Consider the following 461,373-nt stretch of genomic DNA (forward strand, 5'->3'; position numbering starts at 1 on the left):
GCCATTACGCAGTATCAGGAAGCCATTAAAGATCAATCTCAAAACCATTTTTATATCATTACTAAGCTTATTGAAGCATTTTATAATATTGAAGAATATAAAAATGTGATTGCATATGCCGAAATGATTAAGGATAAGCATGAATTCGATAAGTCCAGAGCGCAATTTATATTTGGTTTAGCACAAGACAAATTAGGCGATTTTGAAGCTGCTGAAGTTAATTTAAAACAGATTGATATTCGGTATTCGTTTTATAACGAACGTTTGCAACTGGCAAAGTTGTTAATCGAGCGTCAAAAGTCTGATGAGGCCAAAGAAATTCTGGAAGACATTGTTAATGAATCTCAAAATATGACAACTCCAAACCGTCGTATTTATAGAAATACTGTGCAGGAAGCCAACAAAGTGTTATCAGAAATTGAGGTTTAGCAGGGTTATTTTGCAATTGCTTTTTTGTTAATATCAATTTTCGTTTCTATCGAGGGTTTCTTTTTTATGCGTGGACGTCTCACACCAAAAGTACCTCGGTTAATCTTGCCACGTTTCGTTTTTTTATCGCCTTTTCCCATAGTGTTTCTATTTAAGTAATCTTTCTAGTATACGAAAATTGATGGAGTTTTCCAAAGAAGTTTCCATTTTTAGGTGTAATAAAAATTTTATATTCAGGTGTTTAGAAGTAATTTATTGTGTATATTTATTAGTGATAATGTATTGCTAATTAAATTAATACGTAAGTTGAATAACACGCTATGGCAAAATTTAAAACCCCTTCCAGCTCTCTTATTGTAGGAGGTCTTTTTTTCTTAACTCCGGTATTGTTTATTATTTTATTAGGTACTAAAGCGATTGGTTTGTTAACTCCGTTGGCAGTTAAAATCACCGAAGCCTTTGGTTTACATTCTGTCTTTGGTGGTGCGGCTGTTTTAATTGTATGTGTGTTGATAATCATTGCGATTTGCGTGATTAGTGGATATTTTATTCAGAAAGGTGTTTTTAGTAAATGGAGTACCAATATTGAAGAAAAACTTTTTGTGCATTTTCCGTCTATTCAGATTTTAAAATATCGCATGATTGGCGATCAGGAAACGGTAATTAATGAATTCTGGGACGCTATAATATTAGAAGAAGAAAAGGATCGTTATAACATTGCTTTTATAACCGAGCGTAGCGAGAAATTCATCACCTTATTTATACCTGATGCCCCCAGGCTCGATGCGGGTGAGGTTCGTTACGTGCCAAAAGGTTCGATTACTTATTATCCAATTACAATGAAACAAGCCATGTCTGGATTATACAGTTTTGGTAAGGGAATGCATATTGAAAGCATTATAACTCAAAAATAAGCAAACGTTTATTTTTCTTTTTGAAGTTAAACCTCTTAAAAAATGAAATAGGATGAAGGAAATACTACTTTTTTTAAGTTTAGCCCTATTAACAACTACTTACGTTTTTGCGCAAGAAGACTCTTTTAAAGAAGTTGAATCAGAAGAACATTTTAAACATCAGGTTGGGTTTTTATTAGGGCATTCTCATGTCCCCAGTTTATATTCTGATGGTAAAAAGGAGTGGAAGGCCTTGCCCTCTTTCACCTTGTATTATAATTATTGGTTGAATGACAAATGGGCGGTAGGCTTGCATACCGATGTAATTATAGAAAATTTTGTGGTAGAAGAAAATTTTGCTTCAGAAGGTGAAGCTACATTTTTAGAACGAGAGAAACCGGTAGCGCCAGCTGTTATGGTAGTATTTAAACCTGGAGAACATTTTAGTTATCTGCTGGGAGCAGGAGGAGAGTTTGCTAAAGGTGAAAATTTATTTTTAATAAGAACAGAAGTGGCTTATGCCATTGAAATGCCCAAAGCATGGGAGTTTGAGGTGTCTTTAGGTCATGATTTAAGATGGGATGCTTACAATACTATTAATTTAGGTTTGGGAATTTCGAAGTCGTTTTAAATGCGATTTTAAAAAAACAGAGTATAAAAAAGCACCGAATCATACGGTGCTTTCTTTTTTTTATTTAAAAAGGGATATATTAAGATTTTGTTGGAAATAATAAGGTTATACCCCCACGAATACCCCATTCAGCAGGATTGCCATTTCCGTAATGAAGTCGAGGGCCTGCAAATATCTGTGTCATTTGTGAGCCAAAGGATACAACCTTAGAGGCTACAATGTGAAATGTTCCAGAAGTTAAGTCGTGATCCCAGTCTTGAGATAATTCAGTATTAAACGCTAAAGCATAACCTCCTGCAAAGTTTTTGGCGATAAAAGGTTGAAAGAAGGTTGCGTTGACATCGGCACGATCATCTTTTCCTGCAACAGACCAAATATGGTTCACTAAACATCCAAGGGTAACCGAATTCATTTGTTTTAAAGCTACAGCTGTTGGTCCTAAACCAAATTTCTCAGAACCTAATTCGTCTTTAGTTGCTGTAGGTACTAATATAGCAGGTCCTACACCCCAAATGATTCCGCCTTTAGTAGGTGCTTTTGGAGAGAAGAATCCACTAAGCACCATATCACCTAGTCCTGATTGTTTTCCGCTGTTTAACCCAACGTCACATTGTTTAATGATAGGAATGATAGCACGACCGATTAAATTCCAGTTTTCGCTAATACTTATAGGAATAACAGGTTGAACATTGGTTAGGAATTTTGTGCCATTAGAAGGACCTACATTAAAATCGTAATTTGCTTGAAAAGGTATGCTAATAAGATTGGCAACCGGGTTTTGTAGCTGTTTAGCCAATGCATCTGCCCCTGAGTCGTCCTGGGCCATCATGTTTAAAGAACTCAAAAAAAGAGCTGTGAGCGATAAAATTCGGTAAAAATTTTTCATATGATTTTTAATTTAAGTGTTCAGTTTATTGTAAAGGACTTATTACTAATATAGTAAAAAAAAATAATATTGAGCTGTTAGTACATAATGGTATATATGCACTTTGCTTTTTGTGATTTTCTATCATTAAGAAATATAATGCGGAGTAACATAAAACACTTTTAGAGTTACTTTTTAAATGGTTCATATTATTTGAAAGTGCTCTTGTGATTCGTTTTGTCTCTATGTTTTCTTTTGTTGTAAAACATGATGGTTACTATTTTCGCGGTAAACGCCACAAAGGTGCCTATCGCCAGAAACGTGTATACCATGGTGAAAATTTTCCCCAATGCTGTTACAGGAACTAAATCGCCATAGCCAACGGTTGCCATGGTCATTACAGAAAAATACAGAGCATCTAAAACAGACCAATGTTCAGTTTGTTTATAAAAAAGGGTAGCTCCAGTTAACAATAACACGATGAAGATAAATAGAAACCTGAATTCAGAATCCTTCTTAATTCCTTTATAAAGAATTTTTAATAACCGTAATATATTTATGAAAAATGCTGCCATAGTTTTCTTCTTTTAACTTTGACATGTTAGATGTAATGTTCATAAAAATACGAATTAATTTTAGTTAATAGATTCATGTTTACTGTTTTATACGTAGGATTAATCCTGTTTTTTTAATGTTTAATTTAAACTCTTGAAAACAAACAGGTTTATTGTCTATTGATAATGAGTGTGTTGTGTTTTTTGATAGTAATACTTTTAAGATAAACTTCACAAAATGTCACAATATTCTAACTAACTTTGCAAAACTTACGATAATTTTACAACGCGTTAATGCTTAGTTAATATTAAGTATTAGTCTGTTTTTGATAATTGCTAGGAAATAGATTTTTTACGCTTTATAAATTGTTGGAATTATTTAATAATGAGGGTTTCAGGTAAAACGATTCAGTATAATAGTAAAGAGTTCAATGAGATTTTTGAGCGTCTTTTTCCATCAATGTATATGCTGGCTTCTCGAATTTTGAAGAGTCAGGAAAAAGGAAAGGATATTGCTCAAGAAGCTTTTGTGAAACTTTGGCAAAAAGACTCTGAAGAATTTTCCAGTGAAAAGGCTTTACAAGCGTATTTGTATGTTTTGGTTAAAAATGCCTGTATTAGTCAGATTCGGAAAGAAAAAAATATTTTTAATACATCTATAGATGAAGGTCTTACGGTGGTTGAGAAGTCCTTTTTGAATGAAATTTTACGAGAAGAAACCTATAAACTTCTACATGAAGCTATCAATGAATTGTCTCCACAGGCAGAACAGGTAGTTAGATTAACTCTTAATGGCTATCGCAATCAAGATATTGCCTCCGAATTAGAAATTACTATAAATTCTGTTAAAACTGTAAAAAAAAGAGCTTATAATAGGCTTCGTCAAGTTCTTGGAAGTCAGTTTGTTATGATAGTTCTTGGGGATTTCTATGAATATTTTTAGTTTTTTTTTAACATAACTGTCACTCCCTTTTAAAAATCCTGCGTCATTATATTATAAGACATTTCTGTTTGTTAGAAATTAGAATAATATGGACGAAATAAATAAGCAATTTGAGTACTCAGAGCTTTTAGCCGGTCGCGTTTTGGATGCACTAACCGATGAGCAAAAGAAGTTTTTGATGGAGTGGGAGCAACAAGGGAATAATAAAGAATTAAGAGAAGATATCCTTAATGCTTATTCTTTTAGAGATTGGCAGCATAAATTAAAAACGATTGACACGGTGGAGGAGTGGGCGTCTTTTTTAGAACGTATGGATTCTTCATCCGCAAAAACAGATAAAGTTATTAAATTGAGTCGAATGAAATGGGTTTCGGCTGTAGCAGCTACATTGGTAGTTGGGTTGACTGTGTTTACATTGTTCAACAAAAGCAGTAATCTTAAGCCTATTGAAGATATAAAAATTGCTCCAGGATCATCTCATGCCGAATTGGTATTATCTAATGGAGAGGTGGTTGATTTAGATGAGTCAGAAAATGAAATAGTTGAAGGGGTAGTTGGCGCGAAAAATACTAAAGGTATTTTGCAATACAAAGATGCTTTAGGAAGTAGAGCTGAAGACCGAGTTTTAAATGAGGCTAAAGTTAATACGTTAAGAGTGCCTAGAGGAGCTGAATATCAATTAGTGTTGTCTGATGGCACCAAAGTGTGGTTAAATTCAGATACAGAATTAACTTATACGGTGCCTTTCGTGGGGTCAGAAAGACGTGTGGCTTTAAAAGGAGAAGCTTATTTTGATGTAACTCCAAATAAAGAATTACCATTTATTGTAACTTCAGGTACGCAGGAAGTTCAGGTTTTAGGTACCGAATTTAATGTGTCTGCTTATAGTGAGGAAACACATATTACAACTACCCTTGTAGAAGGGAAAGTAATGGTAGAAGAAACCTACTCTCATAACCAACAAATTTTATCACCCAACCAACAAGCCAACTTCGATACAAAAACGAAATCTATTAACAAAAAGAATGTAGACGTTTACCCTTATGTAGCTTGGAAAGAGGGCCGTTTTGTCTTTCATAATGTAACACTTGAAGAATTATTCTCCAAAATTTCTAAATGGTATAATGTAGAATACGAGATAGAAGGAGAAAAATTAAAAGCTTTAAAATTTACAGGCGATTTACCGAGATATAATGATATGTCGGGTATTTTGAAAATTATAGAGGCGGAAATGTCTGTAAATATTCAAATAGGGCTAAACAATAAAGTTTACGTCTCTGAATAAAATTACTTTTTTTAGATAAAATTGAAGGAGATGGTCCGCGCAACTACCTCCCTAAATACGCATCTATAATATAGTGATATTCAATTAATTAATGTTTATGAAAATGATGTTATTAACTTCTTTTCAGTTATCTGAAAAGGTAAAACCAAACCAAACCAAAAAATGAGATTGACAATAATTTTAATCTTGAGTGCAGTACTCACGTTAAATGCCGCTAATGCTGCGCAATCTAAACGTGTGAGTCTAAATTTAACAGGGGTCAGTTTTTCAACTTTATTCGAAGAAATTAGAAAGCAAACAAATCAAAGCTTTTTCTTTAACGAAGCTAAAATAGCAGAGTTAGATAAAATTTCCGTGAGTAAAAATGATGTTCCCTTAAATGAATTATTAAATGAAGTATTAAGTGGTACAGGCTTATCCTTTAAATTTGTAGACGGTGTAATTGTTATCGTTGACAATAATGAAGACCAAGGACAAGTTATGACTGTATCTGGGGTAGTAACGGATGCAAGTTCAAATCTACCTTTACCAGGAGTTACTATTAGATTAAAGAATAGTAAACTTGGAGTTGTTACCGATTTTGACGGTAAATTCGTAATTAATTTACCTAAGAAGGAGTCTGTTTTAGTGTTTTCATACGTGGGATTCGAGACTATAGAGATGAAAGTTACAAAGACTTCAGAATTGGTTGTTCAAATGAAAGAAGATATCTTAAGTCTTGATGAGGTTGTAGTTACCGGTTATCAAACTATTGACAAGAGAGAATTAACGAGTTCCATTTCCGAGGTAAATGCTGAAGAATTAAACATTGAGGGAGCTTTGACAGTAGATCAAATGCTTGAAGGTAAAGCAACAGGTTTAAACATTGTAAATGTTAGTGCAACTCCAGGGGCTTCAGCCAAAGTTAGAATTCGTGGGGGTAGTACCTTTACAGGAAATCAAAGTCCGCTTTGGGTTGTCGATGGAATTATTTATGAAGATCCTGTGCCTTTAAGTGCTGAAGACATTAATAGTTTCGATAATGTAAATATTATTGGTAATGCTTTAACAGGTATTAACCCTGCCGATATTGAAAAAATTAATATTCTAAAAGATGCTTCAGCGACTGCTATATATGGAACTAGAGCAGCAAATGGTGTTATTGTAATTACAACAAAACGAGGCGAGAAAGGAAAACCGCGATTAAGCTATAGTGGTGGATTGTCATATGTACAAGCTCCTAATTATGGCAATTTCAATTTAATGAATTCGAAAGAACGTATCGATGTGTCTCGTGAAATGTATGCTAGAAACCTTGGATTCGATGGGTTTTATAACAACGTTGATAGATTAGGGTATGAGGGTGCTTTATTAAACCTATGGGACGGAACGTATAATGGACAACAATTTGCAAATCAGGTTTATAAACTTGAAACTCTTAATACAGATTGGTTTGGAGAATTGTATCAAGATTCTTTTAAACAAAGACATTCTGTTAGTGCTTCTGGAGGTGGTGATACTTCTCGTTATTATTTCTCTTTAGGGTATGATGATCAAAATGGAACGGAAAGAAACGTTAACCTGAACAGAATAACCGGTAGATCGAATATTGATTTGGATTTGAGAGATAATTTACTAGTTTCTTTAAGATTCAGTGGATCTGTGCAAAAGGCAGAATATAACCATCAATCCATAAATTATTTTAATCAAGCGTATTATACGAGTCGAACAATTCCATTATATCATGATAATGGCGATTATTTCTATACAAGCAGACAAATTTTTAGAGACAATCAAGGAACAGCGTTTGGCGGGTATAATATCCTTAGCGAAACAGATAATTCTCAACGAAGTATTAATAACAAGGATTTTACAATTGCAGCTACAATTAATTGGAAATTCATGAAAAATTTCAGATTCACCTCGCAAGCTAGTTACCGAAATACGACTAACTTAAATGAAGAGTGGATTACAGAGGATAGTTTCTATATTGCCAAGCTACGTACTTATGATGCATTTAACACTATGTTAGATCAACGTGTTGATATAGCTGGTATGGTACCTTTTGGGGGCATATACAATGGTGGTATGGTTAGCCAAGAGGCTTATACTATAACCAATCAGTTAAATTATAATACGAGATTTGGAGATAAGCATACATTCAATGTTAACTTAGGACAAGAGGCTCGCTCTATGAGCTATTGGGGAGCAACAGGTTTCACAGTGCCAGGTTATAATCACTTCCAAGGAAGAGGGTTTATATCGCTTCCTAGAGTTGGATTTAATACAGATGAGAACGATAAGGTTATTTTAGATTTTGCTAATTACCCTTTTGATTCCATGATTAACTGGTTAACGCCACAAGGAGGTAAAGATATATATCCAACCATCACAGATCGATTAACAAATAGTATATCAGTGTTTGGTATTCTAAACTATGTATACGACAATCGTTATATTCTGAATTTTAACGCAAGAAGTGATGGTTCTAATCGCTTTGGACAATACGAGCGTTATAAATTCAAACCAGCCTGGTCTACTTCTGCACGTTGGAATATTCATAACGAAAAGTTTTTTGAAGATGTAGAGGGAGTTGAAGAATTAGCACTTAGAGCTTCTTATGGTGTACGAGGTACTATGCCTAATGCAAGCCCGTATATGATTATATCAGGTTTTGGTAAAAACAATGCTATTTATTATCCAGAATCAACAGCCAATCTTACTTCGTTCCCAAATGCAAATTTAAGATGGGAAAAATCTCAAACAATGAATTTTGGTTTAAATTATAGTTTATTTGAGGGGAAGATAAGTGGAGCTATTGATTATGCTTATTCTAAGAGTACAGACTTATTACAAAGCCGTCCAATATCTAACGTAAATGGTACAGATACGCAATTATATAATTCTGCGGCAAAAGATGTGAATAGTTTTGAGTTTTCTATCAGAACAAAAAATTTAAACACAAAAGACTTTGGTTGGACAACCCGTCTTAATTTTTCACACGATAGAGACCGTGTAATGCGAGGGTTTGAGAGTGGTGTTGAAAATAATTTAACTATTAATAATTATTTAAATGGTAGTATTTATAGAGCAGGTTTCCCTACTTATGGGTTCTTTTCTTACCAGTTCGACGGTCTTAATGAAGAAGGAATACCAACCTTTAAGCATTTAGTTGAAGAAAATATGACCGCAGCGCAACAGTTAGAAAAAGCTTTAGTATACGAAGGGTCAAGAGTACCTAAGTTTTATGGAGGATTTGGTACAGAGTTTAGATTAGGTAGATTCAACCTTTCTGCAGATTGGACTTATAAGATAAATTATAAAACCAGATTATTACCGTTATATAACGGAACTCAAAACCTTCCTTTGCCTTACGAAAACATGAATAGTGTGTTTGTGGATCGTTGGAGACAGCCAGGAGACGAAATGTTTACAAATATCCCAGCCATTTCAAATTATAATTTAGAGTTCTCGCCTTCTTCTCTGTCTGATGGGTATAGTAGAGTATATGTAACAAACTACGGAAAAGTAATACCTCAAGGTACTAATGCATGGTGGATGTACGATAAAAGTGATGCACGTGTTGTAGATGCGAGTCATATACGTTTTCAAGCTGTTACATTAGCATACTCAGTTCCAAAGAAACTTATTGAAGGCGCGGGGATTAAAATGTTAAGATTAAGTGTACAAGGAAGTAACCTTGGTTTCATAGCTTTTGATAAAAACTTGAAAGGTCAAGATCCGGAGCAAGTTTCGGGGGTTGGAATGCCTACCCTACCTAATTATAGTTTTAGTTTAAACATGTCTTTCTAAAAAAATATAAGATGAAAAAGATATTATTTGTAATACCTGTGCTTCTAACTTGTTTAGGATGTAGTGATTTTCTAGACCAAGTAGATCAGGATAAATTAATTCCTGAGAAAACAGAACATTATGCGGCCGTAATGCTTCAGGAATTTAGTTTTCAATATCCAATATTTTTTGGTATTGATTATATGTCAGATAACGTAGTAGAGAATGAAGTATCTCCTTCTTCTAGCAAATTTTTAAATAAACCAACGTATACCTGGCAACGTGAAATAGAAATTAATGAAAATGGCGGAAGAGTAGATAATAATGGTTCATGGAAAAACATGTACGAAGATATAGCTATTGCTAACTATACCATTGAACAGATTGATGACGCCATTGGTTCTATTGAAGAGATTAATTTTGTAAAGGGTGAAGCTTATTTTTTTAGAGCATTATCGTATTTTAATTTACTGAATCTTTATGGACAGCCATTTAATCCAGAGACCGCTAATGTAGATTTAGGAGTGCCTCTTAGAGATAATTTAGAAGTTGATCAGACCTATTCAAGAAATACGGTAGCAGAATGTTATGCTTTAATAGAAGCAGACTTATTTAAAGCGATTGATTTTATATCGATGAGCGGATTGAATAAAAGTACTTGGCATCCAGACCTAGCGGCTTGTTATTTGTTAATGTCTCGAGTTAAATTATATCAAGAAAAATGGCAGGAAACTATAGATTATGCTAATAAAGTAACAGAAATAGCAGGCATGTCTAAAATGACTGCCGGTATTCCATTTGTTAGTGAGAATAATAGTGAAATTCTTTATTCGTATTACACCACGAATCCAATTTTTAAATTATTTGATATAGGAACGACTTTAAATGATAATGCGTCTTATATAGCAAATAATGAATTGGTTGATTTATATGATGATAACGATATACGTAAGGAAGCATTTTTCATAGAACTGGAAAGCCCAAATGGCTCACCTTATTACCGAACTAAAAAGTATGAGATAAATTTGTTTTCAGAGTTAGGTTTTGCCAATTTAAGAGTAGCAGAGGCTTATTTAAATCGTGCAGAAGCATACGCACAATTGCAGGATGTTTCAAATGCAATTGAAGATATTAAGGCCATACACGCTAAACGCTATTCTAGTACTGTTGGCGTTGAATACCCTAGCAATGCAGACGATGTGTTAAGTTATGTGTTGAATGAACGTAGAAAAGAATTGTGTTTTGAAGATCACCACCGTTGGTTCGATTTAAGAAGAATGAAGAACAGACCAGAAATCAAGCATACTTTTACAAACGTAGATGAAAATGGTATTAAATTAAGTACAGAAACGTACACCCTTTTGCCTAATGATCTCAATTATACTTTGCCAATTCCTTTAGATGAGAGAAATAGAAATCCACTAATTAGGAATAATGAGCGTTATGAGAAAATACCTGAGATTGTAGAAGAAATTATTATTGACTAGACAAGGATTTATTGTGAAAAAACAAATATTTATGAAACTACAAATTTATATAATGCTTTTGTTAGGAGGTTTAACGGTTTGTTCTTGTAACTACAACGAACCAGAATTATTTCCTTCAAATGCTGAAGTGGACAGAGTCTACACGCAATTAGATACAGAAAATCCTATTGCGATGAATATTTATGAAACCTATAATTCTGGGGTTTTATTTGAATATGACCGTATTTTAGACTTTGCATTTATCGCAGCTTCTAAAAATGAAACGCTAATTTGGGATGAGATAGAAATTCCTCAAATGAAGAACATATATTCAGATACGTTGGGTGTTGTTCTACCGGAAAACGAGGAGGCTTATAAATTACACACTCAAAATGCAGTAGCGTTTATTGATTCTACGTTGTTTAGGTTTTTTAAGCCCAATTCTATTATTTCCGAATTGATGCCTTATAAAGTTTTGTTAAGTGATGGTGTATTTTGTCCTCGACTTTTACAGGGCGACATAGGGAATGTTCTTATAGAGTCTGAATCACGTCAGAGATCTTCTGCGATATACGATCAAAGAGCCATTTATAACAAACACTCTATTGTTTTTAGTGTCAACCCTGATGTAATTGGAAATTCAGTGCAAAAGTATACACGAGATAATTTTTATATCATGTTATCTCGTATCATGGATATGCATGGATTATATGGAAAAATACCTCCAACTTTTTTTGATGGTAAGGATGAATATTATAACAAAGATATTGAAATGGTTTATCGTGAAGAATTAGGCTTGGGTGAAGAAAAGAGAGTTGATGTTATCGAAAAAGATTGGTTTTTCTCGAAAGGCTTTGTCGATGCTACCTATTTTTATACAAATTTTGGTTTAAGAACGTATAATCAGTATTATGATGAAGATAACAACAGGTTGCCTGCACCTATTAGGCATACAAAAGCCATTCGTCCAGGTTACGAATTTATTAGTGGTCGTCGTAAAGATGTGAGATCATACATTAATGAAATGATTCACCGTAATGCTAATGAGTTGAATGCTTTTCCAGAAAACATAAAGGCGAACATTGTATTGTTACGTGATGAATTGATGAGCTGGGGTGTTGATATAGTAGGTATTAATCCTGCTTTGGAAACATTGAACTAATACCCAATATTTTAAAATTAGAAATATGTACAAAAAGAATTTAATTTATATACTTTTTAGTGGTGTTTTCGGAATACTACTAATGATGTCATGTGAGCAAGATATTGTTTTTCCTGACCCAGGTTTTGAACTTGAAGATAGAGCTGTAGAGGTAAGACGTGACACCGCAGATTATTACGACATTAACCTGCGCATGAATGTGCCTAATAAAGTGGCACAAATTGAAATTTTAGATGCCAGACAGTATGAGTCTATCGAAACAATTTCAGAATACAACGGTCAATCTAAATTTGATTTTAATTATAGAATTGATTTAAGATCATTCGAAAAAGATACAACTCTGGCTTACATTATTAAAATCACAGATCAAGATACAAGGACGTTTAATTCTGGTTTTAAAATTAGGGTAAGACCATTTTCATTTCCAACATTGCGTTTAGTTGGAGGAGAGAATATAGCTGTGGCTGCTCCGGCCTATTTTTTAAGAGGGATTATTACGACTGGGCTTAACGCCGTTAGTTCTGTTCAAATATATTTTAAAGGAGAAGAACAATATGCTTTTGAAGCTAATCCAGACGATGAGCCAATTCGAGAAATGCCTTTAAAACAGTTGGTGTTTTTAGGTAATCTGGAAGAAGGTCAGGAGTATGATTTAGATATTGTAATAGAGGACGACAAAGGACAAGTATCTACAACAACGGTTAAAGTTAGAAAAAGTAGTATTATTAAAAGGCCTAGAAAAATTAATTTCGTTCAGCATAATGGTACGGAAGTAGAAATTAATTTAACTTATAATGAGGCCGGAGATGTAACGAAAATGGATTACCTATACGCTAATGGGCAAAACTATTATCATGAGTTTTCTTATAACGATTTAGGTCAAATTGATACGTTAATGTATCGTTCAGGTATTGTTGGTTCGTTCTTTCACAGAGAAGATTTTAGGTATTTTAGTTATGTAGAAGGTACAAATCAAATTGCAACTATAGGCAGACAAATTTTTGACTATGAGTATGGCGAATTAGCAAGTTCAGGAGGTGTAACTACAGATGTTCAAGATGTTGTTTACGATGGTGTTACCAGTAAAATGGTGTCTTACAGAAGAGGATCAACCTTTGTTGATAATATTAGGTATGAAGATCCTTTTAACTTAGGGGAGCATATTTTTGCAGAGTATTGGCAAGATGATGGATATATTGGCAGTGCTGTAAGAAGACAACACCGTTCAGAGTACGATCCGGTTATTTCACCACTATTTACAGAAAAATTCCCACCGTTTATCTTTACAACTGATGTTGTATTGGCAGTATTTAACGATTTATTTTGGACCAAGTATGTTCCAATCAAAACCGTGCCAACAAGTACAAGTTATAATGGTACATATTTACATAAACCAACATATACTTATGAAACCGATAATGAGGGGAATATTGTTAAGTTAATAAAACTGTATAATGGCGGTAGTTCTTTTGGTGGCTATCCGGGTAGTACGGCTGTTTATAATTTTATTTACTAAATAAAGTATACTATTTATAGTATTCCTATTAAAAGGGGTGTTGATGCAATTTTAAAGCATCAACACCCCTTTTTTATTAGTCATAGCCCTACGAAACCTGTGAAAAAGATATTGGTAGAGATAACAAATATTTGAAAATATAACCGTCTGGTCTGTATTATTTTAATGTGTTTTTTTAAAGAAATGTAATAAAATTATAGTATGCTTTGTCACTCTAAAACACAATGTTTGCGTCTTATAAATAAGAGCAGAACTATATTTTAGAGAGTTTGCCCTTTAAGATTTTATCAAATAACTTAATTATTACTTATGAAGAAATTATTTATTTCCGGTATTGTATTGTTAATTCTTGGAATGTCAAATGTATTTGCACAAGGAATTAACTTTCATCATATAAGTCTGGAAGAGGCTTTAGAAAAGGCGGAAAATGAAAATAAATTGGTATTTATCGATTTTTACACGGTTTGGTGTGGACCATGTAAAATATTGGCAAAATATGTTTTTCCTCAAGAAAAAGTAGGAGAACTTTTTAATAAGGAGTTTATTAGTATTAAACTGGATGCTGAAAAACAAGGGGCTCCTGCTGCAAGAAAATATGGTGTAAACGTTTATCCAACTTTACTGTTTTTAAATTCGAAAGGAGAGGTTGTTTGTAAAGGTACGGGATCCATATCTGAAGAAAAGTTTATTGAATTGGGGAAAACCGCTATAACTTCAGCTAATAGTGAGTACAGCCTAGCAAAACTTCAGGAAGACTATCCAAATAAGCAAGATGATGAACATTTTCTAAAGATTTATTTCAATAAAATGATAGAATATGGTCAAAGCCCAGTGGAAGGTATAGAAGCTTGGTTAAAAGTGCAAACAGAAATTGAAGAGGACGATGTAGATATGATGGAGTTCCTAATAGAACATATGTATAATTTAACTACAGGAGGGAAAGCTGAAGAAATTCTGGATATCAACTATGAGGAGTATATGGATATAGCCACTTTAGTTGAGGAGGTAAGATTAAAAACTTTAAAAGCGAATATGGCGAGTAAAACTCTAAATGAAGCTAGGAAAAAGAAAAGTCCAGAATTAATGAGGGAATTTATGAATAAGTGGAATGAGTTAGATGGTAAATACAGAAAGCAGGAAGATTCGATTCCTTATGAAATGGAATATCATATTCTGGCTAAAGATATAAATGAGTATAAGAAAATTACTGCTGCTTATATGGATGATTTAATATCTGAAAATAGTCCTGAGAAAGTAAAAGAAATGGATCATAAGGCTTACATTGACTATAAAACGGCATTTGAGGATAGACCTACAAGATCAGGGTTAGCTAAATTAAAAGATTATGAAGAAGGATTTGTGTCTAGTGAGTTACTAAGAAATGTAGACCATAAAGTACGTACTTATTTTAGTGTAACGGGAAATACAAAGAAATCTTATAAGACAGTTAAAGAATGGATTGAGTATGCTTATAGTTTAAAACCTAACAGTTATTTAGTTGATAACTTAAATGCAGATATTCTAAACAAGTTAGGTAAATCTAAGCAAGCCTTAGAGTTAAAGCAAGCCGCATATAATAATTGGCCTGCAGGAGATAGAATGAAGTCGAGAATTAAGTCTCAACTAGATAAGATGATAAGTACTGCAAGTCTTTAATTAAATATTAAATAGGAATTTACAATGAAAAATATATATAAAATTTTATTAGTGATAATCTTAATGCCTTTATTCACACTAGGGCAAGGGATTGAATTTGAACAAAGTTCTTTTAAAGAAGCTTTAGCTAAAGCTAAGAAAGAAAATAAGTTATTATTTATAGATGGTTATGCAGTGTGGTGCGGTCCTTGTAAAAGAATGGAGAAAACAGTGTTTAAAGAAGCTGTGATTGGAGATTATTTTAAAGAACATTTTGTGGCTGTAAAAGTGGATGTAGAGCGAGGAGAAGGACCAGAACTAAAAGAGAAATATAATATTACAGGCTTACCAGGGTATGTTTTTGTTAATGGTGATGATGAAGTCGTTTACAGAATTTCAGGAGCTAAGAGTACAGAAGATTTTTTAAAAGAAGTTACAAAAGCTGTGGAATATCAGAATGACCCTAACAGTATTGGAAGACTTAACGAGTTATATGAGAGCAATAAGAATGATGAAGATTTTGTTAAACTTTATTTAGATAAATTACACGAAAGTCTAGCTAATAATTACACAGATGTATTAGAGCATTACTTAAGTATACAAACCTCAATAAAGGAATCAAGTAAGGAAATGGTAATGCTTTTGGCCGACCATAGCTCACAAATTATTATTGGTAGTCAGGCTGCAAGTATTATTGCTAATAATATTAAAACGGAGGAATGGAAAAAGTACGTCCGTAAATCTATTCGTGCAACATTTATGTATTTGCCAAAATCGATGATTCAGCAAACTACAGAATATGCTATTTTAAAAAGAGATACTACCTATTTAGAGAAAGCATTGTCTGAAGCCCAGAATTTAGGTTTAGTGAGTAAAATAGAGGAGCAAAGAAAGAGAACTTATACTTATTATTATTTAAATACGGGGCAAGGAGAGAAGTACAAAGCTTTAGCTAAGGATGATATTAAAGAATTTGTAAATTCTTTAAAAAAGGAGGATTTAAGAGCAGGCTATCAAGATTGGCAAAGAAGAATGGATGAGGGCGATATTTTAGCTAAAGGAAGTATGCCATTTTCAAATAGAATTGGAGACCAGTTAATCTCGATGGTTAAGGATTATGCTTTATTTGCTAACACTGAAGAAGAAAAACAAGACGTGTTAGATTGGATGGGAATTGTATATTACATTAGACCAGGAGAGGCTATAGCCATGAGTGAGTATGCGAATGTATTATATGTTTTTGGTGATAAAAATGAAGCTCTTAGCGTCATGGGAGAAGCTGTTAAAATTGCTGAAAAAGATGGGTTAAAAAGAGCTAATGGAATTAAAAAGGATTACGAAATAATGGAAGTAGGAGGTAAATTAACTTTATAATATTATTTTAAGTTACCCAAAGATTAAATATGAAAGTTAATATAAAAAGCTTATTAAACTTTCTAAGTATAATAATTATTTCTGCCCATAGTCATGGGCAGAAATTTTTTATGCCAGAAGGTATCATTTATAAAAAGCTGGATAATGGTTTTTCTTATTATTTACTTCCAGAGGACAGTGAACGCGGTAAAATTACTGTTAATTTAGTATCTACTGTGGGTTCTTTGGTAGAACAAACACACGAGCGTGGCGTGGCTCATTTTATTGAACATATGGTTTTTAAAGGGAGTAAAAATTACCCTGGGTTAGAGACCATGCGAACTCTAGATAAAATGGGGCTTAGAATGGGGCGTGATTATAATGCCAGTGTGAATGGTGATAATACAGAATATCATATAAATTTACCTGAGGGGAATTGGGATTATTTAAAGCAGACCCTGTTGCTTATGAAAGATTGGGTTGGGGATTTGGAAATGGAGGAAAGCTCCTTTAAAGTAGAACAAAAGGTAGTGATTGAAGAAATCCGTAAGAGACCGTCAAGGTTTTCTCCATATCTTAACGGTACTATTCTTGAGGGGCACGATGGCTTGGGAACTGAAGACCAGATAAACAGTATCACAGCCGAACAGGTTCGAAATTTTTATAGCAAATATTATAAACCAGATAAGTTTGCTTTAGTCATTCAAGGTAAAGTAAACGAAAAAAAAGTAGCTGCGTTTATTGATAAATTATTTGGTGCCCTTCCCAAAAATACAGACAATTTAGTCCGCGATTATATGGATTTATCATCAACAACAGTTATCGATTCTAATTTTGAGTCTCCGGTTGCAAAGAATGAAAATTTGTTGATACTGGCATTTAAATTGCCAAGCTATTCTGTAGACGATTTTGCGGCGTTTAGAAGAAACTTCACCCAATATATCTTCAATAAAATATTGGAGCATCGTCTTAGCTCTTATTCTGGTCATGGAATTAAAGAGGCCAAGGTGAGTAATAGTAATATTTTACCAGGAACTTTGATGTTTAATTTCAGATTAAAAGGTGACGAATCGGTAACCTATAAAACTATGTTGGAAACGTTTTGTAAGGTAGTAGCCGATGCCAGAACACATGGGTTTACTCAAAAGGAAATTGATTTCTATATCAATGATTTTATTAAATGGAATGAAATCAACCGAAATGAAGAACATTGTACCCTTATTGATGTATTACAGCATGTTTTACATGGAGATGTGCCGCTTTCAAAGGTCTCTTATCTTAAATTATTGAGAGAACTTCAAGACGATTTAAAGCCACAAGATTTCAATTCTTTGCTAAATGAATTTCCTGATTATTATAAAACTATTTTATATAATAGTTCTTTAGATTACTGGACTGAAGGGTTTAATGAAGCTTATATCTTAAATGAATTAGCAAGCATAAATCAAAAATATGTCAACCAAAAAGCATATACTTTTGGTAATCTTAAAAGTAGTTTTGTGATTAGGTCTAAACCAGATATGCCCGAAATACATCTGGAAAAAATAATCCCTGAAGTTATTTTAAGTAAAAAGCAGTTAGGTACAGGGCTATATTTGTTGAAATACAAAAATGGTCTTTCGGTTGTGGTTAATAATGATCCGGAGGTGAGTCCGGAGGTTCGTATAGTTTCTAAGCATGGGCTAAATAGGCTGCCGAATGAAGATCGATTGCTTTTTAGTGAAGCCGTTAGGTATTTGAATAGTAAATTTGGAGATTACTCAAGTGAAGAATCTTCGGCTTTGCTGCGTAACTATCTGATTTCAGACAAAACTTTTGTAAATAAGGATTATTATGAGTTTGAAATGAGATGCAACAATGTTGGCTTAAATTATGAAAATTTATTAAAAGCATTTCATTTGGTAGTAGGCGAAGAACAGGTTCCAGATAGTTCGGTTATTATTGATAGATTAAATAAAAGCAAAGTATTAAACGAAGAAGACAAGGCTAAGTTTAATAACCAGATGCTTATGCGTTTATTTAATTATAATCAAATGTTTAAGCGCAACTTTAAAGGTGCTTATGTTTATGTTGGAGGGGATTTGCCAGAGGATATCGATGATTTAATTTCAACATATTTAGCCTCTGTAGCACCTGTTTCAATACCTCAAACAATTTCCTTTGAAAAGGAAGAGGAGTCTTTCCCTAACCTAAACTATATTGAAGAGAGTAGGGGAAGTCTTCAAAAACGAGCTAGCTTTATTTTTAAAAGAGGCTTTTCAGAAGCGTATACATTAGAAGAAGAATTAATAGCGACTATTATTTCAGAGTATGGTTATATGAGAATGTTCGATATTTTACGTAAAAAATACGGTCTAGTATATTCCCTTGGGGCTACTGGTTTTGGAAGCAAAGGAAATAAAGTGTCAACTGTAAGTTTACGTTACATAGCAGATAATACTAATCTAACACGATGCAAAGAGCTGATGACTAAAGAAGTTTTAAAACCAATGAGTCAAGGTATTATTTCAGATGAGGATATTGCAATAAGCAAGGCTAAAGTAACTAGTAAATTTTATTTAAATTTTTATGAGGACGAAGTGCTTAGTGATACGTATTTAAAAATGGGGTTACAATACGGTAAATTGTTTTCACTGGAGGAGTTAAAAAGAGCTATAGATAAAATTTCGCCAAAATTAATTAGAGAGCAAATGAAGTATTTAATAGATGTTTCAGAGCCTTTTTGATTGTATTTAAAAAATAATTAAATCTTATTTACGGCTGTAAAAGGAGTTAACAGCTGTGTTGTTATTGTGACCTATTGTCACTCTAAGCTAGAAATATTGCGTCTTATTTATAAAGAGCTGTCTTGTTAATTAGCTAAACTTAAAGCAAACCATATGAAAAAGAGCATTTTATCATTTTTAACATTCATTCTTATAGGCATTTTAAAGTTATCTGCTCAGGGAATTGAATTTCAACATATCTCATTAGAAGAAGCGCTTAAAAAGGCAGAAACTGAAAATAAACTTGTATTCGTAGATTTTTACACCGCTTGGTGTGCCCCATGTAAGATAATGAATAGAGATGTATTTCCTCTTAGTGAAGTAGGTGAGGTTTACAACAAGCATTACATAAGTATAAAGTTAGATGCTGAAAAGGAAGGAGCAAAAGCAGCGGCCAAGTATAAGGTAAATTCTTTTCCTACATTCTTGTATCTTGAAAGTGATGGCTCTGTAGCTCTTAAGGATACCGGTCGTATGCCAACTGCAGATTTCATTTCAAAAGCAGAACAAGCCTTGGCTTCTATCGGAAGTGCATATAGTTTAGAAAAACTAAAGGAAGACTTTCCAAATAAACAAAACGATGAACGTTTTCTTAAAATATATTTGTCTAAAATGGATGAATATGGTCAGGATTTAACAGAAGGTTTTAATGCTTGGTTAAAAGTGCAAACAGAGATAGAGGAATCAAGCATGGAAATGTTTGAGTTATTATCAAAGAATACAAGATATATTGTTTTGGGGGAGAAGGCAGATCAAATTTTAAAAGAGAATTACGAAGCCTACCAAAAGGCAGCCTCGCCTTGGCAAACAAAAATGTTATCAAGATTAAAACCTCAAATTTTAAATAATACTAAAAAAGAGGCCCTAAAACGAAGAGATGCAGAGTTATTTAAGGCCTATATGGAATCATATAAAACATTGCCAGAGGTATATGTTAAAGATGAAGAATTAATTAATTCAGAACTCACGTATTATGTTTTAATCAATGATAATGAGTCGTATAAAGACTTGATTGAGAGCTATATGGATAGCTTGATGCATGAAAAGCTGATTAGAGAAATTCAGGAAGATGATTTGAAATCTTACAACAGGTATAAGCTTGCGTATGAAAAAGATCCTATACCAGCAAGGAAAGCAATGGTGGAAGCTTCTGAAGAGGGCTTAAAAGCGACTAAAATTCTAAAGGATATTGCAGGGAAAGGAACGGCTTATTTACAGCGTGTTTCTTCAAAAAAGGAATATGAAACCTTGAATAGCTGGATTGATTACGGTTATGAATTAAAACCTGAAAGCTGCTACATTGATGATCTTAGATCTAGAATGTACATAAAGCAGAATAAAGTGAAAAAAGCTTTAAAATTTAAAGAAAGAGCTATAGATAATTGGCCAAGATCAGATAAGAAGTTTGTGAATAAGGAATATGAACTTGAACAATTAAGAAAATCACTTTAAATTATTTAAATAGTTAATTACCTAATATTAATATTTATACAACTAGGCAGCATGTTTTTTTTTAAACAGAAAAGCTGCCTTATTACTTTATAAAATGCGGAATATTTTATTATTAATCTTTACCATTCTAATATCATTAAGTGTATGCGCACAATCTGGTATAGATATGTCTCAGCAGGTACCTTTCGATAAAGAATTTAGAATAGGAGTCCTTCCAAACGGATTAACCTATTACATCAAGCACAACGAAACTCCAAAAGGTAAAGCTAGTTTTTATTTATATCAAAATGTAGGTGCCGTTTTAGAAACCGATAAGCAAAATGGTTTAGCTCACTTTTTAGAGCATATGGCGTTTAACGGAACGACGCATTTTCCAGGAAATAGCATGATTGATGTTCTGGAAAAAAAAGGGGTTAAGTTCGGTAAAGAAATTAATGCCTATACATCAACAAATAAAACAGTGTATAATATTAGTCAAGTGCCTGTTACAAGAGAGGAGGATCTCGATACCTGTTTATTAATTTTAAATGATTGGTGTAACGAATTATCTCTTACGGATGCGGAAATAGATTCAGAAAGAAAGGTGATTCAGGAAGAATGGAGACAACGCTACGATGCCAATTATAGATTAGATCAGCAGTTAAAAGACGTCAAATACAATCACAGTATTTATTCCAAACGCGATGCCCTGGGGAGTATGGATGTGGTACAAAACTTTAAGTATAAAGAATTAAGAGCGTTTTATAATAACTGGTGTCGCACCGATTTACAGGCTATTGGTATTGTTGGTGATTTTAATGTGGACGAAGTTGAAGCTAAAGTAAAGGCCTTGTTTTCTCAAATTCCTGCGGTTAAGAACCCTGAAGAGCGTGAGTACGTTATAATTCCTGATAATGACAAGCCCCTTTATAAAGTAGCAACCGATAAAGAGGTTAAAAATGTAGGGTTTACTTTAGAGATCAGACATTTTTATGAAAAGGACAATACTCAAGCCCAATTGCGGGAGACATTTGTGAATGCTTTTTTTAATATTTTAATCAATCAGCGATTAAAAGAAAAATCATTGAATGCCAAGCAGCCATATATTACGGCAAGAGTGTTGTGTGGCGATTTTGAGAAGAATTATAAGGTATTTAATTTAAATTTTAATGCTAATGAAGTAAATGTGAATTCGGCATTAAAATCGGTTTATACCGAAATGCAACGTGTGGTACAACATGGATTTACTGAAAAGGAAATCGATCGTTTAAAATCGGAAATGCTAAAGAAAAATGAGTCAAGAGGAAAGGGGAGATTAAGACAAAATTCTGATGCGATTTGCAAGAGTATTAAAGATGCATATCTAGATGGAGTGGCTGTATCAGACAATGAATTTAATTATTACTTCCTGAAAACAGTCCTTCCTACTATAACTAAAGAGGAGGTGTCTGATTTTGTAAAATCCTTTTTAACAGAAAAGAATCGCGTTTTTATGATTACCGGACCTGATAAAGAGCCATTAAAGGTGCCTTCATTAGCACAGATTGAAGCAATTATAGCAAAAGTTGAAGCTTCAGCCTTAGAACCTTATGTTGAAAAAGCTCCTATAAATGTATCGCTTTTAGATACGCTTCCGGAGGGAGGTAAGATAGTAGGGGAAAAACTTTTAAAGGGGTATAAAGCTGTAGAATGGCAATTAAGTAATGGAGCTAAGGTAATTTATAAAATCAGTAACAATAAAAAAGGGACTCTTGAATTAAAAGCAGTTAGCCCGGGAGGTGCATCTGTATACGATGTTAAAGATATTCCTTCGTTGCAGGCGGTTAGTTTAGCAAATAAATTTGGAATTGGAGATTTGGATCCGTTAACGTACAACAAGGTAATGGTTAATAATTCTGCCAAATCAAATGTTAGTTTAGAAACTTATTTTGAAAAAGTTACAGCGAGTGCGTCAACAAAAGATGTAGAATCCATGTTTCAGTTGGTCTATATGCATTTTGAAAAGCCACGATTTGATGAGGCTAAGTTTGATGAGTTAATGGCCGGTAACTATGGCAGTCTTAAAAGTCCTTCCCAAAATCCGAATACATTAATAGGAAAGGCTTATAAAACCTTAGCAGCGAATGGAGATCCAAGATATTTTGAATACGATAAGACTTATCTTGATCAAATTTCATTTGAAAGGATGAAAGAGATTTATAAGGAGCGCTTTAGTAATCCTGGCGATTTTACATTTTATTTAATAGGAGATGTGCCTTTTAAAACCGTTCAGTCTTTAGTAGAAAAATACATTGGAGCAATTAAAGCCGGAAGTAAAAAAGAAAGTTGGAAACCTTTGGAAGATTATTTTCCTAAAGGATTTAACACACATCGTGTTGAAATTCCAATGGAAGCTCCTAAAGCGACCGTAGTCATAAAAATGCAGAAGCCGTTGGCGTATAATCGTGAGCGCATTGTACATCACACTATTCTTGGTCAAATATTAAATATCCGATTCATCGAAAATATTCGAGAGAAAGAAGGAGGCGTATACACCATAGGGGTAAATGCCGGAGATATTAGAGTGCCTTCTCCTCAACTAAGTATGGATATTTCTTTTAACTGTGATCCTGAAAATGCAGAGCATTTAAATAAGCTCGTTAACAAAGAATTAGAACAAGTAACAAAAGAGGTGAAGCAATCTGATTTAGATAAGGTGGTTTTAAATCTAAAAAAGAATCAACCGCTCTTAAAACGTTCAAACGCCTATTGGATGGAAACCCTGCAAACCTATTATAATTATGGAGAGAACATGATGGCTCCAGAATATTTTGATACTATCTTGGATAAAGTAACTGTAGAAGATATTAAAAAAGCAGCTAGTTATTTCTTCGATAATCCTAATGTTTTAAATATTATTTTTGTTCCTGAAGCGAATTAATTTAATTCAATTTACCGGTAAATTAAAAAGGGAATAAGCTTCAAAACTTATTCCCTTTTTAATTTCTCTGTTTTAAAAAGACTCTTGATAATATTTATAAGATATACAATCTGACTTAAAAAAACGATAAAAGCAACTAGATATATGGCATTGGTTATATTATTATTTGCGTCGTATTGCATGATAGAAACGTGTAAACAAACGGAGATGATCCAGATGATAAAAATACCGCCAAATGTTAACGTCACATGAATAATGTTTAAAGATTGTGATAGACATTTTTCTGCTTTATGCATAATCCAGTAGCCGAGTCCCATAAAGGCGAATAACAAGGAAATAGATAGAAATAAATGAAAGCGACTAAAAATGTAATACGTATCGTAAATACTTAATTGTATCGTGTCGTTTCTACTATATGCCGCATTTAAAATGATAATAGGGATGGAAATCCAAAATATCAGATACGGTCTGTCTAATAGTTTGTACAACATGTCAAATAGGTTTTGGTTTAGGTTAGGGAGCAAATGTTTATAAACATCCACTAATCAAATATATACAAGACGAAAATAATTTCCTATGTAGAATTAAATTATTCGTTAAACGGTAGATGATGATATCATTAAGATAGTATTTAGTCAACAACCATTAGTTTTCAATAATGGTTCTGAAGGTAAGATTAACCCTTGGGGTGGTTATTAATTTAGTAGGTGGCAAACGGTGTAGCCAGTGGGTTTGAGTTTCATCTTTCATAATCAATAGACTACCATGTTCTAAAACGAGTTGTACTTTTTCTTTAGTGTCTTTGTGCTTGAAAGCAAACTTTCGTTCGGCACCAAAACTTAATGAGGCTATGGCTCCGTTCTTTTTTAAGTCTTTTTCTCCATCACTGTGCCAGGCCATGCCTTCACTACCATCGTGATATAAGTTAAGTAAACAAGAATTAAAAGTTTCTCCTGTGTTCTGTTCGATTAATGTTTTTAAATCCAGTAAAGCCTGTGTCCACGGCAAGGCATGTTTAGTAGTGTTGGAATAGGTATAAGAAAACGGTTTTTCACCATACCAGGCTACTTTGCGTTTGGTGATTATAAGTTTCCCGAAAATAATGGCTTCATCGTTACGCCAATCAATATTATCTAGGAGATTACTCAAATAGAAATCAGCGTCTTTTTTATTCAATAGCTTACCGTAATAATTGACGGTACCATCCTGTGGAAGCCAGTTTTTTGATGGGTCGATTTCTGGTTCAAAAAGAGTCATGGGTTATAATATTTCCTTTTGATAGAGATTGTAAGTTGATATTGGTAATACTTTTTCACCAACTTTGTTAAAACCTAAATGTTCGTAATAGCCACAGAGCTTCGGGTTTTTAGAGTCGGCATCGAGCCTTAAATAGTTGCAGCTTTTAGCTTTAGCCTGTTCTTCAATTGATTTTAAAATGGTTTTACCAATACCTTGACCGTTATATTCGGTTTTAACCATTAGCGAATGTACATACAATGCTGCATCCTTTTGATCGCCCCAATACAGGTGGTCTTCGTTTAAAATACGTACCATACCAATGGTTGTATTGCTGGTGTTTTTTATAAAGAAATATTCATTGTTTTTAATACCGTCTTGAACCCATTTAATTTTTTCAGCGGGTGGATTTTTCCAATATTGCCAGTGGTCAATATGCATTTTGGCAATTTTCTCTGCAGCTTCTTTAAATAAGTTCAAAACGGTGTTAAATTCATCTCTGTGAATTTGATGAAAGGTTAATGTCATTTAAGGTTATTTTTTCTTGTTGCCTTTGCCTGAATTATTCTTTTGGGAGTTTCCAGGACTGCCTTTAAATTTTTTTCCTTTGTATTTTACAAGGTGATCGTTGTTATATCTTTGGGGCGAATCGCTGTTTAAGTCTAATTCTATTTTTGCTGCTCTGCCTAAGTCAAAACTCGCATAAAGTGACGGAAGTTTAGCACTCACTCGCCAATTGTCTCCACTTAAGTAAATATAGGATTGTTTTTGAAGATCGTAATAGAAATTACGGTCTGGGAAATATATATGTCTGGTTTTAGCATTGTATCCGTGTGCCGGTGCCCATTTTGGTGGCTGACTATAGCCCTCAAATGAGAAAGCTAGTGTAAAGGTTAAAAAAATAAGGAGAGCAAAAAATCCGTGTTTTGTTTTCATTGTCTGTTAATTTTATGGGTTTAAACTGTCTTTTGTGGTTACAACATTTTAAAAGTTGTAGTACCTGAACATCTAAGTTTGGGGCTTTAAATGGAGAAACTAAGATAATCAATTTACAAAAGATTTTAAGAAGGTCTTGTGAAAATGTATTTCTTGAATTCTCTTAGCAATGTATGTATGAAATGTGAATTCAGGTTGAATACATAATTAAAATGCCGTGTTTAAGTCTTTTTAGTTTTTTTATGAACATATTCCATAACGAAGCACATGACAATAATACCTAGGGCAATAGAAACTCCAACAACATTGTCATGATACTGCTGACTAATTAAAATCAGGTTCTCAGGATTTTTTCCATAGCTTTCCCTTTAGCGAGTTCATCCACAAGTTTATCCAGATAACGTATTTTTTGCATCAAAGGGTCTTCAATATTTTCTACACGATACCCGCAAATAACCCCTGTTATTTTTGTAACATTGGGGTTCAGTTGAGGTACTTTATTAAAGAAGGTTTCAAAATCGGTTTTATTATCTAAAATTTGCTGTAATTCAGATTCATTGTACCCGGTTAACCAGAAAATAATGGTATCCAGTTCGTTTTTTGAACGTCCTTTCTTTTCTAATTTGTTGATGTAGTGCGGATAAACACTCGCAAACGACATGGTAAATATTTTGTGCTTGCTCATTTTTTGGTTAATTATTCTACAACTAAATTTCTGTTTTTTGGGTATTTTACGGTATAGTGTAAATCGAATTCCTTCTTCTCGTTTGGAGAAATGTCAAATTCCCATTTTAGTTCGCCTGTGTCGGTATCTAGCTTAGCTTTAGACGATTCTATAATATCTACTTTAATCTCGTCTAGTTTAGACACAGGAACTTGATCTAAAACAACCATGTTGATAGCTTTAGATTTGTTGTTTTTTACGGAAATGCTCCAGGCTCTGGATTCTTCTTTTTTGGTGCCTACAAATTTCTTAGAGGTATAATCGGTTATTTTTTCTCGATTAACACTTACGTTTTTATCTCTACCTAATGAAATTTCCAAAGTGTCACTAGCGAATCGAGTATCAAGAATGGTTTTACCGACAAAGGTGTTTTCAAAGAAAATATTTGCTTCACCTTCCAGTAAGCTATATTGTTCCCAGTTATTTATGTTAGCCACTAAGTAAGCTTCTTTTTCAATTTTGGGAATAGCATAATATTGATAGTCTGCCGGTAATTTATAGTTGACCATATCTACAGCGTAGCTTTTATTATCTGAGTTGATGGTGTATGGTATATCGACTTCAAATTCTATGGTGGTTTGATTTTCTGTTTTTTGCATAGGGATGGCTTTGCTTTCTATATTTTCAGCTTTAGCTATTTGAATGCCTGAGACTTTCCCCTCTAATTTTGCTCCAACCGAATGAGATTTTTTTTGTCTTCCATAGCCAACTACTACGACTTCTTCCAACTTCTCTTGGCTTTCAATAAGCCTGACGTTTAGTGTAGACCCTTGAACAGGAAGTGTTTTTGTTTCATAACCAATATAAGAGAATTTTATAAGACTTGAATTATCAGGAACCGTTAAGGAATAAAAGCCGTCAAAATCTGTTGTTGTGCCTATGGATGTTCCATCAATCATTACATTAGCTCCAGGCAAAGGTGAGTTGTCGCTATTGCTTATAACGGTACCTGAAATTTCATTGACAGATTTATTATATCTTGGAGGAGACATATTATAATCCAGATAATAGGTTCTTAATTCAGGAGCGATACCAGATAGATTAGGGTTTGCAGACGAAAATTTTAGTTTTACATTTTTCCAGTCAATTTTCGTGTCTTGTTTAACATTAGCTTTATAAACAAGTTGAATTGGTTCGTCTATATCTTTCGCTCTAATATCGTAAGAAGGAAACCATCCGGCATTGTTAACAACATAGGTAAGTGTTAGGTTGGCCTTTGTTGCTTGTTTTGCTTCAATTTTTACAATAATTTCACCGTTAGCAAACTCCTTTTTGCTTGTTATGGTTTTTAACTGGTCTTCGAGGTCGCGTTGTTCTCTAATTAAATGGCTTAAGCCTTTCTTTATTTCCAGTTCTTTAAGTTTTAAACTGGTTAATTTGTTACTATAAAAGTCTGACGTGGTTTTTAAGTCGTTCACATTTAGTGTTCGGTCTTTGCCTCCTATTTGTCGGTTTTCATTTAAAAATGCGATTTCTTCATTGATGATTGTAATTTGAGTTTTTTCTACATCAATCTTTTCTTCTATAGTTTCCAGAGCTTGTTCTAAGTCAGTGAGTTCTTTAGATTTTTCTAATTTATCCACAAAGTTTTGTTGATGATTTACACCAAGGACGGTGACATCGCCCAAGGCTTTTACTTGAACACTTTTATTTTGAATGAAGGGCGATAGATTAGTGAATTTTAAAATTGATACGCCCGATTTTAAAGCCACTTCTTTTTTTCGTGTTATCTGTGCACCTTCTATAAAAACGGTAACATCATTTATTTCGGTATTTACAGGAATTTCATTTGATTCCTGAGCAAAGTTGTAATTACAGATAAGAAGGAATAGTAGCAGACAATATTTATTCATGTTAGAATTTTTTATAGGTTTAGTAGGCTTCGAAAAATTTTATCTTTTAAAGATAGTAAAACTTTACTTACGATTTGAGGTAAGGGTAAAAGCTTGTTGTTTTATTTCTTGTTAGAAGTGTATTTATCGTGGAGGCCAATACCATTAAGAATATTATCAGAACATTTTTCAATACGCGATAGTCGGGTGGCCGATTGTTTAGCCGCAGAAAAATACAGGATGTAGCCACGTTGTCTTCCCGGTGTTAATTCTTCAAAAGCCGATTTTAATACCGGGTCTTCTTCAAACTTTTGTTCCAGCTCTTCAGGTAGTGGTTCTAGTCGTTTCTTAGTAGGAATGCTTAAACCTTGTTTTTCAATTTCAATGGCTTCAAATATGCAGGCTTTAATATCAGAAATCAAGGGGTTTATTTGTTCTGTACTGGTGAATTTTAACTGACGCACGGCTTGTGAGTTTTCTCCGGGAGCCACTAAAAGTCCTTTGTCATTACTAAGCAATACGCCTTTAAAAAAGTTTAGTGAGCAATAGTTTTTAAAAGCACTAAGCATAAGTACATTGCTATTGTTGTAGGTGTAGCAGGGCACGCCCCATTTGCAGGTTTCGGTTAAACCGCATTCCAGAATGATGGTGCGTAACATGTGTAGTTCTTCGTCCCAGTTATGTACTTTACAATCGGGAGTTCCGCCAAGAGCACATCGGCCGCAGCCATCAGTAAAAAAGGTTTCTACATCGGTAGTCATCATGATTTACAGCGATTAATAGGCTAATATACTAAACTTTATGTCAAACAAAAACGCCTTGTAAGAGGACGTTTAAGTTAATGTAATCGTATGTTGTTATTCAACGTTTAATTTTAAAGTATCATGATGAAAGGATTTGATGCCAATCAATCCATGTTTGGTTTCTCCGGGTTTGATTACGGTTCCGTTAAGGTCGTAATTCTGTAATTCGGTTTTAAACTTTTTATTAGCAGAACTGGCCTGAATTACGTTTCCTGCTGCAATGCCAGGACCTAGAACCAAACCAATAGGGGTGGAGCTGGTTTGTTCTTCAACGCCATAAGAGTTAGTCGTAGAGGTGTAAAAATTAACCGGAGTAAGTAACAAATACAGTAAATATAATGCCGATTGTTGTTTTAAGGTTTTAAACGTTTGCTCAGTTTCTAATACCTGAACCGCTTCACCATTGGTGTATTTAAAAGTAACGTTGTCTCCAAAGATAATGTCTTTATCAGAATGGTTGGTGATTTTAAAAGCGACTACTTTAACACCTTTTTTAATCTCTTTTTTTGAATATTTTCTTTCAAGCAAACTGTATCGGTATTCCAGTTGAATACCCTTTGTTTCAGTTTTAGAAACATAGTTTACCGATGTTGGATTAATGGTTTGGTAGCGTGATGCACAATTGGTTAAGGATAATCCGAAAAATAAGAATAAGGTAATTTTAATGAATTTCATGGTTGTATTGTACGCGAAATAAAAAAAGCATAAGCTCTTAATTTAAGAGCTTATGCTAGTAATCGGGTTTTTGTTATTCTGTAAGTTGTGCTAAGTGTGCTTTCCAGTTGTCTGGAATGTCGTTTATGCTATAAACTTTTAATTCTTCATTTGTACTGGCAGTGCTAACAGGTGCAAGAGTTTCGTTCAAATACTCGGTATCCAGTTTATACATGGCGCCGGTAGCAGGATCTACAATAAGCAAACCAATTAAACCACCAATAAGAATGTTACCAAAGTACCAGCCGTCCAGTTTAAATTCTACCGGAACCATTTTAGCGTCGTAGCCTTCTTTTTCAAACTTCACCATATAGCGCGCTTTACTGAAAAACCCATTACCGGCTTTTAGTTTTAAGTTGGCCGGTGTAGCACCTTTGTAAATTTCCACACCTTTTTTGTTGGTAATGGTAATTGACGCTTCCGAAGGGGTACTGTTAATAGAGATCGGATAATTCGATTTGCTTACGATACTTGCGCAGCTTGTGGTCAGGATCAGGGTTCCTGCCATCAAAATTGAGGTTATTTTATGTGTCATAAATGAAATGTTAGTTGGTGTCTACTCCTGTTTAAGGTCTGTTTTCGACAAGTTACGACCATGTGAAGTTAGGATGAGGTTTATAGATTAATATAGTGTATAGAAATGATATAATCAATAGTTTTATTTGCTATAATGGAATAGCAACCCCTACTGCTAAAGCTCCTGAGAATTGTTCTTCTTCAGGGTGATAATAATAGGTAAATGCCACATCAACATTATGCTCTCTTCCCAGCTCTAAACCCAGAGAAAACGGAATGTGATATGCCAGTCCGGTACGATCAATATTGGTGTATGGGGTATAGGTTCTAAAGGCTCCAATCGATGCTCCGATACCTAGTTCAAAGTACGGGGCAATCCATGGAATAGGAAAGGTTACCCGGCCTTTTCCTCCAAAAAGAAAAGCTTTCGATGAAGATGTATACTCACTTTTATTTCCATTTGATGCTCTGCCTTGTTTGCTTGTTAATATTAAACCAGCGTACGGACGAACATCAAACCATTTTGAGGCTTCAAGAATGTATTCCGCCTGTGCATAAAATCCGGTGTTGAATATGTCCACATCATCGTAAGGGGCGCTCAGGCCATAACCAATATTAGCCTCAATAGCCGTAGGTTTAAAAAACTGTGCGTAACCCTTCAGTAGGGTTATTAAAGAAAAGACAATGAATAAGTTTAGTTTCATATAAATGGTTTTAAACGCCATAACCGTTTTTAACGAGCGCTAATATAGATATTATTCTTACAGTAAAATGTGCGGTTTTCCGTAAATTTAAAAACTTCTTTAACTAACGGTTTAGTCTCTTTCTGATTTTGGTTGTTTGAAGGGGGCCGAAAGGAACTTATCAACATTCGCATTAAAGTAGTCAAGGATTAGCTATCCGGATGTGATGGAGCTCAGTGGACTTGATATATATTTGGAATGGGTTAAGCGGTGGTTTATAAAACCGAGTATTAGCATCAGGCGTAATAGTTGGCTGAAGTATGTTGTAATATGTTGATAATTTGTTGTTTTCGATGTGAAAAAAAGTCTGGTGTTGCATGGGTGCTTTGTGAATGTTTATCATTTTACTGATGAATAGCGCTATGTAGCAAACTATCTATAGCCTTTTGCTGTGTGCGTTCGTAAGCATTAGGTGCGTTATTTTTCAAGAGGAATAAATAAGGAATAGAATCACCTTGATGAAACCAATTGCCCTGATGTTGATAACTCCCCATCCAGCTTTCAGGAGGTAAGATACGTATGTCGTTTCTATGACAGAGTGACGGATCGAGATGCACAATGTTGTTATTAATGTGTAGTGTTTTATCAAAAAGGCCATGGTTATGGAAATGGTGCATAGACGTTTCCTTGGCATCATAGAATACAACAATATAATCATTATCTGTGGATATGTTAATATCTGTAGTAGCATTCATGTATTTAAAACCAATATAACCACCAGCAAATAGTAATAATTCTATTGCAAAGATGATATAGTAAGGTGTACTTTTTATAACAAACCGATCTAAAACATATAGGCCTATAATAAAACCCGTAACAGGCACTGCTATAATCGGGTAAAGAATCATCGGACTTTCATGAGTTAATCCTATGTAAATGGATTGTATGGCAATTACAATGCTTGTTATTGTAATAATGGTAAGTGGCGTCACCGGATAAACCCAGGATTTAAGTGTTTTTAAAGTCTTCATGACTTGTAATATTTAGCATAAAACCAACCCCTTACTTAAAGGTACGAAATTTAATGAGAGGTTGTTACTCATAAAAGGATTTATTAGTCATAAAAAAAACGCCCTTATAAGGGCGTTTCGGTTTAAAGAATTTGGTTATGTTTTAGTCTGTGTTTAATACTAAATCTATTCTTTTTTGGTTTCTAATTACTTTAATTTTTAATTGCTTTCGCCAACGGTTTCCTTGGTATTTACTTAAAAGTTCCGAAGTGTTTTTAATAGGTTCATTATCTATAGCTATAATAACATCATCAGCCTGTAAACCGGAATGGTTAACTTGGCTGTCTGCCTTTATGTTTAAAACAATAACACCATTCATATCAAACAATCCAGAAGCCGATTGTTCTTCGGGTGTTTCAATATTTTTAAGTGTAGCACCCAACCATTCCAGAGTTTTACTTTTGGTGTTGGTAAGTGATTGAATCTGTAACGCCGGAATATTCGGTTGTTTGGCTAAAGCTTTTAATTCCGGGTTTTGAACACCAAATTGATCCATTGGGAAATTTTTGAACCCTACTTGTAAAGCAATCGAATTTTCAGAAACCGTAAAGTCTCCATCCTTTGGATTTATAAACATGGGATTTCCATATACACTATGTTCATCAGTGTGGTTTTGTTGCGCTAAGGCCAAAGCAGTACTGTCAGGAAACACATTATAGTCGACTTCTTTTCCCCAGCCTTTCAGACGTATCGGGAAATGTTTGGTCATCGAGATGTTGTGTTTAAAAATGTCTTCACTATTGTCGAACCATACATGAGGGTGAAAACCATTATTCACCATGATATTATTTTCTACTACACGGTAAAAGCCTTCACGAAGCTTGATGCCACCATTAAGGCAGAGGTTATTGTAAATGTGGTAATTCGAAGAGCCGTCATCCAGGTCAATATCCCATCCGTGATTACAATGAAAGCGGTTGTTACGAATGATGGTGGTATGCATAGCATCCCAATATGGCATTTTTGGATTGGCGTGTACTAAACTGTCAATCGTGTTGTATCTTGGGTGCCAGTACCGATCACGTCCCCATGAATTGAAAGCACCGTGGTCGCTGGTTTCTAAAACGGTATTAAACACATCGTTGTACTCAATAATATGTCCGCCCCAGGTACCTTCACTCACATTAATTCCGGCACGTGGTACATTGTAAATGCTATTGTTTTTAACATGGATCTTCATAGCCATAGATAATTGAACTCCGGCGACCTGTTTCTCAATTTCTCCTATGTTATGAATAAGGTTGTTCTCAACCATGCCCTTGGAAGGGTATAAGTCGTTAGCAGGACCTTGAAGGGTGTCTAAGTCTTTTGAAGGTAAAAAGTTTCCATATTGAAATGAAGGCGAGCGTACCGCCGAAGGATCACCAACAAAGCTAATAGCTGAAGCGCCACAGTTGTAAATGTAGTTGTCTTTAATTTCGGTGGTGATATTATAGCCATCAACAAAAATAACATTTCCTCCAAGGTTGGTGAATTCACAATCTTGAATGCTACAGTGTTCGGTGCCTTTAAAAGTGATAGCACCTCCTCGGTATATGGTCCAGTCACTGCGCAGTAAGGGCTCGTATTCTTCCATAAAGGTAGGCTGGGTGTGTTTAAAGGTAATGCCTGTAATGTGAATGTTTTTAACAGGTTGTTCTAAGCTTCCTTTTATGTCTATCAGGTGTTTTAGAACTGAAACTTCAACACGGGCTGTTTTTAAATCTGTCCCTGGTTTAACCCATAGATAAAGCTTTTTGTCCTGTTTGTTATAATACCATTCTTTCTCGCTATCCAATTCTTCGAAAATATTTTCAACCATACGTAATTTTGGATGCATGGCAGAGGGACGGTTGTTTTGGTGTCCACCGGTAAGTTGTAGCTCTCCATCTTCATTAATACCTGTTATTTGGTAGTGAAATCCACCCCAGCGTCCGCTGTGCATGGCGTGTACATAACCACCAACAGGATTGTTCCAGCCACTTATACGTTCTTTAGAGATAGCATCAGCCGCATGGCCTTGCCAGGCACCACCATTAGCATCATAGTTAGGGTAGCGTGCCAGAATTTGTTTTTCGCCATTTACAAATACTTGATTAAAGTCTATCGTTTCATCAATAGTGGTTACCCATATACTATCGTTATAAGGCGTCCAGGAGGTTTTAATAACTTTAGAGCCTTTAATACTGACTTTTGATTTGTCTTCACCAATAATGTCTAAATTATTTAATTCAGGAGTAATGATTAAGGGGGCAGTAAGGTGGTAATCACCTGCTAATAACTTAATACTAACCTGGTCTGTACCATTGGTTTTGGCTGTTTTTGCTAAATCAAGAGCTTTTTGTAAACTTTGTACGGGCGACTGTTTAGCCCCTTGATTGCCATCATTACCGTTAGGGCTCACAAAAATTTCTACAGGTAGCCTATGGCATCCTGTAAGAATAAGTAGCACTAAAACGGATAATACGAATGTTTTTTTTTTAACATAATTGAGTTTAATTAATTTAAAATTTTATTCCAGTCAACAGGAGTGGTGTTAAAGTTTAGAATGCGTATCTCTTTTGGTTTTAATATAATCTCAAGAGTATCACCAAAGGAATACTGAGATTTAAGCCCCTCTAAGTTATCTTCTAAAGGAGATGAAAGCCAAAAGCTGTCTTTTTGATTGCTAAGTCCTAATTTTCTATCAAGTTTTATAGCATAAATGCTTGTCTCCTCGCTGGGGTTATGAAAGGAAATATAGCCTTGCTCTTTGTTCCAGGCCGTAAACCCGTAGGTTTTATTTTTTCGTGGGTCGCCTCCGTGCATTTTAACATGATTAAAAGTGGGGAAAACGTTTTCACTCCATTTTAAGCCTTCAGAAAGCACATCCCAGTCAGTTTCAGAAAGCACGTCTGGTTTGATATACAATTCGATAAATCCTGTGCCTCTAGACATGTTCATAAAGAGGTAATCTTTAAAGGAGTCTATGCTTTCTCCAGTTTTTGTCTTTTTGGGTTCATGATTAAAAATGGCCTGCATCGGGAATTTGGTATGCTCTGTTTTAAATATTTCATAGTATACCCCGTCTCTATAGGTGAGTTCTTCTGTTCTTGAGCTTCCTTTCGAGGCATCACCAGCATTAATCATCCATACCACATCAATGTATTGTAACCACCAAGGACTTAAGTAAGCACCATTAGTTATAGCTATAAACACTTCAGGGTTTATTTCAGCCATTTTGTTAAATATGGTTATTAATCGCTCGGTCCCATTAACCAGATAGTAGGTTTTTAGTTCATTATATTTGGCATCATTTAAAAGGCTATCATTGGCTTTTACGTTTTCCAGTCCTAATTGAGGCATTGCCGGAGTACCGCGTCCATTTAATTCAAAATCTCGGATGTTTAAATGCCCGAAGAGCCCGTCAAATTTATAGTAACTAATACCTTTACGAGTTAATTCTAAAACACGGTCTTCCAGTTTTTGCATATATTTCTCTCCAGTCATAGACATGGATAACTGTAAGCTTTCGTATCCTTGATTTCCAAGTTTTTTTACCATGTTTCTGGCGCCAAAAAAACAGCCAGGACTCAGCCAAAGGCCTAGTGTAGATTGTAAGGAATCTACGCGATTAAGAGTTTCTTTAAAATCAGGCGTAAACTTGTCGTTAATTTTCCAAAGTTCATCACCCCAGTCTGATTCTGGTCTTCTACTATCCTGCCAGCCATCATCTATAACATAAGCATTTAATGGTGTAACTCCTCTTTTGTCAACAAGTTCTGTATGGATTTTTTCTACACTGCTTTTAAAGTTTTCTTTATTGACTTTGGTCAGGTAATCAAACCACGAATTATATTGTACCTGTAGTCGTAGAGGGCGAATACGAATATCCTCAATATAGTTGTAAAAAGCGTCGTCAATAAAGGAGTAATCGTCAGCGACACCACAAACAGCATTATAAGAAGTAAAGGTTTGTTTAGGGAGAATTTTGTTTCCCCATAAATAGCCGCAATTTAAGGTGTTGTTTGTTACTTTGTTAGTAGCAGCCGGAAATTCAATACCCCAAAAGGTTGCGCTGGTTTTGTCGTAAAGCGGTTGTCCTAATCCTGGTTTCCAGTTGGCATGAGCCTGAGACGTAATAGCTTCTTGTTGATAAGGTTGGTAGGCACCGTTAGAAGTTACTGATTCTACATCTATTCGCTCCAGTGTTAAAGCTTGGTTAGAAATTATCGACAATTGTTTTCTTATATAATGTGCTTTGTCAGATAGGGAGTAATGTAGTTTTAGCTCTAATTTATGTTTTTTATTTTTTAATTTAAAAACAAGATGTTGTGTTTGCGCTGTTTTAAAGCTTTTACTGCTAATGACTTTAAAATCAGAAGTTGTTAATGTAATATCCCCTTCTGGTATATCAGTTCCTTTAGAAATTCTTAGTTTAAATTCATCAACCAAAGTAGGTATAAGTGTTGATCCATTTAGTTTGTTAACAATTTTTGTGGTTATGAGGTGACCATCTTTAACAGATAGGTTTCTGCCTATATAATCGTTTTCAATAACATGTTCATTTTTCTTTGAAAAACTAAGGAGTAGTAATGCTAAAAATAAAAATGGTAATAGGTTTTTTGTTTTCATAGGATCCTATGGGAGTATTAGAGTGTGTTCAAGCACACCCGTTTTTTGCGTTTTTAGTTGTGTGCAAGATATAATGTTTTTTTACAATCTCAAAATGGTGATTTCAGGTAATGCAACGTATGAAAATACACCCTGATTAGGCTGTATTTTTATTTATAAAAAACAAGGTGTAAATATGAATTTACTTACTTGAGTTTTGTGGTGGATAGTATTTGAATCCGTATTTTCTGATGGTTAATCAGGTTTGTTTTATTTAGTTATAGTGCTATGACTAAAACCAGAAATTAACCCCAATGCTTAAGGAAGCTGCATTGTAATTTTTTTGATTAATATGGACATAAGACGCAGTTAAGGCCAGTTTTTCCTTAAAATAGTAACCAACCACCGGCCGTAAGTAGATGCCTCCAACATTATCATCTTCAAGACCGCTGCCGAAATAATTTCCAAGATTACCATCAATGGCATAGCCTAAATCGAAACCAGCAGCCCAGGCAGTATTTAGTTTAACTCTGCCGCTGGCAGCAATAGGAATATATATAGCAGGTAATGAATCAAAAGAACTGGCTGTACCATCTTCAAATAAATACATAACACCCACTGTTGGCCCTACATAAACCTTGTCAGATACTTGCCAGGAATAGTATATGTTACCTTGAAGCGCAAAAGAATAAAAATCGGCAGAATCGGCTAAAGGTATGCCCACATTAGCTTCAAACCGAAACCCTTCCTGAGCATTAAGTTGATGAGAATAACAGATTAGGAAAAGGATTGCGATAAATGGCCACTTACTTGTCATAATAGTTGTTTAAAAGTAAGAAGAAATAGCAGTTAAGGCTTTTATAAAGATACAATAAAAAATATTATGGAAATCTTAAAAAGTTTCTTAGAATCAAAAAAATACGCTCTAATCAAGGCATTTTTTTATCAATAGTGTTACCTCAGTTCTGCAAATACCGGTAAGTGGTCTGAAACACAAAGACCGTTTGAACGACGATCATCTACGTGACGGTAATTAAGTATCGTAGCATTTTTAGTGAAAATATAATCGATTCGATTTTCTAAAGTAGCCATAGGATCAAAGTTATTAAAGGTACCCAAAGGTCCGTAAAACGGACTCATAGCAGATTCCTGTCCGTCATCAAGAGCGGTCTTAAAGGTTTGTATAGCTGCGCTGTCGGGTGTGCTGTTTAAATCGCCCATTACAATCAGTTTTTCTCTGGTAATGCCTAATTGCTCTATGGTTTTTAAAATCAGCTTAGCCGATTCCTCCTGTGCTTTAGGACCGATATGGTCGAAGTGGGTGTTAAACACATAGATCACTTCTCCCGTATGCCTGTTTTTAAACAACCCGTAAGTACAGATACGTTCCATAGAAGCATCCCAGCCCACCGATATTTCCTCTGGCGTTTCCGAGAGCCAGAAGGTATGTTGTTTTAATACCATGTATTTGCTGCTGTCGTAGTACAGGGCAGAGTATTCTCCTTTGGTTTTTCCGTCGTCACGACCTACACCAATATAGTCGTAATTGCTGGTGTGTTCTTTTATAAATCTTACCTGATGTTGTAAACCTTCCTGAATCCCTAAAAAGTCGGGGTGGTAGTAGTTTATAAGCTTAACCACTTCAGTTTTGCGGTATTCCCACCAATTGGCTTTATCGTTGGCATTGTCGTAGCGAATGTTAAACGACATGACCTTGGTTTGTGCCTGAGTCGACAAACCAGCAAAAACCATGATTAAAAGAAGGCATCTGAAGTATGATGATTTATGTCTTATTTCCATTTCGGATGTTTCTGTAGTTCTTGTTCTAATGCGTTTTTAATGCTTTGCTCTTCAGGACTCAGAGAATCTAAAGGCAGCGGAGATGTTTCCAGTTTGTCATCGTTCAGATTAAAGAACCTGTTATTGGGATACAGTTTATAATCGAGTGAGCGTACAAATTGATTTCTATATTTACTCACATTTTGTCCCCATCGAGGGTCATAATGCACAAAGGCGGTTGCTCTGGGCAGATAGTCTTTACCGGTTAGTAGCGGATAGAAACTCTTTCCGTCAGATACCACTTCCGATTCTGTTAAATCTGCCAGTGTAGGGAAGAAGTCACTAAACTCAATCAGGTGATTAAAAACCGATTTTTCTTTTATCTGTTCTGGCCAGTACACAATAAGAGGTACATGTGTCCCGGCATCAATAGTATTGCCCTTGCCTCCAATAATAAGTTCATTATTAATGCGTGATTGTATGGTGGGGTGCGTACCATTATCGCCGGTAAAGATTACAATGGTATTATCTGCTAATTGTAAATCTTCAAGTTTTTGGGTGATCTTACCGACTATTTTATCAGTGTAGGCTACCATGTCTTTAAAGTAAGTGGTGTCGTTTTTATAACGGTTTTCTCGGTCGTTCCAGGTTTTGGAATCTGGTGTAGGTACAAACGGATCGTGTACTAAAACCATAGGGTAATACACAAAAAACGGTTGGTCTTTTTTACGTTCTATAAAATCTAACACATAGTTTGAGAAGATATCCGGACCGTAGTCGTCTGCATTTCGTTTCAGAAATTCACCATTCTGTTCAATAAGGGGGTCACTAAATCTTTCGCCATCAGCTCTGGTTTTTGTTAGTTGCCATAAGCAATACTCATCAAATCCAAACTTATTGGGGCGGGTATTATCATTCCAGTCACTAATACTATCCTTAAAAGATAAACCGTTTAACTGCCATTTCCCGGCAATACAGGTTTCGTATCCAGCATCCTGCATGAGGTTCCCAAAGGTATACTCCAAATTGTTCAAATGCCCGAAATACTCATAGTTTCGGTAGTTGTATTTGCCTGTCATGATTTTTACGCGCGAGGGGGTACACAAGGGCTGTGATACACAGTTTTCGAATAACATGCCTTTCTCGGCTAATTTGTCAATATTAGGGGTGTTATAGGAAGTAGATCCGTAAGCACTCAGGCACTCGTAGCCCATATCGTCTACCATAATAAGTACCACATTGGGCTGTGTTTTTTCTGCCTGTTTTGAGCAGGAAATAGATAGCAGAGCTAAGAGGAGTAGTAAAGTTTTATTGATTAATTTCATTAGGTTTTGATGTTAGTAAATTTGAAATACCGATAAAACTACATAATATTTTTTAGACCCTCAATTATGTGTTCGCTAAGGTATATTTTATCTTTAGCTTGTTTTGCCCTTTTCTATTTTGAAAAGTTCCATGCCTACAGATAATTTAGTATGTGTTTTACAAGCCCAAAGCATACGGCCACTACAAAAACTTTCAAATTCTAAAGTCATGTTATCAGATTCTAGAATACAAATAATATCTCCTGATTTTATAATATCCCCTGGCTTAGCAAACCATTTTGTTACAGTTAGCTTGTCTTTTGTCCCCAAATCGGGTAGTATTATGGTCTGTACATCATCAGTTTGTTTATTAGCATGGTAACTGTAATTTGAAGTTTTTGAAGTCTCTTTAGTTAGCTTTCTTCGGTCTTTGTTACTAGGAAAGAGGCTTTTCAGAATGGTTTTTAACATAATATTGGAAAGGTCAATTAATCGTTTCTGTAGAGTCTAAAGCCGAATTTTAGTAAAAAATAATCCAGAATGCCGATAGGAACATTTATGGTTAATAAACCAGCAAAGTAGCCCCAGTCGCCTGCTTGTTGATCTATCATAGCTTTACTAAATGCGGAAAGAATTAAAGGTGTTTTTGAAATCAATGAGATTAGAAGGCTTATGCCAATAAAGATTAAAACGACGCTCAATAGTTTTTTTAGCATGTGTGTTATTTAAAAAGGCTTAGCTACAAATTTTGATAGTAAATTTTAGCAGACTCAGCCAGTTCCTCAGAAATCTTAGCATCAAAACTAAACGAATAAATCATCCATGTGTCTTTAGGTTTGTAGTACTGAAAAATAAAGCGTAGTGGCTGGCGGTCGTATTTAGCCATATAGCTTAAATGCACAAAACTACTTCCTAAAGATTTACTGTTTATCTTTTCGTTTCCATAGTATTCTCCAACATAGTCTTTGTTTAAACCTTCCAGCTGACTTTTTAAATTAGATATAGCGTCGGCATTTCTGGTAATCCAGCTGTTACTTTTATACAATTCATCAATAGCTTTTGAGGCACCCTCATTTTTAAAGGTTTTAAAAAAGGTATCTGTAATCTCCTGTGGTGTGTTTTGTGCAAAGCTTGTGGTAATACATATAGCAATAAGTAAGGCTGTTAGGTAAGTTTTCATAAGGTAGGGGGTTAGTATTTGTAATTTTCTTACAATATATATCGCTTTTCTGTAACTTCAAAATGGAAACCCTTACAAAATTAAGGGCGTAAAAAACGCTCCGTACAGAGCGTTGTCTATTAATAGGGGGTGTTTGGGTGTTAATTCAGGCTATCAATAACGGCTTTTAGTTTATCCTGAATCTCTGTAGCTACATTGCCAAGACTGTCATTTTTTACAGCGATCATAGATGCTACCGGATCTACCGCTGCCACTTCAATAGCGCCGTTGTCGTTTTCCATGACTACAACATTACAGGGTAAAAACAGTCCGATTTTATCTTCATGGCTTAAGGCCTGATAAGCGTATGGCGGATTGCAGGCGCCCAGTATTCTATACTTTTTAAAGTCAACACCCAGTTTGTTTTTTAAGGTCTGGGTAATATCTATCTCGGTAAGTACCCCAAACCCTTCGGCTTTTAAAGCCAGAGTCACCTGCTCAATAGCGTTATCGAAGTCCTGTTCTTTTAATATTTTACTGAAATAATAACTCATAAGTCTCTTAGTTTACAGATTGTTATTTGTTCCTATAAGGTACTTATTTTATGGCATGTATCAAAGTCTTCTTTTTAAATAGCGGTTTGTGTCATGGTCGCTATATGCTGGTTGTTTAATCCCATATTTCGGGACGGTTAATTTCCATGGCTCTTAAATAGGAGAGAAATTGCCCTGCATGAACAGATTCATGATATCCAATTCGTAATAAATATTGCGCAAGAGGTTTCTTCTCACCATTTCCAGGATGAACGATTTTTGTTTCATTTAATTCTATTTCCGAAAACCGACTAACGCTTTCTAAAAATATTTTTCTGTAAGGTTCATAAAATTCGAGTTCCTTGGCTACACTAATAAAGGGTCGGCTTTCCCAAGGTGTTTTATAATGGGCCATATCTTGTTGATTAATAATCATATTCCATCCATAATCAGCTTCCAGTACATGTCGTATCATTTCCATAGCACTCATGGCATTATTGTCGGGTTTCCAATGGTAATGTGTTTGGGGAAGTGCATTCCAGAGTTTTATGCTTTTTCTTCTTATTTCTGTAAAATTTAGAATTATAAGTTCAGATGCTGTCATTTTCTTGGGTTATAGTATGCGTTGTATGGTGAATACTTCATTTATCAAGATAGGGAATTTATGAGGGTTTTTAAAATTAGGCGAGAACAAGCCATGAGTTATTTTGTTTGTAGCATGCCATAAGTTATAGGCAACCCCATAAGTGTTATTTAGTACGCAGCATTATTCATTTAATAAATTAAGCAATCGCTTTATTTCGTATCTTTAATAGGATCAAGGAAATAATCCTGAGAAGACGTTATGGTAATTAGAAAAAACATTAGTCGATTTGTTCTTTCTGTTGTCATAATTTTGTGTTGGCAATGTAAGGAGCAGGAGAATGAGGACATCCGGTTGATGTCTTTTCAAGGCTCCAATATTGGACGTTTTACAGAGATCAGGACGAGTTTTTCGGCATTAGACAGTCTTGGTTATGTAAATCTTTTAACTCACAATGGCGACTGGCTTTCTACAAACGAGTTTTTATTTTCTGTTCATAGAGATTTAGGCGATACCTTGCATATTCAGGAATCAGATTCTGTAATGTCTATCAATGGAAATATAATCGCAATATCCATTTCAAAGAACGGTCCGTCTAATACGTTTTTCAATCAACTTACAGCGGAAGACATAGCGCAACTTCGAACCATTCAGTTTAAGATATCTATAGGAGATACTATCAAACCTTATTTAAAAAGAATAGGTCGTTTAAATCCTGCAGTCGATATGGTTTTTTTTCCGGAAGTAGACTCGGTGAATCTCTTGAACAGAGATTTACGCTGGCTTTCACAATATTTTAAACCCAGGGCGTTATTCTTTCAGAATGAAACAGACTCTGTTTCCTTATCCAGTCTTACGCATTTTCCTTCCTTAGAGACCCTCTTTATTAGCCTGCCTGTAAAAGGAACTGTTGCTTTCCCCCAGCTTCCTCATCTAAAAGAAATCATGCTTTACAATGAAGAAGATCGTATTTCGGTTGATGCAGATTTTTTTAATCAAATGCCTGATTTAACATCGTTAACAATAATTAATGAGAGTGACGCAAATTTCGACTGGTCTTCCCTGAATACCTTGAAAAAGCTTCAGAGTCTTTATATCGAGTCCGATAGCATCATCCTTAAGGATGTATATGTACACCATCCTCATTTAAGTGCTCTACACTTGGGGTTTAATGAAGTAGAAGGTGCATCCATTTCAGATATCTTCAAGAAAAATAAACTTAAAAGACTTTCTGTTTATTCGATGGATGATTCCTTAAAGGGCCTATATTCTGAAGTGTTACCAGATGCTTTTCCTGAATTAGAATCGCTTGAATTTAAAAATAATGACAGTCTGTTAGATTACAGTCATTTAAAGCACTTAAAAAAATTAAAGTACCTCACTGTTTTTGGTAAAGCGGGAAACGATACAACGCTTTATAAGTTAAATCAGCTTCGTTATCTTTCGCTTTCCGAGGAATTTTTAAAGGATTCTATTAACAGAATCAAATTACAGAAGGCATTGCCCAATACGGTTATAGCCCCAAATTCAGGAGCTTGTATGGGCTCAGGTTGGTTGTTGTTTATTGTTCCCGTGGCATTTTTTTGGTTTTATTTCTTCAAGTCTAAAAAGCATAGAAACCATGATTGTGAAATCTAATGAAATCCTATTTAAACCGCTTGCTCTTACCGGGAGTTTATGGCTTTTTTCATTGTTTGTTAATTTTGATTTTCCTTTAAAAACAGTGGCCTTAGTTGCTTTAATACTGGCAGGTTTTTGGATGAGTTCGATACATAAAGATACTTTGGGTTCTATATGTGCTCCCGCCTTATGGCGTTTTAAGAAATCCCGTAAGTGGATTTTAATGGCATTTGTTTTTTCTTTGGCTCTGGCCGTTTATTCACGAATAGAAGATGGTTTACCGCCCATACCCTCAACAATAGGTGCATTTGTAATAGTTGCTATTCTTATTGGTTTTGTTGAAGAAGTTGTCTTTAGGGGATTCGTTCAGGGGGCTGCACAACAATGGAACCCAACAGGAGCAGTGGTGCTGGCTTCTGTTTCACATGCTGGATATAAGGCCTTGTTATTTGTATTTCCCTTACAGCAACTGAATAATAGTGCTTTAGAGTTATTTGGATATACATTTCTGGCAGGACTTATTCTGGGTTATTCCCGGCAAGTCACAGGATCGTTATGGCCGGCTGTTATAGCACATTGTTTTTTTGATTTCTGGTTGTACATGGAGCAATCTTCTGCTCCTTGGTGGGTGTGGTAAGTATGTTGGGTGTTTTTATTGAACTGTCGGGGTTAGCATTCCTTTACAATTTCAATCTGACGTAGAGTTTTAGCATGTTAGCAAGGTTTCAGCTAGGAGTAGTTGTTTTTTTATCCAGTTGATTTTATACAGCGTTGTGGCTGGTCGTTTAATTGGTCATCATATCCCTGGTTGTAAGGGTATCTTTAAATATAACACATATGCTTACCTGATAAAAACGAACCAACGCAGGTGTAGTGAGTTGTTAACAGTTAAACGTGTTATTTATGTTGTGTTTACCAGTTTAAAACTTTGCCATACCCATAGTAAACGCTCCTGTAAAGTGCTAGTTGTATGTAATTCGTTAGGGAGGCCGCGTTCAGATAAGTACAGGCAGGCCGTGTTGCCTTTACCTTTGTCATCGGTCCAGAAGAACACGATATAAATCGAGCGCATGAATAGTTGAGGTGTTTCAGGAAGTAGGGTGTTTGTATTCGTGTTTTCAAGACTCACCATACGGGCATAGCTTATGCCTTCGGGCAGCGGCACTGGGTTTATAGTTACTTTAGTAAGTGCATTATGCTGTTTATCTAAAGTGGTTTTCATGAAACTGGTGTTGCAATAGTCGTCAAACATCTCTTGAGAAGTACATTTTTTTAGGGGCAGGGGTGTAATACCTCCGGCTTCAGAGTAGGTGGTCGAAATTAAAGGATTTCTAAAGGCAAAAGCTGTATTGCTATTATCGCGAAGCAGTAATTCCCAGGATGGTAAGGGACTAAAATGGTAATCATGTGTTTTGCTGGCATACCAGTGTATCGTATCGTTCCAGGTATTTTCACGATAGTCGTGGTTACCATCCAAAGGAAGAATGCAATAGTGTTGCTGTATCTTGCCAGTGAAGTGTTGTAGTCTGCCTAGCCCGTCATGGTTATCCAGTTGGTTTAGGCTGCCCCTTATACTACCATCAGATAAGTATTCAGGCTTTAAGGCGATATAGTAATCTTTGCCAGCTTCCAGGTTAAGCGAAAGTTCTGTTTTAACATCTTTAATTTTGGTGTGTAGTGTGGTTGGTCCTGTGCGTTTGGTGTGCACGTAGTATATGTGATTCATCTTGGCTTTTACACAAACTCCGGTGTCGGTACTCAGGATCACAGCGAGCCAGTTATCTGGAAAAGCATCGTTATTGTCTCTTATAAAATATATATGCGCAAAGCTGTCCGGGTCAAGGTTGGCAGGTCCGGGAATATAGGTCAGGGGTTGCGCTTGTGCAAAAAGGGAAATGGTAGCCAGAAGGCTTAAAAATACGAGGGTAAGATGTGTCGTATTTGGTTTCATTTCGCAGGGCTGCTTTCCATTGAAAACACTACTTTAAGGTACGCTTTTTTTCTGTAAACCGTAGTGTTTTAACACAAGAAAAGCTTAGGTAATGGCATTGCAGCAGACTGTTAAAAGGTAAGGAGCTTATCATCTGATTTTAGGTCCGTTTTAAAGACGTAACATGCTTTTGAAGTTTCGCTTAAAATTGCCTGCTAAAAACAACAAACGCCCTTAAAAAGGGCATTTTTTATCATATTTTTAGAAAATTATATGCTTGTGCAACGGCTACCGGTGTTGGCAATAGTACTTTTATTCTAAATATTCGAATGATTCTGTGTAATTATAAACATCCTTGTTGAACACAGTTCTTTTAATTGGTCTATTTTTATTATCATATTCAAAGTCAATAGTTTGGCGTTGGTTTCTCCAGGGAAAGTCTAATTTTTTAAAATTATTTTTTGAATATTTTAAACCCAAAATTAATCTAGTAAAATAGTCGTTAATATCCATGATGTGAGTGTCGTCAGTAAAAATGGTTACCCCAGTTTTGTTGTCATAATCTAAATATTTAAGACCATCATTGAATGAGGAAGAGTTTTTTACACCAATAATGTTGTTATTGGAATAGAGTATTTCTGTAGTTCCCTCAACTTGTTTTACAAAATTATTGGAGTCTACAAGATAGCGTTCGATTTCATTTGAATATGTCATTTCTCCCGTCGAGTTTAATGTCTGTTCGTAAGCTACTATTTTCTTTAGGCCATTTTCACTACTGTATTCAAATGATAACTGTAGAATGCCATCAAAATCTCCTTGAATTTCTTCGTCCCAATAACAGTCATTTATTTCACAGTCACAATAAGCTCTTACAATTTGATTATTCTCATATTCGATTTGGAATGTGGCGTTATTAATTACTTCTTCGCCTGACATATTTAATCTATTCTGGATGTTAATCGAAGTCAGACTTTGCGTTGAGTTGTAGTTAAGGGTAAATGACCTAGTTGAATTTGGACGATGATTGTAATCAGGTCCTTGTGATATGGTTACTTTCTTTAAATATGTAGGGATAATGTTTTCAATACTATTGTCTACGGAATCATTTGAACATGAATTCATTAGTATCATTAGAAAAGTAATTGCGATTATTAATTTGTTATTAATCATTTGTGTATCAGTATTATTGCCAACAGTTTGTGTATGGCTCGTTGCGGGAAATCCGAGAGGATTTTCCGTCGTAGCGGAAGGATAGCAAATTACAAGGAATTTTCGACCTAAAATTCAGCTGCAATGAGCTATACATGGTGTTAGGCAATGGCTTTTATTTTTTCTAGTATCTTTTTTCCTTTTTTATTCAAATTCAATATGGCGGCTCCAGAATTATGGCTCCAAGGATGCTGTATTAAATTCCACTGTATTTCTTTTTTTTTGAATCTCAAGATTAGCATATCAGAGCTAAATAATTTTCCTTGAGATGAAGCAACTATGAAATTCTGATTATCATTTTCAATTCGCCAATTATTTTCCGTCAGAATAGTTCGAGCATTTTCCTTAAAATCCTCTAGTTTTTGAGTAAGTTCAAATGATTTGAAATTCAGTCGTTTTAACTGCAATAGATATGTCGAAATTCCAATTAGTAATGTTGAAACTGATACAATTAGAAAATCTGTTGCTTTAAATGAATTCATATCTTTTAGATAGAAAAATCCGCTTATTAGTCCATTAGCTATCAATGCTATCGAAATTCCAAAGAAAGTAAGCCATTCCAATGAACCAATTTTGAAGTGTATTTTGTATGGCTTAATATTTTCTTTCATTGTGTTTTCAGCTTGTGCCTAACGTAGTTTATATGCGTTATTATTTGTTTAATAATATCCTAACGAGGTAGGATAACAACATATTTCAGATTTTAAATATAACGCTTATTCTTACATTTTTAAAACGAAGTTACGCACAGTTATAATGACTTATTAACAGTTGTGCATTGTTTGTATTCCTGTTTAACAGCAGTCTTATACCACCCATGTTCAGCTAAAGCAGGTTTTTAAAAATATAACCCTGAGCGAGCGCTGAACAATCCTCGAACAAAACTCGAACAAAACCCCTGTTTTTTTGGCTTCAGTCTCAAATCGTCCCAAACCGTCTCAAAGTGTCTCATAATGTGTCAATGTGTGTCAAATGGTGTCACGGGTTTGTGAATCAGTAGGTTGTGTGCTAGTTTCGAATTGTTAAACCCCTAAAAATCATATATCATGGGAAAATTTAGTAAAGGCATCCTTGGAGGGTTCTCCGGAAAAGTAGGTAACGTGGTGGGTGCACGTTGGCGCGGACAAGACATTATGCGCAGTTTGCCGCAGCGCGGTAATTATGTGCCCACCGAGGCACAGGTCGATCAGCGGGAGCGGTTTAAAACGGCTATTGGTTTTGTTACGCCTATTAAAGCCATTTTGTCGGCGTATTATGGTAAACAACAGGGCGACAAAAGTGCTTTTAATCTGGCTACGGGTTACGTGTTAAAAGAAGCTTTGTTACCCGATGGGTTGGGCGACTATACCATTGATTACCCTAAAGTACTTATTGCGAAAGGTGATTTACGCGGACTGGCTAACGGGGCAGTGGTAGCCGCAGCCAGTCAGGAACTTACCATCAGCTGGGATGATAACAGCGGGCAGGGTAATGCCGCTGCTAGCGACGAGCTGGTTGTAGTGGTGTACTGTGAAGCGCTCGACTTGTTTGAAACCGCCAATCCGGCGGGTACGCGCGATTTAACTACTGTACAAATGCCCTTGCCTCCATACTGGGCAGGGCAGCAGGTACAAGTCTGGGCGACCTTTGTAACGGCCGATAAAAATCTGGCATCTACCAGTACGTTTTTAGGTGCGGTTATGGTATCGTAAAGCCTAAGACGAATGTCGTAAGACGTGAGTTGAGAATAGTGAGGGGTGTTGTGCTTCTCACTTTTTTTGTAATGTATAGGTATGATAATGGGGAATTTGTCATTCCGAACTGGTTTCGGAATCTATCAGTTAAGAACTTTGTGTTTACTAACTTATGCTTGTTGCTTTAGATTTGGCTTAGGATCTAACTACAATGGTTCTATAGATGCTGAAATAAATTCAGCATGACAATGGGGAGTTTGTCATTCCGAACTGGTTTCGGAATCTATTAGATAAACCACTCTGTGTTTGCTAACTATTGCTGTTACTATACTTGATTCAGGGTCTGGCTGCAAAGGGGGTATAGATGCTGAAATCAAAGATTCAGCGAAGCTAAATAAATTCAGCATGACAATGGGGTGTTTGTTATTCCGAACTGGTTTCGGAATCTCTATCGTTAGTCCCCAAAGGAGCCCATAAATTTTCCCAATTCGGATTGTTTTGTTCTATTAGATTAATCTTCCATTGCCGATGCCAATTCTTCAATTGCTTTTCTCGCTTTATAGCATCATTTATATATTGAAACTCCTCGAAATAAACCAGTCGTTTTAGTTTGTATTTCTTAGTAAATACAGAGCCTTTTCCTAAAACATGGCGTTCCATTCTATCATCTATACCACCGGTTACACCTATATAAAGTGTGCCTCGCGGTTTGTTGGTTATGATATAAACCCAGTAGTTGTGATATGTACGTTTCATAGTGAATTAGTTTAATTTTGCGTGAGATATGAGATGCTGAAACAAGTTCAGCATGACAAACAAATATTGTCATTCCGAACGTGTTTCGGAATCTCCAGATTTAGTGCCCACAGGTACCTATAAATCTTCCCAATACATATTATGTTGCATCAAATTCAAGGTAAAATACTTCGGGTAGTAACGCGTGCCTCCCATCGTGGTGTAGGGCAGTTGCTTTTGTTTGCACCAGCGATATAAAGTGCTTCGGCTAATTTTAAAGAAGCGTTGTACTTCGTCGGCGGTCATCCAGTGTTCGTCTTTAAAGATGGTTTTGTTAGGGTGTTCAGGTTTCATAATTGAGGGGTTTGGGTACTTGTGTAACGACATTTACGTCATAAAGCAAATGGATTAATGAATTATAAATCACATAGTTAATAAAAATCTTACAATTAAAAAATACTTACTTCTACGTATTTTTTGATGAACGTATTCTGTTGCAAACAAAAAAAACACCCGAACCAAAGGCCCGGGTGTTTTGTATTTAATGTGGTAAAGTGATTATTGTCTGGTGTCCGATTTTAAAATGGCATCAATAGCCTTGTTAATATCTAACGAAGCAGCTGCCTGACGTGGCGGAAACTCTTTAAATGTTGCCAGGTGCTCGCTCAATAAACCAATAGCAGGTTGCATAACCCACGATTTCTCCATGATTAAATGGAAACCGGTAATATCGTCGTATTTTTCAAATGGGTCTTTTCTTAAATTGAATAGTTGCGGCATGGTATGGCTTACCATATCGTCAAAATAACGCTCTTTGGTTGCAAAGTGCATTTTCCATGGACCTACACGCATGGCTGTTAAACCAGATTCGTAGTAATAAAAGAAATAGTTTCTGGCAGATTTATCAGCTTTACCTGTCCAGTAGTCTAGATTTTGGAAGCCGTCTACATAAACTTTATAAGTCATATCGCCGGCTTTATAGCCTTTCTTTAAATCGTCTTTAATGTTTTCTTTTCCAACAGCAGCCATAAGGGTAGGTAACACGTCTTCGTGAGCAGAGATACCGTTTCTAACTAAGCCTGCAGGAATATTTTTAGGCCAGCGCACCATAAATGGCGAACGTACACCACCTTCGTATGTGGTCATTTTTTCGCCTCTAAACATCGTAACCCCTGCATGAGGGAAGGTACTTTGCTCTGGGCCGTTATCGGTTGTGTAAATAACAATAGTATTTTCATCTATTCCTAAATCTTCCATATAATCTAACAGTTGCCCTACGTGCCCGTCGTGCTCCATTAAACCAGAACCAAATAAGTCCATATCGGTACTAATTGGTGTGGCAAGGTTTCGAGATGCTTCTTTTAAGTGCGTGTACACATGCATACGGCTGGTAGCATGCCAGATAAAGAATGGCTTTTTAGCATCTTTAGCACGCTTCATGAAATCTTTGGTTTTGGCGACCAATTCTTCATCAAAGGTTTCCATACGCTTTGAGGTTAATTTACCAATATCGGTAACTTTTTGTTTACCTATTACGCCAAAACGAGGATCTTCGGTGCTGTCATAAGAGTCAGTCGCATAGGATTCTATAATACCACGAGGTCCGTATTTTTCGTAGAAGGCTTCATTCTTCGGGTAATCGGCTTGTTCTTCTTCTTCCGATACATTTAAGTGATACAGATTTCCGAAGAATTCATCAAATCCGTGAACCGTAGGTAAATGCTCGTTACGGTCGCCTAAGTGGTTTTTACCAAATTGCCCGGTCATATATCCAAGTGGTTTTAATAACTCGGCAATAGTAGGGTCTTCTTTTTTGAGTCCTAAAGGATTACCTGGTTGCCCTACGGTGGTTAAACCGGTACGTACTGGTTTTTGTCCGGTAATAAAGGCCGCACGACCAGCTGTACAACTGGGTTGCGAGTAGTGATCGGTAAATATTGCACCTTCTTTAGCAATACGGTCGATGTTTGGTGTAGGGTATTGCATACCTAAACTGTAGCATCCTAATGAGTTCGGCGCCACGTCGTCTACCATAATAACAAGAATGTTGGGCCTGTCTTGGGCGAGTGCAATTAATGGGAATACAAATGCAGAAAAGAGTATTCGCTTAAATAGAGGGTTGTTTTTAATCATAGCTGTATAAGAATTTAGAGTTTTAAAAATTAAGTGCTACTCTGTGCTTGTAAGATAATATCTTAAAAATACATAAAATAATATTTACAGGCAAAGAAAGCCAGAAGTCTATTTTGTTAAAAATCAGGATGCTTTGTAGCCGATTGTATGACCTGATTGGGTTAAAAATATAGGGTTTTCTTTTATTTATTATCGTTTTAGGGATTGAAAACTGATATTAAATTGGTGCCATTAGTAAACAAAAAGGCCTGGATTACATCCAGACCTTTTTAACTTGTTTATGTGTGTTGTGTTACTGATGGCCTTTTTTAACTACAGCATCCATAACATTCGACATATCAAAACTTTTACCACCTTGCACCGGAGGATAGTCGAGTAAAGTTTTAATGTGTTTATTCATTTGTTCGCCCATTGGAGCCATAAGCCATGACACTTTTTGCATTAAGTGACCATAGGCATCTTCAGATTTATAGCTTTCAAATGGATCCATTCGAAGATTAAAGATAATTGGCGCTGTTCTTGGTTCTATATTACTATAATACGTCTCTTTCCAGTTAAAATGGAATTTCCAAGGCCCCATACGAACCGCATTTAATTTACTTTCGTAATAGTAGTAGAACATATCTCTCTCAGATTCCTGGGTTTCGTTTTTCCAGTATGGTAAGTTGTTAACCCCGTCTATATATTGCTTTTTCTCTTTCATCATTTTGTCTGCAACGTTATCAACACCCGCAGCAGCTGCTAAAGAAGTAAACATATCCATATGTGCCTGAATACCGTTTTTTACCTGGTTAGGTTCGATAACGCCTGGCCATTTTATCATACTTACAACACGAACACCACCTTCGGTAGTTCCCATCTTTTCACCACGGAATGGTGTAGTACCACCATGAGGCCATGAATTGTGTTCTGGTCCATTATCGGTAGAATACCAGATAATCGTGTTTTTATCTAAGCCTTGATCTTTTAACCATTTTAATACGGTTCCTATATCGTAGTCGTGTTGTAACATACCACTGCCGTAATAATCGGCTTCTGAAGTGAAGTTTTCTGCTGCATAACGCCATTTATCATTTAAACGGGTGTATAAGTGCATTCTTGACGTATTTAACCAAACAAAAAAGGGTTTCTTATCGTCCTTGGCTTTTTTCATGAACTTTTCCGCCATAGGGATAACTTCAGAACCGTCAAAATCTTTCATACGTTCCTGTGTTAACGGACCTGTGTCTTCAATACGTTGTTTCCCTACTTTACCAAAACGTGGGTCTTCTGTGCTGTCTTCTGAATTGGTTGCCCAGGAGTGGATCACACCACGCGTACCAAATTTCTTTTCGTACGCTTCTAAATCACCAGAATAAAGCTTTGCAAAATTCTGATAGTCACGTTGCTCAGATTCTTCCTGAGTATTCAGGTGGTATAGATTTCCATAAAATTCGTCGAAGCCATGTGCTGTTGGTAAGTGTTCGTTACGGTCGCCCAGGTGGTTTTTACCAAAGTGTCCGGTGGCATAGCCTTCTTCTTTTAATACTTCGGCTAAACAAGGTGATGCGGCCTGAAGTCCTAAAACATCTCCGGGTTGACCTACGGTAGTCATACCACTTCTAATCGGGTATTGTCCGGTAATAAACGAGGCTCTACCGGCAGTACAGCTGGGTTGCGCGTAATGATCGGTAAATCGGATACCGTCGAAGCCAATCTGGTCAATGTTTGGTGTGGTGTAACCCATGGTACCCATGCCATAAGCACTTACATTTTGCCAGCCAATGTCGTCACCCCAAATAACTAAAATATTGGGTTTGTCTTGGGCGAATGCGCCCAAAGTAGCACTTAAAAATAGTGCTGCAGCAATAGTTTTTAAATTCATAATTTAAAACAAGTTAAAGGTTAATAAATAATTTAAGGATATAACCCTCTAGAATAAATAAGCTTGTATTGGTTTTTCTAAAGATACGGATATTTGTGTAATTTACTGACAGTTAATATTTTCTTTGTGTTATGGATACATGAAATTAAAATACCATGTATTTGTTAGTTAAAAATATGGGAGTAAAAAAAGCCCAAGCATTTGCTTGGGCTTTTAATAATTATAAAAGAGATGTTATTGTTTACCTTGCTGTAATTGTTTAATAATTTCAGAAAAGTCAAAACTAGCAGCTTTTTGCAGCGGAGGATATTCAACTAAAGTTTTAACATGTTCCGCCAGAAGCTCTTGCATAGGCTCATTAATAAATTGCTTACGCTGAAGCATGTCTGACCTATCCGTTAAATTATCAAAACTTTCGTAAGGGTCGAAATGTAGGTTGTACATGATTGGAAACTTTTGTTTCACATAAATGGCATAATAATCCTCACTGGTTTGGAAGTGCATTTTCCATTGATTTATTCTTACAGCTCTAATATCCGATTCGTGATAGTATATATAGTTGTTTCGGTTACTCTTGTCGCTTTTACCTAACCAATAATCAAGATTATTAACCCCATCGATATATTGTTTTTTTTCTTTCATCATCTTATCGGCAACATCTGGTACACCTGCAGCGGCTGCTAATGTTGTAAAGATGTCCATGTGCGATTGAATACCTTGAAGTCTTTGTCCGGCAGGAATATGATTTTGCCACATTACCATGGTAGGTACTCTTACACCACCTTCATAAGTGGTCATTTTCTCTCCTCTAAAAGGCGTCGTTCCACCATGGGTACGTGCACTGTGTTCCGGACCATTATCTGTAGAATAAACCACGATAGTGTTTTCCAGTAGTCCCATTTTTTCTAATTCGTCTAGAATATCCCCAACCATCATATCATGTTCTATCATTCCACTTCCATAAAAATCATGCTCGGTAGTATATGGTAAAGCTAAATAGCGGCTTTCAGGTTTTAGACGCGTAAACATGTGCATTCTACTTGGATTAAACCAGGCAAAAAATGGTTTGTTATCTGATTTAGATCTTTTGATAAAGTCCATCATGGCTGCTTTGAACTCTTCATCAGCAGTTTCCATTCTTTTTCTTGAAAGTTGTCCGGTATCTTCAATTTTCTGCTTACCAACTTTTCCGAATCTTGGATCAACCGTTTGGTCGTCCTTATCAGTTGCCCAGGTGTGAAGCACGCCTCGGGTTCCGTATTTTTTGAAATATTCAGGGTCCTGAGGATAGTCTTTTTGTTCAAATTCTTCCTGTGTGTTCAAGTGATATAAATTTCCGAAGAATTCGTCAAAACCGTGTACTGTAGGAAGGTGTTCATTTCTGTCTCCTAAATGATTCTTACCAAACTGTCCTGTAGCGTAACCTTGCTCTTTTAGCACTTCAGCAAGCGTCGGACTTTCCTTTTTCAGTCCAAGTTCAGCTCCTGGACGACCTACGGTGGTCATACCACTTCTAATAGGGTATTGTCCAGTGATTAACGCGGCACGCCCCGCTGTACAACTTGGTTGTGCGTAGTGCTCTGTAAACATGGCGCCTTCTTTTGCAATGCGGTCTATGTTAGGTGTTGTGTACCCCATAACGCCATTACCGTAGGCACTTACGTTACTCCAACCTACATCATCCGGAAAGATGATTAATATGTTAGGCTTATCTTGTGCTAGTGTAACCAATGGTAATACGAATACCGCAAAGAATATTCTTTGAAATAAAAGTTTAGTTTTAATCATAAGTATAGAAATTAAATTTTAAAAATTAAGTGTTAATCATAATTTGTAGAGTAATTCTTAAAAATACGAAGAATATTTATTTTAGACAATAGAGCATGGATTGCTAAATTGTTAAAGTTTAACCTGAATTACTTGTTTGGATTTTCGGTAGCATCTTAAAAAAGCGCCTTTTTAATAGCAGTTACAGGTCTTGATATTGGGATGTTATAAATAAATCCTGCAAAGCCATAAATTAGCTGTACCTTTGTGCCTTAACAAAACGAGGTGGTCTATAACAATGCATGTTCATCTCAAAACCCGAAAAGGGTTTACTAAATTATTTTTATGTCATTTACCACCTTAGGCTTATCTGATGCCTTGCTAAAAGCGATTAGCGAAAAAGGATACACTACCCCAAGCCCAATTCAACAAAAAGCCATTCCAGCAATATTAGAAGGGCACGATGTTTTGGCTTCGGCACAAACCGGAACCGGTAAAACCGCCGGATTTACTTTACCGTTATTACATACCTTATCGGAAAACCCGAAACAAAAGTTTCGCCCTATTCGCGCCTTAATACTTACACCAACGCGTGAGTTGGCTGCACAGGTTTACGAGAATGTTAAAGAATACAGTACCTATTTGAATTTGCGCAGTACCGTTATTTTTGGTGGTGTGAATCAAAAACCACAGGCCGCAACCATCCGTCAAGGTGTTGATGTGTTGGTAGCTACACCAGGGCGTTTGTTAGATTTAGAACGTCAGGGATTAGTGTCTTTAAAGCGTGTGGAGATTTTTGTACTTGATGAAGCCGACCGTATGCTCGATATGGGCTTTTTGCGTGATATAGAGCGTGTGATTAGCATCATGCCGGAGAAACGCCAGAACTTAATGTTTTCGGCAACCTTTTCACCTGAGATAAAAAAACTGGCACATGGTATTTTAAGACACCCTGTGCAGGTAGAGGCTACACCCGAAAACACGACAGTCGATGCTATTAACCAAAAGGTATATCGCGTCGCTAAAGGCTTAAAAACCGGATTGCTTACTAAACTGATTGCCGACGGGAACTGGAAACAGGTATTGGTATTTACCAGAACCAAGCATGGTGCCAATAAGTTAAGTGAAAAACTGGGGAAAGCAGGGATTACTTCTGCTGCGATTCACGGAAATAAAAGTCAGGGCGCACGTACCAAAGCGTTGGCCGGATTTAAAAACGGTAGCGTTCGTGTATTGGTAGCAACCGATATTGCGGCGCGCGGACTGGATATTCCGTTACTGCCTCATGTCATTAATTTTGAGCTGCCTAATGTGTCTGAAGATTATGTACACCGTATTGGTCGTACCGGTCGAGCAGGAGCTAGCGGAGAGGCTTTATCTTTAGTAAGCGCCGATGAAACCACATTCTTACGTGATATTGAAAAGCTGGTAGGTATGAGGTTACCTGTTGAGATTATAGAAGGTTTTGAACCGGATCCGAATGCATCAACCCAACCTGAGAAACGTCAGCAAGGGCAACGTGGAAACCGTCAAAATAAATCGGAAGTAAAGGCCAAAACCGGTAATACCGATAAAAGTCAGGCGCGTGGCAGACGTACCCGTAACAGAAGAAGTAATTCTTGAATGGGTATGTAAGCCAGGAAATAATTAAATACTTAAGCATGCGCCAAAGTTTAAAAGAAATCATAGTAGATATTTGTAATAAGAAGATAGCAGCTAAAGGAGATCAGGTTGGCGTGTCTTTTTATGCGTTTTTTAAGAACAAAAATGACAATCCAGAGTTGTTAATGGAAGCAGCCACCTGGTGGATACAAACCCATAAACTGGATCATTTTGAAAAAGCATTGAAAGTAAAGAGTTTAATTGAGAAATTGTAATGGAAACACAACCTAATAATCCATTACATGGTATTAAACTAGAGCAAATTATTAATGATTTAGTGGCGTACTACGGATGGGAATATATGGGGCATACGGTAAACATTAATTGTTTTAAAAGTAACCCGACAGTCAAATCCAGTTTAAAGTTTTTGAGGCGTACACCCTGGGCAAGAGCCAAGGTTGAGACTATGTATTTGAATATGCTGAAACAAAAAAAACAATAATATAATAAAAAACAAGGCACGATATCTATCGTGCCTTGTTTTTTATTAGTTATTACCACCCATTTTTTCATCACGTCTTTTCATGCGTTCAGCTCGAAGTTTCTCCATGCCGGTTTTATATTCTTCAAGTGTAAAGGCTCCGCTTTTATCGGTGTCCAAGGCTGTGAACATACTTTCTAAACGTTCAGCAGGTATTTCGCGTTTGCGTTTTTTGTTTTTAAACTCTTCTAAAGTTACTGAGCCGTCTTTGTCGGCATCTAAACCTTTAAACATGGTTTCAGGGTCGGGTTGTTTACGTTGCTGGTCTTGTGCCGCAGCAGTTTGAGAAAAGGCTATAAAACCTAAAGCGCATAAACTTAATTTTAAAATAGATGATTTCATTTTTAATAAGTATTAAGGTTGTTTTTAAATAAATTTAAAACTTAAGACTGTATTTTTTGAAAAAGGTTTAATGAGGTGTTGTGATTATTGTGAATGTGATAAGTTATTGTAAAAAGAAAACCCCATGCTAAAAAGCACGGGGTTTATAGTTGTTTAGGGGTAAGACTTAGTCTACCTGTACCTGACCAATCTGGTCGATTTCTTCAATGTTTTCGTTTTTAGGATCCGGGCCGTAAGCATTAGGGCCGCGTTCACCTTCAGTAACTGCTAAAATAAAGCTGTATATTGGAATTAATAAATACCATCCGCTTTTGCCTACATCGTGCATACGACGTACTCCTACTGCTATTGAAGGAATCAATACAGCAAGCGAATACAACATGTAAATTGAAGCTAGCGAATACATTTCTGAGGCTACAGCAATAATACTAAGAGTTATAGATAGTCCGTAGGTAAATAACATGTTAAATAAAAAGAACATCCAATACTCTTTGCGACGTGCGCGACCATTAAAATTTGCGTAATTATCTTTTACGACTTTTAAGTACCATTTCATAAGATTTGGGGTTAGTTAATAATTAATTCTGAAAGTAAATATATTCAAATATCTATTTAATATGTAATTTATCTTTCAGGTGTGTATTAAAAAACTTCAAATTAGGGTTGTTGTTCGCGCAATTCGAAGATGTCATTAATGTAATCTTTAATGGTTTCGTGTGATTCCTTTTTGGGGTCTTCACCATATTTGTTGGCTCCGGGTTCTCCTGCCGATACCGCCAGAATAAAGCTGTAAATGGGGATAAGCAAAAACCAGCCAGGCTTACCTACGTCGTGCATACGGCGCACCCCAACGGCAATAGACGGAACGGCTACTGCTATTAAGTAAATAATGGGTAACCACATGAGGTAGATAAAGTCTGTAAATTCAACCAGTATGCTTGCGATATAAGCAATACTGTAGGTAAAGAGTAGATTAAAAGCGAAGAAAATCCAGTAGGCTTTACGACGGGCTCTGCCATGAAAATTGGCGTAATTGTCGAGGATGACTTTTAGGTACCATTTCATAATGTTAGGAGTTGGTTAATACATAGATTTGGATTAACAAGATAATCAATTTATTAATAACTCTATGTATTAACCTTCTTTTATTGTAGTACAATACACTAAAAGTTCTAGGGTTGCTTGCGCAATTCGAAGATGTCTTTACGGCGGTCTTTCAGGTTTTTAACGCTACCAAACTGGTTAAGTTCCCGTAGCAGATCGATATCAACATCGGCAATAAGAATCATCTCGGTATTAGGTGTTGCTTCGGCTTTTATACCATTGGTTGGGAAAGCAAAATCACATGGAGTAAACACCATGGATTGTGCATACTGTATATCCATATTTTCAACATTAGGAAGGTTGCCTACACTGCCTGCAATAGCCACATAGCATTCGTTTTCTATGGCGCGCGCCTGTGCACAGTGGCGCACACGCGAGTAGCCGTTTTGAGTGTCGGTTAAGAAAGGCACAAACAGAATATCCATACCTTCGTCAGCCAGTAATCGGCTTAATTCCGGAAACTCCGAGTCATAGCAGATTAATATACCAATTTTACCACAGTCGGTGTCGAAAGTTTGCAGCTTACGACCACCTACCATACCCCAAACCTTAGCTTCATCAGGGGTAACGTGCAGTTTTTCGTAGCGCTCACTTGTACCATCGCGACGGCATAAATAACCCACATTGTATAGTTTGTCATTGACCATCTCAGGCATACTTCCGGTAATGATGTTAATGTTGTATGAAATGGCAAGTTTTGAAAAGCGACTGACAATCTCGGAGGTATGTTTTGCCAGTTCCCGAATGGCATCGGGTGTAGACATGTGGTTGTTTTCAGCCATTAGCGGGGCATTGAAAAACTCAGGGAATAAGGCAAAGTCACTGCGATAACCGGAAACTGCATCGACAAAGAATTCAGCCTGGTGCATGAGTTCATCAAGATCTTTATACAAACGCATTTGCCATTGAATTAAGCCCAGTCGTACAATCTTTTTAATGATGGCGGCCTGCTTGGTTTGCTTTTCATAATAGATGTTATCCCACTCTAAAAGTACAGCATAGTCTTTTGAGTCGGCATCGCCTTCCAGATAATTTTTAATGATTCGCGTTGGGTGAAAGTCGTTCGAGATTTGAAAGTTCAGTACCGGATCGTTAATCTCTTTACTTCGTACTTTTTCAATATATTCTTTAGGACTTAAGGTTTCGGCATATTTTTTATAATTCGGAATGCGTCCGCCAAAAGCCAGCCCTCTTAAATTAAGGCGCTCACAGAGTTCTTTACGATAGTCGTACAAACGACGGCCTAAACGCAGACCCCGAAACTCCGGCTTGATAAATATTTCAATACCATAAATAATATCGCCATTAGGGGTATGTGTATTAAAAGTATAGTTTCCGGTAATGTCTCTATAGGTGTGGTTATCGTCAAATTTATCGTAATCGACAATTATACTCAAAGCGCATCCGGCAATCTGGTTATTCACTTTTATTACTACCTGACCTTCGGGAAACATATCGATAAGTTTCTTGATTTGAAACTCACGCCAGTAGGCATCGGGCATAGAGGCATAAGAGGCAATCATGGCTTCTTTCAATTCGTCGTAATCGTCTAAACTCAGGTAGGCTAATTCAATGTTTTCTATCTCTTCCATAAAAAATTTAGCAATGCTTTAATTTGTTATTGTGCTATGAAATTTAAGGAATTTAAGAGGAAGAAACAGGACTTTAGCGAAAATTTAATACTAGTCGATAAGGAAGGAGAGTTTTATGATTATATATACGGATGCTCTTTTGATACTCTGTTGAAAGTAACATCTTCCGGAGGTCTTTTGTTGTTTTTGGCTGTAATTTGATCGTTAAAAAAACAAAAACCGATAAGATTTTGTGTCTCATCGGTTTTATTGAGAAAACTATTATTATGTTTTATTGGAGAATAGTATTTACAAAATCACCGATAGTGTCTAACTTTTCAGAAGACGCGTGTTTTATAAATGCACTTCCAATAATGGCGCCTTTGGCATAAGTTGTGGCTTGTGTGAAGGTTTCATTGTTGTTAATGCCGAAGCCAACAATTTGCGGATTCTTTAAGTTCATATCGGCTATGCGTTTAAAATATGCCGTTTGTTCGTCTCCAAAACCAGACTGACTTCCGGTAACGCTGGCACTACTTACCATATAGATGAATCCGTTGGATATGGAATCGATATAACGAATACGTTCTTCGCTGGTTTGTGGTGTAATTAAGAACACATTGATTAAACCGTATTTATCGAAAATAGCTTTGTATTCATCATGATATACATCTACCGGTAAATCCGGAATAATTAATCCGTCGATACCAATTTCCTGACATTGTTTACAAAAGGCTTCCACACCGTATTGTAACATCGGGTTGAAATAGCCCATGATAATTAATGGGATATTAACCGTCTTACGAATGTCTTTTAATTGATTGAATAAGATTTCGGTGGTCATGCCATTTTTAAGTGCCTGTGTGGAACTGGCCTGAATGGTAGGGCCATCGGCTAAAGGGTCGCTAAATGGCAAACCGATTTCAATTAAATCGACACCATTTTTTTCTAAGTCTTCAATAATACTTACGGTATCGTTTAAACTTGGGAAACCTGCCGTGAAATATATAGATAGTAACTTTTTATCTTCCTGTAGTTTTTGCTGTAATCTGTTCATAATTTTTTGTCATTCTGAACTTGATTCAGAATCTTTTTAAATGGTTTATTTAATGTTCATTTTGTCTTGATACAAAACGAACCAAAAAATCAAATCAATCTAAGGAAATTCCTTCGGATCATGCGCTATCAATCGTCATGCTTGAAGCTATGCTTCGCAGTTCCGATTTTCGCTCATTATTTCTGAAGATTGATGCTTTATCTCATAATTTGATTATTCTTTCCGCCTATGCGGAAATTAAAAAGCTAAAAACCGAAATAATCAATATAGTTCTGTAAATCTTTGTCACCACGTCCTGATAAGCTCACCACCACGATGTCGTCTGGTTTAAAGCTTTTTTGTTCAAAAATGGCTAAGGCATGCGAACTTTCAATAGCCGGAATAATACCTTCCAGTTTACAAAGCTCTAATCCGGCATTCATAGCATCATCATCTGTAATGGCCATAAATTCGGCACGGCCTGTTTTGCATAAATGGGCGTGCATTGGTCCAACACCAGGGTAATCTAATCCAGCCGATATTGAATAAGGCTCGGTGATTTGTCCGTCCTTAGTTTGCATCAATAAGGTTTTACAACCATGAATAACACCTTCTTTACCTAACACCGAAGTGGCGGCACTCTCACCGGAATCCACACCATGTCCAGCAGCTTCAACAGCGATAATATTGACGTCTTTTTCGTGTAAAAAGTGATAATAGGTTCCGGCAGCATTACTACCACCACCAATACAGGCTACTACGTAATCTGGGTTTTCACGACCTTCATGTTCCTTTAGTTGCCATTTAATTTCTTCAGAAATTACCGATTGAAAACGCGTTACCATATCAGGGTAAGGATGTGGTCCAATTGCTGAACCAATAATATAATGGGTATTTACGGGGTTGTTAATCCAATCCCGAATGGCTTCGTTAGTAGCATCTTTTAATGTGCGGCTTCCTGACTTTGCAGGAACCACGCTGGCGCCTAACATTTTCATTCGGGCTACGTTTGGTGCCTGACGTGCAATATCGACTTCACCCATATATACGATACATTCCAAACCCATTAATGCGCAAACCGTAGCGGTTGCCACACCATGTTGTCCTGCACCGGTTTCGGCAATAATACGGGTTTTGCCTAGGCGTTTTGCCATAAGGATTTGCCCGATGGTATTGTTGATTTTGTGTGCACCTGTATGATTCAGATCCTCACGTTTTAAATATATTTTGGTATTGTACTTTTCCGATAGGCGTTTGGCAAAATACAAAGGCGAGGGGCGTCCCACATAATCCTTTAGTAATTGGTTGAATTCCTCCTGAAACGAAGGTTCGGCCATTACTTTTAAATAATTCTGGCGTAATTCTTCTACATTAGGGTAAAGCATTTCAGGAATAAATGCGCCTCCAAATTCGCCGTAGTACCCTTTTTCGTTTACGTTATAGTTCATAATCTTTTGTGCCCTGAAGTTGTTTTCAGGATGCTGTTATTAGTTTTCTATAAAGCTTAACGCTTCTTTAAATTGTTTTAGTTGTTCTATATGTTTTAATCCGGGTTCTATTTCAAATTTACTGTTCACATCAATAGCATAACAGTATTTTGATGCCGGACTTTGTTTAAATGCATTCAGTTTGTCCGCTTCATTCAATCCAATACCGCCGCTTAAAAAGAAGGGCTTGGTTGAAGGATAATCGTTCAATACATTCCAGTCGAAAGTATAACCATTGCCACCCGGAAGTTTTCCCTTGGTGTCAAACAGGAAATAATTACAAACGGGTTCATAAGGTTTTAGAACGTCGAAATCAAATTCATCTTTTATAGAGAAGACTTTAATGATTTCTAATGATTTGTCAACCTGAAGGTGTTTCAGGTTTTTATCGAGAGATGCTGAAACAAGTTCAGCATGACAGTTTTTTAATTGGTCACAATATTCCGGAGATTCTTCGCCATGTAATTGAACAGCTTGCAAGTTATGCGTCTGAATTTGTTTAACTACAAATTCGATGGTTTCATTAACAAAAACACCAGTCTTTTTTATGGTTTCTGAAATGTTAGGAATGGAGGTGTTGAAATATCTCACCGATTTCTCATAGAAGATAAACCCAAGATAATCCGGTTGCAGATTTGCCACCGCCTGAATATTATCTTGATATTTCATGCCACAAACTTTTAATTTCATCTTTTCGTTAACCTGAACTTGTTTCAGGTTCTAATTATTAAGGTTGTTTATGAGATGCTGAAACAAGTTCAGCATGACATTATTTTTTTAATTGTTCTATAAATATTTTAGCGCTTTCACCGGCATTATCAGTTTTCATAAAGTTTTCACCAATCAAAAAGCCTTGATAACCGAAAGGTTGCAGGGATTTAATGGCTTCAATATTGCTAATGCCACTTTCTGATACTTTTACAAAATCATCAGGAATCAATGCACTTAAAGATTTACTGGTGTCTAAACTAACATCGAAAGTTTTTAGGTTACGGTTATTAACACCTAACATATCTAAACTTGGCATTATGCTTTTGTTTAATTCTTCCTCGTTGTGAACTTCCAGTAAAACGTCCAGATGTAAGCTCTTGGCAAACTCTGAAAACTGTTTGATTTCATCACGTGTTAAGATGGCTGCAATAAGTAGAATGACATCAGCGCCATAAGCTTTAGCTTCCAGTAGCTGGTATTCATCAATAATGAATTCTTTGCGCAACAACGGTAAATTGCAGGAAGCTCGGGCCAGTAGTAAATCATCTAACGAACCTCCAAAATACTTGCCGTCGGTTAAAACAGACATACCACAAACACCTGCATCTTCATAGCCCTTAGCCACGTCGTTAACGTTAAGGTTTTGATTGATTACCGATTTAGAAGGCGAACGCCGTTTGTGTTCGGCGATAATTCCTGTGTTACTGGTCTTTAGTTTTTCAGTTAATGAAACCGTAGGTCTTTCAAACAACACCGATTGTTCCAATTGCGAGATTGGGATTAAGGACTTCCTTAAAGCGACTTCAGTTCTTTTATCGGCTGTAATTTTATCTAATATATTCATTACTTACTTAATGCTACTAATTTATCTAAACTTGCTTTGGCTTTGCCTGAGAATAAAGATGCTTTGGCTAATTCAAAACCTTCTTTATGGCTAATTTGTTTTGTGGTTGCAATAGCTAAACCGGCATTGGCACAAACTACATGGTTTTGTTGCTCGGTACCGTTTCCGTTGATGACATTTATAAATATTTTTGCAGCTTCTTCAATGGTATCTCCTCCGTAAATAGACTGTTGGGATATTTCATTAATGCCTAAATCCTCTGGCGTAAACATGATTTCTTTATTATTAGAAATCACTTTGGTGCCTCCCGTTAAAGAGATTTCGTCGTAGCCATCTAAAGCATGAACTACGCTGTAATTTTTATCGGTACTTTGATATAAGTAACCATAAAGGCGTAGCAATTCTAAATTGAAGACCCCAACCATTTGATTTTTGGGAAACGACGGATTGACCATTGGTCCTAGCATGTTGAAAAAGGTTTTAACACCTAATTCGCGACGAATAGGCGCTACATTTTTCATTGCGGGGTGGAATAGTGGCGCGTGCAGCACACAAATACCGGCTTGATCCATACATTTCTTTAAGAAGTCTTCATCGTTTGAAAATTTAATACCTAAATATTCCATAACGTTTGATGATCCGCAAGCTGAAGAGACTCCATAGTTACCATGTTTAGCTACATGAACACCAGCGCCGGCAGTGACAAATGAAGCAAGCGTAGAGATGTTAAACGTGTTTTTGCCATCACCACCTGTACCGCATAAATCAATCGCGTTGAAATCTTTCAGGTCGATGGGAATACACAATTCTAATAGCGCATCTCTAAACCCTTTTAATTCATCTAAGGTGATGCTACGCATCATGTACACTGTTAAAAATGCCGCAATCTGACTTTGGTTATAGTCTCCTTTGGAGATGTTCACTAAAACCTGTTTAGCTTCTTCGGTAGAGATGCTTTCGTGATTTATAAGTCTGTTTAAAATGTCTTTCATAATCTAATGTCTTAAATCTTGGTTTAGTTCTCTATCCAGTTTTTAAGTATTTGTTTGCCATTTGGTGTTAATACCGATTCCGGGTGGTATTGTACACCTTTTACATCATAAACACGGTGGCGTAAAGACATGACTTGTCCGTTATGGTCAAATGAAGTTGCTTCTAATACTTCCGGTAAGTCTGGATTAACCACCCAAGAGTGATAGCGACCGACTTCAATTTCTTTTTCCAGTCCGTTAAACAGGGTTTCATCGTCTACAGTGATATTAACTTTAGTAGCGACACCATGATATACATCGTCAAGGTTTTGTAAAGTGCCTCCGAATACCTCGCCAATGGCTTGTTGCCCTAAACATACGCCTAATATGCTTTTTGTTGGGGCATAGGTTTTAATAATTTCTTTTAATAAGCCTGCCTCGTCTGGGATTCCAGGGCCTGGTGATAATACAATTTTATCAAAGGCCTCGACATCTTCTAAGTAGAGTTTGTCGTTTCGGTAAACGGTAACCTCGCAGTTTAAATCTTCTAAGTAATGTACAAGATTATAAGTGAAGCTGTCGTAATTATCTATAACTAATATTTTTTTCATTTTATATAATCCTGTTTAACAGGTATTTTTTTGCTTTGTATTTATATGGTTTCGGCTAATTCAATGGCTTTAGTTAAGGCGCCTAATTTGTTATACACTTCTTGTAATTCACTTTCGGCACTGGATTTGGAAACAATTCCGGCTCCGGCACGCCAATGTAATTCATGGTTTTTACTTAAAAAGGTTCTAATCATAATGGCATGATTGAAGTTGCCGTTAAAGTCCATAAACCCAATGGCACCGCCATAGAACGAACGACTGGTTTTTTCGTATTGCTCAATAAGTTGCATAGCACGATGTTTTGGTGCGCCACTTAAAGTTCCGGCAGGGAAGGTATCGGCCACTACCTGCATGGTTGGCGTATTGGAGTGTTTTTTTCCGGTGACCTTACTTACCAGATGGATGACATGGGAGAAAAACTGTACCTCGCGATAGGTGTTTACCGTTACGCCACTACCATGGCGACTAAGATCGTTTCTGGCTAAGTCTACCAACATTACGTGTTCTGCATTTTCCTTATCATCTGCTACTAGTTTTTGAGCGAGTTCGGCGTCTTTGGTGTCGTTACCGGTGCGTTTAAATGTTCCTGCAATCGGGTGAATTTCGGCTATACCATCGCTAACAATAAGTTGAGCTTCTGGCGAACTTCCGAATATTTTAAAGTTACCGTAATCGAAATAAAATAAATATGGCGATGGGTTAATGCTGCGTAAAGCGCGATAAACATTAAACTCGTCACCTTTAAATTGTTGAGTAAAACTTTTTGAAAGCACCAATTGGAACACATCGCCTCGCGCACAATGTTTTTTAGCTAACTCAACATGCGTTTTGTATTCGTCGTCAGTAAGGTTTGAGGAGATTTCACCGTTTGATGTAAAATTATAAGAAGCAAAGCTTCGTACTTTTATCAAGTGATCTATTTCTTCAATATTGCTTTCGGTATTGTGACAATGTGCAAAAATGTAAGCTTCATTTTTATGGTGATTAATGGCAATGATGTTTTGATATACTGCGTAGTAAGTATCGGGAATGGTGATAGAGTTTTCCTTTTTAGCAATATCGACATCTTCAAAATAACGCACAGCATCGTAAGCGATATATCCAAAAATTCCATTGTTAATAAACTTAAATTCTTCTTCAGAGTTCACTTCAAATCGTTTGGTGAACTGGTGAATTTCTTCAGCAACATCTGTAGTTTCGCTAATAGATTGTGAAGATGAATTTCCGTCAGGAAATGATTGAGAGATACTTTCGTTTTCAACTTTAATAGAAGCAATCGGGTTGAAACAGATATATGAAAAGCTGTTGTCGTTGGCGTGATAATCACTACTTTCAAGGAGAATACTATTTGGGTATTTGTCTCTTATTTTCAGATAAATACTAACAGGTGTAATGGTGTCTGCTAGGATTTTTTTGTAATGCGTGTATAAGTTATAAGTTGTCATTTATGCTGAATTTATTCAGTTTTTATTCGTTTTATCGAAATTTTTAATACTAAAAAAGGCTTGTCGTGAATGACAAGCCTTTTCGATATTTTGATTTAAATATATAAGGGGTCTACTTCACGAACGTAAGTTTGTAAAGCTCCACCACCAAATGTTATTTAAAATTGTAAACATGTTTTGTTTTCTTGATTTGCTCCAAATATAGAAATGAAAATAAAATTACACAACACTTCGGGTTAATTTTTACATAAAAGATTGTTAAACTAATTTATAACTATCAAGTATTAATTAATTTTAGGATTCTATTAACAGATTATTAAACCATCAGATGAATTATCGGTCTAATACGAAAATACCAATGTATGAAATTTAATATCTTGTTTTTTACGTTCTTGTTAATTGTAGGTTGTAAATGGCATGAAAATAATGCTGAAACAGCCTTAGTGGAAACTTGGCGAACCGAATTTGTTGTTCACGAAGATTTTTCAAAAGATTTAAAGGTTTACGATTTTAAAGGATTAGAACCTTTGTTGAATAAGAAAGATGGAAAAGTGCATGTGGTGAATTTTTGGGCAACATGGTGTGTGCCATGTGTAAAGGAATTACCGTATTTCGAGCAATTGCAAAAAGCTTATGCTCACAAGAATGTTGAGGTACTATTAGTAAGTTTAGATTTTCCGCATCAATACGATACCAAGTTGAAACCTTTTATAAATGAAAGAAAAATACAATCTCAGGTCGTGGCGTTAGACGATGCTGATATGAATGCATGGATTCCTAAAGTTGATGCATCGTGGTCGGGTTCCATTCCTGCAACAATAATATACAAGGATGATGAACGTCAGTTTTTTGAACAATCGTTCACCTTTGAAGAATTAGAAAAACAAGTCAAACCATTTTTAAATTAATCACGTATGAAAAAACTAATGAAATTTATGCCGCTGGTACTTGTTGTACTTGCAATTAGTGCGTTTACTGTTAATGAAACGACAGACAACCCAGGATACAAAGTAGGGGATGTTGCTGAAGATTTTTCACTTAAAAACATTGACGGAAAGATGGTCTCTTTATCCGATTATAAAGAAGCTAAAGGCTTTATTGTAACCTTTACCTGTAATACTTGTCCTTTTGCAGTGGCTTATGAAGATCGCATTATCGCTTTAGATAAAAAATACGCTTCTAAAGGCTATCCGGTTATAGCCATTATGCCAAATAACACCGATATAAAACCAGGTGATAATATAGATGCCATGAAAGCACGCGCAAAAGAAAAAGGCTTTACGTTTCCGTATTTGATAGATAGTGAGCAAACCGTTTTTCCAAAGTATGGCGCTACAAAAACACCTCATATGTTTGTATTACAAAAAACGGAGAAAGGAAACGTAGTAAAGTATATTGGAGCTATTGATGATAATTATAAAGATGCTGATGCGGTTAACACTAAATATGTAGAGGCGGCGGTTGATGCTTTATTGGCAGGAAAAGAAGTGGAGCAAAAGGAGACCAAAGCCATTGGGTGTTCTATAAAAGTGTAATACTGAAAAATATATTGCTTAAGTTCGGGAAAATCTAAGGTGTAATACTTTAGATTTTTTTTTCGTCTATAAACGTTATAAATATTAATTTTGTGATACATTAAATACATTACAATGGAAGATTTAACACAAGAAGAGTGGGCAGAACAATTAGCAAATGATGATAACGCAGTGGTTTTAGATGTTAGAACCGATGGCGAAGTTGCCGAAGGAGTTATTCCAAATGCGATTCATATCGATATTTTTAAAGGACAAGGTTTTATTTACGCTCTTGAAGAATTGGATAAGAGTAAAAATTATTATGTGTATTGCCGCTCGGGAAATCGAAGTGGTCAGGCGTGTTCAATTATGGAACAATTAGGCTTTGCAAATGCTTACAATCTTGAAGGAGGCATTATGGAGTGGACTGGCGATATTGTCGATTTTAAATAATATTAAATTTAAAATTTAATGAGACGAATAATTGTTTTAATAAGTTTAATAGTAATCAGCACTGTTGGCTGTAAGGGATTGTCGACTCAAAAGGATATTGTAAATGTTTCCGTAAGCTCTGCAACAGAAATGGTAAATAACACTAGTAAGCTACAACTTATTGATGTTAGAACCCCAGAAGAATATAATTCAGGGCATCTGGAAGGCGCAACTAATATTGATTTTTTCTCTGATAGTTTCAGAGAAGATATTGAAAAGCTGGATAAACACAAACCTGTACTTGTCTATTGTAAATCTGGCGGACGCGGTAGTAAAAGCGCTGCTATTTTTAAAGAACTTGGTTTTACCAAAATTTATAATATGGAAGGTGGTATCACGAGTTGGAATGATGCTGGTTATAAAACCGTTAAGTAGTCGTTTTTTGTTGTTCAACGAGTAGATGATTAATAGATCTAGTTTTAATCTTTTTTTTAAGCACTTCAACTTGTTTATTTTTTAGGAACAAGTCTTTTTGATAATTTTGAAGGTGTAAAGGTGTTACTCTTAAAGGGTTACATCTGTTAGTTTAACTCCCTTTTAATTGATAAATAAGACTTATGGAAAACGGTTATGTTATTTTAGGTATTATAGCTTTGTTGTTTTTGTCTATGTATGGGTTCTCCTATTATTCTGTGTTTAGAGAAAAAAATAGACAGAAAAAAGAACAACAACTAGAAGCTGAAGCCGAAGCACAACGCGTGTTGAGACGCCAGAAAATGCAAGCGGAAATTGATGCCCGAGTACAAAAATTTAATAAACGTAAAGAAGAAATTCAGCACGAATTAGAACTTCTTAAAAAAATGAAAGAGCAGCAAATAGGTTAATCTTATTTGCTGTTTTTGTTTACTTCGGGTTTATAAAATTTTCTATTTCTGAATCGGATAACTTTGGGTTCGCTCCTGCGCTTTGAGCAACTAAAGCGCCAACGGCACAAGCAAAATCTATAGCGTCTTGTGGATTGGTATTATTTAGCAGTTTGCTGATTAATGACCCTAAAAAGGAATCGCCTGCGCCTACAGTATCGACTACTTTAATTAAGTAGCCGCTATTGTAATATAACTTGTCATCGTATAATAATACAGCACCATGAGATCCTTTCGTTACACAAACATGTTTTGTGTTGGTTTGTTCGGCTACAAACATGAGGTTTTGTTCTAAAGAGTTGTATTTAGATCCCATATGTTTGCTAACTTCAAACAATTCATCATCATTAAACTTAATAAAATCAGCTTTATTCATTAAATAAATCAAAAGATCTTTGGTGTAATAGGGGGGTCTTAGATTAAGATCGAAGATTTTATATTTGGCGACATCAATCAGTTTATATAATGTGTTTTTTGAGGTATGGTTTCTGGCAACTAAACTGCCAAAAACAAAAGCATCGGCTTGTTTAACGATTTCTTCAGCATTATCGTGTAGCTCAATTTTATCCCAGGCACAAGGGAATTTAATATCATAGGAAGCTGAACCTTTGTCATTCAGCATCACATGAACTTCGCTGGTTTGGTGGTCGTGTATGGTTTGTACGCAATCGGTGTTTATGCCGTTTGTTTTTAGAAAGTTTAATAATTCTTTTCCGGGAGTATCATTACCAATGGCGCTTATCATGGAAACTTGATTACCGAAGGATTGTAGTCGACTGGCGACATTTAATGGAGCACCTCCAATTTTCTTATGCGTTGTAAATACGTCCCATAAAATTTCTCCGAAACAAACAATATTCGCCATACTTATAAGTGTTCTATTTTAAGGTTAGTTAGTAAAATTACTAAAATAGCCTTTAAAAGCGAAATGCTTTGTATGGTATTAAAAAATAGGGAAAATATGAAGTCTATTTAGTCAAGTAATTTCTTTGAGTCTGTAACTCGAAAACATTGCTCTTCACCTAAGTAAAGCGGATTGCCATGTTTTTCTGACCAAAAGCCATCTAGAAGATTTTTGTTTATACAACGATAAACGACTACACCTTTGTATGTGTTGTGATCGTCGCCTTTATATCTGAAATTAATTACCAGAATGTTATCTTGAAAAAAGCCACTACCTGTCTGTTCGTAAGTATCATTTATAAGCCATTTGGCTTTAATTCGGTAGTTCATGTCAAGAGATAAAGTAAGGGTGCCTTTGTAAGCTTCGCCTTCTTCGTCTTGATTGCTCCCAATAATATTGTACGTTCCCACTAAATCTTCAATCGTCATTTATGAAAATATTTGATAAGCAAAGGTACGTTATTGATTCAAGTAGGAGTTGTAGTTTTCAGAATTTATAATGTCTATTGATAGTAATTTTTCTTCGGAAATAGGTTTGTCAAACAGGAAATATTCAGCCAATTGGCTCAAACCAAGGTAGATTTGCTGTTTAGGGTTTTGATGAATCAGGAAATCTATAGCGCCACTATTTAGGTAGCTGATATTTTTTTCTAGTAAATCGTAACCAATGATTTTGATAGATAAATTGGGGAAATTTTCAACCATCTTAGCTACCTTATAGGTTTTAGAAGTGGTAACGAAAATGCCTGAAATATTTTTCGAAGAATCGATAGCGTCAAATAGTGTTTTGTACTTATTAGATTCTATGGAGTTACAGGTTTTAAGCGTATAATTACTGGTTAGTAAATTTTCGAAATAGTCTCTAAACCCTTTTTCTTTTTGCTGCATAAATGAGGCGTTGTGAAAAAATTCATCAAGATGAGCGATAATGATTTCAGAATCTTTTGGTGTAATCATTTCCATTAAACGGGCAGCGATTCTTCCACTTTGAAATAAGTCTTGACCAACAAAGTTGTTAATGTCTTCTGAGCCTATGCGGTTATTGATAATACTGACTAAAATTTCAGCTTCAGCATAAGCTTTAATAGATTTTGTAGCTTCATTGAAAAATAAAGGCACCATTAATACTGCATCCGGATTTAAGCTTAAAACTCTAGCATTTACCTCTAGAAAATCTTCAGTACTTGTAGGGTCAAAAGTGTGTGTGTCAATCGTAATCCCTAAAGATTTATATTCATTAAAAGCCTGATTAATTCCTGCTTTACAAGGCAACCAGTAAGGGTCAATATCAGGATTTGGTAGTAAGGCGCATAGGTGATAATCCTTGTTGTTTTTTAAACTTCTAGCCATAAGGTTGGGCTGGTAGTCTATTTCAGCAAGTACTTTGTTTACTTTTTCTAAAGCTTTTTCCGATACTTTACCTCGCTTATGAATAACGCGGTCTACAGTTCCTTTCGATACGCCTGCCAATTGAGCAATATCTTTAATGGTGTGTTTTTTCATTACTACAAATATAATATAAAAGTTGAATTTATTAATACATAATGTGTTCGAACACACTTAATAATGTTGTCGAACACATTTTTTGTGTTTTTTCTTTTTTTTCTAAAACTTAATCTATACTTTCGCAAAGTTGATAGTTGAAAAATGTTTTTAGATAAATTTAAAATGTTTGATTTTTAGTTCTTTAGTGAGTTACTGAAAGTCTTAAAAATTAAAAGATTAAACAGATATGGAAAAACCAACTTTAGTAGTTTTAGCAGCAGGCATGGGAAGTCGGTATGGCGGCCTAAAGCAGATAGATTCGTTTACTCCGCAGGGAGATACTATTATAGATTTTTCAATTTACGATGCGTTACAAGCTGGGTTTGGAAAGTTTGTTTTTATTATCAGAAAAAGCTTTGAGGCAGAGTTTAAAGCCATTTTTAATAAAAAACTAGAGGGTAAAGCAGAGGTAGATTACGTGTATCAGGAGTTGGATTGTGTTCCTTCACAATATGTGAATCCGGAGCGTACAAAGCCTTGGGGTACAGGTCATGCTTTGTTAATGGCAAAAAATGCTGTAAATGAAAATTTTGCGATAATTAATGCAGATGATTTTTACAGTCGTGAAGCATTCGTGAGTATGGCGAAGGCTTTAATGAATACCGATAAGGAGTCTTATAATTTTAAGACCATGGCTTATCTGTTAAAGAATACGGTTTCAGATCACGGTTATGTGTCAAGAGGTGAGTGTCAGGTAGATGAGAATGGATTTTTAGTTGATGTTACCGAACGTACACATATTGAAAAAATCGACGGCGCCTTAGTGCGTAAAGATGATGATGGAGAGTTTGTTTCTATCGATCCCGATACAGTGGTTTCTATGAATTTCTGGGGGTTTACGCCTAAATGTTTTGAGTTTGGTGAAGAGTTGTTTTTAGAGTTTTTAGAAAACAATAAAGAAAACTTAAAGGCAGAATTTTATTTGCCAACAATAGTTAATGAGATTCTAAAATCAGGTATGGCGACGGTTCAGGTTTTAAAGTCTGATGCCAAATGGTTTGGAGTAACTTATCAGGAGGATAAAGCTATTGTTCAAAAAGCCATAGAAGAATTGAAAGCCGCTAACGTGTATCCTGAAAATTTATGGTAATGATGACGCAAGAACAGTTAGTATATAAATTTAGTCAATTTAAGCATGCTTCAGAGTATGTATCTCATAAAGAGTTAGCTTCGGGACATATAAATGATACATTTTTAATAGAAACGAAAGAAGAACCTTTTTATATTCTTCAACGCATAAATCATGATGTTTTTAAAGATGTGCCAGGTTTAATTTCTAACAAAGTAAGTGTTAGTAAGCATATTCAAAATAAATTGTCTCATTTGTCTGATGCAGCTTTAAAAAAAAGTGTGTTAACGTTTGTTCAGGCTAATAATGAAGAATATTATTATGAAGATGAAGCTGGTAATTTCTGGAACGTTATGGTTTATATTAAAGATAGCGTAACCTATGACATAGTAACCGATGAACAAGTGGCTTATGAAGGAGGAAAATTAGCAGGTGATTTTTTAAATCTTACGAGCGATTTTGATGCTTCGGTATTAACCGAAGTTATTCCTAAGTTTCACGACATGTCATTTCGTTTTTGGCAATTCGAAGAAGCTTTAAAGAACGCTTCAAATGTAAGAAAAGAAAATGCTAAGCTTTATTTAGACAAGGTTGAAGGGCTTAAAGAGGAAATGCATATCCTTCAAAATTTAAAAGAATCGGGAGCTATTCCGGTAAGGGTGACACATAACGATACTAAAATATCGAATGCCTTATTCGATACCAATAACAAAGGACTTTGTGTGATTGATACCGATACGGTTATGCCCGGAATTATTCATTATGATTTTGGAGATGCCATTCGTACCATTTGTAATACGGCAGCTGAAGATGAAACTAATTTAGATTTGGTGAACTTTAATGTCGAGTATTACAAAGCCTATAAAAAAGGGTTTTTAGAAAAAGTAGCATCGGCTTTAACGCCTTTAGAAGTTGATACTCTTCCTTTAGCGGCGAAGACCATGATTTTTATTATGGCATTACGCTTTTTAACCGATTATTTGAATAATGATATTTACTATAAAACAAAATACCCAGAACATAATTTGGATCGAGCAAAGAATCAATTTAAGTTAATTGATAGTATGACATCACAAATGAAAGTGTAAGAATTATAATTCACACTTTAAAGATGAACCTTTAAACTAGACAAATATTAAGAATTTACAATTTTGTAATAAACCAAACCTAATTATTAATTAATACCTTTTTAATTATGACACAAACATCTAAAAGTAGTAATACCGTGGCAATAGCTATCATAGCAGGCTTGTTTTTTATATTCGGTTTTGTAACCTGGATTAATGGGGCACTGATTCCATTTATGAAGACTATAAATGAGTTGACCGATGCGCAATCATATTTAGTTGCCTCGGCCTCGTATATATCGTTTGTGGTTATGGCGTTGCCGGCATCTTATATTTTAAATAAGATAGGCTATCGCAAAGGGATGTCTTTGGGTTTGATTTTAATGGGGATAGGAGCTTTAGTGTTTATACCGGCAGCAGAGGCGCGCACCTATAGTTTGTTTCTATTGGCTATTTTTATTCAAGGTACGGGAATGACTATCTTACAAACAGCAGCCAATCCGTATATAACCATTTTAGGGCCTATAGAGAGTGGTGCCAAGCGTATCGCTATTATGGGAATTGCTAATAAAGTAGCAGGAGCTTTGGGATCGTTAATATTTGGAGCTTTACTATTATCTGGTATAGATGAGGTTAAGGAGAAATTAGGATCGGTTACCGATATTGAAAAAGGGCAGCTGTTAGATACCATGGCCGACAGTGTTGTTACACCATATATTGTAATGGCTTTAGTTCTGTTTGTTCTAGGGATATTAATAAGAAAGGCTCCGCTGCCGCATGTAGAAGCAGCGCCAGTTGAAGAAACAGAAACAGGTAAAACCACCAAGACAAGTATCTTCCAGTTTCCACATTTATGGCTGGGTGTATTGACCTTATTTGTGTATGTTGGAGCAGAGGTAATCGCTGGCGATAGTATTATAGCTTATGGAATTTCATTAGGATTTTCAGCAGAAGAAGCTAAGTTTTTTACCACATTCACTTTAATGGCAATGGTTGCTACCTATGCTTTGGGTGTATTCTTAATTCCAAAATACTTAAAACAAGATACCGCATTAAAAATAAGTGCCGCTTTAGGAATTGTATTTAGTTTATGTATTTTATCGACAACAGGATATACCTCGGTGTTATTTGTAGCAGCGTTAGGAATTGCCAATGCTTTGGTATGGCCAGCGGTATGGCCGTTAACCCTAGAAGGTTTGGGCAAGTTTACAAAAACAGGATCGGCCTTATTGATTATGGCTATTGCCGGAGGAGCTATTATACCACCGCTATATGGAAGATTGGTAGATGCAGGAAAACATGACTTGATAGTAAAAGGTATAGAAGAGGCGGAAGCTGCAGCAACAGCCTCAACAAGTAGTTATTGGATATTAATTCCATGTTATGCCATCATCTTGTTCTTTGCTTTATGGGGACATAATATTAAAAGTTGGACAAAAAACTAAAAAATACATACAATAAAATAAATTCTATTAAAATGATTAAGAGTAGTACAGACAAAGCTACAGGATTTGAAAAACGTTTTGAAAATGTAGATACTGTAGTTTTCGAAGATTCATTAGCAGCATCAAAAGCAGTTGCTAAAGAAATAGCAGAGCTTATTAAGCTGAAGCAATCGAAGAATGAAAATTGTATTTTAGGATTGGCAACAGGATCAACTCCAAAAGGCTTATATGCCGAGTTGGTACGATTACACAAGGAAGAAGGCTTAAGTTTTAAAAACGTGATTAGTTTCAATTTGGATGAATATTATCCAATGGAGCCAGATTCAGTTTTTAGTTATGTGCGCTTCATGAAGGAGTTATTGTTTAATCAAGTTGATATCTTACCAGAAAACATTCATATTCCAGACGGAACCTTATCTAAAGAAGAAATATCTGCGTATTGTAATGCTTACGAAGCAAAAATTGAAGCTTTAGGTGGTATCGATCTACAGATTTTAGGTATTGGGGGTAACGGGCATATCGGATTTAACGAATCAGGATCTTTACAAAACTCTAAAACCCGATTGGTAGCTTTAGATCACATCACACGTGTGGCAGCCAGTAAAGATTTTGGAGGTTTAGATAAAACACCTAGAACAGCGATTACGCTTGGAGTTAAAAAAATCATGGAAGCGAAGCGCGTGGTTTTAATGGCTTGGGGTGAAGGTAAATCGAATATTATTAAAGCTTCGGTTGAAGGGCCTGTAACAAATCAGGTTCCGGCATCGTTCTTACAAGAACACCGTAACGCTACATTTGTAATTGATAAGAGTGCATCTTCAAAATTAACGCGTATCGATACGCCTTGGTTGGTAGAGAAAGTAGAGTGGACTGATAAAATGGCTAGAAAAGCTGTGTTAGGGTTGGCTTTGCACTTAAAGAAACCAATTTTAATGTTGACAGATGCGGATTATATCGAAAACGGAATGAGCGATTTATTAGCTGATTCAGGTCCGGCTTACGATATCAATATTAATATTTTCAATAAAGTACAGCAAACCATTACTGGTTGGCCAGGAGGAAAGCCAAATGCCGATGACAGCAAACGTCCTGAACGTGCTGAACCAGCTAGAAAGCGTGTGTTAATTTTCTCTCCACATCCAGATGATGATATCATTAGTATGGGAGGAACATTCAAGCGTTTACAAGAACAGGGTCATGACGTGCATGTAGCGTACCAGACATCAGGAAACATTGCGGTTGCTGATGATGAAGCCCTTCGTTTTGCTGCTTTCGTTTGTGATTACAATGAAAAATTCGGAATTGAAAGTCCGGAAGCCAATGCGATTTATGAAAAAGCAGTTGACTTCTTAAAGAATAAAAAAGACAGTGAGATTGATATTCCAGAGGTACGTTATATAAAAGGAATTATAAGAAAAGGAGAAGCCCGTGCAACAAGTCACTTTGTTGGATTGAAAGATGAGAATATCCACTTCATGGAATTACCGTTTTACGAAACTGGTACTATTGAAAAGAAACCTATTGGAGAGGAAGATATAAAAATCACGATGGATCTTATCGAGAAAATTCAGCCGCATCAAATTTATGCAGCAGGTGATTTAGCCGATCCTCACGGAACTCATAAAGTGTGTTTAGATGCCATTTTTGAATCGGTAAAACGCTTGAAAGAAAAACCATTTATGGCAGACTGCTGGGTATGGTTATACCGCGGAGCATGGCAAGAATGGGGTATCGACGAAATAGAAATGGCTGTGCCAATGAGTCCGGGACAGGTATTAGAAAAACGTCACGGAATCTTCAAACACCAGTCGCAAAAAGACGGTGTGGTTTTCCAAGGAAGTGATAGTAGAGAGTTCTGGCAACGTGCCGAGGACAGAAACCGTGAAACAGCAGAATTATACCATCAGTTAGGTTTAGCGCATTATGCCGCTATGGAAGCCTTTGTAAGATGGATATTCTAATTATACAATAAATGCTAACATTGAATACAAACACTAAAACTAAGCCATCCAATTTCCAAATACGGGAAATTGCATCAGTAGATAGTAAGATAGCCTATTGTAGGTTTTTAAATTGGGTTATTGGTGAATTTGATTTATTCCTTAAGAACGAAGAATCAGAAGCATTGAAAGTGTTTTTTCCTAATGGATGGTTTAGTATTAGTTGTTTTCAAAATGTTGAGAACAAATTGAATGTAGCATTACAAGTGGAAGGTCAGTCGGAAGCGACTTGCCAGAGTATGATGAAACACATCAAGCGTATTCATAAGCATGTATGCGAGTTTCATGATCACCAAGCTTAAAAAGAAACACACAATGACATTAATAAAATCAATCTCAGGGATTCGCGGAACTATTGGAGGAAGTGTAGGTGATAATTTAACCCCTGTAGATGCTGTGAAATTTGCCGCTGCCTATGGTATGTGGTTGAAAGATCAGAATTCAGCTAAAGACCTAACTGTTGTTATAGGTCGAGATGCCAGAATTTCCGGAGCGATGATAAGTACTCTAGTGAGTCAAACCTTAATAGGCTTGGGTATAAACGTGAAGAACATAGGTTTATCAACAACGCCAACGGTTGAAGTTGCCGTGCCTTTGGAAGGTGCTGACGGAGGAATCATAATTACAGCTAGTCATAACCCGAAACAATGGAATGCTCTTAAATTATTGAATAGTAAAGGAGAGTTTTTAGATGGTGTTGAAGGTGCTAAAATTCTAAAAGTAGCCGACGAAGATGCCTATACTTTTGCAGAAGTTGATAATCTAGGCCAGTATTCTGAAGTGGAAGGTTATATTGAAAAGCACATTGACGAAGTTTTAAAATTGAAATTAGTCGATGTTGAAGCAATTAAGCAAGCCGGTTATAAAGTGGTGGTAGATGCAGTGAATTCAACTGGAGGCATTGCGATTCCGGCTTTATTAGAGCGTTTGGGAGTTGAGTGTGTTAAATTGTATTGTGAACCAAACGGACAATTTCCACATAATCCAGAACCGTTGAAAGAACATTTAACCGATATCTCAAAATTGGTGGTTGAAGAACAAGCTGATTTTGGAATTGTAGTTGATCCGGACGTGGATAGACTAGCACTTATTTGTGAAGATGGTTCTATGTTTGGCGAAGAATATACTTTGGTAGCCTGTGCCGATTATGTTTTAGGACAATTGAAAGGCGGTAATACCGTGTCCAATTTATCATCGTCAAGAGCTTTAAGAGATATAACTGAAAAGCACGGGGGGAACTATTCAGCAAGTGCCGTAGGCGAAGTGAATGTAGTTATCCAAATGAAATCCGTTAATGCTGTAATTGGTGGTGAAGGTAACGGTGGAATTATTTATCCAGATTCACATTTCGGAAGAGATTCTCTGGTTGGGGTAGCATTGTTTTTATCGCATTTGGCTCATCAAAAAATCTCTTGTAAGGCTTTGCGTGATTCTTATCCAAATTACTTTATGAGTAAGAAAAAAATAGAGTTAACACCTACTATAAATGTCGATGCTATTTTAGAACAAATGGCAGAAAAATATAAAAGTGAAGCCGTGAATACCATTGATGGTGTAAAGATTGATTTCGAAACCCAATGGGTACACCTTCGAAAATCGAATACCGAACCGATTGTCAGAATTTATACTGAAAGTACTTCTCAGGAAAGTGCCAATCAGTTAGCTGATACCATAATTGAAGAAATAAAAGCTTTACTATAAGGTTTTATTTAAGTGTTATTAATTCAGGTTCTTCTTTTAGAAGGACCTTTTTTTAGGAATTTTAGACATAGATTAGGTAAATAAAACCAAAGCCCAAATACATAATGTGTCTGGGCTTTGTTGTAAAAAGGAAATAGTTTACTCATTTTCTAAAACAATTTGTCTTATCATTAGGTTTTTACCACTTGTGGCTTGAGTTTTTAAAATAAGTTTTCCATCGTTACTGTCTTCTCGCATCACATGAAATTTAATCCATTTTCCACCATTTTCATTGTGTTTTTCTAAATGTACTTTTCGACCTTCAAATTCTACATAACCTTCTCTACTCTGTTTGTTCCAATCGTCAAATAAAACATAAAAGCTACCAAGAATACCTTCAGGACAATTAAGGGTAATGGTCATTTCTTCTCCATGCCATGCAGATCCTTCTTTGTCTTTCCAAGATCCATCCGCTTTAACTTGATAGGTTACATCTTTTTGAACAAGAATTTGATCCTGTTCTATTTTCCAGGCTACATTTTCATTTTGTGTGTTTAGGTTTTGTGCGGCTTTTATCTGTAAAATAGCATCTTTAAAATCACCTTCAACGGTAATGTTTTCAGCTGTTGGGATAAATGGAAGCATCGTTTTTAACGATTCAATATCCATTGAAAGTGTAGGGTTGAAATCCTTAGAATTCATATATTCTTTTAAGCTGTATTCAAGTTGTCTTGCTACTGGTAGATCTTTATTAGTAATATTGAAACCGCAAACTAATAGATTACCTTTTCCAACTTTTAATTCAAAAATAGCGCCTTCTTTGTTGTTTCTGTGAAAATCATCAATAACCTGAGCAATAGGTTTGTAGTCCTTTGGTGTTTGGTTTAAAATAAAACCTTTTGAATCTTTCATAATTGTTTCCCATTGCCAATCGCTATGGTATTGCGTAGTAAAATGTTTAAAAGCCGGATGTTTGTCTTTTAAAAGTAAACCAATATTGGTTTTTCCTTGACCTGGGAAAAAGGTTAAAGACCAGTATAGTGGCGTAAAATTTAAACTCACACTATTATCTTCTGTTCCTAGACGATTTGCCAGTAATAAAACATTTTTACCAGATTTAAGAGCTTCGATTGTTTTATCGTCTAAAGTTTCCCTTACCAAAATGTTTTTTGAAGCGGCTTCTGGCAACGTTGTTGGATACACCCAAATATTCCATTCGTTATTAAAACTGGTATTTTCTAAAGAAACCGAAATGATTAATCGCTGAGCTTTTGATATGGCGTTTAGCGGCATAGAAATTGTTCCTGCATCGATAAGGCTCCCAACCGATAAGTTGTTTACAGCCCATTTTTCTTTTTTAATAACTTCCCCTGATTCAGTTTTTATTTCGGTAATTAAGTTTCCTGAGCTAATTGGGAATTGACCAAAATGAGATAATTGAATGCCTGCTTTTAACGTTTCGTTATTTGTCCAGACAAATTTTTCTAATCGAAGTAATGGTGTTGTTTCGTTAAAATGCGATTTAAATTTTTCAGGAGTAGTGATGCCTTTACTTTCCCAATGGGCATCTAGCCAGCCAATTAAAGCCTCGCCCTGACCTTGATAATCCTGCATGCTCAATAATTGAACCCCGGCACAACTTTTTGTTCTTAAAAAAGATTCGGTTTCGTACTTGTACATAATTTGATTTAATGCTCCTGAAGCCATTTTAAAGTCATCTGCCTGATCGGCAATACCGTTTTTTTCAGCCATAGCTTTAAATTCTTCAAAGTTTCTGGCTTTAAGTACGCCTTTGTATTTGTCAATTTCACTCCACGACGGGTAAACAGGCCACTGACCAATTTCGTGAGCAATAATCGGGATATTCATTTGGCTGTAAGTATCTTCAAAATCCCAATCGGTGTGTGGGCCATTTAATCCTCGTGTTTTTCCAATGCCTTGAATATAATGGGTAGCCATATAATCGTCTACTTCGGTAACTTTTCTAGCTGTTGACACAGAATAAAGCCTGCGGTTGTCTTTTTCTTTTAAGGCTTTAACCCATTGTTTCATAACGTCGAAATCTGAATTTCCAAGCTCATTACCAATACAAAACATTGTAAATGAAGGGTTGTTTCCATAAAAATCAACTACGCGGTTCATTTCTTTAATAACGAATTGATCTCTTTTTGGGTCTTTTCCTAAGCCTTGAGGGAAACCTTTTGTGTTCATTTCCGGACGACCACGTTCTGTATTATCTACGCTCATCCACCAGTCTATCCATATAGAAGCTTCGGCCTGAAGATAAATTCCAACCCGGTTAGCGGCTTTAAAAGCAGCTTCGGGAGGACACCAGGAGTGAAATCTGGCATGGTTTAAACCGTAGGATTTATAGATTTTGAAAATTTTCTCCCAATCTTCAACTTTTGTTGATGGATAACCTGTTAGAGGAAAGTGCACACAGTCTAAATTACCACGTAAAAAAACTGGAGAATTATTAATAACAATGTGTGTACTATTATGGCCAATTTTTACATATCCAAATTCGGTAAACTGTGTGTCTTCATATTTTTTTGTTTTTATGGTTGTTGATAATATGTAGACTGTTGGGTTGAATTCATTCCATTTTTTTAGTGAGCCATTTAGGTTTATGCTTATCTCTTTTTTGTTTTCTCCGATGTTTGATGTGAATGAAGTTTCAAAAGATTTTACAATGTCAGATTTTCCCAGTTCACGAATTTCGAATGTGATATTTGTTTTTTCATTTTTAGCAGAAACAAAACTGGTTTCAATATTCAATTTATCATTATCAATGTCCGAAAATGTTCTGATTTGTTCAATATGAGTTGGGTCTTTAGCAGTTAATTCCATACGGCCAACAATGCCGTTCCAAATACTTTGGGTGTATTCGCCATAAGCATGACCTTTGTCTCCAATATTATGAATTGTATCGTTATTAACTTCAATGGTTATGCGGTGTTTACCGGGGTCTATATTTCCAAGGTTATGAATATGAGGTGTGCCCAGTGCATCTTTAGTACTTAATTCGTTGCCATCAATAAACACTTTAGATTCCCATAATACACGTTCAAGAAGTAACTGAATTTGTTTGTTTTTCCAGTTTTTCGGGATTTCAATATCTCTTTCAAAAGTAGCGATACCTAAATATTTATATTCAGGCGTTAATACACCAAAATCGGAGCCAATAGTTTGAAGACCGTAACCTTGCTGAGCTAATGAGGATGGTAAATTAATTGAGCCTTCTCGTTTGTATATAGTAGTGTTCTCAATATTAGGTTTCTGTTTATTTAGCGAAACATGCCATAGTCCAGAAAGATTGATGGTATTATTCTGAGCGGTAAGTATTGTGACTTTAAAAATGAAAAGAGCTACAATAATAAGAGATTTGTACATTTTGAAATAAAATACAGGGGTTAATAGAAAATTAAATTTTTCGTAATATATAGCAGTTGGTTTATCAAAGCAATGGATTATTAATGTTTTTTGTGATTAAAATACTTTTCATTTCTCTGGAGCCATTAGATTTTTTGTAATGTATTGAAAAGAGTTTTGTTTTTTTAAAACTGTATTTTGCTAATTCAGATTTAATATTTTCTAAATTGTGGTAGTAAAAATACACACGATCACCAGTACAGCTCGAAATATATCCAGATTTCCTGTAATCTTGAGTAACAAAACTTGAATACAGCAATCCTTTTGGGTTCAGCAGACATTTACAATTTGAGATAAGTATAGAAGAGTCTGAGATTTTTTGATATTCATCCATTGCTTATTTCTCAAATCCGTAATCGCGTTCTACTTTAGCGATTCTTGTTTTATAGGCTTTGTACCATTCCTGTTTGCCTCGATTTTGTGCGACCTGATGATCTAGATGGTTTTTCCAGTTTCGTATCGATTCTAAATCTTTCCAATACGATACGGTAATACCTGTTTCGTTTTTGGCGGTTTCAATACCTTAAAAAACCGTCTTGTTCTTTGGCTAGGGTAACCATTAGTTCTGCCATTTTTTCATAATCTTTGTTATTACCGGTTTTTATAGATGTAAATATTACGGTGTAATAGGGAGGTTTGGGGTGTTGGCTATTGTCATGTAATAAAGTTAAGAAAAAATAAAGCCTCGAAAAATTTTAAATTTTTCGAGGCTTAAAAGTGGAGTCGGAGAGAGCATAGTTAAATCAAAATTGTGTTTTCGAAAAAATAAGTAAAACCGGCTTTAATGTTAGTTAAAATAGGGTTTTACGTGTTTTTGTTAATTATTTTAGATTGAGTCGATTTGAGACGATTTGAATGATTTTTGGTTTTACCGTACAACTACCGTACAAAATCTTATATTTGTACAGTTAAAATTTTGGTTATGGCAACGGTTAATTTTTTATTTCGTTCAACAAAAGATAAAGCATGTCTTAACGTAAGATTGCTATATCGACATAATGATAAAGATTATGTTTTTGGAGCTAAAACCAAATACGAAGTAGATAAGGAATACTGGAAAAAGCATCATAAGAAGAATTCCAGGGATATAATTGTAACCAATAAGCAGACAGAGGTTAATGCGGAATTAAATAAAATTCAGAATCATATTTTAAAAGCTTTTAATTCGGTAGAACCAGAAAATGTAGATAAAGACTGGTTACAAACTCAAGTAGATCTCTATTATAACCCACCAAAAGAAGAAAAGATAATTCCTAAAAATTTAATTAACTATATTGATTTTTATATAGAATACCGTAAACATGAATTAAAGGATACATCTGTAAAGAAGTTTAAAGTGATTAAACATAAATTACAGAGGTTGGAAAAATATCGTAAAAAGCCAATACTAATAAAAGATATTAACGATAGTTTTAAAAACGAGTTTGTAGACTATTTAAAAAAGCAAAGTTATTCCCAAAATACAATGCAAAGGGAATTAGTGTTTATAAAGACTTTTTGTAAGCATGCTCGATTCTTAGGTTTAGAAACACATCCACAGTTAGATAGTTTGCGTTTAGATAGGCAGAAGGTTGAGAAGGTTTATTTAACTTTTGAAGAACTTGAAAAAATTGAAAAAATAGATAAATCCAAATTAACCGAAAGTTTAGAGAATGCCAAAGACTGGTTGATTATAAGTTGTTATACAGGGCAGCGTATTTCAGATTTTCTGAGGTTTACACACGAAATGGTTAGGATGGAAAAAGGTAAATACTTAATTGAATTTACTCAAAAGAAAACAGGGAAACTGATGACGGTTCCATTGCATCCAAAAGTTATTGAAATACTTGGAAAAAGAGATGGTAAGTTTCCGAAGCCAATTTCAGATCAAAAATACAATAATTACATTAAAACTGTAGCTGAATTAGCTGAAATCAATCAATTGGTGCATGGAAGTAAGAAGGTCGAAACTAAACCTAAAAGCGGAATTTATCGAAAAAGGGTCGGATTATATAAGAAGTTTGAATTAGTTAGCAGTCATATCGGCCGCCGGTCTTTCGCAACCAATTTTTACGGGAGCATCCCAACGTCCTATTTGATTTATGTGACAGGTCATAGTACAGAGGCTTTGTTTCTTAGTTATATAGGAAAAAGCAATAAGGATATAGCAATGGAATTAACAAAATATTTTTAAAAATGGGAGTACTTAGTAAAAGTCTAAAAAATTATATAAACACCTATACAAGTAGATTAGATAAATATTTAGATGATTATGAAGACAATACAGAATCTCTTTTTCTTCTAAAGGATTTTGACACTTTTAATGAAACTCTTGAAATTTTAAACACCTACAAAACAAACTCTAAATCTTTTGGATTTCAAACATTAAAAGATCATTTCGATATTTCTATACTTGAAAATTCAGGATTTGATCTGGATAAAGTAGATAACCATATTGCTAGTATAAATAGGATTCTAGATTTTATAAAACAAAAGCAAGAATTTATAGTTTCAGTGAAGGCACAAAATGGAGAAACATATAAAGAAGAAATTTGGTTTAAAGTAGGGGTGATGTTAGCTTCTGGTGAGATGTCTCAATATTATACTGTTAATTCGGATGGTATAATGCGCTTAAAGAATAGCTATACCGCACCGCTTGTAGCCGAAGAATTAGGAGATAAGAATTGGCAAAAGGTTGTGTTAGGAACTTTAAAAAATTACAGTCCAGAAAACACAAATGCGAATAAAAACATTTTCAATTCACGTGATAAAATGATGAAAATAATAAATCATTGTAAAGAAAAAGGAATTCCTGTAATATCCCATTTTACAGATCGTTTACCACCTGAATAGAACCTATCCAAAAATAGTACTGAAGTAGTACCAGTACTGCATATCGTACCGAAGCTTTATTTAGAATTTTGGAACATAACACTAAAAACATATGTTATGAAATCAAATTCTATAATCCTAGAAAACCTATCAATAGAAGAGCTACAGGAACTGATAGGCTCAACCGTAAAGAAAAGTGTAACAGAACTACAGCAAGAGTTAGAATCCACGAAATTTACAGAAGAACTACTCACAAGAGAAGAAACGTGTAAGTTTCTGCGGGTGGATTCTTCAACACTTTGGGCGTGGACCAACAAAGGCAAAGTCAAAGCTTATGGTATTGGTGCTCGTCGATACTATAAGAGGTCTGAGCTGCTGGAATCACTAACCTTATTAAAAAAATAAGGTTATGAAAGTGCCTCCTGACATTGAAAAGAAACTAAAAAGGGCAAAGGCCTTAAAAATTAGTTTAGATGAAATCTTACAACCGCCTCAACATGCCATAGAACAGATAAACTCTACTTCTGGAGATTATTCGCCAATTGCAACTCTAGGTAACTTCAGTTTAGTAACCGGTAAGGCAAAAAGTAGGAAGTCTTTTTACATGGGTATTGCTGTTTCTGCTGCAAGTAGTAACGAATTAATACTTGGTCGATACAAAGGCACATTGCCTGAAGAAAAGCGAGATGTTCTGTATTTCGACACGGAGCAAGGTAAATATCATGTCCAACAATCTTCAAAGCGAATCAGTAGGATAACCCAAAAAGCCAAAATCAAAAACCTATATGTATACTACTTACGAGCATTAGAACCTAAAGAACGCCTAGAAATTATAGAGGCAGTAATATATGCCAATAATAAAATAGGTTTTGTAGTAATTGACGGAATTAGGGATCTGGTCACATCCATAAACGATGAGGAACAAGCTACAATGATTGCAAGTAAGCTTTTAAAATGGACAGAGGAAAGAAACATCCATATTTCTGTAGTATTGCACCAAAACAAAGGAAATGAGTATGCTAGAGGCCATTTAGGCACAGAATTGATTAATAAAGCCGAGCTCGTACTCTCTGTAACCAAGCAAAATGGTAATGAAGCCATTTCAATTGTTAAGGCAGAATACTCCAGAGACATAGAGCCTGGACTCTTTGCATTTACTATAGTTGACGGGCTACCTACGGCAGTAGATGATTTTGTAGAAAATACACCAATCAGCAACCGAAAAACCAAGTTGGCGGATATTAAGACTGAAGACAAATTAAAGCTATTAAGAGATGTCTTTAGTGTTACAAAAGATTTTAGGTACAAAGAGTTGGTGAATCAAATAAAGGAGTCCTACCGAAAGTTGTTTAAAGTACATGTGGGAGATAATCAAATCAAGGAATTTATTACCGAATGTAATTCCAGAAATTGGATAAATCAGGAAAAACCCAAAAGCAAATACACTTTAACATCTTCTCTGGAATCTCCTTAAATCAGGTTAGTTTATCGGTTTAGTTTAGTGCTTATATATAAGCACATAAACTAGTAAACCGTTGATGATGATTTAATTAAACTAGTTTAAACTAATAAACCATTAGAGTTATGAAATTCGAAGAAGCATTAACAATAGCAGAAAAAGTAAAGGAATTACTCGCTCCTCACTGCGAACGCATTGAAATAGCAGGAAGTATAAGACGTAAAAAACCGGAAGTAAAGGACATTGAAATAGTAGCCATACCAAAACCATATGACGTAGGACTTTTTGAAAGTGGAATTGCGACTGTCGTAAACCAATGGGAAAAAGTTAAAGGTGAATTGCCATGTAAATACACCCAGCGAATACTGCCAGAAGGAATTAAGCTTGATTTATTTTTTGCAGAACGGGATAATTGGGGGCTCATTTATGCTTTAAGAACCGGAAGTGCTGATTATTCACATCATATATTAGCCTCTGGATGGGTGTTTCAGGGATACAGAAGTGAAAGTGGTTATCTGCAAATAGATGGAGAGCGAATAGTTGTCCGTGAAGAAGAAGATTTATTCAAATTATTACACATGCCATATTTAGAACCAGAAAAACGTAACTGTTAAACAACATTGTATATGTTGTGGAAATCGTTAAAATTATCGATCTTATAAACGGAAATGCTGTTGTGGCCTAAAAATAAAGCACTATGAATTTTTTTAAATCCTTTCTAAAGCAGAATAATGAAAGTCAACCAAAATATGATTCGCCTGTTTTTATTGGTCCTAAGGAGGATTTTAATAAGTATTTTGGGCCCAGATTAAGGAATTTAGTCCAGTATATTACCCGAAACTATAAGACTTCAATTGGGAAGTGTCAGCATTGTAGTGAAGTAAAAAGTAAAGGTTTAGATGCTGCTCATGTTCATGGTAAGGAAAGATCGGTGCTAATCGATCAAGCCCTTGAAAATTTCATGAAAGAAGGGTTAGTAGAAGTAGATTTAAATGCTTTTGAGCAGGCGTTTATTCAACTACATGATCCCATAGAAGAAGTAATACTGGTGTTATGCAAGGACTGTCATGTAAAATATGATGGGAATGGTAAAATCGAAAATATTGTAACTGCTCCAAAGTTAAAAACAAAACCTGTTTATACTTTTAATTCTGGCAGCTATAGTAATCAGCCGCGTACTGGTAGTAAATACAATAATAAAGAAGTCCAGATAAGAATATCAAAGGCAGCTTTAAATATTCCTCAGGAAGAACTTGATAGGTTATGTGATTCAGCCTATTCTAAAAATGTTTTTGATAATAACTATCCGATATTGGTCAGAGTACCTTCAAGTGCATCTCACGAAATTAAAAACAAAGTAATTCGAGATCATTCAGATATGGCGCGTTGGACATGGAAATACCAGTTTGAAAGAAGTGGTTTTGTTTACGCGATAACGACACAATGGTACAATAGAAATGATGAAGGTGTGCAAAAATGGCTAAGAAAATTTGAAGCTAATAATAATATTTTAAGTTAATTATTCATTTAATCTTAACTTTTAAGTTACAATTTAGAAGTTTAGAACTAATTAAGGAAATGAGTGTGCTATTTGTATGCTCTTTTCTTTTTTAATACTATTGGATTAGATAGTAACTCTACTTAAAATTTTCATTAAAGAACTCCTCTAGAGTCACTCCCATGGCTTCTAATACCTTAATTAGACTAGAAAGTCTCATGTCTTCACCATTTTCATATCTACCATATTGGCTTCTAGGTAAATCATGCGAAAACGCAAAATTTTCATAGTTAGAGAATCCTTTTTGAATTCTCAACTCCTTTAGCCTTTCACCTATTTTAAGTAATTGCTCTTGGGTATAAACTGATTTGGTATTCTTTTTTGGGTCAACTGCCATACAGCAAATTACATCAAAGTTCAAATCATTTGTTACCATTAATAAGATACCACTATAGAGTGGTTTTAATTATATTTGAATATATAAACACGAACTAAATCTGTAAACCATGAAAAAACTACTTTATTTATTAGTTATCCTAATTTTATCATTAGGATGTGAAAGTGAAGAGCGGCAAAAGCAATTAGCTCAAGAGGTAGTAAATGCGTTTATTTCTAATATTCTGGTTGATAATTATGAATCAATGTTCGAGTACTATCCTTCTTTTAGGGAATTAAATGGGAATTATTGGAAGTATAACTCTTTAGAGCTTACATCAACAATAATGAAGCAAGATGGAAGTATAGAAATTTTTGCTAAATCAAGAAGTAACAATCAGTTATTCTTTAAATTGATTAAAATAGATGGAGAGTTTAAAATCGTTAATTCCAAAGGCTTATCTGCGTATTATAACTCTAATCTTTATAAATATTGTGAAAATATAGGTTGTATAGCTTTAACGGATTATGATCTAGAAATAGCTCAAGTTTGTGAAATCAACAAGAAGGATTATAACGATTTGATAAACTCCATAAAGACAAGAATAGAAGAAAACACTGTTTTAGTAAACCATACACTATCCAAATCATTTGGAACTGTATCTGGAAATATAACGGTTAAAAATCGTACGAGATTTACTGTCCCTGAATATGCATATGATATTTATGTTAATTTCTTAAATACTAGCAATGAAGTTTTATTTAGTTATGAAGATGGTAATAGTTTTAGGTCTATTCCGGCCAATGGTATTTCCACTTTACTTGTTTTTAAAGATGCTAAAAATGGTTATGCTCAAGTAGATGTCGAACTTAAGATTTTAAAAACAGATTTTATTGAAAAAATCATAGCGGAGCATTCTGAAGGTACTAGATGTATTTATTCAGATAATCTATAAAGTTAAGAATAGCTTCATTTTGATTACCATACTAATTTAATTGGGTTAAATGTTAAGAGATAAAACAAAAGCATGGCTTTAAACAGCTTTATTTAATTATGAAAGATAAATTAGGGGTGTTCTAATAACTCAATTACCAATGCTTTTCTCTGGATTTTAATCTTCCGGATCCATATATAATATATAGCATTAATAATGCTTTTTGATGCTCAGTAGATTAAATATCAACATTAACTTATTAAATCAAATGGAAAACGAATTTGCTAAAGTGATGTCTGAACAATCAGATAAACAGCTTATAAAGATATTAACTGTAGAAAGGTATAAATATACAGCTTTAGCCATAGAGGCAGCAAAAGCTGAATTGACAAAAAGACAATTGCCTTATGATTATGTGGCTGAAACAGTTAAATATGAAGAGGAAAAAATCATTGATGAATTTGTAGTAGATTTTGATATTGTTGCTCCTAATATTAGAATGTATAATTTTCTGATAGATATAATATTGTTTGAGATGATTACCGGTTTATTAGAAGAATTTATTCTTTTACTCCTGCCTAAAGAAAATATTATTATTTGGCTAATAGTTAATTTAAGTACGTTTCTGTTTTATTACGGTTTTATGGAGTTTAAGTTTCAAAAAACGCTTGCAAAATTTATAACTAAAACAAAGGTTGTAACTTACAATGGATATAAGCCGAATAAAGATATAATACTAAAAAGAACATTTTCGAGGCTAATACCTATTGATCCAATTTCATATTTTGTTTCTGTTGTAGGAATACATGATAGAATATCTCAAACAAGAGTAATTAAGGATAACCCTAATAGTGTTATTGAAGATAATTTTGAATTCTAGTATTAATAATATAGCAATAACTATATCTCTGGAGCAGATAAAGCTAATATCATTAAAAATCTAAATGCACGAACCTTAAAGGTTGCCTATTCTATCGTTAAAATAGCTTTTAAAATTTAATGATCGAGATTTGTGTAAATTATAATGATTTCTTTCGATTAGATTATTTGTTCTTCCTATTTTGTTTCCTCCAAAAAAAATATAAAACTACAGCAGCAATTGGTAAGACAATAAACGTTATAATATTAAAAGGATCCGAAAAATCTAATGGAGTATTATCGTCTGGGTTTTGTGTGCCAGGTGGTAATTGGAAATAAATATTTATTAAATTGAGTATATTCATAGTATTGTTAATATAAGGAATTTATTATAAAACTCCTACTAAAGCATTATATAATAAATAACACCATTTTTAATGCTTTTCTCTGGATTTTTAAAATAAGGTATAATAGTATAATATAGCATTAACTACAAGCCTATTAGGGAGAAAATGGGTTTAGCTATTTCTTACTCTAAGTTTTAAAAAGTCTATTAGAGCTTTTTTACCAATTAATTTTAGCAATTCCTTCCGAAAGTATTTTAATATCATTTGTTGATTCCACCTAATTTGGGCGAGTATATTATATCTGGTATTCGTATTCTCGCAACCATCATAGTTTGTTTTCCAGGAACTAATATTTGTAAGTAACCCTTTTACTATATCATCTTTACTGGATTCTACTGATTTAGCCTTATTAAAACTGGTAAAGTGTAAACCATAATACATGTAAATATTACGATTGTTAGTTGCTTTTGAGTGTACTAGCGAATCTTGAAGAGAACTTAGGACTGTTTTTTCAAAAAACGAATCATAAAAAGTTTCTGCAGTTTTTACTGCCACATCGTTATTCACAGCCCATAAAGTACCAATATATCCTCGAGCTCTAACAGCCAACAAATGATCTTTGATTTCATAAGCCGACCAGCAAATATTATTAAAAATGAATGGAGAATGTTGATTTGCAGATAAATGTGAAAACTTTGCGAAATGACTGAAACTATGGCATTCAATACCATGAGCATTTTCTACAATAACCTCTTGTCTGCTAATCTCATTCTCATTTACGGGAACTGTAGAAAACATTTTCGGGAATATAGAAGATGGATAATTTTGATCCTTGAACTCTTTAGTTCTGAAGGCATAACCATTTAGTTTTTTAGGATACACCAACTTTAATACTTTTATTAATGGTTCGCCATTTTCATTATACATTCCTGGTTCAGGCATTAAGCTGAACAAAAGGTTGTATTCAAATATATGCTCATTACCATACTCATCAGTATATTTCTCTATGATTAGTGATCCTTTAGATTGATTTCCATGAGTACATAAATGTAAGATGTTAAAAGGTAGTTCTTTAACGTAATAGTCTAAATTTGTAGAGGAGGCTTGATTTTCAATTAAGGCATTAACATAATAATTGTTCTGTGTTAATTTATTTATGACATAATCAGTTTCTTCACTAGAAAAAAATCTTGGAGAGAAGACTATTCCTGAACCTATGTTAAAGTTATCCTGAAAGAATATGTTATTGAAAATGAAAAAATCAGGATTGAGTTTTAAACCAATATGTGTGCACGGTATTACGTTATCTATAATAAGACTATAAGGTGCACCGATTGTGAAAAATGTAACAAAATCATAATTTTGGAACTGAATGCCATCAATTCTATTATATATTAATCCCTTAAGTTCTTGGAGGCTTATTTGTTCAGAACCCACTTTTACTTCTTCACGCCATGCTTCTATTGTTTTTAAGAACTCTTTTTCGTGAAAATCATAAGATTCTATAATAATAAGGTCAGCATTAATTGAAATAGCATAATTGGTTGCTACTAAAGTTTCAAAAAAGTAATTATTTTCAACTATAATTAGTCCCCCTTTATTATTTGTTACAACTTCAATATGTTCTGCGTCATCATCAATGGTAATAGCCATTTGGAGATTGCTTGCTATTTGTAGTCCAGTAAAAATTTGATCAGGTCTGCAAGGGATAGACTCTCTGAAACTTATAGGATGCAAAAAGGTGTCAACATCCTCAAGGTTGTTAATCTCAATAACATTGTATTCTTCTAAAAACGTTAGAAATGACTTTTGATAATCAGTTAAACCTACCAAAATTAAATAATCACATCCTCCAATTCTACTCAGTGTATTGCCAAAGTTGATATTTGATTTGATACCACTACTTCTTGAAATTTGGTGCTCATCACGCTGGTTAATATCATCACAATCTTTACCAATCGATACAGAAGAAAAGCCAAAAATTAATGAGTAGTGATTTGGACTGTTGATGTGGGAGTATACCACAGCTGAAAGTGGATCTTCCATTCTATTTACAATACAAAAAAAAGTATTATTAATTTTTGGGGCTATATTATTCAAAATACCAAGCTAAGGGTTGAACTACAATTAAAATTACGAATAAAAGTAGTGTAATATTTTTTTTTTTTTTTCAAGACTTTATATCAAATGGGTAATACTACATCCAGCAAAACACCCCCGGTTGTAAGTAGGTGGTCGACATACTCCGGCCTTTAATAAAACTACGATAACTAAAAATCAGTATTATTATGTTGAAAATTATTAACATCAAAAGTGCCAAAAATTCAGAAGGAGAAGAGTTTTATGGCTTAATTGTTCAATCAGGACCTATGGCAATTAGAAGCAAGAAAACAGGAAGGCTTTATTTCACCAACAAAAAAGCATTTGTACCATGTACTTTTGATCAAGAAACTGCTGTATCAATGATTGGTCAAGAGATTGAAGGCTCTATTCGTAAAGTACAAACAGATCCGTACGAATTTACCATAGAAGAAACCGGAGAAATTATTGAATTAAACCATCGATATGAATATTTTGACCCGGCTTTAGAAATGGAAGAACAAGTAGTTGAAGAAATCACGGTGATTTAATAAGGCATTATGTCCTTATCGTAAAGAGCTTATCTCTCAGGAGGTAGGCTCTTTTTTATGCTATATATATATTAATTAAACACAATTATAATCATGCAATTACAACAAACACAACGGCATAACGTAAAATTACGTTTAGGCATCTCTGGAGCATCAGGGTTTGGTAAAACTTATAGTGCTCTAAAATTGGCTTATGGTATGACCAATGACTGGTCTAAAATAGCTGTAATAGATACAGAAAACGCATCAGCCAGTCTATATTCAGATATGGGAAATTTTAATGTTTTAAATCTATTTCCACCATATTCTCCAGAGCGTTATATCGAAGCTATAGATACATGTGAAAAAGCCAATATAGAGGTGATTATTATCGATTCCATAACACATGAGTGGCAAGGTGAAGGAGGCTGTTTACAAATTCACGAACAATTAGGTTCTCGTTTTCAAGATTGGGCATCTGTAAAACCACGTCACCAGAAATTTATAGATAAAATTCTGCAATCGAAATGTCATATTATCACTACTACCCGAAGAAAAGTTGATTATTCTCTGGATGTAGGTTCTAACGGTAAATCTAAAGTGGTGAAGCACGGTACTAAAGAAATTACTTCTGAGGGTTATGAATACGAATTATCGGTAAACTTCGAGCTTATAAACGAAAATCACTTATGTAAGGTCAGTAAGGATCGTACAAATCTGTTTAGAGGGCCGGAATTTGTAATTAATAGCGATGTTGGTAAGCGCCTAAAAGATTGGTGTAACCAAGGGGTATCCATTGAAGATATAAAACAGGAAATAAACGCTACTATAACTTTAGAGGGTTTAAGACATCTGTATCAGAAATACGACGGTTTAAAAACACAAATCAAGCCTTTAATTATTGAAAGGAAATCTGAAATCGAAGGCATAACACAAATTGTAGAAAACAAACAAATCATTCAAACAAATACAAATCATGGAATTGAAAGCGATAACAGAACAAGTGGTCAATAATCATGAGGTAGTAGAATCCTCAATGTCGACTAATAACAGATTTATAGAAGCTAATACACAACAAGTGAGTTTATCTCATTTAAAGGAAGAGTGCATAATTCCTGTTTTCCGTGACAACGAAACTACCATAGCACATTTTGAATTTATTGAAGCGGTGAGATCTGTAGCACAAGAGTTATATCCGGAAGGCACAGTAACCATGCCTAATATCAGAACTAGTCATATTATTAAAGGAAGAATTCCTTCAGCAATAGGAAAACCGGCGAAAGATTTACTGGAACATGAAAAAACGATTTATTACGAACGTATGGCTTTTATGGTCGAGATACCACATGTGCATACCTATATTAATAATCAGAAACTTAATCTTACAGTAGGAGGGGTACGTAGCTATTCCGAGCAGAATCTGTTTTCCAAAAAGAGCATTGAAAAGTTTAAGGTCTTTATAGGTTTCAAAAATATGGTGTGCTGTAATTTATGTATTGCTACAGATGGTTTAAAGGATGATTTACGCGTGAGCAGTATAGATGAACTGAAATTAAAAGCCCAGGAGCTGTTTTTAAGTTATAATCAAGAGCGGCAGATTGAAAGCATGAAGCACATGCAGGAGTATACGATTAATCAAGATCAATTTGCGCATTTGGTAGGTAAAATGAAGCTTTATCAACATTTAGATAAGCAGCAAAAGCAGGAGTTGTTTCATCTAAAGACAACCGATTCTCAAATCAACACCATTATTAAGAATTATGTAGATGATGAACATTTTAGTGCCGATGCTGATGGGTATATCAATTTGTGGCAGTTGTATAACCTGTTTACGGAGAGCGCTAAGAGTAATTATATCGATAACTTTTTAGATCGTAACTGTAATACTTATGAGTTTGTGAATCATTTGGGAGAAGCAATCAGACGTAAGGAAGATAACTACTTCATAAATTATCCAGAGATAATACATTAAAACTTATCTCTGGACAATACAATCCAAATTATCTTATTTAAAATGAGCAATAAAGAACTTATCGAGCTTTTGAAATATTGCTCACCACACATCATTTATGTGGTTAACGTCCAAAATAAAATTATAAAACTCCAGACACCTTTTAAGCTTTTAGTGTTACAGGATATTGGGGATTTACATAAAGATCAAATCGTTTCCTGTACAGAATTAAAAATCACCAAACAGGGAAGAGTGGTGTTTTATATAGATGGTAAAAACTACCATACCTACTATTTTGATATTCTAACAAAATAAATGATAAAGAGCATTATGCTGTATCTTTTGGCTTCTGAATAGAAGCATTTTCTGAGACTGTTTTGGCTCTATAATACTAAAACTCCTGAGAAAATCCACTTCATGGAGATCCTTCATATTAAAACTTAGCCGAATAATTTATTATGTTATAAATTGAAACATCGTTAATTAAATAAGTTATATTTATTGAACACTTCGGTTAAGTTTTATATGTTGGAGTTTTTAAGTTAAGATAAAATGTTAAAATGTAGGTTGCTAAATATGATCAATTCAATCCGTAGTATAGTCATTCAAGTGTTACCAGGAAAAGTAAAGCGCGAAAGTGTTACATACGAATTTGTATCCAATATTAAAGACGTTAAGCCTACTAAAAATAAGTGGCTCTATACTGCTGATAGCTTTGGTAAGATGGAAGAAGGTGTAGTTAGATAAGTATTGACTTTAAAGAAATGAACTAGTGCTTTTTATAGGAACCATTGTAAACAGTTTTTTATTTAGGTATTCCGACTCTAATTTTTTCTTCTCTAGACGGATTAGAAATTATATGGTTGTACGGAACTCTTGAATCTGAAGTTTTTATCTCCAATTCTGTTCCAATTGACCAATTTTTCACAATTTCAATATCATCTAACATAACAATAAATTGCCTGCCATTTTCTAAAGTTATTGAAGAATTATCTTTTGACTTACTTGCTAATTTCATTTTTTATTTCGATTATTTTTCTAGTATTAATTCTTTTGAACTATTGTCAATACTCCATTTTCGGAAATTATCTAAAAAACTACGACCTAAAAGAAGAGGTGAATCAGAAACACCTATCGAAGCTCTCACATTTTTTATTTTATAATTTCCGATTGTTAATTCGGGGATCATTAATCTTCTACATTTAATTATGGTACCATCAGCAAGTTTAAATAGCGCAGGTTCGATGTAATTTTCTTGAGTTATAATTCCATTGTCTATTAGTTCTCTTTCTGTATTTTTTGATAAAGAAATTTCACTAGCTCCAGAATCAAGCACAAAGTGCTTATTTAAGTTTCCAATTTTAACCCAGACCTTATATACTCCTCCATAGGTTTCTAATTTTATTTTGTTTTCATAATTTGAGCCAGAAATATGCGATTTTTTTTTATCAAAATTATTAGGAGCAAATGGATCATCATCATCATTTCTGTTGTATTTTTCACTTGAACCTAATTCACTTATTAGGTAATTAAAAGCATTATATAACTTGTCATTACGATATTTATTATCTATAAAAATATATTGGTTACTATAATTGCCAGAAAGCATACCTTCTACAGTAATACATGAAGGAGCGGATAATGAGAAATTATCTTTTTTTGTGCAATAAAAAAATATTTGTAATGGATTACCTGAAGAATTTTTTCCAATTGTAATTTCTGACCAGTGCATACTGATTTTACTTAAATACGGAAATTTTGGATTATCTTTTTTGTCTCTATAAATATTTATAATTCCTTCATGAGATAATTCAAGGTTGTACTGATATGAATTATCAGAAAAACTATTATTAATATAACTAATAGTTTCTTCGATAGATAGTTTTTGAGCTTGATTTAAAATAGGAAATATAAAAAAAATACAAAGTATTAGTTTTTTCATTTTTAGATTTTAGTTTGAAAATTATTTATAAAGGTTATAGCCGTCAGTTATCGGTTTGGTTTATTTTTAATATAGATAAGCTCAAATATATATAAATAGCTACAAAATACAGGTGTGTTTTTTTTTATGTTGTTGTAGGATTTATTTTTTAAAGAAGCAATCTTTGTTTTTTTTACAAAAAATGAAATTTAGATATGAAGAGAGTTTTGTTTACCATTACTTTAATATTATTTTTTAGCTGCTGTTTCTCACAGGACAGCCATCAAATGTCTAGCGTTCCAGATTCTTCCCGTTGGGAAATTGTCCAATCTCAACAGGGAGTTAGATATACTTTTAAAATTGATAAGTATATTGGTAGAGTATATCAGTTAGTAATGGGTGAAAACGGTGAAACTTGGCAACCTATTCCATTTGAAGGTCTAATTGAGACTTATATTTCGGGTTTAGAATATAGGAGAATTGAAACCGGTGAAGAAGTTCTTCCTGAAGATATGCTAAAACCTAGTTGGCAGCTTTTTACATCTGGACATGGAATTAAGTATACGTTTCTTCTTAATATTCATAGTGGTATAACATTAAAACTATTTGTAGATACTGAAACTGAAGAACTATTTTGGAAAAAAATAGAGTAAATAAATATGATTATGGAACTAATCAAATATAAATTTATAAAATAAAAAAGCAGGTTAAAACCTGCTTATATTATGTAATATTGTTTTCTAAAAAAAACTTGGTTATCCTGACCAAGAACCGCCCATTAATAATTTAATTTTCATAAGTATTAGTGTTTAAAGGTTGTAAAAATGTATTAATTTTTTTCTGACTTTTTATAAATAAATATTTTAAATTTTTCTCCTGCAAGAAAAATATCTCTATTAATATACGCTAAATCATCCTTTTTGAAAGCACCATTATGGTGCATTTTATTTTTGTTTACAGTAGTTGTTTGACTTCAGCAAAAAGTGAACTTTTAGAGGTAAAAATTTAAGAGAGATATTTCTTAAATTAATAACCTTTAAATGCAAGAAAAAAACAATATCAAAATTTAATATTAAATTAGAACCAACACTCTCTTATTAATCAGCTCAAGAAGTTCAATTTCGACTGAAGACCTACAATGTATAGTCTAATTTAACTTTTTAAATGGATGTTTGGTTAAATTATTGCCACTCAGAAGGGTATTTTAGAATTACTGGAGCAAGTTCATTTATAGTCCTTGATCTAATAATTTCATTAGTTAAATGAAAGAAGTCCTCAGTTAAAATGCTTGAATGTAATACTTTAATCGGTATGAAAGATATATAGGCATATTTGTTATTGCCCCTTTCTAAGTCTAATTCAAATTTATGTTTAAATTTAAAATGTGTATTACTAATAGCATCAATCAATTTATCCCACATAGGCTGTTCTTTACTAATTTTAATAGTGTATTTAGCGCTGATCATAACATCTGCAAAATGTAAAAGATTGCCTGAAAAAATATATGTTGATGTGGGAGTGAATTTAGCCGATTTGTATGTGTTTATGAATTTATGGCAAAGATTTTTAAATTGGGATGTTCCAAGTTCAGGTATTTTAATTTGAGTAGATTCTATCTTTTCTATTGTAGTATCAACTTTAGGGCTTAAATCTGATATATATTTCTTTATAAATTCAATAAGTTCTTCCCTTTCTTCATTTTCAGTAGTTCTATATGCTATATCAATAGAATTAATATCTGAGTAATAAACTATATTTTGAGAGGTAACAATACCATAATTTTCATTTAGATATAGTTTAGCATGCAAATCATTAACAAGGACTAGTTTAATCTCATTTCTCTTTAGGAAGGATAAATCTTGTGTTGCATTTTTCCGGGCAATAAAAGTTATATTAACACCTCTGTCAATAGCTCTTTGAAGGCATTTTTTCATCTTATCCCAATTAGATATTTCAACATAGGGTGATACTAAGACAAGTTCCTTAGTTGCTTCTTCAATTAAGGTCATAATTTTAGAGGAAATCTCAAGGGGGGCAATAAACTTCATTAATTTTTATAATATGATTAGGAATATGAATGACCAATGTAGGATTATATGGTAATTTAAAAAAGTAAAATTTTGATAATTTGAATTATCTACCACTTATTTAAAGATCTATTTAGTTAATTTATTGATTGTAGATAATAATAGTTAAAATGTCACTGAGCTGTAAATCTGTGATTTGTTAGCTTGAAATTTTGTAAAATAAAACTTTTATTTAATCGGATTATTCTTATTAAACTTATTATTTTTAAGGAATAAAATTCATTAAAATTTGATGGAAAATATTTTAGAGCTTAAAACAGTTAATGAACTTACTCAGTATGATTTTTTTATACCTTCTTATCAGAGAGGATATAAATGGACCGAAAAGGAGGTGAAGGATTTGTTAAATGATATAAATGATTTTAAACCTCGTATAATAGAGAATTCAGATAATAAAACTTGGTATTGTTTACAGCCAATTGTTATAAGACTAAATAATGAAAGAAAAAATGAATATGATGTTATTGATGGTCAACAAAGATTGACAACAATATATTTAATTTTATTTTATTTAAACCAGGATTTTGTTGAGTCCAGAAGACTTAAGTTATTTAACTTAAATTATCAAACTAGATTAGGAACAAAAACTTTTTTGCAAGAACTGGAACAAAAGGGTATAGATGAATCTAATTCAGATTTTTTCCATATAAGTAGGGCTTATAAAACTATTAAAGATTGGTTTGAGAATAGACCAATAAATTTTGATAAATCTGAATTTAGTTCAAAATTTAAATTTCATTCAAAAGTTATATGGTATGAGTCTATATCAGAGGATCCAATTAAAATATTTAGTAGAATTAATGTAGGAAAGATTCCTTTAACAAATAGTGAGTTAATAAAAGCTCTTTTTTTAAATAGTTCAAATTTTGATCATCAGCAAAGTGATAAACTTAGACTTAAACAGTTAGAAATAGCTACAGAGTGGGATAATATTGAGCAACAGTTACAAAATGATAGTTTTTGGTACTTTTTAACAGGAAATCAAACGCAAGTTAATAGGATTGAATTTATTTTTGATTTGATAAGCGAGGGGAATAAGAAAGAAGATAGTTATTCTACATTTAGATATTTTAGTGAACAGTTTAGGAATAGTACTCAAGAGACTGTAGAATTAAACTGGAAAAATGTAAAGTCTTATTTTCAGAGGTTTAATGAATGGTTTAATGAAAGGGAATGGTATCATAAAATTGGTTATTTGGTAGCTGTTAATTCTATATCTATTAGTGAATTATATTATAAATCCTCAGATTTAACTAAGACTAAATTTCATAGTTACCTTAATGAATTGATAAAAAGAAGTATCAAGAATATTAATCTTGAAGAATTGCAATATTCAGACAAAGGAGATGTTAGAAAGACGTTATTGCTTTATAATATTTTAACCATGCTTAATAGTGATAAGGACAATTCTTATTTTCCATTTAATTTATTTAAAAATGGGAGGTGGGATATTGAACATATTACTTCTATTAAGGATGTGATGCCTGATAAAAATAGAATCGATTGGCTTAATGATGCAAAAGTTTTTATTGATGAGTCTAAACCGGATGGTAAAGATTTAAAAAAAAGAGCGGAAATAATTAATATAAAAAATGAAGACCAGTTTAAAGCTTTGTTTGAGGATATAGTTAGTCACTTTAACTCAGACTTAAAAGATGATCAGATAAATGATATTTCTAATTTAACTTTACTTGATTCAGAAACTAATAGAGGGTACAAAAATGCAGTTTTTCCTTTAAAGAGAAAGACTATTATAAAAAGAGATAAACAAGGTGTGTTTATTCCTATCTGTACTAAGAATGTTTTTCTAAAATATTTTAGTGAGTATCCACCTAAAATTTCCTTTTGGACTCAAGAGGATAGAGAGAATTATGAGGCAGATATATATAATGTTCTAAAAAATTATATTGAATAAAATGGAAGACTTAAAATATTCTGGAAAAACTTTAAATTTTATTAAATTATTAGAATCGTATAGTGTTGAAGTTCCAATTATTCAGAGAGATTATGCTCAAGGTAGATTAGATCAGAAAGAAATTAGAGATAACTTTTTGGACGCTCTTTATGGATGTGTATCTAACAATGAGCCTATAAAGTTGGATTTTATATATGGAAGTGTTGTAGACTCACAATTTCAGCCTTTAGATGGTCAGCAGAGACTTACAACTTTGTTTTTATTGTATTGGTATGCTGCAACAAAGGAAAATAAGCTTTTGAATCAATCCACAAAGGACTTGCTTAAAAAGTTTACTTATGAGACGAGGATTTCTTCAAGAGAGTTTTGCCATGAATTAGTTGATAAATCCATTTTGATTGAAAGTGGAATTTCAGTTAAACAATCTATTGTTGATTCTAACTGGTTTTTTCTTTCTTGGATTAAGGATCCTACCATAGAAGGGATGTTAAGGACTGTAGATGATATTCATAAAAGATTTTATAATATAGAAAATCTATGGAATGAATTGAATTCATCTCTTATTGAATTTTATTTTGTTGAATTGAAGGATATGGGATTAACAGATGATCTTTATATTAAAATGAATGCAAGAGGGAAATTGTTGACTCCATTTGAAAATTTTAAGGCAGGTTTAGAAAAGAGAATTATAGATGAAAACTGGGAGGATAATATTGATTTAAATAAAAGCTTTGGTGTTAAAATAGATACAGATTGGACAGATTTTTTCTGGGACAGCTTTAGAATAAATGATTCAGTTGATAGCGCATTAACAAGATTTATTGCTACTGTTTCTATGATTATTCAGTCGGTAGAAAGAGAATTACCAACAGAGGAACGTCATGAGCTCATACGGAATTTACAAGAAGAACCCAGTCTTGTACGACCATTACATTTTAATAATAAAGGGTTTAGTCTTCTTAAAAGGTATTTTGATACCTATCATTTGCAGGTTGTTCTTCATGATTATGAAAATAAGAGACTTCCTTTTCCCTTGTGGAGGCATAGCCCAAAAGGTTCTATTTTATCAATGATTGTTTTTGAAGACAATGCTTATTCTAAAGAACAAAAAAATAGTTCTACATATACTCAGAAGGTACTTTTTTTTGCACAAGCACAATATTTTATTCTTAATGAATATAATGAAGAAAGATATTACGATTGGATGAGGGTAGTAAGGAATATTGTTTCAAGAGGGGATGTTGAAAAAACGGGGGATAGACCAGATATAGTAAGAAGTCCGTCTGCTTTTGATGGAGTTATAAATTTAATAAATGAGTTGTCACAGGGGTCTCATAATATTTATGAATTTTTAGAAAAATCTACAAGTCTTAAATCTCAATTTGCAAGAGATCAGATTTCAGAAGAAAGACAAAAGGCTAGATTAATTAATTATGATAATAATTACAGAGAATTAATTTTTAAAGCTGAAGACAATGAATTATTAAGAGGAAAAATATCATTTGTTTTCTACTGTTTAGGATATAATGATTCTGTATATGGGTTTGATAGTCATTTATTTGAAAAAATAACAAATGTTTTTTCTACATACTTCTCAAGTGAAGATAGCTTAGATAATGATATTAGACGAGCTATCTTGACAATTGATGTGAAAGGAAAATATGAGTTCTATACATATTGGTGGTCGTATTGGCACATAGGAAATGCTAATAAAAGGAGGTTGTTTGATAAATTTAGAGAAATTGAATATTTTATAAATAATTTTGAGCATAGAGATTATTTTAAAAAGTTTGTATTAAAACTAATTGATAAAAATCCACTAGAAATTATAGATGAATTTGTGCCTCCCCTTAATTTTCCAAATTGGAAAAATAGATTAATTAAAGATAGTAGTTTATTAGATGATCAAGCTAGGACAAATTTGATTGCAATTTCAGAGGATGATAGTTATTGTTATCTATTAAAAAGTAGCAGGCCAAGGGAAAAAGAGGGAAATATTTTAATAGAATAGGTGTTGGAAATTTTAACTTTATAGTTCAAAAGTATTCACCAGTATTTAATAAATAAAATAGTAAGGAAGCTCTAAGTGATTGGAGCTTTCTTAGATCTGTTAGGGGTATTATTATATTAATAAACTCTTTTGTCTGGAATAACACCTCTCACTCCTCCATCTGGAATTTTAAGATCTCCATTATATCTAGGAATTAAGTGGCAATGAAAATGAAAAATAGTTTGTCCACTAGCTTTCCCGCAATTCATTCCAATGTTATATCCATCTGGGGAATGTTTTTTATCAATAATTTCCTTTGCAATTTCTATAACATTAAGAAGTTGTAATTTTTCATCCGAAGTAAGGTCAAAAAATGTTTCAACAAGGCTACTTGAAATTATTAATAGGTGTCCTGGAGATACAGGATATTTATCTTCTATGATGAAAAATAAATCGTCACTATATAGCTTTATGGAATTATCTATGTTTAAGAAATCTTTCATTATTGTAAATATTGAAATCCATTATTGTGAGCAATAGTTAGTAATGGTTTAACCACTTCTTTATATTTCTGCTTATTAACTTTTAGATCAGGAAAAATGTGTAAATAGTCCTGTAAAAACTTATTGTTTGGGGTTAAGGATTTTATAGTGTCGATACCATTTGTTTGAAGGTTGTAGAATGAATCAAAGTAAGTTTCAAAATTAGGTAACTTGTCACCCTTTTTAGAATTGAAACTACTATCAGCAGGTATTAAATTCCACATTAAATCGTGCGCTAAAAATTGGAAGGGAATAAAATGCTCAACAGCATAATTTCCAATATCTAATTTTGTATTCGTATAAATGCATTTAATAGGCCCATTTTCTTTTATAACTAAATCCCAAAAATGACTTTTATGTTTATTAAGTGAATTTCTACTTAATGGACGTTGAATTTTAGATGGAATTCCTGGAGTGTTAGGATTTCTAGATTGTAAAAATAAGGTGAGATTCCAGAAGCAAAATGATTTTAATATTCCTAAGTTGTTGTAGAAGTACTTAAACCATTCACTATTTATTTCAATATGATCATTAGATAATGAATAAGGTGGACTGTTGAAGTTTTCCTGTGATAATTTGTATACCTCTGATTTATTTCCTGAACCAACCCAAGGGCTTAAAAATTTATGAGGGACATTTAGATCAAAATGTTTTAGTGTATCATTAATTTTTACTTTTTTGCTACTAATTAATATATCTAATACTTTATCTGGTTTTTCATCAATATTCAGATTTTCATATAGCTTAATTTGTTCTATTGCAGATTGAATTAAATCCTGTTTGCCAAAGGAAATATGGAAATAGTTAACAGTTACCAGGATAAAGAAATCATTCTGGAAAACAGCTCTTTTTTGGGTATAATTAAATTATTTCTTTGCTCAATAGATTCTAAAATGGACCAAAACCAATAAAATTTGTAAGTAGCACTAGTGCTTTTAAATATTGATGATAATTTAGGGATTGATATTAGATCTGAATGAGGTAGTTCCATATGTCCGTTATAGTGTTTTTGTAATGTAATTATAAATGGAATCTTCTACAGGTGGAGATAATTTAAAATCAACCTTAACAACTGATACTTCAGACCCTTTATCATCGGGCATCCTAGTTTCCTTAAAACTGGTATCTATTGGTGTTAAATCTCCCATATAGTAGAACTCTGTACCTTCATCATTACTTTTTTTGATAAAGAGAGGTAGTCTTAACCCTTTATTATAGTTTCTAATGGTTACAACGTCGTTACTAGTTAGTGTCCTTCTTGATTTAGACATCCACTCAAAAGTTTCATTATCCAAAAATCCATCTTCATATTTTGTTGTACTAGAGATATCATCATCTTTATGATAATTCACAAATATTGGACAGTTAGATTTATCAGATGATACCATGTATCCACCAACATTTTGAGCTAAAGGATTCTGATTCCAATTTAATATTCTAAAGGTGTCTTTACGTGTGTACTTTTGGTATAGGCTAAATCCATTTACAAATTTATTTGGGTTAAATGATTGGTCATATTTTGAAATAGCGTAGTTGATGTTATCTAGTAAAAACGTTTTAAAAGTAGAGTTGTCTAGTAATGTTTTAAAATCATTTTCAATAATAATCAGGTTATTTTGTTTACTTACAATGTTCAAATTGTATATATCCCTAACAGGCTTTAAACTTGAGTTTTTTCTTTCTGTTATGAATTCAAAGTTGAGATTACAGATACAAGAATCTATAGTTATATCTGATACGTTATAAGCATATTTTGATTTAATATAACCTTTAAAATGATTTACATCTAAATGTTCTTCATTAATTAATTCTTTTAAAATCAATGTTTCTTCAATACGTTTAGCATTGTTTATTTCTGATGAAAATAGTTCTAAAAGTTTTATTTGTCTTTCATCAAGGTCAAAGGTTGAATCAGATTCCTGAGCTTTTACAAAATTAAAATAGGATTTAGAATAGTTTACATACAACTCAGGGTCTCTGGCCCCGTGTTCTAAAAAGTCTATCATCATTGGAATTCTGCCAAGCTTAAACTTTAATAAGTTGTAATCTTTAGTTAAATCCTTTTTTAACTGCATATTGGCAGAATCAATAGAATTAAATATTTTTTCCTTAGAAATACGGTCAAAATTAACTGTTGAAACCCCGGGGATAGAATTACTTCCTGAAGATATTAATTTTCTTATAGTGTCCTTATTATAAGAGGTGTCTCCATATAAGGCAATAGGAACTAAATAATTATTGTTATAGTTGCCAATAAAATCTATTACGGTCAAATAGTCTTTTTGTTTTACTTTACGTAAACCTCGACCAAGTTGTTGTACGAATACAATAGCAGACTGTGTAGGTCTAAGCATAATGATTTGATTTACCTTTGGAATATCTATACCTTCATTAAAGATGTCAACAGTAAATATATAGTCTAATTTAATAGAGTCATCATCACTTTCTAATCGTTGAATAGCTTCTTGTCGTATATGTTCAGGATCTGCGCCTGATAAAGCAATAGTATTGTATCCTAATTGGTTAAATTCTTTAGATAGTTCCTGTGAAATATCATTTCTTGAGCAAAACACTAAACCTCGAATATTGCCATCATCACAGCCAAATTTTTCAGCATGCTCTATAATTCTATTAACTCTTTCCTTAGCTGTTAATAAGTTGAAATCAGTTAAATCATCAATTTCCTTATTATCAATTGTTAAATCAGTGACACCATAATAGTGAAATGGACTTAGCATGTTTTCCTCTAGAGCCTTGTGTAACCTTATTTCATATGCAATATTGTGGTCAAACATTTTAAATATATCATCACCATCTGTTCTTTCAGGTGTGGCTGTCATACCTAAGAGAAATTCAGGGCTAAAATGATTCATTATGCGTTGATATGTAGATGCAGCTGCACGATGTGTTTCATCTATTACAATATATTCAAAGTGACTGGGAGAAAATCTATCTAAATGGTTTTGTTTAGATATAGTTTGAATTGTTGAAAAAATGTAATCAGCATCTATATCTTGAGTATCTCCTGAATAAATGCCCATTTTAATGTTAGGGCCTAATAGTTTTTGGTATGTTTTTTTAGCTTCCTTGGCAATTGTTAATCTATGGACTAAAAATAGAAACTTTTTAGGTTTATATCGTTGTACATCAAATGCAGAGAGGTAGGTTTTACCTGTGCCAGTAGCAGATATTAACAAGGCTTTGTTTTGATTGTTATTTCTTAAATGTTCAATATTAGCAAGAGCTTCTTCTTGCATCATATTTGGAACTATTTTTTGACCCAGAATTGATTCTTCTTTTTCAAATTGTTTTAATTCATAGGTTTTCTTTTTATTCCAAATAAGTTCATATTCTGAAATATATTCCTCTGTTACTATTCTGGCGTTCTCAAATTCACTTTTAAATTCTTTGACAGCTAGATCAATAATTTCACTTTCATTAGATGCGGTAATTTTTAAGTTCCATTCCTTGTTGGTGCAAAGAGCTGTTTGGGTTAGGTTGCTACTTCCAATAATAAGGTCAAAAATATTGTCTTTTTTGAATAAGTAGCCCTTGGAATGAAAATCACCTTCAGTTACAATTCTTAATTCTATGTTCTTGAATTGTTTTATGCGACGTAAAGCTTCAGGGTGAGTAAAATTAAGATATTGAGAAGCCAATATTTTACCTTTTATATTCCTTGCATCCAATTCAATTAAGGAGTTTATTAAGGTAGCAATTCCACCAGTTGTTACAAATGCAGCAGAGAACCAGAATTCCTCACATAATTCTAATTCTCTAATAATAGTGGTTAAAACCTTTTTTCCATTTTTTGAGTCATTAGTTAGGAATTGTGGCCTTAAATTTTTATTTGAAGCTATATTAAGATCTAAAAATCCTGTTTTGATGCTATCTTGTAATAAACTTTTATAATCCATTTTAAGCTATTAGGTTTTCCATTATAGGGATATCAGCAGCAGCCCAGTCTAAATCTTTTAATTCAGAAGGTTTTAACCATTTATAATTTATGTGTTCTGTAAGTGTTAGGGTTGGGTCTTCACATGAACAGATAAATGTATGCATTGTTAAATGAAAGTCTGGATACTGATGATTAACCGTAATGAATGGTTTTTCAGTTTTTATATCCATTTCAAGTTCTTCTTTAATTTCCCTTATAATAGTGTCCTCTAAAGTTTCTCCTTCTTCTATTTTACCACCTGGGAATTCATATTTTTTTGAAATATAGCTGAGTTTGTTTTCACCTCTTTGTACACAAAGAATTTTATCATCATGCCTAATAATGGCCGCAACAACATTTACTTTTTTCATTCTTACTGTTAAATAATTTTCTGTGTATATATAGCTACACATTTAGGTATTTAACGAAGATATAAAACTTGAATACATTCTCCAGTGATAAAAGGGGTAAAAAAAGGGGAATATTATTTTTCATGAAGGGGATGATTTATCAAAAAGGGTCTTATATTTGCAACCGCTTAGCGAAAGCAACGCATTAACACTCCTCCTTAGCTCAGTTGGTTAGAGCATTTGACTGTTAATCAAAGGGTCCTTGGTTCGAGCCCAAGAGGGGGAGCAGATAAAGAAGGTAAGAAGCTTATAGATAGAGACTTACCTTTTTTTATGCCTTTTTTCTACAACCATTTATACAACAATTGTCGGTTTTCTGTTTGTTTATAATTTATTCCTAGATGTGAATAAGTTCTTTGTAGTAAACATTTTTCATTAAAACTTATGCTCTATTTTTAGGCAAATAAGTTAACCTAAAAATCTACAATGGATTTAGTGAAAATTACCGCAAATGAATTTATTAATCGACTTAGGCAGGATTTAAGTACTATTAAAGGTTATGAATTAGATGAGCAAATAATTATTGATGAGTCAGTTGTTAACTGGCTTTTATTCTTCACTAAATAATTTGGCAATCAAAATTCCAAGTCCTAGACCGATAATTCCTCCGATTAATTTTGCATTATTATCTTTAGCTCTTTCCTTTTCTTTTCTAGCATTTAATAACTCATTCCAATCATTAAAACCAGCTCGATTCAAATAGCTATAAATATATTCTTTTGATAAACCTCCATTTTGTAAAAGAATTTCATATCGCTGATAATCTTTTAAATCTGCTGTGTTTGTTTCAATTTTTTGAGTTAATAACTCAAGTTCATTATAAGTATTATTAACCAACATTTCCTTCTTTATTTTCGGTTAATGAATGTAATTTTCCGCTTTGTAAAAGAGCATTTATTGCCCCAACAGCTTTTGATGAATCCAAATTCGCAGCATAAAGACGGTCATCCAATTTAGATAGAGCTTCAAGGCAATCATTTAATTTGGTTTCTGTAACTTTTTTGTCTTTCTCCATTTCCAAAACTCGATTTTCTAAAGTTTCAATGCGAGATTTGTGAACCTCTGAAGCTATTTTCATTATTATTTTATTTAGAAATGGAACGTTAATCATTTCTTGTATGTTCTTTTAATTTGTTTATAATACCCATAAAAGCAACATTGCTTTTGATTTTTGTTTTATTGCTGCAATGAGTTGTTAATTTCAAATATAAGCAAACACTTACAGGTTTGTAGTGTTTAATGTGTTTTTATTCTGTTATATTTTATGAAATTTATGGGAGAAGAATTATTAGTTATACTATGGTAAACCGTAATTGATTAATATATAATTTATTACATTTAGTATTAGAAAATAATATTTCAATATGAGCTACAATGAATTAAAATTGGAGGTAGAAAACTATTCAAAAAAATATGGTCAAATATTAGTTGGGATTCATAATGATTTAGTTGATTACAAGAACAAAGTAAACTCATATTCAAAGGAAACATCTGAAAGTCTTATTAAATGTGCTGAAGCATTGAATATTTGTGAAGAATTAAAATTTAGTACCCAAAAAATTTTTGAAAAAATAGAAGGTTACGATTTAAATATTAAAAAAAATATTAATTCTCATCAGAAAACTTTAAGTCAATATAAAACAGAATTAAATGAAAAATTTGATTTACTTGAAGGGTATATTCATGATTTTGAACAGGGAATTAAAATTATTGACGAACTTAAAATTGAAAATTTAGAATTAAATAAGAAGATTTCATCTATAGATTCGAAATATAAAATTCATAGTGATAACTTTAAGAAGTCAATTTCAGGCTTAGAGGATGATTTAGAAGAAGCAAAAGAGGAGTTAAAGGAGAAGGAGAATAAAATTAAGAAGCTAGAAAGTTATAGACTTATTTCTGTTTTCGCTATTTCACTTCTTTACGTTTTATTCATTATTAAGTTTATAATATGAACTCATTAGATGAATTACATAAAAAATATGCTAATGTAGATGTAAATAGTCTTAATAGTATTTATGACAAATACATCAAAAGAAGACAGGATTCATTAACTGATTCAATAGCTTCGGCAACAGCTATAGGTTCAATTTTTTTGGCTGATAAAATCGATTATGCTTCTTTAACACCTCGAATGAAAGAAGCGTTTAGTATTAGTTTTCCTAACAAAAATTTAGATGAATTAGAGAATTTGGATTCCGAACAACTTACTGGTATTATCAGTAATTGGAAAGGCAAGCTTTTTGAAATAGAAGTAAGAGATAAATTAAATAATGGTGAATTAGTTGGAGATATTCAATTGGAAACAGGTCAATATGCCGTAATTGCAGATGAATTAAATCAACCAGGGTGGGATTTAGAAATATTTAATGCTGATGGAACTGTCGCTGAAGCTCTACAACTAAAAGCGACCAATTCATTAAGTTACATTAATGAAGCCTTTGAAAAATATCCCGATATTGATATAATTTCAACATTAGAAATTTCTGAATTCAACGAAGATTTAATCAATAGTAATATTACACTAGAAGATTTAGAAGCAGAACTACATGAACCCTTGGAGGCTTTGAATGATAGTTTTGGAGAGGATATAATCGAATCGATAATACCTGGTCTACCTTTTTTAATAATATCATTAAGTGAAGGAAGAAAAGTATTTATAGGCCAACAAACAACTGATAAAGCTGTAGAAAGAGTAATTGATAGAGGGGTTAAAACAGGTGTTTCAATGGGAGCGGGAGCGCTAATAGGTTGGGTGACTGGTATGCCTTGGTTGGGCGTAGCTACTTCACTAATAACAAGATTAGTTTTAGCTTCTGATACTGTTGAAGATAAAAAGGAATTACAAAAATTGGCAGAATTGATTTCTATTGAAAATAAAAAGCTTACAGAATATACTGTTATTTATGTAGAGTGATTTAATTAAGTTAAGTATTATTAAGATGTTAGAAGACCCCAAAAAGAACACTCAGTATTTAATTGCATTATTAATCGTTATTGTAATTACACAATGTGTATTAATTGCTTTAAGTATAGTCTAATTGTTGTTTGAGAATTTTCGGAAAATATAAAAATTAGTCTTATAGATGTTGGTGCAGGAAATGCACGAAATGAACCAAATAAAAAAAATATTTAATCACTATCTTTAGTGTATGTCTATTTTGAAGAAAAAAGATATAATAATTACTTTGATAATTATATCAATAGATATAAGCAATCTTTTATTGTTGGCTTAATTTATATGGTGATTGGACTCAGTGCTTACGGAATTATAACTGTTTTTAATATTCTGTTTTAATGACTTTGTATGAGTTTAACATATTAGATTTTAATTCACGAATGGAAGCGGTTAATCAATATGGAGTTTATTTAGACAATCACATCACTAGAGAAACTTGTATAAATTGTTACGCAATAGATAAATTCTTTGTGGAGGTTTATTATAACCCTGAATCCAATAAAATAACAAAACTTAGGAGCTTTAAAGCAGGAGAGCGCTTAAATAAATACTCTAAGGATTTTAGTACAGGGTTTTAAATAGTGAATTCAAATTTATTGTCCTATTTTTTATTTCTTGGATTATTTTGGACATTACCTTCAAACACTCAAGTTAAGTTTGTTTTCAACTTTTAAAACTTTTAATTATGAAAACGAAATCAAACATTTTAGCAATTTTAACTTTTTTTGTTCTTTTTATTTTTTCCTGTTCTTCAGATTCTGATAGGGAAGAAGATGTAATTCAAGAAGTAAATGTTTTCAATGAATTTGTTAATGCTTTGGGCGTTGAATCAAGGGATGATTCTGGGTTTAATTTAGAAAGAACATTTGGTTATGTTTTTAGTGCTTCAAAGGAAGGTAAATTAACAAAGGCTTACATTAGAATACCATCCAATTCGCTTCCACAATCCTCAATACTTTCAGCTGTAGTTTCTGATTTAGAATTTACAATTTGGGATTTTGATAACGGAAGTAAGATGTTTATTTCCAATTTAGACCATACAAATAGTGAGGATTTCAGGGAAATAAATGTTTCTTTAGATATTAAAGAAGGAAAAAAATATGCAATCACACTAACTTCTCAAGTTTATTTTGAAAATTCTCAACCGGTAACATCTATTTTACCATTTAGTTCTAAAGGTATTACAATTCATAATCTTTTAGCAAATGATGGAAATAGTTTTAATACTATTCCTTCAATTAGTGAAGATGAATATCTAGGTGATATTTCATTTGATTTTGAGAGATAATTATTGACTGTAGTTATGAATAGAAATAAAAGAATGTGATATTGAAGAGTTTTTTTATGCTTTAGCATGTAACTAATTTAAAGCTTATCGATTAATTGAAGATATTAATTATCGTGAAAGATATAGACCAAAAATTATCAAAGAATTTTCAATTAGTGAAGTAAAAGAAAATTAATTATATTCAAAGACAGGATGTTGTTATAAAATGATTATTTTGTTCTTGTCAATTAACCCAAAATAAATGAACTATGATTGGACTGTCTGAAATTGTAATAGAATTATCAACATTTGGAATGTTTAGAAGTGTAGAGTCTGTGAATTATAAGTCGATAAGTAAAGACCACATTGGCGATATTAAAGCAGAATTTAATAATCAGGAAATTAGAGTGCCAGTTTATAGTGGAGATAATGCAGAAACCATTGCAGAGAAAATAGTTAAAAGCGCTAAGTATTAAATTGACCGTACAGAAATCGTACATAAAGTTAAATTAAAAATCCGTAAATCACTATAGATAAGTGGTTTACGGATTTTTTTTGTGGAGTCGGAGAGAATCGAACTCTCGTCCAAACAAGTAACCAAAGGGCTTTCTACACGTTTATTCTTTTCTTGTTTTTTCGACTAAAAGCTGGTTAAAGACAACCTACTTATTAGCTTAGCTTTTTAAATTTCGAAAGGGCATCAAAGCACTACCTAATCTATGTTAACATTTACGATGCCTCTAAAAGGAACGCCGTTAACCAAGGCTTTCCGGAGACATTTAGCTTGCGCACCTTGTGCGCCTAGGCAATCTTACTATAATTCAGATTAAGCAGCTAAAGCGTAGTTATTCTCGCCGTTTAAAGTTTGATTTAGCCTTTAACGTGTTTCAAAATCATTACACGACGTGCTTACCGTTCAATTAATCTCGCTGTCAAAACCAGTCGACCCCAATATTAATGTAATAAGTATGGCGTTACCCTTTCGGGTCAGGCTTTCGGCAGTCGCTCTTTTCAAGGAGCTCCAATAAGGCCTCAATCCTTAACGCGAACGCAAAGTTATCAAAAACTTTGTAATTCAATAATAATCCTCCTATTTTAGAGCAAGAATTATTCCAAATTCATTTTCAACTAAACTTAATTGCCAAATAAATCAGTAGTTTATGCCCATAACATTTGCTATTATTAAAGAACGCAAAAATCCACCAGATCGTCGTGTGGTATTTTCCCCAGCAGCATTAGTGCAAGTTCGCGACAAATTTCCAGAAGCAACCTTTAAAGTCGAGGCTTCCGACATTCGTGTGTTTCCAGATGAAGCCTATAAAAACCTAGGATTTGAGGTTACAAACGATGTGTCCGATTGCGATGTGTTTATAGGTGTAAAAGAAGTGCCCATTGATGCTTTAGTACCTGACAAAAAGTACTTTTTCTTTTCGCATACGATAAAAAAGCAACCCTACAACCGGAAATTGCTACAAGAAATTTTAGAGAAAAATATCGAACTTTACGATCACGAGACTATTGTTAACGAGAAAGGCTTCCGATTAATTGGTTTCGGGCGCTATGCCGGAATTGTAGGGACTTACAATGGCTTCCGAACTTGGGGGCTAAAATATAATTCATGGCAATTACCAAAGGCAGGAACCTTAGCAAATCAGGAAGCACTTATACAGCAGTTAAAAACTCTAAGACTTCCGAATATTAAAATCCTGTTAACCGGAAGTGGTAAAGTCGCGAATGGATCACAGGACATGTTAGATGCTATGGCGATTCAGCGGGTTTCTGTAGATGAATATTTAAATCAAACTTTTGCCGAACCGGTTTATTGTAAAATTGATGTATTGGACTATAATAAACGTAAAGACGGACAAGTAATTGATAATTTCGATTTCTTTAATCATCCGGAAGCTTATCAATCTAATTTTATGCGATTTGCTAAGGAGACCGATTTGTTTATCGCAGGACATTTTTACGGTGACAGCGCGCCGTATTTATATACGCGTGATGATGTGAAATCTGATGATTTTAAAATAAAAGTTGTTGCAGATATTAGTTGCGATGTCAATGGCCCTGTAGCAACTACGTTACGTGCTTCAACTATAGCTGATCCTATTTATGGTTACGATCCGAAAACCGAATCGGAAACTGATTATACCAAACCCGATGCTATTGCGGTTATGGCCGTAGATAATTTACCGTGTGAATTACCAAAAGATGCCAGCGAAGGTTTTGGAGACATGTTTTTACAACACGTTATTCCGGCATTTTTCAACAATGATAAAGATGGTGTGTTACAGCGCGCAAAAATCACTGAAAAGGGCAAATTAACTCAACGTTTTTCATATTTACAGGATTATGTGGATGGAAAACATTAGATTTAGCCTTTTAATGCCCCAATTATTTTAAAAATTTATGACTAAAACTGCATTAATAACCGGAGCCGCTTCGGGCTTAGGTTACGAACTTTCATTACTATTAGCTAACGATGGATATGATTTGATTTTAATAGATATTAACAGTCAGAATTTAATTCAAGCTCAAAGCTATATTCAAGAAGCCTACAATTGTAAGGTGGATGTTTTAACAAAGGATTTGAGTCAACCTAATGTTGCAGCAGAAATTATGAAAGCAATTAATGGCATTACAGTTGATGTATTGGTTAATAATGCAGGTTTCGGACTCTTCGGTTCGTTTGTTGATACCGATTGGGAACGCGAGTTGGCTATGCTACACGTGCATATTTTGGCAACCACGCATTTAACGAAACTTATGTTGGAAGGGATGGTAAAGCGTGGTTCTGGACGCATTTTAAATATGTCGTCGTTGGCAGCTTTTCAACCAGGACCGTTAATGTCAATTTATTATGCCTCGAAAGGGTATATGTTATCCTTTTCAGAAGCGATTGCTAATGAACTTAAAGGTACCGGAGTTACTGTAACGGCGTTATGTCCTGGTCCTACAAAAACAGCTTTTCAGCAAACGGTTTCTGCTGATAGCTGCAATAATAAAATCACCTTTAATATGGGGTGCGCCAAAGCTGTTGCTACCTACGGATATAAAGCCATGTTGAATGGTAAGAGTTATGCTATTCCGGGTAGATTCAATAAGTTACTTGCGATAATTCCTCGATTTATGCCCAGAAGAACAGCAACTTCAATTGTTAGAAAAATTCAGGAGAAAAATCGTGAAGTGGACTAATCTTTCGGAGTTATTTTATGAAAGATATCTTGTGTCCGATAAATAAGTGCTAAGAAAATACCGAAAGCAAAAGTAAATATCCAGGCTTCAAAATGAAGTTGCGGATGAATAACTATATCTAAAATATCCTGAAACAATTCGAATGGATTCTGAATGATTTCCCAGGAATTGTAGCGTAAAAAACGACCTAAATATATGCCGAATGCTGTTAAAGGAAAAATAGATGTTATTATGCGTCTAGATACGTTAACACTGAAATGTTGAAGGAGTATTTGTTTCATATCTTTTACAGATAGAAGAAATAGCAAAATCCCGTTGCCGGAGAAAGAAGCTAACATTAAAACATCTAACCATAACAAGTGATGATTTCCGAATCGCAAATGTAGAAAGTCGGTAATAATATAAGGTGCATTCGGTAAAAAGGCAAGCCAAGTTAAAAAGTATAAACCAAAAGAAATTTTGTGCTGGTTAGGTCTTGTTGATAAGTAGCTTGTTAAAGCAAATGGGATAAAAGCTAAAAATAAATTCCAGATTAAAAACATATAGAAAAAGGATTGATTCAGTTTTATTCTAACCATTAATAGCAAGATGCTAAAAAGTATGGATAAGCATATTAAGATTAAAACATTAAATCGATTATATATGTAGGTTTTGAGATTATTCATGGTAATAAACTTTTATTTCAAGAATTAGAACAGTTAGTATGCCAAGAGTGTAGGCTATTAAATCGGAAAAGTTAAATGTTGTTCCTATTATGATCCTCAATATCTTGTTGTCTTGAAGGTTTAGTAAGTTGACAATGTTTAGATATTGTAGAAATTCAATGAAATAGGAGAAAGTAAGAACACCAATTGCAGTAACTGTAGGTCTTATTTTGACGAAGCTTTTAATAGTACAGTAGAGTAAAATGACAACTAGATAATCACCAAATGTGTGACGAATAAATCCTGAATTGATGTACAATGCGATTATTATTTCTATTATTAACAAAGAGATACCTAGTATTAAATAGTGGGTTTTTAATTTCATTTGACATTAAATTTTTGACCTAAATATTTTTGGTTGAACATTAAACAATAAGTCAATGGATGATTTTACTCTGGCTAAATATTCTCTTAATTTGGTTTTAATTCCGTATCGGCCATTAACATTTTTAGCGTTAAAAGCAATAGCATTTATACCATGCGATTGTGCAAGAAATATGGCGCGTTCGTTGTGGAATTGTTGAGAGATAATAGTAAATGCGTTCAGACCAAATACATCTCTTGCCCGCAAAACAGAGTCTAATGTTCTAAAACCAGCATAGTCGAGATGGATTTTTTCTTCGGGGATTCCTGAAGCTATTAAGTCTTGTTTAAACATTGTTGGTTCGTCGTAATCTTTTCTGCTGTTATCACCACTGACTAAAATAATATCAATTTTACCTGCTTTAAAAAGTTTTGCGGCTGCATCAATTCTGTATTTATAGTAAAGGTTTATTGAGCCGTTGGTTAAAAATTTACCTGTCCCTAATAATAAACCAACTTTATTAGCAGGTATGTTTGAAACGCTATTGTATAAATAAGGTTTCGCTTTGTTAGAAATCCAATAATTATTAAGAAGAATTCCTGTAAACGAAATAAGGATTGTAATCATAATAGGTTTTAGATATTTTGTCATGATTTATATGGCGTAACTGATGATAATGATATAGTACATGATAGCAATAGGAATATTGCAAGTTATTATGCTTATTGATTTTATAATATTTATTCTGTTTTTATCGAAAATGAGGGTAAGTAGTAAAGTGACAACAATTAAACTATTAATGATTACAGCAAAAAGAACATAGTATAAGCCGATAAATGTAATAAAGGTTATTTTGTTAATGATTAGCTGGATTAAGAATAGAATGGTTCCAATGCTAAAAAAGCTGGGGGCAATTGTAAAGCTAAAATGTAATTTGTTCATAAGATGAGGTTTTTAGTTTGAGATAAGATTTAGAAAAAATAACTTCTCTAAAGTCATGAATATTGACATGTAGTAATTTTTTATAATCGTAATGATGAAAGGGATTTGCGGTTCTGCCCAATTTGTATGATTTGTAATAATAAGGAAAGTAATCAGGTAAAATTATAATACCCAAAATCATGGCGCCATACAGATAAATGCTTCGTTTTCCGTTTCCAAAACAGAGGCATTGCAAGGCAATTTCATCTTCTACATGAGTACCATAACCTGTAATGGTATGATAGGCATCATGACGTTCGACTTTGGCAATTAATTCAAAATTATTTTTTTCTAAGAACAGTCCCAGATGATTACCTATACTTTCATCAGGGTAGGTGAGAAGGTCTTGTTTAGTTATTCCCCAGGGTTTATGGTGTTTAAACATGTTTGTGTATACTTTCTGAGAAATATTAAACAGCCATTCGATAAGGTTTTTTCTTAAATTCATTTTAAAAGTACTTTGTTTTTCAAAGTTAATGTGTAAAAAAATAGAGCTATTGTTTATGTATCAATTTTTCAAGAGCATCAATATGCTTTTTAAATTCGGCTTCACCCAATTGTGTTGTGCTATATCTGGTATTGGGTTTTCGTCCAATAAATTGTTTTTCAATAGTAATATATTCGGCTTTTTCAAGAGCTTTCGTATGACTAGCCAAATTCCCATCAGTGGTACCAAGTAATTCTTTCAACGTATTGAAATCGGCATATTCATTCACCATTAAAATAGACATAATGCCTAAGCGAATGCGATGATCGAAAACTTTATTTATGTTATTAATAATACTCATAGTGTATTTTTAAAGGCTAATGCCCTGTGTGGGCTAACTTCCGGCAAATGGTGTTCCAAAAATGCCAACAGCTAATTCGGCCCAAGTTAAGATAAACAGCAAAAATAATATAACTATTAAAACTATCTTAACGGATGGCTTATGGAATGTTCGTAGAATTAACTCTAAGAAAAGTCCAACGATTAATAATAAAATACCCATAACAATAAAATCGAAGAGATTCCAGTTTACTTCAGGACTAAACTGCATGGCAATAAAAGGAATTACAAGTAATAGCGAAATAGCACCCAGAATAATAATTATTCTTTTGTAATTAGCTAACATAGTGTTCATGGTTTAAAGTTAATTTTTGTCGTATTTAAAATACATCCACGTACCGTAAATAATGTGCATGATTCCAAAGCCTAAGACCCAAAACCAAAAACCGTAACCCGGTAATAGGGCAGCAACTAGTCCAAGAATAATTTCAATTATGCCCAGATATCTGATATCTCCAATACTGTATTTAGCTGCGTTTATTAATGCTAATCCATAAAAAATAAGCATTAGCGCTCCGGTTTGACCGTATTTCTGATTTCCTAAAATGATGAGAATGTAAAGACCTCCTGCAACTAATGGAATTAAAAAATTGATGAGTAGACGTTTTGAAGAAGCATCCCAGATTTTAGAACTGTTTTTCTTAGCTTTTCGCGTAGTTAAAATAACAGCTGTGACAATGCTGAATAGGGCAACTAAAAATAAATCCAGAAGTACTAATTTAAATACTGTACCATCTAAAATTAAATACTCTTGTTTAGAGTTGCTTACCAGCCAATACGCATATGCTGCGCCAATAAGGGCATAAATTCCGGCCATAACACCAGACAAGCCGCTTAGTGAAATAAATCGAGAGGATTTATTCATTAAATTTTTAATTTCACTAATGTCTTTTAAATAGTCTTTCGATTCCATATTAAAGTACTTTGAATTACAAAGTAAATAAATTAATTTCAATATTTACAAATAAAATTTCACTAAGTTTGAATGGTATTGATTAACCCGTGAAAGTTTGAGACCCATAGATGAATATTTTATAAATCAAATAGAGCCTTATCAATCCATAATGCTTTATGTGAGAAGTATAATTTTAAATACTTTGCCGGAAATTGTAGAACGTTGCAGTTATAATATTCCGTTTTACAATTGCCATGGAAAACCGATGTTGTATTTAAATATTTTGAAAGGAACAAATTATGTTGATGTAGCTTTTGTTCAAGGGGTATTACTTGAAAGTGAATTTCCAATGTTGAAAAATGATAATAAACGTAAACAAGTAAGGTCTATTCAGCTTAGAAGTTTAGAAGATTTAGATTATGATAATTTTGTAGTCTTACTTCACGCGGCTTCTCAAACTTTGGCAAATAGTAAAAAGGCTTGGTTTTTATAAAAAGAAAAGCCTCCATAACCGGAAGCTTTTTTTTAAATTTATAAATGTTCTAAAGGAAATTAAATTCTAAACATTCCTCCAATAGAAATAATATTTTGAATAAACATAAAGTGTTGCGAAGCGCTTTCAGCGGTGTTGCTCGTCGTTCTAATATCCGGCATGTTAATATAACCACCTCTCATATCGATTTGAACGAAGAAATGTTTAAAAAATAATAAATTCAATCCAGCAGTAGCCGAAATACCATAACCTGATAAGTGAAACTCATCGTAACGGTCTTTTAGCAATAAAGTCGTGTTAGTTTTCGGGACTAATGCTCCCGCCGCTAATCCTTCAGTGAAATTAATCTGAAATTTATCGGTGTTTATAATTCCGAAAATGGATGAGATATCGTCAAATCGAGCAATTTCGGCATACACATAGTTTAAGCCGTTGGTGTGCTCGAACTTTAAAAAGTCTTCAGACACTAAAAAAGCATCATTATCATAAATGCCATTATAGACTGAACCGGTTTCGCTTTCTGGTAAATCAATATACCCATCTAATCGTCTGGATTCATTGCGGTCCATAACGTATTTCATATGATCAATACCTAATGAAACTGTGTATTTATCAGAGAAAAAATAACCCACTTTTACATTGGTTTGCGGAATTGTAATACGGGTAGGGTTAATATAATCAATATGCCAACCTTTAGGTTTGTCGTGCGCTGTGGCATTTTTAATTGTAAAGTTGTAATCTTCTCCCTTAAATGTGATATCTGATTTTGAATAACGTTCACGGTTTCCTCCCCAGCTAATAAAGAATTTACCTTTGTTGTTTTCAGTGTATTTCGAGGAATTATTTTCCTGGGCACATATTGTGAAACTCGACAATAAAAATGCTAAACCTAATAGAATAGGTTTTACAGCGTGTTTTGTCATTAAAGACTTTTATTTACAGATTGTTAATTGTTTTTCTGATAGCTACTAAATTGCTTAATAGGTTTTCAAGGTTGTCTAAATGAAGCATATTGGCCCCGTCACTTTTTGCATTAGCAGGATCGAAATGAGTTTCAATAAATAAACCATCTACGTTATTTACTACACCGGCTCTGGCAATAGTTTCAATCATATCAGGTCTTCCACCAGTAACACCATGACTTTGGTTAGGTTGTTGTAAAGAGTGGGTGACATCTAAAACGGTAGGCGCATATTCACGCATGGTTGGAATACCACGGAAATCGACAATCATATCCTGATAACCAAACATTGTGCCTCTATCGGTAATCCATGCTTTGTCGTTTCCAGAATCTTTAACTTTTTGTACCGCATGTTTCATCGCTTCAGGACTCATGAATTGCCCCTTTTTTAAGTTAACCACTTTACCAGTTTTAGCAGCGGCAACGACTAAATCGGTTTGGCGTACTAAGAACGCCGGAATTTGTAAAACATCAACATACTGAGCAGCAAAAGCAGCATCCGATATTTCGTGAATATCGGTAACGGTTGGAACATCAAAAGTTTCAGAAACTTTCTGTAAAATTTTCAATGCTTTTTCATCACCAATACCTGTAAAACTGTCAACACGGCTTCGGTTGGCTTTTTTAAAACTTCCTTTGAATACATAAGGAATTTCTAACTTATCTGTAATTGATACTACTTTTTCTGCAATACGCAACGCCATATCTTCGCCTTCAATAGCACATGGGCCGCAAAGCAGGAAAAAATTATTAGAGTTTACGTGTTTTATTTTAGGAATGTCTTGAAGATTCATCTGCTTAGTAAATTCAAAAATTAAGCCGCAAAGATAGTCAATTTTAGAATGCTCTTTTTAAACTATTTCTAATAATCCATAATGCCATTAATAAGTTGCAAATAACAAATATGCCACCTCTAAAAGGTAGAGCATTGGTTTGTGGTAAAAAACTAGCGAGGTTTGATACATTCAGTAAGTAACCAAAAATTAAATATGAAGATAAGCAAACAAAGGTAATTCCAAGAGTGAAATTTAACTGCTTGTTTGGCTTTAGAAGTTGCCATAAAAACGGTAATCCAAGCAATAATATAGGGTAAGCGGTTATGCCTTCAATTCTGTTGATAACTGTAAACCAATAGGCTGAAGCTGCCATAAAATAAAGATAAGGTACAATGACTGAATATTTGTTTATTACTTTCATTTGTTAGAGAGAAATTAAATGATTTTTTTCGGAAGTTAAAATACATATTATTTGTATTCATACAATGCTTTAACGTAAAATTGAAACTGAAATTATAGCGTTTTTTAATTATAACAAATAATTAACTAAATCCAAAAATAAGACGTACCTTTGCAGCCTTAAATTCAGGCACTATTATGGCTAATATTAAAAACATTGCAATTATTGCGCACGTTGACCACGGTAAAACGACTTTGGTTGATAAAATTATGTATCACTGTCAGTTATTCAGGGAAAATGAGAATACAGGTGATTTAATTCTAGATAATAACGATTTAGAGCGTGAAAGAGGTATTACAATTACATCTAAAAACGTATCTGTTATTTATAAAGACACAAAAATCAATATTATTGATACTCCTGGTCACGCCGATTTTGGTGGTGAGGTAGAACGTGTACTTAATATGGCTGATGGTGTATTACTATTGGTAGATGCATTTGAGGGGCCAATGCCACAAACACGTTTCGTACTACAAAAAGCAATCGATTTAGGTTTGAAACCTTGTGTGGTTGTTAATAAAGTAGATAAAGAAAACTGTACGCCTGATGAGGTTCATGAGAAAGTATTCGATTTAATGTTCGAATTAGGAGCTGAAGAATGGCAGTTAGACTTTCCAACTGTTTACGGTTCGGCTAAGAACAACTGGATGAGTGAAGACTGGACTAAGCAAACCGAAAATATCGAGCCATTATTAGATATGGTTATCGAGCATATTCCAGCTCCAAAAATCGAAGAAGGAACAACACAAATGTTAATTACCTCTTTAGATTATTCGTCGTTTACAGGTCGTATTGCTATTGGACGTTTAACACGAGGAGAACTTAAAGTAGGACAAAACATTTCGTTAGTAAAACGTGATGGAACTGTTGTTAAAAATAAAATTAAAGAACTTCATATTTTTGAAGGTGTAGGCCGTAAAAAAGTAGATGAAGTTCAAGCTGGAGATATTTGTGCTGTTGTAGGACTTGAAGGTTTTGAAATTGGCGATACTATTGCCGATTTTGAAAATCCGGAAGGATTAAAAACCATCGCTATCGATGAGCCTACAATGAGTATGTTGTTTACCATTAACGATTCGCCTTTCTTTGGTAAAGATGGTAAATTTGTAACATCTCGTCACATTAAAGATCGTTTAACAAAAGAACTTGAGAAAAATTTAGCGTTACGAGTAAACGAAACAGATAGTGCCGATAAATTTATGGTTTTCGGTCGTGGGGTACTTCACTTATCGGTTTTAATCGAGACCATGCGTCGTGAAGGTTACGAGCTTCAAATAGGTCAGCCACAGGTAATCATCAAAGAAATTGATGGTGTAAAATGTGAGCCAGTTGAGGAAATGACAATTGATTTACCTGAAAACGTTTCAGGAAAAGCTGTAGAAATGGTAACCCTACGTAAAGGTGAAATGTTAAGTATGGAAGCTAAAGGCGACCGTATGGTTTGTCAATTCATGATTCCGTCTCGTGGAATTATCGGATTAAGAAACCAGTTATTAACAGCGACTGCAGGTGAAGCTATTATGGCACACAGGTTTAAAGAATACCAACCGCTAAAAGGAGGGATTCCTGAACGTCAAAATGGATCTTTAGTATCTATGGAAAAAGGAACAGCTATTCCTTATTCTATCGATAAATTACAGGAAAGAGGTAAGTTCTTTATCGATCCGGGAGAAGAGATTTATGAAGGACAGGTAATTGGAGAAAATTCTCGTGGAGATGACATGGCTGTTAATGTTACCAAAACTAAAAAATTAAGTAACGTACGTTCTTCTGGAGCCGATGATAAAGCTAAAATTGTGCCTGCTATTAAATTTAGCTTAGAGGAAGCTTTAGAATATATCCAAAAGGATGAGTACGTAGAGGTAACACCAAATCATTTACGTATTCGTAAAATCTTTTTAACTGAAGTAGAGCGTAAGCGAAACAAAACAGTGTAAAGAAGAATAAAAAATATATTATTTAAGAGGAATGCTCATGTGGTGTTCCTTTTTTTTTTTGAGGTCGAATGAACATTTGAGGTAAAATAATATTTAAATCAAAAAATTCTTAACTTACAACAAGCATTTAAAACTAAAGACCACTATGGAAATTTTGGATATTTCTTTAACCGATTGGGTTGGCTATGCAGCTATGGCTACATTGTTATTGTCATTCTTAATGAAAGCCGTTACAAAACTAAGAATCGTGAATTCAATAGGCTGTTTGTTGTTTGTCATTTATGGTTTTATGTTAGAACCCGCAGCGAAGCCCATTATCATTACCAATGCCGCTATTCTTTGCGTGAATTTATATTACATTTTAAAAAAATAAAACGTTTGCTTGTTGTTAACGCTTAGTGTTTGTACATTTAAATTAAATTGCTACATTACAAATTAGTTAACTTATCTCAATTAATTGAAAAAATTAATAGATTACATAAATAATAACGTTTTAATTAAAGTTACTTCGTTACAAACAACGTCTGTGATTACTAGATTAATAGCCGGGATATTAACATCTAAGGCTATTGCCGTTTTTATAGGGCCTGTTGGTTTAGCTCTTATTGGTAATTTACAGAATTTTGTCAGTGCTTTTCAAACCATATCCATAGCAGGATTATATAATGGAACTGTAAAGTATATTTCCGAATTAAAAGAAAGTGTTACAGAACTTAGTAAGGTTGTTTCAACCGTGTTTTATGTAGGGTTTATGTCTACAGTTTTAGTGTCTTTCTTTTGTTACTTCAATGCTGATTTAATTAATGATCTCATTTTTCCGTCTTATAATAATTATGCATTTGTTATAAAGGTATTTGCTTTTGTATTACCGTTTTATGCACTGAATATGTTTTCATTTTCAATAATGAATGGCTTTTCTAAGTACAAGATTCTTATTGTTATTAATATCATCGGACAAATTTTAAGCATGGCCGTAGCGTTGCTTTTAATTTATCAGAATGCGATTAAGGGTGCTTTAATTTCGGTAGCAATAGCAGAATCTTTAATCTTTTTAATCACTTTAGTCGGAATCATTAACCGAAGAAGTTTAATTCCATTAATAAGAGTAAAAGGTGTTAGTTTCAGTTTCTTAAAACAAATGAGTTCTTATGCTTTAATGGCTTTGTTTTCTGCTGTTTTATTGCCAGTGGTAGCTATTGCCATACGGATGTATATTGTAGAACATGTTGGCTATAAGGATGCCGGTTTTTGGGAAGCGATGACCCGAATATCGAAGTATTATTTAATGATGGTAACGTCGTTGATGGCTTTGTATATTCTTCCGAGATTTTCAGAAATTGATGATGTTAAAGAGTTTCGAAAAGAAGTTTTTGGTTTTTATAAAATCATAATTCCCATTTTGGTTATTGGACTTGTGGCAATTTACATATTGAAAGGTATTATTGTAAGTGTTGTTTTAACCGATGAATTCCGCCCTGTTGAAGATTTGTTTTTGTGGCAGTTATTAGGAGACTTTTTAAAGGTGTTGTCTACAGTAATCGCGTATCAGTTTTTAGCAAAAAAAATGTTCTGGCATTATATTCTAACCGAAGCATTTTTGATTATTACGTTGTATACGACAAGTATCTACTTTATAGATTTATTCGATAGTGTTAAAGGAGCTGTTGTGGCGCATTTTGTAACCTATATAATGTATTATGGTATTATTTTACTCATGTTTGGTAGTTCGTTGTTTGGGGTGGTAAATCAAGAAGACCAAAATTAAATAGAACGTATGAACGAGCAATTTGAAGATTTCAAGGTTTTGAAGTATTCCATGGAATTTTTTAATCAATGGAATGATTTTGTTGCTAAGTCTAAAAATGGAACTTTTTTATTTCATAGAGATTTTATGGAATATCATAGCGATCGTTTTGAAGATTTTTCTCTGTTAATATTTAAAAGGAATAAGTTAGTAGGAATTTTTCCAGCGAATAAAGAAGGAGAAGATGTGGTTTCTCATAGAGGGTTGAGTTATGGAGGCCTATTAATAAATGATGAAGTAAGAAGTGAAATGTATGCTGTTTTGTTTGGTAGACTTTTGGATTATTTTAAAAGTCAAGGTGTAAAAAGACTATTTATTAGAGAAATACCATTCATTTATCATTCTAAGTTAACTCAAGAATTTGAGTTTTTTGCTCAAATATTAAGTTTAGAGTGTGTTAAAGTGGATAGTTATTATGTAATTGATGCTAGAAGGAAAATAAAATTAAATAGAAATAGGAAAAGAGCATTAAAAAAAGCAGAGCTTAATAAGCTAGTATTATCAGAAGATGGATTGGAGTTGTTTTGGAACGATATTTTATCTAAAAATTTATTAGAAAAGTTTAATGTTACCCCAGTTCATACACATCGCGAGATAAATATGTTAAAGGAGAGGTTTTCTGATAATATTAAATTTTATGCAGTTTACCAAAAGGGCATTATGCTCGCGGGAGTGGTTATGTTTATTACTGAAAATGTTGCTCATTTTCAATATAGCTCAGGTTCCGAAAATAGAATAGATACAGGAGCTTTAGACTTTTTGTTTCAAAGTATTATTGAAAAATATAAAGCATACGATTTTATCAGTTTTGGAAGTTCTGCAACCGATAAAACATTGAAAATAGATAGAGGTTTGGCTTATTGGAAAGAAAGTTTTGGAGCAAATTTAATAGCTCAAAGGACATTTGAAATTTCTACAGATTTGATTATTAATCTTGAAGAAGTTTTTAAATGATAAAGTTTTTAGATTTAAAAGAAGTTAATGTGAGATATCACGAAGAATTTAAAAAACAATTTGATGTTTTTTTGAATTCAGGAACTTATATTTTAGGAAATCAGGTAGAGCTGTTTGAAAGTGAATTTGCAAGTTACTGTGGTACTCAATTTTGTATTGGGGTTAGTTCAGGATTAGATGCTCTTCAACTCATTTTTGAGGCTTATAAAGTCATGGGGTTACTTCAAAATGGTGATGAAGTCATTGTTCCGGCCAACACTTATATAGCTTCCGTTTTAGCAATAAGTAATTCGGGTTTAAAACCGGTTTTGGTAGAACCAGACATAGAAACTTATAATATAAGTCCAGATCATATTTTGAAATTTATTACCTCTAAAACCAAAGTTGTATTAGGGGTTCATTTATATGGCTGTTTGTACAATGTAAAGGCTTTAGAACAGATAGTAAAAGATTTTAATTTGATCCTGCTAGAAGATGCGGCTCAAGCTCATGGAGCTGTTTTTGAAGATGGAAGAAAAGCAGGCAATGTATCTGATGCAGCGGCATTTAGTTTTTACCCAACAAAAAATTTAGGTGCTTTGGGAGATGCCGGTGCGATAACAACTAATGATAATGTCTTAGCAAATTTACTAGTTAAATTAAGGAATTATGGGAGAATAGAAATTTATGAAAATGACATAAAAGGGTTTAATTGTCGTTTAGATGAATTGCAAGCTGCTTTTTTAAGAATTAAACTTAAGTATTTAGATGAGGATAATATTAAGCGAAGAGAAATTGCAGGTACTTATTTAAATAAGATAAAAAATAAATCTGTTGTATTGCCTAAGTTCGAATCAGATTTCGGTCATGTATTTCATCAATTTGTAATTAGATGTAAAAAAAGAGACAAGCTCAAATCTTATTTGTTAGAAAATGGAATTGAAACATTAATTCATTATCCAATTGCTATTCATAAGCAATCAGCTTACAGTGAGTTAAGCAATATAAACTTGCCTGTATCAGAGCAAATTCATAGTGAAGTTTTGAGTTTGCCGATTAATCCGAGTTTAAAAGAAGAGGAAGTAGAAGAGATTGTAAAGAAGCTTAATAGTTTTTAGGAAACCAAAGAATATTTTTCACAGCTATATTTTGTATCAAAAAGTGGGCTAAATAGCTTAAAAAATAAGCTATAGTAATACCTTGTAAGCCTTGAGATTTGATTAAAAGGTAAGAAAGAAAACAAAAGATTATAGCCCAAATTATTTGCGTAAGTACGAATCCTTTTGTTTGTGATTTAGCTATTAGAATATTTCCCAAAGTCCAAGAATGGATTTTAATAATATCTCCTAATAATTGAAATAATATAATGCTGCTAATAGCTATAAATTCTTTTGAAAATAGAAAAGGAATCCAAAAGCTCATGGAAAAGTATATAGAGCACGTAATAACCAGTATTACAGGAAAAGTAATTTTCCAAATTTTGAATAATTCCGATTTTAATTCTGTGTTCCGTAAAGAGGAGAAAGTTGGAAGAATATAAAATTTAAATGACGAGTTAAGAAAAAGGAGATATAAAGCAGAGATTCTCCATACGCTATCCCAAATTCCAGCCGCATTTGTTCCTTCCGTATTAATAATAAGTGTTCTTATAAATAGTAATGAAAGACTTAATGAAATCATTCCAGATAAGCTCATTAATGAAAAATTGAGCATTTTTTTGAAATATTTTAAATTAAAATCAGTTACAGAGATCTTTAAGTTTAGTTTCTTTAGAGCAAACATTATACTAATAGTAAAAACGACGAGATGGTTAAGAGCAATGCTGAAGATGAGTCCGTTTAATTGATAAAAATATACACTAATAACAGATAAAATACTTGTAAGTATTGTTGAGGTTATTGATATGAAAATATATTTTTTTAAGGATTGGAGTCCGTTTAAAACGGAAAGAATTAAATTGTGTAATGCAATAAAAAATAGTGAACCACCAATAATTATAATGTGATTTTCATAAAGAGAATCTTGGAAAAGTAATACGGATATTTTCTTTTTAAAAAAGAGAACAAGTGCTAAAATAACAAAAGATGATATTGTGTTGATTTTGAGAGATGTACTTATTATTTTTTTTAACTCTTTGGGTTTTGATTTGTTTTCAGAAATATGTTTAATAACTCCATTTTCAGTTCCAAGTTGACAAAAGGAAATTCCTAAGGCAACAAAATCTTTAAATTGACCATAAATAGCAAACCCTTCAGGTCCTATAAAAAGTGCGGTTATTTTGTTGACTATTAATCGAGTTGTAATCGTTATTCCAGTGGCAACCGCATTATAATATGATGATTTTAAGAAACTCATTCTTGATTAAAATCTGCCCATTCATTAAAAGATAAACCTGTAATGTGTTTTAGTTTTTTTACATCATCTTCATAGAAGTTTTTAGTCCAAATTCTGTCTGCTAATGATAATTTAGGATATTTATTATTTGTAGATAAAGTATTGAAAAGTTTTTCGTTTAAAAGAATCCTGATTTTGTCAATCGTTTTTGTAGAAAGAAAGTATTTTGCAATTTTAGTGAATTTATATTCTCCTTTAGAAATTTTTCGTGATAAGTTATAGAAACGTGAGTATTTTAAAATAATAGTTTTGTTTTTATTGATGTTTGTGATGTGCTCCATTTCTTTTAACCCTAAAAACGAAAAACAGTCATTCATTACTTTTGTTGTGTTTTGGTTTAAAGCTTCAAGGGTTATAAATTTAATATTTTCTTGGCCAAATTCATTTATAAGAGGACTAATCCATTTAGAGAACAAACCAAATTGATAATAATGTTTAGGCCATTCATTATAATACTCAATTTTAGAATTTTGATCTTTAAAAAAAGCAGTTTTAAATTTTAATCGTTCTCTTCCAGAACCTTTACACCACCAATAATGAGAATATGCTCTGTCTATAGGATTTCTTAGAATTATTATAAATTTTATATTTGTTTTTTCTGTATTGGCTTCTTTTAATCTAGAGATAAATAGGTTTGGGTAAAATAAAGAGCCAGTTGATGATTCTCCGAAATATTCCTTTCGCTCTGTGGTAAAAAGATTTTTGTACTTTAAAATGTCATCTTTAGTGTAATTATTAAAGTCTGCAGAGGTCCAGAAGTGAGGTTCTTTTAAAGAAGACATTCCTATAGATTCGTGCGTAGAGAGTAGATCATGTAAGGTAGTTGTGCCACATTTAGCAACACCTGGTATAAATAAATTAGGGATGAAATAATCCATTTCTTTAATAATATTACAATTTGTGAGCTTTAGAGTGTTGGCTGAAATTCAATTTATCAGTAATGAAAATTAGAAAGCTAAATTTACACAGATGTGAATATAAGTGAATAAAACAGAGTTTTGAAATTAAAAAGTGAAATAAATTATAACTATTTCGAATTCATAAATAAATGAAATTTATTATTATTATGTAGTATAAAAATTGTTTTTTTGTTTTTGTACGGTTAGATTTTCTTTAATGATAAACCTAGAATTGTTTTGTTAGAGGTTAATTTAAAACATATTGTAAAATAAAATTATTAAGATTACGATGGAGGATGTGCAAATAATCCCAATTCCTAAAATTGAAGATTACAGAGGAAATATAGCTGTGGTAGAAAACGATGTAATTCCTTTTTCGGTAAAGAGAGTATATTATCTTTTTGATGTTCCTAGTGGTTCCTATCGAGGGGGGCATGCTCATAAAGAACTTAAACAATTTATTATTGCAATTAGTGGAAGTTTTGACGTTGTTTTAAAAGATTATAAAAATACAGTGAAACGAATTACTCTCAATAATCCTGCTAAAGGGTTATTAATCACACCAGGTGTTTGGAGAGAGTTGGAAAATTTTTCGTCAGGTGCAGTATGCTTAGTTATAGCTTCAGATGTTTATAGAGAGGAGGATTATATTAGGGATTTTAACGAGTTTTTAGAAACTGGAAAATTTTAAACGATGGAGATTAGTTTTCTGAAAAGTTTGTTTTGACTTGCAAAATAATGAATATAATCCTTTAAGTTTTTATTCTTTAACATTTTATACGATTCCTGTCCGAGTTCTTTTTTTTCATAATAACCTGACAAAAAAAGTAATTTACGATAATGGTTTTTGTTAAAAATATTAATTAGGTTATTTTCAAAATTATACTTTTTAGTGAAAAAATCGAATAATATTTTTTCTTGATGTTTTAAATATAATTGATTTTCAAAACCTTTTTTGTTGCTAGATGAATTTTTATGCATTCTGTATGTATGTAATGATTCTTTTATGGTTTCAAAGTTTGTATTCATAGCTAAATTTACTAGTATTGGATAATCTTCGAATGATATATTCATTTTAAAGTATTTATCAAAATCAACAAATTTATAAATACAGGCTTTATTAAAGCAAACACCTGCAAACATGGGGGAATTCCAAAGTAAAATATTGTTTCTATAAGTCTCTTTGGAAGAACTGAGTACTTTTTTATTACAAAATTCAATAGTTTTATTTTGTCCATCTTTTTCTATCAGTAAGTCAACGCCACTATCAACAAAACCTAAATTAGAATTGTTTTTTAGGATGTCTACTAACTTTTGAAGAGAATATTCATGTTTTAATAAATCGTCTCCTGCAATGTCGAAAACATAAGTCCCTTCACATCTATCTAAGGTTACTTTAAAGTTTTTAAAAATACCTAAGCGAGTTTCATTTTTCTTTATTTTGAATAAAGTTGGATGTTTTTCTTTATAAGATTCAATTATTTTGAAAGTTTCGTCGGTGGAGCAATCATCTCCAACAACAATTTCATAATTAAAATTTACTTGCTGTTTAAGAATTGATTTTAACGTTTCTTCAATATATTTTTCGTTATTGTAAGTAATTAGGTGAATAGATAAATCTATCATGAAAAAATAATAGGTTGGTTGAAATAGTTTTGAAATTTAAGATAAATTTTAAATATTTCGAAAAGAAATGAACGTTAAGAGGTATTAACTAGATGAAGAGAAAAAAAATAGCTTTAGTTGGCTTTAGATTAAATAAAGGGGGCTCGGAAAGAGTGATGGCTCACCTTTCTAATTTCTTCGATTCTCACAACATCGAAGTTTATATTGTTACTTTTCATGATGATGTAGCTTATAATTATTCTGGAACTTTATTTAATTTAGGGCAGTATAAAAGTAATGTCAATACCATTTTTAATAAAATTAAACGTTTTCAACTTTTTTACAAATACATAAAAACTAATGATTTTGATTTTATTATCGATTTTCGATTTAGAGTAAATCTTTTTCAAGAAATATTTATTAGTAAATTTATTTATACCACCAACACTATTTATACCATTCATAGTTCTAAGCTAGATGAGTATATTCCTAAATCGAGAGTGTTTGCTAAATTCTTATATAATTCAAGTTATGCTATGGTCAGTATAAATAGATATATGAAAACGCTTGTTGAACAGAGGTATGGATTTAAAAATGGTGATTTCATATATAATCCAATAGATATATCGGCTGTGAATATTTTGAAGGATGAATCTATTTCATTTAAAGGAGAATTTATAATTGGAGTAGGAGAATTTGAAACCAATATAAAACAATTTGATGTTTTAATTAAAGCTTATTCAAAATCAGAGTTGCCTAAAAATAATATAGCTCTTTTTATTTTAGGAGAGGGGGTGCAAAGAAATCGGTTATTACAGATAGCTAAAGATTACAAAGTAGCTCATTTGGTCCATTTGATGGGTTTTAAAAAGAACCCTTATAAATATATTAGTAAAGCAAAGTTTTTTGTTCTAACAAGTGAATTTGAGGGGTTTCCAATGGTGTTATTAGAGGCTTTGGCCTGTGGTATACCTGTGGTTGCATTCGATTGTTTAACTGGGCCTCGTGAGATTATTCAGAATGAAAATAATGGATTAATAATTAAGAATCAAAACAAGGAAGAGTTAATAGCCGGAATGAATCAAATGGTTTCTGATGAAAAATTATATGAAATTTGTAAATTTAATGCAGTAAAAAGTGTTGAGAAATTTTCTTTAGATGTGGTTGGAAAACAATGGTTGAAATTGATGCGTTTAAATTAAGATTTGAAAAAAATATTATACATAACAACTGGAATTCAAGGCTCAGGAGGGGTGTCTAGAATACTATCTGTTAAACTAAATTATCTTTTAAACTACTATAATTACGAGATTGTTGTAATAAACTCAAACTATATAAAAGCCCCCTTTTTTTATGATTTCAGCAAGTCAATAAAATTCTATCATATACAACATGATACTTTTTTTTCATTTAAAAATAAAGTTTTAGAGGTTGTTGAAAGAGAGAATCCTAATGTTGTAGTTAATTGTGATAATGGATTAAAAGGGACTCTATTAACTTATTTTTTTAAAAAGAATATACCCATAGTTTATGAAAGGCATTGTGGTAAGTATATAAATTCATCCGGCATTATCGATTTTTTAAAGTTAAAACTATCTAATGTTTTACTTGATAGAATAATTATGAGGTATAGGTTGTTTGTTGTGTTAAATAAGCAAGAAAAGCAAACTTGGCAGGGTAGTAATCTGGAGGTTATACCAAACCCTTTGTGGTTCGATCCCCCCTTAAAAGTTAATAAGCTTGAAAGTAGATTTGTCGTTGCAGTTGGAAGACAATCTGTTGAAAAGCGATATGATAAGCTTTTGAGAATCTGGAAAGATGTGGTAAAACAGTATCCAGATTGGATTTTGAAGATTTACGGTGAAAAAAATGAAAAGTTGAAATTAGATGAATTAGTCTCGAAATTAAAATTAAAAGATAACGTAAAGTTTTTTGATCCTGTATCGAATGTAGAAGAAATTTACACACAAGCATCCATGTTGTTAACAACATCAGAGTCTGAAGCATTCGGATTGGTATTGTTAGAGGCTATGGCTCACAGTATACCTGTTGTAGCTTTTAATGGCACTTCAGGGACAGATATGCTAATTCAAGATAATATTAACGGTTTTCTTGTTGAAAAAAATGATTTTAATATGTTTATTGAAAAGGTTTGTTTTTTAATAAATGATAAAGATTCGAAAAAATTATTGGGTAATCGTGCAAAATCTTTTGCGAAAGAGTTCGAAATAAAATCCATTATGCAACAATGGGATAATTTGTTTCAATCTATCTCTTGATTACACGTATAACAAAAATGACATATTTTAAATAACTTAAAAACTAATAAGGAAGGGAATTGGGACTCTAAGTTTTTTATCATTACATTTTGTAATAGGTGGTGAAAAAGAATGAAAATATAATGAAGTTTAAAACGAAATAATTTATCGTACCATTTTAAAAGTGTAATAAAATCTATTTCTATTAAATTTTTTTTATAGATAGATTTAAGGTTATCTAACCCCGAAATTGTTTTAGCGATAAAAATAGTATTTAAATCTATATCGCCATGTTCTACAGGATTATTAATGTGAGTTACTTTAAATTGTAATAAACTTATTTGGTATGCTAATAAAGTGTCTTCGTGTCCATATTTTGTTATTGTAGAATCAAACTGAATTTTTTTTAATAGGTCTTTTTTTATTAAGGTATTATTAAACATTAAGGTTTTGTAAGGTGATTGTGTTCTTACGTCGCACAGTTTGTCTTCAACATATTTTCCATATTTCCACCTTAATTTTTGATTAGAATGCCCAATAGCTTTAGGGTGAATACGACCTCCATAAATAATATTGAGGTTGTTGTTGATCGCTTGAATGTAGTTTTTAATGTAATTAGAATCAAAAATTACAGAGTCTCCATCAATAAATAAAACGTAATTGTATTTAGATGCCTTGATTAATAGGTTTCTTGTAGAGCTGAGGCCTAAGTTATTCTTGTTAATTAAGAATTTGCAAAAATTGAAGTTATTTATTTTTTCATTTTGAAGACGATAGTGATTTTGAGAACCATCATCTAAAACTATAACTTCGTAAGAGATATTTTGTATTGATAATTGTTGGACTAAAGAAAAAACTAAAGGGTATACGTTATAATTATATGTTGGAATTAAAATTGATAACATAAATTACCCCTTCCTTTGTACCACTTCATATACTTGATTTTCATCACACTTTAAAGTTTTACTTGGGTATTTTAGTAACAGAGCGTAATCATGTGTAGCCATTAAAATAGTATTGCCATTTTTATTAATGTCCTGAAGGACCTCCATCACCTCAATACTGGTTTGCGGATCTAAATTTCCTGTAGGCTCGTCAGCAAGGATAAGCTCAGGGTTGTTAAGTAGAGCTCTGGCAATGGCAATACGCTGCTGTTCTCCCCCAGAAAGTTCATGCGGAAATTTGAAGCCTTTGGTACTCATACCTACTTTCGTTAAAACCTCTTCAATTCTGGTAGTCATCGCTTCTTTGTCTTTCCAGCCGGTGGCTTTCAAAACAAATAATAAATTTTCATTTATCGTTCGGTCGGTAAGGAGTTTAAAATCTTGAAATACCACCCCCAATTTTCGGCGTAAAAAAGGAATATCTTTTTCTTTTAATCCGTTTAGGTTGAAATCAACAATATAGCCTTCACCTTTAGTAAGAGGTAAATCACCGTAAAGTGTTTTCATAAAACTACTTTTCCCGGTTCCAGTTTTTCCAATTAAGTAGACAAAATCACCTTTGTTAATTTCGACATTTATGTTAGAAAGCACTAGGCTGTCTCCCTGAAAAATAGAGGCGTCTTTTAATTGTAAAATAGGATTTGACATAGATTTTAAATGAAAAGTTTTTACGTGTTGTAAATGTATTATTTATAAGTTGAATCTTAAAAATTAATGTTTAAAAAGTTTTTTGTTATTTGCTTTAAACGCTGATTTTTCTATGTTATTTTCTAATTTTTAATAAGTCGGTTTATAATTATAGCACGATTATTGCGTTATACCTTTTATATAAATTATCTTTGATTTCAAATTAAAAAATGAATCGTTAATGATTAAAATAAATGGTGTTTCTTTTTTGATAGCTTTAGGTGTAAGTTATCAAATTTCAGCACAAAAATCGGCTACGTATACAAGTGATCTAGTAGATTATCAAAAGGCTTTGTCGCTTTATAATAATCAGCAGTATATGGCCGCTCAAACGTTATTTTCAAATGTTAAAAAGGAGCATAAAGATGAAGGGTTACAGTCAGATTGTACCTATTATATCGCTAATTGTGCCGTACGTTTAAATCAGCAGAATGCCGATAAATTAGTCGAAAGTTTTGTCGAGGATTACCCAACGAGTACCAAACGTAACACGGCCTATTTAGATGTCGCCGATTATTATTTTGCCAATGGAAAATATGCTTATGCCAGAAAATGGTATGATAAAGTTGATGAAAGCGGCTTAGCGTATAGTGATAAGGAGAAATTTTACTTTAATAATGGGTATTCAGCATTTGCAGCGAAACAATATAGTGATGCCAAAAAGTACTTGTCGCGCGTTGAAAGTTCTAAAGAATATGGTTCTCAGGCTAAGTATTATATTGGGTATATGGCTTATGAAGGAGACGATTATAAGCAGGCTAATGAATACTTCGATCAGGTAAGTAATCAGGAAAAATACAAGGAGAAGTTGTCATATTATCAAGCGGATTTAAATTTCAAACTTGGGAATTTTCAAAAGGCCATCGATTTAGCCAAAGCACAGTTACAGAAGAGCAATCGTGATGAAGTCTCTGAACTTTCAAAGATCATTGGAGAAAGTTATTTCAACTTAGAACAATATGCCGAAGCAATTCCGTATTTAAAAGCATATAAAGGCAAAAAAGGAAAGTGGAATAACACCGATTTTTATCAGTTAGGGTATGCGTATTACAAGCAAGGCGATTATGAAAATGCGGTTTCAGAATTTAATAAAATTATAGGCGGAACGAATAGTATTGCTCAAAATGCCTATTACCATTTAGGAGAAAGTTATATTAAATTAGGCAAAAAGCAGGAGGCGTTGAATGCGTTTAGAAATGCCTCGCAAATGGATTTCGATTTAAAAATTCAGGAAGACGCGTATTTAAATTATGCTAAAATCAGTTATGAGATTGGAAATGCTTATCAGTCCGCACCTCAGGTGTTAACCGGGTACTTAGAAAAATATCCGAAATCGGCGCAACGCGAAGAGATTGAAACCTTACTGATTGATTCTTATATTACTTCCAAAAACTATAAAGAAGCGCTTCGGTTATTAGAAGGTAAAAGTAGCTTCGAAAATAAAGTGGCTTATCAAAAAGTCGCTTTCTATAGAGGATTAGAACTTTATAGTGAGAATCAGTTTTTAGAAGCCAAGAAAATGTTTGAGGCTTCACTTAAAGAGCCACGTGATCCTAATTATACGGCAAGAGCAACGTTTTGGAAAGCCGAAACCGACTACAACTTAACCAACTACGATGACGCTTTGGTAAGTTTTCAGCAGTTTAAGCAACAAGCCGGAGCAACTTCGACACCCGAATATGAAAATATTGATTATAATTTAGCTTACACGTATTTTAAACTTAAAAGTTACGATCAGGCGACTAAGCTTTTTAGTTCGTTTATTTCGGCAACAAAGCAGCGCGATAATGTAAGACTAAATGATGCCTACTTGCGTTTGGGTGATGCCTTTTTCGTATCGAGTAATTATCAAAGTGCTATTAATGCCTATGAAAGTGCGATTAAGTTGAATGCAATTGAATCCGACTATGCATTCTTCCAAAAGGCGATTAGTGCCGGATATATTGGGAAGGACGCTCAGAAAATAAGTGAATTAGAAACGTTTATTTCAAAATATCCGAATTCTAAATTACGTGATGATGCCATGTACGAACTAGGAAATACATTGGTTAAAGACAATCAAACCGATAAAGCCATGCGTAGTTATGATCGATTAAATTCGGAATACCGTATGAGTTCATTTGTGCCGAAATCGTTGTTACGTCAAGGTTTGGTGTATTACAATACGAATCAAAATGAACAGGCTTTAACAAAATTCAAAAAGGTGGCTGCCGATTACGAAGGTTCACCAGAAGCTGTTCAGGCGGTTGCTACAGCACGACTTATTTACATCGATATGGGGCGTGTTAATGATTATGCAAACTGGGTAAAAACCTTGAATTATGTTGAGGTTACCGACGCCGATTTAGATAACGCGACCTATGAGGCTGCTGAAAAGCAGTATTTAGACAATAATACCGATAAAGCCATTAAACAATTCAATGGGTATTTAAATCAATTCCCTAAAGGATTACACTTGTTACAATCGCATTTTTACGTAGCGCAGTTGTATTACAAGCAAAATTTATCGGCTAATGCCGCGCCTCATTATGAGTTTGTGGTTGGTGTCCCTCAGAGTGAATTTACTGAAGTTTCTCTTTCTCGATTATCGCAATATTATCTTGAAAATAAAGACTGGAATAAAGCGATGCCGCTACTTGAACGTTTAGAAGATGAAGCCAGCTTGCCGCAAAATGTCGTATTTGCGCAATCGAACTTAATGAAAGCGAATTATCAATTAGAGCGCTACAATGAATCGGTAGTTTACGCAGAAAAGGTATTGGCAAATTCTAAAATAGATAATAAAATTCAGAGTGATGCATACATAATTATTGCCCGATCAGCTATGAAAACAGGTAATGAGGCTAAAGCCAAAACGGCATATGCAAAAGTAGAAACTGTCGCTACAGGAGAAACGGCAGCCGAAGCACTTTACTATAATGCATACTTTAAAAATAAAGCCGGAAGCTATGAAGTTTCAAATGTAACAGTACAAAAACTAGCCAAAGATTTTTCAGGGTATAAGTATTACAGTGCTAAAGGTTTGGTGCTTATGGCGAAGAATTTCTATGCGTTGAATGATGCATTCCAGGCGACTTATATTTTAGAAAGCGTTACGGAAAACTTTAAAGAGTTTGACGATGTTGTAGAAGAAGCAACAAACGAGCTTAAAGCGATTAAGGCAAACGAAGCTAAAACGAATTCATCTGTTCAACCTGACGACAATTAAAACCCTGAATCTAAAAACGAAACAAGAATCATATGCGAAAGCACATAAAATATATAGTAACGGCGGCTGTAACGTTTACAGGACTGGCGGCGTTTTCTCAAAATAATCCGAAGGATACACTTAATACAGGTGTGATTGATGTAGTGAAACCTTATACACCAACTATTTCAGATGCGTTTAAGGTAAAAGAAGTTCCGACTTTAGACGACGAAACTACCGAAACAAAAAAGGATATAAAATACAATATATTCTCATTTCCGGTGGCATCAACGTTTACCCCGGCTAAAGGTAAAGCCGAAGGAATCGAAAAGGCAAAACCTATTAAATTATTCGATAATTATGCCACCTTGGGTGTTGGGTCTTACACAACATTCTTAGGCGAATTATATGTGAACCATGCCTTGAGTCGTACTGAAAACGTGGGCGGATATTTTAGTCATCATTCATCTGGTGGTGGAATTGAAAATTTAGTGTTCGACGATAATTTTTCTGACTCAAAAATCAACCTGAATTACGCTTCACGTTTACGATATATGTCGTGGAAAGTAGAAGGCGGATTTCAGCACCAAAACTACAATTGGTATGGCGTTCCCGAATCTCAAATTAATCAGGCGCAGTTAGATGGTATTCAGGTCGATCATAAATTTAACAATGCTTACGTTGGAGGAGATATAACCTTTGAAGATACCTATTTAAAATCAGGAAGTGCCTTGTTCAGGCATTTTGGTGATAATATGGGTTCAGGTGAAAATCGTTTTGTGTTGAAAGGCAAAGCAGATATTCCTATTAATTACGAAGAAATAGCAACTGAACTTAAAATTGATTATTTAGGCGGAAGTTTCGATAGAAGTTATAATCTGGATGAAGCTTTAAAATACAGTAATTTTCAAATAGGTTTATCGCCAACCTATCAATTAAAGCAGGATGATTTAACGCTTGACTTAGGGATTTCGGTGTATTTTATGAGCGATATCGAAGCTAGTGATAATAAGTTGTATCTGTATCCTAACATAACGGCCAGTTACCGTTTAGTGAGTGAAGTGTTAATTGCTTACGGTGGTATTCAAGGAGATTTACAGCAGAATTCGTACTACGATTTTGCTAAGGAAAATCCGTTTGTGTCGCCAACTTTATTTGTACAGCCAACCGATCAGTTGTATAATGCTTTTGCAGGAATTAAAGGAAAAGTAACCAGTAACACGAGTTATAAATTTGCCGGACATTATATATCTGATAAGAATAAAGCTTTGTTTAAAAATAATGCGATTCAAACCGTGAATCAGTTTAATTACTCGTATGGAAATTCTTTTGGAGTTGTATATGACGAGATGAAAACGTTTGGTGTGTCGGGAGAGTTGAGTGTCGATCTTAATCGAAATTTTACAGCATCGTTAAAAGGAGAGTATTTTGCATATTCAACCGACAATGAAGCGGAAGCCTGGAACCTTCCAGATTTTAAAAGTTCGTTGTTTTTAGATTATCAAATTGATGAGAAATGGTTTGCGGGTGCTAATGTGTATTTTGTTGGCAAACGGAAAGATCAATATTATGTTGCCGATCCGTTTGTGAATTCAGTACCAGTAACCGTTAGTTTAGATAGTTATTTTGATGCAAATGCCCATGCCGGTTATCACATAACTGAGCAGCTTTCCATTTTTGCAAAAATGAATAATATAGCAAGTCAGGGGTATCAGCGTTGGCAGAATTTCCCGGTGCAAAGTTTTCAGGTATTGGCCGGAGCAACTTATAAATTCGATTTTTAAGAATAGGATTAACTTAAATATAAAAAAGACCTCAAGTAATTGGGGTCTTTTTTTGTATTATGTAAGAATAGTTAGGTGGTTTATACTCGTTTTTTTTAATATTTTGAAATATGTTAACGAGGGACTTTGATTTAATAAAAGAAGATTTATATTTAGGAAATTTTTAACAAAACCCGTAAATAGATAAATTAAATTAAGTTGACAGCTGAAAATACAGAAATTACAGCAAAATCATTTAAAGGGATATACTATTCCTTATATCCTCGTTTACTTTCATTTAGTTTAAAATATGTTAAGGATCAATTTGTAGCTGAAGAAGTAGTAGAGGATTGTATGTTGTATTTGTGGGAGAGAAGAAAGGAGTTGGAATCTGTGAAAGATTTAAAATCTTACTTATATACTATGGTTAAAAATAGGTGTTTTACTTATTTACGAAATAACCATAAAGAAATACCATTGGAAGCTGTAAATTACGAAGCAATATCTCAGGAGGATCAATATATCATAGAGGAAGAGACACATGCGATTCTTATGAAAGCGATTGAGGAATTACCAGATAAATGCAAAAAAGTCTTCAAAATGTCTTGCATAGAAGGTGTAAGGTATAAAGATATTGCATTAGAAATGGATATCTCTGTGAATACTGTAAAATCCCAGCGATCACGGGCTATAGAATTACTTAAACGAAGCCTTAAAGATCAACCTTTTGTTACGATTTATTTATCGATTTTGTTAAAAACACAAATTTTTTAAATTTTTTTTCCACCCATTCTCTGTTTATTTTACTCTTACTATAAAAACAATGTATTATTAACATACATGTAATGTTTTGGTAATATAAAAATGAACGAAAAATTGTATTCAAAATATAGAGTTGCAGAGCTGATAGGGAAATCTCTTATGGGGACTATAGAATCAGACGAACAAGCAGAACTTGATAGATGGTTGCAAAATGACGAAGCTTCCAAATTATATCAAGATATTATCGACAATAAAAAGTTAAATGATAAGTATGAATTTTATCAATCGTTAAGTACTGACAAAAAATATAATCAACTTCAAGGAAAAATTAATAAATCCATCAAAGTAAAACGTTTCAGACAGCTAATGAAATATGCAGCTATCTTAGTTTTATTTTTATCCGTGGCGTTTTATTGGCAATACCGTTCTAATGAACAAGAGCAGTTGATTACTCAAGAAACTTTAAATGAAATTAAGCCAGGATATTCTAAGGCAACATTAATTTTAGCAGATGGAACAGAAGTCGCTTTAGATGCTCATAAAAATCAAAACATTCAGTCTAGCGGAGTGAGTTTTATTGAAAATAAAGACGATGTTTTAGAATATAAAGCAGCTAATGATAATACTTTGGCTAATATAGGTTACAATACATTACACGTGCCACATGGTGGAATTTATAGTGTGGTATTGCCAGATGGTACACGAGTTTGGGTAAACTCTGCATCTTCTATTAAATATCCGGAAGCTTTTGTAGGAGAAACACGTGAGGTGGAATTGAATGGCGAAGCGTATTTTCATGTTGTTAAAAGTAACAAGAAGTTTATTGTGAAAACAAAGACATTAGATGTTACAGTTTTAGGAACATCATTTAATGTTAGTGCTTATGATGATGATGATTTTTTTGCAACCACTTTAGTAGAAGGTAAAGTACAATTAACATCTGAACATTTAGGTGAAGTGATACTGGCACCAAATCAACAAGGTTATTACAAAAAAGGACTTAAAGATATTCAGTTAAACAGTAAAATAAATGTTAGAAACTTTACATCCTGGAAAGACGGTAAATTTTACTTTGAACACGAACCTCTTGATAATATTCTGAGAAAATTAGGAAGATGGTATGACTTTGAAGTGAAATTTGAAGATGAAAAATTTAAAAACATTGTGTTTACAGGTGTGGCTAGAAAAGATAATGAGTTGAGAAGCTTAATGGATATGATAGCTAAAACAGCAAGAATTGATTATAAAGCATATAAAAATGAAAACAATACTATTGAAATAGAAATATTTAAAAACTAACAGTAAAAAAATAACCGATTGATACGCCAATATCAACCGGTTGTAAAATACTGTTGATTAACTAAGTGACTAAAAATAATTAACCAATTTAACACGTAAATGTATGAAAAAAAACTTTTCAAGGGAAACGTATTTTGTTCTCTGGCGATTTATGCCACAAATTCTGAGCATTATGAGACGATCAATGTACTTGTTTATTATTTTATTCAATATCGGCGCTTTTGCATTTTCACAAAAAATCACTTTAAATCTTAATGGAGTTCCGCTTCATGAAGCCTTAAGAACGATTAGCGATAAAGCTAATATTGATTTCTTTTATAGTGATGACACATTAGATATTAATAGAATTGTTAACATAGAATTTGTTGATACCGATGTTGAAGTTATAGTATCTAATTTAATAGGATCAGGATTTAAATTAGAAGAACAAAGTAACGGGCTTTACTTAATTGTACCTGTTGAAGTACAACAAGGTAGACTTTTAAGTGGAGTTGTTACCGACGAAATTGGTCAGCCTTTACCAGGTGTTACTGTTTTAGTGAAGGAGACTAAAAAGGGAGTCAGTACTGATTTTGACGGAAATTTTAAAATTGTAGTTGAAAAAGGACAGACCATAGTATTTAGTTACGTAGGTTTTAAGACGCAAGAGGTTGTTTTTGAAAATCAAAAATCTATCAATGTTAAGTTAGTTGAAGATATTTCAGCTTTGGAGGAAGTTATAGTAACTGGAATCGTAGAACGGAAAAAAGAAACCTATACAGGTGCTGTAAGTACATTCTCTGGTGAAGAATTAAAAGCAATAGGTAATCAAAACATAATCCAAAGTATAAGAACTTTAGATCCTTCGTTTATAGTGCTTGAAAATAATTTACAAGGTTCTAACCCAAATGTACTGCCAAATATTGAAGTAAGAGGGCAAACAAGTATTACTAATGATGATTTAAGAGACGAGTTTGGCGCAGATCCAAATAGTCCTTTATTTATTTTAGATGGGTTTGAAACTGATTTAAGGTCTATTGTTGACTTAGATATGAATCGTGTGGCTTCTATAACTATTTTAAAAGATGCCGCATCAACAGCATTGTATGGGTCTAAAGCAGCTAATGGAGTTGTGGTGGTCGAAACTAAGCGACCTGAGTCTGGGAAAATAATACTAAGTTATACAGGAGATTTTTCTGTTGATGCACCAGATTTAACAGATTATAATTTAATGAATGCTTCTGAAAAACTGGAATATGAGCGTTTGGCCGGAATGTGGACTTATTACATTGAAGATTATAGCGTTCAGGTTAGACTGGATAGTTTGTATAATCAGAAATTAGCAGACGTAAGAAGAGGTGTAGATACCTATTGGTTAAGTGAACCAACCAGAACAGCTATAACTCAAAGACATTCAGTTTATGCAGCAGGAGGGTCAGATGAGTTTAGGTTTAATGCTGGTTTAAATTACAGAGATGGACAGGGTGTAATGAAGGGATCTGGGCGTGATACCTGGGGTGCAAATATTGATTTGAATTATAGAAAAGGAAAAGTAAATATTTCAAATAGATTTTACATGGATGGTTACACTGCAATGGAATCTAATTATGGTTCTTTTTCAAATTTTGCAAGAGCTAATCCTTATTATAGAAAATATGATGAGAATGGTGAGATTACCAGATATCTTGATGAAAATGGAGTTAGAACAGATTTTGTTAATCCATTATATAGAACGACCATAAATAGTTCTGACGAAACTAAAGGAATAGGGTTTAGAAATAATTTAAACATTATAGTAGATCTTACATCAAGATTAAGGCTTAATGGGGGGGTACAATTAAGGAATGAGACTTCAGAAAGAGAAGTGTTTATTGATCCTGAAGACCCGGTTTTTGATGATGTAAGCTTTTTTGAAAAAGGAGAATATAGAAACACAGAAATTGATAATTTTAGCTATATGGCTAACCTTATGTTAACATATAGAAATCTATTTGCCGAGAAACATAGTGTTACAGCCAACTTAAGAGCTGATGTGGAAGAGCAAAATAATGAATCTTACGGAACAGTTGCTGTAGGTTTTCCAAACGGAACTAATGCAAATCCTAGTTTTTCTTTTAGTTACGATCCAAATGCAAAACCAAGTTATTCTACGAGAAAGTACCGAAGAAATAACATTATGGGACTTGTAAATTATGCTTATGATAATCGTTATTTACTAGATTTTACTTATAGGCTAGATGGATCTACAGCCTTTGGAGCTAACGAAAAATATTCTCCGTTCTGGTCTGTAGGTCTTGGATGGAATATTCACAAAGAACGTGGTGTAAATTCAAGTGTTATTAACCTGTTGCGCCTTAAACAGACTTTTGGATATACGGGTAATCAAAACTTAGGAAGTGTAGCTTCAACTTCTGTATATGCTTATGGATCTACAATAAATGAATTTGGAGCAGGTGTTGGTTTAGTTACACTGGCAAACCCGAATTTAGAGTGGCAACGTACCTTTGATATGAATTTAGGACTAGATATTGCGCTGTTCAATAATAGGTTAGATGGACGTTTTAACTTATATAGGAAAAATACCGATCCGTTAGTTGTGCCAGTTAGTTTAGCCGCATCAACAGGATTAACTAGTTATCCTTTAAATGTGGGACGTTTAGAAGTTAAAGGTTTTGAAGCTATTGTTAATTATAAAATTATTAACGATATGAAAAACCGCTTTATGTGGCGTCTGGGAGTAACAACGGCGATTGTGAATATGCAGTATGATGGCTTTGGAAACCAATTACAAGAATTGGACGAGGAAGCAATACAATCAGGATCTCTTAAACGTTATAAGGATGGTTTTAGTCCTGATGATATATGGGCAGTACCATCATTAGGGATTGATCCAGCGACAGGGAAAGAAGTCTTTTTACAAAATAACGGACAAACGAGCTTTGTTCATAATTATGATGATGAAACTGTTGTTGGTAATTCTAGGCCAGATCTAGAAGGGGTGATTAGCAATAATTTTTCGTTTAAAGACTTTACGCTTGGGATAAATTTAAGATACCGATTAGGTGGACAGCAATTTAATAATGCTTTGTTTAACAAAGTTGAAAATATTAGCTATTCAGAAGTCGGTTTTAATCAAGACAAAAGAGCCTTATACGATAGATGGCAACAGCCAGGAGATATGGCTATGTTTAAAGGGATTACTGAAACTGCGGCAGTACCAATTTCTTCACGCTTTGTACAGGATGAAAATTTAATTATTGGTGAATCAGTTAACCTAGGGTATAGAGCATCAAATAAAAAGTGGTTAGATGTTTTAGGAGTTTCAACGCTGCGATTTAATGCGTATATGAATAATATTTTAAGAGCATCAACAGTTTTGGCCGAAAGAGGTTTAGATTACCCTTTTGCGCGTTCGGTGTCTTTCAGTATTAATGCATCATTTTAATAGGAAACATTATGAGAAAATTTATATATAAAATAGCATATTTAATTTTAGTAGGGGTGGTAAGTAATTCTTGTAGCGATTACTTAGACGTGGCACCAGACGATAAACTCTTAGAGACACAAATATATTCTTCAGAAGCAGGAATTAATAATGTACTTAATGGAGTTTATAATGCTGTAACAAGAAGAGAATTATATGGAGAGCGTCTAACTATGAGTACAGTAGAAATATTAGCACAACGCTTTACTGTAGATTCAAGGACCTCTAATTATTCCATTTTACAATATAATTATGATTCAGACTTTGTTAAAAATCAAATATCAGGTATTTGGGAACAAGCCTATATAGCAATCCTTAACATAAATGATTTAATTAAAAATGTAGATGAGTACAACACTTTAATTCCCGAAAAAGCGAATATTGTTAAAGGGGAAGCTTATGGTTTAAGGGCGATGTTACATTTTGATATGTTACGTCTTTTTGGTCCAATTTACAGTGAAAACCCAGAACGAGAAGCAATACCTTATTATACTGAGGCAAAGGCTGAAAATGGAGAAATTCTTCCTGCTAATAAAGTAATTGAATTGGTTTTAGCCGATTTAGAAATGGCTGCTAAATTACTAGAAAATGATCCTGTTATAGGGATGGATTCTAGTGAAGACGAAGTTGCTGGATTTTATACCCAAAGCAGAAATTTAAGAATGAATTATTTTGCTGTTAAGGCCTTGCAAGCTCGAGTTAGTTTATATGGTGGTTATACAGCAGAGGCTAATGCTATAGCTAAGGAAGTGATAGATATGACTACAGCAACCTTCCCTTGGACCACCCCTTCTGATGTCATTTCAGCTGGAGGTAATCCTGATAGAGTATTTTCTACGGAGGTAATATTTGCTCTTCAGAATACCAATTTATATGAACGATACGAAAATTTATTTTCATCATCATTAAGAGCTATTAATGTGTTATACTATAATGATCGTAGATTAAGTCAGCTTTTTGAAAATAATGAAAGTGATTATAGGTTTAATATAAACTGGATTAGACCAACATCTGGAGAGATAACATTTAAAACGTTTAGAAAATTTGAAGACGTATCAGATCCTAATATGTCGTTTAGGTTTATGCAACCCTTAGTAAGAATATCTGAAATGTATTATATCGTAGCAGAAACAGACACCGATGAAACTACAGCTTTAGAATATTTAAATACAGTACGTTTTAACAGGGGGCTAGCAGATTTATCATCAGGAGTTGATATTCAGGCAGAAATTCAAAAAGAATATCAAAGAGAATTTTATGGTGAAGGTCAAATCTTCTTTTATTACAAAAGAAGAAATACCAATAGAATACTGAATGCTAATACAACTTCTACCACGTCTTTTATAACCATGGGTGAAGATAAATATGTAGTGCCATTGCCAGATTCAGAGTTAAAATATCAATAACATAAAATAGAGATTATGAATAAAATAATAAAATATGTAATGCTATTAGGTCTTAGCTGTTTTATGTTAGGATGTAATGAAGACAGTCTAGATACTTATACAGGCAAAGATAGTATATACTACACGTGGTCCGTTGAAGGGGTGTACCTTGGGACTTCTAGGACTTATCCAGACAGTACAGGGTTTACCTTTGCTTTTAAAGGTCCCGAGATTACACAAGAAGTGTATAAACTTCCTGTGTCTGTTCAAGGGCAGGTAACAGATTATGATAGAGAGATTAGTGTGGTACTAGATGCTTCAAGTACGGCGATTAAAGGAGTACATTTTGATTTACCTGAAACCATTGTTTTTAAAGCAAATCAGGAAAAGGACAGTATTCCTATTACACTTTATAGAACTGAAGAAATGAAAGATAATTCTTATTCTATTAAGTTGAATCTTGTTGAAGGTAAAGACTTTGTTGTAGATATGAAGGAAGTCGTTTTAGATGAGGCTACAGGAGAAACATTGAGTTTTACAAAGTTTGAGTTAGCCGTAGAAGACATTCTTCGAACACCCAAAAATTGGTATTATTATTTTCTTGGGGATTTTTCTGCTAAAAAATTGTTTCTAATTAATGAAGTAATGGGAATACCCTTAGATTTTTACGATCAAGATCCTCGCGATTATGATGCTATGAGATTTCACGGTAGTTTTATGCAACGGTATTTAAATGAAAAACGGGCTGCAGGTGAAGCTATATATGAAGATGATGGCACAGAGATGGTCATGGGACCAAGTGTGCAAAAATAGTTTTAAACAAATAAAATTATAGATTATGGTAAAAAATAAAATATATAAAATAGTAATGTTTTTAAGTCTTTGTTGCTTAACAGTTTCTTGTGACGAGGATTTAGGGAATTATGACTACAACGATATTAATGAAGTTGTTTTTGGAGGGATGGAAGATCGTTATAGTGCCTTATTAGGAGAGAGGTTTCAAATTACACCTCAATTAAGTTTTACCCAAGACGAAATTGCTAATGAGGATGATTATGAGTATGAATGGCTTGCTATCATTAAAAGTAGTCAGGTTTTACCTGCTGAAAAGGAAACTTTTTTGGGAACAGAAAAAGATTTGCTTTTAGATCCTGTTTCTTTATTGCCAGCCACCTATGATGTGAAGTACCGAGTTACCGATAAAAATTCAGGAGTACAATGGACAAAACAATTTTTTCTAGAAGTAGGAAGTCCTATTTATGAAGGCTGGATGTTACTATGTGATGTTGATGGGACTGCCCGTTTAGATATGCTGTCTTTAATTGATGGGGAGTACACACCTATTGTAGATGTATTAGATTACGCAGGGTCATCATTGAAATTAGAAGGAGCGCCTGTCAATGTATATTGTTACCCATACGAGTATGGTTTTTATGGTATTTATGTAACCAGCGAAGGTACAGGTACAACTAAAATTCACCCTGAAACTTTTGATTGGAAACAAGAATATTATGTGTCTTATGAGATGGTAGATCCAAGTATACCAACCGATTTTCAGGCCGATTTTATTCAAAGAAGTTGTAATGGAAACAATACGAGTCTTCTTTATAAGGATGGAGATTTGTATTATTATTTACGAGTGTATCAATACAGATACTCGTTGCCAATAAACATATTACCTGGTGAAAGAAAAACCTTTAAAGTAGCTCCATACGTTGCAGATTGTTTTCTTTTTGTAAATATTCTTTACGATATGGATAATCAACGCTTTGTGAGACATGTGTGGAATACGCAAAGTTGTAGTTTGATGCCTGATGGTAATTTGTTTGATTACAATACAGGTAAGGATTTAGTGTATATGTCTAGAGTAGAGTATAATGGAGGTGAAGTATTTTCTTTACTAAAAGATGCTTCAGATAAATTGTTTTTAGGAAGAATAGGAGTCGGTTGGTTTGGTACTTTTTCTCAGAATTTTTATGATGAGATTCCTAGTGATATTGCTGCAGATATGTTGAAGGCAGATCATTATGCCGTAAGTCCGGAGTATGGTTATATCTTTTATAATGTAGGAAGTCAATTGTATCAATACGATTTTAACTTGCGTCAATCAAAATTAATGGTTGATAAAGGTAATGAAGAGATAACCTTATTACAATTCGATCGTACCAGTCCATTTGATTATAGTAAGAAACTTAATGTGTTTACTTACGATGCCGCAAATGAAAATGGTGCCATTGAAACCTATACAGTACCACCTGTAAATGGAAAGATTGTTTTAGATGAGCGACACGATGGTTTTGGTCGTATTGTCAGTGCTTCATATCGTCATAGATAATAAAATCATAATGAGCAAAAAAGGAAAGGGAGAGTCCTTTCCTTTTTTGCTCATTAAATATTGAGACAAAACTATACCTAATACAATTTTTGTAAGTGTGTATAGTTTTTTTATGCTCTACAACTAAGGAGTTGTAAGTATATTTTGTACTAAAAGAATATAATAAATTAAATTTCAAATTAAACAAAATGATAAGAAAAATGCTTTATGTATTAGTTTGTAGCTTATTTTTTATGAATACAGCTATGGCTAAAGAAGATTTAAAAATGGCAACCATTGAGGGTCATTTAGATTTTGATTCAAATTCAAATCAAGTTACACTGCACCATGTGGTCGATGGACAATTAGAAGTACACACAACTACTATATTAAATGAAAACAGAGATTTCGGATTTAAATTTCCAGTTACAACACCGGGGTTCTATTATATCGATTATGGTCAATATAACAATAGGTTAAGAGGTCAAGTAATTCGTTTGTATTTAGAGCCTGGAGTAAATGTTAAAATGTCTATTCAAGAAGATAAATACATACTTGAAGGAAAGGAAAATGGACATAATCAATTAGTACAAGACGCTAATAATATTGTGAACAGATTTCGCGAATTTAATAGATTGGGAGCAAGGGTTACGTATGAAGATTTTTATCCGTTTTTAGAAAACGAAGGGATTAAAATGGTTCAAGATTTTAAGAGTCGTATAAAGACCAAGGATAAAGATTTTGATGCACTTCTAAGCTTGGCTGTGCAAGCTGATTTTGAGTCAGAATGTTTTTTCTTTTTTCGCTTACCAAGAACAGCGCATCCAGATAAAGAAAATAGACCTCAAATATATGCTGACTTGAAAGTTGATGGAATTAAATTTTCAGACGAAAATATCTTAAAGCTTGATAATGGATTTAAATGGATGTCAGGATATTTTGATTATTACAGGTATAACACCAAAAGAGATTCTAAAGTAGAAAAAATAGATATTATAAATAACGACCTTAAACAAATTTCGGGTAATACTTTAAAGGAGGTTTATGTCTTAGGAATGCTTAAGTATTTGAGATTAAAACCAGAAGAATATAAAGAGATAATAACACCTTTGTATCAATATTTAACATCTGAGAAAAGCAAGAATTATGTTCTTGAATACGAAAAGCAACTACATAAAGAAGAAGGGCAGCCAGGATATGAGTTTACATATAAGGATGTTAATGGAAATCCTGTGTCATTTAAAGATTTCAGAGGAAAATATGTTTACGTTGATGTTTGGGCAACCTGGTGTGGACCTTGTAAGCAAGAAATTCCTCATTTAAAGAAACTGGAGCACGATTATAAAGGGAAGGATATTGTTTTTATGAGCATTTCTGTAGATAAAATAAAAGATAAGCAAAAATGGAAAGACTTCGTAAAAAGTGAAGCTTTAGGAGGTGTTCAAATAATGGCCGATAAGGCTTTTGAATCAGGAATCACTAAAAATTATGAGATTAATGCGATTCCTAGATTTTTATTATTTGATAAAGAAGGGAAAATAATTTCAACAGATGCTTTAAGGCCTTCAAGTAGTTTGATAAGAAAGCAATTTGATGAGCTACTAGGGCTTGAAAAATAAACAAAATTATGAGTAAATTTTATTTAGTTGTAGGACTTTTTGCGGCAATGTTTGTAGGATGTTCTTCTTCAAAAAAAGTGAGTTCGATTACTCAGGAGCAATTGAATCAAATGGATTCTGATCAAGCAGGAAAAACCATTAAACAGCTCCTAAAAAGTAAAAATGAAGAGGACTACAAAAAGGCCGTTGAATATTATAATGCTAGTAAGAATAAAGAACAATCAAGAGAGGTTATTGATATAGCTGTTAAAAAATTTCCTAAAGGGTATTATGCTGCTCGTCAAGAATCGGTTGCTCTATTAGCTGAAAAGGACCCTGACTTAAAAGTAAAAGCTTTCAATGAACTTAGAGAGAAATTTCCTGATCAAAATCTAGATGGAGCCTATTTTACGATGATTAATTTTCAAATTAGGCAAGGAAACTTTGATGAAGCAATAGCTTATCAACAAGAAATGGAAGAAGGAAATCAGCTAAAATATATTTCATTAGAAATGATTTCCAAAGCGGCAAATTTAGCTAAGAAGGATATTGGATTAGATAATTTGCTTAAATCTGAAATAGCTAAGCTTGAAAAAATTAAAGGAGAATCTAAAACCCAATTATGGAATAATGATGATCAATTAATAAGAAATTTGAAGTTCAATTTGGCTGAGACCTATTATATAAATGGGAAAAGTCAAAATGCAATTATGATAATTCAGGAATTAAGAAATGGTTCTGATGATAAGACCGGAGCATTAAGTTTAAGATATGCAACCATGTTAGCCAAATGTGGTAGCTATGAGGATGCTTTACCTGTTTTTGAAAATGCAGTAATTGAAGGAAGAGCTACAGAGGAAACAAAAGTGTTTTTAGAAAGAGCCTATACAGCATTGGGGAGATCAAATTATCAAGCATATTTTGATGATTTAATTGTTAAAATGAATGAAAGTACTGTCAATCATGTTAAAAGCATTATGATTAACGAGCCATGTCCAAGTTTTACATTAAAGGATATTAATGGAAATGAGGTTACTAATGAAGATTTAAAAGGAAAAACCTTAGTGGTTGATTTTTGGGCGACCTGGTGCGGGCCGTGTAAAGCATCTTTTCCAGGAATGAAAGCAGCTGCAGATAAATATAAGAACGATGAAGAGGTTATGTTTTTGTTTGTGCACACCTTCGAAAAAGAAAAAGATCCGTTAACACTTGCTAAAAATTACTTAAGTGAAAATCATTACGATTTCGATTTGTATATGGATTACAGAAATGCAGAAACCAGAAGAAATGAGGCGGCCACAGCTTTTGGGATAAGAAGTATACCGACAAAAGTGGTTATAGACCCTAAAGGAAACCTGAGATTTAAAGTATCAGGTTTTAAAAGTAGTAAAGTTAGCATGGTGGCTGAATTATCAGCTATGATAGAAATGGCTAGAGATTAAGATTTAAAATCTTAAAATACAGATTGATTATTTAACTAATCAAAGTGTTAGTCGAAAGCATCGCATTTGCGATGCTTTTTTCGTTTCTAAGTTAAATTATGTTAAAAACAAGTCAGTTTATAATGGTATTGAAAATTTAGTGAGTATTAATTTAAAGTAGAAATAGATTCTGCTAAATACTTAATTATAAAATAAGACAAACTAGCAAAATGATTAAAAAACAAATTCTTTATGTGTTGGCTTGTTGCATATTAATGGTAAATATGCTTCACGCAAAATCTAAAACGGACTTAACCACCGTTACAGGTCATTTAAATTTCGAAACGAAAATAGGTCAGGTAACGTTACACCATGTAGTGGACGGTCAATTAGAGGCACATTCTACAACTTTAGTAAATCAGGATGGTTATTTTGGTTTTCAGCTGCCAGTAACAGAACCTGGGTTTTACTTTGTAGATTATGGTCAGTATAACAATCGTTTAAGAGGGCAGGTGATTCGTTTGTATATTGAACCAGGTTTAGAGATTAAACTAGATATTAACGAGAATGACTATGTTTTAAAAGGTAAGCATAACGGCTTTAATACTTTAGTTCAGGAAGCTAACAAAATCAATAATACCTTTAGAGAGTATAACCGATTAAAAGCTATGTTTACATATAAAGAGTTTTTTCCTTTTATAGAAGGTGAAGGTACCAAAATGGTTGAAAATTTTAAAAGGTCAATCAATACTAAAGATAAGACATTCAACGAACTTTTAAAATTAGCTGTTCAAGCCGATTATGAAACTGAATTGTATTTCTTCTTTCGTTTACCAAGAATAGCACACCCTGAAAAAGATAATCGACCAGAAATTTATACTAATTTATATGCTGAGGGTATTAAGTATAATAACCCAAATATTTTAAAACTAGATAATGGTTTAATGTGGATGTCAAGCTATTTTAGTTATTATAGACATCGTTCGGACGCGTCATTTTCTAAGTTAGATATCATTGATAACGAAATTAAACACATTTCAGACGACAGAATTAAAGAAGTATATATTCTGGAAACCCTCAAAAGTTTGAGGTTAAAACCGGAAGAATACAAAAAAGTGATTCCTCCCTTATATCAATATTTAACTTCAGAGAAGAGTAAAAATTATACCTTAGAATACGAAAAGCAGATGCATAAAGAATCAGGTCAGGCAGGGTATGAGTTTACTTATGAAGATATCAATGGAAATCCTGTTTCATTTTCAGATTTTAGAGGGAAATATGTTTATATTGATATCTGGGCAACATGGTGCGGACCGTGTAAAGCGCAAATTCCATATTTAAAAGAATTAGAACACGCTTATAAAGGAAAAGATATTGTTTTTATGAGTATTTCTGTTGATAAGCTTAAGGATAAACAGAAATGGAAAGATTTTGTGAAAACTGAAGCTTTAGGAGGTGTACAGTTAATGGCAGATAAAGCATTTGGTTCTGGTATTACACAGAATTATGAAATAAACGCTATTCCTCGATTCTTATTATTCGATAGAGAAGGTAAGATCATTTCAACAGATGCGATGCGCCCTTCAAACCCATTATTAAAAGAACAATTCGATGAATTGTTAAAAACAAATAAGGAATAGAATTCATATTTTATATATGAGAAAGCATCACGAGAGTGATGCTTTTTTTATTGTTATTTATTTTTTAATCGCGCCAGATAATCGAAATGTTCACCTTCTAAAACGAGTTCACAACTTAAGCCAACAGATTCACAAGTCATTTTTAGGTTTTCAAAATCGAGATAGAGCCATTTCATAGCATCTTCTTCTTCGCCTTTATAAGTTAAAAAGTAATCCAGTTCACCATAATATTCGGCATTGGTGTCAATCCAGAAGCCACCGTCTTCTTCATCTTCATACATATATTTAATATCTGAAGAATCGATTAGAATTTGTCCGTTAGGGTTCAGTAAACTTTTTAAATGAGTTAAATATTTTGAAACCTGTGACGCTTCCTGAAAAATACCGGTACCATTCATCAATAAAAGAATGGTGTCAAAGGTCTCGGTTTCATCTAAAATGTCTTTCACTTCAGCTTGTAAAACACCACGTTGTTTAACTACTTCAATGGCACCTTTAGAAATATCAATGGCTTTTATATATATGCCTTTATCCTGTAAATACAAACTATGACCTCCGGCACCGCAGCCAACATCTAAGGTTCTGCCCTGAGTAAGTTGTAGCGCTTTTTGTTCCAGTTTTGGCATCTCATTATAGCTTCGAAACAGGTAGGGAATAGGTAATTCATCTTCGTCAGAAATACTGGTAGAGGTGATGATATCTTCAGTGTAATTTCCGTTTTGGAAGTCTAATAAGGCCTTTCCGAATAAATCCTTCATAAAGTTGATGGGTTAAGAGATTTAAGATCTCATTCAAAGTCGTATTTTTGCACTATGCAAGACATTATTAAAAATCTTCCAAAGCTCGCCAAAGATAAGCAAAACGAGAACAAGAAATTCTTTAAGAAGCTAAAAAGTAAGCCTCCAAAGGATTTAGATTATATTATGCAGGAGTTGCATGATGATGAGTTTCAGCGTACCGATTGTTTACAGTGTGCGAATTGTTGCAAAACGACGGGGCCTTTGTTTACCGATAAGGATATTGAGCGTATTTCGAAGTTTTTTAAAATGAAACCACAACAGTTTATCAGTCAGTATTTGCGAATTGATAGAGATAATGATTATGTATTACAAAGTGTGCCTTGTACCTTTTTAGATGCCGATAATTATTGTATGATTTATGATGTGCGACCAAAGGCCTGTCGTGAATATCCGCATACCGATAGAAAGAAGTTTCAGCAAATATCAAATCTCACGATTAAGAATGTTGCGATTTGCCCAGCGGCTTATAATATTGTAGAAGAAATGAAAAAGCGAATCAAATAATTGATTCGCTTTTTAGTCTTTAATTCATGATGCTTAAAGGCGCTTATTTTTTTGGATGAACCAGTTTCATCTCTTTAATAAGTCTTTTGGCGTTGGCATATTTGTCGATAATAAATAAAACATAGCGCGCATCGACCATAATATTGCGACAAATATCAGGGTCGTAATTCATGTCGCTCATCGTACCTTCCCAAACACGGTCGAAATTTAATCCTATTAAATTACCATAAGCGTCAAGTGCCGGACTACCTGAATTTCCACCAGTAGTGTGGTTTGTTCCAATAAAGCATACAGGCATTTTACCATTGCTGTCAGCATATTTCCCGTAGTCTTTATTGTTATATAATTCAATTAGTTTTTCTGGAACATCAAATTCGTAATCTCCGGGAATGTATTTTTCCATAACGCCATCAAGGTAGCTAATGTGGTTATAGTAAACAGCATCACGTGGTGCGTAACCTTTAACTTTACCATAAGTAACACGTAGTGTGCTGTTGGCATCAGGGAAATAACGCTCATCGGGTAAGGCTTGCATTAAAGCTGTCATATATTTAGTTTGTAATGCCGAAATGGCTAAGTTCTTTTCTTCAAACTCTGGATTTATTTTAGAAAAGAATTCTTCAATCATAGGCTTTGCATAGGCATAAGCAGCATCATTATTTAACTTTTGTATAATCTCTTCTGCAGAACCTTCAAATAAAGTTAAAGCTTTGTTTAAATCTGTAAAAGCAGTGTTTTCATAAATGGATGTATCAACATTATTTCTTTTGTATAAAGGCATGACCGCTTCATAGATACCTTTGTCTACAGAGACATCGTAGTTTTTATGAATTTTTCTTAGAGTACCTTCAATAGAAGCTTTTGCTTTTTCTAAAGCACCAGGATTTTTAGCAATGGTTTGCTCGAACTGGTACGTTCTAAATGTCATCTGCATCAGTTCATTAGTCGTTAAAAAGACTTCAATAAAATTACGACGCATAATATTGATATTGGCAAAGCTTTCATACTGGCTTTCAAAATCAGTTAGAATATGACCGTATTCATTTTCAAGCTCTTTATTTTTTAAACCTTTTTTGAACTTTTCTTCAAAGACTTTACGTTTAGCTATTGCATTAGATTTTTCAATACCTAAGTTTTCACCAACCCATTTTTTCCAGGCGTTAGCAATGCTAGCTTGTTTAGCTGCATACTTGATACGAACGTCATCGCTGGCTTTCATGTTGGCATTGATAACACCTAAAGCCGCTTCACGAATGGCAATATTACTTGGGTTAAATTCTTGCGTAATGTGCTCGATGGCTACTGAAGGAAGGTATTCTTCTGTGGTGCCAGGGAAACCAAATACCATGGTAAAGTCATCTTCTTCGATACCGTCTAACGATATAGGCAGGAAGTGTTTTGGTTTGTAAGGTACATTGTCTTTGCTGTATTTTGCTGGACGATTATTTTTATCGGCATAAATTCTGAAAATTGAAAAGTCTCCGGTATGTCTTGGAAATACCCAGTTATCGGTATCGCTACCAAATTTACCGATGCTACTTGGTGGAGCACCAACCAAACGAACATCGTCGAAACGTTCGGTTACAAATAAAAAGTACTGATTGCCTTTGTAAAACGCTTTTACTTTGGTGTCTTGCCAGTTTTCTTTTTCTATTTTGGTTTGTAAGGTGTTACTGTTTTTGTCGATTAAAGACTGTTTTTCTTTCTCAGTCATATTTTTGGTTACACCTTCTAAAACTTGAGCTGTAACATCTTCAATACGCACAATGAATTCAACAAATAAACCTTCGTTTGGTAATTCTTCATCGTAGTCCATAGCCCAAAACCCATTTTTAAGGTAATCGTTTTCTAAGGAAGAATGTGATTGAATTTGACTAAACCCACAATGGTGATTGGTTAAGATTAAGCCTTTTGGAGAGATGACTTCACTGGTACAACCACCGTTAAAATGAGCGATGGCGTCTTTTAGACTGGATTGATTAACATCGTAAATGTCTTTAGCTGTAAGTTTACTGCCTAAGCTGGTCATTTCCTCTTCATTCATACCTTCTAATAGAGAAGGAATCCACATACCGCCTTGTTGCGCGGTAGTCTGAATGCAGATGAACAGGATAAATAATTTTAAATATTTCATGTGTTATTTTTAATAAAGTTTTCAAAAATAATAACTAAAACGCGATTAAATAGTGCAAACAGGAATTGTTAAGGTTAAATGTTTCATAAAAGTGAATCTGGCGCGTAAGAATTTGTAACGTTATGCTGATTTTCACTTTTTTATAGAACAAGAATAGGCATGAGAGACGTTATTTCAGAAAAATATCTTCCAACGTATTACCGAAATTTACCATACTCACGCCACTTAAGTTGGTTAAAACACAGATAACAATGCCTTCTTTTGGGAAGACGCAAAGAATACTCGAAGACCCCATGCCGCCACCGGTATGATAGTATTTTGGTGTATTGTTTACCGATGTTCTAATGGAAAGGCCAATACCGTATCCTGTTTTGTAGCCATTATCTAGACGTTGCGATGTGGTTAGTTTCGATAGAGCTTTTTCTGAAATAAGTTGGGGTGTAATAAGTTCGTTTCCGAATGTAACAATGTCTTCTGATGTAGACAGAAATCCGCCTGCAGCTACTTTATATTCGTTGGCAACCTGTTTTGAAATTACAGGTTTTCCAACTATGTTTAGTTTGTGGAATTCGGTAAGGTTGTGCACCAGCACTCCGGAAATTTCCATAGACGAATGAGACATGTGTAGGGGTTTGAAAATGGAATCGCAAACCAGGGTGTTAAACGGTATTTTGGCAGCCGTTTGCATAACTTCACTAAGTAATACAAATGCCGGGCTACTATAACGGTATTTAGTTCCGGGTTTCCAAAGTAGCGGATCATATTTAAAAAGTCTAAGCCCCTCAGAAATACTCATTTTTTTGTTAAGAGCATATTCCTTATTGTTTTTGTAATGTCTGATACCGGCGATATTACCACCAAGCTGTTTTACGGTAAAATCGTATTGCTTTTTAGGATAATCGGGTAGATAATCATAAACACTTTTGTTCAAATCTACGATGCCGTTATCAACCAGTTTGCCTAATGTAACGGCTGTAATAGTCTTGGAAATGCTCGCAATTCTAAAAATGGTTTCATCGGGTTTTACCGGTGTTTTTGTTTTCAGATTTGTATAGCCAAAACCCTCCGACCAAATGAGATTTCCATGTTGAGACACTGAAATGGCCATGCCCGGAATATGTTCCTTTTCAAGAAAGCGCTTAGCAACAGTTTGTGCTTTTTCAATCTTGGAATTTTTGGATGTTTGCGCAAGTGCGAACAAACACGATAGATACAATATTGGGGTGAATAGGCGTTTCATGTGTTTTAATTATACAGTAAGTATTTGCGGCGTGTTTGTTTGAATTTGACTAAATTCTTTTGCCAAGTAGCTTGAATAGCTTCGGCAGATAAACCGGCTTCAATTTGTTGCTGAAGTTTATCAGTTCCAGCCAATTTAATAAAGAAATTGTTGAAAAAGATTGTTTTGTCTTCCGTGTTGTTATAAGCATCAATTAGCCATTGTAAATTCAAATGATTTAAAGGTTGAGTTTGTTTCAGGTTCAAGCCATAACATAATTTGTTTTCATGCTTTGGATATTTCGCCCCATCATTCGATTTTGGAGTATAACTATATTTGAAGACTTCAGAATTTAAAAACGGACTACCAAAAACCTGAAATTGATTATTCGTTCCGCGACCTGCATTTACGTTCGTACCTTCAAAAAAGCAAAGGCTGGGATATAAGTTAATAGATGTGTCGTTAGGTAAATTCGGACTCGGTTTAATAGGTAAGCTGTAAGGCATTTGATGCGTATAATGCTTAACAGGAATCACGCTTAATTCACATTGAATACCTTTATCTAACCAATGTTCACCGTTAATCATTTTGGCATATTCGCCAATAGTCATGCCGTGTACCACTGGAATAGGGTGCATGCCAACAAAGCTTTTGTTTTTAATGTCTAAAGTCGGGCCGTCAACATAATGCCCGTTTGGGTTGGGTCGGTCGAGAATAAGAACTTGAATGCCTTGTTCAGCACACGCTTCCATAACATAATGCAAGGTGGAGATATACGTGTAAAAACGTGTACCCACATCCTGAATATCGAAAATGACCAAGTCTAAATTACTTAGTTGCTCCGGTTTTGGTTTTTTGTTATCACCATAAAGTGAAATAATAGGAACACGGGTTTTTTTATCGATACCGTCTTTGACATGCTCGCCGGCATCAGCCTGACCTCTAAAACCGTGTTCAGGAGCAAAAACGGTTTTCACATTAACTTTTAAAGCAACTAAAGAGTCAACCAGATGCGTATATGAATTATCCGTTTTAAAAATAACAGATGTTTGGTTAGCCACAATCCCAATACGTTTTTCTTGTAAAAGCGGTAAATAGGTTTCAGTTTGATTGGCACCAATAATTATAGTATTGTCATTCTGAACATGTTTTAGAATATCTTGTTTTTCGCTGTGTTCTGTAGCTAAATGTTCGGGCTTTTTATCGCCTTTTTTATTCGCACAGGAAATCATGACTAAAACAAATAATAAAACTGTATTTTTGAAAACATTAAATCGCATATAGAATTTTGAATTACGAGTATTTTATAGCTAAACGCATTATTGGTAGTAGAGCGTATAAAAGTAGTGTATCGGCACCAATAATAAAAATTGGTATTGCGGCAATTACCATTGGCATTGTCGTGATGATGATAGCCATTGCAACCGGTATCGGACTTCAGCAAAAAATACGTGATAAGGTGGTGGCGTTTAATGGCCATGTCACGATTACCAATTACGATAGTAACAATTCTCAGGAGAGTTTGTATCCTATTTCTATAAATCAGGATTTTTACCCGGAGTTTAAGTCTGTAGAAGGTATAAAACACGTACAGGCCGTTGCTGCAAAATTTGGTGTGATTCGCACAGAAACCGATTTTGAAGGGGCTTATCTTAAAGGTGTTGGGGCCGACTACGACTGGAGCTATTTTAAAGAGTTTTTAATTGAAGGGCGTTTACCTGACTTTACAAAGAAATGGAGTGAAGAGGTTTTAATTTCTGAATATTTAGCTAACCGATTAAAATTTAAATTGGGCGATACATTTCAGATGGTTTTTGCAAAAGACGACCCTGAAAAGCTTCCAAATATAATTACATTTAATATTGTGGGAATTTATAATTCAGGCTTTCAGGATTTAGATGCTCAATATTTAATAGGGAATATACGTCATATTCAGCGCATCAATAAATGGGAAGATGATCAAGTAGGGAGTTTCGAAGTATACATTGACGACTACAACCAAATCCAGCAAACGGGTATTGCAATTTATCAAAATACGCCGTCGACTTTAAACAGTCAGACCATTACCGAAAAATATGCGTCTATTTTCGAATGGATTGGTATTTTCGACACCAACATTTATGGTATTATCGGTATAATGATTTTAGTAGCAGGTATAAATATGATTACGGCATTACTGGTTTTAATTCTGGAACGCACCCAGATGATAGGGATTTTAAAAGCCTTAGGGAGTAACAACTGGAGCATTCGAAAATTATTTTTGTATAATGCCAGTTATTTAATTCTTTTAGGATTGTTCTGGGGGAATTTAATTGGGCTCGGGCTTTTATTCGCGCAAAAATATTTAAAACTATTTCCGCTAGATCCAAGTGTGTATTATGTTACCGAAGCTCCGGTGTACATCAATTTCGGGTATATCGTAGCCTTAAACATAGGTACGTTGCTACTGTGTTTATTTATGTTGTTAGTGCCGTCGTACATCATCACAAAAATATCTCCGGTAAAAGCTATTCGATTCGAATAATCTGGGCGTTACCCTTCGGGTCGGGCTTTCGGCAGTCGCTCTCTTCGAGAGGCTCCAACAAAGCCTCAATCCCTAACGCAAATCTATATTGAAGAACCTTTTATTGAAAATATAATGCTTTAACTTTACTATTCCTTGTTTTCAATATCACTAATATGATGTTCTAAAGCTTTAACCGAAATCTGAATTTCCATAATCAGCAAGCTTAGCGATATAATTAATAAGATAAGAGCAAGACCAAATACCCAAACCGCCAAAGTATGTTGTTGAATGTAAATTAAAAACATAGTAACGACACAAAGTAAAAGACTGCTAATTCCAAAAATTTGCATAGATCGGGTTAGGTACAGGCGCTGTTTAATGTTTTTTATCTGGGCGTAAAGTACACGATCTTTATTCTTTTGGTATTTGCTGTGAAGTTCCCGTATAACCGAGGCGTAGGCTAAAAATCGATTGGTATAGGCCAGCATGATTAATGAAATAGCCGAAAATAATAAGGCTGGTGTGGTTAAGGTTAATTCTTCCATGATTTTTTTTTTGCGTTTACTCAAATTTAGCAACTTTAATTGGTGTAGGTGTTAGATTTTTTATGTAAAAATTTTTACATTAGTACATGCGTGAAGATTTTTTACATTATTTATGGAAGCATAAAAAGTTCCAGTTGAGTGCGCTAAAAACCACAAATGCTGAAGATGTTCTTGTATCTTCGGTTGGACAGCATAACCAGAATTCTGGCCCCGATTTTTTTAATGCGCAGTTAAAAATAGGGGAGCAGTTGTGGGCAGGAAATGTAGAGATTCACGTAAAGTCTTCCGACTGGTATTTGCATAATCATGAACAGGATCCGGCTTATGATAATGTGGTTTTGCATGTAGTATGGGAGCATGATACCGATGTCTTCCGCAGGGACAATACTCCAATTCCAACTTTAGAGCTGAAAGAGTTTACGAGCTCGATAACCTTAGAGAATTATAATAATTTATTTTCAAAACAAGGGAAGTGGATTAATTGCGAAGCAGATTTTGCTTCGGTAAGTGATTTCGATTTAAACCATTGGTTGGAACGTTTGTATTTTGAACGTTTAGAGCGCAAGTCGAAAGTTATTCAGGACTTGTTGGAAGCGACCAAAAATGACTGGGAAGCGGTTTTGTTTTGTATGCTGGCTAAAAACTTCGGATTGAAAGTAAATGGCGAAGCGTTTTTCAGTATGGCACAATCAGTAGATTATTCGGTAGTTCGGAAATCGCAATCAAATCAACATAGTTTAGAAGCTTTATTTTTTGGTCAGGCAGGGTTGTTGGAGCACGATATTCAGCAGCGTTATTATCAGGATTTGGTTAAGGAGTATCAGTTTTTAAAGCAGAAATTTCAGGTAACGAATCATTCGGTGGTACCGGTGCAGTATTTTAGACTGCGTCCGCCTAATTTCCCAACCATTCGTTTGTCGCAATTGGCAAGTTTGTATGTACAGCATAAAACTTTGTTTTCAAAAATTATAGAAGGGAATAATTTGGAAGACTATTATAACGTGTTTAAAGTATCAACATCAGAATTCTGGAAAACACATTACACTTTTGAAAAAGTGTCTAAATCATCTGTTAAAATGTTGACCAAATCGTTTGTCGATTTATTACTCATCAATACGATATTACCCATTAAATTTTGTTATGCCAGACAACAAGGGAAAGATGCCGATGAGGAGGTGTTGCAAATTGCCTCAGCCATGGCTTCAGAAAAGAATAGCATTGTCGACGCCTTTAATACATTAAAACCGATATCCAAATCGGCATTTCAGTCGCAGGCACTGCTTCAGCTTAAAAATGATTATTGTGATAAAAATAAATGTCTGCAATGCAGTATAGGAAATAAACTCATTGTAAAAAATGTATAAAAAGAGCAAGGGTTAAGTGTTTAGCAAACGTAACTATAAGCAACCTGGTATATTTGAATGGCTGTATTTTTAACAATTGTCAAACTTTATGGCTAAATTGCGACAGGGATTAACAGATTGAAAACAAAGTTATGAATGTAGTTTACAAACCGTTATTGTTTTTTCAAAAGCATGGGTATTACGTTTGCCAGCGTATTGCCGATCGTTTAGGTATTCGGGCGAAAGTTGTTAGAATATCCTTTATGTACTTAACCTTTGTAACATTAGGGTTTGGTTTTGCATTGTATTTGTTTTTAGCGTTTTGGATGCGTATTAAAGATTTATTGTATACCAAGCGTTCTTCGGTTTTCGATTTGTAATATTTGAATTTTAAAAAATATTTTTATTATTAACCTATGAGTTACATCTGTCTTAAATTCTGTAAATACTAACAGATGAATCCACTATTAAAATTTTTTAGAACTAAGATTTACACCGCTGTTTTCCTTTTGGTGGTCATGATTGGTTTGGGGGTTACCGGTTATAAAGTTATAGCTGACTACTCATGGGTTGATGCTGTTTATATGACGGTAATCACCATGACTACAGTTGGTTATGGAGAGGTTATTCCTTTAAATCAGGAGTCTAAAATCTTTACGGTATTTTTAATTTTAGCCAGTGTGGTTATTATGGGGTATGCGCTGTCTATTATTACCGAATACATTTTAAGTAAAAACAATGTTGAAGAACTAAAACAAAAAAAGATGCAGAAAAACATTGATAGCTTCAAAAATCACGTGGTTATTTGTGGTTACGGAAGAAATGGCAAACAGGCGGCCAGAAAATTGTTAGCGCATAAAAAACAGTTTGTGGTTATTGAACGCGATAAGGAAGTCGAGGAACAATTGCAACAGGATGAGGTGCCTTACATTATAGGTAATGCCAATGACGATGCTATTTTAATTCAGGCGGGAATCGATCGTGCTTCTAGTTTTATTTCGGCTTTGCCTAATGATGCCGATAACTTGTTTGTGGTGCTTTCAACACGTCAAATCAACAGTAATATAAATATTATTAGTCGTGCTTCACACGAATCGTCATATAGTAAGTTAAAGTTTGCTGGTGCGAATAATGTGATTTTACCAGATAAAATAGGTGGCGATCACATGGCTTCTTTAGTGGTCGTTCCTGGTTTAATGGAATTTATAGATAACCTTTCTATTGTAGGTAAATCTAACATTAATATTGAGGAGGTTGCTGTAGAAAAGCTTTATCGAGAAAATGCATTGGTGAAAACCATTCGCGATTTGGATTTACGTCGAAAAACTGGTTGTACCATTATTGGATACAAAGACGAAAATGGTGAGTATGTAGTAAATCCGGAAGCAGAAATGGAATTGGCTGCCAACTCTAGAATTATTGTTTTAGGAAGACCAGAACAGATAGAAACCCTCAACAGGGTCTATAATATTAGCTAAGAAAGCTACTATTTTACCATGAATTACTATTTTAACAACAGATGTTTTAGAAATCGATTTTTTTTTAGCATCTTGCCGACTTTTAATAAGAATACTTCAAAAACTTCAAAAAATTAACCTAAAAATTTTCTTATGAAGAGATATCTTCTTTCATTATTTACATTAGTATTTCCATTTATAACATTTGCACAAGAGTCAACTTCAGAAAAATTCGATCGGGTTTTCAAAGAATATACCGGATGGTTTGTTGAAGGGATTTTTTATGAAATTCCATTTTCTGAAGACTATCATATTCCTTGGGTGTTAATTGTATTAATTGGAGGCGCTCTGTTCTTTACCTTCTACTTCAAGTTTATAAACTTCACAGGTTTCAGAACAGCTTTACTTGTTGTTAAAGGAAAGTATGAAGACATCGAGAAACATGGAGCAGATACCTTATACGGAGATGTTACTCACAATGAAGAACATAATATAATTGAAACCTTAAGAGATGATAGCGTTCATGGGGAGGTGTCGCACTTCCAGGCTTTAACGGCAGCTTTATCGGCAACTGTAGGTTTAGGGAATATCGCAGGTGTGGCCGTAGCTTTATCTATTGGTGGTCCCGGTGCAACTTTCTGGATGATAGTCGCTGGTCTTTTAGGGATGGCTTCTAAATTCGCTGAATGTACTTTAGGGGTTAAATATAGAGATGTAGGTGAAGATGGAACCGTTTACGGTGGACCAATGTATTATTTAACCAAAGGTTTTGCTGAAAAAGGCATGAAACCACTAGGGAAAGTATTAGCTGTTATTTTCGCTATTTTCGTAGTAGGAGGTTCTTTTGGTGGAGGAAACATGTTCCAGGCTAATCAGGCAGCGGCGCAGTTTACTAAATTATTTAATTTACAAAGTGATAATGCTGGTATGTACTTCGGATTTATTATGGCAGCGTTAGTAGCGGTTGTAATTATTGGAGGTATTAAACGTATTGCTTCTGTAACCGAAAAAGTAGTGCCTTTTATGGCGGGTATTTATGTGTTGGCATCATTAATTATTTTAGGGGCGAACTGGCATTTAATCGATGATGCATTCGGATTAATTTACGAAGGAGCATTTTCAGGTTTAGGTATTGCTGGTGGTCTTGTAGGTGTTATGATTCAGGGTATTAGAAGAGGAGCCTTTTCTAACGAAGCTGGTGTAGGTAGTGCCGCTATTGCGCACTCGGCAGTAAGAACAAAATATCCAGCGAGTGAAGGTATTGTAGCGCTTTTAGAACCGTTTGTAGATACGGTTGTTATTTGTACCATGACGGCTTTAGTAATTGTAATTACAAACTTCGATGGCGCATTCATGGAATACGGGGTGCCAATTAAAGAAGGTGTAGAGTTAACAGCAACCGCTTTCGATTCTGTTATTCCTCACTTTTCAATCATTTTAACTATTGCTGTAATCTTATTCGCTTTCTCAACAATGGTATCTTGGTCTTATTATGGTATGCAGGGATGGGTGTTTTTATTCGGAAAGGGTAAGAAAACCGATTTAATATATAAAATATTATTCTTATTTTTCGTAATTGTAGGATCGTCTATTAGCCTTGGGGCAGTAATTGATTTCTCAGATGCGATGATTTTTGCGATGGTAGTACCAAATATTATAGGTGTTGTGGTGCTATCACCAATCATTAGAAAAGAATTGAAAAAATACATGAGAGCGATTACTGTTAAGGAAGATGCTCTTGAAGAAGGTGCTGAAGATCTTACTAAGCATATGTAAAACTAAAAACTAACTCAATATGAAATCCCATTTCACGTTTACTAAACAACAGCGAAATGGGATTTTTTTATTGCTATCAATTATCGTCGTTCTTCAGGTTACTTATTTCTTTGTTAATCGCCCATCTGAACATTTTACAGTAAATCAAGAGGTATTAAAAGCTTTTACAAAGGAATTGGATTCTCTTAGGTTGGTTAAACTGGAAGAAAGCAAACCTAAGATTTATCCGTTCAATCCTAATTACATTACCGATTATAAAGGGGCTCGGTTAGGGATGACAAACGAAGAAATTGATAGACTTTTAAGTTACAGAAAGCAGAATAAGTGGATAAATTCCGCTAAAGATTTTCAACAAATCACTCAGGTATCCGATTCGCTTTTAAATGCAATTTCTCCTTATTTTAAATTTCCCGAGTGGGTAACCAATCCGAAATCAAGTGTGGTTTCGTCTTATGCAAAACGAGCAAAGACCTATGCTGAAAAACAAGATTTAAATACCGCAACGGCCGAACAGTTGAAAACGGTTAACGCAGTTGGAGATGTTTTATCTGATCGCATTGTGAAATTCAGAAACAAATTCCCGGGAGGTTTTATTGCTGATATTCAGTTGCAGGATGTTTATGGTTTAACACCGGAAGTTATTCAACGTGTTACTTCCGAATTCACTGTAAAAACACCCCGAAGCCTTGAAAAAATAAACCTAAATACCGCTAAAGTGGAGCAATTGGTCACCATTCAGCATATCGATTACGATTTAGCCTATCGTATTATTGAGCAGAGACAGTTGAGAGAAGGCTATAAATCGATAGACGAATTAACAAAAGTTAAAGACTTTCCTATTAATAAAATAGATATAATTAAATTATATTTGTCGCTCGATTGAAAAAAAGACAGATTAATGAATAGTATGTACTTCACCGAAGAACATCACCTTTTTAGAAAAAGCCTTCAAGATTTTTTACAAAAAGAAGTTGTACCTCACATAGAAAACTGGGAACAAACCGGAACCATTGATGGATTCATTTGGAAGAAATTCGGAGATATGGGATTCTTCGGAATCAATTATCCGGAAGCCTATGGCGGTTTAAATTTAGATTTATTTTATACGGTCATTCTTTTAGAAGAGCTTCAAAAAATAAATTCAGGTGGATTTGCTGCTGCAATTTGGGCACATATGTATTTAGCCATGACGCATCTTAATGCGGAAGGCGATGAAACCATTAAGCAAAATTATTTGGTCCCAAGTATTGCAGGTGATAAAATTGGCTGTTTATGTATTACTGAACCTTTTGGTGGTAGTGATGTGGCAGGTATGCGATCTACAGCGGTAAAAGACGGTGATTATTACATTTTAAACGGTTCAAAAACCTTCATCACGAATGGAGTTTACAGCGACTATTTAATTGTTGCGGCTAAAACCAATCCGGAGTTAGGTAATAAAGGTGTTAGTATTTTTGTGGTCGACAGAGCAACCGAAGGGATTACAGCAACCAAATTAAATAAATTAGGTTGGCGTGCATCAGATACAGCTGAAATTGCTTTTGATAACGTTAAAATTCCAGTGAATAATTTAATGGGTGAAGAAAATAAGGGGTTTGCATACATTATGCAGCATTTTTCTTTAGAGCGTTTAATTATGGGGATTAATGCGCACGCGAGAGCAGAGTTTGCTTTAGAGTACGCATTACAATATATGTCAGAGCGTATGGCTTTTGGTAAGTCAATCGATCAGTTCCAGGCCTTGCGTCATTCTATTGCCGATTTATATACCGAAATGGAAATCTGTAAAGAGTTTAACTATTCTGTTGCTTACCGTTTAAATAAAGGTGAGTATGTTGTGAAGCATGCGACCATGTCTAAATTGAAGTCGACTAAAATGGCTGATGATGTTATTTATCAGTGTTTGCAATTTTTAGGAGGATATGGATATATGGAAGACTACCCGATGGCACGTTTGTTACGCGATAGTCGTTTAGGACCTATTGGTGGTGGTACATCAGAAATTCTTAGAGAAATTATAGCCAAAATAATAATCGATAAGAAGGAATATAAGCCAGCAACTTAGTTTGTTGGTTTTGCAGTCTTTTTAAAAATATACACGTATCAAAACCAGTTCATTTGAGCTGGTTTTATTTTTTTAAAATTTTTAATTGTTTATAAAAAATTAGTTTTATATTTGCAGCCCGAAATGCTAAAAGAGAGGAGGTTAAGACACTATGTTAATTATACCAATTAAAGAAGGAGAAAATATAGATAGAGCGCTAAAGCGTTTTAAAAGAAAGTTCGATAGAACTGGTGCTAAGCGTCAATTACAATCGCGTAAGCAATTTACAAAGCCTTCAGTTGAACGTAGAGCGCAAATTCAAAAAGCACAATACATTCAAAAGCTTAGAGATGCAGAAGATATCTAGTAGATTCTAACTCATACATAAAGTCCCGCTTAAATATTTAAGCGGGATTTTTTTTGCTCTGAACTTTTAAACTAAAATAAACTTTGTATATTTAGCTTAATCCTTGTAAAACATAAGTTATATGCCCTTTAAATCTTTTGTAGATTGTTTGTTGTTAGAAAAGCATTACTCGGCATTAACGGTTAAAGCCTATCAAACAGATTTGAGTGAATTCTTGGGATTCATTCAGTCTAATTACCAAATGAAGCATCTGGAAGAAGTTCATTACGGACAAATAAGAGCCTGGATTGTGACTTTGGTGGAAAATGGCTTATCAAACAGAAGTGTGAACCGAAAAATATCGTCTTTAAATTCCTACTATAAGTTTCTTCTTAAAACTGAATCGATAGCAATTAATCCGTTAGCGAAACATAAAGCATTAAAAACGCGCAAGAAAGTACAGATACCGTTTTCTGAAACAGAAATCGAGCAGGTACTAAAAGATTTTAATTTCGAAGATGATTTTGAAGGCATTCGAGATAAGCTAATTATAGAACTGTTTTACTCAACCGGAATACGTCGTATCGAATTAGTTCAGTTAAAAATGAATAATATCAATTTTAATAATAAAACGTTAAAAGTATTAGGTAAAAGAAATAAAGAACGTATCCTCCCGTTATTAGGTTCAGTATTAAAAACCTTGCAGCAGTATATAGAAGCGAGAAATACGCTAGATGTTGTGGTAGACGACGAAATTCTTTTTTTAACAAAAAAAGGTGCTAAAATATACGAAACACTTGTTTACAGAATAATAAATGATTATTTTAGTAAGGCATCTTCTAAGGTAAAAAAGAGTCCTCACATTCTAAGGCATTCTTTCGCAACACATTTACTAAATCAAGGTGCCGATTTAAATGCTGTAAAAGAGCTTCTCGGGCACACGAGTTTGGCGGCCACTCAGGTTTATACACACAATAGTATTGCCGAGTTAAAAAAAGTGCACGTTAATACGCACCCCAGAAGCAAAAAATAGTTTGAATTATTGTTTAACCAAAAAAACTAAATAGTATGAAAGTAAACACGCAATCCGTTAATTTTAATGCTGATAGAAAATTAATAGATTTTATCCAAAAGCGTATGGATAAATTAGATTTGTTTTATGACAAAGTCATTCAGTCTGATGTGTTTTTAAAAGTTGAAAATACGAGTGATAAAGAGAATAAAATATTTGAAGTTAAGCTAAGTGTTCCCGGTGATAGTTTCGTTGTGAAAAAGCAATGCAAAACCTTCGAAGAAGGGGCAGATACCGCTGCAGCCTCGTTAGAACGCCAGTTAAAAAAGCGAAAAGAGAAATTAAGAGCACATTTATGAAAATATTTTTCAAAAAATGTTTTGAATAATGAAATTTATATATACATTTGCAGTCCGTTAGAAATAGCGGACTTTTTTTGTGTGAAAAAAAGGTAAAATAAGCCGATATAGCTCAGCTGGCTAGAGCAGCTGATTTGTAATCAGCAGGTCGTGGGTTCGAGTCCCTCTATCGGCTCAAGTTCTTTAAAATAAAGTGAAATAAAAATAAGGTAAAATTGGGGAGATACTCAAGCGGCCAACGAGGGCAGACTGTAAATCTGCTGACTATGTCTTCGCAGGTTCGAATCCTGCTCTCCCCACATTTTTATTTTATATTTATCTAACAAAAAGAATTGTTAAATAATTGCGGGAGTAGCTCAGTTGGTAGAGCGTCAGCCTTCCAAGCTGAATGTCGCCGGTTCGAACCCGGTCTCCCGCTCTAATATTTAAGGCCGGTGTAGCTCAGGGGTAGAGCGTTTCCTTGGTAAGGAAGAGGTCACGAGTTCAAATCTCGTCATTGGCTCTATTTCAGAAGAAGAAAAATTAGAATACACTAATATTATTATATAACTAAGATTAAATTATTTAAAAAACATGGCAAAGGCAACTTTCGATCGTTCAAAACCACACTTAAATATTGGTACAATTGGACACGTAGATCACGGTAAAACAACTTTAACTGCTGCTATTACTAAAGTATTAGCTGATGCAGGTTTATCAGAAGCGAAATCATTTGACCAAATTGATAACGCTCCAGAAGAGAAAGAAAGAGGTATTACTATTAATACATCTCACGTAGAATATTCAACTGCAAAACGTCACTACGCACACGTTGACTGTCCAGGTCACGCCGATTACGTTAAGAACATGGTAACTGGTGCTGCTCAGATGGATGGTGCTATCTTAGTAGTTGCTGCAACTGATGGTCCAATGCCACAAACTCGTGAGCACATCTTATTAGGTCGTCAGGTAGGTATTCCACGTATCGTAGTATTCATGAATAAAGTGGATATGGTTGATGATGAGGAGTTATTAGAGTTAGTAGAGATGGAAGTTAGAGATTTATTATCTTTCTACGATTACGATGGAGATAATGGACCTGTAATCTCTGGTTCTGCATTAGGAGCTTTAAATGGTGAGCCAAAATGGGTTGACACTGTTATGGAGTTAATGAATGCTTGTGATGAGTGGATTGAAGAGCCATTACGTGATATGGATAAGCCTTTCTTAATGCCAATCGAGGACGTATTCTCTATTACTGGTCGTGGTACTGTAGCAACTGGTCGTATCGAAACAGGTGTTGCTAACACTGGAGATCCTGTAGAGATTATTGGTATGGGTGCTGAGAAGTTAACTTCTACTATCACTGGTATCGAGATGTTCCGTCAAATATTAGATAGAGGTGAAGCTGGAGATAACGCAGGTATCTTATTAAGAGGTATCGATAAAAACCAAATCTCAAGAGGTATGGTTATCGTTAAGCCAGGTTCTGTAACTCCACACAAACAATTCAAAGCTGAGGTTTATATCCTTAAGAAAGAAGAAGGTGGACGTCACACGCCATTCCACAACAACTACCGTCCACAGTTCTACGTACGTACAACTGACGTAACTGGTAACATTTCTTTACCAGAAGGAGTTGAGATGGTTATGCCAGGAGACAACTTAACTATCACTGTTGAATTAATTCAGCCAATCGCAATGAACGTAGGTTTACGTTTCGCGATCCGTGAAGGTGGTAGAACTGTAGGTGCTGGTCAGGTAACTGAGATTTTAGACTAATACAGTTTAATAAGAAACATAGTGTTAAGGTATTCTTAGAAATACGAATACCTTAACATATCTACGGGTTTAGCTCAGTTGGTAGAGCACTGGTCTCCAAAACCAGGTGTCGGGAGTTCGAGTCTCTCAACCCGTGCTATAAGGAACTTAATTTTAGGTTCCTTTCAATAAATAAGGATGTAAGAGTTTTAGGGAGCTTTTTAAAGCAAATAACTGAAATTTTAATCTGTTGAAAAAAAATATATAAATGGCTGGAATTGTAAATTACATAAAAGAATCATTTAGCGAACTTAAAAACAATGTAAGTTGGCCAACTTGGGCAGAAGCACAAAGTTTAACTGTTTTAGTGGCTGTGTTCTCTATCGTGTTTTCCTTAGCAATTTGGGGAGTTGATACCGTATTTAGTAAGTTTATGGCCTTTTATTTTCAATTGATTAACTAACGGGAAAACTGAAATTTTATGTCTGAGGTGAGTGAAAAAAAATGGTACGTTGTTAGAGCCGTAAGTGGTCAAGAGAATAAAATTAAAACCTATATCGAGAATGAAATCGCTCGTTTAGGAATGCAAGATTATGTTGATCAGGTATTGGTTCCTACAGAACGTGTTGTTCAAATAAGAAACGGAAAAAAGACACATAAAGAAAAAGTATTTTTTCCAGGCTATATTATGATTCAAGCCAACCTAACAGGAGAGATTCCTCACATCATCAGATCGGTTACAAACGTAATTGGTTTTTTAGGTGAAACAAAAGGAGGAGACCCTGTGCCATTAAGACAATCTGAAGTAAACAGAATGTTAGGTAAGGTGGATGAGTTATCTGTTGAAGAAACAGCAAACGTAGCAATTCCTTTTACAAAAGGAGAAACCGTAAAAGTTATCGATGGACCATTCAATGGTTTTGATGGAACGATCGAGAAAATAAATGAAGAAAAGCGTAAGCTTGAGGTAATGGTGAAGATATTTGGAAGAAAAACACCATTAGAGTTAAGCTATATGCAGGTTGAAAAAGTATAATAATTGTTACATACATAAAGGATAAACTTTTTGCTTCCAACTAGAAGTTTATCACACTAAATTATTAAAAATGGCAAAAGAATTAAGTAAAGTAGTTAAGTTACAAGTTCGGGGAGGTGCTGCGAATCCGTCGCCACCGGTTGGACCCGCTTTAGGTGCTGCTGGGGTTAACATCATGGAGTTCTGTAAGCAATTTAATGCTAGAACTCAGGATAAAGCTGGAAAAGTTTTACCTGTTGTTATCTCGGTTTATAAAGACAAGTCTTTCGACTTCGTCATTAAAACTCCTCCAGCTGCAGTACAATTATTAGAAGCGGCCAAATTAAAAAAAGGTTCGGGAGAACCAAACCGAAAAAAAGTAGCTAAAGTTTCATGGGATCAAATCAAAACTATAGCAGAAGATAAAATGCAAGATTTAAATGCGTTTACAATCGAATCTGCTATGAAAATGATTGCTGGAACAGCAAGATCAATGGGTATCACTGTAACAGGTCAATTCCCATCTTAATCTTTAAAAACATTAGAAAATGGCAAGATTAACAAGAAAGCAAAAAGAAGCTTTAGCAAAGATTGAAAAAGGGAGAGTTTACTCTCTTAACGAAGCATCAGAGTTAGTAAAAGAAATTACTAATACAAAATTTGACGCTTCAGTTGATATCGCTGTACGTTTAGGAGTTGATCCACGTAAAGCAAACCAGATGGTTAGAGGTGTAGTTTCATTACCTCACGGAACTGGTAAAGATATGAAAGTATTAGCATTAGTAACTCCAGATAAAGAAGCAGAAGCTAAAGAAGCTGGAGCAGATTACGTTGGTTTAGACGAGTACCTTGATAAAATCAAGAACGGATGGACTGACGTAGATGTTATCATCACTATGCCAAGTGTTATGGGTAAATTAGGTCCTTTAGGACGAGTATTAGGTCCTCGTGGTTTAATGCCTAACCCAAAAACTGGTACAGTAACTATGGACATCGCTAAAGCTGTAACAGAAGTTAAAGCTGGTAAAATTGACTTTAAAGTTGATAAAACTGGTATCGTTCACGCGGCAATAGGTAAAGCATCTTTTAGTGCTGATAAAATTGCTGGAAACGCAAATGAATTAATTCAAACATTAATAAAACTTAAGCCAACAACTGCTAAAGGTACATACGTTAAAAGTATTTTCCTATCTAGTACTATGAGTCCTAGTGTTGCTGTTGATCCTAAAGTTAGTTAATTAGTTAAATACTTTTATTATGACAAGAGAAGAAAAATCACAAGTAATTGAGGACTTAACTGCAGAACTAGCAAACAATGCAAATATCTATTTAGCAGATATTTCAGGATTAAACGCCGGAACTACCTCAGATTTTCGTCGAGCTGCTTTTAAAGCAAACGTGAAAATGGCAGTTGTTAAAAACACATTACTTGAAAAAGCAATGGAAGCTTCTGAAAGAGATTTCGAAAACCTTCCATCTGTTTTAAAAGGAAATACAATCGTAATGTATTCTGAAACAGGTAATGCGCCAGCTAAGTTAATTAAAAACTTCCGTAAGAAAGCTGAAAAACCTTTATTAAAAGGAGCATTTATTGAGGAAGCAGTATATATCGGTGACAACCAACTTGACGCCTTAGTAGACATCAAGTCTCGTGAGGAGTTATTAGGAGAGATTGTTGGATTACTTCAATCGCCTGCTAAGAACGTTGTGTCAGCACTTAAATCAAGTGGTGGAAAATTAGCCGGTATTATTAAAACACTATCTGAAAAAGAAGGATAGTATTTAGCATAGTACGCACTATATTACAATTATATTAAAATTAAAAATTTATTAAAAACGATAGAAAATGGCAGATTTAAAAGATTTCGCAGAACAATTAGTTAACTTAACAGTAAAAGAAGTAAACGAGTTAGCTACTATATTAAAAGATGAGTATGGTATCGAGCCTGCTGCTGCTGCAGTTGCAGTTGCTGCTGGACCTGCTGCAGGTGGTGATGATGCTGCTGAAGCTCAAACTGAGTTTGACGTAGTATTAAAATCAGCTGGTGCATCTAAATTAGCTGTTGTTAAATTAGTTAAAGAATTAACTGGTTTAGGATTAAAAGAAGCTAAAGAATTAGTTGACGGAGCTCCAAGTAACATTAAAGAAGGAGTTTCTAAAGACGAAGCAGAAGGCTTAAAAGCATCTTTAGAAGAAGCAGGAGCTGAGGTTGAGCTTAAGTAAGCTTAGCTTTTTCAAAACATAAAGGTTTAGGTCTGGAGGTTACCTTCAAGACCTAAACCATTTTGCGTATATAACATTTACATACGCCACAACTTTTATTATTTTTAATCATAATTCCGTCCATTGATGTTGTCAACACAAGCTGAAAGATTAAATTTCTCGTCTATTGTCAATAGAACAGAATACCCGGATTTCTTGGATATTCAGATAAAATCCTTCCAGGATTTTTTCCAGTTAGAAACTAAATCTGAAGAAAGAGGTGATGAAGGTTTATATAACACCTTCATGGAAAACTTTCCAATTACAGATTCACGTAATCAATTTGTTTTAGAATTTTTAGATTACTTCGTAGATCCACCACGATACGCTATAGATGAGTGTATAGAAAGAGGACTTACTTACAGCGTTCCGCTTAAAGCTAGATTAAAGTTATACTGTACAGACCCTGAACATGAAGATTTCGAAACCATTGTTCAAGATGTGTACTTAGGAACTATTCCTTACATGACACCAAGCGGTACTTTTGTAATTAACGGTGCAGAGCGTGTTGTAGTATCTCAGTTACACCGTTCACCAGGTGTATTCTTCGGACAATCTTTCCATGCCAATGGAACAAAGTTATATTCAGCCAGAGTAATTCCTTTTAAAGGGTCTTGGATTGAGTTTGCTACCGATATCAACCAGGTAATGTATGCTTATATTGACAGAAAGAAGAAGTTACCTGTAACAACATTATTTCGAGCAATCGGATTTGAGCGCGATAAGGATATCTTAGAGATATTCGATCTTGCAGAAGAAATTAAAGTATCTAAATCTGGATTAAAAAAATACCAAGGAAGAAAACTTGCAGCACGTGTTCTTAACACATGGCACGAGGATTTCGTTGATGAGGATACAGGAGAGGTAGTATCAATTGAGCGTAACGAGATTATCCTTGATCGTGATACTATTTTAGATAAAGACAACATAGAAGAAATTCTTGATGCAGACGTAAAAACTATTCTGTTACACAAAGAAAGTGCAGAACAAGGAGATTACGCCATCATTCACAATACATTACAAAAAGACCCGACAAACTCTGAAAAAGAGGCTGTTGAGCATATCTATAGACAATTACGTAACGCTGAACCGCCAGATGAGGAAACAGCACGTGGTATTATAGATAAATTATTCTTTAGTGACCAACGTTACTCTTTAGGTGAGGTAGGTCGTTACAGAATGAACAAAAAATTAGGTCTTGATATCGAAATGGATAAGCAGGTGCTTACCAAAGAAGATATCATTACCATCATTAAATATTTAATCGAGCTTATCAACTCTAAAGCTGAGATTGATGATATTGACCACTTATCTAACCGTCGTGTACGTACAGTAGGTGAGCAGTTATCTCAACAGTTTGGTGTTGGTTTAGCACGTATGGCACGTACTATTCGTGAGCGTATGAACGTTCGTGATAACGAGGTATTTACACCTATCGATTTGATTAATGCAAAAACATTATCATCGGTAATTAACTCGTTCTTCGGTACAAACCAGTTATCTCAGTTTATGGATCAAACCAATCCATTAGCAGAGATTACACACAAGCGTCGTCTATCGGCTCTTGGACCTGGAGGTCTTTCACGTGAAAGAGCAGGTTTCGAGGTACGTGACGTTCACTATACACACTATGGTCGTTTATGTCCGATTGAAACTCCAGAGGGACCAAACATTGGATTAATTTCGTCATTATCAGTGTACGCGAAGGTAAACTCAATGGGATTCATTGAAACGCCTTACCGTCCGGTTGATAATGGTGTTGTAGATATTAAAAACGATCCTATTTACTTAAGTGCTGAAGAGGAGGAAGGTAAATTAATCGCGCAGGCAACTGTAAAAGTAGATAACGACGGTAAAATATTACACGATAAGGTAATTGCTCGTATGGAGGGTGATTTCCCGGTAATCGAACCAGAACATATTCACTATACAGACGTTGCGCCTAACCAGATTTCATCTATTTCGGCTTCGTTAATTCCGTTCTTAGAGCATGATGATGCGAACCGTGCGTTGATGGGATCGAACATGATGCGTCAGGCAGTACCTTTATTATTACCTGAATCGCCAATTGTTGGAACTGGTTTAGAGCGTCAAGTAGCTACAGATTCTCGTGTATTAATTAATGCAGAAGGAAACGGAGAAGTACTTTATGTAGATGCTAACGAAATTCAAATACGTTACGAGCGTTCTGAAGATGAAGCTAAAGTAAGCTTCGACAGCGATGTTAAAACGTATCAATTAGTAAAATATAGAAAAACCAACCAAGGAACATCTATCAACCTTAAACCAATTGTAGTTAAAGGTGATAAAGTTAAGAAAGGTCAAGTTTTATGTGAAGGTTATGCGACACAAAAAGGAGAGCTTGCTTTAGGTAGAAACATGAAAGTTGCTTTCATGCCTTGGAAAGGATATAACTTTGAGGATGCGATTGTAATTTCTGAGCGTGTTGTACGTGAAGATATCTTTACATCTATCCACATCGATGAGTACTCTTTAGAGGTTAGAGACACAAAATTAGGAAACGAAGAGTTAACTAACGATATCCCTAACGTATCTGAAGAAGCGACTAAAGATTTAGATGAAAACGGAATGATTCGCATTGGGGCTGAAGTTAAGCCTGGCGACATCTTAATTGGTAAAATTACTCCAAAAGGAGAAAGCGATCCAACTCCGGAAGAGAAATTATTAAGAGCAATCTTCGGTGACAAAGCAGGAGATGTTAAAGATGCTTCATTAAAAGCATCTCCATCATTAAATGGTGTTGTAATCGACAAAAAATTATTCTCTAGAGCCGTTAAAGATAAACGTAAACGAGCTCAAGATAAAGATGATATCGTTGCATTAGAAGGTATTTATGATAGAAAATTCGAAGAATTAAAAGAAGTTTTAATCGAGAAATTATTCAACATCGTAAATGGTAAAACTGCTCAAGGTATTTATAACGATTTAGGAGAAGAAGTATTACCAAAAGGTAAGAAGTTCACTCTAAAAATGTTAAATGCTGTTGATGATTATGCGCATTTAGTGTCTGGAAAATGGACGACAGATGATCATACAAACCAATTAGTAGCAGATTTAATTCACAACTACAAGATTAAAGAAAACGACTTACAAGGATCTTTACGCCGTGAGAAGTTTACAATCTCTGTAGGGGACGAGTTACCATCAGGTATTATTAAATTAGCAAAAGTTTATATTGCTAAGAAACGTAAACTAAAAGTAGGTGATAAGATGGCAGGACGTCACGGTAATAAAGGTATCGTTGCACGTATCGTTCGCGAGGAAGATATGCCATTCTTAGAAGACGGAACACCTGTAGATATCGTTCTTAACCCACTTGGGGTACCATCTCGTATGAACATTGGACAGATTTATGAAACTGTACTTGGTTGGGCAGGTCAAAAATTAGGTCGTAAGTATGCGACTCCTATTTTCGACGGAGCAACTATCGATCAAATTAATGAGTTTACTGATGAAGCGGGTATTCCAAGATATGGTCATACTTACCTTTACGATGGAGGTACAGGAGATCGTTTCGACCAGCCAGCAACTGTAGGTGTTATCTATATGCTTAAGTTAGGTCACATGGTAGACGATAAGATGCACGCACGTTCTATTGGACCATACTCATTAATTACGCAACAGCCATTAGGAGGTAAAGCACAGTTTGGTGGTCAGCGTTTTGGTGAGATGGAGGTTTGGGCACTTGAAGCATATGGTGCATCAAGTACTTTAAGAGAAATCTTAACTGTAAAATCTGATGATGTAATTGGTAGAGCTAAAACTTACGAAGCAATCGTAAAAGGTGAACCAATGCCAGATCCTGGATTACCAGAATCTTTCAACGTATTAATGCACGAATTGAAAGGTCTAGGATTAGACATTAGATTAGAGGAATAATATACTGCATACCGCTTAAAGCAATTTAAGCGGTATGCTAAAAGTTTACAAATAATTCGATAGCACCATATATTATGGCAAGAAAACAAGATAAGAATACAGTAAAGAGATTTAACCAAATCTCAATTGGTTTAGCGTCACCAGAGTCTATTTTAGCGGAGTCTAGAGGTGAGGTTTTAAAACCTGAAACTATCAATTATCGAACTCATAAACCTGAAAGAGATGGTTTATTCTGTGAGCGTATCTTTGGTCCTGTAAAGGATTACGAGTGTGCTTGTGGTAAATATAAAAGAATTCGCTACAAAGGTATCGTTTGTGACCGTTGTGGTGTAGAAGTAACAGAAAAGAAAGTACGTCGTGATAGAGTTGGTCATATCAACTTAGTTGTGCCAATCGCTCACATTTGGTATTTCCGTTCGTTACCAAATAAAATAGGTTATTTATTAGGCTTACCATCTAAGAAATTAGATATGATTATTTACTACGAACGTTACGTAGTAATTCAGCCAGGTAACGCTAAAAACGAAGAAGGTGAACCATTACAAAAAATGGACTTCTTAACAGAAGAAGAATACTTAAACATTCTTGAGAGCCTTCCGCAGGATAACCAGTATTTAGATGATTCAGATCCAAACAAATTCTTAGCTAAAATGGGAGCTGAGTGTTTGATTGAATTATTAGCTAGAATTGATTTAGAATCATTATCATATGAATTACGTCATAAAGCCAATACAGAAACGTCTAAACAACGTAAAACTGAGGCTTTAAAACGTTTACAAGTTGTAGAATCGTTACGTGAGTCTAACAATAACAGAGAGAACCGTCCGGAGTGGATGATTATGAAAGTTATCCCTGTTATTCCACCAGAATTACGTCCGTTAGTGCCTTTAGATGGTGGTCGTTTCGCAACATCAGATTTAAATGATTTATACCGTCGTGTAATTATCCGTAACAACCGTCTTAAGAGGTTGGTTGAGATTAAAGCACCTGAGGTAATTTTACGTAATGAAAAACGTATGTTACAGGAATCTGTAGATTCGTTATTCGATAACACGCGTAAATCTTCAGCGGTAAAAACAGATTCTAACAGACCGTTAAAATCATTATCAGATTCGTTAAAAGGTAAACAAGGGCGTTTCCGTCAAAACTTACTTGGTAAACGTGTTGATTACTCGGCACGTTCGGTAATTGTTGTTGGACCTGAGTTAAAACTTTACGAGTGTGGTTTACCAAAAAATATGGCGGCTGAACTTTACAAGCCTTTCGTAATTAGAAAATTAATTGAAAGAGGTATTGTAAAAACAGTTAAGTCTGCTAAGAAAATTATTGACAAAAAAGAGCCTGTGGTTTGGGATATCTTGGAAAATGTTCTTAAAGGACATCCAGTATTACTAAACCGTGCTCCTACGTTACACCGTTTAGGTATTCAAGCGTTCCAACCTAAATTAATCGAAGGTAAAGCGATCCAGTTACACCCATTAGTTTGTACGGCGTTTAACGCGGATTTCGATGGTGACCAGATGGCGGTTCACTTACCATTAGGCCCAGAAGCTATTTTAGAGTGTCAGTTATTAATGTTGGCATCTCATAATATCTTAAATCCAGCGAACGGTTCACCGGTAACGGTACCTTCTCAAGACATGGTTCTTGGTCTTTATTATATGACTAAAGAACGTAAGTCAACTCCGGAAGTGCCAATTAAAGGTGAAGGCTTAACATTCTACGCACCTGAGGAAGTAGAGATTGCTTTCAACGAGAAGCGTGTAGACTTAAATGCAGGTATTAAAGTAAGAACTTTAGATATTAACGAAGACGGTAAGTTAGCTCCAACAATTATTCAAACAACTGTTGGTCGTGTATTATTTAACCAGCACGTGCCTCAGGCAGCAGGTTATATAAACCAGGTACTTACTAAAAAATCGTTAAGAGATATTATTGGTCAAATCCTTAAGTATACGTCAGTTCCTGAAACTGCAGATTTCTTAGATGCTATTAGAACATTAGGATTTAAGTTTGCATTCCAAGGAGGTCTGTCATTCAGTTTAGGAGATATTATTATCCCTGCTGAAAAACAAGGTATGATCGATAAAGCTAATGCTTTAGTTGAAGGTATTACAGGTAACTATAACATGGGACTTATTACCAACAACGAGCGTTACAACCAGGTGATTGATATCTGGACATCAACTAACGCGGAGTTAACCGAGTTGTCTATGAAACGTATTCGTGAAGACCAACAAGGATTTAACTCGGTATTTATGATGCTTGATTCTGGAGCTCGTGGATCTAAAGAACAGATTCGTCAGCTTACAGGTATGCGTGGATTAATGGCGAAACCTAAGAAATCGAATGCAGGTGGAGGAGAGATTATTGAAAACCCGATTCTTTCGAACTTTAAGGAAGGTCTTTCAATTTTAGAATACTTTATCTCTACGCACGGTGCTCGTAAAGGTCTTGCGGATACCGCTCTTAAAACAGCGGATGCGGGTTACTTAACACGTCGTTTAGTAGACGTTTCTCAAGATGTTATCATCAATTCTGAAGATTGTGGTACATTAAGAGGTGTCGAAGTAGAGCCATTAAAGAAAAATGATGAAATCGTTGAAACATTAGCAGAGCGTATCGTTGGACGTGTATCGTTAAACGATGTGTACCACCCATTAACAGATGAGTTATTGGTTGCTTCTGGTGATTTAATTGAAGATAATACAGCGAAAATTATCGGAGAATCTCCGTTAGAAAAAATCGAAGTTCGTTCTCCATTAAGTTGTGAGGCACTTCAAGGTATCTGTGCTAAGTGTTACGGTCGTAACCTTGCAACTGGTAAAATGGTACAACGTGGTGAAGCCGTAGGGGTTGTGGCAGCACAGTCTATTGGTGAGCCTGGTACACAGTTAACACTTCGTACGTTCCACGTAGGGGGTATTGCAGGTAACATTTCAGAGGAGAATAAATTAATCGTTAAGTTTAACGGTATTGCAGAAATCGAAGATTTAAAAACTGTAAAAGGTACCGACAATGAAGGAAACGAAGTTGATATTGTTATCTCTCGTACTAGTGAGGTTAAGTTAATTGATAAGAAAACAGGTATTACGTTAAGTACCAACAATATTCCTTACGGTTCTACATTAATGATCAAAAATGGTCAGGAGTTAGCTAAAGGAGATGTGGTGTGTACTTGGGATCCATATAACGGTGTAATTATTTCTGAATTCGCTGGTAAAGTAAGATATGAAAATATCGAACAAGGTGTTACTTATCAAGTTGAAATCGATGAGCAAACAGGTTTCCAAGAGAAAGTAATCTCTGAATCTAGAAATAAGAAGTTAATTCCAACACTTCACATTGAAGATTCTAAAGGTGAAACCATGCGTTCTTACAACTTACCGGTTGGTTCTCACTTAATGATTAATGATGGTGACAAGATTACGGTTGGTAAAGTATTAGTTAAGATTCCTCGTAAGTCTGCTAAGGCAGGGGATATTACTGGAGGTTTACCACGTGTAACCGAGTTGTTTGAAGCACGTAACCCATCGAATCCAGCTGTTGTAAGTGAAATTGATGGTGTGGTTTCTTTCGGTAAAATCAAACGTGGTAACCGTGAGATTGTTGTAGAATCTAAGTTAGGTGAAGTTAAGAAATACCTAGTTAAATTATCAAATCAGATTCTTGTTCAAGAAAATGATTACGTTAAAGCAGGTATGCCTTTATCAGATGGTTCTGTAACTCCGGAAGATATCTTAAATATTAAGGGACCTTCAGCTGTTCAACAATACCTAGTAAACGAAGTACAAGAGGTATACCGTTTACAAGGGGTGAAAATTAACGATAAACACTTCGAGGTTGTTGTTAGACAGATGATGCGTAAAGTACAGATTATTGATTCTGGAGATACTTTATTCTTAGAAGATCAGTTAGTTCATAAAGCAGATTTTATTCAAGAAAACGATGCGATTTTCGGATTGAAAGTTGTTGAAGATTCTGGAGATTCTACAAATCTTAAAAACGGACAGATTGTTACTGCTCGTCAGTTGAGAGATGAGAACTCATTACTAAGAAGAGAAGATAAGGCACTTGTATCGGCTAGAGATGCTAGACCGGCAACCGCTACGCCAATATTACAAGGTATTACGAGAGCGTCGTTACAAACGAAATCATTTATTTCAGCAGCGTCGTTCCAGGAAACTACTAAGGTACTTAACGAAGCAGCAGTAGCTGGTAAGATAGATAACTTAGAAGGCTTGAAAGAGAATGTAATTGTAGGACACAGAATTCCTGCAGGTACTGGTCTTCGTAAATACCAAGACATTATCGTTGGATCTAAAGAAGAGTTTGACGAAATGATGCAAGTAAAGCAAGAATTAAATTATAACTAATAAGATATCCTGCGAAGGCAGGTGTCTGTAAAATAAAAGCCTTCTTGTATGTATTACTTGAAGGCTTTTTAATTTTAAAACATATAACAATTATTATGGCTGACGAAAACGATAAACCGAAACAAGGACAAATTAATATTGAATTGGACGAGAAAGTTGCTGACGGGCAGTATTCAAATCTGGCAATCATCAACCATTCGGTATCTGAATTTGTTGTAGATTTTGTAAATATAATGCCGGGTGTTCCTAAGAGCAAGGTGAAATCGAGAATCATTTTAACACCGCAACACGCCAAACGCTTACTAAAAGCTTTAGCAGAAAATGTGTCTCGTTTTGAAAATGCCCATGGTGAAATTAAAGATTACGAGCAACCACCTATTCCATTAAATTTCGGGCCAACCGGACAAGCTTAAAAAATTTCATTGAATTTGAATTAGCTGTGACTTAAGATTGTTTGAAATGCATTAAATAACAATCTCCAATTCCATAAAATTTAGGACTAATAGGTCAAGCATAAATAAAAAAAGTCCCATTGAATCTCAATGGGACTTTTTTTCTGTTTAAACAGCTGTTTCTAAAACAGGCTTCTTTTTTACTTCAGCCTTTTTAATACTACTTAGTTTACGTTGATATTTTAGAGCACCTGACGGACAGCGGTTAACCTGTTTTATGATGCGTTCGGCATCACTGGCGTCTAAATCAATCCAAGGAATTATAGAGGTTCTAAAAACGTCTGATAACTCTTTTATACACTTCTCTGAGTGTATGCAAACATTCGGTTCATAAGTCACAGTAACTTCTGAGTTACTGAAAATATTAGCTTCTGTTTTCATAGGTTTTAGCAATTTTTTGGGGTATGAACGTGTTACAAAATTAATTAACTATAACGTTATAGTATAATTTATCTGATTAACGTGTTATATACCCGATAATATGCTGGTATTAAAGTTGTTGAATTATTATAATTGAGGTTTGTATTGTTCTAATTAAAATTCTGATGTAAAATGGAACTTAATACTCGGGTAGGTTTGCTGAGTCATTTGTAGCGAGAACGCCGAGTCTGCTAAGAATACCAATTGCCCTTGTTTGTCTTTAGCCAGATAACGTTGTTTTACGCGTAAAAATTCTTTGTATTCTTCACTTTTGTCATCTTCAGCTTCTACCCAACAGGCTTTGTGAACGTTTAGGTTTTCGTAAGAACATTTTGCGCCGTACTCATGCTCCAAACGGTACTGAATAACTTCGTACTGTAAAGCTCCAACGGTGCCAATGACTTTTCTTCCATTTAACTCTAAAGTGAATAACTGGGCAACCCCTTCATCCATTAACTGGTCGATACCCTTATATAATTGTTTAGATTTTAAAGGATCGGCATTGTTAATATATCTAAAGTGTTCTGGTGAGAAACTTGGGATTCCTTTGTAGTTTATAGTTTCACCTTCTGTTAAGGTATCACCAATTTTAAAGTTTCCTGTGTCGTGTAAACCAACAATATCACCAGGGTAGGAGATATCTACAATTTCTTTCTTTTCAGCAAAGAAGGCATTAGGACTCGAGAATTTTAATTTCTTCCCGTGTCTAACATGTAAATACGGTTTGTTTCTTTCAAATGTTCCTGAAACGATTTTAATAAAAGCCAGACGATCTCGGTGGTTAGGATCCATGTTTGCGTGTATTTTGAAAACAAATCCGGTAAAGTTTTTTTCATCCGGATTTATTAAGCGCTCTTCACTTTGTTTTGGTCTTGGTTTTGGTGCAATTTCTACGAAACAATCTAATAATTCGCGTACTCCAAAGTTATTTAATGCTGAACCAAAGAATACCGGCTGTTGATTTCCGTTTAAATATTCTTCTTTATCAAAATCAGGATAAATGCCGTCTACCAGTTCGATTTCATCACGTAAGGTATTAGCCGATTTTTCACCAACTAATTTATCTAAATCGGGAGACGATAAATCTGAAATTTCAATGGTTTCTTCAATGTTTCGTCTGCTATCACCACTAAACAAGTTAATGTTTTTCTCCCAAAGGTTATAAATACCTTTAAATTCGTAACCCATACCAATAGGAAAACTTAAAGGCACCACTTTTAAATTTAGTTTTTGTTCTACTTCATCCAGCAGGTCGAAAGCATCTTTACCTTCACGGTCTAATTTGTTTATGAATACAATCATTGGAATGTTTCGCATTCTACAAACTTCAACCAGTTTTTCGGTTTGTTCCTCGACCCCTTTTGCAACGTCTATAACTACAATAACACTATCTACAGCCGTAAGCGTTCTAAAAGTATCTTCAGCAAAGTCTTTGTGACCAGGCGTATCTAAAATGTTAATTTTAGTACCGTTATATTCAAAAGCCAATACCGAAGTTGCCACAGAGATACCACGTTGGCGCTCAATTTCCATAAAGTCACTCGTAGCCCCTTTTTTGATTTTGTTACTCTTCACAGCTCCAGCTTCCTGAATAGCACCACCAAAAAGAAGTAATTTTTCGGTTAAGGTCGTTTTACCGGCATCGGGATGCGAAATAATACCAAAGGTACGACGTCTGTTAATCTCTTTTTGAAAACTCATAATTATAATTTGCAAATGGGCTGCAAAGATACTATTAATAAATGCAAAAAATATAATGAATTTGATGTATTTATCATTTTTAAAAGTAGCCGAAAGTGGTAATGTTTTTTAATATTAGTGTAAGATTAAGGCTGTGTTAAAGAGAGGTGTTTAATATGTATTTCGTCGAAAAAAGTATTTTGATATTATATTATTTATTACTTTATGAGAAATAACATAAAAAATAGTTAGTTTTTTATGTTAAAATGTAGTGTTTTGTTGGATTAGTTTTAAAAACTTTAATTTCTCTCTAATAAAATTTTAAAACTGTTAGTAATATCTCAAAACACTTTTTTGAAGGACTTTTACAAGCTTTAAATATACATTAGATATTTATAAGTGCTTGTATTAAAAACTGTAAGATATAAATATGGAGAAACTTACTTTCTTTTTTTTTAGCGACAGCTATTCTGTTACAGTTAGGCTTAATTTTAAGTTTTCTGCCTAAATTTAGATTAAATAACGTATTAACATATATTAAGAAATTATATACATTATTAATTACTCCTAGCAAGGTTGCCAAACCCATTCCTTTCCGGCAATCTATTTCCAAAAACCCAAACCAAATTCAACCACAACTACCACGTCTGTTTATTTTAATTGAGCGGTCGTACAATTATTGCTTACGTAGTGATGTAAATCCATTAGTACGTTAAGGTATTTGAACTATCGGCACAAGTAATTGTCGGTAAATACGATTCTGATTACGATCTATGTTCATAATCGTAGAGTAAAGTTGGGTTAATAGTTAGTTGTTGCAGTGCCTTGCTTGAGTTTTCAAGCAGGGCATTGTGTTTTTTAAAAAGATGTTTTAAAGCATTAGTAAACCACATTCTATTTTGTACTTTTGTTACACTATGAAAGAAGAACAAGTCATTTTAGTCAATGAAAAAGATGAGCCTATTGGTTTAATGCCAAAAATGGAAGCTCACGAAAAAGCATTATTACATCGCGCATTTTCAGTGTTTATTTTTAACGATAAAAATGAACTGATGTTACAGCAGCGTGCCGCTCATAAGTACCATTCGCCTTTATTATGGACCAATACCTGTTGTAGCCATCAACGTGATGGCGAGTCTAATCTGGATGCAGGTAAACGCCGATTGCAGGAAGAAATGGGGTTTGTTGCAGAGCTTAAAGAAACGACTTCATTTATTTATAAAGCGCCTTTTGATAACGGGTTAACGGAGCATGAGTACGACCACGTTATGGTTGGGTATTATAACGATAGTCCCAATATTAATCCTGATGAGGTTGAAGCCTGGAAATGGATGTCGTTAGAAGCGGTTAAGGAAGATATGGCGCTGCAACCGGAAATTTATACCGAGTGGTTTAAAATTATTTTCGATAAATTTTATCAACACATTAATGTGACAAAGTAATGAGAGTAACGGTTAACAGAAAAGCTCATTTTAATGCCGCTCACAGACTTTTTAAAGAAGGTTGGAGCGACGAAAAAAACCTTGAGATTTTTGGGAAATGCAGTAACCCGAATTACCATGGACATAACTACGAATTAATAGTGAGTGTTACCGGTGAAATAGATGAAGAAACAGGGTTTGTAATGGATATGAAAATCTTAAAAGACATTATAAGAGAAGAGGTTGAAGAACCTTTAGATCATAAAAATTTAAATATAGAAGTTGAAGCGTTTAAAACTTTAAACCCAACCACCGAAAATATAGCAGTTTATATTTACAATCAAATAAAACCAAAACTTAATCAAGATTTAAGTCTCGAGGTTACCTTATACGAAACACCTCGAAACTTTGTAACGTATTCAGGAACTTAAACTATGAGTCAATTGTATCCATTAAAATTTAACCCAATTTTAAAAGATAAAATCTGGGGTGGTCAAAAATTAAAAACCGTATTAAATAAAACGTCCAACCTGCCTAACATTGGAGAAAGCTGGGAGATTAGCGATGTTGAAGGTGATACCTCTATTGTTTCCAACGGAAGCTTAAAAGGACAATCTTTAAAGGAATTATTAGAAACTTATAAAGGTGATTTAATAGGTGATAAGAACTATAAGGTTTTTCAAAATAAGTTTCCATTATTAATTAAGTTTATCGATGCTAAGGAAGATTTGTCCATTCAGTTGCACCCTAATGATGAATTAGCTGCTAAAAGGCATAATTCGTTCGGAAAGACCGAAATGTGGTATGTCTTTCAAGCCGATGAGGATTCGAATTTAATTGTTGGGTTCAATCAGGAGATGACACCTGAAAAATATCTTGAGCATTTAGAAAATAAAACGCTTACGAAAATCTTAAATTTCGATAAGGTTCAAACCGGAGACACGTATTTTATTGAAGTTGGTCGAGTACATGCCATAGGAGCAGGTGTAATGGTTGCTGAAATTCAGCAAACCAGTGATATCACGTATCGCGTTTACGACTGGGATCGCGTTGACGATCAAGGTAACGAACGTGAGTTACATAATGATTTAGCTATCGATGCAATTGATTTCGATATGCCAGATAATTTCAGAGTGACTTATGATAAAACGGAAAACATTTCTAATGAAATGGTAAGTTGCCCGTATTTTACAACAAGTTATTTAAAAGTGACCGAATCTTTGAAAAAGGAAAATAAAGAGGATTCTTTCTTGATTTATATGTGTGTTGAAGGTGATGCCGAAATTTCTGCAAATGGAGTTTCAGAAACCATTAAAAAAGGAGAGACGCTATTACTTCCGGCAGCCATTAAAAATTTCGAAATACATGCTAAAGACGCTACGCTTTTAGAAGTATATGTATAAAAACAAAAAAATCCCAAGTCATGCACTTGGGATTTTTATTTAGCAAGCCGTTTTACTTTCGTTAAACTGGACGTTATCTACAGGGAAATTAAATAATGCACTACAAATTCTCTCGTGATGATTTAAGGTGTTTTTAGGTTTTGTTACCAGAATATTTACCAGGTAGCCGTCAGCGGTTTGTTTTACTAACTGTGCTTGTATGGTAAGTTTATCTTTCACAAAAGCATTTTTATGCATTTTAAATTTATAATTGGTAAATTCAGGAACCTCCTGTAAATAAAATCCTTTAACAGGAATGGCAGCAATATGTTTTACTGTATCGTAAAGTGTGCTTGGTAATAAAAATCCGTTAGCGTTAGTTATTTTTTTTGTTACTGTAAAAGGTACGTTTGTATGTATGTTAGTGTTCATAATTTAAATTTTTAAGGGTACAACAATATCGGTATGAGTCTGTGGTGTCTAGGCATAAAACATAAGGCCTTGGCTGATAAATAATAAAACTTAATGGTAGACTGGACGTTTCGGGTAATGGATTTCATGGTTTTCATAATTCAAAAAATTTATGTTTATAAATGGATTTAAAATAAAAAAGGTGCTTTTTGAAAAAAAGCACCTTTTGTTGTTTATAGTTGTAATATTATGTTACATGTATTCAAGATGCTCACAGGATTGTTTAGATTTTAACATGGTAAAAGCGACCGCGTTCCACTGTTGTGAAATACGGGTACAAATTTGCTTATATGACATGTTTAATGTGTTCATCGGAGTAAATTTAAGGATAATTTTTTTATTATTAATTATTTAAATTAAAAATAAGTGATTTTTATTTAGGATTAATGTAATTTTGCGGCAAATAAAACACAATTTAATTATGGCAAATAAAAGAGACCTTAAGAAAGACATCAACTATGTATTAGGAGACATTATTGAGGCAGTTTATGTTTGGGAGTATGCTAATACAGATAAGGATACTAAAGAAAGTTCTGCTATTATAGACGAGGCTATTGCTACGTTTGATGAATTAATCGCAAAGGTAAACGAAAAGCCTGCTGATACTGCAAAGGCTCATTTTAAAGGAATTAAGAATGAGTTAGAAAGCAAAGGAAATGCATTGATTGAAAAAATTAATAAATTAAGTTAATTTTTTTTGACGGATTGTTTGCAGATTTAATTTAAGAGATTATATTTGCACCCGTCAAAAACGCCGATATAGCTCAGCTGGCTAGAGCAGCTGATTTGTAATCAGCAGGTCGTGGGTTCGAGTCCCTCTATCGGCTCTAAAGCTTCACAAAAGTGAAGCTTTTTTATTGACAAACTGGCATTCAAAGTTATTTTGTTAATTTTGAATGAATTGAAAATGCCGATGTAGCTCAGCTGGCTAGAGCAGCTGATTTGTAATCAGCAGGTCGTGGGTTCGAGTCCCTCCATCGGCTCTAAAAAGCTTCACTTAAAGTGAAGCTTTTTTTATTGGGATTTATTAATAATGATACTGTTAAATATTTTTATAATATAGAATAGTAAAGGTTAGACAAAAAAAGCCATTCAAATTTTTGAATGGCTTTTTTGTTTTTAACAGATTAAGGTTTTTTACTTTTCTGTAGCTTTAATTTTATCGATAAACTTTTGTAATTCCTTACCGTATTTCGAAGCTTTTACGTTTTCAGATAAAGAGTTATTAATGGTATCTAATAAATTTATTTTAGCATTGTAAATTTCAGATAAGGCTAAATAGGGAGCGACCTCGCTGTTTTTATTGTTCAAAGCGAAATTAACCGTAAATAAATAACGTCTTTTAATTAGGTTTTGAGACACCTTGTCGATGCTATCCAGTTTCTCCTGATTGTTTTCTTTTTTAGCTTCAAAACCAGCTTTAATTAAATCTAGGTTTTGGTAGTTAAGTCGGCTAATCATTTCATTATAATTTTCCAATACTTTTTGCTGTTCAGAGCCTTTAATTTTAGCATCAACAGCAAAGTTTTTAACGCTTGTGTTAATTTCAGTTATACCTTTATCGGCAAAGAAGGAGATTCTTTCGTTTTCAGCTGTGTTTTTGTTTAAATATAAGAAGAACATTTCTGGAGATTCAATAGCGCTGTGTAGCTCTAATTCTGAATTTCCATTTACTTCAACAGAGTCGATAGTAACCAATGCAGTATCCTGTATTTTCTTTAAATAAACCGTTCCTTTTTTTAATCCTTTAATGTTTGTTTTTACGACTAAGTCGTGTTGTTCTTTTCCGCAAGAAATGATTGATAATGCTAAGATTAAAAATGCAATTTTTTTCATGTATTAGTTTGTTTTTAGAATCGCAAATATGCTAATAAAATTGATAAATATTATGCAGCCGAAGCTAATTCCATCAAAATTGTACAGACAATTGCTGAAATGGTTCCAATGGCGTATCCGAAAACCGCTAGTAAAACGCCCACAGTTGCTAGTGACGGATGAAAAGCTGAAGCGACAATAGGGGCAGAGGCTGCTCCACCAACATTTGCCTGACTTCCTACAGCTAAAAAGAAATAAGGTGCTTTTATAAGTTTGGCAACTAATATTAGTAATCCGGCGTGAATACTCATCCAGACTAAACCGACAGCAATAAGACCGATGTTATCAAAAATTAATTTTAAATCCATTTTCATTCCGATGGAGGCTACAAGAATATAGATGAATACACTACCTATTTTACTGGCTCCGGCGCCTTCATAGTTTTTAGCCTTGGTATAGGAAAGCAGAATAGCTATAACAGTTGCTAAACTAATCATCCAGAAGAATTCTGAGTCTAAGAAGGTAAACATGTTTCTGATGGTAGCATTTTCAATAGATGAAACGATACTTCCAAAGAATGGCGCTAAATACTCAGCTAAAAAATGAGCCATACTTACGGTCCCGAAAGCAATAGAAAGCATAAGCATATAGTCTGTTAAAGTAGGATTCTTTTTAATGCTTTCAGTAAATTGAGACACCTTGTCTTTTAAGCTATCAATAGACGAGGTGTCGGCCTTTAACCACTTGTTAATTTTATCGCGTTTACCAATACCTATTAATAAAATGGCCATCCAGATATTCGCAACAACAATATCAACGAAAACCATTCCGCCGTAAAGTTTTTGGTTATATCCGTAAATTTCAAGCATGGCAGTTTGATTCGCACCACCACCAATCCAGCTACCAGCTAGAGTAGATAGTCCGCGCCATACGGCATCAGGTCCGGCACCACCAACGGTTTCTGGAGAAATTATAGAAATTAAAAGAATCGCTATAGGCCCGCCAATGATAATACCTACGGTTCCAGTGAAAAACATGATAAGGGCGCGCCAACCTAAGTTAAAAACGGCTTTTAAATCGATACTTAATGTCATTAATACGAGTGCAGCAGGTAGTAAAAACCGACTTGTAATAAAGTAAATGTTACTTTTATGTTTTACGACTTCCTGAGCTTCGTTTATCGTTTCCCATTCAGGTGAGATTAATCCTATAGAAGTTAATACAGCAGGAACCATATAGGCCATAAACAAGCCTGGAACAATTTTGTAAAATTTAGGCCAAAATCCTGAGGTTCTAGATTCCGTGTAAAAAACAAAACCCAGAGATAACATTAATAGTCCAAATGTAATGGTGTCGTTAGTAAATAAAGGTGAATTGTGCATTATTATATTTATATTTTGGTGGGGCAAATTAGTAATAATAAGTGAATTCGATGGGTATTTTAATAAGGAATTAAGAAGGTATAAGTGTAAGGTAGAGAAGGGAATAAAATATTTAAAAGATAAAGTACCCTTTGAAATTTAGTTTGGCACAGTAATTGGTTTCTTATTTACAGTTGCATTCATATAAAAGTTTATTGAGTGGTTACTTTAAGCTTTTGAATTGCATTTCATATTTTTGGTTGGTTAGTTAAAGAAAAAAGCATCCCATTTGGATGCTTTTTTTCATTGATTATCCATTATTAGAAAGGTCATGAGTTTCTTTTAATTCCAGATTTTCTACAAAATATTTAACATCTAAACGATGTATTTCGTCGATAAAATACTATTTTTAATCTACAAATGTTAAAATTTAATGCATTTCATCGAATATTAATGCTTTTTATCGTTGAGTAATGTTTAATAATTATATATTTGAAGTGTACTAAATAATATACTTTTTAGTTCAATGGATTAATTAATTAATATTTGCATTATGTTGTTATTAAGGAAACCCTAAATCTACATCGTAATATAAAAGCAAATTAGAAAAGACCGAGTTTGAGGGAACTCGGTTTTTTTGTTTTCCATAGTTTGAGATAGCTGCATTTTATTTATTTTAGCATGCATGAGCAGCTTAATAAAATACCTTTTCTTTTTCTTTATTTCATATTCATTTGCACAATTACCTGAGGGGTTTGTATATGCTAAAGAAGTGATTCCAGATTTAGATGTAGATTTACGTTATTATTCCTCTAATAATTTTGTGGGCCAACCCGTAAAAGGATATAAATCGCATCAATTGATTCTTACTCGACAAGCGGCGGAAGCATTAAAACACGTTCAGGATGAGCTGCAAAATCAGAATTTGTGTTTAATGGTATTTGATGGTTACAGACCACAGCAGGCAGTTAATCATTTTATGAGTTGGGCAAGAGATTTAAATGATACGGTAAATAAGCAAAGGTTTTATCCTGATGTGGATAAACAGCATCTTTTTAAAGAAGAATACATTGCTACACGCTCCGGACACAGTAAAGGGAGCACCGTTGATTTGACTATAATTGATGGAAACACCGGAGATCCCTTGGATATGGGCAGTGATTTTGATTTTTTTGGTGAAGCGTCATGGGTAAATTACAGCCATATTACTGATGCTCAAAAAGCCAATCGCAGGTTGCTTCAACAGGTTATGTTAAAGTATGGCTTTAGAAATTACGCTAAAGAATGGTGGCATTTTACCTTAAAAAACGAACCTTTCCCTACAACATATTTTGATTTTCCGGTGGAGTAATTTTTAATACCAGCGTTTCTTTTTCTTTTTAGAACCTTCGCTTTTACGCCCTTTTTTATGTTTACTTCCCTGTGTTTTCGATTTGTGAATTTCAGGTTTCGATTTCGGATCTAAGGGATAAGGATGGTCTTCAATAACATCCAATTGTAATTGAATAAGTTGCTGAATGTTGGTGATATATGTTTTTTCATCAGCGGAGCATAGAGAATATGCCGTTCCGCTTTTTCCGGCTCTGGCGGTTCTGCCAATACGGTGCACGTAAGTTTCCGGTACGTTTGGTAAATCGAAATTAATAACGGCATCTAATTCGTTAATATCAATACCACGGGCGGCAACATCGGTAGCAATTAAAATATTTACATAGCCGTTTTTGAATTTATTTAAAGCTTCCTGACGTAAATTCTGTGTTTTGTCGCCGTGAATGCTCTCCACCTTATAACCATTCTTTAATAGGGTTTGTTCTAATTTATCTACACCAAATTTAGTGCGTCTGAAAATAAGGATACTTCCTTTTATGGTATTTCTTAATAAGTGCAAACACAGTTCAATTTTATTGCGTTTCGGTACATAATATAACACTTGATTAATGTTTCTAGAAGTAGACGAATTGGTAGCCACTTCAATACGTTCCGGATTGTTTAGGATGGTATTGGCTAACTGTTCAACTTTATAAGGAATCGTTGCCGAAAACAATAAAATCTGTTTTTCTTTAGTACACAGACGTTCAATTTTTTTAACATCGTCAATAAAGCCCATGTCTAGCATTAAATCGGCTTCATCTAAAACTAAAGTCTCAACATAATCTAGATTCAGTAAATCCTGTTTGTGTAAATCTAAAAGTCTTCCTGGTGTTGCAATTAAAATATCAACCCCTTTATTTAAAATGTCTTTTTGAGGTTCTATTGAAGTTCCTCCAAATACAACAGCCGTTCTTAAATTGGTGTAGGTACTGTAGGTTTTAAAATTTTCAAGAATTTGAACCGCTAATTCTCTGGTTGGGCTTACAATTAAAGCTTTTATTTTTTTTCCGTTTTTAGGTGCATCTTGATAATCGAATAGCGATTGCAAGATAGGAAGCGCGAAAGCAGCAGTTTTACCGGTTCCGGTTTGCGCAGATACAATAACATCTCTTTTGTCTAAAACGAATGGAATGGTTTTTTCCTGAACAAGTGTAGGATTGTCGTAACCGGCTTCGGCGATGGCTCTTAAAATGGGTTTATTTAATTGTAAGTCTTTAAATGACATAGTAATATTTTATGCCACAAAGATAAGGTAATTTTAAATGAGGATTTTTTTTATTTTAATGGCATTCCAGGTGTCATCAACCGAAAGCAGTTTTGTAGGTTTTAATCGGTAATCGCCTAAAAAGTCCCAATCGAATTCAATATGCAATTTAGAAATCTCGCTGATGGTCGTTTCATTTGGGTAAAATACCCAAATAACGGAAGCATCTAATAAACGGGGGAACAGGGTAAGCATTTGGTTTACGAAATCTTCTTTGGTATCAACAAACACCAAAGCACACTCCACACAAGAGGTAGTTACTAAAGATTCTGAATAACTAATCTCGTCAAAAATGTCACTAAAGGATTCCGGTTTATTTAAAATATAAACGTCTTTAAAATGGTGAAGCTTTAATTTTTTTGGTAGTGTTCGCATATTCTAAATATACAAAAAATATCAAGATCTTGAAAAAGGAAAGGTGGAATCCTATGAATTTACAAACCGTTTTAATTCCTCTCGTTTTTTAGGCGGAACGGAGTCGCTATTAATGATTTTTAGCAACAACTCCTGATCTTTTTCTGTATTATAAAGTAAATTAAAAAACTGATGAATACTGATGCTATTCGGGGCTTTCTCAACAAGTTGAAATTCATCTCCGGCACTCACAAATCCTTCTTCTAAAACGCGAACATAAGTACCGGAAAACCCATGAGCAATAAACTGTTTTAAAATGTCCTGAGAGCCGAATTTAACACCTAATTTCCAGCAAGGTTCACGAGGTTCTGTAATTTGAATCAAAGCAGAGCCTACTTTATAAATATCACCGACAAATATTTTAGTTTCATCAAGGTTGTCAACCGTTAAATTTTCTCCAAACATGCCATAGTTCCAGGTGAGGCTGGGGTAGAGTGTTTTCCAATAACCGTAGTGATTTTTAGAAAATAAATAACACGCTTTAAATTCTCCTCCATGATATTTTCTATCAATAACACTATCATTTTTTACGTCACTTTTTCCTAAAAAAATTGGCGTGTTTGTTGGGGTTTTGTAAATGCCTGTTTGTACCGGTTTGTTATTCCAGGTTACAGTTGTTGGGACGGCAATATTAGTTGTTGTTATGTGCATGACATGTGCTGTTTGGTTGTTGGTAGAAAGGTATCAAATTTTAGTGATGGAAAAAAATATAGAAAATTTTAAAACCGCAACTTTCTTTTTTGCGTAGGTGTGGTAAGCCCCGAATATTGAAGTAATTATTAATCAATAAATTATACATTATGAAAACAATTCAATTATTCGCATGCGGGGTTTTAGCATTCACACTAACCAATTGTCAAACCGAATCGGTAGACTCCTCAATGATAGATGGCTATAATAGTAAGGCCAGTAAATCTTACGAAATGGATGAAGCAATGAAAGGACATTCCGTGTATGTGTCATCAAATACTTCGGGGATGTTAAGCATTTTTAATGTGCAAGAAGCGTTAGAAATGCCAAGTATGAAAGTTTTAAGCTTACCTTATATGGATGCCGATGGCGTAGAATACGATGCTAATCGGGACGCAATTTATCAGGTAAACCGATCGGATAAAGCTTTGGTAGCTCTGTCCAATATTTCTGAAGCCATGAATGGCGATGTACTGATACCAACGGCGATGGGGCCATCGACTTTTGAAAATGGAAGAGGATCAGATTTATATAATAATAAAGTTGTGGTTGTTGATGATGTAACACCAGGGAAACTGGTGAGCTATCATGTAAATGAAGAGGTTATTTCTGATTTCAGACAATATCATGTGGGGTTTGAAGTTTGGGATGTTCATGTAAATGGTAAAGATTTGTGGGCGATTGAAGACGTATCAAGTAATCTAGTTTACTTCGAGAATTTTCATAACGCTAAAAGCGGCGATTTAATGTATACAGCTAAAGTAGCAATCGAAGGTTTGGTGCGTACACATGGACTAGATTATGATGCAGGAACAGATACCATGGTATTAACCGATATAGGTTCTGCTTCGGGTATGCCTACTTCAGCTTCAGATGGTGCCTTAATAATAATTCACGATTTTTCAGCTAAATTCATGACTGCAGCCGAAAGTGGAATGATTGGTCTGGATGACCAGATTAGAATTGAGGGAGACTTAACGGAGTTAGGAAACCCTGTTGATGTTGCTATAAGTACAGATAAACATGCCATTTTTGTAGCCGAGCGCGCGCAGCAAAAATTATTGATTTTCGATATGCCTATGAGCAGTGGGAATTATGCGCCAGTCTACTCAAGTTCTGTTCCCGGAGCAAGCTCTGTAACTATCGATTTTTAATTAAAATATATAATTGTGAAATTTAATATCGGTTAAGGGATAACGTGTTAAATTCGTGAATCTCTTGCTTCGAGAGCAAGAGGTTTTTCTTTAAGCAATTTGTTCCAAACCTCCAGGGAAAGGCCGGTAAGCATAATACTGCAGAACGTCTTCGAGAGCCAATTTAAGAGCTTTGTTAATGGGGACAATGGTATGACCTAATTTAAAGTCTATTTGCGCCAGTTGCATATAGTAGTCGGTAAACATAGGAATGTACAATCCGGCATTAATGGCTTCCATAGTTTCATTATAAAAATTCTGCTGATTTTCTTTTATAATTTTACAGGTTATCAAACGCTTTTTACCATATTTATCTCTTGATGCCGCATAACCAAAAAGTCTGCAAATGAGTCCGCGATAGCGATAGTTTTCACAGCTACCTAAAAGCGTATCGGTTAAATTTAAAGGACTGTATAAATGACAAACCGAATGCTTTGTTTTTGGTTTAAGAGTTTTTAAAGCATCTTCGGCTTTGCCGATTAGATACATATGAAAAGCCCAGGGAAGAAATTCCAATGGAGAAGCTTCAATAGTTGCATTGGTGCAACAATTTCCGCAGCCAGTTAAACATTGTAATTTGGAGTGATTTTGAAATTGAGAAATCTCTAAATCGAGTTGGCTGAATAACGCTTCAACCAGTTTTACTTTTTGTTCTATTGACATAAAAATGACACGCAAAAATATGTGCGAATGTAAACGAAAATTCGATTGTTTGTTACGGTGTTTATTTCTTTTTTAAGAATAAAAAAAGCCATCTTTAATTAAAGATGGCTTTTATATTTTTTAAGGCTAAAAATGTTTAGTTTACAGACTTAAGCTCTATATCGAAAATTAAAACAGAACCCCCAGGAATTCCGTTATAATAATAGTTGCCATAGCCTAAATGAGAAGGGATATAAAGCGTGCCTTTACTGCCTTCGTTAAAATAAGGAATACCTTCTTTCCAGCCTTCAATCACCTGGTCTAGTGCAACAGTAGAGCCCGATACGGTGCTTTCTCCAAAAATATTACCATCTAAGAAAGAGCCGGTGTAAGCCACAGTTACTTTGTCTGAACTGGTAGGATAGACACCGGTTCCTGGTTCATTTATTACGTAATATAATCCAGAACCTGTGCTTTGAGCTTCAATGTTATTTTCGGTTAAATATTCTTGAATTTGAATATCGTTTTCTGTTTTGTAATTCACATAAACTAATTCAATATCAAAAATGATTACTGAGCCTGCCGGAATATCATTTTGTTTGCTACTCCCGTAGCCCAAATGTGCCGGAATGATTATTTTACCACGACCACCTTCTTTGAACTTTGTTAATCCTTCTGCAAAGCCAGGAATAACATATTGAAGGTAGAAAGAAGCGCCTTCAGTGCTTTCATCGAAAACGTCACCGTTGGTCAAATAACCTGTGTAAATCACTTTAACACGATCAGAGGCTTGCGTCGGCATTTCGCCCGTACCTTGCTCGTCAATAACATAGTACAAACCTGTAGCGGTTTTTTCAGCGGTTAAGTTGTTTTCAGAAATGTAAGCCTGAATTTCTTCATCGTTTTGAACACTGTAATCAACAGGTTCATCGGTACTACAAGACACAAAAAATAGAAATGCCGTAGCTAATACAAATAATTTTTTCATAGTTTTTTAGGGCAAATATAAAGCAACTTAATAATTTAATCTACCTTTTTAAGCGTTAGTGTTTCGCTGCCGTTATCATCGAAAAATGAAAGGGTTAAATTATCCTGTTTATAACTCACAGAGCTGTTCAGTGCTTTGTGGAAATTACTTGGAATAGTCATATCCGGACACATCTTTCTGGTAGCTGCGATGGGGCCGAAACTGATGTTTCTGGCTGTAATGTTTTTAATCGCCCCGGTGAAATTATTACATCCATCAGTTCCGGAAATCTGCATTTTAGAAATGTTAATTTCCAGATTAGGTGTTTGTCTTGAATTGCTTATAGCACTGCCATGTATTGCGGTTACAGACCAAATGTCGTTTAATGCCATTTTAGGATCTTGCTTTTTTTCTAAAACTTTAACTAAGTTGTATTTAATTGAAGAGGCATCAGCAGGAACGTCTTTAGTATCCAGTGCAGTTTCGGCTACTTCAATTTTTTGAAAATATCCAAATTCAAATTCAAAGCCTTCAATGGGTGCAGAGAATGTACTCCAGGTTGCTTTATCGACATCTGCTCCTTTATAAACTTGTAGACACTGCATTTTTCCGGCGCCAACACTGCAGTCGGTTTTTACACTATTTACCCAGTAGGTGGTTGTTTTTATAGAATTACAAGATGTAAAAAGCGTAGCTATAATGGTTATTGGTAACATGGTTTTTAGTAATGACATATCTCAATATATTTAAAAGTTATTCTGTATCCTTTTCAAATGTCTTGCCAATTTTCAGATTAATAAGTTAATGAAATGTTATAAAAATAAAAAGCCTCATTTAAATTAATAAAATGAGGCCTTAAATTATAGAAAGTAATTAATGTTTACTTTAAAATCTCGTAGCTGCGTTTAATGAAGTTTGTAAGTTCTTCTCCTTTTAGTAAACCTTGAGATAAACGCGCTAAATCTAAACTTTGGTTGATTAAGCGTTCTTGATCGGCTTTATCCCCTTTATTTAAAATGTCGCTAACTAAATTTGAATTTGTATTCACAACAAGGTTGTACATTTCTGGCATATTACCAAACATACTCATGCCACCACCACCAGTCGCCTGCATTTCTTTCATGCGACGCATAAATTCTGGTTGCGTAATGATGAAAGGAGACGCATTGCTATCCATAGCTTCCAGTTGTACCATGAATTTTTCAGAAGGAATCACGTCTTTTAATAATTCATCTAAAGCTTTCTTTTGATCCTCATCTAACTTAGAAATCGTAGTTTCATCTTTCTTAATTAAATTATCGATATGGTCGCCATCAACACGCGCAAATGAAATGTTTTCTTTTGTGGTTTCTAACTTTTGAATTAAATGAGAAACAATAGGAGAATCTAATAATAATACCTCGTAGTTTTTCGCTTTAGCAGCTTCTATGTAACTGTGCTGAGCATCTTTGTCGGCAGCGTAAAGAATAACTAATTTACCATCTTTATCAGTTTGATTGGCTTTTATTTTGTTGAAAAGCTCCTCGTAAGTATAGTAAGAACCGTCTACTGTTGGGTATAAAGCGAAAGCATCAGCTTTTTCGAAGAATTTTTCTTCTGAAAGCATACCGTATTCAATTACTACTTTAATGTCGTTCCATTTCGCTTCAAAATCTTCACGGTTATTGTTGAATAACGATTTTAATTTATCGGCTACTTTACGCGTGATGTATGATGAAATCTTTTTAACAGCACCATCAGCCTGTAAATACGAACGTGATACGTTTAATGGAATGTCTGGTGAATCGATAACCCCGCGAAGCATGGTTAAGAATTCAGGAACGATGCCTTCCACATTATCGGTTACAAATACTTGGTTTTGGTATAACTGAATTTTATCTCTTTGAATGTTCATATCCTGTCCTAACTTCGGGAAGTATAAAATACCAGTTAAGTTAAACGGATAATCTACATTTAAGTGAATGTGGAATAACGGATCTTCGAATTGCATTGGGTACAACTCACGGTAAAAGTTTTTATAATCTTCATCCTCTAAATCGGTTGGTTGTTTTGTCCAGGCCGGGTTAGGGTTGTTGATGATGTTATCAACCGTAATTTTTCTGTGAGGTTCTTTCGTTTCTTTTCCGTCTTTGTCGGTAATCGTTGCAGGTTCATGCTCAGGATCGTTAATTTCCTTGGTTCCAAATTTAATTGGAATAGGCATAAACTTGTTATATTTTAGAAGTAACTCACGAATACGAGATTCTTCTAAGAATTCAGTTGAATCTTCAGCAATGTGAAGAATAATTTCAGTTCCTCTATCTTCTTTAGTAGCTTCTTCCAAAGTGAATTCCGGAGAACCGTCACAGGTCCAGTGTGCAGCAGGAGCACCTGTGTGCGATTTGGTAATGATTTCTACTTTTTCAGCTACCATAAATGCTGAGTAAAAACCTAAACCAAAATGACCAATAATACCTGAATCTTTAGCCGAATCTTTGTATTTATCTAAGAATTCTTCAGCACCGGAAAAGGCCACTTGATTAATGTATTTTTCAACCTCTTCGGCACTCATACCAATACCCTGATCGATAATGTGAAGTTTTTTACCTTCTTTATCTATTTTAACTTCAATTTGTGGGTTGCCATATTCTGAAGTCGATTCACCAATACTTGTTAAGTGCTTTAATTTTAAAGTAGCATCTGTACCGTTACTAATTAACTCACGTAAAAAGATTTCGTGGTCACTGTATAAGAATTTTTTAATGAGAGGGAAGATGTTCTCTACCGATACATTAATATTTCCTTTTGTCATGATATATAGTTTTATTGTGTTTATAATTATTGTTTACTGCTTATTCAACAAAAATGCCAAGACAATAAATGTGACAAACTGACATTAAAAAGGTCATCCTACAGATATAGAATGACCTTTTTGTGAATTTTTATATTAGGAAGTATTTACTTTTCTACCATTCTGTTCTTTACATGTTTCTCCAGCCATTGATCTTGTTCCCATAATAGATGAAGAATAGATTCTTCAGCGGCATAACCATGACTTTCTTTCGGCAGCATTACTAATCTTACTGGTGCGCCTAAACCTTTTAAAGCGTTAAAATAGCGCTCACTTTGTAGAGGGTAAGTTCCGGAGTTGTTATCGGCTTCTCCATGAATAAGTAATAAAGGAGTTTTCATAGTATCGGCATGCATAAAGGGAGACATTTGGTAATAGATCTCTGGAGCTTCCCAATAATTACGTTCTTCACTCTGGAATCCGAAAGGGGTTAAGGTCCTGTTATAGGCACCACTTCGTGCAATACCAGCAGCAAACAGGTTGGAGTGTGATAACAGGTTAGCCGTCATGAAGGCTCCGTATGAATGTCCGCCAACAGCTACTTTGTTTCTGTCAATATAACCTAAATCGTCAACAGCATCAATGGCTGCTTTAGCATTGCCAACTAATTGTTTAATGAAGGTGTCGTTAGGCTCCTCATTTCCTTCGCCAACAATTGGAAATGAAGCGTCGTCGAGAACAACATAGCCTTTGGTCACCCAAAAAATAGGAGAACCATAGGATGGATATGTAAATTCATTTGAGTTAGAGGTACTTTGTCCTGCACTGCTTTTATCTTTGTATTCTCTTGGGTAGGCCCACATCACCATAGGATATTTTTTGCCTGGTTCATAATTGGTAGGCAAGTATAACGTTCCGGTTAGTTCTAAACCATCGTAACGTTTGTATTTAATGATTTCTTTATGAACACCTTGTATGCTTTTAAACGGATTCTCAAATTGAGTAATCGGTATGGGAGCGATTCGTTTTTTTATATTTCTAATGTAATAATTGGGATACTCATTTTTAGATTCAATTCGTACTAAAATTTCGCCCTTATTCATATCTAGAGCCATAGAAATATCTTCAATTTTGTCTTTAAGAGCAGATTGATATAATCGGGTTGTTTTTTTTGTTTTTAAATCGAATTCATCAATAAAAGGAAATTTTCCGTTTTCAGTATAACCGTCCCCAATTAAAAAGATTTTGTTCTTATTGATGTTTAAGGTGTAGCGTCCATATTCATTTTTGGATGTTACGGGGAATCCGGGATCGCTATATACATCTTGATAATTTCTGTCGTAAATAACTTCCGGTTTTGTTTTGTTGTTTGAAGGGTTGAAGATATAAGCTTTGGTGTTTCTGGTATTCCACCATCTATCTACGGCAATAGCTGTAGTTTCGTTACCCCATTCAATTCCTGCATAGCGGTTAATGATTTTTAATAATGATGTAGGTTGGTCTGTAAAAGGCGCTTTCTGTTGAAAAATTTCGTCTCTATAATCGACCTCAATAGCAGGGTCCCCTTCATCCAAAGCTTCTGCCCAAACGAGAGTTGCGGGTTGGTCGCCTCGCCAAGAAAGATCTCGCATGCCTGTTCTAACGGCCATAAAACCTTGAGGTAAATCTTCAATTAAAGGCACTTCTAAAACGGTTTTAATGAGATTGGCATCGGTGTCGTAAACAGAAGTTGTTGAAGGAAATCTGTAATAAGGAACTAAATAAGAAAAGGGTTTATTTATGGTTTCTACCATGATGTAATTGCCATCTGGAGAAAAGGAGATGTCTGAATACATATTGCTTGCCATCCATGGTGATTCATTTCCATTTAAATCTACTTTGCGTAATTCTGAAGTTATTAATTGTTCAAAGTTATGTTCGTCAGTTTTGTTTTTTAGTAAATCTTGATACGTTCTGTTTTGAGCCATAACGCCAGCTTCACTCTCCGAAACCGTTGGGCCGGTAGGAACAGCGGTTTTGGTGTCAATTAAATCTTGTCTGTTTTCAGGTAAAACCTTAACTAATAGTGAGCTATTATTTTTAAACCAATAAAAAGGATTTCCCGTATTGGCATTTAAATTATCGTTTGTGATTTTTTTTGCGGATTTAGTAGCTATGTCTAAAATCCAGAGTTCAACACCATTTGAAGTAGTGTTTGTAAACGCCATTTTTTCCTGATTTGGTGACCAAGAGAAATGGGATAACCTTGCATTTGTAGGCAAGCCCGTGGCATCACTTTCAGAATCTTTTCTGCCAACACGAACTTTTATATTATTGTAGTAACGTTCTCTGCTGCTTATATTGGTTTTTGGGTTAATGCGTAAACCTCCTAATCGCATTTCGGTTTCAGATAGGGTGGCTATACTTTTAAAATTATTTCGGTATAGAAATACCATGTTTTCTCCTTTATAGTCAATTCTAATGGCGGGAGCTAAAGGAGCGGTAGCGAGTTCTAAAATTTCTTTTGATGGCTTTTGGTAAGTTAAGTTTTCTTGTCCATAGATATTTAACCCGGCGACGAGAAAACAGTAAAATAGAATGTTTTTCATTTTGAATGATTTGAATTAGTCAAGCATTAAATTTAATTAAATCAATGTAATAAAATTGAAAAGGAATGTTAAAAACCATGTTGTTTATTATAACGGTTAAGTTTGCTTTTTCATGGGTTTTTATAGATTTGATAATAAATAATCTTTAACTTGTAACTAGTATAACTAAACTAAATTGTAGAGATGTATAATTCAAAAATTATTGGGTTAGGAAAATATGTGCCGGATCATGTGGTGACGAATCACGATTTATCAAAAATGATGGATACAAATGATGAATGGATTCAGGAACGCACGGGTATACAGGAACGTCGATGGGTAAAAGAAGGCAGTGGAGATACCACAGCAACTATGGGAGTTAAAGCTGCTAAAATTGCCATAGAGCGCTCTGGAATTGATAAAGACGATATCGACTTTATCATTTTCGCAACCTTAAGTCCCGATATGTATTTTCCCGGTCCGGGCGTTCAGGTGCAGCATGCTTTAGATATTAAAACGATTGGTGCTTTAGATGTCCGTAATCAGTGTTCCGGTTTTGTATATGCCCTCTCTGTGGCCGACAATTTTATAAAAACCGGTATGTATAAAAACATTCTGGTTATTGGAAGTGAATTGCATTCTCACGGGTTAGACAAAACCACACGAGGGCGTGGCGTTTCGGTTATTTTTGGTGATGGGGCCGGAGCTGCAGTTTTAACCAGAGAAGAAGACAATAGCAAAGGGATTTTGTCTACACATTTACATTCACAGGGTGAACATGCCGAAGAATTGGTGCTAACTGCCCCGGGCATGGGAACACGTTGGGTGAATGATATTTTGGCAGATAACGACCCGAATGACCAAAGTTATTACCCGTATATGAACGGACAGTTTGTGTTTAAAAATGCGGTGGTGCGTTTTAGTGAAGTCATTATGGAAGGCTTGATGAAGAATAATTTAACACCCGATGCAATCGACATGCTTATTCCGCATCAGGCGAATTTGCGCATTGCACAGTTTATTCAGAAGAAATTTAATTTAAATGATGACCAGGTGTTCAATAATATTCAAAAATACGGAAATACAACAGCGGCTTCTATTCCTATTGCCTTAACAGAAGCCTGGGAGGAAGGTAAAATTAAAGCAGGTGATACCGTGGTCTTGGCTGCTTTTGGAAGTGGCTTTACCTGGGGAAGTGTTATTATAAAGTGGTAAAAAAGCAACTAAAAAACCCAAAACTTACTGTTTTGGGTTTCAAAGCTATTAATCAACTCCAAATTAACACAATCTGTATGTTTTGAAGAATGTACTATATTAGACGTAGAAAAATGTGTTTTATTGCAGTAGATAATGTGTTTAACGCTATTTTAACAGAATAAAAAATCCGGAAGTTTGAGAACAACCGGATTTTGTTTATACAATTCTTACATCTGTAATGTTATAATAATGTGTAGACGACTAACTCTAAATAATTATTTTTTTGAATAATAGCAAGATTGTATATAGCCCTAACGTAGGTAATTCTTGTTTATTGTGTGACAAGTGTAATTTTTTTAAAATTTTAACGATTTGATAATTAATTAGTTACGTCGTGTAAAAATAAACTTTCAAAAGCGTTCTAACCTTGATGGTTGTTTATTTAGGTTTAAAATATTTTACGAATCAGTACATTTTATATTTAAAATTTTAAAAAAGGTTTTACAGGAATCCGCCACCTTCAGATTTGGTATTGTTATCTCGGTTTTTTCTGGATTTGGCTTTGTATGTTTCGCCGCCAAAACGATAGGAAAGGCCAACATTCCAGGTGTTGCTTTCCCAGTTAAAGGCGCCTTCCTGTACAAAAGGTTTTTCGCCATAGAATGCAAATTCCATAGTATTAAGAATATCGTTGTAATTTAAACTCAGCATCCCGCGACCTTGCGCGAAAGCTACGCGAGCTCCCAGATTAACAAAATACATGGGTTTTCTTTCGAACTGAATGGTTTTGTTTTTACCACGGTAAAATCCGAAAGCGGTTAAACTAACAGTTTTACCTAGACTGAAATTATTATACATTCTAAAATTCCACAAGATATTATCAACTTCATCAACAGTTGTTTCTATATCGTTAATAGTGGCGATTTCGATAGGTACGGTTAATTTTTCGGCAATGCCTTTTTGGTTTTGAGAATAAAAATCGAAACTACCATTAATATTCCACCACTTGAAAGGGCGATAGTTGCTGGAAAGTTCTATGCCGTAAGCTGAAGTGTCGTCAAAATTATCATGCGTTAAAATCACCCTTCCTGAAGTAACGTCGCTGCGGTCTATAAATAAGGCTCTGTTAATTTCGTCGGATATCATTCTGTAAAACACACCACCGGTAACAGTACCTTTTTGTTTATTAAGGGTTCTGGTGTAGTTGGCTTCAATGGAGTTTGTGAATTGCGGTTCTAAATTGATGTTTCCGTAAGATGAAATTAGCGGGGTGCTCCATTCTTTTATGGGGTTTACCTGACCGATGCCTGGCCGATCAACACGACGACTGTAACTTAATTGGTACGCATTTTTTTCGGAGGAAGTATAAGTGATAAATACTGAAGGATATACTTCAAAATAATTATTTTTAAAGCTTTGTGTGCTTTCTGCTTCCGAAGACAACGCTAAGGCATCTTCCTTTACATTTTCAGCACGAAGACCTATCTGGTAAGTCCATTTTTCTAAAGTTTTACTGAATGTAGCGTAAGCCGAAAAAATATCTCGGGTATAATCGAAATTGGTATTGGGTGTTGGTCTTAAAACGCCTTCATTATTTAACGTTTGCCCTGTAGACGCATAAGCGATGTCTGAATTGAATAATCTGGTTTGCAAACCGGCTTCCAGTTTTGCGGATTCCGAAAGCGGATTCACATAATCCAGATTCAAGGTGACGCTTTCCCTGTCGGTAAAGTTGAAATCTTTGTAATTGGCGTTTGGACCAAGTAGAAACACAAAATCGACCGGACTTTCATCGTTGAAGACATTGTAGTCGGCTTCAAATTCAATATTATGTCCTTCTTTTTTAAAGTCTAATTTATAGTCAAAATTGTACTGCGATGAGGTGTTATCGCTTAAAGCTGTAAAAATCTGACGCTGATTGTAACTGCTGTCGTCGTAAAACAACGCATCTGTTGTACCGGTTGTACCGCTCTCTGAGGTGTTTTGGGTGGTAAATATAGAAATAGTGTGCTTTTCGTTTAAATAAAAATCAACACCCACTTTGTACAAATGCGATTGTCTTTTGTCTAAAAATTTAAAGAATTGCTCTGAGTTGTTTTCGGGCCGGTAAACATAGCCGTTATTTCTGTTTTTTGAAATGTCGTTGCTGTAACTTCCGTAAAAATTAAATTTTCCGTTACGGTAATTTACATCTAAGGCGCTGTTAAATTTTGCTTCATATTCGTGGGTTAAGCCCAATGATACATTACCATTAAACCCTTGCATGGTGTTTTTGTGAAGAATGATGTTAATGATACCACTCATACCTTCCGGATTGTATTTGGCTGAAGGATTGGTAATTAATTCAATAGATTTTATGGCAGTCGAAGGGATTTGTTTTAGTAATTGCGCGGTTGGAATGTTGGAGAGTTTGCCGTCTACCATCACGCGAACGTTTTGATTGCCGCGTAAGCTGATGTCTCCGGTTTGTGCATCAATACTCACTGATGGAATGCCAATCATAAGTTGTGAAGCGCTTCCGGTGGCTGCTAAATCTTTCCCGATGGTTATCACTTTTCGGTCTACTTTTTGTTGAATAGAGGACACGTCGGCAACAACGGTAACTTCATCTAAACCTTCAGCTTCTTCTTCTAAAAGGATATTTCCTAAATTAATATCGAAACTATTCTTTCCAATAAAAACAGGTTTATTTACGGTTTTATATCCAATGTATTGAATGTTTACAATAAGCTGGCCTTCTTCTATTTTTTCAATTTTAAACGAACCATCTTCTTGAGTAATTCCTCCGGTAACAATGCTGCCGTCAGTAGATTTAATAACAACATTTACATAGGGCAAGGGTTGGTTTAAATTAGCGTCTAAAACGGTACCGAAAATAGTGCCTTTTTTGTCTGTAGATAGTGCATTAGCTTCCATAGTCGATACGACCACCAGAAAGCATAGTGCTAGTAGTTTTTTCATTTTGATTGATTCATGTTTTTGATTGATGTACTAATAAGACGCTTAAATTCAATATCTGTTACTATATTTATTGAAAATTAACAGTTTTATGATATGAATAAGAAGACTTTGGTGCTTGGCGCCTCTTTAAAATTGGATAGATATTCAAATTATGCCATTCATAAATTGGTAGAGAAAGGTGTTGAAGTGGTTGCTGTTGGAGCTGTGTCTGGAGTTGTGGCAGGTGTAAAAATTGATAGCGAAATGAAACCTTTTGAAGGGATTCATACGGTGACTTTATATTTAAATCCGACGAATCAAAAGCCGTATTACGATTATATTATTTCTCTTAAACCCAAACGTGTTATTTTTAACCCTGGCACTGAAAATCCGGAGTTATATAACCTTTTAAATGAAAATGCTATTGATTTTGAAACGGCTTGTTCCTTAGTGTTGCTCTCTACGAATCAGTATTAAACCTAAAAACGTAAGTAATCCGTTAATGATTAAAATTTCAAAACCTATTTGGTAGCCATTCAATAAATCTACCGAATATTCATTAATGAAATAAGAAATTACAGGAGCTATTAACGCAATCAACCAGACGTATTTATCTTTAAGTTGTGTTTTGGTAAAAATACCGAAGGCGAACAAACCAAGCAATGGTCCGTAAGTGTAACCTGCCGCTTTAAATAATTCCCAAATTACCGAGACATCTTTAAATAGGGCATCAAAAATAATAATCACGACAACTAATAATCCACTAATAAAGGCATGAGCTTGTTTTCGGATGCGTTTTCGGTTGGCCTCTGGTTTTTTATCTAATTCAATAATATCGATACAGAACGATGTGGTTAACGAGGTTAAAGCAGAATCGGCGCTACTGTAAGCCGCTGCAATTAATCCTAAAATGAAGAAAGCAGAGGTAGCAAAGCCTATTTCGGGTAACATGGCAATGGTTGGGAACAAATCGTCTTTTCGAGCTGTAATATTATTTTGAATCGCGTATTGCGTTAATAATAGGCCTAAAACCAAAAACAGAATATTCACGAAAATCAAAACAATGCTGAAGGAAATCATATTCTTTTGAGCTTCTTTAATATTGCGGCAGGTCAGATTTTTTTGCATCATGTCCTGGTCAAGACCGGTCATGGTAATGGTAATGAACATGCCCGATAAAAAGCTCTTTATAAAGTATTGGGCGTCATTAATATCATCAAAAAAGAAAACTTTACTTAAAGCATTCGACTTTACATTATTGTAAATGTCCGATACACTGTGTAAGTTTAAAGCATTGGCTAAAAAGAAAATGGTGACGATAACCGAAACTAACATAAAAAGTGTTTGAAGCGTATCGGTAAAAATGATCGTTTTAATGCCGCCTTTAAAGGTGTAAAGCCAGATGAGTAAAACAGTAATAATTACGGTGATGGAAAACGGAATGCCATATTGATCGAACACTAAGAGCTGTAAAACTTTGGCAACCAGAAACAATCTGAAAGAGGCGCCGACAATTCTTGAAATTAAAAAAGCAATCGATCCGGTTTTGTAACTCGTATTACCAAATCGGTCTCTTAAGTAGGTGTAAATCGAAGTTAAATTCAGTTTGTAATAGATGGGTAGCAAAACATAAGCAATGGCTAGATAACCAAAAAAATAACCGAACACGACCTGTAAATACCCAAATTGCTTGGTTTCAACAGCGCCGGGAACCGAAATAAAAGTTACGCCGGAAAGCGAAGCCCCAATCATACCGAAAGCAACCAAATACCAGGGAGCCGATTTGTTGGCTTTAAAAAAAGCATCGTTAGAATCTTCTTTCCCGGTGAAATAGGAGATTAAAATTAAAACACCAAAATAAGCTGCAATTAAGATTAAGATTTGAGTTGCCGACATCTAGTTTTGTTTTAGTGGCCAAAATACAAAATAAGTTTTCAGTCCGAGAAAATGATTTAGTTTTATTATTTTAAGGATTCATTTTAGGTGTTTTAAAAAACATTAAATTCGTGGTATGGAATTCTCATCAAAATTATTAGAGCGCGCAGTAAACGAAATGTCTCAATTACCAGGAATTGGTAAACGAACAGCTTTGCGTTTAGTGTTACACCTGTTAAAACAACCCAAAGAGCAATCAGCAATGTTGGCAGACGCCTTGCAAACCATGCGCAATGACATCAAGTTCTGTAAGTCGTGTAATAATATTAGTGATTTGGAATTATGCGAAATATGTTCCAATCCTAATCGCGACGAAACCTTGGTTTGTGTTGTGGAAGATATCAGAGATGTGATGGCGATTGAAAATACAAGTTCGTTTAAAGGCTTGTACCATGTGCTTGGTGGTAAGATTTCACCTATGGATGGCGTGGGGCCTCATGATCTGAATATTCAATCTTTAGTGAAAAAAGTTGAAGAAGGTAAAATAAAAGAGCTCATCTTTGCGTTAAGTTCTACTATGGAAGGCGACACGACTAATTTTTATATTTACAAACAAATACAGAAATATAATATTTTCACATCAACAATAGCCCGTGGGATCTCGGTTGGCGACGAATTAGAATATGCCGATGAGATTACTTTGGGACGAAGTATTGTGAATCGAGTCCCTTTTGAGTCATCACTAAAATCCTAACTAAAACTAAACAGAAAGTAAATTGCAACCTCCCAAAAGAAGTATTAATTACCCTTTGAAACTCTCAATTGTCATTTTAAATTATAACGTACGCTACTTTTTAGAGCTTTGCTTAAAAAGTGTGCAAGCGGCTATAAAAGATATTGAGGCAGAAATTATTGTTGTCGACAATGATTCTAAAGACACCAGTTGCCAAATGCTGAAAGAATTATTTCCGAAAGTAAAACTTATTGAAAACACAGAGAACTACGGGTTTTCAAAAGGGAATAATATAGGGGTAGCCCAGGCCAAAGGAGAATACATTTGCATTTTAAACCCGGATACCGTAGTCGCAGAGGATACCTTTGTAAAGCTACTTTCTTTTGCCGATAGTAAGACCGACTTGGGTATTGTAGGTTGTAAATTAATCAATGGCGCTGGTGAGTTTTTACCGGAGAGTAAGCGTAATGTGCCTTATGTAAAAGTAGCTTTTAAAAAAATGCTTGGTAAGCCAGAATTGTATTACGCGAATCATATCGAAGAAAATGGTATAGGTAAGACTAAAGTGTTGGTGGGGGCCTTTATGTTGATGAAACGAGATGTGTTTCTTGAGGTCGGCGGATTTGATGAAGACTATTTTATGTATGGTGAAGATATCGATTTATCGTACAGAATATATAAAGCTGGTTACAGCAACTATTATTATGGAGAAACAACCATATTGCATTATAAAGGAGAAAGTACACTAAGGGATAAGCATTATGTCAGACGATTTTACGGTGCCATGCAAATCTTTTATCAGAAACATTTTAAAAAGAATTTAATTTGCGATTTAACGGTGTGGTCGGCAGTAAGGATGGCTTATTTTCTTAATACAGCTCCGGTAAAAAATGATAAACAAGTTGGGGCTTATGCGTTCATGTCAACGACAATGAATGAAAGTTTGAAAGCGGTTTTACCTAAAGAAGTGGTTTTAAAAAACTGTTTAGAAGCTATTCAGGATACAACAGAAATCATTTTCGATGGAAATTCCTGGAAATATAAAGATATCATCTCAGCAATCGAGCAAAAAAAGACTTGTAAAGCAGTTACATACAAAATTTTACCTAAAGATAGTTCCTATATAATTGGGAGCGATAATGCCATCTGCAGAGGTGAAATTATAAATTTAACTTAGTTTTAATTGAAAATTATCTAAAAGAATTGATGATTTTTAAGTAATTTTGCAAGCGCAAATTAAAAACTAAGTATTACTTTATTGATATGGCAAAATTCGAACTCAAATTACCTAAAATGGGAGAAAGTGTTGCAGAAGCAACCATTACATCTTGGTTAAAAGAAGTAGGAGATACGATTGAACTTGATGAAACCGTCTTAGAAATTGCAACCGATAAAGTAGATAGTGAAGTCCCTAGTGAAGTTGAAGGTGTGCTTATCGAAAAATGTTTCGATGTTAACGATGTGGTCCAGGTAGGGCAGGTCGTTGCCATTATCGAAACTGAAGGAGAAGGAACGATTGCAGTAGAAGAAACTTCAGAAATGCCGATAGTTGAAAGTGAAGAAGAAACTGTTGCTGTTAATGAAGTGGTAGAATCTATTCAGAAAGTAAAAGAAACTTTAGCGCCAGTAGCATCAACCGAAGACAGATTCTATTCGCCCTTAGTAAAAAATATAGCGAAAGAGGAAGGGATTTCTCAAGAAGAATTAGATGCAATTTCAGGAACAGGGAAGGAAGGTCGCGTAACTAAAAATGATATTTTAGAATATATAGCGAATAAAGAAAATGGTATGGTTGCGGCTCCAAACGTGGAGATAAAACCAGCGGCACAGCCAAAAGCACCGGAGAAACCAAAAGCTACGCCTGCACCTGTAATAAGTAGCGGTGGTGATGAAATTATCGAAATGACGCGTATGGGTAAAATCATTGCGCATCATATGGTGGAGTCTGTACAGACTTCGGCCCACGTACAAAGTTTCATCGAAGCCGATGTGACTAACATCTGGAACTGGAGGAAGAAAGTAAAAGATAGTTTTATGAAACGTGAAGGTGAAAACTTAACCTTTACGCCAATCTTTATGGAAGCTATTGCTAAGGCATTACGGGATTATCCGTTAATGAATATTTCGGTTCAAGGCGATACCATTATAAAGAAAAAGAACATCAACTTAGGTATGGCGGCGTCATTACCGGATGGGAACTTAATTGTTCCGGTAATTAAAAATGCCGATCAATTAAATCTGGTTGGTATGACTAAACAGGTGAATGATTTAGCAACGCGTGCGAGAGCGAATCAATTAAAACCAGACGATATTCAAGGCGGTACCTATACGGTGACCAATGTGGGAACTTTTGGAAGTGTTATGGGAACCCCAATTATCAATCAGCCTCAAGTTGGTATTTTAGCTTTAGGAGCCATTAGAAAAGTACCAGCGGTTATCGAAACGCCTGAAGGTGATTTTATAGGGATCCGTTATAAAATGTTCCTATCACACTCTTACGACCACCGTGTGGTAAATGGTGCTTTAGGAGGTGAATTTGTAAAAGCTGTTAAAGATTATCTTGAAGCTTGGGATGTGAATAGAGAAATCTGAAAAAAAATAGAAACTTCAAATATTATAAAAACCAACCTATAAAACGGTTGGTTTTATTTTTTACGCTTAGCCAATTTAGTATCTTTACGCCATAGTAAAAGACCTTGAAATAAACTATAGAGGTGTTTAAAATAGAGATTTAGGCGTTATAGGATGTTTTTTAAATGTCAAATCTTACTTAAATAAGTAAAAATTAAAGAATGCAACTTAATTTAAACAAGCCCATTTGTTTTTTCGATTTAGAAACAACAGGTGTAAATATTACAACCGACAGAATTGTTGAAATTGCCATTTTAAAAGTTCATCCTAACGGAAAGGAAGAAAGCAAACGTTGGTTGGTAAACCCAACGATTCCAATTCCTAAAGAAGTAACTGCAATTCATGGGATTTCAGATGCCGATGTAGCTGATAAACCAACGTTTAAAGAAATTGCTAAAGAGGTTTATAATCTGATTAAGGATTCCGATTTAGGCGGATTTAATTCTAACCGATTCGATATTCCGTTATTAGCAGAAGAAATGTTGCGTGCTGAGGTTGATTTTGATATGAAAAATCGATTAGCGGTCGATGTGCAAACCATTTTCCATAAAATGGAACAGCGAACCTTAAGTGCTGCTTATAAATTTTACTGCGATAAAAATCTGGAAGATGCGCACACTGCAGAAGCCGATACTTTAGCGACTTACGAAGTGCTTAAAGCGCAAATAGCCAAGTACGACGAGATAGAAAATGATACCAAGTTTTTGGCAGAGTTTAGTTCAAGAAAACAGTTTGCCGATTTCGCAGGATTCATAGCTTATAATAAAGACGGCGAAGAATGTTTTTCCTTCGGAAAGCATAAAGGCAAACTGGTAACTGAAATCTTAGAGGCAGAACCAGGCTATTTCGGTTGGTTACTTAATGCCGATTTTCCATTGTACACCAAAAAGGTCTTAACTTCAATTAAACTAAGAAGTTTAAACAATAAACTGGGTTAATATATTTTCAATCCGTTTAAATTATGAAGATTATTTGCATCGGTAGAAATTATACCGAACACATTAAAGAATTAGAAAACGAAAAACCAACCGATCCGGTGGTTTTTTTAAAACCGGATACTTCGATTTTATTGAAGAAACAGCCGTTTTTCATTCCAGACTTTTCAAACGACGTGCATCACGAAGTAGAAATTCTGGTTAAAATCAATCGTATTGGTAAGCATATCGATAGAAAATTTGCTCATAAATATTACAGTGAAATTGGTTTGGGTATTGACTTTACGGCCCGCGATGTACAAAACGAATTGAAAGCTAAAGGACTCCCTTGGGAAAAGGCAAAGGCGTTTGATGGTACAGCTGTGATAGGTGAGTGGTTGCCGGTTTCTGATTTCGAGGACATTAACGCTGTTGAATTTTCGTTAAAAAAGAACGAAAAAATTGTACAATTGGGAAATACCAGCCACATGCTTTGGAAAATTGATGAATTAATAGAATATGTTTCGAAATATTTCACTTTAAAGATTGGAGATATTATATTTACAGGAACTCCATCTGGCGTTGAAAAAGTGAATGCAAACGATAAGCTTAAGGGCTATATAGGAGATAAAGAAATGTTTTCAATAACAGTAAAATAAATGGAACAACATTACAAATTAGATAGAGTACGCGAATTAGCAGATAACGACGAGGATTTTATTAAAACCTTGGCAGAAGCCTTTTTAGAAGAAGTGCCGGAAGATGCCGAGCGTTTAAAAAAGGCTGTCGCTGAAAAAGATTATGAAACTGCTTATCAGGCCGCTCATAAAATGAAACCAACGGTAGACTTATTCGAATTAGGGGTTTTAGATACCTTAATAGAAGTACAGGACTGGGGCAAGTTCACTAAAACCGATTTAGATATAACAAATCAGTTAGAGGTAGTTATCACTGCAGTAGAAAACGCCGTAGCAGAAATAAAATCAGACTTTAATATATAGAGAATTACATGTTAGCCGAAATCATCACCATAGGAGACGAACTTCTAATCGGTCAAGTTATTGATACCAATTCTGCGTTTATTGCAAAGCAACTCAATAAAATAGGGGTGTCGGTGTATCAAATAACTTCGGTTCAGGATGATAAGGAACATATTTTAAAAGCATTAAAGGATGCAGAGTCTAATGTGGATGTCGTGATTCTTACCGGAGGATTAGGGCCGACAAAAGACGATATCACTAAAAAAACGATTGCCGAATATTTCGGAGATACTTTAGTTAGAAGCGAAGCGGTTTTAAAAAATATTGAAGCCATTTGGAGCGGACATGTTAGCGGACTTTTGCTTCAGGTGAATAAAGATCAGGCTTTGGTGCCGTCTAAAGCTAAGGTGCTCATGAACCGTTTAGGAACAGCACCAGGTATGTGGATGGAAAAGGGAGATAAGACCTTTATATCGCTTCCAGGTGTGCCACACGAGATGCAGGCCTTGGTTGAAAACGACGTTATTCCAAAAGTTAAAGGCAAATACAACTGTCCGTTTATCTTACATAAAACCTTACTGGTATATGGTTTAGGGGAAAGTGCCTTAGCCGAACGTATTGAAGCTTGGGAAGATGCTTTGCCTAAATACATTAAATTAGCATATTTGCCGAGTTTGGGAAAAATGCGTTTGCGTTTATCGGCAAAGGGTTTCGATGAAACCGAATTACGTAAAAATGTCGATGCCGAAATCACAAAGGTGATTCCTTTAATTCAAGATGAATTCTTTGGATTAGAGGATGAAGAAGGATCAGTAGAAGTGGTTATTGCGAAAAAGCTAACTGCTTTAGGTAAAACTTTAGCTATGGCCGAAAGTTGTACAGGAGGAAAGATAGCCGAACAATTCACATCGCATCCGGGAGCGTCTTCGTATTTTAAAGGCGGTGTGGTAACGTATTCAACACAATCAAAAATCAATATTTTAGGAATTTCAAAAGACCTTGTAGAAGAATATTCTGTAGTAAGTAAGGAGGTTGTAGAGGCGATGGCAAAAAATGCCTTGGAACTATTTCAATCAGACTTTGCGGTGGCAACAACCGGTAATGCCGGACCTAGTAAAGGCGATTCTGACGCCGAAATAGGAACCGTTCATATTGCTATTGCTACAAAAAATGAGGTCTATTCAGAAAAATTTATGCTCGGTAATCAGCGTATAAAAGTTATAGATAAAGCCGTAAATAAGGCTTTGGAAATGGTATTGAAAGAAATTTTTAAAAATTGATTAAAATTAAGTTGTTACAAATGAAAGAATTTGTATATTTGCACCTCGATTTTAAACAACAAAGAATTTTTAAAGTTATATAATAATGTCAAGAGTTTGTGAACTAACAGGAAAGAAGGCAATGGTTGGAAACAACGTGTCTCATGCTATGAATAAAACTAAACGCAAATTTAATGCGAATTTAGTTAAGAAACGTTTTTACATTCCAGAAGAAGACAACTGGATAACTTTAAAGGTTTCTACATCTGCATTAAAGACTATCAATAAAATTGGTATTTCTGCAGCATTAAAAGAGGCAAAGTCTAAAGGATTTTTAAAATAATAAGCCACATTTAATACGATAGAAAAATGGCAAAGAAAGGTAATAGAATACAGGTAATTTTAGAGTGTACTGAGCACAAAGAGTCTGGACAACCAGGAACTTCAAGATACATTACTACAAAAAATAAAAAGAATACGCCAGATAGAATGGAGATTAAGAAATTTAATCCTATCCTTAAGCGTATGACTGTTCACAAAGAAATAAAATAATAATTAGTCATGGCAAAGAAAACAGTAGCATCGTTACAAACGTCTTCTAAAAGATTAACAAAAGCGATTAAAATGGTTAAGTCACCAAAAACTGGTGCTTATATGTTTGTTGAGTCTATCATGGCTCCTGAATTAGTTGATGATTACTTCAAACAAAAGTAAAAACAAACTTTTTTAAGATATACAAAGCTGCTTTCATTTCGAAAGCAGCTTTTTTATATTTATATTTGACAGGTATCTGCCATAATTACCGAAAATAATTGTGGTAAGAAATTTGACTATCATGTTTTAGTCGTTTTTAAACAATCAGGTTTAGCAAGGCGATTAACATAGTAACCAACCAATAAAAGTGAACAATGAGCTTTTTTAAAAAAATATTTTCTTCAGAAAAAAAGGAAACTCTTGATAAGGGGTTAGAAAAATCAAAAACCAGTTTTTTTGGTAAATTAAGTAAGGCTGTAGCAGGAAAATCTAAAGTCGATGATGAAGTTTTAGATAATCTTGAGGAAGTATTGGTTAGTAGTGACGTAGGTGTAAATACCACCTTAAAAGTTATTGAGCGTATCGAAGAACGCGTGTCTAAAGATAAATATTTAGGAACCGACGAACTGAATCAGATTTTACGTGAAGAAATAGCAGGTTTATTAAGTGAAACAAACACAGGAGAGGAAACCGAGTATACTATTCCAGATTTACCGCCACAGTCCGACGGCACCAAAACGCCTTATGTTTTAATGGTCGTAGGAGTGAATGGTGTTGGAAAAACCACTACGATCGGTAAGTTAGCCTATCAGTTTAAGAAAAAAGGCTTGAACGTAGTGTTAGGCGCAGCCGATACCTTTAGAGCGGCAGCCATCGACCAGCTTCAGGTTTGGGCAGATCGCGTTGATGTACCGTTAGTAAAACAGGCTATGGGAAGTGATCCGGCTTCGGTAGCCTTCGATACCCTAAAAAGTGCCGTAGCGCAAGATGCGGATGTGGTGATTATCGATACTGCCGGACGTTTGCATAATAAAATCAACTTAATGAACGAGCTTACCAAAGTGAAACGTGTGATGCAGAAGGTTGTTACCGATGCACCTCACGATGTATTGTTGGTGTTAGATGGTTCTACCGGACAAAATGCTTTCGAGCAGGCCAAACAGTTTACAGCAGCTACTGAAGTGACATCCTTAGCAGTTACTAAATTAGACGGTACAGCTAAAGGGGGTGTGGTTATCGGTATAAGTGATCAGTTTAAAATCCCGGTGAAATACATTGGCGTAGGTGAAGGTATTGAAGATTTACAGGTGTTTAATAAATTCGAGTTTGTAGATTCGTTCTTCAAATAGAACAAAATATAAAATAAGTTTAAAGCGGTTAATTTCTGTAATTAACCGCTTTTTGTTTTCAAATAAAGGTTTCACAGAGATATTAAGGTTAAATTTCAAGTCAGATTTCATTAGTAAATTCTTAACTGAAAAATCGACAATGATTATGTATCTTTGCACCCTGATTTAATAGAAATTATGCGTACAAAATCACTTAAAAAGAACAAGATTAATGTAGTAACCCTTGGATGTAGTAAAAATGTTTACGACAGCGAAGTGTTAATGGGACAACTAAAAGCCAGTGGTAAAGATGTTGTACATGAAGAAGAAGGTAATATTGTTGTGATTAATACCTGCGGATTTATCAATAACGCCAAAGAAGAAAGTGTAAATACGATTTTAGAGTATATGCAGAAAAAGGAAGATGGTGAAGTAGATAAAGTATTTGTTACAGGATGTTTAAGTGAGCGCTATAAGCCGGATTTACAAAAGGAAATTCCGAATGTCGATCAGTATTTTGGAACGACTGAGTTACCAGGGTTATTAAAAGCTTTAGGTGCCGATTATAGACATGAATTAATTGGGGAGCGTTTAACGACGACGCCTAAAAATTATGCCTATTTAAAAATAGCTGAAGGTTGCGATCGTCCGTGTAGTTTCTGTGCGATTCCTTTAATGCGTGGAAAGCATAAAAGTACGCCTATCGAAGACTTAGTAACCGAAGCAGAAAAATTAGCAGCTAATGGGGTTAAAGAGTTAATCTTAATTGCTCAGGATTTAACCTATTACGGACTCGATTTATACAAAAAGCGTAATCTTGCAGAGTTATTGGAGGCTTTAGTGAAAGTGGATGGTATCGAGTGGATTCGTTTGCATTATGCCTTCCCGACAGGGTTTCCAATGGACGTGTTAGAGGTGATGAATCGTGAGCCTAAAATCTGTAATTATTTAGATATTCCGTTACAGCATATTTCAGATGACATATTAAAGAGTATGCGTCGCGGGACGACTAAAGAGAAAACGACCAAATTACTGAAAGACTTTAGAGCAGCTGTTCCAAACATGACGATTCGTACCACATTAATCGTTGGATACCCGGGAGAAACTCAGGAGGATTTTGAAACGCTTAGAGATTGGGTTAAGGAGATGCGTTTCGAACGTCTAGGATGTTTTACCTATAGTCACGAAGAAAATACGCATGCCTATACTTTAGAGGATGATGTCCCTGAAGAGGTAAAACAAGAGCGTGCCAACGAAATCATGGAAATTCAGGCACAGATTTCCTGGGAATTAAATCAGGAGAAAATCGGACAAGAATTTAAAGTGGTTATCGACAGAAAAGAAGGAAACTATTTTGTGGGCCGTACGGAATTCGATTCGCCGGATGTGGATAACGAGGTATTAATTGATGCCAGCACAGCATACTTAAAAACCGGAGTGTTTACTACAGTTAAAATTACAGAGGCTGCCGATTTCGATTTGTATGCTGAAGTAGTTTAATTAGACGGTTAGATCAGTTAGATTTTTAGAGCCTTAAAAGTTTTTGTGTGAATGCTTATGCTTTTAGTGGGCATGAGGGTTTCGTTGATTTTTGTTAAAGGAATAATTCTCAGACTATTATTGTTTGTTTTTGGGTCAAGACAATGGTGAAACACATCATGAGTTCCGCGAAACAATAGACATAGACGAATAAAAATGAACGTATCCAAACCATTTCTTTGTTTAAGATTTTCTAATTTAGATTATTAAATTTATGATGTCAAAGAATATGAATTTATTTTCAGAAGCGCTTGATACTGCATTTATAAAGCCAATAAGTGTTTTAGGTATTCCAAATACAGGAAAGAATTACATTTCTATTGATTTATCTGAAACGAATGAAAAGTTAATAGATGTCGATGTCTCTTCTTCTGAAAAATTTAGTCAGTATATTGAAACCTATCTGAGAGATCATAATTCAGATGTCGCCTATGGCGGTTATCTGGAGTCACGAAACATTTACAAACGCAGCACTCATTTTAATCAGCAAAATAGCGATACAGAACGCAATATTCATTTAGGTGTCGATTTGTGGTGTCCGAAAGGAACAAAAGTTTTGGCAGCTTTAGATGGTGAAATTCATAGTTTTAGAAATAATACGAATTACGGAGATTACGGACCTACCATCATTTTAAAGCACGTGGTTCAGAAAATGGATTTTTACGCCCTTTACGGGCATTTAAGCTTAGAGTCGATAGAAGGTTTGAAAGAAGGAGATAAAATAAAACAAGGCGAATGTATTGGCTATTTAGGGGCATCTCAGGTTAATGGTGATTATCCGCCGCATTTACACTTTCAGATTATAAAAGATTTACAAGGTTTTATAGGTGATTATCCCGGGGTTTGCAGTAAAGCCGATTTAGAGTTTTATAAAACCAATTGCCCTGATCCTAATATATTACTCAAGCTATTTTAAATATAATCTTTCAATTCTTCTTTGAGTTTGTGGTAGGCTCTTAATTTACCTTTTAATAGCTCTTCTTCAGATTTGGATTCTGAAATTGAAACAGGTTGGTCGAAGCCATTGTCAATAACTTCTATTGTTATTTTATCACCTCGTTTTAAAGGACTATTAACCCATTTTACATGCTGCTGTGTCTCTGAGATTAAACCGGAAACACTTAATTCTAATCCTTCTTCAGGATGATGTTCTCTTCTAAAAGAATTTAAAATACAGGAAATGATAAAATTTTGGTCTTCAAGTCCGGCATTGGTTAGTAATTCATCATTTAAAGACACTCTAAATCCGCAGTTATTGTTCATGATATTTTAGGATTAATTAAATGTAATATAAAAAAAATCCGACAAATATATCGGATTTTTTATTTTTATCTCTGTTTTACAGGAGTAATATTAATCTTCAACAAGAACCCATTCACCTTTGGCTAATAGAGGTTCAGCTTGTTTGAACTTTACGGTTTTGTTTTCACCACTTATGACGTTTTTAATAGTAACATGATCATTACGACCAATTTTGGCATGCTCGCGTACAATGGTTTCTGTTACTTGAGGTCGCTGCTGTTGTGTATTACCAGCGGCTCTACTTTGTGCAGAACGCTCATCTAAATTAGGAATTTCCTCTTTTTGAGTGTTTAATTTTTCCTGTCTGCGTTCTCGGGCCTCATGAATGGTTTCTTGAGTTTCCTGAGGTAATTCACCTTTAAATAAGAAGGAGATTACATCTTTATTCACCTGGTCAATCATCGCTTTGAATAGCTCAAAAGCTTCAAACTTGTAAATTAATAACGGATCTTTTTGCTCGTGAACCGCTAATTGTACCGACTGTTTCAACTCATCCATTTTACGTAAATGCGTTTTCCAGGAATCATCAATAATAGCTAATGCAATGTTCTTTTCGAAATCGGTAATTAATTGTTTACCGTTGGTTTCGTAAGCTTTTTCAAGATCGGTAACCACATTTAAGCTCTTAATACCGTCGGTAAACGGTACCACGATACGCTTGAATCGGTCACGTTGGTTTTCGTAAACATTTTTAATCACAGGGAAGGCGATTTCTGCATTACGAGCCATTTTTTCTCTATAATGATCAAATGCTGCACGATATACTTTAGACGTAATGTCCTGAACTGAAAGTTTGCCAAACTCAGCTTCCGTAATAGGCGAACTTAATGAGAAATAACGAATCAATTCGAATTCGAAATTCTTAAAGTCGTTAGCCGCTTTGTTTCCTTCTGAAATATTTTCAGCGGTATCAAATATCATGTTTGCTAAGTCTACACGAAGACGCTCACCAAATAAAGCGTGGTGACGACGTTTGTAAACCACCTCACGTTGTGCATTCATAACGTCATCATATTCTAATAAACGCTTACGAACACCAAAGTTGTTTTCTTCTACTTTTTTCTGAGCACGCTCGATAGATTTAGAGATCATAGAATGCTGAATAACTTCACCTTCTTTAAGACCCATTCTGTCCATCATTTTCGCGATACGCTCACTACCGAACAAACGCATTAAGTTATCTTCAAGCGATACGTAGAACTGTGAACTTCCCGGATCTCCCTGACGACCGGCACGACCACGCAACTGACGGTCGACACGACGTGAATCATGACGCTCGGTACCAATAATCGCTAAACCACCGGCTTTCTTAACCTCATCGGTTAATTTAATATCGGTACCACGACCCGCCATATTCGTAGCAATGGTAACCTGACCCGGACGACCTGCTTCAGCAACAATGTCAGCCTCTCTCTTATGTTGTTTCGCGTTTAAGACGTTGTGAGATATTTTGCGAATACTTAACATTTTACCAAGTAATTCACTAATCTCAACCGAAGTGGTACCAATTAATACGGGTCTACCAGCCTCTGATAATTTAACAACCTCGTCAATAACGGCGTTGTATTTTTCACGTTTGGTTTTGTAAACTAAATCGTCTCTGTCATCACGAGCGATAGGGCGGTTGGTTGGAATTTCAACCACGTCTAATTCGTAGATTTCCCAGAACTCACCAGCCTCGGTAACTGCTGTACCCGTCATACCAGATAGCTTGCGGTACATTCTAAAGTAATTTTGAAGCGTTACCGTAGCAAAAGTTTGTGTAGCATCTTCAATTTTTACATTTTCTTTCGCTTCAATAGCCTGGTGTAAGCCGTCTGAATAACGACGACCATCCATAATACGACCGGTTTGCTCATCGACAATCATAACTTTGTTGTCCATAACAACATATTGAATGTCTTTTTCAAACAGCGCGTAAGCTTTTAATAACTGGTTTAAGGTGTGAATACGTTCAGACTTTACCCCAAAATCTTTGTAAAGCTCTTCTTTTAAAGCCGCTTCTTCTTCCTTAGATAAGTTTTGCTGCTCAATTTTGGCAATTTCTAATCCGATTTCAGGAAGGATAAAGAAATTAGGATCGTCTTTTCCAGAAATGAAATCAACGCCCTTATCGGTTAACTCCACCTGATTATTTTTTTCTTCAATTACATAGTACAACTCTGCATCAACCTTTGGCATTTCGCGGTTGTTGTCCTGCATGTAGAAGTTTTCAGTTTTCTGTAATAATTGTTTAACGCCTTCTTCACTTAAGAATTTAATAAGGGCTTTATTTTTTGGCATACCACGGTATACACGTAACAATTGGAAACCACCTTCTTTCGTGTCGCCTTCTTTAATTAACTTTTTAGCTTCAGCTAAAACACCGGTTAAATATTTACGTTGCACCGCAACGATGTTATCAACTTTCGGTTTTAGTTCGATAAACTCGTGACGCTCGCCTTGAGGAATGGGGCCGGAGATGATTAACGGCGTACGGGCATCATCAACTAATACGGAATCGACCTCATCGACAATTGCATAGTGGTGCGGACGCTGTACTAAATCGTTTGGCGAGTGCGCCATATTATCACGTAAGTAGTCGAAACCAAATTCGTTGTTGGTACCGTAGGTGATATCGGCATTGTAAGCATTTCTGCGACCTTCAGAGTTTGGCTGGTGATAATCAATACAATCTACTGTTAAACCATGGAACTGGAATAATGGTGCCATCCAGGCGCTATCACGTTTTGCTAAGTAGTCGTTTACCGTTACCAAGTGTACCCCTTGCCCAGCCAGGGCATTTAAGTAAACCGGTAAGGTGGCTACCAAGGTTTTACCTTCACCCGTTTGCATCTCAGCAATTTTACCCTGGTGCATTGCTACACCACCAATAAGCTGCACATCGTAATGAATCATATCCCAGGTGATGGCTTTTCCTGCGGCATCCCAGGAATTAGCCCAGGTGGCTTTTTCACCTTCCAGTGTTACATAATCTTTAGAACTTGATAATGTTCTGTCAAATTCGTTGGCTGTAACGGTTATCGAGGTGTTGTTAGCAAAACGCTTTGCAGTTTCTTTTACAACCGCAAACGCTTCAGGTAGTATATCGTTTAAAACCGATTCGGTTTTTTCGTAAACCTCATCTTTAAGTTTATCGATATCGGCGTAAATATCTTCACGACGATCGATATCATCGGTGTTTTCGGCTTCTTCAAGAAGGCCGTTTATTTTCTCGTTTAAAGGTTTAATAGCTTCGGCAATAAGACCTTTAAATTCGGTAGTTTTAGCACGTAAAGCATCGTGAGACAAGCCTTCCAAAGTCGCTTCGAAGGATTTTATTTTATTGACTATAGGTGTGATGGCTTTAACATCTTGTTTCGATTTGTCGCCAACAAATACTTTAAGTACAGAATTTAAAAAACTCATGTGTATATATGTTATTTAATTCCAGGGTGTGCCCAGAAATGTTTCAGTTAGTTAACTGTATGAATGGCTTCAAAGATACAGTTTGTAATGTGTTTTTATAAAGATTAGGAACAAAAAAAAGCCTCGATTCGAGACTTTTTAACGTTTTCTTATGCTTTATATTAATATTCGTCCTCGTTCCAGAGGTAATCTTCATCTGAGGGATAGTCTGACCAAATTTCCTCTATTGAATCGTAAGCGTCGCCTTCATCTTCAATAGCCTGCAAATTCTCGACAACTTCTAAAGGTGCTCCAGTTCTAATAGCATAATCTATCAACTCATCTTTTGTTGCCGGCCAAGGAGCATCGCTCAAATAATTTGCTAATTCTAAAGTCCAATACATGTTATATGCGTTTTAATTTTGTGCAAAAATAATTTTTTAGATTAAACATGCAAGAAAAAAATCATTTATTTAACGGTAATTTAAAAGAACGTATTTTTTTACATGAAAAACTTAGAAATTAATAGTTGCGTTACTAAAAATTAATAATTTGTTTTCTCGTTAAGTTATGAATTTAGGATTTTTCTGGAATCCATTTAATTTCATTTGCTTGCAAGTCGTAAGACAACTTCCGTGCCAACACAAAAAGGTAGTCAGATAGGCGGTTTAAGTAGATTAAACAGTTCGAATCGACAGGTTCTATGTCATTAAGAGCAGTAGCCAAACGCTCGGCCCTGCGGCACACACAGCGTGCTATGTGACAGAATGACACGGTTTGATGTCCGCCAGGAAGCACAAAGTGTGTCATAGGCGGTAAAGCGGCATCCATGGTATCCATTTCCTGTTCCAAGCGGGTAATATCGGCTTCAGATATTTTAGGAATGTTTAAGCGTTCTTTACCGTTTTTTAAAATCGCTTTTTCCGGATCGGTAGCCATAATAGCGCCTACGGTAAACAGGCGGTCCTGAATATGGATCAAGGTGTCCTGATACATAGGATTGATAGTCTGGTCTCTGATGAGTCCGATATGCGAGTTTAATTCGTCTACCGTGCCATAACTTTCAATGCGTATATGGTGTTTTGGTACACGGGTACCGCCAAACAAGGCAGTCGATCCTTTATCTCCGGTTTTAGTATAAATTTTCATGAGTGTTATTTAAGCTTTAAAGCGTATTACGAAGTTATAAGTAATAAATTAAACCTTAAAAGGAATTGTTGGGAATTTTTATGGCTTTCTGTTATATACGAATCGTAAAATGTTCTTTAACCTGTTCTTTTCTAAAGAAGACAAAACCCCAGTAAAACGTATCGATAGTCACTTTTACTTTAGGGTGCTGTTTAATGGTTTCCCAGGCTTCGGTCATACCTTCCGACCAGTAAATGTCATCAAAAATAAATACAGAATCGTTATGCGCTGATTCCAATAAGGCTTCAAAATAATTGAGTGTCGCTGCTTTTGCATGATTGCCATCAAAGAATACCAGATCGTAGGTGTTGGTTGTTAAGGTTTCAATAGCACTGCTGAATTCCGAATTTATGAGTGTGATGTTGTTTAAGTGCTGCAAATGCTGCTTACTGAATGTAGCAATACTCGGGCAGCCTTCAACAGTTGTGATTTTAGTATGGTTTCCAAGCGCCATGGCCTGAGTGCTTAGCCCTAAAGAAGTGCCTAATTCTAAAACCGACTGGCATTCTAAATAATTAACCAAACGGTATAATAGTTTAGTACGTTTTAATGGCGTTCCGGAATGTCTGGCAATAGATTGAACCGATCTTGTGTTTAGAGTGGTACTGTGAGATCCAGCGCCTAAGTCGGTTATAGTGATACTTTCCTTATTGGAAATTAATTGTTTTCTGTAATTAGTAATGGCTTTGTAAGCCGGATAGTTTTTACGGTCGTAAAAACATTTAGTTACCAGACTGTAAACAAAAGGAGAGTGTACCCCATGCTGATTGGTGGAGCGTATTAAGAATTTCAGATATTGCGAAACTTGGTATTTCATATGGTATGCTACTTGAACTAAAAAAGATGCTGAACCAAGTTCAGCATGACAAAAGGTATTGTCATTCCGAACTTGATTAGCTAGGCTGAATCTTCGATTTCGGAATCTAAATCTCGTTTTACCCCTCCAGCTTAGACGATAACTCAAACCAGCGTTCTTCTTTCGCTTCAATGGCATCAATAATCTCCTGAAGTTTTAGAGATAGGTCGTTGATTTGATCCTGCGTTAAATCCGGATTATTAAACTTGGCTTCCATTTCCTTTTTGTCATAGGCTAAAGAATTCAGCTTACTTTCAATGTTTTTAAGTTCTTTCTCCTCATTATAACTCAGCTTGCTGGCTTCGTTCTGTTTCCACGATTTTTTTTCTTTCTTATCTTCGGTAACCGTTGGTTCGGCTGGTTGGCTGTCTTCATACACGCGGTAGTCGGTGTAATTTCCAGGGAAATCTTCAATCACACCATCGCCTTTAAAGACCAAGAGGTGATCGACCACCTTATCCATAAAGTAACGGTCATGCGACACCACAATAATACAACCCGGGAAGTCCATTAAAAAACTTTCCAGAACATTAAGGGTGACGATGTCTAAATCGTTGGTGGGCTCATCGAGAATTAAAAAGTTAGGATTCTGAATAAGCACCGTACATAAGTATAAACGCTTGCGTTCGCCACCGCTTAGTTTTTCAACAAAATCGTATTGCTTTTTTCTGCTGAATAAAAAGCGTTCCAGAAGCTGTTGCGCACTAATTTGTCGCCCTTTCTTTAAAGGAATATAATCACCAAACTCACGAATGACATCAATAACCTTTTGTTCGGGTTTTATCTCAATACCATTCTGGGTATAGTAACCAAACTTAACCGTTTCTCCTGTAATCACTTTTCCGCTATCGGGTTGGGCGGTTTGGGTAAGGATGTTCAGGAAAGAGGTTTTACCGGTTCCGTTTTTACCAATAATCCCGACACGTTCGCCTTTTTGAAAGGTATAGTCGAACTTGTCTAAAATAACCTTCTCTTTAAAGGCTTTAGAGACTTTATGGAACTCCAGAATTTTACTTCCCAGGCGTTCCATATTCAGTTCCAGTTGCACTTCGTGGTCTTTACGACGCTGGTGTGCCCGGTGTTTGATATCGCTGAAATCGTCAATACGCGACTTCGATTTGGTGGTACGGGCCTTAGGCTGGCGTCGCATCCACTCTAATTCTTTTTTAAAGAGTTGCTTGGCTTTACCCGTTTCGGTTTCAAATTGCTCAATACGGGCTTCGCGCTTCTCTAAATAATAGGAATAGTTGCCTTTATAACTGTATAGCTGGCCTTCATCCAGCTCAATAATTTCATTACATACGCGCTCTAAAAAGTAACGGTCGTGCGTGACCATAAACAGGGTGATGTTTTCCTTGGCAAAGAAGGCTTCCAGCCACTCTATCATTTCCAGATCCAGGTGGTTGGTAGGCTCATCCAGAATCAGTAAGTCTGGTTTATTGATTAGAGCATTGGCCAGCGCCAGACGTTTCTTTTGTCCGCCGGATAACGATCCGACTTTCTGATGCAGGTGTTCCAGCTTCAGTTTAAAGAGAATCTGTTTGTACTGGGTTTCAAAATCCCAGGCCTGATGCAGTTCCATTTGCTCGAAGGCTTTCTGGTAGGCATCGGTATCTTCCGGATTTTCAAGGGCTTTTTCGTAATTACCAATAACCTTTAAGATGTCGTTATCGCTGGCAAAGATGGTTTCTTCCACCGTAAGCTCTGGGTTAAATTTTGGGTCCTGAGATAAGAAGGATACCGTAATGTCTTTTCGGTAAGTGACCTGCCCAGAGTCAGGCGTGTCTTCACCGGAAATGATACGTAAAATAGAGGTTTTTCCGGTTCCGTTTTTAGCAACAAAGGCTATCTTCTGGTCTTTGTGGATGCTAAAGGAAACGTCCTGGAACAGGGTAAGTTCTCCGTAGGATTTCGATATGTTTTCGACAGTTAAGTAATTCAAAAGCTATAATTTTTTGCAAATAACGTATAAAAAACCAAAAATACGGGTATATATTTTATTGTTCCCCCTTAAAAGTTATATTTGTGATAAAGCTAAGCTCCATATGATTAAACAATTGTTCGGTATCTTCTGTCTTGTAATGAGTGTATTGTGCAGCTCATGTATAACCAATAAAGATGTGGTGTATTTACAGGATAAAGGACATGTGACAGCAAGTGATTCACTTCAAATTCAAGCCTTATCGAAACCCTATCGCGTTCAGGTGAATGATATTTTAAGTATTGATGTTAAGGCATTAGATGAAGAGCTGGTTGCCATTTTCAATCCCACGACCTCTTCTTCTAATAATGGGGGACGTGGTTCAGAGCAGGCCCTTTATTTTACCGGTTTTACAGTAGATTTACACGGAAACATTGAGTTTCCTATTCTTGGAGAATTGAATGTCCTGGGCTATACGGTAGAGGAAATTGAGGCTATGGTAAAGCGGGAGCTATTAGCGCAATATTTTAAGGAAACCGCGCAGATTTTTGTGACGGTTAAGCTGGCCGGATTAAAGTATACCACTTTAGGAGAGATGAGTGCCGGAACCCATGTGATATACCGCGATCGCGTCAATATCCTGGAGGCCATTGCCAACGCCGGGGATATTCGGGTAACAGGAGATAGAAAAGATGTGATGATTATTCGTCAGTATCCACAAGGCCAAAAAATACATCATATCGATCTGACCGATATTAATGCAATGAAATCGGAGTTTTACTATATTCAGCCTAATGATATTATTCTGGTGAAGCCTTTAAAACGTAAAGCTTTAGGAGGTGGCCAGACCGCTGTGCAAAACCTGACCACCATTGTTAGTGTGTTTTCGGTATTGGTAAGTACTTATTTTATTATACAAAGTTTATAAGAGTATGGAAGATAATATACCTCAGCAATATTCTTTAAACTTCGATTTTAAGGCCTTTTTGTTAAGAGCTTTAAGTTACTGGAAGTGGTTTGTGCTGGCTCTGGTTATTGGTTTGTATGTGGTGTATCAGCAAAACATCAGAAAAGAGTTTCCCTATACCTTAGAAGCTTCTATTTCGGTACAGGATGATAAAAATCCCTTATTCACATCAAACACCAGTCTTATTTTTAATTACGGTGGTATTTCCGGTAAAATACAGGATGTGTTACTCAATTTAAAATCAAGAAAACATCATGAAAAGGTGGTGGATAGTCTGGATTTATATCTGAGCTATTTACAGCAAGGGCGTTTTCATATGACAGATATTTATAAGGCGGTACCCTTTGCTTTTGAAGGCGAAGCCGAGGCATTTCAGGTTATTGGTCAGCCCGTTAAAATAGCTTTTATTGATGATGAACAATTTGAACTGTCTTACGATTTTGGAGATGCAGCGTCGGTTTCGGTTCAGAATTTCGATTCCAAAGACATTAAGACAGTGCCAGTAGCACATTCGGTATGGGCTAAAACCTACCGCTTTAATGAGTATATCGATCAGGAGGTGTTTAAAGGGCGGCTTGTTAAAAATGAGAAGTCTCATAACTTGTCGGGTAAAGAGTTTTATATAGAGTACACCAATTATAATACAACAGTATCTCAATTTGTAAATAGATTCTCTGTAGTTAATGAAGGCGGAACGCCCTTGTTAACCCTTCGTTTAACCTACAGGAACAAAGCTAAAATAGTCGATTACCTTAATGCCTGTATAGCGATACTGGATCGCGATTTGTTGCAACGTAAAAACCAGTATGCCATTAATACCATTAATTTTATTGATAAGCAACTGGCAAGAGTCAAAGCGGAGTTAGGCAAGAAAGCAGATTCTTTAAATACCTTTAAACAGCGAAACAAAATATTTGACTTAGGAAGTGAAAGCAATGCCTTGATTACTAAGATTACCCAGTTTGAAGATGAGAAGATGGTATTGGAAGAATCGCTGCTGTATTACGATTTGCTAAAGGATTACCTGGAAACCAGTAAAGACTTTACCAACTTTCCGGCGCCGGCGGTTCAGGGGATTGATGATCGAAATGTTACAGGCGCCATTTCTCAAATTATTCAATTGTCGGGAGAGAAATCTAAACTCGAGTACTCGGTGCGTAGTGATGCCGCCGTGTTTAATGATTTAAACCGACAAATTGAGGGATTGAAACAGGTGATTTATGAGAGTATCTCTTCCAATAAGGCGAATATTCGATTCCAGATTCAAACGATCAACAGAAATATCGCCAATTTAGAGCGAGAGTTTTCGGTAATGCCAGAGAATCAACAGAAACTTCAGGGCTTTGAACGCGAGTATTTACTCAGTCAGAATACCTATAACCTTTATCTGGCGAAACGTGGCGAGGCCGATCTGGTTAAAGCCTCTAATATTTCAGATATCATTCTTATAGAACCGGCAAAAGATGTGGGGCAGGCACCACGCGTATCGAATTTAAGTATTCGCTATGTATTTGCGGTTATCGCGGCGTTTATACCCATACTACTGGTGGCTTTTGTGGTAACCTTTTTCGATAGAAAAATTCATAACCCTGCAGATCTGGAACCATTAACTAAAATGCCACTTTTAGGAGTTGTAGGCTGGAGTAGTGCCGATAGTAATCTGGTGGTATTACAAAAGTCGAATTCGGCAGTTGCTGAAGCCTTCCGTGCGATTCGTACCAGTTTACAGTTTATTTATAAACGTCAGGAGGTGCCGGGGGCCAAAACGGTGATGTTAACCTCTTCGGTAAGTGGCGAGGGTAAAACCTTTTGTTCCATTAATATTGCGTCGGTATTTGCCTTAAGTGGTAAGAAAACCGTACTGGTTGGTTTGGACCTGCGTAAACCTAAAATCTTTGATGATTTTGAAATACAAAACGCGGTGGGAGCGGTTAATTATTTAATCGGTCAGGCCACTTTAAAAGATATTGTACAACCTACCAATGTAGAGCATCTCGATGTGATAACCTCCGGGCCGGTACCTCCAAACCCATCCGAATTACTGATTGGGGAGTATATGCAGGATTTGATTACCGACTTGAAAGCGAATTACGATTATATCATTCTGGATACGCCACCCGTAGGTTTGGTATCCGATGCTTTGGAATTAACGCCTTATGTGGATGCGACCCTGTATGTGGTGCGTCAGGATTATACCAAAAAAGATATGCTTAGGGTGATTAATGATAAGTACAGGAAAGGCGAGGTTAAAAATATCAGTCGGCTGTATAATTTCTACGATCAGAAATCTAAGTATGGCTACGGTTACGGCTATGGCTACGGTTATGGCGCGTATGGTAACGGGTATCATGGAGAAGGAGCTAAGAAGAAAGGCTGGTTTGGGAAGTTGAAGAAGGCGTTTAAACGTTAGTGGTGATATATGAAACACAATGGATTCCTGCTTTCGCAGGAATGACAATGAAAGGTGTGAATTGAGATGTTGTTGGCTGTGATATGCCGAAATCGAAGCTTCAGCATAGCTAAACAAGTTCGGAATGACAGGATGAAGTTATTCTGTCATGCTGAATTCAGTTCAGCATCCTACGCTCAGGTAGGGAATAAAATATAAAATTATAATGAACAAACTACTATTAATAGCCATAGAAGCAGCCGTTGCAGCAGGAGCCGAAATCATGCAGGTGTATTCCGGGGATTTTGAGGTGCAACTTAAGGATGACCACTCCCCCTTAACCGTGGCTGATGAACGTGCCAATACGATTATCAACAGGTATCTGGAACCAACTTCTATTCCCATCATAAGTGAAGAGAATAAGGCAGTGGATTATGCCGAGCGTAAAGGCTGGACGAGCTGCTGGATGGTAGATCCGTTAGACGGCACTAAAGAGTTTGTGAAACGCAACGGGGAGTTTACCGTGAATATCGCCCTGATAGAAAAAGGAAAACCTGTTCTGGGGGTGATTTATGTGCCTGCTATAGAAATGCTGTATTATGCAGAAGTAAAGGCCCAAAAGGCTTATAAATGTGAGGTGCCTAACCATAGGTTTAGTGAGGCTGTTTTAGAAACCTCTGTCGCTATCAGTCCGGAGTGGGCTATTAAGTTGACCCTGCGTATTGTAGCCAGTAGTTCACATCAGAGTCCGGATACCGATATATTTATTAAAGAGTTGAAGCAAGAAGGCTATGCCGTAGAATTAGTATCTAAAGGGAGTTCCTTAAAGTTCTGTTTAATGGCCGAGGGTGCTGCCGATATATATCCGCGATTTGCGCCTACCATGGAATGGGATACGGCTGCAGGGCATGCCTTGTGTCTGGCGGTAGGCCTGGAGGTGTCGCAGGTAGATCAGGATAAACCTTTGGTATATAATAAATCCAATTTGTTGAATCCTTATTTTATAGTTCAGTAGATATTTATGGAGCATAATAAAAAGCAAGACTACAGCATCACCAAAAGTAATCGTGTTGACTTAAATAAGCACAAGCCTTGTTTAATCTGGTTTACGGGGCTTTCGGGATCCGGTAAATCGACCATTGCTAATCTATTAGAAAAGGAACTTCATAAGCAACAGATTCATACCTATACCCTTGATGGTGATAATTTACGCCGGGGCTTAAATAAAGACTTAGGGTTTACCAAGGAAGATCGTACCGAGAATCTGCGACGTACAGCCGAGGTGGCGCGCTTATTTATTGATGCGGGTATGGTGGTGATTGCCGCCTTTATTTCACCGTACAACAGTATTCGGGAGATGATAAAAACCATTGTTGGCGAGGCGTATTATATTGAAGTGTTTGTGAATACACCACTGGAAGTCTGTGAACATCGTGATGTTAAGGGCTTGTATAAAAAGGCGAGGGCTGGTGAAATAACCAATTTTACAGGGATTAGTGCACCTTTTGAGGTACCTCTAAATCCAACAGTGGAGATAAAAACGGTTGAGGTTGCGCCGGAAGAGGCGGTAAAACGGATATTGGAAGTGCTTAAGCATAAGATTTAGATTGTTGTTTTATTTGTTCATTTCTTTTATTCGTCTATACTTATTCTTTTGTGGAACTCATGATGTGCTTCGCTATTGCCTTGTCAAAAGAAGCGAACCAAAGAAAATGGACGTCCTATATTAGACTGGACATAAAGATGAGAGAAAATGTTAGTTAGCTTTCATCTTAGCCATTATGAGAAGAAGAAGTAATAGTGGATAAGAGAGGTCTAAGTTAGGTCTGCCACCCCGATTAGATTAGAGATCAATAAGTAATAAAACCTTGGTAATTTTGATAATTATCAAGGTTTTGTTGTTTTAGGAGTTCATATTAATTGAATTCGTTTAAATAAAAATGTTACCTATTCGTTTACCATATTTAAAAACGAGTATAAAGGTAGCCTAGCAATTTAATTTGGCTTTTGTTTCTAATGTTCAATTTTAAAGACAAAAGTGCATGAAAACCACACAAACTTTCAGTGTTCTGTTTTGGCTGAAAGAATCCAGTATCAAAATTGTAAATGCGTCCTTTTACTTTCGTGTTAATTTTTTTTGGTTTAAATAGGTAGCAAGTGTTTTCAGAATTCAATTTTCTTTTGCGTTATTATGATAAGGTTCAAGGTAATACTTTAATTTGTTGAAAGGTTAGTATCCTCGTTCTAGGCTAGTGGTCAATAAGTCTTTTGAGATAGTGAGAAGGACACTAAAAGATAAAAATCATCAGTGTCCTTAATTTACTTTTATTATTTAACTAATATTTTTCTCGTAAGAATGCTAAATTCTGTTTTAATCTTTAAAAGATACAAACCAGAACATAAATCGAACTTGATTTCATTTGAAGAAATTAAACCTTTCCTTACCATTTTACCGTTTGAATCATAAATTGTAAATTCTGAATTTTTAAAATTATCAGGTAACTTAACAAAATTTGTAGCTGGATTAGGAAATACTTGAACTATTTCTTGGGTTACATCGTTGGCTGACAATGTTGTTGTATCTAAACTATATAATTCGTTTCCGGTTGTTCCATTATCTCCTTCAAAGTAAACAACACCGTTTAAAACAACCAAATCATCAATGTCTATTATATTACTATCTAATCTGGTTGTTGTTACTCCATCAGTTCTAAATAAATATTTTGAACTGTTATCTGAAACTTTTCCTGCATAGTATAAATAAGCTCCATAACCAGCATAATCTGATGGATCATGATTATCACCATCAACATCACTACTTCCGTTTAAGTTACTAACATTGGTTAAAACACCATTACTTGGATTATAACTCCATAATTGATCTTCAGACGTTCCGTTATCACCTTCAAAAAATAATATACCATTCCAAGCAAATAAACTTGTGATTCCCGCTAATGATGTGGTTTCTGTAACCGCCATAGTTCCAGATTCTGTTCCATCTGTTTTCCACAAGGTATCTTCAGCTTCAAAATACAATTCATCTCCTAAAATTGTAAAGTTACTTATACCTGAATTAGTATCATCTTCTGTTATATCTTTAATCAGTGTAAAATTTTCTGATGTAGGATCGTATGCATAAAGTTCTCTTCCTATTGAAGCTTCATCTTCTGAATAGTCCATATAACAATAAATCTTGTTTTTAAAAGAAGCTATTGTAGCTCCTATAACAGCTTCTACCCCAGTTCCTGAATTAGTTACAGGAATAGCATTAGAACCATCAAATTGATAAAGTTTATACGAATCTGAAGTCAAAACAAAATAGACTTTACCGTTTAATTCGGTTTGATTAAAAATAAATGGAAATGCTGTTTGAGTAGTACCTGTATCGGTCCCATCGGTGGTAAAAAGCACATTTCCTGATCCTGTATTTGCTGAAAAATACAATGTGTTATTAAATTCGAAAAAATTACTTGGACTGGAATTATCAGAACCCGTTCTTAAATCTTTTACAAATGTTGTACCACTTTCGGTGCCATCGGTTACCCAAAGCTCTCTTCCTAAATCATCTCCTCCAGGAGAATTAGAACCGCTTGAGTCATCTGCGCTAAAATAAATTTTGTTATTAAATACCGTTAAATTGGTTGGCGAAGAACTTAAAGAGAGATTGTCGTTAATTTCTTTAACCTTCATAATTTGTGCATTTATAACAACGCTTGTAAGTAAAGCAAAACATGCCGTGTGTAATTTTTGTTTCATAGTTGAGAGTTTGTTTGAGAGTTTATTAATTAATTATTGTGGTAGTTCTGGAATTAGTATTCTTCCTCGTGAGGAGCTTAAGGTTTCCATAAATGCCAGTAGGGCATCTATTTCTGTTTTGTTTAAATCCAATTTTTTAAGAATTGGTGAGGTTTCTGGAATTAAAGTATCTCTAGCTGTTCCTAAATACTTCTTTTGTATTGGCGCCGGATTCCCCAAATTGTACAATTCAACAACATCTAATAAACTTGGAAAATGCCCATGATGCATCCATGGTCCTGTTCTTGAAACTTCACGAAGAGTTGGTGTTCTAAATTTCCCAATGTCATCAACGTTTTTAGTAACATTGTAGCGCCCAAAATCTTCAAATTTAGTCCCAAAAAGGGTCTGTCCATCGTTATGGAATTTGTTATCACTGAAGTAAGGTGTGTTATGGCAATTAATACAGCGAGCTTTTGTTCTAAATATATGAAGCCCTAAAACCTCTTGATTATTTAGTTTTGTAGAGTCTCCCTCAACAAATTTGTCAAATCGGGTTTTATAACTTGTTATGGTTCTTTCAAAAGTGGCAATAGCATATTGGATGCGTTTAAGTGAAACTGAATCATTACCAAAAGCTGACTCAAACAGAGGTTTATACCCTTCTATTCCTGCAATTTTATCTACAGCAATATTTAGTTGCTCATTCATTTCAACCGGATCCTTAATAGGAAATCTGGCCTGATCTTCTAGGCTGTTTGCTCGACCATCCCAAAAAAGACTGTGTGCAAAACCAGAGTTTAAAATGGTCATTGAGTTTCGTGCTCCTGTTTGGCGATTATGGCCAAAAGAACGTGTGGAATTATCTGTCCATGCCAACTCTGGGTTATGACATGAAGCACAGGCTATCTGTCCGCTAACTGATAATCTTGGATCGAAAAACAATATTTTACCTAGCTTTTCTTTTTCTTTTGAATAAGGGTTATTGTCAGGGAATGTTACCTTTCCTAAAGCTCCAATATCTTGGAATTCTTTTTTGTTTACGGTACTATCTAGATTAGGTCTTGGCCATTTAGATGAATCTCCACTTGAATACACTGTTTTCAAGTAAGTGATGGAAGTGTAATCTTCCTCTTTTGGGGTATATTTACATGAAGTTAATGCAAATAAAAGGACAATAAAAAATATTAAGTTTGTTCTCATACAGTTGGTTAGTTATAAAGTGTATTCTTTTAGACAGTTAGTTGTTAAATCTTCAGGATCAGGGTAAGTTCTACTATTGTATAATCTATACTCTGCTGTTACTGTACCACCTAAAACTTCATCGTTAGTAAGGTGTAACTGAAACTTAATTTCGAATAATCCTGAAGCTATTTCTTCATAAGTGCCTTCACCTGAGATAGCAAAAATGTGGCTATTGCCATTGTTGCTTCCAAGTGTGATATACTGTGGAATAACAAGTACGGTTCCTTTGGTATTGTTCGTTCCATTTTCCGGAAAAAACTCTAACGCCGGACTAATATTAAATCCTGGTGAATTTGCTGCTGAGGTCGATTCGTTTGAGAACCATCTTTTTAAGTTAAATGAATTGGTTGTAGAAGTAGCAATAGTGCTATTAAAACCTATTTTAAACGCATCGTGGTAAATATCATCTGAAGTATCTGATGTGCCTTTGTCATCATAAAGTATAGCGTTGGCATCCCCAGCATCTACAATTACAGGATAAGTAAACGCATTATAGCCTGACCACTGACAAATACCGTCATCATTAAAATCGTTCCACGTTTCTCCATAGGTTCTGTAGTATTGATCGGAAAGATTATAGAAGTTAGCCGCCGGATTAGCATTGACATCTCTTTCAGATTGAATAGGTTTAACAATCTGTAAAACTGAATTTCCTGTTGGTACATAACCATTATATTCTTGTAAACTTATAACGGTTTGATAATAAACATCATCGTTATTAATAGCTTCATTTAAGGTTATTGAAAACGTCATACTATCAGCATCCTGATCAATTCTAGATATGCTGTAGTCGAAACCATTTAAGAAACTAAAAATTTCAGACTCATTTATATCATCATAAAAATACCCTAAAGGAAAATTAACTTTTACTTCAATGTCTTCAGAAGGGTCTCCCTTAATTTCAATTCTGTTAGTATCGAATGCATATTGAAAAGAAGGTTTGTTGAAATTCACAATTAATTCATCATTTGATTCCAGGCTATTAGGCATACCTATCAGGATATCCGGATTACTAACCGCTGTTAAACCAAGTCTCAATTGTGGTATTTGCGAAAAATCCCAACGCTCATTGATAGTTACATAAATAGTATCTACCAACTTGCCAGGAGAAAACGTAAGTGTTTGCTCCGGCTGTATGCTTAAATCTATATCACCTTCAATAGTAGTACTAAACGTTGCCGTAGTATTTTCGGTTATCTCTGCAGAAGACAGAGCCACAGGAATTTTTAAGGTTTTTATATTATCTTTATTATATTCTGATACCGCAGAAAGTGACCCGTTAACTCTGGGATATTCTAAAATATTATTATTAGAATCTACCAGTAAGAAAAAACGAATAAATGATATCTCCTCACCATTAAATAATTTGTCTGATTCGTCGCTACTACACGCGAATAACAATGAAATACTTAGTAAACTGTATAATATTTTAGTAGCCTTCATTTTGTATAATATTTTCATTAAAATCTGTACTTGAAGATGGAATAGGTAAAATGTAGTTGTTAGACGGATAGGTTAATCCGCATACCGTGCTAATGCAGCCTAAATTGCGGGTAACATCCTTTTTAAAACGAATCAAGTCGAATAATAAATGGCCTTCGAAAGCCAGTTCTTTTCTGCGCTCGGTAAAAATATCTTCCAAAATATTTGAAGTATCTGTCAAAGCTGCAAGATTAGCACGTTCTCTAATGGTATTTAAATCAGTTAATGCACTGTTTAACTGTTCTAATCTGGCATTGGCCTCGGCTCTAATTAAATATATTTCAGAAAGTCTTATAAATGGAGTTCCTGGATTTCCTTGGAATTTTTTAGTAAAATAGTACGGCTCATTAGTTAGAATGTTGTTTGTATTGGTTGGTATACTCACCTCTAAAAACATGTCTTTTCTAATATCACCGTTGTCATATAGGTTTGCTAAATCTCCAGAAGCTACATATCTTCCATAATTATTACTCGAATTATATATGAAATGTTCAGAAATACTTGAAGACACTTGTCCTTCAGTTGTTCTTGGTGCAGAAAATTCAAGGATGACCTCGCTAACCGATATTTCTTCAGCTTCCCACTCTGTAATGTAATTTTCTTTACTTGTTAGAGAGATTCCGGAAGTTTTTATTACTGCATCAGACATGGAAAATGCGGTTTCCCAGTCGTTCATTTGAAGTGCGATACGAGCATATAAAGCCTTGGTCGTATTTGTATTAAAATAAGAATATACCGGACCGGCTAACGACTGATTTTCTGTATACAATTCAAGTGCTTCATTTAAATCTGATTTTAAATGATCATAAGTTTCAGACATAGTTAATCGCGACGGGAAGTCTTCTCCAATAGTCAAAGGTGCTGTGTTGTATACAATTCCTAAATGAGAAGCGTCACTTGTAAAATTATAATTCTGAGCATAATGAATACTTAATTGATAATGAGCAAAAGCACGAATTGTAAGTAATTCTGCCTCCAATTGCTGTTGTTCCTCGCTCGTTAAAAATGTAAATTCCGGCAGATAGAACAAAAGGATATTTCCCTGATTAATTATATCGTAAAACGCTGCATAATAATCGGCATAGTTAGATTCGTCTTCTAAATCTGAAAAGTTATAACTGTTCTCTATTACCGTTGGTATTTCTACCAAATTTGTAACAGTACTTGGTGTAAAAGTAATATTACCACCTTGCACATCAGCATAAATAGCATGGCGTGAGGACAGTATATCTTCAATATCTCTATAAATACCATTTAAGGCGGCTAATATCCCATTTTTATTAGATAGTTGCTCTTCAATTGATATTTGTTCTCCTGGTTCCTGTTCCAAAAAATCACTACAAGCATATAGAGTGATGCTTATAAACAGGATATATATAATATTCTTTTTCATGATTAAAATGTTGTGTTAAGACCTATTGTAAATGTTCTCATTTCTGGGTAGGTGTTTCTAAATTCAGCTACACCATTCTTTCCTTTCGGACTCTTATCTTTAAACCAATAATGTAGGTTAGAACCATTAACAAAAAAGCTTAAAGTTTTTAGGGGTAAATGGTAATTGCTTACCGGGAAATTATAGGTCAGGTTTACCGATTTTAGTTTAATGTGAGATGTGTCGAACAGATACTTAGTTGAATTAGAAATAATTCGGTTATTGCTTGATATTATAGGATAAATAGCCTGATCACCTTGATATTGCCAGGCATCTTCATAAACATTAGCATTTATATTTCTGTTGACTAAAATTCTATAGTTATCGTAAATATTTCTATCTACCAACATATCCGCTCCATAGGTATAGGCTAAAATGACTCTTAATGTGAAATTGTTTAGGTTAAAACTGTTATTTAAACCACCGTAAAAATCGGGTTGAGAATCTCCAATAACGCTCCAGTTGGTATTATCAAACTGGCTAGCAACAGTTGATGAATCATAAATATTATCGTCAATATTGTAAAGTTCGCGACCAGTAGCTGGATCAATCCCTGTAAAGTTATAGCCCCAAATTGCCGAGGTTGGATAACCAATGGTTTGTGCTCTGGCTACTTCGGCGGTTGAAAAAGCCGAACCTAAACCTACCAAATCGGTTACTTTATTCTTAATTTTTGTGAAATTGAAATTAGTATTCCAAGAGAAATTTTCATTCTTAAACCAATCGGCATTGAAGCTAAATTCAATTCCTTGATTGTACATGCTGGCCCCATTAATCTGAGCGTTAGAAAACCCTGATTCTATAATAATACCTCTTGAGGTAATTTGTTCTTCTATATTATCTCTAAAGACATCGGTTGTAATTCTAAACTTCTTTAGAAAATTAAAATCTAATCCTATATTGAATTTTTTATTCACCTCCCATCCTAAGTTTGGATTTGGTGCAGACGATAAATTAGCGTAATCTAAACCGTTGTAACCGTTGTTTTGTCTTGTATATAACCCTAAAGCTCTGTACGACCCAATGCGTGAATTTCCTGTTCTACCGTAACTTGTTCTTATTCGAAGAAAATCTACAAACTTACTTTTCTTAAGAAACGATTCATTGCTAATATTCCAGCTAGCTCCAAGACCTCCGTTTAAAGCGGTGTCGTTATCTGTGCCAAATGCAGAGCTTTGATCTACTCTAAAATTGGCTAAGAAGAAATATTTTTTAGAGAAGTTATAATTTAACTGAGCAAAACCAGAGCGTCCAGTATATTCGGTATAATCACTCTCATAATCCTGTTGTGTAGCAGAGATTATGGGTTGTGGTGAGTCGAAAATGGCAAATCCACGACCTATTTTGTACGAAAAATCAACTTTTTCACTTCTGGTTTCTATACCTAAAAGGGCATCAAAAGCATGTTTTTCTGCAAATTGTGTATTATATGCTAAGGATGCATTCCAATTCCATTTTCTGGTATCACGCGTTCTAATCATTCGTCTGCCTTTAGAACCATCGTTGTAATTCCCTGAACCATTTAGACCCGAAAAGAATTTATCTTCATCTTTATTTGAAGCGTCTATACCAAACAATGTGGAGAACTTTAAATTATGTAATACATCGTAATCAAGTTTTAAACTTCCCAAAACCGCAAATGTTTTAGAATCAGAAATATTTTGCTTAGAGACAGCTACAGGATTTCCATAGGTCTCAAAATACGTATAACCTCCATTGGCATCATAGGGTGATAATGTTGGGGGTAAGGCGTATGCATAAAGCGTATTCGGATTTTCTTTTGTGGTTAGTGATGGTGATAACCGCAAGCTAAAACCAAATTTATCTTTTCTGTAATCTGCCGAAAGAGACGTGTTTAATTTTTCGTAACTATTCTCTTTTTGTGCTTCGTCGGTATGTTGATAACCTATGTTAGCCCTGTAGTTCCAGTTTCCTTTACCTCCTGACAGCCCGAAATTTAATCGACTGAAAATCCCGGTTGTATTTAATAAATCGAACCAATCGGTATTAACACCATTCCATGGTTGTACACTAGCCAGATTTCCATTATTGGTGTAATAGGTATTTAAAACTTGTTGATATTCTTGTCCGCTTAAATATTTAAGACCATTAAAAGCTTTATTAACACCTGTTTGCGCTGAAGCCGTATACCTTAACTTTCCTTTTTTACCTGATTTTGTTGTGATAATAATAACACCGTTCGCAGCGTCGGCACCATATAAACCAACAGCAGCAGCATCCTTTAATATGTTGAAACTTTCAATATCTTCAATGCCTACACGAGCTAATGGGTTTAGTATGTTTTCTGAAAGAATACCGTCTCCCAAATCGAAAAAACTATTTCCGTCAATTCCTGTTTCTTCAGACAGGATGATTCCATCAACAATTATTAAGGGTTGCGTAGAGGTACCTACCGCATTATTATTAAGAGGGGTTAGAGAGCCTTGTCCACGAATATCAATTTTAGCGGCTTCACCTAATTGGGGGTTAACCTCTACCAATACTCCGGCTACTTGTCCTTCTAATAGTTCATCGAATGTTACTGCAGGCTGTTCCTTAGAAATGGTATTGGGATCGACAGTAGAAATACTTCCTACCACCTCTTCCTTTAGCTTTTTGGTACCATATGAAGACGTAATAACGACCACCTTAAGTTCGCTTATATCTTCCTCCAGATAGAATATAAATTCTGAAGCATTGCCAACAATTTGAGATTTAGATTTCATCCCCAAATAAGAGGCTTCCAATTCTATATCATTAATATTTTCCCCTTTTATGGTGTAAATAAACTGCCCATCAATATCGGTCATAGCACCTATATTTTTTCCTTTAATAACAACCATTGCGCCACTAAGAGGAAACCGATCAGCTGCGCTTAATACCTTTCCCTTTATTAATCTGCTATTTGATGTTTCTTTATCTTTTTTATCGGTTAATAGTATCTGACTATTGATTAAAGCAAAAGTGATATTGGAATCTTTTAAAAGCGTTTTTAAAGCATTATCTAAATCTGAATTTCTTACGTTTAGTGTATATACTTGCGTTACGTCTACTTTATTAGCGTTATAAATAATGCGATAGCCCGTTTGTTGTTCAATAGATTTTATAATAGTACTTAAAGGCGTATTCGTAGCCTCTATACTCACGGTTTTATTTTGAGCAAAACTAATGGTGCTAAACAGCCAAAAGCATAAAAAGCAGAGAGTTTTTTTAAGTTTGCCGATTTGTTTGTGGTTAATCATTATTGAGAGGTTAGTGTTTTAGTCGTTAATTATGATGATGTTATTTTTTATTGAGTATTCAAAAGGGGTATCTATTTGTAATAATTTAAATAAGGTTTCAATGTTAGATTCTTCTATTCTTATGGCTCCGGAAAACTCTTGATTATCAAGTGTTTTGTTTTTGTTTATTATTGCCACGTTATAAGCTCTTTCTAATTTTTTGCATAATGCACTAAAGGGCATATCTTTAAAAATAATCTCCCCGTTTACCCAGGCAATATGATCGTAGGTATTTACACTTTTAACCTCAAAAGCGTTTCGTTTATCTATCCATTTGGCCTGTTGATTAGGCTCCAAAATGGAATATTTAGAGGCATCATTTGCAGCAGAAATTTTAACGGAGCCTTCTAATAGTTCACTGTGTGAACTGGCGTCGTTTGGATAAGAACTAACATTGAACTTTGTTCCTAACACCTGAATATTAATCTTATCAGAATGAACTATAAAAGGACTTTGCTCGTTTTTAGTTACTTCAAAGAAAGCCTCGCCCGTTAAAAAGACATCTCTGTTTGCCGATGCTATAAAGTTTTCGGGAAACCTAAACGTGGTTCCGGCATTTAAGTGAACAATGGTGCTGTCTGAAAGAATTACCTTAAATCGTTTTCCGAAAGGAATCTTAATGGTATTGTACTTTAATTCTTCACTTTTTATGTTAGAATTATAAATGATTTCATTATCAGTTTGTTTTCCAATAACAATACCATCTTTATTTATCAAGACATTCTCTTGGTTGTCATGAATATGTTTAACAACACCATTACTTAATTCTAAGATAACCTCATTGGTGTTTTTATTAATTGGTTTGTTAAAAATGGCACGACCAATACCCAAAGCAATGACCAGAATAGCAGCGTACTTCAAGTAAGTAAAGGCTTTAGTCTTTTGCTTTATGGTTTTATCTTTTAATATTTTAAGTGTTTCAGAAGTCTGAGTTTTAGATGTTGCAGTAATAGCCCAAGCTGTTTTTAAGGCTATAAACTGCTTTTTATTTTCTTTAGAAGCATCTATCCAGTCGAATAGCTGCTCGATTTCTTCTTCCGAAGCTTTATGGTCTAAATATTTATAAATGAGCTTTGTCATTACTTGGCGTTTTCTCTGTTAATAAGCTTATTAATACACTTAATATGATGATGTTTTTAATAATATATTGTCCTAATAAAGTGAATGAAAAAGGACTTTTGTTAAATGATAGTTCGGGAAAAATAAAAAATGTTGAAAAAGTGAATGTTAGATGAACGAGAGCTAAAATAGTTGCCGCTTTTCGCTGATAATTAAGAATAAACATTAACCCGATAGTTGTTTCCCAAATAGCTAAAAGTAAATACGAAATATTTGAGGATAAAATGCCTTTTACCAAAACATCAATTGTACGTTTTGCAATATCTTCAGCAGGACTGTAATCTGGAAAAAATTTCAGTATTCCGAATGCGAAAAAAATAAAACCGATGGACAACGTAATTAAACGCTGACCAGTGAATTCTCGGGATAATAATACCTGAGGTCTTTTCATGATATAGAGGTTAGTTGTTGTTGGTTAAGCAGATAATTATTCCTGCTATATAAGTTTGTACCCCTATACTCTAAAATACCCTACGATATTTTTTATATTTTTTTCGAGGAAAGAATAATAGATATTAATATCGTTGGGAAATATGGAGCCAATTGCTCTTTTAAAGCCTTTAAGGCCTTGGTTATATGAGACTCTACCGTTTTTAAACTAATCTCCAATTCATCTGCTATTTCCTGATTTTTTTTATTATCGAATCGTTTTTTTAAGAAAATAGTTTTTGTTTTTCCAGGCAGGTTTTCTATAGATTTATTGATAATTTGTTCTAATTCATAAAAATCCATAGAATCGAAATTTAAAGCATCTATTACTTCTTGATTTAATAGTGCTTCCCGTTTGTTTAATGCCTCACTTTTATATTTCTCTCTTACTTTTTTGCTCCTAATTAAATTCAAACATTTGGATTTTGTATACGTATAAAGAAACGACTTAATACCCGATGGCTGCTCTATCTTATTTCTGTTGGTCCATAGATTTAAAAAAGCTTCCTGAGCAATGTTTTTAGCTTCTTCTTCATCATAAATAAATTGTACACCAAAGCCAACAATATTATTGTAGTATTTATTAAAAAAATATTCGAAAGCAAGTTCCTTGCCTTTTTTAAAGGCCCTAAATTGTATATGCTCGTTGGGCTGTGTGTTCATTTGGATTAAAGTAGTTTTTACAGGAAATAAAATTCAATATCCGGTTTAAAGAAAAAAACAACTCAAGTGTGGCTAAAATTACATTTTTTATGTTAAACCTGTGTTCTTAGGTTGAAATAATTAAATTTTGCAGATTTTAACCTAGGTTAATTTAAAATTTTTAATATTTGATAATATAGTATCTGAGTCTGATAATAATTGAAGCCTCTCAAAGTAAATAGAACGTAATTTTCAGATGTAATCATGATATAAATCTTAGATAACATTAAGTGTCATAGTTGAGTAATTATTTGTTTAAATTGAAATGCTGCATCTTGAAATGAAATGGTTTTGTTTGTGTCAGGTTAAAGCATAGGTTGTTTAGATGTTGTATTTTAAAAGTATTACATTTGAGAGAAAATAGGTTAAGCATAGAAGTTATGGCAAATTTTGGTTCAAGTAAGGCGTTTCTTTTAGGTGATGATATGGAGTGGGAAGACTTAGGAGGTGGCATTAAACGTAAAATTATGGGGTATGATGATAATATCATGTTAGTAAACGTCAGTTTTGAGGTAGGTGGAGTTGGCGAGATGCATAAACATCCACATGTTCAGGTGACTTATGTAGCGAGTGGTGAATTTGAATTTACAGTTGGTGATGAGGTGAAAATTGTAAAGGAAGGTGACGGACTATATATTCCTCCAAACGTTATGCATGGCACAGTTTGTAAAAAATCGGGTATTTTAATAGACGTGTTTAATCCGATTCGAGAGGATTTTATGAAATAGATATTTGGTATTTAGCTATAAAAACAAAAAAGGGTTCTAATTAGAACCCTTTTTTGTTTTACTAATTTTTTTAGTTGGTTGCGTTTACAAAGTATTTTTTTCGTAACCAGAAGGATACACGAACCAATAAGATTAAGGCCGGAACTTCAACTAACGGTCCGATGACACCTGCAAAGGCTTGTCCGGAATTTAACCCGAATACGGCAATAGCTACGGCAATAGCCAATTCAAAATTATTACCAGCTGCTGTAAAAGCAACCGATGCCGTTTTGTCATAAGTGCCGCCCATAGCTTTGGTGAAGAAAAATCCAATAATAAACATCAAAGCAAAGTAGATTAGTAATGGAATGGCAATAATTAAAACATCCATTGGAATTTCAACAATGAGTTCACCCTTTAAAGAGAACATCACGATAATAGTAAATAGTAAAGCGATTAAGGTAAGCGGCGATATAGTTGGAATAAAGGTTTGGGTGTACCAGTCTTCGCCTTTTAATCTCACTAAAACTTGTCGGCTTAAAATACCTAATGCAAACGGAATACCTAAGTAGATAGCAACGCTTTCGGCAATTGTCCCAATAGAAATATCTACAATGGCGCCTTCAAATCCAAAGTAAGGTGGTAAAATGGTAATGAAAATCCACGCGTAAAAGCTATAAGCAAACACTTGAAAGATACTGTTTAACGCAACTAAACCAGCACCATATTCGCTACTGCCTTCGGCTAAATCGTTCCAAACTAAAACCATAGCGATGCATCGTGCTAATCCTATTAAAATTAAACCGACCATGTATTCAGGATAATCTTTTAAAAAGGTAATAGCCAGAATAAACATTAACACCGGACCGATAATCCAGTTAAGAATAAGCGATACCGAAAGGATTTTGGTGTTTTTAAACACAGCTGGGAGTAAGCTGTAATTTACTTTTGCTAGTGGCGGGTACATCATTAAAATTAAACCAATGGCAATAGGAATATTGGTTGTACCACTACTCATGGCGTTTATGAATTCAGGAAATTTAGGAAAAAAATATCCTAAGCCAACACCAAAGGCCATGGCAACAAAAATCCACAGCGTAAGGTTTCTATCTAAAAAACTTAATTTTTTTGTGCCCATGATTACGCTTTAATTTGTGAAAAAACATAGAATAATTCCGTTGCAATTTGAAGGCTGCGCTCCTTGTATTTTTCAGCTTGCTGTGGGGTGTTATCAAACGCCTTTGGGTCTTCAAAAGTAATCGGAATACGTTTTTCTGCTCCTAAAATCACAGGACACCCTAGATCGGCAGAAGAGCAGGTCATAATTGCAGCAAATTCTGATTGTGGATTGAACGTATCGTCGTATGTTTTAGAAAATCCAATCACCGGATGTTCATCTTCAGCATACTTAATACTATAAATTGGGTTATTTCCTTCGGCTATAGTATGAATATGAAACCCCGTATTTTTTAAGGTTTCGGCAGCCATTGGGAAAAGCGCTGTCGCTTCGGTACCTCCTGAGTAACAAAATACTTGTTTGATGTTGAAGTGGTGCGCGATAGTTTGTGCCCAAACTTGAGATAAATGACTGCGTCTGGAATTATGCGTGCAAATAAAATTTAAACGAATTGCTTTCCGAGCATCAACCTTCTCCTGAATAAAGTCGATTAAAGGCTGTAATGTTCCTTTACGTTCATCACTTACAGTATCAGTGGGTAAGTTTACTAACGTTTGTTCAATGTTTTGGTATAATGACATGAGTATAAATTTATCGCTTGAAGGATTAAATTAACAACAGCCGCTTCCAGGAACGCAGGTGTTGGCTGGTTGCAAATCTGATAATTTTACTTTTCGTTTTTCGGCAGGAATGCCGCAGTTATCTTTTGCTAAACAATCAGTTTGCTTGTTGGTTAGTAGGAAGGATTTGCCATCAAAATCTAATCCGAATTTACCAATGGTTTCCCCTTGATATTCTACTTCAATTTCAGCATCTTCTATGTTTAAAGTGTTTTCTGAAAGCTCTATAATGTGTAATAATTTTTCAGGATGCAAGCGGTGGTCGTAATCGTTGGCATTCCATAATTGAAAATTCACAATGTTTTCATGTCTTACGGTACCGCCACAATCGATAAAGGTTTTATTGATTTTACCTATTTCAGTGACGTGAAAATGACTTGGTACTAAATCGCCGTTAGGCAGTTGAAACGCGATAGTTTCTAAATGTTGTAGTGCTGATTTAACTTCTGATAGTTTCATAACGTTATTGTTTTAGAGAGTGGTAATTAAAGATTAACAGCAGGAGGCTTTTGGTAAATCCTGATTTAAAAATTCAGACATCACGGCTTTCATTTTTGTCCAAACTTCAGGGTTGATACAGTAGCATACACTAGTGCCTTCTACCGAGCCTTTAATTAATCCTAAATGTTTTAATTCTTTTAAATGTTGTGAGATGGTGGGTTGCGCCAATCCAATTTCGTCTACCAAATCGCCGCAAACACAAGTATTGATTTTAAAAAGGTGTTGCAGAATAGCTACACGTGCCGGATGCCCGAAAGCTTTGGCAAATAAGGCGATTTCATTTTGCGAATCGGTAAATATTTCAGTTTTGGCTAAACCCATATTAATTGTTTTATTGCAATATTACGATTAATAAGAATAACAGCGAAATAATCGCTATTATTTATTTTCTATTTAAAAGGAATTAAGGTTGAATAATCTCTAAGATTTGCCCGTTTTTTTCAGGGTATAAAGCCTGTTTATTATCCATGTCTTCTTGTAAAAGTTTCATCATCACTTTTAACTGTTTCAGATTGGATTGAGCTAAATTATTAGCTTCAAACGGATCGTTTATTAAGTTATATAACTCGTATTTAGGAGTACCTTCAATTTGAAAATGATAGACAACTTTCCAGTCTTCTTTTACAAAACTGGTAAAGTACGGACTACGATGGTCGTGAGGAAAGTGATTTAAGAACGTGTTCTCTCGTTTTTTATTAGTTTTTCCTTTGAACTGTTTTTGTAAATCGAAACCGTCTGTAAGATGCGATTCTGGAACTTTAACATTTGCTAAATTACATATGGTTGGAAATAGGTCTAAAATAGTACCTATCTGACTTTCCATTTGATTTTGAGAAATTTTTAATTCTTTCTGAACTTTTATTTGATGGTTTGGGGTAACCCAAGACGCAATAAAAGGTACCCGCATACCACCTTCCCAATGCATGGCTTTTTTACCTCGTAAAGGTTCTGAACTACTGTATTCATTAGCTATAGGAAGTGGTGCATCAGAACCGTTGTCTCCTAAAAACAGAATAAGTGTATTCTCTCCTAATCCTAAATCTTTTACGTGTGCGATGATGTCACCTAAAGATTTGTCCATGCCTTCAATTAAAGTCGCATAAGCTTGTGCTTTTTCATCTTTACCCGAATTTTTGTAGTGTTCGGCAAAACGGGGATCGGATTGAAAGGGTTGATGAACCGCATAATGTGACATGTACAGAAAGAAAGGTTTCCCCTCTTCTGTGGCTTCAGAAATTTTATCGTTGGCTTCGCGAGTAAGGGCTTCAGTTAAAAAGATATCGTCTCCCCAATATTTTTCTAAGCCGGGTACAGCACGTGACTTTTGTCCTTTAATATTTCCGTAGCCATCACGACCGTAGTAGCTACCCGGATGTCCGGCTCCAGAACCACCAACATTAACATCAAAACCTATATTAAGCGGATTGACACCTTCAGAACCATTAGGTCCAAAATGGGCTTTACCAACATGTATCGTTTTGTAGCCCGTGCTCTGAAGAAGTCGGGGTAGGGTGATAGAAGATTTGTTTAAACCTTCCCAATTCCATGAAGAAGGTCCAAAATTATTTTTGTTATTATTTTCTAAATCAATCCAGTTGGTCGTTTTGTGACGAGCAGAATTTTGCCCTGTTAGTATGGATGCGCGAGTTGGTGAACATACCGAATGCGCATAAAAGTTTGTAAATCTAATCCCTTGCCCAGCCAACTGTTCCATATTAGGGGTGATGTAATAATTGTTTAGCGGATATTTTTTAGGGTTTCCATTAGTGTCAACTAAAAAAGGAACAGAAGTATCCATTAACCCCATGTCGTCAACAAGAAACACAATAATGTTTGGTTGGTTTTCCTGAGCTGAAGTGTTAACAGAAAAGGAGAATGTTGATAAAAGTGTTAGGATTGAATATACTTTTTTTAAATACATTTTCATTATTTGATGTTAGCGATTTAATAATAAATATATTTTGTGTACGAGCACAAAAAAATGCGCTGTGAATATAAGATTATTATTGAGAATAAAGTCAGAATATAATGGTAAACAGCGTTAAAAATTTATTGATGAGTTTGTTTTGGGAATTATACTCCTAAATTAGTTAATACAAACGATTTAGCATTGGGGTGCAGTCTGATCCATAAGCCAGGGTTGGCGTTTAATTGCTGCAAGGCTTCTTTAGGATTAGGATTGAATGTTGTGTTAAGCACATTGGCATAAGTTTCTACTTTGGCAGGCGCTGAGTCTGCATCGACAACAGACTGTACAATTTTTTTAGCCTGTAATATGGCTGCTGGACCTAGGGTCAAGATGTATTCAGCAGCACGGCATTCCTGTTCGTCACTTCCGCTTACCACACTTCCTCCAGCTTTAAATTTACTAATATGATGTTCTAAAATACTGCTTGAAATCGGAATGATTCCTGCAACATGATGGTATTGCGCTCCTGAAAAAGGTTTAATATAAGCCAGATGCGAGGCCTGCTGTGCTTCCGGACCATGACCAATGAAAAAGATGTCTAAACCACCTAAGTTTTCAAGTTTGGTTAAATAGTCTATAAGTGCAGACTCCAGGTCCTGAGTATCGGTTTGCATCGGGGTAAAGCTTTTTATCTTTTTGAAAAAAGCATCACCCAAAATACGTTCAAAATCTCTAACAAAACTAAAGCCGTTAGCCATACCCATAGGCGCTAAGGCATCCTGAGTAAATACATTCAACCGAGCTAACAAAGCGTCCTGTTCATTAGATTTAGCTAATTCACCCAGTAAACGGTGTAATTGCTGAGCTCCACGACCACCAAGAAGGGCAATATTAATATCACCTTCTTTAGCTTCAGCGGTTTTATAAAGCTCATTTAACATGGCCTGACCAACTTCGGCTTCGGTATTAAGAACAGTTGGTGTTATGCCGTAATCTGTAATATTAAAATCGTTTGTGTTTGGTTTAGATAACCAAACATTATTGTTGTCCTCTTGTCTTGTAAATGTCGAGATCGTCTTGCTCATAATCCTGTTCAATTTATGTTAAGTGTAATGGATTTACACTTATTAGTTCTTTAATCGTGTTTATTGTACAAAAATACAGGAATTAAAAGGAACACCTAAAGGTAGTCACACGAATCTTTAGTGAACAAAATATGGGAGTTGGTGATATTAGTTGCAATTAACTCAATGGAGTTCATCAATTTTATCGAGACTTATTTTATAAATATTTCCAAAGCCATTTAAAGGACTGTTAGCAAAGTTTTTTAAAGCGTTTACACTTTCTAGAATTTCATTGTTTTCATCTAGTCTTTCGCTCGTAAAGTAGAGATTACCATGTTTCCAATCTATAAAAGGGCAGTAGTCTAATTTATTGGAGTTTATTAATGCTCCCATGTTTTTTGATGGACTCCACGCGCCGTTTTTATCTTTTCGGCTTATGTATAAATCGCCTCCCCCTAAATCGTCAGCTCTGCCATACGAACTAAAAACAATAACATCTTCATCTGGACTAATGTAGGCATTAAACTCATAAAAAGGGGTGTTTATTTCGGCAGGCAGGGGCTCTGGATTTTTAAATGTACCGGCTTCGTACTTTGCTATAAATATGTCCTCTTTTCCAATGCCATTAGGCTTTGTAGCGGTAAAGAACAGATTGCCCTGGTTACTTACAGAAGGAAAAAATTCATCGTTTGGGGTATTAATGGTGGAGTCTAGGGCTTTAGGATTAGTCCAGATACCTTTTACCTTGTCACTAAACCAAATGTTGTAGTCTGTTCTGGTACTATCGTTATAAATAGGTCTGTTTGACGCGAAATATAAGCGGTTACCATTGTTGGCATAAAAAGGTTCAATATCGTGATATGTTCCAGAAATAGACATGATCCCTGGTGCGCTCCAGGTTTCATTGTTTTTATTTAATATCACCAGGCAACGTTTTTTTTGCTTGTAGTCTCCCAATGTATAAATCATTTCGTTGCCTTCGGGATGAATGGCTAAATCTCTTTCGTAAAGCGGTGTAGAAATGATGCCTTGTCCAAAAAGGGTTAAATAATTAGTTTTAGATTCAATATCGATTGAAATGGTTGCTACTAATGTATCGTTCTTAGGTTTACACGCCTTAAAAAGCGGTAAAAGCAGCAAAAGAAAGGCTATGTGTTTCATAGGTTTGTATTTCAAATAAAGTAGCTAGTTTATGTTATTGGAAACAAAGATGTTTTATAAAACGTCATTACTATGGAGGGTAAGCAGAGGGACTTCTAAATTAGAAGTTATTAGGTTTGTTTTGCTTCGGTGTATTAAAGATAACCAGAATCCATATTCGTAAGGCACCATAACTAATAAGTTGGCTTCAAAGCGTGTCAGTTCCTTTTTAACTTCATCTACAACAGTATTAGAGGTAACACTGTTGAACAGGAACCTAGTATCTCCAGTTGATTGCAACGAAGCTTTCATGTTATTAATTAAGTCTTGTTTGTTATCAGAAGGATTGTCGTTTACATAAAATATTTCAACTACCGATTTATAAGCTTTGGCAATAGTTTCAATTTTCTTTAGGGCCTCTGCGGGTAATCCTCTTTCAATATCAAAGGCAAATAAAATTTTCTTTAAAGGATTGTAAGTATAGGTTTCTGGTACGGTTAATACAGGGATGTCGACCTTATGTATGGTGTTGGTAGTGGTTGAGCCTAAGAGGTTTTCTTCAAAGTATTTCTTATGAATGCCCATAACTAGCAAAACGGCCTGGTGTTCTTTAATTGAGCGCTGTAATTGTTGGTAAAAATCGCCAAGCGCAAAATCTAAAGTGGTTTGTACCTGATATTTTTTTTCCAGGTTGGTTACAAATGCATCGGCCTTATCTTTTGCAATTTTTATTGTTTCTAAAATGGATTCGTAAGGCAATCTTGCATTAATGGCGTGTATGGAAATATTATGCAAATGAAAAAACACTAATCTAGCCCCTGTTTTTTTAGCCATTTGAAACGCGTGATTTATGTAATTGGTGTCTTCGTCAAAAGAATTGGCTGCAAGAATGTAAGTTTTCATAAGAGAAAAATAATTATTTCGGTTCCATAATTCATCCAGAACTTCTCTATTAAAGATACTAAAAACTACAGGTTTTTAAGACCTGTTTAGCGTATATAAACATTAATTACTTAGCGAAAATGCTGCCAATACGAAAATCAACGCTATAATTGCAGGTAATGCCTGGATTATAAAAATTTTTCTCGAAGCTGTTATAGCTCCATATATTCCGGCAATCGCAACACATGCTAAAAAGAATACGCGAATGTGCATTTCCCAAGTGGTATCAGAAATTAAAAACGACCAAATTAATCCTGCAGATAAAAACCCATTGTAAAGCCCCTGATTAGCTGCCAGGACTTTTGTAGGTTTAAATAGGTGCTCAGGAATCGTTTTAAATGTTTTCTTACCTGCGGTTTCCCAAGCAAACATTTCAATCCATAAAATATAAAGATGCTCTAATGCAACTATAGCAGTCAATATTTTTGCGATAATATCTATCATCATTCATCAAATAAAAAGTTAGTATTATGTTTGATTTGTATTATAGGTCACTATTTACTAGTGTCTATTGAAATATAGCTCCAGGTTAAACATAGTTTTAAGCAATTAATTTGTATATAGTATTAGGTGTTTTTTTATCTAAAGATAATGTTGTATTACCTAAAAGCATTTTTATAACCACTAAAATATAAACAAACGCCCTTAACTTGGGCGTTTGTAAAATTACGGATTTGAGAGGAGCTACCATTGTTGGTAGCAGTTCCTGTTTTGACACTATTTATAGTTTCAATAAATTCCTAAACTTCAGTAATGCTAATTTTCAGTTTGCAATGAATAAAACGTATTAGGCTTTATCAACTGAATATTTTCCGGCTCCTGCCAGAAACATCACGACAAAGCTTATAAAAAACAATAAAGCGTGTTCTTTGGTTGCTAAATCGTCTTTAGCATGTATTATAAATGCAGCAACAAACATAGTAATTGCAGCAGGTATGGCGGCCCATTTTGTTTTAAAACCTATAATTAACATAATTGGGGCGACAACTTCTCCAATAAGAGCTAAAATCAAGGACATTGTAGGTCCAACACCTATTGGGTCACCAAAATCGGAAGGGTTTGATAACATGCTTATTTTTGGAATTCCATGGGTAAGCATAAAGCCCCCAAAGCCAACTCTTAATATTAAAAGAGCCAAATCGTTAAAGTTTTTTTTCATAACTGTAAAATTTATTTAATTTTTCTATAGAGATTGAAACTTATTGTTGACAACTAGTTTTTATTTATATTCCAAACTGTCTTAAATGATGGTCTGTGTGTTTGTAAACTAATATTCCAATTTGTTCCTTGGTCATTTTACCGAAAAAATCGTGTATGAAGATGGGGTTATTAAAATTCTCATATTCTTTAACTAGTGAAATCCACTCCGATTTTTCAGATTCGATATTAACATTAGAGTCATTTACCTTAAATTGGTTAGAGGTGGGAATATTTTTATCAAACGGCCTTTCGTCTTTAATCATTTTTTTTAAAGCTATTTTTCCAAATAGCTTTCCCAGAAAAGCTTGCTTGTATGAATGATTTTCTTTTCCAAGAATCCATTTATTCCAATATGTATTGTGCTTAAGCATTTGGGAAACATTCATTTTACCCCATTCAGCTTTGCTGTCTTCGTTGATTTTTTGAATTCTTTCGATTAGCTGTTCCCGAATATTCTCGTTAAATATTGTTTTCATTTGTTTTATGCTATTTCGTCAAAATTACTCAGTTAAGTATAATTATTTTTTCTTCTTTAAATCTCTGATGCTTATTATCATTGCTAAAATCAGCAGCAGGTTTGAAATAATTCCATAAAAGGAGACTTTGTTAAGATTATTAAAATCTAATGCAGATATATTCATAATTAAGAGAATAAATCCAGTAATTAAAACGATATAGACTCCTGTTATTTTTGTCATTTTGAATGTGAGTGTGTTTCGAAATAAATCCAAACGGTCTCGTATAACCTTCAGTTACGGGTTAAATTAGCGATTATTTTCGGTTACGCACAGACTTTATGGATTCGGACGTAGTCGAATCCGCCGTAATTGCGGTTATACATTGTTGGCAACTGGCGTTTATCCCTCATTTTCCTTGTTAGTTTGAAATACGAAATCAAAATTTTGAGATTTAATTTTTGTTTATAGCATTATGTTTAACAGAATTTACAAAAGCATTCCATTTCTCAGGATTGCTTTCTATTACGAAAGTTTTAGGGTTATTGAAAAGTGCAGAAATGCCTCCTATAATTGTTCCAGAAATAACACCAACAGTAACACCGCTAGCGAGTTCATCCCCTGAAGAACCACCGGCCCAAGTAAATGTTCCTCCTGAAGAATCGGTAGGAGGGTTTACCGAACCTAGAACAACTCCAACTAAAGCACCAGAAGTAGCTCCAACAAGTACGTTATGACCTCCCGAACGTTTGGTTTTTATTTTTCCTATTTCTTTTGGGTGTATTTTTTTTAGCTTTTTAGCTTTACTTAAAACAATAAGAGAATCATTAATTGAGTGAATATGTCCTTTTCCTATTTTTTTTCCATCCATGTCAAAAACTCTCAAAAATAATTTTTGAGTTTTGTTTTCTTCTTGTGCAGATATACTAATGGATATCATCAAGGTCAATAGTAAAATTGCTGCTTTCATTTTTATGGTTGTTTTGCTTGTTGCCAACGTTTGGTATATGGAAAGTTGCATGTTTGTGTGCGAGGATTTTCCGAAGGAAAATCAGAAGCTAGCAAACGAGCAACTAACATTGGTTTAATATAAAACTAGCAATTTTTTATATACTGTGTTGGCAATAGTTTTTATTATGAGTTAATTTGTTCAGTTTAAATTACATTTCCATGGTCAGTGCAATGTAAAAAAATGTAATTAAGAAAAATAAAGTCAGAATAGAGTTTCCTATTAATCCAATCAGAGGTTTATTTACTTTTTCCTTACGTTCTTTAAATCCGACAAAAACTCCCCCTGCACTTATTCCGAAAACTATAAATCCAACTAAAGCGAAATATATGTTTTCCGAATCCGTAAGTCCTAATTCAGTCCAAAATTCATTTGCAATTAGAGCAAGAATAACCAAAATTATGTTTGTCAATAATAATTTGTTAGTAGTGCTTTTCGTCATTTTTTTGATATTAACTTTTTCCCTTTTGTAATCCATAAAATTGGTCCAATTAAACCAATCATTGATATTATAATCCAAGTTGATTTTGAGCCATTGAACTTATTGGTCAAAATCAGGAATATTGCTCTAAAGGTTGTGATTACAGACCAAAAGCATAAAACGATAAATGATAATATTAATAGTTGTTTCATTTAATTATTAAATTCAATTCGGTTTTTTCTCAAATTATAGCCAACGTAGTGTATATGAATGATTGAAAACTACATATTACACCTAATCGGATGGGATAACGATAGTTTTTAAGCTTTATTTTCATTCCTATCCTATTTGTATCATCATGCGCATTGCAATATAATAACTTTCTTACAACATATTATACAGCAAGCTATTAATTTTATAGTCATTAAATAGGTTTCCTTCGAGTCATGTTCGACATTCCTTCGGGGATTCTTCGGTAAAACCCTTATTTTACGAAGGAAACCCGAACAATTCCCGAAGGAAACCCGAAGCAAACCCCTAAAAAAGCATTATTTTGTAATATATAGACTACTAATTTAATGTTTTTGTAATATTTATTATGTTAATGTGTTGAGGTGTAGGTAAGTAGTGTAAAAAATATATCCTCTAAGTACGCTTAGAGGATATATAATAATAACTTAAAAAATAGGGTGTAGCTAACCAGCATTAACAACTCCTAAAGTATAAAGGAATTCCATGGTTGGTGTTTCGCTACCGCCAGCAGGCTCTAAAGTAATACCAAAAGCTTCAGATGCGTTGGCATTTTCAATTTCGAAAATCTTATTGTCATCTGTTATGAAATTATCTATAGTTCCTAAGCTGGTAGGTGTTAATGGGTTTAAGGTTAACGACCAAACCTGATACACTTTACCTTCTGGTGGTTCGGGTAAGCCTTCGGCATCTAAATAAATGCGTTGCTGTTGTTTATCCCAGTACACATTAGCATAAGTACTGGAGAAATTACCCTGTCCGGCCAAAGGAATTTTAGTAATATTATTATCGCGTAATACCGAAATTAAAGTATTAGCTTCTTCTAAATTGCTTTTAGCATTGGCAATTTGTGTTTCTAATAATTCCTGTTGTGTTTTTACAATTTGAATATCGGTCTTTAACTGGTTGTTTTGCGTTGTTGTCCAGAATAATCCAATAGCCAGCAGTACCGAGGCTGCCCAACCGGTATAAGTCACCCAGTTGTATTTTGGCATTGGTATAACGTTGCTGTTGGTTCCGGTTAATCCTAAATGGGCTTTTACAGCCTGTAAAATCTTGTCGTTATGTTTTACTGGCGATACTGAAGCGGTTAATTTTATAATAGCAGCTTCAATTTCTAATACTTCTTGTAATATTTCAGGATATTGCAGCATGAGATTGTACACTTCCTTATTTTCTTTTTCAGAGAGTGCACCTGCTACATATAGCTCTAAAATTCCAGATTCTATGTAAGCTTGTATATCCATCTTATTCTAATACCATGTTTCTTAATTCTTTAATGCAGTTTCGGTTTCTGGTTTTTATGGTACCCACAGGCATATCGAGAGCTTCGGAAGCCTCCACCTGCGTATAACCTTTAAAGTACAGAAGTTCTAAAACCGCCTTACATTTTTCCCCCAATTTTTTTACAAATTTTTTAATTCCAATAGCGTCGGTAGAGTTGTCTAGACTGTCACTGGTTTCTAAAATATCTACGAAAAAATCGGCATCAAGGTTTTGTTTACTTTTTTTGAAGGCTTTTGAACGGGTTTTATCGATGGCTGCGTTTCTTGCGATGTTTAAAATCCAGGTGAAAAAACGTCCTTTTTCAGAGGAATAGCTGCTGGCATTGTGCCAGGCTTTAATAAAAACATCCTGCATAACTTCTTCAGCGATATCGTTATCTCGAACAATGTTGTAAATGACGCCCTGCATGCTTTCACTGTACATATTATACAGCGTTTCGAAAGCTTTTTCGTCTTTCTGTTTGAATTTTTCAATTAGGGGTTCTAGTTCCATAAAGTAGATTAAGATTTCCGAAAATAGTAAATTAAAAAAGAAAAAGCTACTTATAAAAGTAGCTTTTGTATAAAAATGTTTTCGGTTATGTAAGATTAGCCTTTACGAAGAAAAGTGCTTACTTCAATAGCAACCTCGTCCCAGGTCTTACTCACGCCATCTGGTCCGGTGTGTAAATCGAAACATACTTTGTTTAAACTTTCTAAGGCACCAAGGGCATCCCAGTCTGCTAAATTCATGGTTCCAGTCATGCTTACACGACGCGCATCGGTGATTTCAACAGTTAACGGTAAATCTTTAGTTACCCCATTCATAGTAAGGGAAGCCATATAATTTCCATTTGTAACTTTAATAGTACCATTAATAAGTTCTGTATCAAGCATCGCACCAAAAAACGATTCTTTTAATTTAGTATCTCTTGACGGATCTTTAGTAAATAAACTACTCACTGGAATCGAGAAGCGTAAATTATTTAAAGCCTCTTCGGCTGAAGCTCCGGTTTTTTCATCAAAGTTTAACACGGTAAACTCACCACCAACAGGTAATTTGTCGGTTGTTTTATAAGCCGTCCATTTTACCGAGGTCGCTTCTGGTTTTACAACAAACTTTTCGGCCGTTGTAACTTCCATGTGTTCTTCGGTAGTGTTTTCTTTTTTATTGTCTTTACAACTTACAATACTCAGCGCCAAAACAATAATCAGGTAACTTATTTTTTTCATGAACAAAATGTTTTTTTAAGATGTGAAATTTAGCACTAATATACTAATTGCAGTTGTTTATACATGACATAAATCATGTTTTTAACAAAACAATAAGGATACTTTTGTTCTATTAAAATGCAAACATGTTACAACAACTAATCAATAAATATAATGTTGCCGGGCCTCGCTATACGAGTTACCCAACGGTACCTTACTGGAATCAGGATAGTTTTTCGTTAAAAAGCTGGAAAACGTCATTAATAGAATCGTTTAAAGCCAGTAACCGTTCAGAAGGTTTAAGTTTGTATATCCATTTGCCGTTTTGCGAAAGTTTATGTACGTTTTGTGGTTGTAATAAACGCATTACTAAGCAACACAGTGTTGAACCCATTTACATAAAAGCGGTTTTAAAAGAATGGAATTTGTATTTGGAGTTGTTTGATGAAAAACCGGTTATTAAAGAAATTCATTTAGGTGGAGGTACACCTACCTTTTTTTCCCCAGAACATTTAACCTATTTAATAGAAGGGGTTTTAAAACATGCTGAAGTAGCCGATAACCATGAATTTAGTTTTGAAGGGCATCCTAACAATACCACGCGAGAGCATTTGCAAGCCTTGTATGATGTAGGTTTTCGTCGTGTAAGTTATGGCGTTCAGGATTACAATGAAACGGTGCAAAAGGCGATTCACAGAATGCAGCCGTTTGAATATGTAAAACGTGCTACCCAACTGGCTCGTGAAGTGGGGTATACCTCGGTAGGTCACGATATTATTTTTGGGTTACCGTTTCAAACTTTAGAGCATGTTCAGGAAACCATTTTAAAAACGCAGGCTTTATTGCCCGACCGTTTAGCATTTTACAGCTATGCACATGTGCCCTGGATAAAAGGGAATGGGCAACGTGGATTTAACGATGGCGATTTACCATCGGCAGAATTGAAACGCGAACAGTATCAATTAGGAAAACAATTGCTAACCGATATCGGCTATCACGAAATAGGCATGGATCATTTTGCTTTACCAACAGACACTTTGTATGCTTCCATGATTAACGGTAAATTACATCGTAATTTTATGGGGTACACCTCATCAAAAACACAAGCCATGATTGGCTTGGGCGTTTCGTCTATTAGTGATAGCTGGTATGGTTTTGCTCAAAATGAGAAAAGTCTGGAAGCGTATTACCATTTATTAAAAGAAAATATTATTCCGGTGTATCGTGGTCATATTTTAAATGATGAAGATTTAATCATCCGTAAGCATATTTTAAATTTAATGTGCCAGTTTAAAACCAGTTGGGCAGATTCTGCATTGTATTTTGAAGAATTGCCGGAAGCCTTAAACCAATTGGAAGAGATGCAACGCGACGGATTAATTCAAATATTGGAGGAAAGCATTATTGTAACCGAGAAAGGCAGACCATTTGTTAGAAATGTGTGTATGGCTTTCGATGTGTTATTACAAAGAAAACAACCAGATACCCAGTTGTTTTCAATGACGGTTTAAAAATTATATATCAGAGGTGACTATATTCTGAGTTTGCCTGTTATTTCGTCAACTTTTATGGCGTAAATAACAGGCGAATCATTTTCTACCTTCGCCGAAAATTCATGAATATAATCTAAGTCGCGCCCTTCGTTATTCAGGATGACTTCTTTAACACCTAAAGAAAATTCGTGTAGCATGGCTTTGGCTCCACTACCGGTTAGTTCCTGGTAAGTGCCATGTACTACAACCGATTTCCATTTATCAATAGCATCAATTTCAGAAACTTCTAAAGCCACATTAGGGTTCAATCTCAGCGCGTTTATTTTATGACCTTCACCAGAATACCCTATAATAATCTGATCTTTATTGTATAAGTAGGTGATAGGTACCACAAACGGACGTTTATTGTATATGTAGGCCAGATGACCAATGTAGTTGTTGTGTAAAATGTACTCGCATTTTTGTAAGTCTAAAGTTTCCATGAGCGTTAGTTTTAGTTGATGGTTTTAATACGTAAGGCTTATAAATGCGTTTAGTAAATATCAGATTCAGGGCATCATTTATCATTTAACACATGAATTTACCATGTTTAAAATTACAGAATAACAAGGATGAAAAAAATGATTTAAATCAGTTGGAACCTTCTTGAAAGCAGCAAGCCCTTAATGGCAATCTATGGCACTGGTGGCGAGTTCTGTAACCGGGCTGGGCGATAGGTAAGGAATACCTAAACCTAAACCACGAAGAATAAATAAAAGTCCGATAATAATCACAAACACCGGTACGGCTTTTTGAATGCGTTGTTTGATGCTGTTGTTTAAAAATTTACCCAGATAAATGGCTGAGGTCATTAAAGGCATCGTGCCTAAGCCAAACAAGGTCATATACAAACTGCTTTGTAAAGCCGAAGGCATCGTGATGGCAGCAAACACAGCCATATACACCAATCCACAGGGTAAAAACCCGTTCAGGAAACCAATGGTTAAAAAGGTATCTGCAGTTTTCTTTTTCAGAGCCTTTCCTAAAGCCGATTTTACTTTAGAAATAAGCATATAAATGGGTTGGGACGCATTGTATCTATTGAATATTCTGGTGGGGATAAGAATGATAAGAATCATTAGAATACCAATGGCGATAGATAGTTGTTGCTGTACACCAAACAGGTAAAAGCTTTTGCCAATGAGACCGAATAATAAGCCAATAATACTATAAGCCAGTAAACGCCCGATGTGATAAGAGGAAATTTGAGCGACTTTTTTAACCGAATGGCTACGGTCTACAGGTAACATAAAGGCAATAGGACCACACATGCCAACGCAGTGAAAGCTTCCTAAAATACCGAATATGATTGCAGACCAAAGCATTTAGTATATAATTTCTTTTTTATAGAGATAAGAACTTTGGTTATATTTCCAGTCCACTTTAATGTTCCAGCGACCATCCAATAAACGTTTGTCAGGTATGAGCAAATTGTAGTTTGACAATGAAATAGGCATTTCAAAGTCGAATTGTTTATTAGATGGTCTGTATAGGAACACTGTACCTGTAATTTTAGAATAATCTAAGTCATCAGGAAATTGAATAATCAACCCCTCAGTCGATATATTGTAAGTTATATTATGTGCTAACGTTTTAGCGTTGGTTTCTTTATTTAAATCGTTTTGAAACTCCAGTTCCTGTCCGTAATAATCTTCAGTCACCAAATCGTGATCGTATTTTTTATCGACACTCATGGTGATGATAAAATACATGATGAAGCTAATAAAAGCTACAAAAGCTAATGCTATACCTGTTCCCCAATTGAATTTCATTTGTCTTGTTTTTTAATTATAACTTCTAGGTCCTAGAAAATTTACTGTTGTGGTTTCAATAAGTTCATCGCCGCTGTAAACATCAATCGTTAGTTTGTTTTTATCGCCAGACAAATCACTTTTATTAATTTCGATAAACATAGTGCCTTCTGCAATACCCTGTTTAGGAACTTTAAAATTATTATTGGCCGAAACCAGTTTAATGTCGCCTTTGTATTTTCTGAGTTTAAAACTCACATCATCAATTTCCTTTACGGTTTTATTGACCAGTTTATAGGTGAAAATATTGCTGATCATTTGTTCGCCTTTATGTTCGTAAAGTTGTCCTGGTAAACGTAACACAGTGGCTTCAACATCGTTTCGTAGAAGCAGAAGCCCTGTAAATACGCCTATTAAAATAGTTAAAACAGCTATGTAGCCCTTCATTCGGGCTGTAAGTTTAAATTTTTGTTTCTTTTCTATTTCGTCTTCACTGGCATAACGAATTAATCCTTTTGGTAAGTTGATGCTTTCCATAATATGGTCGCATTCGTCAATACAAGCGGTACAGTTTACACATTCCAGCTGTGTACCGTTACGAATATCAATTCCGGTAGGGCAGACGTGAACACACTGTAAACAGTCTATGCAATCGCCATGGCCCAAAGCCTGACGGTCTTCATTTTTTCTGAATTTCTTTCTGCCGTTGTCACCTTCACCACGTTTATGGTCGTAAGCCACAACTATCGATTTATTATCCAGCAGAACACTTTGTAATCTTCCGTAAGGACAGGCAATAATACATACCTGCTCTCTAAACCAGGCAAACACAAAGTAAAATACCCCAGTGAAAATGATAAGTGGAATAAGCGTGCCTAAATGATCTAACGGGTTTTCGCCGATGTATTGCAAGAGCTTATCGCTACCAATTAAGTAAGCTAAAAAGATATTGGCAATAAGAAAGGAGATGACTAAAAAGATGAACCACTTTAGGCTGCGCTTTCTTATTTTTTCGGCATTCCATACCTGCTTGTCCAGTTTACGTTGTTTATTTCTATCGCCTTCAATCCAGTATTCAATACGTCTGAAGACCATTTCCATAAATATGGTTTGTGGACAAATCCAACCACAAAATACGCGTCCGAATGCTACAGTAAATAGGGTGATGAATACCACACCTATAATCATAGACAATACGAATAGGTAGAAATCCTGAGGCCAGAATGGAAAACCAAAAATATTGAAACGACGTTCTAAAACATTAAACATCAAAAATTGATTTCCTTGGACCTTAATAAACGGCGCGGCAAACAAAAAAGCCAGCAATACGTAGCTTGTTATCTTGCGGTACTCATAGAGTTTGCCACTAGGTTTTTTAGGGTACACCCATGCACGTTTACCTTCTTTGGTCATCGTGCCAATACTATCTCTAAAAGATTCGTTGTTAGGTGTTTCCAAGTTGTTTTGGTTTTAGGTTTTTTGTTAGGTGTTTAACGTTTTAGTTTTCGTCGTTCCAAATGTCTCCTTCTGCAGCTTTTGGTTCTGCAGGGGTTGTACCTTTAAAGCTGATTACGTAGCTTGCTACCTGTGCGATTTCTGATGGTTTTAATCCGTTTTTAGACCAGGCAATCATACCTTTTCCGTCACGGCCACCTTCAGAAATGGTTTTAAATACATTTTTAACACCGCCACCAAGAATCCAGTATTCGTCGGTTAAGTTTGGTCCGATACCACCGCCACCATCTGCTTTATGACAAGCGATACAGTTGGTGTCGTATATTTTTTTACCATTACTTAAGTCGGAAGCATCGGTTAATAATTCAACCGTATTAAAATCTACTAAATCTTTAGCTGTCTTTTTGTATTCTTCAATAGCTTTCTGGGCTTCAGCATATTCGGTGTTTAATTCGTCGTACTGTCCGTCACCATTAAATACATGATAGCGTAATAAATAAATGGCCGCAAACACAATAGAGGCATAGAACCCATATAACCACCACGGTGGTAAATCGTTATCTAACTCCTGTATGCCATCGTAATTATGATCCAGAATTAATTCGTGTTCCTGCTCGATGGGTTTGGTCCCTACAAGTGCTTTATAAGTGTTTTTAAGCCATTGTATGAATTTTGAAGGCGTGGCCTGATCAGCATCAAAACGGGCTTTACCGGCTTCATCTAAGCTATTGTAAAGAATAGAACGCATGGAGCTTACAATGCCTTCCATAGCGATTAAAATGAACAGTACAAGCAATAGAAACAATGCCAGTAACGGATATTCAACAAAGGCTGGTTTGTCTCCAGAATCTATAAGGTATTCGGCTAAGAAGAAAATTATAAAGAATATAATGGGCACTCTTAACCATGAAGGGAATGATTGTCTCATAATGTTTGGTCGTTTTGGTTTTCTAGTGGCAGGTGACTAACAGTTTTTATATAATCTTTTTTAGCAGTTACAACCCACCAGAATAGCACTACAAAAAAGATAAAAAAGATAAGCAGGGAGATGATGGGGTAGATCTCTACCCCGGTAATGGTCTCCATATGGTTTTTTATAAATTTCATCATGACGTTTAGTTATTAGTTGAAGACATTTCGGAATCTTTAACCTTAATGTCGGTTCCTAATCGTTGTAAATAGGCAATAACAGCTACAATTTCACGATTACGCATTTCAACAAAATCTGCTCCACCGGCTTTTTTATCAACTTCGTAAGTTTCTGCAAAATCAGGATCGGTATACAGGTTTTGCTCAATTTGAGTGCCCTGGTCCAGCATGTGTTGCTGTGCATTGGTAATTTCGTCGTCGCTATAAGGAACGCCCAAGCTTACCATAGCACGCATTTTATCTTCGGTTTTCGATTTATCCAACTCGTTTTTCACTAGCCACTGGTAAGCCGGCATGATCGAACCGGAAGAGGTGCTTTGCGGATCGTATAAGTGGTTTAAGTGCCAGTTATCGGAGTACTTACCACCAATACGGTGTAAATCAGGTCCGGTACGTTTACTACCCCATAAAAACGGATGGTCGTAAACAAATTCGCCGGCTTTAGAGTATTCACCGTAGCGTTCGACTTCACTTCTAAACGGACGAATCATTTGGGAGTGACAGCCCACACAACCTTCGCGGATGTAAATATCACGGCCTTCTAATTCCAAAGGTGTATATGGTTTAACACTGGTTAGTGTTGGAATATTGGATTCAACCATTATCGTTGGAACAATTTGTACAATACCACCAATTAAAATGGCAATGGTTGCATAAATGGTTAATTTGATTGGTTTACGTTCTAACCAGGTGTGCCAGCCTTCACCTGCAGTTCGGTGTTTGGAAACACGCTCTAAAGCAGGGGCTTCAGCCAATTCGTCGGTTACGACATTTTTAGATCTTTTAATAGTTGTAATGATGTTGTAGGCCAGAATAAACATTCCGAAGATGTATAGCGAACCTCCAATAGCACGCATCCAGTACATTGGGATGATTTCGGTAACGGTTTCCAGGAAATTACCATACATTAAGGTGCCGTCTGGATTAAACTGTTTCCACATGCTCGCCTGAGTAAATCCGGCAACGTACATCGGTAAGGCATAGATAATAATTCCTAAAGTGCCTACCCAGAAGTGTGCATTGGCTAATTTTATAGAGTATAATTGTGTTTTAAATAATCTTGGTACTAACCAGTAAATCATACCAAAGGCAAGGAATCCGTTCCATGCCAGGGCACCAACGTGTACGTGAGCGATAATCCAGTCGGTAAAGTGACCAATAGCATTCACATTTTTAAGGGACAACATAGGCCCCTCAAAGGTGGCCATACCATAACCGGTAAGTGCTACCACCATGAATTTTAAAACCGGGTCAACGCGGACTTTATCCCAGGCACCACGAAGTGTTAGTAATCCATTAATCATACCACCCCAGGATGGCATTAACAACATCACAGAGAAGGCAACACCTAAATTTTGTGCCCACTCAGGTAAAGCCGTGTACAGTAAGTGGTGAGGGCCTGCCCAGATATAAATGAATATTAAAGACCAGAAGTGAATAATCGATAATCGGTACGAATAGATGGGGCGGTTTGCAGCTTTTGGTACAAAGTAATACATCAACCCTAAAAACGGTGTAGTTAGGAAGAAAGCTACGGCATTATGTCCGTACCACCATTGTACTAAAGCATCCTGAACACCGGCGTAAACCGAGTAACTTTTCATACCACTCACCGGAATTTCGATATTATTAAAAATATGAAGTACCGCAACGGTAACAAAGGTTGCCAGATAAAACCAGATGGCTACGTATAAGTGACGCTGACGACGTCTTAAAATAGTTCCTATTAAGTTGGCTCCAAAGGCAACCCAAACTAAAGCAATGGCAATATCAATAGGCCATTCCAGTTCGGCGTATTCTTTTGAAGTGGTGTATCCTAAAGGTAAGGAAATGGCTGCTGCCACAATAATTAATTGCCACCCCCAGAAGTTAATATTGCTCAGTACATCGCTAAACATTCTGGTTTTTAAAAGGCGTTGTGAGGAATAATACACACCGGCAAAAATGGCATTACCAACAAAGGCAAAAATAACGGCATTGGTGTGTAATGGTCTTAGTCGTCCAAAACTTAACCACGGAATACCGTCGGTCAGGTTCGGAAACAAAAATAAAAAGGCTAAGAGCAAGCCTACAAGCATTCCTACAACTCCCCAAAGCATGGTCGCAAATAAGAACTTTTTAACAATCTTGTTGTCGTAGTAAAATTGTTGTACTTCCATAATGATTAATTGGTCTTTTTGTTTTTAATGGTTGTTTTCGATTGGTCTTTTACTAATTCGTCTTCAAAAAGCATTCTTACCGAAGGGGTGTAATCATCATCGTACTGTCCTTTTTTAACAGCAACAATAAAAGCAACGAAGAACACGATAGCTACCACGATGCTAATACCTAATAACATATATATAACACTCATACCTATTGAAGTTACGGGTCAAAATTAAACGGGTAATGTTTCTTAAAACATGATTTTTATCATGTTTGAAAAATTAACCTTTATTTTATTCTTCTGCCTAAAAGATTTGTAGCAATGGTGGTGAATACCACGACACTAATAGAACTTAAAGGCATTAATATTGCTGCAATAACAGGCGCTAATTGCCCGGTTACTGCAAAGTAGATGCCGATACTGTTGTACATAAACGACAGTACAAAACTCCACTTAATTATAGTTATAGCCTGTTTCGAGGCTTTAATAAAATGATATAGTTGATTAAACTTTGTGGCATCTAAAATAGCGTCACAGGCCGGAGAGAAAACATTCACGTTTTCCGATAGGGCAATCCCCACATTACTCTGTGCTAAGGCTCCTGCATCATTCAAACCATCGCCAACCATCAACACTTTAGCACCTTCAGACTGATGGTATTTGATGTATTCCAGTTTGTCGTCTGGTTTTTGATTGAAAATCAGTTTGGTTTTGGCAGGGAGTAGTTTTTTCAGGTTTTCCTGTTCACCGGCATTATCGCCAGAAAGAATCACCAGATCGAAGTCTTTTTTTAGTTTATTGAAGAGCTTCGATAAGCCTTTACGGTAACTGTTGTAAAAGGTGTATTTTCCTTTGTATTGATTATTGGTACTGATATGTACCGTGGTATTTAATACTGACGTTTCATGAGCTCCGACAAAACTTGCCGAACCAATTTTAATCTGATCGTTTTGATAAGAGGCTTCAATGCCTTTTCCCAGATGTTCTTCAAAATGATTTAAGGAAACGATATTGTGTTCATCCAGAATGTCGTAAAGGGTTCTGCTTAAAGGATGATTAGAGCCACGAAGGGTGTTTTTTAACAGCACCTCTTCTGATGACGATAACGAGTCACCTTCATACCTTGCTGTACTTTTTTTATTAGAGGTTATCGTTCCGGTTTTGTCGAAAATCACAGTGTTTATTTCTGCCAGTTGTTCGATAACTGAAGCATTTTTTACATAAAATTTCAGTTTACCAAAAATACGCAGCAGGTTGCCAAACGTAAAGGGTGCTGCTAAGGCCAGAGCACAAGGACAGGCAATAATAAGCACGGCAGTAAAAACATTAACCGCTTTAGAAGAATCGACCAAAATCCAGTAGGTTGTGGCTAAAACGGCAATGCTCAATACCACGATGGTAAAGCGTTTGCTAATGGCATTAGTAAGGGTTGTAAAATGGTCTTCTTTATTTTTACTGAACACATCATGACTCCATAACTGTGTCAGGTAACTGTGTTCAACCGATTTTAAAGCTTCCATCTCTATAAGACCAGTCGTTTGTTTACCACCGGCAAAAAGCTTGTCACCCGATTGTTTGCTCACGGTTTTCGATTCGCCGGTAACAAAACTGTAATCTATTTTGGCGTTTCCGTTAATAAGAATACCATCGGCAGGAATTAATTCTTCATTTCTAATGAGTAGTCGATCTCCTTGTTTAATGTCGTAAACCTGAATGGGGGTTTCAACCCCGTTTTCAATTTTAGTAATAGCAATCGGGAAGTACGATTTGTAATCGCGCTCGAATGATAAAAACGAATAGGTTTTTTGTTGGAAAAATTTCCCAAGCAATAAAAAGAAAACCAGTCCGGTTAAGCTGTCAAAAAAGCCGGAGCCCAAATCGAAAATGATGTCCATAGTACTTCTAATAAAAAGCACTGCAATACCTAAAGCAATAGGCACATCTATATTTAATAGGCCTTTACGTAAGCCTTTGTAGGCGGAAATAAAATAATCTTGTCCGGCATAAAATACCACAGGTAACGAAAAGGTAAACATTAACCAGCGGAACAGGTATTTGTATTGTTCTAGCCAGAATTCACCAACTTGAAAATATTCAGGAAAAGATAAGAACATCACATTTCCAAAGGCAAATCCTGCGATACCTAACTTGTAAATAAGTGAGCGGTTTACCTGTGCTTTTCCTGTTTTAAAGTCGTCAAGCGAAATATACGGTTCGTAACCAATGCTGCTTAAAAGAATCACAACCTCTTTTAGAGAAGTGGTATTGGCATTGTAAGTTACTCGGACATTCTTTTTACCGAAATTTACCTGTGAGGATGAAATACCTGGATTTAATTTGTTGAGGTTTTCCAGAATCCAAATACAGGAGCTACAATGAATATGCGGAATATAGAGCGTAGCAATTTGTGTGGTGCCGTCGTTAAATTCGGTTAGCTTTTCAATAATGTTTTCCTGAGCTAAGAAATCGTATTTACCTTCAATATCTTTTGGTGTGGCACCCGGTGCTGCCTGTAAGTCGTAGTAGCAGGTGAGGTCGTTTTCCGAAAAGATTTCATACACGGTTTTGCATCCATTACAACAAAAGGTTTTTTCGTTGAATGTAATAGCCTGCGAATCGCATACATCACCACAGTGGAAACAATTGTCTTGATCCATAGAATTTGCTCATAATTATACCTGTAACAAAAATCTTAAAAGGTTCTGTCATAAAATATGATATTTATCATGTTTTAAGGTTCTTATAAAAATGTATGTTTTAAGATATATTTATTACATTTACACAACGTAGAAACTTTAGGTATGAGTAAATGTGAACAGTGTATTGTTAAGCAATTTAATTCTTTAAAATCGCTTACCAAAGAGGAATTGGTGCGTATTTCCGGATGTAAAACCTCAAAAACGATTAAGAAAGGCGAAGTTATTTTTGAAGAAGGCGATATTGTTAACGGTGTTTTCTGTATCAAAGATGGTATCTGTAAATTATCCAAGTTAAGTGCTAATGGAAAAGACCAAATTGTTAAGTTGGTTGTTAAAGGTGATTTATTGGGGCAACGGTCTTTGGTTACCGAAGAAACCGCTAACCTTAGTGCCGTGGCTTTGAATGATATGGAAGTTTGCTTTATTCCTAAATCTGAAATTATTAGCGATTTAAGTAAAAATGCTAACTTTTCTATGGATGTTTTAAAGGATATGGCTAATGATTTAAGACAAGCCGACGATATTATTGTCAATATGGCTCAAAAGTCGGTACGTCAGCGTTTAGCTGAGACCTTAGTATATCTTTATGAAAGTTTTGGTACCAATCCCGATAAAACCCTAAGTGTCATTCTATCTCGCGAAGATTATGCTAATATAGTTGGTACTGCTGTGGAGTCCGCCATCAGAGTGCTTTCGCAGTTTAAAAAACAAGGCTTAATCTCAACTTCCGGTAAAAAAATCAAGATTGAAAATCTGGAAGGTTTGAAGCGCGTAGAATAGTTCTATTGACAATCTTCTATTACCTATAGATATTTCCAATGGTGTTACCGTGTATGTTGTGTAAAAATATAGTAATTTTATACAGCTATGAAACGAGATATTACTTTAAGAAAAGGGTTTGTTTTTAAGTCGTACGAAGCGCCGGAACAATCGCTATTTGATACGTTATTCGATATTTTTAAAGAGTTAATAACGCATACTTCAGGCGATTTTGATGAGGCCATCGATTGGCTTCGCGAACTCGACAAAGAATACAAACTCACCACACCCGAATACACCATTGATGATTTTATTGAAGACCTGATTAAAAAGGGATATATCCGTGAAGAACTTGATTCTGATGGCAATGGTGGTATGGCGATTACTGCCAAAACCGAACGAGCCATTCGTCAGCAAGCTTTAGATCAGATTTTTGGAAAGATAAAGCGAAGCGGTCAGGGTAATCACAGAAGTAAAGGTTTAGGAATAGGTGACGAACATACCGGTGATTTTAGAGCTTATCAGTTCGGTGATGCCTTAGATAAGGTGTCGATGACCGAGAGTTTGAAGAACGCTCAGATTAATCATGGGGTTTCAGATTTTAACCTTTCGGAAAACGATTTGGTGGTTGAAGAAACGCTTCATAAATCACAGATGAGTACCATACTTATGATTGATATTAGTCATAGTATGATCTTATACGGTGAAGACCGCATCACGCCGGCAAAAAAAGTCGCAATGGCTTTAGCTGAACTTATTACCACGCGATACCCAAAAGACACGTTAGATATTCTGGTGTTTGGTAACGATGCCTGGCAGATTGAGATTAAAGATTTACCGTATTTAAAGGTTGGGCCTTACCACACCAATACGGTAGCAGGCTTGCAACTGGCAATGGATTTACTTCGCAGAAAGCGAAATACCAATAAACAAATTTTTATGATTACAGATGGTAAACCTAGTTGTTTGCGTTTATCAAACGGCGAGTATTTTAAAGATAGTTTCGGGTTGAATCCTAACATTGTTAATAAATGTTATGCCATGGCACAACAGGCCAGACGCCTGCATATTCCCATCACCACGTTTATGATTGCTCAGGATAATTATTTGATGCAGTTTGTTCGAGAGTTTACCTATGCTAATCAGGGTAAAGCTTTTTACACCGGACTTAAAGGTCTGGGAGAAATGATTTTTGAAGATTACGAAACCAATAGAAAAAAGCGAATTAGAGGATAATTATGAATATTGAAAACATAAAAACACTAGGCGATTTAAAACAATCAGGTTACGTAAGTAAATCGATTAAAGATGAGTTACGTGATAATTTAATTCAGAAGATAAAACATAAAGAAACCACGTTCGTTGGGGTTCACGGTTATGAAAATACTGTTATTCCCGAGCTGGAACGTGCGATTTTGTCGCGACATAATATAAATTTGTTAGGATTACGCGGACAAGCAAAAACACGTTTAGCCCGTTTAATGCTGAATTTATTAGACGAGTATATTCCTTATGTGGAGGGTTCTGAAATTAACGACGATCCGTTTCATCCTATTTCACGATATGCCAAAGAATTGATTAAAGAACAAGGAGATAAAACGCCGATTGCCTGGCTGCATCGCAGTGAGCGCTTTGCTGAAAAATTAGCCACACCCGATGTGACGGTGGCTGATATTATTGGCGATGTCGATCCGATTAAAGCGGCAAACCTAAAACTGAGTTACGCCGATGACCGTGTGATTCATTATGGAATGATCCCACGTGCTAACCGCTGTATTTTTGTAATTAATGAGTTGCCCGATTTACAAGCGAGAATTCAGGTGGCTTTATTCAATATTTTACAGGAAGGCGATATTCAAATTCGTGGTTTTAAATTACGATTACCTTTAGATATGCAGTTTGTATTTACTGCTAATCCTGAGGACTATACCAATCGCGGAAGTATTGTTACACCGTTAAAAGACCGAATAGGTTCTCAAATTCTAACCCATTATCCGGTTGATATAGAAACGGCAAAATTAATCACAGAGCAGGAAGCTAAATTGGTTGAAAGCCAGAAAGACACTGTTGTGGTACCGGATTTGGCGCGCAATTTATTAGAACAAATTGTTTTTGAAGCCAGAGAAAGTGATTATATCGATGCCAAAAGTGGCGTAAGTGCGCGTTTAAGCATTACCGCTTTAGAGAATTTATTAAGTACAGCCGAGCGTCGTGCCCTATTATCAGGTGATGATAAAACAACCGTTCGGTTATCAGACTTTTTAGGCGTAATACCTTCCATTACCGGAAAAGTAGAATTGGTCTATGAGGGAGAGCAGGAAGGAGCTGCAATTGTGGCTTATAATTTAATAGGAGAGGCTGTTAAAACTTTATTCAACGAATATTTTCCGAAAATTGAAAAACTAAAAAAGCAGGAAGATGAAAGTCCGTATGACGATATTGTGTCGTGGTTTTTTAATCAGAAAGATGGATTTGAGTTACTAGATAGTTTACGAGATAAGGAATATAGGAGTGTGTTGGATGCCGTGGCACCTCTAGATGATTTATTAGGGACATACCAACCGAATTTAGACCAGGCAGATAGTTATTTTATGAAAGAATTTGTGCTTTGGGCACTTGCTGAATATAAGCAGTTAAGCAAGCATCGTTTTACCGAAGGCATGCAATTTAAAGATCCGTATGGTAGTTTTATAAGTGGTATTTAGAAGCTTTTTTGCTCAATTTACATATTCATGGTATAAGGTGGTTTAATTTACATATCTGTATTTTAAACCACCTATTTTTTTTATTCCAATAAAAAATAGTTTTCATGGTTTTGTAGAGAGTTGTTTTGGGTGGTTTTTCGTGATTTTTTGCGTATATTAAGCAAAAACCACGTGTTTTTGGTGCTTTTTAATCCAAAATCAATAAAAAACACTTCAGAATTTCTTAATATGGAAACAAAACCTACAGACAAGAGTCCTATCAAGCTCCTTTCTTTTGATATTGATAACACATTAATAGAATTTCACACGCTTAAAAGCAATTTTAAAAAGATCTGGAAGAAGTACAAACCCGATGATATTATACTTACTTATAATACAGGTCGGTTAATAGATGATGTGCTTCTGCTTATAAAGAAAGGCGTTCTGCCCAAACCAGACTATATTATTGGAGGTGTTGGAACGCTTATTTATGATTGTAACCACAATTGTGTTGTTAAAGAATTTAATGATGTTTTAGATGAAGGATGGGATTTAGAGGCTGTTGAAAAACTGGTGCAGAGTATAGATCATCCCATAAGTGAACAACCGGCAAAGTTTCAACATTCATATAAGCGGAGTTATTTTTTTCATGATGCCGATGATGAACTGATAGAAAGTATTGAAGCCGATTTTGAAAAGGCCAATATGTATGTTAATGTGGTCTATTCTGGTAATAAGTTTTTAGATGTATTACCTAAATGGGCCAATAAAGGCAATGCTTTACAGTGGCTGCTTTCCAAATTGAATTTAACAACCGATAATGTTTTGGTGGCCGGTGATAGTGGTAACGATTCCGCCATGTTCGATATGAAAGGCATTCGCGGTGTTGTTGTGGCTAATGCTCATGAAGAACTTTATAAATTTACCAAATACCGACAGGTGTACCACGCAGAAGGCGATCATGGCAACGGTGTAATTGAAGGCTTGGTGTTTTATGGGATTTTACCAGAGGAAGCCAAAACCTGTTTGGAAGAAGACCACACCGATGATTATTTCATTCAGCAGGAGTTAAATAATATTGCCGATGAGGATGATCAGGAAAAATTAACACTCATTCGCGAAGGCTATGAAAAGGCTATTATTGCTTTAAAGAAGAATATTACACCCTTAGGTTTTTCAGCCTGTTCTATCAAAGATAATGTGCCTAACGGCACCGATGAGAATTATCATAGCGTTTGGGCAAGAGATGGCGCGATTACCGTTATTGGTTCGTTATCGCTTATTCACGAAGAGGAAATTCATAAATGCCAAAGGCAGACCTTAATTACCTTATTCAATCACATTTCTAGAAACGGACAAATACCTTCGAATGTGCGCATTAAAGACAATATCCCCGATTATTCGGGTGTTGGTGGTATTTGTTCAATTGATAGTGGCATTTGGGTGGTAATTGCCTTTTACGAGTATGTGAACGTAACGAAAGATATTGATTTTCTTCGTAAGTACATTTCCGATATTAAAGAAACTATGCGATGGCTAGGGGCTCACGACAGTAATAACGATGCGTTATTAGAAATTCCTGAAGCCGGGGATTGGACGGATTTATTCGGCGGAAGTTATAACATTCTTTATGATGAAATTCTATGGTATCGCGCCAACGTGTGTTTTGGTAGAATGTTGGAAATGCTCGGAGATTACGAGGAAGCTGGGGAATATATTCGCTGGTCGCAAGTTATTAAAAAGGAAATATTACAGAATTTCTGGCCGTCAACACAACAAAAACTATTTCAGTCCGTATCCTTTGCCGAACGCCAGTTTACCCTTGGGGATACCTCGTATTTAATAGCGCAAACCACTCCGTTTGATTTTAGCTGGCGTTGTGATGTGTTCGGTAATGTCCTAGCCTTTTTACACGGTACAGTCGATGCCGAAAAAGCACATCAAACCTTTAAATTTTTGTTAGGGGTTGGCGTTAACGATCCGTTTCCAATTCGCAATGTTTATCCGGTGGTAACTCCTGGCGATCCGGACTGGAGACCTTATTACACTGTGAATCTGTTAAACTTGCCACATCATTACCATAATGGAGGTATTTGGCCTTTTGTTGGCGGATTCTGGGTTAAGTTCGTTAATAAACTAGGGTTACGCGAAGTAGCGATTTCAGAGTTATATAAGTTGGCATTAATTAATAAGCAAGGTTTAACCGAAGAATGGGAATTCACCGAGTGGGCACACGGAACTTCCGGTAGGGCAATGGGGAAAGCCTATCAGGCTTGGTCTGCGGCTCAGTATATTTCTGCATGTAACGATTTAAAAGTAATTAATAACTAAAATATAAAAATATGAAGTCAATTTTAATGATCTCTTTGCACGGATATGTAGGTGCTAATGCCGAATTAGGAAAACCAGATACAGGAGGACAAGTAGTTTATGTTTTAGAGCTCGCAGAACGTTTTAGCCGATTAGGTAAACGAGTTGATTTAGTAACGCGACAGTTTGAAGATCAGCCGGAATACGATCACGTCGATGAGAATTACAGTATCTGGCGTATTCCCTTTGGAGGGAAAAAATTCATCAGAAAGGAAGATATGCACGATCACTTGAAAAAGTTTGTAACCAACTGTTTAGCAGCTATTAAAAAGGAGCGTAAAAAGTATGATGTCGTGTATACGCACTATTGGGATGCCGGTTGGGCCGGACAAAAAATAGCGGAAGAGTTAGGCATTTGTCATGTGCATACACCACATTCCTTGGGTTGGTGGAAACAACATACTATGGGAAGCGATATGGATGAAGAAGAAATGGAGAAAAAGTATCGTTTTAAAGAGCGTATTCGAAAGGAATATTTCGTGTATCAAATGTGTAATTATGTTATAGCAACCACTTTACCGCAGGTCGATTTGTTAACGCAGCAGTATGATGTATTGCCTCGTAATTGCGGCATGATTCCTCCGGGAATTGATGAAAACCGATTCTTCCCGGTGCCAAGTAAGGAAAACGATAAAATAAGGGCCAAATACGATATTCATCCAACCGATATATTAGCGCTTGGGCGTATGGCACACAATAAAGGCTATGATTTACTGATTCAGGCGTTGCCAACCGTATTTGAGCTGTGTCCGGAAGCACGTTTGGTGGCTGCTATTGGAGGTGATAATTCCAAACAAGATGACAAAGGAGTTGAAGGCTTAAAAAAAATAGCGGGCGAATTGGGCGTGTTAGATAAGATCACCTGGAAAAATTACATTGCCGATGAAGATCTGGCAAATGTATATCGTTCTGCTAATATTTTTGCTATGCCATCGCGTTATGAGCCGTTTGGCATGGTAGCGATTGAAGCTATGGCTTGTGGTACACCAAGTGTGGTTACGGTGCATGGTGGTTTATATGATTTAATTGATTTTGGTAATCAGGCGTTGTTTGCCGATCCGCATCGTCCTCTTGAATTTGGAGCGATGTTATCGATGCCGTTATTGTATCCTAAATTACGTAATGAATTATCTGTGGAAGGTGCCCGTTTTGCGCGTCGTAATTTTGGCTGGACAGGAATTGCTAAACGTATTCTGGCAATATTTAATAGCTCCATAAATCAACGTTCCATGGAATCTAGTATTTATACGCATTTTAATAATTAAAACGTTAAAAAGAAGTTCTGGACTTTATATTATCAGCGCATAATTGAATAATTTCAATTATGCGCTTTTTTCTTGTGGCTTCGCGCTTGGCTTGATTGAGCCAGTATAAATAACTTTTTCTGTAGGAAGGCGCAAAATTGAGGTAGTTGTTGTAAGCTTCGGTATGTTTATCAAATGCGATTTGTAAATCATTTGGGATGATACCGTTTTCAACATCGTCTAGTGCAGACCAACTGCCATTTTCCTTAGCAATTTCAATGATTTCTAAACCACTGGTATGCATTAAATTTTCTGCTAGTAATTCTTCAATATAACGTTTATTAAGTGCACTCCAAACACTTTTTGGGTTTCTGGGTGTAAAGTATTGTCGGCGTTTACCATCACCTAAACTTTTAACCGTTGAATCAATCCAGCCATAACACAAGGCGACTTTTACAGCTTCTTCCCAACGCATGCTGTCGTTTTCATGGTCTACCTTGTAAAAAATTAAATAGACGCCCGTTGCTTTGCTATGATTTTCATGCAACCAGTTTCGCCATTCCAAATCGGTTTTAAAGTATAGCTCCGGTAACATACGGATTATATTTTTTTGATTTCGATATAAAAATTAGGATCCACTTGAAATGTAGCTTCATCAGCATCTAGCGAGATGGTTTTCCAGTCGGCTTTTGGGTAAATCCATTGCGTTTTCCCGCTAAGGGTTACAAGTACTGGCATATCGAAGTTTTCAACAATATTCGTCCAACGAAATTTAAGTTCACTATTATCAATCGCATATTCCAGTGTTGGAATATTTGTTGTTCTTAAATATTGATCGAAAAATTCTTGTAAATCGTAACCGGTTTGTTTGCTGATGTAATCCTCAATTTGTTTTGTGGTAACGGTTTGGTGGTAAAAGGTTTCATTCATGCCACGTAATATGTTTCGGAATTTAGCATCATCCTCAATCAATTGACGAAGCGTGTGAATCATATTGGCACCTTTATAGTACATATCGCCAGAGCCTTCTTTGTTGACATTATACGGACCAATAATGGGTTTGTCGTTCAGAATATTTTTTCTGATACCAATAACGTATTCTGAAGCTGCTTCTTTTCCGAAATAATACTCTAAATACAGAGATTCTGAATAGTTAGTGAAACTTTCATGAATCCACATATCAGCAGCATCCTTATAAGTGATGTTATTTGCAAACCATTCGTGTCCTGATTCGTGAACAATGATAAAATCGAATTTTAAGCCCCAGCCAGTGCCGGAAAGATCACGTCCTAAATAGCCGTTTCTAAAACCGTTTCCGTAGGTAACCGAACTTTGATGTTCCATACCTAAATAAGGCGTTTCCACAATTTTAAAACCATCTTCGTAAAACGGATAAGGGCCAAACCAATGTTCGAAAGCCTTCATCATTTTAGGGGCCTGTTTAAACTGTTCTTTGGCTTTTTCTAAATTGTCACGTAACACGTAGTAATCCATGTTTAAAGGGCCTTTTTCACCTTCGTAGATTTCCGAAAAATGCACATAATCACCCACATTCGCGTTTACACCATAGTTGTTGATTGGGTTTTTTACTGTCCAGTTGTAAGTGGTTGTGGTTTCGTTTTCAGTTTTTCCAGAAAATTGTCCGTTAGAGACATCTATAAGGCCTTTCGGAACAGTTACACTAATATCCATGCTATCTACTTCATCGTACATATGATCTTTACAAGGCCACCAAACGCTGGCTCCTAATCCCTGACAAGAAGTTGCAACAAACGGATTGCCATGTTTGTCTTTTTTCCAGGAGAAACCACCATCCCAAGGAGCTTTAATAGCTTCCTTAGGATGTCCTTCATAATATACTTCTATGTTTTTTGTGGTTCCCACAGTTTGCTTTTGTTTTAAGGTAACAAAATGTGCGTTGCCGTTATGTTCGACTTTTAAAGCTTTTCCGTTTTGAGTCACCTTGGTGATTTTTAACGGTTCTTGTAAGTCGATTTGCATGACCGACTGCTGATTTAAAACCTTATATTGAATCGTGTTTTTTCCGGAAATAAACTTTTGATTAGGAGCGATTTCCACATCTAAATGGTAGTAGGTTAAATCCCACCAAACGCGCTCAGACGTAATACTACCACGAAGCGTGTCTTGTTGTGTGAATTCAGTTTTATCGGTCATTAACTGGGCTTTCGCCGAAAGAGATAATGTAAAAAGCGATATGGAAAATAGTAAAAATCGGATGTTCATTAGTTTTAATTTAAGTGGTAAATTAATTAAAAACCAATTTAAAAGGCTGCTAAAGCTTTGTTAATTTCTAATAATACTGTTAGGAAATACCACAACACTTTCGAAGCCATCATCACCAACTGCGGAGACTCCAAAGAAATAATTATCAATCACAATACCTTGTAAGGTAAATTCTGAAATATCCCCTACGTATCTACTGTAATCCCAGGTAGGAGAGGTGGTGTCGCGCCAGTAAATTTTATACCCTTTCGCACCATTAACTTTATTCCATTTTAATTTCGCTGAAGCTTCAACAATGCCACCAATAGCAACTTCGGTAGGAGCCGGTGGGGCAGAGGCCAGACTTGCCATATTTATGGCGTTTACCGCAGTAAGCTTTTTTGCGTATTCAAAATTAACATGTTCTAAAACATCGCCATATTTTATGTCGTTTTCCTCGCGTATGTCCTGATGCTGTTGCGTATAGTTTTCATGCGCTTCCATAATACGAATCGCAGGAAATCCTAAGTCGTTAAACGGACGATGATGCCCGCCACGACCAAAGCGATCTAATCTGTAAATTATCATGGGATTCATTTCTGGCATGTAGGTCTTGGTGGTATTATGAATGTATCTTGCCAGTTGACGTGAGTTACCGTCGACTTCACCACCGTAAAAACGGCGTAAGTTTCTGGTTTTTTCAGGTTCGTTGTCAGGAACAGGCTCCGAGAAAATTCGGAATGCTCGGTTGTCAATAACGCCGTCAACGCCTTTAATATTCCCAATCATGTCGTTATTAAAAACACCGATGATATTCCAGTTATGCTCTTTGGCATAATTAGCTAAACCTTTGCCTCCAAAAAGTCCTTGTTCTTCACCGGATAACCCAACATATACTATACTATGTTCAAATTTATAGTTTGATAAAACTCTTGCAGCTTCAATGGTTCCAGCCATGCCTGAGGCATTATCGTTAGCACCGGGAGCGTCGGTTGTAAAATCCATAGTGTCACTGGCACGAGAATCGATATCCCCACTCATAATAATATAACTATTTGGATATTTCGTTCCTTTTTGAATGGCAATAACATTAACAACCCAGGCATCATGAGGTACACGACTGTTTTCTGCTTTCGTTACAAAATCTTTTTGGTAAAATACTTTTAAGCAATCATCACATTTACTGGAAATGGTTTCAAATTCTTGTTTAATCCAGCGACGTGCAGCACCAATACCTCTCGTGTTTGAAACCGTATCGCTGAAGGTATTTCGGGTACCGAAATTCACTAAAATTTCAATGTCTTTTTCAATGCGTTCTGCAGAAACAGCATCGATGATATCATAGATTTTTTGATTGGTTTGAGCCGAAATAAACAGGGTAATAAAGTATAAAATAAACGTAGTAGTTAGTTTCATAAGATTTTAGTTTCCACTAAAATACTTAAAAAAATAAAAGCGCTTCAATAATTACATTGAAACGCTTTTAAAATTGAATTAGTCACTTTGTATTTTAGAAACAATATTTGTTTTCAGTAATCACTTTGTCGGCAATAATGTTTCGTAGTTCTATAATGTTAGGCATATTAACATATTTGATGTAACGTTTTAAGCCCATAAGCATCATGCGTTGTTCGTCGCCAGTAGAAATTGAAATGATGGAATGTTTACCCGCGGTTTCAATTACATCAATGGCATGGAATAAATTCAGTTTAGCCATGGCAATCTGTTCTTTAGCTTTGTCTTCGCCATCTTTTTTAGCCATTTTTTCTGCACGAAGAATGGCTGATTCCGCTAGGTAAATCTGAATTAAAATATCGGAAGCAGCTAACATGAGTTGCTGATGCTTTTCAATGTCTTCACCATATTTTTGAAGGGTTGCTCCGGCCACCATTAAGAACAATTTCTTAAGATTTTTAATGATGTTTTTTTCTTCTGAAAACAATGCTGTGTAATCTGGGGCTTCAAATGAAGGAATTCCCATGAGTTCATCTTTAACAGCCATCGCAGGACCAAGTACGTCAACATGACCTTTCATAGCTTTTTTGATGAGCATGCCAATACTCAGCATACGGTTGATTTCGTTAGTGCCTTCGTAAATTCTCGAAATTCTCGCATCTCTCCAGGCCGATTCGATTGGTGTGTCTTCCGAGAAGCCCATACCACCAAAAATCTGAATGCCTTCGTCTGTACAATGCTGAATGAATTCTGAAACAGCCACTTTTAAAATCGAGCACTCAATAGCATATTCCTCAACGCCTTTCAATTCAGCTTCCTGATGTGTGTCTTTCCCTTCGGATTTTCTTATTTCAATACGGTCTTCTATGTTTTTTGCAGCACGATAACTAGCCGCTTCTCCTACCCAGCAATTGGTTGCCATTTCAGCGATTTTCTGACGCACAGCACCAAAACTTGAAATCGCGGTTTTAAACTGAATACGCTCGTTAGCATACTTTACAGATTCGGTGATGGTGCGACGTTGTGCATCTAAACAGGCTGCAGCTAATTTTATACGTCCAACATTTAGGGCATTCATTGCAATTTTAAAACCGTTTCCTCTTGAAGATAACATGTTTTCAACAGGTACTACGGTATCATTGAAAAAGACCTGACGTGTTGAAGACGCACGAATCCCTAGTTTGTGTTCTTCTTCACCCATAGTTATGCCATTTGGGTTTTCTGAATCGTATTCAACAATGAAACCGGTGATGTATTTATCATCTTCAATGCGGGCGAAAACGATCATTAAACTACAGAATCCCGCGTTAGAAATCCACATTTTCTGACCGTTAATTTTATAGCTTTTTCCGTCTTCCGAAAGGGTAGCCGTCGTTTTTCCAGAGTTGGCATCACTACCCGCCCCTGGTTCGGTTAAACAATATGATCCGAACCATTCGCCTGAGGCTAATTTAGGAACATATTTTTGTTTTTGTTCTTCGGTGCCATACAATAGAATAGGCATGGTACCTATACCAGTATGTGCTCCAAAGGCTGTACTGAAAGAGCCGGTAGCCCCTGAAATATAATCGCAGACTAACATGGTATCTACAAAGCCCATACCCATACCGCCGTATTCTTCAGGAACAGATACGCCCAAGAACCCCATTTCAGCTGCTTTTTGCATACAGGATTCGGTTAAGGCATAATCTTTGGCTTCAAAACGTGGTTTGTTAGGCCAAAGTTCGCGATCGACAAATTCGGTAACGGCATCTTTCATCATGCGTTGTTCTTCGCTAAAATCTTCGGGAGTAAATATGTCTTCGCAGTTGGTTTCTTTTACCAAAAATTGTCCGCCGCGAATGATATCTTGTTTAGTAGATTCCATAATAAATCGTATTAAGTTCTTTTTAGTTTAAAAATTCAAAAATTCCACAAGCACCTTGACCTGTACCGACACACATGGTTACTGCGCCGTATTTGCCTGTCATATTGCGTTTCCGCATTTCGTCAAATAACTGAACTGAAAGTTTAGTGCCCGTACAGCCTAATGGGTGCCCCAGAGCAATTGCTCCTCCATTCACATTGATGATATCGGGATTCAGATTTAATTCTCTGATAACAGCTATAGATTGTGAAGCAAAGGCTTCGTTTAATTCTATAAGCTCTAGATCTTCCTGTTTTAGTCCAGCTTGTTTTAAGGCTTTTGGAATAGCTTTTACAGGACCAATGCCCATGATTCGTGGTTCTACACCAGCGGCAGCGTAATTAACTAATCGAGCAATAGGCTCCAGATTCAATTCTTTAACCATGGCTTCACTCATAATCATAACAAAAGCGGCACCATCGCTCATTTGGGAGGAATTACCAGCTGTAACGCTTCCGCCTTGAGCGAATACTGGACGAAGTTTAGCTAAAGCTTCTAAATTGGTTCCTTCACGAGGTCCTTCATCTTTGGTTACGGTGTATCTTTTTGTTGCTTTTTTACCATTGGTGTCAATATAAGTTTGTTCTACTTCGATAGGCACAATTTGATCCTGAAAACGGTTTTCAGCTTGAGCTTTTAACGCTTTCATATGTGAATTATAGGCAAATTCATCCTGATCTTCACGAGAGACTTTAAATTGATTAGCGACAGCTTCGGCTGTGTTTCCCATACCCCAGTAATAATCTGGATGTCCTGCTTTTACAGTGTCGTAATTCAATTCCGGTTTAAAACCTGTCATTGGTACAGAACTCATGCTTTCTGCTCCACCTGCAATAATACAGTCGGCCATTCCGGCTTGAATTTTTGCTGTAGCAATGCCAATGGTTTCAATACCAGATGCACAAAACCGGTTTACGGTTACGCCGGGAACATCAACGCTATTTAAGCCTATCAGAGAAATAAATCGAGCCATGTTTAGTCCTTGAGAACCTTCAGGCATGGCATTACCCACAATAACGTCATCGATGCGTGATTTGTCGAGCTGTGGTAATTCCTTCATCATGTACTGAATGGTTTCAGCAGCCAGTTCATCGGTTCGCTTAAAGCGGAAAAGACCTTTAGGAGCTTTTCCTACAGCTGTTCGATATGCTTTTACTATATATGCTTGTTTCATTTTAGTCTAGTTTCTTAATGGTTTACCTGTTTTTAGCATGTGCTGAATACGTTCCAGCGTTTTACGTTCGGTACATAAACTCAGGAAGGCTTCACGTTCTAAATCTAATAAGTACTGTTCACTTACCAGAGTCGGTTCACTTAAATCACCACCAGCCATGACATAGGCTAATTTGTTGGCAATTTTATGGTCATGTTCACTAATATATCTGGAAGCTTCCATAGCATCGGTACCGACTAAAAACATACCCAAGGCTTGTTTTCCAAGAACCTTAACATCCTGGCGTTTTATCGGTTGCGTGTAACCAGCATCAGCTAATAATCTGGCGTGAGCTTTAGCGGTTGCTATCTGTCGGTCTTTATTCACCACAACGATATCTTTTCCTTGTTGTAGCAAACCTAAGTCGAAAGCTTCGTATGTAGATGTTGACACTTTAGCCATTCCAATAGTTAAGAAATATTCCTGAAGGGTATTCAACTCCACATCACCTTTTCTGAATGCATCGGAAGCACGTAAGGCCATTTCTTTTGAACCTCCACCACCAGGAATCACACCAACACCAAATTCTACCAATCCGATATAGGTTTCGGCAGCAGCCACGACTTTATCCACATGCATGGAAAGCTCACAACCACCACCAAGGGTCATGCCGTGAGGCGCTGAAATGGTTGGGATAGCCGAGTAGCGCATGCGCATCATGGTATCCTGAAAATACTTAATGGCGGCATTTAATTCGTCGTATTCCTGCTCGACAGCCATCATGAAAATCATACCAATATTAGCACCAACTGAGAAGTTAGCACCTTGGTTACCGATAACGAGTCCGTCAAAATCTTTTTCAGCAATATCAATGGCTTTATTTAATCCAGCAAGGACATCGCCACCAATGGTGTTCATTTTCGACTGGAATTCACAATTAAGAATACCATCGCCTAAATCTTCAATAACGACACCTGAATTTTTAAAGACTTCATTCGATTTTCTAATATTATCTAATATAATAAAGGCATCCTGACCCGGAACTTTTTCCTGAGATTTACTTGAAATATTATAGAAATAGGTAGCCCCTTCTTTAACAGAATAGAAAGATTTATTACCAGAAGTTAACATCTCATTTACCCAAGCTGCAGGTTCTAAGCCTTCAGCTTTCATGATGTCAATACCTTTTTCAATACCTATAGCGTCCCAGATTTGAAACGGACCATGCTCCCAGCCAAAGCCGGCTTTCATGGCATCATCAATTTTATAAAGCTCGTCTGATATTTCAGGAATGCGGTTCGACACATAAGCAAACATGGCCGCAAAGTTTTTACGGTAAAAAGCGCCTGCTTTATCTTTTCCGTTAACTAAAACTGAAAATCGCTCAATAACTTTATCGATGGTTTTAGTGAGTTCTAAAGTCGCAAAACTGGCCTTTTTACTTTTACGGTATTCCAAGGTGTCGAGGTCTAGTGATAAGATTTCACTGGAACCATCTTCATGTTTTACTTTTTTATAAAATCCTTGTCCGGTTTTACTGCCCAGCCATTTGTTTTCCATCATGGTATTGATGAACCCCGGAAGTTTAAAAAGTTCATGAGCTTCATCATTGGGGCAATTCTCGTAAATACCGTTAGCCACATGAACTAAAGTGTCTAAGCCTACGACATCGACCGTGCGGAAGGTTGCTGATTTAGGTCTACCAATGACCGGACCGGTTAATTTATCGACTTCTTCAATAGTAAGACCTAATTCTTTAACCTGATGAAATAAACTTTGAATACCGAAAATTCCAATACGGTTTCCTATAAAGGCTGGAGTATCTTTAGCTATAACAGAAGTCTTGCCTAAAAACTGTTCACCATAGCCGTTTAGAAAATCTAAAACTTGCCTAGATGTTTGAGGTCCAGGAATGATTTCAAAGAGTTTTAAATAACGTGCCGGATTGAAAAAATGCGTACCGCAGAAATGCTTCTGAAAATCTTCACTTCGGCCTTCACTCATAAAATGAATAGGAATTCCTGAAGTATTAGAAGTAATCAAGGTACCGGGAGTACGGTGTTTGTCTAAGGTCTCGAAAACCTGCTTTTTAATATCTAGGCGCTCTACAACCACTTCCATAATCCAATCGACATGTGCCACTTTACTAATATCGTCCTCAAGGTTTCCTGTGGTTATTCGTGAAGAAAATTTTTGATGATAAATAGGTGAGGGGTTTGATTTTAAAGCCTTCCCCAAAGCATCATTTACAATACGATTCCTAACAATTTTGTCGTTTAATGTCAGACCTTTGGCTATTTCTGCATCATTAAGTTCTCTGGGAACAATATCCAGCAGCAATACATCGACACCAATGTTTGCAAAATGGCAGGCGATACCGCTTCCCATAATTCCAGATCCAATAATAGCTACTTTTTTTATTCTTCGTTTAGTCATGGTGTTATATACTTCTAATCGTTTTGATTGTATATTTTTTTATTTGAAATCATTTCGTTGATTAAATCGGTTACTTCGTAAAAGTGTTTCAATTTGTCCTCAGAAATGTGATTTTTTATGGTATTATTAAATATTAAAACCTGGTTCTTGGCATATTCTCTTTTCTCGCGACCAAACTCGGTGAGGTGAATGATAACGCCTCTACCGTCCTCTGGATTTGGGCGTCGCTCGATGAGTTCTTTGGTTTCCATGGTTTTTAAAATTCGTGAGAGACTGGTGGCTTCCATGCCCATTTTAGGTCCTAAGGCTGTTGAAGCCGTTCCTTTTTCTGGGTCTATACTCAGTAATGTAAAACCTGTTGCCATGGTGCTTCCAAATTTGGCGGCTTCTTCATTATACATTTTTTGTACGGTGAGCCAAGTGGTCCTTAATACATAATCAATCGTTGGTTCTTTAGGTGTCTTTTCTTTCATCTGTTGGTATTTAAGGTTTTAAATAGGGGCAGATGTTAAAGTAGGGTTTAATTAAATTTCGATTATTAAAATGTGTTAGGGTGTAATTTGTTTTCATTGTTTAAATTTGATGGTTATCACCAAATATATGAAAATTTATTATGCACGCATAATAAATAAGTGAATTTTAACAAAGTTATCCCTAGTATTTTAGCTATGCAGTCAGCTTCCTATTGAGGGCGATAAATCTTTTCGATGAGATCTTTATATATTTCTTTAATCACCTTGCGCCTAAGCTTCATGGTAGGGGTTAGATGTCCGGCATCGATAGACCAGATATCTGGGGTAATTTCAAACTTTTTAATTTGTTCCCAATTTCCGAAATTGGCATTGGCAACATCTATTTCATCTTGGATACGTTCTAATAATTGAGGATTGGTAATCATCTCTTTATTAGTCTTAAAGATAAGGTTGTGGCGTTTTCCCCATTCTTTAACAAAATCGTAATTTAACTGAATCAGGGCAGCAGGCATTTTTTCACCTTCACCAATGACCATAATCTGTTCGATGAATCGGGATTGCTTAAATTGGTTTTCTAACAGAGCGGGGGCGACGTATTTTCCTCCAGAGGTTTTGAACATTTCTTTTTTACGGTCGGTAATTTTTAAGAAACCTTCATCGTCAATTTCACCTATGTCTCCGGTATGAAAATAGCCGTTGGTCATTACGTCTGCCGTGCGTTCAGGATCTTTGTAATAGCCTAACATAACATTGGGGCCTTTTACTAATATTTCTCCATCTTCAGCAATTTTTACTTCTACATGATCTATTAGTTTTCCAACGGTTCCAATTCTAAACCCACCGTTGCGCATGTCGTTTACTGAAATTACTGGAGAGGTTTCTGTAAGTCCGTAACCTTCCATAATTGGTAAGTTAGCAGCTGCGAAAATACGCGTTAATCGGCTTTGTAAAGCTGCGCTTCCTGAAACCATTATTTTTAGATTACCACCCAAACCTTCTTGCCATTTTTTAAAAATGAGTTTTCTAGCTAATTTCAGTTGAAATTCGTACCACCATCCATTTTGTCTATAAGGTTCGTATCTTAGTCCTAGGTTTACTGCCCAAAAAAATAACGCCTTCTTTATTCCTGAAAGTTCCGCTCCTTTGGCTATGATTTTATCGTATACTTTTTCATATAATCTAGGGACAGCAGTCATTACATGAGGTTTAACTTCTTTTAAATTATCGCTCATTTTTTCGATTGACTCTGCAAAATAGATTTCTACACCACAATATATATATAGGTATAATATCATTCGCTCGAATACATGACATACAGGTAAGAAGCTTAAGCCCCTTGATTTTCCGTTTTCAAAAGGAACTCGTTTTTCACTGTCGAGAACATTGGATACTAAATTGTTGTGAGATAACATCACACCCTTAGGTCTTCCGGTAGTCCCGGATGTGTATATTAATGTAGCGAGGTCGTTTGGTTTGACATTATTTTTCCTGTCTTCAACTTCATTTTGATTACTGTTATCTTTTCCTAATTTTAAAACATCAGACCAATGATTAGAGCCTTCAATATTGTCAAAAGTGTAAATGCCTTTAAGTTGTGTTTTGTCTTTAATAGCATTAAGCTTTTCAAGAACTTCAATATCGGAAACAAAGCAGTAAATAGATTCAGAGTGATTTATAATATATTCGTAATCTTCTGAAGCAATAGTTGGATAGATTGGAACGTTTTGAGCACCGGTTTGTAGGATACCAATATCAAGTACATTCCATTCTGTTCTGTTGGTAGATGAAATAACAGCAAGCTTATCATTTGGTTTTATACCTAATCGAAGCAATCCTCGACTTATAGCATTAGCCTGATCAATAAATTCCCGTGTAGAAATGGAAGTCCATACACCATTATACTTGGTGGTAAAGGCTTTTTCTAAATTATAAGTTTTTAGCTGATGATAAGGAAAGTCGAATATTCTGGTAATTTCTTCCATTATTTAGTGTTAGTTTGCGGTACTGCAAAATAAAGAATTAAAAGTGATTTTCAAATTTCAATTAATTTAGTTTTCCGTAGCAAAATTCATGCCCGTTTTAAGTTTTTATGAATTAGACTATTAATAGTGAATTTTAAGCAATTATCCTATGATTTAAGTCATTAAAAGCAATGCCTAATTGAAGTAATTTTATGTCACACAAAAGTGTTTAACCAAAAGTGATAGAACTATGGAATTACTTGAAGCAGAAAAAACTAGAGTTTACCGGTTTGGTAACAAAGTTGCGGACGGAAACAGTAAAATGAAGAATCTTTTAGGAGGAAAAGGCGCCAATTTAGCCGAAATGAGTGCTATAGGCATACCTGTACCACCTGGTTTTACAATAACCACAGAGGTTTGTACGGAGTATAATTTATTAGGTGAAGCCGCTGTTATAGATATGATTCGGGATGAAGTTGAAGAATCTATAGCTAATATTGAAGCATTTATGGGAAGTCGGTTTGGCGATAAGGATAATCCGTTGTTAGTTTCTGTGAGGTCAGGAGCCAGAGTATCCATGCCCGGTATGATGGATACCGTTTTAAATTTAGGATTGAATGATGAAGTGGTAGTTGGCTTAGCTAAAAAAACAAATAATGAGCAGTTTGCCTGGGATTCTTACCGTAGGTTCATTCAAATGTACGGCGGAGTGGTTCTGGGTATGAAGCCTGCTTCCAAAGATGATATTGACCCTTTTGAGGAAATCATGGAAAATCTTAAAGGGAAACGAGGCATTCAATTGGATACTGAATTTACGGTTCAGGATTTAAAAGATTTGGTTTACGATTTTAAAGATGCCGTTAAAAAGCAAACCGGTCATAGCTTTCCAACGAATCCATGGGAGCAACTTTGGGGTGCTATTATAGCAGTGTTCAATAGCTGGAATGGCTATCGTGCTGTGTATTATAGAAATATGCATGGTTACCCCGCCGATTGGGGAACCGCTGTAAATGTTCAGGCTATGGTATATGGTAATATGGGTGAAAACTCAGGAACAGGTGTGTGTTTTACCCGTGACGCTGGAACTGGAGAAAATGTGTTCAATGGCGAATATTTAATTAACGCTCAAGGTGAAGACGTGGTTGCAGGGGTAAGAACCCCTCAACAGATCACTCTTTTGGGCTCTAAACGTTGGGCAGAACTGGCTCAAATATCAGAAGACGACAGAAAAGAAAACTATCCGTCTTTAGAGGAACTGATGCCGGATATTTTTAAGGAACTTGACGGATATCAAAAAATACTTGAGGCCCATTACCGAGATATGCAGGATATGGAATTCACCATTCAGGAAGGTAAACTGTGGATTCTCCAAACTAGAAATGGAAAACGTACTGGTGCCGGAATGGTAAAAATAGCAATGGACTTATTAGAAGAAGGTTTAATAGATGAACAAGAAGCTCTATTAAGAATAGAACCTAATAAGTTGGATGAATTACTGCATCCGGTATTCGATCTCAAAGCTTTAAAACGCGCTCATGTAATCGCACAGGGCTTACCAGCATCACCTGGAGCTGCAACCGGAAAAATAGTATTTTTCGCCGATGAAGCCTCCAAATACAAAAACAGCATTCTAGTACGTATTGAAACCTCGCCTGAAGATTTGGAAGGCATGCATATTGCCAAAGGTATTTTAACCGCTCGAGGCGGAATGACTTCTCATGCTGCTGTTGTGGCACGTGGTATGGGTAAATGCTGTATATCGGGAGCAGGTGCTTTAAAAATCAATTATAAAGCACGAACGTTAACTGTCGATGGCCATGAATACCACGAAGGCGATTGGATTTCTTTAAACGGATCTACAGGAAATATTATTGAAGGTAAAGTGGAAACGGTGGAACCTGAATTAAGTGGCGAATTTGCAGAATTAATGTTGTTGGCTGATAAATATGCCAAAATGAAGGTGCGCACCAATGCTGACACCCCAAAAGATGCTAAAATAGCCAGAAACTTTGGCGCAGAAGGTATCGGTTTAACCAGAACCGAGCATATGTTTTTTGAAGTTGACAGAATTAAAGCCATGCGCGAAATGATTCTTGCCGATACTGTTAAAGGACGTAAGCAGGCATTGCAAGAGTTATTACCTATGCAACGTTCCGATTTTGAAGGTATCTTTGAAGCTATGGAAGGCCTTCCGGTAACCATCCGATTATTAGACCCTCCATTGCATGAATTTGTACCTCATCAGTTAGCCACTCAAAAAGAGTTGGCCGAAGAAATGCATATTTCACTTTTGGCGGTTAAAAATAAAGTGGCCGAATTGGAAGAATTCAACCCTATGTTGGGTCATCGTGGCTGCCGTTTAGGAAATACGTATCCTGAAATCACTGAAATGCAAACTCGTGCCATCATAGAAGCAGCACTTAATTTAAAAGAACGCGGTATTACTTGTAAACCTGAAATCATGGTGCCATTAGTTGGTACAGTAGATGAGTTTGTTGCTCAGGAAAGTATTATAAGAAACACAGCAGATACTGTTTTTGAAGAAAGAAAAGATAAAGTGGAGTATTCTGTAGGAACCATGATAGAAGTGCCTAGAGCTGCTTTATTAGCCGATAAAATTGCCGAACATGCCGATTTCTTCTCGTTCGGTACTAATGATTTAACGCAGATGACATTCGGATATTCCAGAGATGATGCCGGTAAGTTCCTTCCCATTTACATTCAAAAAGGCATTTTAAAAGTCGATCCATTTGAAGTGCTGGATCAGGAAGGTGTTGGCCAATTGGTTCAATTAGGAACTGAACGCGGTAGAAGTATAAAACCTAATTTAAAAGTTGGTATTTGTGGCGAGCATGGTGGAGAACCAAGTTCTGTAGAATTCTGTTATAACACCGGAATGGATTACGTGAGTTGTTCACCTTTCAGAGTGCCAATTGCCAGATTAGTTTCAGCGCAAGCTGCAATAAAAGCAGAAAGAAGAGTTTAGTATATTTTTTATACTAGAGTTGATTATGTTTTAAATTAGAAAAGGCCAGAAATTTATTTTTGGCCTTTTTGTATATAGTATTTTGGATGAAATTAATTCCAATGTTCTTCAAAAATCTTCTGCATGGTTGGGTGTTTTTCATCGGTATCACCAACGGCTTCACGTTGTTTTATCAATTCAACTTTCATGTCTTTAATGATGTCTTGATATTCGATGTCGTTATAGGCATTATGATTTTCTTTAGGATCTTTTTCTAAATCATAGAACTCCCAAGCCGGAGGTGTACTTTCTTTTGAAGAGCCTGTCATGTCTAACGATTGACCGTAAAATAAAGCCAGTTTGTAACGTTTATTTCTTATGCCGAAATGTCCTGGTCTTTCCTGGTGATTGGTCCAGTACCGGTAATAGGCCGACCTTCTCCAGTTTTCAGGTGTATGTCCTTTAAGGTTTTCTCTGAAACTTTTGCCTTGAAACGATTCCGGCTGCTGTACTCCAGCATAATCTGCAAATAATGCAGCGAAATCAATATTCAAAATAATATCGTCTAAACGGCCTCCAGCTTCAATTTCTTTAGGGTAACGAATCACGAAAGGCATACGAAGTGACTCTTCATAAATTAAACGCTTGTCGAAAAAGCCATGTTCACCTAAAAAATAACCTTGATCTGCCGTGTAAATGACAATGGTGTTTTCAGCTAAACCAGAAGACTCTAAATAGTCTAAAATCTTTCCAATATTATCATCTATGGCAGCTCCCGAACGCATAAAGTCTTTTATGAACTTTTGATAAGTCGCTTTTCGGGCTGTCATACTATCCATGCCTTTGGTGTAAAATGGTAACCCCGGGTATTGGCACCACCAAGCATCAGGATCGTTAGAGGCCTGCTCGTAGCGCCAGCTTAAATTTTCAAGTTTTTGCCCCACAATTGAACGTCCTGTAGTTTCCGGTGAAAAGTCATATAATGAAGCTGGTTCAGGGATTTCAATATCTTTATATAAATCGTTGTAACGCTCAGGAAAATCGAAAGGTTCGTGTGTGGCCTTAAAATGCGTCATGAGCATGAAAGGTTTGTCTTTATTCCTTTGATTTAGCCAATCTAACGATAGCTGTGTTATAACATCGGTAGAAAAGCCTTTGTGAACATTCCAAGCTTCAGCCGGTTTATGGAAATTTTCGGCAGTTCTTAAAATAGGATCCCAATAACGCCCCTGGTCGTGTAAAATATTGTAATAATCGAATCCAGACGGTTCGTCCTTTAAGTGCCATTTTCCAATAATAGCGGTTTGGTAACCACTTTTTTGAAGCACTTTAGCAATATTCAAACTGTCGGAATTTAAAGCGTCACTTAAAGTATATACACCATTTTTATGACTGTATTGTCCGGTAAGAATGGTCGCACGACTCGGTACGCAAATGGAATTGGTACAAAAGGCGTTATTTAAAACCATGCCTTGATCCGCAAGTCTTTCAATGTTTGTATTTTGAACATAATCCTTTAAAATGCCACCATAAATACCCCAGGCCTGAGACGTATGGTCATCAGACATAATGAATAAAATGTTTGGCCTTTTGGTCTCAGGTTCTTTTTTAACAGAATTGCAATTGAACAGGAAACAGGAGCAAACAGTGTATATTATGGATTTAAAAAGGTTCATGTGTTTAGCGATTATTCAACTATGATTTCATCAATAAAAAACCAGGCAGGAAAACCGGCTCCCGGATGTCCTTTCGGACAATTGCCAATACCTTCAACTTTAATTTTAATAAATCGGCTAGATTTGTCAACGTTTATGGTTAATTTCTCGGTCGTGTTTTCTGTTTTTGTTTTGTTTTCTTCTCTTTTTACGTCTTTAGAAGAGTTAAATTTTACGCCATCATCAGAAAAACTAACCTCCATTGCATTTACAGGAAAAATCCAGTTTCCTGAATTGATAAGTGAGTTAACACTAACGCTTTTAATGGTTTTAATTGAATTTAAATCGATAATAAATTCTAAATTTTTTCCTTCTTGTCCAATCCACTGTCCAGAAGCGTAATCAGTGTATCCTAATTTGCCGTCTATCAATAAATTTGCATCATTGTATTTTTGGTGAAGCCCCGTTGAGGCTTTAATAGTTCCGTTTGTAGCAAGGTTGGTAATTCGCTCTACTTTTTTAGGAATATCCTCTTCATGCCCGTGTTCCCAGGCTAAAAATACCTGAGTTAACTCTTTTACTTTTTCAGGATATTTTGATGCCAAATTAACCATTTCAGAAACATCTTCATCTAGATTAGATAAGAATAAAGCATCTTCTTCTAAATTTAATTCTCCTTTATTTGAGGTGTCTTTTGGAAAACCTATTAATTTCCAGTTTCCTTTTCGAACTACCCATTGTTTGCCGTATTTCCAAAACCCCGAATTACGTTCAGTTGCTTTTTTAGGGTTTTCAATCATTTTAGATAAATCGATACCATCAATTTGAGTTTCAATTTTATTTAACTTACATAAATTTGCCAAGGTAGGCATCCAATCAATATTCATTAAAAATTGATTGTTAACCACATTTTCAGGTAAGTTGTTTTTCCAGCTAATAATGGTTGGGAGCCTGATACCGCCTTCAAATAAACTACTTTTTGCACCTCGGTAAGGTCCTGCATTTCCTCCACCACCAAAGGCACGGGTTTCGGTAGAGTAGCCGTTGTCCGATTGATAAATGATAATGGTGTTTTCACGTATTCCTAAGTTTTCTAATGTATCCATTAAAAATCCAATGCGTTCATCTATAGTGGAAATGAAAGCGGCATAGTCTGCACGTGGTTGTTCTACATTTTTATAATAATCCCGCCATTTTTGGGTTGGTTGATACGGGTAATGTGGCATATTGATGGCGTAATACATAAAAAACGGTTCGTCTTTATGGTCTTTAACATAATCAATAGCCTTATCGGAAGCTAAATCGGGGAAGTATTGACCGTCATAAAATACTTCTTTTCCGTTTTCGTATAAATCGTGAATATTAGGACCTTCCCAATAAAAAAAATGCGAATAGTTATCGATGCAGCCTCTTAAATGTCCGAAAGAATAGTCAAACCCTTGCCCATTAGGGCTCGAAGCTTCGTTCATGCCCAAATGCCATTTCCCGATGTGTCCGGTAGCGTAGCCATTATCTCTAAATAATTCTGCTAAAGTATGCTGTTCGGCTGGAAGTCCAGAGCTTCCTTCTTCTGCTGAGGTATTTCCGGTAAGCTCAGCATTTTGAGGGTATCTACCGGTTAGTAATGCGGCTCTTGAAGGAGCACAAACAGGAGCAGCAACATAAGCTTGTGTAAATCGTGTACCTTCTTTAGCTAACTTATCGATGTTAGGCGAATAAATATCATCAGCTCCATAACAGCCTAAATCAATAGCACCCTGGTCATCGGTGTAAATAACAATAACATTAGGCTTTTTATGAGATTGAGCAAAAAGGAAACTCCCGCTCAGAAATAAAATGACAGTGAAATAGTTTTTTAGAATATTTGAAGTAAAATGCATTTTTAAATCACTTAAGTTTTAACAAATTTTCGTAGTAGAATATAATAAACGTCTAAAATTAAAATTTAAACTTAGAATTCATATTTTTTTAGACCAATGTTCACCAGAGTACAGTGAATAACTTTTTCTGTTCATACAAATTATTGATTTCATATGTTCTGAAGGGATGTAAGACCGCTTGAAAATTTATTTTATAAATGAAATATTTTGCGTGTTAATTTTTATCAAAATGGTAGGGTTTTTATCAAAACTTTACTAAAAAAACTGATAAATTAATCGGTTGTTATTCTTTCTATGTTAAAACAATTCAAACTATAAATATTTTATTTTTATGGATGTTTAAATCAAACGTTTTCGTTAAAAATAATCGCTGTAAAGCTTTGGTAATTATAGGGTTTTATGATAATTGTCAGGTTTTTTACCAAGGCTTGTTTCTAAATTTGAATAGCTTAAATAAAAATGATTATAAAACATTTAACCAAGCATTACAATGGAAACAACAAGTATAAAAAGCGGAGTGTGGACCAATCAAGTCGACGTTAGAGATTTCGTATTGAAAAACATCACTCCTTATCACGGAACAGATCGATTTTTAGTCGGACCAAGCCAAAGAACGCTTAAATTATGGGAGGTTTGCAAGCAAGCCATTCTTGAGGAGCGTAAGCATAATGGTGTTAGGTCTGTAGATACTGATACCATTTCAACAATTAGCGCCTTTAAAGCAGGGTATATAGATAAAGAAAATGAAGTTATTGTAGGTTTACAAACCGATGAGTTACTTAAACGTACCATGAAACCTTTTGGAGGCTTTAAAGTGGTTGAGAAAGCTCTTTCTGAACACGATTTAAAGCCAAACGAGGCCTTGACAGAATTATTTTCTAAATATGTTAAAACCCATAACGATGGTGTTTTTGATGCCTACAACGACGAGATTAAAAAATTCCGTTCACTAGGATTTTTAACTGGTTTGCCAGACAACTATGCCAGAGGTAGAATTATTGGCGATTACAGAAGAGTCGCTTTATATGGGATAGATTTTTTAATTGAAGCTAAAGTTGCTGATTTAGAAAATATTCAGGGGCCGATGACCGATGCTGTTATTCGTTTACGCGAAGAAGTATCCGAACAAATCAGAGCCTTACATGATATGATTGTTTTAGGTGCTAAATACGATTTAGACTTAAGTCGTCCTGCCGAAACAGCTAAAGAGGCTGTACAATGGACTTATATGGCTTATCTGGCTGCTGTAAAAGAGCAGGATGGGGCTGCGATGTCATTAGGCAATGTGTCTACATTTTTGGATATCTATATTCAAAACGATTTAGAAGAAGGACTAATTACTGAGGAAGAAGCTCAGGAGTATATCGATCAGTTTGTAATGAAATTACGTATGGTGCGCCACTTAAGAATGGGTGCTTACGACGAGATTTTTGCCGGAGATCCAACCTGGGTAACCGAAGCAATTGGAGGTATGTTTGAAGACGGAAGAACCAAAGTAACAAAAACCTCATTCCGTTTCTTGAATACACTCTATAATTTAGGACCATCACCAGAGCCAAATATGACAATTCTGTGGTCTGAAGAATTACCACAAAACTTTAAAGATTTTTGTGCTAAAGTTGCTATTGATACCTCATCTATTCAGTTTGAAAACGATACGTTAATGCGTAAAAGCAGAGGAAGCGACGATTACGGAATCGCTTGTTGTGTGTCTCACCAGACCATTGGTAAGTCTATCCAGTTTTTCGGAGCAAGAACCAATTTAGCTAAAACCTTATTACTAGCTATTAACGAAGGACGTTGTGAAATGACCGGAACTCCAATGGTTGATGGCATTGCACCGCTTGAAGGTGAATATCTGGATTTTGATACAGTTATGGCAAACTTTAAAATTGCCATGAAACAGGTTGCAAGAGTGTATAACGATTCTATGAATATTATCCACTACATGCACGATAAGTATTATTACGAAAAAGCACAAATGGCGTTAATTGATACCAATCCAAGTATTAATATCGCTTACGGCATTGCTGGTTTATCAATTGTTGCCGATTCACTATCAGCCATTAAATATGCAAAAGTGAAACCTATTAGAAATGAGGAAGGTTTAACGATTGATTTTAAAATTGAAGGCGAATTCCCTTGTTACGGTAATGACGATGATCGTGTAGATACTCTAGCAGCAAATGCTGTAGCTGATTTTAATAACGAATTAAAACAATTAGCGGTCTATAAAAATGCAGAGCCTACTTTATCGGTTTTAACCATTACATCAAATGTGGTTTACGGTAAGAAAACAGGAGCAACTCCCGATGGTAGAGCTGAAGGCGTGCCTTTTGCGCCTGGAGCAAACCCAATGCACGGTAGAGATACTCACGGAGCTATAGCGTCTTTAAATTCTGTGGCTAAAATTAATTATGAAGATTCTCAAGATGGTATTTCAAATACCTTTTCAATTGTTCCAAAATCATTAGGTCATAATGAAGAAACAAGAATTGAGAATCTAAGCACGATTTTAGATGGTTATTTTTCTAAAGGCGCTCAGCATGTTAACATTAACGTGCTTAATAAGGAAACCCTTCTTGATGCTATGGAACATCCTGAAGAGTATCCGCAATTAACCATTCGTGTTTCTGGTTATGCCGTAAACTTTGTTCGATTAACAAAAGAGCAGCAGCTAGAAGTTATTACACGTTCTTTTCACGAATCCATGTAAACTTTGTTAATATCATTTAAGTCAACACCAGAAAGAAAAATGACCAACTAATTTTCTTTCTGGTGTTATTAAAAAAATTATGTCTCTAAATTATCAAGATAATATTCTAAATGTTCACTCTATTGAATCCTTCGGAACGCATGACGGACCTGGTATTCGCATGGTTGTGTTTTTACAGGGATGTAAGTTAAAATGTCTGTATTGTCATAATCCTGATACTATTGATACGCATGGTGGTGAGGAATACCCAATTGAAGATTTGGTTCAAATGGCTTTAAAAGTGAAACCTTATTTTGGAAAAAAAGGAGGCGTTACAGTTTCAGGCGGTGAACCCTTATTGCAATCTAAAGCCCTAATTTCATTTTTTAAAAGATTAAAAGAAGAAGGTATTCATACGAATATTGATACCAACGGACGCATTTTAAATCATTTTACTGAACAATTACTCGACTCTTATGCCGATTTAGTCATGCTGGATATAAAACACATGACCGAGGAAGGATTTGAATCATTGACAGGCGCAAAAAATAAAGAAACAACATTCAATTTTGCTAAACACCGTGAAGCATCAGGAAAACCCATGTGGTTGAGGTATGTGCTTATTCCGGGGATAACTAATAAACCGGAACATTTGCATGCGCTTGGGGCTTACTTTAAGGATTATCAGACTATCAAAAAAATTGAATTACAGCCGTATCATAAACTGGGAATCCATAAATGGGAAGCTTTAGGCTGGGAATATCAATTAAAAGATGCCAGAGAAAATAGTAAAGAAGAAATTGATGCAGCTGTAAATATTTTAGAAAATTATTTTAAAGAAGTAAAAGTGAATTAATCAAATTTAAAACCAACTAAATATGAAAGTACAAAAAATAAAAAATAGATGGTTAATAGCTGCTTCGGCAGTAGGAATACATATTTCAATTGGCTCTGTTTATGCTTATTCGGTGATGACAAACCCGGTTAAAGATATTTTTGAAGTTGATGGGAGTGTGGTAAAATGGGCATTTAAGATAGCGATTCTATTACTAGGTTTGTCAGCTGCATTTTTAGGACGCTGGGTAGAGAAAGTAGGGCCAAAAGTAAGTGGAACAACAGCTGGTTTTTTTTACGGTATTGGTATTTTAGGGTCAGGATTAGCCGTACAGCTAGAATCTTTACCGCTATTTTATCTTTGTTACGGAGTCATTGGAGGTATCGGGCTAGGTTTAGGATACATTACGCCTGTAAGTACTTTAGTAAAGTGGTTTCCAGATAGACGAGGTTTAGCGACAGGAATGGCTATAATGGGTTTTGGATTTTCAGCCTTAATTTTCGGTCCCATCATGCAATCACTTTTTGAGGCTGTAGGAGTCGCAAATGCATTTTATATTTTAGGTGTCATTTATATGGTCATTATTTTAGCATCTGCACGATATATCGAACGTCCTCCGGTAGGCTATATGCCTGAAGGATTTAAATCTGGGGAAGGTAAAGTAATCAAAGCAGATATGGCAAATATAGATGCTAATGAAGCATTAAAAACAAGACGTTTTTATTACATCTGGATTATGATGTTTATAAACATAGCATGCGGGATTGCCATCATCTCGGCAGCAAGCCCGATGATGCAGGAAAAATTAAATTATTCGCCCATGGAAGCTGCTGCAATTGTAGGGTTAATTGGAGTGTTTAATGGTTTAGGAAGAATATTGTGGGCAAGTCTTTCAGATTATTTAGGAAGAGCCAATACCTATATTGTGTTTTTTGCTTTTCAAATATTAGCTTTTTATTTCTTGCCAAAAACATCTGTAGAATTAACCTTCTTAGTTGTTTTATTCACTGTTATAACAATGTATGGTGGAGGGTTTTCAACACTACCGGCATTTTTAGGTGATTTATTTGGAACGAAGCAGTTAGGAGCAATTCATGGTATGGTGTTAACTGCGTGGGCATTGGCAGGAATTATAGGTCCTACTATTTATGACGTTATAAAGTCGGCAACGGGGTCTTTAGATATTACCTTAGCGGTCTTTTCCGGATTGTTTGTAATAGCATTTATAGTGTCATTATTGATGAAACAATTGATTGTTAAAGCAGAGTACAAGAAAAAGAAAGAATTGGCTTTAGCTTAATTTGGTAAAGTGTCGATATAAAAAAGACCTCTTCAGATAAGAAGAGGTCTTTTTAGTATAATGACTTTGGAATTATTTATTTTCAATCCATACTCTGGCGTTAACAAAAGCTTCAACCCAAGGCGATACTTCGTCTTGTCTGTTGCTTGGGTAATGGGCCCAGTTCCATTGGAATGTAGAACGCTCAATGTGCGGCATGGTTACTAAATGACGACCTGTTTTGTCACACATCATTGCTGTGTTGTAGTCTGAACCATTAGGGTTGTGTGGATATTCCGCGTAAGCGTATTTACCAACAATATTGTATTGGTCTTCAGGTTTAGGTAAGTTAAATTTACCTTCACCATGAGAAATCCAAACTCCTAAAGTACTTCCCGCTAAGCTTGAAAGCATTACCGAGTTGTTTTCCTGAATGGTTACCGAAGTAAATGCACTTTCGTGTTTATGAGAATTATTATGAACCATTTTACCGTGAACATCGTGCTCTGGGTTAATTAATTCTAATTCCATCCATAACTGACAACCGTTACAAATACCAACCGATAAGGTGTCTTCACGTTTGAAGAAGTTTTTAATCACTTCATTCGCTTTTTCGTTGTACTTGATGGCTCCGGCCCAACCTTTAGCAGAACCTAAAACGTCAGAGTTCGAGAATCCACCAACAGCGCCTAAGAACTGAATGTCTTCAAGTGTTTCACGACCAGAAATTAAATCGGTCATGTGAACGTCTTTTACATCAAATCCAGCCAAGTACATCGCGTTTGCCATTTCACGCTCGGAGTTACTTCCTTTTTCACGTAAAATCGCTGCTTTTGGTCTTGGCTTACTTGCATCGATTACAGGAAGTTTCCCTGTAAAGTGACTTGGGAAGGTGTACTGTAATGGTTGATTTTTATAGTTGTCGTAACGGTCTTGTGCTAAACCGTTAGCTGTTTGTTTTTGATCTAATAAGAATGATGTTTTATACCACATATCACGTAAACGAGATACCGTCATGGTAAACACATCTGTTCCGTTGATAATGCTTAATACATCACTTTCGGTTACTTTACCAAGATTGAAGAATTCAATATTAGCAGCAGATAAAATAGATTCGATTGAAGCGTCTTTAGACTGAATCACTAAACCTGCATTTTCAGCGAATAACACTTTAAATGAATCGTTTTCAGCTAAAGCCGTGATATCTAATTCAGCACCTAAATTGTTATCAGCAAAACATAATTCTAATAACGTCGTGATTAAACCACCTGAAGCCACATCATGTCCAGCAACAATTTGTCCGTCAAGAATTAATTGTTGAATCGTGTTGAATATGGTCTTAACGTAAGCTGCAGATTGAACATTCGGTGTGTCGTTACCAATTTTGTTAACCACCTGCGCAAAAGAACTACCACCTAATTTAAAGCTATCTTGAGATAGGTTGATGTAATACACATCGCCAGCACCTTTTTGGAATATAGGCTCAACCACTTTATTAATATCAATACAGTTGGCTGCAGCCGAAATGATTACCGTACCAGGAGCAATAACCTCTTCATTAGGGTATTTTTGCTTCATGGATAAGGAATCTTTTCCGGTTGGAACGTTGATGCCCAAATCAATTGCAAATTCTGAAACCGCTTCAACAGCTTCATATAAACGTGCATCTTCACCTTCATTTTTACAAGGCCACATCCAGTTTGCCGATAAAGACACATTTTTTAAACCGTCTTTTAATGGCGCCCAGATAATGTTGGTTAATGCTTCGGTAATCGAGTTTCTACTTCCTGCTACCGGATTAATTAATCCTGAAACAGGTGAGTGTCCGATAGACGTTGCGATACCTTCTTTTCCTTTGTAATCTAAGGCCATTACACCAACATTGTTTAATGGAATTTGTAATGGCCCAACACATTGTTGTTTTGCTACTTTTCCGCCAACACAACGGTCTACTTTATTAGTTAACCAGTCTTTAGACGCTACAGCCTCTAATTGTAATAACTGGTCTAAGTAATTGTAGAAGTTTTCTTTATTATAAGTGACATCAGCATAATTGCGGACTACTTTTTTGTCATGCATATATGTTTTTGGAGAACTACCAAACATATCATCCATAGCTAAATCCATTGGTTTGTGACCGTTGGTTTTAGACTCAAACGTGAAACGGTGATTACCAGTAACGTCTCCAACGGTATACATTGGTGAACGCTCACGATCGGCAATCTTTTGTAATGTTTCAATATGTTTTTCGGCAATCACTAATCCCATACGTTCCTGAGATTCGTTACCGATAATTTCTTTATCAGATAAGGTAGGGTCACCTACAGGTAATTTATCTAAATCGATGTGTCCACCGGTTTCTTCAACTAATTCTGATAAACAGTTTAAGTGTCCACCAGCACCATGATCGTGGATAGAAACAATGTAATTTTCATCACTTTCAACCATGCCACGAACCGCGTTAGCAGCACGCTTTTGCATTTCAGGGTTAGAACGCTGTACGGCATTTAACTCGATACCTGACGCGAACTCTCCTGTATCAGCTGATGATACCGCAGCACCACCCATACCAATACGGTAGTTTTCACCACCAAGAATAACCACTTTATCACCAACTTGAGGTGTTGCTTTTAAGGCTTGATCAGCTTTGCCATACCCAATACCGCCAGCTTGCATAATGACTTTATCGAAACCTAATTTTCTGGCATCTTCTTCGTGTTCGAATGTTAAAACCGAACCACAGATTAACGGCTGTCCAAATTTATTTCCAAAATCAGAAGCTCCGTTAGAGGCTTTAATTAAGATATCCATTGGTGTTTGGTATAACCATTTACGTTCGTCCATAGCTTGTTCCCAAGGACGATTTTCTTCTAAACGCGAGTAAGAGGTCATGTAAACCGCAGTTCCTGCTAAAGGTAACGATCCTTTTCCTCCAGCTAAACGGTCACGAATTTCTCCTCCAGAACCTGTAGCAGCACCATTAAATGGTTCTACTGTAGTAGGGAAGTTGTGTGTTTCTGCTTTTAAAGAAATAACAGATTCGAAATTTTTAGTTTCATAAAAGTCTGGTTTATCAGCACTTTTAGGAGCGAATTGCTCAACAATAGGCCCTTTTACAAAAGCCACGTTATCTTTATATGCTGAAACAATATCGTTAGGATTCGTTTCAGATGTTTTACGAATCATTTTAAATAATGAAGTTGGTTTTTCTTCACCATCAATTACAAATGTTCCGTTGAAAATTTTATGACGACAGTGTTCACTGTTTACTTGTGAGAAACCGAATACTTCAGAATCGGTTAATGGGCGACCAATTTTTTTAGAAACACCCTCCAGGTAAGCTACTTCTTCATCATTTAAAGAAAGCCCTTCCTGAATGTTGTAAGCTGCAATATCTTCAATATCCAGAATAGGTTCTGGTTGAATATTAATCGTGAATGATTCTTGGTTTAATCCGTTGAATTTTTCAGAAATCATAGGATCATATCCTTTGAAATCTTCAGAAACAGCTTCGAATTCCTCAATTCGAATGATGTCTGAAATCCCCATGTTTTGAGTGATTTCAACAGCGTTGGTACTCCAAGGCGTAATCATGGCCGCACGAGGTCCAACAAAAAAAGCATCCAGAGATGCTTGCTCTATTTTTGGCTGATTACCAAATAACCATGTTAGTTTGGCAATGGTTTCGGTTGATAATTCTTTTGTTGTTTGAACAGCAAAAACTTTGCCGGTTACGTTTCCAAAGAAATGAATCATTTTAGATGTATTATGGTTGTAATTTGAAAATGCAAAAATACACTTTTTTAGTCATTTACATGGCTTTTTTTAGGAAAGCATTTTTGATTAATTTATAGTAGGATTTAGGGTCTGTTCAAAATGCATTCGGGGTGGATTTAAAATTTATTGCTTTATTAGTTTTTTAGTGATGGTTCCAGAATCGGAACTAATTTTTAGCAAATAAACTCCTTTGTTAAGTGCGCTAACATCAATTTTTTTATTGTTTGCGTTTAGGTGCTGTTTTAGAATTTCTTTTCCTAAAATATTGTAGATAATGGCATCTAAATCTTGTGTGGTAGAAATATAAATAAAATAGTCTTTAACCGGGTTGGGATAAATTTTTAAATTGTGTTCAAGGAAATTTTCAGCCCCAAGAATATTTCCCCAAGTATCAGTAGCTTCAGGTCCTCCCCATATTGCAGTTGCAAGAGCTGGATTGTCTATGAAAGGATTTCGATTGCCTTGAGCGTAGGTGTTAGACGTGTTTTCGTGATAGGTATTTCGTTGTATTTCGTAATTAGACACTTCGTCTTCGGCATTCCATTGCAGGAATAAATCAATCATATCATCAGGAGTACTGGCATTACTTCCAACACCTACACCGGAGGGTAAACATTGGTCTCCATAACGTAAATACATATACATTATTACTCGGGCAACATCACCTTTCCAATCATCTCCGGGATACCATCCACCGGTCACGTTTCCAGAGTTTCCAGAGCCTGAAGCATATTTTTGGTTATCTCTAACATTATTTCTTTGAACATCGGAAGCTCTAATATGATGTCCGTCGGCACCAGGGCCTGTGTTATCCATTGATGGTGTTGCTAAAGATTTAGCATAAACATGCTCTCGATTGTATTCACAACTTAATCCTCCATTAGAGTTAATATCTCTTTCTAAATCGTTGGTACAATTGCCATCGGTTCCATTTTCCCAACCGTAAATTAAAAGAACATTAGATGTATTGTTAGGGTTAATGTCTGTGGCCTGTATAGCATCCCAACCATATGATAATTCGTTGGTGTGAGTCGTAGTAATTAAGTTAGCAAGATCTTGCTTTAAATTTAAGCCTGTTTGATTAAAATCTATACTATTGTAGTAGGCTTGTTGACTGAAAGTAAAAGTTGAAAGAAGGAAGAAAAATAACAAGTAAAGCTGTTTCATCTGAATCAATTTAAGGATTTTGATGGTCAGATGAAACAGTATATTTTTTGTTTTAGGCTTTCTTTTCTAAGAGCGCCATATAAAATCCATCGTAACCAGATTTGTGCGATAATACTTTATCGTCTTTTACAAATATAAAGTCTTTTCCTGATTCTGATGTTAAGAATTTTTCAACTTGTTGTTGATTTTCAGAAGGTAACACCGAGCAAGTGGCATAAACTAATTTCCCTCCTGGTTTAACCATTCTTGAATATTGTTGTAAAATATCCTGTTGTGTGGTTTTAATTTTTTCTAAAAAGCTTTCTTCTAGTTTCCATTTGGCATCTGGATTACGACGTAAAACACCTAAACCAGAACAAGGCGCATCGATTAATACTCGGTCGGCTTTATCGTAAAGTTTTTTAATCACTTTTGTTGAGTCGATGGCACGGGTTTCAATATTGTGAGCGCCATTACGTTTGGCACGACGTTTAAGTTCGTGAAGTTTATTGGCATAAATATCCATCGCAATAATTTGCCCTTTATTCTCCATTAATGAAGCTATGTGTAGTGTTTTACCTCCTGCACCGGCACAGGTGTCTACCACGCGCATACCTGGTTTAACATCTAAGAAATCGGCTACCTTTTGAGACGAAGCATCTTGTACTTCAAAAAGTCCATTTTTAAAAGCTTCTGTAGAAAATACATTAGCACGTTCTTTCAGTTTTAAAGCGTAAGGATAATTCGCAATAAACTCGGTTTCTATATCTAAATCGAATAACTCTGCCTGAAGTTTTTCTTTGGTTGTTTTTAACGTGTTTACACGTAAAATAACATCGGCTTGTTCGTTTAAAGCTTCAATTTCTTTAGACCAAACGGTGGCTCCTAATTCTTTTTCACCAACAGCATCAATCCAGTCTGGAATCGATTCTTTGAATTTTCTTATTTTCGATAACTCATCAAAACGGCCTTTAATTTTACGAGTAGGTGTATTTTCAAAATATTTCCAATCGGGTAATTTAATGCCTTTAAGAGTTGCCCAAACGGCAAACATGCGCCACAGATTATCTCTGTCAAATGGTTCTTTAACTTCAGCAATTTCAGCATAAAGACGTTTCCAACGTACAATATCGTAAGTTGTTTCGGCAACAAAGGCACGGTCACGACTTCCCCAACGCTTATCGCGTTTTAAAAGTTGTTGTATCACTTTGTCGGCATATTGTCCTTCGTTAAAGATTAGAGTTAAACCATCTATAACTGAGAAGCATAAATTTCTGTGTAATCGCATTGTAAATAAAATATAAGGCTGCAAAGGTACATTTAAAAGTTAATTTGTTTACAGCTTTAAGTTTTTATTTACATAGCTTTTATACTTTTAGCGAAAATTGTGATTTTAAAAAGAGCCACAACAGGACGTTTGTACGTAACAAGATGTACATAAATCAATTTTAGAACAAACACATATTATATATGAAACAGTTATTCGTTACCCTTTTATTAATTACGACATTATACTCATGTCAGAAGAAAGCAAAATTGATTCCCAGGGATTTTAAATCGGTAGAGGTTGAAGATATTTTAGAAGATTCGTTACTTAGTGTACGTGCGATTGAAATTCTGAATGATAAAAGTCTGGCTTTTGCAGCGAATAATAGTATGTTTGGATTGTACAACCCAAATACTAAAATGTGGCAGACTTCGGTTCAGCAATACGATTCTTTAAATCTTCATTTTAGAGCGGTAGCACATACAGCAACCGATTTTTTTATGTTAAGTATTGAAAATCCTGCATTATTATACAAAACAGGTGATGATGGTCGCATGCAATTAGTGTATAAGGAAGCCGGAGAAGGCGTGTTTTATGATGCTATGACCTTTTGGAATGACGCTGAAGGTATTGCTGTTGGTGATAGTGTTGATGGATGTATTTCAATAATTATAACACGGGATGGTGGTGATACCTGGAATAAAATACCTTGTTCAGAACTTCCGAAGTTAGATGAAGGAGAAAGTGCCTTTGCAGCAAGTAATTCCAATATAGCGATAAATGGAGATAGTGCTTGGGTAGCCACGTCTCATGGTAACATATATTATACCGAAGATAAAGGTGTAAAGTGGACGGTGTCGAAATCACCAATGATTCAGGATGCTGAAACCGAAGGGATTTATTCTATCGATTTTTATGATGAAAATTTAGGCTTTGCTATTGGTGGTGATTTCACAAAACCAGATGCAAATAAAGCTAATAAGATAAAAACTGTTGATGGTGGTAAAACCTGGAATTTAGTAGCCGATGGACAGATTCCTGGTTATCGAAGTTGTGTGCAGTTTTTACGGAATCGAGAAGGAAAGGAGTTGGTAGCTGTAGGTTTTAAAGGAGTTGATTACAGTAAAGATGGTGGAGTGTCATGGAATCATATTAGTGATGAATCTTTTTATACCATTCGATTTATAAACGATTCTATAGCTTATGCAGGTGGTGCCAAGCGTATTTCAAAACTAACATTTAGGGAATAAAAAAAGGAGCTTTAAGGCTCCTTTTTTTATTATCGTTTTTCTGAATTCATTTTCTTTTCTAAATAACTGTCGAAGAGTCGTTTTTTGAATTCTTTTTCAGCACCTTTTAGCAATAATACTTTTTTTGGAGTCAAGAATTTAAGAAGATCTTGATTTAACTTATCATCTGCATCTAATTGTTTTCTCTCGAAGGTGCTTAAATTATCTAGTAATTCTTTAGCCTTTTCGTTTGAAAGGTCATTCGCATTCTTTTTTATTTTATATTGAATACCATGGATTTCATTTCTGAGCTTAGAAGATATTTCTTCATGTTTATTATAAATAGGCCAAAATTTTTCGGCTTCATCTGGACTTAAATTTAAGCGCTCTGAGATGAATGGTATTTTAAGTTCTTTAAATTTATCACCATGCCCTTGTGCAAAAACACTTGCTGAAATAAAAAGAATCAATATTGGGAGAATTAATTTTTTCATCATAACAAACTTTATTTAGTCATTATTCCTTCTAGGTCGACATCGGTTAAGATGTAATTTTCAAAGGTTATTTCATCTATTTTTACTTCTTTGAAATTTTCTTCAGCTAAGTCTTCAAACGTTAATTTTGAGGCTATTTCGTATAAATCGATATCTTCATTTAAAAGGTAACTTTCAACAGTTTCATTATCTACACCATCTAACATAGGTTGTGTTTTTTTTATAGATAATGTAAACATTAAAGTTACAGCTGCAGCAATACTTGAGACGTACAGTAAATTTTTCTTATTGAAAAGAGAAATAACTTTAACGTCTTCTTTTTTAGAAATCTGACTAAGGATTTTGTCCTCCAGCGTATCTAAATAATTTTCAGGGATTTTAAATCCGGAGGTTTCTGTCAATCCTTTAAGTCTAGCTTGAGTAAAAAGCCTGTCTTCAAAAGTATCGAAGTAATTCTCAGGGATTTTAAATCCTGAATTATTGGCATTATTTAGTTTTTCCTGCTTCATATAAGATAAGACTATATTTTTTTATAAAGGTTTAATCTTTAGTTAAATAAGCTTCTATTTTTTTTGTTGCTATATGATATGATGCTTTTAAAGCACCTTCACTGGTTTCTAAAATTTCTGCCATATCTTTGAATTTCAAATCCTGAAAATATTTCATATTAAAAACTAGTTGTTGTTTCTCCGGTAATGTGGCTATGGCTTTTTGTAATTTAAGCTGAATAGTATCACCTTCAAAATACACATCGGATGTTAAATTATTAATAGCCAATTGCTGGATCTCTTCGTTAGTGGTTTGAAGTCGCTTAGCATTTTTGTTAAGAAATGTAATGGACTCATTAGTAGCTATACGGTACATCCAAGAGAATAGTTTACTCTCTCCTTTAAAATTATGAATATTTTTATAAATTTTAATAAAAGTATTTTGCAAAACATCGTCTGTGTCGTCGTGAGACTTAACAATATTACGGATATGCCAATATAAACGCTCTTTGTAAAGCGTTATAAGATGTCTAAAAGCCTCGTCTTTATCAGATTCTGATTTTAGTTGCTCTATTAATAAATCTTCGTCAATCACAAATTGCATTAAAAGTTAGACCCATAAAATTACTGAAAGTTTAATGCTTGCATTATAAAAATACGTTAAAATAGAATCTAGCCGTAACGTCTTAGTTTATTTGTTTTCTAGGAATAAAAAAAGGATAGAAACTTAAGTATCTATCCTTTTTTAATATTGAATATTACGTTTGCTTATTCAAAGCTTTGCATTTCTACCAGTTTTTGGTAAACACCTTGTTTAGCAATAAGTTCGCCGTGCTTACCTTTTTCAACAATTTCACCTTTGCTCATGACTATAATGTTATCGGCGTTTTGAATGGTCGATAATCTGTGAGCTATGACAATGGAGGTTCTATTTTTCATCATGTTTTCTAAAGCTACCTGTACTAAACGCTCACTTTCAGTATCTAAAGCCGAAGTTGCTTCGTCTAAAACCATAATCGGTGGACTTTTTAATACAGCACGCGCAATACTTAAGCGTTGTTTTTGTCCTCCCGATAGTTTATTTCCGGCATCACCAATATTGGTTTCAATCCCTAGAGGTAACTCTTTAACAAATTCCCAGGCATTAGCTACTTTTAAGGCGTCTATAATTTCTTCATCTGAAGCGTTATCCTTACCTAATTTCAGGTTGTTTTTAATACTGTCGTTAAACAGAATGGCATCTTGAGTAACGATTCCTAACTGGCTTCGAAGTGAGTAGGTGGTTAAATCACGAACATCTATTCCGTCAATTAAAATACGTCCTTCGTTTACATCATAAAAACGTGTTACTAAATTCGCTATAGTAGACTTTCCACTTCCCGATTGTCCGACAAGAGCAACGGTTTCACCTTTAGGAATAGTTAAAGAAAAGTTTTTAAGTACGAATTCTTTATCGTATTTGAAAGAGACATTTTCAAAAACAATCTCGGCATTGAAACCAGTTTTTACAAGTGCATTTTCTTTGTCTTTTAACGGATTTGGTGCATCGATAATTTCCTGAATACGCTCGGCAGCAGCATCACCTTGTTTAATATTGTATAGCCCGCGTGAAATAGCTTTGGCTGGAACCATAATATTATAAGCTAACCCCATATATGCAATAAAGGAACTTCCGTCTAGAGTGTTGTCTACAAGCACGAGTTGGCCACCGTACCATAATAGAATAGATATCACTAAAATACCCATAAATTCACTGGTAGGAGAAGCTAAGTTTTGACGGTTTAAAAGTTTGTTAGAGAAATTAAAGAAGCGATTGGTCGAGTCTTGAAATTTGTCGTTAAATTTTTGTTCTGCATTAAATCCTTTAATGATACGTAAACCCGTTAAAGTTTCCTCTAAAGTAGAAAGAAGAATACCTTGTTCCTTTTGAACACGATCTGATTTTCGTTTTAAACTTCTACCTATACGAGAAATTATTAAACCTGATAAAGGGATAAAAATAAATACGAATATAGTTAATTTAAAACTAATGATTACCATCATTACCACTGTAAAAATAATGGTTAGTGGTTCTCTGAAAATAAGTTCTAAAGCAGGTAACATCGAATATTGTAAGGTGGCAACATCCTGTGTTACACGAGCCATAATATCACCTTTGCGCTGCTCAGAGAAGTAGGATAAAGGTAGCTCGATAGTCTTTTTATATACTTTATTTCTTAAATCACGTACTACACCATTTCTCAAAAAGACCATAAAGTAGTTAGCTAAATAGCCAAATATGTTTTTCAATAAGAATAGAATGATGATTAAACTTACTACTAAGATTAATGCCTTTTGTGGGTCGCTTGCAGCGTATTGATTAACCTGATATGCTAAATAATCTTTATAATAATCTTTGAGATGACTGAAGCCTTCGTATACAGGAGCTTCTGTGATTTTTTTAGTGTTCTTTTCAAATAAAATATCTAACATAGGAATTAAAGCTACGAAAGATAAAGCGCCGAAAAGAGCGTAAAATATATTAGAAATAATGTGACCAATAGCATAGTTTTTATAAGGCTTTGCGTATTGTAAAATGTTGAAAAATTGCTTCATTTAAAAAGTCTGTTAAAAAAACATGCTTTTATGTTTTCATAAAAGCATGTAAATATTTTGCAAAGATAAGGCTTATTGAATTAAATCTAGATAAGCTTCATGTCTTTTAAAATGGTTTCGGCCTTAGTATCTAAGTTGGCTTCAACAGTTTTAAAATCTTCTGCAGAATCCAATTTACTATTGACACTTACGTAAAACTTAATTTTTGGCTCTGTACCACTTGGTCTTAAGGCGATTTGGCTACCATCTTCAGTATAATAGATTAATACGTTAGATTTTGGTACATCAATAGTCGTTTCTTCTCCAGTAACAATATGTTTAGCAATCGATGATTGGTAGTCTTCTAATTTGGTTACTTTCGATCCGTTGATAACTTTAAGTGGATTTTCTCTGGCATCGGTCATCATTTGGGTAATTTCCTGAGCGCCTTCTATTCCTTTTTTTGTTAGTGAGACTAATTTTTCTTTAAAGCATCCGTGTTCAACGTAAAGTTTAATTAATTCGTTGTAGAATGAGCTTCCGTTAGATTTTGTAATCGCAGCAATTTCACAGGCCAATAGGGTAGAGGTTACTGCATCTTTATCACGTACAAAGTCACCAACCATAAAGCCGAAACTTTCTTCGCCGCCTCCAATAAAATCAAGTTCAGGGTAGTCTTTAATAAGTTTGGCAATCCATTTGAAGCCGGTTAAAACAATTTTGCTTTCTACATCATAAGCTTCGGCCAGTTTATTTAACATTGGCGTAGATACGATAGTTGAAGCAATAAACTCTTTACCTTTAATTTTTCCTTCGGCTTTCCATTGTTTTAACAAGAAATCGGTCATCATCAACATGGTTTGATTTCCGTTGAGTAATTGCAGTTCGCCTTCACTATTTCTAACAGCAACACCTAAACGATCGCAATCCGGATCGGTTCCAATAACAATATCGGCATTTACCTTTTCGGCTAGCTCTAAAGCCATTTTTAAAGCAGCAGGCTCTTCAGGATTCGGAGATGCCACTGTTGGGAAATCTCCGTTTGGTACTTCTTGTTCTTTTACAATACGAACGTTTTTATATCCGGCACGTTTTAAAGTTTCAGGAACCGCGGTGATCGATGTTCCGTGTAACGACGTAAAAACAATGGTTAAATCGTCTTTAGCAACCTGTGTTGCGCCAACACTTCCATTTTTAACTGAAGCTTCAATAAAGGCATTGTCAATATCTTCGCTTATATAGTTAATTAGAGCATCGTTTGCTTCAAATTTAATATCAGAATAATCAAGGTCATTAATCATTGTAATTACTTCACCATCTTGTGGTGGTACTAATTGACCTCCATCTTGCCAGTATACTTTATAGCCGTTATATTCCGGTGGATTATGAGAGGCTGTTAGCACAATGCCACAGTGGCAATTTAAATGCTTAACTGCAAATGATAATTCCGGGGTAGGACGTAAGTCTTCAAATAAATATACTTTAATACCATTAGCAGAGAATACATCAGCTACCACTTTAGCTAAGGTTTTACTGTTGTGACGACAATCGTAAGCAATTACCGCTTTAGGGGTTTCATTGGGAAACGATCGGTGTAAATAGTTGCTTAAACCTTGTGTGCTTTTACCAAGCGTATATTTGTTAATACGGTTCGTACCAATACCCATTACACCACGCATACCTCCGGTACCAAATTCTAAATCTTTGTAAAAACTCTCTTGAATATCCTGAGGATTAAGAGCTATACTGTTTTTAATAAAATCTTGTGTTTCTTCGTCAAAAGTAGGGGTTAACCAGGTGTTAATTCGGTCTAAAATTTTTGGTTCGATGTGTATCATAATGTGTTTTAAAATATAGTTTCAAAAAAAGAAATAATGGCACTTCGTTTCGTTTAATTGGTTTCAGTTTTTGAAGGGCGTGAAACTGTTTTAAAGTTATTAAAAAAATTAAAAGAATCCTTTGTGAGCCTTATTTTTTTAAGACATTTGAAGGATTCTTAATAATTATTTTATTTCATTAAAAATTTGAAGTCTCGTCTTTAATTAAATAGCGTTTTTTATCTTGTTTCGATCGTAGAATCATCTCACCTAAGAATCCGGCAACGAAAAATTGGGTTCCAATTATCATCGTTGAGAGAGCTAAAAAGAATTCTGGACGCTCGGTAATTAATCTTCCCGAAGGATTTAAAAATAGTTTGTCAATTCCCAGATAGAAAGAAAATCCAAGACCGATGATAAACATAAGTACGCCCAAAGCTCCAAATAAATGCATCGGACGTTTGCCAAAATGCGAGATAAACCAGATGGTGATTAAATCCAGAAACCCATTGATAAAGCGGTTCATGCCAAATTTGGTTTCACCATACTTTCTGGCCTGATGTTGTACAACTTTTTCGCCTATTTTGGTAAAGCCGGCATTTTTAGCCAATACGGGAATATAACGGTGCATTTCGCCATTAACATCAATGTTTTTTACCACATCGAGCTTGTAGGCTTTAAGTCCACAGTTAAAATCGTTAAGTTTTACGCCAGAGGTTTTTCGGGCGGCCCAGTTAAATAGTTTGGAAGGTAAATTTTTAGCAATGACAGAGTCGTAACGTTTCTTTTTCCATCCAGAAACCAAATCGAAACGGTCTTTTACAATCATATTGTAAAGTTCGGGAATTTCGTCTGGGTTATCCTGTAAATCGGCATCCATGGTGATGACCACATCGCCTTGGGCTTTTTCAAAACCGGCATGTAGAGCCTGAGATTTTCCGAAGTTTTTAGAAAAACGAATGCCTTTTACGCTTTCGTTTTGTGATGCTAAATGCTCTATGACTTGCCAAGAATCGTCGGTGCTACCGTCGTCTATAAAAAGGATTTCATATGAAAAACGATTGGATTGCATAACGTTTGCAATCCAATCGTGTAATTCTGTTAAAGACTCTTGTTCGTTAAGTAGTGGTATGACTACTGATATATTCATTTAAAGACTTTGAAATGTTTGTAAAATCAAAAATACTTAAATTATTCGGTGTCGGGCTTACTTTTTTTCATAGCAGCTGCTACAATGAGGCCGATAATACTAAAAAGGACTAAATAGCCGGCAAAACCTTTAAATACGTTTCCAATGGAATATTGGTTTTGAGATTCCATTTGTTCTACGGTTTTCGCAAGGGCATCGGCAGGAGTGTTAAAGCCTTTCATCATTTCAACAGTACGCTCTATGGTTTTTTCTTTTAAAATTTCGGCAGCTTCAGTATCTATAAAATTAAAAAGTAAATAGGACACGACTGTGCTTATGGCTAATCCTATTAAAACAGTAAGAAAAAATGCGGTAAACGCTTCTTTAAAGGAAGCATAACTATCTTGGGATTGTTTTACTTTGGCTACAGCTATAATGCCGAAAACAATAATAGCGATTAAAATAAAAATGCCGACCCACATATCAATTAACAGGTTAAGATTTACGGCATAAGCAACCACAGTAATACCTGCTAATAAAGCCCCTAAGAAGAGTCCCCAATTAGTTGCTATAGATTTTAAAGATTTTTCCATATTTTTGCGTTTATAAGGTAAGTTGAATGATTAGTTGTCAAAGATAGAAAATCGTTACAACTTAATTCTAAATAAAAAATAATAAAAAGTATTGGTAGTTTGTAAAAAATACTTATTTTTGCACTTCCAAAATTGAATAGAATAAAAGCTTTAGCGATGAAAAAAGGTATACATCCAGAAAATTATAGAATAGTAGCATTTAAAGATATGTCTAACGAAGATGTATTTTTAACAAAGTCTACAGCAAACACTAACGAAACTATTGAGGTTGATGGTGTTGAGTATCCACTTGTTAAAATGGAGATTTCAAGAACATCGCACCCATACTACACTGGTAAATCTAAATTAGTAGATACTGCTGGTCGTATTGATAAATTCAAAAACAAATACGCTAAGTTTAGTAAATAATCTTAGTATTTTATATAATATTAAAAGCCTTCAATATTTTGTATTGAAGGCTTTTTTGTTTTCGGCAATTAAGCTATTTTTGGATTGTTAAAGCACGAGAGGTTTTAACGTTAATTAATACATCTAAACGTAATGAACTACATCCTTTTTGATGGTCCGTCCAGAAATAATTTACTTCCATTTACTTTTACACGTCCGGTAGCCGATTTAAGAATTGGTATTTTAACCATTCGTGAAAAGTGGGAAACGTTTTTAGATTCAACTTCGACAACTGTTACAGAAGACTATTTGTCTGATAAGTTCCCTATGGTGGAAATGGATGAAAACATCATGATAAACGCTTCGTTTTTACCGAATTTTGAATTGGTTGAGATGGTAAAAGATTTACAGGAAAATCAGGCCATTTTTAAAGACGAAGATGTTATCGCATTTTATACTAAAGATACACAGGATGATATCAATTTTGATAATTATGAGGCACTGGAGTTTGGTGGCGATGTTATTAAAATTGAAAATACCTGGGATATTTTCTCAAAAAATGGAGAAGCGTTACAGGAGGATTTTAACTTAGTGACCAAAGGAAGATACTCGCAGCCTATTCCGTCAAGTTGTAATGTTATTGCTGCTGAAAATGTTTTTATTGAAGAAGGTGCGAAATTGGAATTTGTAACTTTAAATGCAAGTAGTGGACCTATCTATATTAGTAAAAATGCTGAAATCATGGAAGGGTCTTTAATACGTGGGCCGTTTTCATTAGGAGAATCTTCAGTAGTGAAAATGGGTGCTAAAATCTATGGGCCAACCACAGTAGGACCAAGCAGTACAGTTGGAGGAGAAGTAAAAAATTCCGTGATTTTTGGGTATTCGAATAAAGGTCATGAAGGCTATTTAGGGAATTCGGTATTAGGTGAATGGTGTAATTTAGGTGCCGATACCAATAATTCCAATCTTAAAAATAATTATGCTGAAGTTAGACTTTGGAATTACGAAACCGAAGGCTTTGCCAGAACAGGATTGCAGTTTTGTGGTTTAATGATGGGCGATCACAGTAAATGTGGAATTAATACCATGTTTAATACCGGTACGGTGGTTGGTGTTAGTGCAAATATTTTCGGAAGTGGTTTTCCAAGAAATTTTGTGCCGAGTTATAGCTGGGGTGGCAGTGGAGGTTTTACAACTTATACTACTAAAAAAGCTTTTGAAGTGATGGAAGTTGTAATGTCCAGACGAAATTTGTCATTAACCGAACAGGATAAAGCGATTTTTGAGCATATTTTTGAAGAAACAGCAAAGTACAGACGTCAATAGATTTTTTCCAGAGATTTAAAAATCATTTTCTATATTTGAGAGAAATGCCTTATTTGGGTGTTTCTCTTTTTTAATTTAAAGCTCCTGTATTTATGTTAGGAATCTTTTTTATTTACTTTATCGGGAAGAAGTTTTACGAATAGGCAGGTAGATACAATCAAAATCAATGGTTGTTCGCTATTTTAAGTATTCTTGTGTATTATACCTCTATGGTTTTATGTGTTATCGGGTTGGTTGTTTTAGATGAATTTGTATTCAACTGGTATATAGACTGGGATAATAATTCTTACATTAGTTACTTGGGTATTCCTATTGGTTTACTCACGCTTTGGGGCTTTTGCCGCTTTTTAGAATCTCGATGGAAAACTAATGTGGTCATTATAAAAGATGAAATTCAGGATATTGGAAAAGCTATAGAAGACTAATCTTGTTTCGTTTTTTTTACCTGTTTTAAATCCAGTAAATTGGTTGGGTTAATACCTAAATCTTTTACGTTTTTTCTAGTAAACCTAACTACTTCATCGTAAAACATAACGACTACAGGTGTTTTCTGCATTACTAAACTATCCATTTTAGTGTAAAGTAATTTGCGTTTTTCACTATTGGTTTCGGTAAAAGCTCGTTCGTATAATTGGTCAAAGGTTTCACTTTTAAAGTGCGTGTAATTTGGTCCGTTTGGCGCGAAATTTTTACTGTAATATAATGATAGGTAATTTTCAGCATCCGGATAATCAGCAACCCAACTCGCTCTAAACATATTTAATTTCCCATTGGCTTTAGCATCTTTTAAGGTGGCAGCCGGAATCACATCAACATTTACCTGTAATCCTGCTTTTTGAATTTCTCGTTGTATGTATTCGCAAAAACTCAGGTAGTTGCTGGTAGTAGTGATCGTAATTTCAGGATTTTCAATGCCGGTTTCGGTTTTAAATTTGGCGACTAAATCTTTAGCTTTTTCAGGTTGATAAGTAAATCCTATAGCATCATTATAACCCGGTAAGCCTTTTGGAATAAATCCACCGAGAGCAGGAATACCAATGCCATTACGTAAATAAACCATCATTTTATTTCTGTCGAAACCATAATTAACCGCTTTTCTAATGTATTCCGACTGTATTTCAGAAACTTCAGCATCCATATAAAAAGCTAAATATTCAGTGTTTAAATAAGGTCCTCGAATCATATTAACATCTGTTTTATATGAATCGCGTAATTGTCCATCGGCTGTTAAAATTTCATCTTTATAAGACGCATCTAATCCGGATATAAAATCGATATTCCCCTGCGCGAACTGCAAAAACTCACTTTGTTTATCTGGTAAAAAGGTAATTGCCACTGCTTCAAGGTAGGGGAGTTGATTTCCGTTTAGGTCTTTTTCAAAATAGTTTTCATTCTTTCTAAAAACCAGTTTTATATTTTCTTCCCAACGCTTGAATTTAAATGGGCCTGTACCAATTGGGTGAGATCTGAAATCACTGCCATAATGTTCTACAATTTCTTTAGGAACCACACTGCAATATTTCATGGTTAATAAGCCAAGAAATGCGGGAAAAGGCTGTTTTAAGCTGATTTGAAACAGGGTGTCATTTATGGCATGAAAGCTTTCAACTTTACTTAATACCCAGCTTCCTGGGGAAGCAACTTGTTTGTCAAGCAATCTGTTTAAGCTATATTCAAAATCTTTAGCAAGAACAGTTCGTGTGGAATCTTTTCCGAACAGTTCGTGTTGATGAAATTTGACATCATTACGGAGAGAAAACTGGTAGGTCAGGGCATCTTCAGAAATCGTCCAGCTTTTGGCTATGCAAGGTAAGACCTGCATGTTATCATCCATTTGTACTAAACCATTAAATAATTGGTTTGTGGCCCAGATATCGGCAATATCTTTGGAGAACGCAGGATCTAAAGAACCAATGTTTTTGTGCTCGTTGTATTTAAAAACAAGATAATCTTGGTTGTGTTTTTGTTTAGAATTACATGAAAAACATAAAATAATTGCTGCAAAGCAATTCAATAAAAGTTTAAGACGATCTTGCTTTATAATCACATCGGTAGTATTAAGGTGTTTCAAAAATAACGGTTTTGCGGTCTATATCTAAATTATTTTAAGGGTTTAATCGATGTTTTTTAGTGACTTTTCATGAAAAGGTGTGTCGAAATTAGTGGTTAAGCAAATTTGCTATTATTGGCAAATCCTATTTTCAAGTCTCTCACTGTGGGCTTATAATTTATGTTATGTCCTGAAATTCGGAGCGTTTCGATTAGAAACGCTCTTTTTTTCTTATCTTTGCACGTTTTTAAAAAGGTTATGGATTCAAGAAAGAAAGTAGCATTTTATACGTTAGGCTGTAAACTTAATTTTTCGGAGACTTCAACAATAGCAAGAAGTTTTTCAGAGGAAGGATTTGATCGTGTGGATTTTTCTGAAAATGCAGATATATATGTGATAAATACCTGTTCGGTAACTGAAAATGCCGATAAGCGTTTTAAAAGTATTGTCAAGCAGGCTCAGAAAATTAATCCGGATGCCTTTGTTGCTGCCGTTGGATGTTATGCGCAATTGAAACCACAGGAATTAGCCGATGTGGAAGGTGTGGATTTGGTATTAGGTGCTACTGAAAAATTCAAAATCACCGATTACCTGAACGATTTAACGAAGAACGATTTAGGAGAAGTACATTCCTGTGAGATTGAAGAAGCCGATTTTTACGTAGGGAGTTATTCCATTGGAGACAGAACACGTGCCTTTTTAAAAGTTCAGGATGGTTGCGATTACAAATGTACTTATTGTACCATTCCTTTAGCACGTGGTATTTCCAGAAGTGATACTATGGAAAACGTGCTAAAAAATGCCAGAGAAATTTCAGCTCAGAATATTAAGGAAATCGTTTTAACCGGTGTAAATATTGGGGATTACGGAAAAGGGGAGTTTGGAAACAAAAAACATGAGCATACCTTTTTAGATTTGGTAACCGAATTGGATAAAGTAGAAGGTATTGAGCGTTTACGCATTTCTTCTATTGAGCCAAACTTATTGAAAAACGAAACAATTGATCTGGTTTCAAAATCAAGAGCTTTCGTGCCACATTTCCACGTGCCATTACAAAGTGGAAGCAACGATATCCTTAAGAAAATGAAACGTCGTTATATGCGAGAATTGTATGTAGACCGCGTAACGAAAATTAAAGAAGTGATGCCGCACGCTTGTATTGGTGTAGATGTGATTGTTGGATTTCCAGGAGAAACCGATGAGCATTTCTTAGATACCTATAATTTTTTAAATGAACTGGATATTTCGTATCTGCACGTATTTACGTATTCTGAACGCGATAACACTGAAGCCGCTGAAATGGATGGCGTGGTAGCTAATAGTGTACGTTCTAAGCGTAGTAAAATGTTACGCGGACTCTCAGTTAAAAAACGTCGTGCCTTTTATGAAAGTCAGATAGGAACAACCAGAACCGTATTGTTTGAAGGAGAAAATAAAGAAGGTTATATACAAGGATTTACCGAAAACTATGTAAAAGTTAAAGCACCTTGGAATCCGGAATTAGTGAACACGCTTCATGAAGTGAAGTTGACTAAAATCGATACCGATGGCTTGGTAAGGTTTGATTTTGTTGGTGAATTGGCGGTTTAATATTTAGTTTATCCGAAAAAATATACATCTCAACTGTTTTTTTCTAAAGTTAGGGCGTGTACTACATATTTTTACACGAGTAATGTCCCAAATTTCATGAAAAGATTGATTCTTATTTTGTTTGTCTTCTTATTCGTATTTACAAGTTGTAATACCGAGTCTGTAGATGTTAATGACAATGTCGTTGAAGGTACTTGGAAATTAACAACATGGACGGTTGGCATTCCTGTCGATTTAAATAATGATACAGTTTTCAGTACAAATCTTATTGAAGAAATACCTTGTGAGAATATGGAGACCTTAACCTTTTCGGTAGATGGTACTGTAGCGTCTAATGTAACGTTCAATCCGGATGTTATGATTCTTTTTAATGAAATTTTAGGTGTTTATGTGTATCAGGTAAATTGTGAAGCTGAAGGCTCTATTGGATTTGCCGCATCTTACGAACACAAAGGGGCTAGTGTATTTATTAATGATAGGGAAGCTGTGGTTAATGGAAATAGACTAACTATGATTTATAAAAAAGCCCAAAAGATTCATAATCTGGCAAAAACCGATGTAGTAGATGTTAAAGATATTACACTAGTGTATACGAAGCAGTAAAAAACAAAAACATATTATAAAAATAAACCCAAAGCATTTTGACTTTGGGTTTTTTATGATTTAAATTTAAAAAAAAATTAAATTCTAACACCAACCGGTAACATACGTTTGTATTTGCGGTTGCTTCTCACAAACTTAGCTATTTCAGGACTTGTTGGAACAACGCTTAAGTTGCGTTCTCCAATAGATGTAAACACGGCTTCTAAAAATTCTTTTCTAAATTCATCGTCTTGAATTTCTTCAGGAATTACAAGCTTTGTTAAAAAAATCTTTCGGTCTTGAAGCGAGTACTCAATCTTAGCTAAGTGGCTATCAATTTTCAGTTCAAACTGACGTAAAAAATCATTGTCTATTAATTCTGCAGCATCAATCATGATTGTTTTTATTTCTTAGGAATCGTTAAAATAGTGAGTGCTATTTGCATAACTTTGCTTTGCAAGTTACGAAAAATAATCCTGAAAGGAAAGTAAATTTTGGCTTAAAGCCTTGTGATATAAATATTTATTGGCTTAGTTTGCTTAGGGGTTGTAAAGTGAAATTAAGAAGAATAATATTATGGATTTAGAACCTATACATGTATACTTTATGCCGGGTATGGCGGCAAGTCCTAAAATTTTTGAGTATATAAAATTACCCGAACCACAATTTAAACCTCATTTTTTAGAGTGGATGATTCCGGAAAATCAGGAGTCGATTATGGATTATGCGTTACGAATGTGTAAACATATTAAACATGGCAATATTGTTTTGGTGGGTGTATCATTTGGTGGGGTATTAGTTCAGGAAATGAGTAAACATATTTCGATAAGGAAATTAATAATTATCTCCAGTGTTAAATTACAGAGCGAATTACCTAAACAAATGGTAATAGCCAAAGCAACAATGGCATATAAATTGATACCAACACAATTGGCAAGTAAAATTGACGTTGTAGCTAAATATGCTTTTGGTAATAATGTGACGAAACGTTTAGAATTGTATAAAAAATACCTTTCGGTTAACGATAGTAAATATTTAAGTTGGGCTATTGAGCAAATGGTATGTTGGAGTCAGAAAGAATATCTAGAAGGATTGGTGCATATTCATGGTGATAACGATTCGGTGTTTCCAATTAAAAATATCAAAAATTGTATTATTATAACGGGAGGAACCCATATTATGATTATAAATAAGTACAAATGGTTCAATGAAAATTTGCCTCACATTATTTTAGAAGAATAAGCAATTTTAGTACCTTTAGAGAAAAACTTTTTAGCGATGAAGATTATAGAGAAAGCCCTGGCATTTGTAGGATTATTAAGTTTATGCGCGTTATTTATTTATGCCCTGCAAGATGCGCCAACCGATGAGAATTTTGAAAAGAAATTAATAAACGATTATAATGTTTATGCCCTTCAGGTGCCGGACGATTTAGAATTTTCTGGAGAGGCTGTGCCTATAAAAAATCCGGATATATTAGAACGTATGGATCGTGAATTATTGGTGAATACCTATTGGCAATCTAACGGATTGTTAATGTTCAAACGTGCTAACAAATATTTTCCGGTAATAGAACCTATTTTAAAGAAAAACGGCGTCCCCGATGATTTTAAATATTTAGCCGTTATAGAAAGCGGTTTGTCTAATGTTGTATCTCCTGCTGGAGCCAGAGGCGTTTGGCAGATTATGCCGGCTACGGCTAAAGAAAATGGTTTGGAAGTAAACGATAATGTTGACGAGCGCTATAACTTAGAGAAATCAACAGAAGTAGCTTGTAAGTATTTATTAGAAGCTAAAGAAAAATTAGGAAGCTGGACATTGGCAGCAGCAGCCTATAATGCCGGAAATACTGGTGTAGCGCGACGTTTAGAAGAACAGAATGTAAATGATTACTACGATTTATTATTAGGAGAAGAAACCGGACGCTACTTGTTTAGAATTGTGGCTTTAAAAGAAATCTTGTCACATCCTGCGAAATACGGTTTTAACTTTAGAGAAAAAGATTTGTACCAGGAAGTGCCGACCTATAAAGTTAAAGTCGATACAGCGGTAACTGATTTTACTAAGTTTGCTGAAAGCTTTGGTATTAACTATAAAATATTGAAACTACACAATCCTTGGTTAAGAGAACCACACCTGAATAATAAGTCTCGTAAATTATATGAAATTGATATTCCGAAAGAAGGTTACTATAATTAATAGAATAAGTATACAGAAATAAAAAAGCACATCGATCGATGTGCTTTTTTTATGTTTTTTGAAAAAGGTTTTAATTATCCTCTTCTTTTCTGAGCTCTAAGCGATCCGCCGGCACCATAGTGTTGTGTTGGTCCTTGAGCACGCTTCATATTGTCTTTCATCATTTTTATCTGATCGGCTAACATGCCTTGCTTATCTAATTTTGAAGCTTCACTTAATAATTTCTGAGCTTCTTGTTTTCTGCGTTTAGAAAAAGCGATACCAGCTAAGTTTAATTTCGCCATGGCCAAATCATGATCCATAGATAATCCTAAAGTGATGGCTTTTTTGAAAAATTTTTCAGCTTCGTTAACGTTCGATTGCGATACCATTAATCCGTGTAGATAATTGTAATACCCTTGTTGTTTTTTCACTAAAGCACTTTCCGGATTTTTAATTTTGTCCAACCATTTTTTAGCACCATCAAAATCCTGTTTACGCAGTCGTAAAAATGCCAGTAAAATGAATTCGTTTTTAAAGTATAGGAATACAAATATTAAAGATAATAGTATAAGCATAATACCATTTCCTATATTATTTTCAACAAATTGATAAATAGCATACCCGAAAATGGCAATGGCTATGATTAGTTTAATAATTTTATTGTACATTTTTATTAGGTTTGTAGTGTTTAATAGGCTTTTAAAGCCTGGTTACCTTTATTCGATTTGCAAATAAACTAAAATTTTATCAAAATTGAGTAAAAGATAATTAACAAAAAGAAGCCGAATACCTTTAATAAATAGGGTTGTAAAAGGCTCAAGAAAGCGTGAAAAATATATTTCGAAATATTTTTTTAAATAACGTTTGTCAATGTGAAAAGTCTTTGTATATTTGCGCTCAGTTTTGGAGGAACCCAAATAAATAATAATTAAGTACAATTCAGATTTTTAAAGATACAAGATAATGAGTAAAAGAACATTTCAGCCATCGAAAAGAAAGAGAAGAAACAAACATGGCTTTAGAGAAAGAATGGCTTCTGCTAATGGAAGAAAAGTACTTGCTCGTAGAAGAGCTAAGGGAAGAAAAAAATTGTCTGTATCGACTGAATCTAGACATAAAAAATAATGATATTATATTGTTATAAAATAAAGGTGTTGCTTTAGTGTAACGCCTTTTTTTATGCATACTTTTCACTTACTTTAGTAACATACTTAAATACAATACATAAATAGTAAAAATGCCTAAAAATTCAAAACTTAAATCGATATTAATAATTGGCTCGGGTCCTATCGTTATAGGGCAGGCATGTGAATTTGATTATTCTGGAACTCAGGCTCTAAGATCACTTAGAGAAGATGGAATTGAAACAATTTTAATCAATTCTAACCCAGCAACAATCATGACAGATCCATCTATGGCAGATCATGTTTACTTGCTACCTTTAAACACCAAGTCTATTATTAAAATCTTAAAAGAACATCCGCAAATTGATGCTGTTTTACCAACCATGGGAGGACAAACAGCGTTAAACTTATGTATTGAGGCTGATGAAAAAGGAATCTGGAAGGATTTTGGAGTAGATATTATTGGTGTTGATATCGATGCGATTAATATCACTGAAGACAGAGAGCAGTTCCGTGAATTAATGGAAAAGATTGGAGTGAAAATGGCTCCGCAAGCAACTGCAACTTCATTTTTAGAAGGTAAAAAAATAGCACAGGAATTTGGTTTTCCATTATGTATCCGTTCTTCTTTCACTTTAGGAGGAGCAGGAGCGGCGATTGTGTATGATGAAGCTGATTATGATGAATTATTAACTCGCGGATTAGAAATTTCTCCTATCCATGAGGTGATGATTGATAAAGCGATGATGGGATGGAAAGAGTACGAGTTAGAGCTTTTAAGAGATGCTAACGATAACGTAGTTATTATCTGTTCTATCGAAAATATGGATCCAATGGGTATTCATACAGGAGATTCTATCACTGTGGCACCAGCCATGACGTTAAGTGATACGACTTTCCAGAAAATGCGTGATATGGCTATCTTAATGATGCGCAGTATTGGTGACTTTGCTGGTGGATGTAACGTACAGTTCGCGGTATCGCCAGACGATCAGGAAGATATTATTGCTATCGAGATTAACCCTCGTGTATCACGTTCTTCTGCTTTAGCAAGTAAAGCAACTGGTTATCCTATTGCTAAAATTGCAGCCAAATTAGCGATTGGTTACCACTTAGATGAATTACAAAACCAGATTACAAAATCTACTTCAGCGTTATTCGAGCCGACTTTAGATTACGTAATCGTTAAAATACCTCGTTGGAACTTCGATAAGTTTGAAGGATCAGACAGAACTTTAGGGCTTCAAATGAAGTCTGTAGGAGAGGTAATGGGAATCGGTCGTTCATTCCAGGAAGCCCTTCATAAAGCAACACAATCTTTAGAGATTAAACGTAATGGTTTAGGTGCTGATGGTAAAGAGAATAAGAACTACGATCAAATTATCGAAAAATTAACCTATGCGTCTTGGGATCGTGTATTCACTATTTACGATGCTATCGCTATGGGTATTCCTTTAAGCAGAATCCATGAAATCACTAAGATTGATATGTGGTTCTTAAAGCAGTACGAAGAGTTATTCTTATTACAAAAGGAAATCTCAACTTATACCATTGAGACATTAGATAAAGAACTTTTACTTGAAGCTAAACAAAAAGGTTACGGTGACAGACAGATTGCTCACATGTTGGGTTGTTTAGAAAGTGAAGTTTATAATAAACGTGAAGAATTAGGTATCAATCGTGTTTACAAATTAGTTGATACCTGTGCTGCCGAGTTTAAAGCGCAAACACCTTACTATTACTCAACGTTTGAGAGTGATATGGAAACTGCAGACGGAAAGCGTTATGCTGACAACGAAAGTGTGGTGTCTGATAAGAAGAAAATTATCGTATTAGGTTCTGGTCCAAACCGTATTGGGCAAGGTATCGAGTTCGATTACTGTTGTGTGCATGGTGTTTTAGCAGCTTCTGAGGCTGGTTATGAAACTATCATGATTAACTGTAACCCTGAAACCGTATCTACAGATTTCGATACGGCTGATAAGTTATACTTTGAACCTGTTTTCTGGGAACACATTTACGACATTATTAAGCATGAAAAACCAGAAGGTGTTATCGTTCAGTTAGGTGGTCAAACCGCATTAAAACTTGCTGAAAAATTAGATCGTTACGGTATTAAAATCATCGGAACAAGCTACGAAGCTTTAGATTTAGCTGAAGATAGAGGAAGTTTTTCCACTTTATTAAAAGAGAATAACATCCCTTACCCAGAATTTGATACTGCTGAATCTGCTGAAGAAGCTTTAAAAGTTGCCGATAAATTAGATTTCCCAATTCTTGTAAGACCATCTTACGTATTAGGAGGTCAGGGAATGAAAATTGTAATCAACAAAGAAGAGCTTGAAAAGCACGTGGTTGATTTATTAAGAACTATACCTAACAACAAATTGTTATTAGACCACTATTTAGATGGTGCGATTGAAGCTGAGGCTGATGCGATTTGTGATGGAGAAGATGTTTACATTATTGGTATCATGGAGCATATTGAGCCTTGTGGTATCCACTCTGGTGATAGTAACGCAACTTTACCTCCGTTTAACTTAGGAGACTTAGTAATGCAGCAAATTAAAGATCATACTAAGAAAATTGCCTTAGCACTAAATACTGTAGGTTTAATTAACATTCAGTTTGCGATTAAAGACGACGTAGTTTACATTATCGAAGCAAACCCAAGAGCATCCAGAACAGTACCGTTTATTGCTAAAGCTTATGGTGAGCCTTACGTAAACTATGCAACTAAAGTGATGTTAGGTGATAAGAAAGTTAAAGATTTCAACTTTAATCCTCAATTAGAAGGATACGCGATTAAGCAACCAGTATTCTCTTTCAACAAGTTCCCGAAAGTTAATAAACAATTAGGACCAGAAATGAAGAGTACAGGAGAAAGTATCTTATTTATTGAGAGCTTAAAAGACGATGAGTTTTACGATTTATACTCAAGACGTAAAATGTATTTGAGTAAATAATCTACAGAATTAAATCCAAAAAAAAGCCGCTTTTTAAAAGCGGCTTTTTTTATTTCTTATAAAAGGGTTGTCGATCCTTATCTTCTTCAACTTTTGTTATAAAATATACGGTATCACCTAACCAAAAGAAGGTTCGGTAACGCTCAAAATAAGTTAGTCTAACAAAACGTCCCTGGTATTTTTGAAGGTCTTCGATAATTTTTTTGTTGCCTTTTTCAACAGAGAAGGCAAAGCGTTGTTCTTCTGAAACCCCCTGACTTAATTCGCCTTCCCAGGTTTTGGTAAAAACACCTTTTTTGCTGAATTTAATTAAATCTCCTGAGCGAACCCCTTCACTATAAGGAACGAAGTAGACAAAACAAAAATAGCCAATAGTTACTAGAACAATGGCCGCAATCAATTTATAAAGAAACTTTTTCATGGTAATCGTTTGATATCTGTTAAAGATAATAAAATCTGAATTACTTTTTTGAAAGTTTGAAGTCGAAAGATACATCAATAGTTTCAGCAATTTTATTGCTTACTATTTTCGGAATCTTGATATCAAAATCGGATGCATAAGCCTTGAAAGTACCTGAAATTTCTATGGTTTCGTTGGTTTTAACTGTTTTAACAGGTATGCTTTTTAATATTTTTGTTTTACCATGAAAGTTGAGTTCGCCACTGATGGTTAGTGCTGTATTTTGTTTAATGTCTGAAAAATTAAAGTCATCAATAACCCCTTTAAATGTTGCTTTTGGGTAGGTGTCAGATTCAGCGTAGTTTTCGTTAAAATGTTCTTCCATTAAGGCATTTTTAAAACGAAAACCATTTACAAGTACTAATGCGGCAAATTCACCATTTTCAGAATTTAAAATAGCAGTAACCGATTGGTTTGTGGCTTTAACTTCCTCAAAGGAAGGTACCGAAGCTTCAAAGCTTACGGTACCGGTTTTGGTTAAATATTTTTCCTGAGCAAATGCATTTAAACTTATAAACGCGATGCAATAGAGTAGGTATTTCATTCTAATATTTTAATTGTTTAATTCAGAAATTTAACAAAATAGAAAGCTTAGTTTTCGAGTAAACCATCATCTTTCCATTTTTGAATCAGGTTTTTTTGGGTTGTAGATAATGTGCCATTAACCGGCATTTTACCAGCGCCTGTTCTGTTAATTCTGTCTAAAATACTATTTATATAGCTCGAAACTTGAGCGTAGGTTGTTAACGACATTGGAGCATTATTACTAGGTGTGGAACCATGACAAGACGTACAATTACTTGTTATAATGCTTTTAATATCGGCATTGTAGGTCACTTTTTCTGTTGGTGTCGGATCTGGATCCGGGTCTGGTTGTGCCGTCATGTCATCATCACCGCTACTCGAACAGTTAAAAGCAAAAAGAGCAATAGCTAAACCGTAAAAAAGAGTTTTAAAATTCATAGTAGAGTATTTAAAGTTGTTTTAGTTTTCAAGTAATCCATCATCTTTCCATTTTTGAATAAGATTTTTTTCATTGGTAGATAATGTGCCATTTACAGGCATTTTGCCAGCTCCTAATCTGTTTATTCTATCAATTATACCATCTATGTAATTTGAAACCTGTGAGAATGTAGTTAGAGACATAGGAGCGTTTTGAGAAGGAGAACTTCCATGGCAGGAAATACAGTTGTTATCAATAATCGTTTTTATATCATCATTGTAGGTCACCACATTAGGGAGTGGTGTTGTCTCAATTAAATCATCTTGGCTATCGTTAGCGCAACTGCTAAGCAAAAATACGGCGAGTGTTAATGTTAAAAATAAGTGTTTCATAGTATATGGGGTTAAAATACACGACTTAAGTTAAATCCGAAATAAATATTACCATCGCTCCAGTCTCCAGTGCTCTGTCCTAAAAAGGTGTTGGTATTCATACCTTGAGCGTTGGTAAAGTGCATCTGAAAAACATGTCCTCCGGTTTCCAAATCAATACCAATAGATAACGGATTTTTGAACGGAGAATTGTCGGCACGGTTTAAATGCCAGCCATAATCAGCGTTTAAAGACCAACGTTTTCCTAGCTTATAGCGCCCGCCAAACCCCAATGCAAATTGAGAATTATCTTGTTCATCGATGGCGACGTAATTATCATGAAAAAAGGTAGGAGCTAGTTCTAAAGATAAATTGGTGTTAACTTTTCTGGACACCAATACTTGAGCTGTATAGCCCAAACGATGTTTAAATTCCAAAAGCGGAAGATTGTCTTTCTCTAATCCTGTATTTATCAAAATGGAATTGTAACCTACTATCGTAAGAGGAAAACCATTGTCTTGTTGTTTTAAAAGGGTGTATTTTGCTGCAGCCTCATAAATTTTCTGAAAAGAGCTTCTGGAGACACTCACGTTTAAATCATCCGTAATTCCGAAAATAAAGTTTAATCGGGTTACGGCATCATCCAACCCAAAAAAGGTGTCGATACCATTTTCAAGACTTCCAAAACGGTGTGCCACGACAAAGGTAAATTCGCCTTTCGCTACGAGTTTAGTGGATTCGAAGTTTACAATTTTAAGCCCTTTGAATGCTGCCGAGGCGTATTGAGATGATACATCAGAATCTATCTCATCTAATAAGTCATCTTGGGCCTGTATAAGCAGCGGAAAACAAAAAATAAAGATAAGTAGGTGTTTCATAAATTAGGTCGTTTAATTAATTAAGTTTTAATGGTTATTGCTTAATAAAGCGTTTAGTTATATTTGAATCTGTTGTACTTAGTTTTAATAAATACATTCCTGAAGTTAAATTAGAAATATTAATTTTATTACCCAAATACGATGTGTTAATGATCTCTTTACCTAGAATATTGTAAATAGAAACTGTTTTTAAATTTACGCTATTAGGTATGTTTAATGTCAAAAAGTCTTTAGCAGGGTTAGGTGATAAGGAGATGCTTTTTATTGAAAATTCTTCATTACTTAAGGCTTGTTCAACGGTTATAGTTCCTCCCATGCTTGGATGTACACCACATACATATGGATTAGTGCCAATAGAGACAAAGGTGTGTTCGAATGAGCTGCCTTCGCCTGTTAATATTAAACTAGAGAAATTCTCAGCACTTCCAGGTTTACTCTCAACCGTGTGAGGAGAATTGTCAGTCCAGGTCCATATAACTTTATCGCCAACATTAATAGTTAAATTTAACTCGGAACCAACTGTTGTATCCCAGTTTAGATTATGAGTGATTTGTGCTTGTATTCCTAAAGTAGCAAATACAAAAAGGAGTAGAAATGTTTTCATGTGGTAGTTGTTTAATTAATCCGTAATTACACTACACTGATCCAGTTTTACCTGTTCTAATAAATCGTCGTAACCAATACAACGCCCTTTAATTCTGACAATTGTATTTGTTTTTTGGGGAGGTTGAATGCCATTGTTAAACTGGCAAAAGACATTGTTGTTTAATGTCATGTCTGTTTGGTTTAAGTCGGTTATAATACCCGAAACTTCAATGGTTTTGTTAATATACTTAAGTTCTGATTGAGTTGGGGAAAGGACAAATGCTTCACTAAACGCTGAAGCTTCAATTATAAAATCGGCTGATTCTGTTTCAATGTTTCTATGGTCTTGATATATATAATTATAACCAAAATATAGGCCGATAATGAATAAAGCAAGGATATATAAGTAATATCTTTTTTGCATTTTATTTTAAATATAAGAAAAAATAGTGAGATTTAAAAGCGTGATGAATAAAGTCAGTCTATAAACAATTTAGGCTTCTAAGATTATTCTTAAAAGCCTAAATGAATTTATGATTTTAACTTATGAAGTTAGGGAGTTACTACAGTTAAAACAACAGTTCCTGCATCAGTTACTTCTCCAACAGAAACAGTGGTTTCAACACTATATTCGTTGTAGCCTTCTCTGGTTATTTTTAATGTGTATGTCCCAGCTTCAAGACCTTGGAATAAAAAGTTACCATTCATATCGGTCATGGTATCGGTAATTTTAACAGCTTCAGTGTTGTAAATTTCGACGGTAACGCCTTCCATAGCCGTTTCAACGTCTTCAATGTTTTCAACAACAGTTCCGCTAATTGAACCGGAATTTACTTCGGCATTAACTTTAATTACAGGTTTTAAATTATACTTTCCTGTATTTCCTGATTCAACGATAGACTCACTTACCACCCAATCAAGGATAAATGTATAAGTGAAACCGCCTTCTAATTCAGTGTTTAAATTTAATTTTAAACCAGATTGCATAGCACTTGGCGTATCTAAAGGAATTAATGTGTCATCGCCTTCTAATTTAAGGGTATTGCCATCTCCTAAAACCAGTCTAATTTGTTTCATCATTCCAGATGGAATTAATTGATCTGTCAATAAAAGGCTATTACCAGCAATAAGTTCTGTTAAATCCACTTCAATAGGGTAAGCTTCTGCCGGAGCAAAGCTTTGCCAACCTTCTTCGCTATCGGTAGTGTTGTATTGAATATCTGTAATTACGACGTTGACTTCTTCGTAATCACCAGGAGCATCAACTAATTTTAATTGAACTCTTGAAGGGCTGTCATTTTTATCATCACTACAACTTTGAAAAAATGTTAATGAAATGATAGAAATACCAATGACTAAATAGCTTTTTAAATTTTTAAAATTCATTTTTTTAGATTTTGGGTTTATTTATATGATTTACTAATATAACAGCTTACATATCGAAATTCCTACCCTGGTTTTGAAAAAAAAAAGTAAATAAAATTAGCTACAAAGTCTTGGTGTTTTATTGCCTGTTGGTTTTAAGTGAGTTATAGTTCAACTTTAGCATTGTTCTGCTTTACAATATCTATGTAATCTTCAATAATAAATCCAGAAGGTTTAAATTTTGAACTTCGGTGTTTAGATTGTTCCTGGCGTTCAATACTTCTAGCAAATCGACGGACACTATCTTTTGTTTTTAAAATAATACCGGGAACAGGTACATTTTTACCGTTTTCATCTTTTGCTACCATGGTGAAGTACGATGAGTTACAATGTTTTTTTTCTCCGGTTTGTACATTTTCTGATTCCACGCGAACACCAATAACCATCGAAGTCCTTCCTGTAAAGTTTACTGAGGCTTTTAAGGTGACCAATTCACCAACTTCAATAGGATTTAGAAAATCAACCTTGTTTACAGAAGCTGTTACACAGTAATTTCTGGAATGTTTTGAGGCGCAGGCAAAAGCAATTTGGTCCATTAAACTTAATATAAAACCACCGTGTATTTTTCCACTGAAATTGGAATGTGATGGTAGCATTAATTGGGTTAATGTTATTTGAGATTCTTCTATGGTCTTAAACATGATTGCAGACTTAAATAATTAATTTTTTAGGGTTGGTCTTTAGGAGTTTAATTCCTAATGATTATCTAATATACTTATAACTGTTTGAGTTTTTCTAAGCTTAAATTTATTTTTTGTGAGTTCTAAAATATTCTACTTTTTTAAAATTGTTTTCTCAAATAAAATAAGAAGTGCTTGAAAATAATGTAAACAAAAATACCTGCACTGTGCAGGTATTCATTGTAATTTTTTGGCGATAAAAGATTTAATTATTCTTCTTCAGCACGTTTTAATAGCTTTTCATTTTGCTGTTTCGTGGCTTTAGCACCCAGCTTTTTAAGGTTCTCAACACGCTTAACTAAGTTGCCTTTTCCGGTAAGTTTAACCATAGCACTCTCGTACGATTTTTGAACCGTTCCTATTTGGTTTCCAACCTTAATGAGTTCTTCAGTAAGATTTACAAACGAATCGTAAAGACGTCCGGCTTGCGTGGCAATTTCAAGAGCATTTTGTTGCTGTTTTTCGTTATTCCACATGCTGTCAACAGTTCTTAAAGTTGCTAAAAGCGTAGATGGTGTTACGATAACAATATTCTTTTCAAATGCTTTGTTGTAGATGCTGTTGTCTTCATTTACAACAACCGCAAAAGCAGGTTCAATTGGAATGAACATCAATACAAAGTCCGGCGATTCGATATCATATAAATCCTGATAGTTTTTTTCAGAAAGTTGATCGACGTGTTTTTTTATGGAGTTCACATGAGCTTTTAAGAACAGGGGTTTTTCATCGTCTTCAGCATTTACGAAGCGCTCGTAATCGACTAATGAAACTTTACTGTCGATAATCATTTTTTTGCTGTCTGGAAGATGTAAAACTACATCAGGTAACACACGAGCTCCGGTGTCTAATGTGAAGTTTTGTTGAACAAAATATTCGCGATCTTTTTCTAATCCCGATTTTTCAAGGACGCGTTCCAATACTAATTCACCCCAATTTCCCTGCATTTTACTGTCTCCTTTTAAGGCACGGGTTAGGTTGGTGGCTTCTTTGGTCATTTGTTGATTCAGGTCTTTAAGTCCTAATAATTGTTCCTTTAAAGCCGAATGCATACTGATACTTTCCTTCTGAGAATCTTCTACTTTTTTCTCGAAACCCTGAATTTTTTCCTGTAACGGGTTTAATATATGTTTTAAGTTTTCTTTATTCTGAAGCGTGAATTTTTCTGATTTTTCATCTAAAATCTTATTGGCTAAATTTTCAAACTCTTTGGTGAATTTCTCCTGTAGTTTTTCAACTTCACCTTTTTGCTCTTCATTTTTAAGCTTTAAGTTTTCGAACTCGGTATTTTTTATAGCTAATTCAGAATTTAAAAATTCTTTTTCACGACGAATATCTTCGCGTTCGTGTTCAATTTTAGAAATGGTTTCTTTAAGGTCAGAAATTTGCTTATTAAAATGTTCGGTTTGCTTAGTAATGTCCTGTTGAGCAACCTGCTTAACGTCGCTTAATTGCTGTTGTAAAATAGTATTACGCTCTGTTAAGGCACTAAGTTCGCTTTTCCCTTTTAGTTTATTGATAAGCATACCAATATAAGTACCAATACCTGCCGAAATGATAATGGCTAGAATAAGAATGAGGTTGTCGTTCATGTTACTGTTTTGAATTAGGGTAAAAGTAATAAATTCTAACTATTGAAATTTTGATTTATGGACCACATAGTAGTTCTTTCTCTCTAAATTATCTTAATAAGTTGTTAACTAGTGGTCTTTACAAGGTATAATATTTGATTTAAATTATACTTTTGAGACTCAATAAATATTACTCTAAACAAAAAGTTTGTTAATGATCCTGACTGATAAGTTAAATAGATGTCATAAATATCATGTTTTGTTAACGCTATTTATGGTGTTAACAATAAATATTGGAAGTTATGGGCAAAATGACCTAACCTTAAAGGATTATGTGTTTGTTACCCATATATCTTCAGATGTTATTAATAAGCTAGAACAAGGAGGCCGAGCTTTCAATTTGGATTTGGAAGTCAGTAAGTCGCAATACATAGTGATAAATTCGAAGGATAAAAGATCTTTAAAATCAGTTTTAGACTCGATACAACTATTTTTAAATAAGAACAAAGGAGAAATTGTAGCTTTACTAATCAAAGGGGAATTTGACAAGACGCAAATCGAAAATTATATAGATTTTCAATACTCCGGTAATGTTTTTTTTCAAACGGAACAGGAAGATCCAAAAGTAGAACAACTAAAGCAGGAAGGAAAACGATTAATCATTGTTTTCGATGAGTGTGTAGCAGAAAGTTCTATAAACCGTATCCGTAGTGAAAGAAAATTTTCTAATTGGTTTACCAAAGACGCTTTAGATAGACTTGTTGAATTTAGAAGTTTAGCAACTTCCAAAAGTGCTCTGTATGATGACGTTTTGGAATTTTGGAAGACTACTGGAAAGTCACCCAATTTTATTTTGGCAGATTATGTTGAATTTGAAGAAGTAAAACATGTGGCAGATTCTTTAAATAATTTAAGACGATTTCGTGGTATTGTCGAGTATAATGACGAATTCTTAAATGAAGTGTATTGGAAAAATGCTCCTCAGACTATAACAACCGCTAAGTTTTCTTTTCCTTTAACCACACGGGAACAGATTTTATCACCATATAAGAATGGATATAGAATTTCGCCTGCCGAGGTGATTCATCATAAAGGACAGCCAGATTCACCGAGATTATTTACAGCGTATAATGTGGCTATCGAAGACGAGTTGAAATACGATTTTTCTTTTGATGACAAAGTGGTAAATAAGCAGGATCCCGACTGGAATAGAATTATAACAAAAGATGTTTCTTTTATAAAAGATAATGAAAGGGGAGATGTACTTTATTTGAGTCAGGAGGATTCATTTGTTGACTATTTCAAATCTAATACTTTAAATTTTGAAACGCCAATTAGTATTTCAGTCTGGCTCAAACCAGATAAAATTCCGCAATTTATGGGAATTTTAGGATTTGGTACGGCTTTTTCAGTTAAACTTCGGAAAGGTAGTCCCGATTTTACTATGGCAACTATAAAAGATCATGTGGTAGAATACCCTCTAGAAAGGGGAGTATGGCAACATTTGGTGGTTGTGTATAATCCAAGAGCTTCAATAGATTTCTATATTAACGGACAAAAAATTGGTGATATTCAAACATCAGAAATTAACCCATCAAATCAATCTTTGGTAATTGGAAATAATATCTGGGGAGAACAATTCTTTGGAGCCATAGACGATTTGAAAGTTTGGGATCGAGGTTTATCCCCTGCCGAAGTGGAACAATTGTATGGAACTAAAATAGCTTCAAAGGCGTTTAATTGGTACTTATTTTTTGCTGTTTTTTTAGGGGGAACTGCTATAGGAATGGTGTTGTTTTTTAGAAAAGGGATCACTCTGAATAAAACAAGGAAGAAGAGACAACCTCAGGATACTTATTATCCACGAAAGATCACAACAGAAAGGAAAAGGAAAAATTCGCTTTATCTTTTTGGAGGTTTTCAATTAGTCACAGCTTCTGAAAATACTCCTACATTTTCACCGCTTCAGAAGCAATTGGTTTCGTATTTAATTTTGTCGGTACTGGAAGATGATCAGGGGGTTAATTCAAATAAACTTACTGAAACATTTTGGCCGGGTGTTTCTAAAGAAAAAGCTAAAGAAAATCGAAGTGGTAATATGCGTAAACTTCGCAAAGTCTTATCCGAAATAGAAGATTTACAAATCGTTTTCAAGGAAAAAAAATGGCTGTTGTCTGTTAAAAATGATTTTGTGGTGGATGTTTTTGAATATATACGCTTAAAATCGAGTTTGGAAGAGGGGGTGTCTGAGGGTAGAATTTCCTTAAACGAATTGGAGGATTTCCTTGACTTTATAAAAAAAGGTAATGTGCTTCCTGGTATTCAAACAGAATGGGTTGATTATTTTAAAGCAAAATTATCAAGTGAAATAGAACATTTATTAGCTGCGATTTATAAAGAGCAAGGTGCTAAGATTCCAAAAGAAATATGTATAAAAATGGCTAAAACCATTCTTTTATTCGACAGTCTAAACGAAAATGCATTGCAAATTTTAATTAGTGAATGGGTCGCTATGGGAAAACATGGTTTGGCCAAGCATGCGTACACTTCATTTTCTAAAAATTATGAATTATTATATAGAGAGCCGTATAGGGTTGAATATCAGGATTTAGTTGATTTTTAATTTAGGAGATAGATATTTTTTTAGTTAAATTTATAAGTGTTCACCCATTTGTTCACCCATTTGTTCGGGATGAGAATCTATATTTAGGTTTAAATTTTAAAAGACAAACAAAATGAGTTCTAATAGAAGAGATTTTTTAAAAAAATCATCGATGGCTGGAGTAGGTTTAGCCTTTTTACCTAATTTACTTAATGCAGATAGTTTTGGGCATTTTAAATCAACTAAAACTTATATGGGGGGCTTCGCTGCTCCTAAATTAGATACTGTTCGCTGTGCCTTCATAGGGGTTGGTTCAAGAGGTTCAGGCCACGCCAGACAAATAGCCACCATAGAAGGTACAGAGGTAGTGGCTATAAGTGATTTATATGAAGATTTAGCTAAAAAGTCGGCAGAGAAATGCAAAGAAATAGGTGCAGGACAACGTCACCAAGATATCAAGACCTTTTATGGAGGAAAGGATGAATGGAAAAACATGTTGAATACAGTGAAGCCGGATATGGTAATTATAGCCACACCATGGAGTTTGCATGCTCCAATGGCTATACAGGCTATGGAATCTGGTGCTCATGCCTTTGTTGAAGTACCTCTTGCAGTTACCATTGACGAGATGTGGGAGATCGTAAACACTTCTGAAAAAACACAAAAGCATTGTATGATGATGGAAAACGTTAATTACGGGCGTGATGAATTATTATACTTAAACATGTGTAGACAAGGAGTTATTGGCGAATTATTGCATGGAGAGGCAGCATATATCCATGAATTAAGAGGGCAAATGAATCAGGTTGAGCGTGGTACAGGTTCATGGCGATCTTACGAGTATGCCAATAGAGATGGTAATTTGTACCCAACACACGGCTTAGGTCCTGTTGCTCAGTACATGAATTTAGCCAGAGGCGAAGATAATTTTGAACGTATTAATTCGTTTTCATCGCCAGGCAAAGGAAGAAATATTTATGCTAAGGAAAGATTTCCGAAAGACCATAAGTGGAATCAAATAGATTTTAAAGGAGGGGACATTAATACTTCTATAATTAAAACCACCTTGGGGCGCACTATTATGGTGCAGTGGGATGAAACAAGTCCTAGACCATATTCAAGGCATAATTTAATACAAGGTACCGACGGAACTTTGGCAGGATTCCCAACTCGAATTGCTTTAGAAGGAGGGGTTGAAGGCGCTACTAAGGATCACCATAGTTGGGCAGAAGGCGATGCTTTGGCCTCAATTTATGAAAAATATGAGCACCCATTATACAAGCGTTTAGGAGAAGTATCGAAGAAAATGGGAGGCCATGGAGGAATGGATTTCATGATGCTTTATCGTATTATTGAATGTTTAAGAAAAGGGCAGCCATTAGACCAAAATGTTTACGAAGGTTGTTTCTGGAGTGCTGTTGCACCTCTAAGTGAGGCTTCTGTTAAAGCTCATGGAGATTCTCAAAAGTTCCCTGATTTTACTCGTGGTGCTTGGAAAACCACTAAGCCGCTGGATATCATTCAATAAGAATTGTTAGGTTAAATTAAAAAGTATAAGGTTGTAATGCATAGAAGTTACAACCTTATATTTTTTACAGAACAGACGAGGTAATATTAATATCACTATCTTGCCAGGCTTTATTAAATTCAGTTTTAATTTTTTTAGCGTCTTTAGTTTTACCCTGAGCTATAAGACAGTTGTATAAGCCCATTAAAGACCAACCGTTTTGTCTCAGATTTTTTAAATCTTCACGGTATACCATTTCGGCTTTTTCGTATTGTCTGGCTTTTAGTAGTACAGCTCCCAGATGTTGTCGCGGTGGGATGTGCCAGGCAGAAGGTTCGTTATAAACTAAGTTATCTTCAATATCAATTGCTTTTTCAAAATGTATAATAGCCGTATTGTAATCTTTGGTATTAGCTGCGATTTCACCTGAAACAATTTCATAAGCCAGTTTAGCTAAGGTTGTACCGCTATCAAATCCAGTGGCTAAATTACTTTCCATATCAGGGTCTTTGGATAATGCATCAATGGCCACGAGTTCTTCTTTAGCTTCTTTTAAATTGTTTTTTCTGGTAAATGCGATACCTCGTGTATAATGCCATATGAGTTTTAAATGTTTGATATCATCATTTGGTTTGGGATAGGTTAAAATATCGTTCCACTTACCAAATCGGGTATAGGCTAATAATGGTGTCGAAGCGAAGTTTTGAAGAAAATGAAGGTCTTTCATTTCACCAACAGGTACTTTCTCAGCCGTTTTTTTAGCAGCTTCAATAGCAAGTTGACTATTGCCTAGTAAACTGGAAGCCGACCATAAAAAGTGAATGTTATGAGGATAGTACCCCAAAGGATACATGCCTTGTGAAAAGCATTGTGAGATGTAGTCTTCATCTGCTAGAATGGCTTTTTGATTGGCTTCTACAGCATCTTTGTACCGTCCAACCCGAATATAGATGTGAGACGGCATATGAACCAAATGCCCTGCAGCAGGCATAAGGGTAGCTAATTTTTCGGCGCTTGGTACAGCTTTATCAGGTATTGGAAGTTCCACCATGTGAATGTAATAATGATGCGCTCCAGGATTGTTAGGGTCAATTGCAATAGCTTTTTCTAAAGCTGATTTGGCCTTGTTTATATTTGGTGAGGGATTCCCTTTTTTATCCCAGTAATTCCAGGGTGTCGTATTCATAACCGAAGCGGCATATAAGGTTTGAAGGTCAGAATCTTCAGGGTATTTAGCAACGACCTCTTCCATCGCATTCATGTAATCCTTGTTTAATGTTTTAACGTCCAGTGTTAAATCGGTTGAGTAGCGGTGTGTTAACGCCTTAATTAAAGCTTGTTCTTTGGGTGATGCATTTTTCATTTGCTTTATAGCGTCAGCAATAGCTTCATTGTATTTAAGTTTTCGTTCTTCATCAGGTTCGGGGTCGTTAATATTTGGACCAAGTGCATAAGCCTGTCCCCAAAAGGCCATGGCGCAATTAGGGTCTAGACGTGATGCTTCCATAAATGAACGATGCGCTTCAGCATGATTAAAGGCATAGGTTAATCGTAAGCCCTGGTTAAAAAATCGTTGCGCTAGAGTGTTATTTGTACTGACTTTATAATTGTGATTTCCCAGATTTTCAAATAGTGGTGCAATTTGCTTTGTTGAATCCTGTTTGTCTAATAAAAAAGTTGTGGAAGTACAACTCATGGAATTTATTCCAATTTTTCTACTGTAATCAAAATTATCAGAGGGCTTCAATTTGTACGAAATGGTTGTAACGAGAACAACAGCTGTTATTAAAAGCGTTAGTTTTGTTTTCATAATGTCTGTTAGTTAGGGTTATTTTGAAATAACGTCTAAGCAGGCATTATGACGGTTTGATTATGAGGAAGTTTAGATATAAATTTAGTTAAAATACTGATAATAATAAAGTTATATTATTTTTTAATTCTGAAACTCCCTGTGGTTTCGTCAAAAGCAATAAGGTCTTTAGGAAATAATTTTTCGAATGCACCACTTTGAATAAGGTTACAAGGCTGATCGATTTCAACATGGCCTTTGGTCATAACAATCATACTGTCACATAACTGAATCGCCAAATCGATTTCGTGGGATGAAAATAAAATGGTTTTACCCGTTTCTTTTGCTAGTTTTTTTAGTAGTTTTAAAATATACGCCTTGTGATACATGTCGAGATGCGTGGTCGGTTCGTCCAGAATAATCAGGTTGGTGTCCTGAGACAATGCACGGGCAATCATCACTTTTTGTAACTGACCGTCACTCAACTCAAAACATTTTTTATGTTTAATATCTTCAATATGGGTTTGTTCTAAAGCTTGGTTGACAATAAATATGTCCTCTGAAGTTAAATTTCCAACCCAATTTGTATAAGGCTGTCTTCCTAAAGCCACTAATTCAAAAACCGATAAATTTTTGGAAATCAGCTTTTCTGTTAATACTAAGCTTAAAATTTTGGCTAAATCAAGAGCGCTTTGTTTTTCTAAGGGTTTGTTATTAATAAATACCTGACCTTTAATCGGGTTTTGAACTTTGGTAAGCGTACGAAGTAGCGTGGATTTTCCAATGCCGTTCGCACCAACCAATCCAACTAATTCGCCTTGATGTAATTCAATATTGATGCCAGAGGCAATAACAGTTTGTGCTTTTTTTGAAACGTAACCAATACTTAAGTTTTTGGTTTTTAAAATGATATGTTGTTCGTTGTTTTCCACTGCAATGCTTCTGTTTAAAATATCATTTTACGTTTTCTAACCAATAGCCAAATGATTACCGGAGCGCCTATTAACGCTGTTATGGCATTGATAGGTAATGTTAAATCACTATTCGGAACCTGAGAAATACTATCGCAAACCAACATAATTATTGAGCCAAATAAAAATACGGCGGGTAATAAAATTTTATGATTTGAGGTGTTGAAAATTTGACGTGTTAAATGCGGAATGGCTAAACCAATAAAAGCAATAGGTCCGGCAAAAGCGGTAATCGTTCCTGCCAGTAAACTAGTGGAAATGATGATGGCTAAGCGACTTCTTTTAATATTTAAGCCCAAACTTTTGGCGTAATTTTCACCTAAAAGTAAAGTGTTTAATGATTTTACAGAGCCAATACTAATTAATAATCCGAAGCTGTAAATTATTGAAAAAATAAGGAGCTCATGCCATGATAGATTTCCTAAACTTCCAAAGCCCCAGAAAATATATTGTTGTAACTGTTCAGCGGAACCAAAATAGGATAGCACACTTACTACCGAAGCAGTAATACTGGCAAACATGAGGCCGATGATTAAAATAGCCATAGTGTCTCTTACTTTCAGTGATGTTATTAAAACGGCAAAAAGTACTAGAAAACTTCCTAAGCTGGCTGCTATTACAATGCTCCATTTTGACATTAAACAGGCTGCAAAAGCCGATCCAAATAGTCCTGACCCTAAAATGATGGTGGCTACACCTAAACTAGCTCCAGAACTGATGCCCAAAACAAAGGGCCCAGCTAGCGGATTTCTAAACAAGGTTTGCATTAAAAGCCCTGAAATACCTAATCCAGAACCAACTAAAATAGCAGTTACAGCTTTAGGCAAGCGGTAATTGGTAATGATGTAATTCCAGGAATCTTGTGATGTTTCAGAACCTAACAGACTATTAAAAACATCATTAATAGGAATGTAAACAGACCCCAAACTTATATTGACGAAAAAGCAAAAAATCAATACAAGTGAAAGAATCAAGAACGGGATGTTATATGTTTTTATGGGCGTCAATTATTCTAAGCGTTTAAAAAAGTAAAGATCATAATTTTCCAGGAGTTCAGGATGACAAATTTTAATCAGGTCTTTTAAAACAAGATCAGGTCTGGTCATGCCTAATTCAAAATACAAAACTCCTCCGGTGGCTCCAGTGGTATTTGTAAATGAGTAAATATTTTTAGTTTCAAAAGCTTTAAAGGTTGCATGATGTGGATTTCCATTCTTAAGACTTTCCAAGCTAGTGTAGTTTGAAGGGCTTATCCAGATATCTGCATCTTTGGCTTTGGAAAATACAGTTTCAAAATTGAGAGACAAGCTTCCAACTCCTTTAGAATCGCTCCAAAGATAATTAGCATGGGCATCTTCTAAAAGTTGGGCTTCCGTACTTGTTCCATTGGGTAAATACCAAATGTCTTTATGCATTGCACCACTTAAAACATTAGGTTTGTTTTGTGTGTTTTTAGCTAGTTTTTTGGCTTTTAAATAGTCTGTTTCTATGCGTTTAAAAATGGAATCGGCTTGATGCTCTTTGCTGAATAATACCCCAAAAAACTTTATCCATTCTGCTTTTGCTAGAGGAGAACTTTCCACCCAGTCGCCATTAAAAATAACAGGAATTCCTGATTTTTTAATAGTTTCCAAGGATTTGTTTTTGCCGTTAATACCAAAACCAACAACCACGTCGGGTTGAGTGGCTAACAAAACTTCGGTATTTATGCCTTCATTTTTTCCAAGTTCTCTAATGTTTCCAGAATCTACAAGTGTTCTTATTTTTTCTGATGAAATGAAATCGGGTCCAGGGAATCCAACCAAAGTATTTTCAACTTGTAATAATTCTAATCCGGGCAGATGCGTGGTGCTGGTAACCACTATTTTATGTATTGGAAGGGTTATGATACCGTCGAATTCATTTCGATTTAAAGTGATTTTTGGAAGTATACTGTCTTCAACTAAAGCATATTTGTAAACTTTATTTGAATTAGGCCAAGGATTCGATATGGTTAATATTTTATAGGCATTAGCAGCGCTAATCGAAAATCCTTTAGCGTAGCTTAGTGCAATTTCGGTATGGGTTTGCTCAGAAATTTCAATGGATTGCTCCTTTTTTTTACAGGCTAAAAAGGTCAAGATAATAAGTAATACTAAAGTCGATTTTTTCACGATAAGCATAATTTGTGTCAAAAGTAAGATTAATTAATCTTTTGAATTAATCATTAGACAAAAAGGTTTAGTTTTGCAGCGAAATTTGGTTTTGTTGGCTTCACGCCAACGAATTAAAAGGGAATCTGGTGAAATTCCAGAACTGTTCCCGCAACTGTAAGCTATAACGCTTCATGTAAAACTTCAATGTCACTGAAGAGTATTCTTTGGGAAGACCAGCATGAAGACGCAAGTCAGGAGACCTGCCAGTTTTCAAAACAATTAAGTTAAACTTTCGGGATAAAAGTTTACGTATGTAAATCCATGCGGTTCTCGAGTAATTATTCATTAAAATGAACAAAAAAACAAATGTTTTTGGTGTACTGTGTTTTGGTATATCTATGGTTGGTTTTGCCCAACAAAATCAGGAAGTAGTGACAATTGAACAGCTAGATGAGATTGTGATTTCCGATTCGCGTTTCGAATTAAAGCGTGAACATTCTGGTAAAACAGTAATAAAAATTTCAAGGCAGGAAATAGAAAACAATCAAGGGAGAAACATTGCAGAATTAATCAATACAAAAAGTGGTATTGAAATTAACGGAAGTAGAAGTGTTGAAGGTCAAAATTTAGGGTACTATGTACGTGGAGGTAGTACTAGGCAGGTTTTAATTTTGGTTGATGGTATTGCAGTTAATGATCCGTCGTTGGTGTCTAATGAGTTCGATTTACGTCTTTTTGATTTAAACACCGTCGAATCTATTGAAATAATAAAAGGAGCAGCCAGTACTTTATACGGAAATGCAGCTGCCACAGCGGTAATTAGTATTACGACAAAAAAGGCTTCAAGTAATGCGGTTTCGGGGAATTTTATGTCGGTAATAGGGACAAATCAATCTCAGGATGATTCAGATTACAACCCATCTAGTTTTACTAATCATGTTTCGGTTAATGGAACGGCTAATAAATTTAATTATTTAGCCAGTTTTGGCAATCGTTTTGTTGATGGTTTATCGGCAGCAAAATCTGATAATCCCGAGAAAGACGCGTTTAACAGATTTAATACAAATGTAAAATTAGGGTACACGTTTAGTGATGCTTTCGATATTTCGGCATTTGCAAGTTATGACAAATTGAAAACTGATATCGACGGATTTCCTGCACCATCTTATACTTTAGCAGATACCGATGATGAATATCACAGCGAACAAACAAGAGTAGGAGTTTCACCAAAATTCACTTATGCTAACGGAAGTATTCAAGTGAATGCAGCTTACTCTAAAATAGACAGAGAAAGTATTTCTGATTACACCACAACCAATGAAGCAGAGAGTTTTGTAGTTGATGCTTTCAATAAATATGTGTTTAACGAAATGTTTTATACGATTGCAGGTTTAAATTATACTGAATATAAAAGCTTATTTGCAGACGAAGAAAGCTATACCAATACCGATCCCTATTTAAATGCTGTATATGTGTCGCCATTCGGATTAAATATTAACGCTGGAGCACGTTTAAACAATCATAGTGAGTATGGTTCACATCTCGTTTATAACTTGAATCCGTCTTTTACTATGTCTTTAAGTGAAGGATATATAAAAGCTTTCGGGTCGTATGCAACCTCATTTATTGCCCCTAACTTATCTCAGTTATTCGGATATTATGGAGCCAACCCAGATTTGGAACCAGAGGAAAATTTAACAATGGAAGGTGGTTTAGAGATTAATACAGAAAAGGGCGTACGTTTAAGTGCTTTATATTTCCATAGAGATGAAGAAAATACCATAATCTATACAACAGGTTACGAAAATGCAACTACAGATGCTAAAGTGCAAGGTTTTGAAGTAGAAGCAGAGGTGAAGCCTTGCAATGCTGTTGTGTTTACAGCAAATTACACCTTTACCGAATTGATTGATGGAACACGTTTACGTTTACCTAAACACAAAGCGAATGCTGGTTTAGCATATAATTTCAGTGCGAATACCTACGCGTCTTTGAACTATCAGTTTGTGGACAGTAGAATGGATACCGATTTTTCAACCTATCAGAATGTTGATTTAGATTCTTTTTCTTTGGTTGATTTGTACTTCAGCCATAAATTGTTAGAGAACAGATTAAAGCTTTTTGTTGGAGTAACCAACTTATTCAATGAAGACTATATTGAGGTTATGGGGTATACTACTAAAGGAAGAAATGTGAATTTAGGATTGAATATCAATTTATAGATGTACTTATATTTTGAAATGAAAAAGGCGTTCTGAATGGAACGCCTTTTTATTTTTATCGTTATTTGTGATTTATTTTGGTATTAAATCGCAGTACCAAACGCCGTATGTGTCACTTTCACAAACCGAATTATCGGTGTTAGGGTTATCATATTCTCTGTACACCTTTTCACCAATAGTAAATTCAACAGGTTGTTTAAAAATAGGCCCGTCGAAACAAAAAGTGTGAAACTCGCCGTTTTCACCACAAGGATCAACGCCTTCAGGTAAGTTATCAACAAAATCTTTATCGATAACTTTACCGACAAAATCTTCATTAAAGAATTTAGAATTAGCACAAACTATTATAGTCTTAAATCCTAAATATAAAAACTCATGCATCAATTCTTTCGTGTCACGTTTCCATAAAGGAAAAACGGCGGATATGTTTTGTTTAGCCAATTGGGTTTCCCTATACGCTTTTAAATCTTCAAGAAAAATATCGCCAAAAGCCGTATGTGTAAAGCCATTTTGTTTTAATCGCACTACGGTTTCTAGCATTTTCATTTCGTAGGTTTCCATATCAGGCATTTCCTGAAGTTCAATAAAACTCGATTTTATGCCTATGGATTGGGTTTGTGCTTCAAGAAGTTCTCTCCGTAAGCCATGCATGGAAACACGATTGTAATGCGTGTTTATAGTTGTTGTTAATTCTTCAACAGAATATTGATCGTCTTTCAATAAATGATAAAGCGCCAAGGCAGAATCTTTGCCCGAGCTCCAATTAAAGTAGGTTTTTTGTTTATTCAAAAAGGGTATTATTTAAAATATTACTAGGAAGCGTTTTATCAACATACATTTCGTTACCAAAGCGTTCCATATTATTGCTGTCCTTAAAAAGTTTGAAAGCCGTTTTTGAGCTGCTTTTAAGTTGGGATAATTTACTGGTAGCGCCAGAAATATCGGTAAGTACCGTGGCTAATAGGGTTTCATTGACATCACCTATGACACCGAGGTTGAGATAACTTTCTTCAATTAATATGTCGGGAGTTAATCCGTTGTCATAATCGGTGTTTCCAACTTTATTCAACGATTTAAAAATTAAAGGCTGCATCGCATAGGTGTGATTTGGATTTGCTCCTTCACGAGAAAAATTTTCAGAATCGTAAAGTGTGGTTGATGCCTGATATTTTCCGGTCGTATAACTACCAATGTGCATCACATTGATATATGGATCCAAACTGTTTATTACCAGTTCGCTGGCAGATGCCGAAGCATCGGTTGCGATAATGTATACTTTATCCAGATTTAAACTGTTTAAGGCTGTGCCATCGTCATTATTTTTAAATCTATTAATTAGTAATTCCGGATTCTCATTTTCTAAAGCAGCCTGAAATTCACTGTTCCATTGTTCTGTGCTGAAAATTTCCCCATCAAATTGTCCGGTAATCATACTGCTTAATAAAATTGCAGAATTTACAGAACCTCCAGGATTGTATCGTAAGTCTAAAATAAGGTGTTGTATATTATTTGCTTTAAAATTGGCGAAAACAGAATTTAGCTGAGTATCGTAGTTGGCAGTGAAACCGTTATACATTAAGTAACCAACATTTTGTCCGTTAACCTCATAAATATTCGTGTAATAGATGGGGTTTTCAGAGTACTCTATTTTACTAAGACTAATGGATTCTCCTGTTGATTCAACCGAGTCATCTGCGTTTTCAGAAGTGCCATTATCGTTATATGTAGCCATATTTATAGTATAATTGGATGCAGACAATAAGCTTGAATAATTGGCAGTTGTTAGTTGTATGTCATTTACCGCATTAAACATGTCGCCACGTTGCACACCTTTAGTTTCAGCATCACTATCGTTTAAAACCAAGCGAACAATACCCACTAAATCGGTTGAACTGTTAGGTTGTAGAAATAATTTAAATTCCATACCATTACTGGTTGAAACGCCTTGGAATTGTTGCTCTAAAGCAATATAATCGTCAACAATCCAACTGTATTTATCGACTGTTTCCCGTTGGTAAATTAAACTTTCAAATAAGCTTTCCGGGCTGGAGAAATCATTTAAATATGCGGCATATTCGGCGTTCGAAGTAAATCGGTCGTTTGCTAAATCAGAAATGTTGTCTTTGTATAAGTAGAAAACATTCATGCCTTTCCAAACAAAATCGCTAATCGAACTGGCCGCAATTTGGTTATCGTCATTATCTTCAAAACAACTGGTATTTAAAATCGAAACCAAACACAAAAGTGTCAGGATTTTAATTTGTCGCATCATAAGTTGGCGTTTATTCTATGTGTAATTTCCTTTTTATAACTTCGGAATGGTTTATTTATTTGATAGCTTTATCTAAATTCTTGTACATACCTTTGCCAAGCGGTGTGAAATCTTTGGTGTCAGCTATAATTTTAATATCAATTCCAGGTTTCGTTTTTCCGTCGATTAATTTACTGGTAGAACCGGTGATTAACGAAATGGCTTTAGCCAAGAATACTTCATTTTCATCCCCTAAAGTTCCTAAATTCAGTAAATCTTCACCTTCGGCTATTGCTCCAGAACCTGTTTGATAAGTAATTAAATAGTCAGGCGTTAATCCGTTATAATAATCGGTTACTCCGTTTTTATTAGCCGATTTTAAAACTAAAGGTTGTATAGCGTATTTGTGATTGGGGTTAGCGTCTTTTCGTCCGTAATCAGGAGAATCGTATAAGGTGATGGAAGCCGTATATTTTCCGGTGGTCACCGTTCCTATTTGTACCACATCAATATAAGGACGAAGACAGTTAATCACCAGCTCACTGGCAGAAGCAGAGCCTTCTGTGGTTAGGATATAAACTTTATTTAATTTTAAAGAATTTATAGGGGTGTTATCAGCTAGTTTATCGGTAAAACGATTGATTAGGTATTCCGGGTCAGTAGCTTCTAAATACGCTTGATATTTATTATTCCATTTTTCAGTAGAAAAAATACCGCCATTAAATTGACCTGTAATCATACCGGATAAATTGATTGCCGATCTTACCGATCCTCCGGGGTTATATCTTAAATCTAAAACCAATTCATTAATACCTTGCGATTTTAAATCTGCAAAAGCATTATTTAAGTCATTATCGAAATTAGATACAAACCCATTATACATTAAATATCCTATTTTAACCCCGTTGGTTTCAATAACTTTATTTACTAAAATAGGGTTTTCAGTAAATTCAGTTTTAGTTAATTCAACAGTTTTTCCATTTAAGGCTATGGTGCTATTGGTAATGTCGGCCATGCCCAAGGTGTAGGTGTTGTTGCTGCCAAACAGCAAATCAATATAGTTATTAACTGTAATTTGTTGACCATCGACTGTTAAAAAGAACTCCCCTCTATTAATGTTTTTGGTTGCAGCATCAGAATTGTTAGCCACATAGCGCACGTACCCAAAAACATCATCAGAATCTGATAATCGAACTAATTGGAAGTCTAATCCATTAGAGTTAGAAGTACCCTGAAAGGAATTTTCTAAAGCCACGTAATCATCAACAATATAACTGAAGCGGTCTACTACATCAATCTGGTACAGCATGGCATCAAACAAACTTTCAGGAGTATTGTACCCGTTTAAAAAAGTGTAATATTCATCGTAAGTAGTAAATTTATCATCGGCCAGGTCAGGTACATCTTGTTGCCATAAATAAATTTCGTTTAAACCGGCCCATACAAACTCATTAACTTCGTTGTTTAAAGTAACAGGGGTCTCTTCGGTTTCTTCAGTTTCCTGAATTATAGTTTCTTCGTTTTCGGTACAACTAAATAAAAATGAAAGTCCAAAAATAAGAGTAAACAGCAGGCTAATGGGCAATTTTACTATCTTCATAACAATGCAATAAGGGTGAAATGTTGTAAATGTAACGACATTATATGTAAATTAAAATTTTTTGTAACAAATTATAAAGTTGTTCGTCGTAATATCAAATAGCCTAAATAAAGCTATTTTAATCAACCAAAACCAAAAATTGAAATGACTCAAACCGAGTTTTTAAATATTGTGATGCCGTTTAAAGATAAGGTATTTCGTTTAGCGAAACGATTACTGATATCTACGGAAGAAGCGGAAGATGCGACACAAGAGGTTTTGTTGAAATTATGGAATAATAAAAAACAAATTGAAGGGTACAAAAATGTAGAAGCTTTTTCGATGACGATGACTAAGAATTTTTGCTTTGATAAATTAAAATCGAAACAGGCACAGAATTTAAAAATCGTTCATAGTAATTACGAAGACGGCAATACATCTTTACAAAAGCAGGTTGAATTAAGCGATAGTGTAAACTGGGTAGCAAAGATTATTGAAGAGCTCCCTGAACAGCAACGATTGATTGTTCAGCTTAGAGATATAGAAGAATACGATTTAGATGAGATAGCTGAGATGCTGGAAATGAATAATACAGCCGTTCGTGTAGCCTTATCTAGAGCAAGAAAAACAATAAGAGAGAAATTGACTAATACACATAATTATGGTGTTAAATAATATAGAAAAGTTACTTGAAAAGTACGAAAATGGCGAAACATCGCTAAAAGAGGAGCAACTGTTAAAAAACTATTTTGCGCAAGAAGCAGTGCCGCCACATTTAGAGATGTATAAGGCTATGTTTGGTTACTTCAAAGTAAATAAGCAAGAACAATTTACGAAACACGTTCCATTAAAAACTAATAAAGTATTCAACTATAAGTGGATTTCTGTTGCTGCAGTAGCTGTTCTAATGCTAGGGTTTTATTTTAAATCGACATCAAAATCAAATAACGATTTGGGAACTTATCAAGACCCGCAACAAGCCTACAATGAAGTGGCTAAATCTTTAGCCATGATTTCAGGGCATTTTAATAAAGGGGTTTCTTCCGTAGCGTATTTAAACGAATACGAGAAAGGATACGAAACACTCAATTATTTAACCGAGTTGGAAAATTCAACCCGAATTATTTTTAAAGCCAATCATTAAAAAACGAACAGTAATGAAATGCTTGAAAATTTAAAATATTCTAATTAACAGAAATGATTTTAAAGCATTCCATTTGACCTAAGAAAAACAGTAAAAAAGAAACAAATGAAAACAATAAATTTTAATACACAGTCGATGAAAAGCAAATTAATAGTATTTGTATTAGCACTCATGTTATTGCCAATGGCAGTAACGGCTCAAAAAGATATTTTTGAGAAATACAGCGATAACCCTGAAGTCACTTACGTGTCTATTCAGCCTAAAATGTTTCAAATGATAGCCAAAATGGGAATCAATGTAGACGATCCCGAAGCTAAAGCTTATATGGATATGGTAAAAAGCATCACCAGTTTTAAAACCATAACAGCCGATAACGCCGCTATCGGGGCCGATATTGCCAAATGGGTAAAGTCGCGTTCTACTGCTTTAGAAGAATTAATGGAAGTAAAAGACGATGGTACTGAAGTGAAGTTTTATGTGAAAGAAGGTCGTGATGCCGATCATGTAAAGGAGCTTTTAATTTTCGTTAATGGTATGGATAAAGTGATTGATAGCGATATAGAAATCAACGGTAAGAAACGTCGATTTGAAACGGTGGTGGTGTCTTTAACCGGAGATATCGATTTAAATGAAATTTCTAAGCTTACCGATAAAATGAATATTTCAGGAGGTGAGCACTTAGAAAAAAAAAATAAAAAATAACACCAATCAATCATGAAACGAACAGTTCATTATATCATCACGGGTTGTATGGCCGCACTAATTTTGGTTAGTTGCGGTAATACCCCTAGTTTACAAAGTTATTTTGTAGACCATCAGGAAACGGCGAGTTTTATATCGCAGGACATTCCTATTTCCATGTTAAATATCGATACGTCTAATTTTACTGAAGATCAAAAGGAAGCCTATAATTCAGTGAGTCGATTGAACTTTTTAGGTTATAAATCGGATAGTACAAATATTGATGCTTACACTGATGAAGTGAATAAAGTAAAAGCCATTTTAAATGATGAAAAATATCAGGATTTAATGGAGTTTAGTGACCGCGGAAATCGTATTGTAATGAAATATGTAGGAGACGACGATGAAGCCGATGAAGTTGTGATTTTTGGAAGTTCTAAAGCATACGGATTCGGAATTGCCCGTGTTTTAGGTGACGATATGAATCCTCAAAAAATGATTACACTAGCAGGACTTATGCAAAATGCCGATGTAGATGAAGAACAGATAAAAAGTGTTATGAACTTTTTTAAATAGAATATAATTCTCGATTATCAAGTTAAATGTTAAAGAAAAAGGGCTGCCGTTTGGCAACCCTTTTTTTATGAATTATCGTGAGAATCCTTCTGTTTATGTGTTTTTGAATTGACGTAAACCAAATTCCCCACAACCGCAAAAAATATTAAAGCTAATATGGTTTTAATGGCATAATTATCTAAAATATCCAGCACACCGGACACAAAATAAATCCCTATTAAAACACCGCATAGCAGTAGCGATTGCTTGTCGTTTAGCATATAAATTAAATACCAGTATAGTTACTAGGTGTAATACGTTTTAATTCTTCTTTTATTGTATCAGAAACCTCTAAAGTATCAATAAAATTAGAAATAGAGTTTTGGTTTATTTTCTCATTAGTACGTGTTAAACCTTTTAATGCTTCGTATGGGTTTGGATAAGCTTCACGACGTAAAATCGTTTGAATAGCTTCAGCAACTACCGCCCAGTTATTTTCTAAATCTTCAGCAAACTTCGCTTCATTAAGTAGTAATTTTCCTAAACCTTTTAAAGTCGATTTAAATCCGATTAATGTATGTCCGAATGGCACACCTACATTTCTTAAAACGGTACTATCTGTTAAATCACGTTGTAATCTTGAGATTGGTAACTTAGCAGCTAAGTGCTCAAAAACAGCATTGGCAATACCTAAGTTTCCTTCAGAATTTTCAAAATCGATTGGGTTCACTTTATGAGGCATGGCACTACTACCAACTTCACCAGCTTTAATTTTCTGTTTGAAGTAATCCATAGAAACGTACGTCCAGATGTCTCTATTTAAATCGATAATGATATTGTTGATGCGTTTCAAGGTATCGAACAAACCAGCCATGTGGTCATAATGTTCAATTTGAGTGGTTGGGAACGAGTGGTTTAAACCTAGGGTGTTTTCAACAAATTTTGTTCCGAAAGCTTTCCAGTCAATGTCTGGGTAAGCTACGTGATGAGCATTGTAGTTTCCTGTCGCTCCTCCAAATTTAGCAGCGTTTGGAATGGTGTTTAATAATTTAAATTGCTCTTCTAATCGAACAACAAAAACCTCGATTTCTTTTCCAAGACGTGTAGGGGATGCTGGCTGACCGTGCGTTCTGGCAAGCATTGAAATACCTGACCATTCGTTAGCTAAAGCTTTAAGCTTGTCTAAAACTAAAGTGTATTCTGGGGTGTAAACATTGTTTACAGCTTCTTTAATACTTAACGGAATTGCCGTGTTGTTAATGTCTTGAGAGGTCAATCCGAAATGGATAAACTCTTTGTATTGTGATAAGTTTAAAGCATCAAATTTTTCTTTAATGAAATATTCAACAGCCTTAACATCGTGATTAGTTACTTTTTCAATGTCTTTTATCGCTAAAGCATCAGCACTTGAAAAATCTTTATAGATGGCCCTTAAATCTCCAAAAATGGAAGCATCTATATCTTTAAGTTGAGGTAACGGAATTTCACAAAGTGCAATAAAGTATTCTATTTCTACAAGAACACGATATTTTATTAAAGCTTCTTCAGAGAAATAAGGCGCTAAATCTTCTGCTTTACTTCTGTATCTCCCGTCAATAGGAGAGATGGCGTTAAGTGGTGATAATGACATGTGATGTTTGATTTTTTTCAAGTTGCAAAGATAGCTTTTTTACGCATAAGAGCGAAAACCATTGTTATAACTTTTTAAGCTTCTTCATTTTATTTAAAATATGCTTAGCACGAGACTTAAATGCAGCGCTTTGATGGTGAAAATCCTGTTGTAAAATATCTACTAGTTGAGGATGTATCCAAGGTGTTTCTTTTCCTAATAAAAACAAGGTTTCCATGGCATGTACTTTGGCCGCTACTTTATGGTCATTAATCATCCAGTCGAAACAGGCCTCAATCATTTTTTCCTTGGGTAGCGATGTCAAGGATTTCTTTATGGGATTGGGGTGTTTCGAGGTGTAGTGTTCGGCAATAAACGTACATATTTTAGCCATAGGACGTATTGCAGATTCTAATTGAACTTTATTCAGATTATTGGTGAAAAAATCTAAATGTGGAATGATGGCATAAATATATTCTTGGCAAACCAATTCTAGAACCCAGGCCGCTCTACTCGAGCTATCGTCGTCTGTCATAAATGAAATGGCAATGAGTTTAGGAAATAAAGACATATCATTTAATACCAGTCGGGCAAAGGCTAGGCGGTCTTGGCGCGAGGCAGAGATATAAGATAATTCTTTATAAAATTCATCAGAAGTCATTCTATAATTTATTACATTTAGACGCTTTAAAATTTATGGAAAAATAATATAAAGATGAAATTACTGAAAAAAATCTTACTGGTGCTTTTGGTTTTATTTGTTATCGCTCAATTTTTCGGACCAGAAAAAAATGAAGGTGACATGGCTTCTGTTGAACCGTTTTTAGCAGAGACCAATCCACCAGCTAATGTGAAAGCTATTTTAGAAGAAACCTGTTACGATTGTCATAGTGATGTTACTCGATATCCTTGGTATAACAGTATTACACCAGTGAATTACTGGTTAGCAGCACATATTAAAGACGGAAAAAAACACTTTAATGTGTCTAATTGGATTGGGAATTCGGTAAAACGTAAAGACCACAAATTTGAAGAACTTATTGAAATGGTTGAAGATAAAAGCATGCCTTTAAAATCGTATACCATTACCCATAGTGAAGCAAATCTTTCTGAAGATCAGATAAAAGCTGTTATAGACTGGGCTAAATTAGTTCGCGTAAAGTACAGTATGATGCCACAACCGGAATAAGTTTAAAGATATTCTGTTACTTTTGCTGAAAACATAAAATACCTTTATGCCTAAGCAACTTTTAATTATTGGTTTTGTTTGGCCGGAGCCCAAAAGTTCAGCCGCCGGAAGCCGAATGATGCAAATAATTCATTTTTTTCAATCGGAAGATTATGAAATCACCTTTGCAAGTTCCTGCGCTAAAACCGATAATGCTGTAAACCTTGAAGCGTTAGGCATTTCGCAAGTTTTTGTAGAATTAAACAATTCCAGTTTTAACGAGTTTGTTAAGGAATTGAATCCAGACGTGGTACTATTTGATCGGTTTATGACCGAAGAGCAATTCGGGTGGCGTGTGGCTCAGGAATGCCCGAATGCATTACGTGTTTTAGATACCGAAGATTTACATAGTTTGCGTAAAGGAAGACATCAGGCGTTTAAAGACTGTCAGCCGTTTTCAAACTTCTATTTATTTAATGATGTGGCGAAGCGTGAAATCGCGAGTATCTACCGCTGCGATTTAAGTTTGATGATTTCGGAAACGGAAATTGAAATTTTAACTTCCGAATTTAGAGTTCCGAAAAATCTCTTGGTTTATCTGCCTTTTTTACTTGAAGGCATTTCAGAAGGAGATATTCAAAACCTACCTGAATTTGAAGCACGTCAGCATTTTGTAACGATTGGTAATTTTTTGCACGAACCTAATTATAATGCAGTTCTGTATTTAAAAGAAACCATCTGGCCATTAATTAAAAAACAGTTGCCGCAGGCAGAAATGTATGTTTACGGTGCTTATGCCTCGCAAAAGGTGAACCAGCTGCATAATATAAAAGAAAGATTTCTAATTAAGGGCTTTGCTGAAGATGCTAACCAGGTGATGCAACAGGCTAAAGTGTGTTTGGCTCCATTAAGATTTGGAGCCGGATTAAAAGGTAAATTAGTCGATGCTATGCAAAATGGAACGCCATGCGTGACCACATTTGTTGGCGCAGAAGGAATGTTTGGCGATTTAGAGGCTAACGGATTTATAGAAGATAATCCCAATGATTTTGCTGAAAAAGCTGTTCAACTTTACAAAAATGAAGCCCTTTGGAAAACCAAACAGCAAAATGGTTTTTGTATTATTAACACGCGTTTTGGTAAAGAAGTACACCAAAAACTGTTTTCCAAGGTATTGAATAATACCATTCAGGATTTAGAGCAACATCGGTTAGGTAACTTTACTGGCCAAATGCTTCAACATCACAGTATGCAAAGCACCAGGTTTATGAGTAAGTGGATTGAAGAAAAGAACAAATAAAAGTTTTAATTAAAATTTTCCTGCTTACTGTGAGCTATATTTACCGGGTTTTCTGTCAGCCATTCAAAATCAGAAAGCGTTACACCAATGGAACAGTCATCCATGCAACCATCAGGAATGTAATAACAATTTTCAATAATGTTATTTGAGTCGTAATTAAACGTAATGTGGTTGTCATCCGGATTAACAGATAAATAATCACTTAAGCACGTATTGTAAAGTTCGTCAATAGTCAATGCCGGAGCGCCAGAAGTATGCGAGCCTAAAGCTGCTCCACTTTCAGTGTAAGCCTCAAGGATAATACGATTGTCGAAACCTAAATAATTTCCAGAGGCTTCATTGTAAAGCGTAAATGCTTCATAAATTCTTTCTGTCACTTTTCCGTCTAAAACCGTAATAGTGGTATTCGTTCCGGAACCGAATACAGAACGTGAACTCACGGTATAGACGTAAGAGTTGTCATTGGAATCTTTTAAATTATTCCAGGAATCCAAACTGATTTTAAAATTATAAAGGCTTTTGGCTTGCGAAGCACGGTTGCCATCGCAGCTAAAGTTTAGGGTGCAGGTGATAGCTATGAGAGCCAGGGCAACAAATTTCTTTTTCATAAATCCTAATCTTATTTGTTTAGTAGCTATAAAAATAAGAAAAACATGGCGTTTTTTCAAATGATTTTCATCTTGTTTTTAGTTCTAGGAATCGCTTTGTAGCCATTCAAAATGTGTCAGTTTAATACCGAAAGAACAATCATCATCACAAGTGTTAGAGGTGTAGTAGCACTCTTTAAGAAGGTTTTCATCATCTACATTGAAATTAATCTCGTTAGAGGTTGGGTTTACCGATAAATATTTTTTTAAACAGGTGTTGTATAGCTCATCAATGGTTAAAGCAGGAGCTGCGTTACAAAACGAGATACTATTGTAATCATCGTCATTCGATTTGCAGTTGTGAGTGCCCAAGGCGGTTTTATCTTCAAAAAACGATTTTAAAATAATTCGGTTTTCAAAATCCAGATAGTTAGCTTCATCGTCGTATTGTGTGTAAACTTCAAAAGCTCTGGACATAATTATTCCGTTTTCAACAGTAATGCTTGTATTACAGTTGTAACCTAATTCGGTTTTGCTACTTACAGTATAGTTGTAAGATGCGTTATGAAGTTGCTTTAAATTACTCCAGTAATCTAAGCTCATTTTAAACGTTGCTAAAGGTTTGGCGTTAGAGTTGTTATCAACTTCGTTAGTGCAATTCAGTATTAATGCGACAAGTAAAAAGTAAGGGATTTTCTTAATCATTGGTTGAGTGTTTTTTAGTGATGCAAAGTATGGTACGTGGTTTTTATTAAGGTAACCCGAGGTTTATGAAAATGTTAAGAATGGATTTTATAGTTATCTTTTTATGACGGAAATAAACGTTTTGCTAGGATAGTTTATCGTAGATTATTACAAGGCTTTTTCCTAGCTTTGCAGCTTTAAAATTTAGAATATGATTTCAATTGATGCTTTAGCAGTTGAGTTTGGTGGAAGTGCTTTGTTTAGTGATGTATCGTTTACCATTAATGAGAACGATAAAATTGCCTTAATGGGAAAAAATGGTGCAGGAAAAAGTACCATGATGAAAATTATTGCAGGTGAACAAAAAGCAACTCGAGGCAATGTGCGTTTCCCAAAAGACGTCGTGATTGCTTACTTACCACAGCATTTGTTAACTGAGGATAATTGTACGGTTTTCGAGGAAGCTTCAAAAGCGTTTAATCATATTTTTGAAATGCGTGACGAAATGGAGCGCTTAAACAAAGAGTTGGAAACCCGTACAGATTACGAGTCTGATGATTATATGAAAATCATTGAAAAAGTATCTGATTTAGGAGAGAAATTCTATGCACTTGAAGAGATAAATTATGATGCCGAAGTTGAAAAGGCTTTACGTGGTTTAGGCTTTAAACGTGAAGATTTTACACGATTAACCAGTGAATTTAGTGGTGGATACCGCATGCGTATTGAATTAGCTAAAATTTTATTGCAAAAACCAGACTTAATTCTTCTGGATGAGCCTACCAACCACATCGATATCGAATCAGTAATTTGGTTAGAAGACTTCTTAATCAATAAAGCGAAAGCCGTTATGGTGATTTCGCATGATAAAGCCTTTATCGATAACATTACCAATCGCACCATAGAAGTGACTATGGGACGTATTTACGACTATAAAGCGAATTATTCGCATTATTTGCAATTACGCGAAGACAGAAGGGCACATCAATTAAAAGCTTACGAAGAGCAGCAAAAATTTATAGCAGATAACAAAGCGTTTATTGAGCGTTTTAAAGGTACATTCTCTAAAACCAATCAGGTCAATTCGCGTGAGCGTATGCTTGAGAAACTGGAAATTATAGAAGTTGATGAAGTTGATAATTCAGCATTGAAATTACGATTTCCTCCAGCGCCTCGTTCAGGAGATTATCCGGTAACGGTTAAAGATTTATCGAAATCTTACGATGATCATATTGTGTTTAAAAATACGAATATGTCTATTGCCCGAGGCGAGAAAGTGTCATTTGTTGGACGTAATGGTGAAGGAAAATCAACTATGATTAAAGCTATTATGGGTGAAATTGAGGTAGAAGGACAATGTGGTTTGGGTCATAATGTTAAAGTGGGGTACTTTGCACAAAATCAAGCTTCATTATTAGACGAAAACTTAACTATTTTCCAAACGGTTGATGAGGTTGCCGAAGGAGATATTCGTACACAGATTAAAACTATTTTAGGTGGTTTTATGTTTAAAGGTGATGATATCGATAAGAAAGTGAGTGTGCTTTCTGGAGGTGAGAAAACCCGTTTAGCCATGGTAAAATTGCTTCTAGAACCGGTTAATCTATTAATTCTCGATGAGCCTACGAATCACCTGGATTTAAAGTCGAAAGATGTTTTAAAAGAAGCGTTGAAGAATTTCGACGGCACTTTAATTCTGGTATCACATGACCGTGATTTCCTTCAGGGATTGTCGCAAAAAGTATTCGAATTTAAAGATCAGCGAGTGATTGAACATTTTGAAACTATTGATGATTTCTTACAACGTAATCGCATTGAGAGTTTAAAACAAATCGATTTAAAGGCTTAAAACTGACATCCGTCTAATAAAATCAGGCAAACCATAATTTTATTCTATTTTAGTGAACGTTAAAAAATATCCTTATAGAATATACTTTATGAAATCCTTTTTTTATTGTTTAATAGCCTTATCGTTTTTTTCCTGTAAAACGTCAACTTCAAATAAAGATCAAGTTGAAGCAAGCAAGCCAAATGTCGTTTTGTTTTATCTTGATGATAGTGGTTATGGCGATGTTGAACATAATGGAAATCCTACCATAAAAACACCAAACATCACTAAACTTAAAGAAAGTGGTGTAAGTTTTACTCAGTTTTATGTGACGGCTGCGGCATGTTCGGCTTCACGTTATTCATTACTTACAGGGCGTTATCCAGGAAGATCTGGCTTAGGCTGGTGGGTGATTGCTCCGGGAACCAAGCAGCATATTCATACTAAAGAGTTGACTTTAGCAGAAGGACTAAAATCTGAAGGTTATAAAACCGGAATGTTCGGAAAATGGCATTTGGGAACGCCTAATGAAAAGAATAATTTTACGCCTGATGCTTTGCCTTTGGCGCATGGTTTTGATGAATGGATAGGCACCAATGTATCTCATGATTATAATAATGCCATGTTACTGCAAAGTGATTCTACAGGAGAATACCCAACAAAAGGGTATAAGCTTATCGCTAAAGATTTACCATCAGATACTTTAGCCTCAGAATCGTTAACAGGGGTGTGCACCAAGGCAGCTGTGAATTTCATAAAGAAGAATAAATCGAATCCTTTTTTTGCTTACATTCCATACAATATGCCGCACTTAGGGTTGTTTGTAAGTGATAAGTTTAAAGGAAAATCTCGTAATGGTGAATTAGGCGATGTTATGGAAGAACTGGATGCGGCTATAGGCGAAATTTGTAATACCCTTGAAGAGGTTGGAGTCCGTGATAATACCATTGTTATTTTTTCTTCAGATAACGGACCATGGATAAAATGGAGTACTCGTTCTGATAGTGAAAAGTATGGCGACACCCGTTTAAAAGTGGGCTATGCTACACCGTTTCGAGATGGCAAAGGATCAACCTGGGAAGGTGGTCACCGTGTACCGGGAATCATCAGTTGGCCTGCCAAAATTAAAGGAGGTAGAAATGAGCAAACACCAATTAGTACATTAGATATTCTGCCAACGGTTTTATCTATTGCAGGAGCAGAATTACCAAACGACAGAACTATTGATGGTCGTGATATTAGTGCTTTGCTGTTCAATGAAACCGTTCCTTCAGAATTTAAAAATTTCGAATTTTTCTATTCATACGATGATAATTATCCGTCTGCCATTAGAAAAGATACCTGGAAATTACACACTCGTATAGGGTCGCAAACCGGTAATGATTACGGATTTGTGGCTTCAAAAGAAACTCCTTTATTATTTCAGGTTGAAGAAGATTTAGGTGAACGGATTGATGTGGCTAACGAGCAGCCGGAGTTGGTTTCAAAATTATTAACCGAGTTTGAGTCCTTTGAAAAGCAATTAAAAGCAGAAGGTAGTTTTTGGGATCAATAGTAATTCAGATTTCATATTTTAATGCTTAAATCACTTTACTTTCTTGAATTTTGTGAATACTTATTTAGGTATTACTTTTCTATCTTTGCCTTATGGGTAAAACAATTGACGTACGAACTGTTAATGTGGTTCAGTATATAAAACCGTTGCGAGAGGGTGGTTCTATGCCAGCCATAGTTAATGCCGACGACGATTTTCTTTATGTTTTAAAGTTTCGCGGTGCTGGACAAGGTAAAAAGGCTTTGATTTCGGAATTGATGGGTGGTGAATTAGCCAGAACTTTAGGATTGAAAGTGCCGGAACTGGTATTTATGAATTTAGATGATTCCTTCAGTAAAACCGAACCGGATGAAGAAATTCAGGATTTACTCAAGTTTAGTGTAGGCCTTAATTTGGGGCTGCATTTTCTGTCGGGAGCCATAACGTTTGATCCGTTAGTGAATACGGTCGATGCAGCAACGGCTTCTAAAATTGTACTTCTTGATAGTCTAGTTAGTAATATAGATCGTACGGTGAAGAATACCAATTTACTTAGTTGGAATAACGAATTATGGGTTATTGATAATGGCGCTAGTTTCTATTTTCATCACAATTGGGCATTATATAAAAATCATTTAACCCGAACGTTTCCCTTAATTAAAGACCATGTTCTGTTACCATGGGCAACACAATTAGAAACTGCTGCTATTGAAATTAAAGAAGCATTTACTCAAGAAAGGTTGGAAGAAATCATAGCTCTTATTCCTGAAGATTGGTTGTTAGATGAAGCTGAAGCGATGCATCCGGAAGCGATGCGACAGGCTTATATGGAATATTTCCAGGCTAAATTAGCGATGATTGATAAACTGGTTAAAGAGGCGGAAGATGCAAGATAAAATCAAGTTTGAATATGCTATCATTCGGTTAGTTCCTAAAGTGGAGCGTGGTGAGTTTTTTAATATTGGAGCGATTGTATATGCCAAGCAAAGTAAGTTTCTAGGAGTAAAGTATCATGTTGATATTGTTAAATTGGAAGCTTTTTGCAAGGAGGTAGATATTAATCTCATCAATAAATATCTTGAAGCATGGAAAATGGTTTGTGAAGGAAACACTGCTGGAGGTCGTATTGGAGCCTTAGATTTACCAGATCGATTTCATTGGTTAACTGCTTCTCGTAGTACTATCATACAAAGTTCCGAAGTCCACTCCGGGCTGTGTTCAAACCCGGAACAGACGCTGGATGATATTTTTCAAAAGTTTGTGTTGTAAAACTATTGCTTAAATAGTTTAAAACTCAAAACTTCGTCACAGTATTCTACGGTAATTTTAGTTCTAATAATGTTATCAGGAAGTTCGAATTTGCGTTTAAAAAGGGCAGAGGGATAACAGTACGAATGTCTTGAAGGTGTGTTTTTTTCTGGAGTTTTATCGGGGCGTCTTCGTTCGGTGGTTACCACTAAATTGTCTCCTGCGATATAAAAATTAAAATCATCTTTAATATATCCCGGAATTTTTAATTCGTAATGATAATGATGTTCGGTTTCTTTAATGTTGGCTTGAGTAAGATTGGAGGTTTTACTTAAGGTTTTTTTGTGCTGTAAAGCTTCTTGTCTGTTGTAAAACGAAGCGTATGAAGGTTTCTTGTCTACATTAGTGTCTGGTGTCATGGTGTTGCTGTTTGTTTTAGTTTGTAGTTGGTGAAATAAAAGCAGCCATTGCGTAAGCTAAATAAGCTTGCATTAAGGATCAGGGTCAAAGTATGTGTCACATACCAAGGAGAGGATTCTAAAGATAAGAATTAAAACGAGAAAACAAGTTAACATATGTTAAAATTTTGTGTTAATTCATTAAATATCAATAGAGTAAAATGGTGTTTTCGCAGGTGGATTTTACAGAAACTCTAAAAGTTTTTTCATTCCAATGGTAGCATTTTCAGGAATAACAGTTAGGTTGGGATTGTTGTTGATGTTAGGTTTCGGGTCAATATAGTACGTGTGTGTGTTACTAGGAATATAATGTCTAAGACCGGCAGCTGGATAAACCTGCATCGATGTGCCTATAATCAATAAAATATCAGCAGTTTGACAAATGCTCATGGCCGTATTTATCATAGGGACTGCTTCTCCAAACCAAACAATATGCGGTCGTAGCTGATAGCCTTTCGCACAGGTGTCACCAATTTTTAAATCGGTACTCCAGTCTATAATATCATCCTCATCATAGGTGCTTCGAACTTTTAGTAATTCACCATGCAAATGAATTACCTTAGTGCTTCCGGCGCGCTCGTGTAAATCATCAACATTTTGGGTGATGATAGAAACATCATACTGTTTTTCTAATTCGGAGATAGCTTTATGTGCAGCATTGGGCTCGACTTCAAACAGTTGTTTTCTACGTTGGTTATAAAACTCTAGAACCAACTCTGGGTTAGCCTGAAAACCTTCAGGTGTAGCTACCTGCATCACATCATGACCTTCCCACAGTCCATTTTCATCTCTAAAGGTTTTTATGCCACTTTCGGCACTCATTCCGGCTCCGGTAAGAACAACAATGTGTTTTTTCATTTCTAAGTTAATTACTAAATGAGGGTAAAGCTTTCGTGGTATAAATTTATTAATTTTGGAGCATGATAGACGAAAAACTTTTAGAGTATTTAGAAACGTATTTAACCGATTCACGCCGAGAAAAATTCCATAAAGTTCTGGCACAACGTACCAAACATTTTACAGTAGCTACCGAAGATGTTTACCAGTTACATAATACCAGTGCGGTGATACGCAGTTGTGATGTATTTGGTATACAAGAAGTGAATATTGTTGAAGAACGGAACTCTAAACGCATCGACAGAGAAATTGCTATGGGGGCGCAAAAGTGGGTGGATTTAAATCGCTATCATACTGTAAAGGATTGCATTGCTGATTTAAAACAAAAGGGGTATCAAATTGTAGCGACCACACCGCATACCAATGATTGTGAGTTGCATGAATTCGATGCCACTAAAAAGTCTTGTTTTTTCTTCGGAAGAGAAACAGAAGGTTTATCGGATGAGGTTTTAAATGCAGCCGATAGTTATTTAAAAATTCCGATGTCGGGTTTTACCGAGAGTTTGAATATATCAGTGAGTGCAGCGATTATTCTTCAGCATGTCACCACTAAATTAAAGCAAAGCAATATCGATTGGCAATTAACCGAAGAAGAAAAGCTAGAGAAGCGTTTAGACTGGGTGAAAAAAACAATCAAAAGCTACGATGATATTGTAGCGCGGTATTACGAGAATTAGTCAGTATTTAAAATCGTGTCTGTCTCTGCAATTCGTGAATTGAACTCTTTGCTAAACTTAATTAACGAATCGAGAAGAATCATTTGATTGTGTTCTTTAAGTAAGTCTTCATTAAGTGTTTTGGTATCGCAATAATCGAAGAATAAAGGAATGTGTTTGGGATCTATGTTTAAATCGTTTTTCAGTAGATTTTCAGAAAAAAAATTATTCGTATTAAAAAGAGAGTAGAAGCTTTTATATGTCATGGGTTTTACAGGATTTTCTTTAACTTTTTTAGATTTAAACAGGTCTTTAACAAGGTCTATTAACAACGTTAAATCGCCTTGTGGGTTAGGAGGAGGCTGATACAAATACGGCCTGTTTTTTATGTCGTTTTGTATTTGTGTCGCAAGATTAGCTTGATATTTATTAGTACTAAATTTAGGTGTGTTACTTAGGTTTACGGTTCCTAATGTGTTCACTTGTGTTTTTAGTTCAATGATATTAGTTGTTTTGAAGTGTTTGTCTTGAACTATAAGATTTTGAGGTTTATAAAATGCTGAAGAAAATAATAGGGTATCGCTAACCGATGCTTCTATGGAAAAATCGCCCTCTTCATTGGTGTAAGTGTAATCGCGTGTAGTGAGATTGAAAACCCCGATATTTTTTGCGGTTGATTTTTCATTGTAAACTTTTCCCGTAATGGTTTGAGCTGAAATACTTGCTGAAAAAACAAAGAGTAGAAGCCAGGTATAATTATTCATAAACACGATTTGTAAGTTAATTCGTGTTTTAAATTAGTGCATTATGCGTTTTCTGTAAGGACTTTTGTGAAAGTTTAACGTTCTAATTAACAAATTTTTAAAAGTTGATAAATAAAAAAAGGAAGCCAAAACAGCTTCCTTTTCAATTATATAATTTTTGTTTTAACGTTCTCGGTTTAACAGCTTATATTCTTCATAACATTCACTAATAGCATCCAGAATCTGCAAATCGTTTGCGGTTTGTATAAACTCTTTCGAGTAGTTACACTGACTAACGATTTCATCTAAATCTACACGATCTATATTTAGTAATGCCATGAGCATTTCTCTGTCGAAACGCGATGCCAGAAGGTTGCGTATTTCGTCATCTTGTTTCATCTTTTTGAGCTTACGCATTTCGTTTGGCTTTTTTCCAAAAGCGCGATGTAAAAAGTCGGCAGGATTAAAAATAGAACCAACAATTTTAGATAATGCTCCGGTTGAGTTCGCTTCGTAACCAGTACTTGGTAAGCCTGAAATCTGGTATCTATAGTTGTCGTTGATTACAGGAACCTGTTTAACATCGACTTCTAAATACCCTGTTAATTTCAACTGATTAACAACAACTTCTTCAAGCGCTAAAGCCAATTCAGTTAACTCAATGGTTGCCGAACCAAATTTAAGCCAGTCGTTGGTGACACGAACTTTAATGGATTTAAAGCCTAAAAACGATAAGTGTAAGGTGTCGTTTGGTTTGGCGCTAATTTCAAATTCTCCTTGTTTATTTGTGGCCGTACCAATAACCTGATTCAGGTTAACGATGTTCACATTTTCTAAAGGTTTACCATCGGAAGAATTAACTACTACTCCTAAAGCTTTTTCGGCTTCCTGTGCAAAACTAATAGTTGAAAAAACTAAAAATAAGAAAAGTAGTAGGTAATTTTTCATGTAAATTAAATAACGCTTATACGTTTATAAAAGTACTAAACTAATAAATATAATAAGGCGTCAATAATTTTTTTTGACTTAAAATTAACAAAACAGCATCTTAACGTCTTGAACGTCTTGGTCTTGAAATGTTTGAATTATTTGATCTTGAATCGCCTCCTTCAGAACGTCTTTTTGGTCTGCCAGATTTATCACCGTTTGAGGCTTTAAAATCTCCAGAACGTCTTGGACGCCCATCTTTATTTCCGCCACGTCTTTCTCCACCTTTAGAACCAGAACGTTTTTTGCCATCGCGTCTTCCGCCGCCACCGCGGTTTTCAGAAACTTCAACATTTACAAAGCGTCCTTCGTGTTTAAAGTCAGTAAAGTGTGCAAGCACTTGTTCTCTAAGTTCGTTTTCGGTATTAAAGAAAGAAAAACTGTCTTTAGTTTCAACCTTAAAGACATCATCTCTACCAAGATTTAATTGGTCTTTTAAGAAGTCTTTTAACTTCATCCAATCGAAACCATCTTTAGAACCAACGTTAATAAAGTAACGAGTAGAATCGTTTTTACCGCCTTTAAATTCGCGCTCGCTTTCGTCTCTGTTGCTTCCTTCAGAAACATTAAGATCTTTCGATTTTTGATAATAGTTGAAGAAACGCGTAAACTCAACCGAGAATACTTTCTTAATTAATTCTTCTTTAGAGGTGTCTTCAAATAACTCGTTAATACTGGTTAAGTACTTATCAATTTCGTGATTAATTTCAGTATTGTGAATTTTATTAGCAAGTGACATTAACTGAACTTCGCAAATTTCCATACCGTTTGGAATGTCTTTTTTGTCGAATTCTTTTTTAATGATACGCTCGATGCTTTTTATTTTACGAACCTCACTTTTTGAAACGATGACCATAGATACCCCTGTTTTACCAGCACGTCCCGTACGACCAGAACGGTGGGTATAGGTTTCTACTTCGTCAGGTAACTGGTAGTTGATTACGTGAGTCACATCATCAACATCAATACCACGAGCAGCGACATCAGTAGCAACAAGCATTTGAATCTGGTTTTTACGGAAGGCATTCATAACCAAATCACGTTGATTCTGACTTAAATCGCCGTGTAAAGCACCAGCGTTGTATCCGTCTTCAATAAGTTGTTCTGCTACTTTTTGAGTGTCTCTTTTAGTACGACAGAACACTACTGAGAAAATATCAGGGTTCGCATCGGCTAAACGTTTTAAAGCCTGGTAACGGTCTCTGGCGTTTACTAAATAGTATTCGTGAGAAACGTTGTTAGAACTTTCATTTTTGTTACCCACAGTAATTTCGTGCGGGTTGTGCATAAAGTCTTTTGCTATAGCAGCAACCTCTCTTGGCATGGTTGCCGAGAATAACCAGGTACTTTTATCAGCAGGTGTGTGCGATAAAATATCATTAATGTCTTCTTTGAAACCCATGTTTAACATTTCATCGGCTTCATCTAAAACTGAATATTCAATTTTAGTGATATCAACAAGGTTACGGCTAATCATATCTTTCATACGACCAGGCGTTGCCACAATAATTTGTGCACCACGCTTAATATCTCTAGCTTGATCGGTAATGCTGGCACCACCGTAAACGGCAACAACATTAAGTCCGTTGCAGTATTTACCGTATGCTTTTAATTCGTTTGTAATTTGTAAACAAAGCTCACGTGTAGGCGATAAAATTAAACCTTGCGTTGTACGACTGTTTATATCTATTTTTTGAAGCATTGGAAAACCAAAGGCAGCCGTTTTACCAGTACCCGTTTGTGCTAAAGCCACAAGGTCACGCTCAGATTCCAAAAGAACTGGAATGGCTTTTTCTTGTACTTCACTTGGTTTTACAAAACCTAAATCTGTAATTGCTTGTAATAGGTCATTATTAAGGCCTAAATCATGGAATGTGCTCATGCTTTTATATAAGTATTCGATTATGTTATGTAGTGTTACATAAGAAGAGAATCGACATACTTAAACCTAAACTTCTAGTAACACATCCTCACTCTGAGGAATACACCCTTTCGGGATTTCAAGCGGCAAAGATAGGCTTTTATTTGTCAATATCACTATTTTGTGATTTCCTTATGAATTAAAGCCAGTATTTTATTGAGAATCGGGTTTCTGTTATCAGTATTCCAAACGGCCGAAAGAATGGTGCGTTGCGGAATTTTATCGAGTTCAATGAATTTTATACTTGACATAGAATGGTTTTGAAGTGATTTCGGAACGATGGAAATACCGAAGTTATTTTCAACCAGTTTATAAATAGAATCGGCATGGATGGTATTGTGCGATACTAATGGTGAAAAGCCACTATGATGAAAAATATCCATGACATTCTCGTAATATGACGCGCTGTATTCGGGATCAAATAAAATAAAAGGTTCCTGTTTTAGTTGCGACAGATTGGTGAAAGTTTCCGAATCAATGGGATGATGTTTAGGTAGTACCAGACAAAAAGGTTCTTTTAAAACCGGTGTTGACATCAAGCCTTTGGGAATACGATCCAACCTTACAAAACCAATATCGATATCCTGAGAAATCAAACCCTCAATCTGTTTGTTATTATCCATTTCCTTTAAACTGAACAAAATGCTGGGATGCGATTTGGTAAACTTTAATAATAAATCGGGTATTATGTTCTGCATAGCTGAACCAACATAGCCAAAGTTTAACTGGCCGTCCTTGCCATCTTCCAGTAATTTGGCATGATGCAAAATGCCTTCTAAACTTTTTAAGTTTTTCGAAATTTCTTCTTTTAAATAAAGACCTGTAGGAGTGAGTTTCACCTGTCTATTATGTCGATCAAAGAGCTTGACTTCTAGACCGTCTTCCATTTCTTTAATTTGTCGGCTTAAGCCCGGTTGAGAGATGAATAGCTTTTCAGCAGCCTTTCTAAAGTGTAAAGTTTCTGCAACTGCTAAGAAATATTTTAAATGTCTGAATTCTATTTGATAACTCATAGTTATTATTTGTTTACAATAATAGTATTATTAGGTATCAAATTTATCGATAATTTTGTAGAAATAAATGAATATTCAACTTTAATAATATAAATATGTTTGTATACGGGGTAGATAAACTTACTGTAGATAAGGTACTTGACATAGCTTCAGGGAAAATGAAAGGGGTGTTAACCGAGTATGCGATTGCAAAGGTTAATGAATGTAGAGCGAAGGTAGAAGTTATGGCCAATTCCAGTAAGGCTGTATATGGTATAAATACAGGGTTTGGTCCCTTGTGTGATGTGAAAATATCACCGGCTGAAACCTGTTTGCTTCAGAAAAATTTATTGATTACCCATGCAGTTGGAGTAGGAAATCCTATAGATAAGGAATTGTCTAAAATCATGTTGATTTGTAAAGTTCATGCCTTAAGTCGTGGGTTTTCAGGGATACGTTTAGAGGTTATCGAGCGTATTATTTACTTTATTGAAAACGATTTATTACCAGTAGTACCAGAGCAAGGTTCGGTAGGAGCTTCAGGAGATTTAGCGCCATTATCACATTTGTTTTTACCATTATTTGGAGAAGGAGAGTTTTGGAGTGGTAACGATATTGTTCCAGCTAAAGATGTTTTAAAAGCGCATAACTTAGAACCTATTGAGTTAGCTGCTAAAGAAGGTTTAGCCTTGATTAACGGAACACAATTTATCTTGGCACACGCTATTCAAGGTTTAAAGAAAATGGAGTATCTTTTGGATTTAGCCGATGTTGCCGGAGCTATGAGTTTAGAAGGCTACCAGGGAAGTGCGTCGCCTTTTAAGGAATTATTGCATAGTATTCGTCCGTTTCAAGGAAATTTAAAGGTAGCTGAGCGTATGCGTATGTTGTTTGAAAATTCTAATAATATCAAGTCGCACGAAAACTGTGAGCGCGTTCAGGATCCGTATTCTATGCGTTGTATTCCGCAGGTACATGGAGCATCAAGAAATGCGTATTATCACTTGAGTGAATTGGCTGAGATCGAAATGAATTCGGTAACCGATAATCCAATTGTGTTGAGTGAAGTTGAAGCAATTTCAGGAGGAAACTTCCACGGACAACCTTTAGCGATGGCATTAGACTACGCTTCGATTGCAGCTTCAGAATTAGGAAATATTGCAGACAGACGTTGTTATTTATTACTGGAAGGTAAGTTTGGTTTACCAAGATTACTAACGGCAAGTGGCGGATTGAATAGTGGATTTATGATACCACAATACACAACAGCGGCTTTAGTAACTGAAAATAAATCCTTGTGTTTTCCACCTTCAGCCGATAGTGTACCCACCTCTTTAGGTCAGGAAGATCATGTATCTATGGGAAGTATTTCAGGACGTAAGTTTAATCAGATTTTAGGAAACATCGAGAAGATTTTTGCCATAGAATTAATGTATGCGGCTCAGGCCATGGAGTTCAGACGTCCAAATAGTTTTTCAGTAATTCTAGAGAAAAATTTCGCGATTATAAGAAGTAAAGTGGCTAAGTTAGAAGAAGATCGCATTCTTAAAGATGACATTAATGCATTAATTCAGTTAGTAAAAACTCAGGCATTCATTGTAAAATAAACCAACTATGACATTTCAAGAATTGATACTACAAGGTATTCCATCAGAACTACCAGCAAAATATAATTATCCTGCAGATGCTAACAGAGCACCAAAGCGAAAAGATATTTTAAGCAAAGACGAAAAGCAATTAGCGATTCGTAATGCGTTGCGTTATTTTCCAAAAGCGTGGCATGAGGAATTAGCACCTGAGTTTGCTCAGGAGTTAAATGATTTTGGAAGAATTTATATGTATCGTTTTAAGCCAGCATATAAAATGTATGCGCGTGGTATTGAAGACTATCCAGCAAAAACGGTTCAGGCCGCTGCTATTATGTTGATGATTCAAAATAATTTAGATCCAGCGGTGGCGCAACACCCAGAAGAGTTAATCACCTACGGCGGTAACGGAGCAGTCTTCCAAAATTGGGCGCAGTACCTGTTAACCATGCAATATTTAGCAACGATGACAGATGAACAAACTTTGCATATGTATTCTGGTCACCCCATGGGATTATTTCCTTCTTCAAAACATGCGCCTCGAGTCATTGTAACTAATGGTATGATGATTCCGAATTATTCAAAACCTGATGATTGGGAAAAATTCAACGCACTGGGAGTGACGCAATATGGACAAATGACAGCAGGGTCTTTTATGTATATCGGTCCTCAGGGTATTGTTCACGGTACAACCATTACCGTAATGAATGCCTTCAGAAAGAAATTACCAAAAGGAGACACACCAGCAGGTAAAATATTTTTAACAGCAGGATTAGGTGGTATGAGCGGCGCTCAGCCTAAGGCAGGAAATATTGCAGGTTGTATCACAATTGCAGCCGAAGTGAATGAAAAAGCAGCAACCAAACGATACGAACAAGGTTGGGTTGATGTGCTGGTTGATAATTTAGATGATTTAGTTGCTCGTGTAAAAACCGCTCAGGAAACGAAAGAAGTGGTTTCTATTGCCTTTATAGGAAACGTGGTAGATGTTTGGGAGCGTTTTTATGAAGAAGATATTTTCATTCATGTAGGTTCCGATCAAACCTCATTACATATTCCATGGACTGGAGGTTATTATCCTGTTGGATTAACGTATGAAGAATCTAATCGATTAATTAGTGAGGAACCAGAAGTATTTAAAGAAAAAGTACAGGCATCATTGCGCAGACATGCCGATACGATCAATAAACATGCTGAAAGAGGTACATATTTTTTTGATTACGGAAATGCCTTTTTATTAGAGGCGTCTCGCGCAGGCGCCGATGTGATGGCCGAGAATAAAATCGATTTTAAATACCCATCGTATGTTCAGGATATTTTAGGGCCGATGTGTTTCGATTATGGTTTCGGACCATTCCGTTGGGTGTGTACTTCAGGAAAACCGGAAGATCTAGACAAAACCGATGAAATCGCCATGAATGTGCTTCAGGAAATTATGAAACATTCACCTCAGGAAATTCAGTTGCAAATGCAGGATAACATCACTTGGATTAAAGATGCCAAGAAGAATAAAATGGTGGTTGGTTCGCAGGCTCGTATTTTATATGCCGATGCCGAAGGTCGTGCTAAAATAGCGGAAGCTTTTAATAACGCAGTTGCGGCAGGACAAATTGGTCCTGTGGTTTTAGGTCGCGATCACCACGATGTGAGCGGAACCGATTCTCCTTACCGTGAAACTTCAAATATTTACGATGGTAGTAAATTTACTGCCGATATGGCGATTCATAACGTGATTGGAGATAGTTTTAGAGGCGCTACCTGGGTGTCAATCCACAATGGTGGCGGTGTAGGCTGGGGTGAAGTGATGAATGGTGGTTTCGGAATGGTTCTAGATGGCACGGTTGAAGCTGATGCGAAATTGAAAAACATGTTGTTTTTCGATGTAAACAACGGTATTGCTAGAAGAAGCTGGGCGAGAAATGAAGAGGCTTTATTTGCTATTAAACGTGAAATGGAGCGTACACCAAATTTAACGGTGACAATCCCTAACTTAGTCGAAGACGATTTATTGGAAAATTTATTTTAATGCGTACACTATTTAAAAATATAAAAGAATTACTTCAGGTAAGAGCAGCAGGTTTAAATTTTGTAGCTGGTGAGGCTATGAACGAATTACCAACCATAAAAAATGCTTACCTGTTGGTTGAAGATGGTATCATAAAGGATTTTGGTTCAATGACCGATTGTCCGAATATTGAAATCGATGAGGTCGTTGATGCTACTGGAAAAATGATTTTACCAACTTGGTGTGATTCACATACTCATTTGGTATATGCAGGAAACCGTGAAAGCGAATTTGTCGATAAGATCAAAGGCTTATCCTATCATGAAATTGCAGCTAAAGGTGGAGGGATATTAAATTCGGCAAAAAAATTACAGGAAACTTCTGAAGACGATTTATATGAGCAAACCAGAGTACGTTTAGATGAAATAATTGCTTTGGGTACAGGAGCAGTGGAAATCAAATCGGGTTACGGATTAACAGAAGATTCCGAATTAAAAATGCTTCGTATTATTAAACGTTTAAAGGAGAATTATAATCTTCCTATAAGAGCGACGTTTTTAGGAGCACATGCAGTTCCGGTAGAATATAAAGAAGACAAAGCTGGGTATCTAAAGATGTTGGTAGACGTATTAATGCCTAAAATTGCAGAAGAAAACCTTGCAGAATTTGTTGATATCTTTTGTGAAGAAGGTTATTTTTCAGTTGCAGATACTGAGTTTATTATGGAGGCAGGTAAGCGTTATGGTTTAATCTCAAAAATTCATGTAAATCAGTTTACGTCTATTGGTGGCGTGCAAGCCGGAGTAAAACATGAAGCACTTTCGGTAGATCATTTAGAAGAAATGCGAGATGAAGATATTGAAGTGTTGAAAGGCTCGAAAACCATGCCAGTAGCTTTGCCAGGCTGTTCCTTCTTCTTAAGTATTCCGTATACACCAGGGCGTAAAATGATTGATTCAGGTTTACCTTTAGCTTTGGCAACCGATTATAATCCGGGATCTTCACCATCGGGAAACATGAATTTCGCTGTATCGGCAGCGTGTATAAAAATGAAGCTAACGCCAGAAGAAGCAATAAACGCCGCAACCCTTAATGGGGCTTACGCTATGGGACTTCAGGATACTGTTGGAAGTATTAGCGTAGGTAAAGAAGCCAATTTAATTTTGACGAAACCAATAAATTCTTATAACTTTATCCCATATTCATTTGGTGCAAATCAAATCGAATCGGTTTATATAAAGGGTAAAACTATTGTATAAACTTTTAACTACCAAACTAAACTAAATAAGGCGTGTAATTTACACGCCTTTATTTTTTTTCTATAATCGATTTTTGAATTATTTCTTTAAATTCTTAATACGTTGTAAAAGCGTCGGATGAGAATAATGCATAAACACATACGCCGGATGTGGTGTTAAATTACTCAAGCTATTTTTAGATAGTTTTTTTAATGATGTAATTAAAGGCTCAGCTTTATAGGTGTTTTTCGCGTAATCATCAGCTTGATATTCAAACTTGCGTGAAAAAAGATTCATAATTAATCCGGTGATTTCAGAAATAGGCGAATATAGCATTCCGAAAGCGATTAAACCAATATGAAAACTTGTAATGTCGACTCCTAATGCGTTTGAAAGTAGTGGGTTTGAAATAAAAAGCGATAAAACATAAAGCATAACACCGGTAAGCAAAACAGAAGAAACTAAATTGAAAATAATGTGTTTCTTTTTATAATGTCCCACTTCGTGAGCTAAAACGGCAACAATTTCTTCATCTTCTAAATCATTAATCAAAGTATCGTAAAGCGTCACGCGTTTTTCTCTACCAAATCCAGAAAAATAAGCATTGGCTTTAGTGCTGCGTTTGGAACCGTCAATCACAAAGATTTTATCCAGTTTAAAACCAACGGTATTGGCATACGCCGAAATTTTGTCCCTTAAATTACCTGCTTCTAAAGGGGTTTGTTTGTTGAATAATGGTACAATAAGTTTCGAATAAAACATATTCATAAATACAGTAAAAACAGTAACCAACCCCCATGCATATAACCAGAACTGTTCTTTGGTTACCTGGTAAAACCAAATGATTAGAGCCAGAATACTACCTCCGACAACAACCATCATCAGCCAACCTTTTATTTTGTCAAGAATGAAGGTTTTTAGAGTTGTTTTGTTGAAACCAAATTTCTCTTCAATTACAAATGTGCTGTAGTACGAAAACGGTGTGGTTAAAATATCACTTCCAATCATAATGATTCCGAAGAATATTAACGCCACAATAATAGGGTTTTCACTATAGGTTCTGGCTATGTTATCAATAAATTCGAAACCATCAAAAAGTAGAAAACCTAAAGTTAATACGATAGAAAATGTTGAGGTTATAATTCCGAATTTATATTTGGTCGTCTTATATCTTTGCGATTTTTTATATTCCGATTCATCATAAACATCCTGTAAATCTTTAGGTAAAGCATCATTAAAATGTTTGGCGTTAAGCGAATCTAAAATTTTATCAACAATAAAATTGATGACAATTATAGCTACAATAATATAAAATAGGGTAGTAGAGGTCATGGTGTTATTTGAAATTTCGTTGACGTTTGGCTTCAAAAATCAGGATGCCGGCGGCTACCGATACATTCATGGAATCGATTTCACCTTGCATGGGAATAATGATGTTTTGTGTTGAATGTTGCAGCCATGCATTACTTAATCCTGTGGCTTCAGTACCAACAACAATGGCTGTTGGTTTAGTGAAATCCTGAGTGTGATAATTTGCCGATGCTTGTAACGCAGCACAGTAAATATTAATGTTTTGTGAGTTTAAAAATGAAATGATTTCTTCGGTGGTTCCTGTGGCAATTTGGTTGGTAAATACACAACCCACACTCGAACGTATAATGTTAGGGTTGTATAAATCGGTTTTAGGATTAGCAATAATAACGGCATCTGCGTTGGCGGCATCTGCTGTTCTTAATAGCGCACCAATATTACCCGGTTTTTCAGGGGCTTCAGCAACTAAAATTAAAGGTGTTTCGGTATTGAATTTTAAAGTTTCGAAGTCATGTGTTTTGCTTTTTGCAACCGCTAAAACCCCCTCGGTTGTATCTCTATAGGCTAACTTTTCGTAAACTTCTTTCGAGATTTCAATTAGATTCGTATTGGGTTTAATGAATTCACTAACTTGAGTTTCAGAAATTAAATCGGGATAAAATAAAACAGTATCCAGTTGATAGCCTCCTTTTACGGCTAATGAAAGTTCACGAACCCCTTCAATTAAAAATAATCCCGATTTTCTACGCTCACGAGATTTATCCTTAAGTTGAACCAGTTGTTTTATATACGAATTCTGTATGCTTGTTATTTGCTTGCTCATATGGGACAAAATTAGTTGTTTTCGTGTAATATATCCTGATTTTAGTCGACAAACCAAATTAACCAATCAAAATTATATTATGAAGCACATACTTGTATGTTTAGCGTTTTTTGCTTTTCTCTCTTGTAAACAAAAATCTACAGAAATATCTAACAAAGTTGAAAATTCCCAAATAGAAGTTAAGTCTAAATTTCCTGAACCTTTGTCAATGGTTTTTAAAGCCCATGGAGGTATTAAACAATGGAAATCTATGAAATCGCTAGAGTTTACAATGAATAAACCGGATGGAAATGAGGTTACTTCTGTGAACTTAATAAATAGAAAGTCGCTCATTAGTATGCCAAAACACAGTTTAGGGTATGATGGTAGTTTGGTTTGGTTATTAAATAAAGATACCCTGACTTATAAAGGAAAAGCAAAGTTTTATTATAATTTAATGTTCTATTTTAATGCCATGCCTTTTGTGTTTTCAGATGAAGGCATTCGTTACACAGAATCAGAACCTTTACTATTTGAAGGAAAAACGTATCCGGGAATTAAAATTTCATATGATAAGGGAGTAGGCGAGTCGTCAGAGGATGAATATGTTTTATATTATGATGAAGTAACACACAGAATGGCATGGTTAGCTTATACGGTTACTTATTTTTCAAAGGAAAAATCGAAGAAATTCAATTTCATTAAATACGATAAGTGGCAGGAGATTGGCGGATTATTGGTGCCAAAAGTTTTGCAATGGTATCAAGTAGAAAACAATTTACCAACTATGGTAAGAAATAATGTGGAATTCACTAATGTAAAACTTTCTACAAAAGCATTTAGCAATGAGATTTTCGAGAAGCCGGAAAAAGCTATTGTTGTAAATTAATCTAATATGTTTTCATCGAAATAATTACTCAATAGCGCTACCACATAGCTATAGCTCTCCATACCTTTACTTTGTTGGTTCGCTTTAAGGTAGTTGTTGTAAAAGATTTTAAAAAACGGTTCTAAAGGATTTTGATGGGCTTCCCAGAAGTCGCGCGTTTCTTTATAGTTTTTAAGAATGCCCTCATTTACGTCGGCCACCAAATCTTCGTAAAGACATTCATCTCTAAAATAAATTTCGTTTAGACAGTAGCGTAAACCAAAGGTGTAACCCGCATAATTAAAATAGATGTCGTTGTGATTGATTGCTGCTAAACATCCAATAAAATTGGCTTCATTTTCGGCAGCATAACCCAATTGATGGGCAATTTCATGTGATGAGGTAGTGGGGATTTTAATGGTTGGAATGATCGCATCAACCTGAGCTTCGTTGGTTAACGGATTTAAATAGCCGCTAAAGCCCATGTACGTTAAAGGGTAGCTGAATAATGATTTTTTTACGCTTTTCGGATGGTATTCCAAATGTGGAAATATCGATTTTAAAGATTCGTATCCTTGTGGAGCCATATTTAAAATCTCCGATGTATTGTAAGGCATCGTCACCTTAACCGTATCATTATTTGTAATTTTTAACTGTAAGGCATTCGATTTTTTAATGAGTTTTTGAGTAACATCAACCAGCTGTTCTGTGGTGTAATCGTAGTTCAGATTCAGATTTTCATGTAAGGGTAAACGGTGATAATTCAATCCCCAGCACAAGTGAAACAAAAAAAAGATTATCGAAACGGCTGCTGTAACATCAATAATCCAGTTTTTAGTGTCTTTCCAGATACGGATTCGGTTAAAATACAACCACCGCAGAATATAAATGATAGCCAAAGCATAGATAAGATCACCAAACGAAAACGGTAACCAGCCAAGTGTGTATCGAAACAGTTTCGAAATTATAGGGTACAGTCCATTACTGTAATAAGTTTCAATAAATTCAGGATATTTGCCCAGTAACTTAACAAGTAGATATTGCGGAATGATAAGCAGGGCAATAATAGTCTTTTTCTTTTTCAGCATAATCCAAAAATAATAAAAATAAGTACCCGATGGTCGCTGTTTATCGGTTAAGGTTCCTTCCTGCTGTCCGTTTTATCTTTTTTTGTCATGGTTCCAGAAAAAGGATGCCACTTCCATCAGGAGTAGCGACCAGAATCTGTGCGTTTTTGCTACCTTTGCAGTACTAAAACTATATACAAATGAGTTCAGAAATAAGACAACTTCAACCCCAGCAATTATGGAATAAATTCGCCGATTTAAATGAAGTACCGCGCCCTTCTAAAAAAGAAGAACGTGTTATTTTGTTTATGAAAAATTTTGGTGAAAGCTTAGGTTTAGAAACTATAGTCGACGAGGTTGGTAACGTCATCATAAAGAAACCTGCAACTACAGGCATGGAAGATAAAACAACCGTAGTGATGCAATCGCATTTAGATATGGTGCACCAAAAAAATAATGATACTGTTTTCGATTTCGATACTCAAGGTATTGAGATGTATGTTGATGGTGATTGGGTACGTGCAAAAGGTACAACCCTTGGTGCTGATAACGGTTTAGGTGTCGCTACGATTATGGCCATTTTAGAAAGTACCAATATTGCACATCCAGCCATTGAAGCTTTATTTACCATCGATGAAGAAACCGGAATGACAGGAGCTATGGGTTTAAAAGGAGGCTTACTTTCAGGAGGTATTTTGCTGAATTTAGATACAGAGGAAGATGATGAAATAGGCGTAGGGTGTGCTGGAGGTATTGATGTAACGGCAACGAGAACCTATGAAGAGGAAGAAACCCCGGAATTTAAAATAGGATTCGAAATTAAAGTAAAAGGTTTACAAGGCGGACATTCAGGAATGCAGATTCATGAAGGTTTGGGTAATGCCAATAAAATTATGAACCGTATGTTATTTGACGGGTTTGAAAATTTTGGGTTACGCATTTCTCAGATTGAAGGTGGTAGTTTACGTAACGCGATTCCTCGTGAAAGTGTTGCCGTAGTTGCTATTGATGCTATTCATGAAGAAGCGTTTTTATTAGAAACCAAGATTTTAGCCGATATCATTAAGAATGAATTAAAAACCATGGAGCCGGATTTGGAGATTTTAGTCTCTAAATGTGAAACCCCTGAAAAAATTATGGATTTAGGGGTTCAGGAAGGGTTTACCCGTGCCTTGTATGCAGCACACAATGGTGTGTACCGTATGAGTGCCGATATACCTAATCTGGTTGAAACATCTAATAACATAGCAAAGGTTATTATAAAGGAAGGAAAGATTCATGTGGGCTGTTTAACGCGTTCTTCGGTAGAAAGTTCAAAAATGGATTTAGCGAATATGTTAAGAGCTACGTTTGAATTAACCGGTTGTGAAGTGGAGTTTTCAGGAGATTATCCAGGTTGGGCACCAAATATGGATTCTGCCATTTTAAAGGTGATGACTAAGTTATATGAAGATTTAAATGGAGAACAACCCCATGTAGCTGCCTGTCATGCCGGATTGGAATGTGGTATTCTGGGACAGAATTATCCGGAAATGGATATGATTAGTTTTGGACCAAATATTAAAGGTGCGCATAGTCCTGATGAGCGTGCACAGATTTCTTCAGTTCAAAAATACTGGAATTTTGTTCTTGAAATTTTAAAGAACATTCCGAGTAAAAATTAACTTTGTTACATTTTATCGAATTTATTTGTATTTAATCGATAAAATTCACATATTTGTTTAGTGAAAAGCATTTTTTGAATGAAACATAAAGTAAGTCCCAAATGGCCCTCTAAAAAGAAACATTCAGAATAATGCTTTTTATTTTTCTACATAAAAGAGATTTGAAAATCAGGGTACAGGGTCGTAACCTGAACCACCCCACGGGTGACAGCTAAAAATACGTTTTATAGCTAGCCATCCCCCTTTAAATAAACCATATTTTTGTAAGGCTTCTTTGCTGTAATGCGAGCAGGTAGGAGTGTATCTACAGGTTGCAGGAGTTAATGGAGAAATGACCGTTTGGTAAATCTTAATTAAAAATAAAAACGGTGCAACCAATAGTTTTTTCATTCGTAAAATTACATTATCTAATGTCAGTTCGAGCGAAGTCGAGAACTTTGTTTTGTAAATTCCCAACTTGTTCCCTCGACAATATTTAATTTATAGAAAACGTCGTACCGTCTTTTCCGTCTTTAAGCTGAATACCAGCATTGGCTAGTTCATCACGAATTTGATCGGATAAAGCAAAATCTTTGTTGGCTCTGGCTTCTTGTCTTAATTTAATTAGAATATCAACCGCAGCCGATAATTTATCGGTACCTGATTCTTTTTTTGTAACATTTTCAAGACCTAAAATATCAAAAGTAAAGATGTTTATGGTCTCTTTCAATAATGCTAAATCCGCTTCTGTTAAGGTTTCTACACCTTCTTTAACCTGATTGATATATTTTACGGCTTCAAATAAATGTGCGATTAAAATAGGAGAATTAAAATCGTCATTCATCGCATCATAACACAATTGTTTCCAGGTATGGATGTTTATCGATGAGGTTTTAGAAGCTTGCAGGTTATCTAGTTGATTAATGGCATCCATTAATCTGAAGAATCCTTTTTCACTGGCTAACAAACCATCATCGGTTAGGTCTAACACACTTCTATACGACGATTGTGCAATGAAAAAACGAATGACACTGGGAGCATAAGCTTTACTGAAGAATTTGTTGTCTCCAGATAATAATTCATCCGGATTTACGGTGTTCCCTGTGCTTTTAGACATGCGCTGTCCGTTAAGCTCTAACATATTCGCATGCATCCAGTAATTAACCGGTGATTCTCCTTTAGCAGCTTCGTTTTGAGCAATTTCACATTCGTGATGTGGAAATTTTAAATCCATTCCACCACCGTGAATATCAAAACGATCCCCCAAATATTTGGTGCTCATCGCGGTACATTCTAAATGCCAGCCCGGAAACCCGTCTCCCCAAGGCGAAGGCCAGCGCATAATGTGTTGCGGCTCGGCTTTTTTCCATAGGGCAAAATCCTGCGGATTCTTTTTATCGCTTTGTCCGTCTAATTCACGGGTATTGTGAATTAAATCGTCCAGTTTTCGTTTACTTAATTTTCCGTATTCGTGCGTTTCATTAAACTTATGCACATCGAAATATACCGATCCGTTTACTTCGTAAGCGAATCCATTTTCAATAATGGTTGAAATAAGTTCAATTTGCTCAATAATATGTCCGGTTGCTGTAGGCTCAATGCTTGGTGGCAGGAAATTAAAAGTGTTCAGAATGTTATGAAAATCTACGGTGTAACGTTGTACCACTTCCATAGGTTCAATTTGTTCTAAACGTGCTTTTTTAGTGATTTTATCTTCACCGGCATCGGCATCATTTTCTAAGTGACCAGCATCCGTAATATTTCTTACATAGCGAACTTTATAGCCTAAATGCTTCAGATATCTGAAAATCATGTCGAAAGACATAAAGGTTCTAACATTTCCTAAATGTACATTACTATACACCGTTGGTCCACACACGTACATACCTACGTGGCCTTCGTTAATAGGTTTAAAAAATTCTTTTTTTCCAGTAAGTGAATTATATATTTTTACTTGTTGATCGTGAAAAAGTTGCATTGATGTTGGGTTGATAAGCAATTAGTTTAACTTAAAACTTAGTGTCTAATTTTATATAATCTAAAAATTCTCTGCGTACAGACTCTTCTTTAAATTTACCACCAAATTCTGAGGTTACGGTACTACTTTCAATATCGCGAATACCTCTTGAGTTTACACATAAGTGTTTGGCATCTACAACACATGCAACATCTTCGGTATTTAGAACCGCTTGTAGTTCTTTTACAATTTGAATGGTTAAACGCTCCTGTACTTGCGGACGTTTAGCGTAGTAATCTACAATACGATTCATTTTAGATAAACCAACAACCGAACCGTTAGAGATATAGGCAATGTGTGCTTTACCAACTATTGGTAATAAGTGATGCTCACATGTTGAATATACAGTAATGTTTTTTTCAACAAGCATTTCGCCGTATTTGTACTTATTGTCGAAAGTTGAAGCACTAGGTTTTCTCTTAGGATCTAAACCTCCAAAAATTTCTTTAACAAACATTTTAGCCACACGGTTAGGTGTACCGCTTAAACTATCGTCAGTTAAATCAAGACCTAATGTTTCCATAATGTGGCGAACATCGTCTTTAATAATTTCTATTTTTTCTTCATTAGATAATTTAAAAGCATCACCTCTTAAAGGCGTGTCTGATGAAGTTCCAATGTGGTCGTCTCCTAAAGATTCAAATTCTTCTATGTTATTCTCAATTTTCATCTGTTCTTTTCATTGTTGTTTAGTTGAATGATTGTCATGTCATTAACTAAAAAAATCACTTTAAGTTTGCAAAGATAAGCAAAACTGTTTTGTTATGATTTGTATTATTAAACAATTAATTCAGGGAATAGGTCTGTTTTTCTATGTATTAATTACACTATAAATGAAAAAAAGCTTGAATTTAATTATTCAAGCTTTTTTAATATTGTTGGGTTATAATTTTATAAGTTGAAGCTTAGAGAGAACGTAACATTTGAATTGGTTTGATCTATTGAAGCGGCATCAATTAAACCAACATTATAAAGTGGTGTTTCAAAAGAACGTTGCGATTGATCGAAAGTGACGTCGAATTTGGTATTTCCAAAGTCATAACCTAAACCAATCGAGAAGCCGTTTAAATCACCAACGGTGTTGCCATTGGCATAGGGGCTTTCCTCGTAGCGGTAACCACCTCTAAAACTCAATTGTTTTAATCTGTATTCACCGCCTATACGGTAGGTAGAAGCCGTTGTTAAAACGTCGCTCATAATCATATTTTGATCGGCAAAGAAACTGTCAGAGGTTGGTTTAAATTTTGTATTACTGTAATCTTTAATGGAATAGTCGAAACTTAATAACCCTTGTGTTCCAAAAATATAAGCTAAACTTCCGGTGAATTTGCCTGGCGTTTGTAATCGGTATTGCGGATAAATATTGATGATTGAGGGAATATAATCAACATCCGGATCTGCAAGATTGGTGTTGATATATTGCGTTGTTTCTTCTCTGATGGTATACCAAGTAGGAGAGTCGTAGGTTGCACCCACTCTAAACTCCTGAGTTAATTTTAAGATACCACCTAACTGAAATGAAAACCCGTTTCCAGTTGTAGACAAGGTGTTGTCAAAATCGATAAAGTTAATACTATTGCTGTCTCCGTTATTGTTGTCTTCTTTCAAACTTGTTATACGATCATAATCTATAAAATGTGAGTTTAGGTTAAGACCTAAGTATAATTTATCTTCATATTGTGTAGCAAAGTTGAAGGAGATTTTTCCGTTATATCCCGTGGAAATATAAGCATAGTCGTGAGTGAAATTTCCAGTACCTATGTTAGCAACATACTCTGTGTTGTCATCACTATCGGTTACCGGATCTAATATGTAGGCTTGATACCCCAAGAACGCTTGTTGGTGAGCAAACCCATATCTTTCACCAATATCTTGGTAAGCTTCTTCAATAAATCTGTCGTCCAAAGATATTTGATCTAATCTGATACCATCGGCATAATCGTAAAAGTAACTGACAATGGAATTACTAAATTGCCCATCATTATTGGTATTTGTGCCTAGAGCATTCCAGACATTTTCATGATTGTTTGTTTTTTCATAAGCGACACCTAATGAGAATTTACGCCATGGCGAACCATTTCGGGCTGCAAATACAAACGAAGCCCCGCCTTGATTCAGGTCGAACTTCGAATTATTCACTGTATTGAAACCATTAAAATACTGCGTTTCATTTTTTACATCGGCATTTGATAAGGAAAAGGATACATGACTTGCGTTGAACACCGCCGAACTGGCCGGGTTTAAGCTTACAGCACTCATGTCGCCACCAAGCGCTCCAAACGCACCACTTAGGGCTCTAAAGCGCGCTGTTCCTTGAATTTCACTTTGTGAATAACGTAATGCATCACTAATATCCTGAGCATTTAGTGCGCATGCCGACAGTATACCTATAAATAACAGGTTTAACTTTTTCATACTTTCTTTTTCTCTTTTTTAATGTATATTATTATCTTCTTCCTCCACTTGAAGATCTAGAACCGCCACCACTGGAACGACTGCTGCTACTGCCCGATGACGATCGCATGCTAGATCCTGAACTAGAGCTCGAACCTGAGCTATAACTTCTGGTTGGTGGTGTGTAAGTTGAGTTATTACTCCCTGATGATCTTCTTGAATAGTTACTGTTAGAAGGCGTATAAGATCTTGAGGCCGTTGTTGTTCTTCTTGCAGACGAAGCTCTTGATGTTGAGTTTGTAGATGGTATGTATGTTGAAGTAGAGCGTCGTTGCGTACTGCTTGTGGTTGCTCGTGTACCATTAGCATTGTAATTTCTTCTGCTCGCATCAACACCATTCGTGTTTATAGTACTTCTTCTTGTGGTGTATTTAGAAGTTCTGTCAGAAGTAGTATAGCTTCCTCTTCTGTTGATTGTTGAATTAGTTGCAGTTCGGTTTGTGTAACTGCCTCTGCGGTTAGCACTGTAAGCAATGTTTCTTCTGTCGTAAATACCATTGTTACCCCAGTAACCACCATAGTAGGTATTGTAACCATAATATCTACCATAAGGAACTCCATAATAGCCTGCATAACCATAGCGCCAAGGATTATACCCCCAACCACCATAGAAGCCACCATACCAGAAAGGGTCATAATACCCCCAGTTGTTCCAACCCCAGCCATAATTCCAGTTGTTCCAACCGTAATTCCAGCCCCAGTTATTCCAGTAAGGATCTCCCCAATAGCCATAACCTGTGTTAAAGTTTATGGTTACACTACTGTTTTCTTGTCCCCAGCCACCATAACCTTGGTAGTCGTTAGCTTGGGCATCATCTTCAGTATAGCCTGAGGTTTCATATTCATCAATATCTGTAAAAATTTCACTGCTAGAAACCATGTAATCGGCTTCTAAAGATTTATTTTTGAAGTAATTGGAATAGTAATCGTTTTTAGAATTGTCCTTAGGCACTTCAACAACAGCGTCTTCGTAGCGATCGTATTGTTCTGTACTTCCGTAAATCCCATCATTAGCGCCAACATATTGATAAGAACCACATGAAGACAAGCCAATTGCCAAGCCTAGTACAGCTAAAATTGGCATTTTCTTGATTAGGTAGTTGTTAAATTGCATATCATTAGATTTTTATTGTTGAACATAACAAAAATAGTTAGTTTTGCTGAACTATTTCTATATTTAACATAATCACAATATTTGTGCCAAAATATTAATATGAGTAAAAAACTTACCAGTAGATCAGAAGATTATTCAAAATGGTATAACGAACTTGTTGTAAAGGCTGACTTAGCGGAGAATTCAGCAGTTAGAGGTTGTATGGTTATCAAACCTTACGGATATGCCATTTGGGAAAAGATGCAGGCAGAATTAGACCGAATGTTTAAAGAAACAGGTCATCAAAATGCGTATTTTCCATTATTTGTTCCAAAAAGTTTATTTGAAGCAGAAGAAAAGAATGCTGAAGGATTTGCAAAGGAATGTGCGGTAGTAACACATTACAGATTGCAAAACGACCCGGATAGACCAGGGAAACTTCGAGTAGACCCGGAAGCTAAACTGGAAGAAGAATTAGTGGTGCGACCAACCTCTGAAGCTATCATCTGGAATACCTATAGAAACTGGATTCAATCGTACAGAGATTTACCTATATTGATTAACCAATGGGCAAATGTGGTGCGTTGGGAAATGCGCACGCGTTTATTTTTACGTACTGCCGAATTTTTATGGCAGGAAGGGCATACAGCACACGAAACAAAAGCCGAAGCCTTAACAGAAGCACAGACCATGAATAATGTCTATGCAACATTCGTGGAGAATTTTATGGCGATTCCGGTAATACAAGGAGTGAAAACCGAGAGCGAGCGTTTTGCCGGGGCAGAGGAGACTTATTGTATAGAGGCTTTAATGCAGGACGGAAAAGCGTTGCAGGCAGGAACTTCTCATTTCTTAGGGCAGAACTTTGCTAAAGCTTTTGATGTGAAGTATGCGAGTAAAGAAGGTAAACAGGATTATGTTTGGGCAACCTCTTGGGGGGTGTCTACACGTTTAATGGGTGCTTTAATTATGACGCACAGCGACGATAACGGTTTAGTGTTGCCTCCAAGCCTAGCACCAAATCAGGTGGTAATTGTTCCTATTTATAAAAGCGACGAAGATTTAGATAAAATTACCGAAGTAGCGAATACTATAATGAGTAATCTAAGAGCTAAAGGTATTTCGGTGAAGTTCGATAATAGAACTACACAGCGTCCGGGCGCTAAATTTGCACAGCACGAATTACAAGGTGTGCCGTTACGTATTGCTATTGGTCCTAAAGATTTAGAAAATGGAACGGTGGAGTTAGCGCGTCGTGATACTTTAACGAAGTCTGTAGTCGCTATAAATGACTTAACGACAACTGTAGATGATTTATTAAAAGAGATTCAGGAGGCCTTATTTAAGAAAGCTCTGGATTTTAGAAATAGTCACATTACAGAAGTCGAAACCTTCGAAGAATTTAAAGAGGTTTTAGAAAATAAAACAGGATTTATCTCTGCGCACTGGGATGGAACAAATGAAACTGAAGAAAAGATAAAAGAGCTTACAAAAGCTACGATTAGATGTATTCCGTTGGAAATGAAAGCGGAAGAAGGTGTATGCGTGTACTCGGGAAAACCGTCTAAAGGCCGCGTGTTATTTGCAAAAGCCTATTAATTGAAATTTTTTTAAAAAAATTTTAAAAAGGTATTGCAGCATTCAGAAAAAGGTGTAATTTTGCAACCGCAATCGAGAAAATTGCTAGTTATTTGAAAAGTATCACAAGTTTAAAGTAGTAAAATTGTTTACGCTTTCAAAGGTACCATGGCCCGTTCGTCTATCGGCTAGGACGCCAGGTTTTCATCCTGGTAAGAGGGGTTCGATTCCCCTACGGGCTACTATTTTTCTCGAAAAAAAAGTACATTAATTTATTGAAAGAAGTTGTGAGTGTAATAAATATGTTTTACATTTGCGCTCTCGAAAAACAATAATAATGGCCCGTTCGTCTATCGGCTAGGACGCCAGGTTTTCATCCTGGTAAGAGGGGTTCGATTCCCCTACGGGCTACAATATTTTAATAATATACAAAAGAAAATGGCAAATCATAAGTCAGCATTAAAAAGAATAAGAAGTAACGAAGCTAAACGTTTAGTTAATAAGTACCAGCACAAAACAACTCGTAATGCTATCAAAAGATTACGTGAGTTAACTGATAAGAATGAAGCTGAAGCTTTATTTCCATCTGTAGTATCTATGTTAGATAAATTAGCTAAGAAAAACATTATTCACGCTAATAAAGCTGCAAACCTTAAATCTGGTTTAGCAAAGCACGTAGCTGCACTTTAATAGCCTGAATCCATAATAAATATTTGAAAAAGCTTCTCTTTTAAGAGAGGCTTTTTTTTTACCTGAAACTTAAGGTTAACACAGGTTTTGAGGTAAAATAAATAGACAAAATGATTAGAAAAAATGCCGAAATTGTTTTCTAATCCTCTAAATTTGCAAAATAGAAGAAGTTAATTATTCATTATTATATAATATTACCCTTTTGGAAAATACAGCAGCAATAAAATTAATTGATAAGATTGTTAAGGATCTGGATCAAACAGGAATCAATACCGATGCGTTAATTGATGACATTAAAACATTAAGAGGTTATGCTTTAGAAGAGCAAATTCCTTTAGTTGTAAAAGTATTAAGACTAACTTACGAGCATATCGAGGAAAACGAAACGTTTTTAATCCCGATGCCGGAAGATGAAGAGGAAGAATATGAAGTGGAAGCTGCAGTGGAGAGCTCGCCTGTAGAGAGCTTAAAATACGTATTATCATTAATGAGAAACCTGGACAATAAAATCAACATTGCCGATTTAAAGACTTACAGAGATTCTTTAAATAACTTCTAATTTTTTTTTGAATCATCAAATTTAAAAAGAGACTTTCTAGCATAAAAGAAGGTCTCTTTTTTTGGAATAATACTTGATTACTTTGTTTATTGTACTACATGATATAAAAGAAAATAACTCAAAAGACGGGTGAATTATTTCTAAAATAACCGCAACCTTATAATTAATTTTAAAGTATTTTAGCTCGTCATTTAAAACATGGAAGAAATTTAATAACTCAAAAAAACAAATGAAAAAAACATTCTTTTTAGCCTTAGTTATGTTGTTAGGTTTTGCTTTAACGAGTAAAGCGCAGGATTTATCGGAAGACCAAACAGGGAAAATTTATTTTTTACGCTCAACAGGATTTGCAGGTTCGGCATCTGCTTTTAAAACTTTCATAGATGGAGAATTTGTATGTAAGTTAAATAATAAGAAATATTCTGTACATGAAGTTCCTGTTGGAAGTCATCAATGTTCGGTTCAATTTGGCGGTAAAAAATCAAAAGAGAAAGCAGAGAAATTTGAGGTTGTTGTTGAGCCAGGTAAAACGGTTTATGTACAACTTGTATTTGAAACGGGAGTACTTGTAAATAATGTATATTGTGAGGAGGTTACGGAAAATACCGCAACTCAAAAAATGAGTTATATGGAAGAAGATACTAAATGTTTATAGTATCTGAAGCTTTATTAGCTAGTAATTGATAGTGGATTTTTAGACGAGTTATAAGCATAAAAAAAGCCTTTCTGAAGAGAAAGGCTTTTTGTTTTATAGATACCAGAGGTTTTATCCGTTCATAGAGATTAAAAACTCTTCGTTATTTCTGGTTTGTTTCACACGATCATTAATGAACTCCATGGCTTCAACCGGGTTCATATCTGCAAGGTATTTGCGCATCACCCACATACGTTGAATGGTAGCTTCATCTAGTAGTAAATCATCGCGACGTGTACTTGAAGACGTGAGGTCGATTGCAGGGAAAATTCTACGGTTAGCAATTTTTCTATCTAACTGTAGTTCCATGTTACCGGTTCCTTTAAATTCTTCAAAGATTACTTCGTCCATTTTAGATCCTGTTTCAGTAAGTGCTGTAGCAATAATGGTTAATGAACCCCCATTTTCAATATTTCTCGCTGCACCAAAGAAACGTTTTGGTTTGTGTAACGCATTGGCATCAACACCACCACTTAGTATTTTACCAGAGGCTGGTTGTACTGTATTGTAAGCACGTGCTAAACGGGTGATTGAATCTAAAAGAATGACCACATCATGACCACATTCTACTAATCGTTTTGCTTTTTCAAGAACGATATCGGCAATTTTTACGTGTTCGTGCGCTTCTTTATCAAACGTAGAAGAAATAACCTCACCGCGTACATTACGTTGCATATCTGTTACCTCTTCAGGACGCTCGTCAATAAGTAAAATCATTAAGTATACCTCAGGGTGGTTAGCTGCAATCGCGTTAGCTACATCTTTAAGTAACATGGTTTTACCTGTTTTTGGTTGTGATACAATCATACCACGTTGTCCTTTACCAATAGGAGAGAACAGGTCCATAATTCGAGTAGAAATGGTACTTTGCTTTTCAGCAATATTGAATTTCTCTTTTGGGAATAATGGCGTTAAGTGTTCAAAAGCCACACGGTCTCTTACTACTTCTGGTTTCTGACCATTAATGCGGTTCACTTTAATTAACGGGAAATATTTTTCACCTTCTTTAGGAGGCCTTACATTACCTAAAACGGTATCACCTTTCTTTAATCCGAATAAACGAATTTGCGACTGTGATACATAAATATCATCAGGAGATGATAAATAGTTGTAGTCTGATGAGCGTAAAAATCCGTACCCATCCTGCATAATATCTAAAACACCTTCACTCTCAATAATAGCATCAAACTCAAAATCAGGCTCGCGGTAACGGTTTCTGTTGTCTTTGTTACCAGCGTCAACGGCATTCGGGTTGTTGTTGTGGTTCCCTTTTTGGTTTTTGTGCTGATTCTGTTTGTGCTGGTTGTCCTTTTTCTGGTTCTGCTGTTTGTGCTGATGATCTTTTTGGTGATCTTTTTGATGATCTTTCTGGCGATCTTGCTGAGGGTTGTTTGGCTTTTGTGCCTTTTCATGTTTTACCTCAGGCTTATTTTCAGCAGGCGCAGGAATTTCTGGTTTTGAAGTTTCAGCCGTAGGTTGCTCAACTTCAGTTTTAGTTTCGTTTTTTACAGGCGCCGGTTTTGGTCGCTGTACACGTTGTCTAGGTTTTTTGACTTCTTTTTTGACTTCTTTCTTAGGGGCTTCGTTGGTTTTTGGTTCGGCTGTTTCAGATGGTTCAGAAGATGCAACGACAGCTTTTACTGCCTTTGGGTCGGCAGCCTGATGGTCTAGTATCTGGTATACTAAATCCATTTTTTTTAATGAACGATACTTAGGAATGTTCAATTTTTTAGCAATCTCCTGTAAGTCAGAGAGCTTTTTTTCGTTTAATTGAGAAATTTCAAACATTGATGTTTAATATAATACGTTTAAGAATTTTAACTTTTGAGTTATTCTGAAAAAAAAATGATTTTAATCTGAAGAATTAACAACCTGTTAATGCGGTTGTTGAGAATTGTTAATGCAATTATACGACTTTATTTTAATTTTTTGTAGTAAAATTTTAAAAGAAACTGTTATTTTTGCCATCGAGTTTATAAAAATCACATGTTACAACGTATACAATCTATATATCTGTTAGCTGCAGCGGGCGTTTCTGCCGGGCTAATTTTTGTATTCCATTTATGGGTTACAAATGATGATGTAGTGGTGTATGCAAAAGACGATATTAAAGTTTTGGCTATGTTTGTAGCTTCGGCAGCTTTATCGTTGGTAACCATATTTAAGTATAAAAACAGGAAGTCTCAATTTATGTTGGGGCGACTTAACATCATATTAAACTTTATTTTACTAGGATTTTTTGTGTATCAATCTCTAAATGTATCTGGAGAAACTAACGTTTCTGAGAAAGGTATTGGGATGCTTCTTCCTATCATTTCTATCGTATTTCTGGCTTTAGCCAATAAGGCCATCAAAAAGGATGAAGATCTCGTAAAATCTGTAGATCGATTGCGATAAACCTAACATCTTAGTAGTATTAGTGCGTTAGCCCAGAATGAAGATTCTGGGCTTTTTTTATGTTTTATAAAGCGGAAATTTTTTGGTTATTGCTAAGAGTCATGAGTTATAAATGGTAATTTAAAAGGGAATGTTTATACTATATCCATACTATATCTATGCTTTTAACACGGGTGAACCCTATCTTTAATCTGGTTATTTTTTGTTTGTATTTTGGGAGTTACCCATATACTGTGCTCAGAGGTGGGTTTTACGTGTTACACGTTAGCTTGCTTCAATCACTAATGCAAATTTTTTAATAGCGTTTGTCGAATTCAATGACTTCCAGATTGTCAATTTTACCGCTATCTATGGTGAAGCGTAACATGGTTCGCATTTTATGAAATCCGTGTTTACCTACGGCACCCGGATTCATGTGTAACAGATTCAGTTTTTTATCGGGCATTACTTTTAAAATGTGTGAATGTCCGCAGATAAAGAGTTTTGGCGGGTTTGCCTTAATGGCTTCACGAACCCGCATGTTATAGGCATTGGGGTAGCCACCAATATGGGTGATCCACACATCGACACCTTCGCACATAAACCGGTTGTTTTCGGGAAACTCTGTACGAATTTCGGAATTATCGATGTTACCATACACGCCACGTAGTGGTTTTAAGGCTTTAATAGCGTCGGTAACCTGTAAATCGCCAATATCGCCGGCATGCCAGACCTCGTCAGCTTGCTTTACATATTTTAAAATATCGTCGTCTATATAACTGTGCGTATCTGAAAGTAACAGGATTTTGGTCATCTGCCGAATGCTAATTTGGGTGTAAAAGTAACAGTTTTAAATTGTTTAAAAGTATTAATGAACGTTAATAAGTTTGTTTTAAGTTGGAGGAAAATCGGAGTAAATTGCTAATTGTCTTTTAAGTTTCAGAAATATGTATAAAGAACTTCCGATTGAAATGAGATTAAAGTTTGAGCCAACAATAAACTCGAATGGAAAAACAATACAGGGGGTTTCTCCTGTTGATAAAACTACCTATTGGTTGTATGATTTTGGAGAAGATTGTGATTGTTTTTTTGAATGTTTTAATAATCCTTTTTCTGAATTATACCAAACAGATATTTTAAACATGCCAGCTAAATATGTTTTTAGAGGGCATAAATTTGCTGAATGGGATCTTCTGCCGTCAGCTTTCCGTAATCTTAACTTAGAAGGGAATGAAAATGAGTTAAATGTTTTAAAATCAGGTAACGGACATGTTTTACCGGAGTTGAAGGATTTTGTGAATTTTATTAAAGGGTTGAATGGTTTAGGTTATAAAATTGAAGAAGAAACTTTTAAATTGATAAATTCTCTAGAAGATGAAAATTTTATTTCTTCAAGATTAATTAATGATTTTCCTAAGGAATCACAATTAAAAGAATTGGCTTTGGCACAACACTACGGTGTTCCAACAAGGTTATTAGATTTCACATTTAACCCCAATGTAGCTATGTTCTTTGCGGGAGAGAGTGTAAAACACCCGAAAAAATTTGATGATTCAAAAATTGGAATTTGGGCGATTCCTGAGAGGTTGATAGACTTGTCTAGAGAAGATTTTTTTATTGATAGGATTTTTGTCCAAGGTTATCAAAATCAAAATATGATTGCTCAAAAAGGATTGTTTATCAATTATTTTTATGGTAGAGCAATTGATGACAGTTTGTTTGATGTTTCAGGTAAAATAACAAGTTTGGATAAATACTTGTATCAAAATAAAAGAAGAGCGGATAACCAATTATTAGTTGATAAAAAAATAGGAAAACCTTGTTTATTTACTTTGTCTCATAGAGCTGTTTGGCAATTATTTCAACGATTGGAAAATATGGATATAAATTGGTATACAATTCAACCTGATTTAGAAGGCATTAAAAAGGAGGTGGAAAGAAGGAGAGTTGTGAGAAAGTAAGTTAGTTGCTGTTTCATCGCGTTAGGGATAGTAGCGGCTAGCTTTGGCTTAAGCCAAACTAATAGCGTATAGCCCGACCCGAAGGGTAACGCCCCAATCCATCTTTTAATATAGAATTAAGACGGTGATTTTCGCAGGAATACCAAAACTGTCTATCTTTGCTATTTCAACAAAACGATTAAAGCAATTTGAGGTATTTTATAGAGCTATCGTACAATGGTAGTGCATATCATGGCTGGCAAAACCAGCCAACGGCAATTTCGGTTCAGGAAGTGATTGAGAAGGGATTAAGTACCTTGTTAAAAACCCCTACTGCCATTGTTGGTGCCGGACGTACCGATACCGGTGTGCATGCCAGCCAGATGTTTGCTCATTTTGATACAGATCAAGAGCTTGACGAAGCCCATTTAACCTATAAGCTGAATGCATTTTTACCCAAAGACGTGGCGATACACGAGATTTTTAAGGTAAAACCTGATGCCCATGCGCGTTTTGATGCCGTAAGTCGTGCCTATTTGTATCGCATTAGCTTAAAAAAGAATGTGTTTAATGTGGAATCCGCGTATTATGTGAAGCAGCCTTTAAATGTTGAGAACATGCAGAAAGCTTGTAGCATTTTATTCGACTATACAGACTTTCAGTGTTTTTCGAAAGTGAATACCGATGTAAAGACCTATAACTGTGAGATTATGAAAGCGGAGTGGTTTTTTAAAGATGACGAGCTGCATTTTGTAATTAAAGCCGACCGTTTTTTGCGAAACATGGTGCGTGCCATTGTTGGCACTATGGTCAATATTGGCCTGGGTAAAATGGCTGTAGACGATTTACATACCATCATACAATCGAAAAACAGGAGTGAGGCCGGGTATTCGGTTCCGGGTCACGCCTTGTATTTAACCGAAGTGGCTTATCCTAACGATATAAAACTGTAATGAGTAAAACAAAAGAAAATATATTCGATATTGTCCTGTTTAAACGCCTGTTTCAATACATAAAACCGTATAAGGTTGTTTTTATAGTCTTATTAATTTTAGTGGTTTTGCTGGCTGTGTTTAGTGCGGCAACCCCATACATTACCAAATATGCCATAGATAACAGTATTGAAGTGAAAGCGTCGGAAAGCTTTTTAAATTATATACTGGCCATGTTTGCGGTACTGATTCTGCAAACGGTATTTCAACTGGCGTTTATTTATTACGCCGCCTGGCTGGGACAGAATCTGGTGGAAGATGTGCGTGTGAAGCTATTCAATCACCTGCTGAAGTTTAAAATGAAGTATTACGATAACTCATCGGTTGGGGTGTTAATCACCAGAGCGGTAACCGATATGGAGCGTATTGCAGATATTTTTGGTCAGGGCCTGTTTATGATCTTCAGGGATTTACTGGCTATGGTTGTGGTGTTTGGTGTTATGATGTTCATCAATTGGCGTTTAAGTTTGATTGTGTTTATCATGTTGCCTGTGCTGCTTTACGCAACCCGTATTTTCCAGAAGTATATGAAAGTGGCTTTTGAAGAAGTTAGAAATGAGGTGTCGAATCTGAATTCATTTGTACAGGAGCGCTTGACCGGAATGAAGATTCTGCAATTATTTACGCGTGAAGAGGTTGAGTATGAAAAATTTACAGTGATTAACGAGCGCCATAAAAAGGGCTGGTTAAAAACCGTATGGTACAACTCGATATTTTTTCCGCTGGCCGATTTGGTCTCTTCGGTATGTATTGGTGCTGTAGCCTGGTACGGCGGGTTGAGTATAGTTTTAGAGAATAATGAAGTGTCACAGGGTGATTTGATTGCGTTCATTATGTTTATTCCTATGCTATTCAGACCACTGCGTCAGATTGCCGATAAGTTCAATACCCTGCAAATGGGTATGGTGGCCGCTAATCGTGTGTTTAAAGTGCTGGATACCACCTCGCAAATTGATGACCACGGAACCATTGTTGCTGAGCATTTTAAAGGCGATATTGCTTTTAAAGAAGTGGTGTTTAGTTATGTTGATCATGAAGAAGTGTTGAAAGGCATTTCGTTTGACGTGAAATCGGGGGAAACTATAGCTATTGTTGGGGCAACTGGTGCCGGTAAGTCAACCATTATCAACTTGTTAAACCGTTTTTATGAAATTAAGGATGGTGAGATAGCTATTGATGGCGTGAATATTAAAGACGTGACGTTGGCTTCATTACGTACGCAAATTGCTGTGGTATTGCAGGATGTCTTTTTATTTGCCGATACCATTTTAAATAATATTACACTGAATCATCCGGAGATTACTGAGGCGCAGGTTGAAGCGGCGGCTAAGGAAATTGGTGTACACGATTTTATTACCAGCTTACCTGGCGGTTATCACTATAATGTGAAAGAACGCGGGGTGATGTTATCGTCTGGGCAACGTCAGTTGATTTCGTTTTTAAGAGCGTATGTGACTAATCCGAGTATTTTGGTACTGGATGAAGCTACCTCTTCGGTAGATTCGTATTCAGAGCAACTGATTCAAAATGCGACCGAGAAAATCACTAAAGGCAGAACCTCGATTGTTATTGCTCACCGTTTGGCGACTATTAAAAAAGCCGATAAGATTTTAGTGATGGATTCCGGTGAAATTGTAGAACAAGGTACGCATGACGAATTGCTTCAACGAGTAAACGGGTATTATAAAAATCTGTACGAGGTACAGTTTTTAAAGGAAGAAGCGGTGTAAAGACTAAAATTTATCACGAATTATTAATGTGTTATTAAAAACAGAAATTATTCGCGCATAAGCATTAGAAAGTTTGGCTAAGCTAAATCTTTTTTAATGAGTGATTTTAAAGCTTCTGTCGTATCGAATACGATAAATTCCCCGTCCTTAAAGTACGATATTTGTCCGGTTTCTTCACTTACCACTAGTGCCAGTGCATCGGTTCTTTCGGTAACTCCAATGGCGGCACGATGGCGCAAGCCAAACCGTTTCGGAACCGTTTTTTCGTTGTTTAATGGCAGAATCACACGTGTAGCTTTAACGATATTATTGCTTATAATGATGGCGCCATCGTGTAGGGGGCTGTTCTTAAAAAAGATACTTTCAATAATGGGCTGGGTCACTTTAATATTCATTTCGTCACCGCTGGCACTTAAAAAATCAAGATTATTGTTACGTTCAAAAACAATTAATGCTCCGGTGCGAGACTGTCCCATTTTTGTACAGGCACTGATGATGGCATCGATATTGGTTTCGTCTTCGTTTTCGGTTTTCAAAAAGCTGAATTGTTTTAAAAATGTACGTCGGCGGTTGAAATTGGTTGAGCCCACCATGAGCAGGAACTTTCTGATTTCCGGTTGAAAAACCACAATTAAAGCTATAATTCCTACTTTCATAAACCCGCCAAATATTCCTGAAAGGAGTTCCATGTTCAGAAATTCCGTTAGGCGCCAAGCCAGATAGGTGATGATGATTCCAATAAAAATATTGATGGCTACGGTGCCTTTAATGAGTTTATATACGTAATAGAGTAGCAGGGCTACCAAAAAGACGTCTATAATGTCGACAATAGAAAATTTTAAAAGGTCATTAAAGATATCCAAGGCGTATGGGTTTTGGTAAATTTAGTAAAATAAGATTAATCTTGAATGAATTCTTCGAGGTCTATTTTTAAGTTTTCTCTGCTGATATTTTCTAAAGTTGATTTTATACTGATGTAATCTTGAAAGGATAATCGACTTGAAAATCGTAAAGAAATACTGCTTCCTGATGGAAATGAAGCTTTCATATCTTTAATCAACCGCTCTTTTGTTGTTTGCTTAATAAACGGCGATACATCAGGGGTGATTATGAAAATATCACCTGTGTCTGAGAAAAATATGAATTTGGTATTGACGGGTTGTTGTTCCAAAAGCACTTTAATGGGTTCGTTGTTGGTTACGGTAAACACAACATCTGTAAAGTCTATGAGTCCCAAGCTTTTTTTACTGGTGTTATTACAAGTAAAATAATTTCTCGAATTTTTATTCTTATGAGAGGCATTTTTCTTTTTCTTTTGTAAAAATTGCAGGTGCGGAACTACTTGCTTTAGTGTTAGTCGTTTATCTACATTAATTAACCAATTCGTAGTGCTTATTAAGCTTTTTCGGTTTAGTTCAACACTGTCTTTTTGCGAAATATCATAAAACAAATAGGCTGCTGAAACATCACTGATTTCAGATAATTTTGAATGATGTACTTCAGAAAGCGAAACGCTTTTTTGCTTTCCGCAGGACATAAATAAGAAGGTGCTAAACACAAAAACTAAAGGTCTCATGATATTAAAATCTGTTTAAATGTTCGTTTAGTTTAACACATTCAACGGCTTCCTTAACATCATGCACACGTAAAATGGCAGCACCTTTTTGTAAAGCTATGGTGTTTAATATGCTGGTACCGTTAAGCGCTTCCTGCGGATTCGTGTCTAAATATTTATATATCATCGATTTTCTTGAAACTCCAACCAGAAAGGGTTTGTCAGTCATTTTAAAAAGTTCCAGATGCTTAAGTAGCTCGTAATTTTGATCTAAGGTTTTAGAAAATCCGAAGCCCGGATCGACGATGATATCGACAATACCCAAGGCTCTGGCAGCTGCGATGCGTTCAGAAAAATAGAACAGGATATCTTTGGTTATATTCTCATATTGGGTAAACTGCTGCATGGTTTGTGGTGTACCACGCATATGCATCATGATGTAAGGAACGTGTAAATCGGCAACCGTTGGTAACATGTTGTCGTCTAATAAACCAGCTGAAATATCATTGATGATGGCAGCGCCCGATTCAATTGCTTGTTTGGCGACAGCGCTTCTAAAGGTGTCTACAGAAATTAAAGTGTCAGGAAACGTTTTCAGAATGACATCAATTATCGGAGTGATACGCTGTAGCTCTTCGGTTTCAGAGACAAAGGCCGCATTAGGTCGTGAACTATAAGCCCCCACATCAATAAAGGTGGCGCCTTCTGTCAGCATGGTTTCCACATGGCTTAAAATATCGGCTTCATTTTTATGAGTTCCGCCATCGTAGAAGGAATCGGGAGTGATGTTTAAAATCCCCATCACTTTTGGCGTTGATAAATCGATAAGTTGTCCTTTACAGTTTATGGTCATAATGGTTTCTAAATCTTAAAAATGTGATAGTCTTTGATACCATGTCATGGTTTTAAAAAGGCAAATCAGCACCGTAAAATTACAGAATTGCAGGTAGGTATTCATCATAAAATAAATATTAAATAAACTTTAAGGCTTCAGCTTTTGAACTTTAAACAATTTAAGCGAAATTTACCCAAAATTCAATTTTATACATGCAAGATACTTCAAAGCAATACGATGCTGTTATAGATACCTGTAAAAGTTTATTTATCAAGAAAATGTCTGATTATGGTTGTGCCTGGCGTATTATGCGTTTGCCGTCATTAACCGATCAAATTTTTATTAAAGCCCAACGCATTCGCAGTCTTCAGGAAAATGACGTGCGAAAAGTAGATGAGGGCGAGGTGAGTGAGTTCATTGGGATTATCAACTACTGTATTATGGCTTTGATTCAGATTGAAAAAGGTATTGCCGATCAGCCGGATTTATCAACTGAAGAGGTTACTGAACTTTATGAAAAGCAGGTAGCGATTACTAAAAAGCTGATGGAAGATAAAAACCATGATTACGGTGAAGCCTGGCGCGATATGCGCGTTAGTAGTTTAACCGATTTAATTCTACAAAAACTCTTGCGTGTCAAACAAATTGAAAACAATGCCGGAAAAACTCTGGTGAGTGAAGGTATTGATGCCAATTATCAGGATATGATTAATTATGCTGTGTTTGCCCTAATTCATTTAAACGCTTAATATGAAAATCTTAGTCTCTTTAAGCCGCATATTTGTCGGTGTTTTATTTATTATTTCAGGATTAATTAAACTTATCGACCCGCTTGGGTTTTCCTATAAATTACAGGAGTATTTTAGTCCTGATGTTTTAAACTTACCCTTTTTGGAGCCTTATGCCTTAATGATTTCCATTTTTGTAGTGGTATTCGAGGTTATTTTAGGTGTGTTTTTGCTTATCGGCTACAAACCTAAATTTACGGTTTGGAGTTTACTGGGCATGATTGTGTTTTTTACCTTTTTAACGTTTTATTCGGCGTATTTCGATAAGGTTAAAGATTGCGGATGCTTTGGTGATGCTTTAAAACTAACACCTTGGGAGAGTTTTATTAAAGATGTGATTTTATTGGTGTTTATTCTGGTGTTATTCATAGGGAAAAAATACATTACACCTGTTTTTACGCAGTTACCAACAACCATCTTAGCCATGTTGAGTTTTATTTTCTGTTTATGGTTAGGGTTTCATGTGTTAATGCACTTACCGGTAGTCGATTTCAGAGCGTATAAAATAGGAGCAAATATTGAGGAAGGTATGTCGGTTCCTGAAGATGCGCCAAAACCTGTAATTGAATACAGCTGGAAATTTAATGTGAATGGTACAGAGGAAATCATTAAGACTTTAGGAGATTATCCATCAGTAGAAGGTGATTTTGTAAGTGTAGATACCGAAGTGATTGAAGAAGGCTATCAGCCACCAATTTATGATTTTTCCATTGAAAGCGATAGCGAAAACTTAACCGAATACTTTTTGTCTGAAGATAATATTATCGTCATCATCTCTTATAGTCTTGAGAAGATTGAAAAGGAGGGAGCCGAAAAGTTAAAAACATTTTCAAAGCAAGCTGAAGGTTTAGGTTATACGGTTATCGGACTAACTGCGTCGGGTGATGCTGCCAAACAAAAAGTCAATGAAGCTTATGGTTTGGATTTCGACTGGTATTTATGTGATGAAAAAGCTTTAAAAACCGTGGTTAGAGCTAATCCAGGACTTATTGAAATGGATAAAGGTACCATCAAACAAAAAGTACACTGGAACGATATTGAAACTTTACAATTGCCGAAGGTTGAAAGAAAGCCAAAATCATTCGAAGAACTGAATAAAGATAATATTTTGTACTTAATTGATGGAAGGGAATCAACAAAGGAAGAGGTTGATGCTTTAGAGAAAACAGATTCAATAAAAACCTTAAGATTTACAATTGATGATGAGGTTTTAGATTCATTGAATACGGCAAGACATAGTAGTTATGTTGGTTTTATGAATGTGATATTGAAAAAAGATAGTATAAATTAATAAAAATATAACTGATTAGCTATTTCCTAAATAAAATCACTTATGCCGGTCTCACTTTGTTTGGGGTAGTCACGGTTATATTCTTTTTATTTAATGTGCTTCCCGGAGATCCCGCACAAATGATGCTGGGACAGAACGAGGATAGTAATCAGCTGGCGATTGTAAAACAAAAGTACGGATTCGACAAACCACTAAGTACACAGTATTTTTATTATTTAAACGATTTGTCGCCAGTATCGTTTCATTCTACAAATGCAAATGATTATACGTTTTTACAACCGAATAAATATACCGCTGTGACATTATTTACCATTGGTAAAACAAGCATGGCCATTAAGTATCCGTATTTACGAGAATCTTTTACCAAACAAGGTAAAAAGGTGAGCCAGGTATTGGCTGAAACCTTACCCAATACATTCGTGCTAGCCGTGTCATCTATTGCCATTGCCATGGTACTTGGTATTTTATTAGGCATTGTTTCTGCGTTGTATAAAGACACCTGGTTAGATAAAACCATTCAAATATTCAGTACGTTTGGTATGAGTGTGCCATCGTTTTTTAGTGCGATATTGTTTGCCTGGTTTTTTGGTTATGTATTACATGAATACACCCATTTAGAAATGACGGGCAGTTTGTATGAACTGGATGATTTTGGTGAAGCTATGCATATCAAATGGAAGAACTTAATTCTCCCGGCTGTGGTTTTAGGTATTCGTCCGTTAGCCGTGGTGATTCAGCTTATGCGTAATTCGTTGTTGGAAGTTTTTAATCAGGATTATATTCGCACAGCAAGGGCTAAAGGCTTGAGCGAATTTCAAATTATTACGCGTCATGCGGTGAAAAATGCATTAAATCCGGTGGTGACGGCTGTTTCGGGTTGGTTTGCTTCCATGTTGGCTGGCGCGGTTTTTGTAGAGTATATTTTCGGCTGGAATGGCCTTGGAAAAGAAATAGTAAATGCTTTAAATACACTAGATTTGCCTGTAATAATGGGTGCGGTGTTAATAATAGCGTTACTCTTTATAATTATTAATATTTTTGTAGACGTTATTTACGTTTGGTTAGACCCAAAGGTAAAGCTACAATAAGTACAAATTTAAAATTAGCTATGAGATTATTTGTATTAAGTATTGTTGTTTGTTTCAGTATGTTAAGTTGTGTGGCACAAGATCAGCCAACAAAATTTTCAAAAGAAGCTTTAAACGATACCTTTGAAAGCCTTGATGGCGAAGCTGTAAAATTTAAAGATATTATCAAACAGTATAAAGGAAAAACTGTAGTGATAGATATCTGGGCATCGTGGTGCAGTGATTGTATAAAAGGGATGCCTAAAGTTCACGATTTACAAGAGCAATTTGGTGAGGTAACGTATTTGTTTTTATCTCTGGATAAAACCAAAGAAGCGTGGAAAAAGGGGATTGAAAAATATGACGTTAACGGGGAACATTATTTTATGCAATCGGGTTGGAAAGGGCCTTTCGGAACTTTTGTTCAACTGGATTGGATTCCAAGATATATGGTGGTTGATAAAACAGGTAAAATAAAACTGTTTAAAGCTATTGAGGCAGACGATCAACGCATTAAAGAAATTTTATAACTAACTACTAATAAAAAATCCCTTAAACTAAACAGGGTAACAGTAACATGAGAGCACAAATTGTAGCAGGAAACTGGAAGATGAATAACGATTTAAGCGAAACCGAATCGTTAATTACAAGTTTAAAAGGACAAACAAAAACGTCGAATGCTGAAGTGATGGTTGCGCCAACGGCAATCAACTTATTTTCGGCCTATAATAGTTTAAAAGGTTCGGGAATTGAGGTTATCGCACAAAATATGCACTTTGCAGCAAACGGCGCTTACACAGGAGAAGTTAGCGCAGCTATGTTAAAAAGTGTAGGTGTACAAACCGTTATTTTAGGCCACAGTGAGCGTCGTGAATATTTCAACGAAACTGACGAGATGTTAGCTAAAAAAGTAGATGCGGCTCTAGCAAACGATATGCGTGTTATTTTCTGTTTTGGTGAAGAGTTAGCCGATAGAAAATCTGATAATCACGAACATGTTGTGGAAAGCCAGATAAAAAACGCTTTATTTCATTTAGAAGCTGGTGCCTTTAAAAATATCGTTTTAGCCTACGAACCGGTTTGGGCTATTGGAACAGGTGAGACGGCAAGTCCTGAACAAGCTCAGGATATGCACGCCTTCATCAGAAAGACCTTAGCAAATCAATATGGCGAGGATGTTGCCAATTCCGTATCGATTCTTTATGGAGGAAGTGTAAAACCTAACAATGCGGTAGAGATTTTCTCTAAGCCAGACGTTGACGGTGGTTTAATAGGGGGTGCCTCATTAAACGCCGAAGACTTTTTCGCGATTGTAAACGCATTTTAATTAAGATATCACAGGGTATTGCCTTTTAACTATTTGAGGTAGTTTTATAAATTTAGCAATACCAGATTCAAAAGCAAGAAACCAGCCTCATGAGTGTTACATTCATGAGGTTTTAATATAAAATAAACCATGTCAAACATCATTTATTTAGGATACGAATTTACCGTAACACCATTGCAACCCGCTGTAGAAATCTTAATTGCCGAGCTAGGCTTTGCCGGATTTGAAAGCTTTGTAGAAACTGAAACCGGCGTTACCGCATATATTCAAAAGGAGGAGTGGAATGAAGACATTTTAAACGATGTTCAAATTTTAAATTCAGAAGAGTTTAAAATCGACTATACCTTCAGCGAAATAGAGCAAACCAACTGGAACGAAGAGTGGGAGAAAAACTTCAACCCGATTGTGGTTGACGATGTATGTTCGGTACGTGCACCCTTTCACGAAAAACCCAATACGGAATACGATATTATTATAGAACCCAAAATGAGTTTTGGTACTGGCCACCACGAAACGACACATATGATGATACAGCATATCCTAAAAAACGATTTTACGGGTAAATCGGTTTTAGATATGGGTTGTGGTACCGGGGTATTGGCCATTTTAGCCGAAATGAAAGGCGCAAAACCTATTGATGCTGTAGATTATGATAACTGGTGTTATGTAAACAGCTTAGAGAATGTGGATCGTAATAACTGCGAACACATCACAGTTATTGAAGGCGATGCCAGCGTGCTGGAGGGCAAAAGGTATGACGTGATTATTGCGAATATCAACCGTAATATTTTATTGCAAGATATGGCAACTTATGTATCGTGTTTAAATGAAAACGGCATCTTGTTTTTAAGCGGATTTTATAACGATGACGTTCCTGTTATTCAGGAAGTGTGCGAAAAATTACTGTTAAAATTTGCTGAAAAATTCGAGAGAAATCAGTGGGTTGCATTAAAATTTTTAAATTAGTACGCTGTTTTGGAGTATGTTATGAGGTGTTTCTTGCAAATGCCTCTAATTTCAAGACGGTTTAAGTCTTATGAAATCTCTAAAAAATGATTAAAAAAATGTGTATGAGTACTAGAGAAGAAACATTAGAAGAATTACTACTGGAAGAAGAGGTGTTAACGCAAAACGAAATTGTTTTGTATAATGATGATGTTAATACCTTCGATCATGTTATTGAAACACTCATCTATGCTTGTGATCACACAGCAGAACAAGCCGAGCAGTGTTCTATTATTGTGCATTATAATGGAAAATGTACGGTTAAAACAGGAGCTTACGACGATTTAAAGCCGCGTTGCTCCATGTTACTTGATGCAGGATTAAGTGCAGAAATAGTTTAACACGATTCATTCTTAGAATTTATTAAAGTAAATACTAAGAATGAATGTGTCATAGTTTTTTTAGTGAGGGAGTTTATCTTTTAAAACGCCATAAATGAATGTCCCAGCAATAGCAGCTATAATCACAATAGCAATGGTGTAATACCCTGCACCAAAAAGAATGTACATAGGTCCCGGGCAAGCCCCAACTAAGGCCCATCCAAATCCAAAGATGATACCGCCAATGATATAACGCGGGAATCCTTTATCTTTTTTAGGCACAAAGATTTCAGCGCCTTCGGTATTTTTAATATGTCCGCGTTTTGCTAACTGTAAAAAGATTACTCCAGATGCGATAGCGGTACCTATAATACCGTACATGTGGAAGGATTGAAATCTGAACATTTCGTAGATTCTGAACCAAGAAACAGCTTCAGATTTGGTTAAAACGATTCCGAAAAATATGCCTACTAATAAGAATTTTAAAAACTTCATAAACTAGAAAATTAAGGGTAAAATAAGGTTCGTCATAATTAAACCACCAACAAAAAATCCGATAACCGCAATTAACGATGGTTTTTGTAGGCTACTTAATCCAGTAATGGCGTGTCCAGAAGTACATCCGCCTGCGTATCGGGTACCAAAACCAACTAAAAGACCTCCAATAATTAACAGCGCTAAACCTTTAACAGAAGTGATTGCTTCTACATCATACATTTCGTCTGGTACTAAGGTTGCTCCCGGGTTTTCAAATCCCATGTGTTGTAATTCGGTAACTGTAGCAGGGTTTAAGTCGGTTACACTGTCATCAGACAGATAATGTGTAGCAATAAATCCACCAATAACTGTACCTGCAACAACCGTCAGGTTCCATAATTGACTTTTCCAATCGAATTTGAAAAAATCGGCGAATTTATCGGCCCCCATAATAGAACACATGGTTCTAAGGTTTGACGACATACCAAAGGTTTTACCAAAATATAGGAGCAATGCCATTACTAAGGCAATGAGTGGGCCAGAAACATACCATGGCCAAGGGCTTAAAATATAATCCATCTATACAATTTTTACCGCAAAAATAATGGAACTAAGTATTACTTATGTAATAAATGTTACCAAACAAAATTAGTGATTTTAACTAAATAATTGATTGTTATGTGTTTAGTTGTTTTTGGTAAAAAAAAACAAAAAATAATGAAAAATAATTTGGTGGTAAGTGAATAAAAGTTCTATATTTGCACCCACAAAAAACGGCCACGTGGCGCAACTGAATAGCGCACTTGATTACGGCTCAAGAGGTTCCAGGTTTGAATCCTGGCGTGGTCACTAGAGTTTAAAAGGCTTCCGAGAAATTGGAAGCCTTTTTTGTTTTATGTTTTCAGAAAATCTTCAAATTAAATGTATTTCGAAGTATTTTATCTTTTTGAATTTTTCATTTAAGCTTAGGTTGTTCTATGTTGCAAAAAAAAACGGAAATACAGAACCACTTGCAGCGGAAAAAATTGAGCATAGTAAGCTAAGTGCTCAAAATCGATTCATTTGTGGTTAAATTTACTGTTATTTTTTTAATTTTTTACGCATCGATTCTCCTTTAATATCGATACGGTGAGCTGTGTGAACAAGCCGATCCAAAATAGCATCAGCAATAGTTTGTTCTCCTATCATTTTATGCTAGGCTTCCTCAGGTAATTGCGAAGCAATAATAGTACCGCGTTTATCATGGCGATCTTCAATAATTTCCATATAAAGCATGTCGAGTAATATTATCCAGAGCTTTAAGTCCAAAGTCATCCATGATTAATAAATCTTGTTTTTCCAGTTTACTAATCATCTTTAAATATGAGCCATCAGGTTTAGCTGTTTTTAATAAGGTAAAAAGCTTATTAGCATTGTAGTAAACCAACTTGTGCCCAAGAGCACAAGCTTGATGACCTAGGACAGAAGTCATATAGCTTTTTCCTGCACCAGTACTGCCTGTTATGAGGATATTTTAGTTATTCTTAATAAAATCGCAGCTCGTAAAACGCTGGATCTGGTTCTTATAAAGTGCTCTTAAAGGATCGTAATCTATTGCTTCTATAACCGCATTATACCTAAAATGTGCTGACTTTGTCAAGCGGTCTATTTTACGATTTTGACGGTCATTCCATTCAGATTGGCTAAGATATTCTATGAGTTCATCACAGGTGTAATTGATGCTCTCAGGCGTTAAATTACCTTCAAAAGCTCTGTGCATACCAAAAGAGCCTTAGTTGCTTCATTTGTTCTAATGTTTTTGTATTCATAATCTAATTTATTTGTAATAATGACTGCCTCTAATGTTTTTATGATTAGGGCTATCTATAGACGCTTCTGTGTCTTCTTCATCGAGTTTATCCCATCCGTTTTTCAGGATCCTATCTATCATAATTATAATTGTATGAGTTATAGTCTAACGCCCGTTTACAGGCGTTGTCCAACCGTTGTTTTCCTACTTTTTTAGCCAGATGAAGGATGCCTAAACAGGATTTGTAACATTGCTCCGGATGTTGTTTTTTATCTAAAATTTCAACAATCATGGTGTGGCAATGCACACCTATTTGACTGGCCCAGTCGATAAACTTTTCACTGATCCACTCACTGACAAACCTATGATGTGAAGGCATGTGCTCCTTTGTGGTGGTATAGCCATATTTCTGGCGCTCTCTGGCATGGAAGGTTAAGAGTTCATTCTTGTGATAAATCTCTATAACACTTTCCGAGTATATAACCTTAACACGCTTGCCTATATGTTCATAGGGCACGCTATAATAATGCTTGTCTTTACTGAAGTAGATATGACTATTTTTATGAGCGGTAGCTCTGGACTGCCTCTTGATTTCATAGCGTTTTTCAGGTAATGGTTTTAAAGCCTGTTTCTCTATTTCTTCGAAAAGAGAATATCTGGAGTACTCGCGCCCCCTAAAAGACATGGCATTATGCTTTTTAAGCTGTTCTAATATGGCTTTATTAAGTTCTGCTATACTGTGGAAGGTTTGATTGCGAAGTGGAGCAAATACACGTGTCTATATGATGCGAACTGCATTTTCTACAATGGCCTTATCACGAGGTCTGTATGCTCTTGTGGGGAGCACTGCGGTTTCATAATACTCTGCAAAATCAGCAAAATCGATGTTAACTATGGGCTCGTAGCAACTACTTTTACTAACGGCTGCCCGAAGATTGTCGGGAACCAAGGCCTGAGGCACCCCTCCATAGAACCAAAGAGCATTTTCAACACAAGCCATAAAGTCTTCTTTCTTCTGGCTCTCACAGGCTTCTACGTAAGTATACTGGCTACTGCCCAAAACACAGACAAAAACTTCTAAGTCCTGGATCTCACCGGTATACTTATCTACAATGGAGAGTTTCTTTCCTGTAAAATCTATGAACAATTTATCTCCGGCTTTATGGGTAAAATGCATCACTGGAGACACTTCCTTAGTCCACTCGCGATACCAGTACCTAAACTGGGATAGTTTATAGCTATTAGGATGTTTCGTGTAATACTCCTGCCATAAAAGTTCTTTCGTGACACCGGTTTTACGAAGTTCCTTATCAAAATAAGGGAAGTACTTTTCTAACATAACAAGTTGTTCTGGTTTGGGTTTTTGGTCGGATTTAAAAAGTCTGTCCAACTCTTCTAAGGTCATGGTTGAGACTTCATAACCTGTAAGCTGATAACGCTTGAAGAAATCGATGTACTTAAATGGTATTGCGTGAGATACCTAACTGAAGGCTTATCTTTCGTTTGCTAACACCTTCGGAATAAAGCTTAAATATCTGTTTTACTTTTCGCATATCTATTTGTTTATTGGCCATGATCTTTTTGATTATAAGATCGGTAATGCCGTACAAATAGAATTGATTTTTTAGTAGCTCACTTTCGTCCGCTGCAGGTTGCTCAGTTTCATCAGCCGCGCTATGCTCACTTTAATCCGCTGTGGGTGGCTCAATATAGCCCTTTTTTTTGCACTATATTCCAAAAATCTGGTTAAGGTATAATTTATTCCATTCAAATAAACATTATGTTTTTAGATTTTTAAGAAAATCAACTGTTGATTCGCTTTCTTGTAGATTTAATTTTCTTCGAAGTCTATATCGAGCAACTTTTACTGAGTTAAGAGATATGCCAAATAGTGTTGCCATATTTTGAGTCGTAAAGCCCATTAGTATCAAAGCACATAATTTTACGTCTCTTTCATTTAAATTAGGGCAAGAGACTTTAAGGTTTGCGATAAAGCTTGGGTGGATTTGATTGAATAATTCGTAAAAATGATTCCATTCTTTATCTAGCATAAAACTGTCATCAATATTACTAATTATTTTTTTTAGATTGTCTTTGCTAATCGTTTTTTGACGGATTTCCTTTTTTAGGTTATCTTTTATATCATTTAGCAAATCGTTTTTGTGAACAGACCTTAGGGTGTTATTGGTTAATTCTTTTGTTTTAAATGTGAGTTCGTCTTTTAATTTTTTTTGCTTTAAAACTTGATTTTTCTTTTCTATTTCTAAAATTTTAATTTTATTTTCAGCGATCTTGCTTTGTTGATTTTTTACTTCTTTGGCCCTTTGATCGAGTAATTGTTTGAGTTTTTCTTTTTGTGTTTTGATTTTAGAAATTCTCCAGCGATAAATTATTACGACTAGCAAAGTGATAAGTCCTAACAATGTCATTTTAAACCAGATGCTTTCCCATACAGTTGGAAGTACTTTTATTTTAATAAAAGTTGTATGAGGTGACCATTTACCATTCTTATCTGATGCCTTAAGGGTTAAAGTATATTTACCAGGTTTAAGGTTAGAAAAAAAAATTGATTTCTGAGGTCCTATTTCATGCCAAATATTGTTTAATCCCGATATTTTATAAGCATAATTTATTTCTTCATTTAGTATGGGGTCACTACAGGCATATTTTATTGTAAACAAAATGTTGTCATTATTTATCGTGAGCCAACTGTTAGAATTATTTTGAAATTCCGATAAATCTGTATACAATAATTCATTTTTGGAGTTTTTATTAATTAAACTAGCAGAAGTAAAATTAATCTTGAAGTTTACTTCTGGAGGAGAAAGTGTTTCGGTTTTAAAATATGAAAGACCATAATTACCTGCCATAATAATTTTTCCTGAACGATCTAAATAAGCAGCACCACCCGTAAAGGGAAAAACACCGTCGTTTTCATCAAAATTATATATGTTGCCTAGTGTGTCTATTTTTACAAGCCCTGAGTTAGTACTTAACCAAATATTATCATTATTGTCTGTTAAAATCCCATTTGTTATATTACCCTTATTTCCCAATTGGTTAAGTCTGCTAAAATTGTCAGTACTTCTATTGTATTTAAGTAATCCACCACCGTAAGTTCCAACTAGTATGGAAAGATCCTTTGTTTGACTTATGGATAAAATATGATTATTGGTTAAGGACAGCGAGTCATTGTCTTTATGAAGATATTTGTGTTTTTTTAATGTGTTTTTTGTTCTTTCATACCGATAAAGACCATTTATTGTTCCAACCCACATATCACCGTTTATGTCCCTAAAAATAGAATTTGTACCATTAGATAAAAGTAAAGAATCTGATACTGGGTGTAATTCTTTAATTACATTGATATTTGGGTCGTAAATGGTAACACCTAAGCGTTGGGCTACCCAGATATTTCCAATAACATCTTCGCAAATTGAAAATACTGAATTTAATTTTTTATTGTAATTAGATATAAATTTATCTGATTTTAAATCCAATATATTTAGCCCTCCTCTAAAAGTACCAATCCAAAGCCTATTGCTTTTATCTTCATAGAGCGATAAAATGATGCTTCCATTTAGATCCTCTTTATTGTTGGGGTCATCTACATAATGTTTAGAGGTTTTTGTTTTAGGAGAATATTTGATAAGACCATCTCTCCCAGCCGAAATCCATAAATTTCCTTTTCTATCCTCAAGTATTATAGAACCTTGTTGATCTATGTGATTAAAGCCTAGTATTTTTGGTGGAATATTTTGAATAGAGAATTTATTTTTGAAAATAGAAACACCTCCATGTACCGTACCCAAAAAAATATTCTTGTTAAGTCCTTGTTTTATAGATAAAATTGAATTGTCCGATATAGAATTAGTGCTGGGCTTTTGAATAAAATAACTAAACGATTCGGAATCTGATCGGTATAGATTAAGTCCTCCACCATCTGTTCCAATCCATAGGTCGGATTTTATTGGTAGAAGACTTAGGACAATATCATTGTTAATTGTTTTATTGTTATTTACATCTCTGTTAAAATGTTTAATTGTATTGTTTTCGAGGTTTATTTTATAAAGTCCATTGCCATTCGTAGCGACCCATAAATTATTGGAGTCATCTTCACATAAATCATTTATAGAAGCAGTGTTTGAATTTTTTTTGTTAAATGGAATTGACGAAATGCTATCATTTTTAAGTTTATAAACGAACCCGTTACTACAACCTAGCCAGCAGGTGTTGTTGTGTCCTTTTGAAATTTTTTTAATAAATCCAGCAATTTTTTGTGACGGTTCGATAATTTGAAACTTATTTTTAAGAGGCTCTGAATCATTATGATAAATTTTTACTAGAAGTCCATTTTGCGTACTTAGGTATAACCATTTATCATCACATTGCATAATGCTTGTTATGTTTTGGTTTTTTAAAACATCGTTTTCAAATTGTTCAAACACATTTTCGTTTTTGTTAAAAAGGAAAAGGCCTTTACTAGTGGCAGCCCATATATTATGGTCTTGATCTTCTATTAATTGATTAATAATGTTATTTGTGCCTAAAACATAGGAAATAGTTCTTTCTCCATCGTAACGATCAACCGTTATTTTATTTCCTAACCATATAATACCGTTGGAATCTTGCAAAACATCTGTAATTCTAAAATCTGAAAGACCATTTTTATGGTTTAAATTTTTAAATCTTAATAGGTATTCTTGGCTGTATAATAAGCTTTTACAAAATACAATTTCAAAAACAAACCACATAAGGAATGTATTACGCATATGTTAACTTTTTTTTTATAATATGTACACCTTAATTAGGAATGTAAATATAATAAAGCTTTGTAAATAAAGGTATTGTATTGTGTAAAAAAAATAATAATGTGACCAGTTTATTTTTTATATGTACCCATATTGTATTTGATATGTACCCCTAATGTATGAATTAAAATTAACGTTTGATTAATGTAATATCTACATTAGTTCCGTAAAAAATGCGAAGTGTATAATTTTTTAAAAACTTTATGGAAATCGTATCACCTTTAGTTAGCTAAAATTGTATGCTAATATTTTTTACAGTATGTATTAACAATAAATCATTGAAAAAAAAAAGAGTTTTAAATGTTCACTATTGGTTTAACAGACTTACAAGAAACTTTTTTTAAAATTTCAAAAAATTATTTACCAACTAAAAATTTTAAATATGAAAAAAACAACGAAGTCAAAGTACATTACAAGCGCTTTAGCTTTAAAATTTGACTTAAGACTGAGCTTAGCAAGTTTTGCGTTGCTTAGTTCTGTTCTACAAACTTATGCTATAGCATCTAATAATTTAAATTCAATAGTTCCTAATGTAGAAAATAGAGTTAATTTACAAGAATTGCACATCCAAGGTGTTGTTTATGATAATACTGGTATGCCATTATTGGGGGCGAATGTCTTTCAAAAGGGAACGAGCAATGGTGTTCAAACAGATTTTGACGGTAAATTTGAATTAAATCTTAAAGGTAAGGATGTCATATTAGTAATCTCATACGTTGGATTCAAGTCAAAAGAAATAGCTGTTGGAAATCAAACTAGTTTTACAATTACTTTGGAAGAGGATGTTGCTGGCTTGGATGAAGTAGTGGTGGTCGGATATGGAACTCAAAGCCGTCGTAGTGTAACATCTTCGGTCTCATCTATTGATGTTTCTGAAGCAGTGAAAGCACCTACATCATCGATAGCACAATCTTTAAGTGGTAGAGCAGCTGGATTAAATGTGAATTTAAATTCTGCTCAGCCTGGGGGTGCAGTAAGTTTTCAAATAAGAGGGGCTGCTACTGGTCGTTCTCCTTTAATTGTAATAGACGGAATGCCTACAACTGGTTTTTCACCTACTACAGTAGGACAATTTGGGACAGGATCTCTAGATGGGGTATTATCGTCTTTAAATCCTAACGATATTGAGAGCATTGATATTTTAAAAGATGCATCGGCAACGTCCATTTACGGTTCTAAAGCGGCTGGTGGTGTTATTTTAATAACAACCAAACGCGGAAAAAAAGGGGGAGAATCATTTGCAGTGGATTTTAATACCACTACGGGGGTTCAAAAATATTACAATCTTCCTAACATGCTTGAGGCAACAGATTATATGATTGAATCTAATCGTGTTCAATTTGAAAAATGGTTATACGATAGTAGAAAACATGTGTATGAGGTTGTGCCTAAGCCAGTTGGTTGGTCTGCTCCTGGGGCGTATATCCCGTTATATACAGATGATCAAATTACTGAATTTGAAAATGGCACCAAAAAAGGAACAGATTTTGTTGGTGCTGTAACACGTCCTGGTACGGTAAAAAACTATGACCTTTCTATGAGAGGAAGCCAAAAAAACACTAGTTTTTATGCTTCTTTTGGAGCCTTTAACCAAGAAGGAATAATTAAGAATAATAACCTTTCTAAATACACTGGTCGCGTTAATGTAGACCAAAATTTAGGAGAAAAAACTAAGGCAGGGGTTACTATTAACTTTAGTCAAATTAATTCTGATAATGTGTCTATTGGGAATGGTGGAAGATTTGAAAACAGTGGTATTCTTACCAGTGCATTACAGTTCGATCCAACATTACCTATAAGAAATGAGAGTGGTAGTTATCAAATAAATGAGAGACAATCTAACTTTCCAAACCCTGTCTCTTTATTGGAAATTACGAATAAAACTAAAATGGAACGGTTTTTTGCCAATGCATTTTTAGAGTACAAAATTTTACCACAGCTTTCAATTAAAACACAAGTAGGTTTCGACAGAAACCAAAGTGAGAGTTATGGCTATTTGCCAACCTCTACAATAGCAGGTTTAAGTACTAATGGTCGTGCAGATAGAGCAGGTAATGAAAACACTAACGGACAATTTCAAGCATTACTTAACTATAATGATACCCTAGGCGATAGTCATCATGTATCGGGTACTTTAGGTACTGAATATATGCATTACCGTTGGGAAGGTAGTGGTATAACAGCTACTAACTTTCCTTATGATGGTGTGCAATGGAATAACTTGGCATTGGCTGCCGATAGAGCAAACATATGGTCTAATGGTGGTAGTTCCGAGATTATTTCTTATTTCTTAAGAACGAGTTATGATTTCGATTATAAGTATTTTATGACTGTGAATTTAAGGGTAGACGGCTCGTCTAACTTTTCTCCAAAAAATCAATATGGTTTCTTTCCAGGAGTATCAATAGGGTGGGACGTAACACGAGAATCTTTCATGAAAGGTTCTAGCGGATGGTTAAATCAACTTAAACTAAGAGCAGGGTATGGTGAAACAGGTAACGATAATATTGGAACCGCGTTTACAGATTATTATTCACCAGGTGCCAATACCATGTGGGGAAATGCTGTGATTTCTGGTGTGCAGTTGGCTGGACTAGGAAATCCTGATCTAAAATGGGAAAAACAGGCAGATTTAAACTTTGGTATTGATTTTTCTATGTTTAACAGTCGTATATCAGGTTCTCTGGAATATTTCAATAGAGAAATAAGTCGCATATTAGGGAATAAGAATTTATTGAGTTCTAATCCGGTATCTACTTTACGTTATAATTTGGATGCTAAAAAACGTACTTATGGAACCGAACTAACTCTTAATACTAAGAATATCGAAAATAAAGATTTCTCATGGGGTTCTAATATAACCTTTACATATTACCGTGATCAGTGGTTAAAGCGTGATCCAAGTTATGTGTTAGGGATAAATGAATCGCCTAAACAATATTTTGGGGAAATTTGGAGATATAAATCTGATGGACTTGTGTACTTCGATACAGCTGATGAATTAAACCAGATACCTGGTACTATAAAAATTCTTGATGTTAATGGTTATTTATTAGATGATGAAGGAAATCGTGTAGTCGATGAAAATGGAAAACCACAATATTCTGGTGAACCAGATGGTAAAATTAATGATGCCGACAAAGTAAAAGTAGGAATAAACACACCATTTACTATTGGTTTTAATAATACATTTAACTATAAAAAGTTCGACCTTTCTATCTATACCTATGGTGTATTCAACAGATGGAAAGAAAATCAGACAGAAATCGTATTTGGAGGACCTTCTGTTATGGGAATGCTAAATATAGCTTCTAATATGCAGGAAAATATAGTTGATAGGTACAATAGTGATAACCGATTAGGCACAGGTGTTTCGTCATTACAAAGCGTAGCACAGCATGGTACTGGAGATTTTTTCTTAGAAGAAGCATGGTTTGTTCGTGTAAGGGATATTACCCTAGGATATACCTTGCCAGCATCAGTACTTGAAAAGATAAAACTCAAAAAATTAAGATTATATGGTAACGTAATGAACCCATTTTTGTTTACACCATATACAGGTATGGATCCTGAAACAGATGCCTATGTTGGGGCTTACCCTAATCAACGAACATTTAACATGGGCGTTCAGCTTACATTCTAACTAAAAAGATAATTAAAAAGATGAAAACAAATTTTATAATTTTTATTCTAATTTTTGCATTCTTAGCTCAAAGTTGTGAGCTAGAAAGAGAGGAGTACAATAAAATTACACCCGATAATTTTTATAAGACAGAAAGAGATGCCGAATTGGCAATAGCTGCATTGTATTATAACTCTATAACTAAGGTTGCTACTTGGAGTACAGGAATGTTTGTGCAAAACATTAACTCGTCAATAATGAATTCGGAAGTGGCAGCAGGCGATATTATTAAATGTTCGTATGGTTCTAATCCTTGGGAATATTTAAGAACACACCAATGGTCTCAAGAAAATGCTTACGGGACAGATCGTATGTTTAAATATTACAATCATATATCCAATGCAAGAGTTGTAATTAAGCAACTGGAGGCAATGGATATACCAGATGTGAAAAAGAACTCGCTAATCGCTGAAGCTAGTGTTGTTGCAGGGTGGAAAGCTCTTGTACTTTACAGTTGGTATGGTCCTGTGCCTTATCCAACAGATGAAATGTTGGCGAATCCACAAATTATTGCCTATCCAGAGCGTCCAAGCTATGAAGAATTTTCGGGAATTATAGAAAACTTTTTATTAAAAGGAGAAAGCCTTCCTAAAGCCGATTTCGGTACTAATTTTGGAAGAGTAAATTCGGATTTAGCAAATTTCCTTTTAATGCGATTATACATGCTTGAAGCTGGTAGAACGGGCGATTCTAATTTTTGGATAAAAGCCAAAGAACGTGCTGAAAAAATAATTGCAGGAGGATCCTTTAATTTATTAGAAAATTATAGCGATGTATTTGCCATGGCAAATAAGAGAAACAAAGAAATTATTTTTGCAACACCTTCCGATTATTCTTTTAATACCAACATGTATCATGCAGAAGCCCTTCCAAATAACTATCCTAGTGCCCTAAATAGAGGTGCTGGATCTTGGGGAGGATATAAAATTCTTTGGGATTTTTATGATACATTTAACCCTAAAGATATGCGTTTATCGGGTATTGCAGCTTCCTATACTACAGATTCGGGACTGGTAATAGATCGTGACCATCCTTTCTCAAATCGTCACGGTGTGGGTGACGGCGCAATTCCTTTAAAATACGATACAGATAATAATCAGGTTGGGTATTTTCAAGGGCATGATTTTATTGTTTATCGCTATGCTGATGTTTTATTATCTATGGCCGAAATTTTAAATGAACTTGGTCAAACCGCCACTGTAAGTGCTCCAGCGATAACCAAGGTAGATAAAGACGGCATGCTTCAAACAAGTGATGGCGGCAATAGCGCAACATCGTTTATTAATGCTATTCGTGTACGCGCAGGATTACAACCCTTATCAACCTTGTCTAAAATTCAAATGCGTGATAGTATCTTAGCAGAGCGTTCGCATGAATTATATTGCGAAGGAACACGAAGAGATGATTTGATTAGATATCAAAGAGTTACAGGAGGTGCTGGATACAAAAAATTTGATGATAATGAATATAAAATGGTTTACCCAATACCAGTAAGGTATATTAATGAATACAAAGGAAATTTAAAACAGAATCCTGGTTATTAATTCCAGAGTTTAAAAATGTAATACTAATCTTTACAAAATAAATTTAATATGAAATATAAAGTAATTAAACTATACACATTAAGTATAATGGTGTTGTTAAGCTTGGTTTCCTGTAGCAGTGATGAGAAGGAAATTATAGAACCTAAAGCCGATTTTGATTTTTCGGTAACTAAAGGGAAAGTAGATTTTGTTAACAAATCAGAGAATGCCGATCTTTATTTATGGGAATTTGACGATGGAGTTGGCTCTGTGAGTGTAATAAATGATCCGTCTTACGTATACACCAAGCCCGGGACTTACGATGTTGCTGTTACATTAACTGTTACTAGTAGAGAGACAGGTTTAGAAAGTTCGGTAACAAAAACCATTTCTTTGGTTGATATTCCTGCCACTATTGTTATTGATGGTGATTTTTCAGATTGGGATACCGTATCTTATGTTGAAAATGTTAAAGGAGAAGGAAGTTTAGAGCGCATAAAAGTGCAAGGCGCAGGAGATTTAATTTGTATTTATCTTGAGGGGAATTCCGATATGTCATTTTTTATGCCAGAATTGGCAATAAATACAGATGGTGATTACACAACAGGTTGTGTTAAAGAAAATTGGTGGACCAATACTGGATTTGATATTTTAGGTTCTAGTCCTGTACATGGGTTACATACGCATAAAATAGGAGCAGAATCTTGGCAGTGGCAATGGACCTTCCAATCAGATGCAGGTGTATGGTGGTTTGCCTCAGATAAAGTTACATTACCAAATGGTAAAGTTGCTCTAGAATTGGCATTATCCAAGGAAGAAATAAGCAAGTTCGCTACACTTTCAAGCGAAGGTGTTGACTTTGCATTAATCGATTGGGCTCCTAAGTGGAATTTAAAAGGTAGAATTCCTGAAAGAGGAACAGGACAAACTACTATTCATGTAAAGTTTTAGAATATTAAAGAATATTAGAGGCTTTCTATAATATTAGGACAAGTTACCGATTATTTAGTAAGCCTCTTTTTTAAAAATGATAGAGATGAAAAAAAATGTGTGGAGTATATTGTTATTAGGCGTTATAACGTTTATTTTATCCAGTTGTTCTTCTGGAGACGATGAACCTAATAAACCAAGTGTTGATACTAAATTGACAACAAAAGAATATGTTCCTTTAACCAAAGGTATTATTAGAAACCCAGGAATGGGATGGACATTGTATGATGCAGCAAGTGTTGATGAAATGGCTGATGCAGGTGCGTATTGGGCAGCTCAAGATCAGATTGCTCGAGATTATGCTTCTTGTTTTTATTTAAGATGGCGTTGGTCTGATATGGAACCGGAAGAGGGTAAATATGCTTGGGAATATGATGCTAATTTTAAAGCTTTAATTCAAGGTGCTTTAGATCGTGGTTTACGTCTTTCTTTTAGAGTATTTGTAAATGGGCGAGATAATTTAAGACCTGCAACACCTCAGTTTGTATTTGATGCAGGTGCAGAGGGCTATGAGGTGGCTGGCGCTAATGGAGGTACAAATTTAACTCCTTATCCTGATGATCCTATTTTCCAAGAGAAGTTTACAAATTTTGTAAAAGCATTCGCGCAAGAATTTGATGACCCTAATAAGGTGGACTATGTAGATGGTTATAATTTAGGTTGGTGGGGTGAAGGCCACAATATAAAGTTTAAAAATGTGGCCAATATGGAAAACACATTTAAATGGATTATTAATCTATATGGAAATAGCTTTAAAAAGGTGCCTTTAATAATAACTATAGATAGTCAAGTAGGCTTATCTTTAGAAAAAACATATGCTTATGAAGGTCAAGGTTATTCACCACGTCGTGATGGATATGCTAGTTATTGGTTTCCAGAAAGTCAAAAGCAATTATTGCGTAGTTTTTTCCCAGATAGAATGGTGGTAGCAGAAGCCGCTTATTGGGGTAATAACTCCATTACATATGCTAATAACACCGACCAACTTTATTCTTGGAATTCATGGGCAGATTATTATAAGCAAGTTGTTTCTGAAGCACTTTCAACACATGCCAATTATTTGGATTTAAGAGAAACTGTAGAGGCAAGCCGTTATGTTAGATTGGCAAAAGATCAAGTAGACCTCTTTATAGAAAAAGGAGGGTATCGTATTTATCCTCAAAAGGTATCGTATAGCGAGTCAGTTGCTGCAAATAAGAATTTAGAAATCGAACATTCATGGGAAAATATAGCTCAAGGTGTACTTCCAAATAATGATAGACGTTGGAATTTTAAATACAAGGTAGCATTTACTTTACTTAATAATCAAGGTACAATTGTTAAAAAATGGATAAGTGAAAAAGCAGAGCCTTCTGATTGGGTAAATACAGGGGGAGCTACAAAATATACAGAATCATTAAGTGTTAGTAGTGTTTCTTCTGGAACATATAAATTGGCATTAGCCATTGTTGATACAACCCAAGGAGGTAACCCAGCTATTAATTTAGCAGTAGAACAACAATTAGTTGTTAATGGTTGGCTTCAAATAGGAAACGTAGAAATAGAATAGTAACAGTCACTTTGAGGTAGAAAAATCCATTTCAGATTAAATATGTATAAAATTGAAAAAAAGGAGATGCTAAGAAAATATCTGTTTAATTATAAATGGAGTTATTTTTTTGTGGTATTTATAGTATTAATCTTGTTTGCTTTTAAATCCAATAACAAAAGTATTTCCAGTAGTAAGATAATTGACATGAAGCCAGATACATTGCGGGTCCTTAAAAATCCAGCAATGGGATGGGTTATGTATAATGAAGGGTGGGAATTATACCCATATTATCAAAACAATTACAAGCATATGAATGTCGATCATTTTTGGAAAGATATGGATGCTGTTAATGCTAGTAGCGTAAGTAACATATTGTATATTCGTGCCGTGTGGTCTGCCTTTGAACCTCAAGAGGGGAAATATGCTTGGGACATTGATCCGAATTTTAAAAAGTTGATTGAAGGAGCGGAAAAAAGACATTTAAAATTAGCTTTTAGAGTTTTTCACCAAAGTCAAGATCAAGTGCAACAGGCTACCCCAGAATTTGTTTTTAACGCAGGAGCAAGTTTTAAAAGCATTAAAGGACAGGCTGGTCATCAGATATTTAAAAATCCATACTACGACGACCCTGTTTTTATGGCCAAATTTAATGCTTTTGTTAAGGCTTTTGCTGCTAAATTTGATAATCCTGAAATCACAGACTTTGTAGATGCTTATGGTGCAGGTCTTTGGGGAGAAGGACATAATGTGCTAGTTAAAGACAAGTCTCATTTGGGTAATGTTATAGATGAGATTACTGGTATTTATACAAAACATTTTAAAAATGTTTTAACTGTTTTTAATTTATCCGAATCCGATTGGAAGCATGCCAAATCTTATGTTTTTGATCAAAAACAGTTAATTCCAAGACGAGATGGTTTAGGAAGTTTTTGGTTTAGTGAAAAATCAAGAGAACGTATAAACAATTATTTTTTCCCAAGGTATCCATTAATAGCAGAAGGGTGTTATTGGCTTAACAGCAAAACTAACGATACCACGAATTTAACCTATAAGTTAGATAAAAAATATAACTTTAATTCATGGAAGGACGCTTTAACCTTTGGAATGGAAGATGCTTTAAATTATCACGCTAATGTTTATGATTTAAGAGTACCCTTGCAAGCTAAATATTTGATACAACATGCTCCTAAGTCTATTCAGAAATTCATAACTCATGGAGGCTATAGATTATATCCAAATCGAGTAGGAGTAAAAAAGAGTAAAGATACTTTGATTATAGATAATAACTGGCGAAATTTAGGCGTTGGACTGCTACCAAATCACCATCCAAATTGGAATAACAAATACAAATTGGCTTGGGGATTAAAAAACAAAAACACCTCTAAAGTTATTGCCGTTACAGTAGATCTTAAAGCAAATCCAGGCGATTGGGTAAAAGACAGTAATTACTGTTACAAGACAAAGCTTAACATCCCTAAAGAAATAAAATTGGAAGATTATTACTTGGTTACAGGAATTATAAATGGTAATACAAAAAAGCCAGAAATTGAGCTTGCACTTAGTGAGGCGCCCAAAGATAATTGGTATAAAATTACTGATATAAATTTTTAATGAACCTAAAAAGTTAAAGAATAAAAAGAAATCTAAGATTTAGGTTTTGAGTTAGTTGTTTATAATCCCGTTTAAAATAAATACTATTTGCTTAGCGGGATTTTTAATGAAATATTTATTATGAAGTACATAATTTTTACAATAGGCTTGTTAATTACAGCATGCAACCTAAAAGAAAAAAAAGAACAAAATAGTCAGATAGACCAACGTCCAAACATTGTGTTCATAATGTCCGACGATCATGCTTATCAAGCTATAAGTGCTTATAACGATAAATTAATTCAAACACCTAATATAGACAGAATTGCCAAAGAAGGCATTTTATTTACTAATGCTACAGTTACAAATTCAATTTGCGCACCATCTAGAGCTGTTATCCTAACAGGGAAACATAGTCATTTAAATGGTAAAATTGATAACTTGAGTGATTTTGATACCACTAATGTTACATTTCCGCAATTATTCAAACAAGCGGGTTATCAAACAGCAATGTTTGGAAAATTACATTTTGGAAATAACCCTAAAGGATTTGATGAATTCAAAATATTGCCTGGACAAGGCGATTATTACAATCCTAAATTTATAACGGCTAAAGGAGATACTATTATTCAAGGTTATGTTACTGATATAATAACGGATTTAACATTGGATTGGATGGAGAAAAGAAGGGATACTTCCAAACCTTTTTTATTAATGTATTTACACAAAGCACCGCATAGAAACTGGCTTCCTGCCGAAAAATATTATAAGGCATATACCAAGAAAACATTTCCTCTGCCAGCGACTTTGTTTGATGATTATAAGACTAGGGGTGCCTCTGCTAAAACGGCTGAAATGAATATTTTAAAGCACATGTATTTGGCCTATGACGATAAGTTAAGCCTAGAAACAATTAAAGAGCTTAATATTGATTATACGGGATTGCATAACTATCCAATTAACCGCATGAACCAGGAACAAAGAGCGAGTTGGGATGCTGTTTATGGACCTATAAATGAAGATTTTAAAGAGAGGTATTCTAGCATGAATGATTCCATGCTAATGGTTTGGAAATACCAAAGATACATGCAGGATTACTTAGGGACAATCGCCTCGGTAGATGACAATGTTGGTAGACTTTTAAATTATTTAGATGATAATAAACTTTCAGAAAATACAATGGTAGTATATACTTCTGATCAAGGATTTTATTTAGGAGAGCATGGATGGTTTGATAAACGTTTTATGTATGACGAATCTTTTAAAACGCCTTTATTAATAAAGTGGCCTAATAAAATAACGCCAGGAACTACCGAAAATGAAATGGTTCAGAACCTAGATTTTGCTCAAACTTTTTTAGATGTTGCAGGAATCAAGGCACCCGAGGATATGCAAGGAAAAAGTTTGGTGCCTTTACTTACTGGTCATAACGAAGTATGGGATAGAGATGCCTTGTATTACCATTATTACGAATATCCAGCCGAACATGCGGTTAAAAGGCATTATGGCATTGCAACTAAAAATTATAAACTCATTCATTTTTATTATGATGTCGACGAATGGGAATTATACGACAGATTAATAGATCCTCAAGAGCTTAATAACGTATATAATGACCCTAAATATACCACTGTAGTTAAAGAAATGAAAGAAAAATTAAAGGAATTAAGAAAAAAATATAAAGACTCAGACGCTCTTGATAATCATTACATTAAATTGTATAATGAGCAAAAGCAAGAGGGTACAAAAATCAGCAATAGAGAACCGCCTTCGACGGAAAACATTGAGCATAGCTGAAATTTATAAAACCCTTGTTTAATTGGACTTTCTATATTAGACTGGACATAAAGATGAGAGAATATGTTAGTTAGTTAGTTAGTTAGTTAGTTAGTTAGTTAGTTAGTTAGTTAGTTAGTTAGTTAGTTAGTTAGTTAGTTAGTTAGTTTTTGCCTTAGCAATTATTAGAAGAAAATCTAAACATTACAACTTAGAATTTAAACAGAAAGCAGTCGAGTTAAGTTATGCCAAAGGCAATGTAAAACAAGTATGCGAAGACTTGGAATATTTCCTCCAGTACTTTATCGTTAGCGTAAAGAGTTAAAAGATTATGGTAAGAACAGTTTTTCAAGTCCTAGCAATCCTATAATGATAGATGAAGAAAAAGAGATAGCTCGATTAAAAGGGGATTTAAAAGAAGGCGAGTTAGAATGAGACATCTTAAAAAGAGCCATCAGCAAAAAAACGAAAACATTGTTTTCTCCTCTTAATATCAAATCTCGGCTTATCCATGCGTCGTAAAGTTAAAAAACGCTTACCAGCCCGTGTAAAAGAACCTTAGGAAGTGCCAGAACAATCCAACCATACCTGGAGTATGGATTTTGTACACGATACCCTGGAGAACAAAAGAAAGTTCAGGGCATTTACCATTGTTGATGATTTTAACCGAGAGGCCTTGCATATAGAGGTAGATTACTCCCTGACCAGCAAGAGAGTGGTTTATGTATTAAATCACCTGATTAACCGCCGAGGTAAACCAGATCGCATTCGCATAGATAACGGATCTGAGTTTCTCGCTAAGATAACCGCCGAGTGGGCAGATTTACATGAGATCGATACAACCCGGTAAACCCACTCAGAACGCCTATATTGAGCGATTCAATGGCACATATAGAAGAGGTGTGCTCAATCGCTATATTTTTGATAACTTGGACCAGGTAAGAGAACAAACTCAGGTTTGGATGGATGATTACAATCATCACCGACCACATGACGCACTGGGCAACCTGCCTCAAATAGAATATGTAAAGAAAAATCTCAACAAGGCTAGCCTTGTTGAGATTGATCAAATAAATGATAATATTGTACTAACTAACAGTTCTATTTAAGGGAAGCTTACAGTTTTTACTTAACTTCAAAAATTGGAAATATAGAATTGTCTACGGTGGATAAAATTAATGTAGCTGAATTTTATTCAAGACCTTATTTAATTATATTTCATATAAAGAGTTAGACAGGATCATTATATCCGCTGTTTATAGTTCTCCGTTTCCGTGCTATTCAGGTATATAGAAAGCTTCTATGTGCTCTTTTTTTGTTTCAGGTGATTGTATATTTCCATTTTTTGTGCTTTTCATAAAAAGGTTTTATCCAAAATTGTATAAGTCACAAATTTAAAGGAGAATCCATTATGTCGATTTTTGAATTAAAGTGTTGGTGTTTTTAAATAGTTAGTACTATATTTACATTATTAAATGTAAAAAATACAATTAAAAACTAAACAAGATTATGACTAATGGATTTCACTTTTGGGATTATGCTGTATTCATAGCATATGCCATTTTAATTTTAGGTGTAGGATTATGGATGTCTCGGGATAAATCGGGACACGAGAAAAATGCTGAGGACTATTTTTTGGCAAGTAAATCTTTGCCATGGTGGGCAATTGGAACTTCGCTTATTGCAGCTAATATTTCAGCAGAACAATTTATAGGAATGTCAGGTTCCGGATTTGCTTTAGGTTTGGCTATTGCTTCTTATGAATGGATGGCTGCCATTACTTTAATAATCGTTGGAAAGTATTTTTTACCCATTTTTATTGAAAAGGGATTGTATACAATTCCTGAATTTGTTGAAAAACGATTTTCGACCAATTTGAAAACAATTTTAGCTGTATTTTGGATAGCGCTTTATGTTTTTGTGAATCTTGCTTCAGTCTTGTATTTAGGAGGTTTAGCTATTGAAACCATTATGGGGATTGATATGATGTATGCCATTATATGTTTGGCATTGTTTGCCGCGGCTTATTCATTGTATGGAGGATTATCGGCAGTAGCATGGACCGATGTGATTCAAGTTGTGTTTTTGGTGTTAGGGGGGCTAGCAACGACTTATTTGGCTTTGAATACAGTGTCAGGAGGTCAAGGTGTTCTAGTAGGTTTTAATAAGGTCTTAGATGCTGCTCCAGAAAAGTTTCATATGATATTAGATGAGTTTAATGCTGATGGCGGTAAGAATACTAATTATTTGGATTTGCCGGGAATATGGGTATTGTTAGGAGGTTTATGGGTTGCTAACCTGTATTATTGGGGTTTTAATCAGTATATTATTCAAAGAACACTTGCTGCAAAATCTTTAAGAGAGTCTCAAAAAGGAATCTTATTGGCTGCATTTTTAAAAATAATAATTCCAATTATTGTTGTTGTACCGGGTATTGCTGCTTATGTCATAGTTAATGATCCATCTATTATGGAAAGCTTAGGAGAGGCAGGTCAATTAAGCCTACCTTCCGCAGGTCAGGCGGATAAAGCTTATCCGTGGTTGTTGCAATTTTTACCTGTTGGTTTAAAAGGAGTAGCATTTGCAGCTTTGGCAGCAGCTATAGTATCGTCTTTAGCTTCCATGTTAAATTCAACGTCTACCATTTTTACTATGGATATTTTTAAGCAGTATATAAATCCTGGTGCAAGTGATAGAGTGACTGTAAATGTAGGACGTATTTCTGCTACTGTGGCATTGATTATAGCAGTGATTATGGCACCGTTATTAGGAGGTATTGATCAGGCTTTTCAATTTATTCAAGAATGGACGGGTATTGTTAGTCCGGGTATATTAGCGGTGTTTATTTTAGGTTTGTTTTGGAAGAAAACAACTAATAATGCAGCTATTTGGGGAGCACTGTTATCCATTCCGATAGCATTAGCACTAAAATTTATTTCAATTCCAGCATTGGAGCCATGGATGCATCAAATGGGATTAACAGCGGTTTTAACTATGCTGGTAATCGTCGTGTTGAGTTATAAGCAGAATAAGGGGGCTGATGATGAAAAAGGAATTCCCCTATCTAAGGAGTTATTTAAAACATCACCGTTGTTTAATATTGGCGCTTTTGTGGTTTGTTTGATTGTGTCTGTGCTCTATTGTGTTTTTTGGTAGTCTGTTAAAAATATTATGGTAAGTAATATAAAAAGGAAAATAATGAGAGATAAAAGTTTAAAGTCAAAAATATTAGTTACAGGAGGCTTAGGTTATATTGGAGCTCATGTAGTTGTTGAATTACAGAAGGAAGGATTTGAAGTAGTGATTATTGATGATTTATCCAATTCTTCAAAAGACGTTTTAGAAGGAATTACCTCAATAACAGGAGTAGTACCATTGTTTGAAAGATTTGATTTAAAAGAAAAGGATTTGGTCTCTGACTTTTTCAGAAGGCATCAAGATATTGACGGAGTAATTCATTTTGCGGCATCTAAAGCAGTGGGAGAAAGTGTAAAGGAACCATTAATGTATTATAATAATAATATAAGTCCTTTGGTATATATATTGAAAGAATTACAGAAAATGAAAGTAGCTAACTTTATTTTTAGTTCTTCTTGTACTGTTTATGGTCAAGCCGATAGTTTACCTATAAAAGAATCAGCTCCTGTTAAGGCAGCAGAATCTCCATATGGAAACACCAAACAAATAGGAGAGGAGATCATTAAAGATACATGTAAAGTTTCAAATCATATTAAAGCTATAGCTCTTCGTTATTTTAATCCAATTGGTGCGCATGAGTCAGCGCAAATCGGAGAGTTACCTATCGGTGTACCTCAAAATTTGGTACCTTTTATAACACAAACAGCTATAGGCTTAAGAGAGCATCTTTCGGTATTTGGAGATGATTATCCAACCGAAGATGGTACTTGTATTCGTGATTATATACATGTTGTCGATCTAGCTAATGCCCATGTAGCTGCTTTGAAACGATTGATAAATAAGGATAATTCAGATAATTTTGAAGTGTTTAATATAGGAACAGGAAAAGGCTCATCTGTACTTGAAGTAATTAAGACTTTTGAAGAAGTTTCCGGTCAAAATTTAAACTATAACATTATTGATAGACGTGTTGGAGATGTTATTGCTGCGTATGCAGATACAGCAAAAGCTAATGAAGTATTGGGTTGGAAATCAAAATATAGTTTAAAAGAAGCCTTGTCCTCAGCATGGAAATGGGAACAGAAGGTAAGAGAAAAATAAGCTTTCAGTTTATTAGTAAAACTATTGGTAAAGTTCAAGAAGGAATTATTTAATTGCTCTTGTAGAAATAAAATCATAAAATATTAGAATTAGAGGAGAGTGATGGCACTTCCAATTAAAGATAAAAGGTCTTTATATAAATCCTTTAAAAGGTGCGGAGTAGATATCCTTTGGATCCTTTTCATAGAGAACTGTAAGACAAAAAAATAATAAAGTATAGTTCTTTTACATTTATATTAAAAAGTTAAATGAAATTTAAGTATTTAGTAGTGTTAATTTTGTGTTTTTCGGCACAAGTTATTTTTGCACAAATCACAGGAGTAATTAAGGATGAATCTCAGGATGATGCTCTTGAATACGCTACTTTAGCACTTTATAAGCAAGATGATAAATCTGTTGTCACCAATGAGCAAAGGGTATTTAAAATAGATTATGCTAAACAAGAAAACTATTTTATAATGAGCAAAGTATTGCTACTTCAAGACCAAATGAATTTTATACCTATACCAATTATGTATACGAGGTTGATATGGTATCCTTAAACTTGCCCTATACCTTTAACAAGGTTAAAAATAAATCTAAATTCATAGAAAGTGAATTTGGGAAACGAGAATTTTAGTGTCAATTTTTATACAAAATAAAATATTCATAAAATGAGAGTATTTGATAAAACAAATTTTATAAAGTATTATTTTTTAAGCTTAATATTTTTATTGTTAGTTAACTTAGTTTCTTCTCAAGTAAAAATGAGATATAACTCTTTCAAACCTGGTGGCGAGTGGTTAGATACCGATGGTAAACATATAGATAGTCACGGAGGTAATATTATTTATGTTGAACATTTAAAAACTTATTATTGGTATGGAGAGCATAGAGGTAAACCAAGAGGAGCATCTTGTTATTCATCAAAAGATCTTTATAATTGGAAAAATGAAGGTGTTGTAATAGAAAAAGGAGATATAAAAATTTTCGAGCGTCCTAAAGTAATTTATAATGATGTAAACGGACAATATGTGATGTGGTTTCACTATGATGGAGTATTAAATGGCCGAAATTATGGTATTGCAGAACTAGGTGTAGCTGTTAGTGACAGTCCTACAGGACCATTTATAATTAAAGACCATTACCGCCCTAATGGACACGAGTCTAGAGATATAGGTATGTATTTTGAACCAGACACAAAAAAAGCTTACATAGGTTACGCTGCAGATCACGTAAACCGCACAATTAGAATAGTTGAATTGTCAGATGATTATCTTAGTACGACAACCAATGATGTAGATATTGATGCCCATTGCGAAGGTCCAGGTATTTTGAAAAAGAATGGAAAATTTTACCTCCTAACCAGTCAGTGCTCAGGCTGGACACCAAATCCGGGGACGTATTATACTGCTAACTCTGTGATGGGACCATATACAAGTCAAGGAAGTCCTTTTATTGGAGATGCAGGTAACAATTCATTTAATTCGCAACCGTGTTTTATTTTTAAAATCCCCGGTTACAAGGATGCTTATCTTTATATGGGAGATCGCTGGAATGGAGGAGGTCGACCAGAATCCCAGTATGTGTTTTTACCAATAACTATTACTGAAAAAGGAGAAATGGAGATTCATTGGTATAACGAATGGGATTTAAGTTTTTTTACCCCTGATAGGTAGTATCTCACCAAGTGCGTAAAGTTTACGGGATAGTGTCAATTATACGTATTTATGTGAGCAATACCGGTATAGTTATAGATCAATTAGCCTTAAAACCCGAGAATTATCCAGAATATTATGAAATTCCTGTAGATTAGAGCTATATATAACCTTAAATTAGTTATGTAGTCATTCAACTATTTTTCCGGGTTTTTGTTGCAAGTCCAAGTTACGATTGTTTTGTTGACTGTGGGCTTAGTTCAAAGAAGTTAATTAGATTTATTTATCTTTCCATCTCCTGCTTTGTGAAATATATCAGATATTGTCATACCGGAGTCCCCCCATTCACTATCATAGCATGTCACGTTTTTTAGTGTCACATTGCTAGCTTGCTTCAAGCCTAAAACATAATGATTATCATCAGCACAAACCGTTTTTACGTTTTGTATTTTGGCTCCCAAAACATCATGAAAGAACAAAGGATAACGACTATCTCGTTTTTCGTAATTGAACGAGCAATCCTCAACGTACAATTCTTTTACATGCCTAACCCAAAGCCCATATGATGGCTGAACTCCCAAATTCGGGACATTGTATTGACCTACTCCTAACTCGGGGGGTATCTTGTTTATATCTTCAAGATAATTTCCACCTTTAACCAATACATTTATATCCTTGAAACTAATGTTTTTTATATATCCTGTATGCTCACCGTTTGGCAATTTAAAATTCAGTCCCCCTTCTACATCATCAGAATCAGGTAATTTATAACCGGCTACTATAGGAGTGGCTTTTTCTTGAGAGCCATCGTAGGGCTTCCATCGAACATCTTTTTTATAAGAGCTTCCCTTGTAAACTTCACTTATATCTACACCATTTAAGATAATATTTTCTACCAGACCAATATTCACATTGTTGGCCAATAATTCATCATGTTGAATGCCATTTTCATTAAACTTATAACGTCCTACAGTAGCACCCAATATTCTTGCCCTGTTAGATATAGAAATAAAAAAAGGAGCCGTTGTGCGATACATTTTTGAACGCGAGTGAATTGTACCCGTGTGCCCACAATTAAGGTGCACATCTTTTACATGTGCTCCATCGTTTGTTGAAATGGAGAACCCTGCCTTATCTGCGCCAAGCACATAAATATTATCTACATGTACATCCATTATATCATCTGCTGTCTCTGAGCCTATTTGAAACAAATTACAATGGGTGTCACCTATTATATTTCGTACCCTATAATTGCTGACAGGTCTTGTAAAACCTAGTGAACAATCGGAACCTAATTTTATAATATCATCACTGCTAAGCTTAGAATATATATTTGTAACAATCACGTTGTTACATTGCATAAAATCATATAAATCACGAGCATTCTCTGAAGAAACTTTACCAAAATAAGTATCATGCACATAAATGTCATCGGTTCCGGTAGCAAGTAATGCAAAATGTCCAGCCTGATCTATTTGCAACATATTACTAGTGTTAAAGTCTTTTTTACCATTTTTTAGGTAATAGGGTTCATCTTTATATTCATCATACCAAAGATCATCTTCTCTATAAATACCACCAATTTCAATATTAGAACACAACTTTAAAGAGAACATTTTGTCTCCACGTTTATTTATTGGTCTATTAGCAACTCTGCTTCCCGTATATAAGTTGTTATTACCAGAAATCCTTCCATTACCTATAATTTTAATATTATCCTCTCTTTCCGCAAAAAACATAGCGTTGTTAAAAAAAGTATGCCCTATATCTTGCTTTGTTAACCAATTTTCAGGGTCAATATAAGGACCAATTTGAGTAGGTGATATTCCTGTGCGATATTGGGCATCGCTAAACCAAGTTGGTCGAGGGGCATCGGCACCTGTTAATGCATTAATAGTCGCTCCTTTATCAATATAGAGCCAAACATTACTTTTTAAATGTACTGTACGAACGTTATATTCTCCTTTTGAAAACATTAAAATGCCGCCACCAAGACGATTCAGGGAGTCTATGGCTTCATTAATCTTTTCGGTATCGTCATTACCTGGTTTTCCTGTGACGCCAAAGTTTTTAATGTTCACTTTTCCTGAAAGGAAATAGGCTTTATTAGAATAGTATTCTTTAGTCCCATCTTTTATTTTTAATTTAAATGTATAAAGTTGATTCGGTGCTAAATTTGATATGGAGGCCGAACCTCTTTCTGGGTCAACAACTGCAGAAGAGGTTAACCAAGTTGCACCATGGTCTATGGATTGCATTAATTTAATTTTTTGTTTCCCGCCATTAGGCGTCCATTCGAAATTTACTTTTTTAAAAGTTTCAAATGTTTCTTGATAGTTCTCATTTACCTGATGAACCCGTTTAAAATCGGAAATATAATCAACTACGTGTAATGTTGCGGTTTCAGTGTCTATTCCTTGGCTTACAAGAACCTCAGGTTCTGTAGTTTTGTACATTGCTTTAAAAGGATAAGCACCAGTTCTAGTAAGCAATACCTTATGAATTGTTATTTTTAAATCGACTCCGTTGTATGGGCGTAAATCAATATGATTAAAAATAATCACGGAGCCGCCATTTTTTGTTGACTCAATTTTCACTTTACCAACTTTAGAGTAGGAATAAGCTGATCCAACCCGGCCTATGGATTGATTTGATAAATCTTTCAATTTAACTTCACCTCTTCCGATTACATTTACGGTCGTATTTTCCAAGGTGGCATGGACGCCTTCTGGTAACTCTATTTTTATTGAGGCGTTTGGGGTGCGTTGTCCTGCTGTAAAATAGAGTGTTATGTTTTTTTCTGTTTTAACTGTATATTTATTTTGCTCAAGAAAAAGGTTGCCACTTAGCGCATACTTTTTTAATCCAATTGCATATGTTTTACTCTTGATACCATCAGATGAACTTACTATCAGATTATCTCTATTGTTAATAATTCCAGATAATTTCTTCACCCCGGTAGAATCCGTTATATTATACTTATGAATTGAACCATCTTTTGATTTTATTTGCTCATTAATTTGTTCTACGGTAAGCCCAGTTGAAGCCAATCCGGCATCTTCAGGAGTGTCAATTGTAAAAGAGTAGGTACTTCCTGTTTTTAGAATCAGCGAGTCCGTTGTTATAGAAACTACATGTGTAGCATGACTAGCTTTAACAATCTCTAATGCCTTTTGAGCACTTCCTTTTAAAGAAAGAATAAACGAAAGAAAATGTAATAATATAATTAAGCTTGTCTTTTGCATACTTTTTAGATATGTAAGTTATCTTTTGTTCAATATAATTTTAAATTAAAGGTTTTATTTGGCTCTTTTCTTGTTTATGAATGTTTTTGTATTCGGTTGAAAATAGGACTAGATCTGAAAAAAGCAGCGAAGTAAATCTAGTTTAATTTAATTAATTCACGTTACTTTAAATTACTCTGGGGTATGTCAAAATGCACACTGGAGCTATCAAGTATATTATTTCTTCATATTTAGTTAATTTAAGGATGTACCAAACATAAGATGTTTTAATATACCAAGTGTTGTTAATTATCCTTTTAAGTACTATTGACCTCTTCTTGTGTATTATTTTACTCCCTGTTTAATATAGCTTTGTTGTTTTAATAATGTTTAAAAATTTCTTTATTAGCTAGGTTATAATTTATAAAACTTATAATCAAATTATAGTAGCTGTTTTATGAATATATCTGTACGAGTTAAAACTCAATTAGAAAATTCAAAGAATAGGAAGAGTTAGGCGGTATTAATAAATAGTTGTGCGATGAAGTCTCTTCATTTGTAAGAAGTGTTGGTAATTCAATTTATGATAGATTTTCTGCATGTAGCGACCATTAAGAAAAAGGTATAGGTGAAGTTGGAAGGTGAACAGGTTTAACCCCTTGTGTCTATAGGAAATTGAAATAGTAGAAGCATCAGATTAGGTGTCTGTGTGATTACATATTTTAAATGGAGAGTTCAGGACTGTTTGAGAATCTATCAAGCTTTGATTATAGAGATTTTAAAAACTGAATATTGAAAAAAAACTTAATTAAATAAAAACACTATTAATTTAAATGTCATGGATTTATTGAAGGATTTATATTTTAATTCAGATAATAAAACACCCATTTATCTTCAAATAGCAAATTGTATTTTAGATAACGTTAAGAATGGGAATATCAAAAACGATGCACAATTACCCTCAATAAATGTATTTAGTAAAGAATATAAAGTTTCTAGAGATACTGTTGAAAAAGCATATAAGGTTCTTAAATCTAGGGATATAGTGGTTGGAACAAAGGGGCTAGGGTCCTTTATAAAAGTAAACAATCAAGACGTTTCGAAGGTAAAAGTGTTATTTTTAATTAATAAGGTTAGTCCTTATAAACTAGAGGTATATAATGCATTTATCAAAACCTTAGGAGAAGATTATCATATCGATTTTGAAATTTATCATTGTAATGAGTTACTCTTTTTGAGTTTAATTGAGAAAAACTTAAATAAGTACAATTATTATGTTATTATGCCTCATTTTAAACAGTTAAGTTCTGAGGATTTTAATTTTAAAAGAAAATCAAAAAAATTATTAGAGAAGATCCCTCGGAGTAATATAATATTATTGGATAATAATGATATGAACATAGACGGTGATATCATTGAAATTTTTCAGGATTTTGAGAATGATATATTCAATACCCTAACAGATGGTTTGAATGAAATAAAAAATTATAAAAGACTAAATTTGATTATAACAGAAGCGGACACTTTTCCTTATTTACAAAAAATCAGTAAAGGATTCATTAAATTTTGTAATGAATTTTCTTTTGATTTTAAAATTTTGAACCAAATTGATGAGAATACAAACCTTAATTCATGGGATTTATTTATAGTGATTGAGGATGAGGATTTAGTCACCCTTTTAGATTTATTATCCGATAAAAAAGAATTGGTGTTGGGGAAGAATTTAGGGGTTATTTCCTACAACGAAACTCCTTTTAAACGTTTGTTAGACATTGCCGTAATTTCAACTGATTTTAAGCACATGGGAGAAACGGCTGCTCATATGATTTTAAATAAACTAAGAGGGAAGATTAAAAATCCGTTTACTCTCATTAAAAGAAACTCAATTTAAATTTAGTGGTTTTTTAACAACAACAATTAAAACACATATATGAAGAAAGCAATATTAAATCTTGTAGTCGTATTATTCAGTTTATCACATTTTGCTCAAAAATTTGAAAATCTGGCAAAAACACCTCCAATGGGATGGAATAGTTGGAATAAATATGGTTGTGATGTAGACGAAAAATTGATCATGAAAATGGCGGATGAAATAGTGAATAGTGGAATGCAAGAAGTTGGCTATGAATATGTAGTTATTGATGATTGCTGGCAGGTAGGTCGTTCTGAGGATGGTGAAATAATTGTTGATAAAGAACGTTTTCCTAGCGGTATGAAAAAATTAGCTGATTACATACATTCTAAAGGGTTGAAGTTCGGCATCTATTCTTGTGCTGGTACCGAAACATGTCAAGAACGTCCTGGAAGCAGGGGGTATGAGTTTCAAGACGCTAGAACATATGCTAGATGGGAAGTTGATTTTTTAAAACATGATTGGTGCAACACTTCTACACAGAATGCTCAAGCCTCCTATTCTATTATGAGGGACGCTTTGTTTGCGGCAGGTAGGCCCATAGTGTTCAGTATTTGTGAATGGGGAAAGAGCGAACCATGGGAATGGGGAAAGGATGTTGGTCATTTATGGCGAACCACCGGGGATATTAGAGATAGTTGGGAATCTATGATTTCTATTGTTGACAAAGAAAAAGACCTTTTCAAGTTTGCAGAGCCAGGCTCTTGGAACGACCCTGATATGTTAGAAGTTGGAAATGGAGGTATGACTACAGAAGAATATAAAACTCATTTTTCACTTTGGTGTATGCTGGCAGCTCCTTTAATGGCAGGAAATGATTTAAGTGACATGACTAAAGAAACAAAAGAGATTCTTATGAATAGAGATCTTATTGCTATAAATCAAGATGTACTTGGTAAGCAAGGTTTTGTTTATCGGGATAATGGAGATTACCAAATTTGGATTAAACAGTTAGATAATAAGGAAAAGGCTGTATGTTTATTAAACCGAAGTGACGAAGTTAAAAAGGTTCAAGTTGACTTTAATTTGTTATTAAAAGCTAACAGCAGCATTGGCTGGCGTACATACATTGATCCATATGAATTAAAAGATTATAGTGTTCGTGATTTATGGGAACATAAGAGCGTAAATATTGGAGATGGAACTATATTTTTAACGATACCTCCACATGCCGTAAAAGTTTTCAAATTTGTTCGTAATTAATAGATATAGGATGTTGGAGTAAAGCACAAAAAACAAACAATTAATTGTTTGTTTTTTGTGCTTTCTTATTAAAATATTCTATTGTTCGTTTTAGGGCAATTATTTATAATACACTTGTTTACGCAATCGATTGTTTAAAAATTAATTAAATATGAATAAACTAAACTTATTGATTGCTTTTGAGAGAGAATAATGTTCGGTTAATAAAACCAGCAAAATTACCTTCTTAAATTTGTGCTTTGATTGTGCTTCCTATAAGTCATGTGCCTATTACAGATAACAACTGGTTGGCTATTATCCTTGCGGGACTTGCTGTAGCAGGTCAACAGGCTTGCCCTGAAAATGTTTTCAGGATCGTTTCTGATGTGTTTACTAAAAGAGGAACAGCTTTAGTGGTGGAAATAGATGGTATGGCTATTTCAGGTATAATTGTGGATGTTGTTCAAGGTTCTGTATTGGATTAATCTGGGAATATTATTTGTTTTTGGGGTTTCCTATTGGTAGGATCTTACTACCTCATCATTCTTGGATTGGTACATTTATTAATGCCTAAAATGACGCCATTGGATGAAAACCTAAATACCATTGAGAACTAAATTTATCATATAGATTCTAATAAAAACATTTAAAACATTAAATATAAACAAATGAAAATCAAACCGTTTTTATTCATTTTTGTGACCTACAGTGTTCTTATCGCATTTTTGAATCAAGGATTGGCGCAAAACAAAAAGGTAAACGTAGCTTTAGGCACAAAGGTTCAAGCAAGTTCTGAACTTACAGAATATCCTGCAAGCAATATTGTGGATGGCAAAATTACCCGAGAGTCTAAATGGATGAGTGCCACCAATAAAGCGCCTCACATTGTGGAAATTGATTTTGAAAAATATTGTAACATTTCTGAAATAAGATTTCATAGTGGTATCCCTGATGATGAAAGAACGGCTATGGAAAAAAATCAAGCCAGTGGTTTTTGGTCCGTCAAAAATTTTAAGATACAATATTGGGATGATGCCAATTGGACTGATTTTCCTAAAGCATCTGTTTTGGAAAACAGGCTAACAACGGTTGATTTTAAGTTTGAAAACCCTATCAGTACTTTTAAAATCCGATTGGTTGCAGATGATGGCGAAAAAATAAGTGTCATGGAAATGGAGGTTTTTGGAACGGTAGCCACCGATATGCCAGCGCCACCTTCTTTTGAATTCAATATTGTTAAGCAAGTTGAAATTACTGAAGACCAAAACGCTACCCTTAAAGTAACCAATAATGTTATAGGAAAAACCTTTAAGTATGTAGGGTATAACCAAGGTTATTTTTTGCCAGGCTATAACGTGTCTGGTTGGTTAGAATATGCCAATGTAAACAGCATTCGAATTTGGCCTAACCTTAACAATTATGCTCCAGAAAGAGCAGTACAAATAGATTCAAGTATCAGATCCGTAGAAGAGTTTGATAAGCGTAAAGCAGATTTAAGATCAAACCCTGAAGCTAGTAAATACATAAAATGGAACGAATTAAAAACTATTTATACGGCTATTGATTATTCGTCCAACAACACCATGGAGCTTGATTATGCGATTAAAGAATCCAAACGATTGGGAATTGAGCCTATTTTGCAAATCAATTCAAGAGATTTTGATGGTACTTGGAGCAACAAATGGCAACAGTGGCAGCGGTATTATTCACTGGCATATCATGTTGCTAAAACGGCTGAGGTGGCTATGTTCGCCATGCAAAACGAACCGAACCATAGGCATTCAGGCCCTATGGAATTAAATCAGTGGATTGGAGGCATGCAAATCGTTTCCGATGCGGTGCATGCAGCTATTGAAGATGTCAATAAAAAATATAGCAAAAATTTAAAAGCAAAATTTGTAGGACCGGTTACCGCAGGTCAAAATACCGATTGGTGGGCTACCATTGTAAAAAATATACGCACAGACTATCATGGCAATACGCTAGACCACGATTTGATTGATGTATTCTCAACGCACTCCTATAATTCCCCTGCAGCAGGGTATTCTACAAGAGTGGATAATATCCGTAAAATATTAGTGGAAAACCATCCTAAAAAAAAGCCTATTCCAATCGTGTTTACTGAAATTGGACGTTGGATGAACGCTTATTTAATAGATAAAGAAGAAACTATGGATTCTCCTTCGTTGTTCACGGAATGGGCAGGAATTTATGCGAATAACATGAAAAATGGAGCCTATGGGATGTGGGCGTTTAAATTAGTGACCAATACCAGTAGTTCGTATCCTAAAGGTATCAAGTCAGGTCATCATTACACGTGGCAGGGCACCCGTTTTGTAGAAGACGCTCATCAAAATTTGGCAAAAAACGCAACAGTGAGCGCATCTTCCAATGGTTCAAAAGCAGGATTAATTACCGATGGTGATAAAACGGATGATTCATCTTGGATATCTAATGAGGACAGCAAAGAAAAATGGCTGGAAATAGATTTAGGAAACACTCAAGAATTAGGAAGTGCTTTAGTTTATAATGGTTCCGAAGGCGGTGTGTTTACTGCACCAGACCGCATAAGGAATTTTAAACTGCAATATTGGACGGGGTCAAACTGGGAAAACATTCCAGAAGCAGAACAAAAGGATAATAAATATGCACAGGTTTATCTTCCTTTTAAAAAAAACATAAAAGCATCAAAAATCAGATTTGTTTCAGAAGATGAAGGCACATTGAAAGTCCGCGAAATCAAATTATTTGATAAAAATGCGTTGCCAAGCGACCTTCCAAATTATAATATTTCAGGCATACAACGCACCGGAGAAGTTGTGCGTCTTTTTGCCAAAGGATTTAAAGATGAACGTGATTTATTGCAGGTGTACCGTTCAAATGATGATAATGGGTTGGATACTTATGTGTCTTTAGATGAAAAAACAGACACTTATTATATGTGGTTAGTGCAGCGCGGTCGTTTTGCCTATCATTTGGATATGGATTTGTCAAATTTGGATTTAAACACAGGGGCACCCATCATTGGTGAAACCGTGGATGCTAAAACTTATGGTGAAGTTTCTATATTAAAACAACTTCCTGCTGATAAAAAATTTAATATTACCCTTCTACCGCAAAGTGTCACATTGCTGAGCATTCCAAAAGGAAATTTAACTAAAGAAATACGCTCTGTAATTTCAGATGCTTATGTATCTGCTGGGGCTAATGGTATAAAAAATTATGGCAATAAAAAAGAGTTATTGATAAGCCTAAATGCTCAAAATATATATGAAAACAAGGTCAGTTATTTAAGTTTTAATGCACCAAAGGATAAAACCAAAATTAAAAAAGTATTGTTGCATGTTACAGGAAAAGTAGATACGGGAGATAGCCCCTTTAGATTACATGTCTATGCCATTCCTTCAGAAAAAATAAATGAAAAAAAGCTTACATGGAAAAACGCACCACAATTGGATGCTAAAGAAGCTTTGGTGGAAAACGTTGGAAATCCTGTAAAAATAGCAGGTGAACTTGCATTTTCTACTGAGGAAAAAAGCCATTATTTGGATGTGACGGATATTATTTCGAAAAACAATTTGGAAGCTGTCACCTTTGTTTTGGTTCGAGAAACCCGACAATTGGGAGACGATGAGGATAAAGGACGGACTGTAATCATAAAATCAAAAGAATCAGAGATTAAACCAAACCTAGAGGTTTGGAGCGAAAAATAAAACTAAAAAATGAAGACATATATTATGTATGAAGTACATCACATTGGTTGCATGTAATCAAACAGTCAGAACTTGGAAAGATGTCATTATTCAAGAAATAATCGTTCAAAAAGACCATCTTCATATGGTTTGTTCAATCCTTCCCTAGGTTTCCATGTCAGAATTCATTGGTATTCTAAAAGGTAAGATAGCAATCAAACTGTTCAAGAAGTACCCCGTTTAAGACAGGAACCTTATTGAGGGTAACCACTTTTTATTGAGAGGTTACTTTGTGAGTACCGTGGGTTTGAAATGAGGATATAATAAAACGATATGTGAAATATCAGGAACATCATGAATGAGCCTAATGCCCCTTTAGGACTAATCTGAAAATTAAAGCCTCCATTTTTAACGGAGGCAGTTTACTTTGAAGATAAAGTAGAATGGGGTTTTGAACCTTAAGATTCTTGCGTTTTTTGAATAATTAAATATTTATATATTTATATTTGAGTTAATGGGGGAAATTTAATACCCCGAATACTCAAACCAATCAAATAACGCAAAATTATCACTTGTTTTATCTTTGGAGGTGGCGTACATACCTATAAAGGTTCCAGTAAAACGCCCCATACTTAATGCGTTGCTAAGTACACTTGCATCTATGTTCTTAGCTAAATACTCCCATGTTTCGCCGTCTTCAGAAAAACTAAAATCTAATCGTTGCTCTAAAGCTGTTATTTTTAAATAGAGTGTGTTTTTAGTTAATTTTTTTTCTGCTATTAATTTTTGTGTAGTGTCTGTCACTACTTCTTTTTGAATAAGCTGTACGTACTTTTCTCCATTCTTAAGTGTGCTTAGTACCTGAAATTGGTTATATACGTCTCTAGAAAGTAGCATTCCAGCCATTTCATTTTCAGATGTTGGTGAAAATTCCATTTTAGTTACGGCTGTAAAATTTTTATAAGTTTGACGTCTAGCAATAAATGAAGGATTCTCACTATAAGTATCTACTTCAAATGGACGCAATTTTATTTTTAGTTTTCCTTTTGGATTTTCTAAGTTCCACCATTTTTCTGTGGGTACTTGAATGAAATTCCAAAATAATTCTAAATCCTTATCGTTAAAATTATCTCTTACTTTTTCCTCACTAAATGGATAGTTTTCTAAATATGGTCTTTTATGAAAAGGCATTACTCTCCCTTTTGGTCCAAGCGGATTAACAACGGGCCATGTTCCAGACCAATTTAAAGGAACCAAGCATGATTCACGTCCCATATTAGTATATTCACCTCCATATGGACGGCTTCCTAATAAAACCATCCACCATTCTCCATTTTGTGTTTCTACTAGATCAGCATGCCCTGTATGATGTATATAGTTGTCATGTGGATAATCTCTATTGGTTACTATTGGGTTTTTGTCATAATATTCATATGGTCCCATAATCTTCTCACTTTTCCAAATAGATACCGCATGGTTCCATGAGGTTCCACCGTGAGAAACTAACAAATAATATTGCCCATTTTTTTTGTATATATGTGGTCCTTCATAATGGTTTAACATCTCTGTTTCCTCTCCTGCTAACATGAAACCTCGGTAATAATCACCAGGGTTTAAAACAGTAACCTTTTCGCCTACTAATTTCCATGTAATAGGATCTATTTCCTGTATCCAAATATTTCGATGATTTTTCCAGACCGGATTTTTAGGCACATCGTTTCCTGTGTAGTATACTTTTCCATTGTCATCAAAAAACAAAGAAGGGTCTATTCTTGGGGCACCTTCAATATAATGAGCTTCTGACCATGGACCTGCAGGATTTGTTGCAGTAATGACAAAATTTCTATCCTCATGATGCCTGCCAACATTAGTGTTTATAATGTAAAAAACACCATTATTATACCTTATTGTGGCAGCAAAAAGATTTAAATTGTCTTTTGTGTCTTTTCTGAGTTTCAATTGCTCTGGGCTATGTATTCCATAGCCTATGCGCTCCCAATTGACCAAGTCACGACTATGATAAATAGGAAGTCCAGGATAATAACCAAAAGTAGAGGTAACCATATAATAATCATTCCCAACTCTACAAATGCTTGGGTCCGGATTCATTCCGGGTAAAATGGGGTTCGTATAATAACTCTTTTTTGCTTGGTCACTTAAATCAATTTGTCCGAAGCTAAAAAAAGATTGAAAACATATGGCAAAAAGAATAAAAAGTGTTTGATTTTTTTTATTGATATTATGAATCATGTTTTACATTTTTTTTGTAATATATTACTGAAGCAATTTAATGTTAAAAATTTCTATAGGACTAGGTTCTCCATAATTTTCAGGTGAATACTGAATTACCATTGAAATAAGTCCTTTTTCTAAATTGCTTGTATCCCAATTTGAGTTACCCTTTTTTAACTGTATTGGAAATGGAATGGTTTTCCATTCTGAAAAATTAGTGGATCTATCAGAAACGCATATTCCGGCGGTGCTAAAGACATACATTTTATCGTCAACCATTTTAATAGTTCCTTGGTGAGGTAAATTAGTCTCTTGGGTTATCCAATCACCTTTAGGGGTTCTTATATAAAGAAAGTTTATCTTTTTTTTAGTATTTGGTTTAAAGTGATTTAATAAAGTGATGTAATTATTGGTAACAGGGTCTATTATAGAATTTAGTCCTGTGTGTCTGGGGTCAAGATCTAAAGGAATCTCTATAGGAAGTTGTCTCATATTATCAACACCCATAACTAAATTAACTTTTACGTTTGCAATTACTTTTCCAAAATTGTCCCTCCATGTAAATCCTCCATCAGAACTTTGGGCATAATATAAGCCATGTTCGGAATAATGTCCTTTTTTACTCTCTTGCTCAGCAAACCCTCTTTCTCTAAAAACCCAAGAAATATGTAAGTTACCATATTTATCATCTAAAAATTTTGCGGTATATGGACCTCTAGAACTGTTTACTCCTAAGTAGGTTCCTTCTTGAGAAGATATTTTACCAATAAATCGCCATTCATGGTCAGTACTGCTATAATTTGCCAGATTCATTTCTCCTCCTAAAGAACCCCCAGTTCTCCAGTAAACTATTAAGTTCCCGGTTGAATTTAATTCAAAAAATGTAGGATAGGTAACCAGTCCAGTATCGTTTCTTAAACCCAAATTTGGTTGCAATTCAAAAACAGAATTATCCCAAATAACATTATCAGGGTTTGTTGCAACGTTTAATTTAGAATGAGCATAATTAAATTGCGGCGTATTGTGATGATCAAAAGCAATGTGAATTACACCATCTCCTTTAGAAATTGATAATGCTATTTTATTATGCCTATCTTCAGATGTAATTTGATAACCTTGAATGATAGATTTTTCCCAACCAGATTCTGCATTTATTTTTTTTCGTGCAATAACAATGTCTCCATTAGCCTCATAATATGCAATGTATTGGTAATTGTTATACGAAGTGATTTTGGCTTCCATAGGGCCATGGAATCGTCTAATACCATTTTGCTCCCTATCTGTCCCGTCTGAGCAGTATCCGGTTTGGGTAATAATATGATTTGAAAGTATTTTGGCTGTTTTAAATGGTTTTGGTTGTGAAAAACATGATATATATACAGTAAAAAAAAGAGTTTTTAATAAATGTTTGATTTTTAGCATTTTATGATGTTTTTAGCTTTTTTGTATTTCTGAAATAATTGCAGACCAGCCACCACCAGGAGCCATATTAATTTCAATTTTGGAGTTTTTATTTACTTCTAAATTTTGTATGGTATAGTCTTCGGCAAACTTTTCCGCATTTACTCCGTCCTTATAAATTTCCATTTTAAAATTCCCTTCTTTTAAGAAGGAAAGGTCTAGCTCTAAATCTCTTGAATTCCAATCGGTCATGGCTCCTATATACCATTTATTATCTTTTCTTCTAGCTATGGCTATATAGTCACCTACAACTCCTTTAAGCACTGTAGTTTCATCCCAAACAGTTGGAATTTTAGTTATAAAATCTAGCGTTTCTTGTTCTTCATAATATCTAGATGGCGAATCGCACAGCATTTGTAATGGTGCTTCATATACCACGTACATTGCTACTTGATGCGCTCGGGTTCCTTGACTCATGGGATGTTTAAAGCTAACCGAGAAGTCTTTTTTATGCTTGTTAACCATGGCTCCTGGAGTATAGTCCATAGGGCCTGCGGCCATACGAATAAATGGAATGGTTACATTATGTTCAGGGGTAACATATGTGTTCATTTTATTGTTTTCTCCGCCTTTAACTCCTTCGTAATTAATAACGTTGGGGTAAGTTCGTCTTAATCCAGAAGGTTTAAAAGATCCATGAAAGTCTACCAGTAATTTTAGCTCTGCACATTTTTTTGCAATACGCTCATAAGAATTAACCATATATTGATCGTTACGCTGCATATAATCTACCTTAATACCTTTGACTCCCCAGGTTTTATAGGTTTCTAAAATTTCATCAAGATTTGCGTCCAATGGTTTCCATAGTACCCACAGAATAAGTTCAACACCTTTTTCTTTTCCGTACTGAATTAGTTTAGGAATGTCCATATTTGGATTGAAATCAAGAATTTCAGTCGTTGACTTTGTCCATCCTTCATCAAGTATTACATATTCAATGCCATTGGCCGCTGCAAAATCGATAAAGTATTTGTAAGTAGCCGTATTTAATCCTGATTTAAAATCTACTCCGTACACGTTATTATCGTTATACCAATCCCAAGCTACTTTGCCGGGTTTTATCCACGAAGTATTTTTAAGTACTGAGGGTTTTGAAAGTTGAAAGGTTAAATTACTTTCTACAAAAGTTTTATCATCATCGCTGATGATAAAAACTCTCCAGGGATACGCTCTATTTCCTGAGGTTTGTGCTATATAGTTGGCTTCCTTTGTGATTTCTTGGCTACGATCAGCGTACTTATTTTTTGTGTCAATAGCTTCTATTACGTATTTGGGAAAAATAGCCTCAACTGTTGAGTTTTCAGTTCCTTTTATAAACATGCCAGGGTAGTCATGTAAAGCGGTTTCTGTATATAATACTTTTGCATTGCTGGTTGAAAACATTACAGGCAAACTACAAAATTCATCTGATTTAATCTCGGTTAAAGCCTTATCTAGATAAACGCGTTCGTTGTGGGAATACATAGATGCTTCTTGAGGAAAATAAGATCGAGTTCCTTCAGGAAAAGTTAAAGAAAAATGTTCAGAAATAATATTACGATTTTTATTAACCTGATCTACAAATCGATAAGCAACACCATCATTGTACGCTCTGAATTTTAATTCATAGTTGCTTTTAAATTCAATACTTAATTCATTATACTCATCATTTATTTCAGAGTCTTTATGAGGAACTACGGGATGAATGATTGTAGAAAATTCTTTAATAGTATGTTTTTTTACAGAGGAATTATTTCCAAAATCAGCACCCGTAGAAAAATCCATTCCTGCAATTGCATTTTTTATAACTAAATTTTTGTTTAATGTTACAGACCAAGAAATATTTTGAGCTACATTAACCGATAATTTTATTTTTTTATCAGGCGATTCTACTTCAAAAGTTTGACAATAACTTTGTTGAATAACTAGTATTAATAAAAACAAAGTTGCTATTTGATATTTCATAATAATATAATTCTTTTTATTTTTCAAAATTAAAACTAAACTCTTTAGATAACGTATGTTCCTTATCCATGATTACACTAATTTTATTGACTATTTCAGGATAATCTTCAGCAACATTATTTGTTTCACCAATATCATTAGATAAGTTGTATAGTTCTATAGCTGCGTTTTTATCATTTTTCATATTTAAACGTATACCTTTCCAATCTCCAATTCTTACAGCTTGTTTACCGCCTTTTTCATGAAATTCCCAATACAAATGGTCGTGCTCTTTTTGTTCATTAGTATTTCCTAATAATTCTGGTAAAAATGAGATGCCATCTATGTTAGAAGGGGAGTCTAATTCGGCAATGTCACAAGCGGTAGGTAAAAAATCCCAAAAAGCAGACATATGATTAGAGGTTGTATTAGGTTTTATTTTATTTGGCCAAAAAGCAATCATAGGTACACGAATTCCGCCTTCATATAAATCACGCTTAAAGCCTTTAAATGAGCTGTTGCTGTTAAAGTAATCGGGGTCTGCACCTCCCTCTGTATGAGGCCCATTGTCTGATGTGAATATGATGATTGTGTTATCAGCAATGCCTAGTTCTTCTACTTTTGCTCTAATTTCTCCAACTTGTTTATCTAATAGAGTAATCATTGCCGCAAAGGCCGCATGAGATTCAGCTTGAGAGGCATAACCTCCGTTTTTATATTTTTCTCCATTATCAACACCTTCAAAGTGGTTTTCAGGCAAAAGTTTATCTCTAAATATTCTCATGTATTCTTCAGGAGCAATAAGTTCTGCATGAGGAATTATAGAAGGGTAGTACATGAAAAAAGGAGTGTTTTTATTTTTCTCTATAAATGATAGTGCTTTTTGATGTATTATTTGAGGAGCATAAGTTTCCGTCTTGGTACCTGAGTTACCTTTAAGGGTTTCTTTTTTTTGATTATCCCATAAATGATAAGGGTAATAATTATGTCCTAAGCGCTGACAGTTATATCCGTAAAAATAGTCAAAACCTTGGTTGTTAGGGTCGCCTTCAGAGCCCGGAAAGCCCAGACCCCATTTGCCAAAAGCTCCTGTAGTATAGCCGCCGGCTTTTAAAAGTTTAGAAATAGTGACTACCGAAGAATCTAAAGGAACTTGCCCTTCTGGTTCAATTTCCCTGTTTCCTCTTATAAAAGTGTGACCAGTATGCAGACCTGTCAGGAGTGTAGAACGCGATGGGGCACAAACTGTAGATCCTGAATAATGTTGGGTAAAAAACATGCCATCTTTTGCTAGTTTGTCAATGTTTGGGGTTGAAAACATTTTTTGACCTGTAAAACTTAAATCTCCATAGCCTAAGTCATCTGCTAGGATGTAAATGATATTGGGCTTTGGATTTTCTTTATTATTGGTTGCTTCTTTTTTGCAACCAATGATTAAGACAAAAATGAACGCAGCTGTTACTGTTTTGATTGTTTTATTTACATTATTTTTCCACATATTAAATGTCTTGATATTTTTAGTTTGTAATGAATGCTAGAAGAAAAATATTTAGTCTCGCAATGAATTTTATATAATTTGAAAAAGTTTTCAACTAGATATGAATGTTAACCTTTAATTGTATCAGGTAAAAATAGTTATTCTCGATAAGTAAAAATTTAAAAACTGATGGGTTGGTATTTTTAACCACCTATTGCGTACTTACAACACCCTCTTAAATATTAATTTTGAGTCTTACGATATAAGCAAGGGCTTGTAGTGTGCTTCAATTAAATTTGATGATTTTGAGTGCTTTTTGAGGTCTAAATGCGATCTAACTAACTCAAGATTTTAATTTTGTAATTAAAATTGATAGTGAGCTAGAAATAATCTCAATAGGTATTAAGTGTATCCTGAGATTAAGGAAATATTAAAAGTAAAAAGACAACTTAATGATGCAAAAAATTAAAATTTTATTAATTAATTATATGTTTTGGATATTCTTTTTTTTGGTTTTTAAAGGTCTTTCCCAAGAATATCGTAGTAAAGAAAATCTCAATGACAATTGGTTGTATTTAGAGGATAATACAAATGAATTGAATGAAATTTTAAAATTACATCCGTGGGAGAAAATTAATTTGCCACATACTTGGAATGCTATAGACGCAACTGATATAACACCCGGATATAGGCGGTCAGGAAGTTGGTATAAAAAGGAATTGATGATAAGATCAATCGATTCAAACCTAATTTATAAATTATATTTTGAAGGGGTAAATATAACAAGCGAAGTTTTTGTAAATGGACATAAAGTAGGAGGGCATACAGGAGGCTATATAGGCTACAATGTTGATATTACCAATGCTATACATAAGGGTGTTAATGAAGTTTTTGTTAGGGTTGATAATGGTTATAATCCAGAAGTTATCCCATCGCAAAAAAGTGACTTTTTTATATATGGCGGTATAACTAGAGATGTATGGTTGCAGACTTTTCCAAAACAACATTTAAGCAAATTAAAAATAACAACTCCAAATGTTTCAAATTCAAATGCAGAGATAAAGGCAGCAGTTACAATAAGCCAGCGAACCCCAAACGTAAAGATTAAAGCTATATTATTAGATGCTGATGGTAAACAATTGAGAACTGAAGTTTTCAATGTTACAAATTTGGTATCAAGAATCCATTTTAATAACATAGAACATATAAAACTTTGGGATACGGAGTCCCCTTATCTCTATAAATTAAAGATACAACTTCTGGAAGGTAACCAAGTTAAAGATGAAATTTCAGAGAATTTCGGTTTTAGATGGTTCGAGTTTAAAGAACATGGAGCCTTTTATTTAAATGGAAAACGGCTTTTGTTACGTGGAACACATAGACATGAAGAGCACGCTGGGGTTGGAGCTGCCATGAGTAATGAACAACACCGAACAGATATGAGATTAATTAAGGAAATGGGAGCTAATTTTGTAAGATTAGCACATTATCCTCAAGATCCAGAAGTTTATAAAGCTTGCGATGAATTAGGTTTGTTGGTTTGGGATGAATTGCCATGGTGTCGCGGTGGTATTGGTAATAATAATTGGAGGAGCAACACCAAAACCATGTTAAAAGAGATAATTGAACAAAATTATAATCATCCAAGTATAATTTTATGGTCATTAGGCAATGAAATTTCTTGGTTACCAGATTTTGAAAATGGAGATGATGAAGAAACTATAAATAATTTTTTATACGAGCTTAACGAGTATGCTCATGAATTGGATCCTTGGAGAAAAACGGCTATTAGAAAGTATTATGAAGGTGCCAAAATTGTGGATGTATTTTCACCATCTATTTGGTCTGGTTGGTATTCTGGAAGTTATAAGAGTTATCAAAAGGCAGTTGATAAATATAAAGAAGAATATCCACGTTTTTTGCATGCCGAATATGGTGGTTCGAGTCATTTGGGGCGACATACTGAAGCTCCGATTACTGGGGAAGGGAAAATACAATCTGATGGTTGGGAAGAAGCTGTAGTCCAAACAAATGTATCCAATATTGCACAAATTGGGGATTGGAGTGAGAATTACATAGTTGATTTGTTCGATTGGCATTTACGGATATCAGAAAACGATTCAACCTTTACAGGTAATATTCAATGGGCTTTTAAAGATTTTGGAACTCCATTACGTCCTGAAAATGCAATTCCATACATGAACCAAAAAGGATTGGTCGATAGAGCAAATAATCCTAAGGATGCGTTTTACGTGTTTAAAAGTTATTGGAATAAAACAGATTTTTTTACCTATATAGAATCCCACACATGGACAGAAAGGCAGGGACCAAAAGATAAACCTAGAACTGTAAGTGTATATAGCAATTGTCCATCGGTCGAATTATTTTTAAACGGTAAAAGTTTAGGGGTAAAACAACGTGATATTAAAGCTTACCCAGCATCAGGCTTAAATTGGACATTAACATTTAAGGAAGGCGCAAATACATTGATTGCTGTAGGTAAGACTAAAGAGAATAAAGAAGTAAAAGATGAGCTAACATTAAATTATAGGTACACGCAAAATGGAAAAGCCAATAAGTTAATGTTAGATTACAATGTTTTAGATAATGGAAACTATTTGATAACAGCTATAGCAGTTGATAAAGAAGGGTTAAGGTGTTTAGATTATGAAGATAGAGTATATTTTCAATGTTTATCCGGTGGAGAGACCATAAAAAGTCAAGGTACACCAACAGGAAGTGAAGTTATAGAAATGGCGAATGGAAAGGCATCCATAGAGGTGGTGGCGAATGAAAAAAACATGCCTGTTGAGATTATGGTGCTTAACCAAAATTTTAAAGGCACTTATCTGACTATAAAATAAAGTTTTAAGAATATGAAATCTATACATATATTGTTTTTAGTTCTTATTTCATTTTTATTTTGTTCATGCGGAAAAAGATCATTTGATTTAAAAGCAATTGAGAAAGAACGAATTTTAAACAAAGTAAATAATTTCATCGATATCAGACCTGTAACCGTGGCTGATAGTTTTTGCATCAGGAGCGCGGGTACAAGAAACGATTTTTATTCAGAAGGAGATTATTGGTGGCCTAATCCAGAAGATCCTAATGTTCCATATATAAGACGCGATGGCATATCTAATCCTGATAATTTTAAAGCACATCGTAGAGCAATTATACGATTAAATCATATAGCAGGTTGTTTAGCTTCAGCATATATTTTATCGGATGATAATATGTATTTAAAACAAATAGTCCCACATCTAGAAGCTTGGTTTGTCAATCCTGAAACAAAAATGAATCCAAATCTATTGTATGCTCAGGCAATACAAGGAAAAACTACAGGCAGAGGTATTGGTATTATAGATACCGTTCATTTAGTTGAAGTTGCTCTTGCCGTAGAAATTTTAGAAAAAGCAAGTATACTAAATGGGAATCAATTAAATATTATTAAACAATGGTTTGATGATTATAAAAACTGGCTTATTGAGCACCCTTTTGGGAAAGAAGAGCGGGATAATGGTAATAACCATAGTGTATGCTGGGCGGTTCAGATTGCTGCTTTTTCAAGACTTGTAAATGATGAAGCAAATTTAAATTATTGCAAGACATTTTATAAAAAAAACTTACTACCCAATCAAATGGCTTCTAACGGTAGTTTTCCAAAAGAATTAAATAGAACTAAACCTTTTGGATATTCCTTGTTTAACTTAGATGCAATGAGTAATCTGTGTCAACTTCTTTCAACAAAAAATGATAATTTGTTTGAGTACAAAACAGAAGATGGACGTTCTTTAGAATTAGGATTGCAATTTCTTTATCCATTCATAAATAATAAATCAGACTGGCCTTATAAAGAAGATGTTATGTGTTTTGATAATTGGCCTGTTAGGCAATCGGCATTGCTTTTTGGAGGTAAATGTTATAAAAATAAGGATTATCTTGAATTATGGGAAGATTTGGAGGCAGAATTTGAGCATGAAGAAATAGAACGAAATATGCCGGTAAAATACCCGTTATTATGGTTTAGTCGTAATTATTAATAGAAGAAACAAATAATTCTGTTATGAATATCTTTAAACAAGTTTCTGTATTGCATTCAACCGAAAAAACAAAATTATGTATGAGCATATACTGAAAAATCCGTAATATAGCTTATCTAGAGATAATTTTATTAAACTAGTTAGAAAAATGAATTGATGCTATTCATATGTTCAATTTGTTTTTATTACATACAGGCTACACATATTTTAATAAATGGAAATTAGTGTTTTTTTTTGCAATTATTAAAATAGTTTTTCAATGTTTGTAAACATCCTAAGACTTTTAAAAAAATATTAACCAATTTTAATATCGGAGTTATTCGAAATATTAACCAAATACTAATTGATTTAAAAATGCTAAGATTAATCATTCTATTAGTTGTTAGTTTTTTTGTGTGTAATGGATTTTCGCAAAACGAAATTTATAAGTTTAAGCATATTACTACAGCCGAAGGTTTATCTCAGACTTCTGTTATAGCCATTCAACAGGATGATTTAGGACAAATTTGGTTTGGAACCAGAGATGGTTTAAATAAGTATGACGGTTCAGTATATACTGTTTATAAACATGATAGGGAAGATAACAATTCTATTAGTAATAATGATATTCTTTGCATTGAACAAGATAGTGAAGGTTTTATTTGGGTAGGAACTTACATGGGGCTCAACAGATACAATCCTAAAACAAATGTTTTTAAAACTTACTTTGCGAATGAAAATATTACATCTGTAAATGATAATGTTATTTGGACGATTAAAGAACTGTCTAATAAAAAAATATGGATTGGTACTCCTGAAGGTCTTTCTATATATCATAAATCTTTAGATACTTTTCAAACGTTACTAAAAGGAGTTTTTGTAAGGTCAATTTATGAAACTAAAAGTGGTGCAATTTATGTTGGAAGTAATAACGGTTTACTTCAATTAACAGAACAAACTGATAGAGGAATCGAAATTAAAATAATCGAAGGAACTGAAGGTTTTATTGTTCAAGATATATTAGAAGATAAAGATAATAATTTATTAATAGGTACAAGAACAAATAGTGTTCTAATATATAATATGCGCACTGGAACGGTGCAACCTTATTTTGAGCCGAAAAAATTAAAAGGTAAAAACAAGAATGTTAGAGAATTGCTTTTTGATGAGAAAGGGAATTTATGGATAGGCACTTACAAAGGGCTACAGATAGCAGATAGTAGTAAGAATATTTTAGCATTATACAGTAATATAAATGATAATGAATCGATTAGTGATAATTTTATAAAAGCCTTATTTAAGGATCGTAAAGGTTCTATTTGGGTTGGTACCTATAATGGAGGTGTTAATTTATGGGACCAATCAAACATCAACTTTATTAATTATACTGAAAAACCAGGAAATATTGGTCTAAGTTTTAAAGCAGTTAGTGCTATTGAAAAATTTAATGACCTTATTTTTTTTGCTACAGAAGGAGGAGGTATCTCTGTACTTAATGTTAAGAATAAGCTCTTTAGCTATATTAATACTGAAAATACTGCAGAACTTAAACATGATAATATAAAAAGCCTTTGTTTGACTAAAGACGATAAACTATGGATTGGATTGTTTAGGGATGGATTAGCTGTTTATAATTTAAAAACCAAAAAGTTCGAAAATTACCTATTGACGGAAGATCTTATTTCCTATATGGGAGATTTTGGGGTTTATTGTATAAGACAGTATAACGATAACGAAATGCTAATAGGTACCTTTGGTAAAGGTTTGATTAAGTTTAACCTTGAAACAAAATCTTATGAGGTTTTTGACGTAAAACCCAATGGACTTACTCAAGGCTATATAAAAGCAATCGAAGTAGATGCTAATAATAACATTTGGGTAGGTACTTTACGGGGGCTAAATGTTATTAGTCCTAATGGAGATATTAAAAATTATTTTTATGATAATAACCAAAAAAAAGGTTTTGGTATAACAACTATATATGAAGATTCTAAAGGTATTGTGTGGGTCGGTACGGACGTAGATGGGCTCTATAAATTTGAAAATAACGTTTGTGAAATAGTTGAATTAAATATAGCTAACTCTCCTGTTACAGGAATTAGAAGTATTGTTGAAGATACGGATAATAATTTCTGGATTAGTAGTTTTAACGAAGGCATATTTAAATATAATGCAAGAAATAAAAAAGTTGAAGTTTGTTATACGCAGAAGGAAGGTTTAGTAGGAGACCAATTTAATAACAATGCAAGTTTTAGTTATGGTAATTCTCAGTTTTTATTTGGGGGCCCTGCAGGTGTTTCTTATTTCGATGCAAATAAGATGAATAAAAATAATTACATCCCTCAAGTAGTTATAACAGATTTTAAAATAAAGAATAAATCAGTATCGGTAAATAATGAAGAGCCGATACTATCCACTACAGTAACTTATTCAGAACAATTAGAACTTTCACATGAACAAGGAAATTTTAGTATATCTTTTTCTATTCCAAACTTTATTAATTCAAATAGTAATAGCTATAAGTATAGGTTAGTAGGATTAGAAAAGGATTGGATAGAAACAACTCAAAACATGGCTTCATACACTATCCAAAAACCTGGCTACTATACCTTTGAAGTAATAGGTGTTAATAGTGATGGCCTTGAAAATGAAAAGCCTACAACATTAAGTATAAGAGTAAATCCAGCACCTTGGAGAACATGGTGGGCATTTTTAATTTATGGTATATTGGTTTTTGCTTTGTTGTATTATTTGTTAAATATTTTAAAAACAAAAGAAAAATTAAAACTTCAGTTAGAGTTAGAGCAATTAGAAGCCGAACAATTAAAAAACACCAATAAAGCAAAATTAGAGTTTTTTACAAATATATCCCATGAATTTAGAACACCGTTAACCTTAATTCTGGGGCCTCTACATCAAATTTTAGAGAATTATAGAGGGAGTAGTAAAATATATAAAAAATTAAAAGTTGTAGAAAGTAGCGCCAATCATTTGTTGCAATTAATTAATCGATTAATGGATTTTAGAAAATATGAAAGTAATCTCATGAAGCTAGAAACTGCAGAAGGGAATATTGTTAAATTTTTACAAGAAATCTATTTGTCGTTTTCAGAATATGCTAAAGACGGAGAATATGACTATGTTTTCCATACTTCCTCTGATGAAATTTTAGTGTATTATGATAGGCCTAAATTAGAACGTGTATTTTTTAATTTAATTTCAAATGCTTTTAGATATACTCCTAAAGGAGGAAAAATTGCGATAAGAATTATAGAGGATAACGGTAAAATTAATGTTTTAGTAGAAGATTCGGGTGTAGGTATAGCAGAAGAGTATCACGATAAAATTTTTGAACGCTTCTTCGAGTTGTCAATAAATAATAAACCAGATAACGATTATAATAAAGGTACCGGCATAGGTTTGTCCATTGTGAAAAACATTGTTGATTTGCATAAAGGCAAAATTATTGTTAGAAATAATAAAAATGACAAAGGTTCTGTTTTTCTGGTTCAACTTTTATTAGGAAGAGACCATTTGGAAGATTCTGAAATCCTTCACGATTTTAAATTCAGTGAAGATTTGTCTCAGTACGAAAATCAGTTAAAGGAACATCAAATAAGTTTTGAAGACAAAGAAATAAAGAAGGTAATATTAGAGGAGAAGCCTACCATTCTTCTAGTGGAAGACAACAAGCCATTAAGAAAGTTTATGCGAGATTTACTGCAAAATGATTATAATATTTTGGAAGCAGAAAATGGTAAAATTGCATTTAAAACAGCTATTAACGAACAAATTGATATTATTGTTAGTGATGTTGTCATGCCTTTAATGACAGGCACTGAATTATGTTCGTTAATAAAAGAAGATATTAGAACTAGTCATATTCCTGTAATTTTGTTGACTTCTCGTTCTTCGTTAATTTTTAAGTTAGAAGGTTTGGAAACCGGAGCAGACGATTATATAAGTAAACCATTTGATGTAAGTGAGTTTAAGCTAAGAGTTAATAATATATTAAGTTCAATCTCACGATTAAAACAAAAATTCAATTCTACAGAGGTCTTACTTCCAGAGGATATTTTGTCATCATCTTTGGATGAAAAATTATATAGAAAGGCATTAGAAATAGTAGAAAATAATATATCTAATGAAGAATTTGATATTCATTATTTTTGTTCAGAATTAGGTGTAAGCAGAACCGTTTTGTTCAAAAAAATAAAAGCGTGGACAGATTTTTCGCCTAAAGAATTTATTCAGCATTTAAGGTTGAAAAAGAGTGCCCAACTTTTTGAGCAAGGTAAAATGAGTATTTCTCAGGTTAGTTACCAAGTAGGTTTTAAAGATCCTAAATACTTTAGCAAATGCTTTCGCGAAAAATATGGTAAAACACCCTCTGATTACATTAAAACGTTTTCCGAGTATTAATTATACTGCTTTTTATTCATTAATGTGGGTTTTCTAAACTATTGTTAGAAATGGCTTCAATTGCCATTGAATTATATGGTTTAGGGATTTTCGTCCACTTTTTAAGTACTTATCACTCCTATAAAACCCCTCCTTAAATAATAGTTTTGTTAGAGAGGTTTGTAAGCAATTGATTTTTTTTAAACTAAAGTAATCTTCAAACATGAAAAATAAGCAGACAAGTTATTTGGAGGTTGCAGTTATTTTAGTTGCTGTAGTTATGGTTTTACTGCTCTTCTATTTTATACCATATTAGGTAACATAAAGTATGTAATTATAAGGATAGAAGAATGAGGTTAGGCTTACTATAAAATAGAAAGGCGCTTTTCCATTGCTATTTCTGATAATAAATTGCATATCGAACTAAATATTAACCAACAACTAATTAATTAAAACTAAGATGAAACAAAAAATCAAAAAGAAATGTACTGTTTCTGGGGTAGCGCTAATATTGGCGATCTTATTTTCCAGTTTTTCGCCTGGTAATGTACAGGCTCAAGAACGCATTTCAGGAACAGTTTCCGGGGTGAACGGCGTTCCTTTACCAGGAGTAAATGTTCTGCAAAAAGGTACAAATAAAGGGGCTGTTTCCGATTTTGATGGTAACTTCTCTATTGTATTATCCCCTGGGAATAAAACTTTGGTTTTTTCCTATTTAGGATTTCAAACTAAAGAAGTTGCTATAGGGAATCAAACTAATATTAATGTAACATTAGCAGAGGATGTTGCAGGGTTAGATGAAGTTGTGATTATAGGTTACGCTGCTGTAGATAGAAAAAAGGTGTTAGGAGCTACATCGGTTGTAAAGGCGGAATCTATTGAGCAAGCAACTCCTGTTCAGGCATTTGATGCGGTACAGGGTAAGCTTTCAGGTGTTCAAATATTGTCTAATAATGGTCCTGGTGAAGGATATGATATTAGAATACGTGGTATATCTACCTTTGGTAGTGGAACGGAACCCTTATATGTTGTTGACGGACAGCAGTTGGAAGATATCGATAACCTGGATCCTTCAGATATTGCCACTTTTGAAGTGTTGAAGGATGGAGCGACAGCAGCAATTTATGGATCTCGAGCAGCTAATGGTGTTGTTTTGATTACTACAAAATCTGGTAAATCTGGTAAATTGCAATTAGAGATTTCGAGTACTTTTGGGGTTAATACGCTAGTAGGGGACATACGTGTAGCCAACACCGACCAAAGAATTTTATATCAAAAATTAAGAGCTAATAATGATCCATCATCTTTATCAAGTCAAGAGTTAGATTCTTTAAACTTGTTGTATAGGAATTCATACGATTTACAAAAGCTGTTAACCAGACCAGCTATGAGACAGCAAACCAATGTAGCTTTGAGTGGAGGTAGTGATAAGACTAAGTTTTATTGGAATACCGGATATTTAACAGAAGATGGTGTTGTAAGAAATAGTGGTTATAAAAGAATAAACACACAGTTAAGGCTAGATGTTGATGCAACAAAAACTTTAAAGGTTGGGACTAGAGCAACTTTAACACACTCTTATCAAAATGGATTAAATAGCGGAAATGTATTTCAGCAATTGGTAGAGCGTATTCCTTTCTTTCCATTATACGAACCAGATGGGTCTTATACATATACTATTGCAGGACGCCAAAATCCACTAGCTCAAGCAGATTTGAGGAAAGTTGATAATAAAGATTATCGTGCTCAAGTGTTTAATTATGCACAATTAGAAATTATACCAAAATTAACTGTTAGGTCTACTTTAGGTATAAATTGGAGGTTGAACAAAAGGGATGATTTTGCTCCTAGATTGTTGGCGAACAATTTCAATAATGGTGCTGCTAATGGAAGAATGCGCCACGATATTACCTATGATATTCAGCAAGAGAACACATTGTCTTATAAAAATAAATTTGGAGGTAAGCATAGTTTGTTAGCATTGGCAGGAATGCAAATGCAAAAATATGTTCGAGAATTTTCAGATTTTCGATCAGATAGTTTTAATAACGATATTATTGAAACATTTAATAATGCAGCACCGGGTACAATAACCTCAAATAGTTTTGATGAAAGACATAATCTTTATTCATTATTCGGACAGTTTAATTATGATTATGCAGATAAATATTTAATGAACGCGACTATTCGTCGTGATGGCTCGTCTCGATTTGGTGATGAAAATGAATTTGGTTATTTCCCTTCGTTGTCATTAGGATGGAGAGTAAGTAATGAAAACTTCCTTAAAGAAAGTAACACTATTAATAACTTAATGTTGAGAGCAAGCTGGGGTGTGATAGGTAATGAACGCATTAATAACTATGAGTTTACGGGAGCTTTCGAGCCGGGATTTGTTTACGATGGTATTAGTGGTGTGGCACCAACACGTATAGGAAATTCAGAATTAGGTTGGGAAGAAACAGAATCTACTAATTTAGGTTTGGAGTTATCCATGTTTAAAAGTAGGTTAGATATAGTTTTAGACTTATGGAAAAAGAAAACTACAGACCTACTGGCTAATACACCATTACCTGAAGAATCTGGATTTAGTGGAATTCGAAGAAACATCGGAGCAGTAAACAATAAAGGAATAGATTTCAGTATTACAGGAACTATTTTGGAATCAAAGGACCTTTCTTGGCGTAGTAATTTTAATATAGGAATTCTTGATAATGAGGTGGTTAAATTAGCGGGAGGAACACCTTTTAACTCTGGGCAAACTAGAATTGAAGAAGGGCAACCAATTGGCAATTTCTATGGTTATCAAAACTTAGGTGTATTCCCATATGACGAGTCCAACGCCTTCACACCAGATGGAGCTATGTTAACCCCTAATTTTGATGGCAACGGAGCTTTTATAAATTATACACTAAACGGTGCTGAATATACGGGGGATATAGAGCAATTAAGAGCAGCCAATAATATACTTCAAGGGGGAGATATCATATGGGAAGATATTGACGGCAATTTTGTTATCGATGAAGCAGATAGACAAATCATTGGTAATGGACTATCTACCGTATATGGAGGTTTTTCAAATGATATTAGGTACAAAAACTTAAGTGTGAGTTTTCTTTTTGATTTTAGTATGGGGCAAGATATCTATAGAAGGTTTGATGAAGAAAGAAATGATTTAAATTCATCTAACGAAACACCAGGACCAGACTATATTTTAAACGGTTGGAGAAACCCGGGAGATATAACAGAATATCCACGTTTAAATAGAGTACAACAACAGCGTTTAAGACCTAATAGTTTTTATGTAACTGACGGTGATTATATTAAATGGAGATATGTGAGATTTAATTATGATTTCCCTAAAAATTTGATGGACAAATTGAAAGTTGTAAATAGAATATCATTGAACCTAGCAGTTAATAATGTTTTAACCTGGACCAATTACATAGGGTATAACCCGGAGTTAGGAAACCGAGGGAATTCATTGGAACTTAATGTCGATAATTTAAGATACCCGAATGATCGTGAGTTAATTTTAGGTTTAAAAGTTCAGTTTTAGTAAAAAAATAAAATAATCATGTTAAGAGATATAAAATTAAATGAAACCAAAATTATTACATGTGTACTGGCGATATTAGTGTCTGGTTATTCATGTAGTGAACTTGTTGACGAAAATCCGATTAGTGAAATAGGGCCGGCTAATTTTTATAAAAACAATTCTGATTTAGAAGCTGGAGTAATTGCTGCCTATGATGGCATGCAGGGTACATATAGCGATAAAACCTTTTTTTGGGGCGAATTCAGGTCAGATAACTTTCACCCAGAAGGGGGGTCTTCTAGCCAGACAGCCTTAGAGATTTTAAATAATGATCTTACACAAAGTAATCCGGGAAGTAGATGGGACCGTTTTTACCGTATGATAGATCGAGCCAACCAAGTTATAGCTAACGCTCCTAAAATTGATAATTTCAATCAAAATTTCTTGGGAGAGGCATTAGCGATAAGAGCAAAAGCTTACTTTGATGCTGTTAGAGTTTGGGGAGATGTACCATTATTTATAGAGCCTGTGCAATTTCTTTCTGATGCAACAAAACCAGCTACAGATGCGAACACAATAATTAATGAGGTTATACTACCAGATATGATTCGTGCTGAAGAATTGATTTTGACTACAGAAGATAATTTTAGGTTTTCAAAATCTAGTGTATTAGCATTACAAGCCGAAGTATATATGTGGTTAAATGAATATGCTAAAGCTAAAGCTGCTATAGAACAAATAATAGCTTTTAACGAGTATAGTTTGGTTACTACTCCAGTTGCATGGGAGGAATTATTTCATAATACTCCTATTGGTAGTGGTATAGAAGGAGCAAAAGGTAAAATACAAAAGGGCTCCGAATTAATAATGTCCATTCGATATGATATTGAAGAGGATAGAGATTATGGAGGAACTCGTAACAATAGGTCAGGTATTCGAGGGTTATTTTTTGCAGGTATTCCTTCATATTTTATTTCACCTATAGTTGAAAACAAATGGCGAGAAAAGTTTCCAGTAGATTCATTGGGTTGGGTATCCAAGTATCCAAATACCAATCCTGCATTGACCCAAATCTTATTTGAAGATGATGGTATGGGAGGAATTACAGAACGAGAAGTTCCTGTGTATGGAGATTGGAGATACTACTTTTGTCGTGAAGGACGTGTTCAAAATTTTGACAGTAAGGAAATTGGAGAAGCTAGATGTGCTAAATGGACATTATCTAACTTTAGCTCTAATGAGGATGATACAGATATTGTTTTATACCGTTATGCCGATATGCTTTTACTTTTAGCTGAAGCAGAAAATTATTTAGATAACAATGTGAGGGCCTTGGAACTTATTAATGAAATAAGAATCGCAAGACAATTGCCTACTGTAAGTGGAACAGAATTCGGCGCAACTAAAGAAGAACGTTTAAATTACATATTAGATGAGCGTCAGTTAGAATTATTTGGAGAGGGTAAAAGATGGTGGGATTTGGTTAGGAATGATAAAGCTATGGAAGTTTTAAACCCAATATTAGAAGCCAGAGAAGGAGGGCAACCATTAACAGAACCTCGTTTACTATGGCCTATTCACGTAGAGCATTTAACAGAAAATACTTTGTTAGAACAAAATACAGGTTACAAATTTTAAAAAATAATTATGAAAACATATTTAAAATTAATACTGGTCTTATGTGTAAGTATCACAATAACCTCATGTGATTTACCATTGCAGGAAACTTTTGACTTTAAGCCAGAGGTAAGCTTAGTAGATCCTTTTGAAGATATAACTGCTTGGGATTTCATACAAACTAGAACTGCTTTAAACGAAGAGGGTGGATTAAGTGGTGAAGAGCTTAATTATTTTATAGCCGCGATTAAAAAAGCAGGTTTTGAAGATTTATACGATCAAACAGAAACTCAAGAAAGAACTTATTTCTTATTAAACAATAGAGCGTTTATAGGAGCGGGAAACGTAATACAAATCGTTACTGGATCTTCGAGTGTTGCTGAAGGAGAAACACCAGAACAAGTTATGGAGCGTGTGGACACACCTGAAAAGATGGAGAAGCTAAGAGCAGTTTTGAAGTATCATATTGTTACTTCTTATGTGGCCCAGTTGTCCTTGGCAGAAAGAGATGTGCCATATTTGTTTCAGACATTGATACCAGGAGATGATGGTTTAATAGCTCTTACCAGAAATGATAGATGGAATATAAATATTAATACTAATCCAGCTCCACTTCCCCCCACTGCCTTATCTCAACCAGAAGGGGTTTATAGAGCTAATTATGTATTCAAAAATGGTATTGGACATTTTATTCAAGACCCAGTAAGAAATAAACCATACTAAAGGTTTATAATAGTTTTTTGAGTTAGTAAAAACTCTCTGCTATACGACTTGTAGAGCAGAGGGTTTTTTTAAAATTAGTTTTATAACCATGAAATCATATCAAATAAAATGGCATCTTTTTATTACTGTATTTATTATTTCAGGATTGCTTTATTCTTGTAATGAGGAAGAAAAGTTACCATGGGTAAATTTAATACAGGAAAATACTCTAGATGGCTGGAATATAAAAGGAGGTAAAGCCGAGTATAGAGTGGAAAACGGAGTGGTAATAGGGACTACTGTGGCCAATACTCCGAATACCTTTTTAACAACTAATGAAATATTTTCTGATTTTATTTTAGAGTTAGAATATAAAGTAAATCCGGAAATGAATTCAGGTATTCAAATTAGATCAAACAGTTTTCCTTATTATAAAAATGGAATTGTACATGGGTATCAAGTTGAAATAGATCCTTCAGAAAGAGCTTGGAGTGGGGGTATTTATGATGAAAAAAGGCGGAAATGGTTGTATACTTTAGATAATAATCCTGAAGCTCAAAAAGCATTCAAGCAAAATGGATGGAATCATTACAGGATAGAGGCTATAGGAGATACCATTAAAACATGGATAAATAATGTTCCTGCAGCGCATCTTATAGATGATAAAACAGTATCAGGATTTATTGGGCTGCAAGTGCACAGTATTCAGGGAGATAATGAACCGGGTACAGAAATAAAGTGGAGAAATGTTAAAATCATAACAAATAATCCAATTAAATATTCTAAAAAAACAACGGTTGATCCAATAATTACAAAGAATAATTTAACTGTAGATGAGAAGAATAGTGGATGGCAAATGCTTTGGGATGGAAAAACAACTAATGGATGGAGAGGGGCTAAATTAAATAAATTCCCTGAGAAAGGTTGGGAAATTAATGATGGCGAGCTCACTGTATTAGCATCTGGAGGAGGAGAGTCGGCCGCAGGAGGAGATATTGTGACTACTGAGAGTTACGGTGATTTTGAATTGAAAGTAGATTTTAAGTTAACACCGGGAGCAAACAGTGGGATAAAGTATTACGTAGACACAGAGCTAAATAAGGGTTCAGGATCTTCAATTGGTCTAGAATATCAAATTCTAGACGATGTACTTCATAAAGATGCTAAACTAGGGGCTCATGAAGGCAGTAGAACAGTTTGTTCTCTATACGATTTAATTAAGGCAGATCCAAATAAGCCAATTCATCCAATCGGAGATTGGAATACCGCTTATATCGTTTCAAAAAATAATCATGTAGAACACTGGTTAAATGAGGTAAAAGTCTTAGAGTATGAGAGAGGTAGTGGTACATTTTTAAAATTGGTTTCTGAAAGTAAATATGCCAAATGGCCTAATTTCGGGTTACTCGAAAAAGGTCAAATATTATTACAGGATCATGGAGATAGAGTTTCATTTAGAAATATTAAAATAAAAGTTCCGAAAGTAAATAAAGAATAGTATGAAAAATAACCGAAGAGAGTTTATTAAAAAAACCACAACGGCGGCTATAGGTGTTGGTTTAGCAAGTCAGGTTAATGCTATGTCTGCAAAAAGTTATAAAAATATTATAGGAGCTAATGATAGAATACATGTGGCTATACAGGGATTAGGTCGTCGCTATTCAGCGTTTTTAGAAGGTATAGCTTTAAAAGAAAGTAATGTACGTTTAGAGTATTTGTGTGATGTAATGCAAAACCAAATGGATTTGGCAGAGGAGAAAGTAAGTAAAAAACTGGGTTATAAGCCAAAGTTAGAGGCTGACATTCGGAATATTCTAGATGATAAAGATGTTGATGCTGTGTTTATGGCCACTCCTGACCATTGGCATACTCCAGGAGCTATTATGGCCATGCAAGCCAGTAAGCACGTGTATGTAGAAAAACCGTGCAGTCATAATCCTAGAGAAAATGAATTGATAGTAGAGGCGAAAGAAAAATACAATAAAGTTGTTCAAATGGGAAACCAACAACGATCATCGCCTGAAAGTATCAAGATAATTAATGATATACACAACGGCGTAATTGGAGAGGCATATAAAGCCATTGCTTTTTATGTTAATGGAAGAGGAGAAGTACCAGTACCCGTTAAGGCTGCTCCCCCCGAAGGTTTAAACTGGGATTTGTTTCAAGGTCCCGCTCCTAGAAGGGAATATACTCATGACACCTGGAACTATAATTGGCATTGGTATGGCTGGGATTATGGCAC

The 461,373-nt window shown here is 34.9% G+C and carries 404 protein-coding genes, 11 tRNA genes, 1 other RNA gene, 4 pseudogenes and 1 riboswitch (2 of these 421 running past the window's edge); of the genes and pseudogenes, 209 read left to right on the forward strand and 211 right to left on the reverse strand.

The window, feature by feature from the left end; genetic code table 11:
• Positions 1–429 carry the 3' portion of a tetratricopeptide repeat protein gene (locus tag ICJ84_RS02890; RefSeq protein ID WP_188214852.1) on the forward strand. 300 nt of this gene lie to the left of the window's left edge, so 429 of the gene's 729 nt are visible here — the last part of the coding sequence; its start codon lies beyond the left edge, outside the window; its stop codon occupies positions 427–429.
• Positions 430–434: 5 nt separating this feature from the next.
• Here ICJ84_RS02890 and ICJ84_RS02895 read toward each other — a convergent pair whose 3' ends face one another.
• On the reverse strand, positions 435–569 hold the full coding sequence (locus tag ICJ84_RS02895) for a 30S ribosomal protein THX (RefSeq protein ID WP_188214853.1): 135 nt from the start codon (positions 567–569) through the stop codon (positions 435–437).
• Between the two features lie 180 nt (positions 570–749).
• Here ICJ84_RS02895 and ICJ84_RS02900 point away from each other — a divergent pair, with 180 nt between their 5' ends.
• Together ICJ84_RS02900 and ICJ84_RS02905 are read left to right on the forward strand one after the other, a co-directional pair.
• Positions 750–1,343 carry a DUF502 domain-containing protein gene (locus ICJ84_RS02900; protein ID WP_188214854.1) on the forward strand — a complete coding sequence of 198 codons (594 nt, stop codon included), beginning with the start codon at positions 750–752 and terminating at the stop codon, positions 1,341–1,343.
• A 52-nt stretch (positions 1,344–1,395) separates the two neighbouring features.
• The gene (locus tag ICJ84_RS02905; RefSeq protein ID WP_188214855.1) at positions 1,396–1,953 is read left to right on the forward strand and encodes a hypothetical protein; all 558 of its coding nucleotides are present in this window, start codon (positions 1,396–1,398) and stop codon (positions 1,951–1,953) included.
• A gap of 79 nt (positions 1,954–2,032) precedes the next feature.
• Here ICJ84_RS02905 and ICJ84_RS02910 read toward each other — a convergent pair whose 3' ends face one another.
• Together ICJ84_RS02910 and ICJ84_RS02915 are read right to left on the reverse strand one after the other, a co-directional pair.
• Positions 2,033–2,782, reverse strand: a complete 750-nt coding sequence (locus tag ICJ84_RS02910; protein WP_188214856.1) for a transporter — start codon at positions 2,780–2,782, stop codon at positions 2,033–2,035.
• A gap of 245 nt (positions 2,783–3,027) precedes the next feature.
• Positions 3,028–3,393, reverse strand: coding sequence for a potassium channel family protein (locus tag ICJ84_RS02915; protein ID WP_188214857.1), 366 nt, complete (start codon positions 3,391–3,393; stop codon positions 3,028–3,030).
• Between the two features lie 364 nt (positions 3,394–3,757).
• Here ICJ84_RS02915 and ICJ84_RS02920 point away from each other — a divergent pair, with 364 nt between their 5' ends.
• The 11 genes from ICJ84_RS02920 to ICJ84_RS02970 all read left to right on the forward strand — a co-directional run bounded on the left by ICJ84_RS02920 (position 3,758) and on the right by ICJ84_RS02970 (position 23,619).
• Entirely contained in the window at positions 3,758–4,315 is a 558-nt protein-coding gene (locus tag ICJ84_RS02920; RefSeq protein WP_188214858.1) for an RNA polymerase sigma factor, read from the forward strand.
• 88 nt (positions 4,316–4,403) lie between these two features.
• Positions 4,404–5,600, forward strand: coding sequence for a FecR family protein (locus tag ICJ84_RS02925; RefSeq protein WP_188214859.1), 1,197 nt, complete (start codon positions 4,404–4,406; stop codon positions 5,598–5,600).
• Positions 5,601–5,762: 162 nt separating this feature from the next.
• Positions 5,763–9,392, forward strand: a complete 3,630-nt coding sequence (locus ICJ84_RS02930) for a SusC/RagA family TonB-linked outer membrane protein (RefSeq protein WP_188214860.1) — start codon at positions 5,763–5,765, stop codon at positions 9,390–9,392.
• A gap of 11 nt (positions 9,393–9,403) precedes the next feature.
• Positions 9,404–10,858 carry a RagB/SusD family nutrient uptake outer membrane protein gene (locus tag ICJ84_RS02935; protein WP_188214861.1) on the forward strand — a complete coding sequence of 485 codons (1,455 nt, stop codon included), beginning with the start codon at positions 9,404–9,406 and terminating at the stop codon, positions 10,856–10,858.
• A gap of 31 nt (positions 10,859–10,889) precedes the next feature.
• On the forward strand, positions 10,890–11,999 hold the full coding sequence (locus ICJ84_RS02940) for a hypothetical protein (protein WP_188214862.1): 1,110 nt from the start codon (positions 10,890–10,892) through the stop codon (positions 11,997–11,999).
• A gap of 25 nt (positions 12,000–12,024) precedes the next feature.
• Positions 12,025–13,515: a hypothetical protein gene (locus ICJ84_RS02945; RefSeq protein WP_188214863.1), complete on the forward strand. Its 1,491-nt coding sequence runs from the start codon at positions 12,025–12,027 to the stop codon at positions 13,513–13,515.
• Positions 13,516–13,824: 309 nt separating this feature from the next.
• Positions 13,825–15,171: a thioredoxin family protein gene (locus tag ICJ84_RS02950; RefSeq protein WP_188214864.1), complete on the forward strand. Its 1,347-nt coding sequence runs from the start codon at positions 13,825–13,827 to the stop codon at positions 15,169–15,171.
• Between the two features lie 24 nt (positions 15,172–15,195).
• Complete coding sequence (locus tag ICJ84_RS02955; protein ID WP_188214865.1) at positions 15,196–16,524, forward strand: thioredoxin family protein; 1,329 nt, start codon at positions 15,196–15,198, stop codon at positions 16,522–16,524.
• Positions 16,525–16,553: 29 nt separating this feature from the next.
• Complete coding sequence (locus ICJ84_RS02960; protein WP_188214866.1) at positions 16,554–19,229, forward strand: M16 family metallopeptidase; 2,676 nt, start codon at positions 16,554–16,556, stop codon at positions 19,227–19,229.
• A gap of 153 nt (positions 19,230–19,382) precedes the next feature.
• Complete coding sequence (locus ICJ84_RS02965) at positions 19,383–20,720, forward strand: thioredoxin family protein (RefSeq protein WP_188214867.1); 1,338 nt, start codon at positions 19,383–19,385, stop codon at positions 20,718–20,720.
• Positions 20,721–20,814: 94 nt separating this feature from the next.
• Entirely contained in the window at positions 20,815–23,619 is a 2,805-nt protein-coding gene (locus ICJ84_RS02970) for a M16 family metallopeptidase (RefSeq protein WP_188214868.1), read from the forward strand.
• Positions 23,620–23,666: 47 nt separating this feature from the next.
• Here ICJ84_RS02970 and ICJ84_RS02975 read toward each other — a convergent pair whose 3' ends face one another.
• The 21 genes from ICJ84_RS02975 to ICJ84_RS03075 all read right to left on the reverse strand — a co-directional run bounded on the left by ICJ84_RS02975 (position 23,667) and on the right by ICJ84_RS03075 (position 42,084).
• The gene (locus ICJ84_RS02975; RefSeq protein ID WP_188214869.1) at positions 23,667–24,110 is read right to left on the reverse strand and encodes a hypothetical protein; all 444 of its coding nucleotides are present in this window, start codon (positions 24,108–24,110) and stop codon (positions 23,667–23,669) included.
• A gap of 154 nt (positions 24,111–24,264) precedes the next feature.
• Entirely contained in the window at positions 24,265–24,876 is a 612-nt protein-coding gene (locus ICJ84_RS02980) for an alpha-ketoglutarate-dependent dioxygenase AlkB family protein (RefSeq protein ID WP_188214870.1), read from the reverse strand.
• Between the two features lie 3 nt (positions 24,877–24,879).
• Complete coding sequence (locus tag ICJ84_RS02985; RefSeq protein WP_188214871.1) at positions 24,880–25,383, reverse strand: GNAT family N-acetyltransferase; 504 nt, start codon at positions 25,381–25,383, stop codon at positions 24,880–24,882.
• Between the two features lie 6 nt (positions 25,384–25,389).
• On the reverse strand, positions 25,390–25,791 hold the full coding sequence (locus ICJ84_RS02990; protein WP_188214872.1) for a hypothetical protein: 402 nt from the start codon (positions 25,789–25,791) through the stop codon (positions 25,390–25,392).
• A gap of 334 nt (positions 25,792–26,125) precedes the next feature.
• Entirely contained in the window at positions 26,126–26,476 is a 351-nt protein-coding gene (locus tag ICJ84_RS02995) for a DUF2200 domain-containing protein (RefSeq protein WP_188214873.1), read from the reverse strand.
• Between the two features lie 11 nt (positions 26,477–26,487).
• Entirely contained in the window at positions 26,488–28,368 is a 1,881-nt protein-coding gene (locus ICJ84_RS03000) for a DUF4139 domain-containing protein (RefSeq protein ID WP_188214874.1), read from the reverse strand.
• A gap of 101 nt (positions 28,369–28,469) precedes the next feature.
• On the reverse strand, positions 28,470–29,111 hold the full coding sequence (locus tag ICJ84_RS03005; RefSeq protein WP_241748671.1) for a YdeI/OmpD-associated family protein: 642 nt from the start codon (positions 29,109–29,111) through the stop codon (positions 28,470–28,472).
• Positions 29,112–29,204: 93 nt separating this feature from the next.
• A complete protein-coding gene (locus tag ICJ84_RS03010) occupies positions 29,205–29,825 on the reverse strand; it encodes a hypothetical protein (RefSeq protein WP_188214875.1) in 621 nt (206 codons plus the stop codon).
• A gap of 73 nt (positions 29,826–29,898) precedes the next feature.
• Positions 29,899–30,399: a peptidase associated/transthyretin-like domain-containing protein gene (locus tag ICJ84_RS03015; protein ID WP_194408526.1), complete on the reverse strand. Its 501-nt coding sequence runs from the start codon at positions 30,397–30,399 to the stop codon at positions 29,899–29,901.
• A 130-nt stretch (positions 30,400–30,529) separates the two neighbouring features.
• Positions 30,530–31,084, reverse strand: coding sequence for a hypothetical protein (locus ICJ84_RS03020; protein WP_188214876.1), 555 nt, complete (start codon positions 31,082–31,084; stop codon positions 30,530–30,532).
• 383 nt (positions 31,085–31,467) lie between these two features.
• A complete protein-coding gene (locus tag ICJ84_RS03025; protein ID WP_188214877.1) occupies positions 31,468–32,094 on the reverse strand; it encodes a hypothetical protein in 627 nt (208 codons plus the stop codon).
• A 142-nt stretch (positions 32,095–32,236) separates the two neighbouring features.
• A complete protein-coding gene (locus ICJ84_RS17085) occupies positions 32,237–34,564 on the reverse strand; it encodes a PDZ domain-containing protein (protein ID WP_317173641.1) in 2,328 nt (775 codons plus the stop codon).
• Positions 34,565–34,611: 47 nt separating this feature from the next.
• Positions 34,612–36,726, reverse strand: a complete 2,115-nt coding sequence (locus ICJ84_RS03035) for an alpha-galactosidase (RefSeq protein WP_188214878.1) — start codon at positions 36,724–36,726, stop codon at positions 34,612–34,614.
• A gap of 271 nt (positions 36,727–36,997) precedes the next feature.
• On the reverse strand, positions 36,998–37,522 hold the full coding sequence (locus tag ICJ84_RS03040) for an outer membrane beta-barrel protein (RefSeq protein WP_188214879.1): 525 nt from the start codon (positions 37,520–37,522) through the stop codon (positions 36,998–37,000).
• Between the two features lie 137 nt (positions 37,523–37,659).
• Entirely contained in the window at positions 37,660–38,505 is an 846-nt protein-coding gene (locus tag ICJ84_RS03045; protein WP_241748672.1) for an endonuclease/exonuclease/phosphatase family protein, read from the reverse strand.
• Positions 38,496–39,809, reverse strand: a complete 1,314-nt coding sequence (locus ICJ84_RS03050; RefSeq protein ID WP_188214880.1) for a sulfatase-like hydrolase/transferase — start codon at positions 39,807–39,809, stop codon at positions 38,496–38,498. Before ICJ84_RS03050 ends, ICJ84_RS03045 begins: the two co-directional genes overlap by 10 nt.
• Positions 39,810–39,902: 93 nt before the next feature.
• Positions 39,903–40,259, reverse strand: a complete 357-nt coding sequence (locus tag ICJ84_RS03055) for a lipoyl domain-containing protein (RefSeq protein WP_188214881.1) — start codon at positions 40,257–40,259, stop codon at positions 39,903–39,905.
• A 17-nt stretch (positions 40,260–40,276) separates the two neighbouring features.
• Complete coding sequence (locus tag ICJ84_RS03060; protein ID WP_188214882.1) at positions 40,277–40,504, reverse strand: hypothetical protein; 228 nt, start codon at positions 40,502–40,504, stop codon at positions 40,277–40,279.
• Positions 40,505–40,527: 23 nt separating this feature from the next.
• Complete coding sequence (locus ICJ84_RS03065; RefSeq protein ID WP_188214883.1) at positions 40,528–40,968, reverse strand: hypothetical protein; 441 nt, start codon at positions 40,966–40,968, stop codon at positions 40,528–40,530.
• Positions 40,969–41,108: 140 nt separating this feature from the next.
• Positions 41,109–41,501, reverse strand: coding sequence for a DUF302 domain-containing protein (locus ICJ84_RS03070; protein WP_188214884.1), 393 nt, complete (start codon positions 41,499–41,501; stop codon positions 41,109–41,111).
• Positions 41,502–41,616: 115 nt separating this feature from the next.
• A complete protein-coding gene (locus ICJ84_RS03075) occupies positions 41,617–42,084 on the reverse strand; it encodes a DinB family protein (RefSeq protein WP_188214885.1) in 468 nt (155 codons plus the stop codon).
• A 336-nt stretch (positions 42,085–42,420) separates the two neighbouring features.
• Here ICJ84_RS03075 and ICJ84_RS03080 point away from each other — a divergent pair, with 336 nt between their 5' ends.
• Positions 42,421–43,701, forward strand: a complete 1,281-nt coding sequence (locus ICJ84_RS03080; protein ID WP_188214886.1) for a hypothetical protein — start codon at positions 42,421–42,423, stop codon at positions 43,699–43,701.
• Positions 43,685–44,320, forward strand: coding sequence for a CPBP family intramembrane glutamic endopeptidase (locus ICJ84_RS03085; protein ID WP_188214887.1), 636 nt, complete (start codon positions 43,685–43,687; stop codon positions 44,318–44,320). The genes ICJ84_RS03080 and ICJ84_RS03085 overlap by 17 nt, the downstream gene beginning before the upstream one ends.
• A gap of 264 nt (positions 44,321–44,584) precedes the next feature.
• Here the strand turns inward: ICJ84_RS03085 and ICJ84_RS03090 are convergent, their stop codons facing one another.
• The 3 genes from ICJ84_RS03090 to ICJ84_RS03100 form a co-directional block, all read right to left on the reverse strand.
• A complete protein-coding gene (locus tag ICJ84_RS03090) occupies positions 44,585–45,634 on the reverse strand; it encodes a hypothetical protein (protein WP_188214888.1) in 1,050 nt (349 codons plus the stop codon).
• 291 nt (positions 45,635–45,925) lie between these two features.
• The gene (locus ICJ84_RS03095; protein ID WP_188214889.1) at positions 45,926–46,735 is read right to left on the reverse strand and encodes a hypothetical protein; all 810 of its coding nucleotides are present in this window, start codon (positions 46,733–46,735) and stop codon (positions 45,926–45,928) included.
• 188 nt (positions 46,736–46,923) lie between these two features.
• Positions 46,924–47,433 (reverse strand): hypothetical protein, encoded by a 510-nt coding sequence (locus tag ICJ84_RS03100; RefSeq protein WP_188214890.1) that lies wholly within the window; start codon positions 47,431–47,433, stop codon positions 46,924–46,926.
• 435 nt (positions 47,434–47,868) lie between these two features.
• On the opposite strand from ICJ84_RS03100, the gene ICJ84_RS03105 reads away from it, so the two are divergent.
• Positions 47,869–48,513, forward strand: coding sequence for a DUF6266 family protein (locus ICJ84_RS03105; protein ID WP_188214891.1), 645 nt, complete (start codon positions 47,869–47,871; stop codon positions 48,511–48,513).
• A 405-nt stretch (positions 48,514–48,918) separates the two neighbouring features.
• Here the strand turns inward: ICJ84_RS03105 and ICJ84_RS03110 are convergent, their stop codons facing one another.
• The 5 genes from ICJ84_RS03110 to ICJ84_RS03130 form a co-directional block, all read right to left on the reverse strand.
• Entirely contained in the window at positions 48,919–49,251 is a 333-nt protein-coding gene (locus ICJ84_RS03110) for a GIY-YIG nuclease family protein (protein WP_188214892.1), read from the reverse strand.
• 117 nt (positions 49,252–49,368) lie between these two features.
• The gene (locus tag ICJ84_RS03115; RefSeq protein WP_188214893.1) at positions 49,369–49,584 is read right to left on the reverse strand and encodes a helix-turn-helix domain-containing protein; all 216 of its coding nucleotides are present in this window, start codon (positions 49,582–49,584) and stop codon (positions 49,369–49,371) included.
• 204 nt (positions 49,585–49,788) lie between these two features.
• The gene (locus ICJ84_RS03120) at positions 49,789–51,363 is read right to left on the reverse strand and encodes an arylsulfatase (RefSeq protein ID WP_188214894.1); all 1,575 of its coding nucleotides are present in this window, start codon (positions 51,361–51,363) and stop codon (positions 49,789–49,791) included.
• 292 nt (positions 51,364–51,655) lie between these two features.
• Positions 51,656–53,227: an arylsulfatase gene (locus tag ICJ84_RS03125; RefSeq protein ID WP_188214895.1), complete on the reverse strand. Its 1,572-nt coding sequence runs from the start codon at positions 53,225–53,227 to the stop codon at positions 51,656–51,658.
• Positions 53,228–53,461: 234 nt separating this feature from the next.
• Positions 53,462–55,015: an arylsulfatase gene (locus ICJ84_RS03130; protein WP_188214896.1), complete on the reverse strand. Its 1,554-nt coding sequence runs from the start codon at positions 55,013–55,015 to the stop codon at positions 53,462–53,464.
• A 324-nt stretch (positions 55,016–55,339) separates the two neighbouring features.
• Here ICJ84_RS03130 and ICJ84_RS03135 point away from each other — a divergent pair, with 324 nt between their 5' ends.
• Genes ICJ84_RS03135 through ICJ84_RS03145 form a run of 3 tightly spaced genes read left to right on the forward strand, consistent with a single transcriptional unit; the run spans position 55,340 to position 57,098 of the window.
• A complete protein-coding gene (locus tag ICJ84_RS03135; protein WP_188214897.1) occupies positions 55,340–56,617 on the forward strand; it encodes a DEAD/DEAH box helicase in 1,278 nt (425 codons plus the stop codon).
• A gap of 38 nt (positions 56,618–56,655) precedes the next feature.
• Positions 56,656–56,871 (forward strand): DUF6500 family protein, encoded by a 216-nt coding sequence (locus tag ICJ84_RS03140; RefSeq protein ID WP_188214898.1) that lies wholly within the window; start codon positions 56,656–56,658, stop codon positions 56,869–56,871.
• Positions 56,871–57,098: a VF530 family protein gene (locus tag ICJ84_RS03145; protein WP_188214899.1), complete on the forward strand. Its 228-nt coding sequence runs from the start codon at positions 56,871–56,873 to the stop codon at positions 57,096–57,098. The genes ICJ84_RS03140 and ICJ84_RS03145 overlap by 1 nt, the downstream gene beginning before the upstream one ends.
• Before the next feature lie 45 nt (positions 57,099–57,143).
• On the opposite strand, the gene ICJ84_RS03150 is transcribed toward ICJ84_RS03145, so the two are convergent.
• From ICJ84_RS03150 to ICJ84_RS03200, 11 genes are all read right to left on the reverse strand, one after another.
• Positions 57,144–57,479 carry an EF-hand domain-containing protein gene (locus ICJ84_RS03150; RefSeq protein ID WP_188214900.1) on the reverse strand — a complete coding sequence of 112 codons (336 nt, stop codon included), beginning with the start codon at positions 57,477–57,479 and terminating at the stop codon, positions 57,144–57,146.
• 166 nt (positions 57,480–57,645) lie between these two features.
• Entirely contained in the window at positions 57,646–58,035 is a 390-nt protein-coding gene (locus ICJ84_RS03155) for a DUF805 domain-containing protein (protein WP_188214901.1), read from the reverse strand.
• Positions 58,036–58,136: 101 nt separating this feature from the next.
• The gene (locus ICJ84_RS03160; protein ID WP_188214902.1) at positions 58,137–58,544 is read right to left on the reverse strand and encodes a DUF805 domain-containing protein; all 408 of its coding nucleotides are present in this window, start codon (positions 58,542–58,544) and stop codon (positions 58,137–58,139) included.
• A 107-nt stretch (positions 58,545–58,651) separates the two neighbouring features.
• On the reverse strand, positions 58,652–60,175 hold the full coding sequence (locus tag ICJ84_RS03165; protein WP_188214903.1) for a carbon-nitrogen hydrolase family protein: 1,524 nt from the start codon (positions 60,173–60,175) through the stop codon (positions 58,652–58,654).
• 271 nt (positions 60,176–60,446) lie between these two features.
• Complete coding sequence (gene trpA, locus ICJ84_RS03170; RefSeq protein ID WP_188214904.1) at positions 60,447–61,211, reverse strand: tryptophan synthase subunit alpha; 765 nt, start codon at positions 61,209–61,211, stop codon at positions 60,447–60,449.
• Positions 61,212–61,456: 245 nt separating this feature from the next.
• Positions 61,457–62,638: a tryptophan synthase subunit beta gene (trpB, locus tag ICJ84_RS03175; protein WP_188214905.1), complete on the reverse strand. Its 1,182-nt coding sequence runs from the start codon at positions 62,636–62,638 to the stop codon at positions 61,457–61,459.
• Positions 62,639–62,677: 39 nt separating this feature from the next.
• Positions 62,678–63,367, reverse strand: a complete 690-nt coding sequence (locus ICJ84_RS03180) for a phosphoribosylanthranilate isomerase (RefSeq protein WP_188214906.1) — start codon at positions 63,365–63,367, stop codon at positions 62,678–62,680.
• Positions 63,368–63,446: 79 nt separating this feature from the next.
• Positions 63,447–64,232, reverse strand: a complete 786-nt coding sequence (trpC, locus tag ICJ84_RS03185; RefSeq protein ID WP_188214907.1) for an indole-3-glycerol phosphate synthase TrpC — start codon at positions 64,230–64,232, stop codon at positions 63,447–63,449.
• Entirely contained in the window at positions 64,232–65,224 is a 993-nt protein-coding gene (trpD, locus tag ICJ84_RS03190; RefSeq protein WP_188214908.1) for an anthranilate phosphoribosyltransferase, read from the reverse strand. Before trpD ends, trpC begins: the two co-directional genes overlap by 1 nt.
• Before the next feature lie 23 nt (positions 65,225–65,247).
• Positions 65,248–65,814, reverse strand: a complete 567-nt coding sequence (locus ICJ84_RS03195) for an anthranilate synthase component II (protein WP_188214909.1) — start codon at positions 65,812–65,814, stop codon at positions 65,248–65,250.
• A 41-nt stretch (positions 65,815–65,855) separates the two neighbouring features.
• Positions 65,856–67,259, reverse strand: a complete 1,404-nt coding sequence (locus tag ICJ84_RS03200; protein WP_188214910.1) for an anthranilate synthase component I family protein — start codon at positions 67,257–67,259, stop codon at positions 65,856–65,858.
• Positions 67,260–67,621: 362 nt separating this feature from the next.
• On the opposite strand from ICJ84_RS03200, the gene ICJ84_RS03205 reads away from it, so the two are divergent.
• The 5 genes from ICJ84_RS03205 to ICJ84_RS03225 all read left to right on the forward strand — a co-directional run bounded on the left by ICJ84_RS03205 (position 67,622) and on the right by ICJ84_RS03225 (position 70,089).
• A complete protein-coding gene (locus ICJ84_RS03205; RefSeq protein WP_188214911.1) occupies positions 67,622–68,167 on the forward strand; it encodes a TlpA family protein disulfide reductase in 546 nt (181 codons plus the stop codon).
• Positions 68,168–68,173: 6 nt separating this feature from the next.
• Positions 68,174–68,794, forward strand: coding sequence for a thioredoxin family protein (locus ICJ84_RS03210; RefSeq protein WP_188214912.1), 621 nt, complete (start codon positions 68,174–68,176; stop codon positions 68,792–68,794).
• Positions 68,795–68,908: 114 nt separating this feature from the next.
• Positions 68,909–69,226: a rhodanese-like domain-containing protein gene (locus ICJ84_RS03215; protein ID WP_188214913.1), complete on the forward strand. Its 318-nt coding sequence runs from the start codon at positions 68,909–68,911 to the stop codon at positions 69,224–69,226.
• An 18-nt stretch (positions 69,227–69,244) separates the two neighbouring features.
• On the forward strand, positions 69,245–69,640 hold the full coding sequence (locus ICJ84_RS03220) for a rhodanese-like domain-containing protein (RefSeq protein WP_188214914.1): 396 nt from the start codon (positions 69,245–69,247) through the stop codon (positions 69,638–69,640).
• Between the two features lie 182 nt (positions 69,641–69,822).
• Positions 69,823–70,089 carry a hypothetical protein gene (locus tag ICJ84_RS03225; protein WP_188214915.1) on the forward strand — a complete coding sequence of 89 codons (267 nt, stop codon included), beginning with the start codon at positions 69,823–69,825 and terminating at the stop codon, positions 70,087–70,089.
• Positions 70,090–70,108: 19 nt separating this feature from the next.
• Here the strand turns inward: ICJ84_RS03225 and ICJ84_RS03230 are convergent, their stop codons facing one another.
• From ICJ84_RS03230 to ICJ84_RS03240, 3 genes are all read right to left on the reverse strand, one after another.
• A complete protein-coding gene (locus ICJ84_RS03230; RefSeq protein ID WP_188214916.1) occupies positions 70,109–70,993 on the reverse strand; it encodes a carbohydrate kinase family protein in 885 nt (294 codons plus the stop codon).
• 107 nt (positions 70,994–71,100) lie between these two features.
• The gene (locus ICJ84_RS03235; protein WP_188214917.1) at positions 71,101–71,460 is read right to left on the reverse strand and encodes a hypothetical protein; all 360 of its coding nucleotides are present in this window, start codon (positions 71,458–71,460) and stop codon (positions 71,101–71,103) included.
• A gap of 30 nt (positions 71,461–71,490) precedes the next feature.
• Positions 71,491–72,534: a LacI family DNA-binding transcriptional regulator gene (locus ICJ84_RS03240; protein ID WP_188214918.1), complete on the reverse strand. Its 1,044-nt coding sequence runs from the start codon at positions 72,532–72,534 to the stop codon at positions 71,491–71,493.
• Positions 72,535–72,763: 229 nt separating this feature from the next.
• On the opposite strand from ICJ84_RS03240, the gene ICJ84_RS03245 reads away from it, so the two are divergent.
• The 6 genes from ICJ84_RS03245 (at position 72,764) to glmM (ending at position 79,858) form a co-directional block, all read left to right on the forward strand.
• Positions 72,764–73,666 carry a nucleotidyltransferase family protein gene (locus ICJ84_RS03245; RefSeq protein WP_188214919.1) on the forward strand — a complete coding sequence of 301 codons (903 nt, stop codon included), beginning with the start codon at positions 72,764–72,766 and terminating at the stop codon, positions 73,664–73,666.
• Positions 73,666–74,733 (forward strand): phosphotransferase enzyme family protein, encoded by a 1,068-nt coding sequence (locus tag ICJ84_RS03250; RefSeq protein WP_241748673.1) that lies wholly within the window; start codon positions 73,666–73,668, stop codon positions 74,731–74,733. Before ICJ84_RS03245 ends, ICJ84_RS03250 begins: the two co-directional genes overlap by 1 nt.
• 107 nt (positions 74,734–74,840) lie before the next feature.
• Positions 74,841–76,157, forward strand: coding sequence for a sugar MFS transporter (locus tag ICJ84_RS03255; protein ID WP_188214920.1), 1,317 nt, complete (start codon positions 74,841–74,843; stop codon positions 76,155–76,157).
• A gap of 32 nt (positions 76,158–76,189) precedes the next feature.
• A complete protein-coding gene (gene nagB / locus ICJ84_RS03260) occupies positions 76,190–78,118 on the forward strand; it encodes a glucosamine-6-phosphate deaminase (protein ID WP_188214921.1) in 1,929 nt (642 codons plus the stop codon).
• Between the two features lie 11 nt (positions 78,119–78,129).
• On the forward strand, positions 78,130–78,459 hold the full coding sequence (locus tag ICJ84_RS03265) for a hypothetical protein (protein ID WP_188214922.1): 330 nt from the start codon (positions 78,130–78,132) through the stop codon (positions 78,457–78,459).
• Positions 78,460–78,472: 13 nt separating this feature from the next.
• Positions 78,473–79,858: a phosphoglucosamine mutase gene (glmM, locus tag ICJ84_RS03270; protein ID WP_188214923.1), complete on the forward strand. Its 1,386-nt coding sequence runs from the start codon at positions 78,473–78,475 to the stop codon at positions 79,856–79,858.
• Positions 79,859–79,996: 138 nt separating this feature from the next.
• Here the strand turns inward: glmM and ICJ84_RS03275 are convergent, their stop codons facing one another.
• Positions 79,997–83,230 carry a sugar-binding domain-containing protein gene (locus ICJ84_RS03275; protein WP_188214924.1) on the reverse strand — a complete coding sequence of 1,078 codons (3,234 nt, stop codon included), beginning with the start codon at positions 83,228–83,230 and terminating at the stop codon, positions 79,997–79,999.
• 961 nt (positions 83,231–84,191) lie between these two features.
• Between ICJ84_RS03275 and ICJ84_RS03280 the strand changes: the two genes are divergently transcribed.
• The 6 genes from ICJ84_RS03280 (at position 84,192) to ICJ84_RS03305 (ending at position 89,058) form a co-directional block, all read left to right on the forward strand.
• Positions 84,192–85,442 (forward strand): phage integrase SAM-like domain-containing protein, encoded by a 1,251-nt coding sequence (locus tag ICJ84_RS03280; RefSeq protein WP_188214925.1) that lies wholly within the window; start codon positions 84,192–84,194, stop codon positions 85,440–85,442.
• Between the two features lie 2 nt (positions 85,443–85,444).
• Positions 85,445–86,101, forward strand: a complete 657-nt coding sequence (locus ICJ84_RS03285; protein ID WP_188214926.1) for a hypothetical protein — start codon at positions 85,445–85,447, stop codon at positions 86,099–86,101.
• Between the two features lie 96 nt (positions 86,102–86,197).
• On the forward strand, positions 86,198–86,485 hold the full coding sequence (locus tag ICJ84_RS03290) for a helix-turn-helix domain-containing protein (protein ID WP_188214927.1): 288 nt from the start codon (positions 86,198–86,200) through the stop codon (positions 86,483–86,485).
• A 4-nt stretch (positions 86,486–86,489) separates the two neighbouring features.
• Positions 86,490–87,554: an AAA family ATPase gene (locus tag ICJ84_RS03295; protein ID WP_188214928.1), complete on the forward strand. Its 1,065-nt coding sequence runs from the start codon at positions 86,490–86,492 to the stop codon at positions 87,552–87,554.
• Between the two features lie 110 nt (positions 87,555–87,664).
• Positions 87,665–88,153, forward strand: a complete 489-nt coding sequence (locus ICJ84_RS03300; RefSeq protein ID WP_188214929.1) for a hypothetical protein — start codon at positions 87,665–87,667, stop codon at positions 88,151–88,153.
• Positions 88,154–88,236: 83 nt separating this feature from the next.
• The gene (locus tag ICJ84_RS03305) at positions 88,237–89,058 is read left to right on the forward strand and encodes a hypothetical protein (RefSeq protein ID WP_188214930.1); all 822 of its coding nucleotides are present in this window, start codon (positions 88,237–88,239) and stop codon (positions 89,056–89,058) included.
• 118 nt (positions 89,059–89,176) lie between these two features.
• On the opposite strand, the gene ICJ84_RS03310 is transcribed toward ICJ84_RS03305, so the two are convergent.
• Entirely contained in the window at positions 89,177–89,434 is a 258-nt protein-coding gene (locus tag ICJ84_RS03310; protein ID WP_188214931.1) for a helix-turn-helix domain-containing protein, read from the reverse strand.
• A 109-nt stretch (positions 89,435–89,543) separates the two neighbouring features.
• Between ICJ84_RS03310 and ICJ84_RS03315 the strand changes: the two genes are divergently transcribed.
• Positions 89,544–90,368 (forward strand): hypothetical protein, encoded by an 825-nt coding sequence (locus tag ICJ84_RS03315; RefSeq protein ID WP_188214932.1) that lies wholly within the window; start codon positions 89,544–89,546, stop codon positions 90,366–90,368.
• Positions 90,369–90,615: 247 nt separating this feature from the next.
• Positions 90,616–91,227, forward strand: coding sequence for an RDD family protein (locus tag ICJ84_RS03320; protein WP_188214933.1), 612 nt, complete (start codon positions 90,616–90,618; stop codon positions 91,225–91,227).
• 496 nt (positions 91,228–91,723) lie between these two features.
• On the opposite strand, the gene ICJ84_RS03325 is transcribed toward ICJ84_RS03320, so the two are convergent.
• A complete protein-coding gene (locus ICJ84_RS03325) occupies positions 91,724–93,598 on the reverse strand; it encodes a hypothetical protein (RefSeq protein ID WP_188214934.1) in 1,875 nt (624 codons plus the stop codon).
• 242 nt (positions 93,599–93,840) lie between these two features.
• Between ICJ84_RS03325 and ICJ84_RS03330 the strand changes: the two genes are divergently transcribed.
• The 5 genes from ICJ84_RS03330 to ICJ84_RS03350 all read left to right on the forward strand — a co-directional run bounded on the left by ICJ84_RS03330 (position 93,841) and on the right by ICJ84_RS03350 (position 96,859).
• A complete protein-coding gene (locus ICJ84_RS03330) occupies positions 93,841–94,182 on the forward strand; it encodes a hypothetical protein (RefSeq protein WP_188214935.1) in 342 nt (113 codons plus the stop codon).
• A gap of 93 nt (positions 94,183–94,275) precedes the next feature.
• Positions 94,276–95,175, forward strand: a complete 900-nt coding sequence (locus ICJ84_RS03335; protein WP_188214936.1) for an AAA family ATPase — start codon at positions 94,276–94,278, stop codon at positions 95,173–95,175.
• The gene (locus tag ICJ84_RS03340; protein ID WP_188214937.1) at positions 95,138–96,133 is read left to right on the forward strand and encodes a DUF3871 family protein; all 996 of its coding nucleotides are present in this window, start codon (positions 95,138–95,140) and stop codon (positions 96,131–96,133) included. Before ICJ84_RS03335 ends, ICJ84_RS03340 begins: the two co-directional genes overlap by 38 nt.
• 42 nt (positions 96,134–96,175) lie before the next feature.
• Complete coding sequence (locus tag ICJ84_RS03345) at positions 96,176–96,427, forward strand: hypothetical protein (protein ID WP_188214938.1); 252 nt, start codon at positions 96,176–96,178, stop codon at positions 96,425–96,427.
• Between the two features lie 261 nt (positions 96,428–96,688).
• Positions 96,689–96,859, forward strand: coding sequence for a hypothetical protein (locus ICJ84_RS03350; RefSeq protein ID WP_188214939.1), 171 nt, complete (start codon positions 96,689–96,691; stop codon positions 96,857–96,859).
• A gap of 58 nt (positions 96,860–96,917) precedes the next feature.
• Here ICJ84_RS03350 and ICJ84_RS03355 read toward each other — a convergent pair whose 3' ends face one another.
• Positions 96,918–97,130, reverse strand: a complete 213-nt coding sequence (locus tag ICJ84_RS03355) for a hypothetical protein (RefSeq protein ID WP_188214940.1) — start codon at positions 97,128–97,130, stop codon at positions 96,918–96,920.
• 12 nt (positions 97,131–97,142) lie between these two features.
• Positions 97,143–98,054, reverse strand: a complete 912-nt coding sequence (locus ICJ84_RS03360; protein WP_188214941.1) for a retropepsin-like aspartic protease — start codon at positions 98,052–98,054, stop codon at positions 97,143–97,145.
• Between the two features lie 194 nt (positions 98,055–98,248).
• On the opposite strand from ICJ84_RS03360, the gene ICJ84_RS03365 reads away from it, so the two are divergent.
• On the forward strand, positions 98,249–98,686 hold the full coding sequence (locus ICJ84_RS03365; RefSeq protein ID WP_188214942.1) for a hypothetical protein: 438 nt from the start codon (positions 98,249–98,251) through the stop codon (positions 98,684–98,686).
• A 528-nt stretch (positions 98,687–99,214) separates the two neighbouring features.
• Here ICJ84_RS03365 and ICJ84_RS03370 read toward each other — a convergent pair.
• A complete protein-coding gene (locus ICJ84_RS03370; protein ID WP_188214943.1) occupies positions 99,215–100,081 on the reverse strand; it encodes a phospholipase D-like domain-containing protein in 867 nt (288 codons plus the stop codon).
• A 271-nt stretch (positions 100,082–100,352) separates the two neighbouring features.
• Between ICJ84_RS03370 and ICJ84_RS03375 the strand changes: the two genes are divergently transcribed.
• Both ICJ84_RS03375 and ICJ84_RS03380 read left to right on the forward strand, forming a co-directional pair.
• Positions 100,353–102,035 (forward strand): DUF262 domain-containing protein, encoded by a 1,683-nt coding sequence (locus tag ICJ84_RS03375; RefSeq protein ID WP_188214944.1) that lies wholly within the window; start codon positions 100,353–100,355, stop codon positions 102,033–102,035.
• 1 nt (position 102,036) lies between these two features.
• Entirely contained in the window at positions 102,037–104,046 is a 2,010-nt protein-coding gene (locus ICJ84_RS03380) for a DUF262 domain-containing protein (protein WP_206688669.1), read from the forward strand.
• A 116-nt stretch (positions 104,047–104,162) separates the two neighbouring features.
• Here ICJ84_RS03380 and ICJ84_RS03385 read toward each other — a convergent pair whose 3' ends face one another.
• The 5 genes and pseudogenes from ICJ84_RS03385 to ICJ84_RS03400 form a co-directional block, all read right to left on the reverse strand.
• A complete protein-coding gene (locus ICJ84_RS03385) occupies positions 104,163–104,528 on the reverse strand; it encodes an HIT family protein (RefSeq protein WP_188214946.1) in 366 nt (121 codons plus the stop codon).
• A complete protein-coding gene (locus tag ICJ84_RS16935; RefSeq protein WP_241748674.1) occupies positions 104,528–104,791 on the reverse strand; it encodes a hypothetical protein in 264 nt (87 codons plus the stop codon). Before ICJ84_RS16935 ends, ICJ84_RS03385 begins: the two co-directional genes overlap by 1 nt.
• Positions 104,792–105,388: pseudogene (locus ICJ84_RS16940) on the reverse strand (HNH endonuclease domain-containing protein); the annotation flags it as partial.
• 177 nt (positions 105,389–105,565) lie between these two features.
• Complete coding sequence (locus ICJ84_RS03395) at positions 105,566–108,484, reverse strand: DUF3427 domain-containing protein (protein WP_188214947.1); 2,919 nt, start codon at positions 108,482–108,484, stop codon at positions 105,566–105,568.
• A 1-nt stretch (position 108,485) separates the two neighbouring features.
• Positions 108,486–108,875, reverse strand: coding sequence for a (deoxy)nucleoside triphosphate pyrophosphohydrolase (locus tag ICJ84_RS03400; RefSeq protein WP_188214948.1), 390 nt, complete (start codon positions 108,873–108,875; stop codon positions 108,486–108,488).
• A gap of 191 nt (positions 108,876–109,066) precedes the next feature.
• Between ICJ84_RS03400 and ICJ84_RS03405 the strand changes: the two genes are divergently transcribed.
• A tRNA-Asn gene (locus tag ICJ84_RS03405) sits at positions 109,067–109,140 on the forward strand.
• Between the two features lie 323 nt (positions 109,141–109,463).
• Here the strand turns inward: ICJ84_RS03405 and ICJ84_RS03410 are convergent.
• The gene (locus ICJ84_RS03410; protein ID WP_188214949.1) at positions 109,464–109,754 is read right to left on the reverse strand and encodes a hypothetical protein; all 291 of its coding nucleotides are present in this window, start codon (positions 109,752–109,754) and stop codon (positions 109,464–109,466) included.
• Positions 109,744–109,992, reverse strand: coding sequence for a hypothetical protein (locus ICJ84_RS03415; RefSeq protein ID WP_188214950.1), 249 nt, complete (start codon positions 109,990–109,992; stop codon positions 109,744–109,746). Before ICJ84_RS03415 ends, ICJ84_RS03410 begins: the two co-directional genes overlap by 11 nt.
• A gap of 286 nt (positions 109,993–110,278) precedes the next feature.
• On the opposite strand from ICJ84_RS03415, the gene ICJ84_RS03420 reads away from it, so the two are divergent.
• The 4 genes from ICJ84_RS03420 (at position 110,279) to ICJ84_RS03435 (ending at position 113,616) form a co-directional block, all read left to right on the forward strand.
• Positions 110,279–110,869 (forward strand): hypothetical protein, encoded by a 591-nt coding sequence (locus ICJ84_RS03420; RefSeq protein ID WP_188214951.1) that lies wholly within the window; start codon positions 110,279–110,281, stop codon positions 110,867–110,869.
• The gene (locus ICJ84_RS03425; RefSeq protein ID WP_188214952.1) at positions 110,866–111,831 is read left to right on the forward strand and encodes a hypothetical protein; all 966 of its coding nucleotides are present in this window, start codon (positions 110,866–110,868) and stop codon (positions 111,829–111,831) included. Before ICJ84_RS03420 ends, ICJ84_RS03425 begins: the two co-directional genes overlap by 4 nt.
• A gap of 727 nt (positions 111,832–112,558) precedes the next feature.
• The gene (locus tag ICJ84_RS03430) at positions 112,559–113,161 is read left to right on the forward strand and encodes a hypothetical protein (protein ID WP_188214953.1); all 603 of its coding nucleotides are present in this window, start codon (positions 112,559–112,561) and stop codon (positions 113,159–113,161) included.
• Positions 113,162–113,409: 248 nt separating this feature from the next.
• Positions 113,410–113,616, forward strand: coding sequence for a hypothetical protein (locus ICJ84_RS03435; RefSeq protein WP_188214954.1), 207 nt, complete (start codon positions 113,410–113,412; stop codon positions 113,614–113,616).
• A 79-nt stretch (positions 113,617–113,695) separates the two neighbouring features.
• Here ICJ84_RS03435 and ssrA read toward each other — a convergent pair.
• Positions 113,696–114,090: a transfer-messenger RNA gene (ssrA, locus tag ICJ84_RS03440) on the reverse strand.
• A 216-nt stretch (positions 114,091–114,306) separates the two neighbouring features.
• On the opposite strand from ssrA, the gene ICJ84_RS03445 reads away from it, so the two are divergent.
• Both ICJ84_RS03445 and ICJ84_RS03450 read left to right on the forward strand, forming a co-directional pair.
• Positions 114,307–115,512, forward strand: a complete 1,206-nt coding sequence (locus tag ICJ84_RS03445; protein WP_188215431.1) for an NAD(P)-dependent oxidoreductase — start codon at positions 114,307–114,309, stop codon at positions 115,510–115,512.
• A gap of 37 nt (positions 115,513–115,549) precedes the next feature.
• A complete protein-coding gene (locus ICJ84_RS03450) occupies positions 115,550–116,335 on the forward strand; it encodes an SDR family NAD(P)-dependent oxidoreductase (RefSeq protein WP_188214955.1) in 786 nt (261 codons plus the stop codon).
• Here ICJ84_RS03450 and ICJ84_RS03455 read toward each other — a convergent pair.
• The 7 genes from ICJ84_RS03455 to ICJ84_RS03485 form a co-directional block, all read right to left on the reverse strand.
• The gene (locus tag ICJ84_RS03455) at positions 116,332–117,000 is read right to left on the reverse strand and encodes a DUF1361 domain-containing protein (protein WP_317173642.1); all 669 of its coding nucleotides are present in this window, start codon (positions 116,998–117,000) and stop codon (positions 116,332–116,334) included. The genes ICJ84_RS03450 and ICJ84_RS03455 overlap by 4 nt on opposite strands.
• The gene (locus ICJ84_RS17100) at positions 116,993–117,364 is read right to left on the reverse strand and encodes a ribosomal maturation YjgA family protein (RefSeq protein WP_188214957.1); all 372 of its coding nucleotides are present in this window, start codon (positions 117,362–117,364) and stop codon (positions 116,993–116,995) included. The genes ICJ84_RS03455 and ICJ84_RS17100 overlap by 8 nt, the downstream gene beginning before the upstream one ends.
• 6 nt (positions 117,365–117,370) lie before the next feature.
• The gene (locus ICJ84_RS03465) at positions 117,371–117,970 is read right to left on the reverse strand and encodes a SanA/YdcF family protein (protein ID WP_241748675.1); all 600 of its coding nucleotides are present in this window, start codon (positions 117,968–117,970) and stop codon (positions 117,371–117,373) included.
• Positions 117,971–118,265: 295 nt separating this feature from the next.
• Entirely contained in the window at positions 118,266–118,772 is a 507-nt protein-coding gene (locus ICJ84_RS03470; RefSeq protein WP_188214959.1) for a Coq4 family protein, read from the reverse strand.
• 46 nt (positions 118,773–118,818) lie between these two features.
• Positions 118,819–119,112: a winged helix-turn-helix domain-containing protein gene (locus ICJ84_RS03475; RefSeq protein ID WP_188214960.1), complete on the reverse strand. Its 294-nt coding sequence runs from the start codon at positions 119,110–119,112 to the stop codon at positions 118,819–118,821.
• 33 nt (positions 119,113–119,145) lie between these two features.
• Positions 119,146–119,445, reverse strand: coding sequence for a hypothetical protein (locus tag ICJ84_RS03480; RefSeq protein WP_241748676.1), 300 nt, complete (start codon positions 119,443–119,445; stop codon positions 119,146–119,148).
• A gap of 9 nt (positions 119,446–119,454) precedes the next feature.
• Positions 119,455–120,063 carry a hypothetical protein gene (locus ICJ84_RS03485; protein WP_188214961.1) on the reverse strand — a complete coding sequence of 203 codons (609 nt, stop codon included), beginning with the start codon at positions 120,061–120,063 and terminating at the stop codon, positions 119,455–119,457.
• Between the two features lie 97 nt (positions 120,064–120,160).
• Here ICJ84_RS03485 and ICJ84_RS03490 point away from each other — a divergent pair, with 97 nt between their 5' ends.
• Positions 120,161–120,538 carry a DUF1801 domain-containing protein gene (locus tag ICJ84_RS03490; RefSeq protein WP_188214962.1) on the forward strand — a complete coding sequence of 126 codons (378 nt, stop codon included), beginning with the start codon at positions 120,161–120,163 and terminating at the stop codon, positions 120,536–120,538.
• Between the two features lie 59 nt (positions 120,539–120,597).
• Here the strand turns inward: ICJ84_RS03490 and ICJ84_RS03495 are convergent, their stop codons facing one another.
• The 3 genes from ICJ84_RS03495 to ICJ84_RS03505 are packed head-to-tail and all read right to left on the reverse strand — an operon-like array spanning position 120,598 to position 122,696.
• Positions 120,598–121,461, reverse strand: a complete 864-nt coding sequence (locus tag ICJ84_RS03495) for a hypothetical protein (RefSeq protein ID WP_188214963.1) — start codon at positions 121,459–121,461, stop codon at positions 120,598–120,600.
• A 13-nt stretch (positions 121,462–121,474) separates the two neighbouring features.
• Positions 121,475–122,293: a 3-deoxy-8-phosphooctulonate synthase gene (kdsA, locus tag ICJ84_RS03500; protein ID WP_188214964.1), complete on the reverse strand. Its 819-nt coding sequence runs from the start codon at positions 122,291–122,293 to the stop codon at positions 121,475–121,477.
• A gap of 43 nt (positions 122,294–122,336) precedes the next feature.
• Complete coding sequence (locus tag ICJ84_RS03505; RefSeq protein WP_188214965.1) at positions 122,337–122,696, reverse strand: hypothetical protein; 360 nt, start codon at positions 122,694–122,696, stop codon at positions 122,337–122,339.
• Between the two features lie 176 nt (positions 122,697–122,872).
• Here ICJ84_RS03505 and typA point away from each other — a divergent pair, with 176 nt between their 5' ends.
• From typA to ICJ84_RS03530, 5 genes are all read left to right on the forward strand, one after another.
• On the forward strand, positions 122,873–124,672 hold the full coding sequence (typA, locus tag ICJ84_RS03510; protein WP_188214966.1) for a translational GTPase TypA: 1,800 nt from the start codon (positions 122,873–122,875) through the stop codon (positions 124,670–124,672).
• 145 nt (positions 124,673–124,817) lie between these two features.
• Entirely contained in the window at positions 124,818–125,045 is a 228-nt protein-coding gene (locus ICJ84_RS03515; RefSeq protein ID WP_188214967.1) for a uroporphyrinogen decarboxylase, read from the forward strand.
• 84 nt (positions 125,046–125,129) lie between these two features.
• A complete protein-coding gene (locus tag ICJ84_RS03520; RefSeq protein WP_188214968.1) occupies positions 125,130–126,437 on the forward strand; it encodes an O-antigen translocase in 1,308 nt (435 codons plus the stop codon).
• A 9-nt stretch (positions 126,438–126,446) separates the two neighbouring features.
• Positions 126,447–127,430: a GNAT family N-acetyltransferase gene (locus ICJ84_RS03525; RefSeq protein ID WP_188214969.1), complete on the forward strand. Its 984-nt coding sequence runs from the start codon at positions 126,447–126,449 to the stop codon at positions 127,428–127,430.
• Positions 127,427–128,527, forward strand: a complete 1,101-nt coding sequence (locus ICJ84_RS03530; protein WP_188214970.1) for a DegT/DnrJ/EryC1/StrS family aminotransferase — start codon at positions 127,427–127,429, stop codon at positions 128,525–128,527. Before ICJ84_RS03525 ends, ICJ84_RS03530 begins: the two co-directional genes overlap by 4 nt.
• Here ICJ84_RS03530 and ICJ84_RS03535 read toward each other — a convergent pair.
• Together ICJ84_RS03535 and ICJ84_RS03540 are read right to left on the reverse strand one after the other, a co-directional pair.
• A complete protein-coding gene (locus ICJ84_RS03535; protein WP_188214971.1) occupies positions 128,514–129,764 on the reverse strand; it encodes an O-antigen translocase in 1,251 nt (416 codons plus the stop codon). The two genes, ICJ84_RS03530 and ICJ84_RS03535, sit on opposite strands and share 14 nt — an antisense overlap.
• Complete coding sequence (locus ICJ84_RS03540; RefSeq protein WP_188214972.1) at positions 129,761–130,681, reverse strand: sulfotransferase domain-containing protein; 921 nt, start codon at positions 130,679–130,681, stop codon at positions 129,761–129,763. Before ICJ84_RS03540 ends, ICJ84_RS03535 begins: the two co-directional genes overlap by 4 nt.
• Positions 130,682–130,991: 310 nt before the next feature.
• Here ICJ84_RS03540 and ICJ84_RS03545 point away from each other — a divergent pair, with 310 nt between their 5' ends.
• Entirely contained in the window at positions 130,992–131,393 is a 402-nt protein-coding gene (locus ICJ84_RS03545) for a sugar 3,4-ketoisomerase (RefSeq protein ID WP_188214973.1), read from the forward strand.
• Here ICJ84_RS03545 and ICJ84_RS03550 read toward each other — a convergent pair.
• Positions 131,390–132,328: a glycosyltransferase family 2 protein gene (locus ICJ84_RS03550; protein WP_188214974.1), complete on the reverse strand. Its 939-nt coding sequence runs from the start codon at positions 132,326–132,328 to the stop codon at positions 131,390–131,392. The genes ICJ84_RS03545 and ICJ84_RS03550 overlap by 4 nt on opposite strands.
• Before the next feature lie 92 nt (positions 132,329–132,420).
• Between ICJ84_RS03550 and ICJ84_RS03555 the strand changes: the two genes are divergently transcribed.
• Positions 132,421–133,509 carry a glycosyltransferase gene (locus ICJ84_RS03555; RefSeq protein WP_188214975.1) on the forward strand — a complete coding sequence of 363 codons (1,089 nt, stop codon included), beginning with the start codon at positions 132,421–132,423 and terminating at the stop codon, positions 133,507–133,509.
• A 3-nt stretch (positions 133,510–133,512) separates the two neighbouring features.
• A complete protein-coding gene (locus tag ICJ84_RS03560; protein ID WP_188214976.1) occupies positions 133,513–134,586 on the forward strand; it encodes a glycosyltransferase in 1,074 nt (357 codons plus the stop codon).
• Here the strand turns inward: ICJ84_RS03560 and ICJ84_RS03565 are convergent.
• A complete protein-coding gene (locus tag ICJ84_RS03565) occupies positions 134,571–135,470 on the reverse strand; it encodes a glycosyltransferase family 2 protein (RefSeq protein WP_188214977.1) in 900 nt (299 codons plus the stop codon). The two genes, ICJ84_RS03560 and ICJ84_RS03565, sit on opposite strands and share 16 nt — an antisense overlap.
• Before the next feature lie 3 nt (positions 135,471–135,473).
• Positions 135,474–136,157 (reverse strand): cell division ATP-binding protein FtsE, encoded by a 684-nt coding sequence (locus ICJ84_RS03570; RefSeq protein ID WP_188214978.1) that lies wholly within the window; start codon positions 136,155–136,157, stop codon positions 135,474–135,476.
• 220 nt (positions 136,158–136,377) lie between these two features.
• Between ICJ84_RS03570 and ICJ84_RS03575 the strand changes: the two genes are divergently transcribed.
• From ICJ84_RS03575 to ICJ84_RS03625, 11 genes are all read left to right on the forward strand, one after another.
• A complete protein-coding gene (locus ICJ84_RS03575) occupies positions 136,378–139,404 on the forward strand; it encodes a tetratricopeptide repeat protein (RefSeq protein ID WP_188214979.1) in 3,027 nt (1,008 codons plus the stop codon).
• 32 nt (positions 139,405–139,436) lie between these two features.
• Positions 139,437–141,167 carry a porin family protein gene (locus tag ICJ84_RS03580; protein ID WP_188214980.1) on the forward strand — a complete coding sequence of 577 codons (1,731 nt, stop codon included), beginning with the start codon at positions 139,437–139,439 and terminating at the stop codon, positions 141,165–141,167.
• 198 nt (positions 141,168–141,365) lie between these two features.
• Positions 141,366–141,920, forward strand: a complete 555-nt coding sequence (locus ICJ84_RS03585) for an RNA polymerase sigma-70 factor (RefSeq protein WP_188214981.1) — start codon at positions 141,366–141,368, stop codon at positions 141,918–141,920.
• 90 nt (positions 141,921–142,010) lie between these two features.
• A complete protein-coding gene (locus ICJ84_RS03590) occupies positions 142,011–143,207 on the forward strand; it encodes a FecR family protein (protein ID WP_188214982.1) in 1,197 nt (398 codons plus the stop codon).
• 172 nt (positions 143,208–143,379) lie between these two features.
• Positions 143,380–146,631 (forward strand): SusC/RagA family TonB-linked outer membrane protein, encoded by a 3,252-nt coding sequence (locus tag ICJ84_RS03595; RefSeq protein ID WP_188214983.1) that lies wholly within the window; start codon positions 143,380–143,382, stop codon positions 146,629–146,631.
• Positions 146,632–146,642: 11 nt separating this feature from the next.
• Positions 146,643–148,076 carry a RagB/SusD family nutrient uptake outer membrane protein gene (locus ICJ84_RS03600; protein ID WP_188214984.1) on the forward strand — a complete coding sequence of 478 codons (1,434 nt, stop codon included), beginning with the start codon at positions 146,643–146,645 and terminating at the stop codon, positions 148,074–148,076.
• A 15-nt stretch (positions 148,077–148,091) separates the two neighbouring features.
• The gene (locus tag ICJ84_RS03605) at positions 148,092–148,868 is read left to right on the forward strand and encodes a DUF4843 domain-containing protein (protein WP_188214985.1); all 777 of its coding nucleotides are present in this window, start codon (positions 148,092–148,094) and stop codon (positions 148,866–148,868) included.
• Between the two features lie 25 nt (positions 148,869–148,893).
• Entirely contained in the window at positions 148,894–150,390 is a 1,497-nt protein-coding gene (locus ICJ84_RS03610; protein WP_188214986.1) for a PKD-like family lipoprotein, read from the forward strand.
• 245 nt (positions 150,391–150,635) lie between these two features.
• Entirely contained in the window at positions 150,636–151,988 is a 1,353-nt protein-coding gene (locus tag ICJ84_RS03615; RefSeq protein WP_206688670.1) for a TlpA family protein disulfide reductase, read from the forward strand.
• An 8-nt stretch (positions 151,989–151,996) separates the two neighbouring features.
• The gene (locus ICJ84_RS03620; RefSeq protein WP_188214988.1) at positions 151,997–153,409 is read left to right on the forward strand and encodes a TlpA disulfide reductase family protein; all 1,413 of its coding nucleotides are present in this window, start codon (positions 151,997–151,999) and stop codon (positions 153,407–153,409) included.
• Between the two features lie 209 nt (positions 153,410–153,618).
• Complete coding sequence (locus tag ICJ84_RS03625) at positions 153,619–155,028, forward strand: TlpA family protein disulfide reductase (RefSeq protein ID WP_241748677.1); 1,410 nt, start codon at positions 153,619–153,621, stop codon at positions 155,026–155,028.
• A 53-nt stretch (positions 155,029–155,081) separates the two neighbouring features.
• Here the strand turns inward: ICJ84_RS03625 and ICJ84_RS03630 are convergent, their stop codons facing one another.
• Positions 155,082–155,786, reverse strand: coding sequence for a class I SAM-dependent methyltransferase (locus tag ICJ84_RS03630; protein WP_188214989.1), 705 nt, complete (start codon positions 155,784–155,786; stop codon positions 155,082–155,084).
• 54 nt (positions 155,787–155,840) lie between these two features.
• Here ICJ84_RS03630 and ICJ84_RS03635 point away from each other — a divergent pair, with 54 nt between their 5' ends.
• On the forward strand, positions 155,841–156,332 hold the full coding sequence (locus tag ICJ84_RS03635; protein WP_188214990.1) for a YkgJ family cysteine cluster protein: 492 nt from the start codon (positions 155,841–155,843) through the stop codon (positions 156,330–156,332).
• Between the two features lie 43 nt (positions 156,333–156,375).
• On the opposite strand, the gene ICJ84_RS03640 is transcribed toward ICJ84_RS03635, so the two are convergent.
• The 3 genes from ICJ84_RS03640 to ICJ84_RS03650 form a co-directional block, all read right to left on the reverse strand.
• Positions 156,376–158,466: a S46 family peptidase gene (locus ICJ84_RS03640; protein ID WP_188214991.1), complete on the reverse strand. Its 2,091-nt coding sequence runs from the start codon at positions 158,464–158,466 to the stop codon at positions 156,376–156,378.
• 169 nt (positions 158,467–158,635) lie between these two features.
• Complete coding sequence (locus ICJ84_RS03645) at positions 158,636–159,706, reverse strand: serine hydrolase domain-containing protein (protein ID WP_188214992.1); 1,071 nt, start codon at positions 159,704–159,706, stop codon at positions 158,636–158,638.
• A gap of 5 nt (positions 159,707–159,711) precedes the next feature.
• Complete coding sequence (locus tag ICJ84_RS03650) at positions 159,712–160,965, reverse strand: exo-beta-N-acetylmuramidase NamZ family protein (RefSeq protein ID WP_188214993.1); 1,254 nt, start codon at positions 160,963–160,965, stop codon at positions 159,712–159,714.
• Positions 160,966–160,973: 8 nt separating this feature from the next.
• On the opposite strand from ICJ84_RS03650, the gene ICJ84_RS03655 reads away from it, so the two are divergent.
• The gene (locus tag ICJ84_RS03655; protein WP_188214994.1) at positions 160,974–162,209 is read left to right on the forward strand and encodes an ABC transporter permease; all 1,236 of its coding nucleotides are present in this window, start codon (positions 160,974–160,976) and stop codon (positions 162,207–162,209) included.
• A gap of 128 nt (positions 162,210–162,337) precedes the next feature.
• Here ICJ84_RS03655 and ICJ84_RS03660 read toward each other — a convergent pair whose 3' ends face one another.
• Positions 162,338–162,736, reverse strand: a complete 399-nt coding sequence (locus tag ICJ84_RS03660; protein ID WP_188214995.1) for a DUF2721 domain-containing protein — start codon at positions 162,734–162,736, stop codon at positions 162,338–162,340.
• 86 nt (positions 162,737–162,822) lie between these two features.
• Here ICJ84_RS03660 and ICJ84_RS03665 point away from each other — a divergent pair, with 86 nt between their 5' ends.
• The 24 genes from ICJ84_RS03665 to ICJ84_RS03780 all read left to right on the forward strand — a co-directional run bounded on the left by ICJ84_RS03665 (position 162,823) and on the right by ICJ84_RS03780 (position 184,780).
• On the forward strand, positions 162,823–164,100 hold the full coding sequence (locus tag ICJ84_RS03665; protein WP_188214996.1) for a DUF2851 family protein: 1,278 nt from the start codon (positions 162,823–162,825) through the stop codon (positions 164,098–164,100).
• A 131-nt stretch (positions 164,101–164,231) separates the two neighbouring features.
• Positions 164,232–164,459, forward strand: a complete 228-nt coding sequence (locus ICJ84_RS03670) for a PspC domain-containing protein (RefSeq protein WP_188214997.1) — start codon at positions 164,232–164,234, stop codon at positions 164,457–164,459.
• 75 nt (positions 164,460–164,534) lie between these two features.
• The gene (locus ICJ84_RS03675; RefSeq protein WP_188214998.1) at positions 164,535–165,557 is read left to right on the forward strand and encodes a potassium channel family protein; all 1,023 of its coding nucleotides are present in this window, start codon (positions 164,535–164,537) and stop codon (positions 165,555–165,557) included.
• Between the two features lie 132 nt (positions 165,558–165,689).
• The gene (locus ICJ84_RS03680; RefSeq protein ID WP_188214999.1) at positions 165,690–167,312 is read left to right on the forward strand and encodes an alanine/glycine:cation symporter family protein; all 1,623 of its coding nucleotides are present in this window, start codon (positions 165,690–165,692) and stop codon (positions 167,310–167,312) included.
• Positions 167,313–167,331: 19 nt separating this feature from the next.
• On the forward strand, positions 167,332–168,195 hold the full coding sequence (locus ICJ84_RS03685; protein WP_188215000.1) for a ComEA family DNA-binding protein: 864 nt from the start codon (positions 167,332–167,334) through the stop codon (positions 168,193–168,195).
• 15 nt (positions 168,196–168,210) lie between these two features.
• Positions 168,211–169,377 carry an acyl-CoA dehydrogenase family protein gene (locus ICJ84_RS03690; protein WP_188215001.1) on the forward strand — a complete coding sequence of 389 codons (1,167 nt, stop codon included), beginning with the start codon at positions 168,211–168,213 and terminating at the stop codon, positions 169,375–169,377.
• Positions 169,378–169,528: 151 nt separating this feature from the next.
• On the forward strand, positions 169,529–169,723 hold the full coding sequence (rpsU, locus tag ICJ84_RS03695; protein ID WP_188215002.1) for a 30S ribosomal protein S21: 195 nt from the start codon (positions 169,529–169,531) through the stop codon (positions 169,721–169,723).
• A 121-nt stretch (positions 169,724–169,844) separates the two neighbouring features.
• Positions 169,845–170,735 carry a tyrosine-type recombinase/integrase gene (locus ICJ84_RS03700; RefSeq protein ID WP_188215003.1) on the forward strand — a complete coding sequence of 297 codons (891 nt, stop codon included), beginning with the start codon at positions 169,845–169,847 and terminating at the stop codon, positions 170,733–170,735.
• Positions 170,736–170,770: 35 nt separating this feature from the next.
• On the forward strand, positions 170,771–171,073 hold the full coding sequence (gene hpf / locus ICJ84_RS03705; RefSeq protein WP_188215004.1) for a ribosome hibernation-promoting factor, HPF/YfiA family: 303 nt from the start codon (positions 170,771–170,773) through the stop codon (positions 171,071–171,073).
• A 101-nt stretch (positions 171,074–171,174) separates the two neighbouring features.
• Positions 171,175–171,248 (forward strand) — tRNA-Thr (locus ICJ84_RS03710).
• A gap of 42 nt (positions 171,249–171,290) precedes the next feature.
• A tRNA-Tyr gene (locus ICJ84_RS03715) sits at positions 171,291–171,372 on the forward strand.
• 46 nt (positions 171,373–171,418) lie between these two features.
• Positions 171,419–171,491 (forward strand) — tRNA-Gly (locus ICJ84_RS03720).
• 12 nt (positions 171,492–171,503) lie between these two features.
• A tRNA-Thr gene (locus ICJ84_RS03725) sits at positions 171,504–171,575 on the forward strand.
• A 71-nt stretch (positions 171,576–171,646) separates the two neighbouring features.
• Complete coding sequence (gene tuf, locus ICJ84_RS03730; protein WP_188215005.1) at positions 171,647–172,834, forward strand: elongation factor Tu; 1,188 nt, start codon at positions 171,647–171,649, stop codon at positions 172,832–172,834.
• A gap of 63 nt (positions 172,835–172,897) precedes the next feature.
• A tRNA-Trp gene (locus tag ICJ84_RS03735) sits at positions 172,898–172,970 on the forward strand.
• A gap of 111 nt (positions 172,971–173,081) precedes the next feature.
• Positions 173,082–173,276 (forward strand): preprotein translocase subunit SecE, encoded by a 195-nt coding sequence (secE, locus tag ICJ84_RS03740; RefSeq protein ID WP_188215006.1) that lies wholly within the window; start codon positions 173,082–173,084, stop codon positions 173,274–173,276.
• A gap of 18 nt (positions 173,277–173,294) precedes the next feature.
• Complete coding sequence (gene nusG / locus ICJ84_RS03745; RefSeq protein ID WP_188215007.1) at positions 173,295–173,849, forward strand: transcription termination/antitermination protein NusG; 555 nt, start codon at positions 173,295–173,297, stop codon at positions 173,847–173,849.
• A gap of 70 nt (positions 173,850–173,919) precedes the next feature.
• Positions 173,920–174,357, forward strand: a complete 438-nt coding sequence (rplK, locus tag ICJ84_RS03750) for a 50S ribosomal protein L11 (protein ID WP_188215008.1) — start codon at positions 173,920–173,922, stop codon at positions 174,355–174,357.
• Positions 174,358–174,376: 19 nt separating this feature from the next.
• The gene (gene rplA / locus ICJ84_RS03755; RefSeq protein ID WP_188215009.1) at positions 174,377–175,066 is read left to right on the forward strand and encodes a 50S ribosomal protein L1; all 690 of its coding nucleotides are present in this window, start codon (positions 174,377–174,379) and stop codon (positions 175,064–175,066) included.
• A gap of 19 nt (positions 175,067–175,085) precedes the next feature.
• The gene (gene rplJ, locus ICJ84_RS03760) at positions 175,086–175,607 is read left to right on the forward strand and encodes a 50S ribosomal protein L10 (RefSeq protein WP_188215010.1); all 522 of its coding nucleotides are present in this window, start codon (positions 175,086–175,088) and stop codon (positions 175,605–175,607) included.
• Positions 175,608–175,674: 67 nt separating this feature from the next.
• Entirely contained in the window at positions 175,675–176,052 is a 378-nt protein-coding gene (gene rplL / locus ICJ84_RS03765; protein WP_188215011.1) for a 50S ribosomal protein L7/L12, read from the forward strand.
• Between the two features lie 126 nt (positions 176,053–176,178).
• A complete protein-coding gene (gene rpoB, locus ICJ84_RS03770) occupies positions 176,179–179,991 on the forward strand; it encodes a DNA-directed RNA polymerase subunit beta (RefSeq protein ID WP_188215012.1) in 3,813 nt (1,270 codons plus the stop codon).
• 74 nt (positions 179,992–180,065) lie between these two features.
• Entirely contained in the window at positions 180,066–184,367 is a 4,302-nt protein-coding gene (rpoC, locus tag ICJ84_RS03775) for a DNA-directed RNA polymerase subunit beta' (protein ID WP_188215013.1), read from the forward strand.
• Positions 184,368–184,462: 95 nt separating this feature from the next.
• Positions 184,463–184,780, forward strand: a complete 318-nt coding sequence (locus ICJ84_RS03780; RefSeq protein WP_188215014.1) for a DUF3467 domain-containing protein — start codon at positions 184,463–184,465, stop codon at positions 184,778–184,780.
• Positions 184,781–184,927: 147 nt separating this feature from the next.
• Here ICJ84_RS03780 and ICJ84_RS03785 read toward each other — a convergent pair whose 3' ends face one another.
• Positions 184,928–185,200, reverse strand: a complete 273-nt coding sequence (locus tag ICJ84_RS03785) for a (4Fe-4S)-binding protein (RefSeq protein ID WP_188215015.1) — start codon at positions 185,198–185,200, stop codon at positions 184,928–184,930.
• A 153-nt stretch (positions 185,201–185,353) separates the two neighbouring features.
• Positions 185,354–186,940: a peptide chain release factor 3 gene (locus ICJ84_RS03790; protein WP_188215016.1), complete on the reverse strand. Its 1,587-nt coding sequence runs from the start codon at positions 186,938–186,940 to the stop codon at positions 185,354–185,356.
• An 896-nt stretch (positions 186,941–187,836) separates the two neighbouring features.
• Here ICJ84_RS03790 and idi point away from each other — a divergent pair.
• From idi to ICJ84_RS03805, 3 genes are read left to right on the forward strand one after another with little or no spacing between them, the layout of a single operon-like run.
• Complete coding sequence (idi, locus tag ICJ84_RS03795; protein WP_188215017.1) at positions 187,837–188,361, forward strand: isopentenyl-diphosphate Delta-isomerase; 525 nt, start codon at positions 187,837–187,839, stop codon at positions 188,359–188,361.
• On the forward strand, positions 188,361–188,771 hold the full coding sequence (locus ICJ84_RS03800) for a 6-pyruvoyl trahydropterin synthase family protein (protein ID WP_188215018.1): 411 nt from the start codon (positions 188,361–188,363) through the stop codon (positions 188,769–188,771). The genes idi and ICJ84_RS03800 overlap by 1 nt, the downstream gene beginning before the upstream one ends.
• A 3-nt stretch (positions 188,772–188,774) precedes the next feature.
• Positions 188,775–189,743, forward strand: a complete 969-nt coding sequence (locus ICJ84_RS03805) for a type I phosphomannose isomerase catalytic subunit (RefSeq protein ID WP_188215019.1) — start codon at positions 188,775–188,777, stop codon at positions 189,741–189,743.
• A gap of 39 nt (positions 189,744–189,782) precedes the next feature.
• Here ICJ84_RS03805 and ICJ84_RS03810 read toward each other — a convergent pair whose 3' ends face one another.
• Positions 189,783–190,154 carry a hypothetical protein gene (locus ICJ84_RS03810; protein ID WP_188215020.1) on the reverse strand — a complete coding sequence of 124 codons (372 nt, stop codon included), beginning with the start codon at positions 190,152–190,154 and terminating at the stop codon, positions 189,783–189,785.
• Positions 190,155–190,614: 460 nt separating this feature from the next.
• Here ICJ84_RS03810 and ICJ84_RS03815 point away from each other — a divergent pair, with 460 nt between their 5' ends.
• The 3 genes from ICJ84_RS03815 (at position 190,615) to ICJ84_RS03825 (ending at position 191,176) form a co-directional block, all read left to right on the forward strand.
• Complete coding sequence (locus ICJ84_RS03815) at positions 190,615–190,884, forward strand: hypothetical protein (RefSeq protein ID WP_188215021.1); 270 nt, start codon at positions 190,615–190,617, stop codon at positions 190,882–190,884.
• A 62-nt stretch (positions 190,885–190,946) separates the two neighbouring features.
• A tRNA-Thr gene (locus tag ICJ84_RS03820) sits at positions 190,947–191,020 on the forward strand.
• Positions 191,021–191,102: 82 nt separating this feature from the next.
• Positions 191,103–191,176: transfer RNA gene (locus ICJ84_RS03825), tRNA-Thr, on the forward strand.
• Between the two features lie 154 nt (positions 191,177–191,330).
• On the opposite strand, the gene ICJ84_RS03830 is transcribed toward ICJ84_RS03825, so the two are convergent.
• Entirely contained in the window at positions 191,331–192,029 is a 699-nt protein-coding gene (locus tag ICJ84_RS03830; RefSeq protein WP_188215022.1) for a DUF4369 domain-containing protein, read from the reverse strand.
• 50 nt (positions 192,030–192,079) lie between these two features.
• Positions 192,080–193,390: a DUF819 family protein gene (locus ICJ84_RS03835; protein WP_188215023.1), complete on the reverse strand. Its 1,311-nt coding sequence runs from the start codon at positions 193,388–193,390 to the stop codon at positions 192,080–192,082.
• A gap of 664 nt (positions 193,391–194,054) precedes the next feature.
• Here ICJ84_RS03835 and ICJ84_RS03840 point away from each other — a divergent pair.
• The gene (locus ICJ84_RS03840; protein WP_188215024.1) at positions 194,055–194,720 is read left to right on the forward strand and encodes a M15 family metallopeptidase; all 666 of its coding nucleotides are present in this window, start codon (positions 194,055–194,057) and stop codon (positions 194,718–194,720) included.
• 3 nt (positions 194,721–194,723) lie between these two features.
• On the opposite strand, the gene ICJ84_RS03845 is transcribed toward ICJ84_RS03840, so the two are convergent.
• From ICJ84_RS03845 to ICJ84_RS03855, 3 genes are read right to left on the reverse strand one after another with little or no spacing between them, the layout of a single operon-like run.
• Positions 194,724–195,965, reverse strand: a complete 1,242-nt coding sequence (locus ICJ84_RS03845) for a DEAD/DEAH box helicase (RefSeq protein ID WP_188215025.1) — start codon at positions 195,963–195,965, stop codon at positions 194,724–194,726.
• 33 nt (positions 195,966–195,998) lie between these two features.
• Positions 195,999–196,379 (reverse strand): hypothetical protein, encoded by a 381-nt coding sequence (locus tag ICJ84_RS03850; RefSeq protein ID WP_188215026.1) that lies wholly within the window; start codon positions 196,377–196,379, stop codon positions 195,999–196,001.
• 51 nt (positions 196,380–196,430) lie between these two features.
• Positions 196,431–197,069 carry an MOSC domain-containing protein gene (locus tag ICJ84_RS03855; protein WP_188215027.1) on the reverse strand — a complete coding sequence of 213 codons (639 nt, stop codon included), beginning with the start codon at positions 197,067–197,069 and terminating at the stop codon, positions 196,431–196,433.
• A 149-nt stretch (positions 197,070–197,218) separates the two neighbouring features.
• Here ICJ84_RS03855 and ICJ84_RS03860 point away from each other — a divergent pair, with 149 nt between their 5' ends.
• On the forward strand, positions 197,219–198,262 hold the full coding sequence (locus ICJ84_RS03860) for a hypothetical protein (protein ID WP_188215028.1): 1,044 nt from the start codon (positions 197,219–197,221) through the stop codon (positions 198,260–198,262).
• A gap of 90 nt (positions 198,263–198,352) precedes the next feature.
• On the opposite strand, the gene ICJ84_RS03865 is transcribed toward ICJ84_RS03860, so the two are convergent.
• The 5 genes from ICJ84_RS03865 to ICJ84_RS03885 form a co-directional block, all read right to left on the reverse strand.
• The gene (locus ICJ84_RS03865) at positions 198,353–198,964 is read right to left on the reverse strand and encodes a YkgJ family cysteine cluster protein (RefSeq protein ID WP_188215029.1); all 612 of its coding nucleotides are present in this window, start codon (positions 198,962–198,964) and stop codon (positions 198,353–198,355) included.
• A 136-nt stretch (positions 198,965–199,100) separates the two neighbouring features.
• Positions 199,101–199,931 (reverse strand): FKBP-type peptidyl-prolyl cis-trans isomerase, encoded by an 831-nt coding sequence (locus ICJ84_RS03870; protein ID WP_188215030.1) that lies wholly within the window; start codon positions 199,929–199,931, stop codon positions 199,101–199,103.
• Positions 199,932–199,966: 35 nt separating this feature from the next.
• Positions 199,967–200,644, reverse strand: a complete 678-nt coding sequence (locus ICJ84_RS03875; protein WP_188215031.1) for a DUF4377 domain-containing protein — start codon at positions 200,642–200,644, stop codon at positions 199,967–199,969.
• A 146-nt stretch (positions 200,645–200,790) separates the two neighbouring features.
• Positions 200,791–202,701: a molecular chaperone HtpG gene (gene htpG, locus ICJ84_RS03880; protein ID WP_188215032.1), complete on the reverse strand. Its 1,911-nt coding sequence runs from the start codon at positions 202,699–202,701 to the stop codon at positions 200,791–200,793.
• 146 nt (positions 202,702–202,847) lie between these two features.
• Positions 202,848–205,268: an alpha/beta hydrolase family protein gene (locus tag ICJ84_RS03885; protein WP_188215033.1), complete on the reverse strand. Its 2,421-nt coding sequence runs from the start codon at positions 205,266–205,268 to the stop codon at positions 202,848–202,850.
• A gap of 183 nt (positions 205,269–205,451) precedes the next feature.
• On the opposite strand from ICJ84_RS03885, the gene ICJ84_RS03890 reads away from it, so the two are divergent.
• A complete protein-coding gene (locus tag ICJ84_RS03890) occupies positions 205,452–206,462 on the forward strand; it encodes a 3-oxoacyl-ACP synthase III family protein (protein WP_188215034.1) in 1,011 nt (336 codons plus the stop codon).
• A 483-nt stretch (positions 206,463–206,945) separates the two neighbouring features.
• Here ICJ84_RS03890 and ICJ84_RS03895 read toward each other — a convergent pair whose 3' ends face one another.
• Positions 206,946–209,405, reverse strand: coding sequence for an outer membrane beta-barrel family protein (locus tag ICJ84_RS03895; protein WP_188215035.1), 2,460 nt, complete (start codon positions 209,403–209,405; stop codon positions 206,946–206,948).
• Positions 209,406–209,498: 93 nt separating this feature from the next.
• Here ICJ84_RS03895 and ICJ84_RS03900 point away from each other — a divergent pair, with 93 nt between their 5' ends.
• Positions 209,499–209,861: a CoA-binding protein gene (locus ICJ84_RS03900; RefSeq protein WP_188215036.1), complete on the forward strand. Its 363-nt coding sequence runs from the start codon at positions 209,499–209,501 to the stop codon at positions 209,859–209,861.
• Here ICJ84_RS03900 and ICJ84_RS03905 read toward each other — a convergent pair.
• Positions 209,832–211,280, reverse strand: coding sequence for a sodium:solute symporter (locus ICJ84_RS03905; protein ID WP_188215037.1), 1,449 nt, complete (start codon positions 211,278–211,280; stop codon positions 209,832–209,834). The two genes, ICJ84_RS03900 and ICJ84_RS03905, sit on opposite strands and share 30 nt — an antisense overlap.
• A 115-nt stretch (positions 211,281–211,395) precedes the next feature.
• Here ICJ84_RS03905 and recR point away from each other — a divergent pair, with 115 nt between their 5' ends.
• From recR to ICJ84_RS03970, 13 genes are all read left to right on the forward strand, one after another.
• Positions 211,396–212,013, forward strand: a complete 618-nt coding sequence (recR, locus tag ICJ84_RS03910) for a recombination mediator RecR (RefSeq protein ID WP_188215038.1) — start codon at positions 211,396–211,398, stop codon at positions 212,011–212,013.
• Between the two features lie 55 nt (positions 212,014–212,068).
• Complete coding sequence (locus tag ICJ84_RS03915) at positions 212,069–213,169, forward strand: glycosyltransferase family 2 protein (protein ID WP_188215039.1); 1,101 nt, start codon at positions 212,069–212,071, stop codon at positions 213,167–213,169.
• 86 nt (positions 213,170–213,255) lie between these two features.
• Complete coding sequence (locus tag ICJ84_RS03920) at positions 213,256–214,584, forward strand: dihydrolipoamide acetyltransferase family protein (RefSeq protein ID WP_188215040.1); 1,329 nt, start codon at positions 213,256–213,258, stop codon at positions 214,582–214,584.
• Positions 214,585–214,784: 200 nt separating this feature from the next.
• Positions 214,785–215,561 (forward strand): 3'-5' exonuclease, encoded by a 777-nt coding sequence (locus tag ICJ84_RS03925; RefSeq protein WP_188215041.1) that lies wholly within the window; start codon positions 214,785–214,787, stop codon positions 215,559–215,561.
• 23 nt (positions 215,562–215,584) lie between these two features.
• The gene (locus ICJ84_RS03930; protein ID WP_188215042.1) at positions 215,585–216,196 is read left to right on the forward strand and encodes a fumarylacetoacetate hydrolase family protein; all 612 of its coding nucleotides are present in this window, start codon (positions 215,585–215,587) and stop codon (positions 216,194–216,196) included.
• Positions 216,197–216,538, forward strand: coding sequence for an Hpt domain-containing protein (locus ICJ84_RS03935; RefSeq protein WP_188215043.1), 342 nt, complete (start codon positions 216,197–216,199; stop codon positions 216,536–216,538).
• Positions 216,539–216,546: 8 nt separating this feature from the next.
• Complete coding sequence (locus ICJ84_RS03940) at positions 216,547–217,797, forward strand: competence/damage-inducible protein A (RefSeq protein WP_188215044.1); 1,251 nt, start codon at positions 216,547–216,549, stop codon at positions 217,795–217,797.
• 85 nt (positions 217,798–217,882) lie between these two features.
• Entirely contained in the window at positions 217,883–218,119 is a 237-nt protein-coding gene (gene rpmB / locus ICJ84_RS03945; RefSeq protein ID WP_188215045.1) for a 50S ribosomal protein L28, read from the forward strand.
• A gap of 26 nt (positions 218,120–218,145) precedes the next feature.
• Positions 218,146–218,328 (forward strand): 50S ribosomal protein L33, encoded by a 183-nt coding sequence (rpmG, locus tag ICJ84_RS03950; protein ID WP_007648529.1) that lies wholly within the window; start codon positions 218,146–218,148, stop codon positions 218,326–218,328.
• Positions 218,329–218,337: 9 nt separating this feature from the next.
• The gene (locus tag ICJ84_RS03955) at positions 218,338–218,490 is read left to right on the forward strand and encodes a DUF4295 domain-containing protein (protein WP_188215046.1); all 153 of its coding nucleotides are present in this window, start codon (positions 218,338–218,340) and stop codon (positions 218,488–218,490) included.
• A gap of 194 nt (positions 218,491–218,684) precedes the next feature.
• Entirely contained in the window at positions 218,685–219,659 is a 975-nt protein-coding gene (gene ftsY, locus ICJ84_RS03960) for a signal recognition particle-docking protein FtsY (RefSeq protein WP_188215047.1), read from the forward strand.
• 177 nt (positions 219,660–219,836) lie between these two features.
• On the forward strand, positions 219,837–221,138 hold the full coding sequence (gene rimO / locus ICJ84_RS03965; RefSeq protein ID WP_188215048.1) for a 30S ribosomal protein S12 methylthiotransferase RimO: 1,302 nt from the start codon (positions 219,837–219,839) through the stop codon (positions 221,136–221,138).
• Positions 221,139–221,391: 253 nt separating this feature from the next.
• Positions 221,392–222,093 carry a peptidoglycan DD-metalloendopeptidase family protein gene (locus tag ICJ84_RS03970; protein ID WP_241748678.1) on the forward strand — a complete coding sequence of 234 codons (702 nt, stop codon included), beginning with the start codon at positions 221,392–221,394 and terminating at the stop codon, positions 222,091–222,093.
• On the opposite strand, the gene ICJ84_RS03975 is transcribed toward ICJ84_RS03970, so the two are convergent.
• The 6 genes from ICJ84_RS03975 to ICJ84_RS04000 form a co-directional block, all read right to left on the reverse strand.
• The gene (locus ICJ84_RS03975) at positions 222,090–222,440 is read right to left on the reverse strand and encodes a hypothetical protein (RefSeq protein WP_188215049.1); all 351 of its coding nucleotides are present in this window, start codon (positions 222,438–222,440) and stop codon (positions 222,090–222,092) included. The two genes, ICJ84_RS03970 and ICJ84_RS03975, sit on opposite strands and share 4 nt — an antisense overlap.
• A gap of 90 nt (positions 222,441–222,530) precedes the next feature.
• Positions 222,531–225,887: a preprotein translocase subunit SecA gene (secA, locus tag ICJ84_RS03980; protein WP_188215050.1), complete on the reverse strand. Its 3,357-nt coding sequence runs from the start codon at positions 225,885–225,887 to the stop codon at positions 222,531–222,533.
• 161 nt (positions 225,888–226,048) lie between these two features.
• The gene (locus tag ICJ84_RS03985; RefSeq protein ID WP_188215051.1) at positions 226,049–226,270 is read right to left on the reverse strand and encodes a DUF2795 domain-containing protein; all 222 of its coding nucleotides are present in this window, start codon (positions 226,268–226,270) and stop codon (positions 226,049–226,051) included.
• 172 nt (positions 226,271–226,442) lie between these two features.
• Positions 226,443–227,015: a cob(I)yrinic acid a,c-diamide adenosyltransferase gene (locus ICJ84_RS03990; protein WP_188215052.1), complete on the reverse strand. Its 573-nt coding sequence runs from the start codon at positions 227,013–227,015 to the stop codon at positions 226,443–226,445.
• A 91-nt stretch (positions 227,016–227,106) separates the two neighbouring features.
• The gene (locus ICJ84_RS03995; protein ID WP_188215053.1) at positions 227,107–227,871 is read right to left on the reverse strand and encodes an O-methyltransferase; all 765 of its coding nucleotides are present in this window, start codon (positions 227,869–227,871) and stop codon (positions 227,107–227,109) included.
• 118 nt (positions 227,872–227,989) lie between these two features.
• Entirely contained in the window at positions 227,990–229,852 is a 1,863-nt protein-coding gene (locus ICJ84_RS04000; RefSeq protein WP_188215054.1) for an ABC-F family ATP-binding cassette domain-containing protein, read from the reverse strand.
• 103 nt (positions 229,853–229,955) lie between these two features.
• Here ICJ84_RS04000 and ICJ84_RS04005 point away from each other — a divergent pair, with 103 nt between their 5' ends.
• The 4 genes from ICJ84_RS04005 to cysC all read left to right on the forward strand — a co-directional run bounded on the left by ICJ84_RS04005 (position 229,956) and on the right by cysC (position 234,793).
• The gene (locus ICJ84_RS04005) at positions 229,956–230,759 is read left to right on the forward strand and encodes a polysaccharide biosynthesis/export family protein (RefSeq protein ID WP_188215055.1); all 804 of its coding nucleotides are present in this window, start codon (positions 229,956–229,958) and stop codon (positions 230,757–230,759) included.
• Positions 230,760–230,763: 4 nt separating this feature from the next.
• A complete protein-coding gene (locus ICJ84_RS04010; RefSeq protein ID WP_188215056.1) occupies positions 230,764–233,208 on the forward strand; it encodes an exopolysaccharide transport family protein in 2,445 nt (814 codons plus the stop codon).
• Positions 233,209–233,413: 205 nt separating this feature from the next.
• The gene (gene cysQ, locus ICJ84_RS04015; protein ID WP_188215057.1) at positions 233,414–234,202 is read left to right on the forward strand and encodes a 3'(2'),5'-bisphosphate nucleotidase CysQ; all 789 of its coding nucleotides are present in this window, start codon (positions 233,414–233,416) and stop codon (positions 234,200–234,202) included.
• 6 nt (positions 234,203–234,208) lie between these two features.
• The gene (gene cysC, locus ICJ84_RS04020; protein ID WP_188215058.1) at positions 234,209–234,793 is read left to right on the forward strand and encodes an adenylyl-sulfate kinase; all 585 of its coding nucleotides are present in this window, start codon (positions 234,209–234,211) and stop codon (positions 234,791–234,793) included.
• A 722-nt stretch (positions 234,794–235,515) separates the two neighbouring features.
• On the opposite strand, the gene ICJ84_RS04025 is transcribed toward cysC, so the two are convergent.
• The 8 genes from ICJ84_RS04025 to ICJ84_RS04060 form a co-directional block, all read right to left on the reverse strand.
• Entirely contained in the window at positions 235,516–236,943 is a 1,428-nt protein-coding gene (locus tag ICJ84_RS04025) for a T9SS type A sorting domain-containing protein (RefSeq protein ID WP_188215059.1), read from the reverse strand.
• 33 nt (positions 236,944–236,976) lie between these two features.
• The gene (locus tag ICJ84_RS04030; protein ID WP_188215060.1) at positions 236,977–238,125 is read right to left on the reverse strand and encodes a cytochrome-c peroxidase; all 1,149 of its coding nucleotides are present in this window, start codon (positions 238,123–238,125) and stop codon (positions 236,977–236,979) included.
• A 12-nt stretch (positions 238,126–238,137) separates the two neighbouring features.
• Complete coding sequence (locus ICJ84_RS04035; protein WP_206688671.1) at positions 238,138–239,628, reverse strand: hypothetical protein; 1,491 nt, start codon at positions 239,626–239,628, stop codon at positions 238,138–238,140.
• Complete coding sequence (locus ICJ84_RS04040; protein ID WP_188215062.1) at positions 239,597–241,042, reverse strand: RagB/SusD family nutrient uptake outer membrane protein; 1,446 nt, start codon at positions 241,040–241,042, stop codon at positions 239,597–239,599. Before ICJ84_RS04040 ends, ICJ84_RS04035 begins: the two co-directional genes overlap by 32 nt.
• Before the next feature lie 2 nt (positions 241,043–241,044).
• Positions 241,045–244,227, reverse strand: coding sequence for a SusC/RagA family TonB-linked outer membrane protein (locus ICJ84_RS04045; RefSeq protein WP_317173643.1), 3,183 nt, complete (start codon positions 244,225–244,227; stop codon positions 241,045–241,047).
• Positions 244,228–244,341: 114 nt separating this feature from the next.
• The gene (locus ICJ84_RS04050) at positions 244,342–245,442 is read right to left on the reverse strand and encodes a FecR family protein (RefSeq protein ID WP_188215064.1); all 1,101 of its coding nucleotides are present in this window, start codon (positions 245,440–245,442) and stop codon (positions 244,342–244,344) included.
• Positions 245,423–245,872: a doxx family protein gene (locus tag ICJ84_RS04055; protein ID WP_188215065.1), complete on the reverse strand. Its 450-nt coding sequence runs from the start codon at positions 245,870–245,872 to the stop codon at positions 245,423–245,425. Before ICJ84_RS04055 ends, ICJ84_RS04050 begins: the two co-directional genes overlap by 20 nt.
• 92 nt (positions 245,873–245,964) lie before the next feature.
• The gene (locus ICJ84_RS04060) at positions 245,965–246,573 is read right to left on the reverse strand and encodes an RNA polymerase sigma-70 factor (RefSeq protein ID WP_188215066.1); all 609 of its coding nucleotides are present in this window, start codon (positions 246,571–246,573) and stop codon (positions 245,965–245,967) included.
• A 419-nt stretch (positions 246,574–246,992) separates the two neighbouring features.
• Between ICJ84_RS04060 and ICJ84_RS04065 the strand changes: the two genes are divergently transcribed.
• Positions 246,993–247,340: a cupin domain-containing protein gene (locus tag ICJ84_RS04065; protein WP_188215067.1), complete on the forward strand. Its 348-nt coding sequence runs from the start codon at positions 246,993–246,995 to the stop codon at positions 247,338–247,340.
• Positions 247,341–247,410: 70 nt separating this feature from the next.
• Here the strand turns inward: ICJ84_RS04065 and arsB are convergent, their stop codons facing one another.
• The 16 genes from arsB to ICJ84_RS04145 all read right to left on the reverse strand — a co-directional run bounded on the left by arsB (position 247,411) and on the right by ICJ84_RS04145 (position 260,504).
• Entirely contained in the window at positions 247,411–248,457 is a 1,047-nt protein-coding gene (arsB, locus tag ICJ84_RS04070; RefSeq protein WP_188215068.1) for an ACR3 family arsenite efflux transporter, read from the reverse strand.
• Between the two features lie 2 nt (positions 248,458–248,459).
• Positions 248,460–249,077, reverse strand: coding sequence for an arsenate-mycothiol transferase ArsC (locus tag ICJ84_RS04075; RefSeq protein ID WP_188215069.1), 618 nt, complete (start codon positions 249,075–249,077; stop codon positions 248,460–248,462).
• Between the two features lie 30 nt (positions 249,078–249,107).
• Positions 249,108–249,575, reverse strand: coding sequence for a DUF6428 family protein (locus ICJ84_RS04080; protein WP_188215070.1), 468 nt, complete (start codon positions 249,573–249,575; stop codon positions 249,108–249,110).
• Between the two features lie 33 nt (positions 249,576–249,608).
• A complete protein-coding gene (locus ICJ84_RS04085; RefSeq protein ID WP_188215071.1) occupies positions 249,609–249,938 on the reverse strand; it encodes an ArsR/SmtB family transcription factor in 330 nt (109 codons plus the stop codon).
• Positions 249,939–250,020: 82 nt separating this feature from the next.
• Complete coding sequence (locus ICJ84_RS04090; protein ID WP_206688672.1) at positions 250,021–251,544, reverse strand: sulfatase; 1,524 nt, start codon at positions 251,542–251,544, stop codon at positions 250,021–250,023.
• A gap of 146 nt (positions 251,545–251,690) precedes the next feature.
• On the reverse strand, positions 251,691–252,611 hold the full coding sequence (locus ICJ84_RS04095; RefSeq protein ID WP_188215072.1) for a hypothetical protein: 921 nt from the start codon (positions 252,609–252,611) through the stop codon (positions 251,691–251,693).
• Between the two features lie 162 nt (positions 252,612–252,773).
• Positions 252,774–253,751, reverse strand: a complete 978-nt coding sequence (locus ICJ84_RS04100) for a TolB family protein (RefSeq protein WP_188215073.1) — start codon at positions 253,749–253,751, stop codon at positions 252,774–252,776.
• Positions 253,752–253,805: 54 nt separating this feature from the next.
• Positions 253,806–254,633, reverse strand: a complete 828-nt coding sequence (locus ICJ84_RS04105) for a universal stress protein (protein ID WP_188215074.1) — start codon at positions 254,631–254,633, stop codon at positions 253,806–253,808.
• 102 nt (positions 254,634–254,735) lie between these two features.
• A complete protein-coding gene (locus ICJ84_RS04110; RefSeq protein ID WP_188215436.1) occupies positions 254,736–255,113 on the reverse strand; it encodes a DUF1304 domain-containing protein in 378 nt (125 codons plus the stop codon).
• A gap of 346 nt (positions 255,114–255,459) precedes the next feature.
• Positions 255,460–255,831, reverse strand: coding sequence for a DoxX family protein (locus ICJ84_RS04115; RefSeq protein ID WP_188215075.1), 372 nt, complete (start codon positions 255,829–255,831; stop codon positions 255,460–255,462).
• A 64-nt stretch (positions 255,832–255,895) separates the two neighbouring features.
• Positions 255,896–256,348 (reverse strand): DUF1569 domain-containing protein, encoded by a 453-nt coding sequence (locus ICJ84_RS04120; RefSeq protein ID WP_188215076.1) that lies wholly within the window; start codon positions 256,346–256,348, stop codon positions 255,896–255,898.
• Between the two features lie 433 nt (positions 256,349–256,781).
• Positions 256,782–257,297, reverse strand: coding sequence for a hypothetical protein (locus tag ICJ84_RS04125; RefSeq protein ID WP_188215077.1), 516 nt, complete (start codon positions 257,295–257,297; stop codon positions 256,782–256,784).
• Positions 257,298–257,487: 190 nt separating this feature from the next.
• Positions 257,488–257,814, reverse strand: coding sequence for a hypothetical protein (locus ICJ84_RS04130; protein ID WP_188215078.1), 327 nt, complete (start codon positions 257,812–257,814; stop codon positions 257,488–257,490).
• A 638-nt stretch (positions 257,815–258,452) separates the two neighbouring features.
• Positions 258,453–259,253, reverse strand: coding sequence for an anti-sigma factor (locus ICJ84_RS04135; protein WP_188215079.1), 801 nt, complete (start codon positions 259,251–259,253; stop codon positions 258,453–258,455).
• Position 259,254: 1 nt separating this feature from the next.
• The gene (locus tag ICJ84_RS04140) at positions 259,255–259,785 is read right to left on the reverse strand and encodes an RNA polymerase sigma factor (RefSeq protein WP_188215080.1); all 531 of its coding nucleotides are present in this window, start codon (positions 259,783–259,785) and stop codon (positions 259,255–259,257) included.
• Positions 259,786–259,880: 95 nt separating this feature from the next.
• On the reverse strand, positions 259,881–260,504 hold the full coding sequence (locus ICJ84_RS04145) for a YceI family protein (protein WP_188215081.1): 624 nt from the start codon (positions 260,502–260,504) through the stop codon (positions 259,881–259,883).
• Between the two features lie 125 nt (positions 260,505–260,629).
• On the opposite strand from ICJ84_RS04145, the gene hemN reads away from it, so the two are divergent.
• Positions 260,630–261,994 (forward strand): oxygen-independent coproporphyrinogen III oxidase, encoded by a 1,365-nt coding sequence (hemN, locus tag ICJ84_RS04150; protein ID WP_188215082.1) that lies wholly within the window; start codon positions 260,630–260,632, stop codon positions 261,992–261,994.
• A 20-nt stretch (positions 261,995–262,014) separates the two neighbouring features.
• Here the strand turns inward: hemN and ICJ84_RS04155 are convergent, their stop codons facing one another.
• The 9 genes from ICJ84_RS04155 to ICJ84_RS04190 form a co-directional block, all read right to left on the reverse strand.
• Positions 262,015–262,458 (reverse strand): pyridoxamine 5'-phosphate oxidase family protein, encoded by a 444-nt coding sequence (locus ICJ84_RS04155; RefSeq protein WP_188215083.1) that lies wholly within the window; start codon positions 262,456–262,458, stop codon positions 262,015–262,017.
• A 180-nt stretch (positions 262,459–262,638) separates the two neighbouring features.
• On the reverse strand, positions 262,639–263,340 hold the full coding sequence (locus tag ICJ84_RS04160) for a sulfite exporter TauE/SafE family protein (protein ID WP_188215084.1): 702 nt from the start codon (positions 263,338–263,340) through the stop codon (positions 262,639–262,641).
• On the reverse strand, positions 263,341–263,787 hold the full coding sequence (locus ICJ84_RS04165; RefSeq protein ID WP_188215085.1) for a FixH family protein: 447 nt from the start codon (positions 263,785–263,787) through the stop codon (positions 263,341–263,343).
• A gap of 12 nt (positions 263,788–263,799) precedes the next feature.
• Positions 263,800–265,224: a cytochrome c oxidase accessory protein CcoG gene (gene ccoG / locus ICJ84_RS04170; protein ID WP_188215086.1), complete on the reverse strand. Its 1,425-nt coding sequence runs from the start codon at positions 265,222–265,224 to the stop codon at positions 263,800–263,802.
• Between the two features lie 40 nt (positions 265,225–265,264).
• Positions 265,265–266,149, reverse strand: coding sequence for a cbb3-type cytochrome c oxidase N-terminal domain-containing protein (locus ICJ84_RS04175; RefSeq protein WP_188215087.1), 885 nt, complete (start codon positions 266,147–266,149; stop codon positions 265,265–265,267).
• Positions 266,146–266,331, reverse strand: coding sequence for a CcoQ/FixQ family Cbb3-type cytochrome c oxidase assembly chaperone (locus tag ICJ84_RS16945; RefSeq protein WP_241739553.1), 186 nt, complete (start codon positions 266,329–266,331; stop codon positions 266,146–266,148). The genes ICJ84_RS04175 and ICJ84_RS16945 overlap by 4 nt, the downstream gene beginning before the upstream one ends.
• 5 nt (positions 266,332–266,336) lie before the next feature.
• Entirely contained in the window at positions 266,337–268,529 is a 2,193-nt protein-coding gene (gene ccoN, locus ICJ84_RS04180; protein ID WP_188215088.1) for a cytochrome-c oxidase, cbb3-type subunit I, read from the reverse strand.
• 5 nt (positions 268,530–268,534) lie between these two features.
• Positions 268,535–268,723, reverse strand: a complete 189-nt coding sequence (ccoS, locus tag ICJ84_RS04185; protein WP_188215089.1) for a cbb3-type cytochrome oxidase assembly protein CcoS — start codon at positions 268,721–268,723, stop codon at positions 268,535–268,537.
• Between the two features lie 80 nt (positions 268,724–268,803).
• On the reverse strand, positions 268,804–271,173 hold the full coding sequence (locus ICJ84_RS04190; RefSeq protein WP_188215090.1) for a heavy metal translocating P-type ATPase: 2,370 nt from the start codon (positions 271,171–271,173) through the stop codon (positions 268,804–268,806).
• 144 nt (positions 271,174–271,317) lie between these two features.
• Here ICJ84_RS04190 and ICJ84_RS04195 point away from each other — a divergent pair, with 144 nt between their 5' ends.
• From ICJ84_RS04195 to ICJ84_RS04215, 5 genes are all read left to right on the forward strand, one after another.
• Positions 271,318–271,995 (forward strand): Crp/Fnr family transcriptional regulator, encoded by a 678-nt coding sequence (locus ICJ84_RS04195; RefSeq protein ID WP_188215091.1) that lies wholly within the window; start codon positions 271,318–271,320, stop codon positions 271,993–271,995.
• An 87-nt stretch (positions 271,996–272,082) separates the two neighbouring features.
• Positions 272,083–273,210: a vWA domain-containing protein gene (locus ICJ84_RS04200; protein WP_188215092.1), complete on the forward strand. Its 1,128-nt coding sequence runs from the start codon at positions 272,083–272,085 to the stop codon at positions 273,208–273,210.
• 2 nt (positions 273,211–273,212) lie between these two features.
• Positions 273,213–274,679, forward strand: coding sequence for a MoxR family ATPase (locus ICJ84_RS04205; RefSeq protein WP_188215093.1), 1,467 nt, complete (start codon positions 273,213–273,215; stop codon positions 274,677–274,679).
• Positions 274,680–274,907: 228 nt separating this feature from the next.
• Entirely contained in the window at positions 274,908–276,989 is a 2,082-nt protein-coding gene (locus ICJ84_RS04210) for an HAD-IIB family hydrolase (protein ID WP_188215094.1), read from the forward strand.
• Between the two features lie 11 nt (positions 276,990–277,000).
• Positions 277,001–278,293, forward strand: coding sequence for a glycosyltransferase (locus tag ICJ84_RS04215; protein WP_188215095.1), 1,293 nt, complete (start codon positions 277,001–277,003; stop codon positions 278,291–278,293).
• Between the two features lie 4 nt (positions 278,294–278,297).
• Here ICJ84_RS04215 and ICJ84_RS04220 read toward each other — a convergent pair whose 3' ends face one another.
• From ICJ84_RS04220 to ICJ84_RS04255, 8 genes are all read right to left on the reverse strand, one after another.
• Entirely contained in the window at positions 278,298–278,867 is a 570-nt protein-coding gene (locus ICJ84_RS04220) for a YdeI/OmpD-associated family protein (protein WP_188215096.1), read from the reverse strand.
• A 5-nt stretch (positions 278,868–278,872) separates the two neighbouring features.
• A complete protein-coding gene (locus tag ICJ84_RS04225; protein WP_317173646.1) occupies positions 278,873–280,447 on the reverse strand; it encodes a M1 family metallopeptidase in 1,575 nt (524 codons plus the stop codon).
• A 129-nt stretch (positions 280,448–280,576) separates the two neighbouring features.
• A complete protein-coding gene (locus ICJ84_RS04230) occupies positions 280,577–281,911 on the reverse strand; it encodes a M28 family peptidase (RefSeq protein ID WP_188215098.1) in 1,335 nt (444 codons plus the stop codon).
• 94 nt (positions 281,912–282,005) lie between these two features.
• A complete protein-coding gene (locus ICJ84_RS04235) occupies positions 282,006–283,817 on the reverse strand; it encodes an acyl-CoA dehydrogenase family protein (protein ID WP_188215099.1) in 1,812 nt (603 codons plus the stop codon).
• A 22-nt stretch (positions 283,818–283,839) separates the two neighbouring features.
• Positions 283,840–285,030, reverse strand: a complete 1,191-nt coding sequence (locus ICJ84_RS04240; RefSeq protein WP_188215100.1) for an acetyl-CoA C-acyltransferase — start codon at positions 285,028–285,030, stop codon at positions 283,840–283,842.
• Between the two features lie 6 nt (positions 285,031–285,036).
• Positions 285,037–287,445 (reverse strand): 3-hydroxyacyl-CoA dehydrogenase/enoyl-CoA hydratase family protein, encoded by a 2,409-nt coding sequence (locus tag ICJ84_RS04245; protein WP_188215101.1) that lies wholly within the window; start codon positions 287,443–287,445, stop codon positions 285,037–285,039.
• 14 nt (positions 287,446–287,459) lie between these two features.
• A complete protein-coding gene (locus ICJ84_RS04250) occupies positions 287,460–287,918 on the reverse strand; it encodes a MarR family winged helix-turn-helix transcriptional regulator (protein ID WP_188215102.1) in 459 nt (152 codons plus the stop codon).
• A gap of 209 nt (positions 287,919–288,127) precedes the next feature.
• Positions 288,128–289,900 (reverse strand): AMP-dependent synthetase/ligase, encoded by a 1,773-nt coding sequence (locus ICJ84_RS04255; RefSeq protein ID WP_188215103.1) that lies wholly within the window; start codon positions 289,898–289,900, stop codon positions 288,128–288,130.
• Positions 289,901–290,129: 229 nt separating this feature from the next.
• Here ICJ84_RS04255 and ppdK point away from each other — a divergent pair, with 229 nt between their 5' ends.
• Positions 290,130–292,865: a pyruvate, phosphate dikinase gene (ppdK, locus tag ICJ84_RS04260; protein ID WP_188215104.1), complete on the forward strand. Its 2,736-nt coding sequence runs from the start codon at positions 290,130–290,132 to the stop codon at positions 292,863–292,865.
• Positions 292,866–292,957: 92 nt separating this feature from the next.
• Here the strand turns inward: ppdK and ICJ84_RS04265 are convergent, their stop codons facing one another.
• Together ICJ84_RS04265 and ICJ84_RS04270 are read right to left on the reverse strand one after the other, a co-directional pair.
• Complete coding sequence (locus ICJ84_RS04265; RefSeq protein ID WP_188215105.1) at positions 292,958–294,520, reverse strand: sulfatase family protein; 1,563 nt, start codon at positions 294,518–294,520, stop codon at positions 292,958–292,960.
• An 11-nt stretch (positions 294,521–294,531) separates the two neighbouring features.
• Positions 294,532–296,379, reverse strand: coding sequence for a sulfatase family protein (locus ICJ84_RS04270; RefSeq protein WP_188215106.1), 1,848 nt, complete (start codon positions 296,377–296,379; stop codon positions 294,532–294,534).
• A 490-nt stretch (positions 296,380–296,869) separates the two neighbouring features.
• Between ICJ84_RS04270 and pflB the strand changes: the two genes are divergently transcribed.
• The 3 genes from pflB to ICJ84_RS04285 all read left to right on the forward strand — a co-directional run bounded on the left by pflB (position 296,870) and on the right by ICJ84_RS04285 (position 301,209).
• Positions 296,870–299,095 carry a formate C-acetyltransferase gene (pflB, locus tag ICJ84_RS04275; RefSeq protein ID WP_188215107.1) on the forward strand — a complete coding sequence of 742 codons (2,226 nt, stop codon included), beginning with the start codon at positions 296,870–296,872 and terminating at the stop codon, positions 299,093–299,095.
• A gap of 79 nt (positions 299,096–299,174) precedes the next feature.
• Entirely contained in the window at positions 299,175–299,930 is a 756-nt protein-coding gene (pflA, locus tag ICJ84_RS04280; RefSeq protein WP_194408528.1) for a pyruvate formate-lyase-activating protein, read from the forward strand.
• 22 nt (positions 299,931–299,952) lie between these two features.
• A complete protein-coding gene (locus ICJ84_RS04285) occupies positions 299,953–301,209 on the forward strand; it encodes an L-lactate MFS transporter (RefSeq protein ID WP_188215108.1) in 1,257 nt (418 codons plus the stop codon).
• Between the two features lie 72 nt (positions 301,210–301,281).
• On the opposite strand, the gene purL is transcribed toward ICJ84_RS04285, so the two are convergent.
• The 3 genes from purL to ICJ84_RS04300 form a co-directional block, all read right to left on the reverse strand.
• Entirely contained in the window at positions 301,282–304,944 is a 3,663-nt protein-coding gene (purL, locus tag ICJ84_RS04290; protein ID WP_188215109.1) for a phosphoribosylformylglycinamidine synthase, read from the reverse strand.
• Positions 304,945–305,088: 144 nt separating this feature from the next.
• Positions 305,089–306,132 carry an endonuclease gene (locus ICJ84_RS04295; RefSeq protein WP_188215110.1) on the reverse strand — a complete coding sequence of 348 codons (1,044 nt, stop codon included), beginning with the start codon at positions 306,130–306,132 and terminating at the stop codon, positions 305,089–305,091.
• A gap of 52 nt (positions 306,133–306,184) precedes the next feature.
• Positions 306,185–307,399: an RsmB/NOP family class I SAM-dependent RNA methyltransferase gene (locus tag ICJ84_RS04300; RefSeq protein WP_188215111.1), complete on the reverse strand. Its 1,215-nt coding sequence runs from the start codon at positions 307,397–307,399 to the stop codon at positions 306,185–306,187.
• A gap of 182 nt (positions 307,400–307,581) precedes the next feature.
• Here ICJ84_RS04300 and ICJ84_RS04305 point away from each other — a divergent pair, with 182 nt between their 5' ends.
• Positions 307,582–308,628, forward strand: a complete 1,047-nt coding sequence (locus tag ICJ84_RS04305; RefSeq protein ID WP_188215112.1) for a WD40/YVTN/BNR-like repeat-containing protein — start codon at positions 307,582–307,584, stop codon at positions 308,626–308,628.
• A 29-nt stretch (positions 308,629–308,657) separates the two neighbouring features.
• Here ICJ84_RS04305 and ICJ84_RS04310 read toward each other — a convergent pair whose 3' ends face one another.
• From ICJ84_RS04310 to ICJ84_RS04340, 7 genes are all read right to left on the reverse strand, one after another.
• Positions 308,658–309,104 carry a hypothetical protein gene (locus ICJ84_RS04310; protein ID WP_188215113.1) on the reverse strand — a complete coding sequence of 149 codons (447 nt, stop codon included), beginning with the start codon at positions 309,102–309,104 and terminating at the stop codon, positions 308,658–308,660.
• Positions 309,105–309,112: 8 nt separating this feature from the next.
• Positions 309,113–309,610, reverse strand: coding sequence for a hypothetical protein (locus ICJ84_RS04315; RefSeq protein ID WP_188215114.1), 498 nt, complete (start codon positions 309,608–309,610; stop codon positions 309,113–309,115).
• A gap of 31 nt (positions 309,611–309,641) precedes the next feature.
• Complete coding sequence (locus tag ICJ84_RS04320; RefSeq protein WP_188215115.1) at positions 309,642–310,193, reverse strand: RNA polymerase sigma factor; 552 nt, start codon at positions 310,191–310,193, stop codon at positions 309,642–309,644.
• 164 nt (positions 310,194–310,357) lie between these two features.
• Entirely contained in the window at positions 310,358–312,184 is a 1,827-nt protein-coding gene (locus ICJ84_RS04325) for an ABC transporter ATP-binding protein (protein WP_188215116.1), read from the reverse strand.
• 86 nt (positions 312,185–312,270) lie between these two features.
• The gene (locus tag ICJ84_RS04330; RefSeq protein WP_188215117.1) at positions 312,271–314,001 is read right to left on the reverse strand and encodes a phospho-sugar mutase; all 1,731 of its coding nucleotides are present in this window, start codon (positions 313,999–314,001) and stop codon (positions 312,271–312,273) included.
• A 178-nt stretch (positions 314,002–314,179) separates the two neighbouring features.
• On the reverse strand, positions 314,180–315,130 hold the full coding sequence (locus ICJ84_RS04335) for a glycosyltransferase family 2 protein (RefSeq protein WP_188215118.1): 951 nt from the start codon (positions 315,128–315,130) through the stop codon (positions 314,180–314,182).
• A gap of 41 nt (positions 315,131–315,171) precedes the next feature.
• Entirely contained in the window at positions 315,172–315,702 is a 531-nt protein-coding gene (locus tag ICJ84_RS04340) for a DUF4199 domain-containing protein (RefSeq protein ID WP_188215119.1), read from the reverse strand.
• A 156-nt stretch (positions 315,703–315,858) separates the two neighbouring features.
• Here ICJ84_RS04340 and ICJ84_RS04345 point away from each other — a divergent pair, with 156 nt between their 5' ends.
• The 3 genes from ICJ84_RS04345 (at position 315,859) to ICJ84_RS04355 (ending at position 317,843) form a co-directional block, all read left to right on the forward strand.
• The gene (locus ICJ84_RS04345; RefSeq protein ID WP_188215120.1) at positions 315,859–316,110 is read left to right on the forward strand and encodes a type B 50S ribosomal protein L31; all 252 of its coding nucleotides are present in this window, start codon (positions 315,859–315,861) and stop codon (positions 316,108–316,110) included.
• Between the two features lie 132 nt (positions 316,111–316,242).
• Positions 316,243–317,418 carry a GlmU family protein gene (locus ICJ84_RS04350; RefSeq protein ID WP_188215121.1) on the forward strand — a complete coding sequence of 392 codons (1,176 nt, stop codon included), beginning with the start codon at positions 316,243–316,245 and terminating at the stop codon, positions 317,416–317,418.
• 170 nt (positions 317,419–317,588) lie between these two features.
• Positions 317,589–317,843 (forward strand): hypothetical protein, encoded by a 255-nt coding sequence (locus ICJ84_RS04355; protein WP_188215122.1) that lies wholly within the window; start codon positions 317,589–317,591, stop codon positions 317,841–317,843.
• Here ICJ84_RS04355 and ICJ84_RS04360 read toward each other — a convergent pair.
• Positions 317,840–319,414 (reverse strand): ABC transporter substrate-binding protein, encoded by a 1,575-nt coding sequence (locus ICJ84_RS04360; protein ID WP_394367618.1) that lies wholly within the window; start codon positions 319,412–319,414, stop codon positions 317,840–317,842. The two genes, ICJ84_RS04355 and ICJ84_RS04360, sit on opposite strands and share 4 nt — an antisense overlap.
• A 312-nt stretch (positions 319,415–319,726) precedes the next feature.
• Between ICJ84_RS04360 and mtaB the strand changes: the two genes are divergently transcribed.
• Positions 319,727–321,058 carry a tRNA (N(6)-L-threonylcarbamoyladenosine(37)-C(2))-methylthiotransferase MtaB gene (mtaB, locus tag ICJ84_RS04365; protein WP_188215123.1) on the forward strand — a complete coding sequence of 444 codons (1,332 nt, stop codon included), beginning with the start codon at positions 319,727–319,729 and terminating at the stop codon, positions 321,056–321,058.
• A 96-nt stretch (positions 321,059–321,154) separates the two neighbouring features.
• Positions 321,155–321,661 (forward strand): hypothetical protein, encoded by a 507-nt coding sequence (locus tag ICJ84_RS04370; RefSeq protein WP_188215124.1) that lies wholly within the window; start codon positions 321,155–321,157, stop codon positions 321,659–321,661.
• Positions 321,662–321,738: 77 nt separating this feature from the next.
• On the opposite strand, the gene ICJ84_RS04375 is transcribed toward ICJ84_RS04370, so the two are convergent.
• Positions 321,739–322,035 (reverse strand): N-acetyltransferase, encoded by a 297-nt coding sequence (locus ICJ84_RS04375; RefSeq protein ID WP_188215125.1) that lies wholly within the window; start codon positions 322,033–322,035, stop codon positions 321,739–321,741.
• 181 nt (positions 322,036–322,216) lie between these two features.
• Here ICJ84_RS04375 and ICJ84_RS04380 point away from each other — a divergent pair, with 181 nt between their 5' ends.
• Both ICJ84_RS04380 and ICJ84_RS04385 read left to right on the forward strand, forming a co-directional pair.
• Positions 322,217–322,882, forward strand: a complete 666-nt coding sequence (locus tag ICJ84_RS04380; RefSeq protein WP_188215126.1) for an alpha/beta hydrolase family protein — start codon at positions 322,217–322,219, stop codon at positions 322,880–322,882.
• A 36-nt stretch (positions 322,883–322,918) separates the two neighbouring features.
• On the forward strand, positions 322,919–323,839 hold the full coding sequence (locus ICJ84_RS04385; protein ID WP_188215127.1) for a lytic transglycosylase domain-containing protein: 921 nt from the start codon (positions 322,919–322,921) through the stop codon (positions 323,837–323,839).
• A 74-nt stretch (positions 323,840–323,913) separates the two neighbouring features.
• Here ICJ84_RS04385 and ICJ84_RS04390 read toward each other — a convergent pair whose 3' ends face one another.
• Positions 323,914–324,489 (reverse strand): tetratricopeptide repeat protein, encoded by a 576-nt coding sequence (locus tag ICJ84_RS04390; RefSeq protein WP_188215128.1) that lies wholly within the window; start codon positions 324,487–324,489, stop codon positions 323,914–323,916.
• Positions 324,490–324,784: 295 nt separating this feature from the next.
• Between ICJ84_RS04390 and rpmH the strand changes: the two genes are divergently transcribed.
• Together rpmH and carB are read left to right on the forward strand one after the other, a co-directional pair.
• Positions 324,785–324,946 carry a 50S ribosomal protein L34 gene (gene rpmH / locus ICJ84_RS04395; protein WP_188215129.1) on the forward strand — a complete coding sequence of 54 codons (162 nt, stop codon included), beginning with the start codon at positions 324,785–324,787 and terminating at the stop codon, positions 324,944–324,946.
• A 112-nt stretch (positions 324,947–325,058) separates the two neighbouring features.
• On the forward strand, positions 325,059–327,911 hold the full coding sequence (gene carB / locus ICJ84_RS04400) for a carbamoyl-phosphate synthase large subunit (protein ID WP_188215130.1): 2,853 nt from the start codon (positions 325,059–325,061) through the stop codon (positions 327,909–327,911).
• Positions 327,912–327,960: 49 nt separating this feature from the next.
• On the opposite strand, the gene ICJ84_RS04405 is transcribed toward carB, so the two are convergent.
• From ICJ84_RS04405 to rmuC, 10 genes are all read right to left on the reverse strand, one after another.
• Positions 327,961–328,332 carry a 6-phosphogluconate dehydrogenase gene (locus ICJ84_RS04405; RefSeq protein ID WP_188215131.1) on the reverse strand — a complete coding sequence of 124 codons (372 nt, stop codon included), beginning with the start codon at positions 328,330–328,332 and terminating at the stop codon, positions 327,961–327,963.
• Positions 328,333–328,372: 40 nt separating this feature from the next.
• A complete protein-coding gene (locus tag ICJ84_RS04410; protein ID WP_188215132.1) occupies positions 328,373–328,915 on the reverse strand; it encodes a YceI family protein in 543 nt (180 codons plus the stop codon).
• A gap of 47 nt (positions 328,916–328,962) precedes the next feature.
• On the reverse strand, positions 328,963–329,334 hold the full coding sequence (locus tag ICJ84_RS04415; protein ID WP_241748680.1) for a hypothetical protein: 372 nt from the start codon (positions 329,332–329,334) through the stop codon (positions 328,963–328,965).
• A gap of 21 nt (positions 329,335–329,355) precedes the next feature.
• Entirely contained in the window at positions 329,356–329,706 is a 351-nt protein-coding gene (locus ICJ84_RS04420; RefSeq protein ID WP_188215133.1) for a hypothetical protein, read from the reverse strand.
• Positions 329,707–329,717: 11 nt separating this feature from the next.
• Complete coding sequence (locus tag ICJ84_RS04425) at positions 329,718–330,563, reverse strand: DUF5777 family beta-barrel protein (protein ID WP_188215134.1); 846 nt, start codon at positions 330,561–330,563, stop codon at positions 329,718–329,720.
• A 34-nt stretch (positions 330,564–330,597) separates the two neighbouring features.
• Positions 330,598–331,167 carry a T9SS type A sorting domain-containing protein gene (locus tag ICJ84_RS04430; RefSeq protein ID WP_188215135.1) on the reverse strand — a complete coding sequence of 190 codons (570 nt, stop codon included), beginning with the start codon at positions 331,165–331,167 and terminating at the stop codon, positions 330,598–330,600.
• A 15-nt stretch (positions 331,168–331,182) separates the two neighbouring features.
• Positions 331,183–331,572 carry an OB-fold protein gene (locus ICJ84_RS04435; RefSeq protein WP_188215136.1) on the reverse strand — a complete coding sequence of 130 codons (390 nt, stop codon included), beginning with the start codon at positions 331,570–331,572 and terminating at the stop codon, positions 331,183–331,185.
• 128 nt (positions 331,573–331,700) lie between these two features.
• Positions 331,701–332,534, reverse strand: a complete 834-nt coding sequence (locus ICJ84_RS04440; RefSeq protein WP_188215137.1) for a DUF4382 domain-containing protein — start codon at positions 332,532–332,534, stop codon at positions 331,701–331,703.
• A gap of 143 nt (positions 332,535–332,677) precedes the next feature.
• Positions 332,678–333,214: an acyl-CoA thioesterase gene (locus tag ICJ84_RS04445; protein WP_188215138.1), complete on the reverse strand. Its 537-nt coding sequence runs from the start codon at positions 333,212–333,214 to the stop codon at positions 332,678–332,680.
• A gap of 248 nt (positions 333,215–333,462) precedes the next feature.
• The gene (gene rmuC, locus ICJ84_RS04450; protein ID WP_188215139.1) at positions 333,463–334,842 is read right to left on the reverse strand and encodes a DNA recombination protein RmuC; all 1,380 of its coding nucleotides are present in this window, start codon (positions 334,840–334,842) and stop codon (positions 333,463–333,465) included.
• A 253-nt stretch (positions 334,843–335,095) separates the two neighbouring features.
• Between rmuC and ICJ84_RS04455 the strand changes: the two genes are divergently transcribed.
• Positions 335,096–337,444, forward strand: coding sequence for a LamG-like jellyroll fold domain-containing protein (locus tag ICJ84_RS04455; RefSeq protein WP_188215140.1), 2,349 nt, complete (start codon positions 335,096–335,098; stop codon positions 337,442–337,444).
• Between the two features lie 112 nt (positions 337,445–337,556).
• Positions 337,557–338,951, forward strand: a complete 1,395-nt coding sequence (locus ICJ84_RS04460; protein WP_188215141.1) for a Gfo/Idh/MocA family protein — start codon at positions 337,557–337,559, stop codon at positions 338,949–338,951.
• Between the two features lie 64 nt (positions 338,952–339,015).
• Here ICJ84_RS04460 and ICJ84_RS04465 read toward each other — a convergent pair whose 3' ends face one another.
• The 4 genes from ICJ84_RS04465 to ICJ84_RS04480 form a co-directional block, all read right to left on the reverse strand.
• Complete coding sequence (locus ICJ84_RS04465; protein ID WP_188215142.1) at positions 339,016–340,740, reverse strand: tetratricopeptide repeat protein; 1,725 nt, start codon at positions 340,738–340,740, stop codon at positions 339,016–339,018.
• A 116-nt stretch (positions 340,741–340,856) separates the two neighbouring features.
• Positions 340,857–341,651, reverse strand: a complete 795-nt coding sequence (locus ICJ84_RS04470; RefSeq protein ID WP_188215143.1) for an ABC transporter ATP-binding protein — start codon at positions 341,649–341,651, stop codon at positions 340,857–340,859.
• 14 nt (positions 341,652–341,665) lie between these two features.
• Complete coding sequence (locus ICJ84_RS04475) at positions 341,666–342,664, reverse strand: FecCD family ABC transporter permease (RefSeq protein WP_394367614.1); 999 nt, start codon at positions 342,662–342,664, stop codon at positions 341,666–341,668.
• A gap of 33 nt (positions 342,665–342,697) precedes the next feature.
• Entirely contained in the window at positions 342,698–343,852 is a 1,155-nt protein-coding gene (locus tag ICJ84_RS04480; RefSeq protein WP_188215145.1) for an ABC transporter substrate-binding protein, read from the reverse strand.
• Positions 343,853–343,912: 60 nt separating this feature from the next.
• Positions 343,913–344,107: riboswitch (cobalamin riboswitch) on the forward strand.
• Between the two features lie 68 nt (positions 344,108–344,175).
• Here ICJ84_RS04480 and ICJ84_RS04485 point away from each other — a divergent pair.
• On the forward strand, positions 344,176–346,047 hold the full coding sequence (locus ICJ84_RS04485) for a TonB-dependent receptor plug domain-containing protein (protein ID WP_188215146.1): 1,872 nt from the start codon (positions 344,176–344,178) through the stop codon (positions 346,045–346,047).
• Positions 346,048–346,119: 72 nt separating this feature from the next.
• Here the strand turns inward: ICJ84_RS04485 and ICJ84_RS04490 are convergent, their stop codons facing one another.
• Genes ICJ84_RS04490 through ICJ84_RS04500 form a run of 3 tightly spaced genes read right to left on the reverse strand, consistent with a single transcriptional unit; the run spans position 346,120 to position 349,898 of the window.
• Complete coding sequence (locus ICJ84_RS04490) at positions 346,120–346,836, reverse strand: Dph6-related ATP pyrophosphatase (protein WP_188215147.1); 717 nt, start codon at positions 346,834–346,836, stop codon at positions 346,120–346,122.
• The gene (locus tag ICJ84_RS04495; protein ID WP_241748681.1) at positions 346,829–348,319 is read right to left on the reverse strand and encodes a S41 family peptidase; all 1,491 of its coding nucleotides are present in this window, start codon (positions 348,317–348,319) and stop codon (positions 346,829–346,831) included. The genes ICJ84_RS04490 and ICJ84_RS04495 overlap by 8 nt, the downstream gene beginning before the upstream one ends.
• 55 nt (positions 348,320–348,374) lie before the next feature.
• Entirely contained in the window at positions 348,375–349,898 is a 1,524-nt protein-coding gene (locus ICJ84_RS04500) for a S41 family peptidase (RefSeq protein WP_188215148.1), read from the reverse strand.
• Positions 349,899–350,042: 144 nt separating this feature from the next.
• On the opposite strand from ICJ84_RS04500, the gene ICJ84_RS04505 reads away from it, so the two are divergent.
• The 4 genes from ICJ84_RS04505 to ICJ84_RS04520 all read left to right on the forward strand — a co-directional run bounded on the left by ICJ84_RS04505 (position 350,043) and on the right by ICJ84_RS04520 (position 352,278).
• The gene (locus ICJ84_RS04505) at positions 350,043–350,552 is read left to right on the forward strand and encodes an RNA polymerase sigma factor (RefSeq protein WP_188215149.1); all 510 of its coding nucleotides are present in this window, start codon (positions 350,043–350,045) and stop codon (positions 350,550–350,552) included.
• Positions 350,539–351,021, forward strand: a complete 483-nt coding sequence (locus ICJ84_RS04510) for a hypothetical protein (RefSeq protein WP_188215150.1) — start codon at positions 350,539–350,541, stop codon at positions 351,019–351,021. The genes ICJ84_RS04505 and ICJ84_RS04510 overlap by 14 nt, the downstream gene beginning before the upstream one ends.
• Positions 351,022–351,126: 105 nt before the next feature.
• A complete protein-coding gene (locus tag ICJ84_RS04515) occupies positions 351,127–351,723 on the forward strand; it encodes a DUF4252 domain-containing protein (RefSeq protein ID WP_241748682.1) in 597 nt (198 codons plus the stop codon).
• A 12-nt stretch (positions 351,724–351,735) separates the two neighbouring features.
• Positions 351,736–352,278 (forward strand): DUF4252 domain-containing protein, encoded by a 543-nt coding sequence (locus tag ICJ84_RS04520; RefSeq protein WP_188215151.1) that lies wholly within the window; start codon positions 351,736–351,738, stop codon positions 352,276–352,278.
• 65 nt (positions 352,279–352,343) lie between these two features.
• Here the strand turns inward: ICJ84_RS04520 and ICJ84_RS04525 are convergent, their stop codons facing one another.
• The 3 genes from ICJ84_RS04525 to ICJ84_RS04535 all read right to left on the reverse strand — a co-directional run bounded on the left by ICJ84_RS04525 (position 352,344) and on the right by ICJ84_RS04535 (position 354,527).
• Positions 352,344–352,538 (reverse strand): hypothetical protein, encoded by a 195-nt coding sequence (locus tag ICJ84_RS04525; RefSeq protein ID WP_188215152.1) that lies wholly within the window; start codon positions 352,536–352,538, stop codon positions 352,344–352,346.
• Between the two features lie 5 nt (positions 352,539–352,543).
• Complete coding sequence (gene purB, locus ICJ84_RS04530) at positions 352,544–353,887, reverse strand: adenylosuccinate lyase (protein WP_188215153.1); 1,344 nt, start codon at positions 353,885–353,887, stop codon at positions 352,544–352,546.
• A gap of 64 nt (positions 353,888–353,951) precedes the next feature.
• Complete coding sequence (locus tag ICJ84_RS04535; RefSeq protein ID WP_188215154.1) at positions 353,952–354,527, reverse strand: adenylosuccinate lyase; 576 nt, start codon at positions 354,525–354,527, stop codon at positions 353,952–353,954.
• Between the two features lie 54 nt (positions 354,528–354,581).
• On the opposite strand from ICJ84_RS04535, the gene ICJ84_RS04540 reads away from it, so the two are divergent.
• Both ICJ84_RS04540 and ICJ84_RS04545 read left to right on the forward strand, forming a co-directional pair.
• Entirely contained in the window at positions 354,582–355,055 is a 474-nt protein-coding gene (locus ICJ84_RS04540) for a heme-binding domain-containing protein (RefSeq protein ID WP_188215155.1), read from the forward strand.
• 46 nt (positions 355,056–355,101) lie between these two features.
• Positions 355,102–356,334, forward strand: a complete 1,233-nt coding sequence (locus ICJ84_RS04545; RefSeq protein WP_188215156.1) for a glycosyltransferase — start codon at positions 355,102–355,104, stop codon at positions 356,332–356,334.
• Between the two features lie 5 nt (positions 356,335–356,339).
• Here ICJ84_RS04545 and ICJ84_RS04550 read toward each other — a convergent pair whose 3' ends face one another.
• Together ICJ84_RS04550 and ICJ84_RS04555 are read right to left on the reverse strand one after the other, a co-directional pair.
• Positions 356,340–356,942, reverse strand: a complete 603-nt coding sequence (locus ICJ84_RS04550) for a hypothetical protein (RefSeq protein WP_188215157.1) — start codon at positions 356,940–356,942, stop codon at positions 356,340–356,342.
• A gap of 84 nt (positions 356,943–357,026) precedes the next feature.
• Positions 357,027–357,626, reverse strand: a complete 600-nt coding sequence (locus ICJ84_RS04555; protein ID WP_188215158.1) for a hypothetical protein — start codon at positions 357,624–357,626, stop codon at positions 357,027–357,029.
• Positions 357,627–357,816: 190 nt separating this feature from the next.
• On the opposite strand from ICJ84_RS04555, the gene ICJ84_RS04560 reads away from it, so the two are divergent.
• The 4 genes from ICJ84_RS04560 (at position 357,817) to ICJ84_RS04575 (ending at position 362,236) form a co-directional block, all read left to right on the forward strand.
• Positions 357,817–359,454 (forward strand): ABC-F family ATP-binding cassette domain-containing protein, encoded by a 1,638-nt coding sequence (locus ICJ84_RS04560; RefSeq protein WP_188215159.1) that lies wholly within the window; start codon positions 357,817–357,819, stop codon positions 359,452–359,454.
• Between the two features lie 88 nt (positions 359,455–359,542).
• Positions 359,543–360,988: a sulfatase family protein gene (locus ICJ84_RS04565; RefSeq protein ID WP_188215160.1), complete on the forward strand. Its 1,446-nt coding sequence runs from the start codon at positions 359,543–359,545 to the stop codon at positions 360,986–360,988.
• Positions 360,989–361,080: 92 nt separating this feature from the next.
• Positions 361,081–361,863 (forward strand): HipA family kinase, encoded by a 783-nt coding sequence (locus tag ICJ84_RS04570; protein WP_188215161.1) that lies wholly within the window; start codon positions 361,081–361,083, stop codon positions 361,861–361,863.
• Positions 361,853–362,236 (forward strand): DUF3037 domain-containing protein, encoded by a 384-nt coding sequence (locus tag ICJ84_RS04575; RefSeq protein ID WP_188215162.1) that lies wholly within the window; start codon positions 361,853–361,855, stop codon positions 362,234–362,236. Before ICJ84_RS04570 ends, ICJ84_RS04575 begins: the two co-directional genes overlap by 11 nt.
• 2 nt (positions 362,237–362,238) lie before the next feature.
• Here the strand turns inward: ICJ84_RS04575 and ICJ84_RS04580 are convergent, their stop codons facing one another.
• Positions 362,239–362,634 carry an Hsp20/alpha crystallin family protein gene (locus tag ICJ84_RS04580; protein ID WP_188215163.1) on the reverse strand — a complete coding sequence of 132 codons (396 nt, stop codon included), beginning with the start codon at positions 362,632–362,634 and terminating at the stop codon, positions 362,239–362,241.
• 222 nt (positions 362,635–362,856) lie between these two features.
• The gene (locus tag ICJ84_RS04585; RefSeq protein ID WP_188215164.1) at positions 362,857–363,531 is read right to left on the reverse strand and encodes an SIR2 family NAD-dependent protein deacylase; all 675 of its coding nucleotides are present in this window, start codon (positions 363,529–363,531) and stop codon (positions 362,857–362,859) included.
• Positions 363,532–363,593: 62 nt separating this feature from the next.
• On the opposite strand from ICJ84_RS04585, the gene ICJ84_RS04590 reads away from it, so the two are divergent.
• A complete protein-coding gene (locus ICJ84_RS04590) occupies positions 363,594–364,247 on the forward strand; it encodes a TrmH family RNA methyltransferase (RefSeq protein ID WP_188215165.1) in 654 nt (217 codons plus the stop codon).
• On the opposite strand, the gene ICJ84_RS04595 is transcribed toward ICJ84_RS04590, so the two are convergent.
• The 4 genes from ICJ84_RS04595 to ICJ84_RS04610 all read right to left on the reverse strand — a co-directional run bounded on the left by ICJ84_RS04595 (position 364,244) and on the right by ICJ84_RS04610 (position 368,890).
• Complete coding sequence (locus ICJ84_RS04595) at positions 364,244–364,990, reverse strand: hypothetical protein (RefSeq protein WP_188215166.1); 747 nt, start codon at positions 364,988–364,990, stop codon at positions 364,244–364,246. The genes ICJ84_RS04590 and ICJ84_RS04595 overlap by 4 nt on opposite strands.
• Before the next feature lie 162 nt (positions 364,991–365,152).
• The gene (locus tag ICJ84_RS04600) at positions 365,153–365,917 is read right to left on the reverse strand and encodes a carboxypeptidase-like regulatory domain-containing protein (protein ID WP_188215167.1); all 765 of its coding nucleotides are present in this window, start codon (positions 365,915–365,917) and stop codon (positions 365,153–365,155) included.
• Between the two features lie 100 nt (positions 365,918–366,017).
• Positions 366,018–367,838 carry a DEAD/DEAH box helicase gene (locus ICJ84_RS04605; protein WP_188215168.1) on the reverse strand — a complete coding sequence of 607 codons (1,821 nt, stop codon included), beginning with the start codon at positions 367,836–367,838 and terminating at the stop codon, positions 366,018–366,020.
• Positions 367,839–367,993: 155 nt separating this feature from the next.
• Positions 367,994–368,890: a LysR family transcriptional regulator gene (locus tag ICJ84_RS04610; RefSeq protein WP_188215169.1), complete on the reverse strand. Its 897-nt coding sequence runs from the start codon at positions 368,888–368,890 to the stop codon at positions 367,994–367,996.
• Positions 368,891–368,985: 95 nt separating this feature from the next.
• On the opposite strand from ICJ84_RS04610, the gene hutH reads away from it, so the two are divergent.
• The 3 genes from hutH to hutI are packed head-to-tail and all read left to right on the forward strand — an operon-like array spanning position 368,986 to position 373,719.
• Positions 368,986–370,476, forward strand: a complete 1,491-nt coding sequence (gene hutH, locus ICJ84_RS04615; RefSeq protein ID WP_188215170.1) for a histidine ammonia-lyase — start codon at positions 368,986–368,988, stop codon at positions 370,474–370,476.
• A 7-nt stretch (positions 370,477–370,483) separates the two neighbouring features.
• Positions 370,484–372,481: a urocanate hydratase gene (locus ICJ84_RS04620; protein ID WP_188215171.1), complete on the forward strand. Its 1,998-nt coding sequence runs from the start codon at positions 370,484–370,486 to the stop codon at positions 372,479–372,481.
• Positions 372,481–373,719, forward strand: coding sequence for an imidazolonepropionase (hutI, locus tag ICJ84_RS04625; protein WP_188215172.1), 1,239 nt, complete (start codon positions 372,481–372,483; stop codon positions 373,717–373,719). The genes ICJ84_RS04620 and hutI overlap by 1 nt, the downstream gene beginning before the upstream one ends.
• A gap of 78 nt (positions 373,720–373,797) precedes the next feature.
• Here hutI and ICJ84_RS04630 read toward each other — a convergent pair whose 3' ends face one another.
• The gene (locus ICJ84_RS04630; RefSeq protein ID WP_188215173.1) at positions 373,798–375,030 is read right to left on the reverse strand and encodes a M48 family metallopeptidase; all 1,233 of its coding nucleotides are present in this window, start codon (positions 375,028–375,030) and stop codon (positions 373,798–373,800) included.
• A 4-nt stretch (positions 375,031–375,034) separates the two neighbouring features.
• The gene (locus tag ICJ84_RS04635; protein WP_188215174.1) at positions 375,035–375,832 is read right to left on the reverse strand and encodes a TrmH family RNA methyltransferase; all 798 of its coding nucleotides are present in this window, start codon (positions 375,830–375,832) and stop codon (positions 375,035–375,037) included.
• A gap of 79 nt (positions 375,833–375,911) precedes the next feature.
• Between ICJ84_RS04635 and ICJ84_RS04640 the strand changes: the two genes are divergently transcribed.
• Positions 375,912–376,700: a DUF6503 family protein gene (locus ICJ84_RS04640; RefSeq protein WP_188215175.1), complete on the forward strand. Its 789-nt coding sequence runs from the start codon at positions 375,912–375,914 to the stop codon at positions 376,698–376,700.
• Here ICJ84_RS04640 and ICJ84_RS04645 read toward each other — a convergent pair.
• The gene (locus ICJ84_RS04645; RefSeq protein WP_188215176.1) at positions 376,697–377,767 is read right to left on the reverse strand and encodes a DUF3810 domain-containing protein; all 1,071 of its coding nucleotides are present in this window, start codon (positions 377,765–377,767) and stop codon (positions 376,697–376,699) included. The two genes, ICJ84_RS04640 and ICJ84_RS04645, sit on opposite strands and share 4 nt — an antisense overlap.
• 179 nt (positions 377,768–377,946) lie before the next feature.
• Here ICJ84_RS04645 and ICJ84_RS04650 point away from each other — a divergent pair, with 179 nt between their 5' ends.
• A complete protein-coding gene (locus tag ICJ84_RS04650) occupies positions 377,947–379,410 on the forward strand; it encodes an aminoacyl-histidine dipeptidase (RefSeq protein ID WP_188215177.1) in 1,464 nt (487 codons plus the stop codon).
• Positions 379,411–379,578: 168 nt separating this feature from the next.
• Here the strand turns inward: ICJ84_RS04650 and yidD are convergent, their stop codons facing one another.
• The 5 genes from yidD to ICJ84_RS04675 form a co-directional block, all read right to left on the reverse strand.
• Positions 379,579–379,800 (reverse strand): membrane protein insertion efficiency factor YidD, encoded by a 222-nt coding sequence (yidD, locus tag ICJ84_RS04655; RefSeq protein ID WP_188215178.1) that lies wholly within the window; start codon positions 379,798–379,800, stop codon positions 379,579–379,581.
• Between the two features lie 85 nt (positions 379,801–379,885).
• Positions 379,886–381,367 (reverse strand): cysteine--tRNA ligase, encoded by a 1,482-nt coding sequence (gene cysS, locus ICJ84_RS04660; protein ID WP_188215179.1) that lies wholly within the window; start codon positions 381,365–381,367, stop codon positions 379,886–379,888.
• 31 nt (positions 381,368–381,398) lie between these two features.
• A complete protein-coding gene (gene folE / locus ICJ84_RS04665; RefSeq protein ID WP_188215180.1) occupies positions 381,399–382,076 on the reverse strand; it encodes a GTP cyclohydrolase I FolE in 678 nt (225 codons plus the stop codon).
• A 221-nt stretch (positions 382,077–382,297) separates the two neighbouring features.
• Positions 382,298–383,821, reverse strand: coding sequence for an OmpP1/FadL family transporter (locus ICJ84_RS04670; protein ID WP_188215181.1), 1,524 nt, complete (start codon positions 383,819–383,821; stop codon positions 382,298–382,300).
• Positions 383,822–383,852: 31 nt separating this feature from the next.
• Positions 383,853–384,974 (reverse strand): hypothetical protein, encoded by a 1,122-nt coding sequence (locus tag ICJ84_RS04675; RefSeq protein WP_188215182.1) that lies wholly within the window; start codon positions 384,972–384,974, stop codon positions 383,853–383,855.
• A gap of 99 nt (positions 384,975–385,073) precedes the next feature.
• On the opposite strand from ICJ84_RS04675, the gene proS reads away from it, so the two are divergent.
• The 6 genes from proS to ICJ84_RS04705 all read left to right on the forward strand — a co-directional run bounded on the left by proS (position 385,074) and on the right by ICJ84_RS04705 (position 388,435).
• Positions 385,074–386,552: a proline--tRNA ligase gene (proS, locus tag ICJ84_RS04680; protein ID WP_188215183.1), complete on the forward strand. Its 1,479-nt coding sequence runs from the start codon at positions 385,074–385,076 to the stop codon at positions 386,550–386,552.
• A gap of 149 nt (positions 386,553–386,701) precedes the next feature.
• Positions 386,702–386,773 (forward strand) — tRNA-Glu (locus tag ICJ84_RS04685).
• Positions 386,774–386,870: 97 nt separating this feature from the next.
• A tRNA-Glu gene (locus ICJ84_RS04690) sits at positions 386,871–386,942 on the forward strand.
• A gap of 27 nt (positions 386,943–386,969) precedes the next feature.
• Positions 386,970–387,221 carry a 30S ribosomal protein S20 gene (gene rpsT, locus ICJ84_RS04695; protein ID WP_188215184.1) on the forward strand — a complete coding sequence of 84 codons (252 nt, stop codon included), beginning with the start codon at positions 386,970–386,972 and terminating at the stop codon, positions 387,219–387,221.
• Between the two features lie 202 nt (positions 387,222–387,423).
• Positions 387,424–387,780: a hypothetical protein gene (locus tag ICJ84_RS04700; protein ID WP_188215185.1), complete on the forward strand. Its 357-nt coding sequence runs from the start codon at positions 387,424–387,426 to the stop codon at positions 387,778–387,780.
• Between the two features lie 229 nt (positions 387,781–388,009).
• Positions 388,010–388,435, forward strand: coding sequence for a DUF2846 domain-containing protein (locus tag ICJ84_RS04705; protein WP_188215186.1), 426 nt, complete (start codon positions 388,010–388,012; stop codon positions 388,433–388,435).
• 111 nt (positions 388,436–388,546) lie between these two features.
• Here ICJ84_RS04705 and rho read toward each other — a convergent pair whose 3' ends face one another.
• Positions 388,547–390,262 carry a transcription termination factor Rho gene (gene rho / locus ICJ84_RS04710; protein WP_188215187.1) on the reverse strand — a complete coding sequence of 572 codons (1,716 nt, stop codon included), beginning with the start codon at positions 390,260–390,262 and terminating at the stop codon, positions 388,547–388,549.
• A 198-nt stretch (positions 390,263–390,460) separates the two neighbouring features.
• Between rho and ICJ84_RS04715 the strand changes: the two genes are divergently transcribed.
• Positions 390,461–390,871: a DUF4293 domain-containing protein gene (locus ICJ84_RS04715; RefSeq protein ID WP_188215188.1), complete on the forward strand. Its 411-nt coding sequence runs from the start codon at positions 390,461–390,463 to the stop codon at positions 390,869–390,871.
• Between the two features lie 295 nt (positions 390,872–391,166).
• Here ICJ84_RS04715 and ICJ84_RS04720 read toward each other — a convergent pair whose 3' ends face one another.
• A complete protein-coding gene (locus ICJ84_RS04720; RefSeq protein WP_188215189.1) occupies positions 391,167–391,664 on the reverse strand; it encodes a metallophosphoesterase family protein in 498 nt (165 codons plus the stop codon).
• Positions 391,665–391,797: 133 nt separating this feature from the next.
• Here ICJ84_RS04720 and ICJ84_RS04725 point away from each other — a divergent pair, with 133 nt between their 5' ends.
• The 3 genes from ICJ84_RS04725 (at position 391,798) to ICJ84_RS04735 (ending at position 395,512) form a co-directional block, all read left to right on the forward strand.
• Positions 391,798–392,811 (forward strand): FRG domain-containing protein, encoded by a 1,014-nt coding sequence (locus ICJ84_RS04725; RefSeq protein WP_188215190.1) that lies wholly within the window; start codon positions 391,798–391,800, stop codon positions 392,809–392,811.
• 188 nt (positions 392,812–392,999) lie between these two features.
• Positions 393,000–393,743 (forward strand): tRNA pseudouridine(38-40) synthase TruA, encoded by a 744-nt coding sequence (gene truA, locus ICJ84_RS04730; RefSeq protein ID WP_188215191.1) that lies wholly within the window; start codon positions 393,000–393,002, stop codon positions 393,741–393,743.
• Positions 393,743–395,512 (forward strand): ABC transporter ATP-binding protein, encoded by a 1,770-nt coding sequence (locus ICJ84_RS04735; protein ID WP_188215192.1) that lies wholly within the window; start codon positions 393,743–393,745, stop codon positions 395,510–395,512. Before truA ends, ICJ84_RS04735 begins: the two co-directional genes overlap by 1 nt.
• Positions 395,513–395,589: 77 nt before the next feature.
• Here ICJ84_RS04735 and ICJ84_RS04740 read toward each other — a convergent pair whose 3' ends face one another.
• The 3 genes from ICJ84_RS04740 to folP are packed head-to-tail and all read right to left on the reverse strand — an operon-like array spanning position 395,590 to position 397,920.
• Complete coding sequence (locus tag ICJ84_RS04740; RefSeq protein ID WP_188215193.1) at positions 395,590–396,375, reverse strand: diadenylate cyclase; 786 nt, start codon at positions 396,373–396,375, stop codon at positions 395,590–395,592.
• 35 nt (positions 396,376–396,410) lie between these two features.
• Positions 396,411–397,088, reverse strand: coding sequence for a hypothetical protein (locus ICJ84_RS04745; protein ID WP_188215194.1), 678 nt, complete (start codon positions 397,086–397,088; stop codon positions 396,411–396,413).
• A gap of 4 nt (positions 397,089–397,092) precedes the next feature.
• Positions 397,093–397,920: a dihydropteroate synthase gene (gene folP, locus ICJ84_RS04750; RefSeq protein WP_188215195.1), complete on the reverse strand. Its 828-nt coding sequence runs from the start codon at positions 397,918–397,920 to the stop codon at positions 397,093–397,095.
• Positions 397,921–398,114: 194 nt separating this feature from the next.
• Between folP and ICJ84_RS04755 the strand changes: the two genes are divergently transcribed.
• From ICJ84_RS04755 to ICJ84_RS04785, 7 genes are all read left to right on the forward strand, one after another.
• Entirely contained in the window at positions 398,115–398,651 is a 537-nt protein-coding gene (locus ICJ84_RS04755; RefSeq protein ID WP_188215196.1) for a DUF1599 domain-containing protein, read from the forward strand.
• A 1-nt stretch (position 398,652) separates the two neighbouring features.
• Entirely contained in the window at positions 398,653–399,981 is a 1,329-nt protein-coding gene (locus ICJ84_RS04760) for a BT_3928 family protein (protein ID WP_188215197.1), read from the forward strand.
• 11 nt (positions 399,982–399,992) lie between these two features.
• The gene (locus ICJ84_RS04765; protein ID WP_188215442.1) at positions 399,993–401,069 is read left to right on the forward strand and encodes an ABC transporter permease; all 1,077 of its coding nucleotides are present in this window, start codon (positions 399,993–399,995) and stop codon (positions 401,067–401,069) included.
• A 20-nt stretch (positions 401,070–401,089) separates the two neighbouring features.
• On the forward strand, positions 401,090–401,578 hold the full coding sequence (locus ICJ84_RS04770) for a TlpA family protein disulfide reductase (protein WP_188215198.1): 489 nt from the start codon (positions 401,090–401,092) through the stop codon (positions 401,576–401,578).
• A gap of 47 nt (positions 401,579–401,625) precedes the next feature.
• Positions 401,626–402,375: a triose-phosphate isomerase gene (tpiA, locus tag ICJ84_RS04775; protein ID WP_188215199.1), complete on the forward strand. Its 750-nt coding sequence runs from the start codon at positions 401,626–401,628 to the stop codon at positions 402,373–402,375.
• 129 nt (positions 402,376–402,504) lie between these two features.
• Positions 402,505–403,341, forward strand: coding sequence for a 50S ribosomal protein L11 methyltransferase (gene prmA, locus ICJ84_RS04780; RefSeq protein WP_188215200.1), 837 nt, complete (start codon positions 402,505–402,507; stop codon positions 403,339–403,341).
• 104 nt (positions 403,342–403,445) lie between these two features.
• Positions 403,446–403,721: an ATP-dependent Clp protease adaptor ClpS gene (locus ICJ84_RS04785; protein ID WP_188215201.1), complete on the forward strand. Its 276-nt coding sequence runs from the start codon at positions 403,446–403,448 to the stop codon at positions 403,719–403,721.
• A gap of 60 nt (positions 403,722–403,781) precedes the next feature.
• On the opposite strand, the gene ICJ84_RS04790 is transcribed toward ICJ84_RS04785, so the two are convergent.
• Both ICJ84_RS04790 and ICJ84_RS04795 read right to left on the reverse strand, forming a co-directional pair.
• A complete protein-coding gene (locus ICJ84_RS04790; RefSeq protein ID WP_188215202.1) occupies positions 403,782–404,195 on the reverse strand; it encodes a DUF6691 family protein in 414 nt (137 codons plus the stop codon).
• Between the two features lie 3 nt (positions 404,196–404,198).
• On the reverse strand, positions 404,199–404,756 hold the full coding sequence (locus tag ICJ84_RS04795) for a YeeE/YedE family protein (RefSeq protein WP_188215203.1): 558 nt from the start codon (positions 404,754–404,756) through the stop codon (positions 404,199–404,201).
• A gap of 196 nt (positions 404,757–404,952) precedes the next feature.
• Between ICJ84_RS04795 and ICJ84_RS04800 the strand changes: the two genes are divergently transcribed.
• Positions 404,953–405,026 (forward strand) — tRNA-Arg (locus ICJ84_RS04800).
• 231 nt (positions 405,027–405,257) lie between these two features.
• Here ICJ84_RS04800 and ICJ84_RS17050 read toward each other — a convergent pair.
• From ICJ84_RS17050 to ICJ84_RS04815, 6 genes and pseudogenes are all read right to left on the reverse strand, one after another.
• Positions 405,258–405,365: an ATP-binding protein gene (locus tag ICJ84_RS17050; protein WP_262891572.1), complete on the reverse strand. Its 108-nt coding sequence runs from the start codon at positions 405,363–405,365 to the stop codon at positions 405,258–405,260.
• 64 nt (positions 405,366–405,429) lie between these two features.
• Positions 405,430–405,936, reverse strand: a pseudogene (locus tag ICJ84_RS04805) (ATP-binding protein).
• Between the two features lie 160 nt (positions 405,937–406,096).
• The gene (locus ICJ84_RS16950) at positions 406,097–406,651 is read right to left on the reverse strand and encodes a Mu transposase domain-containing protein (protein ID WP_241748683.1); all 555 of its coding nucleotides are present in this window, start codon (positions 406,649–406,651) and stop codon (positions 406,097–406,099) included.
• A 93-nt stretch (positions 406,652–406,744) separates the two neighbouring features.
• Complete coding sequence (gene istA, locus ICJ84_RS16955) at positions 406,745–407,371, reverse strand: IS21 family transposase (protein WP_241748684.1); 627 nt, start codon at positions 407,369–407,371, stop codon at positions 406,745–406,747.
• Positions 407,372–407,423: 52 nt separating this feature from the next.
• Positions 407,424–407,540 (reverse strand): helix-turn-helix domain-containing protein, encoded by a 117-nt coding sequence (locus ICJ84_RS17105; protein ID WP_394367615.1) that lies wholly within the window; start codon positions 407,538–407,540, stop codon positions 407,424–407,426.
• Positions 407,541–407,744: 204 nt separating this feature from the next.
• Positions 407,745–410,738 (reverse strand): two-component regulator propeller domain-containing protein, encoded by a 2,994-nt coding sequence (locus tag ICJ84_RS04815; protein WP_188215204.1) that lies wholly within the window; start codon positions 410,736–410,738, stop codon positions 407,745–407,747.
• A 421-nt stretch (positions 410,739–411,159) separates the two neighbouring features.
• On the opposite strand from ICJ84_RS04815, the gene ICJ84_RS04820 reads away from it, so the two are divergent.
• The 12 genes and pseudogenes from ICJ84_RS04820 (at position 411,160) to ICJ84_RS04875 (ending at position 427,766) form a co-directional block, all read left to right on the forward strand.
• Positions 411,160–414,420, forward strand: a complete 3,261-nt coding sequence (locus ICJ84_RS04820) for a SusC/RagA family TonB-linked outer membrane protein (RefSeq protein WP_188215205.1) — start codon at positions 411,160–411,162, stop codon at positions 414,418–414,420.
• 20 nt (positions 414,421–414,440) lie between these two features.
• Positions 414,441–416,003 (forward strand): RagB/SusD family nutrient uptake outer membrane protein, encoded by a 1,563-nt coding sequence (locus ICJ84_RS04825; protein ID WP_188215206.1) that lies wholly within the window; start codon positions 414,441–414,443, stop codon positions 416,001–416,003.
• Positions 416,004–416,051: 48 nt separating this feature from the next.
• Complete coding sequence (locus ICJ84_RS04830) at positions 416,052–416,933, forward strand: PKD domain-containing protein (protein ID WP_188215207.1); 882 nt, start codon at positions 416,052–416,054, stop codon at positions 416,931–416,933.
• A gap of 85 nt (positions 416,934–417,018) precedes the next feature.
• Positions 417,019–418,521, forward strand: coding sequence for a hypothetical protein (locus ICJ84_RS04835; RefSeq protein ID WP_188215208.1), 1,503 nt, complete (start codon positions 417,019–417,021; stop codon positions 418,519–418,521).
• Positions 418,522–418,707: 186 nt separating this feature from the next.
• Positions 418,708–420,114 carry a hypothetical protein gene (locus tag ICJ84_RS04840; protein WP_188215209.1) on the forward strand — a complete coding sequence of 469 codons (1,407 nt, stop codon included), beginning with the start codon at positions 418,708–418,710 and terminating at the stop codon, positions 420,112–420,114.
• A gap of 120 nt (positions 420,115–420,234) precedes the next feature.
• Positions 420,235–421,890, forward strand: coding sequence for a sulfatase family protein (locus ICJ84_RS04845; RefSeq protein WP_188215210.1), 1,656 nt, complete (start codon positions 420,235–420,237; stop codon positions 421,888–421,890).
• 160 nt (positions 421,891–422,050) lie between these two features.
• Positions 422,051–422,301 (forward strand): annotated as a pseudogene (locus ICJ84_RS04850) (transposase); the annotation flags it as partial.
• A 64-nt stretch (positions 422,302–422,365) separates the two neighbouring features.
• Positions 422,366–422,900 (forward strand): annotated as a pseudogene (locus tag ICJ84_RS04855) (integrase core domain-containing protein); the annotation flags it as partial.
• 478 nt (positions 422,901–423,378) lie between these two features.
• Complete coding sequence (locus ICJ84_RS04860; protein WP_188215211.1) at positions 423,379–425,025, forward strand: sodium/sugar symporter; 1,647 nt, start codon at positions 423,379–423,381, stop codon at positions 425,023–425,025.
• Positions 425,026–425,067: 42 nt separating this feature from the next.
• Entirely contained in the window at positions 425,068–426,108 is a 1,041-nt protein-coding gene (gene galE, locus ICJ84_RS04865) for a UDP-glucose 4-epimerase GalE (RefSeq protein WP_188215212.1), read from the forward strand.
• Positions 426,109–426,356: 248 nt separating this feature from the next.
• Positions 426,357–426,650 carry a hypothetical protein gene (locus tag ICJ84_RS04870; protein ID WP_188215213.1) on the forward strand — a complete coding sequence of 98 codons (294 nt, stop codon included), beginning with the start codon at positions 426,357–426,359 and terminating at the stop codon, positions 426,648–426,650.
• A 204-nt stretch (positions 426,651–426,854) separates the two neighbouring features.
• Entirely contained in the window at positions 426,855–427,766 is a 912-nt protein-coding gene (locus ICJ84_RS04875) for a glycoside hydrolase family 43 protein (RefSeq protein ID WP_206688673.1), read from the forward strand.
• A gap of 248 nt (positions 427,767–428,014) precedes the next feature.
• Here the strand turns inward: ICJ84_RS04875 and ICJ84_RS04880 are convergent, their stop codons facing one another.
• The gene (locus tag ICJ84_RS04880; RefSeq protein ID WP_188215215.1) at positions 428,015–430,990 is read right to left on the reverse strand and encodes an endopygalactorunase; all 2,976 of its coding nucleotides are present in this window, start codon (positions 430,988–430,990) and stop codon (positions 428,015–428,017) included.
• An 817-nt stretch (positions 430,991–431,807) separates the two neighbouring features.
• Here ICJ84_RS04880 and ICJ84_RS04885 point away from each other — a divergent pair.
• The 4 genes from ICJ84_RS04885 to ICJ84_RS04900 all read left to right on the forward strand — a co-directional run bounded on the left by ICJ84_RS04885 (position 431,808) and on the right by ICJ84_RS04900 (position 437,776).
• On the forward strand, positions 431,808–432,860 hold the full coding sequence (locus ICJ84_RS04885) for a GntR family transcriptional regulator (protein ID WP_188215216.1): 1,053 nt from the start codon (positions 431,808–431,810) through the stop codon (positions 432,858–432,860).
• Between the two features lie 39 nt (positions 432,861–432,899).
• Entirely contained in the window at positions 432,900–434,084 is a 1,185-nt protein-coding gene (locus ICJ84_RS04890; RefSeq protein WP_188215217.1) for a glycoside hydrolase family 27 protein, read from the forward strand.
• A 239-nt stretch (positions 434,085–434,323) separates the two neighbouring features.
• A complete protein-coding gene (locus ICJ84_RS04895) occupies positions 434,324–434,548 on the forward strand; it encodes a hypothetical protein (RefSeq protein ID WP_188215218.1) in 225 nt (74 codons plus the stop codon).
• 183 nt (positions 434,549–434,731) lie between these two features.
• The gene (locus ICJ84_RS04900) at positions 434,732–437,776 is read left to right on the forward strand and encodes a galactose-binding domain-containing protein (protein ID WP_188215219.1); all 3,045 of its coding nucleotides are present in this window, start codon (positions 434,732–434,734) and stop codon (positions 437,774–437,776) included.
• A 504-nt stretch (positions 437,777–438,280) separates the two neighbouring features.
• Here ICJ84_RS04900 and ICJ84_RS04905 read toward each other — a convergent pair.
• From ICJ84_RS04905 to ICJ84_RS04920, 4 genes are read right to left on the reverse strand one after another with little or no spacing between them, the layout of a single operon-like run.
• On the reverse strand, positions 438,281–440,005 hold the full coding sequence (locus tag ICJ84_RS04905; RefSeq protein ID WP_188215220.1) for a glycoside hydrolase family 43 protein: 1,725 nt from the start codon (positions 440,003–440,005) through the stop codon (positions 438,281–438,283).
• Positions 440,006–440,029: 24 nt separating this feature from the next.
• The gene (locus tag ICJ84_RS04910; RefSeq protein WP_188215221.1) at positions 440,030–441,409 is read right to left on the reverse strand and encodes a BNR-4 repeat-containing protein; all 1,380 of its coding nucleotides are present in this window, start codon (positions 441,407–441,409) and stop codon (positions 440,030–440,032) included.
• Between the two features lie 12 nt (positions 441,410–441,421).
• The gene (locus ICJ84_RS04915) at positions 441,422–443,392 is read right to left on the reverse strand and encodes a glycoside hydrolase family 97 protein (protein ID WP_194408529.1); all 1,971 of its coding nucleotides are present in this window, start codon (positions 443,390–443,392) and stop codon (positions 441,422–441,424) included.
• Positions 443,393–443,408: 16 nt separating this feature from the next.
• Entirely contained in the window at positions 443,409–444,869 is a 1,461-nt protein-coding gene (locus ICJ84_RS04920) for an arylsulfatase (RefSeq protein ID WP_188215222.1), read from the reverse strand.
• 431 nt (positions 444,870–445,300) lie between these two features.
• Here ICJ84_RS04920 and ICJ84_RS04925 point away from each other — a divergent pair, with 431 nt between their 5' ends.
• The 8 genes from ICJ84_RS04925 to ICJ84_RS04960 all read left to right on the forward strand — a co-directional run.
• Positions 445,301–447,712 (forward strand): glycoside hydrolase family 2 protein, encoded by a 2,412-nt coding sequence (locus ICJ84_RS04925; protein ID WP_241748685.1) that lies wholly within the window; start codon positions 445,301–445,303, stop codon positions 447,710–447,712.
• A gap of 12 nt (positions 447,713–447,724) precedes the next feature.
• Entirely contained in the window at positions 447,725–448,894 is a 1,170-nt protein-coding gene (locus ICJ84_RS04930; protein ID WP_188215223.1) for an alginate lyase family protein, read from the forward strand.
• A gap of 354 nt (positions 448,895–449,248) precedes the next feature.
• Positions 449,249–453,295 (forward strand): hybrid sensor histidine kinase/response regulator transcription factor, encoded by a 4,047-nt coding sequence (locus ICJ84_RS04935; RefSeq protein WP_188215224.1) that lies wholly within the window; start codon positions 449,249–449,251, stop codon positions 453,293–453,295.
• A 439-nt stretch (positions 453,296–453,734) separates the two neighbouring features.
• Positions 453,735–456,830: a SusC/RagA family TonB-linked outer membrane protein gene (locus ICJ84_RS04940; RefSeq protein WP_188215225.1), complete on the forward strand. Its 3,096-nt coding sequence runs from the start codon at positions 453,735–453,737 to the stop codon at positions 456,828–456,830.
• 18 nt (positions 456,831–456,848) lie between these two features.
• Entirely contained in the window at positions 456,849–458,447 is a 1,599-nt protein-coding gene (locus tag ICJ84_RS04945) for a RagB/SusD family nutrient uptake outer membrane protein (protein WP_188215226.1), read from the forward strand.
• Positions 458,448–458,456: 9 nt separating this feature from the next.
• On the forward strand, positions 458,457–459,149 hold the full coding sequence (locus ICJ84_RS04950) for a fasciclin domain-containing protein (RefSeq protein WP_188215227.1): 693 nt from the start codon (positions 458,457–458,459) through the stop codon (positions 459,147–459,149).
• A gap of 88 nt (positions 459,150–459,237) precedes the next feature.
• Entirely contained in the window at positions 459,238–460,626 is a 1,389-nt protein-coding gene (locus ICJ84_RS04955) for a 3-keto-disaccharide hydrolase (protein ID WP_188215228.1), read from the forward strand.
• A 1-nt stretch (position 460,627) separates the two neighbouring features.
• Positions 460,628–461,373: the 5' portion of a Gfo/Idh/MocA family protein gene (locus ICJ84_RS04960; protein ID WP_188215229.1), read on the forward strand. Its footprint extends 598 nt past the window's final position; the window shows 746 of its 1,344 coding nt (coding positions 1–746); the start codon lies at positions 460,628–460,630; its stop codon lies off the right edge, out of view.

This window comes from Aestuariibaculum suncheonense, from assembly GCF_014596935.1.
Taxonomy (GTDB): Bacteria; Bacteroidota; Bacteroidia; order Flavobacteriales; family Flavobacteriaceae; genus Aestuariibaculum; species Aestuariibaculum suncheonense.

Excerpts from the sequence above, each read along its gene's own strand:
- ICJ84_RS03780 (WP_188215014.1), top strand. The coding sequence starts at position 184,463 with ATGGCTGACGAAAACGATAAACCGAAACAAGGACAAATTAATATTGAA.
- ICJ84_RS04035 (WP_206688671.1), bottom strand. The coding sequence starts at position 239,628 with ATGAAAATATTATACAAAATGAAGGCTACTAAAATATTATACAGTTTA.
- ICJ84_RS16950 (WP_241748683.1), bottom strand. The coding sequence starts at position 406,651 with ATGTCTTTTAGGGGGCGCGAGTACTCCAGATATTCTCTTTTCGAAGAA.
- ICJ84_RS04425 (WP_188215134.1), bottom strand. The coding sequence starts at position 330,563 with ATGAAACACCTACTTATCTTTATTTTTTGTTTTCCGCTGCTTATACAG.
- ICJ84_RS02965 (WP_188214867.1), top strand. The coding sequence starts at position 19,383 with ATGAAAAAGAGCATTTTATCATTTTTAACATTCATTCTTATAGGCATT.
- ICJ84_RS03620 (WP_188214988.1), top strand. The coding sequence starts at position 151,997 with ATGAGTAAATTTTATTTAGTTGTAGGACTTTTTGCGGCAATGTTTGTA.
- ICJ84_RS02900 (WP_188214854.1), top strand. The coding sequence starts at position 750 with ATGGCAAAATTTAAAACCCCTTCCAGCTCTCTTATTGTAGGAGGTCTT.
- ICJ84_RS04285 (WP_188215108.1), top strand. The coding sequence starts at position 299,953 with ATGAAAGTACAAAAAATAAAAAATAGATGGTTAATAGCTGCTTCGGCA.
- ICJ84_RS03605 (WP_188214985.1), top strand. The coding sequence starts at position 148,092 with ATGAATAAAATAATAAAATATGTAATGCTATTAGGTCTTAGCTGTTTT.
- carB (WP_188215130.1), top strand. The coding sequence starts at position 325,059 with ATGCCTAAAAATTCAAAACTTAAATCGATATTAATAATTGGCTCGGGT.
- ICJ84_RS04155 (WP_188215083.1), bottom strand. The coding sequence starts at position 262,458 with ATGGAAACTTTAGACTTACAAAAATGCGAGTACATTTTACACAACAAC.
- rho (WP_188215187.1), bottom strand. The coding sequence starts at position 390,262 with ATGTTTGAAATTTCTCAATTAAACGAAAAAAAGCTCTCTGACTTACAG.
- rplJ (WP_188215010.1), top strand. The coding sequence starts at position 175,086 with ATGACAAGAGAAGAAAAATCACAAGTAATTGAGGACTTAACTGCAGAA.
- ppdK (WP_188215104.1), top strand. The coding sequence starts at position 290,130 with ATGGAATTACTTGAAGCAGAAAAAACTAGAGTTTACCGGTTTGGTAAC.
- ICJ84_RS03100 (WP_188214890.1), bottom strand. The coding sequence starts at position 47,433 with ATGAAAGAAAATATTAAGCCATACAAAATACACTTCAAAATTGGTTCA.
- ICJ84_RS17100 (WP_188214957.1), bottom strand. The coding sequence starts at position 117,364 with ATGAAATTAAAAACCCACTATTTAATACTAGGTATCTCTTTGTTAATA.
- ICJ84_RS03435 (WP_188214954.1), top strand. The coding sequence starts at position 113,410 with ATGATTGGACTGTCTGAAATTGTAATAGAATTATCAACATTTGGAATG.
- ICJ84_RS03255 (WP_188214920.1), top strand. The coding sequence starts at position 74,841 with ATGACACAAACATCTAAAAGTAGTAATACCGTGGCAATAGCTATCATA.
- ICJ84_RS03450 (WP_188214955.1), top strand. The coding sequence starts at position 115,550 with ATGACTAAAACTGCATTAATAACCGGAGCCGCTTCGGGCTTAGGTTAC.
- ICJ84_RS04670 (WP_188215181.1), bottom strand. The coding sequence starts at position 383,821 with ATGAAAAAGTTAAACCTGTTATTTATAGGTATACTGTCGGCATGCGCA.
- trpD (WP_188214908.1), bottom strand. The coding sequence starts at position 65,224 with ATGAAAGACATTTTAAACAGACTTATAAATCACGAAAGCATCTCTACC.
- ICJ84_RS03070 (WP_188214884.1), bottom strand. The coding sequence starts at position 41,501 with ATGAGTTATTATTTCAGTAAAATATTAAAAGAACAGGACTTCGATAAC.
- rplL (WP_188215011.1), top strand. The coding sequence starts at position 175,675 with ATGGCAGATTTAAAAGATTTCGCAGAACAATTAGTTAACTTAACAGTA.
- ICJ84_RS03515 (WP_188214967.1), top strand. The coding sequence starts at position 124,818 with ATGGAAATTTTGGATATTTCTTTAACCGATTGGGTTGGCTATGCAGCT.
- ICJ84_RS04870 (WP_188215213.1), top strand. The coding sequence starts at position 426,357 with ATGAAATTTAAGTATTTAGTAGTGTTAATTTTGTGTTTTTCGGCACAA.
- ICJ84_RS03235 (WP_188214917.1), bottom strand. The coding sequence starts at position 71,460 with ATGACGATTGAAGATTTAGTGGGAACGTACAATATTATTGGGAGCAAT.
- ICJ84_RS03250 (WP_241748673.1), top strand. The coding sequence starts at position 73,666 with ATGATGACGCAAGAACAGTTAGTATATAAATTTAGTCAATTTAAGCAT.
- ICJ84_RS04845 (WP_188215210.1), top strand. The coding sequence starts at position 420,235 with ATGAAGTACATAATTTTTACAATAGGCTTGTTAATTACAGCATGCAAC.
- ICJ84_RS03470 (WP_188214959.1), bottom strand. The coding sequence starts at position 118,772 with ATGAATTTAAGAAAAAACCTTATCGAATGGCTGTTTAATATTTCTCAG.
- ICJ84_RS04510 (WP_188215150.1), top strand. The coding sequence starts at position 350,539 with ATGGTGTTAAATAATATAGAAAAGTTACTTGAAAAGTACGAAAATGGC.
- trpB (WP_188214905.1), bottom strand. The coding sequence starts at position 62,638 with ATGAACTATAACGTAAACGAAAAAGGGTACTACGGCGAATTTGGAGGC.
- ICJ84_RS03350 (WP_188214939.1), top strand. The coding sequence starts at position 96,689 with ATGATCAATTCAATCCGTAGTATAGTCATTCAAGTGTTACCAGGAAAA.
- ICJ84_RS03465 (WP_241748675.1), bottom strand. The coding sequence starts at position 117,970 with ATGATTACAATCCTTATTTCGTTTACAGGAATTCTTCTTAATAATTAT.
- ICJ84_RS03895 (WP_188215035.1), bottom strand. The coding sequence starts at position 209,405 with ATGAAAAAACTACTAGCACTATGCTTTCTGGTGGTCGTATCGACTATG.
- ICJ84_RS04305 (WP_188215112.1), top strand. The coding sequence starts at position 307,582 with ATGAAACAGTTATTCGTTACCCTTTTATTAATTACGACATTATACTCA.
- ICJ84_RS03375 (WP_188214944.1), top strand. The coding sequence starts at position 100,353 with ATGGAAAATATTTTAGAGCTTAAAACAGTTAATGAACTTACTCAGTAT.
- ICJ84_RS02930 (WP_188214860.1), top strand. The coding sequence starts at position 5,763 with ATGAGATTGACAATAATTTTAATCTTGAGTGCAGTACTCACGTTAAAT.
- ICJ84_RS03025 (WP_188214877.1), bottom strand. The coding sequence starts at position 32,094 with ATGAAGACTTTAAAAACACTTAAATCCTGGGTTTATCCGGTGACGCCA.
- ICJ84_RS03220 (WP_188214914.1), top strand. The coding sequence starts at position 69,245 with ATGAGACGAATAATTGTTTTAATAAGTTTAATAGTAATCAGCACTGTT.
- rplK (WP_188215008.1), top strand. The coding sequence starts at position 173,920 with ATGGCAAAAGAATTAAGTAAAGTAGTTAAGTTACAAGTTCGGGGAGGT.
- tuf (WP_188215005.1), top strand. The coding sequence starts at position 171,647 with ATGGCAAAGGCAACTTTCGATCGTTCAAAACCACACTTAAATATTGGT.
- ICJ84_RS04085 (WP_188215071.1), bottom strand. The coding sequence starts at position 249,938 with ATGGGTTTAGCCAAAACTGAAATATTTACCGATTCGCAAAATGAAATC.
- pflA (WP_194408528.1), top strand. The coding sequence starts at position 299,175 with ATGTCTCTAAATTATCAAGATAATATTCTAAATGTTCACTCTATTGAA.
- ICJ84_RS03035 (WP_188214878.1), bottom strand. The coding sequence starts at position 36,726 with ATGAAAACAAAAAACCTATTACCATTTTTATTTTTAGCATTACTACTC.
- ICJ84_RS03475 (WP_188214960.1), bottom strand. The coding sequence starts at position 119,112 with ATGAGTATTATTAATAACATAAATAAAGTTTTCGATCATCGCATTCGC.
- ICJ84_RS03345 (WP_188214938.1), top strand. The coding sequence starts at position 96,176 with ATGAGCAATAAAGAACTTATCGAGCTTTTGAAATATTGCTCACCACAC.
- ICJ84_RS04820 (WP_188215205.1), top strand. The coding sequence starts at position 411,160 with ATGAAAAAAACAACGAAGTCAAAGTACATTACAAGCGCTTTAGCTTTA.
- ICJ84_RS04335 (WP_188215118.1), bottom strand. The coding sequence starts at position 315,130 with ATGAATATATCAGTAGTCATACCACTACTTAACGAACAAGAGTCTTTA.
- ICJ84_RS02910 (WP_188214856.1), bottom strand. The coding sequence starts at position 2,782 with ATGATGGCCCAGGACGACTCAGGGGCAGATGCATTGGCTAAACAGCTA.
- ICJ84_RS03370 (WP_188214943.1), bottom strand. The coding sequence starts at position 100,081 with ATGAAGTTTATTGCCCCCCTTGAGATTTCCTCTAAAATTATGACCTTA.
- ICJ84_RS03305 (WP_188214930.1), top strand. The coding sequence starts at position 88,237 with ATGAATTTTTTTAAATCCTTTCTAAAGCAGAATAATGAAAGTCAACCA.
- ICJ84_RS03675 (WP_188214998.1), top strand. The coding sequence starts at position 164,535 with ATGAATCCACTATTAAAATTTTTTAGAACTAAGATTTACACCGCTGTT.
- ICJ84_RS03130 (WP_188214896.1), bottom strand. The coding sequence starts at position 55,015 with ATGATTAAAACTAAACTTTTATTTCAAAGAATATTCTTTGCGGTATTC.
- galE (WP_188215212.1), top strand. The coding sequence starts at position 425,068 with ATGAGAGATAAAAGTTTAAAGTCAAAAATATTAGTTACAGGAGGCTTA.
- ICJ84_RS03325 (WP_188214934.1), bottom strand. The coding sequence starts at position 93,598 with ATGGAAGATCCACTTTCAGCTGTGGTATACTCCCACATCAACAGTCCA.
- trpA (WP_188214904.1), bottom strand. The coding sequence starts at position 61,211 with ATGAACAGATTACAGCAAAAACTACAGGAAGATAAAAAGTTACTATCT.
- secA (WP_188215050.1), bottom strand. The coding sequence starts at position 225,887 with ATGAGTTTTTTAAATTCTGTACTTAAAGTATTTGTTGGCGACAAATCG.
- ICJ84_RS04950 (WP_188215227.1), top strand. The coding sequence starts at position 458,457 with ATGAAAACATATTTAAAATTAATACTGGTCTTATGTGTAAGTATCACA.
- ICJ84_RS03195 (WP_188214909.1), bottom strand. The coding sequence starts at position 65,814 with ATGAAAAAAATATTAGTTATAGATAATTACGACAGCTTCACTTATAAT.
- ICJ84_RS02960 (WP_188214866.1), top strand. The coding sequence starts at position 16,554 with ATGAAAGTTAATATAAAAAGCTTATTAAACTTTCTAAGTATAATAATT.
- ICJ84_RS04390 (WP_188215128.1), bottom strand. The coding sequence starts at position 324,489 with ATGTACAATAAAATTATTAAACTAATCATAGCCATTGCCATTTTCGGG.
- ICJ84_RS04945 (WP_188215226.1), top strand. The coding sequence starts at position 456,849 with ATGTTAAGAGATATAAAATTAAATGAAACCAAAATTATTACATGTGTA.
- ICJ84_RS04635 (WP_188215174.1), bottom strand. The coding sequence starts at position 375,832 with ATGAGCAAGCAAATAACAAGCATACAGAATTCGTATATAAAACAACTG.
- ICJ84_RS04610 (WP_188215169.1), bottom strand. The coding sequence starts at position 368,890 with ATGAGTTATCAAATAGAATTCAGACATTTAAAATATTTCTTAGCAGTT.
- ICJ84_RS03155 (WP_188214901.1), bottom strand. The coding sequence starts at position 58,035 with ATGAAATGGTACTTAAAAGTCGTAAAAGATAATTACGCAAATTTTAAT.
- ICJ84_RS03380 (WP_206688669.1), top strand. The coding sequence starts at position 102,037 with ATGGAAGACTTAAAATATTCTGGAAAAACTTTAAATTTTATTAAATTA.
- ICJ84_RS02895 (WP_188214853.1), bottom strand. The coding sequence starts at position 569 with ATGGGAAAAGGCGATAAAAAAACGAAACGTGGCAAGATTAACCGAGGT.
- ICJ84_RS04245 (WP_188215101.1), bottom strand. The coding sequence starts at position 287,445 with ATGACTAAACGAAGAATAAAAAAAGTAGCTATTATTGGATCTGGAATT.
- recR (WP_188215038.1), top strand. The coding sequence starts at position 211,396 with ATGGAATTCTCATCAAAATTATTAGAGCGCGCAGTAAACGAAATGTCT.
- ICJ84_RS04255 (WP_188215103.1), bottom strand. The coding sequence starts at position 289,900 with ATGGAAGAAATTACCAGAATATTCGACTTTCCTTATCATCAGCTAAAA.
- ICJ84_RS04205 (WP_188215093.1), top strand. The coding sequence starts at position 273,213 with ATGAATATTGAAAACATAAAAACACTAGGCGATTTAAAACAATCAGGT.
- ICJ84_RS03625 (WP_241748677.1), top strand. The coding sequence starts at position 153,619 with ATGATTAAAAAACAAATTCTTTATGTGTTGGCTTGTTGCATATTAATG.
- ICJ84_RS03210 (WP_188214912.1), top strand. The coding sequence starts at position 68,174 with ATGAAAAAACTAATGAAATTTATGCCGCTGGTACTTGTTGTACTTGCA.
- ICJ84_RS04515 (WP_241748682.1), top strand. The coding sequence starts at position 351,127 with ATGAAAACAATAAATTTTAATACACAGTCGATGAAAAGCAAATTAATA.
- ICJ84_RS03650 (WP_188214993.1), bottom strand. The coding sequence starts at position 160,965 with ATGCGATTTAATGTTTTCAAAAATACAGTTTTATTATTTGTTTTAGTC.
- ICJ84_RS04675 (WP_188215182.1), bottom strand. The coding sequence starts at position 384,974 with ATGCAATTTAACAACTACCTAATCAAGAAAATGCCAATTTTAGCTGTA.
- ICJ84_RS04375 (WP_188215125.1), bottom strand. The coding sequence starts at position 322,035 with ATGATTGATGCTGCAGAATTAATAGACAATGATTTTTTACGTCAGTTT.
- ICJ84_RS04755 (WP_188215196.1), top strand. The coding sequence starts at position 398,115 with ATGCAAGATACTTCAAAGCAATACGATGCTGTTATAGATACCTGTAAA.
- ICJ84_RS04190 (WP_188215090.1), bottom strand. The coding sequence starts at position 271,173 with ATGGATCAAGACAATTGTTTCCACTGTGGTGATGTATGCGATTCGCAG.
- ICJ84_RS03415 (WP_188214950.1), bottom strand. The coding sequence starts at position 109,992 with ATGAAAATAGCTTCAGAGGTTCACAAATCTCGCATTGAAACTTTAGAA.
- ICJ84_RS04630 (WP_188215173.1), bottom strand. The coding sequence starts at position 375,030 with ATGACCTCTACTACCCTATTTTATATTATTGTAGCTATAATTGTCATC.
- ICJ84_RS04880 (WP_188215215.1), bottom strand. The coding sequence starts at position 430,990 with ATGCAAAAGACAAGCTTAATTATATTATTACATTTTCTTTCGTTTATT.
- ICJ84_RS03245 (WP_188214919.1), top strand. The coding sequence starts at position 72,764 with ATGGAAAAACCAACTTTAGTAGTTTTAGCAGCAGGCATGGGAAGTCGG.
- purB (WP_188215153.1), bottom strand. The coding sequence starts at position 353,887 with ATGTCATTATCACCACTTAACGCCATCTCTCCTATTGACGGGAGATAC.
- ICJ84_RS03330 (WP_188214935.1), top strand. The coding sequence starts at position 93,841 with ATGTTGAAAATTATTAACATCAAAAGTGCCAAAAATTCAGAAGGAGAA.
- ICJ84_RS04535 (WP_188215154.1), bottom strand. The coding sequence starts at position 354,527 with ATGACTTCTGATGAATTTTATAAAGAATTATCTTATATCTCTGCCTCG.
- ICJ84_RS02935 (WP_188214861.1), top strand. The coding sequence starts at position 9,404 with ATGAAAAAGATATTATTTGTAATACCTGTGCTTCTAACTTGTTTAGGA.
- ICJ84_RS03575 (WP_188214979.1), top strand. The coding sequence starts at position 136,378 with ATGATTAAAATAAATGGTGTTTCTTTTTTGATAGCTTTAGGTGTAAGT.
- ICJ84_RS04215 (WP_188215095.1), top strand. The coding sequence starts at position 277,001 with ATGAAGTCAATTTTAATGATCTCTTTGCACGGATATGTAGGTGCTAAT.
- ICJ84_RS03275 (WP_188214924.1), bottom strand. The coding sequence starts at position 83,230 with ATGTACAAATCTCTTATTATTGTAGCTCTTTTCATTTTTAAAGTCACA.
- ICJ84_RS03455 (WP_317173642.1), bottom strand. The coding sequence starts at position 117,000 with ATGAATAATCTCAAAACCTACATATATAATCGATTTAATGTTTTAATC.
- ICJ84_RS04600 (WP_188215167.1), bottom strand. The coding sequence starts at position 365,917 with ATGAAAAATTACCTACTACTTTTCTTATTTTTAGTTTTTTCAACTATT.
- ICJ84_RS04095 (WP_188215072.1), bottom strand. The coding sequence starts at position 252,611 with ATGAGCAAGACGATCTCGACATTTACAAGACAAGAGGACAACAATAAT.
- ICJ84_RS03360 (WP_188214941.1), bottom strand. The coding sequence starts at position 98,054 with ATGAAAAAACTAATACTTTGTATTTTTTTTATATTTCCTATTTTAAAT.
- ICJ84_RS04885 (WP_188215216.1), top strand. The coding sequence starts at position 431,808 with ATGGATTTATTGAAGGATTTATATTTTAATTCAGATAATAAAACACCC.
- ICJ84_RS04030 (WP_188215060.1), bottom strand. The coding sequence starts at position 238,125 with ATGAGAACAAACTTAATATTTTTTATTGTCCTTTTATTTGCATTAACT.
- ICJ84_RS04430 (WP_188215135.1), bottom strand. The coding sequence starts at position 331,167 with ATGAAAACATTTCTACTCCTTTTTGTATTTGCTACTTTAGGAATACAA.
- proS (WP_188215183.1), top strand. The coding sequence starts at position 385,074 with ATGAGTAAAAAACTTACCAGTAGATCAGAAGATTATTCAAAATGGTAT.
- rpmH (WP_188215129.1), top strand. The coding sequence starts at position 324,785 with ATGAGTAAAAGAACATTTCAGCCATCGAAAAGAAAGAGAAGAAACAAA.
- ICJ84_RS04460 (WP_188215141.1), top strand. The coding sequence starts at position 337,557 with ATGAGTTCTAATAGAAGAGATTTTTTAAAAAAATCATCGATGGCTGGA.
- ICJ84_RS04100 (WP_188215073.1), bottom strand. The coding sequence starts at position 253,751 with ATGAAACACATAGCCTTTCTTTTGCTGCTTTTACCGCTTTTTAAGGCG.
- ICJ84_RS02990 (WP_188214872.1), bottom strand. The coding sequence starts at position 25,791 with ATGAAAACAAAACACGGATTTTTTGCTCTCCTTATTTTTTTAACCTTT.
- ICJ84_RS04825 (WP_188215206.1), top strand. The coding sequence starts at position 414,441 with ATGAAAACAAATTTTATAATTTTTATTCTAATTTTTGCATTCTTAGCT.
- ICJ84_RS04060 (WP_188215066.1), bottom strand. The coding sequence starts at position 246,573 with ATGAACACACAGCCCAACGAGCATATACAATTTAGGGCCTTTAAAAAA.
- ICJ84_RS04785 (WP_188215201.1), top strand. The coding sequence starts at position 403,446 with ATGAGTACTAGAGAAGAAACATTAGAAGAATTACTACTGGAAGAAGAG.
- hutH (WP_188215170.1), top strand. The coding sequence starts at position 368,986 with ATGTTTGTATACGGGGTAGATAAACTTACTGTAGATAAGGTACTTGAC.
- ICJ84_RS03985 (WP_188215051.1), bottom strand. The coding sequence starts at position 226,270 with ATGTATTGGACTTTAGAATTAGCAAATTATTTGAGCGATGCTCCTTGG.
- ICJ84_RS17105 (WP_394367615.1), bottom strand. The coding sequence starts at position 407,540 with ATGGCCAATAAACAAATAGATATGCGAAAAGTAAAACAGATATTTAAG.
- ICJ84_RS04175 (WP_188215087.1), bottom strand. The coding sequence starts at position 266,149 with ATGAGACAATCATTCCCTTCATGGTTAAGAGTGCCCATTATATTCTTT.
- ICJ84_RS04725 (WP_188215190.1), top strand. The coding sequence starts at position 391,798 with ATGTATAAAGAACTTCCGATTGAAATGAGATTAAAGTTTGAGCCAACA.
- ICJ84_RS03400 (WP_188214948.1), bottom strand. The coding sequence starts at position 108,875 with ATGAAAAAAGTAAATGTTGTTGCGGCCATTATTAGGCATGATGATAAA.
- ICJ84_RS02970 (WP_188214868.1), top strand. The coding sequence starts at position 20,815 with ATGCGGAATATTTTATTATTAATCTTTACCATTCTAATATCATTAAGT.
- ICJ84_RS04735 (WP_188215192.1), top strand. The coding sequence starts at position 393,743 with ATGAGTAAAACAAAAGAAAATATATTCGATATTGTCCTGTTTAAACGC.
- ICJ84_RS04605 (WP_188215168.1), bottom strand. The coding sequence starts at position 367,838 with ATGAGCACATTCCATGATTTAGGCCTTAATAATGACCTATTACAAGCA.
- ICJ84_RS04140 (WP_188215080.1), bottom strand. The coding sequence starts at position 259,785 with ATGGAACTAGAACCCCTAATTGAAAAATTCAAACAGAAAGACGAAAAA.
- ICJ84_RS04295 (WP_188215110.1), bottom strand. The coding sequence starts at position 306,132 with ATGAAACAGCTTTACTTGTTATTTTTCTTCCTTCTTTCAACTTTTACT.
- ICJ84_RS03055 (WP_188214881.1), bottom strand. The coding sequence starts at position 40,259 with ATGTTAAAAACCATTCTGAAAAGCCTCTTTCCTAGTAACAAAGACCGA.
- ICJ84_RS04835 (WP_188215208.1), top strand. The coding sequence starts at position 417,019 with ATGAAAAAAAATGTGTGGAGTATATTGTTATTAGGCGTTATAACGTTT.
- ICJ84_RS03225 (WP_188214915.1), top strand. The coding sequence starts at position 69,823 with ATGGAAAACGGTTATGTTATTTTAGGTATTATAGCTTTGTTGTTTTTG.
- ICJ84_RS03505 (WP_188214965.1), bottom strand. The coding sequence starts at position 122,696 with ATGAAAGTAATAAACAAATATTCAGTCATTGTACCTTATCTTTATTTT.
- ICJ84_RS04330 (WP_188215117.1), bottom strand. The coding sequence starts at position 314,001 with ATGATACACATCGAACCAAAAATTTTAGACCGAATTAACACCTGGTTA.
- ICJ84_RS04210 (WP_188215094.1), top strand. The coding sequence starts at position 274,908 with ATGGAAACAAAACCTACAGACAAGAGTCCTATCAAGCTCCTTTCTTTT.
- typA (WP_188214966.1), top strand. The coding sequence starts at position 122,873 with ATGGCTAATATTAAAAACATTGCAATTATTGCGCACGTTGACCACGGT.
- ICJ84_RS04055 (WP_188215065.1), bottom strand. The coding sequence starts at position 245,872 with ATGAAAAGACCTCAGGTATTATTATCCCGAGAATTCACTGGTCAGCGT.
- ICJ84_RS04380 (WP_188215126.1), top strand. The coding sequence starts at position 322,217 with ATGGATTTAGAACCTATACATGTATACTTTATGCCGGGTATGGCGGCA.
- htpG (WP_188215032.1), bottom strand. The coding sequence starts at position 202,701 with ATGACAAAAGGAAATATTAATGTATCGGTAGAGAACATCTTCCCTCTC.
- ICJ84_RS04955 (WP_188215228.1), top strand. The coding sequence starts at position 459,238 with ATGAAATCATATCAAATAAAATGGCATCTTTTTATTACTGTATTTATT.
- cysC (WP_188215058.1), top strand. The coding sequence starts at position 234,209 with ATGGAGCATAATAAAAAGCAAGACTACAGCATCACCAAAAGTAATCGT.
- ICJ84_RS04225 (WP_317173646.1), bottom strand. The coding sequence starts at position 280,447 with ATGACCGATAAAACTGAATTCACACAACAAGACACGCTTCGTGGTAGT.
- ICJ84_RS04520 (WP_188215151.1), top strand. The coding sequence starts at position 351,736 with ATGAAACGAACAGTTCATTATATCATCACGGGTTGTATGGCCGCACTA.
- rpsT (WP_188215184.1), top strand. The coding sequence starts at position 386,970 with ATGGCAAATCATAAGTCAGCATTAAAAAGAATAAGAAGTAACGAAGCT.
- ICJ84_RS04465 (WP_188215142.1), bottom strand. The coding sequence starts at position 340,740 with ATGAAAACAAAACTAACGCTTTTAATAACAGCTGTTGTTCTCGTTACA.
- ICJ84_RS03845 (WP_188215025.1), bottom strand. The coding sequence starts at position 195,965 with ATGTCATTTAAAGACTTACAATTAAATAAACCCATTTTAAGAGCCATC.
- ICJ84_RS03800 (WP_188215018.1), top strand. The coding sequence starts at position 188,361 with ATGAGAGTAACGGTTAACAGAAAAGCTCATTTTAATGCCGCTCACAGA.
- ICJ84_RS04925 (WP_241748685.1), top strand. The coding sequence starts at position 445,301 with ATGATGCAAAAAATTAAAATTTTATTAATTAATTATATGTTTTGGATA.
- ICJ84_RS03080 (WP_188214886.1), top strand. The coding sequence starts at position 42,421 with ATGTCTTTTCAAGGCTCCAATATTGGACGTTTTACAGAGATCAGGACG.
- ICJ84_RS03570 (WP_188214978.1), bottom strand. The coding sequence starts at position 136,157 with ATGTCAAATCCTATTTTACAATTAAAAGACGCCTCTATTTTTCAGGGA.
- ICJ84_RS04940 (WP_188215225.1), top strand. The coding sequence starts at position 453,735 with ATGAAACAAAAAATCAAAAAGAAATGTACTGTTTCTGGGGTAGCGCTA.
- ICJ84_RS03085 (WP_188214887.1), top strand. The coding sequence starts at position 43,685 with ATGATTGTGAAATCTAATGAAATCCTATTTAAACCGCTTGCTCTTACC.
- ICJ84_RS04410 (WP_188215132.1), bottom strand. The coding sequence starts at position 328,915 with ATGAAATACCTACTCTATTGCATCGCGTTTATAAGTTTAAATGCATTT.
- folP (WP_188215195.1), bottom strand. The coding sequence starts at position 397,920 with ATGACCATAAACTGTAAAGGACAACTTATCGATTTATCAACGCCAAAA.
- ICJ84_RS03180 (WP_188214906.1), bottom strand. The coding sequence starts at position 63,367 with ATGAAATTAAAAGTTTGTGGCATGAAATATCAAGATAATATTCAGGCG.
- prmA (WP_188215200.1), top strand. The coding sequence starts at position 402,505 with ATGTCAAACATCATTTATTTAGGATACGAATTTACCGTAACACCATTG.
- ICJ84_RS03485 (WP_188214961.1), bottom strand. The coding sequence starts at position 120,063 with ATGGAATCGAAAGACTATTTAAAAGACATTAGTGAAATTAAAAATTTA.
- ICJ84_RS04645 (WP_188215176.1), bottom strand. The coding sequence starts at position 377,767 with ATGCTGAAAAAGAAAAAGACTATTATTGCCCTGCTTATCATTCCGCAA.
- idi (WP_188215017.1), top strand. The coding sequence starts at position 187,837 with ATGAAAGAAGAACAAGTCATTTTAGTCAATGAAAAAGATGAGCCTATT.
- ICJ84_RS03140 (WP_188214898.1), top strand. The coding sequence starts at position 56,656 with ATGCGCCAAAGTTTAAAAGAAATCATAGTAGATATTTGTAATAAGAAG.
- ICJ84_RS02950 (WP_188214864.1), top strand. The coding sequence starts at position 13,825 with ATGAAGAAATTATTTATTTCCGGTATTGTATTGTTAATTCTTGGAATG.
- ICJ84_RS03020 (WP_188214876.1), bottom strand. The coding sequence starts at position 31,084 with ATGAAACTAAACTTATTCATTGTCTTTTCTTTAATAACCCTACTGAAG.
- rpoC (WP_188215013.1), top strand. The coding sequence starts at position 180,066 with ATGGCAAGAAAACAAGATAAGAATACAGTAAAGAGATTTAACCAAATC.
- ICJ84_RS04195 (WP_188215091.1), top strand. The coding sequence starts at position 271,318 with ATGAGTAAATGTGAACAGTGTATTGTTAAGCAATTTAATTCTTTAAAA.
- nusG (WP_188215007.1), top strand. The coding sequence starts at position 173,295 with ATGTCTGAGGTGAGTGAAAAAAAATGGTACGTTGTTAGAGCCGTAAGT.
- ICJ84_RS03930 (WP_188215042.1), top strand. The coding sequence starts at position 215,585 with ATGAAGATTATTTGCATCGGTAGAAATTATACCGAACACATTAAAGAA.
- ICJ84_RS03790 (WP_188215016.1), bottom strand. The coding sequence starts at position 186,940 with ATGAGTTTTCAAAAAGAGATTAACAGACGTCGTACCTTTGGTATTATT.
- ICJ84_RS03050 (WP_188214880.1), bottom strand. The coding sequence starts at position 39,809 with ATGAAATTAATCAATAAAACTTTACTACTCCTCTTAGCTCTGCTATCT.
- ICJ84_RS03525 (WP_188214969.1), top strand. The coding sequence starts at position 126,447 with ATGAACGAGCAATTTGAAGATTTCAAGGTTTTGAAGTATTCCATGGAA.
- ICJ84_RS04240 (WP_188215100.1), bottom strand. The coding sequence starts at position 285,030 with ATGAAACAAGCATATATAGTAAAAGCATATCGAACAGCTGTAGGAAAA.
- ICJ84_RS04545 (WP_188215156.1), top strand. The coding sequence starts at position 355,102 with ATGCCTAAGCAACTTTTAATTATTGGTTTTGTTTGGCCGGAGCCCAAA.
- rmuC (WP_188215139.1), bottom strand. The coding sequence starts at position 334,842 with ATGAACGACAACCTCATTCTTATTCTAGCCATTATCATTTCGGCAGGT.
- ICJ84_RS04495 (WP_241748681.1), bottom strand. The coding sequence starts at position 348,319 with ATGATGCGACAAATTAAAATCCTGACACTTTTGTGTTTGGTTTCGATT.
- ICJ84_RS02940 (WP_188214862.1), top strand. The coding sequence starts at position 10,890 with ATGAAACTACAAATTTATATAATGCTTTTGTTAGGAGGTTTAACGGTT.
- ICJ84_RS04640 (WP_188215175.1), top strand. The coding sequence starts at position 375,912 with ATGAAGCACATACTTGTATGTTTAGCGTTTTTTGCTTTTCTCTCTTGT.
- ICJ84_RS03670 (WP_188214997.1), top strand. The coding sequence starts at position 164,232 with ATGAATGTAGTTTACAAACCGTTATTGTTTTTTCAAAAGCATGGGTAT.
- cysS (WP_188215179.1), bottom strand. The coding sequence starts at position 381,367 with ATGCAACTTTTTCACGATCAACAAGTAAAAATATATAATTCACTTACT.
- ICJ84_RS04005 (WP_188215055.1), top strand. The coding sequence starts at position 229,956 with ATGATTAAACAATTGTTCGGTATCTTCTGTCTTGTAATGAGTGTATTG.
- ICJ84_RS04075 (WP_188215069.1), bottom strand. The coding sequence starts at position 249,077 with ATGTCATTATACCAAAACATTGAACAAACGTTAGTAAACTTACCCACT.
- ICJ84_RS04720 (WP_188215189.1), bottom strand. The coding sequence starts at position 391,664 with ATGACCAAAATCCTGTTACTTTCAGATACGCACAGTTATATAGACGAC.
- ICJ84_RS03885 (WP_188215033.1), bottom strand. The coding sequence starts at position 205,268 with ATGAAAAACATTCTATTTTACTGTTTTCTCGTCGCCGGGTTAAATATC.
- ICJ84_RS03280 (WP_188214925.1), top strand. The coding sequence starts at position 84,192 with ATGGCAACGGTTAATTTTTTATTTCGTTCAACAAAAGATAAAGCATGT.
- ICJ84_RS04860 (WP_188215211.1), top strand. The coding sequence starts at position 423,379 with ATGACTAATGGATTTCACTTTTGGGATTATGCTGTATTCATAGCATAT.
- ICJ84_RS04715 (WP_188215188.1), top strand. The coding sequence starts at position 390,461 with ATGTTACAACGTATACAATCTATATATCTGTTAGCTGCAGCGGGCGTT.
- ICJ84_RS03640 (WP_188214991.1), bottom strand. The coding sequence starts at position 158,466 with ATGAAATATTTAAAATTATTTATCCTGTTCATCTGCATTCAGACTACC.
- ICJ84_RS04165 (WP_188215085.1), bottom strand. The coding sequence starts at position 263,787 with ATGAAATTCAATTGGGGAACAGGTATAGCATTAGCTTTTGTAGCTTTT.
- ICJ84_RS03040 (WP_188214879.1), bottom strand. The coding sequence starts at position 37,522 with ATGACAAGTAAGTGGCCATTTATCGCAATCCTTTTCCTAATCTGTTAT.
- folE (WP_188215180.1), bottom strand. The coding sequence starts at position 382,076 with ATGAAAATTGAGAATAACATAGAAGAATTTGAATCTTTAGGAGACGAC.
- ICJ84_RS03700 (WP_188215003.1), top strand. The coding sequence starts at position 169,845 with ATGCCCTTTAAATCTTTTGTAGATTGTTTGTTGTTAGAAAAGCATTAC.
- yidD (WP_188215178.1), bottom strand. The coding sequence starts at position 379,800 with ATGAAAAAACTATTGGTTGCACCGTTTTTATTTTTAATTAAGATTTAC.
- ICJ84_RS04770 (WP_188215198.1), top strand. The coding sequence starts at position 401,090 with ATGAGATTATTTGTATTAAGTATTGTTGTTTGTTTCAGTATGTTAAGT.
- ICJ84_RS03315 (WP_188214932.1), top strand. The coding sequence starts at position 89,544 with ATGAAAAAACTACTTTATTTATTAGTTATCCTAATTTTATCATTAGGA.
- ICJ84_RS04130 (WP_188215078.1), bottom strand. The coding sequence starts at position 257,814 with ATGGATTACAAAAGGGAAAAAGTTAATATCAAAAAAATGACGAAAAGC.
- ICJ84_RS04900 (WP_188215219.1), top strand. The coding sequence starts at position 434,732 with ATGAAAATCAAACCGTTTTTATTCATTTTTGTGACCTACAGTGTTCTT.
- ICJ84_RS04585 (WP_188215164.1), bottom strand. The coding sequence starts at position 363,531 with ATGAAAAAACACATTGTTGTTCTTACCGGAGCCGGAATGAGTGCCGAA.
- ICJ84_RS04135 (WP_188215079.1), bottom strand. The coding sequence starts at position 259,253 with ATGGATATACAAGCTTACATAGAATCTGGAATTTTAGAGCTATATGTA.
- ICJ84_RS04590 (WP_188215165.1), top strand. The coding sequence starts at position 363,594 with ATGATAGACGAAAAACTTTTAGAGTATTTAGAAACGTATTTAACCGAT.
- ICJ84_RS03335 (WP_188214936.1), top strand. The coding sequence starts at position 94,276 with ATGCAATTACAACAAACACAACGGCATAACGTAAAATTACGTTTAGGC.
- ICJ84_RS04550 (WP_188215157.1), bottom strand. The coding sequence starts at position 356,942 with ATGAAAAAGAAATTTGTTGCCCTGGCTCTCATAGCTATCACCTGCACC.
- ICJ84_RS02905 (WP_188214855.1), top strand. The coding sequence starts at position 1,396 with ATGAAGGAAATACTACTTTTTTTAAGTTTAGCCCTATTAACAACTACT.
- rplA (WP_188215009.1), top strand. The coding sequence starts at position 174,377 with ATGGCAAGATTAACAAGAAAGCAAAAAGAAGCTTTAGCAAAGATTGAA.
- ICJ84_RS04315 (WP_188215114.1), bottom strand. The coding sequence starts at position 309,610 with ATGAAGCAGGAAAAACTAAATAATGCCAATAATTCAGGATTTAAAATC.
- ICJ84_RS04220 (WP_188215096.1), bottom strand. The coding sequence starts at position 278,867 with ATGTTACCGGAGCTATACTTTAAAACCGATTTGGAATGGCGAAACTGG.
- ICJ84_RS03995 (WP_188215053.1), bottom strand. The coding sequence starts at position 227,871 with ATGAAATACCAAGTTTCGCAATATCTGAAATTCTTAATACGCTCCACC.
- ICJ84_RS03120 (WP_188214894.1), bottom strand. The coding sequence starts at position 51,363 with ATGATTAAAAACAACCCTCTATTTAAGCGAATACTCTTTTCTGCATTT.
- rpoB (WP_188215012.1), top strand. The coding sequence starts at position 176,179 with ATGTTGTCAACACAAGCTGAAAGATTAAATTTCTCGTCTATTGTCAAT.
- ccoS (WP_188215089.1), bottom strand. The coding sequence starts at position 268,723 with ATGAGTGTTATATATATGTTATTAGGTATTAGCATCGTGGTAGCTATC.
- arsB (WP_188215068.1), bottom strand. The coding sequence starts at position 248,457 with ATGGGCACAAAAAAATTAAGTTTTTTAGATAGAAACCTTACGCTGTGG.
- ICJ84_RS03395 (WP_188214947.1), bottom strand. The coding sequence starts at position 108,484 with ATGGATTATAAAAGTTTATTACAAGATAGCATCAAAACAGGATTTTTA.
- hemN (WP_188215082.1), top strand. The coding sequence starts at position 260,630 with ATGTTACAACAACTAATCAATAAATATAATGTTGCCGGGCCTCGCTAT.
- ICJ84_RS03545 (WP_188214973.1), top strand. The coding sequence starts at position 130,992 with ATGGAGGATGTGCAAATAATCCCAATTCCTAAAATTGAAGATTACAGA.
- ICJ84_RS04935 (WP_188215224.1), top strand. The coding sequence starts at position 449,249 with ATGCTAAGATTAATCATTCTATTAGTTGTTAGTTTTTTTGTGTGTAAT.
- ICJ84_RS03310 (WP_188214931.1), bottom strand. The coding sequence starts at position 89,434 with ATGGCAGTTGACCCAAAAAAGAATACCAAATCAGTTTATACCCAAGAG.
- ICJ84_RS03835 (WP_188215023.1), bottom strand. The coding sequence starts at position 193,390 with ATGCACAATTCACCTTTATTTACTAACGACACCATTACATTTGGACTA.
- ICJ84_RS04250 (WP_188215102.1), bottom strand. The coding sequence starts at position 287,918 with ATGAAAGAAAAGACACCTAAAGAACCAACGATTGATTATGTATTAAGG.
- ICJ84_RS03125 (WP_188214895.1), bottom strand. The coding sequence starts at position 53,227 with ATGAATTTAAAAACTATTGCTGCAGCACTATTTTTAAGTGCTACTTTG.
- ICJ84_RS03420 (WP_188214951.1), top strand. The coding sequence starts at position 110,279 with ATGAGCTACAATGAATTAAAATTGGAGGTAGAAAACTATTCAAAAAAA.
- ICJ84_RS04120 (WP_188215076.1), bottom strand. The coding sequence starts at position 256,348 with ATGAAAACAATATTTAACGAGAATATTCGGGAACAGCTAATCGAAAGA.
- ICJ84_RS04415 (WP_241748680.1), bottom strand. The coding sequence starts at position 329,334 with ATGAATTTTAAAACTCTTTTTTACGGTTTAGCTATTGCTCTTTTTGCT.
- ICJ84_RS03160 (WP_188214902.1), bottom strand. The coding sequence starts at position 58,544 with ATGAAATGGTACCTAAAAGTCATCCTCGACAATTACGCCAATTTTCAT.
- ICJ84_RS03000 (WP_188214874.1), bottom strand. The coding sequence starts at position 28,368 with ATGAATAAATATTGTCTGCTACTATTCCTTCTTATCTGTAATTACAAC.
- ICJ84_RS04010 (WP_188215056.1), top strand. The coding sequence starts at position 230,764 with ATGGAAGATAATATACCTCAGCAATATTCTTTAAACTTCGATTTTAAG.
- ICJ84_RS03015 (WP_194408526.1), bottom strand. The coding sequence starts at position 30,399 with ATGACACATAAAATAACCTCAATTTTGATGGCAGGAACCCTGATCCTG.
- ICJ84_RS03530 (WP_188214970.1), top strand. The coding sequence starts at position 127,427 with ATGATAAAGTTTTTAGATTTAAAAGAAGTTAATGTGAGATATCACGAA.
- ICJ84_RS03365 (WP_188214942.1), top strand. The coding sequence starts at position 98,249 with ATGAAGAGAGTTTTGTTTACCATTACTTTAATATTATTTTTTAGCTGC.
- ICJ84_RS04815 (WP_188215204.1), bottom strand. The coding sequence starts at position 410,738 with ATGCGTAATACATTCCTTATGTGGTTTGTTTTTGAAATTGTATTTTGT.
- ICJ84_RS04620 (WP_188215171.1), top strand. The coding sequence starts at position 370,484 with ATGACATTTCAAGAATTGATACTACAAGGTATTCCATCAGAACTACCA.
- ICJ84_RS04230 (WP_188215098.1), bottom strand. The coding sequence starts at position 281,911 with ATGAAACTAACTACTACGTTTATTTTATACTTTATTACCCTGTTTATT.
- ICJ84_RS04920 (WP_188215222.1), bottom strand. The coding sequence starts at position 444,869 with ATGTGGAAAAATAATGTAAATAAAACAATCAAAACAGTAACAGCTGCG.
- hpf (WP_188215004.1), top strand. The coding sequence starts at position 170,771 with ATGAAAGTAAACACGCAATCCGTTAATTTTAATGCTGATAGAAAATTA.
- ICJ84_RS04405 (WP_188215131.1), bottom strand. The coding sequence starts at position 328,332 with ATGAAAAAGTTTCTTTATAAATTGATTGCGGCCATTGTTCTAGTAACT.
- ICJ84_RS04125 (WP_188215077.1), bottom strand. The coding sequence starts at position 257,297 with ATGAAAGCAGCAATTTTACTATTGACCTTGATGATATCCATTAGTATA.
- ftsY (WP_188215047.1), top strand. The coding sequence starts at position 218,685 with ATGAGCTTTTTTAAAAAAATATTTTCTTCAGAAAAAAAGGAAACTCTT.
- ICJ84_RS03295 (WP_188214928.1), top strand. The coding sequence starts at position 86,490 with ATGAAAGTGCCTCCTGACATTGAAAAGAAACTAAAAAGGGCAAAGGCC.
- ICJ84_RS03830 (WP_188215022.1), bottom strand. The coding sequence starts at position 192,029 with ATGAAAAAAATTGCATTTTTAATCTTAGCATTATCAATCATTTCTTGC.
- ICJ84_RS03340 (WP_188214937.1), top strand. The coding sequence starts at position 95,138 with ATGGAATTGAAAGCGATAACAGAACAAGTGGTCAATAATCATGAGGTA.
- ICJ84_RS03785 (WP_188215015.1), bottom strand. The coding sequence starts at position 185,200 with ATGAAAACAGAAGCTAATATTTTCAGTAACTCAGAAGTTACTGTGACT.
- ICJ84_RS03870 (WP_188215030.1), bottom strand. The coding sequence starts at position 199,931 with ATGAAAAAATTATTTGTATTAGCTACGGCATTTCTATTTTTTGTGTCT.
- ICJ84_RS04455 (WP_188215140.1), top strand. The coding sequence starts at position 335,096 with ATGGTGTTAACAATAAATATTGGAAGTTATGGGCAAAATGACCTAACC.
- ICJ84_RS03940 (WP_188215044.1), top strand. The coding sequence starts at position 216,547 with ATGTTAGCCGAAATCATCACCATAGGAGACGAACTTCTAATCGGTCAA.
- ICJ84_RS03005 (WP_241748671.1), bottom strand. The coding sequence starts at position 29,111 with ATGATGACTACCGATGTAGAAACCTTTTTTACTGATGGCTGCGGCCGA.
- ICJ84_RS04480 (WP_188215145.1), bottom strand. The coding sequence starts at position 343,852 with ATGCTTATCGTGAAAAAATCGACTTTAGTATTACTTATTATCTTGACC.
- ICJ84_RS03630 (WP_188214989.1), bottom strand. The coding sequence starts at position 155,786 with ATGAAGGATTTATTCGGAAAGGCCTTATTAGACTTCCAAAACGGAAAT.
- ICJ84_RS04500 (WP_188215148.1), bottom strand. The coding sequence starts at position 349,898 with ATGAAGATAGTAAAATTGCCCATTAGCCTGCTGTTTACTCTTATTTTT.
- trpC (WP_188214907.1), bottom strand. The coding sequence starts at position 64,232 with ATGAATATATTAGATAAAATTACAGCCGATAAAAGAACTGAAGTCGCT.
- ICJ84_RS03215 (WP_188214913.1), top strand. The coding sequence starts at position 68,909 with ATGGAAGATTTAACACAAGAAGAGTGGGCAGAACAATTAGCAAATGAT.
- istA (WP_241748684.1), bottom strand. The coding sequence starts at position 407,371 with ATGACCTTAGAAGAGTTGGACAGACTTTTTAAATCCGACCAAAAACCC.
- rpsU (WP_188215002.1), top strand. The coding sequence starts at position 169,529 with ATGTTAATTATACCAATTAAAGAAGGAGAAAATATAGATAGAGCGCTA.
- ICJ84_RS04420 (WP_188215133.1), bottom strand. The coding sequence starts at position 329,706 with ATGAAACACTTATTTTTAACATTAACACTCGCCGTATTTTTGCTTAGC.
- ICJ84_RS04340 (WP_188215119.1), bottom strand. The coding sequence starts at position 315,702 with ATGGAAAAATCTTTAAAATCTATAGCAACTAATTGGGGACTCTTCTTA.
- ICJ84_RS04300 (WP_188215111.1), bottom strand. The coding sequence starts at position 307,399 with ATGCGATTACACAGAAATTTATGCTTCTCAGTTATAGATGGTTTAACT.
- ICJ84_RS03685 (WP_188215000.1), top strand. The coding sequence starts at position 167,332 with ATGAAATCCCATTTCACGTTTACTAAACAACAGCGAAATGGGATTTTT.
- ICJ84_RS03145 (WP_188214899.1), top strand. The coding sequence starts at position 56,871 with ATGGAAACACAACCTAATAATCCATTACATGGTATTAAACTAGAGCAA.
- ICJ84_RS04065 (WP_188215067.1), top strand. The coding sequence starts at position 246,993 with ATGGCAAATTTTGGTTCAAGTAAGGCGTTTCTTTTAGGTGATGATATG.
- ICJ84_RS04370 (WP_188215124.1), top strand. The coding sequence starts at position 321,155 with ATGAAAAGATTGATTCTTATTTTGTTTGTCTTCTTATTCGTATTTACA.
- ICJ84_RS03890 (WP_188215034.1), top strand. The coding sequence starts at position 205,452 with ATGTATAATTCAAAAATTATTGGGTTAGGAAAATATGTGCCGGATCAT.
- ICJ84_RS03660 (WP_188214995.1), bottom strand. The coding sequence starts at position 162,736 with ATGGAAGAATTAACCTTAACCACACCAGCCTTATTATTTTCGGCTATT.
- ICJ84_RS04745 (WP_188215194.1), bottom strand. The coding sequence starts at position 397,088 with ATGAGACCTTTAGTTTTTGTGTTTAGCACCTTCTTATTTATGTCCTGC.
- ICJ84_RS04200 (WP_188215092.1), top strand. The coding sequence starts at position 272,083 with ATGAAACGAGATATTACTTTAAGAAAAGGGTTTGTTTTTAAGTCGTAC.
- ICJ84_RS04320 (WP_188215115.1), bottom strand. The coding sequence starts at position 310,193 with ATGCAATTTGTGATTGACGAAGATTTATTAATAGAGCAACTAAAATCA.
- ICJ84_RS04040 (WP_188215062.1), bottom strand. The coding sequence starts at position 241,042 with ATGAAAAAGAATATTATATATATCCTGTTTATAAGCATCACTCTATAT.
- ICJ84_RS04445 (WP_188215138.1), bottom strand. The coding sequence starts at position 333,214 with ATGTTTAAGACCATAGAAGAATCTCAAATAACATTAACCCAATTAATG.
- ICJ84_RS04760 (WP_188215197.1), top strand. The coding sequence starts at position 398,653 with ATGAAAATCTTAGTCTCTTTAAGCCGCATATTTGTCGGTGTTTTATTT.
- ICJ84_RS04830 (WP_188215207.1), top strand. The coding sequence starts at position 416,052 with ATGAAATATAAAGTAATTAAACTATACACATTAAGTATAATGGTGTTG.
- ICJ84_RS03550 (WP_188214974.1), bottom strand. The coding sequence starts at position 132,328 with ATGATAGATTTATCTATTCACCTAATTACTTACAATAACGAAAAATAT.
- purL (WP_188215109.1), bottom strand. The coding sequence starts at position 304,944 with ATGATTCATTTCTTTGGAAACGTAACCGGCAAAGTTTTTGCTGTTCAA.
- ICJ84_RS04435 (WP_188215136.1), bottom strand. The coding sequence starts at position 331,572 with ATGCAAAAAAGATATTACTTATATATCCTTGCTTTATTCATTATCGGC.
- ICJ84_RS03680 (WP_188214999.1), top strand. The coding sequence starts at position 165,690 with ATGAAGAGATATCTTCTTTCATTATTTACATTAGTATTTCCATTTATA.
- ICJ84_RS03110 (WP_188214892.1), bottom strand. The coding sequence starts at position 49,251 with ATGAAACGTACATATCACAACTACTGGGTTTATATCATAACCAACAAA.
- ICJ84_RS03975 (WP_188215049.1), bottom strand. The coding sequence starts at position 222,440 with ATGAACAATAACTGCGGATTTAGAGTGTCTTTAAATGATGAATTACTA.
- glmM (WP_188214923.1), top strand. The coding sequence starts at position 78,473 with ATGACATTAATAAAATCAATCTCAGGGATTCGCGGAACTATTGGAGGA.
- ICJ84_RS04270 (WP_188215106.1), bottom strand. The coding sequence starts at position 296,379 with ATGCATTTTACTTCAAATATTCTAAAAAACTATTTCACTGTCATTTTA.
- ICJ84_RS03355 (WP_188214940.1), bottom strand. The coding sequence starts at position 97,130 with ATGAAATTAGCAAGTAAGTCAAAAGATAATTCTTCAATAACTTTAGAA.
- ICJ84_RS04910 (WP_188215221.1), bottom strand. The coding sequence starts at position 441,409 with ATGCTAAAAATCAAACATTTATTAAAAACTCTTTTTTTTACTGTATAT.
- ICJ84_RS03535 (WP_188214971.1), bottom strand. The coding sequence starts at position 129,764 with ATGAGTTTCTTAAAATCATCATATTATAATGCGGTTGCCACTGGAATA.
- ICJ84_RS03665 (WP_188214996.1), top strand. The coding sequence starts at position 162,823 with ATGCGTGAAGATTTTTTACATTATTTATGGAAGCATAAAAAGTTCCAG.
- ICJ84_RS16935 (WP_241748674.1), bottom strand. The coding sequence starts at position 104,791 with ATGTGGAATTTAATACCTGCTGATAGTAGTTTCAATTCTAAAAAGGGT.
- ICJ84_RS04345 (WP_188215120.1), top strand. The coding sequence starts at position 315,859 with ATGAAAAAAGGTATACATCCAGAAAATTATAGAATAGTAGCATTTAAA.
- ICJ84_RS04790 (WP_188215202.1), bottom strand. The coding sequence starts at position 404,195 with ATGAAGTTTTTAAAATTCTTATTAGTAGGCATATTTTTCGGAATCGTT.
- ICJ84_RS16945 (WP_241739553.1), bottom strand. The coding sequence starts at position 266,331 with ATGATGAAATTTATAAAAAACCATATGGAGACCATTACCGGGGTAGAG.
- ICJ84_RS04350 (WP_188215121.1), top strand. The coding sequence starts at position 316,243 with ATGAACTACATCCTTTTTGATGGTCCGTCCAGAAATAATTTACTTCCA.
- ICJ84_RS04795 (WP_188215203.1), bottom strand. The coding sequence starts at position 404,756 with ATGGATTATATTTTAAGCCCTTGGCCATGGTATGTTTCTGGCCCACTC.
- ICJ84_RS03060 (WP_188214882.1), bottom strand. The coding sequence starts at position 40,504 with ATGCTAAAAAAACTATTGAGCGTCGTTTTAATCTTTATTGGCATAAGC.
- ICJ84_RS03925 (WP_188215041.1), top strand. The coding sequence starts at position 214,785 with ATGCAACTTAATTTAAACAAGCCCATTTGTTTTTTCGATTTAGAAACA.
- ICJ84_RS03905 (WP_188215037.1), bottom strand. The coding sequence starts at position 211,280 with ATGTCGGCAACTCAAATCTTAATCTTAATTGCAGCTTATTTTGGTGTT.
- ICJ84_RS04595 (WP_188215166.1), bottom strand. The coding sequence starts at position 364,990 with ATGAATAATTATACCTGGCTTCTACTCTTTGTTTTTTCAGCAAGTATT.
- ICJ84_RS03970 (WP_241748678.1), top strand. The coding sequence starts at position 221,392 with ATGATGTCAAAGAATATGAATTTATTTTCAGAAGCGCTTGATACTGCA.
- ICJ84_RS03580 (WP_188214980.1), top strand. The coding sequence starts at position 139,437 with ATGCGAAAGCACATAAAATATATAGTAACGGCGGCTGTAACGTTTACA.
- ICJ84_RS03320 (WP_188214933.1), top strand. The coding sequence starts at position 90,616 with ATGGAAAACGAATTTGCTAAAGTGATGTCTGAACAATCAGATAAACAG.
- ICJ84_RS03900 (WP_188215036.1), top strand. The coding sequence starts at position 209,499 with ATGAATAAGAAGACTTTGGTGCTTGGCGCCTCTTTAAAATTGGATAGA.
- rimO (WP_188215048.1), top strand. The coding sequence starts at position 219,837 with ATGCGTACAAAATCACTTAAAAAGAACAAGATTAATGTAGTAACCCTT.
- nagB (WP_188214921.1), top strand. The coding sequence starts at position 76,190 with ATGATTAAGAGTAGTACAGACAAAGCTACAGGATTTGAAAAACGTTTT.
- secE (WP_188215006.1), top strand. The coding sequence starts at position 173,082 with ATGGCTGGAATTGTAAATTACATAAAAGAATCATTTAGCGAACTTAAA.
- ICJ84_RS04905 (WP_188215220.1), bottom strand. The coding sequence starts at position 440,005 with ATGATTCATAATATCAATAAAAAAAATCAAACACTTTTTATTCTTTTT.
- cysQ (WP_188215057.1), top strand. The coding sequence starts at position 233,414 with ATGAACAAACTACTATTAATAGCCATAGAAGCAGCCGTTGCAGCAGGA.
- ICJ84_RS03595 (WP_188214983.1), top strand. The coding sequence starts at position 143,380 with ATGAGACGATCAATGTACTTGTTTATTATTTTATTCAATATCGGCGCT.
- ICJ84_RS03590 (WP_188214982.1), top strand. The coding sequence starts at position 142,011 with ATGAACGAAAAATTGTATTCAAAATATAGAGTTGCAGAGCTGATAGGG.
- ICJ84_RS04440 (WP_188215137.1), bottom strand. The coding sequence starts at position 332,534 with ATGAATTTTAAAAATTTAAAAAGCTATTTAGTCATTGGTATTTCTATC.
- ICJ84_RS03690 (WP_188215001.1), top strand. The coding sequence starts at position 168,211 with ATGAATAGTATGTACTTCACCGAAGAACATCACCTTTTTAGAAAAAGC.
- hutI (WP_188215172.1), top strand. The coding sequence starts at position 372,481 with ATGCGTACACTATTTAAAAATATAAAAGAATTACTTCAGGTAAGAGCA.
- ICJ84_RS02995 (WP_188214873.1), bottom strand. The coding sequence starts at position 26,476 with ATGAGCAAGCACAAAATATTTACCATGTCGTTTGCGAGTGTTTATCCG.
- ICJ84_RS03205 (WP_188214911.1), top strand. The coding sequence starts at position 67,622 with ATGAAATTTAATATCTTGTTTTTTACGTTCTTGTTAATTGTAGGTTGT.
- ICJ84_RS04540 (WP_188215155.1), top strand. The coding sequence starts at position 354,582 with ATGAAATTACTGAAAAAAATCTTACTGGTGCTTTTGGTTTTATTTGTT.
- ICJ84_RS03815 (WP_188215021.1), top strand. The coding sequence starts at position 190,615 with ATGGCAAATAAAAGAGACCTTAAGAAAGACATCAACTATGTATTAGGA.
- pflB (WP_188215107.1), top strand. The coding sequence starts at position 296,870 with ATGGAAACAACAAGTATAAAAAGCGGAGTGTGGACCAATCAAGTCGAC.
- ICJ84_RS03290 (WP_188214927.1), top strand. The coding sequence starts at position 86,198 with ATGAAATCAAATTCTATAATCCTAGAAAACCTATCAATAGAAGAGCTA.
- ICJ84_RS03045 (WP_241748672.1), bottom strand. The coding sequence starts at position 38,505 with ATGGAAATAAGACATAAATCATCATACTTCAGATGCCTTCTTTTAATC.
- ICJ84_RS03300 (WP_188214929.1), top strand. The coding sequence starts at position 87,665 with ATGAAATTCGAAGAAGCATTAACAATAGCAGAAAAAGTAAAGGAATTA.
- ICJ84_RS03230 (WP_188214916.1), bottom strand. The coding sequence starts at position 70,993 with ATGGCGAATATTGTTTGTTTCGGAGAAATTTTATGGGACGTATTTACA.
- ICJ84_RS03430 (WP_188214953.1), top strand. The coding sequence starts at position 112,559 with ATGAAAACGAAATCAAACATTTTAGCAATTTTAACTTTTTTTGTTCTT.
- ICJ84_RS04570 (WP_188215161.1), top strand. The coding sequence starts at position 361,081 with ATGGGTAAAACAATTGACGTACGAACTGTTAATGTGGTTCAGTATATA.
- ICJ84_RS03065 (WP_188214883.1), bottom strand. The coding sequence starts at position 40,968 with ATGAAAACTTACCTAACAGCCTTACTTATTGCTATATGTATTACCACA.
- ICJ84_RS03115 (WP_188214893.1), bottom strand. The coding sequence starts at position 49,584 with ATGAAACCTGAACACCCTAACAAAACCATCTTTAAAGACGAACACTGG.
- ICJ84_RS03385 (WP_188214946.1), bottom strand. The coding sequence starts at position 104,528 with ATGAAAGATTTCTTAAACATAGATAATTCCATAAAGCTATATAGTGAC.
- ICJ84_RS03075 (WP_188214885.1), bottom strand. The coding sequence starts at position 42,084 with ATGACAGCATCTGAACTTATAATTCTAAATTTTACAGAAATAAGAAGA.
- ICJ84_RS03805 (WP_188215019.1), top strand. The coding sequence starts at position 188,775 with ATGAGTCAATTGTATCCATTAAAATTTAACCCAATTTTAAAAGATAAA.
- ICJ84_RS03955 (WP_188215046.1), top strand. The coding sequence starts at position 218,338 with ATGGCAAAGAAAACAGTAGCATCGTTACAAACGTCTTCTAAAAGATTA.
- ICJ84_RS04485 (WP_188215146.1), top strand. The coding sequence starts at position 344,176 with ATGAACAAAAAAACAAATGTTTTTGGTGTACTGTGTTTTGGTATATCT.
- ICJ84_RS04145 (WP_188215081.1), bottom strand. The coding sequence starts at position 260,504 with ATGAAAAAAATAAGTTACCTGATTATTGTTTTGGCGCTGAGTATTGTA.
- ICJ84_RS03540 (WP_188214972.1), bottom strand. The coding sequence starts at position 130,681 with ATGGATTATTTCATCCCTAATTTATTTATACCAGGTGTTGCTAAATGT.
- ICJ84_RS03565 (WP_188214977.1), bottom strand. The coding sequence starts at position 135,470 with ATGTTATCAATTTTAATTCCAACATATAATTATAACGTATACCCTTTA.
- ICJ84_RS04650 (WP_188215177.1), top strand. The coding sequence starts at position 377,947 with ATGAGTTCAGAAATAAGACAACTTCAACCCCAGCAATTATGGAATAAA.
- ICJ84_RS03480 (WP_241748676.1), bottom strand. The coding sequence starts at position 119,445 with ATGAACACTATGTTAGCTAATTACAAAAGAATAATTATTATTCTGGGT.
- ICJ84_RS03165 (WP_188214903.1), bottom strand. The coding sequence starts at position 60,175 with ATGGAAGAGATAGAAAACATTGAATTAGCCTACCTGAGTTTAGACGAT.
- ICJ84_RS02975 (WP_188214869.1), bottom strand. The coding sequence starts at position 24,110 with ATGTTGTACAAACTATTAGACAGACCGTATCTGATATTTTGGATTTCC.
- ICJ84_RS02980 (WP_188214870.1), bottom strand. The coding sequence starts at position 24,876 with ATGACTCTTTTTGAACCAGAAATCGACCCATCAAAAAACTGGCTTCCA.
- rpmB (WP_188215045.1), top strand. The coding sequence starts at position 217,883 with ATGTCAAGAGTTTGTGAACTAACAGGAAAGAAGGCAATGGTTGGAAAC.
- ICJ84_RS03095 (WP_188214889.1), bottom strand. The coding sequence starts at position 46,735 with ATGAATTCATGTTCAAATGATTCCGTAGACAATAGTATTGAAAACATT.
- ICJ84_RS04050 (WP_188215064.1), bottom strand. The coding sequence starts at position 245,442 with ATGACAAAGCTCATTTATAAATATTTAGACCATAAAGCTTCGGAAGAA.
- ICJ84_RS02985 (WP_188214871.1), bottom strand. The coding sequence starts at position 25,383 with ATGACATTAACCTTTCATCAAATTCACAGAGATGAATTTAACACCGTT.
- ICJ84_RS02920 (WP_188214858.1), top strand. The coding sequence starts at position 3,758 with ATGAGGGTTTCAGGTAAAACGATTCAGTATAATAGTAAAGAGTTCAAT.
- ICJ84_RS03645 (WP_188214992.1), bottom strand. The coding sequence starts at position 159,706 with ATGAAACGCCTATTCACCCCAATATTGTATCTATCGTGTTTGTTCGCA.
- ICJ84_RS03855 (WP_188215027.1), bottom strand. The coding sequence starts at position 197,069 with ATGCACATAACAACAACTAATATTGCCGTCCCAACAACTGTAACCTGG.
- ICJ84_RS03865 (WP_188215029.1), bottom strand. The coding sequence starts at position 198,964 with ATGTCAATAGAACAAAAAGTAAAACTGGTTGAAGCGTTATTCAGCCAA.
- ICJ84_RS04090 (WP_206688672.1), bottom strand. The coding sequence starts at position 251,544 with ATGAAAATGTATTTAAAAAAAGTATATTCAATCCTAACACTTTTATCA.
- tpiA (WP_188215199.1), top strand. The coding sequence starts at position 401,626 with ATGAGAGCACAAATTGTAGCAGGAAACTGGAAGATGAATAACGATTTA.
- ICJ84_RS03875 (WP_188215031.1), bottom strand. The coding sequence starts at position 200,644 with ATGTCATTACTAAAAACCATGTTACCAATAACCATTATAGCTACGCTT.
- ICJ84_RS04025 (WP_188215059.1), bottom strand. The coding sequence starts at position 236,943 with ATGAAACAAAAATTACACACGGCATGTTTTGCTTTACTTACAAGCGTT.
- ICJ84_RS04160 (WP_188215084.1), bottom strand. The coding sequence starts at position 263,340 with ATGCTTTGGTCTGCAATCATATTCGGTATTTTAGGAAGCTTTCACTGC.
- ICJ84_RS04575 (WP_188215162.1), top strand. The coding sequence starts at position 361,853 with ATGCAAGATAAAATCAAGTTTGAATATGCTATCATTCGGTTAGTTCCT.
- ICJ84_RS03990 (WP_188215052.1), bottom strand. The coding sequence starts at position 227,015 with ATGAAAATTTATACTAAAACCGGAGATAAAGGATCGACTGCCTTGTTT.
- ccoN (WP_188215088.1), bottom strand. The coding sequence starts at position 268,529 with ATGGAAGTACAACAATTTTACTACGACAACAAGATTGTTAAAAAGTTC.
- ICJ84_RS04565 (WP_188215160.1), top strand. The coding sequence starts at position 359,543 with ATGAAATCCTTTTTTTATTGTTTAATAGCCTTATCGTTTTTTTCCTGT.
- ICJ84_RS03635 (WP_188214990.1), top strand. The coding sequence starts at position 155,841 with ATGCAAGACATTATTAAAAATCTTCCAAAGCTCGCCAAAGATAAGCAA.
- ICJ84_RS03600 (WP_188214984.1), top strand. The coding sequence starts at position 146,643 with ATGAGAAAATTTATATATAAAATAGCATATTTAATTTTAGTAGGGGTG.
- ICJ84_RS03920 (WP_188215040.1), top strand. The coding sequence starts at position 213,256 with ATGGCAAAATTCGAACTCAAATTACCTAAAATGGGAGAAAGTGTTGCA.
- ICJ84_RS02925 (WP_188214859.1), top strand. The coding sequence starts at position 4,404 with ATGGACGAAATAAATAAGCAATTTGAGTACTCAGAGCTTTTAGCCGGT.
- kdsA (WP_188214964.1), bottom strand. The coding sequence starts at position 122,293 with ATGAATCTTCAAGACATTCCTAAAATAAAACACGTAAACTCTAATAAT.
- ICJ84_RS03810 (WP_188215020.1), bottom strand. The coding sequence starts at position 190,154 with ATGAACACTAACATACATACAAACGTACCTTTTACAGTAACAAAAAAA.
- ICJ84_RS03860 (WP_188215028.1), top strand. The coding sequence starts at position 197,219 with ATGAAAACAATTCAATTATTCGCATGCGGGGTTTTAGCATTCACACTA.
- ICJ84_RS03555 (WP_188214975.1), top strand. The coding sequence starts at position 132,421 with ATGAAGAGAAAAAAAATAGCTTTAGTTGGCTTTAGATTAAATAAAGGG.
- ICJ84_RS04080 (WP_188215070.1), bottom strand. The coding sequence starts at position 249,575 with ATGAAACTATCAGAAGTTAAATCAGCACTACAACATTTAGAAACTATC.
- ICJ84_RS03495 (WP_188214963.1), bottom strand. The coding sequence starts at position 121,461 with ATGACAAAACACGCTGTAAAACCTATTCTATTAGGTTTAGCATTTTTA.
- ICJ84_RS02945 (WP_188214863.1), top strand. The coding sequence starts at position 12,025 with ATGTACAAAAAGAATTTAATTTATATACTTTTTAGTGGTGTTTTCGGA.
- ICJ84_RS04555 (WP_188215158.1), bottom strand. The coding sequence starts at position 357,626 with ATGATTAAGAAAATCCCTTACTTTTTACTTGTCGCATTAATACTGAAT.
- ICJ84_RS04915 (WP_194408529.1), bottom strand. The coding sequence starts at position 443,392 with ATGAAATATCAAATAGCAACTTTGTTTTTATTAATACTAGTTATTCAA.
- ICJ84_RS03850 (WP_188215026.1), bottom strand. The coding sequence starts at position 196,379 with ATGCGAACACTACCAAAAAAATTAAAGCTTCACCATTTTAAAGACGTT.
- ICJ84_RS04840 (WP_188215209.1), top strand. The coding sequence starts at position 418,708 with ATGAAGCCAGATACATTGCGGGTCCTTAAAAATCCAGCAATGGGATGG.
- ICJ84_RS03200 (WP_188214910.1), bottom strand. The coding sequence starts at position 67,259 with ATGACAACTTATAACTTATACACGCATTACAAAAAAATCCTAGCAGAC.
- ICJ84_RS04115 (WP_188215075.1), bottom strand. The coding sequence starts at position 255,831 with ATGAAAAAAAACTTTAACGATTTGGCTCTTTTAATATTAAGAGTTGGC.
- ICJ84_RS03265 (WP_188214922.1), top strand. The coding sequence starts at position 78,130 with ATGCTAACATTGAATACAAACACTAAAACTAAGCCATCCAATTTCCAA.
- ICJ84_RS03285 (WP_188214926.1), top strand. The coding sequence starts at position 85,445 with ATGGGAGTACTTAGTAAAAGTCTAAAAAATTATATAAACACCTATACA.
- ICJ84_RS03150 (WP_188214900.1), bottom strand. The coding sequence starts at position 57,479 with ATGAAATCATCTATTTTAAAATTAAGTTTATGCGCTTTAGGTTTTATA.
- ICJ84_RS03105 (WP_188214891.1), top strand. The coding sequence starts at position 47,869 with ATGGGAAAATTTAGTAAAGGCATCCTTGGAGGGTTCTCCGGAAAAGTA.
- ICJ84_RS03615 (WP_206688670.1), top strand. The coding sequence starts at position 150,636 with ATGGCTAAAGAAGATTTAAAAATGGCAACCATTGAGGGTCATTTAGAT.
- ICJ84_RS04385 (WP_188215127.1), top strand. The coding sequence starts at position 322,919 with ATGAAGATTATAGAGAAAGCCCTGGCATTTGTAGGATTATTAAGTTTA.
- ICJ84_RS04235 (WP_188215099.1), bottom strand. The coding sequence starts at position 283,817 with ATGGAATCTACTAAACAAGATATCATTCGCGGCGGACAATTTTTGGTA.
- ICJ84_RS03410 (WP_188214949.1), bottom strand. The coding sequence starts at position 109,754 with ATGTTGGTTAATAATACTTATAATGAACTTGAGTTATTAACTCAAAAA.
- ICJ84_RS02955 (WP_188214865.1), top strand. The coding sequence starts at position 15,196 with ATGAAAAATATATATAAAATTTTATTAGTGATAATCTTAATGCCTTTA.
- ICJ84_RS04525 (WP_188215152.1), bottom strand. The coding sequence starts at position 352,538 with ATGCTAAACGACAAGCAATCGCTACTGCTATGCGGTGTTTTAATAGGG.
- ICJ84_RS03425 (WP_188214952.1), top strand. The coding sequence starts at position 110,866 with ATGAACTCATTAGATGAATTACATAAAAAATATGCTAATGTAGATGTA.
- ICJ84_RS04705 (WP_188215186.1), top strand. The coding sequence starts at position 388,010 with ATGAAAAAAACATTCTTTTTAGCCTTAGTTATGTTGTTAGGTTTTGCT.
- ICJ84_RS04890 (WP_188215217.1), top strand. The coding sequence starts at position 432,900 with ATGAAGAAAGCAATATTAAATCTTGTAGTCGTATTATTCAGTTTATCA.
- rpmG (WP_007648529.1), top strand. The coding sequence starts at position 218,146 with ATGGCAAAGAAAGGTAATAGAATACAGGTAATTTTAGAGTGTACTGAG.
- ICJ84_RS03135 (WP_188214897.1), top strand. The coding sequence starts at position 55,340 with ATGTCATTTACCACCTTAGGCTTATCTGATGCCTTGCTAAAAGCGATT.
- ICJ84_RS03240 (WP_188214918.1), bottom strand. The coding sequence starts at position 72,534 with ATGAAAAAACACACCATTAAAGATATTGCTCAATTGGCAGGCGTATCG.
- ICJ84_RS03010 (WP_188214875.1), bottom strand. The coding sequence starts at position 29,825 with ATGAAATTCATTAAAATTACCTTATTCTTATTTTTCGGATTATCCTTA.
- ICJ84_RS03840 (WP_188215024.1), top strand. The coding sequence starts at position 194,055 with ATGAGCAGCTTAATAAAATACCTTTTCTTTTTCTTTATTTCATATTCA.
- ICJ84_RS04325 (WP_188215116.1), bottom strand. The coding sequence starts at position 312,184 with ATGAAGCAATTTTTCAACATTTTACAATACGCAAAGCCTTATAAAAAC.
- ICJ84_RS03090 (WP_188214888.1), bottom strand. The coding sequence starts at position 45,634 with ATGAAACCAAATACGACACATCTTACCCTCGTATTTTTAAGCCTTCTG.
- mtaB (WP_188215123.1), top strand. The coding sequence starts at position 319,727 with ATGGATTCAAGAAAGAAAGTAGCATTTTATACGTTAGGCTGTAAACTT.
- ICJ84_RS04310 (WP_188215113.1), bottom strand. The coding sequence starts at position 309,104 with ATGATGAAAAAATTAATTCTCCCAATATTGATTCTTTTTATTTCAGCA.
- ICJ84_RS04505 (WP_188215149.1), top strand. The coding sequence starts at position 350,043 with ATGACTCAAACCGAGTTTTTAAATATTGTGATGCCGTTTAAAGATAAG.
- ICJ84_RS03610 (WP_188214986.1), top strand. The coding sequence starts at position 148,894 with ATGGTAAAAAATAAAATATATAAAATAGTAATGTTTTTAAGTCTTTGT.
- ICJ84_RS17050 (WP_262891572.1), bottom strand. The coding sequence starts at position 405,365 with ATGATAGGAGAACAAACTATTGCTGATGCTATTTTGGATCGGCTTGTT.
- ICJ84_RS04580 (WP_188215163.1), bottom strand. The coding sequence starts at position 362,634 with ATGACACCAGACACTAATGTAGACAAGAAACCTTCATACGCTTCGTTT.
- ICJ84_RS04560 (WP_188215159.1), top strand. The coding sequence starts at position 357,817 with ATGATTTCAATTGATGCTTTAGCAGTTGAGTTTGGTGGAAGTGCTTTG.
- ICJ84_RS04875 (WP_206688673.1), top strand. The coding sequence starts at position 426,855 with ATGAGATATAACTCTTTCAAACCTGGTGGCGAGTGGTTAGATACCGAT.
- ICJ84_RS04930 (WP_188215223.1), top strand. The coding sequence starts at position 447,725 with ATGAAATCTATACATATATTGTTTTTAGTTCTTATTTCATTTTTATTT.
- ICJ84_RS02915 (WP_188214857.1), bottom strand. The coding sequence starts at position 3,393 with ATGGCAGCATTTTTCATAAATATATTACGGTTATTAAAAATTCTTTAT.
- ICJ84_RS04265 (WP_188215105.1), bottom strand. The coding sequence starts at position 294,520 with ATGAACCTTTTTAAATCCATAATATACACTGTTTGCTCCTGTTTCCTG.
- ICJ84_RS04105 (WP_188215074.1), bottom strand. The coding sequence starts at position 254,633 with ATGAAAACTTACATTCTTGCAGCCAATTCTTTTGACGAAGACACCAAT.
- ICJ84_RS03935 (WP_188215043.1), top strand. The coding sequence starts at position 216,197 with ATGGAACAACATTACAAATTAGATAGAGTACGCGAATTAGCAGATAAC.